Annotated in this window: 395 protein-coding genes and 10 pseudogenes (2 of these 405 running past the window's edge); 161 read left to right on the top strand and 244 right to left on the bottom strand. The window is 72.1% G+C overall.

The features are described 5' to 3' along the window. The 3 genes from GA0074692_RS07390 to GA0074692_RS07380 form a co-directional block, all read left to right on the top strand. Window positions 1-839, top strand: the 3' portion of a protein-coding gene (locus GA0074692_RS07390; protein ID WP_091640730.1) for an LLM class flavin-dependent oxidoreductase. Its footprint begins 205 nt before the window's first position; the window shows 839 of its 1,044 coding nt (coding positions 206-1,044); its start codon lies off the left edge, out of view; the stop codon is at window positions 837-839. A gap of 156 nt (window positions 840-995) precedes the next feature. Beyond that, the gene (locus tag GA0074692_RS07385; RefSeq protein ID WP_091640728.1) at window positions 996-2,318 is read left to right on the top strand and encodes an SWIM zinc finger family protein; all 1,323 of its coding nucleotides are present in this window, start codon (window positions 996-998) and stop codon (window positions 2,316-2,318) included. After that, window positions 2,315-4,882, top strand: coding sequence for a DUF6493 family protein (locus tag GA0074692_RS07380; RefSeq protein ID WP_245730214.1), 2,568 nt, complete (start codon window positions 2,315-2,317; stop codon window positions 4,880-4,882). The genes GA0074692_RS07385 and GA0074692_RS07380 overlap by 4 nt, the downstream gene beginning before the upstream one ends. Window positions 4,883-4,918: 36 nt before the next feature. Here GA0074692_RS07380 and GA0074692_RS07375 read toward each other — a convergent pair whose 3' ends face one another. Next, window positions 4,919-5,245, bottom strand: a complete 327-nt coding sequence (locus tag GA0074692_RS07375) for a putative quinol monooxygenase (RefSeq protein WP_091640724.1) — start codon at window positions 5,243-5,245, stop codon at window positions 4,919-4,921. Between the two features lie 204 nt (window positions 5,246-5,449). Here GA0074692_RS07375 and GA0074692_RS07370 point away from each other — a divergent pair, with 204 nt between their 5' ends. Beyond that, window positions 5,450-6,091 (top strand): TetR/AcrR family transcriptional regulator, encoded by a 642-nt coding sequence (locus GA0074692_RS07370; RefSeq protein WP_218106585.1) that lies wholly within the window; start codon window positions 5,450-5,452, stop codon window positions 6,089-6,091. Here the strand turns inward: GA0074692_RS07370 and GA0074692_RS07365 are convergent. Further along, on the bottom strand, window positions 6,036-7,757 hold the full coding sequence (locus tag GA0074692_RS07365; protein ID WP_091640721.1) for an SWIM zinc finger family protein: 1,722 nt from the start codon (window positions 7,755-7,757) through the stop codon (window positions 6,036-6,038). The two genes, GA0074692_RS07370 and GA0074692_RS07365, sit on opposite strands and share 56 nt — an antisense overlap. 155 nt (window positions 7,758-7,912) lie before the next feature. Here GA0074692_RS07365 and GA0074692_RS07360 point away from each other — a divergent pair, with 155 nt between their 5' ends. After that, a complete protein-coding gene (locus tag GA0074692_RS07360; RefSeq protein WP_091640718.1) occupies window positions 7,913-8,383 on the top strand; it encodes a molybdenum cofactor biosysynthesis protein in 471 nt (156 codons plus the stop codon). A 54-nt stretch (window positions 8,384-8,437) separates the two neighbouring features. Here the strand turns inward: GA0074692_RS07360 and GA0074692_RS07355 are convergent, their stop codons facing one another. Genes GA0074692_RS07355 through GA0074692_RS07335 form a run of 5 tightly spaced genes read right to left on the bottom strand, consistent with a single transcriptional unit; the run spans window position 8,438 to window position 13,007 of the window. Continuing rightward, a complete protein-coding gene (locus tag GA0074692_RS07355) occupies window positions 8,438-9,394 on the bottom strand; it encodes a 2-hydroxyacid dehydrogenase (protein WP_091640716.1) in 957 nt (318 codons plus the stop codon). A gap of 36 nt (window positions 9,395-9,430) precedes the next feature. Further along, window positions 9,431-9,820 carry a universal stress protein gene (locus GA0074692_RS07350; protein ID WP_091640714.1) on the bottom strand — a complete coding sequence of 130 codons (390 nt, stop codon included), beginning with the start codon at window positions 9,818-9,820 and terminating at the stop codon, window positions 9,431-9,433. After that, entirely contained in the window at window positions 9,817-11,346 is a 1,530-nt protein-coding gene (locus GA0074692_RS07345) for a tripartite tricarboxylate transporter permease (RefSeq protein WP_091640711.1), read from the bottom strand. The genes GA0074692_RS07350 and GA0074692_RS07345 overlap by 4 nt, the downstream gene beginning before the upstream one ends. Before the next feature lie 9 nt (window positions 11,347-11,355). Then, window positions 11,356-12,003 (bottom strand): tripartite tricarboxylate transporter TctB family protein, encoded by a 648-nt coding sequence (locus GA0074692_RS07340; RefSeq protein ID WP_091640709.1) that lies wholly within the window; start codon window positions 12,001-12,003, stop codon window positions 11,356-11,358. Beyond that, window positions 12,000-13,007: a Bug family tripartite tricarboxylate transporter substrate binding protein gene (locus GA0074692_RS07335; RefSeq protein ID WP_091640706.1), complete on the bottom strand. Its 1,008-nt coding sequence runs from the start codon at window positions 13,005-13,007 to the stop codon at window positions 12,000-12,002. The genes GA0074692_RS07340 and GA0074692_RS07335 overlap by 4 nt, the downstream gene beginning before the upstream one ends. Window positions 13,008-13,147: 140 nt before the next feature. On the opposite strand from GA0074692_RS07335, the gene GA0074692_RS07330 reads away from it, so the two are divergent. The 7 genes from GA0074692_RS07330 (at window position 13,148) to GA0074692_RS07300 (ending at window position 21,661) form a co-directional block, all read left to right on the top strand. Continuing rightward, window positions 13,148-14,041 carry a LysR family transcriptional regulator gene (locus tag GA0074692_RS07330; RefSeq protein ID WP_091640704.1) on the top strand — a complete coding sequence of 298 codons (894 nt, stop codon included), beginning with the start codon at window positions 13,148-13,150 and terminating at the stop codon, window positions 14,039-14,041. Window positions 14,042-14,172: 131 nt separating this feature from the next. Continuing rightward, the gene (gene kdgD / locus GA0074692_RS07325; RefSeq protein ID WP_091640701.1) at window positions 14,173-15,087 is read left to right on the top strand and encodes a 5-dehydro-4-deoxyglucarate dehydratase; all 915 of its coding nucleotides are present in this window, start codon (window positions 14,173-14,175) and stop codon (window positions 15,085-15,087) included. A 29-nt stretch (window positions 15,088-15,116) separates the two neighbouring features. After that, window positions 15,117-16,448 carry an enolase C-terminal domain-like protein gene (locus GA0074692_RS07320; RefSeq protein WP_091640698.1) on the top strand — a complete coding sequence of 444 codons (1,332 nt, stop codon included), beginning with the start codon at window positions 15,117-15,119 and terminating at the stop codon, window positions 16,446-16,448. Between the two features lie 23 nt (window positions 16,449-16,471). Then, on the top strand, window positions 16,472-17,635 hold the full coding sequence (locus GA0074692_RS07315; protein WP_091640696.1) for an L-talarate/galactarate dehydratase: 1,164 nt from the start codon (window positions 16,472-16,474) through the stop codon (window positions 17,633-17,635). A gap of 23 nt (window positions 17,636-17,658) precedes the next feature. Next, window positions 17,659-19,173: an aldehyde dehydrogenase (NADP(+)) gene (locus tag GA0074692_RS07310; protein ID WP_091640694.1), complete on the top strand. Its 1,515-nt coding sequence runs from the start codon at window positions 17,659-17,661 to the stop codon at window positions 19,171-19,173. Next, window positions 19,170-20,585, top strand: coding sequence for an FAD-binding oxidoreductase (locus GA0074692_RS07305; RefSeq protein WP_091640691.1), 1,416 nt, complete (start codon window positions 19,170-19,172; stop codon window positions 20,583-20,585). The genes GA0074692_RS07310 and GA0074692_RS07305 overlap by 4 nt, the downstream gene beginning before the upstream one ends. A gap of 197 nt (window positions 20,586-20,782) precedes the next feature. After that, window positions 20,783-21,661, top strand: a complete 879-nt coding sequence (locus GA0074692_RS07300) for a peptidoglycan recognition protein family protein (RefSeq protein ID WP_245730213.1) — start codon at window positions 20,783-20,785, stop codon at window positions 21,659-21,661. A gap of 88 nt (window positions 21,662-21,749) precedes the next feature. Here GA0074692_RS07300 and GA0074692_RS07295 read toward each other — a convergent pair whose 3' ends face one another. Next, window positions 21,750-22,958 carry an AI-2E family transporter gene (locus tag GA0074692_RS07295; RefSeq protein WP_176738342.1) on the bottom strand — a complete coding sequence of 403 codons (1,209 nt, stop codon included), beginning with the start codon at window positions 22,956-22,958 and terminating at the stop codon, window positions 21,750-21,752. 145 nt (window positions 22,959-23,103) lie between these two features. On the opposite strand from GA0074692_RS07295, the gene GA0074692_RS07290 reads away from it, so the two are divergent. Then, entirely contained in the window at window positions 23,104-23,847 is a 744-nt protein-coding gene (locus tag GA0074692_RS07290) for an ABC transporter permease (protein ID WP_091640686.1), read from the top strand. A gap of 93 nt (window positions 23,848-23,940) precedes the next feature. Here the strand turns inward: GA0074692_RS07290 and GA0074692_RS07285 are convergent, their stop codons facing one another. The 12 genes from GA0074692_RS07285 to GA0074692_RS07230 form a co-directional block, all read right to left on the bottom strand. Beyond that, entirely contained in the window at window positions 23,941-24,417 is a 477-nt protein-coding gene (locus tag GA0074692_RS07285; RefSeq protein ID WP_176738341.1) for a MarR family winged helix-turn-helix transcriptional regulator, read from the bottom strand. A 59-nt stretch (window positions 24,418-24,476) separates the two neighbouring features. Beyond that, complete coding sequence (locus tag GA0074692_RS07280) at window positions 24,477-25,340, bottom strand: ABC transporter substrate-binding protein (RefSeq protein WP_176738340.1); 864 nt, start codon at window positions 25,338-25,340, stop codon at window positions 24,477-24,479. Beyond that, window positions 25,337-26,347, bottom strand: coding sequence for an ABC transporter substrate-binding protein (locus GA0074692_RS07275; protein ID WP_091640678.1), 1,011 nt, complete (start codon window positions 26,345-26,347; stop codon window positions 25,337-25,339). The genes GA0074692_RS07280 and GA0074692_RS07275 overlap by 4 nt, the downstream gene beginning before the upstream one ends. Further along, entirely contained in the window at window positions 26,344-27,141 is a 798-nt protein-coding gene (locus GA0074692_RS07270) for an amino acid ABC transporter ATP-binding protein (RefSeq protein ID WP_425413326.1), read from the bottom strand. The genes GA0074692_RS07275 and GA0074692_RS07270 overlap by 4 nt, the downstream gene beginning before the upstream one ends. Then, window positions 27,138-28,085 carry an amino acid ABC transporter permease gene (locus GA0074692_RS07265; protein ID WP_091640673.1) on the bottom strand — a complete coding sequence of 316 codons (948 nt, stop codon included), beginning with the start codon at window positions 28,083-28,085 and terminating at the stop codon, window positions 27,138-27,140. Before GA0074692_RS07265 ends, GA0074692_RS07270 begins: the two co-directional genes overlap by 4 nt. Next, window positions 28,082-28,492 (bottom strand): PaaI family thioesterase, encoded by a 411-nt coding sequence (locus GA0074692_RS07260; protein ID WP_245730212.1) that lies wholly within the window; start codon window positions 28,490-28,492, stop codon window positions 28,082-28,084. Before GA0074692_RS07260 ends, GA0074692_RS07265 begins: the two co-directional genes overlap by 4 nt. After that, window positions 28,489-29,625: an aminotransferase class V-fold PLP-dependent enzyme gene (locus tag GA0074692_RS07255; RefSeq protein ID WP_091640667.1), complete on the bottom strand. Its 1,137-nt coding sequence runs from the start codon at window positions 29,623-29,625 to the stop codon at window positions 28,489-28,491. Before GA0074692_RS07255 ends, GA0074692_RS07260 begins: the two co-directional genes overlap by 4 nt. After that, window positions 29,622-30,383, bottom strand: a complete 762-nt coding sequence (locus tag GA0074692_RS07250) for an enoyl-CoA hydratase/isomerase family protein (RefSeq protein WP_091640665.1) — start codon at window positions 30,381-30,383, stop codon at window positions 29,622-29,624. The genes GA0074692_RS07255 and GA0074692_RS07250 overlap by 4 nt, the downstream gene beginning before the upstream one ends. Beyond that, window positions 30,380-31,546: a CaiB/BaiF CoA transferase family protein gene (locus GA0074692_RS07245; protein ID WP_176738339.1), complete on the bottom strand. Its 1,167-nt coding sequence runs from the start codon at window positions 31,544-31,546 to the stop codon at window positions 30,380-30,382. Before GA0074692_RS07245 ends, GA0074692_RS07250 begins: the two co-directional genes overlap by 4 nt. Further along, entirely contained in the window at window positions 31,543-32,520 is a 978-nt protein-coding gene (locus GA0074692_RS07240) for a transporter substrate-binding domain-containing protein (RefSeq protein WP_091640660.1), read from the bottom strand. The genes GA0074692_RS07245 and GA0074692_RS07240 overlap by 4 nt, the downstream gene beginning before the upstream one ends. 184 nt (window positions 32,521-32,704) lie before the next feature. Continuing rightward, window positions 32,705-33,598 (bottom strand): pentapeptide repeat-containing protein, encoded by an 894-nt coding sequence (locus tag GA0074692_RS07235; RefSeq protein WP_091640657.1) that lies wholly within the window; start codon window positions 33,596-33,598, stop codon window positions 32,705-32,707. A gap of 61 nt (window positions 33,599-33,659) precedes the next feature. Then, the gene (locus GA0074692_RS07230; RefSeq protein WP_245730211.1) at window positions 33,660-34,289 is read right to left on the bottom strand and encodes a TetR/AcrR family transcriptional regulator; all 630 of its coding nucleotides are present in this window, start codon (window positions 34,287-34,289) and stop codon (window positions 33,660-33,662) included. 364 nt (window positions 34,290-34,653) lie between these two features. Between GA0074692_RS07230 and GA0074692_RS07225 the strand changes: the two genes are divergently transcribed. Next, the gene (locus GA0074692_RS07225; RefSeq protein WP_141725189.1) at window positions 34,654-37,962 is read left to right on the top strand and encodes a hypothetical protein; all 3,309 of its coding nucleotides are present in this window, start codon (window positions 34,654-34,656) and stop codon (window positions 37,960-37,962) included. A 45-nt stretch (window positions 37,963-38,007) separates the two neighbouring features. Next, window positions 38,008-38,739, top strand: coding sequence for an HD domain-containing protein (locus GA0074692_RS07220; RefSeq protein ID WP_091640649.1), 732 nt, complete (start codon window positions 38,008-38,010; stop codon window positions 38,737-38,739). A 96-nt stretch (window positions 38,740-38,835) separates the two neighbouring features. Here GA0074692_RS07220 and GA0074692_RS07215 read toward each other — a convergent pair whose 3' ends face one another. Next, entirely contained in the window at window positions 38,836-40,461 is a 1,626-nt protein-coding gene (locus GA0074692_RS07215; RefSeq protein ID WP_091640646.1) for an ABC transporter permease, read from the bottom strand. Further along, window positions 40,458-41,378, bottom strand: coding sequence for an ABC transporter ATP-binding protein (locus GA0074692_RS07210; protein WP_091640644.1), 921 nt, complete (start codon window positions 41,376-41,378; stop codon window positions 40,458-40,460). The genes GA0074692_RS07215 and GA0074692_RS07210 overlap by 4 nt, the downstream gene beginning before the upstream one ends. A 109-nt stretch (window positions 41,379-41,487) precedes the next feature. Between GA0074692_RS07210 and GA0074692_RS07205 the strand changes: the two genes are divergently transcribed. Then, the gene (locus tag GA0074692_RS07205) at window positions 41,488-42,207 is read left to right on the top strand and encodes a TetR family transcriptional regulator (protein WP_091640642.1); all 720 of its coding nucleotides are present in this window, start codon (window positions 41,488-41,490) and stop codon (window positions 42,205-42,207) included. A 136-nt stretch (window positions 42,208-42,343) separates the two neighbouring features. On the opposite strand, the gene GA0074692_RS07200 is transcribed toward GA0074692_RS07205, so the two are convergent. From GA0074692_RS07200 to GA0074692_RS07190, 3 genes are all read right to left on the bottom strand, one after another. Continuing rightward, a complete protein-coding gene (locus tag GA0074692_RS07200) occupies window positions 42,344-43,933 on the bottom strand; it encodes a glycosyltransferase 87 family protein (protein ID WP_091640640.1) in 1,590 nt (529 codons plus the stop codon). 63 nt (window positions 43,934-43,996) lie between these two features. Further along, on the bottom strand, window positions 43,997-44,680 hold the full coding sequence (locus tag GA0074692_RS35280) for a restriction endonuclease (protein ID WP_091640638.1): 684 nt from the start codon (window positions 44,678-44,680) through the stop codon (window positions 43,997-43,999). 211 nt (window positions 44,681-44,891) lie between these two features. Further along, entirely contained in the window at window positions 44,892-45,455 is a 564-nt protein-coding gene (locus GA0074692_RS07190) for an NADPH-dependent FMN reductase (protein WP_091640636.1), read from the bottom strand. A gap of 108 nt (window positions 45,456-45,563) precedes the next feature. On the opposite strand from GA0074692_RS07190, the gene GA0074692_RS07185 reads away from it, so the two are divergent. Both GA0074692_RS07185 and GA0074692_RS07180 read left to right on the top strand, forming a co-directional pair. After that, the gene (locus GA0074692_RS07185; RefSeq protein WP_091640634.1) at window positions 45,564-46,067 is read left to right on the top strand and encodes a MarR family winged helix-turn-helix transcriptional regulator; all 504 of its coding nucleotides are present in this window, start codon (window positions 45,564-45,566) and stop codon (window positions 46,065-46,067) included. 116 nt (window positions 46,068-46,183) lie between these two features. Then, on the top strand, window positions 46,184-46,528 hold the full coding sequence (locus GA0074692_RS07180) for a hypothetical protein (protein WP_141725188.1): 345 nt from the start codon (window positions 46,184-46,186) through the stop codon (window positions 46,526-46,528). Between the two features lie 137 nt (window positions 46,529-46,665). Here GA0074692_RS07180 and GA0074692_RS07175 read toward each other — a convergent pair whose 3' ends face one another. Genes GA0074692_RS07175 through GA0074692_RS07155 form a run of 5 tightly spaced genes read right to left on the bottom strand, consistent with a single transcriptional unit; the run spans window position 46,666 to window position 53,629 of the window. Beyond that, window positions 46,666-47,535, bottom strand: a complete 870-nt coding sequence (locus GA0074692_RS07175) for a carbohydrate ABC transporter permease (protein ID WP_091652859.1) — start codon at window positions 47,533-47,535, stop codon at window positions 46,666-46,668. A 35-nt stretch (window positions 47,536-47,570) separates the two neighbouring features. Further along, window positions 47,571-48,623 (bottom strand): ABC transporter ATP-binding protein, encoded by a 1,053-nt coding sequence (locus GA0074692_RS07170; RefSeq protein WP_091640629.1) that lies wholly within the window; start codon window positions 48,621-48,623, stop codon window positions 47,571-47,573. Beyond that, window positions 48,620-49,945, bottom strand: a complete 1,326-nt coding sequence (locus GA0074692_RS07165) for an ABC transporter substrate-binding protein (RefSeq protein WP_091640626.1) — start codon at window positions 49,943-49,945, stop codon at window positions 48,620-48,622. The genes GA0074692_RS07170 and GA0074692_RS07165 overlap by 4 nt, the downstream gene beginning before the upstream one ends. Further along, the gene (locus GA0074692_RS07160) at window positions 49,942-50,793 is read right to left on the bottom strand and encodes a carbohydrate ABC transporter permease (protein WP_091640623.1); all 852 of its coding nucleotides are present in this window, start codon (window positions 50,791-50,793) and stop codon (window positions 49,942-49,944) included. Before GA0074692_RS07160 ends, GA0074692_RS07165 begins: the two co-directional genes overlap by 4 nt. A gap of 28 nt (window positions 50,794-50,821) precedes the next feature. Next, complete coding sequence (locus GA0074692_RS07155) at window positions 50,822-53,629, bottom strand: beta propeller repeat protein (RefSeq protein WP_091652856.1); 2,808 nt, start codon at window positions 53,627-53,629, stop codon at window positions 50,822-50,824. Between the two features lie 710 nt (window positions 53,630-54,339). Between GA0074692_RS07155 and GA0074692_RS07150 the strand changes: the two genes are divergently transcribed. After that, on the top strand, window positions 54,340-54,627 hold the full coding sequence (locus GA0074692_RS07150) for a hypothetical protein (protein ID WP_091640620.1): 288 nt from the start codon (window positions 54,340-54,342) through the stop codon (window positions 54,625-54,627). 64 nt (window positions 54,628-54,691) lie between these two features. Next, window positions 54,692-54,925: a hypothetical protein gene (locus GA0074692_RS07145; RefSeq protein ID WP_091640617.1), complete on the top strand. Its 234-nt coding sequence runs from the start codon at window positions 54,692-54,694 to the stop codon at window positions 54,923-54,925. Window positions 54,926-55,040: 115 nt separating this feature from the next. Here GA0074692_RS07145 and rnhA read toward each other — a convergent pair whose 3' ends face one another. Beyond that, entirely contained in the window at window positions 55,041-55,541 is a 501-nt protein-coding gene (rnhA, locus tag GA0074692_RS07140; RefSeq protein ID WP_091640614.1) for a ribonuclease HI, read from the bottom strand. A 77-nt stretch (window positions 55,542-55,618) separates the two neighbouring features. Between rnhA and GA0074692_RS07135 the strand changes: the two genes are divergently transcribed. After that, the gene (locus GA0074692_RS07135; protein ID WP_091640612.1) at window positions 55,619-56,038 is read left to right on the top strand and encodes a YchJ family protein; all 420 of its coding nucleotides are present in this window, start codon (window positions 55,619-55,621) and stop codon (window positions 56,036-56,038) included. An 18-nt stretch (window positions 56,039-56,056) separates the two neighbouring features. On the opposite strand, the gene GA0074692_RS07130 is transcribed toward GA0074692_RS07135, so the two are convergent. Both GA0074692_RS07130 and GA0074692_RS07125 read right to left on the bottom strand, forming a co-directional pair. Continuing rightward, a complete protein-coding gene (locus GA0074692_RS07130; RefSeq protein ID WP_091640610.1) occupies window positions 56,057-57,094 on the bottom strand; it encodes a mechanosensitive ion channel family protein in 1,038 nt (345 codons plus the stop codon). Next, the gene (locus GA0074692_RS07125; protein ID WP_091640608.1) at window positions 57,063-57,893 is read right to left on the bottom strand and encodes an SPFH domain-containing protein; all 831 of its coding nucleotides are present in this window, start codon (window positions 57,891-57,893) and stop codon (window positions 57,063-57,065) included. Before GA0074692_RS07125 ends, GA0074692_RS07130 begins: the two co-directional genes overlap by 32 nt. Window positions 57,894-58,130: 237 nt before the next feature. Here GA0074692_RS07125 and GA0074692_RS07120 point away from each other — a divergent pair, with 237 nt between their 5' ends. Then, window positions 58,131-58,454: a hypothetical protein gene (locus GA0074692_RS07120; RefSeq protein ID WP_091640606.1), complete on the top strand. Its 324-nt coding sequence runs from the start codon at window positions 58,131-58,133 to the stop codon at window positions 58,452-58,454. A gap of 242 nt (window positions 58,455-58,696) precedes the next feature. Here the strand turns inward: GA0074692_RS07120 and GA0074692_RS07110 are convergent, their stop codons facing one another. Beyond that, a complete protein-coding gene (locus GA0074692_RS07110) occupies window positions 58,697-59,533 on the bottom strand; it encodes a TIGR02452 family protein (RefSeq protein ID WP_091652853.1) in 837 nt (278 codons plus the stop codon). Window positions 59,534-60,148: 615 nt separating this feature from the next. Here GA0074692_RS07110 and GA0074692_RS07105 point away from each other — a divergent pair. The 5 genes from GA0074692_RS07105 to GA0074692_RS07085 all read left to right on the top strand — a co-directional run bounded on the left by GA0074692_RS07105 (window position 60,149) and on the right by GA0074692_RS07085 (window position 64,917). Then, complete coding sequence (locus tag GA0074692_RS07105; protein ID WP_091640604.1) at window positions 60,149-61,282, top strand: peptidoglycan recognition protein family protein; 1,134 nt, start codon at window positions 60,149-60,151, stop codon at window positions 61,280-61,282. Between the two features lie 174 nt (window positions 61,283-61,456). Continuing rightward, window positions 61,457-61,780: a hypothetical protein gene (locus GA0074692_RS07100; RefSeq protein WP_141725187.1), complete on the top strand. Its 324-nt coding sequence runs from the start codon at window positions 61,457-61,459 to the stop codon at window positions 61,778-61,780. A gap of 318 nt (window positions 61,781-62,098) precedes the next feature. Further along, window positions 62,099-62,806, top strand: a complete 708-nt coding sequence (locus GA0074692_RS07095; RefSeq protein WP_091640600.1) for a hypothetical protein — start codon at window positions 62,099-62,101, stop codon at window positions 62,804-62,806. A 240-nt stretch (window positions 62,807-63,046) separates the two neighbouring features. Beyond that, window positions 63,047-63,937, top strand: a complete 891-nt coding sequence (locus GA0074692_RS07090; protein ID WP_091640598.1) for a helix-turn-helix domain-containing protein — start codon at window positions 63,047-63,049, stop codon at window positions 63,935-63,937. Window positions 63,938-64,296: 359 nt separating this feature from the next. Continuing rightward, window positions 64,297-64,917 carry a Scr1 family TA system antitoxin-like transcriptional regulator gene (locus tag GA0074692_RS07085; protein ID WP_091640595.1) on the top strand — a complete coding sequence of 207 codons (621 nt, stop codon included), beginning with the start codon at window positions 64,297-64,299 and terminating at the stop codon, window positions 64,915-64,917. On the opposite strand, the gene GA0074692_RS07080 is transcribed toward GA0074692_RS07085, so the two are convergent. Next, window positions 64,895-66,184: an IS701 family transposase gene (locus GA0074692_RS07080; RefSeq protein WP_141725474.1), complete on the bottom strand. Its 1,290-nt coding sequence runs from the start codon at window positions 66,182-66,184 to the stop codon at window positions 64,895-64,897. The genes GA0074692_RS07085 and GA0074692_RS07080 overlap by 23 nt on opposite strands. 81 nt (window positions 66,185-66,265) lie before the next feature. On the opposite strand from GA0074692_RS07080, the gene GA0074692_RS07075 reads away from it, so the two are divergent. The 6 genes and pseudogenes from GA0074692_RS07075 to GA0074692_RS07050 all read left to right on the top strand — a co-directional run bounded on the left by GA0074692_RS07075 (window position 66,266) and on the right by GA0074692_RS07050 (window position 69,290). After that, window positions 66,266-66,643 (top strand): Scr1 family TA system antitoxin-like transcriptional regulator, encoded by a 378-nt coding sequence (locus GA0074692_RS07075; protein ID WP_245730628.1) that lies wholly within the window; start codon window positions 66,266-66,268, stop codon window positions 66,641-66,643. Continuing rightward, window positions 66,636-66,830 carry a DUF397 domain-containing protein gene (locus GA0074692_RS07070; protein ID WP_091652851.1) on the top strand — a complete coding sequence of 65 codons (195 nt, stop codon included), beginning with the start codon at window positions 66,636-66,638 and terminating at the stop codon, window positions 66,828-66,830. The genes GA0074692_RS07075 and GA0074692_RS07070 overlap by 8 nt, the downstream gene beginning before the upstream one ends. 148 nt (window positions 66,831-66,978) lie before the next feature. Next, window positions 66,979-67,183, top strand: a pseudogene (locus GA0074692_RS07065) (DUF397 domain-containing protein). Between the two features lie 102 nt (window positions 67,184-67,285). Continuing rightward, window positions 67,286-67,738 (top strand): hypothetical protein, encoded by a 453-nt coding sequence (locus GA0074692_RS07060; protein ID WP_176738338.1) that lies wholly within the window; start codon window positions 67,286-67,288, stop codon window positions 67,736-67,738. 128 nt (window positions 67,739-67,866) lie between these two features. Then, window positions 67,867-68,199, top strand: a complete 333-nt coding sequence (locus tag GA0074692_RS07055) for a PadR family transcriptional regulator (protein WP_425413378.1) — start codon at window positions 67,867-67,869, stop codon at window positions 68,197-68,199. Between the two features lie 143 nt (window positions 68,200-68,342). Then, entirely contained in the window at window positions 68,343-69,290 is a 948-nt protein-coding gene (locus GA0074692_RS07050) for a hypothetical protein (RefSeq protein ID WP_091640590.1), read from the top strand. Between the two features lie 11 nt (window positions 69,291-69,301). Here the strand turns inward: GA0074692_RS07050 and GA0074692_RS07045 are convergent, their stop codons facing one another. Both GA0074692_RS07045 and GA0074692_RS07040 read right to left on the bottom strand, forming a co-directional pair. Then, window positions 69,302-69,769, bottom strand: a complete 468-nt coding sequence (locus GA0074692_RS07045; protein ID WP_176738337.1) for a DUF1707 SHOCT-like domain-containing protein — start codon at window positions 69,767-69,769, stop codon at window positions 69,302-69,304. Between the two features lie 93 nt (window positions 69,770-69,862). Next, complete coding sequence (locus tag GA0074692_RS07040; RefSeq protein ID WP_425413325.1) at window positions 69,863-70,966, bottom strand: winged helix DNA-binding domain-containing protein; 1,104 nt, start codon at window positions 70,964-70,966, stop codon at window positions 69,863-69,865. 179 nt (window positions 70,967-71,145) lie between these two features. Between GA0074692_RS07040 and GA0074692_RS07035 the strand changes: the two genes are divergently transcribed. Continuing rightward, on the top strand, window positions 71,146-72,693 hold the full coding sequence (locus tag GA0074692_RS07035; RefSeq protein WP_091640582.1) for an alkaline phosphatase D family protein: 1,548 nt from the start codon (window positions 71,146-71,148) through the stop codon (window positions 72,691-72,693). 147 nt (window positions 72,694-72,840) lie between these two features. Here the strand turns inward: GA0074692_RS07035 and GA0074692_RS07030 are convergent, their stop codons facing one another. The 3 genes from GA0074692_RS07030 to GA0074692_RS07020 form a co-directional block, all read right to left on the bottom strand. Beyond that, window positions 72,841-73,458: an STAS domain-containing protein gene (locus GA0074692_RS07030; RefSeq protein WP_091640580.1), complete on the bottom strand. Its 618-nt coding sequence runs from the start codon at window positions 73,456-73,458 to the stop codon at window positions 72,841-72,843. A 10-nt stretch (window positions 73,459-73,468) separates the two neighbouring features. Further along, window positions 73,469-73,918 carry an STAS domain-containing protein gene (locus tag GA0074692_RS36425; RefSeq protein ID WP_091640578.1) on the bottom strand — a complete coding sequence of 150 codons (450 nt, stop codon included), beginning with the start codon at window positions 73,916-73,918 and terminating at the stop codon, window positions 73,469-73,471. 87 nt (window positions 73,919-74,005) lie between these two features. Beyond that, on the bottom strand, window positions 74,006-75,226 hold the full coding sequence (locus GA0074692_RS07020) for an RNA-guided endonuclease InsQ/TnpB family protein (protein ID WP_218106584.1): 1,221 nt from the start codon (window positions 75,224-75,226) through the stop codon (window positions 74,006-74,008). Between the two features lie 38 nt (window positions 75,227-75,264). On the opposite strand from GA0074692_RS07020, the gene tnpA reads away from it, so the two are divergent. From tnpA to GA0074692_RS07000, 4 genes are all read left to right on the top strand, one after another. Then, complete coding sequence (tnpA, locus tag GA0074692_RS07015) at window positions 75,265-75,531, top strand: IS200/IS605 family transposase (protein WP_091640572.1); 267 nt, start codon at window positions 75,265-75,267, stop codon at window positions 75,529-75,531. 186 nt (window positions 75,532-75,717) lie between these two features. Further along, on the top strand, window positions 75,718-76,401 hold the full coding sequence (locus tag GA0074692_RS07010; RefSeq protein WP_091652845.1) for a response regulator transcription factor: 684 nt from the start codon (window positions 75,718-75,720) through the stop codon (window positions 76,399-76,401). Further along, a complete protein-coding gene (locus GA0074692_RS07005; RefSeq protein ID WP_091640570.1) occupies window positions 76,398-77,747 on the top strand; it encodes a sensor histidine kinase in 1,350 nt (449 codons plus the stop codon). Before GA0074692_RS07010 ends, GA0074692_RS07005 begins: the two co-directional genes overlap by 4 nt. 74 nt (window positions 77,748-77,821) lie before the next feature. Further along, window positions 77,822-78,367: a GerMN domain-containing protein gene (locus GA0074692_RS07000; protein WP_091652841.1), complete on the top strand. Its 546-nt coding sequence runs from the start codon at window positions 77,822-77,824 to the stop codon at window positions 78,365-78,367. Window positions 78,368-78,444: 77 nt separating this feature from the next. Here the strand turns inward: GA0074692_RS07000 and htpG are convergent, their stop codons facing one another. Next, window positions 78,445-80,298 (bottom strand): molecular chaperone HtpG, encoded by a 1,854-nt coding sequence (gene htpG / locus GA0074692_RS06995; RefSeq protein WP_245730624.1) that lies wholly within the window; start codon window positions 80,296-80,298, stop codon window positions 78,445-78,447. Between the two features lie 263 nt (window positions 80,299-80,561). Here htpG and GA0074692_RS06990 point away from each other — a divergent pair, with 263 nt between their 5' ends. The 9 genes and pseudogenes from GA0074692_RS06990 to GA0074692_RS06950 all read left to right on the top strand — a co-directional run bounded on the left by GA0074692_RS06990 (window position 80,562) and on the right by GA0074692_RS06950 (window position 91,593). After that, on the top strand, window positions 80,562-81,512 hold the full coding sequence (locus tag GA0074692_RS06990) for an STM4015 family protein (protein ID WP_091640564.1): 951 nt from the start codon (window positions 80,562-80,564) through the stop codon (window positions 81,510-81,512). Window positions 81,513-81,516: 4 nt separating this feature from the next. After that, window positions 81,517-82,715 (top strand): annotated as a pseudogene (locus GA0074692_RS36890) (STM4014 family protein). After that, window positions 82,703-83,506 carry an STM4013/SEN3800 family hydrolase gene (locus GA0074692_RS06980; protein WP_091640562.1) on the top strand — a complete coding sequence of 268 codons (804 nt, stop codon included), beginning with the start codon at window positions 82,703-82,705 and terminating at the stop codon, window positions 83,504-83,506. Before GA0074692_RS36890 ends, GA0074692_RS06980 begins: the two are co-directional and overlap by 13 nt. Continuing rightward, on the top strand, window positions 83,503-84,810 hold the full coding sequence (locus GA0074692_RS06975; protein ID WP_091640560.1) for an STM4012 family radical SAM protein: 1,308 nt from the start codon (window positions 83,503-83,505) through the stop codon (window positions 84,808-84,810). Before GA0074692_RS06980 ends, GA0074692_RS06975 begins: the two co-directional genes overlap by 4 nt. After that, on the top strand, window positions 84,807-85,667 hold the full coding sequence (locus GA0074692_RS06970; RefSeq protein WP_091640558.1) for an STM4011 family radical SAM protein: 861 nt from the start codon (window positions 84,807-84,809) through the stop codon (window positions 85,665-85,667). The genes GA0074692_RS06975 and GA0074692_RS06970 overlap by 4 nt, the downstream gene beginning before the upstream one ends. A gap of 317 nt (window positions 85,668-85,984) precedes the next feature. Then, a complete protein-coding gene (locus tag GA0074692_RS36420; RefSeq protein WP_091640555.1) occupies window positions 85,985-87,610 on the top strand; it encodes a serine/threonine-protein kinase in 1,626 nt (541 codons plus the stop codon). A 77-nt stretch (window positions 87,611-87,687) separates the two neighbouring features. Then, window positions 87,688-89,136 (top strand): protein kinase family protein, encoded by a 1,449-nt coding sequence (locus tag GA0074692_RS35765; protein ID WP_245730208.1) that lies wholly within the window; start codon window positions 87,688-87,690, stop codon window positions 89,134-89,136. A 213-nt stretch (window positions 89,137-89,349) separates the two neighbouring features. Beyond that, a complete protein-coding gene (locus GA0074692_RS06955) occupies window positions 89,350-90,573 on the top strand; it encodes a multidrug effflux MFS transporter (RefSeq protein WP_091652835.1) in 1,224 nt (407 codons plus the stop codon). 96 nt (window positions 90,574-90,669) lie between these two features. Then, entirely contained in the window at window positions 90,670-91,593 is a 924-nt protein-coding gene (locus tag GA0074692_RS06950) for a 5'-3' exonuclease (RefSeq protein WP_091640552.1), read from the top strand. Between the two features lie 24 nt (window positions 91,594-91,617). On the opposite strand, the gene GA0074692_RS06945 is transcribed toward GA0074692_RS06950, so the two are convergent. Next, window positions 91,618-94,404: a DEAD/DEAH box helicase gene (locus GA0074692_RS06945; protein ID WP_091640550.1), complete on the bottom strand. Its 2,787-nt coding sequence runs from the start codon at window positions 94,402-94,404 to the stop codon at window positions 91,618-91,620. 238 nt (window positions 94,405-94,642) lie between these two features. On the opposite strand from GA0074692_RS06945, the gene GA0074692_RS06940 reads away from it, so the two are divergent. Next, window positions 94,643-95,386 (top strand): HAD family hydrolase, encoded by a 744-nt coding sequence (locus GA0074692_RS06940; RefSeq protein WP_245730206.1) that lies wholly within the window; start codon window positions 94,643-94,645, stop codon window positions 95,384-95,386. Window positions 95,387-95,443: 57 nt separating this feature from the next. Here GA0074692_RS06940 and GA0074692_RS06935 read toward each other — a convergent pair whose 3' ends face one another. From GA0074692_RS06935 to GA0074692_RS06910, 6 genes are all read right to left on the bottom strand, one after another. Next, window positions 95,444-96,388, bottom strand: a complete 945-nt coding sequence (locus tag GA0074692_RS06935) for a diacylglycerol kinase (protein ID WP_091640547.1) — start codon at window positions 96,386-96,388, stop codon at window positions 95,444-95,446. A gap of 138 nt (window positions 96,389-96,526) precedes the next feature. Beyond that, a complete protein-coding gene (gene tatC, locus GA0074692_RS06930) occupies window positions 96,527-97,459 on the bottom strand; it encodes a twin-arginine translocase subunit TatC (protein WP_091640545.1) in 933 nt (310 codons plus the stop codon). 18 nt (window positions 97,460-97,477) lie between these two features. Then, window positions 97,478-97,789 (bottom strand): Sec-independent protein translocase subunit TatA, encoded by a 312-nt coding sequence (gene tatA / locus GA0074692_RS06925; RefSeq protein WP_091640543.1) that lies wholly within the window; start codon window positions 97,787-97,789, stop codon window positions 97,478-97,480. A gap of 181 nt (window positions 97,790-97,970) precedes the next feature. Then, window positions 97,971-98,219 carry a hypothetical protein gene (locus tag GA0074692_RS06920; protein WP_091640540.1) on the bottom strand — a complete coding sequence of 83 codons (249 nt, stop codon included), beginning with the start codon at window positions 98,217-98,219 and terminating at the stop codon, window positions 97,971-97,973. Window positions 98,220-98,340: 121 nt separating this feature from the next. Then, window positions 98,341-99,369: a helix-turn-helix transcriptional regulator gene (locus GA0074692_RS06915; protein ID WP_091652827.1), complete on the bottom strand. Its 1,029-nt coding sequence runs from the start codon at window positions 99,367-99,369 to the stop codon at window positions 98,341-98,343. Window positions 99,370-99,374: 5 nt separating this feature from the next. Then, window positions 99,375-100,373 carry a helix-turn-helix transcriptional regulator gene (locus GA0074692_RS06910; protein WP_091640537.1) on the bottom strand — a complete coding sequence of 333 codons (999 nt, stop codon included), beginning with the start codon at window positions 100,371-100,373 and terminating at the stop codon, window positions 99,375-99,377. Window positions 100,374-100,587: 214 nt separating this feature from the next. Between GA0074692_RS06910 and GA0074692_RS06905 the strand changes: the two genes are divergently transcribed. After that, window positions 100,588-101,574: a cation diffusion facilitator family transporter gene (locus GA0074692_RS06905; protein WP_091640534.1), complete on the top strand. Its 987-nt coding sequence runs from the start codon at window positions 100,588-100,590 to the stop codon at window positions 101,572-101,574. A gap of 68 nt (window positions 101,575-101,642) precedes the next feature. Then, entirely contained in the window at window positions 101,643-102,725 is a 1,083-nt protein-coding gene (locus GA0074692_RS06900) for a DUF3866 family protein (RefSeq protein WP_091652824.1), read from the top strand. 114 nt (window positions 102,726-102,839) lie between these two features. Here the strand turns inward: GA0074692_RS06900 and GA0074692_RS06895 are convergent, their stop codons facing one another. Then, complete coding sequence (locus tag GA0074692_RS06895; RefSeq protein WP_091640531.1) at window positions 102,840-103,019, bottom strand: hypothetical protein; 180 nt, start codon at window positions 103,017-103,019, stop codon at window positions 102,840-102,842. Window positions 103,020-103,077: 58 nt separating this feature from the next. Then, window positions 103,078-104,436, bottom strand: a complete 1,359-nt coding sequence (gene pafA, locus GA0074692_RS06890) for a Pup--protein ligase (RefSeq protein ID WP_091640529.1) — start codon at window positions 104,434-104,436, stop codon at window positions 103,078-103,080. A gap of 245 nt (window positions 104,437-104,681) precedes the next feature. On the opposite strand from pafA, the pseudogene rfbB reads away from it, so the two are divergent. Further along, window positions 104,682-105,658: pseudogene (gene rfbB / locus GA0074692_RS06885) on the top strand (dTDP-glucose 4,6-dehydratase). 201 nt (window positions 105,659-105,859) lie between these two features. On the opposite strand, the gene prcA reads toward rfbB, so the two are convergent. The 6 genes from prcA to arc all read right to left on the bottom strand — a co-directional run bounded on the left by prcA (window position 105,860) and on the right by arc (window position 111,981). Beyond that, the gene (prcA, locus tag GA0074692_RS06880; protein WP_091640527.1) at window positions 105,860-106,693 is read right to left on the bottom strand and encodes a proteasome subunit alpha; all 834 of its coding nucleotides are present in this window, start codon (window positions 106,691-106,693) and stop codon (window positions 105,860-105,862) included. Window positions 106,694-106,757: 64 nt separating this feature from the next. Then, the gene (gene prcB / locus GA0074692_RS06875; RefSeq protein WP_091640525.1) at window positions 106,758-107,597 is read right to left on the bottom strand and encodes a proteasome subunit beta; all 840 of its coding nucleotides are present in this window, start codon (window positions 107,595-107,597) and stop codon (window positions 106,758-106,760) included. Then, window positions 107,516-108,187 carry an endonuclease VII domain-containing protein gene (locus GA0074692_RS06870; RefSeq protein WP_091640523.1) on the bottom strand — a complete coding sequence of 224 codons (672 nt, stop codon included), beginning with the start codon at window positions 108,185-108,187 and terminating at the stop codon, window positions 107,516-107,518. The genes prcB and GA0074692_RS06870 overlap by 82 nt, the downstream gene beginning before the upstream one ends. A gap of 5 nt (window positions 108,188-108,192) precedes the next feature. Then, window positions 108,193-108,408 (bottom strand): ubiquitin-like protein Pup, encoded by a 216-nt coding sequence (locus GA0074692_RS06865; RefSeq protein ID WP_036375672.1) that lies wholly within the window; start codon window positions 108,406-108,408, stop codon window positions 108,193-108,195. 93 nt (window positions 108,409-108,501) lie between these two features. Next, complete coding sequence (gene dop / locus GA0074692_RS06860) at window positions 108,502-110,019, bottom strand: depupylase/deamidase Dop (RefSeq protein WP_091640521.1); 1,518 nt, start codon at window positions 110,017-110,019, stop codon at window positions 108,502-108,504. Window positions 110,020-110,199: 180 nt separating this feature from the next. Continuing rightward, the gene (gene arc / locus GA0074692_RS06855; RefSeq protein WP_091640520.1) at window positions 110,200-111,981 is read right to left on the bottom strand and encodes a proteasome ATPase; all 1,782 of its coding nucleotides are present in this window, start codon (window positions 111,979-111,981) and stop codon (window positions 110,200-110,202) included. A 166-nt stretch (window positions 111,982-112,147) separates the two neighbouring features. On the opposite strand from arc, the gene GA0074692_RS06850 reads away from it, so the two are divergent. Continuing rightward, complete coding sequence (locus GA0074692_RS06850; protein ID WP_091640518.1) at window positions 112,148-112,435, top strand: ferredoxin; 288 nt, start codon at window positions 112,148-112,150, stop codon at window positions 112,433-112,435. A gap of 228 nt (window positions 112,436-112,663) precedes the next feature. On the opposite strand, the gene GA0074692_RS06845 is transcribed toward GA0074692_RS06850, so the two are convergent. The 3 genes from GA0074692_RS06845 to GA0074692_RS06835 are packed head-to-tail and all read right to left on the bottom strand — an operon-like array spanning window position 112,664 to window position 115,380. Beyond that, window positions 112,664-113,236 carry a hypothetical protein gene (locus tag GA0074692_RS06845; RefSeq protein ID WP_091640517.1) on the bottom strand — a complete coding sequence of 191 codons (573 nt, stop codon included), beginning with the start codon at window positions 113,234-113,236 and terminating at the stop codon, window positions 112,664-112,666. Window positions 113,237-113,275: 39 nt separating this feature from the next. Then, on the bottom strand, window positions 113,276-114,292 hold the full coding sequence (locus GA0074692_RS06840; RefSeq protein ID WP_176738336.1) for a tRNA (adenine-N1)-methyltransferase: 1,017 nt from the start codon (window positions 114,290-114,292) through the stop codon (window positions 113,276-113,278). After that, the gene (locus tag GA0074692_RS06835) at window positions 114,289-115,380 is read right to left on the bottom strand and encodes a M50 family metallopeptidase (protein ID WP_425413377.1); all 1,092 of its coding nucleotides are present in this window, start codon (window positions 115,378-115,380) and stop codon (window positions 114,289-114,291) included. Before GA0074692_RS06835 ends, GA0074692_RS06840 begins: the two co-directional genes overlap by 4 nt. A gap of 257 nt (window positions 115,381-115,637) precedes the next feature. Here GA0074692_RS06835 and GA0074692_RS06830 point away from each other — a divergent pair, with 257 nt between their 5' ends. From GA0074692_RS06830 to GA0074692_RS06810, 5 genes are all read left to right on the top strand, one after another. Continuing rightward, window positions 115,638-116,555: a RecB family exonuclease gene (locus tag GA0074692_RS06830; RefSeq protein WP_091652812.1), complete on the top strand. Its 918-nt coding sequence runs from the start codon at window positions 115,638-115,640 to the stop codon at window positions 116,553-116,555. An 88-nt stretch (window positions 116,556-116,643) separates the two neighbouring features. Further along, window positions 116,644-117,864 (top strand): sensor histidine kinase, encoded by a 1,221-nt coding sequence (locus GA0074692_RS06825; RefSeq protein WP_091640516.1) that lies wholly within the window; start codon window positions 116,644-116,646, stop codon window positions 117,862-117,864. Then, window positions 117,861-118,541 (top strand): response regulator, encoded by a 681-nt coding sequence (locus GA0074692_RS06820; RefSeq protein WP_091640514.1) that lies wholly within the window; start codon window positions 117,861-117,863, stop codon window positions 118,539-118,541. Before GA0074692_RS06825 ends, GA0074692_RS06820 begins: the two co-directional genes overlap by 4 nt. Before the next feature lie 382 nt (window positions 118,542-118,923). Beyond that, a complete protein-coding gene (locus tag GA0074692_RS06815; RefSeq protein WP_091640512.1) occupies window positions 118,924-119,694 on the top strand; it encodes an ABC transporter ATP-binding protein in 771 nt (256 codons plus the stop codon). Further along, entirely contained in the window at window positions 119,694-122,246 is a 2,553-nt protein-coding gene (locus GA0074692_RS06810) for an ABC transporter permease (RefSeq protein ID WP_091640511.1), read from the top strand. The genes GA0074692_RS06815 and GA0074692_RS06810 overlap by 1 nt, the downstream gene beginning before the upstream one ends. Before the next feature lie 119 nt (window positions 122,247-122,365). On the opposite strand, the gene GA0074692_RS06805 is transcribed toward GA0074692_RS06810, so the two are convergent. The 3 genes from GA0074692_RS06805 to GA0074692_RS06795 all read right to left on the bottom strand — a co-directional run bounded on the left by GA0074692_RS06805 (window position 122,366) and on the right by GA0074692_RS06795 (window position 125,037). Continuing rightward, window positions 122,366-123,025, bottom strand: a complete 660-nt coding sequence (locus GA0074692_RS06805) for an HAD family hydrolase (RefSeq protein WP_091640509.1) — start codon at window positions 123,023-123,025, stop codon at window positions 122,366-122,368. Between the two features lie 129 nt (window positions 123,026-123,154). Continuing rightward, a complete protein-coding gene (locus tag GA0074692_RS06800) occupies window positions 123,155-123,898 on the bottom strand; it encodes a neutral zinc metallopeptidase (protein WP_091652809.1) in 744 nt (247 codons plus the stop codon). A gap of 116 nt (window positions 123,899-124,014) precedes the next feature. Continuing rightward, a complete protein-coding gene (locus GA0074692_RS06795) occupies window positions 124,015-125,037 on the bottom strand; it encodes a phosphotransferase family protein (protein ID WP_091640508.1) in 1,023 nt (340 codons plus the stop codon). A gap of 158 nt (window positions 125,038-125,195) precedes the next feature. Between GA0074692_RS06795 and GA0074692_RS06790 the strand changes: the two genes are divergently transcribed. Continuing rightward, entirely contained in the window at window positions 125,196-125,702 is a 507-nt protein-coding gene (locus GA0074692_RS06790) for a DinB family protein (protein WP_091640506.1), read from the top strand. 133 nt (window positions 125,703-125,835) lie between these two features. Here GA0074692_RS06790 and GA0074692_RS06785 read toward each other — a convergent pair whose 3' ends face one another. Beyond that, window positions 125,836-126,324, bottom strand: a complete 489-nt coding sequence (locus GA0074692_RS06785) for a hypothetical protein (protein ID WP_091640505.1) — start codon at window positions 126,322-126,324, stop codon at window positions 125,836-125,838. A gap of 114 nt (window positions 126,325-126,438) precedes the next feature. Between GA0074692_RS06785 and GA0074692_RS06780 the strand changes: the two genes are divergently transcribed. From GA0074692_RS06780 to GA0074692_RS06770, 3 genes are all read left to right on the top strand, one after another. Next, window positions 126,439-126,906, top strand: coding sequence for a DUF1707 SHOCT-like domain-containing protein (locus GA0074692_RS06780; RefSeq protein ID WP_091640503.1), 468 nt, complete (start codon window positions 126,439-126,441; stop codon window positions 126,904-126,906). A gap of 128 nt (window positions 126,907-127,034) precedes the next feature. Beyond that, window positions 127,035-127,538: an O-acetyl-ADP-ribose deacetylase gene (locus GA0074692_RS06775; protein ID WP_091640501.1), complete on the top strand. Its 504-nt coding sequence runs from the start codon at window positions 127,035-127,037 to the stop codon at window positions 127,536-127,538. 80 nt (window positions 127,539-127,618) lie between these two features. Then, window positions 127,619-128,239, top strand: a complete 621-nt coding sequence (locus tag GA0074692_RS06770) for a hypothetical protein (protein WP_091640500.1) — start codon at window positions 127,619-127,621, stop codon at window positions 128,237-128,239. 46 nt (window positions 128,240-128,285) lie between these two features. Here GA0074692_RS06770 and GA0074692_RS06765 read toward each other — a convergent pair whose 3' ends face one another. Next, the gene (locus GA0074692_RS06765; protein ID WP_091640499.1) at window positions 128,286-128,687 is read right to left on the bottom strand and encodes a hypothetical protein; all 402 of its coding nucleotides are present in this window, start codon (window positions 128,685-128,687) and stop codon (window positions 128,286-128,288) included. 534 nt (window positions 128,688-129,221) lie between these two features. Here GA0074692_RS06765 and GA0074692_RS06755 point away from each other — a divergent pair. Then, on the top strand, window positions 129,222-129,719 hold the full coding sequence (locus tag GA0074692_RS06755; protein WP_091640496.1) for a hypothetical protein: 498 nt from the start codon (window positions 129,222-129,224) through the stop codon (window positions 129,717-129,719). A 200-nt stretch (window positions 129,720-129,919) separates the two neighbouring features. Here the strand turns inward: GA0074692_RS06755 and metH are convergent, their stop codons facing one another. After that, window positions 129,920-133,423, bottom strand: a complete 3,504-nt coding sequence (gene metH, locus GA0074692_RS06750; RefSeq protein ID WP_091652804.1) for a methionine synthase — start codon at window positions 133,421-133,423, stop codon at window positions 129,920-129,922. A 301-nt stretch (window positions 133,424-133,724) separates the two neighbouring features. On the opposite strand from metH, the gene GA0074692_RS06745 reads away from it, so the two are divergent. Next, complete coding sequence (locus GA0074692_RS06745; RefSeq protein ID WP_091640495.1) at window positions 133,725-134,594, top strand: PAC2 family protein; 870 nt, start codon at window positions 133,725-133,727, stop codon at window positions 134,592-134,594. A 187-nt stretch (window positions 134,595-134,781) separates the two neighbouring features. Then, window positions 134,782-135,573 carry a GntR family transcriptional regulator gene (locus GA0074692_RS06740; RefSeq protein WP_091640493.1) on the top strand — a complete coding sequence of 264 codons (792 nt, stop codon included), beginning with the start codon at window positions 134,782-134,784 and terminating at the stop codon, window positions 135,571-135,573. A 57-nt stretch (window positions 135,574-135,630) separates the two neighbouring features. Here the strand turns inward: GA0074692_RS06740 and mshC are convergent, their stop codons facing one another. The 4 genes from mshC to GA0074692_RS06720 form a co-directional block, all read right to left on the bottom strand. Then, window positions 135,631-136,869 (bottom strand): cysteine--1-D-myo-inosityl 2-amino-2-deoxy-alpha-D-glucopyranoside ligase, encoded by a 1,239-nt coding sequence (gene mshC, locus GA0074692_RS06735; protein WP_091640491.1) that lies wholly within the window; start codon window positions 136,867-136,869, stop codon window positions 135,631-135,633. A gap of 105 nt (window positions 136,870-136,974) precedes the next feature. Beyond that, entirely contained in the window at window positions 136,975-137,793 is an 819-nt protein-coding gene (locus GA0074692_RS06730) for an SCO1664 family protein (RefSeq protein WP_091640489.1), read from the bottom strand. Next, window positions 137,790-138,380: a DUF3090 domain-containing protein gene (locus GA0074692_RS06725; protein WP_091640487.1), complete on the bottom strand. Its 591-nt coding sequence runs from the start codon at window positions 138,378-138,380 to the stop codon at window positions 137,790-137,792. Before GA0074692_RS06725 ends, GA0074692_RS06730 begins: the two co-directional genes overlap by 4 nt. 121 nt (window positions 138,381-138,501) lie before the next feature. Further along, window positions 138,502-139,215 carry a histidine phosphatase family protein gene (locus GA0074692_RS06720; protein WP_091640485.1) on the bottom strand — a complete coding sequence of 238 codons (714 nt, stop codon included), beginning with the start codon at window positions 139,213-139,215 and terminating at the stop codon, window positions 138,502-138,504. 574 nt (window positions 139,216-139,789) lie between these two features. On the opposite strand from GA0074692_RS06720, the gene GA0074692_RS06715 reads away from it, so the two are divergent. Further along, on the top strand, window positions 139,790-140,383 hold the full coding sequence (locus GA0074692_RS06715; RefSeq protein WP_091640483.1) for a hypothetical protein: 594 nt from the start codon (window positions 139,790-139,792) through the stop codon (window positions 140,381-140,383). Window positions 140,384-140,468: 85 nt separating this feature from the next. Here GA0074692_RS06715 and GA0074692_RS06710 read toward each other — a convergent pair whose 3' ends face one another. Beyond that, a complete protein-coding gene (locus GA0074692_RS06710; RefSeq protein WP_091640480.1) occupies window positions 140,469-141,305 on the bottom strand; it encodes an undecaprenyl-diphosphate phosphatase in 837 nt (278 codons plus the stop codon). Further along, window positions 141,302-142,354: an LLM class F420-dependent oxidoreductase gene (locus GA0074692_RS06705; RefSeq protein WP_091652799.1), complete on the bottom strand. Its 1,053-nt coding sequence runs from the start codon at window positions 142,352-142,354 to the stop codon at window positions 141,302-141,304. The genes GA0074692_RS06710 and GA0074692_RS06705 overlap by 4 nt, the downstream gene beginning before the upstream one ends. A gap of 188 nt (window positions 142,355-142,542) precedes the next feature. On the opposite strand from GA0074692_RS06705, the gene GA0074692_RS06700 reads away from it, so the two are divergent. Together GA0074692_RS06700 and GA0074692_RS06695 are read left to right on the top strand one after the other, a co-directional pair. After that, window positions 142,543-143,514, top strand: coding sequence for an aldo/keto reductase (locus GA0074692_RS06700; RefSeq protein WP_091640478.1), 972 nt, complete (start codon window positions 142,543-142,545; stop codon window positions 143,512-143,514). 166 nt (window positions 143,515-143,680) lie between these two features. Next, entirely contained in the window at window positions 143,681-143,872 is a 192-nt protein-coding gene (locus GA0074692_RS06695; RefSeq protein WP_091640476.1) for a DUF5703 family protein, read from the top strand. 58 nt (window positions 143,873-143,930) lie between these two features. Here the strand turns inward: GA0074692_RS06695 and GA0074692_RS06690 are convergent, their stop codons facing one another. After that, window positions 143,931-144,590, bottom strand: coding sequence for a hypothetical protein (locus GA0074692_RS06690; RefSeq protein WP_091640474.1), 660 nt, complete (start codon window positions 144,588-144,590; stop codon window positions 143,931-143,933). Window positions 144,591-144,655: 65 nt separating this feature from the next. Beyond that, window positions 144,656-145,981, bottom strand: a complete 1,326-nt coding sequence (locus GA0074692_RS06685; RefSeq protein ID WP_091640472.1) for a M20/M25/M40 family metallo-hydrolase — start codon at window positions 145,979-145,981, stop codon at window positions 144,656-144,658. 201 nt (window positions 145,982-146,182) lie between these two features. Between GA0074692_RS06685 and GA0074692_RS06675 the strand changes: the two genes are divergently transcribed. The 3 genes from GA0074692_RS06675 to GA0074692_RS06665 all read left to right on the top strand — a co-directional run bounded on the left by GA0074692_RS06675 (window position 146,183) and on the right by GA0074692_RS06665 (window position 148,224). Next, window positions 146,183-146,785: a hemerythrin domain-containing protein gene (locus GA0074692_RS06675; protein WP_091640467.1), complete on the top strand. Its 603-nt coding sequence runs from the start codon at window positions 146,183-146,185 to the stop codon at window positions 146,783-146,785. Between the two features lie 96 nt (window positions 146,786-146,881). Further along, window positions 146,882-147,853 carry a LysR family transcriptional regulator gene (locus tag GA0074692_RS06670; protein WP_091640464.1) on the top strand — a complete coding sequence of 324 codons (972 nt, stop codon included), beginning with the start codon at window positions 146,882-146,884 and terminating at the stop codon, window positions 147,851-147,853. A 134-nt stretch (window positions 147,854-147,987) separates the two neighbouring features. Beyond that, window positions 147,988-148,224: a hypothetical protein gene (locus GA0074692_RS06665; RefSeq protein ID WP_091640462.1), complete on the top strand. Its 237-nt coding sequence runs from the start codon at window positions 147,988-147,990 to the stop codon at window positions 148,222-148,224. A gap of 107 nt (window positions 148,225-148,331) precedes the next feature. Here the strand turns inward: GA0074692_RS06665 and GA0074692_RS06660 are convergent, their stop codons facing one another. Genes GA0074692_RS06660 through GA0074692_RS06655 form a run of 3 tightly spaced genes read right to left on the bottom strand, consistent with a single transcriptional unit; the run spans window position 148,332 to window position 151,421 of the window. Next, window positions 148,332-148,682: a DUF3140 domain-containing protein gene (locus GA0074692_RS06660; protein WP_091640460.1), complete on the bottom strand. Its 351-nt coding sequence runs from the start codon at window positions 148,680-148,682 to the stop codon at window positions 148,332-148,334. Next, window positions 148,682-148,843 carry a hypothetical protein gene (locus tag GA0074692_RS34595; RefSeq protein ID WP_176738334.1) on the bottom strand — a complete coding sequence of 54 codons (162 nt, stop codon included), beginning with the start codon at window positions 148,841-148,843 and terminating at the stop codon, window positions 148,682-148,684. Before GA0074692_RS34595 ends, GA0074692_RS06660 begins: the two co-directional genes overlap by 1 nt. A 25-nt stretch (window positions 148,844-148,868) precedes the next feature. After that, window positions 148,869-151,421 (bottom strand): ATP-dependent Clp protease ATP-binding subunit, encoded by a 2,553-nt coding sequence (locus GA0074692_RS06655; RefSeq protein ID WP_091640458.1) that lies wholly within the window; start codon window positions 151,419-151,421, stop codon window positions 148,869-148,871. A gap of 93 nt (window positions 151,422-151,514) precedes the next feature. On the opposite strand from GA0074692_RS06655, the gene GA0074692_RS06650 reads away from it, so the two are divergent. The 5 genes from GA0074692_RS06650 (at window position 151,515) to GA0074692_RS06630 (ending at window position 156,608) form a co-directional block, all read left to right on the top strand. Next, a complete protein-coding gene (locus GA0074692_RS06650) occupies window positions 151,515-151,955 on the top strand; it encodes a PIN domain-containing protein (RefSeq protein WP_245730203.1) in 441 nt (146 codons plus the stop codon). A gap of 95 nt (window positions 151,956-152,050) precedes the next feature. Next, a complete protein-coding gene (locus GA0074692_RS06645) occupies window positions 152,051-152,311 on the top strand; it encodes a hypothetical protein (RefSeq protein ID WP_091462511.1) in 261 nt (86 codons plus the stop codon). Between the two features lie 4 nt (window positions 152,312-152,315). Next, window positions 152,316-153,269 carry a hypothetical protein gene (locus GA0074692_RS06640; RefSeq protein ID WP_245730202.1) on the top strand — a complete coding sequence of 318 codons (954 nt, stop codon included), beginning with the start codon at window positions 152,316-152,318 and terminating at the stop codon, window positions 153,267-153,269. Beyond that, window positions 153,262-155,946 (top strand): FtsK/SpoIIIE domain-containing protein, encoded by a 2,685-nt coding sequence (locus GA0074692_RS06635; protein WP_091640455.1) that lies wholly within the window; start codon window positions 153,262-153,264, stop codon window positions 155,944-155,946. Before GA0074692_RS06640 ends, GA0074692_RS06635 begins: the two co-directional genes overlap by 8 nt. Next, the gene (locus GA0074692_RS06630; protein WP_091640453.1) at window positions 155,943-156,608 is read left to right on the top strand and encodes a hypothetical protein; all 666 of its coding nucleotides are present in this window, start codon (window positions 155,943-155,945) and stop codon (window positions 156,606-156,608) included. The genes GA0074692_RS06635 and GA0074692_RS06630 overlap by 4 nt, the downstream gene beginning before the upstream one ends. Window positions 156,609-156,745: 137 nt before the next feature. Here GA0074692_RS06630 and GA0074692_RS06625 read toward each other — a convergent pair whose 3' ends face one another. From GA0074692_RS06625 to GA0074692_RS06570, 11 genes are all read right to left on the bottom strand, one after another. After that, complete coding sequence (locus GA0074692_RS06625) at window positions 156,746-158,017, bottom strand: cupin domain-containing protein (RefSeq protein ID WP_091640450.1); 1,272 nt, start codon at window positions 158,015-158,017, stop codon at window positions 156,746-156,748. A gap of 6 nt (window positions 158,018-158,023) precedes the next feature. Next, on the bottom strand, window positions 158,024-158,266 hold the full coding sequence (locus GA0074692_RS06620) for a hypothetical protein (RefSeq protein ID WP_091640448.1): 243 nt from the start codon (window positions 158,264-158,266) through the stop codon (window positions 158,024-158,026). 293 nt (window positions 158,267-158,559) lie between these two features. Next, window positions 158,560-158,988, bottom strand: coding sequence for a DUF2267 domain-containing protein (locus GA0074692_RS06615; RefSeq protein ID WP_091640446.1), 429 nt, complete (start codon window positions 158,986-158,988; stop codon window positions 158,560-158,562). Window positions 158,989-159,292: 304 nt separating this feature from the next. Further along, window positions 159,293-160,165 carry a DUF72 domain-containing protein gene (locus GA0074692_RS06605; RefSeq protein ID WP_091652791.1) on the bottom strand — a complete coding sequence of 291 codons (873 nt, stop codon included), beginning with the start codon at window positions 160,163-160,165 and terminating at the stop codon, window positions 159,293-159,295. A gap of 58 nt (window positions 160,166-160,223) precedes the next feature. Further along, the gene (locus tag GA0074692_RS06600; protein WP_091640444.1) at window positions 160,224-160,622 is read right to left on the bottom strand and encodes a TraR/DksA family transcriptional regulator; all 399 of its coding nucleotides are present in this window, start codon (window positions 160,620-160,622) and stop codon (window positions 160,224-160,226) included. Between the two features lie 232 nt (window positions 160,623-160,854). Further along, window positions 160,855-161,493 carry a nucleoside/nucleotide kinase family protein gene (locus tag GA0074692_RS06595; protein WP_091640442.1) on the bottom strand — a complete coding sequence of 213 codons (639 nt, stop codon included), beginning with the start codon at window positions 161,491-161,493 and terminating at the stop codon, window positions 160,855-160,857. 86 nt (window positions 161,494-161,579) lie between these two features. Further along, window positions 161,580-162,188, bottom strand: coding sequence for a winged helix-turn-helix domain-containing protein (locus GA0074692_RS06590; protein WP_091640439.1), 609 nt, complete (start codon window positions 162,186-162,188; stop codon window positions 161,580-161,582). Between the two features lie 264 nt (window positions 162,189-162,452). Then, a complete protein-coding gene (locus GA0074692_RS36415) occupies window positions 162,453-163,031 on the bottom strand; it encodes a winged helix-turn-helix domain-containing protein (RefSeq protein ID WP_091640437.1) in 579 nt (192 codons plus the stop codon). Between the two features lie 45 nt (window positions 163,032-163,076). Next, window positions 163,077-163,535: a rhodanese-like domain-containing protein gene (locus tag GA0074692_RS06580; protein WP_245730616.1), complete on the bottom strand. Its 459-nt coding sequence runs from the start codon at window positions 163,533-163,535 to the stop codon at window positions 163,077-163,079. A gap of 275 nt (window positions 163,536-163,810) precedes the next feature. Beyond that, window positions 163,811-164,254 carry a cysteine dioxygenase gene (locus GA0074692_RS06575; protein ID WP_091640435.1) on the bottom strand — a complete coding sequence of 148 codons (444 nt, stop codon included), beginning with the start codon at window positions 164,252-164,254 and terminating at the stop codon, window positions 163,811-163,813. Window positions 164,255-164,438: 184 nt separating this feature from the next. Continuing rightward, on the bottom strand, window positions 164,439-164,816 hold the full coding sequence (locus GA0074692_RS06570; RefSeq protein ID WP_091640434.1) for a cupin domain-containing protein: 378 nt from the start codon (window positions 164,814-164,816) through the stop codon (window positions 164,439-164,441). Window positions 164,817-164,905: 89 nt separating this feature from the next. Between GA0074692_RS06570 and GA0074692_RS06565 the strand changes: the two genes are divergently transcribed. Continuing rightward, window positions 164,906-165,862, top strand: a complete 957-nt coding sequence (locus GA0074692_RS06565) for a DUF3500 domain-containing protein (RefSeq protein WP_176738333.1) — start codon at window positions 164,906-164,908, stop codon at window positions 165,860-165,862. Between the two features lie 40 nt (window positions 165,863-165,902). Here the strand turns inward: GA0074692_RS06565 and GA0074692_RS06560 are convergent, their stop codons facing one another. The 7 genes from GA0074692_RS06560 to GA0074692_RS06530 form a co-directional block, all read right to left on the bottom strand. Then, complete coding sequence (locus tag GA0074692_RS06560; protein ID WP_091640432.1) at window positions 165,903-166,661, bottom strand: class I SAM-dependent methyltransferase; 759 nt, start codon at window positions 166,659-166,661, stop codon at window positions 165,903-165,905. A 90-nt stretch (window positions 166,662-166,751) separates the two neighbouring features. Next, entirely contained in the window at window positions 166,752-167,264 is a 513-nt protein-coding gene (locus GA0074692_RS06555) for a DUF2231 domain-containing protein (RefSeq protein WP_091640431.1), read from the bottom strand. Window positions 167,265-167,327: 63 nt separating this feature from the next. Then, complete coding sequence (locus GA0074692_RS06550; protein ID WP_091640429.1) at window positions 167,328-168,068, bottom strand: GAF and ANTAR domain-containing protein; 741 nt, start codon at window positions 168,066-168,068, stop codon at window positions 167,328-167,330. A gap of 171 nt (window positions 168,069-168,239) precedes the next feature. Then, window positions 168,240-170,537, bottom strand: coding sequence for an accessory Sec system translocase SecA2 (gene secA2, locus GA0074692_RS06545; RefSeq protein ID WP_091640426.1), 2,298 nt, complete (start codon window positions 170,535-170,537; stop codon window positions 168,240-168,242). A gap of 119 nt (window positions 170,538-170,656) precedes the next feature. Next, window positions 170,657-172,567 (bottom strand): ABC transporter ATP-binding protein, encoded by a 1,911-nt coding sequence (locus GA0074692_RS06540; protein WP_091652782.1) that lies wholly within the window; start codon window positions 172,565-172,567, stop codon window positions 170,657-170,659. A 168-nt stretch (window positions 172,568-172,735) separates the two neighbouring features. After that, window positions 172,736-173,824 (bottom strand): zinc-dependent alcohol dehydrogenase, encoded by a 1,089-nt coding sequence (locus GA0074692_RS06535; protein WP_091640424.1) that lies wholly within the window; start codon window positions 173,822-173,824, stop codon window positions 172,736-172,738. Further along, entirely contained in the window at window positions 173,817-174,812 is a 996-nt protein-coding gene (locus GA0074692_RS06530; RefSeq protein WP_091640421.1) for a Gfo/Idh/MocA family protein, read from the bottom strand. Before GA0074692_RS06530 ends, GA0074692_RS06535 begins: the two co-directional genes overlap by 8 nt. A 211-nt stretch (window positions 174,813-175,023) precedes the next feature. Between GA0074692_RS06530 and GA0074692_RS06525 the strand changes: the two genes are divergently transcribed. From GA0074692_RS06525 to ctaD, 4 genes are all read left to right on the top strand, one after another. Further along, a complete protein-coding gene (locus GA0074692_RS06525) occupies window positions 175,024-176,040 on the top strand; it encodes a glucosyl-3-phosphoglycerate synthase (RefSeq protein WP_091652778.1) in 1,017 nt (338 codons plus the stop codon). Between the two features lie 37 nt (window positions 176,041-176,077). Then, window positions 176,078-177,232 carry a glycosyltransferase gene (locus GA0074692_RS06520; RefSeq protein WP_091640418.1) on the top strand — a complete coding sequence of 385 codons (1,155 nt, stop codon included), beginning with the start codon at window positions 176,078-176,080 and terminating at the stop codon, window positions 177,230-177,232. Between the two features lie 109 nt (window positions 177,233-177,341). Beyond that, entirely contained in the window at window positions 177,342-178,070 is a 729-nt protein-coding gene (locus GA0074692_RS06515) for an ATP-binding protein (protein WP_091640416.1), read from the top strand. A 99-nt stretch (window positions 178,071-178,169) separates the two neighbouring features. Next, window positions 178,170-180,179 carry an aa3-type cytochrome oxidase subunit I gene (gene ctaD / locus GA0074692_RS06510; protein WP_091640413.1) on the top strand — a complete coding sequence of 670 codons (2,010 nt, stop codon included), beginning with the start codon at window positions 178,170-178,172 and terminating at the stop codon, window positions 180,177-180,179. Between the two features lie 174 nt (window positions 180,180-180,353). On the opposite strand, the gene GA0074692_RS06505 is transcribed toward ctaD, so the two are convergent. Continuing rightward, on the bottom strand, window positions 180,354-181,496 hold the full coding sequence (locus tag GA0074692_RS06505) for a SigB/SigF/SigG family RNA polymerase sigma factor (protein WP_091640410.1): 1,143 nt from the start codon (window positions 181,494-181,496) through the stop codon (window positions 180,354-180,356). A 311-nt stretch (window positions 181,497-181,807) separates the two neighbouring features. Further along, complete coding sequence (locus GA0074692_RS06500; protein ID WP_091640407.1) at window positions 181,808-183,163, bottom strand: hypothetical protein; 1,356 nt, start codon at window positions 183,161-183,163, stop codon at window positions 181,808-181,810. 266 nt (window positions 183,164-183,429) lie between these two features. On the opposite strand from GA0074692_RS06500, the gene GA0074692_RS34590 reads away from it, so the two are divergent. Then, window positions 183,430-183,588, top strand: coding sequence for a hypothetical protein (locus tag GA0074692_RS34590; protein WP_176738332.1), 159 nt, complete (start codon window positions 183,430-183,432; stop codon window positions 183,586-183,588). Between the two features lie 12 nt (window positions 183,589-183,600). On the opposite strand, the gene GA0074692_RS34585 is transcribed toward GA0074692_RS34590, so the two are convergent. Together GA0074692_RS34585 and GA0074692_RS06495 are read right to left on the bottom strand one after the other, a co-directional pair. Next, window positions 183,601-183,750 (bottom strand): hypothetical protein, encoded by a 150-nt coding sequence (locus tag GA0074692_RS34585; RefSeq protein ID WP_176738331.1) that lies wholly within the window; start codon window positions 183,748-183,750, stop codon window positions 183,601-183,603. Then, window positions 183,747-184,385: a hypothetical protein gene (locus tag GA0074692_RS06495; protein WP_141725185.1), complete on the bottom strand. Its 639-nt coding sequence runs from the start codon at window positions 184,383-184,385 to the stop codon at window positions 183,747-183,749. The genes GA0074692_RS34585 and GA0074692_RS06495 overlap by 4 nt, the downstream gene beginning before the upstream one ends. Before the next feature lie 73 nt (window positions 184,386-184,458). Between GA0074692_RS06495 and GA0074692_RS06490 the strand changes: the two genes are divergently transcribed. Next, entirely contained in the window at window positions 184,459-189,045 is a 4,587-nt protein-coding gene (locus tag GA0074692_RS06490) for a CHAT domain-containing protein (RefSeq protein ID WP_091640402.1), read from the top strand. A 178-nt stretch (window positions 189,046-189,223) separates the two neighbouring features. Here the strand turns inward: GA0074692_RS06490 and GA0074692_RS06485 are convergent, their stop codons facing one another. Beyond that, window positions 189,224-190,345, bottom strand: a complete 1,122-nt coding sequence (locus GA0074692_RS06485; RefSeq protein WP_091640400.1) for a baeRF2 domain-containing protein — start codon at window positions 190,343-190,345, stop codon at window positions 189,224-189,226. A gap of 174 nt (window positions 190,346-190,519) precedes the next feature. Between GA0074692_RS06485 and GA0074692_RS06480 the strand changes: the two genes are divergently transcribed. Together GA0074692_RS06480 and GA0074692_RS06475 are read left to right on the top strand one after the other, a co-directional pair. Continuing rightward, window positions 190,520-191,071 (top strand): hypothetical protein, encoded by a 552-nt coding sequence (locus tag GA0074692_RS06480; protein WP_091640398.1) that lies wholly within the window; start codon window positions 190,520-190,522, stop codon window positions 191,069-191,071. Window positions 191,072-191,118: 47 nt separating this feature from the next. Then, window positions 191,119-191,979 carry an alpha/beta fold hydrolase gene (locus tag GA0074692_RS06475; protein WP_091640395.1) on the top strand — a complete coding sequence of 287 codons (861 nt, stop codon included), beginning with the start codon at window positions 191,119-191,121 and terminating at the stop codon, window positions 191,977-191,979. A 46-nt stretch (window positions 191,980-192,025) separates the two neighbouring features. Here GA0074692_RS06475 and GA0074692_RS06470 read toward each other — a convergent pair whose 3' ends face one another. Continuing rightward, window positions 192,026-192,364, bottom strand: a complete 339-nt coding sequence (locus GA0074692_RS06470) for a DUF3817 domain-containing protein (protein WP_091640393.1) — start codon at window positions 192,362-192,364, stop codon at window positions 192,026-192,028. Between the two features lie 180 nt (window positions 192,365-192,544). On the opposite strand from GA0074692_RS06470, the gene GA0074692_RS06465 reads away from it, so the two are divergent. After that, the gene (locus tag GA0074692_RS06465; protein WP_091652774.1) at window positions 192,545-194,023 is read left to right on the top strand and encodes a glutamate-cysteine ligase family protein; all 1,479 of its coding nucleotides are present in this window, start codon (window positions 192,545-192,547) and stop codon (window positions 194,021-194,023) included. Window positions 194,024-194,108: 85 nt separating this feature from the next. On the opposite strand, the gene GA0074692_RS06460 is transcribed toward GA0074692_RS06465, so the two are convergent. The 4 genes from GA0074692_RS06460 to glgX form a co-directional block, all read right to left on the bottom strand. After that, window positions 194,109-194,666, bottom strand: coding sequence for a GNAT family N-acetyltransferase (locus GA0074692_RS06460; RefSeq protein WP_091652769.1), 558 nt, complete (start codon window positions 194,664-194,666; stop codon window positions 194,109-194,111). Between the two features lie 209 nt (window positions 194,667-194,875). Further along, entirely contained in the window at window positions 194,876-196,606 is a 1,731-nt protein-coding gene (gene treZ, locus GA0074692_RS06455; RefSeq protein WP_091640391.1) for a malto-oligosyltrehalose trehalohydrolase, read from the bottom strand. Next, window positions 196,603-198,963: a malto-oligosyltrehalose synthase gene (gene treY / locus GA0074692_RS06450; protein WP_091640389.1), complete on the bottom strand. Its 2,361-nt coding sequence runs from the start codon at window positions 198,961-198,963 to the stop codon at window positions 196,603-196,605. Before treY ends, treZ begins: the two co-directional genes overlap by 4 nt. Further along, window positions 198,963-201,080 (bottom strand): glycogen debranching protein GlgX, encoded by a 2,118-nt coding sequence (gene glgX / locus GA0074692_RS06445; protein WP_091640387.1) that lies wholly within the window; start codon window positions 201,078-201,080, stop codon window positions 198,963-198,965. The genes treY and glgX overlap by 1 nt, the downstream gene beginning before the upstream one ends. Before the next feature lie 321 nt (window positions 201,081-201,401). Between glgX and GA0074692_RS06440 the strand changes: the two genes are divergently transcribed. Further along, window positions 201,402-202,802 (top strand): glycosyltransferase family 4 protein, encoded by a 1,401-nt coding sequence (locus GA0074692_RS06440; RefSeq protein WP_091640385.1) that lies wholly within the window; start codon window positions 201,402-201,404, stop codon window positions 202,800-202,802. Window positions 202,803-203,037: 235 nt separating this feature from the next. Here the strand turns inward: GA0074692_RS06440 and GA0074692_RS06435 are convergent, their stop codons facing one another. The 4 genes and pseudogenes from GA0074692_RS06435 to GA0074692_RS34580 form a co-directional block, all read right to left on the bottom strand. Then, entirely contained in the window at window positions 203,038-204,321 is a 1,284-nt protein-coding gene (locus GA0074692_RS06435; protein ID WP_091640382.1) for a citrate synthase, read from the bottom strand. A 395-nt stretch (window positions 204,322-204,716) separates the two neighbouring features. Then, a pseudogene (locus GA0074692_RS06430) lies at window positions 204,717-206,770 on the bottom strand (sulfatase-like hydrolase/transferase). Beyond that, entirely contained in the window at window positions 206,763-208,178 is a 1,416-nt protein-coding gene (locus tag GA0074692_RS06425) for a class I SAM-dependent methyltransferase (protein WP_091640380.1), read from the bottom strand. Before GA0074692_RS06425 ends, GA0074692_RS06430 begins: the two are co-directional and overlap by 8 nt. Before the next feature lie 6 nt (window positions 208,179-208,184). Next, window positions 208,185-208,334, bottom strand: a complete 150-nt coding sequence (locus tag GA0074692_RS34580; protein ID WP_170107785.1) for a hypothetical protein — start codon at window positions 208,332-208,334, stop codon at window positions 208,185-208,187. A gap of 341 nt (window positions 208,335-208,675) precedes the next feature. Between GA0074692_RS34580 and GA0074692_RS06420 the strand changes: the two genes are divergently transcribed. Continuing rightward, on the top strand, window positions 208,676-209,071 hold the full coding sequence (locus GA0074692_RS06420; RefSeq protein ID WP_091640377.1) for a VOC family protein: 396 nt from the start codon (window positions 208,676-208,678) through the stop codon (window positions 209,069-209,071). Here GA0074692_RS06420 and GA0074692_RS06415 read toward each other — a convergent pair. The 5 genes and pseudogenes from GA0074692_RS06415 to GA0074692_RS06395 all read right to left on the bottom strand — a co-directional run bounded on the left by GA0074692_RS06415 (window position 209,050) and on the right by GA0074692_RS06395 (window position 215,746). Then, on the bottom strand, window positions 209,050-209,757 hold the full coding sequence (locus tag GA0074692_RS06415; RefSeq protein ID WP_091640374.1) for a helix-turn-helix domain-containing protein: 708 nt from the start codon (window positions 209,755-209,757) through the stop codon (window positions 209,050-209,052). The two genes, GA0074692_RS06420 and GA0074692_RS06415, sit on opposite strands and share 22 nt — an antisense overlap. Window positions 209,758-209,892: 135 nt before the next feature. After that, on the bottom strand, window positions 209,893-211,119 hold the full coding sequence (locus GA0074692_RS06410; protein ID WP_091640371.1) for a bifunctional glycosyltransferase family 2/GtrA family protein: 1,227 nt from the start codon (window positions 211,117-211,119) through the stop codon (window positions 209,893-209,895). Window positions 211,120-211,121: 2 nt separating this feature from the next. Next, window positions 211,122-213,481: pseudogene (locus GA0074692_RS06405) on the bottom strand (mannosyltransferase YkcB-related protein). 45 nt (window positions 213,482-213,526) lie between these two features. Continuing rightward, window positions 213,527-215,022: pseudogene (locus GA0074692_RS06400) on the bottom strand (sensor histidine kinase). Continuing rightward, window positions 215,000-215,746 carry a response regulator transcription factor gene (locus GA0074692_RS06395; RefSeq protein ID WP_091640368.1) on the bottom strand — a complete coding sequence of 249 codons (747 nt, stop codon included), beginning with the start codon at window positions 215,744-215,746 and terminating at the stop codon, window positions 215,000-215,002. The pseudogene GA0074692_RS06400 and the gene GA0074692_RS06395 overlap by 23 nt, the downstream one beginning before the upstream one ends. Before the next feature lie 144 nt (window positions 215,747-215,890). Between GA0074692_RS06395 and GA0074692_RS06390 the strand changes: the two genes are divergently transcribed. Then, window positions 215,891-216,892, top strand: coding sequence for a hypothetical protein (locus GA0074692_RS06390; RefSeq protein ID WP_091640365.1), 1,002 nt, complete (start codon window positions 215,891-215,893; stop codon window positions 216,890-216,892). 61 nt (window positions 216,893-216,953) lie between these two features. On the opposite strand, the gene GA0074692_RS06385 is transcribed toward GA0074692_RS06390, so the two are convergent. Continuing rightward, window positions 216,954-217,571, bottom strand: coding sequence for a DinB family protein (locus GA0074692_RS06385; RefSeq protein WP_245730200.1), 618 nt, complete (start codon window positions 217,569-217,571; stop codon window positions 216,954-216,956). A gap of 62 nt (window positions 217,572-217,633) precedes the next feature. Between GA0074692_RS06385 and GA0074692_RS06380 the strand changes: the two genes are divergently transcribed. Beyond that, window positions 217,634-218,617, top strand: a complete 984-nt coding sequence (locus GA0074692_RS06380) for a WYL domain-containing protein (RefSeq protein WP_091652761.1) — start codon at window positions 217,634-217,636, stop codon at window positions 218,615-218,617. Between the two features lie 31 nt (window positions 218,618-218,648). Here the strand turns inward: GA0074692_RS06380 and GA0074692_RS06375 are convergent, their stop codons facing one another. Together GA0074692_RS06375 and GA0074692_RS06370 are read right to left on the bottom strand one after the other, a co-directional pair. Beyond that, on the bottom strand, window positions 218,649-220,448 hold the full coding sequence (locus tag GA0074692_RS06375; protein ID WP_141725184.1) for a putative bifunctional diguanylate cyclase/phosphodiesterase: 1,800 nt from the start codon (window positions 220,446-220,448) through the stop codon (window positions 218,649-218,651). After that, window positions 220,445-221,251, bottom strand: coding sequence for an SAM-dependent methyltransferase (locus GA0074692_RS06370; RefSeq protein WP_091640360.1), 807 nt, complete (start codon window positions 221,249-221,251; stop codon window positions 220,445-220,447). The genes GA0074692_RS06375 and GA0074692_RS06370 overlap by 4 nt, the downstream gene beginning before the upstream one ends. Window positions 221,252-221,581: 330 nt before the next feature. On the opposite strand from GA0074692_RS06370, the gene GA0074692_RS06365 reads away from it, so the two are divergent. The 5 genes from GA0074692_RS06365 to GA0074692_RS06345 all read left to right on the top strand — a co-directional run bounded on the left by GA0074692_RS06365 (window position 221,582) and on the right by GA0074692_RS06345 (window position 227,852). Beyond that, window positions 221,582-222,628: a FecCD family ABC transporter permease gene (locus GA0074692_RS06365; protein WP_091640357.1), complete on the top strand. Its 1,047-nt coding sequence runs from the start codon at window positions 221,582-221,584 to the stop codon at window positions 222,626-222,628. Next, window positions 222,625-223,707 (top strand): FecCD family ABC transporter permease, encoded by a 1,083-nt coding sequence (locus GA0074692_RS06360; RefSeq protein ID WP_245730199.1) that lies wholly within the window; start codon window positions 222,625-222,627, stop codon window positions 223,705-223,707. The genes GA0074692_RS06365 and GA0074692_RS06360 overlap by 4 nt, the downstream gene beginning before the upstream one ends. 91 nt (window positions 223,708-223,798) lie before the next feature. Further along, window positions 223,799-224,683: an ABC transporter ATP-binding protein gene (locus GA0074692_RS06355; RefSeq protein ID WP_091640354.1), complete on the top strand. Its 885-nt coding sequence runs from the start codon at window positions 223,799-223,801 to the stop codon at window positions 224,681-224,683. Beyond that, on the top strand, window positions 224,683-225,627 hold the full coding sequence (locus GA0074692_RS06350) for an ABC transporter substrate-binding protein (RefSeq protein WP_091640351.1): 945 nt from the start codon (window positions 224,683-224,685) through the stop codon (window positions 225,625-225,627). Before GA0074692_RS06355 ends, GA0074692_RS06350 begins: the two co-directional genes overlap by 1 nt. 266 nt (window positions 225,628-225,893) lie before the next feature. After that, complete coding sequence (locus GA0074692_RS06345) at window positions 225,894-227,852, top strand: YncE family protein (protein WP_141725183.1); 1,959 nt, start codon at window positions 225,894-225,896, stop codon at window positions 227,850-227,852. A 118-nt stretch (window positions 227,853-227,970) separates the two neighbouring features. Here the strand turns inward: GA0074692_RS06345 and GA0074692_RS06340 are convergent, their stop codons facing one another. The 5 genes from GA0074692_RS06340 to GA0074692_RS06320 all read right to left on the bottom strand — a co-directional run bounded on the left by GA0074692_RS06340 (window position 227,971) and on the right by GA0074692_RS06320 (window position 232,329). Beyond that, window positions 227,971-228,543, bottom strand: coding sequence for a hypothetical protein (locus tag GA0074692_RS06340; protein ID WP_091640346.1), 573 nt, complete (start codon window positions 228,541-228,543; stop codon window positions 227,971-227,973). A 145-nt stretch (window positions 228,544-228,688) separates the two neighbouring features. Further along, window positions 228,689-229,423 (bottom strand): amidohydrolase family protein, encoded by a 735-nt coding sequence (locus GA0074692_RS06335; protein ID WP_091640344.1) that lies wholly within the window; start codon window positions 229,421-229,423, stop codon window positions 228,689-228,691. Between the two features lie 40 nt (window positions 229,424-229,463). Next, window positions 229,464-230,201 carry an amidohydrolase family protein gene (locus GA0074692_RS06330; RefSeq protein ID WP_176738330.1) on the bottom strand — a complete coding sequence of 246 codons (738 nt, stop codon included), beginning with the start codon at window positions 230,199-230,201 and terminating at the stop codon, window positions 229,464-229,466. Beyond that, entirely contained in the window at window positions 230,198-231,160 is a 963-nt protein-coding gene (locus tag GA0074692_RS06325; protein ID WP_091640341.1) for a dihydrodipicolinate synthase family protein, read from the bottom strand. Before GA0074692_RS06325 ends, GA0074692_RS06330 begins: the two co-directional genes overlap by 4 nt. Then, the gene (locus GA0074692_RS06320; protein WP_218106582.1) at window positions 231,157-232,329 is read right to left on the bottom strand and encodes a DegT/DnrJ/EryC1/StrS family aminotransferase; all 1,173 of its coding nucleotides are present in this window, start codon (window positions 232,327-232,329) and stop codon (window positions 231,157-231,159) included. Before GA0074692_RS06320 ends, GA0074692_RS06325 begins: the two co-directional genes overlap by 4 nt. An 80-nt stretch (window positions 232,330-232,409) precedes the next feature. Between GA0074692_RS06320 and GA0074692_RS06315 the strand changes: the two genes are divergently transcribed. Further along, window positions 232,410-233,630: a response regulator gene (locus tag GA0074692_RS06315; protein WP_091640336.1), complete on the top strand. Its 1,221-nt coding sequence runs from the start codon at window positions 232,410-232,412 to the stop codon at window positions 233,628-233,630. A gap of 65 nt (window positions 233,631-233,695) precedes the next feature. Here GA0074692_RS06315 and GA0074692_RS06310 read toward each other — a convergent pair whose 3' ends face one another. The 7 genes from GA0074692_RS06310 to GA0074692_RS06280 form a co-directional block, all read right to left on the bottom strand. Beyond that, the gene (locus tag GA0074692_RS06310; RefSeq protein ID WP_218106581.1) at window positions 233,696-234,751 is read right to left on the bottom strand and encodes a dihydrodipicolinate synthase family protein; all 1,056 of its coding nucleotides are present in this window, start codon (window positions 234,749-234,751) and stop codon (window positions 233,696-233,698) included. A gap of 8 nt (window positions 234,752-234,759) precedes the next feature. Next, on the bottom strand, window positions 234,760-235,776 hold the full coding sequence (locus tag GA0074692_RS06305; RefSeq protein WP_091640334.1) for an NAD-dependent epimerase/dehydratase family protein: 1,017 nt from the start codon (window positions 235,774-235,776) through the stop codon (window positions 234,760-234,762). A 246-nt stretch (window positions 235,777-236,022) separates the two neighbouring features. Then, window positions 236,023-236,904, bottom strand: coding sequence for a Gfo/Idh/MocA family protein (locus GA0074692_RS06300; RefSeq protein ID WP_091640332.1), 882 nt, complete (start codon window positions 236,902-236,904; stop codon window positions 236,023-236,025). A gap of 99 nt (window positions 236,905-237,003) precedes the next feature. After that, on the bottom strand, window positions 237,004-238,014 hold the full coding sequence (locus GA0074692_RS06295) for a hydroxyacid dehydrogenase (protein ID WP_091640330.1): 1,011 nt from the start codon (window positions 238,012-238,014) through the stop codon (window positions 237,004-237,006). Further along, window positions 238,011-238,916: a carbohydrate ABC transporter permease gene (locus tag GA0074692_RS06290; protein WP_218106580.1), complete on the bottom strand. Its 906-nt coding sequence runs from the start codon at window positions 238,914-238,916 to the stop codon at window positions 238,011-238,013. The genes GA0074692_RS06295 and GA0074692_RS06290 overlap by 4 nt, the downstream gene beginning before the upstream one ends. Then, on the bottom strand, window positions 238,913-239,815 hold the full coding sequence (locus GA0074692_RS06285; RefSeq protein WP_091640328.1) for a carbohydrate ABC transporter permease: 903 nt from the start codon (window positions 239,813-239,815) through the stop codon (window positions 238,913-238,915). The genes GA0074692_RS06290 and GA0074692_RS06285 overlap by 4 nt, the downstream gene beginning before the upstream one ends. Before the next feature lie 63 nt (window positions 239,816-239,878). Next, entirely contained in the window at window positions 239,879-241,117 is a 1,239-nt protein-coding gene (locus GA0074692_RS06280; RefSeq protein WP_091640326.1) for an ABC transporter substrate-binding protein, read from the bottom strand. A 150-nt stretch (window positions 241,118-241,267) separates the two neighbouring features. Here GA0074692_RS06280 and GA0074692_RS06275 point away from each other — a divergent pair, with 150 nt between their 5' ends. After that, on the top strand, window positions 241,268-242,530 hold the full coding sequence (locus tag GA0074692_RS06275) for a Gfo/Idh/MocA family protein (RefSeq protein WP_091640324.1): 1,263 nt from the start codon (window positions 241,268-241,270) through the stop codon (window positions 242,528-242,530). A gap of 66 nt (window positions 242,531-242,596) precedes the next feature. Here the strand turns inward: GA0074692_RS06275 and GA0074692_RS06270 are convergent, their stop codons facing one another. Then, on the bottom strand, window positions 242,597-244,990 hold the full coding sequence (locus GA0074692_RS06270; RefSeq protein WP_091640322.1) for an ATP-binding cassette domain-containing protein: 2,394 nt from the start codon (window positions 244,988-244,990) through the stop codon (window positions 242,597-242,599). 525 nt (window positions 244,991-245,515) lie between these two features. Between GA0074692_RS06270 and GA0074692_RS06265 the strand changes: the two genes are divergently transcribed. From GA0074692_RS06265 to GA0074692_RS06250, 4 genes are all read left to right on the top strand, one after another. Further along, window positions 245,516-245,860, top strand: coding sequence for a YnfA family protein (locus GA0074692_RS06265; RefSeq protein WP_091640320.1), 345 nt, complete (start codon window positions 245,516-245,518; stop codon window positions 245,858-245,860). A 119-nt stretch (window positions 245,861-245,979) separates the two neighbouring features. Then, on the top strand, window positions 245,980-246,309 hold the full coding sequence (locus GA0074692_RS06260) for an ArsR/SmtB family transcription factor (protein ID WP_176738329.1): 330 nt from the start codon (window positions 245,980-245,982) through the stop codon (window positions 246,307-246,309). Then, the gene (locus GA0074692_RS06255) at window positions 246,309-247,052 is read left to right on the top strand and encodes a cation diffusion facilitator family transporter (RefSeq protein ID WP_091640314.1); all 744 of its coding nucleotides are present in this window, start codon (window positions 246,309-246,311) and stop codon (window positions 247,050-247,052) included. The genes GA0074692_RS06260 and GA0074692_RS06255 overlap by 1 nt, the downstream gene beginning before the upstream one ends. Beyond that, on the top strand, window positions 247,049-247,438 hold the full coding sequence (locus GA0074692_RS06250) for a DUF3703 domain-containing protein (protein WP_218106579.1): 390 nt from the start codon (window positions 247,049-247,051) through the stop codon (window positions 247,436-247,438). The genes GA0074692_RS06255 and GA0074692_RS06250 overlap by 4 nt, the downstream gene beginning before the upstream one ends. 47 nt (window positions 247,439-247,485) lie before the next feature. On the opposite strand, the gene GA0074692_RS06245 is transcribed toward GA0074692_RS06250, so the two are convergent. Both GA0074692_RS06245 and GA0074692_RS06240 read right to left on the bottom strand, forming a co-directional pair. Continuing rightward, window positions 247,486-248,031, bottom strand: a complete 546-nt coding sequence (locus tag GA0074692_RS06245) for a hypothetical protein (protein ID WP_141725182.1) — start codon at window positions 248,029-248,031, stop codon at window positions 247,486-247,488. Continuing rightward, the gene (locus GA0074692_RS06240; RefSeq protein WP_091640307.1) at window positions 247,958-248,374 is read right to left on the bottom strand and encodes an RNA polymerase sigma factor; all 417 of its coding nucleotides are present in this window, start codon (window positions 248,372-248,374) and stop codon (window positions 247,958-247,960) included. The genes GA0074692_RS06245 and GA0074692_RS06240 overlap by 74 nt, the downstream gene beginning before the upstream one ends. A gap of 145 nt (window positions 248,375-248,519) precedes the next feature. On the opposite strand from GA0074692_RS06240, the gene GA0074692_RS34575 reads away from it, so the two are divergent. The 6 genes from GA0074692_RS34575 to GA0074692_RS06210 all read left to right on the top strand — a co-directional run bounded on the left by GA0074692_RS34575 (window position 248,520) and on the right by GA0074692_RS06210 (window position 256,382). Continuing rightward, window positions 248,520-249,503 carry a GEVED domain-containing protein gene (locus GA0074692_RS34575; protein WP_176738328.1) on the top strand — a complete coding sequence of 328 codons (984 nt, stop codon included), beginning with the start codon at window positions 248,520-248,522 and terminating at the stop codon, window positions 249,501-249,503. A 17-nt stretch (window positions 249,504-249,520) separates the two neighbouring features. Then, window positions 249,521-250,285 carry a bestrophin-like domain gene (locus tag GA0074692_RS06230; RefSeq protein ID WP_091640304.1) on the top strand — a complete coding sequence of 255 codons (765 nt, stop codon included), beginning with the start codon at window positions 249,521-249,523 and terminating at the stop codon, window positions 250,283-250,285. A 36-nt stretch (window positions 250,286-250,321) separates the two neighbouring features. After that, a complete protein-coding gene (locus tag GA0074692_RS06225; protein ID WP_091640301.1) occupies window positions 250,322-251,518 on the top strand; it encodes a helix-turn-helix domain-containing protein in 1,197 nt (398 codons plus the stop codon). Between the two features lie 258 nt (window positions 251,519-251,776). Beyond that, the gene (locus tag GA0074692_RS06220; RefSeq protein WP_245730198.1) at window positions 251,777-253,219 is read left to right on the top strand and encodes a family 2B encapsulin nanocompartment shell protein; all 1,443 of its coding nucleotides are present in this window, start codon (window positions 251,777-251,779) and stop codon (window positions 253,217-253,219) included. 3 nt (window positions 253,220-253,222) lie between these two features. Continuing rightward, entirely contained in the window at window positions 253,223-254,212 is a 990-nt protein-coding gene (locus tag GA0074692_RS06215) for a polyprenyl synthetase family protein (RefSeq protein WP_091640296.1), read from the top strand. Window positions 254,213-254,216: 4 nt separating this feature from the next. Further along, entirely contained in the window at window positions 254,217-256,382 is a 2,166-nt protein-coding gene (locus tag GA0074692_RS06210; protein ID WP_176738327.1) for a terpene synthase family protein, read from the top strand. 350 nt (window positions 256,383-256,732) lie between these two features. Here the strand turns inward: GA0074692_RS06210 and GA0074692_RS34570 are convergent, their stop codons facing one another. From GA0074692_RS34570 to GA0074692_RS06175, 8 genes are all read right to left on the bottom strand, one after another. Then, entirely contained in the window at window positions 256,733-256,903 is a 171-nt protein-coding gene (locus GA0074692_RS34570) for a hypothetical protein (protein WP_176738326.1), read from the bottom strand. A gap of 597 nt (window positions 256,904-257,500) precedes the next feature. Next, entirely contained in the window at window positions 257,501-258,202 is a 702-nt protein-coding gene (locus GA0074692_RS06205) for an AroM family protein (protein WP_091640294.1), read from the bottom strand. Further along, on the bottom strand, window positions 258,202-259,986 hold the full coding sequence (locus GA0074692_RS06200; protein ID WP_091640291.1) for an ABC transporter ATP-binding protein: 1,785 nt from the start codon (window positions 259,984-259,986) through the stop codon (window positions 258,202-258,204). The genes GA0074692_RS06205 and GA0074692_RS06200 overlap by 1 nt, the downstream gene beginning before the upstream one ends. A gap of 50 nt (window positions 259,987-260,036) precedes the next feature. After that, window positions 260,037-260,990 (bottom strand): DUF1177 domain-containing protein, encoded by a 954-nt coding sequence (locus GA0074692_RS06195; protein WP_218106578.1) that lies wholly within the window; start codon window positions 260,988-260,990, stop codon window positions 260,037-260,039. Further along, window positions 260,987-262,381, bottom strand: coding sequence for a M20 family metallopeptidase (locus GA0074692_RS06190; protein WP_218106577.1), 1,395 nt, complete (start codon window positions 262,379-262,381; stop codon window positions 260,987-260,989). The genes GA0074692_RS06195 and GA0074692_RS06190 overlap by 4 nt, the downstream gene beginning before the upstream one ends. A 27-nt stretch (window positions 262,382-262,408) precedes the next feature. Continuing rightward, window positions 262,409-263,986 carry an ABC transporter substrate-binding protein gene (locus GA0074692_RS06185; protein WP_091640288.1) on the bottom strand — a complete coding sequence of 526 codons (1,578 nt, stop codon included), beginning with the start codon at window positions 263,984-263,986 and terminating at the stop codon, window positions 262,409-262,411. 73 nt (window positions 263,987-264,059) lie between these two features. Continuing rightward, window positions 264,060-264,968 (bottom strand): ABC transporter permease, encoded by a 909-nt coding sequence (locus tag GA0074692_RS06180; RefSeq protein ID WP_091640285.1) that lies wholly within the window; start codon window positions 264,966-264,968, stop codon window positions 264,060-264,062. After that, entirely contained in the window at window positions 264,961-265,968 is a 1,008-nt protein-coding gene (locus GA0074692_RS06175; protein ID WP_218106576.1) for an ABC transporter permease, read from the bottom strand. Before GA0074692_RS06175 ends, GA0074692_RS06180 begins: the two co-directional genes overlap by 8 nt. Before the next feature lie 165 nt (window positions 265,969-266,133). Between GA0074692_RS06175 and GA0074692_RS06170 the strand changes: the two genes are divergently transcribed. After that, on the top strand, window positions 266,134-266,961 hold the full coding sequence (locus GA0074692_RS06170) for an IclR family transcriptional regulator (RefSeq protein ID WP_091640280.1): 828 nt from the start codon (window positions 266,134-266,136) through the stop codon (window positions 266,959-266,961). Window positions 266,962-267,006: 45 nt separating this feature from the next. Then, window positions 267,007-267,747: a dipeptidase PepE gene (gene pepE, locus GA0074692_RS06165; RefSeq protein ID WP_091640278.1), complete on the top strand. Its 741-nt coding sequence runs from the start codon at window positions 267,007-267,009 to the stop codon at window positions 267,745-267,747. A 130-nt stretch (window positions 267,748-267,877) separates the two neighbouring features. On the opposite strand, the gene GA0074692_RS06160 is transcribed toward pepE, so the two are convergent. The 8 genes from GA0074692_RS06160 to GA0074692_RS06125 all read right to left on the bottom strand — a co-directional run bounded on the left by GA0074692_RS06160 (window position 267,878) and on the right by GA0074692_RS06125 (window position 276,464). Further along, window positions 267,878-268,918 (bottom strand): aspartate/glutamate racemase family protein, encoded by a 1,041-nt coding sequence (locus GA0074692_RS06160; protein ID WP_141725181.1) that lies wholly within the window; start codon window positions 268,916-268,918, stop codon window positions 267,878-267,880. Next, window positions 268,915-269,943, bottom strand: a complete 1,029-nt coding sequence (locus tag GA0074692_RS06155; RefSeq protein WP_091640274.1) for a zinc-dependent alcohol dehydrogenase — start codon at window positions 269,941-269,943, stop codon at window positions 268,915-268,917. The genes GA0074692_RS06160 and GA0074692_RS06155 overlap by 4 nt, the downstream gene beginning before the upstream one ends. Before the next feature lie 27 nt (window positions 269,944-269,970). After that, window positions 269,971-271,320, bottom strand: a complete 1,350-nt coding sequence (locus GA0074692_RS06150; RefSeq protein WP_091640272.1) for an MFS transporter — start codon at window positions 271,318-271,320, stop codon at window positions 269,971-269,973. 76 nt (window positions 271,321-271,396) lie between these two features. Beyond that, window positions 271,397-271,807 carry a cupin domain-containing protein gene (locus tag GA0074692_RS06145; RefSeq protein ID WP_091640269.1) on the bottom strand — a complete coding sequence of 137 codons (411 nt, stop codon included), beginning with the start codon at window positions 271,805-271,807 and terminating at the stop codon, window positions 271,397-271,399. A gap of 91 nt (window positions 271,808-271,898) precedes the next feature. Then, window positions 271,899-272,762, bottom strand: coding sequence for a LysR family transcriptional regulator (locus GA0074692_RS06140; RefSeq protein WP_176738325.1), 864 nt, complete (start codon window positions 272,760-272,762; stop codon window positions 271,899-271,901). Window positions 272,763-272,961: 199 nt separating this feature from the next. Further along, window positions 272,962-273,618 (bottom strand): response regulator, encoded by a 657-nt coding sequence (locus GA0074692_RS06135; protein ID WP_091640264.1) that lies wholly within the window; start codon window positions 273,616-273,618, stop codon window positions 272,962-272,964. Next, the gene (locus GA0074692_RS06130) at window positions 273,615-274,811 is read right to left on the bottom strand and encodes a sensor histidine kinase (protein ID WP_091640261.1); all 1,197 of its coding nucleotides are present in this window, start codon (window positions 274,809-274,811) and stop codon (window positions 273,615-273,617) included. The genes GA0074692_RS06135 and GA0074692_RS06130 overlap by 4 nt, the downstream gene beginning before the upstream one ends. 120 nt (window positions 274,812-274,931) lie before the next feature. Continuing rightward, complete coding sequence (locus tag GA0074692_RS06125; RefSeq protein ID WP_245730196.1) at window positions 274,932-276,464, bottom strand: amino acid permease; 1,533 nt, start codon at window positions 276,462-276,464, stop codon at window positions 274,932-274,934. 103 nt (window positions 276,465-276,567) lie between these two features. On the opposite strand from GA0074692_RS06125, the gene GA0074692_RS06120 reads away from it, so the two are divergent. Both GA0074692_RS06120 and GA0074692_RS36885 read left to right on the top strand, forming a co-directional pair. Next, window positions 276,568-277,518: an RNA-guided endonuclease InsQ/TnpB family protein gene (locus GA0074692_RS06120; protein ID WP_218106575.1), complete on the top strand. Its 951-nt coding sequence runs from the start codon at window positions 276,568-276,570 to the stop codon at window positions 277,516-277,518. A 15-nt stretch (window positions 277,519-277,533) separates the two neighbouring features. After that, window positions 277,534-277,776: pseudogene (locus tag GA0074692_RS36885) on the top strand (zinc ribbon domain-containing protein); the annotation flags it as partial. 126 nt (window positions 277,777-277,902) lie between these two features. On the opposite strand, the gene GA0074692_RS06115 reads toward GA0074692_RS36885, so the two are convergent. Next, window positions 277,903-278,538: a TetR/AcrR family transcriptional regulator gene (locus GA0074692_RS06115; RefSeq protein ID WP_091640255.1), complete on the bottom strand. Its 636-nt coding sequence runs from the start codon at window positions 278,536-278,538 to the stop codon at window positions 277,903-277,905. A gap of 83 nt (window positions 278,539-278,621) precedes the next feature. On the opposite strand from GA0074692_RS06115, the gene GA0074692_RS06110 reads away from it, so the two are divergent. The 3 genes from GA0074692_RS06110 to GA0074692_RS06100 all read left to right on the top strand — a co-directional run bounded on the left by GA0074692_RS06110 (window position 278,622) and on the right by GA0074692_RS06100 (window position 283,065). Then, complete coding sequence (locus GA0074692_RS06110; protein ID WP_091640252.1) at window positions 278,622-279,077, top strand: GNAT family N-acetyltransferase; 456 nt, start codon at window positions 278,622-278,624, stop codon at window positions 279,075-279,077. A gap of 195 nt (window positions 279,078-279,272) precedes the next feature. Then, window positions 279,273-280,247, top strand: coding sequence for a helix-turn-helix domain-containing protein (locus GA0074692_RS06105; protein ID WP_091640250.1), 975 nt, complete (start codon window positions 279,273-279,275; stop codon window positions 280,245-280,247). 157 nt (window positions 280,248-280,404) lie between these two features. Next, the gene (locus tag GA0074692_RS06100) at window positions 280,405-283,065 is read left to right on the top strand and encodes a S8 family serine peptidase (RefSeq protein WP_091640248.1); all 2,661 of its coding nucleotides are present in this window, start codon (window positions 280,405-280,407) and stop codon (window positions 283,063-283,065) included. A gap of 65 nt (window positions 283,066-283,130) precedes the next feature. On the opposite strand, the gene GA0074692_RS06095 is transcribed toward GA0074692_RS06100, so the two are convergent. Together GA0074692_RS06095 and GA0074692_RS06090 are read right to left on the bottom strand one after the other, a co-directional pair. Continuing rightward, window positions 283,131-283,928 (bottom strand): alpha/beta fold hydrolase, encoded by a 798-nt coding sequence (locus tag GA0074692_RS06095; protein WP_091640246.1) that lies wholly within the window; start codon window positions 283,926-283,928, stop codon window positions 283,131-283,133. Beyond that, on the bottom strand, window positions 283,925-285,241 hold the full coding sequence (locus tag GA0074692_RS06090; RefSeq protein WP_091652741.1) for an MFS transporter: 1,317 nt from the start codon (window positions 285,239-285,241) through the stop codon (window positions 283,925-283,927). The genes GA0074692_RS06095 and GA0074692_RS06090 overlap by 4 nt, the downstream gene beginning before the upstream one ends. A 41-nt stretch (window positions 285,242-285,282) precedes the next feature. Here GA0074692_RS06090 and GA0074692_RS06085 point away from each other — a divergent pair, with 41 nt between their 5' ends. Next, on the top strand, window positions 285,283-286,158 hold the full coding sequence (locus GA0074692_RS06085) for a LysR family transcriptional regulator (RefSeq protein ID WP_091640243.1): 876 nt from the start codon (window positions 285,283-285,285) through the stop codon (window positions 286,156-286,158). 63 nt (window positions 286,159-286,221) lie between these two features. Here the strand turns inward: GA0074692_RS06085 and GA0074692_RS06080 are convergent, their stop codons facing one another. The 15 genes from GA0074692_RS06080 to GA0074692_RS36875 all read right to left on the bottom strand — a co-directional run bounded on the left by GA0074692_RS06080 (window position 286,222) and on the right by GA0074692_RS36875 (window position 301,537). Next, window positions 286,222-287,322, bottom strand: a complete 1,101-nt coding sequence (locus GA0074692_RS06080; RefSeq protein WP_091640240.1) for an SAM-dependent methyltransferase — start codon at window positions 287,320-287,322, stop codon at window positions 286,222-286,224. A 33-nt stretch (window positions 287,323-287,355) separates the two neighbouring features. Continuing rightward, the gene (locus GA0074692_RS06075; protein WP_091640237.1) at window positions 287,356-288,468 is read right to left on the bottom strand and encodes a scyllo-inosamine-4-phosphate amidinotransferase; all 1,113 of its coding nucleotides are present in this window, start codon (window positions 288,466-288,468) and stop codon (window positions 287,356-287,358) included. 2 nt (window positions 288,469-288,470) lie between these two features. Next, complete coding sequence (locus GA0074692_RS06070) at window positions 288,471-289,031, bottom strand: MaoC family dehydratase (protein WP_091640235.1); 561 nt, start codon at window positions 289,029-289,031, stop codon at window positions 288,471-288,473. Then, window positions 289,021-290,262, bottom strand: a complete 1,242-nt coding sequence (locus GA0074692_RS06065; RefSeq protein WP_091640232.1) for an 8-amino-7-oxononanoate synthase family protein — start codon at window positions 290,260-290,262, stop codon at window positions 289,021-289,023. Before GA0074692_RS06065 ends, GA0074692_RS06070 begins: the two co-directional genes overlap by 11 nt. 48 nt (window positions 290,263-290,310) lie before the next feature. Continuing rightward, window positions 290,311-291,153: an HpcH/HpaI aldolase/citrate lyase family protein gene (locus tag GA0074692_RS06060; protein WP_091640229.1), complete on the bottom strand. Its 843-nt coding sequence runs from the start codon at window positions 291,151-291,153 to the stop codon at window positions 290,311-290,313. Then, window positions 291,153-292,178 carry a quinone oxidoreductase family protein gene (locus tag GA0074692_RS06055; RefSeq protein WP_176738670.1) on the bottom strand — a complete coding sequence of 342 codons (1,026 nt, stop codon included), beginning with the start codon at window positions 292,176-292,178 and terminating at the stop codon, window positions 291,153-291,155. The genes GA0074692_RS06060 and GA0074692_RS06055 overlap by 1 nt, the downstream gene beginning before the upstream one ends. A gap of 8 nt (window positions 292,179-292,186) precedes the next feature. Then, window positions 292,187-293,512 carry a preATP grasp domain-containing protein gene (locus tag GA0074692_RS06050; RefSeq protein ID WP_091640225.1) on the bottom strand — a complete coding sequence of 442 codons (1,326 nt, stop codon included), beginning with the start codon at window positions 293,510-293,512 and terminating at the stop codon, window positions 292,187-292,189. A 240-nt stretch (window positions 293,513-293,752) separates the two neighbouring features. Continuing rightward, the gene (locus GA0074692_RS06045) at window positions 293,753-295,324 is read right to left on the bottom strand and encodes a nucleotidyl transferase AbiEii/AbiGii toxin family protein (protein WP_091640222.1); all 1,572 of its coding nucleotides are present in this window, start codon (window positions 295,322-295,324) and stop codon (window positions 293,753-293,755) included. 171 nt (window positions 295,325-295,495) lie between these two features. Continuing rightward, a complete protein-coding gene (locus GA0074692_RS06040; protein ID WP_091640219.1) occupies window positions 295,496-296,989 on the bottom strand; it encodes a xylulokinase in 1,494 nt (497 codons plus the stop codon). Between the two features lie 27 nt (window positions 296,990-297,016). Beyond that, a complete protein-coding gene (locus GA0074692_RS06035; protein ID WP_091640217.1) occupies window positions 297,017-297,835 on the bottom strand; it encodes a DeoR/GlpR family DNA-binding transcription regulator in 819 nt (272 codons plus the stop codon). A 76-nt stretch (window positions 297,836-297,911) separates the two neighbouring features. Next, window positions 297,912-298,955, bottom strand: coding sequence for a substrate-binding domain-containing protein (locus GA0074692_RS06030; protein WP_281198774.1), 1,044 nt, complete (start codon window positions 298,953-298,955; stop codon window positions 297,912-297,914). 36 nt (window positions 298,956-298,991) lie between these two features. Beyond that, window positions 298,992-300,008: an ABC transporter permease gene (locus GA0074692_RS06025; protein WP_176738324.1), complete on the bottom strand. Its 1,017-nt coding sequence runs from the start codon at window positions 300,006-300,008 to the stop codon at window positions 298,992-298,994. Window positions 300,009-300,024: 16 nt separating this feature from the next. Next, on the bottom strand, window positions 300,025-300,657 hold the full coding sequence (locus tag GA0074692_RS35755; protein WP_245730615.1) for an ATP-binding cassette domain-containing protein: 633 nt from the start codon (window positions 300,655-300,657) through the stop codon (window positions 300,025-300,027). Continuing rightward, entirely contained in the window at window positions 300,603-301,187 is a 585-nt protein-coding gene (locus tag GA0074692_RS36880) for a sugar ABC transporter ATP-binding protein (protein WP_245730194.1), read from the bottom strand. Before GA0074692_RS36880 ends, GA0074692_RS35755 begins: the two co-directional genes overlap by 55 nt. Next, window positions 301,184-301,537 (bottom strand): ATP-binding cassette domain-containing protein, encoded by a 354-nt coding sequence (locus tag GA0074692_RS36875; protein WP_218106574.1) that lies wholly within the window; start codon window positions 301,535-301,537, stop codon window positions 301,184-301,186. Before GA0074692_RS36875 ends, GA0074692_RS36880 begins: the two co-directional genes overlap by 4 nt. A gap of 129 nt (window positions 301,538-301,666) precedes the next feature. Here GA0074692_RS36875 and GA0074692_RS06015 point away from each other — a divergent pair, with 129 nt between their 5' ends. The 4 genes from GA0074692_RS06015 to GA0074692_RS33855 all read left to right on the top strand — a co-directional run bounded on the left by GA0074692_RS06015 (window position 301,667) and on the right by GA0074692_RS33855 (window position 305,337). Beyond that, window positions 301,667-303,385, top strand: a complete 1,719-nt coding sequence (locus GA0074692_RS06015) for a dihydroxyacetone kinase family protein (RefSeq protein ID WP_091640214.1) — start codon at window positions 301,667-301,669, stop codon at window positions 303,383-303,385. Further along, the gene (locus tag GA0074692_RS06010; protein WP_091640212.1) at window positions 303,382-303,849 is read left to right on the top strand and encodes a ribose-5-phosphate isomerase; all 468 of its coding nucleotides are present in this window, start codon (window positions 303,382-303,384) and stop codon (window positions 303,847-303,849) included. Before GA0074692_RS06015 ends, GA0074692_RS06010 begins: the two co-directional genes overlap by 4 nt. Beyond that, a complete protein-coding gene (locus GA0074692_RS06005) occupies window positions 303,846-304,580 on the top strand; it encodes a GolD/DthD family dehydrogenase (RefSeq protein ID WP_245730192.1) in 735 nt (244 codons plus the stop codon). The genes GA0074692_RS06010 and GA0074692_RS06005 overlap by 4 nt, the downstream gene beginning before the upstream one ends. Before the next feature lie 160 nt (window positions 304,581-304,740). Further along, the gene (locus GA0074692_RS33855) at window positions 304,741-305,337 is read left to right on the top strand and encodes a P-loop NTPase family protein (protein WP_141725180.1); all 597 of its coding nucleotides are present in this window, start codon (window positions 304,741-304,743) and stop codon (window positions 305,335-305,337) included. Window positions 305,338-305,444: 107 nt separating this feature from the next. Here the strand turns inward: GA0074692_RS33855 and GA0074692_RS05995 are convergent, their stop codons facing one another. Further along, window positions 305,445-305,909: a hypothetical protein gene (locus tag GA0074692_RS05995; RefSeq protein ID WP_091640204.1), complete on the bottom strand. Its 465-nt coding sequence runs from the start codon at window positions 305,907-305,909 to the stop codon at window positions 305,445-305,447. 244 nt (window positions 305,910-306,153) lie between these two features. Next, window positions 306,154-307,797, bottom strand: a complete 1,644-nt coding sequence (locus GA0074692_RS05990; RefSeq protein ID WP_141725179.1) for an MFS transporter — start codon at window positions 307,795-307,797, stop codon at window positions 306,154-306,156. Window positions 307,798-307,847: 50 nt separating this feature from the next. On the opposite strand from GA0074692_RS05990, the gene yidD reads away from it, so the two are divergent. Beyond that, a complete protein-coding gene (gene yidD, locus GA0074692_RS05985) occupies window positions 307,848-308,363 on the top strand; it encodes a membrane protein insertion efficiency factor YidD (protein WP_245730190.1) in 516 nt (171 codons plus the stop codon). A 93-nt stretch (window positions 308,364-308,456) separates the two neighbouring features. Here yidD and GA0074692_RS05980 read toward each other — a convergent pair whose 3' ends face one another. From GA0074692_RS05980 to GA0074692_RS05960, 5 genes are all read right to left on the bottom strand, one after another. Further along, entirely contained in the window at window positions 308,457-310,382 is a 1,926-nt protein-coding gene (locus tag GA0074692_RS05980; RefSeq protein WP_218106573.1) for a hypothetical protein, read from the bottom strand. Next, window positions 310,379-314,098 (bottom strand): vWA domain-containing protein, encoded by a 3,720-nt coding sequence (locus GA0074692_RS35745; protein ID WP_091640199.1) that lies wholly within the window; start codon window positions 314,096-314,098, stop codon window positions 310,379-310,381. The genes GA0074692_RS05980 and GA0074692_RS35745 overlap by 4 nt, the downstream gene beginning before the upstream one ends. After that, window positions 314,095-315,285 carry an ATP-binding protein gene (locus GA0074692_RS05970; protein WP_176738323.1) on the bottom strand — a complete coding sequence of 397 codons (1,191 nt, stop codon included), beginning with the start codon at window positions 315,283-315,285 and terminating at the stop codon, window positions 314,095-314,097. Before GA0074692_RS05970 ends, GA0074692_RS35745 begins: the two co-directional genes overlap by 4 nt. A gap of 107 nt (window positions 315,286-315,392) precedes the next feature. Next, window positions 315,393-320,426, bottom strand: a complete 5,034-nt coding sequence (locus tag GA0074692_RS05965; protein ID WP_218106572.1) for a hypothetical protein — start codon at window positions 320,424-320,426, stop codon at window positions 315,393-315,395. Then, window positions 320,423-321,280 carry a DUF4132 domain-containing protein gene (locus GA0074692_RS05960; RefSeq protein WP_091640197.1) on the bottom strand — a complete coding sequence of 286 codons (858 nt, stop codon included), beginning with the start codon at window positions 321,278-321,280 and terminating at the stop codon, window positions 320,423-320,425. Before GA0074692_RS05960 ends, GA0074692_RS05965 begins: the two co-directional genes overlap by 4 nt. Window positions 321,281-321,516: 236 nt before the next feature. On the opposite strand from GA0074692_RS05960, the gene GA0074692_RS05955 reads away from it, so the two are divergent. Next, window positions 321,517-321,894 (top strand): hypothetical protein, encoded by a 378-nt coding sequence (locus tag GA0074692_RS05955; RefSeq protein ID WP_091640195.1) that lies wholly within the window; start codon window positions 321,517-321,519, stop codon window positions 321,892-321,894. A gap of 96 nt (window positions 321,895-321,990) precedes the next feature. On the opposite strand, the gene GA0074692_RS05950 is transcribed toward GA0074692_RS05955, so the two are convergent. From GA0074692_RS05950 to GA0074692_RS05885, 14 genes and pseudogenes are all read right to left on the bottom strand, one after another. Continuing rightward, window positions 321,991-323,301 (bottom strand): ABC transporter substrate-binding protein, encoded by a 1,311-nt coding sequence (locus GA0074692_RS05950; protein ID WP_245730189.1) that lies wholly within the window; start codon window positions 323,299-323,301, stop codon window positions 321,991-321,993. An 11-nt stretch (window positions 323,302-323,312) separates the two neighbouring features. Then, window positions 323,313-324,143, bottom strand: a complete 831-nt coding sequence (locus tag GA0074692_RS05945) for a carbohydrate ABC transporter permease (RefSeq protein WP_176738322.1) — start codon at window positions 324,141-324,143, stop codon at window positions 323,313-323,315. A gap of 2 nt (window positions 324,144-324,145) precedes the next feature. Continuing rightward, a complete protein-coding gene (locus GA0074692_RS05940) occupies window positions 324,146-325,087 on the bottom strand; it encodes a carbohydrate ABC transporter permease (protein ID WP_091640190.1) in 942 nt (313 codons plus the stop codon). Continuing rightward, window positions 325,087-325,272 carry a hypothetical protein gene (locus GA0074692_RS05935; protein ID WP_141725178.1) on the bottom strand — a complete coding sequence of 62 codons (186 nt, stop codon included), beginning with the start codon at window positions 325,270-325,272 and terminating at the stop codon, window positions 325,087-325,089. Before GA0074692_RS05935 ends, GA0074692_RS05940 begins: the two co-directional genes overlap by 1 nt. A 152-nt stretch (window positions 325,273-325,424) precedes the next feature. Next, a pseudogene (locus GA0074692_RS05930) lies at window positions 325,425-325,664 on the bottom strand (HisA/HisF-related TIM barrel protein); the annotation flags it as partial. A gap of 15 nt (window positions 325,665-325,679) precedes the next feature. Continuing rightward, window positions 325,680-326,711, bottom strand: coding sequence for an alpha/beta fold hydrolase (locus GA0074692_RS05925; RefSeq protein WP_141725177.1), 1,032 nt, complete (start codon window positions 326,709-326,711; stop codon window positions 325,680-325,682). 253 nt (window positions 326,712-326,964) lie between these two features. Next, window positions 326,965-328,251, bottom strand: a complete 1,287-nt coding sequence (locus GA0074692_RS05920; RefSeq protein ID WP_218106570.1) for a four-carbon acid sugar kinase family protein — start codon at window positions 328,249-328,251, stop codon at window positions 326,965-326,967. Next, window positions 328,248-329,243: a transketolase family protein gene (locus GA0074692_RS05915; RefSeq protein ID WP_091640182.1), complete on the bottom strand. Its 996-nt coding sequence runs from the start codon at window positions 329,241-329,243 to the stop codon at window positions 328,248-328,250. Before GA0074692_RS05915 ends, GA0074692_RS05920 begins: the two co-directional genes overlap by 4 nt. Then, window positions 329,240-330,130, bottom strand: a complete 891-nt coding sequence (locus GA0074692_RS05910; protein WP_218106569.1) for a transketolase — start codon at window positions 330,128-330,130, stop codon at window positions 329,240-329,242. The genes GA0074692_RS05915 and GA0074692_RS05910 overlap by 4 nt, the downstream gene beginning before the upstream one ends. Before the next feature lie 21 nt (window positions 330,131-330,151). Beyond that, window positions 330,152-331,474, bottom strand: a complete 1,323-nt coding sequence (locus tag GA0074692_RS05905) for an MFS transporter (protein WP_091640180.1) — start codon at window positions 331,472-331,474, stop codon at window positions 330,152-330,154. A gap of 37 nt (window positions 331,475-331,511) precedes the next feature. Beyond that, on the bottom strand, window positions 331,512-332,366 hold the full coding sequence (locus tag GA0074692_RS05900; protein WP_091640177.1) for an NAD(P)-dependent oxidoreductase: 855 nt from the start codon (window positions 332,364-332,366) through the stop codon (window positions 331,512-331,514). A gap of 129 nt (window positions 332,367-332,495) precedes the next feature. Beyond that, the gene (locus tag GA0074692_RS05895) at window positions 332,496-333,188 is read right to left on the bottom strand and encodes a FadR/GntR family transcriptional regulator (protein ID WP_245730613.1); all 693 of its coding nucleotides are present in this window, start codon (window positions 333,186-333,188) and stop codon (window positions 332,496-332,498) included. A gap of 302 nt (window positions 333,189-333,490) precedes the next feature. Then, window positions 333,491-333,973 carry a hypothetical protein gene (locus GA0074692_RS05890; protein ID WP_091640175.1) on the bottom strand — a complete coding sequence of 161 codons (483 nt, stop codon included), beginning with the start codon at window positions 333,971-333,973 and terminating at the stop codon, window positions 333,491-333,493. 111 nt (window positions 333,974-334,084) lie between these two features. Next, entirely contained in the window at window positions 334,085-335,878 is a 1,794-nt protein-coding gene (locus tag GA0074692_RS05885; protein ID WP_091640172.1) for an ABC transporter ATP-binding protein, read from the bottom strand. Window positions 335,879-335,957: 79 nt separating this feature from the next. Here GA0074692_RS05885 and GA0074692_RS05880 point away from each other — a divergent pair, with 79 nt between their 5' ends. Next, window positions 335,958-336,386: a MarR family winged helix-turn-helix transcriptional regulator gene (locus tag GA0074692_RS05880; RefSeq protein WP_091640169.1), complete on the top strand. Its 429-nt coding sequence runs from the start codon at window positions 335,958-335,960 to the stop codon at window positions 336,384-336,386. An 80-nt stretch (window positions 336,387-336,466) separates the two neighbouring features. Here GA0074692_RS05880 and GA0074692_RS05875 read toward each other — a convergent pair whose 3' ends face one another. The 3 genes from GA0074692_RS05875 to GA0074692_RS05865 form a co-directional block, all read right to left on the bottom strand. Further along, window positions 336,467-336,688, bottom strand: a complete 222-nt coding sequence (locus GA0074692_RS05875; RefSeq protein WP_091640166.1) for a hypothetical protein — start codon at window positions 336,686-336,688, stop codon at window positions 336,467-336,469. A gap of 92 nt (window positions 336,689-336,780) precedes the next feature. Further along, window positions 336,781-337,263, bottom strand: a complete 483-nt coding sequence (locus tag GA0074692_RS05870) for an SRPBCC family protein (protein WP_091640164.1) — start codon at window positions 337,261-337,263, stop codon at window positions 336,781-336,783. A gap of 16 nt (window positions 337,264-337,279) precedes the next feature. Next, complete coding sequence (locus GA0074692_RS05865; protein ID WP_091640161.1) at window positions 337,280-338,116, bottom strand: enoyl-CoA hydratase-related protein; 837 nt, start codon at window positions 338,114-338,116, stop codon at window positions 337,280-337,282. Window positions 338,117-338,238: 122 nt separating this feature from the next. Here GA0074692_RS05865 and GA0074692_RS05860 point away from each other — a divergent pair, with 122 nt between their 5' ends. The 5 genes from GA0074692_RS05860 (at window position 338,239) to GA0074692_RS05840 (ending at window position 343,159) form a co-directional block, all read left to right on the top strand. Continuing rightward, window positions 338,239-339,384 (top strand): aspartate aminotransferase family protein, encoded by a 1,146-nt coding sequence (locus GA0074692_RS05860; RefSeq protein ID WP_218106567.1) that lies wholly within the window; start codon window positions 338,239-338,241, stop codon window positions 339,382-339,384. 94 nt (window positions 339,385-339,478) lie between these two features. After that, on the top strand, window positions 339,479-340,504 hold the full coding sequence (locus tag GA0074692_RS05855) for an SDR family oxidoreductase (protein WP_091640159.1): 1,026 nt from the start codon (window positions 339,479-339,481) through the stop codon (window positions 340,502-340,504). A 29-nt stretch (window positions 340,505-340,533) separates the two neighbouring features. Continuing rightward, the gene (locus GA0074692_RS05850; protein ID WP_091640157.1) at window positions 340,534-341,004 is read left to right on the top strand and encodes a type II toxin-antitoxin system RatA family toxin; all 471 of its coding nucleotides are present in this window, start codon (window positions 340,534-340,536) and stop codon (window positions 341,002-341,004) included. Window positions 341,005-341,321: 317 nt separating this feature from the next. Continuing rightward, window positions 341,322-342,149 (top strand): peptidoglycan-binding domain-containing protein, encoded by an 828-nt coding sequence (locus GA0074692_RS05845; protein ID WP_218106566.1) that lies wholly within the window; start codon window positions 341,322-341,324, stop codon window positions 342,147-342,149. 47 nt (window positions 342,150-342,196) lie between these two features. Continuing rightward, window positions 342,197-343,159: an exonuclease/endonuclease/phosphatase family protein gene (locus tag GA0074692_RS05840; protein ID WP_091640154.1), complete on the top strand. Its 963-nt coding sequence runs from the start codon at window positions 342,197-342,199 to the stop codon at window positions 343,157-343,159. Between the two features lie 191 nt (window positions 343,160-343,350). Here GA0074692_RS05840 and GA0074692_RS05835 read toward each other — a convergent pair whose 3' ends face one another. Further along, on the bottom strand, window positions 343,351-343,929 hold the full coding sequence (locus GA0074692_RS05835) for a GNAT family N-acetyltransferase (RefSeq protein WP_091640151.1): 579 nt from the start codon (window positions 343,927-343,929) through the stop codon (window positions 343,351-343,353). Window positions 343,930-344,013: 84 nt separating this feature from the next. Further along, a pseudogene (locus tag GA0074692_RS05830) lies at window positions 344,014-349,599 on the bottom strand (SDR family NAD(P)-dependent oxidoreductase); the annotation flags it as partial. 306 nt (window positions 349,600-349,905) lie between these two features. On the opposite strand from GA0074692_RS05830, the gene GA0074692_RS05825 reads away from it, so the two are divergent. From GA0074692_RS05825 to GA0074692_RS05810, 3 genes are all read left to right on the top strand, one after another. Next, complete coding sequence (locus GA0074692_RS05825) at window positions 349,906-351,456, top strand: long-chain-fatty-acid--CoA ligase (RefSeq protein ID WP_218106565.1); 1,551 nt, start codon at window positions 349,906-349,908, stop codon at window positions 351,454-351,456. 36 nt (window positions 351,457-351,492) lie between these two features. Beyond that, complete coding sequence (locus tag GA0074692_RS36670) at window positions 351,493-353,916, top strand: acyl-CoA dehydrogenase family protein (RefSeq protein WP_342672827.1); 2,424 nt, start codon at window positions 351,493-351,495, stop codon at window positions 353,914-353,916. Window positions 353,917-353,981: 65 nt separating this feature from the next. Continuing rightward, window positions 353,982-354,320 (top strand): ankyrin repeat domain-containing protein, encoded by a 339-nt coding sequence (locus GA0074692_RS05810; RefSeq protein WP_245730610.1) that lies wholly within the window; start codon window positions 353,982-353,984, stop codon window positions 354,318-354,320. Window positions 354,321-354,693: 373 nt separating this feature from the next. On the opposite strand, the gene GA0074692_RS05805 is transcribed toward GA0074692_RS05810, so the two are convergent. Then, complete coding sequence (locus GA0074692_RS05805; RefSeq protein ID WP_245730187.1) at window positions 354,694-356,037, bottom strand: HEAT repeat domain-containing protein; 1,344 nt, start codon at window positions 356,035-356,037, stop codon at window positions 354,694-354,696. A gap of 393 nt (window positions 356,038-356,430) precedes the next feature. Between GA0074692_RS05805 and GA0074692_RS05800 the strand changes: the two genes are divergently transcribed. From GA0074692_RS05800 to GA0074692_RS36870, 3 genes are all read left to right on the top strand, one after another. Continuing rightward, a complete protein-coding gene (locus GA0074692_RS05800; RefSeq protein WP_091640147.1) occupies window positions 356,431-357,564 on the top strand; it encodes a low temperature requirement protein A in 1,134 nt (377 codons plus the stop codon). 489 nt (window positions 357,565-358,053) lie between these two features. Further along, the gene (locus GA0074692_RS35260; protein WP_218106564.1) at window positions 358,054-358,623 is read left to right on the top strand and encodes a hypothetical protein; all 570 of its coding nucleotides are present in this window, start codon (window positions 358,054-358,056) and stop codon (window positions 358,621-358,623) included. Window positions 358,624-358,682: 59 nt separating this feature from the next. Further along, on the top strand, window positions 358,683-359,039 hold the full coding sequence (locus GA0074692_RS36870; protein WP_091640145.1) for a HEAT repeat domain-containing protein: 357 nt from the start codon (window positions 358,683-358,685) through the stop codon (window positions 359,037-359,039). A 69-nt stretch (window positions 359,040-359,108) separates the two neighbouring features. Here the strand turns inward: GA0074692_RS36870 and GA0074692_RS36865 are convergent, their stop codons facing one another. Together GA0074692_RS36865 and GA0074692_RS35255 are read right to left on the bottom strand one after the other, a co-directional pair. Continuing rightward, on the bottom strand, window positions 359,109-359,408 hold the full coding sequence (locus tag GA0074692_RS36865; protein WP_091640143.1) for a hypothetical protein: 300 nt from the start codon (window positions 359,406-359,408) through the stop codon (window positions 359,109-359,111). Between the two features lie 162 nt (window positions 359,409-359,570). Beyond that, window positions 359,571-359,864 carry a hypothetical protein gene (locus GA0074692_RS35255; protein WP_218106563.1) on the bottom strand — a complete coding sequence of 98 codons (294 nt, stop codon included), beginning with the start codon at window positions 359,862-359,864 and terminating at the stop codon, window positions 359,571-359,573. Window positions 359,865-359,978: 114 nt separating this feature from the next. Between GA0074692_RS35255 and GA0074692_RS05775 the strand changes: the two genes are divergently transcribed. From GA0074692_RS05775 to GA0074692_RS05730, 10 genes and pseudogenes are all read left to right on the top strand, one after another. Further along, window positions 359,979-360,575, top strand: coding sequence for a chorismate--pyruvate lyase family protein (locus GA0074692_RS05775; RefSeq protein WP_091640141.1), 597 nt, complete (start codon window positions 359,979-359,981; stop codon window positions 360,573-360,575). Beyond that, complete coding sequence (locus GA0074692_RS05770; protein WP_091640140.1) at window positions 360,575-362,059, top strand: class I adenylate-forming enzyme family protein; 1,485 nt, start codon at window positions 360,575-360,577, stop codon at window positions 362,057-362,059. Before GA0074692_RS05775 ends, GA0074692_RS05770 begins: the two co-directional genes overlap by 1 nt. After that, window positions 362,056-367,590 (top strand): type I polyketide synthase, encoded by a 5,535-nt coding sequence (locus GA0074692_RS05765; RefSeq protein WP_091640138.1) that lies wholly within the window; start codon window positions 362,056-362,058, stop codon window positions 367,588-367,590. The genes GA0074692_RS05770 and GA0074692_RS05765 overlap by 4 nt, the downstream gene beginning before the upstream one ends. Next, a complete protein-coding gene (locus GA0074692_RS05760; protein WP_176738319.1) occupies window positions 367,482-367,718 on the top strand; it encodes a phosphopantetheine-binding protein in 237 nt (78 codons plus the stop codon). Before GA0074692_RS05765 ends, GA0074692_RS05760 begins: the two co-directional genes overlap by 109 nt. Further along, window positions 367,715-369,673: a condensation domain-containing protein gene (locus GA0074692_RS05755; protein ID WP_091640134.1), complete on the top strand. Its 1,959-nt coding sequence runs from the start codon at window positions 367,715-367,717 to the stop codon at window positions 369,671-369,673. Before GA0074692_RS05760 ends, GA0074692_RS05755 begins: the two co-directional genes overlap by 4 nt. A gap of 25 nt (window positions 369,674-369,698) precedes the next feature. Then, a complete protein-coding gene (locus GA0074692_RS05750; RefSeq protein ID WP_091640131.1) occupies window positions 369,699-374,351 on the top strand; it encodes a non-ribosomal peptide synthetase in 4,653 nt (1,550 codons plus the stop codon). A gap of 77 nt (window positions 374,352-374,428) precedes the next feature. After that, window positions 374,429-375,532 (top strand): annotated as a pseudogene (locus GA0074692_RS05745) (macrolide family glycosyltransferase); the annotation flags it as partial. After that, on the top strand, window positions 375,529-376,728 hold the full coding sequence (locus tag GA0074692_RS05740) for a 4-hydroxybenzoate 3-monooxygenase (protein WP_091640126.1): 1,200 nt from the start codon (window positions 375,529-375,531) through the stop codon (window positions 376,726-376,728). The pseudogene GA0074692_RS05745 and the gene GA0074692_RS05740, both read left to right, overlap by 4 nt. A gap of 270 nt (window positions 376,729-376,998) precedes the next feature. Continuing rightward, window positions 376,999-377,415, top strand: a complete 417-nt coding sequence (locus GA0074692_RS05735) for a hypothetical protein (protein WP_091640124.1) — start codon at window positions 376,999-377,001, stop codon at window positions 377,413-377,415. 588 nt (window positions 377,416-378,003) lie between these two features. Continuing rightward, a complete protein-coding gene (locus tag GA0074692_RS05730) occupies window positions 378,004-378,624 on the top strand; it encodes a hypothetical protein (RefSeq protein WP_141725174.1) in 621 nt (206 codons plus the stop codon). 183 nt (window positions 378,625-378,807) lie between these two features. Here the strand turns inward: GA0074692_RS05730 and GA0074692_RS05725 are convergent, their stop codons facing one another. The 4 genes from GA0074692_RS05725 to GA0074692_RS05710 form a co-directional block, all read right to left on the bottom strand. After that, entirely contained in the window at window positions 378,808-380,058 is a 1,251-nt protein-coding gene (locus GA0074692_RS05725) for a vWA domain-containing protein (RefSeq protein WP_091640118.1), read from the bottom strand. After that, window positions 380,055-381,347 (bottom strand): AAA family ATPase, encoded by a 1,293-nt coding sequence (locus GA0074692_RS05720; RefSeq protein ID WP_245730184.1) that lies wholly within the window; start codon window positions 381,345-381,347, stop codon window positions 380,055-380,057. Before GA0074692_RS05720 ends, GA0074692_RS05725 begins: the two co-directional genes overlap by 4 nt. A 66-nt stretch (window positions 381,348-381,413) precedes the next feature. Next, entirely contained in the window at window positions 381,414-382,829 is a 1,416-nt protein-coding gene (locus GA0074692_RS05715) for a hypothetical protein (protein ID WP_091640115.1), read from the bottom strand. Window positions 382,830-382,953: 124 nt separating this feature from the next. Further along, a complete protein-coding gene (locus tag GA0074692_RS05710) occupies window positions 382,954-388,743 on the bottom strand; it encodes a WD40 domain-containing protein (RefSeq protein WP_091640113.1) in 5,790 nt (1,929 codons plus the stop codon). A 108-nt stretch (window positions 388,744-388,851) separates the two neighbouring features. Between GA0074692_RS05710 and GA0074692_RS05705 the strand changes: the two genes are divergently transcribed. Next, window positions 388,852-390,084: an SLC13 family permease gene (locus GA0074692_RS05705; RefSeq protein WP_091640110.1), complete on the top strand. Its 1,233-nt coding sequence runs from the start codon at window positions 388,852-388,854 to the stop codon at window positions 390,082-390,084. A 38-nt stretch (window positions 390,085-390,122) separates the two neighbouring features. On the opposite strand, the gene GA0074692_RS05700 is transcribed toward GA0074692_RS05705, so the two are convergent. Genes GA0074692_RS05700 through GA0074692_RS05685 form a run of 4 tightly spaced genes read right to left on the bottom strand, consistent with a single transcriptional unit; the run spans window position 390,123 to window position 393,538 of the window. Beyond that, window positions 390,123-391,025 carry an inositol monophosphatase family protein gene (locus tag GA0074692_RS05700; RefSeq protein ID WP_091640108.1) on the bottom strand — a complete coding sequence of 301 codons (903 nt, stop codon included), beginning with the start codon at window positions 391,023-391,025 and terminating at the stop codon, window positions 390,123-390,125. Between the two features lie 14 nt (window positions 391,026-391,039). Further along, window positions 391,040-391,693 carry a hypothetical protein gene (locus GA0074692_RS05695; protein WP_091640106.1) on the bottom strand — a complete coding sequence of 218 codons (654 nt, stop codon included), beginning with the start codon at window positions 391,691-391,693 and terminating at the stop codon, window positions 391,040-391,042. Continuing rightward, entirely contained in the window at window positions 391,690-392,691 is a 1,002-nt protein-coding gene (locus GA0074692_RS05690; RefSeq protein ID WP_091640103.1) for a hypothetical protein, read from the bottom strand. The genes GA0074692_RS05695 and GA0074692_RS05690 overlap by 4 nt, the downstream gene beginning before the upstream one ends. Window positions 392,692-392,746: 55 nt before the next feature. Further along, window positions 392,747-393,538, bottom strand: coding sequence for a class I SAM-dependent methyltransferase (locus GA0074692_RS05685; protein ID WP_091640101.1), 792 nt, complete (start codon window positions 393,536-393,538; stop codon window positions 392,747-392,749). Between the two features lie 363 nt (window positions 393,539-393,901). On the opposite strand from GA0074692_RS05685, the gene ngcE reads away from it, so the two are divergent. From ngcE to GA0074692_RS05665, 5 genes are all read left to right on the top strand, one after another. Next, the gene (gene ngcE / locus GA0074692_RS05680) at window positions 393,902-395,317 is read left to right on the top strand and encodes an N-acetylglucosamine/diacetylchitobiose ABC transporter substrate-binding protein (protein ID WP_091640098.1); all 1,416 of its coding nucleotides are present in this window, start codon (window positions 393,902-393,904) and stop codon (window positions 395,315-395,317) included. A gap of 55 nt (window positions 395,318-395,372) precedes the next feature. Beyond that, window positions 395,373-396,281, top strand: a complete 909-nt coding sequence (locus GA0074692_RS05675; protein WP_091640095.1) for a carbohydrate ABC transporter permease — start codon at window positions 395,373-395,375, stop codon at window positions 396,279-396,281. Beyond that, the gene (locus tag GA0074692_RS05670) at window positions 396,278-397,183 is read left to right on the top strand and encodes a carbohydrate ABC transporter permease (RefSeq protein WP_091640093.1); all 906 of its coding nucleotides are present in this window, start codon (window positions 396,278-396,280) and stop codon (window positions 397,181-397,183) included. Before GA0074692_RS05675 ends, GA0074692_RS05670 begins: the two co-directional genes overlap by 4 nt. Window positions 397,184-397,291: 108 nt before the next feature. Further along, the gene (locus GA0074692_RS34565; protein ID WP_176738318.1) at window positions 397,292-397,432 is read left to right on the top strand and encodes a hypothetical protein; all 141 of its coding nucleotides are present in this window, start codon (window positions 397,292-397,294) and stop codon (window positions 397,430-397,432) included. Continuing rightward, window positions 397,429-398,037, top strand: coding sequence for a DedA family protein (locus GA0074692_RS05665; protein ID WP_091640091.1), 609 nt, complete (start codon window positions 397,429-397,431; stop codon window positions 398,035-398,037). Before GA0074692_RS34565 ends, GA0074692_RS05665 begins: the two co-directional genes overlap by 4 nt. 214 nt (window positions 398,038-398,251) lie before the next feature. Here the strand turns inward: GA0074692_RS05665 and GA0074692_RS05660 are convergent, their stop codons facing one another. From GA0074692_RS05660 to GA0074692_RS05625, 9 genes are all read right to left on the bottom strand, one after another. Continuing rightward, the gene (locus GA0074692_RS05660; RefSeq protein WP_091640089.1) at window positions 398,252-399,619 is read right to left on the bottom strand and encodes a hypothetical protein; all 1,368 of its coding nucleotides are present in this window, start codon (window positions 399,617-399,619) and stop codon (window positions 398,252-398,254) included. Between the two features lie 70 nt (window positions 399,620-399,689). Further along, a complete protein-coding gene (locus tag GA0074692_RS33845; protein ID WP_141725173.1) occupies window positions 399,690-399,920 on the bottom strand; it encodes a hypothetical protein in 231 nt (76 codons plus the stop codon). Between the two features lie 682 nt (window positions 399,921-400,602). Next, window positions 400,603-401,667: a hypothetical protein gene (locus tag GA0074692_RS05650; RefSeq protein ID WP_091640084.1), complete on the bottom strand. Its 1,065-nt coding sequence runs from the start codon at window positions 401,665-401,667 to the stop codon at window positions 400,603-400,605. Between the two features lie 128 nt (window positions 401,668-401,795). Continuing rightward, window positions 401,796-402,131 (bottom strand): hypothetical protein, encoded by a 336-nt coding sequence (locus GA0074692_RS05645; protein WP_091640081.1) that lies wholly within the window; start codon window positions 402,129-402,131, stop codon window positions 401,796-401,798. Window positions 402,132-402,265: 134 nt separating this feature from the next. Then, window positions 402,266-402,592 carry a hypothetical protein gene (locus GA0074692_RS33840; RefSeq protein ID WP_141725172.1) on the bottom strand — a complete coding sequence of 109 codons (327 nt, stop codon included), beginning with the start codon at window positions 402,590-402,592 and terminating at the stop codon, window positions 402,266-402,268. A gap of 190 nt (window positions 402,593-402,782) precedes the next feature. After that, window positions 402,783-403,286: a hypothetical protein gene (locus GA0074692_RS05640; RefSeq protein ID WP_091640078.1), complete on the bottom strand. Its 504-nt coding sequence runs from the start codon at window positions 403,284-403,286 to the stop codon at window positions 402,783-402,785. Between the two features lie 160 nt (window positions 403,287-403,446). Then, window positions 403,447-403,887, bottom strand: a complete 441-nt coding sequence (locus GA0074692_RS05635) for a hypothetical protein (RefSeq protein WP_091640076.1) — start codon at window positions 403,885-403,887, stop codon at window positions 403,447-403,449. Between the two features lie 85 nt (window positions 403,888-403,972). Further along, window positions 403,973-405,253: an aminotransferase family protein gene (locus GA0074692_RS05630; RefSeq protein WP_091640073.1), complete on the bottom strand. Its 1,281-nt coding sequence runs from the start codon at window positions 405,251-405,253 to the stop codon at window positions 403,973-403,975. A 598-nt stretch (window positions 405,254-405,851) separates the two neighbouring features. Next, entirely contained in the window at window positions 405,852-406,826 is a 975-nt protein-coding gene (locus GA0074692_RS05625; RefSeq protein ID WP_091640071.1) for an SDR family oxidoreductase, read from the bottom strand. A 214-nt stretch (window positions 406,827-407,040) separates the two neighbouring features. Here GA0074692_RS05625 and GA0074692_RS05620 point away from each other — a divergent pair, with 214 nt between their 5' ends. Continuing rightward, entirely contained in the window at window positions 407,041-407,934 is an 894-nt protein-coding gene (locus GA0074692_RS05620) for a helix-turn-helix transcriptional regulator (RefSeq protein ID WP_091640069.1), read from the top strand. Window positions 407,935-408,029: 95 nt separating this feature from the next. Here the strand turns inward: GA0074692_RS05620 and GA0074692_RS05615 are convergent, their stop codons facing one another. From GA0074692_RS05615 to GA0074692_RS05545, 15 genes are all read right to left on the bottom strand, one after another. Next, window positions 408,030-409,559, bottom strand: coding sequence for a GMC family oxidoreductase (locus GA0074692_RS05615; protein ID WP_091640066.1), 1,530 nt, complete (start codon window positions 409,557-409,559; stop codon window positions 408,030-408,032). Further along, complete coding sequence (locus GA0074692_RS05610; RefSeq protein ID WP_091640063.1) at window positions 409,556-411,067, bottom strand: aldehyde dehydrogenase family protein; 1,512 nt, start codon at window positions 411,065-411,067, stop codon at window positions 409,556-409,558. Before GA0074692_RS05610 ends, GA0074692_RS05615 begins: the two co-directional genes overlap by 4 nt. Window positions 411,068-411,200: 133 nt before the next feature. Next, entirely contained in the window at window positions 411,201-412,634 is a 1,434-nt protein-coding gene (locus tag GA0074692_RS05605; RefSeq protein WP_218106562.1) for an aldehyde dehydrogenase family protein, read from the bottom strand. Then, window positions 412,631-413,518: an NAD(P)-dependent oxidoreductase gene (locus GA0074692_RS05600; protein ID WP_281198771.1), complete on the bottom strand. Its 888-nt coding sequence runs from the start codon at window positions 413,516-413,518 to the stop codon at window positions 412,631-412,633. Before GA0074692_RS05600 ends, GA0074692_RS05605 begins: the two co-directional genes overlap by 4 nt. Further along, window positions 413,515-413,895 (bottom strand): carboxymuconolactone decarboxylase family protein, encoded by a 381-nt coding sequence (locus tag GA0074692_RS05595; protein ID WP_245730182.1) that lies wholly within the window; start codon window positions 413,893-413,895, stop codon window positions 413,515-413,517. The genes GA0074692_RS05600 and GA0074692_RS05595 overlap by 4 nt, the downstream gene beginning before the upstream one ends. Before the next feature lie 28 nt (window positions 413,896-413,923). After that, complete coding sequence (locus GA0074692_RS05590) at window positions 413,924-414,835, bottom strand: MBL fold metallo-hydrolase (protein ID WP_091640061.1); 912 nt, start codon at window positions 414,833-414,835, stop codon at window positions 413,924-413,926. Then, window positions 414,829-416,004 (bottom strand): FAD-dependent oxidoreductase, encoded by a 1,176-nt coding sequence (locus GA0074692_RS05585; protein WP_091640058.1) that lies wholly within the window; start codon window positions 416,002-416,004, stop codon window positions 414,829-414,831. The genes GA0074692_RS05590 and GA0074692_RS05585 overlap by 7 nt, the downstream gene beginning before the upstream one ends. 50 nt (window positions 416,005-416,054) lie before the next feature. Continuing rightward, the gene (locus GA0074692_RS05580; RefSeq protein ID WP_281198770.1) at window positions 416,055-416,582 is read right to left on the bottom strand and encodes a YbhB/YbcL family Raf kinase inhibitor-like protein; all 528 of its coding nucleotides are present in this window, start codon (window positions 416,580-416,582) and stop codon (window positions 416,055-416,057) included. A gap of 17 nt (window positions 416,583-416,599) precedes the next feature. After that, window positions 416,600-417,352, bottom strand: a complete 753-nt coding sequence (locus GA0074692_RS05575; protein ID WP_091640056.1) for a cupin domain-containing protein — start codon at window positions 417,350-417,352, stop codon at window positions 416,600-416,602. 19 nt (window positions 417,353-417,371) lie between these two features. Beyond that, entirely contained in the window at window positions 417,372-418,274 is a 903-nt protein-coding gene (locus GA0074692_RS05570; protein ID WP_176738317.1) for an amidohydrolase family protein, read from the bottom strand. Window positions 418,275-418,276: 2 nt separating this feature from the next. Beyond that, on the bottom strand, window positions 418,277-419,377 hold the full coding sequence (locus tag GA0074692_RS05565) for an ABC transporter permease (RefSeq protein WP_091640051.1): 1,101 nt from the start codon (window positions 419,375-419,377) through the stop codon (window positions 418,277-418,279). Between the two features lies 1 nt (window position 419,378). Further along, complete coding sequence (locus GA0074692_RS05560) at window positions 419,379-420,497, bottom strand: ABC transporter permease (RefSeq protein ID WP_245730606.1); 1,119 nt, start codon at window positions 420,495-420,497, stop codon at window positions 419,379-419,381. Continuing rightward, window positions 420,497-422,068: an ABC transporter ATP-binding protein gene (locus GA0074692_RS05555; protein WP_091640046.1), complete on the bottom strand. Its 1,572-nt coding sequence runs from the start codon at window positions 422,066-422,068 to the stop codon at window positions 420,497-420,499. Before GA0074692_RS05555 ends, GA0074692_RS05560 begins: the two co-directional genes overlap by 1 nt. 10 nt (window positions 422,069-422,078) lie before the next feature. Then, on the bottom strand, window positions 422,079-423,110 hold the full coding sequence (locus tag GA0074692_RS05550) for a BMP family lipoprotein (RefSeq protein ID WP_218106560.1): 1,032 nt from the start codon (window positions 423,108-423,110) through the stop codon (window positions 422,079-422,081). Window positions 423,111-423,540: 430 nt separating this feature from the next. Further along, entirely contained in the window at window positions 423,541-424,236 is a 696-nt protein-coding gene (locus GA0074692_RS05545; RefSeq protein ID WP_091640043.1) for a GntR family transcriptional regulator, read from the bottom strand. Window positions 424,237-424,463: 227 nt separating this feature from the next. Between GA0074692_RS05545 and GA0074692_RS05540 the strand changes: the two genes are divergently transcribed. Then, complete coding sequence (locus GA0074692_RS05540) at window positions 424,464-426,650, top strand: amylo-alpha-1,6-glucosidase (protein WP_091640041.1); 2,187 nt, start codon at window positions 424,464-424,466, stop codon at window positions 426,648-426,650. A 71-nt stretch (window positions 426,651-426,721) separates the two neighbouring features. Here the strand turns inward: GA0074692_RS05540 and GA0074692_RS36410 are convergent, their stop codons facing one another. Next, window positions 426,722-430,324, bottom strand: a complete 3,603-nt coding sequence (locus GA0074692_RS36410; RefSeq protein WP_176738315.1) for a S8 family serine peptidase — start codon at window positions 430,322-430,324, stop codon at window positions 426,722-426,724. Between the two features lie 286 nt (window positions 430,325-430,610). Between GA0074692_RS36410 and GA0074692_RS05530 the strand changes: the two genes are divergently transcribed. Further along, window positions 430,611-433,496, top strand: coding sequence for an ATP-binding protein (locus GA0074692_RS05530; RefSeq protein WP_091640035.1), 2,886 nt, complete (start codon window positions 430,611-430,613; stop codon window positions 433,494-433,496). A gap of 7 nt (window positions 433,497-433,503) precedes the next feature. Here the strand turns inward: GA0074692_RS05530 and GA0074692_RS05525 are convergent, their stop codons facing one another. The 3 genes from GA0074692_RS05525 to GA0074692_RS05515 form a co-directional block, all read right to left on the bottom strand. After that, the gene (locus GA0074692_RS05525; RefSeq protein ID WP_218106559.1) at window positions 433,504-434,412 is read right to left on the bottom strand and encodes an NmrA/HSCARG family protein; all 909 of its coding nucleotides are present in this window, start codon (window positions 434,410-434,412) and stop codon (window positions 433,504-433,506) included. 67 nt (window positions 434,413-434,479) lie between these two features. Beyond that, on the bottom strand, window positions 434,480-435,685 hold the full coding sequence (locus GA0074692_RS05520) for an MBL fold metallo-hydrolase (RefSeq protein ID WP_176738314.1): 1,206 nt from the start codon (window positions 435,683-435,685) through the stop codon (window positions 434,480-434,482). Between the two features lie 813 nt (window positions 435,686-436,498). Then, window positions 436,499-437,533 (bottom strand): extracellular catalytic domain type 2 short-chain-length polyhydroxyalkanoate depolymerase, encoded by a 1,035-nt coding sequence (locus GA0074692_RS05515; RefSeq protein WP_091640027.1) that lies wholly within the window; start codon window positions 437,531-437,533, stop codon window positions 436,499-436,501. A 214-nt stretch (window positions 437,534-437,747) separates the two neighbouring features. Here GA0074692_RS05515 and GA0074692_RS05510 point away from each other — a divergent pair, with 214 nt between their 5' ends. From GA0074692_RS05510 to GA0074692_RS05485, 6 genes are all read left to right on the top strand, one after another. Further along, window positions 437,748-438,698: a hypothetical protein gene (locus GA0074692_RS05510; RefSeq protein WP_091640025.1), complete on the top strand. Its 951-nt coding sequence runs from the start codon at window positions 437,748-437,750 to the stop codon at window positions 438,696-438,698. Between the two features lie 66 nt (window positions 438,699-438,764). After that, a complete protein-coding gene (locus tag GA0074692_RS05505) occupies window positions 438,765-439,730 on the top strand; it encodes a hypothetical protein (protein WP_245730180.1) in 966 nt (321 codons plus the stop codon). Between the two features lie 180 nt (window positions 439,731-439,910). Further along, entirely contained in the window at window positions 439,911-440,291 is a 381-nt protein-coding gene (locus GA0074692_RS05500; RefSeq protein WP_091640021.1) for a YciI family protein, read from the top strand. Continuing rightward, complete coding sequence (locus tag GA0074692_RS05495; protein ID WP_281198769.1) at window positions 440,288-440,683, top strand: YciI family protein; 396 nt, start codon at window positions 440,288-440,290, stop codon at window positions 440,681-440,683. Before GA0074692_RS05500 ends, GA0074692_RS05495 begins: the two co-directional genes overlap by 4 nt. After that, window positions 440,680-441,924 (top strand): RNA polymerase sigma factor, encoded by a 1,245-nt coding sequence (locus GA0074692_RS05490; RefSeq protein ID WP_091640018.1) that lies wholly within the window; start codon window positions 440,680-440,682, stop codon window positions 441,922-441,924. Before GA0074692_RS05495 ends, GA0074692_RS05490 begins: the two co-directional genes overlap by 4 nt. Window positions 441,925-442,050: 126 nt before the next feature. Next, on the top strand, window positions 442,051-442,941 hold the full coding sequence (locus tag GA0074692_RS05485) for a bile acid:sodium symporter family protein (protein ID WP_091640015.1): 891 nt from the start codon (window positions 442,051-442,053) through the stop codon (window positions 442,939-442,941). Window positions 442,942-442,988: 47 nt separating this feature from the next. Here the strand turns inward: GA0074692_RS05485 and GA0074692_RS05480 are convergent, their stop codons facing one another. The 12 genes from GA0074692_RS05480 to GA0074692_RS05425 form a co-directional block, all read right to left on the bottom strand. Further along, window positions 442,989-444,185: an ARPP-2 domain-containing protein gene (locus GA0074692_RS05480; protein ID WP_091640013.1), complete on the bottom strand. Its 1,197-nt coding sequence runs from the start codon at window positions 444,183-444,185 to the stop codon at window positions 442,989-442,991. Then, window positions 444,182-445,615 carry a hypothetical protein gene (locus tag GA0074692_RS05475; protein ID WP_218106558.1) on the bottom strand — a complete coding sequence of 478 codons (1,434 nt, stop codon included), beginning with the start codon at window positions 445,613-445,615 and terminating at the stop codon, window positions 444,182-444,184. The genes GA0074692_RS05480 and GA0074692_RS05475 overlap by 4 nt, the downstream gene beginning before the upstream one ends. A gap of 250 nt (window positions 445,616-445,865) precedes the next feature. Continuing rightward, window positions 445,866-446,669, bottom strand: a complete 804-nt coding sequence (locus GA0074692_RS05470) for a sugar phosphate isomerase/epimerase family protein (protein ID WP_091640011.1) — start codon at window positions 446,667-446,669, stop codon at window positions 445,866-445,868. Then, on the bottom strand, window positions 446,666-447,817 hold the full coding sequence (locus GA0074692_RS05465; RefSeq protein WP_218106557.1) for a DUF993 family protein: 1,152 nt from the start codon (window positions 447,815-447,817) through the stop codon (window positions 446,666-446,668). The genes GA0074692_RS05470 and GA0074692_RS05465 overlap by 4 nt, the downstream gene beginning before the upstream one ends. Continuing rightward, window positions 447,814-448,968 (bottom strand): Gfo/Idh/MocA family protein, encoded by a 1,155-nt coding sequence (locus GA0074692_RS05460; protein WP_091640008.1) that lies wholly within the window; start codon window positions 448,966-448,968, stop codon window positions 447,814-447,816. The genes GA0074692_RS05465 and GA0074692_RS05460 overlap by 4 nt, the downstream gene beginning before the upstream one ends. Before the next feature lie 109 nt (window positions 448,969-449,077). Next, the gene (locus GA0074692_RS05455) at window positions 449,078-451,165 is read right to left on the bottom strand and encodes a PQQ-dependent sugar dehydrogenase (RefSeq protein ID WP_218106556.1); all 2,088 of its coding nucleotides are present in this window, start codon (window positions 451,163-451,165) and stop codon (window positions 449,078-449,080) included. Window positions 451,166-451,202: 37 nt separating this feature from the next. Then, window positions 451,203-452,159: a LamG domain-containing protein gene (locus GA0074692_RS05450; protein ID WP_091640006.1), complete on the bottom strand. Its 957-nt coding sequence runs from the start codon at window positions 452,157-452,159 to the stop codon at window positions 451,203-451,205. A 106-nt stretch (window positions 452,160-452,265) separates the two neighbouring features. Continuing rightward, complete coding sequence (locus GA0074692_RS05445) at window positions 452,266-453,015, bottom strand: ABC transporter ATP-binding protein (protein WP_091640003.1); 750 nt, start codon at window positions 453,013-453,015, stop codon at window positions 452,266-452,268. After that, window positions 453,005-453,745, bottom strand: coding sequence for an ABC transporter ATP-binding protein (locus GA0074692_RS05440; RefSeq protein ID WP_091640001.1), 741 nt, complete (start codon window positions 453,743-453,745; stop codon window positions 453,005-453,007). Before GA0074692_RS05440 ends, GA0074692_RS05445 begins: the two co-directional genes overlap by 11 nt. Then, window positions 453,742-454,896 carry a branched-chain amino acid ABC transporter permease gene (locus GA0074692_RS05435; protein WP_245730178.1) on the bottom strand — a complete coding sequence of 385 codons (1,155 nt, stop codon included), beginning with the start codon at window positions 454,894-454,896 and terminating at the stop codon, window positions 453,742-453,744. Before GA0074692_RS05435 ends, GA0074692_RS05440 begins: the two co-directional genes overlap by 4 nt. Beyond that, entirely contained in the window at window positions 454,880-455,767 is an 888-nt protein-coding gene (locus GA0074692_RS05430) for a branched-chain amino acid ABC transporter permease (protein ID WP_091639999.1), read from the bottom strand. Before GA0074692_RS05430 ends, GA0074692_RS05435 begins: the two co-directional genes overlap by 17 nt. A 10-nt stretch (window positions 455,768-455,777) precedes the next feature. Further along, entirely contained in the window at window positions 455,778-456,881 is a 1,104-nt protein-coding gene (locus GA0074692_RS05425; RefSeq protein WP_245730176.1) for an amino acid ABC transporter substrate-binding protein, read from the bottom strand. Window positions 456,882-457,117: 236 nt separating this feature from the next. Here GA0074692_RS05425 and GA0074692_RS05420 point away from each other — a divergent pair, with 236 nt between their 5' ends. Beyond that, window positions 457,118-458,209 carry a LacI family DNA-binding transcriptional regulator gene (locus GA0074692_RS05420; protein ID WP_091639995.1) on the top strand — a complete coding sequence of 364 codons (1,092 nt, stop codon included), beginning with the start codon at window positions 457,118-457,120 and terminating at the stop codon, window positions 458,207-458,209. 111 nt (window positions 458,210-458,320) lie between these two features. On the opposite strand, the gene GA0074692_RS05415 is transcribed toward GA0074692_RS05420, so the two are convergent. Further along, entirely contained in the window at window positions 458,321-459,361 is a 1,041-nt protein-coding gene (locus tag GA0074692_RS05415) for a glycoside hydrolase family 113 protein (protein ID WP_091639993.1), read from the bottom strand. A gap of 58 nt (window positions 459,362-459,419) precedes the next feature. On the opposite strand from GA0074692_RS05415, the gene GA0074692_RS05410 reads away from it, so the two are divergent. From GA0074692_RS05410 to GA0074692_RS05405, 3 genes are read left to right on the top strand one after another with little or no spacing between them, the layout of a single operon-like run. Beyond that, complete coding sequence (locus GA0074692_RS05410) at window positions 459,420-459,896, top strand: TetR/AcrR family transcriptional regulator (RefSeq protein WP_245730174.1); 477 nt, start codon at window positions 459,420-459,422, stop codon at window positions 459,894-459,896. Further along, on the top strand, window positions 459,866-460,015 hold the full coding sequence (locus tag GA0074692_RS35720; RefSeq protein ID WP_245730173.1) for a hypothetical protein: 150 nt from the start codon (window positions 459,866-459,868) through the stop codon (window positions 460,013-460,015). Before GA0074692_RS05410 ends, GA0074692_RS35720 begins: the two co-directional genes overlap by 31 nt. A gap of 54 nt (window positions 460,016-460,069) precedes the next feature. After that, window positions 460,070-460,984 carry an aminoglycoside phosphotransferase family protein gene (locus GA0074692_RS05405; RefSeq protein WP_091639990.1) on the top strand — a complete coding sequence of 305 codons (915 nt, stop codon included), beginning with the start codon at window positions 460,070-460,072 and terminating at the stop codon, window positions 460,982-460,984. A gap of 103 nt (window positions 460,985-461,087) precedes the next feature. On the opposite strand, the gene GA0074692_RS35715 is transcribed toward GA0074692_RS05405, so the two are convergent. Continuing rightward, on the bottom strand, window positions 461,088-461,373 hold the 3' end of the coding sequence (locus GA0074692_RS35715) for a hypothetical protein (protein ID WP_245730171.1). The gene runs 938 nt beyond the window's last position; 286 of the gene's 1,224 nt are visible here — the last part of the coding sequence; its start codon lies beyond the right edge, outside the window — the gene reads right to left on this strand; it ends in the stop codon at window positions 461,088-461,090.

Raw genomic sequence — 461,373 nt, 5'->3', positions numbered from 1 at the left:
CCGAGCGGGTCACCCTCGGCGCCACCCAGGTGGTCCGGCTGCGCAGCCCGCTGGTGATGGCCCAGACGGCGGCCACCCTCGACGAGCTGAGCGGTGGTCGGCTCGTCCTGGTGGTCGGGGCGTTCACCGCCAAGCACGCCGCCCGCAACGGCCGGCCGCTGACCGACCCGATCACCACCCTCCGCGAGTACGTCGAGTCGATCCGGGCGCTGCTCACCGGGGAACGGGTCACCTACCGGGGCGAGGTCGTCCAGCTCGACGACGTAGGGCTGAACTTCACCCCGGTCCGGGCGGACATCCCGATCTGGATCGCCGCCGCCAGCCGCCGGGGGCTGGTCAACGCGGCGAAGCTCGGCGACGGCGTGCTGCTCGACGCCGGGACCTCCCCGGAGTACTCGGCCAACGCGGTCGAGCTGCTCCGGCGCAGCTGCGAGACGATCGACCGGGACCCGGCCGAGCTGACCGTGGCCCAGTTGGTCAACACCTCCATCGAGGACGACCGGGAGGCGGCCGTCGCCGCGATCCGCTGGGAGGTGGCGACCAAGTTCACCTACGCGTCCACCCCGAAGGCCAAGATGTCGGTGGGCGAGCCGACCATCGACCCGGACGACCTGCCCCGGTTCGCCGAGGCGTTCGCGCGGGGCGGCAAGGCCGCCCTCCAGGAGATCCTGCCCGAGCGGTACGTCACCTCGCTGACCGCCACCGGCACCGCTGCGGACGTACGGGCCCGGATCGCCGCGTACCGGCAGGCCGGGGTGACCCTGCCGCTGGTCCGCCCGGCCGCGCCGCACCAACTCGACCGGCTGCTGCGCACCTTCGGCCGCCCCGAGGCGGGCTGACAGCGGAACGGCCGTCCCGACGTCACCTGTCATGGCGGACACCGTACCGACGGGCACCGACAGTCATCGCGCGGACCCGTACGGCGAGCGAAGCGGCCCGCGACCCGACCGGTTCGGGTGAGGCAGCGTGTCGGTGGCCCCCCGTACGGTGCGACCGTGAACGCGCTTCAGACGTATCGTTACCTCCAACCGTCCGCGCTGCACGAAGGTGACCTGGCGTTGCAGACCAGCGGCGGGCCCTCGGCCAACCCGCGGTTCTTCACCGGTTTCCTGACCGCGCCCCGGACCGCCGCGGCCGGGCTGCTGGCCGTCGCCGAGGTCGCCCGGACCCGCTACCACCAGCCGGTCAACCCGGCGAGCCTCGACCCGGTGGTCACCGGCAGCCGGGACCGGCTGCGGTTCGAGTCCTTCTCCGGTTGCTGCGGGGTGTACGCGCGGCTCGACGTCTCCCCCGCCGGTTTCGACGGCGACGTCGTCGAGCACGGCACCACCAACGTCGACGTGAACGCGCCGCTGCGCGAGGCGCTGGCCCGGGTCGGCGGCCTCGACCCGCTGCACCTGTCGGTCGGGCCGGACGACCTCACCGTCTCCACGCTCGACGGTCCGGTGGTGGAGAAGAAGGTGCCGCTGCCGGCCCGCTGGCTGCGGGGCTTCGCCGAGGTCCACGTACTGGCAGCGGAGATGGCCCTGCGCGCCGACGTCCCGGCGACCGACGCGGCGGCGTTCCTGCGTCGGCTCCCCGCCTCCGGTGACCGGTCGGTGCTCTGGGCGGTGCCGGCCGGTCGGTCGCTGCGGCTGACCTCGCGCCCCGCCCCGGGCGGGGTCTGTCTGGCCGGGCCGGGGCGGCTCGCCGCGCTGCGCGGGATGCTGCGCTTCGCCCGGAGCCTGCGGGTGTACGGTCCGGCGCTGACGGCCGGCTCGTCGCCCACGGCCAGTGTCTGGGAGCTGGACACCGGGGGGATGCGGCTGTCGCTGACCCTCTCGCCCGAGCCGTACCGGGGGTTCTCCGGGGAGGGCGGCGTGCTGGCCTCCCTGGCCTCCGACGACGTGGCCGACGACGCCGCGCTGGTCAGCGCGCTGCTGTCCTGGGATCCGACGATCGACGTGCCGACCCTGGCGGCGCAGGCGGGCGTGCCCTGGGAGCGGGTGCAGGCCGCGCTGGTGCAGTTGGGCACCGCCGGTCGGGTCGGGTACGACGTGGCCGAGGACGCCTACTTCCACCGGGTGCTGCCCTACGACGCCGGCCGTGCCGAGCGGGACAATCCCCGCCTGGCGGGTGCGCGGGCGCTGGTGGAGGCCGGGGCGGTCGGCTGGGACGGGGAGGTGGCCACGGTCCAGCACGGCACCGAGGTCTACCGGGTCCGCCGCCGTGCGGAAGGCGGATACACCTGCTCCTGTCTGTGGTGGAGCCGGCACCGGGGTGAACGGGGGCCGTGCCGGCATGCGCTCGCCGCGTCCATGGTGGAGGCGGCGGCATGAGCGACTGGCGCTTCGACCACCTGGCCACCGGGGACGTCCGGGCGGCCATGGTGAGCGTCACCGGGCTCACCGAGGAGCGCCGGCGGGACCTGGCCAAGGCGCTGCTGGTCCACGTCCGCGAGGGGGAACGCTCCTGGTGGTGGAACGACTACGCGGCCGCGCTGGCGGTGGTGGCGGTCGGTTGCCTGCCCAGCGCCGCCCAGACGGCCCAACTGCTCGGCCGGCGGGCGGTGTCGCTGCGCCGGACCGCCGCCGCCCCGGTGATCGAGGTGGCCCGGCAGCGGGGCGTCACCTGGCTGGCCGACCTCGCCTACCGGCTGGCGGACCGGCTCCCCCGTACCGACCCGGGCGACGGGTGGGCGTTCGTCGCCGAACTGCTCACCGCCGAGCAGGCCCCGCCGCCGACCGGGGAGACCTTCGTGTCGGGCTGGGTGTCCGACCTGAGCTGGCCGCGGGACGGGCGGCGCAACGGCCCGCTGGCGGAGCGGCTGGCCGCGGATCCGTTCCTCGACGCGCTGCTGCCCCGCCTGTTCGAGGTGGACGGCGTCGGGGTGGCCATGGCCTTCGACGACTCCTCGACCCGGGAGAAGATGGCCCTGCCCCGGGCGCTCGCGGAACTGGCCGGTACGGGTCGGCTGGACCGTACGGTCCTGCTGGACGGGTGTCTGAGCCGCCTGCTGCGGGACGACCGGCCGGCCGCGCTGCGGGCGTTCGTCGCCCTGCACGACCTGCTCGCCCCGACCGTGGCGGAGGTCGCCACCCGGGCTGCCGGCTACCTGCGGCTGCTCGCCGACGCCCCGGCGCCGGTGGCGACGATGGCGCAGAAGGCGCTGCGGCAGTGGGACGACCTGGAGGTGGAGGCCCTTCTCGAGGCCTCCCGGACGGTGCTGGCCCGGCCGGACAAGGCGTTGGCACGAACCCAACTGGGCTGGCTCGACCGGCTCGCCCGCCGCCGAGCGGACCACGCGGCGGAGATCGCCGAGGTCCTGGCCGTGGCGCTGGACCACCCCGCCGCCGACGTGCGGGACCGGGCGGGCACGCTGACCGCCCGACACGGGTACGCACCCCCGCCGGTGGTGGTCACCGTGAGCGGGGACGATCTGCCGCCCTCGCCCGCGCCGGCGTCGACCCCGCCGCCGATCACCGACCCCGACGAACTGGCCGAGGAGGTCGCCGCCCTGCTCGGCGGCGAACTTCGCGCCCTGCCCCTGGACCGGGTCCTGGACGGGCTGGTCCGGCTGGCCGGCGCCGACCGTCCGCGCCTGCACCGGGCGCTCGTCCCGGTGCTGGACCGGCACCGACACCGGCTGGACGACCACCCGTGGGATCCGTGCTGCCTGTGCGGCCTGCTCGGCGATGTGCTGTACACGGCGGTCGAACCCTCCCGGGCGGAGCAGCGTCGCGGCCGGTGGCATGCGCTGATGGCCGGGGTGGGTCCCTCCCCGGAAACGGAGCAGCAGTCCGGCGAGGCGCGCGTGCCGGCACTGCACCGGCTGCTCCGGGCCCGCCTGGCCGAGGTCGGCAGTCGGGTCGGTTCGCCCGGCTATCCGGCGCTGCTGGCCACGCCGACCTCGGTGACCGGGGCCGTCGACCCGCTGGCGCTGTACGAGCGGATCGCCCGCCTCGGCTCGGGCGGACCGTGGCGGTGGGACCTGACCCAGGCGCTGCTGCGGCTGCCCACCGGGTTCGACGAGCCGCTCGCCGCGAAGGCGGCTGCCCTGCGCAGCCCGGCCGGGGACCGGCTCGCCGTCTGGCTGCGCGAGGGCGGCCTGCCCCGCCCGGTCCACGAGGTCGTCACGGTGCCACGTCGGCAGCGCCGCAAGTCCTACGACTGGGAGTACGACCGGCTGCCTAAGCAGCGCCGGCAGGTGCGGCTCGCTCCACCGGAGGGCCACCACGACCGGCTCGGGCTGCTCACCGTGCCCCCCGTGCTCGTCGGGATCGACCACGGCAACCGGGCGACGCTCTGGGCGCCGGTGCTGCCGTGGCATCCCGCCGTGGTGGCCGCGCACGCGCTGCCCGAGGTGGCCAGCACCGCCGACCAGGACGCCCGGGGCGGCGCGGCGATCCTGCCGCTGCTGGCCGAGAGCGGCGGCGAGGGTGGCCCCGCCCTCGACCTGGCGCTGGCGTACGGGCTGGGCGCCCGGCACGAGGCCGACCGGGTCGCCGCCCTCGACGCGCTCCTGCTGCTCGCCGCCGCCGGCACGCTGGACGCCCCGGCCATCGGTGGACACCTGGGCGAACTGGCGGCCAGCGGCAGTGTGCTGCCGACCCGGGCGCTGACCCCGCTGCGGGACGCGGCCACGGCCGGCGCTCCGCTGACCACGTGGCGGCTGCTCGCCGCCGCCCTGCCGGCGATCCTGGCCGTGCCGACCGCGCCCCGGGGCACCCCTGACCTGCTGACGTTGGCCGCCGAGACGGCCACCCGGGTCGGGGTGCGCATCGAGGTGCCGGGGCTGGCCGAGGTCGCCGCACGGGGCGGGTCGAGCCGACTGGTCCGGGAGGCGCGACGGCTCACCGAGGCGCTCGACGGGGTCTCCCGGACCGGCCAGCGGACGTCGTAGTGACCGGACCGGCGGGCCGCCACGGCGTCCCGCCGGTCACGCCTCGACGGCCATCTCCCCCAGCTCGGACCAGTCGTCCTGCGGGATCGTCGTGTTGACGATGCGCGGCGTGGCGGCCAGGTGCGGCGGCAGGTCACGCTGCGCCGCCCGGAAGTGCGCCGACTGGACGTGGGCCGCACCGGCGTCGCCGTCGCGGAACGCCTCGACGAGGACGTACTCGTTCGGGTTGTCGACGCTGCGGGACCAGTCGAACCAGAGGCAGCCCGGCTCGGCGCGGGTCGCCTCGGTGAAGGCGCGGGCGATGTCCGGCCAGCGGTCCGCGTCCTCGGGGCGTACCAGGAACTTGGCGGTGATGAAGATCATCGGGTGACCTTTCCGGTTGGGTGGGGCACCGCCCGGTCCGGGCGGCGTACGCGACACGGCCCCTTCCATATACTGGACACTGTGTCCAGGAATGATGCTACCCCTGCTCCTGTCGGAGGAACTCCTGATCCGCGCGGCGCGGGCAAGATCACATCGGCACGCCGACGCGGGCGGCCCCGGAGCACCAGCGCCCGCGAGGCGATCGTGCGCGCCGCCGGCGAGCTCGCCCTCAGCGGGGGCGGGCAGGCCGCGACCATCGACGCGATCGCGAAACGGGCCGGGGTCAGCCGCACGACCATCTACCGGTGGTGGGCCTCACCGGCCGCGGTGCTGCTCGAGGGCCTGCTCGACGAGGTACGCGACTCCATCGACCCGATGGCGGACGCCTCCGCGCGCGACGCGCTCGCCCACCACGTTCACGCCCTCACCGACCTGCTCCGGGACACCCTGGCCGGTCCGCTGCTGCGCCACGTCGTCGCGGCCGCCGCCACTGACGACCTGGTGAACCGCGCCCTGCTCGACCATTGGATAACCCCCCGCCGACGCAGCGCCACGTCGATCGTCCAACGTGGCATCCGCGCCGGGCAGATCGACCCGGACGTTGACGTCGACACCGTCGTCGACGCCCTCTGCGCCCCTGCCTACCAGCGCCTGGTGCTCGGGCTGTCACCGCTGACCCGAGAGGAGTCGCACCGCCTGTTCGACGTGGTCTGGCGGGGCATCGGTATCGACCCGGACAGCGGGCCGCGCGGCGGCGATGGCCAGCCCGGCAGCACCGGGGTTGAGCAGGTCACAGGCCGCGACGCGCGAGCTCTTCGATCAGGTTGCGTTTGCGACTGTGGGTGACCTTGAACGTCGCCAGCTCCCTGCGGAAGTCGCCGCCGCTGCGGGTGATGAGGTCTTTGAGAACAAACAGCAGGCTGGCGATCCGCTCGTAACTACGGTTGCGGTCCCGGCCGTGGAACTCGAATGCCTCATCGACCAGCGACCAGTAGACGGCAATCGCGTCCTCCGGATGTGAGACGGCTCGGGCGTTGGCTGCCTTGACCAGCGTGGCACCGGTGCACCCATGGCGTCGCGCCACGTCCCACGCCTCATCCGGCGCGCCCTCCTCGATCAGGAGATGCACCAGCGTGTACACCGACCTGGCGTGGGGTCCGGTGGTCGCCGTCCACCCTCCCGGTGTGTCCGGCGGGAGGCCCGGGCCGGCCGTACGGCGCAGCAGGTCGAGCGCCTCGTCGCGCAGCCGCGGCCAATCGGCCCCGGCCAGGCTCGCGGCCTCCCGCAACGCCCGATAGGCCGCCTCGGTGCGGGCCGACGCGAAATGGCGTCGCCGTACCTGGAGCGCGTCGGCCAGGCGGCCTTGGCGGGTGTAGAGGACGGCCAACAGCTCGGCGACCGGTCTCGGGTCATCGCCAAGCTTGACGCCAGGGTTGCGGGCACGTTCCAGCCAGCCGACAGCCTCCTCGATGCGACTCGCGGCGACGAGTACCTCGGCGACACGGGCATAGCTCCGGTAGGTCGAGAGGTCGGCGGCCAGGAGCGCCACGTGTTCATCGGTGTCGCCGCCGGCCTCGAGCACCTCTTCCCGCAGCGTCTGCTGCTGCGCGGACGCACCCTCGATCGTGGCGAGTGCCTCCCGGCATGCGGTCAGCACACGATCCAACGAAGCGAGATCCGAAGCCGGAAAGCGATACCCGTGGTGCGGGTGCTCAAGGCGAATGCCGACGAACCACTGCGCCAGCCGCACGGCATCGGGTGGGGTGACCTGGCACAGCCGCAGGTGCTCTCGCCAGGCGACGGAGAGGACCGCCAGCACGGGTGCGTCGTCGTCGGCCGTGGTCTCGCCAGGCTCACAGTGCTCGGTTTCCTGGTCAACCGCGTCAAGCAGACGTTGCACCACCAGCCGCAGCCCCTCCTGTGCGGCGGCGTGGTGCGCCGCAGGCTGGTGGCTGAACGCGAACACGATCGCCCGGGCCCGCTCGGCATAGGTGGCTCCCGCCCCGGCCCCGTACCCTTCCTCCAGGCGCTCCGCCTGTTTCCGCAGTTGCGTCGGGTCGCTCGCCGTGGCCAGCAGCCACAGGCGGTGACACAGTGCCGGGTCGTCCTGCGCCGCGTCACGCAGCAGCTCGACCAACTCGTACGGATGGCGACCGGCCAGGAAGACCTCGACGGCCTGCCATTGTTGCTGTTGCCCCGGCAGCACTTCGGACGGAGGCGGAGTCGCGCGCAAGGACGAGCCGCCGATCAGTCTCAACCCCACCGCGACGCAGTGTTTGCAGAAATGCCCTTCCAGCCCATGTGGACAGTCGCAGTTTCCGGCCGGCTCCCCGTCCCGCTGATCCAGCCGGACACGGTAAGTGGCCCCGGATCCGGTGCTGCTCAGCACCGTCGCCGTCACGGTCCCGGCCTCCTCGGCCACGTCGGCCACGTCGCCGACGCAGCGGCCGCCACGCTCGAAGAGCGTGACTCCAGCCCTTCGTCGCAGCGCCGCCTCGGTGAGCCAGGTCATGGACGGCAATCCTACGATCTTGTGCAAGCAGGCTCGTGTTTCTCGCCAGTGCGCGTCGGAGCAGCACGCCGCGCCACCTCGGCGGGAGGTGGATCCGACGTCCAGGGCGGTGCACGCCGTCGGGGTCGGCGGGCGGCGGCTCGTAGAATTCGGCCGTGCCCGAGATCGTCCAACTGTTGGCCTCGCCCGTACACCGCTATCTGGGTCGGCCGGCCGACGGGCCGACGCCGGCAGCCCCGGGCGAACTCGTCGAGGAGATCCGGATCCGGGCCGGGCTCGGCATCGTCGGCGACCGCTACTTCGGGCGGCCCGCGCACCGCGACGCGAGCGTCACCCTGATCGCGTCGGAGTCCCTGCCGCCCGGGGCCGACCTGGTGCAGGTCCGGCGCAACATCCTCACCGTCGGCCTCGCCGTGGACGAGCTGGTCGGCACCGTGCTGGTCCTCGACTCGGGCGAGGGGCCGGTCAGCCTGCGGGTCAACCGCGCCGCCCACCCGTGCGCCTGGATGGACGCCACCATCGGCCCGGGTGCCTGGAAGGCGCTACGCGGTCGGGGCGGGGTCCGCTGCACCCCACTGACCGACGGCACGCTGCGGGTGGGTCCGGTCCAGGTCACCACCGGCTGACCGTACGGCAGGCCGTCGCCCGGCGACGACGCCTTGATGTCGGGTCGCCCGGCCTCAGACGACCCGGGCGACCGGCTCCTCACCGGCGAGGACGTTCAGCAGGTTCCGGGCGGCCAGTTCCGCCATCGCGTACCGGGTCTCCTCGGTCGCGCTGCCCACGTGCGGCGTGACCATGACGTTGGGCAGGTGCAGCAGCGGGTTGTCCGGATCGGGCGGCTCGGTGGAGAGCACGTCCAGCCCCGCGCCGGCGAGCCGACCCGACCGCAGGGCCGCCACCAGGGCCCGCTCGTCCACCACGTCGCCCCGGGCGGTGTTCACCAGGTACGCGCCGGGTTTCATCGCCGCCAGCTCCCGTTCGCCGACGCTGTGCCGGGTCTCGGGGGTCAGTGGCAGGTGGATGGTGAGGAAGTCGGCGCGGGCGAAGAGTTCCTCCCTGGTCACCCAGCTCGCGCCGAACGCGTCGTCCTCGGCGGTCGGACCGGACCGGGTGTGGTAGATGATCTCCATCCCGAAGCCGGCGGCGCAGGTCCGCGCCACCCGTCGGCCGATCCGCCCCATGCCCAGGATGCCGAGCACCTTGCCGGCCACGTCGGTGCCGAGCGCGGGTCGGGCGCCGGTGGTGGCCCAGGAGCCCCGGCCGCTGTCCAGGCACTCCCCGAACCGCCGGGCGATGCCGACCACGAGCAGGGCGGTGAGGTCGGCGACCGCCCCGTCGAGCACCCCAGGGGTGTGGCACACGGCCACGCCACGGCGGCGACAGGCGGCCAGGTCGACCCGGTCGTAGCCGACCGCCCGCAGCGAGACCACCCGCAGCTTCGGGGCCGCGGCGAGGAACTCCTCGGTGACCGGCTCCTGGCCGATCACGACCACTCCCTCCGCGTGGGCCAGGGCCGCCCTTCCCTCGGCGGTGTCGAGCTGGTCGCGGGTGAGGGTACGGACGGTGTGCCGGACGCCGATCTCGTCGAGAACCCGGTCGGGCAGTCCGGTGCCCAGGACGACGACCTGTGCCATCGTGCTTACCTCCCGGTGCTGGTCGTCGGGCCGACGTCAGGGCTTGACGGCCAGGACGGGCCGGTCGGCGTCGAGCAGGATGCGCTGGGCCGTGCTGCCCATGATCAGTTTGCCGACCGGCGAGCGGCGACGCAGGCCGATCACGATCACCGAGACGTCAAGTTCCTCGGCGACCCGGAGGACCTCGTCGGCGAGGTCCCCGGCGTGGGCGTCCTGGCGGACCTCGACGTCGACACCGGCCGCCGTCGCCCGCTGGATCATGTCCGCGACCGCGGCCTCACTCGCGACGTCCGCGCTGACCGGCGCACCCGCGCGCGGGGCGTTGAGGACCACCAGCCGTTCCCGGCGACGCCCGGCCTCCTCGACGGCGGCCGTGAAGGCGGCGTCTCCTTCGGGCCTGGGGATGTAGGCGACGAGGACGGTCACACGAGCTCCTTGGTGTCGTGGGCGGCGGTATCGGGGTGGGACGACGCCCGGCGGCGGCCGAGGACCGCCCGGATCGGCGGAAGCAGGGCCACGAGCAGGAACATGGCGAGCAGGGTGCCGGAGATCGGTCGGGTGAAGAAGCCGGTGGCGTCGCCGTCGAAGATCAGCAGCGAGCGGCGCAGCGAGTCCTCGAGGAGCGAGCCGAGCACGAACGCCAGCACCAGGGGGCCAGGGTCGAAGCCGAACTTCTTCATGAGGTAGCCGAGGGCTCCGAAGACGATCACCAGCACGATGTCGAAGACGTCGTTGTTCACCGTGTAGACGCCGACCAGCGTGATCAGCACCGTGATGGGGGCGAGGATGGTGGCCCGCACCCGCAGGATCTTCACGAACAGGCCGACCAGCGGAATGCTCATGATCAGCAACAGGATGTTGCCGATGTACATGGAGTTGACGACGCCCCAGAAGAGTTCGGGCTCCTGGCTGACCAGCTGCGGGCCCGGGCTCACGCCCTGGATCAGCAGCGCGCCGAAGATGACGGCCATCGTCGCGTTGGCCGGGATGCCGAGCGTCAGCAGCGGGATGAACGACGACGTCGCCGCCGCGTTGTTCGCCGTCTCCGGGGCGGCCACGCCCTCGACGGCGCCCTTGCCGAACCGCTCGGGGTGCTTGGACCGCTTCTTCTCGAGGGCGTACGCGGCCAGGGACGACAATGTGGCACCGCCGCCGGGCAGGATCCCCAGGACGAAGCCCAGCAGCGAGCCGCGTCCGATGGCCCCCGAGGACTGACGCAGGTCCGCCCGCGACGGCCAGACGTTGGCCACTGTCGTGGGCGCCTGCACCGCCCGGTGGCGTTCCTCGAGGTTGTAGAGGATCTCGCCGAGGCCGAAGAGGCCCATCGCGATCGGGACGAAGTCCAGGCCGTCGGCGAGCGACAGGTTGTCGAAGGTGAACCGCTCGGCGCCGGTGAACCCGTCCCGGCCGACCGTGGCCAGCAGCAGGCCGACGGCAGCGGCGATCACGGCCTTGAGCCGTCCGCCGCTGCTCACCGTTGCCACGAGGAGGATGCCGAGCAGGGCCAGGGCCGTGTACTCGGGCGGGCCGAAGTCCAGCGCGAAGCCCGCCACCACGGGAGCGACCAGCGTCAGCGCGATGATCGACACCGTTCCGCCGATGAACGAGCCGACGGCGGCGATGCCGAGCGCCGTCCCGGCCCGGCCCTGCCGGGCCAGCGCGTAGCCGTCGAAGACCGTCACCACCGAGGATGCCTCGCCGGGCAGGCGGAGCAGGACGGAGGTGATGGTGCCGCCGTACTGGGCGCCGTAGAAGATCCCGGCGAGCATGATGACCGCGGTCACCGGCTCGATGCCGAAGGTCACCGGCAGGAGGATCGCGATGGTCGCCGCCGGACCGAGGCCGGGCAGCACGCCGATCAGCATGCCGATGACGACACCGATCAGGCAGTACAGCAGGTTCGTCGGTTCGAGTACGACGCCGAAGCCGTCGAGTACAGGAGCGAAGTCCACGGGACGGTCCTAGAAGAGGTGCGGGATGGGGACGGCGAGGGCCGCCACGAAGAGGAGGTAGAACGCGACCACCACGGCGAGGCTGACGACGACCGAGGTACGCCAGCTTTCCCGGCCGAGGAACCGTAGCCAGACGAAGGCGAGCAGGGTCGCGGGGATCTCGAAGCCGATGACCTCGATCACCGCGACGAACACGACCATGGTGGCCAGGCCGGCGAAGACCAGCCAACTCGCCCGCGAGAATCGTTCGGCGTCGGTCGTCCGCCGGGCGGTGGCCAGCAGACCGAGGCCCAGCAGGACAAGCACACCGCTGACCAGCAGCGGCCAGGTGCCCCCCTCGGGGCTGCGGGCGCTGCCGAGGCCGAGCCGGGCGGAGCCGACCAGCGCGGCGACACCGAGCACGACCACGGCGGCGGCCACGAGGACGTTGCTCAACGGCCCGGCCGCGGGTGGGCGGCCCTCGTGTTCGGCCTCCTCGACCTGGTGGACCGCCTCGGCGAGGCTGACCCCGTCGAGGTCGGGTTCCCCGGGACCGGGCGCCTCGGCGGCGGGGCCGCTCGCCGGTTCGGCCTGCCGGGTCGCCCCGGGGGCGCCCCCAGCGGCCGCCCGGCCGCCGGGGACCGCCGGGCTACCCGCCCGGTCGTTCGCAGAGGTCACTTCGCTCCGCCGAGGTTGATGTTGTGCTTCTGGAGCACGCTCTTGTACTCCGTGAGGCTGGTGGTCCACTGCTTGCGCAACTCCTCGCCGTCGACCTCGTTCGGGGTGAGCAGGTTCTCCTCGTTGAACTTCTTGTACGCCTCGGCCTGGAATGCCTTCTGGAACGCCGCGCGCAGGGTGTCAATGGCCGCCGTCGGCGTGCCCTTCGGGGCGAAGATCGCCCGGGACTGCTGCACCGGCACGTCGAGGCCGGCCTCGCCGGCGGTCGGGGTGTCGGCCAGGTACGTCGGCCGCTTGTCGGCGAAGGTGACGATCGGGGTCAACTTGCCGGCCTCGATCTGTTCGATCGCCTCGCCGAGCTGCACGGCGCCGACGTCCACCTGGCTACCCAGCACCGCGGTCAGCGTGGGCGAACCGCCGTCGAAGGGGACGGCCTTGGCGTCGATGCCCTTCTGGGCGAACAGCAGCGCCTGGGAGAGCTGGCTGCCCGTACCCACACCGGTCGTCCCGAAGGTGATCTGCCGCCCCGCCTTCGCGATGTCGTCGACGGTCTTGAACCCGGACTTCGGCGCGGTCACGAGCACGTAGTCGTCCTGGCTGACGCCGGTGACGATCTCGTATTCCGCGATGTCGGGCACCTGTCCCTCGGCGACCGCCAACGGGGTGATGTAGGCGAGGCTGCCGTTGTAGACCATCAGGGTGTGCCCGTCGGCCTTCTTGCCCGACAGCTCCTTCGCGGCCAGGGCGCCGTTCGCACCGGGCTTGTTCTCCACGGTCACCGGCACGCCGAGGTCGTCGGAGACCTGCTCGGCCAACGCGCGGGCGATGAGGTCGGTGCTGCCGCCCGGGTCCTGGCCGACGAAGATCGTGATCGGCGTGTCGCCGGGGAACGTCGCGCCGTCGTCGGAGCCGCCACCAACGTTGCCGCCGCAGGCCGCGAGCGAGAGGGCCAGGGTGAAGCCGGCACCCAGCGTCGCCCACTGGCGTACGCGGTTGATGCTCATATGGGTTCTCCTCTTAGCAGAGCCGTGTTACGGCGGTGGGCGCTGTGAGTGGGATCACCGACGCGTGGATGACCGCAGCGTAAGAACCTCGGCTCATGCCTGTCCAAATCCAATGGAGCATCAATTGATACCTTCCTGACATGACGTTCACGCTGGAGCAACTTCGCGGTTTCGTGGCCGTAGCCGACGAGCTGCACTTCGGCCGGGCGGCCGCGCGTCTGAAGATGACACAACCTCCCCTGAGCCGTCAGATCCAGAAGCTGGAACGGGCCGTCGGTGCCCAACTGCTGGAACGTGACAATCGACGGGTCACCCTCACCGCGGCGGGCACCGCGTTCCTGACCGAGGCCCGCCGACTGCTCACTCTTGCCGACACCGCCCCCGAGCTGGCCAGACGGGTCTCCTCCGGGGCGAGCGGCCTGGTCCGGATCGGGTTCACCGCCGCCTCCGCGTACGGGGTCCTCGGCGAACTCCTGAACGACCTGAGCCGGGAACTGCCCGAGGTCGACGTCGACCTGACCGAGATGGTGACCCGCGAGCAGGTCGCCGGACTGCTCAAGGAGGAGGTGGATCTGGGACTGGCCCGGCCCCCCTTCGACGAGGAGACCTTCGGCTCCCGGGTACTGCACCGGGAGGCGCTGCTCGTCGCCGCACCCGTGGGCCACCGGCTGCTGGCGCTGGGGCGACCGGCCACGGCGTCGGACCTGTCCGGCGAGCCGGTCGTCATGCACTCGCCGACCAAGGCGAAGTACTTCTACGACCTGGTCGCGGGCGTGGTCCCGATCGCCACCGAGAACATCGTGCACACCGTGAGCCAGGTGCTCACCATGCTCTGGCTCGTGGCGGCCGGCCGTGGCGTCGCGTTCGTCCCCGCCTCCGCCGCGCGGCTCGCGATCGAGGGAGTGGGGTTCGTGCGACTGGAGACGCCCACGCCCGAACCGGTCGAGCTCCACCTGCTGTGGGCCAGGGACTCGAAGAACCCCGCGCTGTGGCGGGCGCTCGCCGCGCTGGAGCGACGCACCGACGGAACCTGATACCCGTCCTGCATCGTTCAATGCGGAACTGCTCTTGGACATGCATCGTCGCCGGTTCTTACCGTGATCGCGACCACGTTCGCGCCGTCGAGAGAAACCGGCGCGGACCCGGACCCAAGGACACGATCACCGTGACGCTGTTGCCGCCGGATGCTCTTGCTGACCGGCTGAAGTCGGGCCTGCTCTCGTTCCCCGTCACCCACTTCGACGCCGATCTCCAGTTCGACGAGGCCCGGTACCGCGAGCACCTGGCCTGGCAGGCGAGCTTCGACGTCGCCGGCCTGTTCGCGGCCGGCGGCACGGGTGAGGGCTTCTCGCTCACCCCGGCCGAGATCGACCGGGTCGTCCGGGTCGCCGTCGACGAGGTGGCCGGCAAGGTCCCCGTCGTCGCGCCGGCCACCGGCGGCACCGCCGTCGCCGTCGCCCAGGCCCAGGCCGCCCAGGCCGCCGGCGCCTCCGGACTGTTGCTCTTCCCGCCGTACCTCACCGAGGCCGGCCAGCAGGGCCTGGCCGAGCACATCAGCACCGTGTGCCGCGCGACCGACCTCGGCGTCATCGTCTACAGCCGCGCCAACGCCGTGCTCACCGACGTCACGGTCGCCGAGATCGCCGACCGCAACCCCAACCTGATCGGGCTCAAGGACGGCGTCGGCGACATCGAGCAGATGACGCGCACCTACGCCCGGGTCGGCGACCGGCTGATCTACGTCGGCGGCCTGCCGACCGCCGAGACGTTCGCCCTGCCACTGTTGCAGCTCGGCGTGACGACCTACTCCTCCGCGCTGTACAACTTCCTGCCCGAGTTCGCACTCCGGTTCTACGCGGCCGTCCGCGCCCAGGACCGGCCAGCGGTCTACCGAATGCTCAACGACTTCGTGATCCCGTACCTGGACATCCGGGACCGGCGCCGGGGGTACGCGGTCTCCATCGTCAAGGCCGGCCTGACCGCGGTCGGACGCGACGGCGGCCCGGTCCGGCCCCCGCTGTCGGACCTCACCGAGAGCGAACTCGCCGAGCTGACCACCCTGGTCAAGAGGGTCTCCTGACCACCTCACCGAACCCCGAGAGGACGACGATGACCGGCCGCACCCCGACCGTGGCCCGTGTCGAGGCGGTGCCCGTCGCTGGGCACGACAGCATGCTGCTCAACCTCAGCGGCGCGCACGGCCCCTTCTTCACCCGCAACGTCGCCATCGTCACCGACAGCGAAGGTCGCGTCGGCGTCGGCGAGGTCCCCGGGGGCGAAGCGATCCGGCGCACGATCTCCGACGCCGAGGCGTTGCTGGTCGGGCAGCCGGTCGGGCAGTTCCGGCGACTGCTGCGCCAGGTCACCGACACGTTCGCCGACCGCGACGCGGGCGGACGCGGGTCGCAGACCTTCGACCAGCGGACGACGATCCATGCGGTGACGGCGCTGGAGTCGGCGCTGCTGGACCTGCTCGGTCAGCACCTCGGCGTGCCCGTCGCGGAGCTGCTCGGCGACGGCCAGCAGCGCGACAGCGTCCCGATGCTCGGGTACCTCTTCTACGTCGGCGACCGCCGGTCCACCGACCTGCCCTACCTGGCCGAGCCGGAACCGGCCGACGACTGGGAGCGGTTGCGCCGCGAACCGGCACTCACCCCCGACGCGATCGTGGCGCTCGCGGAGGCGGCACAGGCCCGTTACGGGTTCACCGACTTCAAACTCAAGGGCGGCGTGCTGGCCGGCGAGCAGGAGGTCGCCGCGGTGCGCGCCCTCGCCGAGCGGTTCCCGGACGCGCGCATCACGCTCGACCCGAACGGCGGTTGGCTGCTGGCCGAGGCCGTCGAACTCTGCCGCGACCTGCACGGGGTGCTCGCGTACGCGGAGGACCCGGTCGGCGCCGAGGGCGGGTTCTCCGGACGCGAGGTCATGGCGGAGTTCCGGCGGGCCACCGGGCTGCGTACGGCCACCAACATGATCGCCACCGACTGGCGCCAGATGGCCCACGCCGTCCGGTCGAACGCGGTCGACATCCCGCTCGCGGATCCGCACTTCTGGACGATGCGCGGCTCCGTCCGGGTCGCCCAGCTGTGCCACGACTTCGGCCTCACCTGGGGTTCGCACTCGAACAACCACTTCGACATCTCGCTGGCGATGTTCACCCACGTGGGCGCCGCCGCCCCGGGCGAGATCACCGCCCTCGACACACACTGGATCTGGCAGGACGGGCAGGCGCTCACCCGTACGCCGCTGCGGATCCGGGACGGCCGGATCGCCGTCCCCACCGCGCCCGGACTGGGGGTCGAGCTCGATCGCGACGCCCTGGCAGCGGCGCACGAGCTGTACCTGGAGCACGGCCTGGGCACCCGCGACGACGCCGCCGCGATGCAGTACCTGGTGCCCGGCTGGGCGTTCGACCCCAAGCGACCGTGCCTGGTCCGCTGACCATCACCACTGGAAAGAGAGCCATGACCACCACCAGCGTGCCCGTCGCGGCCCCCGCCGTCCTCGACCGGATCGAGTCGGTGACCCTCTCGTCGATCACCCTGCCGCTGCCCACCGGGATCAGCGACGCGAAGGTGCTCACCGGCCGGCAGCGGCCGATGACGGAAGTGGCGTTCCTCTTCGCCGAGGTCCGTACCGAGGCGGGATTCGAGGGAGTCGGCTTCGGTTACTCGAAGCGGGCCGGTGGGCCGGCGCAGTTCGCGCACGCCCGGGAGGTGGCACCGGACCTGATCGGGGAGGATCCCAGCGACATCGGCCGGTTGTGGACCAAGCTCGTCTGGTCGGGTGCCTCAGTCGGGCGCAGCGGTGCCGCCACCCAGGCGCTCGCCGCGATCGACGTGGCGTTGTGGGACCTGAAGGCGAAGCGCGCCGGGCTGCCGCTGGCGAAGCTGCTCGGCGCGCACCGCGACTCGGTGCGCTGCTACAACACCTCCGGTGGCTTCCTGCACGAGTCGATCGCGCAGGTCATGGAGAACGCGACCCGCACCCTGGAGTCGGGGGTCGGCGGCATCAAGATCAAGGTCGGACAGCCGGACTCGGCGGAGGACCTGCGGCGGGTCCGCGCCCTCCGCGAACACATCGGCGACGCCGTCCCGCTGATGGTCGACGCGAACCAGCAGTGGGACCGGCCGACCGCCATGCGGGTCGGCCGCGCGCTCGAGGAGTTCGGCCTCGTCTGGATCGAGGAACCGCTGGACGCCTACGACGCCGAGGGACACGCACAGCTCGCCCGGTCGCTGGACACCGCGATCGCCACCGGCGAGATGCTGACCAGCGTCGCCGAGCACTACGAGCTGATCCGGACCGGTGCGGTGGACATCCTCCAGCCGGACGCGCCCCGCATCGGCGGCATCACCCAGTTCCTCAAGCTCGCCACGCTGGCGGACCACAGCAACCTGCAACTGGCGCCGCACTTCGCGATGGAGATCCACGTGCACCTGGCGGCCGCCTACCCGCACGAGCCCTGGGTGGAGCACTTCGACTGGCTGCACCCGCTGTTCAACGAGCGTCTGGAGACCCACGGAGGTCGCATGTACCTCTCGGGCCGCCCCGGACTGGGCATCACGCTCAGCGAGCAGGCCCGCGCCTGGACCGTCGATCGCGTCCACGTCGACGCGTCCCGCTGAACCACACCCTGGAGGTAGTCCCCATGCCCGACGTCGTCAGCATCGACCCCCGGACCGGCCAGGCCGTCGAGGTCGTCGCCCAGGAGACCACCACCGCGGAGGTGGACCGGCTCTGCGCGGCGGCGCTCGCCGCGACCCCCGGTCTGGAAGCGCTCGGCCGGGCCGGACGGGCGGCGCTGCTGCGCGCCCTCGCCGACGCGCTGGAGGACCGGCGGGAGGACGTCGTCGGGGTCGCCGACCGCGAGACGGCGCTCGGACAGGTACGGCTCAACGGCGAGCTCACCCGCACCTGCTACCAGCTACGCCTGTTCGCCGAGGTCCTCGACGAGGGCAGCTACCTCGAGGCGACCATCGACCACGCCGGGGACACCCCGATGGGGCCCCGACCCGACCTGCGCCGGATGCTCCTCCCGATCGGCCCGGTGGCGGTGTTCGGCGCCAGCAACTTCCCGCTGGCCTTCTCCGTGCCCGGCGGCGACACCGCCTCGGCGCTGGCGGCCGGCTGCCCGGTCGTCGTCAAGGCGCACGGGTCGCACCCGGCGACGTCGCAGCTGGTCTTCGACATCCTCGCCGCGGCGGCGGACAAGGCCGGCGCTCCGGCAGGAACGCTGGGCCTCGTGCACGGCGTCCAGGGCGGCGCCGACCTCGTCGCGCATCCGGCGGTCCGGGCCGTGGGCTTCACCGGCTCGGTCACCGGCGGACGCGCCCTGCTCCGGATCATCGAGCAGCGCCCCGACCCGGTGCCGTTCTTCGGCGAGCTCAGCAGCCTCAACCCGGTCGTCGTCACACCACAGGCCGCCGTGGAGCGCGGGCCCGCGATCGGCGCCGAACTCGTCGGCTCCTTCACCCTCGGCGGCGGCCAGTTCTGCACCAAGCCCGGCCTGGTGTTCGTGCCGAGCGGCGCCGACGGTGACACGGTGGTCGAGGCCATGACCGAGGCGGTACGCGGAACCCAGGCTCCGGTGCTGCTCAACGAGGGCATCGCCACCGCGTACGACCGCGTCTCCGGGGGCCTCGCGGACGCCCCGGGCGTCGAGGTGCTGGCCCACGGTGCGGAACCGGAGGAGAACGGCTTCCGGGTCGCGCCGCTGCTGCTGACGACCTCGGCCCGGGACCTGCCGGAGCAGGTCACCGAGGAGTGCTTCGGGCCGGTGTCGATCGTGGCCCGCTACCACGGTGCGGCCGAACTGCTCGCGGCGCTGGACGCGATGCCCTCGTCGCTGACCGGGACCGTGCTGCGGGGCCGGGACGAGACCGAGCTGCCGCTCGCCGTCTCCGCGCAGCTACGCCCACGGGCCGGCCGACTGATCTACGACGCCTACCCCACGGGTGTCGCCGTCTCCTGGGCCCAGCACCACGGCGGGCCGTGGCCGTCGACCAACTCGCAGCACACGTCCGTCGGCACCACCGCGATTCGGCGGTTCCTGCGCCCGGTCACCTGGCAGGGGGCACCCGTCGACCTGCTCCCGCAGGAACTCACCGACGACTACCGCGGCATCCCGCGGCGCGTCGACGGCGTCCTGGAGCTGCCCCGTTGACCGCAGATCTCATCGGCCGGCTTCGGCAGGTGGTCGGTCCGCACGGCGTGATCGGCGACCGGGACGGGATGGCCGGCTATCTCACCGACTGGCGCAACGCGTACCGGGGAACGGCCGCGGCGGTCGTGCGGCCGGGCGACACCGACGAGGTGGCCCGCGTCGTCGCGCTCTGCCACGGGGCCGGCGTCGCGGTGGTGCCTCAGGGCGGCAACACCGGCCTCTGCGGCGGTGCGGTCCCGGACTCGTCCGGCCGTCAGGTGGTGCTCTCCCTGACCCGCCTGCGACGCATCCGCGACCTCGACCTCGCCAACCAGACCATCACGGTGGAGGCCGGGACGGTCCTGCGGACGGTGCAGGAGGCCGCGGCGGCCGCCGGCCAGCTCTTCCCGCTGTCCCTGGGCGCCGAGGGAAGCTGCACTATCGGCGGCAACCTCGCGACCAACGCCGGCGGGACCGCCGTGCTCCGCTACGGCACGATGCGCGACCTGACCCTGGGGCTGGAGGTCGTGCTCCCCGACGGGCGGATCTGGCACGGGCTGCGCGGGCTGCGCAAGGACAACACCGGGTACGACCTGAAGCAGCTGTTCATCGGCGCGGAGGGCACGCTGGGGGTCATCACCGCCGCCGTGCTGAAGCTCTTCCCCGCCGTACGGAGCCGCGCGACGGCGTGGCTGGCGTTGCCGTCCCCACAGGCGGCGGTCGACCTGATCGGCGTCCTCCGGGACCTGGCCGGCGACCGGCTGACCGGCTTCGAGGTCATGTCCCGGCAGAGCGTGGAGTTCGTGCTCCGCCACGCGACGGGCGCGCGCGACCCGTTCGACGAGCGCCACCCCTGGTACGCGCTGGTGGAGCTGTGCGATTCGTTGCCGCTCGCCGGTCTCGACGCGGTGCTCGAGTCGGCACTGGGCGAGGCGTTCGAGCGGGACCTGGTGGTGGACGCGGTCGTCGCCGCCAGCCCGGCGCAGGCCACCGCCCTGTGGGCGCTGCGCGAAGGCATCTCGGAGGCGCAGAACCACGAGGGCCCCAGCCTGAAGCACGACGTCACGGTGCCGGTCAGTCGCATCGCGGCGTTCGTGGCCGGCACCGACCGGGCGCTCAGCGAGGCTCTTCCGGGCATCCGGATCGTCACGTACGGCCACGTCGGCGACGGCAACCTGCACTACAACCTCAGCAAGCCGGTGGGCGGTGACGACGCGGAGTTCCGCGTGCGAGCCGCTGACCTCGCCCGGGTCATCTACGACTCGACGTACGGGTTCGGCGGCAGCATCAGCGCCGAGCACGGGATCGGGCAGTCGAAGCGGGAAAGCCTCGCCGACTACAAGGACAGCCTGGATCTGCAGCTGATGCGCGGGCTGAAGCAGGTGTTCGACCCACACGGGCTGATGAACCCCGGCAAGATATTGCCGGGGTGACTTCGCCCCGGTCAGCCACGCCGACGGGCGTGGACGCCGCAGCCGGCGTCCAGGCCGTGCCGGGGCGGGAGGTCCCCGGCCACCGCCGGCGCCGGGGGAAACCTTCACGACCAGCGCCGAACCCGTAGACAAACTTCAATATCTGGCCCTATCGTCACCACATCGATATTCATCGAACTTTGCCGATGGGAGATCCGATGCGACTCCAGCGATGGGCGAGCGTATCCCTGGCCCTGGTCGTCCTCCAGGCCGCCGTCCTCGGCGCGGCCCCGGCCGCCCAGGCGGCGCCCGACCCGTCCTCGGACCCCGGGACGGGCAACGTCATCCTCAGCACCGACTACGGGCCGGCGGCCTGGGTGCCGGCCAGCCCGAGCAACTACACCGTGGCCAGCCGGCCCACCAGCCAACGCATCACCCACGTCGTCATCCACGTGACCCAGGGCTCGTACGCCGGCTCCATCAGCTGGTTCCAGAACCCGGCCTCCCAGGTCAGCGCACACTACACGTTCCGCTCCTCGGACGGCGCGGTCACCCAGTCCGTCCGGGAGAAGGACATCGCCTGGCACGCCGGCAACTGGACCTACAACACCCAGTCGATCGGCATCGAACACGAGGGCTGGGTCGACAACCCGGCGTGGTTCACCGACGCCATGTACCGGGCGTCCGCCGCGCTCACCCGGAACCTCGCCAACAAGTACGGCATCCCCAAGACCCGCAGCAACATCATCGCGCACAAGGAGGTTCCCGGAGCCACCCACACCGACCCCGGCCCGCACTGGAACTGGACCTACTACATGCAGTTGGTCAACGGCGTCACCGGCATCGGTTCCGGGACCGTGCACAGCGGCACCGCCGTGCTCAACGTGCGCTCCGGCCCCGGCACCGGTTACGCCGTCGTCGGCTCCGTGAGCGGTGGCTCCAGCGTCAGCGTCTACTGCCAGGCCACCGGCACCTCGGTCACCGGCCCCTACGGCACCTCCACGATCTGGAACCGGATCGGCACCAACCGCTACATCTCCGACGCGTACGTGAACACCGGGTACAGCGGTTACATCCCGAACGTGCCGCGCTGCTAGACCCCGACCTCGGCCATCCGGTCCGCCGCCGTACGCGGGCCGGATGGCCGCTGTCCCGTGCGGCACGCCTCAGGCGGCCACCGCACCGTCACTCCGCCGGGGCGGCCGGCGCGCCTTCCGGTTCACGGGTCTCCAATTCGCGGGTCTCCGGCTCCGGGTCCGCCGGGCGTTTGCTGTCGAGGTGGTCGCGGGCGTACCGGTAGGCCACCGCGACGAGCGCCGCGACCGGCACCGCGAGGAAGGCGCCGGTGATCCCGGCGAGGCTGCTGCCGGCGGCCACGGCGAGGATGACCACCGCCGGGTGCAGGCTCAGGCCGCGCCCCTGCAGGAGCGGTTGCAGCACGTTGCCCTCCACCTGCTGCACCGCCACCACGATGGCGAGGATGATCAACGCGGTGGTCGGACCGTCGTGGACCAGCGCGACGAGCACGGCGAACGCCCCCGCCACGAACGCCCCGATGATGGGCACGAAGGCGGCGAAGAAGGTGAGCACCGCCAGCGGCAGCACCAGCGGCACCCCGAAGACCCACAGGCCGATGCCGATGAAGAAGGCGTCGATGAAGCCGACCAGGGCCTGCTGCCGGATGAACTCCGACAGCGCCCGCCAGCTCCGCTCGGACAACTGCGCGACGTGCACCCCGGCGCGGGGGCCGGTCTGCGCCGCCAGCCACGGCACCCAGCGTGGGCCGTCCTTGAGGAAGAAGAAGCACAGCACCAGGGCCAGCACGGCGTTGACCACCCCGGACCCCACGGAGGTGGCCCAGGTCAGCACGTAGCCGGCGATATTCTGGGCGTTGGACTGCAATGCGTTGAAGACGTTGTCGATCGTCTCGCCGATCTGGTCCTCGCCGAGGTTGAGCGGCGGTCCGGTGAGCCACCGGCGGACCTGCTCGAGCCCGGCCGTCGCCTGGTCGGTGAGGTCGCCGATCTGGCCGACCACCGGCGGCACCATGAGCAGGCCGAGCGCCACCAGCAGGGCGAGAAAGGTCAGCAGAACCGTCGCCGCGGCCAGCGCCGGCGGCCACCGGTGGGCCCGCAGGAACCGTACGGACGGCCAGAGCACCGTGGTGAGCAGCAGGCCGAGCACCACCGGGAACAGGATGACCCAGAGCCGGCCCAGCAGGTAGCCGATGCCGACCAGCGCGGCGGCGATGACGAGCAGTTGTCCCGCGACGATCGCCACGCGCCGGATCGCGGCCCGGACCAGCCAGCCACGCCCGGGTGGTCGGATCGGTGCGGGTACTGCCGTCGGGGTGGCCGTCGCCAACTCCCGCGCGTCGTCGTCTGCCTGGGTCACGTCTGCCTCCGCCGTGTGTCGCCCTGCCGAACCCTAGTCGGGACGGGCAACCACGCCGACGGCGGTTCGCCCCTCGTCGGGCACTGCGACCGTCGCGGCGTCGGTGGCGTGGGCATCGGGGCCGGCATCGGGTAGGCAAGGGCACATGACGGCGACGATGCTGGTGACCGGGCCGAAGCTGGTGGTCGCGCTGGTGGTGCTGACCGCCGTCGCGGCGGTCGTGGTGACGCTGGGCCGGCTCGGCCACGGCCGGCAGATCGTCGTGGCCGCCGGTCGCGCCGCACTCCAACTGACGGCGGTGTCCCTACTCATCGTCGTCATCGTCGAGTCGGCCGCCGCGACGGCCGGTTTCGTCCTGCTCATGTGGGCGGTGGCGGCGGCCACCTCCGGCCGGCGGATCACCGGCGGCCGGTGGGCCTGGTGGGCCGCGCTGCCCATCGGGGCTGGGAGCCTGCCGGTGGTGGCGGCGCTGCTCGCGTCCGGCCTGCTCCCTGCACGCGGCATCGCGGTCGTCCCGGTGGCCGGCATCCTGATCGGCGGGGCGATGACCGCCACCTCGCTGGCCGGCCGCCGCGCCCTCGACGAGCTGACCAGCCGCCGGGGCGAGGTGGAGGCCGGGCTCGCGCTGGGCCTGCTGCCCCGGGACGCGACGCTGCTGGTGTGCCGCCCGGCGGCCGGGCAGGCGCTGGTCCCGGCCCTGGACCAGACCCGCACGGTGGGGCTGGTGACCCTGCCGGGGGCGTTCGTCGGGGTGCTGCTGGGCGGCGCCGATCCGCTCACCGCCGGCGTCACGCAGTTGTTCGTCCTGATCGGCCTGCTGGCGGTGGAGGCGGTCGCCGTGGTCGTCACGATGGAGTTGGTCGCCCGAGACCAGCTCCGGCCGGCCTGACCGCCGACGCTGGTCGACGCGGCAGCCGTACGCCGGCACGCGGGGGCGGCCACGGAAGGCCCGGCGGCTGAGAGCACTGCCGGTCGGGCGACCTCAACCGCCCGGCAGTCCGGCGTTGATCCGCTGGACGCAGGCACGGACGGCATCCAGCAGTGCCCGGCGTTCGCCCGGCGGAACGCCGTCGAGCATCCGGTCCTCGATCTCGTCGGCGATGCGGTCGCAGCGTTCGACGACCTCACGTCCCCGGGCGGTCAGGCTGATCTCGAGGACCCGCTGGTTGTCGCCGGACGGGCTGCGGCTGATCAGGCCGTCGGCGTGCAGGGAGGAGAGCACCTGGATCATGGCCTGCGGGGTGACGTAGGCACGACGGGCGAGCTGGGCGTTGCTCAGTCCACTGCGGGCGCGCAGCACGGTCAGGGTGGCGTACTGATGCGGGGAGAGGCCGAGCGGTTTCAGGCCCTGTTGCAGCTCCCGGGTGATGCCCCGGTCCAGGCGACCGATGGCGTACAGCAGCCGGAGACCCGGTGGCGGGGCGTTGTCGTCGGGTTGCACGGGATCGGCCTGCGACACGCTGGCAGGGTACAGCGGCAGGACGCGGGGCGGACGCCGGCCCGCGCCCCGCCGCCCGCTCATCGCGCCGCCACCGCCGCCACGACGACGATCGCCTGTGGAGTCACCCCGAAGCGGTACAGCAGATCGGCGGCGTGCTGCTGCTCGGCGAGGAACTCCTCGTCCACCGCGTGGACGCCCCAGTGTCGACCGGTCAGGGCCGGACCCCACACCTGCGCGGTACCGCCCCGACTGCTGCGGGAGAGGAGTTCGGCGACCTCGTCGAGGTGGGTCGCCCCCCACTCCTCGGCCGCGACCACCGCGTCCACGAAGGCGGTGGCCTCGGCGGGATGGTCCCGTACCCAGGCACCGTTACCGAAGAACACCGACCGGTTCCGAACGAGTTCCTCGGTGGCGGCGACGACCCGGACCTCGGTGAGATCGGCGAGCTGACGGTAGGCGGGATCGACGACGAGCCAACTGTCGGTACCGGCCCCCAGGAAGTCCCGGCCCTGCGCAGTGGCCGGGACGTCGACGACGGTCACGTCGTCCCAGGCCAGACCGGCCCGGTCGACAGCGACCGCGAGCGCGTGCGTCTGCCAGGAGCCCACAGTGAAGGCGATGCTCCGCCCGCGCAGGTCCGCCAGGGTGCGGATCGGCGACTCCCGGGGCACCACGATGCCCCCGGGGTCCGGGTGCGGCTCAGAGACCGCCAGGTAGACGACGTCGAGCTGCTCGGCCTGGGCGACGATCGGCGGGGTGGTACCCGTCGCGCCCACGTCGATGGCACCCTCGACGAGCAGACCGGTGGTGCGGCGTCCGTCGTCGTAGCGGACGAACCGCACCTCCCCGGCGACCCGGCGCAGCGGCTCCTGGAGTTCCTCGACGTGACCGAGGATCCAGGTGGCGAGGTTGTTGGGATGGGTGCCGATGGTGATGCTCACGAGGTGGCCTCCGTGGTGTGCGGGCTGAGGTGTCGGTCCGAGCCGGCCAGCGGCCCGGCGTCGATCCAGTCGGCGATCGAGAAGTCGCGGGCGACCACCCCGTGCCGGAGCAGGAACCGTTTCTGCTCCTCAAGGTGATCGATCCACTCGGGACGAAGTTCGGGCGTCAACGAGCGCGCCAGGTCGGCGCCGTACGCCCGGCGGACGGCGTCGAGGGTGGACCCGGTCTCGGCGGCGACGATTCGCGCGGTCCGCTCCGGGTTCGCGGCCGCCCAGCGAGCCGCGTCGCGCAGGGCGGCGACGTACCGGGCCACCGTCTCCGGATGCCGGAGCAGGAGTTCCTCGCTGACGGTCAGCGTGCGGGGGGTGCCGTTGTTGACCTGCGCCCGGGGGTCCGGGACGGCGGACAGGTCGACGACCACCCGCAGGTCAGCGTCGGCCAGCACGTCGGCGCCGGGTGCGCCCTTGACGTACGCCACGTCACCGAGGCCGGCGCGCAGCGCGGCCACGGTGGCCCCGTAGAAGCCCTCGGCGCCGACGTCGGTGGTACGCGGAAGCGGCGCGGGCGCGTCGACGAGCCGTACGTCACGCAGACTCCGTCCGGTCAGGCGGAGGGCGGCGTCGAATCCGCGCAGCGCCATGGCGCGGAAGAAGTCCACCCGCTCCCCGCCGTGGGTGGGCAGGACGAGCCGGCGCCCCACCAGGTCCCCGGGCTCGTGGATGCCGCTGTCCCGGCGGGTCACCACGGTTTGCATTTCCGGCACCCAGGTGAGCCCGATCAGGCGGGTGCGCTCGCCGCGGGACCGGGCCCAGAGCGCGGGGACGTTCCCGCCCTCCCGGAACAGCGCCGGCAGCCGGTGGTCGAAGTGCGCCTCGGTGGCCCCGGAGCGGTGCAGCGGCGCGACGGTCAGCCCCGCCGCGGTCAGGTGTCCGACGTCGATCGCCACGCCGGAGGCGGTGGGGACCGGGCACCGGGTGTACCAGACGGTGGTCGGTTCGTCGGTCAACGGAGTTCCTCCCCATCCGCCGCCGAACGGGCCAGTCGGCTCAGGAAGCTGCGGGTACGGTCGTGGCGGGGCGCGTCGAGCACCGACCGGGCCGGCCCGAGTTCGACGATCCGCCCGTCGTCGACGAAGGCGACCCGGTCGGCGACGGCCCGGGCGAACCCCAGCTCGTGGGTGACGATGAGCATGGTCATGCCCTGCTGGGCCAGCCGCTGGATGGCCTCGAGCACCTCGGCGACGAGTTCCGGGTCGAGCGCGCTGGTCGGCTCGTCGAAGAGCATGACCTTCGGGCGCATCGCCAGCGCCCGCGCGATCGCGACTCGCTGTTGCTGCCCGCCGGAGAGCTGGCGCGGGTAGCTGTCCTCGCGGCCGGCGAGTCCGACCTGCGCCAGCAGGTCGCGCGCCTCCGCCGTGGCCTGTCTGTGGGACAGACCACGGACCGCGACCGGGGCCTCGACGACGTTGTCCAGGGCGGTGAGGTTGGGGAACAGGTTGAAGCTCTGGAACACCATGCCGATCTGGGCGCGCTGGTGGCGGATACGCCGCTCGGGCAGGGCCCGGAGCTGACGTCCGTGCCCGCGGTAGCCGACGAGTTCGCCGTCGACCTCCACGAATCCCGCGTCGGGTGCCTCCAGATGGTTCACGCAGCGCAGCAGGGTGCTCTTGCCAGAGCCGGAGGCGCCGATCAGACAGAGCACCTCGCCGCGGGCGACGTCGAGGTCCACGCCGCGCAGGACGCGGTTCCCGCCGTAGCTCTTGTGCAGGTCGACCACCCGGACCATGGGACGTTGCGTCACGACTTCCTCCAGAGGGGCAGGAGGGCGGACAGGCGGCGCAGCGGCGTCGGTGGCAGACTGCGCTGCGCGCCCCGCGCGAAGTGGCGTTCCACGTAGTACTGCGCCACCGACAGCAGCGAGGTCACCACCAGGTACCAGGCGGTGGCCACGGCCAGCAGCGGAACGACCTCGTAGGTACGGTTGTAGATGTACTGGACGGAGTACAGGAGATCGTTCACGGCGATCACGCTGACCATCGAGGTGCCCTTCAGCGTGCCGATGAGCAGGTTGCCGGTGGCCGGCACGATGCTGCGCATCGCCTGCGGGAGCACCACCCGGCGGAAGATCCGTGACCGGCGCAGGCCGAGCGCCACCCCGGCCTCGAGCTGCCCGTGGTCCACGGCGAGGATGCCGCCCCGGACGATCTCGCCGGCGTGCGCGGCCTCGTGCAGGGTGAGTCCGAGCATCGCCGCGGTGGTGGCGCTGACCAGTTCGGTGGAGTTCGCGGAGAAGAGGGTCGGCCCGCCGGGCACGCCGAGCGACAGCGTCGGGTACAGGTAGCCGATGTTGAACCAGAACAGCAGTTGCACCAGCACCGGCACGGACCGGAAGAACCACACGTACGCCCAGCCGATCGCGGCCAGCACCGGATTGCTGGACAGCCGCATCGCGGCCACCACGATGCCACCGAGAAAGCCCAGCCCGGTCACGGCCGCGGTGAGCCACAGCGTCAGCCACAACCCGCGCAGCACCTGCTCGGACAGGAAGTACTCCCCGGCGACGTGCCAGTCCATGGCGGGGTTGCGGGCCAGCGAGTGCACCCCGGCGCCGAAGAGCGCCAACGCGACCAGCCCGGCCACCCAGCGCCACGGATGCGGCCGGCCGGTCAACACCGGGGTGTCGGCGCGGGGACCGTCCACAGTGGGGCCGGGCCCGCGGTCGAGGGAGACGTCGACGGCGCTCATGCCGTACCCCCGTTCGGGGCCACGGTGACCAGGCAGGTGACCCGAGCCGTGCAGACGAGCGTTCCCGTGTCGTCGGTGATGACCACCTCGTAGCTCGCCACCCGCCGGCCACGGCGCAGCGCGACGGCGACCGCGGTGACATGCCCGTCGCGGACCGCCCGGTGATGGGTGGCGTTGAGTTCCAGCCCCACGGCGGTTCCGCCCAGGTCGGCGGCGTGCAGGCTCGCGCCCAGGGACGCGGTCGACTCGGCCAGCATGCACGACGCGCCGCCGGCCAGGAGCCCGGCGGGCTGCCGGTTGCCCTCGACCGGCATCCGGGTGGTGACCCGGTCCGGACTCGCCGACAGCACTTCGATGCCGAGCCGGTCCCGCAGCAGCGGTTCGGCTCCGACCTGTGCTGGACTCACCACGTCTCCGTTCCTCGTTCTCGGGCCAGTTCCGCGACGGCGTCGACCACGAGCCGCCGCTCCTGGGCGGTGGTGAACGGGCCGTGGGACAGCCGCACGCCGTCGGTCTCGGCGATCTCGCGGGTGGCGATCCGCCGGGCGCCCAACGCGGCCACCACCCGTGCCGCGTCGACGTCCGGCAGCCGGATGGTCACCAGTCCGGCTTCGGCACCCAGGCCCAGCACCTCGACCTGCGGAATCCCGGCCAGCTCCCGCCGCAGCTCGGCGGCGCCCGCGACGACGGCGGCCGGGAAGCGCTGCGTACCGTGCCGCTCCCGCCACCCCAGCGCGGCCCGCAGACCCTCCCAGAGCACCGGCGACGGCATACCCGGACCGAACGCGGCGGCCGGCAATCCGGCGCTGCCGTGGGCGACGACCAGCGCGCCGACACCCTCCGGGCCGAGCAGCCACTTCTGTCCGGGGAAGGCGTAGTAGTCGGCGCCGAGCACGCGGACGTCGACCCGGATCGCCCCGACGGCCTGCGCCCCGTCGACGAGGACCGCTGCCCGGTGTCGCCGGGCCGCCGCCACGATCTCCGGTACCGGGAGCACGAGCCCAGCGCCGTAGGTGACATGCGAGACGACGACCAGCCGCGCCCCGCCGGCCAGTTCCCGGCTCAGGTTCGCCCCGATCTCCTCGGGCGTCGCGCCGGGCACCACCACGACGGTCGCATGGTGGCGGCCGGCGACGTCCCGTACCGCCCGCAGCACGTCCGGGTGCTCGAGCACGGTGACCAGGACCCGGTCCCCGGCCGCCCAGGGCTGCGCCGCCAGGACGCGGGTGACCCCGTCGGTGGTGCCGGTGGTCGGCACGATCTCGTCGGCGTCGGCGCCCACGAGCCGGGCCAGCAGGTCGCGGGTCTCGGCGAGGTGTTCGGCGAAGCGGGCGAACCGCCGCCCCGAGGCCCGCCCCAGGGTGAGGTCGGCGTCCAGCGCGGTGACCATCGCGTCCCGGACCGGCGTCGGCAGCGGACCGGCGGTGCCCGTGTTGAGGTAGACCAGGCGGTCCACGGCGGGCAGGTCGGCGCGGACCGCGACCAGGTCGAGGGTTCCGCTCGCGGGGTGACCGTCGGAAGGGTCGTCGTACCCGCTCATCGTGGTCGCTCCCCCGGGTGCCGGCGGTTCGCCGCGTGCAGGACCTCGCCGGCCGCGTCGATCGCCTCCGCGAACGACGGGGCCGCGCCGCCGATCCGCAGCCGGCGCAGCCAGGCGTGCGTGGCGGCGAGCGCGTCCGGCTGGTATCCGGCGATCTGCCGGGCGACGTCGACGGCGGTGGCGCGTTCCTCGCCGAGCGGCACGAGACGGGCGGCCAGGCCGGCGGCGACCGCTTCCGGTCCGGACAGCCAGCGTCCGCCGAGCAGCAGGTCCGCCGCCAGTTGCGGGCCGCCCCGGGTGTGCAGCAGCCAACCGCCCAGCAGCCCCGGCAGCCCGGCACCGAGTTCCGGCATGCCCAGCCGCGCCTCCGGTCCGACCAGCAGCAGGTCACAGTGCAACGCGAGCTGCAACGACGCGCCGGCCGCGATGCCGTGGACGACGGCCACCGTCGGCCGCGGGTAGTCGCTCAACGTCCGTTGCAGGCGCACCATGGTCCGTTGCTGGACGTCCCGCTCCGGTGGGGTCTGGGCCGCCAGTTCCCGGATGTCGATGCCGGCGCCGAAGGCGCGGTCTCCCGCGCCGGCGAGCACCACCACCCGGGCCGCCTGCTCCGTCGCCAGTCCGTCGAGGGCGTCGACGAGTGCCGTGGCCAGTTGTCGCGAGATCGCGTTGAGCCGGTGCGGACGGGCCATCTCCAGCACCACGACGCCGCCGTCGAGATCCTGCCGGTGCAGCACCGTGGCTTCGTCGGCGGTCATGCCACAGCCTCCTTGGTGGTGTGGCCGAGGACCTCGCCGGTGTGCTCGCCGGTACGCGGGATCTGGCGGGGCAGCAGGTCGTCCGCCCAGCCCGGGAAGCGCAGCGGCGGACGGACCACCTGGATCGGGCTGCTGTCGACATCCCGCGCGTCCACCACGAACGCGGAGGTGCCGTCGCCGACGACCTCCCGGTAGGTGCGGATGCGGCCGGCGGTCAGCCCAGCGGCGGCGAACAGGTCCAGCCAGTACCCGACCGGCCGGGTCCGGAGCACCTCGGCGAGCGCCGCCGAGAGGGCCTCCCGGTTCGCCACCCGCGCGCCGACGTCGTGGAAACGCGGGTCGTCGATCCACTCGCGGCGGTCGAGGAGTTCGCAGAGGCGGGTCCAGTGCTGGGGTAGGTGGGCCGAGAGGACCAACGCGCCGTCGGCTGCCGGGAACACGTCTGCCGGGGCGGCGTAGGGGGCCTGATTACCGACCCGTTCCGGCTCCTGCCGCGAGTCCAGGTACTCGGCCAACGGCTGGGCCTGCAGGTGGACCGCGACGTCGAGCATCGACACCGTCACCTCCCGCAGGTGGCCACCCCGTTCCCGGCCGAGCAGGGCGCTGACCACCCCGAGCGCGAGCACGTACCCCGAGGCCGCGTCGATGATGGGCACCCCCGTCTTGACGGGTGGCCCGTCCGCCTCCCCGGTGACCGCCATGAGTCCCGACTCGGCCTGCATCACGATGTCGACCCCGCCCCGGTCCCGGTCCGGGCCCGACTCGCCGAACGCCGACAGCCGTGCCACCACCAGCCGGGGATTACGGGCGCGCAGCACGTCCGCGCCGAGTCCGAGGCGCTCCAGCACCCCGGGGCGGAACGACGACAGCACGGCGTCGGCTCCGTCGCACAGCCGCAGCGCCGCCGCATGCCCGGCGGGGTCCTTCAGGTCGAGCGCCACCGAACGCTTGTGGACGTTGTAGGCCGCGAACGACGGCGCGGTCAGGCCCCGGGCGACGCGCCGCGACCGCGCGTTGCGCATGGGGTCGCCGGTGACGTCCTCCACCTTGATCACGTCGGCGCCCATCGCGGCGAGCAGGTCCCCGGCGCACGGGCCGGCGATCAGTCGGGTGAAGTCGATGATCCGGTGGCCCGCGAGCGGGCCGGACAGGTCGGTGCTCACCCGTTGAACCCCGTGCCCTGCGCACCGATGTTCACGCCGGGGTCGAGCCGGTTGGACGACAGGCCCCAGCGGTCGAACGCCTCGGCGTAGTAGCCGTCCTCGTGCAGCTTCCGCAACGCGCCCAGGACGGCGTCGCGTAGCCCCTCGTCGCCCTTGCGTACGGTCCAGCCGAGCACCAGCGTGCCCGCCTCCGGCAGCGCGACCGAGTCGACCGCCTTGCCCTGGGACTTGTCCCAGACCACGTTGAAGTCGCTGCCCACGTACGTGTCGATCCGTCCCGAGGCCAGCGCCAACTGCATGGAGGGGATGTCCTCGAAGCTGGACACCTCCGGCTCCGGACGGCCCGCCTTCTGGCACACGTCCCGCAGGGTCGGCAGCACCGAGAACGAGCCCTTGACCTCGCCGAACCGCCGACCGCACACGTCGGCGGCGGAGGTGAGGCCGGCCGGGTTGCCCACCTTGACCATCAGCACGTTGCGGGAGAGCAGGATGTCGACGAAGTCGTACTTCTCCTGTCGGGCCTTGGTGTCGCCGTTGGTGGACGTGGTCAGGTCGATCCGCTTGGAGTCCAGGGCCAGGAGCTGGGCCGCGGTGCTCGGGTAGTTCTCCGACTGGAACCGGACCCCGAGCAGTTGCTCGACCGCCGCCACCAGGTCGGCGTTGAGGCCCTTCACCTCGGTGGAGGACCCACCCGGAAAGTTGATCGGCGGCAGTCCGACGCTGGTGGCGGTACGCACCACCCCGGAACTGCGCAGACGCTCGGGGAGCAGCGCCCGCAGCGTCTCGTCGGCGGTGAAGGTGGGCTTCAGTTGGGCTTGGGCGGAGAGGTCGGTCACTCCGCTCGGGGACTCGCTCGTGCCGGCCGCGGGTTCGGCGGCGCCGGGGGTGCAGGCGGTCAGTCCGATCAGGGCGGCAGCGGCGAATCCGGCGGCCAGCCGGCGGAGCGCCGGCGCCGTGAGGGGGTAGGAGCGCATGGGGCGGTCTCTCTCACTGGGGCGAGAACGGAAGCGTGGCGACCGGCGACATCAAGCGCCTTGATACTCAACCACGACCGCCACCGTAGGCTGCTTTTCCTATAGGGTCAATAGGAAATTAGCGGAGACGCAGCTCACAGCCCTGGTGTGACGTGTCTGGCGCCCCGCACCGGTGCCGGTGTCGTCAGCCGCGCCGGTCCCGCCGCCGGCCGGACGCCACGCCGGCCGGGCCGGGCCCGGTCCGCCGGGGCACCGGCGTCACCGGCAGCGACCAGTGCGCCGGACGACCGACCGACGCCGACACCCTCGTGCGGTGGTCGCCCCGGGCGGCGTCGAGCTGGGCGCGGGTGAGGAAGAGCGCTCCGCGCAGATCCGCGCCACGCAGGTCGGCACCACGTAGGTCGGCCCCGGTCAGGTCGGCCAGGTGCAGGTCCGCGTCGCGCAGGTCCGCGCCGATCAGGTACGCCCCCCGCAGGTTCGCCGCCCGCAGGTCCACCCGGCGCAGGTCGGCCCCGACGAGGTCCGCTCCCCGGCGGTCGAGCCCGGCCCGGCCGTCCCGGGACCGGACCCGCTCGGCGGCGCGGGACAGCACCGGGTTGACCTCGCCACGCAGCGCGTCCACGTCCAGCGCACGCAGCTCGTCCGGGCTGCCCCGGGTCAGGGCCCGTAGCGCGTCCCCGGCCCGGTTCAGTTCCTCGTCCAGCGGCGCGCCGGGACGCAGCGCGGCCGCCTCGGTGACGTACCAGAGCAGCTCGTGCAGGGCCCGCATGACCGGGAAGACCGCCCGCATCGGCTCGACCAGCTCGGGATGGCCACGCCAGTCCCGGCCGCCGAAGGTGACCTGGGCGACCTGCTGCCCCGCCCCGAAGCAGTCGAAGACCGTGCAGCCGGGAAAGCCCCGTTCGCGGAGTCGGTCGTGGATGCCGCAGCGGAAGTCGTCACCGAGGTTCGGGCACGGCGTACCGGCCGGCTTGTCGATGGCGAAGTCCGCCGAGGCGGCGAAGGCCGGCACCACGCAGCAGATCCCGAAGCAGCGGCCGCAGTCGGCCCGCAGGTCGGCGGGCTGGGGCGCGGACATCGAGTTCCTCTCTCCGGGCACGCGGCAAGCCTAGTCCGAGCGCCGGGCGCGGCCCCGCCGGTCAGCGGCCAGTCAGCGCGCGCAGCAGGATCCGGATGGCGTCGCGCAGGTCGGCCCGGTTCGCCTCGGTGCCCGGGGTCGGTGCGCTCAGGCTGCCCGAGCCGACCAGGCGGTCGAAGAGCAGCCCGTCGACGAAGGCGACGAACTGGTCGCCCTGCCGGTGTGGGTCGGTGGCCCCGGCCCGGGCGAGCAGACCTCTGGCCTGCTCCCGCAGGGGCGTGCCGTGCACGAGGATCCGGCGCAGCTCGTGGTGGTGGGTCGCCTCCAGCTGACAGGCGTACCGGGCCAGGACCCGGGCGCGGCCGGTGGTGAGCCAGGTGTCGAGCACGGTGGCGATGCCGGCGGCGAGCCGGTCGAGGTCGGCCGGGGTGAGCGGGGGCAGCGGGCCGGCGGGCGGCGGGCCGACCGGCAGCAGGCCGGCGTCGAGGTCGGTGCGGCTCAAGTCGATGAGGCGCTCCACCACCGCCTCCACCAGGGCCCGGCGGGTCCGCAGGTACGCCGAGGTGGTGCCGGTCGGCACCTCGGCGCGGGCGTCGACCGCGCGGTGCGTCAGCCCCCGCATTCCCTGTTCGGCGATCAACCCGATGGCCGCGTCCGCCAGCAGCTCCACCCGTTTTGCCCGACTTGCCACCCTGCTCCCCCACCGGTCGTTCGTCGCCGTAGTATGAACTTCTACACCTGTAGAAGGGCGGGGGTATGGGCGGGCGGCACGCGGTGGTGGCATCGGGGACCTCGCCGCAGCGTTCGGCCTGCCCCGCGCCGGTGTGACCCGCCGGCCACCACCGCCCGGCGGAGGGGACCGGGCGGCGGTGGCCGGCGTCAGACCGATGCCTGCCGGACGGAACCCGGCCAACCCGATGCCCGGCCGATGTCCGGGCTGGTGCTGTTTCCGCCATTCCATACCAAGAGTCGGGTTGGCCGGCGCTACCCTCACCCTGACTGGTACGTGACGAGATCTCACCAGCCGCTCGCCGCGACTGACGGGGGTACGGGGCATGCGCGGTCCGCTCTGGCGCCGGCGCCTGTGGAGTCCACGGATCTCGTTGGCGAAGCTGGCCCGCACGGTAGAAACCCGGGTCAGTAGCGAGGAGCAGCACTGGCAGCGCGTCCGCGCCGACGGTCTGCCGACCCGCTCCCGCAGGTGGCCCCGGCACCGCTGGTGGAGCGCGCTGGCCGCGATCGTCATGCTCGTCGTCGCCGTCTGCCTCGTCGTCCAGGTCCTCGACCCCCTCTACCAACTGCTCTTTCCGGCCGAGGGACGCCGGTGGCTCAGCGAGCGCCTGCCGACCCTCTGGACTCCCTGCGCCGGGGAACGGCGGGCGCCCTGCACCACTCTCACCCGGTTCTTCCAGCCGCTCGTCGCCGCCGCGCTCGGTCTGGCCCTGTTCTACGTGCTGAACAAGCGACGAGTCCACCGCTGGTACAACCAGCGGGCCCAGGCGTCGGCCACCGCTCTGGTGGCGACCGCCGACCCCAGCGTCGACCGGGTCGTCGGCCGCGACGAGCTCTGCGAGGTGCTCATCGAACGGATCCGGGACCCGCAGGTGCGCTGCCCTGTCGTGCTCGTCGGTGGGGTGGGCACCGGGAAGACCGCCATCGTCGTCGAGTTGACCCGACAGCTCGCGCGCCGCGGAATCGTGCCGGTGCCGGTGCGGATGCGCGACGCCCGGCTCGCCGCAGAACTCGCCTTCGAGGAACTCGCCAGACAGCGGTTCCAGGAACTGGTGGACGCCAAGCTGTTCAGCGACGGTTCCGGAATGCGGATCTGGCGGCACCTGCGGATGAGCAACCGGATCGCGGTACTCGCCGACGGACTGCACGAGCCGTTCGGACGGGACGAGGAACAGAGCGAGGAGAACGTCCTGCGGGAGGCGATCAGCCAGGCCGCCGAGGCACGGCTACCGCTGATCGTGACCTCCCGCCCGTACGACCCGTTACGTGGCATGCGGGCGATCCTGGTCGGGTTGGAGCCGCTCGGCGAGGGAGCCGCTCTGGAGCACGGGCTCGACGGCACGGCGGAGGTGATGCGCTCCTCCTGGGCGGGGATCGCCGCGCTGGTCAAGGCAGCGGACGTGACCGACTCCCCGTTCTTCCTGACCGTCATCCGCGCCCTGCACCGGTGCGACCGGTTGCCGCAGTTGTCCCGGACCGAGACCGGCGGGGTGGTACGGCCCATGGACCGGTACGAAGCCCGGTGGCGGTTGCTCGACGCCTGGCGGGCCGCCCTGCTCGACGGCACCCTCAAACGGGACGTCAGCCGGGGCCGCGACGACCGGGCAGCCACCCTGGAGGTGCTGTCCGCCTTCGCGTGCCTCGCCCTGGTACGCGGGACCAGCCACCTCGAATACCAGGACATGACGCGGTACCACTGCGCAGAGCAGTGGGCGATCCTGGAGACGCTGCACGACCGACTCGGCGACCGCATCCGGTCCAACGCCCTGGACCACATCACGCACGCCTTCGTCGAAGGCGCGGAGTGGTCGATCGTGGACGTCCGCCGGACCGAGGCCCAGTTCCTGCACGGCGTCGTCCAGGCATACCTGGGCATGCGGTACCTCACCGACCCGAAACTGCTGGACCGGTTGCTGGGCCGCCTGATCACGTCACGACGCAACCCGGAGGCGCTGATCGCGTTGACCCTTCTCTCCCGACACCTGGCCGCCGGGCGGAGCGAACGACCGCCCCTGACCGAGCGTCTCCCGATCACCCAGCGCCAGGAGCCGGTCGCCCGGCTGGTGCGGCACCTGCGGGAGAAGGCGAACTCGGAGCAGGACCTCTGCTGGCGCTTCGAGTTGTACGCCACGGCAGTGGAGATCGACACCAGTGCCCGCCGGCCGGTGCACGCCGACCTGGTCCGGGAGATCGAAGAACGGTGGGAGGGTACTGGCGCGGGGTACGTTCCCAACCGGCCGGCCAACCAGGCCAGGCTCCAGCTCGTCCGCCGGATCGGGGACGCCGCGCGACTGATCGTCGACCGGTCACGGACGCCCCGGCCGGAACGGGGTGGCCGGGCCGACGACGTCGATCTCGAACCCGACTACGCTGCCTTCTTCCGACTGGCCAGCCGGGAGGGCTCGTACCGGGTCCGGCTCGCCGCGGCCCGGGAGATCGGCCTGGGTGGCCGGACGGCGGTGCGTTGCCTGCGCGAGGTGGGCGGCGTCGGGCCCCGTGAGATGGGGCGCAGTGCCACCGCCGACCGCCGGGCGGAACATCTCGCGTACTGGGAGCAGCAGTTGCGGGGCTGGATTCTGCCGTTGCTCTACCAGTCCGCCCACCAGGACACCGACGAGACTCCGCTCGGGCCGACCACGGAGATCACGCAGGTGGGAGGCGATCTGCGGGAGTGGCTACGCGCACTGGAGGCGTACCACCCCGCTCGCCCGGAGAGCCATGTCCCGATCACCTCGGAAATCGCGTTGGCCCAGGGTTTCCGGCTGGCCGCGAACATCCGCCGTCCCCTGGTCGGTCGCACCCCGTCCCACCGCAGCTTCCTCGTCGAGAAGGCGGAGCGGGCATTGGCCCACTCCCGATTCTGGTACAGCCAACTGGTGCTGCTCCAGGCGCTCACGCTCTTCTCCCTGCCATTCGACCCGGCCGAGCCGCTGCCCCGCCGGGAACCCGGCGCGAACCCGTACGGCCTGGTGCGGCACTGGTTGCGGATCGCCGGCCAGGCGGTGCGGGGACGGACGCCGGGTCGGACGCACCCCTTCCTGACGGAGGCCGGTCGACTCTGCGTGCGCGCCCTGCTCAGCCGCCGTCCGGAACGGTACTGCTGGGTCGACGAACGGGAGACCTCCAGCCGGGTCGGATCGAGCAGCAAGGTGGCGGAGGTCCGCCGGGAACAGTCCCTGTGGATTCCCGACTCGAGCGGCTGGAGTGTCCTCACCCCGCACGCCCAGCGCCTGCTGGCCGACGTCATGCTGCTGCTGAACCTCGCCGACCGGGGGGACCTGCTCATCGACCGGGAGGACCGGCTGACCCGCGCGGACCGCGCCGATCTGCCGCCCTGCCTGACCAACGACCGCCGCCCACTGCGCCCCGACCGCACGTTGGCGACCTCGGAGTCCTGCTCTCCGGGGGCCACCTGTCTGGACGACTGCCCGTTCCGGCTCTGCCCCCTGCCGGCCGAAGGTGAACCGCAGCCGCACGAGCTGGACCAGAACTTCTGTGCGCGGCAGGCGGACCTCACCTCACCGTGGTACCTGCTCAGCGCGCGGGCGCCCTGGCAGAACGTGTCCCGCTCGCAGCTACGTCAGTTCTGGCGGCACATGTCCCAACGGCAGCTACCGGAGTGGCGCCGCTGACGGTCTGGACGGTGTGTACCGCCAGTGATCCGCTATAAGTGATCCATGGATTTCCCCTCGTACCTGGGCACGATGCCGATGCACGCGATCACGGAGATCCACGGGGAGCCCGGCCTGCTGGCCCGCTTCCGGCTGGAGATCGGCGCGTTCGACGCCGACGCGCGGCGACGCCTGACCGAGGCCCTCGACCTCGCCGCCGACCTGCACCGCGACGACCGGCGGGTACGCGAGCCGTACCTGAACCACCTGTTGCGGGTGGCGATCCGGCTGATGCACCACTACCAGGTCCGTGACGTCGACGTGATCGTCGCGGGTCTGCTGCACGACGCGGTGGAGGACCACCCGGTCGAGCTGGCCGGGGACCTCCCCGAGGCCGCGGACCCGGTGCCGGCCGCGCTCGCCGCGCTCGCCGATCGGTTCGGCCCCCGGGTCGCCCAGCTCGTCGCGGCGGTCACCAACCCGGCCTGGGACCCGGACCGCGACCGGCACGTCCAGTACCGGGAACACGTCGCGGCCAGCCTCGACCGGGACCCGTGGGCGCGGGTCATCAAGATCTCCGACTTCACCGACAACGGCGTCGGGGTGATCCACACCGTCGGGCCGAAGGTGACCTCGTCGGCCCGCAAGTACCGGCCGCTGGTGCCGGTACTGCGGGAGTTGGTCGCCCGGCCGGACACCCCGCTCACGCCCGAGGTCAAGGAGCACATCTTCGCCCAGCTCGACCTGGCCGAGGAACGGTTCCGGGCGATCCTCGACGACCCGGCCCACACCCACTGACCGACGGCCCTGCCGGAGAGGTCTCCGGCAGGGCCTGGTCGGCCGGTGAGCCCTCGATCCCCGGCTCGGTCCGGGCCAGCTCGGCGACCCTCCGGGTCAGCCGGTGAGGTCGCGGCGGCGGAACCCGGCCAGGCCGGCGGCGAGCAGCAGCACCGCGATCCCGGTCAGCACGGCCAGTGGCAACACCGTCAGGTCCGTCGCCGGCAGCGCCGGCACGTGCGTGTACGGCGAGAGGTCGAGCATCACCTGCGGCAGCTCCAGCACCGCCCCGAGCTGCCCGAGCAGCAGGAACACGATCAACGTCGCCCAGGACAGCGGCACCGCCGCGCGGGGCAGCAGCCCGAAGAACAGCACCACCACCCCGGCCAGCACCAGCAGCGCCGGCACCCGGACCAGGGCCGCGCCGGTCAGCTCACCGATCCGGCCGACCGGGTCGCCGGCGACCGTGGCGTACCCGGCTCCGGTGCTGACCCCGGCCAGGACCATCAGGCCGGTCGCGCCGAGCACCGTGGTGGCCAGGTGGCCGGCCAGCCAGCGGGGCCGGCCGACGGGGGTGGCCAGCAGCGCCTCCAGGGTGCCGTCGGTCTCCTCGGTGCGGGTGCGCAGCACCGACTGGACGACGTACGCGCCGATGGTCAGCGCGAAGATCCCGAGCATCGCGGTCAGGTACGCGTCGACCAGGTTCGCCCCGCCGCCGAGCTGACCGATCGCCTCGGCCGCTGCGGCGTTCTCCCCGATCATGTTCTGAACCTCGTCGGCGGCGAGCCCCATGGCGAAGCCGAGCACGGCGACCCCGACCGCCCAGCCGAGCAGGGCGGCGCGTTGCAACCGCCAGGCCAGGCCGAACGGGCTGAGCAGGCCCCGGGGCGCCACGGCCGGGCCGCGCCGGATGGCGAGCAGGCCGGCCCCGAGGTCCCGCCGGTTCGTCAGCAGGTACGCGGCCAGCGCCGCCACAGCCAGCAGCGCGGCGGGCAGGAGGAGCACCCACCAGCGCTCGTGGTCGTACGGGCGGATCTGGGTCGCCCAGCCGAGCGGGGAGAGCCACGCCGGCCAGGCGCTGACCACACGCAGTCCGTCGGGCGTGATGTCGCCGAACACGTCACCGGCGGCGCGGAGCGCGAACGCCACCCCGACGACCGCCGCGGCGAGCGCGTTCGCGCCCCGGGAGGTGCCGGAGAGCTGGGCGGTCACCGCGGCGACCGCCGCGAAGGAGATCCCGACGGTGGCGACCGCGGCGGCGGTGGCGACCGACCCGCCGGCCGGCAGGCCCGCGCCGACCAGGGCGAGGGCGACCAGCGCGGCGGTGAGCAGGTTGGCCGCGACGGTGACCAGCAGGGCGGCGGTGAGCGAGGCGTACCGGCCGAGCACAGCGGCGCCGAGCAGCTCGGCGCGGCCGGTCTCCTCGTTCTGCCGGGTGTGCCGGACCACGGCGAAGGTGCTCAGCAGCGCGGTGAGGACGGCGAGGGTCAGGTACGACTCGGCGAACACCACCGAGCCCAGGCTCGGCCCGCCGACCGGCCCGTTGAACGCGCGGGCGACCAGGCTGGCCGCCGCGGTCGTGGCGTAGCCGATCCGGTCCCGTTCCCCGGCGTAGATGCCGGCGACGCTGGCGGCCAGCGCGGCGGTCAGCAGTGGCGTACCGACCAGCCAGAACGCCAGCCTGATCCGGTCTCTGCGCAGCACCAGCCGGACCAGGTGGCCGGTGCCGGTGAGGGCGCTCACCGCTGCCCCGCCGAGGTGGTCGCGGTGCGGGGAGTGACCCGGCTGCCGTAGTGGGCCAGGAACAGCTCCTCGAGAGTGGGCGGCGCGCTGATCAGCGACCGTACGCCGAACCGGACCAGGTGGGCCAGCAGGTCGTCCAGGTGCGCGGGGTCGACCTCCAGGTGGAGCCGGCCGTCGGCCTCACCGACCGCGTGCGTCCCGGCGAGCTGGTCGAGCCCGGTCACCGGGCGTGCGGTCTCGACGGTGACCGACAGCCGGGTGAGGTGACGCAGCTCGGCGAGGGTGCCGGACTCGACGGTGCGGCCCTCCCGGATGATGCTGACCCGGTCGCAGAGCGCCTCGACCTCGGCGAGCACGTGACTGGAGAGGAGCACGGTGCCGCCGTCGCGCTTGATCCGCCGGACCTCGTCCTGGAAGACCGCCTCCATCAGCGGGTCCAGGCCGGAGGTCGGCTCGTCCAGCACGTACAGCTCGGCGGCGGCGGCGAACGCCGCGACGATCGCCACCTTCTGCCGGTTGCCCTTGGAATAGGTGCGGCACTTCTTCGTGGGGTCGAGGTCGAACCGCTGGAGCAGCTCGTCGCGCCGCCGCCGGTCGAGTCCGCCGCGCAGCGCGCCGAGCAGGTCGATGGCCTCGCCGCCGGAGAGGTTCGGCCAGAGGTTGACGTCACCGGGCACGTACGCGAGCCGGCGGTGCAGGGCGACGGCGTCCCGCCACGGGTCGCCGCCGAGCAGTCGTACGTCCCCGGAGTCCCACCGCAGCAGCCCGAGCAGGACCCGGATGGTGGTGGACTTGCCGGCGCCGTTCGGACCGAGGAAGCCATGCACCTCCCCCGCCTCGACGCGCAGGTCGAGCCCGTCCAGGGCCCGGGTGCGGCCGAAGGTCTTGACCAGGTCGTTGACCGAGATGACGGCCATGACGCCTCCTGTCGTTCACAAACCGAACAGTGCACACTGTACTGACCGATGGTCAGCGTAACCACCCGCCGCCACCGGACACCGGTCAGCCGGCGCTACGCTGGCCGTCGTGGATACGGAGGAGTCGGGCGACACCCGGAGCAGGATCCTGCGCACCGCGCTGGACCTGTTCGCGGTACGCGGCTACCAGCGCACCGCGCTGCGCGAGATCGCCGAGCGGCTGCAACTGACCAAGGCGGCCATCCTGTACCACTTCCCCACCAAGGAACACCTGCTCGCAGCCCTGGTCGAGCCGCTCCTGGCCGACCTGGAGGCGCTGCTGGAGGCCGCCGGCCAGCTACCGCCGGGGCGCGGCCGGTGGATGCTGCTGGAGGGGTTCGTGGACACCATGCTCGCGCACCGCCGGCCGCTCGGCATGCTCTTCCACGACATGACGCTCGTCGCGCGCGGGCCGACGTACCAGCGGCTGGTGCGGATCGCGCTGCGCGCCAACGACATCGTCGCCGGGCCGGACGCCGACCGACGCGGCCGGGTCCGGGCCACCCAGGCGATCGCGGCCTGCTCGGACCCGGTGGTCTTCTTCGCCGACGTCCCGCCGGACGTGCTACGCGCGGACATGCTCGACGGGGTACACCGGCTGCTGGACGGCCCGGACGCCCCCGCCGTACCGGCCAGCCCCCGCCGACCCGGCCGGCCCCGGGCGATGAGCGGCGGTCAGATCGCCACCGCCCGCCGGATGCACGCGACCGGCGGGCACTCGGTGGAGGAGATCGCCACGGCGCTGGGCGTCTCCCGGGCCACCGTCTACCGACACCTGGACCCCGATTAATGAGACGGTTTCTGCGACAGTTCTGAGACGGTTGTGAGACAGCCGACCATCGACCGGACCTACGGCGGACTGGTCGAGTCGGCCGCTGCCCGAGCCGGCGACCGCGCGGACGGCACGGGGCCTTCCGCGGCTTCGGCTACCCGGACTGGAACTGGGTGTAGGTGGCGATCGGCGCACCGTCGACGCCGTACGCGACCAGGCGGCCGTGCGCGAGGCTGGCGCTGCGGAACGAGAACAGCCGCTGCCCCGGATACGCCTCGACCAGCGGTATGACCCGGGGCGGGCCGCCGGGGGCCGACCGGTACTCCAGCCGGGACACGGTGTCGTCGACCACCCCGTTGACCCGTACCTTCGTCCGTTCGGTGGCCAGCCCGAAGGTGATCGGCCGGCCGGTCGCCCCGAACTCGCCGCACTGCCGCTCGCTGCGGCAGACGAAGAAGTACCGGGGGTTGTCGACGTCCGTGCGGGTGTACGCCTTGAACGTCGGATCGGCACCGGCGGGCAACGGCTGCACCGCGAAGAACGCCACCATCGCCAGCCCGGCGACGGCCACCCGCCGCCAACCCGGGCTCCGGACCGCCGACCGGTCGGCACCGGCCGCCACCACCGCGACCCCGCCGAAGCCGGCCAGGCAGAGGGCCACGACGGCGAGCGCCCGCGCGTTCTCGAACAGGAACTGCACCCCCGGCGTCGGCGAGACCCGGCTGAGCAGGACGCCCAGCGAGAGCGTCATGACCGCGAGCAGCACACCGCCGGCCACCCGCTGCACCAGCCCTCGCGCCCCGACCAGGAGCATCGCGGCCAGCACCGGCCAGATCTGGTGGTGCGTCCAGGACACCGGGGAGGCCGCCACCGTCGCGCAGCCGACCAGGACCACCGCGTGCGCCGACCGGCCCTCGTGGTGCAGACGCCGGGCCCGGAGCAGGGCCACCGCACAGATCACCGCCACCAGTACGGCCCAGCACAGCGGCAACGCCGACGCGGGCACCCCGACGCGCAGCAGCATCCCGTGCACCGACTGGTTGCCCAGCGAGGCGAGGTTGCCGATCCGGGACGTGTCGAGCATCGTGCCGGTCCAGAAGGTCCAGCTCTCTGCCGGCAGGACCACGGCGGCGACGAGCGCGCACCCGGCGAAGGTGGCGACGGCCCGGCCGGCGTCCCGGTACCGGCCGGAGAAGAGCAGGAAGACCACGAAGAGCAGCGGCGTCAGCTTGACCGCGGCGGCCAGCCCGACCAGCGTGCCCCGGAACCGGGCGGGGGTCAGCCCCAACCCGTCGACCAGCGCCAGCAGGACGATGAAGATACTCACCTGGCCGAACCGCAGGTTGCTCTGGGCCGGGGCGGTGAGCAGCAGCGCGCAGGCGGTGGCCGGCACGGCGAGGTGTCGCCACCCGGCGGGGAACACCCCGGCCCGCCCGAGCGCGCCGGCGATGACGGCGACCGCCGCGCAGGTCATCGCCAGCCAGACCAGCCTGACGGCCGTCTCCGGCACCAGCCCGATCGGCCACAGCACGAGCGCGGCGAAGGGCGGATACGTGAACGGGCCGCCGTTCTCGGCGACGTACCCGTAGAGCGCCCCACCGTCGGCGAGGTGACGCACGGCCCCGTGGTAGATGCGCAGGTCCGACAGACGATCGTTGGCGGGTCGGCGCAGCACCAGCACGGACGATCCGACCGCGATCACCGCGAACAGCAGCCAGAGCGATCCCGCCGCACGACTCCGCATCCGGCCATTCTACGAACCGTCCCACGTGGATTCCCCGGGCCCGACGCGGCCGGCCCGTTACCACTATCGACGCAGCAGGTCGGCCGGGGGCGCGCCGACGCGGGCCCACACCTCCAACGCGTCCCGGTCGACCAGGGCGATACCGAGTTGTCGGGCGAGCTGTCGGCCGTCGCCGCTGGTGAAGAAGCTGTTTGTCACGATCATGCACAGCTCGCCGCCATGCACCGCCCGGCAGGTGCCGGCGAACCGCTGGATCGCCGCGCTGCCAACCCGGTTGGTGGTGCTGTGCCGTTTGCACTGCACCACCACTCGGCGGCCGTCGGGAGCAGTTGCCACGATGTCGGCACCCCGGTCGCCGGCACCGCCGCAGACCCGGACGTCGGAGAAGCCGGACCCGCGCAGCAGCCGGGCGAACCACTGCTCGAACTGCGCTCCGGTCATCATGTCGGTCGCGGCGATGAGCCGGTCCCGTTCGGCCTGCTCGGCGCGCTGCCGCGACCGTACCCGCGCCACCAGGACGGCCGCCGCCACTGCCCCGGCCACCAGCAGGAACGCCACGAACGCGGCCCAGTACGGGTGTCGCCGGACGAGGTCCACCAGCACCGCGAGCGCGGCCAGCCCACCCAGCCCCGCGAGGACCAGAGCGGCCGGAGGTCCGCCGGACGCCGGGCGCCGCGAGGAGCGGCGCCGGTCGTGGGCACGAACCCGGACACCGTTGCGGCGGGTGTGGGACCGGACACGAGGCATGGCGGCTCCCGGGGTCGAGGAGCCCTCAGTTTCCCCATGGGGTACGACAACCCAGCGCCATCGGAGGCGCTACTGTCGGCAACCCGTCACCTCGGAATGTCGTTGACGCACGTAGCCAGCGCGGATGTCGTCAACGCCGCAGTAGTCGACGTACGCCGTACCGCCCGAAAGCGAGGCCGGCGGCGGCCCCGCTCCCGGGCTGGCAAGCGGGTCAGGCGGTGGCGCGCAGCGGGGCGAGCGCCTTGCTCCAGGCGACGACCTCGTCGAGGAGCGTGTCCACCGCGGGCAGGTTGTAGTCGCCGGGCTTGAAGACGCTGTAGTTCTCGAACTCGGTCATCAGCGACAGCACGACCTGCTGGCGCACGTCGGCCATCTTGAGCTCACCGGCGATCAGCCGCAGGTGCTCGACGGCCCGCGCGCCGCCGGCCGAGCCGTAGGAGACGAAACCGACGGCCTTGTTGTTCCACTCGGCGAAGAGGTAGTCGATGGCGTTCTTCAGCACGCCGGAGGTGCTGTGGTTGTACTCCGGCGTGACGATGACGAAGCCGTCGAACGAGGCGATCTTGGCAGCCCACCGCTTGGTGTGCTCCTGCTGGTACTGGCCGAGCGACGCCGGGATCGCCTCGTCGAGGTGCGGCAGCGGATAGTCGGCCAGGTCCACCAGCTCGAACTCGGCGTCGTCCCGGCGCGAGGCGATGTCGAAGACCCACTTCGCCACCTGCTCGCCGTTGCGGCCGGGCCGGGTGCTGCCGATGATGATCCCGATGCGTGTCATGAAGGAGACTCCTGAGCACTTGGAGCGGCCGGATGGAACCGACCTCGTATTTGCCGCGTCAAGCAAACCGGCCAATACTTGTTTTGTCAAACAAGTAGGGTGGGGAGCGTGACGACCGAGCAGACGCCGCAGCAGGGTCCCCTGACCGCCAACGAGGAGGCATTCCTCCGCGCCTTCGCGCGGACGATCATCACCGTCCCCCGGGCCTTCGACGCGGACCTGCTACGGGAGCAGGGCATGTCGATGAGCGAGTACACCGTGCTCCGGCTCCTCTCCGAAGCCCCCGACCGGCGGCTACGGATGAACGACCTGGCCACCGGCGGCGCGCTGTCGATGAGTGGGATGAGCCGGATCGTCGACCGCCTCGAGGCGCAGGACCTGGTCCGCCGGCAACGCTGCCCGAACGACCGGCGCGGCTACCACGCCGTGCTCACCGACGCCGGCTTCGACCGACTGCGGCACGCCTGGCCGACACACCTGGCGAGCGTACGGCGACACGTCTTCGACCACCTGCGCGCGGGCGACCTAGCGGCGTTCACCGCCGCCCTCGAGCGCTTCGCCACCGACGTCCCCTGCCCCGGAACGCCCTGCCCGGACGCCGACCCCACCTGACCTCACCCGAGCGCGCAACCTATATACAGACATCGATGTATCGCCTACGCTTCGTGTTGTCGCCGTCGGGCGACGGAAGACGAATCACCATCATTCAAAGGGGTCTCGTCATGCCGTTGTCGTTCTCTTTCCGGTCCGGGGCACTCGCCGCAGCGGTCGTCCTCGGAATCGGCGCCTCGCTCGCCTCGACCGTCCCGGCCGCCGCCGCCCCGACCGTCGGGCTCCACTGCGAGTCCGAAACCGCCGTTCTCTCCTGCGACGTGCGTTACGCGGACGCCGAGCGGCCGGTGACCATCCGGTGGTCGGTCGACAACATGCAGCGGCCGGCCTGGGACGACCTGACCTCCGTGGCCCAGCGGTGCACGGTGGGTCAGACCTACGCCGTACGGGTCGTCGTCGCCGACCCCACCGGCCGGACCGAGGCGGGCCAGCGGGTCACGTGCCAGCGGGCCACGCCGTAACGGTCCACGGCACCGTTACGCCGCCGTAACGGCGGACAGTCATGCGAATCCGGGTGGGACCACTCCCGCCCGGATTCGTCCGTCCCGGGCAACGCCCGCCACGTCGACCGGCACCGCCGTGCGGGCGGCCCGGCGGGTCAGAGCTGGTAGAAGCCCCGGTAGCGGCGGATCAGCCGCCACTGCACCACCACGGCCGCCACGGTCAGCAGGATCATCACCAGCGTCGCCGCCGCCGCGTAGCCGTACCGCAGGTACTCGAAGGCGTTGCGGTAGACGAAGAGCGACAGGTACGTGGTGGCGTACGGGGGCGGTCCCCCGTCGGTCACCACGAACGCGGGAACGAAGGAGAACTGGAGACTGCCGATCGCGTCCCGGATCAGCAGCAACCCCAGCACCGGCGCCATCAGCGGCAGGGTAATCCGGCGGAACACGTCCCAGCCGGTGGCGTCCTCGATCGCGGCCATCTCGTACACGTCGGCGGGGAGCGCCCGGCGGGCGGCGAGCAGCACCACGAAGGTCTCCCCGATGGTGAACAGGCTCATCAGGACGATCGCGGCGCGGGCGTCGGTCGGATCGGTGAGCCACTGCGGCGGGGTCCGCCCGAACACGGTCAGCCCGTTCTCCCCGCCCAGCCGGAGCACCTGATTGATCGGGCCGTAGAGCGGATTGAGCAGCCAGAGCCAGAGCAGCCCGTACGCGATCTCCGGGACCGCCGTGGGCAGCACAGCCGCCGTACGGGCCGAGCCGACGGCCGGGCCACGCCGGTGCAGCAGCAGCGCCAGACCGAGCGCCAACAGCAGCCGTAGCGGCACCGCGACCAGGGCGAACACCAGCGAGTTGGTCAGCGACACCCGGAACACCGGGTCGTCGACCAGCGCGGTGAAGTTGTCCCACCCGACGAAGGCCGGCGCACGCAGCAGGTCGTACTCGGTGAACGCGAGCACCAGCGTGATCGCGGCGGGCAGCAGCACCAGGCCGACCAGCCCGACCAGGTACGGCGCCAGCATCAGCCGCAACTGCCGCCGGGAGCGGGTGTCGGGGCTCACGCCGTGCCGAGCCGTCGACCGGAGGCGGCGTCGAAGACGTGCGTGTCCGCCCAGCGCACGGTGACCCGGACGGTCGAGCCGGCCCCGGGTCGCCGGGCGGCGGCGACCCGGGCGACCACCCGGTGTCCGCCCGGCAGCGTCAGGTAGGCGTAGGCGTCCTCGCCGACCACCTCGACCCGCTCGACCGTCGCGGCGACGCCGACGTCGTCGGTCGGATCGGCCAGGGTGACCGCCTCCGGCCGGAACCCGAGCAGCCGGTCCCCGCCGGCCGCCGCCGTCGGGGCGTCACCGGGCGGAGTGAACGGCCCGCCGGCCGGCAGCAGGTTCATCGCCGGGGACCCGACGAACCGGGCCACGAACACGCTCGCCGGGGTCCGCCAGATCTCGTCCGGGGTGCCTATCTGCTCGACCCCGCCGTCGCGGAGCACCGCGATCCGGTCGGCGAGCACCAGCGCCTCGGTCTGGTCGTGGGTGACGTGCACCATGGTCGCGCCGAGCCGGTCGTGCAGGGCGCGCAGCTCGGCGCGCATCTCCACCCGCAGCGCCTGGTCGAGGTTGGACAGCGGTTCGTCGAGCAGGAACACGTCCGGTTCGCGGACCAGGGCGCGGGCCAGCGCCACCCGCTGCCGTTCCCCGCCGGAGAGCTGACCCGGCCGGCGGCCGAGCAGCCCGGCGCAGCCCACCGTCTCGGCCGCCGCCCGCGCCCGCTCCCGGGCCGCCGACCGGGGCACGTCGCGTACCTCCAGGCCGAAGGCGATGTTCTCCGCGACCGTCAGGTGCGGGAAGAGCGCGTACGACTGGAACACCATGGAGACGTTGCGCAGTCCCGGACGCAGGGCGGTGACGTCGCGGCCGGCGATCGACACCCGTCCGGCGGTGACCGGTTCCAGCCCGGCCACCACCCGCAGCACGGTGGACTTGCCCGCCCCGGAGGGACCGAGCACCACCAGCAGTTCCCCCCGCGCCACCTCGAGGTCGACGGCGTGCAGCACCTCCGCGCCCCGGTAGGCGGCCGACACACCGGCCAGGGCGAGACCCGCCGTGCTCACCCGTGCTCGCCCCTCGCGAAGATCGGCCGGGTCTCGGTGTCGAGCTGGCGGACCACGTCGTCGAGCCGGTCCCCCCGGAACATGGCGTTCTCCAGGATGCCGTAGCTGACGTCCTCGATCTCCGGCCAGGTGGACACCGTCGGCAGGGCACGGACCGTGGGGATGGCGTCCAGGAAGACCTTCGCGTTGCGTGGCGGCTGCGCCGGGTCGAGGAACGCCGGGGAGTTCGCCACCCCGACATGGGAGGGGACGGTACGCCCGGTGGCCGCGATGATCCGCTGCCCCTCCTCGGCGATGGCGAACTCCAGAAACCGCCACGCGGCGTCGGGGTTCTTCGCGCCCTTCGGCATGCAGTACGCGTCGGAGTGCAGCACCCCCACCGGCTTGCCGTACACCGGCAGCGGGGCGACGTCCCACTCGAAGCCGGTGGCGGTGCGGAAGTTCGTGGTGGCCCGTCGGGAGGTCATCAGCATGGCCAGCCGGCCGTTGGCGAAGCGGGACTCGTCGTCCTCGGCCTCCACCTCCTGGTCGGTGGGCGTCACCCCGTACGCCAGGCGCAGGTCGACCAGGTTCTTGAGGGCCTCCCGGGCCGCCGGGCTGTCCAGGGTGAACCGGGTCGGCTTCGCCGGGTCGTCGACGATCTCCCCGCCGGCGGACCAGACGAACGGGGCGAGGCGGATGATCGACGGTTCGACGCCGAGCCCGTGCACCGCCGGGAGCAGCGCCGCGCCCTCGCTCTCGGTGCCCTTGATCACCGCCCCGTTGGCGGCGCGCGTCATCATCGTGGCGGTCTGCACCATGTCGTTCCAGGTCCAGCCGGCCTTCGGTTCCGCCACGCCGTACTTCTGGAACAGGGTGCGGTTGTAGTAGACGGCCAGGCTGGAGACGTTCTGCGGCAGGCAGAGCTGCCGGCCGTCCCATGTGAAGGCGTCCATCGCCACCGGGTAGTAGTCGGCCGGGTCGAGCTGCTCCGAGGCGGCGATCCGGTCGTCGAGCGGCTCGATCACGTTCTTGGCGGCGAACTGGCCGTAGAAGCGGTAGTTCATCAAAAACAGGTCCGGCGGGGCGCCCCCGGCGACGGAGGTAGCCAGGCGGGCCAGCAGGTCCTTGCGGTCGCTGGCCTCGACGAGCTGCACCCGGGCGTCCGGATGCTTCTTCTCGTACGCGTCGATCAGCGTCCGGTACGCGGCCAGTTCCTCCGGCGCACCGAAGACCAGCAGCCGCACCGGGCCGCCGTCGGACGCGCCGGAGCCGGCACCGCACCCGGTGGCGAGCAGCACGGTGGAGAGCAGCAGCGCGAGCAGCGCCTTCGGTCGCATCATCGTCCGTTCCGGTCGGGGGTGTGCAGGAAACGCCGCTGGGCGAGCACGAACACCACCAGCGCCGGCGCCGTGGCGACGACCGCGCCGGCCAGGAACACCGGGAAGTTCGTCGGGTCCAGCACCGACAGCGAGCGCAGCGCCAGCGGCAGAGTGAACAGGTCGCGGTCGTATACGTAGACCAGCGGGTCGAGGAAGTTGGACCAGGTGAGCACGAAGGTCAACGCGGTCAGGCCGGCGGTCACCGGGCGGACCATCGGCAGGGCCATCCGCCACCACGTCCGCACCGGGCTCAGGTCCTCCACCAGGCAGGCGTCGTACAGCTCCGCAGGCAGCGCCCGGAACGCCAGGTAGTAGACCAGCACGTACAGGGGTGAGGTGCCGACCAGGGCCGGGGCGACCAGCGGGACCAACGTGTCGGTCAGGCCGAGCATCCGGAAGATCGCGAAGCGGGGCACCAGCAGAGCCGTCGCCGGCACCATCAGCGCCACCAGCGAGGCCGCCAGCACGGTGGCGGTGGTACGCGGGGCGAGCCGGGCCATCGCGAACCCGGCCAGCGAGGCCACCAGCACGCTCAACGGCACGGCGACCACCGCGACCAGGACCGAGTTGAGCGAGGCCCGCAGCAACCCGCCCAGCTCGACGGCCTGCTGGTAGCCGACGGTGGCGACCGGCTCCGGCACGAGCTGCGGCGTCGGCGACGGCGGCAGGCCGGGCTCGGTCAGCGAGCCGGAGACCAGCAGCACCAGCGGGGGTACGAAGACCAGGAGGACGAAGGCGGCGCCGAGGGTACGCCAGATCCGCAGCGCACCCTCGGGCAGCGGTGAGGGGCCGCGTCCGCGGCCCCTCACCCGGTTGTCACCGATGATCGTCTACCGCCTAGCCGAGGGTGAGCTGCCAGGCGCCGAGCCCGTGCGACGCGGCGTAGAGGATCCGCTTGCCGGGAACGACGGTCAGGCCGGCGACCTCCACGTTCGGCATGCCGGCCGCCGCCTTGACCCAGCTGGTGCTGCCCTTGGCCAGCCGCAGCACGCCGAAGTCGGTGGACGCGTACAGGTCCCCGGTCACGTCGTCGCGGACCAGGTCGGTGACCGGCTGGTCGCCGAAGTCGTACGACCGGTCGGCCCAGGTGGCCCCGGAACCGGCGACGGTCACCTCGAACGCGTGCCCGAGGGTGGCCGGGGTGTTCGAGTTGAAGCCGCTGTACGAGACCCACATCCGGTTCGGATTCGCCGGGTCGACGTGGATGCTGGTGACGAAGCGGTTCGGGGTGGTCGCCGTGTCGATCCGGGTCCAGGTCACCGCCGACGCCGGCTCGGCGTCCACGTTGTGGCTGACGAACACCCGGCCGGTGCTGGTGGCCGCGTACGCCGTCGACGTGTTGCTGGCGACCCGCTCGATCACCGAGACCGCGCCGCCGGCCCGGTCGCCCCAGGCGGCGTCGGTGAGCCGGGTGGTGCCCAGCTCCGCCCAGTCACCGCAGACATCCTCGTAGGTGCCGGTCCAGGTGTTGCAGATCCGGTTGGCCTCCTCGATGCTCCGGTCGCCCAGACCGAAGGTCTTGGTCCGGTAGACCGTGCGCCCGGTGCCGGCGAACATGGTGCCGCTGACCTTCGGGTCGCTGATGTGCGGGGCGTAGAAGAGTGTGCCCGCGTGGCCGAAGATCGGGTCGGAGACCGAGATCCAGTTACCGATGTCCCCGTTCGCGAAGTTCACCTCGGGGGTGGCGTCGTAGAAGGTGTGGAACCGGAACTCGGACCGACCGACGTCGAAGCCGGACGCGCCGCCGTCGCCGATCATCGTGTTGACCCACTGCTTGCGCTGGCCCTTGTTCTCCCAGGTGCCGTTGTCCTGGGTGCCGCCCTGCAACAGGGTGTGGTCGTGCGGGCTCACCGAGAGGCTGATGTACTGCAACGTCGTCATGCCCTTGTTGATCCCGTCCAGCTTGGTCGGGATCCGGGAGAGCATCTGCTTGCAACGGGCCTTCTGCGCGTCGGTGACCAGGCCACGGTCCGGGTTGTCGCACCACGCCGACCGGTCCACGAACTGGCCGCTGGAGCGCACCAGGCCGCCGTCGCCGGCCTCGAAGAACTGGTACGGGTTGCCCGGGTGGGTGACCAGGGCGTGCTGGTCGGGGTGCATGCCGTTCGGGTGCACCTCGTCGGTGCCGTCGAAGGTCATGTCGGTGCCGCTGACCCCGGCGTCGGTGGAGAGGACCACCGCCCGCTTGTTCGCCACGGTCTCGCCGTACGAGTAGGACCCACCGGTGTAGACGATGTCCGGGTGGCCCTTCGGGGTGTGCACGAAGACGTCGTACCAGCACTGGCCGGTGCACTGGTTGTAGGTGGCGAAGCCCGGGTCGGCCGGGTTCGAGCTGGTCAGGGTGGTGAAGTTCGCCGCCGCGCCGGCCGCGTCGTCGCTACGGAACAGCCGCGAGTACGGGTTGCCGATGTTGCCCTCGTAGACGTACATCCGGGTCTTGCCGTTCGGCAGGGCGGTGACGTCGATCGCGGGGCGGGTCTGGAACATGGCCCGGTTCAGCGAGTCCTTGATCTGCGTCCAGGTCGCGCCGCCGTCCGGCGAACGCCAGACCCCCCGGGCGTACGAGGAGGCGTAGACGACCTGCGGGTCGTGCGGGTCGAGCTTGACGTGCCGGACCCCGCGCGGCGAGCAGGCGGTGGTGTTGTTGTACTCGGCGGCGCTGCCGGTGCACTCGGTGGCGTTGGCCGAGCCGTTGTGCAGGAAGGTCCACCGCTTGCCACCGTCGGTGGACTTGTAGAGGCCCCACTTGGCGGCGTCCGGCACCGGCCGGGTCACCCCGGTGCAGCAGGAGCTGGACATGCCGCGCAGCGCGGTGGTGGTGGCGACGTAGAGGGTCTTCGGGTCGCCCGGCTTGATGGTGATCTCGCCGATGCCCTTGCCGGCGAGGGAGTCCTTGCCGAACGGGCCCTGCCAGGTGAGGCCACCGTTGGTGGACTTGTACAGGCCGACGCCCGCGACGCAGCCGGAGGCGCAGGTGTTCGCCTCACCGGTGCCGACGTAGACGGTCAGGCCGGTCCGGTCGTTACGGTCGATGACGACCGCGCCGGCGGCGTTGATGCCGAGCGGGCCGCCGAGGTAGATCCAGTTCGGCTGCGGGGCGAGGATGTTCAGCGTGCCCCAGACGCCGCCACCGGCCGGGGTGACGTAGGCGCGGCACAGCAGCGGCTTGCAGTCCGGGGCGATGTCGATCGAGGTGACCCGGCCACCGGCGATGTACTCGTTGGGCACGTAGTTCGACGAGTTGCGGAACTCGGTGAACGGGTAGAGGGCCTCGCTCGGGCCGACGTTCGTCCACGTGCCCGGCGTACGGCCGCGCGCTGCCGCGTCGGTCCGCCGCTCGGCCTTGGCGTACGCGTCCTTCGACCGGTCCATCTGGGCGATGCTGATGCTGTCGGCCGGGTAGGCCCGCTCCAGGAACTCCTGCTGGGCGGCGTACCCGGGGCCTTCGGGCGCCATGCCGGTGTTGCCCGGCACCGACTGGTGCAGCTGCTGGAGATGGGCGCCCAACCGGCCGGGCACCTCCCCGCCACCGGCAGCGACGGGGGCGACCTCGGCACCGGACAGGTGGATGCCGGCGGCACCGGTCGTGGCCACCAGGGCCGCGACCGCGAGTCCTACGAATAGGTGGCGACGTCTGCGCTTCACGAGGGGTCCCTCCTGCCGCCGGATCGACGCCGGATTGGCGGCCGTCACTGGCAGCGTCCGAGGTGGAGGATCCCAGAGCTGATCTCGTCAGACAATCCCCCGACCAGCGGTGACGTTCCGGTCACCCAGCCACCGGGACCGCCCCGACGCAGGTGGGAGCAGGTGCGGCAGGGCTGCCGCATGCCAAACCGTTATGAAAACTATCCCCAGATCGCACACCCCCCACCCCTCGTCGATCATGGAGTTGTGGCGCCCAATTTGTGGCGATGGCGAGGTTTGAGAGGTGCCCAAAGTCCATGATCGACGAGGGCGGGCCGGGGGGCGGGGGGCGGGGGGCGGGGGGCTTTCGTTGCGCCCCGGGGCAGGCCGATGCCTCCTCCGATCGGCCTGCCCCGGGAACTCGGGAGAGCCGGTTCCCACCACCGACGTTAATGCCATTTCCGGGCACCGAATGAATCGGTCCGGTAACAGCGGGATTGGTTGTCATACATCGGCAACGATTTGGTATCGCGATCGACACCATGCAATGACGACGCGATTCGGTTGTCATCCTTTTGGTTCTTCGTTCCCCGATGACCAGCGCGGCGACGGCGATGAGCCGATTCCCGGGCAGCCCGGGGTTTCCGCGCCGGGGCCTCGGGAATGCGCATCACCTCGTCGGGTGGCGTCGCCGGAAGGTCGGCGTACCCCGAAGTCGGACGGAGGGTGAGATGAGCGACGACAACGTTGGCCGGGTGGCCCGTTCCCGCGCCGACCACCTGCCGGGCGAGACCGCCGGTGGGCGGATCGACGCGACCGGCGTACGCCCCGGCCGTACCGGCAACTCCCGCGAGGCCGGTCCCCGGCGGGGCACCGGTACGGTGACCGGGGTCGACAACATGCCCCGCAGCGACCTCGACCTGGGCGACACGGCGACCGACGGCCAGGCCGCCGAGGAGGCGATCGGTGCCCGTCCCGGCGAACAGGACACCGAGATCGACGACCGGCGGCAGCCCTGACGGCGGCCCGCCGAGGGCCGGCTGGTCGACGTTTGCGCCGACACGGCGTGGGCAGGAGAGCGGCATGAGCACGAATGAGCGCAGGGATCGCGCGGCCACCGACGAACCGGACGGCACCACCGCGTTCGAGGCATCGCTACGGCCGCCGGGGGATTCGTTGCGGAGCACCGAGGACACCGGGGACGACCTCGCCGGTCCCCCGGTCCCCGGCGAGGGACGGCCCGCGACCACGACCAGTCGGGCCGGGTACGACGTGGACGACGTCTCCGGCAGCGCCGACCCGGCCCGGTACGAGTAGCCGCACGCCAACCGTCGGAAGGCGCGGGACCGGCCCGGCCCGGGCTCACCGACTCGGCATGGCCACCCTGCTCGCGTTGAACGGGCCGCCCCCCGGTCCGCGCTCGGGGAGCGGCTCAGCGTGCCCCGCTGCGCCCGGCGGCCCGGGCCTCGGTCATGCCCCGGTTGGCCAGCGCGTCGGCCCGCTCGTTCTCCGGGTGGCCGCTGTGCCCCTTCACCCAGTGCCAGGTCACCTCGTGCCGGCCGCAGGCGGCCTCCAGCCGCTGCCACAGGTCGGCGTTCTTGACCGGCTGCCGGGCGGCGGTGAGCCACCCGTTGCGCTTCCAGGAGGCGAGCCAGCCGGTGATGCCGTTGCGCACGTACGTGCTGTCGGTGTGGATCCGTACGGTGACCCGGCGGGTGAGGCTCTCCAGGGCCTGGATGGCGGCCATCAACTCCATCCGGTTGTTGGTGGTCGCGGTCGGCTCGCCTCCGCTGATCTCCCGCTCGTGGGCGCCGTAGCGCAGCACCGCGCCCCAACCGCCCGGCCCGGGATTCCCGCTGCACGCCCCGTCGGTCCAGATCTCCACGACCCGGCCGGTCGTCGCCCCACCCGGGTCGACCGTCGTCTCCACCATGTCCGGCAACCTACCGCCCGCCGGGCGCACCGACGCCCGGTGTCCGGCGGGGCGGGACGGTCGGCCAGAATGGCGCGGTGGGCGGACGTGACGGTGCACGGAAGACGACGGACACCTCCGCGTGTCCGTGCGGCACGGGACGCGGCTACGGGGAGTGCTGCGGTCCGGTGCACCGCGCGGAGACCAGCGCGGCCACGGCCGAGGCACTGATGCGGTCCCGGTTCTCCGCCTTCGCCGTCGGCGACGTCGACCACCTGCTGCGCAGTTGGCACTCCAGTACCCGCCCGGCTGGGCTGACCCTCGACCACCGGCTGCGGTGGACCCGCCTCGAGGTGCTCGCGACGGAACGCGGCGGCCTCTTCGACGCCACTGGCACGGTGGAGTTCCGGGCCCACTACCGGGACCGGGGCCGTCCCGGCACGCTGCACGAACGCAGCCGGTTCCGTCGCGAGGACGGGCAGTGGGTCTACCTCGACGGGGAGCCTGACGGGGAGTGATCCCCCCGCCAGCCCCCGTCAGCGGCTCGTGCCACCCTCGGCGGGCGGGCTGATCCGTACGGTGGCGTCGGGGTCCTGGCGGGGCTGCGGCGTCGGGGTGCCGCCGTCCGGCGACGGTGGTGGGATCCGTACCGTCGCGTCGCTGTCCTGGCGCGGGAACATGACGGTGGCCTCCGCGTCCTGCCGGGGAGCGGCGGCCGTGGCCTCCCCGCCCTGGCGCGGGAACATGACGGTGGCCTCCGCGTCTTGGCGCGGGAAGGCGGTGGTGGCCTCCGCGTCCTGGTCCGCTTCGGAGGCGGTGGCGGCGGGCACGTCGGCCGGGGTGGCCGGCGGAGCCGCCCGCCGGGCGGCGTCGGCGCGGGCGGCCCGGTAGGCGCGGGTGTGCGCCGCGACGGTACGCGACTCCTGCTCCGCCCGGCTCAACCAGGACTCCCAGCGGGCCTGCATCGGGCGGATCAGCCCGCCGCCGACCCCGACGACGAGGATGCCGCCGACGGTCGCCAGGACGGCGATCAGCACCGGAGTGGTCACCGTCGTGGCGATGCCGACCTGGTTCAGTGCGGCGATGACGCCGAGCCCCAGGATGAAGACCGAGGCGACGTTGGCGAGGATCCCGCCGTACGAGAGCCCGCCCAGGGCGCTGCCGATGATGTCCTTGACCGCGCGGGCGATCGCGGCGGCCACCACGACGATGACGATGGCCACGAACGCCCGTGGCAGCCAGGCGATGATCCCGCCGATCAGGTCCGAGATCGGGTTCGGTCCCCAGATGCCGAAGGCGAGGTAGAGGGTGAGCAGCAGCACTCCGAAGGAGGCGAGCTTGGCGACGATGCCGCTGGCGTCGTAGGGCGAGCGGGCCAGTGCGGTCCGGAGCCCGCCGCGCTCGACCATCCGGTCGAAGCCCACCCGCTCCAGCATCCGGGCGACGATCTTCCGGATCGCCTTGGCGATCAGCCAGCCGGCCACCAGGATTGCCAGGAAGGCCAGCGCCTTCGGCAGGAAGAGCAGTGCCGCGCGGATCGCGTCACCGATCGCGTCGCCGGGATTCTGGGTCATTCTCGGTGTTCCTCACGTCGTAGGGGCAGCGTGGTGAATCCGCCTCTACCCATTCGACGGGCCGCGGACACCCGTCCCCCCGGTCCGTGGCCGGGACCCCGCTCCCCTTCCCGGTCATGTCGGCCATCGTCTGGAGCAGCCGTAGCTGGTACGCCCCCGGCGTGCCGGCCATCGCCCGGGACGCCTCGGCGAGCCGGCGCGACGCCTGGACCTCACCGTCGGCGGCGGTCACCCGGGCACGGCGTTCCCGTTCCGCCTCGGCCAGGCGGCACAGGGACCGGCGCGTCGACGCGGGCAGGGTCACCTCCCCGACCTCGGCCCGCTCGATCAACAGTCCCCACGACCGCCCGGTCGACGCGTCGACGGCGGCCGTCAGCTCGGCGTCGATCCGCTTCCGGTCGCCGAGGACGGCGTCGAGGTCCGCGCCGCCGATCGCCGACCGCAGGGCGGTCCGGGTCACCTGGAGCAGGGCGGACGGGTAGTCGCGTACGTCGACCAGCGCCCGCACCGGGTCGACCACCCGGTGCCGGACGACCGCGTCGACCGTGAGGGGCACGTTGTCCCGGGTCATCGCGCTCTGGGCGGGGACGTACGTCAGCACGGTCTGCACGTTGACCCGGACCATCCGGTCGGCGACCGGCGCGATCAGGTGCAGGCCGGGCTGGCGGACCCGGTCCCGCACCCGACCGCAGCGGAAGACGACGCCGCGCTGGTGCTGCTCGACCACCCGGACGCTCGCGACCAGCAGGACCGTCACCAGGACGGCGAGCATGACCAGGCCGACGACGACGGCTCCCATGTCCCCTCCGGTTCCGGCGGTCCCCGTTCCCCGGGCCGGCGGTTACCCGTTGCGCTGCCGGCCACTCCTGCCACCCCCGCGACCGAGGTCGGGGTGCCCGGTCGGCGGCGGGCCGTTCCTTCGGGACATGACGCCGGTCGCACTCGCGGGGGCTGTCACGAAGGACACGTGCGCAGCAGGTTTAGCGTTTGGTGGAGGTGGTGAACCATCAAGCCGACGTCGACGAAAGGGGTCCCCGTGCCCAACGCCTCCCACAACTATCCGAGTCAGCAGGTCGACCTGCCCGACGACGTGACCGACCCGCTGCTGTGGCGGCTCGCTTTCGACGTGACACGCGCCCACCAACTCGACGCCGCCGGCCGGTGCGGCAACCTCGGCTGCCCCGACGAGCCCGGCCCGTGCCCGGCGCTACGCAACGCGGAACAGGCGATGCGCCTGTCCCGGCGGAATGCCCCGGCCACCGATCGGCCCGAGGACACGGGCGTCTCTCCCGACCACGCCTCCGCCGACGAGGCGCAACTGCCCCGGCGGATGCCGGGATCGGGGCTGCGGGCGGCCTGACGATCAGGCCGCCCCGCCGAACGTGTCTGCCGGGTGCGCGACGGCGTCCGGCTCCGACCCCCTCTGTTCCGCGGCGAGACCCGCCCGGGCTCGATGCACGACATCACCCCGGCACGCACCGCCGGACTGGTCGACCTTCCCCTGAACGCACCACTCGGCGTGCAGATCCTCGCCGACGCCGGCTACCAGGGCCTGGGCACCGATACCGCAGGCGCGGTCGTCACTCCCAGGCCCTGCGACGCTCACCCCCGATCGTTACCACCCGCCGATTTCACGGCAGTTCCTGAAAAGCGTTCCATGAACGCGCGATAGACGGGTGTACCCGGCAGCCCGTCGCGAATGGCGAACACCACGTGGTCGAATCGGTCGACCACGTGCAGCGCGTCGGCGAATGCGTCGGCAACGGTGGCGGGATCGTTGCGGAACACCCCGCACCCCCACGCGCCCAGCACGATCGTCCGATGCCCGTGCGCAGCCGCGACCTCCAGCACCCGCCGGGCACGCCGGACCAGCACCGCCGGCACATCCGCAGCGTGCTCGGGCTGGTTGCGGAGGATCGCGCCCAGGTTCGGCGCCGCAGCGGTCAGAAAGGACATCGTGTACGGCTGGTCGAGCAGGTTCCCCTTGTCCTCCCGGAACACAGGCACGCCCGGGGAGTAGACGACCCTGTCGCTGTAACGCAGATCTCGCTGCCCGCGGTGGAACGCATAGAACTCCCGCGCGGCAAGTAGACACGGGTACAGCGCCGACGAGCGAGCGATGCTCTCCTCCTGCGCCTTCGCTCCGCCCAGGAACCCGCCACCCGGGTTCTTCGCCGACGCGAACACCAGACACGCCGCACCAGCCCCAAGCCGGTAGGCCGCCTGCAACGTCGACTCGTACGTCACCTCCACCTTGCCGGCGCCGGGCTCCGCGTCCCCCACCGCGAGCACCTCGTCCGGCAGGTACTCACGAGTGCCGGCGACCGCGGCACGTACCGCCCCGCCGATGACGACGTCAGCACCGGCGCCATTGCGATAGCGGCCTGACTCGGCGATCGCCACCGTCTGCCGAGCAATCTCACGAAGACGGCCACTCACCCGGCGCACTCGCATGCGCTAATGTCAATATTCTGCACGGTGGGCAAAGCTAGGCAGTCCCGCCCCGACCGGCAACCGATTAACGGTCTCGCGCACGGTGGTAGCACCAAAACAGGCGCTTGGGATGTGGGTTGGTCGGGCGTTCCGCACAACGAGTCCGGTCGATGGATCCGGCTCGGTCGATAGACAGGAAGGGATCGAGTACGGCGGCGCCCGTCTGGTCTGACCGACGCCGAGTGGGAGATCATCGAGCCGATGCCGCCTTCCCCGAAGTGGATGGGCAGACCGAAGAAGCACCCCGGCGGGCCGTGATCGACGGCGGGGATCATCGACTCCCAGAGCGTCAAGGCGACACCGCCCCCCGCCCACGAAACCCATACCCCCACCTCGGAAGCCATGATCCGCTGGGCCGCCAGCGCCGGCATGCTCCACCGCCCCACCCGAGGCGGCCCCGCCACCCGGCAGCATCACCGCACCTTCAACACACCCGACCAACGGACATGTCCAACGCCCTCTAGCGCTGCCAGCAACTCGGCAATATTCTCCATTGCGCGCGAGTGCGGTGGAGTTCCTTTTCATGCCTCGTGCCGTCACTGACTGGCCGAGGGAGATGCCATGATCTTCGATAGTCCCGAACTCGACCGCCGGACCCTGATCCGCGCCGGCCTCGGTGCCGCTGCGGTCGCGGTGGTCGGGAGTGAACTGGTGCGGCCGGCGGCCGCGCACGCCGCCCCCGGCGACGACCTCGACTGGATCTTCAGCTGCGACGAGTGGGGGGCTCGCCCGCCGAAGGATCCGCTGGCGATCAGCACCATCCCCACCAACAAGATCATCGTGCACCACATGGCCTTCCCGAACACCACGGACTACTCCCAGGAGCAGGCCATCCGGCTAGCCAAGCGCTGCCAGGACCTGCACATGGACGGCAACGGCTGGTCCGACACCGGCCAGCACTTCACCATCAGCCGGGGCGGTTACGTCCTGGAGGGACGGCGCGGCAGCTTCGACACCCTGCGCGAGGGCCAGCGGCAAATGGTCTCCGCGCACTGCCCCGGGGAGAACACCCGGTCCATCGGCATCGAGAACGAGGGCACCTACGTCACCGAGACGCCCCCACAGGCCCTGCTCGACTCCCTCGTCCGGCTCTGCACCACGATCTGCCAGCAGTACGGGCTGCACGCCCACGACATCTTCGGCCACTGGGACTTCCGCGCCACGCTCTGCCCGGGTGCGATGTTCTACCGGGAGTTCCCCACCCTGCGCCGGCGGGTCTTCGCGGCGCTCGGCACCGACCTGGGCGACGTGCCGGCCCGGCGGTGGCCGGACATCTGGCGGTTCGTCGGCGGGCCCGTGGTCCGGATCGCCCAGTACCTGCTGGGGTTCCGGGGTTACCCGGTCACCGTCACCGGCACCTTCGACGCCGCCACTGTGGCGGCCGTGCAGGACTGGCAGGCCCGCAACGGCATCCCGGTCGACATCGACGCCACCCTCACCGGCCCGACCTGGGAGACCCTCGTGCCGGAGCTGGACAAGGACGCCACCGGCCTGCCGGTCAGCGCCGTGCAGTACATCCTGAACGTCAAGGGCTACGCCGACGTCACGATCACCGGCGAGTTCGACTGGGTGACCAAGAAGGCCGTCCAGGACCTCCAGCGGCTGCACGGCCTGCCCGACAACGGCAAGGTCAACCTGAGCACCTGGTGCGCCCTCGCCGGCGGCGTCGTCCGCCAGTCGTTCACGCAGGACTGACCTCCGACCCCGCTCGCCGGGCCGGGTTCCGCTCGGTCCGGCCCGGCGAGCCCTGAACGCACACCTGGCGGTGAACGCACACCCGGCGGTGGACGGCACAGGACGTCCACCGCCGGGCGCCCGACCTACCGGGGTGCCACCGCGCGCAGTCGGGCGCGGACGTATCGTCACCACATGACGTACACGGTGGACAGTCCATCTTGGACGGTGTTGCCGGCGTACCGGGTCAGCCGGTCGGTCACGGCGGACCCGCAACTGCTCGACCCCGCCCGACATCCGCTGCCAGCCGACGCCCCGCCGGTGCCGCGGTTCTCCCCGACGACCGGGATGACCGCCGCCGGGCCGATGACGGCCCTGCTCGACGTGGCCGACCGGGCCGCTGTCGCGCGCTCCCCCGGTGGCCGTCCGGAGCCGCCCGGCTCGACGGTCCCGGCGCGATCCGCGTCGCGGCGGCCCGCGCCCTGGCGGCCCGGTCACACACCGTCAGCGTGCTCCTGAACCATCTGGTCGAACGCGCCCTGAACGGCGGCACGACGGCCCTACCCGCCGCCCGCTTCCCGGCGGCACGCGCCGCCGCGCCCGGCCGGATCCTCACCGACGCCAGTCGCCGTCGATCGGTCGCGCCCGCCGGGCCAACCCGGCCAGGCCGACATCATCCCGCTGGCAGTGCCCACGCCGCAGGCGCTGCCGCTGTGCGACCTGCCCCGCGACGACAGCACTGCTCTCTGTCCGGTCTGGACGCCGTCGTGGGCACCATCCGGGACCTGCTGGCCGGACGACGCACGGCCGGCGCGCGAGACGAGGAGAAGAGGCACCATGCCGACCGCTGACGCCCTGCCCCAGCTGACGCCCAACCAGATCAACGCGTTGGTCGTGCTCATGGCCGAGGCACGGGAGCTGACCAACACCGAGCTGCGCGAGCTGGCCGGGTTCACGCTCACCGGTGCGGACAACGCCAAGCTGGTGAAGCTCGGCCTGGTCAGCACCGACCGGTCGCAGCGGCCCTTCTCCCACGAGCTGACCGAGAACGGCTGGCACGTCGTCCGACGGCTGCACATCGCGCGCCTGCCCCGGCAGTGCGGCTCGGCCACCCGGTCGCTGCTCACCCTCCTGGCCGGCGTCGACCGAGGGCTGGACCGGCGGCGGTTGAGCCAGGCCGACTTCTTCCGGCAGGACGCTCCCGGGGTGGACGCCGACGCCTCGGCCGGGGAGCACGCCGCCGGGCCGGCCGCCGCCCCGATGGTGACCTCCGGCGGGTCCGGTGACGCGCAGGCCCTGGTCCGGACGGCGTACCGGGAGCTGGCCGTCGCCCCCGGGGCCTGGGTCGGCCTCGCCGACCTCCGCGAACTGCTCGACGAGTACGACCGGGAGGTGGTGGACGGCGCGTTACGCGCCCTGTTGTCCCACGGCGACGTCCGGATCATGTCGGTGCTCGACGCCAGCGCGCTGACCGCCCGGGAACGGGCAGCGGCCCTGCTCATCGGGGACGAGGCGAACCACGCCCTGTCGATCGGGCCGGCATGATCGGACGGTCAATCGTCGGGATGCGGTTCACCGCGGGGTACGGGCCGACCAGACCAGGCTGAACCGGTTCGACGAGCGGTTCGCCGAGCCGATGCCAACGGCCCGGTGACAGCTCGGCGCAGCGGCACGACACTCTGTCGCCACAGGGTGGCAGCGCGTCTTGACTTACCCATCCCGAGCCTATACACGTTGCAGGGCAACGTTACTCAGTGTTGCCATACCTACTCAAGGAGTATCCGGATGCCGGAAGACATCGGGTCGACGGTCCCGCGTCGACAGCTCGGTCGACTGCTGCGCCAGTTCCGTACCGAGGCGGGCGTGACACTTGACGCCGCCGCCGAGGCACTGGAATACAGCCGGCAGAAGATCTGGCGTATCGAGTCCGGCACAGGATCGGTTCGGGTACTCGACGTCAAGGCGATGTGCGAGCTGTACGGGGTGTCGTCGGAAACGACTGAGGCGATGCGCGGACTGGCCGTCGAGACCCGCGCCAAGGGATGGTGGCACACGTACGGCGACGTGGTGCCGAGCTGGTTCGAGCTGTATGTCGGCCTGGAGTCCGCCGCCGCCCGCCTGCGCTGCCACGACGAGTCGCTGATCCCCGACCTGTTCCAGACCCGGGAGTACGCCCAGGAGGTCCACCGACTCGACCGGCCACAGGCGAGCGAGGCGGAGCGGGAACGCGCGGTCGAGTTTCGGCTGCACCGGCAGTCGCTGCTGACCCGTCGTACGCCGGCAGCGCCCCGGGTGTGCCAACTCCTCTCCGAGGCGGTGCTGCGCCGGGTCGTCGGCGGGTCGTCGCTGATGACGACACAGCTCCAGCGGCTCATCGACATCAGCGCCCTGCCCAACGTGTCGGTACGCGTACTCCCGCTCGCCGCCGGGCCGCCACCGGGCGCGGTGGCGGGCACCTTTGCGATCCTGGACTTCCCCACCGTCACAAGCGGTTGCACGACACCCGAACCGTCGGTGGTCTACAGCGAGTCGCTCACCGGCGCGCTGTACCTCGACAAACCCGACGAGTTGCGGGCCTACGAGGGCACGTGGCAGGGCATGGACCGGCTCGCGCTCGACGAGGGCGAGTCCGTCGACCTCATCAAGAAGATCGTCGGGGAACTGCGGCACGACTGACCCGGGAAGCGGCGGCGACAACGGGGCGACGACTCAGCACCGCTCGACGGCGAGCCCGCCGGGCAGCGCCCAGGCGCAGGGCAACGGCGAGCGGTGCGCCCCAACTCCTGACGTCGCTCCACGCCCGAATCCGCTCGCTCCACCACCGGGGCGGTTTTTGTACTAACCTTTCGGAATCTTTGTAACACCTCATGGGAATTGCACGGGAATAGCTATTCCCGCCTCTCTCCAGTAGGGTCGAGGGCGCGACCGCAATGATTTGGCTGCCCGTTTCCCCTCTCCTGTCCGGGCGACAGTTCCGCGTTCCACCGATGGCGTCCCGATGTAACAAAAATCGACACGAGAGGAGCCGATGCCCCATGTCCGAGGACACCGGATCCACCGTCCCGCGACGACAGCTCGGACGAGCCCTCAAGGAGCTACGCCTCGAAGCGCAGATGACCTTGGATGGCGTGGCCGAGGCACTCCACTGCAGCCGGCAGAAGATGTGGCGCATCGAGACCGGCGGTGGCCCGGTTCGCCCACTCGACGTCCGCTTCATGTGCGAGCTGTACGGGGCGAACCGCGAGCTCTCCGACGCCCTCACCAACCTGGCCGGAGAGACCAAGGCCAAGGGCTGGTGGCACTCGTACGGCAACGCCGTCCCCGACTGGTTCGAGCTGTACGTCGGCCTCGAACAGGCCGCCTCCCACCTACGCGAACACGACGACACCCTGATCCCAGGGCTCCTGCAGACTCCGGGCTACACCCGCGGCGTGTATCAGCACCGACCCAATATGCCCGCTGACGAGCTGGAAAGAGTCTTGGAGGTTCGGCGTCGACGGCAAGATCTCCTGGTCCGCCGGCTGCCCAAGGCTCCACGACTGGAGTGGATCCTTTCCGAGGCTGTCTTGCTCAGGTGCGTGGGCGGAACAGCAGTGATGGCCGAGCAGTTAGTACGGCAGCCGCCGATCGGGATCATGACTGGAGTTCGAGGTTGAGGCGTCGGGTGTAGTGGGATCGTCGGGCTCGGGCTTGATGCCCGCGTCGCCACCGTGACCAGTGCAAACGGTGGGCGAGGTCGCTGATCGGGCGGATGATGAAGGTGTTGATCAGCCGGCGGACTTCGTTGACGGTGAGCTTGATCAGCCCGGTGTCTCCCGAGTTGTCGATGTCGCGTGCGGCGGCGGCGTCGGAGGCGCAGATCGCCAGGACGGCGAGGGCTGCCAGGACGAGTGTGGTGAAGCGGTGCCAGGAGTCCCAGCGGCGGACCTGGTGCTGGTCCAGACCGACCTGACTCTTGGCGGCCTGGAAGCTCTCTTCGACGGTCCAGCGGATTCCTGCCACCCGCACGAGCTGCGCGAGGGTGGCCGGGTGTCGGGTCCAGCACCGGTAGAAGGCCAACTCTCCGGTGGAGGTGTTGCGGCGGATCAGGAGGCTGTGCCGGCCGCCGTCGTCGGGGTCGGCGTCCGTGGTGACCTGATCGAGCCAGGCCCAGTCGTAGTAGCGGGGCCCTTTCGATCCGGTCCCTGCGCTGCGGCGCTGCCACGCTGAGGCGGGTAGTTCGGCGGCGATCCGGTCGGCGCGAACCTTGACCTTGCCGCCGTCGAGGGGCACCAGGTGGCTGCGGGACACGGCCAGGACGTAGCCCAGCCGGTGTCCGCGCAGGTGGGCACGGAAGACGCTGCTGTTGCCGTAGGCCTCGTCCGCGGCGGCCCACGCCACCGGCACGCTGGCGTCGACCGCCGCGGTGATCATGTCGGCGGCCAACTCGGACTTCGTGGCGAACCCGACCTCGTCCGGGACACCGGCGCCCTGGCAGCGGCCCCGGTCCTCGGTCCACGACACCGGCAGGTAGACCCTGCGGTCGATCAGCGTGTGCCCGTCCCGGCCCGCATAGCCGAGGAACACCCCGACCTGCGCGTTCTCGATCCTGCCGGCGGTGCCGGTGTACTGGCGTTGCACCCCGACCGAGTGAACGCCCTTCTTCAGATCACCGGTCTCGTCAACGACCAGGACCGCGTCCGGGGCGCCGAACCGGCCCACGATCACCTGGCGCAGGTCGTCACGGACGGCGTCGGCGTCCCACACCGCCCGATACAACAGCCGCTGCATCGCATCCGGCCGGGCATGTCCGGCCTGCTCCGCCAACTGCCAACACGTCTTGACCTCGATATCCGACAGCAGCCCCGCCACGAACGCCGCCGCCGTCCGACGCGGCTCGACCCGCCCGAACCGGCCCGCGAACGAGGCGCACACCCCGGCCAGAACCCGCTCCCACCCACCAGGGTTTACGCTGTGGCACGCGGCCACCGCCAGATCTGAAGTTATGTCCACAACGTACAGACGATCACGCGGTGGCCGCCTCGCGTCCACCCCTCGCGACCAGCGACATCTCAAACGGCGGCTGCCGTATTAGGACGCCTCACTCGCCAGGCTGAACTTCCAAATGTCTCGATCCGTGTGCTTCCGCTGGCCGCAGGGGCGCACAACGGCGCCTTGGCTGGCGCGTTCGTGATGTTGAAGTTTCCGTCCGGCACCCGGGCGACGCCGGAACGTCCTGTCGTTTACTGCGAATCGGTCACTGGGGCGCTCTACCTCGACCGCCCCGAAGAGTTCGCCGTCTACGAAAATATCTGGAGCAGCCTCGATCTCCTGGCACTCGATGAGGAACAATCAAGAAGGTTGATCGTCAAGATCAAAGAGGAGGTCCATCATGGTGCATAACCAGGCAGGCGCCCAGTGGCGTAAGAGCACCCGCAGCGGCGATAACAACGGCAACTGCGTCGAAGTCGCCACCAACCTGCCCGGCATCGTCGCCGTACGAGACAGCAAGGACCCTACCGGCCCTAACCTCACCTTCACTCACGAGGCGTGGAGTGCCTTCGTCCATCCCCACACGGATGAGCGCTGAGGGAAGAGGCCAACAGAAGCACGCTCGACACTCGACCGACTGCCCGATGATCGGCGGGCTGGCCCGGCACAGCGTGCACCTCGGCGTGGGACACGCCGCCTACACCGCCGGCCAGGGGTTGATCAACGAAATCATGGAGAGGTGCACCGTGGCTGATCTGACTGGAGCCCAGTGGCGCAAGAGCACCCGCAGCGGTGACAACAACGGCAACTGCGTCGAAGTCGCCACCAACCTGCCCGGCGTCGTCGCCGTACGGGACAGCAAGCATCAGGCTGGCCCGGTTACTCACCTTCACCACGGACACCTGGGTGGCGTTCCTCCAGGCAAGTACGATCGCGAACCACGGCAGGTAGCGATCCCCGGTCCGCAACAACAGGTCCACACCACCCTGGACTGTTGCTCAAGGCGTACTGACCAGGCATCACCCGCTCGCAGAACCCCAGGAGCCGCGCGCCGTGCCGATCCCTCTACGCTCCCGAGTTCTCACCTCCGCGCTCGCCGGGCTCGTCCTGCCGGCGGCATTCCTCTCCGGTTGCGGAAAAGCTGCCCCGGGCCGGACCGTGGAAGCGGACGGCGTGACCACCTTCGTGGCACCGAAGGTCGACGGGGGCGAGGACGCCGAGATCGCCGGTGAACTGGTGGTGGGCAAGGGCCAGTGCCTGGCCGTACGGCTGGCAGACAACCGGATGCTGGTCGTCGTGTGGCCGGCCGGAAGCGAACTGAAGACCGGGGACGGCGCCGGGGTCAAGGTGCCTGGCGCGGACACTGTCCAGGTCGGCTCCACCTTCACCGCCGCCGGCGGCTACGCGACCTTACCGCTGCCCGGTGACGGCATGCCGACCATCCCGGAGACCTGCGCCAGCGGCACGGAGGAAGTCGCCGTCATCGACAGAGTCCAGAGCAAGTAGCACCGCCCGGCGGCTCGACAACCGCGCCGTACGGACTGTTGCGATCTTCGACCGTCCAAGTGGGACCGGCGGCCATGCCGCAGAATGTTCCGGACTATATCGATCATCTGTATATTGTGCCTGTGACCATGAGGGAACCCACCTTCCTGATCCTTGCGGCGCTGGCCGGGCCACCACTGCACGGCTATGGCGTGATGCGCCAGGTGGTGGAGCTGTCCGGCGGCCGGGTGAAGCTGAGCGCAGGCACCTTGTACGCGGCATTGGACCGGTTGACCGCTGAGGGGCTGATCGCGGTCGACCGTGAGGATGCGGTCGACGGTCGGGTGCGGCGCTACTACGGGCTCACGGAACACGGGGGTGCTGCCCTGCGGCAGGAGGCTGCCCGGCTACGGCACAACTCCGAGGTTGCGGTGAAGCGGCTGGCCGGGTGGGCGCCGCTGCCCGGTCTGCTCCCCTCCTGATGTCCCCTCGTCCAGTCGTTTCGCGAACCGGTAAGGAAGGTCGGATGCCAGAACACAGCAACCGGGCAAGGCTCGCACGCCGGTACCGCAGGCTGTTGCTGACCTACCCGCGGTCCTACCGACACCGCCACGGCGCCGAAATAGTGACCACCCTGCTGGACGCCGCTGCGGCCGATGGGGACCGGCCGAGCCGCTCGGAGGTCGTGGACCTGCTTACCAGTGGGATCCGGTTCCGGTTCCGGGTGTGGGGAGCGGCCGGAATCCTTGCCGCGATCACCAGCGCCACGTTCGCGGCAGTGGCACTGGGCGCCTTCGGCGGCTATCTGGGCTGGCAGACCGCGCCACCCCTGCCGAGCAACGCCGAGGTGCTGCGGATGGTCGAGCCCGCCTTGCCGCCAGGGGCGTCGGCGCAGCCGCAACGCTGGGACTTCATCTTCGACGACAACCCGGAATACACCGATCCGCGGTGGGCCTACCTGGTGGGCGGGACCGACGAGTATCCGGCTGGGAAGGTCTTCTTCCAGTTCACCTACCCGTACGACAAGCCCCCGCAGCAGGTGGTGGCCGGGGCGGACAAGCAACTGCGGGCGGCTGGATGGCAGCCGGCCGACAGGCAGATGTCAGGCTGCTGCCCGGAAACTGCGCTTCACCGGAACGGGTGGCTGGTCGAGGTGTTCTCCGAGGGCCATCTCGACGAGTCCCACTACGGGCTACAGATCGCCGTCGCCCGCACCACACCCGCTGCCGTACTGCCCTTGACCACGGCCGGGCTGCTTGCTGGCGGTCTTGCCGGCTGGCTGGTCGCGGCATGGGCCTTCCGACACATTCAGGAATCCAGCCCGGCCCGGCGGGCCCTCGTCGTCGCCGTGTTCGGCGCGGGCCTTCTCGCACTCCTTCCCGCTACCGCACTGAGCACCCTGACTCTGACTGCCAGCTATTTCACATCTCACCATCCGACCGAACCTGCCTGGGTCGGATACACCTTCATCTTCTTCCGGCCGCTGGCCTACCTCGGCGCGGCTGCCATCGTCGGCGGGCTACCGTTAGCCAAGCTGTCCACCCCCAGCCGTCGAGGCCCACTGACCGCTTAGTAGCGCTAAGATCAAGCCGATGGCAGGCCAGGGGCAAGCAGGACCATGGCCAGGAATGCCAGCGAAATAGCGGCACTGACAAGGCCGAGGGTGAGCGCCAGCACACCCTTCGAGTGATCCATCTTGTTGCGCGCCACAACACCCCCGAGGATGGCTGCGGCAACGCCGAGGATGCCCCCCAGTCCGCCACAGAGCGACAGGGGAAGCGACACCACACCCAGCACGACAGCGGTGAGGGCCAAGGGGCTCTTGTCGGCAGCCGCGTGGCGTACCGCCGGAGCAGATTGCGGCATCCAGTGGAATTGGCGAGGGAGATCCCGCAACGGACCGACCAGATTCCCCACGGTCACAGCGGAATGCACTGCGAGGCTTCGCTGGTCGAACTCACTCAGCGTCAGGTAACCATCAGCAAGGGCTTTCGACAGCAACTCGAGGACAGCCGCCCGCTGATCGTTACCAACTCTCTCATGAAGATTCATATGATCCGCCCGAGGTGTCGTGGTCCGATTCTTCCCACGATGGCACCCGTGCGCCATACCCGTCGAGCCGCTCCAGCACGGCCCGGCACGGGGTCAGGGCCAGTCGAACCGCAGCGGCTGCCCCACGAAGTGCCCGTACGGTCCGAACGCCTCCTCGATCCGGGCCCGCTCCGCACCGTCGAGGTCGACCAGCGGCGCCACCCGTACCACGGTCTGTTTCCGCCCGACCGTCCGCTTCCAGGTGGCCACCACGCGGCCGGAGCGGACCACCGTCGACTGGAACACCCCATTGCCGCCGGGGATGATCGCCGACAGGTGCTCCCGGTCGACCATCAGCGACCGGTCCTTGAAGCCGAGCAGGTACTCGTCGAAGCCGGGCAGGATCCGCAGGTCGTCGATTGGCGCAAGAGGGCCGGCGTCGCGCAGTTCGGGCGTCATGACCATCTCGACACCGTCGACCCGGACGGTGGTCAGGGCCGCACCGGCCGCCGCGATGCCGCGCCGGGCGTCGGCAGCGGTCAGCCCGGTCCAGCCGGCGAAGTCCTGCCGGGTGGTGGGGCCGTGGCTGCGGAAGTAGCGCAGCGCGATGGTGGCCAGCGCCTCCTCGCGCTCTGGGCGGTGCGGGTCGGGCACCCACTCGTCGAGCAGTACGAAGGTCTGTTCCTTGCCGACGTGCGGGGCGATGCAGAGCACGCCACGCTGGCTGGCGTACCAGAGCAGGTGGTAGAGGAGTTGCCCGGTGCAGTCGACGCCACCCTCGGTGAGCGCCTGCCGGCACTCGTCCCGGGTGAACCGGCGGCCGCCGGCCAGCGCCGCACCGAGCACCTCGGTGGCCCGGTCGGCGGTCTGCTCGCTCAGCCCCAGGATCTCCCGGCGGCGCGCCGCGCCGGCCAATGCCCGCTCGCCCAGCACGGCCAGCATCCAGTGCGCGTCCCGGGACGGCACCAGGTGCACCGTCCCGCGCATCGGCCAGGTGCGCAGCGCCTCCCGCCGTTCCAGCGCCTCCTGCACGTCGGCGACGGTGGAGCCGGGCAGCCGCGCGCCGAGTGACCAGAGGCCGCTGGCCATGTCCTGGGCCTGCATCGCCCCGAACCACTCGACCACCCCGGCGACGTCGCCCGGCGGGGACCCGGCCCCGGGCCGCAACAACAGGCTGGCCATGCGCCAGGCGAGCGCGTCCCGCGTGCTGAACTCCACCCTGCGTCTCCCCCCACACATGTCCGGACCTGGCCTTCCATGTGTACCGCAAGGGTCCGACACCCGAGTAGATCTTGATGTCCACCGGTCCGCCCGTGGTCTTCGGGTGGTCATCCGCCGGCCATCTCGGTTCGTACCAATGAGTGGTGATCTTCTGCTACCTCTGAAGGGACCCTCGCATGCCCCATCTTGATCGGCGCGCCTTCCTCGGGCTGACGGGCGCGGCCGGCGTGGGCGTCACCGCCGCTATCGCCGGCTTCTCGTCGGCACCGGCGTGGGCCGACCCCAGCTTCGCCGACTACCCGTTCACCCTCGGTGTCGCCTCCGGCGACCCGCAGCCCGACGGGGTGGTGCTGTGGACCCGGCTCGCGCCGGACCCGCTCGCCGTCGACGGGCTGGGCGGCATGCCGCCCAAGGTCGTCCCGGTAAACTGGCAGGTGGCCGAGGACGAGCACTTCCGGGTGGTGGTCCGCGCCGGCGCGGAGCAGGCCACGCCGGAACTCGGCCACTCCGTGCACGCGGAGGTCACCGGCCTGCGCCCGGACCGCGAGTACTACTACCGGTTCCGGGTGGGCAACCAGCTCAGCCCGGTCGGCCGGACCCGCACCGCGCCGGCGTACGACGCGGACCGGCGCCAGCTCGCCTTCGCCTTCGTGTCCTGCCAGAACCTGCCGACCGGGCACTTCACCCCGTACCGGCACCTGGCGGAGGAGAATCTCGACCTGGTGCTGCACCTCGGCGACTACATCTACGAGGGGCCGTCGGCCGGCTCGATCGGGCGCGCGCACCTGCCCGCCACCGAGATCTTCTCGCTGAGCGACTACCGGATCCGGCACGCGCAGTACAAGACCGACCCGGACCTGCAACTGGCGCACGCCCGCTTCCCCTGGGCGGTCACCTGGGACGACCACGAGGTGGAGAACAACTACGCCGACGGGACCTCCGAGGACCCGGCGCAGTCCCCGGAGAGCTTCGCGCAGCGCCGGGCGGTCGCGTACCAGGTGTACTACGAGCACATGCCGCTGCGCCGGATGAGCATCCCGCGCGGGCCGGACATGCGGCTGTACCGCCGGCTGCGCTACGGCAATCTCGCCGACTTCAACATCCTCGACGGCCGGCAGTACCGGTCCGACCAGGTCCCGACCGGCATGGACGACCCGTCCCGGACGATGCTCGGCACGGACCAGGAGCAGTGGCTGCTCGACGGCCTGTCCACCTCGACGGCCCGCTGGAAGGTGCTCGGCAACCAGACGGTGATCACGCACGCCGACCGGGACCCGGGCCCCGGCCAGCAGCTGCCGAACGACAACTGGAACGGCTACCCGGCGGCGCGGCAGCGGCTCTTCGACGGCGTGGTCGACCGCGGCGTCGAGAACATGGTCGTGGTCACCGGTGACGCGCACTGCAGCATGGTGTCGGACCTGAAGCAGAACTTCGACGACCAGTCCTCGCGCACCGTCGGGGTCGAGTTCCTCGGCACCTCGATCACCTCCGGCGGCAACGGGTCGGACCTGGACGCGCGCGGCCGGGAGTGGCTGGCCAGCAACCCGCACATGAAGTTCTACAACGCCCGGCGCGGGTATGTCCGCTGCCAGCTCGACCACCAGCAGTTCCGGACCGAGTACCGGGTCGTGCCGTACGTCACCGAGCCCGGCGCCCCGGTGTCCACCCGGGCCGCGTTCGTGGTCGAGGCCGGCCAGCCGGGGGTGCGGACGGACACCGTCTGACCGTACGGACGCACGGTGCGGTCAGGTCGCCGCAGCCCACAGCCGGGGACTCGAACCCCCGGCCAGGCCGTGGGCACGACCCGGCCGCACCGTGCGGTACCGACGCCGCCGGGCCTTTCCGCGTAGCCGTGACCCGTGGGAAAGCGTCTAACGGCCGGGCGTGGACAGGTCCGGACGTTCGGCGGCCAGGCAGGCCAGTGCCTGCGCCCGGTGGTCGAAGACGAGGAAGACCGACTCCAGCCGCATCGTGTGCAGCACGGTGAGGACGAACCGGGACGGTGCCACCAGGCAGAACGACCGGCCCTGTTGCCGGGCCTCCCGATGGGCGCGGACCAGCAGGCCGAGTCCGGTGGAGTCGAGCATCCCGACCCGGCACAGGTCGAGCACGACGTCCCGGTCCCCGGAGAGCGCGGCGGCGAGCGCCTCCCGCAGGACGTCCACCACCAGCGCGTCGATGTCGCCGCCGGGGGTCAGCACGACCGCCTCCGGCAGCTCCTCGACGTCCACCTGCCAGCCGCCCGGCCCGGTCGCTGCGTCCACGGGTCCGCCGACCTCGGGGGGTGCGGCGACCAGGGACGCTACGACGCAGCCGGCGCAGCGGTGCGACCCGACCGCGAAGGGCGAGCCCTCCCAGCCTTGTTCGACCAGTACGGTCCAGACCACCTCGGGCTCGGCCAGGACGGCGGGCACCGCCTCGACGGAGTCCCCGCACCGGTCGCAGATCAGGTTGACGGTGCCGGAACGCAATCCGGGTACGACAGTCATCGGACCGACCTCACCGGGGGCGGACGGGGGCGGTGGCGCGGGCCCGGGGCGGAGTAGCGGTGGACGCCGGGGCGCCGGTCTCACCGGCGCTGGTCGTCGGGGCAGCGGTGGACGCGGAAGTGGCGGTCTCGCCCGACGGCCCGGACACGACGTGGAAGACCTGGTCGACCCGGGCCACCTGGAGCAGCCGCCGGATCCGGGGCGCCGGGGAACGCAGCGTGAGCAACCCGCCCAGTCGCCACATCCGCCGGTGGGTGTCGAGCAGCAGGCCGATGCCGGCCGCGTCGACGTGGGGGCACGCCGACATGTCGATCACCAGTCGGGCCGGTCGCCGGGCGAGTACCGCGTCGACCACCGGGCCGAGTCTGCGTACCCCGGCCAGGTCCAGCGGGTCGGTCACGGTGATCTCCGCCTGGTCCGTCCCGGGGACGCCCTCCGCGCCCCGCCCGTTGCTGTCCACCGCACCTCCCGATGCCCGTCGCGGGTGAGCCTGAGCACAGCCTTGCCGTGAGGTTTGACGGTCCTTCCCCGAACATGTGACGGATCGTTAACGATTCCCACGGATGGATCCGGGGGGTTTCCCTCTCGGGTCGGGCCCGGGATTCCCAGCTCGGACAGCATTTGATCCACCGTCGCGGAAGGAGGCGATCAGATGTCTGACGTCGTCAGCGCTGGCACGGCGGCGTTCAGCCGTGGCGAGGATCGTCCTCGCGGCGTTTCGGTCGCGGCATGCGGTGTGTCCGCATGCCGTGCACTCGAAGATGCGTACGCCCAGTCCGAGACGGTGGTTGGCTCTCTCACCGCACGCGGAGCAGGTCATCGTGGTGTAGGCGGGTGGCACCAGCACCACCTTCCGGCCCGCCCGCGTACCACGCTCGACAAGTTCTCGTTTGCAGGCGCCGATCGCCGCGTCGGCTGCTTTGCGGGCCATGCGGGTTTTGCTGAGGAATCTCGGTGTGAAGTCCTCGACGGCGATCAGCGCGTGGTGGTGGGTGACCTTTTTCGCCCAGACGCGGGCGTCGTGGGTGTTCTGCCGTGCCGCTTTCTTCGTGATCCGGGCGGCCTGCCGTTTCGCGTCGAGGTAGCCCTGGGAAAAGGCGTGGCCCTTCGGCCGGTGGCGGCGCGCCATCCGGCGCTGGACTTTGGCCAGTTCGGCGGCGCACCGCTTGCGGTGCCCGAGGTGCGGCAGGTCGAACACCGGGATCGTGGTGGTGGCGGTGGTCTTCACGCCCCAGTCCACGCCGATACCGGGCAGGTCCGCGTCAGGCGTTACGGCCAGGTGCCGACGCACGACGAACGACGCGTACCAGTGGCCGAGGCTGTCACGGTAGACGCGCACGCTTGTCGGGTCCGAGGGCAGGTCACGAGACCAGACGACCGGGACGGTGACCCTACCGGGCAGGCACAACCGGCCATCCTTAAGCCGGAAACCACGGGTGGTGTACTCCAGGCTCGGCAGGGCGTCCTTCTTACGTTTGACCTTCGGACGGCCCCGGCCCTTGACCGTGAACGAGTGCTTCAACGCGGTCGCGTACGTACGCAACGTCTGCTGCTGGGCGACCTGCGAACCGTCACGCAGCCAGGCGTTACGGCCACGGGCCTCGGTCAGCAGCTTCGACAGCTTCCCGAACGTCGGCCTGCGGCCGGCACGCTGCTGGTGAACGGCCTCATTCCACAACCACCGACACCGGCCCCACTCGGCCAGCAGTGCGCCCTCAGCCTGACGGCCGGGCCGCAGACGGTAGGTGTAACGCACCGTCTCCGACACAACGGACACCATACGACACAAGGCTGCATAGCCCCGGCATGGGTGAGGTCAGATCACACAACAACATCGTGTACCGCTGCCACACGATGCCCGACCACGTGCACCTGCTCATGGTCGTCGACCCCCAGTACGGCATCCACCGCCTGGTCAAACAGATCAAGGGCCGCTCGTCGCGACTGCTCCGCCACGAATTCCCGCACCTCAAATCCCGCATACCGACCCTGTGGACAAACTCCTACTTCGTCGCCGGCGGCGCGACCCTGGAAGAAGCCAAAACGTACGTCGACAACCAACGCAACGCCTGACCAGACACCCATCCACCTTCACGGCGGATGGGCTACCCCTGGCCCGCTCCGCAGGGTTCCGTTTCCTCCCCACGGCTAAAGCCGGGGATTTCCACGGAAGGCACGTGATGACAAACCCGGTTCCCGTCCGGTACGCCCCGTCGCCCGGTTGCGGCCGACCGGGGCGGACGGGCGATGATGGGCCGCATGACGGGAGTGCTGGTGATCGAGGACGACGACCGGATCCGGCTGTCCCTGGTGCTGGCGCTGGAGGACGAGGGGTACGCCGCACGTGGGGCCGCCACCGCGGAGGAGGGGCTGCGCACGCAACGCACCGAGCCGGCCGACACGGTGCTGGTGGACCTGATGCTGCCCGGGGTGGACGGCTTCGAGTGCATCCGGGAGATCCGCCGCTCCGACGACGTACCCATCGTGGTGGTCAGCGCCCGGGACGACACCCACGACATCGTCGCCGCGTTGGAGGCCGGCGCGGACGACTACCTGGTCAAGCCGGTCGCCATCAAGGAGCTGACCGCCCGGCTGCGGGCCCTGCGGCGACGGGCCCGCGCCGCCGTCGGGGCCGCCGCGACCATCCCCAGGCTCGTCTTCGGCGACCTGGAGGTCCTGCCCGACGGTGGTGAGGTCCGGGTCGACGGGGCGCCGGTGGCGGTCACCCGCACCGAGTTCCGGCTGCTCTGCGAGCTGGCCCAGCACGCCGGCCGGGTGCTGTCGCGACAGCAGCTGCTCGATCGGGTGTGGGGGTACACGGTCGGCGACGAGCGCCTGGTCGACGTGCACGTGGGCCGGCTGCGGCAGAAGATCGAGCGGGACACCACCGCACCCCGGCACCTGGTCACCGTCCGCGGGCTCGGCTACAAGCTGCAACCGTGATACGGGCGGGACTGCGTACCCGGGTGGCCGCCGGCTTCGCCGCCGGCGCGCTGGCCCTCTCCACCGCCATCGCGGTGGCCTCCTACCAGTTCACCCGGAGTTCGTTGCTGGCCGAACGGGAACGCACCGCGGTGCGGGCAGCCTACTTCGACGCGGCGATCGTGCAGGCCGGGCTGGCCGGCGACCGGCCGGACATCATCGAGGTGCTGCGCTCGCTGGACACCGGCGGCGACCGTCGGGCGGTGCTGCGCCGCGACGGCGTCTGGTACGCCCGCAACGTCGACGCCGGGGTCACCACCGGCATCCCGGCGCGGATGCAACGGCTGGTCGCCGACGGCACCCCAGCGGTGCAGCGGATCCGCGCCGACGGGCAACCGGCCGTGGTGGTCGGGGTGCCGCTCTCCCCCACCACCACCTTCTACGAGGTCGACTCCCTCCAGGAACTGGAGGAAACCCTGCGGACGGTGGCGCTCGTGCTCACCGCCGTCGCGGTCACCACGACCGTGGCCGGGGCCGGAATCGGCTGGCGGATGACCCGGAGCGTGCTGCGACCGCTGCGCTCGGTCAGCGACGCGGCGGAGGAGATCACCGCCGGAGACCTGACCGCCCGGCTGGACCCGGCGACCGAGCCGGACCTGGCCCGGCTCACCACGTCCTTCAACCACATGGTCGACCAGTTGTCCCGGCGGCTGGAGCGGGACCGCCGGTTCGCCGCCGACGTCAGCCACGAACTGCGGTCGCCGTTGCAGACGCTCTCCGCCGCGGCGAGCGTCCTGCAGCGGCGGCGGGACCACCTCGACGACCGGACGCGGACCGCGACCGACCTGATCACCGACGAGATCGCCCGGTTCCAGGCGCTCGTCAACGACCTGCTCGAACTGGCCCGCAGCGACCAGCCAGCCGAGCGGACGCCGGTCCCCGTCGGTGACCTCGCCCGGCAGGTGTGCCGGGGACGGGGACTGCCCGAGACCCTGGTGCGCGTCACCGGGCCGGGCACCTGGCGGGTCGACCGGCGGCGGGTCGAGCAACTGCTCGGCAACCTGCTGGACAACGCGGTACGCCACGGCGGTGGCCCCTGCGCCGTCCGGCTCGTCTCGGGTGCCGGGGTGTACCGGGTCGAGGTCGACGACGAGGGGCCGGGCATCGACCCGCAGGACCGTACGGTGGTCTTCGACCGGTTCGTCCGGGGGCGCGGGGCCAATGCCCGGGGTGGCGGCGACGGCACCGGCCTGGGGTTGGCCCTGGTGGCGCAGCACGCCGCCGCGCACGGCGGGCGCGCGTACGTGGTGGACCGGCCGGGCGGTGGTGCCCGTTTCCGGGTCGAACTGCGGGAGGCCCGGTGCTGAACGCCGACGCGCGGCGGGCGGGCCAACGAACTGACCAGGTGGGCCGGTGGAGGCGGCGACTCCGGTGGCCGACCCTGGTGGTGGCCGGGGTACTCGCCCTGGCCGGCTGCGGGGTCTCCGCCGAGCGGGTGCCCCGCGAGGTGACGCCGCCGCAGGGACCGTTTCCGGTGGGGTCCCCGGCCCCGGTGACCACCGAGAGCGGCACCGTGCTCCAACGGCTCTGCTACGTCCGGGACGACACGCTGGTGGTGGTCAACCGCCGGGGCCGCATCCCACCGACCGCCCGGGAGCAGATCAAGCTGCTGTTGGACGGGCCGGTCAAAACCGAACGGGACGACGGCTTGACCAGCACCCTGACCGGGGTGAACGTGGTCACCGACGTGCGGGTGACCGGCGGCGAGGCCACGGTGGCCGTCGGCGAGCGGCTGGACGGCACCGGACGCAACGACGAGGTGCTCGCCGTCGGGCAGATCGTCTGTACGCTGACCAGCCGCGACGACGTGGACCGGGTCACCTTCGTGCAGGGCGGTCAGCGGCTCGGGGTGCCCCGGGCGGACGGGTCGCTCTCCACCGGCCCGCTGACCGCCGACGACTACACGGCCATGATCTCGCCACGCTGACCGGGGCGGGTTCGGTCGCCAGCCACGCTGACCGGGGGCGGGGTGGGTCGCCGGCCACCCCGCCCGTACGGTCGTCGCTACAGGGTCCGGGCGAGCCGGTCGGCGAGGATCCGGGTGAACCGGGCCGGGTCGCTCAGCTCCCCACCCTCGGCGAGCAGTGCCATGCCGTGCAGCAGTTCGGCCGTCTCGGTCAGCACCTCCTTGTCGCCGTCCTGCTCGTACGCCGTACGCAGCCCGGTGACGAGCGGGTGGGTCGGGTTCAGTTCGAGGATCCGCTTGACCGACGGGACGTCCTGCCCCATCGCCCGGTACATCTTCTCCAGGGTCGGGGTCATGTCGTACGCGTCGCCCACGATGCACGCCGGGGAGGTGGTCAGCCGGGACGAGAGCCGGACCTCCTTCACCTGCTCGGAGAGCTGCTCGCCCAGCCAGGTCAGCAACGACTCGAAGTCCTTGCGCTGCTGCTCCCGCTCCGGCTCGGCGGTCTTCTTCTCCTCCTCGGTGTCCAGGTCGACCTGGCCCTTGGCGATCGAGCGCAGCGGCCGGCCGTCGAACTCGCCGACCCGCTCGATCCAGACCTCGTCCACCGGGTCGGTGAGGACCAGCACCTCGTAGCCCTTGGCGCGGAACGCCTCCATGTGCGGCGAGTTCTCGATCATGGCCCGGGACTCGCCGGTCATGTAGTAGATGTCGGCCTGGCCGTCCTTCATCCGCTCGACGTACTGCGCCAGGGTGGTCAGCTCGGTCTCGTCCCGGGTCGAGGCGAGCGAGGTGATCTCGAGCAGGGTGTCCCGGTTCTCGGTGTCGTCGATCAGCCCCTCCTTGACCGCGCGACCGAACTCGGTCCAGAAGGTGCGGTAGCGGTCGGGGTGCTCGGTCATCATGGTCCGGACCGTGGACAGCACCTTCTTGACCAGGCGGCGACGGACCGCCCGGATCTGCCGGTCCTGCTGGAGGATCTCCCGGGAGATGTTCAGCGACAGGTCGTGCGCGTCCACCACGCCCTTGACGAAGCGCAGGTAGTCCGGCATCAGCGCCTCGCAGTCGTCCATGATGAAGACGCGCTTGACGTAGAGCTGGACACCGCGCCGCCCCTCCCGGGCGAACAGGTCGAACGGCGCGTGGGACGGGAGGAACAGCAGCGCCTCGTACTCGAAGGTGCCCTCGCCCCGCATGTGGATGATCTCCAGCGGGTCCGCCCAGTCGTGGCTGACGTGCTTGTAGAACTCCTGGTACTCGGCCTCGTCGACCTCGCTGCGGGGCCGCGCCCAGAGCGCCTTCATCGAGTTCAGGGTCTGGACCTCGGTGGTCGCCTCCCCCTCGGCATCGGTGCGCTCCACCGCCATCCGGATCGGCCAGGCGATGAAGTCGGAGTACCGCTTGACGATCTCGCGGATCTTCCAGTCGGCGGTGTAGTCGAAGAGGTTGTCCTCGCTGTCCTCCGGCTTGAGGTGCACGGTGACCGAGGTGCCCTGCGGGACGTCGTCGACCGCCTCGATGGTGTAGGTGCCCTCACCGGTGGACTCCCACCGGGTGCCACCGGCCTCGCCGGCCCGGCGGCTGACCAGCTCCACCCGGTCGGCGACCATGAACGTGGCGTAGAAGCCCACCCCGAACTGGCCGATGAGGTCCTGCGAGGCAGAGGCGTCCTGCGACTCCCGCAGCTTCCGCAGCAGCTCGGCGGTGCCGGACTTGGCGATCGTGCCGATCAGCGTGACCACGTCGTCGCGGGACATGCCGATGCCGTTGTCCCGGACGGTCAGCGTCCGCTGCTCCTTGTCTACCTCGATGGCGACGTGCAGGTCGGAGGTGTCGACGTCGAGCTCCTTGTCGACCATCGACTCCAGCCGCAGCTTGTCCAGCGCGTCGGACGCGTTCGAGACGAGCTCCCGCAGGAAGACGTCCTTGTTCGAGTAGATCGAGTGGACCATCAGCTGGAGAAGCTGACGTGCCTCGGCCTGGAACTCGCGCGTCTCGACCCCGTTGCTCACGGGCGACTCCTTTCCGTCACGGGTGTACCGCCGGACAGGATACGAGCCGACCGGCCGAACCTCCCGCAGGGGCGGCCGTCACGCCGTGCTCGCTGGCCCCGCACGCCAGGTTAGGAGTGGTTGGACCTGGTCGTCACGAAGATCGTGGTGTCGGCGGGGGCTGTTACGGTGCCGTCGCCGCAGATCCCGGACCGGAGGTTGGCGTGACCATCAGTTCCCATGTGACGACCTTCGACGGTCTGCCGATCGTCCGCTTCGATGCTGCGGCGGAGCCGCCCGCCGACCCGTCGACGGTGGCCTGGCGGGTCCAGGCGACCGAGTACGACTCGCCGTCGGAGGAACTCGTCGGGACGATGGAGTCGCTGCTGGCCTATGTGCCGGCCGAGTCGATCCGGGCGTTGGTGATCGGCCAGTGGGGAAGCGCCTACGACACGCCGGCCCCGGTCGACCTGCTGGTCTCGCTCGCGCCCCGACTGACCGGGCTGCGGGCCCTCTTCCTGGGCGAGATGACCTTCGAGGAGTGCGAGATCTCCTGGATCCGGCACGGGGACGTCACCGGGCTGCTCGAGGCGTACCCGGCGTTGGAGGTGCTGCGGGTGCGCGGCGCGGACGGCCTGCGACTGCGCCCGGTGCGGCACGAGGCCCTGCGCGAGCTGGCGTTCGAGTCCGGTGGTCTGCCGGCCGAGCTGGTCCGGGCCGTCGCCGCGTGCGACCTGCCGGCGCTGACCCACCTGGAGCTGTGGCTCGGTGTGGACGAGTACGGCGGTGACGCCACCGTGGCCGACCTCGCCCCGGTGCTGGCCGGCGAGCGGCTGCCCGCTCTACGGCACCTGGCGCTCTGCAACGCCGAGATCGCCGACGAGGTCGCCGCCGCCGTCGCCACCGCGCCGGTCGTGGCCCGGCTGGCGGTGCTCGACCTCTCCCGGGGCACGATGACCGACGCCGGGCTCGACGCGCTGCTCGCCGGGCAGCCGTTGACCCACCTGCACCGGCTCGACCTCTACCACCACTACCTCTCCGAGGAGGCCGCCCGGCGGGCCGTCGCGCGGCTCGCCGGGGTGCGGCTCGCCGGGGTGCGGGTGGACGTCTCCGACCCGCAGGAGCCCGACGAGGACGACGGCGAGGTGTACCGCTACACCGCCGTCGGGGAGTAGCACCGTGTCCACTCCCGGCGACGGCACGATCGGCCCTGCGGGCCCGTCCGCCCGGTCCGAGGGCGACCTGCGGTTGATTGTCGTCGGCAACCCCGACAACCGGCGGGTGCGGCTCTTCACCGAGGCGGCGACCGGGGCCGGGCTGCCCCGGCCCGCCGTGCTGCCCTGGCGCGACCTGCTCACCGGCGCGGCCCCGCCGCCGGCGGGCACGTTGGTGCGGATCGACTCCCCCGGCGAGGACGCCGAGGTCGACCGGCTGCTCCGGGGCGCCGCCGAACCGGCCCGGCACGGCGAGATCGTCGGCCTGGCCGCCGCGTACGACGGGCTGCGCCGGGCGTTGGACCGGCTCGCCTCCGGCGGGGCGACCCTGCTCAACCAGCCCGCCGACATCATCACCATGTGCGACAAGCGGCGCTGCCATGCGGTGCTCGACGCCGCCGGGGTGCCGGTGCCGGCGGCGCTGGGCGAGATCACCGACTACGCGGGCCTGCGTACGGCGATGCGGCGGGCCGGGTGGCCGCGGGTGTTCGTCAAGCCGGCGCACGGCTCGTCGGCGTCCGGGGTGCTCGCGCTCGCGGCCGACGGGTCCCGGCTGGTCGCCACCACCTCGGTGGAACGGGCCGAGGGCGGCTGTTCAACTCGCTGCGGGTGCGCCGCTACACCACCGAAGCCGAGGTGGCCGACATCGTCGACCGGCTCGCCCCGGACGGTCTGCACGTCGAACGGTGGCTGCCCAAGGCGGGGCTCGCCGAACGGGTGGTGGACCTGCGGGTCGTGGTGGTGGCCGGTCGGCCCACCCACGCCGTGGTCCGGGCCGGACGGGGTCCGATCACCAACCTGCACCTGGGCAACGCCCGGGGCGACCTGGCGGCGCTGCGGGCGGCGGCCGGTCCGGCCAACTGGGCGGCGGCAATGGCGACCTGCGCGCGGGCGGCAGCCTGCTTCCCGGACACCCTGCACGTCAGCGTCGACCTGATGTTCCTGGTCGGCTGGGAGCGGCACGCCGTCGCCGAGGTCAACGCCTTCGGCGACCTGCTGCCCGGGGTGCTGGCCGATGGCCGGGACACCTACGCCACCCAGGTGCACGCCCTGCTCGGCGGCTGGCGCCCGACCGGCGCGCGGTCGGCCTCCGCGCCGGGCAGCGGCCGGTCCGCGTCCCCACCAGGCGGCCGGGCGGGACGGGAGGCGGCGTGCGCGATCTGATCGGCTCCCACGACCTGCTGCTGGTCACCCTGGACACGCTCCGCTTCGACGTGGCCGACGAACTGGTCCGCGCCGGGCGTACCCCGACGCTGGGCCGGGTGCTGCCCGGTGGGCGGTGGGAGCGGCGGCACAGCCCGGCCAGCTTCACCTACGCCGCCCACCACGCCTTCTTCGCCGGCTTCCTGCCCACCCCCACCACCCCGGGACCGCACGAGCGCCTCTTCGCCGCCCAGTTTCCGGGCAGCGAGTCCGCCGGGGCGGGCACCTGGGTGTTCGACGCGCCCGACCTGCCCACCGCGCTGCGCGCCGAGGGCTACCACACGCTCTGTCTCGGCGGGGTGGGCTTCTTCAACCTGCGCAGCCCGCTCGGGGCGGTGCTGCCCGGGCTGTTCGCCGAGGCGTACTGGGAGCCGGAGTTCGGGGTGACCGCACCCGGCTGCCTGGACGCGCAGCTCGACCGGCTGGCCGAGGTGGTCGACCGGACGCCGACCGACCAGCCGCTGTTCACCTTCCTCAACGTGGCCGCGCTGCACCAGCCCAACCGGCACTACCTGCCCGGCGCCGACGTGGACAGCCGGGCCAGCCACGCCGCCGCGCTGGAGTACGTCGACAGCCGTCTCGACCGGCTCTTCGCGCTGGTCACCGGGCGCGGCCGACCTGCCCTCGTGATCATGTGCGCGGACCACGGCACCGCGTACGGCGAGGACGGGCACACCGGCCACCGGATCGGCCACGAGGTGGTCTGGACCGTGCCGTACGCCCACTTCACCCTTCACCCAGGAGACTCGTGACCCTCGACGGCTCGCCCTACCAGGGCTACCTCTACGCGTACCCGCACAAGACCGCGTACCGGCCGTTGCGGCCCCGTCCGGCGCTGCGGGAGGTCTGGGCGGCGCAGCCGCGTGACGCGCTCTTCCTCTACCTGCACCTGCCGTTCTGCGAGATGCGCTGCGGCTTCTGCAACCTGTTCACCCGGGCCAACCCCCCGGCCGAGCAGGTCAGCGCCTACCTGCGGCAACTACGCCGGCAGGCCCACCGGGTCCGGGACGCCCTCGGAGACGCCCGGTTCGTTAGGGCCGCGTTCGGCGGCGGCACCCCCACCTACCTCGAGGCCGGCGAGCTGGCCGAGCTGTTCGACATCGCCGAGGAGACCGCCGGCGGGCCGCTGGCCGGGCTGCCGATCTCGGTGGAGACCTCCCCGGCGACCGCCACCCCGGACCGGCTCGCCGTGCTCGCCGAGCGGGGCGTCACCCGGGTCAGCATCGGGGTGCAGAGCTTCCTCGACGTCGAGTCCCGCGCCGCCGGCCGGCCGCAGCGCCGCGCCGAGGTCGACCGGGCACTCGATGCGATCCGCGCGGCCGGCACGCCGGTGCTCAACGTCGACCTGATCTACGGCATCGACGGGCAGACCGCCGAGACCTGGCGGACCAGCCTGGAGACGGCGGTGACCTGGCGGCCGGAGGAGCTGTACCTCTACCCGCTCTACGTCCGGCCGCTGACCGGGCTGGGCCGGCGGGCGCACACCCGCGCCGACTGGGACGCCGAACGACTGGCCCGCTACACCGAGGCGGTGGAGCTGCTCGGCGCGGCCGGCTACCGACAGGAGTCGATGCGGCAGTTCCGCCGCGCCGACGTGCCGACCCCGGACGGGCCGGACTACTGCTGCCAGGATGACGGCATGGTCGGGCTGGGCTGCGGCGCCCGGTCGTACACCACCGCGCTGCACTACTCCTTCGACTACGCGGTCAGTGTCTCCGAGGTCCGGGCGGTCCTCGACGACTATCTCTCCCGCCCGGCGGACGACTTCGACCACGCCGAGGTGGGCTACCACCTCGACGCCGCCGAGCAGCGGCGACGCTGGCTGATCCAGTCGCTGCTGCGCGCCGAGGGGCTCGACCCGGTCGCGTACCGGAAACGGTTCGGCAGCGCGTACGGCGACGACTTCCCGGAGCTGACGGAGCTGACCTGGCGCGGCTGGGCGACCGACGACGGCAGCCGGCTCACCGCCGCCGGGCTGGCCCGGTCCGACGCGATCGGGTCGTGGTTGGTCTCCGCGCCGGTGCGGCAGGCGATGACGGGGTACGCGCCGCGGTGAACCTGTCGATCCTCTACCGGGGCCCACTGGCCAGTTGCAACTACGACTGCCCGTACTGCCCGTTCGCCAAGCGGCACGACCCGCCGGAGCTGCTGCGCGCCGACCGGGACGCCCTCGCCCGGTTCACCGACTGGGTCGAGGCGACCGCCGACGTCCGACTGTCGGTGCTGTTCACCCCGTGGGGCGAGGGGCTGACCCGAAGCTGGTACCGCGACGCCATGGTCCGCCTGTCCCACCTGGCACACGTCGACCGGGTGGCGATCCAGACCAACCTGGCCGCGCGCCCGGACTGGCTGGCCGAGGCCGACCCGGCGACCGTGGCCCTGTGGACCACCTACCACCCGGGCCAGGTGACCCGGGAACGCTTCCTGGCCCGCTGCGACCGGCTGCGGGAGCTGGGCGTGCGGTTCTCCGTCGGGGTGGTCGGGCTGCCCGAGCACCTGGCCGAGGCGCGGGCCCTGCGCGCCGCCCTGCCCGATGAGGTGTACCTGTGGGTCAACGCCGCCGAGGGGCACCGGTACGACGCCGAGCAGGAGGCGGTCTGGACGGCCCTGGACCCGCTCTTCGGCTACAGCGTGCGCCCGCACCTGTCGCTGGGGCGGCCCTGCCACGCCGGGGAGACGGCGGTGTCGGTGAACGGGGACGGGACGGTCCGGCGCTGCCACTTCGTCGCCAAGCCGATCGGCAACCTCTACGACGGCTCGTGGCGGGCCGCCCTGACCCCCCGGGTCTGCCCCAACGCGGTCTGCGACTGCCACATCGGATACGTGCACCTCAAGCCGCTCGGCCTGCGGGAGGTGTTTGCCGGCGGGCTGCTCGAACGCATCCCGGCCGGGTGGCCCGAACGCTACCGGTGACCGACCGTGGCACGGGTGTTGCCACGATCTGCTACCTGTTTCGTCGTGCCGTCACCCGAACCGCTCGTCTTCCCTGACGGACCGGCCGTACCCCGGCCGGCCCTCCGCCACGTAGCCTCTTCGCCGGCGTCGCCGTCCGTTCCCCGAGGTCCGTCCACTATGGCCGGTCGTCGGTACGCGCGGTCCGGGGACGGTCGCCCAGCGGCTCGACACGGTGGCCCGCCGTCCGGGCGTGGTGGTTCACGGTGCGCCCGCTCCGGGCGTGGCGGTTTGTTGTGCGCCCGCTCCGGGCGCAGTGCTCTGCTGGAGGCAGGCTGGTGAACGCCCACGACTGGCAGGTCTCCGGGTACACGCACCGACGGGAACTCGGCTCGGGCGCGTCCGGTCGGGTGGTCCTCGCCGTCCACGACGCCACCGGCACGCCGACCGCGATCAAGTACCTGATCGGGGCGGTCGGTGCCGACCTGTCGTTCCGGACCGCTTTCCGCGCCGAGGCGGAGCTGCTCGCCACCATCGACGACCCGCACGTCGCCCGCCTCTACGAGTACGTGGAGTCGGCGCACGGCGCGGCCATCGTGTTGGAACTGGTCGACGGGGTGTCGCTGCGCCAGATGCTGCGCGCCAACGGGCCGACCGAGCCGGAGTCCGCGCTGTACGTGCTCAAGGGCTCCCTGCTGGGGCTGCACGCCGCACACGTACGGGGTGTGGTGCACCGCGACTACAAACCGGAGAACGTGCTGGTCACCGCGGCCGGTGAGAGCAAGCTCGCGGACTTCGGCATCGCCATGCCGGTCGGCCGCGAGGCGGGCGCCTCGGTCACCGGCACGCCCCGCTACATGGCCCCCGAGCAGTGGCGCGGCGCGGCGGCCACCCCGGCGTCGGACATCTACGCCGCCACGGCGGTCTTCTACGAGTGCCTGACCGGGCACGCGCCGTACGGCGGGCCGGGCCTGCTGGACCTACGCGACCAGCACGCGCACGCGCCGATTCCGACCGACGCGGCCCCGGTCTCGGTGCACGACCTGCTCCGGCAGGGCCTGGCGAAGCAGCCGGAGGAACGCCCGCAGCCGGCCGCCACGTTCCTGGACTGGCTGGAGGCGGTGGCGGTCGGTGCGTACGGGCCGCAGTGGGAGGAGCGCGGTCGTAGTCGGCTCGCCGAACGGGCGGCGCTGCTGGCCCTGCTCTTCCCGTCCCACGAGCCGAGTGACGGCAGCACCGCGGTCGCCTCCACCGTGCTCGCCGACGACCGGGGGCGGGCCTGGGGCTGGGGTCGCAAGGTGCTGGTCGCCGGGGGCGTCGCGGCGCTGCTGGTGACCGGGGGCGTGGGCTACAGCTACGCCTCCCGCGACGAGCCGGTGGTCGAACTCGCGGTGGATCCGGGCCCGTCGACCCCGATCCCGGCGGCCCCGGGCCCGCCGAAGGACCCGACGCCGACGCCCGACCCGACGGTGACGCCGACCCCGACGCCCACCGGCACCCCGTCGGCCACCGTCGCGCCGACGGCCACCGGCAGCCGGACGCCGACCGCGACCCCGAGCCGGACCCCGTCGGCCACGCCGAGTCCGCTGGTAAGCACCACCCCGCCCCCGCCGCCGGACGTGACCGCCCCGACCCTGGGCCGGGTCGCCGCCAGCCCGCAGAGGATCGAGCCGGCCGGCTGCCCGTACGGCGCGACGTCGACCACCATCACCGCGACCGCCGCCGACGACCGCACCCTGCCCGGGTCACTGCGGGTCAACTTCCGGTACACGGTGGGCGGGAAGACCTCGACCGTGTCGATGTCGTACGGCCGCAGCGGCTATCGGGGCACCCTCGGCCCCCTGCCGGTGGACCGGTCGACCCCCAGCATCGCGGTCGACGTCACCGCCACCGACGCCGCCGGCAACACCAGTCGGCCGGTCCGGGTGTCCGTCACCTTCCAGCCGTACTGCACCCCGGGCTGACCGGCGCGCGCCCGCTCCCACCCCGTCGCGCTTCGCGACACCCCGCCGGACCCCGACGACCACGGGAGGTCGTACCCATGACCCAGCCGATCCTGCCCACCGGGGCGCGCGTGGTGGGGCCGGCGCATGCCGGCGTCTGCGGGACGTGGTGGCGGGCGCTGGCCCCGGACGGCACCGCACAGCTCGTGCTGCGGATCGCCGCCCCCGATCCGGCGCTGGCGGACCGGGTGACCACGGCGACCCGCGCGGTGGCTGCCCTGCGCCACGTCGGTCTGCCCGCGACCGGTGACCCGATCCGACACAACGGCGCGCTGTGGCTGGTCGCCGCCGGGGTGTCCGGGTCGACGCTGTCGGAACTGGCGGACTCCGGCGGCGCGCTTCTCGACCTGCCGGCGGTGGCGACGATCGCGGCGGAGACCGCCCGGCTCCTCACCGCGTTGCACGCCGCCGGCCTGGCCCACGGCGCGGTGCACGGCCGCACGGTGCTGGTCACGGCCCACGGGGCGGTGACGCTCGCCGAGGCCGCCCTGCTGCCGGCCCTGCGCGGCGAGCCCGCCGACCCGGCGACGGACCGGCGGGCGTGGGCGGAACTGGTCCGCTGGCTGGTCGCCCGGTGGTGCGACGGGCAGCCCCGCGTCGACCTGCTGCTGCGTTGCGTCGCGCGCGGCGAGCAGGACCTCGCCCAGGCGGTACGGGAGCTGCGCGACATTCCGGCCGGTGACCTGCCGACCGAGGCACTCACACTCAGCGCACCGACCGAGGCACTCACCCTCGGCGTACCGACCATGGCGCTGCCGGACGACGCCCCGACCACCGCGCTGTCGATGTCGCCGCCGGTGGACCCGTTCGTGTCGACGCGGGTGCCGACGCTCCTGCCCGACCAGCCGGCATCTCCCGGCCGGACCTACCGGTCGGCAGGGCCGGCACCCACCATCCCGCAACCGGCGACCGTCGACGCGGTCTTCCCAGGATCGACGACGACCGAGGGGTACGAAGCCACCGGGGCGCCACCGTCGCCGGATCCCGTGGCCGAGGTGCGGTTCGGTCCGGGCGTACCCGCCGGGCCGCCGGCCGCGCCGGCCTGGCCGCAGCCGCCGGCACCACCGGCCCGGCCCCGCCGGTCCCGGTGGCGGCTGGTCGGGTCGGTCCTGTCGGCGCTACTCACCCTGGCCCTGCTGGTCGCGGTGGGCCTGCACCTGTGGCAGCGGATGAGTCCCCTGGAGGTCCGCTCGGTCCAGGTCGCCGTGGCCGAGCCGCCCGGCGAACGCTGCGACGTCACCGTGGACGTGGTGGCGACCGTGCAGACCAACGGTCGGGCCGGCACCATCCGCTACCAGTGGCTGCGCGGCGGGGCCGAGCCGGGCGGCCTGCTCACCCAGCGGGTGGCCCGGGGCCAGCGGACGGTCACGCTGCGCCTGAAATGGGCGTTCAACGGGACAGGCTCAGCGACGGAAACCGCCGTCGTCAACATCGTCGAGCCCACCCCGATCCAGGGACGGACCATCTTCCGCTACCAGTGCGGGTGACCGGCCGGTGACCAGCGGGTTACCGTCGTTCGACGGGAACCCGGCCGGTAGCGTGCCGGATGTGACCCTGCGCACCTGTGGGCACCGGACGGGAATGTCGGGCCGCCGTCGGCGTTGGGTCGCAGACGTGTGCGCAAACGATCAGACAGGCGGTGCCCGGTGACCATCACCCGCGAGACCGCCGCTCCCCCGGCTCCGACCCCGGGTGAGCTGATGAGCCCGGGGCAGCGGCTCCGGCTCGTCCTGGTCCTCGGCTCCCTGATCGCGATCGGGCCGTTGACCATCGACATGTACCTGCCGGCGTTGCCGGCGATCGTGGACGACCTGCAAACCAGTTCGGCGGCGGTGCAGCTGACCCTCACCGGCACGCTCGCCGGGCTCGCGATCGGCCAGTTGCTGATCGGGCCCCTCTCCGACGCGGTGGGCCGGCGGAAGCCGTTGCTGGCCGGCACGGCGTTGCACGTGCTCGCGTCGGTGCTCTGCGTGATCGCCCCCTCCGTCGAGGTGCTCGGCGCGCTGCGGGTGTTGCAGGGCCTCGGCACCGCCGCGACGGCGGTGGTCGCCATGGCCGTGGTGCGTGACCTGTTCAGCGGGGCCGCGTTCGCCACCCTCTTCTCCCGGCTGATGCTGGTGATGGGCGTCGCGCCGATCCTGGCCCCCACCCTCGGCAGCGAGGTGCTGCGCTGGACGAACTGGCGGGGAATTTTCGTGGCGCTCGCGCTCTTCGGGCTGGCGCTGCTCTGCGTCGCGGCCTTCGGGCTGCGGGAGACCCTGCCGGTCGCGGCGCGCCGCTCCGGCCGGATGATCGACACCGTCCGGACCTACGGGTCGCTGCTGCGTGACCGGGTCTTCGTCGGGTTGGTCCTGGTCGCCGGTCTGGCGATGGCGGCGCTGTTCGCATACGTGTCCGGCTCGTCGTTCGTGCTCCAGGACCAGTACGGCCTCGACGAGCAGGAGTTCGGCCTGGCCTTCGGCGCGGGCGCGGTGGGGCTGATCCTGGCCACGCAGATCAACGTGCGCCTGCTGCGGCGGTACGCCCCACAGCGGATCCTGGTGGCCGCCCTCCTCGCCGGCACCGTCGCCGCGTTCGGGCTGCTCCTCTTCGCGGCCACCGGCCTCGGCGGGCTGCCCGCACTGCTGGCCGCCCTCTGGGTGGTGCTGGCGGCGGCCGGCCTGGCGATGCCGAACGCCCCGGCACTGGCGCTGTCCCGGCACGGCGAGGCGGCGGGCACCGCGTCGGCGCTGCTCGGCGCGGTGCAGTTCGGCGTGGGCGCGGTCGCGGCACCGCTGGTCGGCATGCTCGGCACCGGTGCCGTGGCGATGGCGCTGGTGGTGGCCGGTGGCATGGTATGCGCGCTGGGCGTCCTGCTGGCCGTGGTCCGTCCGGCCCGGCTCGACGTGCTCGACCCGGCGCCAGCGGTCGGCGTCGCGCACTGATCCGACGGGCGACGGCCCCATCCCGGTAGCCGGCCGGCGGGAACACGCGGGGCCTCCGCTCACCGCCGGTCGGCGTCGCTGTGCCAGGCTGTCCGCGTGGCACAGCGACCTCTCCTCCTCATCGACGCGCCCAGCCTCTACTTCCGCGCCTACTTCGGCGTCCCGGAGTCCAGCGCCCGCGCCGCCGACGGCAGCCCGGTCAACGCGGTACGCGGCTTCCTCGACATGCTCGCCACACTGGTGCGTACCCGCCGGCCGGATCGGATGGTCTGCGCACTCGACTTCGACTGGCGACCGCAGTGGCGGGTGGCGCTGCTGCCGTCGTACAAGACCCATCGCCTCGCCCCGGAGAGCGACGGCGGCGAGGTGGTGCCCGACACGCTCGGACCACAGGTGCCGGTGATCCTCGACGTGCTCGCCGCGATCGGCATCCCGGTGGTGGGCGCCGACGGGTACGAGGCCGACGACGTGCTCGGCACCCTCGCCACCACCGAGCCCGCTCCGGTCGAGGTGGTATCCGGGGACCGGGACCTGTTCCAGCTCGTCGACGACGACCGGCCGGTGCGGCTGCTGTACGTCGGCCGGGGCGTGGCGAAGCTCGAGGACTGCGACGACGCGGCGGTCCGGACCCGCTACGGTGTCCCCGCCGACCGGTACGCCGACTTCGCCGCGCTGCGCGGCGACCCCAGCGACGGCCTGCCCGGGGTGCCCGGCGTCGGGGAGAAGACCGCCGCCCGCCTGATCGACCGGTACGGCAGCGTCCAGGGCATCCTGGCCGCGCTGGACGCGCCCGGCTCCGGTTTCGCCCCCGGCCTGCGGGCCAAGCTCGACGGGGCGCGGGAGTACCTGGCCGTGGCGCCGACGGTGGTCCGGGTGGCCCGGGACGTGCCGCTCGGCTCGATCGCCACGGCGCTGCCGGCGGCTCCGGTCGACCCCGACCGGTTGCTGGAGCTGGCCGAACGCTGGAACCTGGCCAGCCCGGTCCGGCGGCTGGTCGACGCCCTCGCCGGCCACCCGTGAGGCCGCCTGACCGGCACCCGCCGGTCAGGCCGGGGCGTGGTACGCCAGGACGCCCCGTTTGACGGCGGCGATGGCCTGCCGGGCGGTGGCCCGCAGCTCGGTGGACGCCCCACCGGAGTCGGCGAGCTGCCCGAGCAGGTCGACCACCTGCCGCGCCCAGCGGACGAAGTCCCCGGCCGGCATCTCCCCGTCGAGCTGGTGGCCGCTGGCCAGCACCTTGGCCAGCACCTCGCCCCGCGCCCAGCGGTAGATCGGCCAGACGAAGCCCAGGTCGGGTTCCCGGGTGACGCTGAGCCCCCGGGACGCCTCGTCGGCCTCGATCTCGCTCCACAGTTTCAGGGTCGCGTCGACCGCGTCGGCGACCGACCCGCGCGGCACCGAGGCCCGCTCGTCGACGTCCCGCCGGGCCTCGAAGACCACCACCGACACCGCGGCGGCCAGCTCGGCCGGGGAGAGCCCGTCCCAGACCCCCCGACGCAGGCACTCGGCGACCAGCAGGTCCGCCTCGGTCCAGATCCGGGCCAGCATCCGGCCGGCGTCGGTGACCGTGCCCTCTGCGGTCAGGTAGCCACGGGTGGTGAGCAGCGCCACGATCCGGTCGAAGGTACGGGCCAGCGAGCCGGTCCGGCCGGATACCCGCTGGCGTAGTTCCTCGGTGTCGCGTTCCAGCCGGCGACGGCGCTCCGCCCAACGGGCGTGTTCCTCCCGGTCGGCGCAGGCGTGGCAGGGGTGTCGGCGTAGCTCGGACCGGAGCTGGGTGATCTGGTGGTCCTCGCCGGCCGCCTGGCGGGACCGGCCGCCCCGCCGCCCGCCGTGCCGGTCCAGACCGGTGGCGCTGACCTCAGCGGCGAGGTCCCGGCGGGCCGCCGGGGACCGGTGGTTGAAGTGCTTGGGCACCCGGATCCGGGCGAGCACCTCGGCCGGCGTGGTGAAGTCGCCGGGGGTGATCCGCCCGGCCCAGCGGTCCTGGGTGAGCACCAGCGGTCGGGGCTCGCCGAACCCGCCCGTCGCCGGGTCGAGCACCACCGCCAGGCCGGCCCGCCGCCCGGACGGCACCCGGATCACGTCACCGACCCGCAGCCGCTCCAGGGAGGCGACAGCCGCCGCCTTGCGCTGGGTCTGGCCCTGCCGGGCGAGGGCGCGTTCCCGGTCGCCGATCGCCACCCTTAGCGCGAAGTACTCGTCGAAGTCGCCGTGGTGGCAGGCCGACTCCGCGCCGTACGCCTCGATGGTCTCGGTGTTGCGCTGCACCTGCCGGGCCAGACCGACCACCGACCGGTCCGCCTGGAACTGTGCGAACGACGACTCCAGCAGCGCCCGGGCCGGCTCCGCGCCGACGCTGCCCACCAGGTTGACCGCCATGTTGTACGACGGCCGGAAGCTGGACCGCAGCGGGTACGTCCGGGTGGAGGCGAGCCCGGCCACGTGCCGGGGGTCGGTCTCCGGCGACCAGACCACCACCGCGTGCCCCTCGACGTCGATGCCCCGTCGACCGGCCCGGCCGGTGAGCTGCGTGTACTCCCCCGGCGTCAGGTCGACGTGCGCCTCGCCGTTGTACTTGACCAGCCGCTCGAGGACCACGCATCGGGCCGGCATGTTGATGCCCAGGGCGAGGGTCTCGGTGGCGAAGACCGCCTTGACCAGGCCCCGGACGAACAGCTCCTCGACGACCTCCTTGAAGGCCGGCAGCATGCCCGCGTGGTGGGCGGCGAGGCCGCGCTCCAGCCCGTCGAGCCACTCCCAGTAGCCGAGGACGGACAGGTCCTCGCCAGGGATGGCGGTGATCCGGCTCTCCACCACCCGGCGGATCTCGGCGCGTTCCTCGGGCGAGGTGAGCCGCAGCCCGGCGGCGAGGCACTGCTGCACCGCCGCGTCGCAGCCGGCCCGGCTGAAGATGAACAGGATCGCCGGGAGCAGGCCCTCCCGGTCGAGCCGGTCGACGATGTCGGGTCGCAGCGGACCCCGCCACCGGGGCCCGCGCCGCCCGCTGCCGGGGCCGGCGCTGCGCCCCTCCCCCAGCTCGAGCCGGCGCATCGTGTCCCGGGTGTAGCGCAGCAACTCGGGGTGGACGTCGTGCTTGCGGGCCGCGTCGGCGTCGTGGAACAGGTCGAACATCCGCCGGCCGACCAGCATGTGCTGCCACAGCGGCACCGGCCGGTGCTCGCTGACCACCACGGCCGTCTCCCCGCGCACGGTGACCAGCCAGTCGGCGAACTCCTCCGCGTTGGAGACGGTCGCCGACAGGGAGACCAGGGTGACCGAGGCGGGCAGGTGGATGATCACCTCTTCCCAGACCCCGCCCCGGAACCGGTCGGCGAGGTAGTGCACCTCGTCCATCACCACGTACGCCAGGCCCTCGAGGGTGGTCGAACCGGCGTAGAGCATGTTCCGCAGTACCTCGGTGGTCATCACCACCACGGGCGCGTCGCCGTTGATCGCGTTGTCGCCGGTGAGCAGTCCGACGTGCTCGGCGCCGTACCGGTCGACCAGGTCGTGGTACTTCTGGTTCGACAGCGCCTTGATCGGCGTGGTGTAGAAGCACTTGCGGCGGGGCTCGTCGGCCGACACCGGCCGGTCCGGCGTGCCGCGCAGCGCCAGGTGCACCGCGAACTCGCCGACCACGGTCTTGCCCGCGCCGGTCGGGGCGCAGACCAGCACCCCGCTGCCCCGTTCCAGGGCCTGACACGCCTCGCGCTGGAAGTCGTCGAGGTCGAACCCCAGGTCGAGGGCGAACTCGTCCAGGGCCGGGAAGAGGGAGGCCTGCGCGGCCCGGCGGCGCGCTGCGGCGTACCGCTCGGCGGGGCTCGACATGCCACCAAGATTAATGCGTCCCCGCCGGGCACACCCGACAAGGCTGCCCGGCCCACCCGCCGGGGCGGTCCGGTGCCTCCCGACCTGCCGTCCCGCCGCCTCCGACCGGGCGGTTCGGCCCACTGCGGCGAGCGTCCGACCGGGCGGCTCGACCGGCTCGGGCCGGGTGCGGCAAGGCCGTCCGACGGGGCCGTCGGGGACGGTCGGTAGGGTGCACCCCGTGCCGGATCATGCCTCTGTGCCCGACCCCCGTGCCTCCCGCGCCACCGACCCCCGGGAGGTGCCCCGCCGCCGGATCGAGGCGGTCCTCTTCGATTTCCACGGCACCCTGGCCCAGGTGGAGGACGCTCGGGAGTGGGTGCTGGCCGCCGCGGAGACCTGCGGGGTGAGCCTGGAGCGGATGCGCGCCACGGTGCTGGCCGACCGGCTGCTCACCGCCGGCCGGGCCGGCGGGCCGCTGCCGCACCGGGTACCGCCCCGGTTGGCCGAGGTCTGGTCCGACCGGGATCTCTATACGCACGCGCATCGGGCCGCGTACACCGGCTTGGCGGCGACGGTGGACGCCGGCATCGAGGGCCTCGCCGACGCCCTCTACGACCGGGTGCTGGGCCCGGACGGCTGGGTGCCCTACCCGGACACCGCCCCCACCCTGGCGGCGCTACGGGCGGCGGGCGTGAAGGTGGCGGTGGTCAGCAACATCGGTTTCGACCTGCGCCCGCTGTTCGACGCGTGGGGGCTCACCGACCTGGTCGACGCCTTCGCCCTGTCGTACGAGGTGGGTCGCTGCAAGCCGGATCCGGGCATCTTCCTGCGCGCCTGCGGCATGCTCGGGGTCGACTCGGAGCAGGCCCTGATGGTCGGCGACACCCCGGCGGACGCGGGGGCGGTCGGGGCCGGCTGCGCGGTGCTGGTGCTGCCGCCCGCCGAGGCGGGTCGGCCGAACGGCCTCGGCGCCGTGCTCGATCTGACGCTGGGCGGCTGAACCCGGGGCGCCGCCACCGCCGTGACCGCACGCCGGGTCGCTGAGCCCAGTGCCCGGTCAGCGGAGCAGTCGTACCGCCGCCGGTACCGCGGTGACCGTCACCGGCAGGCGCAGCGACCGCTCCCCGTCGGCGTAGGTGGTGATCCCCTCGGCGGCCAGTTCGACCGTCCGTGCCCGGTAGGTGCGCACCAGCGGGTGCCGCACGTGGGTGCCCTGGTAGATACGGGGCTTCACCCGGATCAGGGTGCGCCGGTCGAAGCGGCCGCCGACCACCACGTCCAGCAGGCCGTCGGTCGGGTCCGCATCCGGGCAGATCCGCATCCCGCCGCCGTAGCTGCCGCAGTTGCCGACCGCCACCAGCACCGCGTCGGTCTCCTGCGGCTCCCCGTCGATCCGCAGCGTGTAGCGGCGCGGCCGAAGCCGGGCCAACTCCACCAGAATCGCCAGGTCGTACCGGCGGGGGCCCCGGGGCCAGCGCATCCGGTTGGCCCGCTCGTTGACGATCGAGTCGAACCCGGCCGCCAGCACGGCCCCGTACCACCGGGTCACCCCGTCGGCATCGGTCATCCGGGCCAGGTCGACCGGGCGGCTGCGGCCGTCCCGCAGGGCGGCGACGATCACCTCCACCGCGGCGAGCGGGTCCGCCGGGAAGCCCGTGTCGGCGGCGAAGTCGTTGCCGGTGCCGGCGGGCACCGGGCCGAACGGCACCGCCGTACCGGCCACCGCCTGCAACGCCTGGTGCACGGTGCCGTCGCCGCCGACGGTCAGCAGCGCCGACACGCCGTCGGCGACCGCCTCGCGGCACGCCGCCTCGGCCTCGGTCGGGGTGGCCGCCGCCAACAGCCGGACCGGGCGGTCGGCTGCGGCCAGCCGGTCCAGCAGCCGGGGCAGCATCCCCCGGTGCCGCCCCCGGCCGGCGGTCGGGTTGGCCAGTACGGCGACGGGGCCGTCGGGTGACGGGGTGGCGGTGGGCGGGTGATCGGCTGCGGTCACGGCGAGCACGGTAGCGCGACCGGGTCGCCTCCGGCTGACCCGTCGGGCGCACGCGCGATCCCCGGTGGCCCCGCCCGGCCGCCACACGCCGAGAACCGCCGCCCCGTCGGGGACGGCGGTTCTCGTTTCCCGCTCCGCAGGGTCGGATCAGGTCATGTCGTCGTACCGGCGGTCGATCGGTGTCGGCGCGGAGATCGGCTCCGGGGCGGCGACCGGCGCGGCCGACTCCACCCGCTCACCGGCCCCGACCGATTCCCGGTCGACCTCCAGCGGGGAGACCTCGTCGTCGGCGATACCGGCGTAGATCTCCTTGCCGCGACCCTTGCGCTTGTCGTTGAGGAACGCGACCCCCACAGCGGCGAAGTAGAGCGCCGAGAGGCAGAGCGCCAACGCCGTCATGCCGAACGGGTCCGGCGTGGGCGTCACCACCGCCGAGAAGGCGAAGAAGGCGAAGACCGCCACCCGCCACCAGCTCAGCAGCCGACGCGCGCTGGCCAGGCCGACGAAGTTCAACATCAGCACGATCAGCGGGAACTCGAACGCCACCCCGAAGATCAGGATCATGTTGGTGACGAAGGAGATGTACCGGGTGACCTCCAGCGAGGTGTCCACACCGGTGACGCCCGACTCCAGCAGGAACGAGAGGCCCTTGTCCACCACGAAGTAGGCCAGCGCCGCCCCGCCCATGAACAGCGGCGCGGCGATGCCCACGAAGAAGTAGGCGTACCGCCGCTCGTTCCGGTGCAGACCCGGCGCAATGAACGCCCAGAGCTGGTAGAGCCAGACCGGCGAGGCGACGATCAGACCGATCCAGAGCGCCAGCTTGAGCTTCAGCAGGAAGCCGTCAGCCGCTCCGAGTTGGACGAAGGGCTCGTCCGGGTTGATCCGGTAGTACGGCTCGGCGAGCAGCTCGAAGACCGGCTGGGCGAGCAGGAAACCGACGACGAACCCGGCAACGATCGCGAGCGAGGCGCGGAACAGCCTGTCCCGCAGCTCGCGAACGTGCTCGACCAGCGTCATCGAGCCGTCGGCGGCCTGCTCGAACTTGCTCGGGCCGCGCTTGCGGAGACCGAAGGCCACGATGGACCGACCTACCGGTCAGTTCTCGCGGACGCGCTGCACCGGGTCGACGACCGGCGGCGCGACCGGCTGCTGCGGCGCGGCCTGGTACGGCTGGCCGGCGTGCGGCTGCTGCTGGGCGGCGTGCGGCGGCAGCGGCTGGTAGCCGGCCTGCGCGTCGGCCTTCTCGGCCAGGTTGCGGTCGTCGTCGTGCAGGCTCTTGGTCTCGGCCTTGATGATGCGCAACGAACGGCCCAGCGAACGGGCCGCATCGGGGAGCCGCTTCGCGCCGAAGAGCAGGATCAGCACGACCACGAGTACGGCGATGTGCCACGGCTTCAGGGCACCCATGGGAAGCTCCAGTCGCTGTTGTGGGGTGGTGTCGCAGCCCATCGTACGTGCGCCGTGGGCTTCCGCCACCCGCCGGGCGGTCCGGTCGGTGAAGTCTCGACCAACCCCTGGTGTCCCGTCAACCCGTCCTAACCTGCTGTCTCCGCAGCTCACGACCGGTCGACGAGTGAGCGTCGAGTGGTCAACCGCCGCGTCGCGCCTTGATCAGCTCAAGCCGGTGCTGGGTGGTGGCGATCTGCCGCTGCAATCCCTCAGCCCGTTCCTGGAGCGCCTCGGCGGTGGACTGGAGCGCCTCGGCCTGCGCCTGCCGCTGTTGCAGGGCCAGCGCGGCCCGGCGCAGCCGGGGCAGCCGGGCCAGCACCGGCCGGACGGCGAGGGCCAACACGACCAGCGGGACGAGCACCACCGCGAGCACGATCCACTTCACCACGGCGGTCAGCCTACTGCCTGCCCCCGACACCCGCCGGGTCGGCCGCGCCGGGCGCCCCGCCACGGGGCCGGGGCGCTGGTGAGTCCCGCCGACCCCCGGCACCTGGACGCGGGACGGGGCCTCAGACGCTCTGGGGGGTCCGGTCCGGCACGTCGGCGGCGGCACCAACCACCTGGGCGGCCGGCGGCGTGGCGTACGCGTCGAGGGCGGCGAGCGCCTGGGCACGGACCTGCTCGGCCAACTCGGCGGGGGCCACCACGGTCACCTCCGGGCCCAGCCCGAGCACGAAGCGCCGGGCCCACCCCAGATCGGTGACGCGCAGCGAGACCAGCCAGCGGTCCCCCTCGCCGGCCTCCACCCGCTCGCACGGGTAGTACTCGGTGATCCACCGCTCCCGGCGACCGATCCGCAGGGTGATCAGCGGCAGTTCCGTCGAGGGGCGGAACACCCCGTCGGTGAAGTCGTTCGGGCGGGCCTGCGGCGGCACCGCCACCGGCTCGTCCAGCTCGGTGACCGCGTCGATCCGGTCGGCCCGGAACAGCCGGACCGCCTCGGCCCGCCGGCACCACGCCTCCATGTACGCCCGGCCGCCGACCATCAGCATCCGCAACGGGTCGACGACCCGCTCGGTGGTCTCGTCCCGGGCTGCCGTGTAGTAGGTGATCCGCAACGCCCGGCCGCCCTCCACCGCCGCGCGCAGCGACTCGACCTGCTCGCTGTCCCCCGGCAACCGGACGGCGACCGGCGCGCCGACGGTGTCCCCGGCCGCGTTCTCGATCTTGGCGAGGGCCCGCTCGACCGCCTCCCGGTTGGCCACCCCCGGCGTCTCGGCGAGCATCCGCAACGCCACCACCAGCGCCAGCGCCTCGTCCGGGGTCAGCCGCAACGGCCGGTCGATGCCGGCGTCGTAGGTGATGGTCACCCGGTCACCATCGAAGGCCATGTCGATCAGGTCACCCGGCCCGTAGCCGGGCAACCCGCACACCCAGAGCAGTTCCAGGTCCTCCCGGAGCTGCCGCTCGGTCACCCCGAGGTCCCCCGCCGCCTCGGCGATCTCGATGCCCGGCCGGGCCAGCAGGTACGGCACCAGGTTCAGCAGCCGGGCCAACCGGTCGGCCGAGGCCCGCGAACCGGTCGGACGGGTGGCGATACGACTCACCGGGCACCTCCGCTCACCGCGACCTCGTCGTGCCGGGTCGCGATCTCCTTCAGTCGTTGGACGACCGCCTCCCGCACCTCCGGCGGGTCCAGCACCCGCACGTCCGGCCCGTACCCGACGAGCTGACCGGCCAGCGACTCCGCGTCGGCGTACGGCAGGACCAGCCGGTCCCCGTCCGGCCCGGTGGTGCTGTCGACCGCCCAGCGGCGCAGCCCGGCGGCCCGGCCCGGGGTGACCAGGACGGTGGCCCGACCGGTCCGCTCCACCGGCCCGGACCAGCGGGCGACGTGGCTGATCAGGTCGGCCCCCTCTGGCGGGGCGTAGGCGCCGGGGCGACCGGTCACCCGGACCGCGCCGACCACCCGGGAGAGCCGGAAGCAACGGGTAGCCCGCCGGTCCAGATCGTGGCCGACCACGTACCACCGGCCCCGCCAGCAGACCACCCCCCACGGCTGGAGGCGCCGGGTGGCGGGCGCGTCACCGTCCGGGGTGCGGTAGTCGAAGCTCACCTCGCGACGGTCCCGCGCGGCGGCGGTCAGCGGCGCAAACGCCGGGTCCACCGTGACCATCGGTTCCAGCCCGAGGGTGGCCTGCGGGTCCACGTCCACCCCGGCGGCCCGCAGCTTCGCCAGCCCCGAGGAGGCCGCGGCGGCGAGTCCGGCGTGCTGCCACAGTCGTGCCGCGATACCCACCGCGGCGGCCTCGTCCGGTTCGAGCGGAATGTCGGGCAACGCGTACTCGCGGTGGGCGATCCGGTAACCCGGCTCGGTGTCGAAAACGCTGGCAGTGCCCGTCTCCAGCGGCACGCCCAGCTCCCGCAACTCGGCCTTGTCCCGCTCGAACTTACGCTGGAACGCCTCGTGGTCGCGAACGTCATCCGGATCGTGTTCGTAGCCGGGCACGGTCGCGGCGATCTGCGCGGCGGTGAGGAACCGTCGCGTGGACAGCAGGCAGATCACCAGGTTGACCAGGCGTTCGGTACGGGTCCGCGACACGCCCAAGACGCTAGCAGCCCACCCGGGCGGCGGGGCCGCGCACCCACGCGGGCGCGCCGCGACCGCCAGACCCCCTGGTCACCACCGGCTGTCCCACCCGTCGGGAGCCCGACGGTCACCTCGGCGTTCACGGTCCCCACGGTGCGCGCGACCGGGGTACCCCGGGGTTCGCGGTCGCCGGACGGCCGACGCCGACCGACCATAGGGTGACCCCATGCCGAACGCCGCAGCCCGGACCGAGAGCGTCGGCACCGTGGTCGTGGCCGGCGCCGCGAACCTGGCCATCGCCGCCGCCAAGCTGGTCGCCGGCCTGCTCTCCGGCTCCGCGGCGATGCTCTCCGAGGCGGCCCACTCCGTCGCCGACACCACCACCGAGGTGCTGCTCTACATGGCGCTACGCCGGGGTGCCCGCCCCGCCGACCTCCGCCACCCCTTCGGGTACGGCAAGGAGAGCTACGTCTGGGCGCTGCTCGCCGCGTTGTTCACCTTCGTCGGTGGCGCCGGTTTCGCCATCACCCACGGCGTCACCACCGTCCTCGTGCACGAGCACCGTGGCGACTACCTCGCGTCGTACGTCGTGCTCGCCGTCTCGTTCGGCATCGAGTCGGTCTCCCTCGCCCGCGCCGTACGCCAGGTCCGCCGCCAGTCGTACCGCTGGCGCACCACCCCGCGCCGTTTCCTGCGGCTGACCGCCGACACCACCGTCAAGGCCGTCTTCCTCGAGGACAGCGCCGCCCTGGTCGGGCTCCTGCTGGCCGCCCTCGGCGTCGGCCTGTCCGAACTCACCGGCGACGAGCTGTACGACGGCATCGCGTCGATCCTGATCGGACTGCTGCTCCTGATCGTCGCGACCATCCTCGCGCACAGCAACGTCTCGCTGCTGGTGGGCCGGGCGGTCCCCGCCCGGATGCGGCACGAGATCGAACACGACCTCGCCGGTCTGCCCACCGTGCACCGCATCGACACCCTGCTCACCATGCAGCTCGGCCCGGACGACATCCTGGTCGCCGCCAAGGTCGACTTCCACGACGACGCGACCGGCGCGGACATCGAGGCCGTCGCGGACGAGGCCGAACGGCGACTCACCGGCCGCTACCCCGAGATCAGGTACGTCTTCCTCGACCCGACCCGCTCGCTGCCCGGGGCCAGCGGCCACGCCCGGCACACCCCGCACCCGGATCAGCCACCGCCCACGCCGTGACCAGCGGCGACACCCGACGGCAGGACCCGGACCCGGCTACCGGGCACCCGGGCGATAGCGTGCCGGGCATGGTGCGATGGCGGACGGGGACGGTCACGGCACTACGGCGGCAGTGGCACGGCGCGACGGAACTCGACGTGGCCCTGCCCGACGGGGCCACCATGCGGGCCCTGGCCTACCCGGAGCTGGTCGGCCACCCCGAGCCCGGCGACCGGGTGCTGCTCAACGCCGGCGCGCTGCTGATGGGGCTCGGCACCGGCGGATACGCGCTCGTCGTCGCCCTGCCCGACCGGCTGCCACCGGACCCACCGCAGGCCGCCACCCGCGACGCCGGCCACCTGGTCAAGGCCCGCTACACCCCGCTGCAACCGATCCTGCTCGGCGTCGACGAGGAGGCCTCCCCGCACCACGCGCTGCTCGCCGACGCCGACGACCTGGCCGGCATGCCGGTGGTCACCGCCGACCTGCACTCCGCGCTCCCGGCGATCCTGGCCGGTGTCCGCGCGGACGCTCCCGACTGCCGGGTCGCCTACCTGCTCACCGACGGCGGGGCACTGCCCGCCTGGTTCTCCCGCACCCTCGACGGACTGCGCGGACACCTGGCCGGCACGATCAGCGTCGGCCAGTCCTTCGGCGGCGACCTCGAGGCGAGCACCCTGCACACCGGGCTGCTGGCCGCCCGGCACGTGCTGCGCGCCGACGTCGCCGTCGTCGCCCAGGGACCGGGGAACCTCGGCACCGGCACCCGGTGGGGTTACTCCGGGGTGGCCGTCGGGGAGGCGGTCAACGCGGTCGCCGTGCTCGGCGGTCGACCGATCGGCTCCCTGCGAATCTCCGACGCCGACCCCCGCCCCCGACACCGGGGGGTGTCCCACCACAGCCTCACCGCGTACGGGCGGGTCGCGCTCGCCCCGGCGGACCTGGTCGTCCCCGAGGGCCTCGATCCGGCGCTGGCCGCCGAGGTGGACGCGGCGCTGGCGCCGCTGACCGCCCGGCACCGGATCGTCCGGGTCGACACCGCCGGGCTGGACGCCGCACTGCGCGCCAGCGTCGTGCCGCTGTCGACGATGGGCCGGGGTCTGGCCGCCGACCACGCGTACTTCCTGGCCGCCGCCGCCTCCGGTCGACACGCCGCCCGCCTCGCCGGCTGACCGCCCCCGGCCGCACCGCCGGACCGCCCGCCGTCGCGGACCGCCCGCCCCGACGCCCGCCTCCGGCCTAGCCGGCTGGCCGCCTTCGCGCGCCGAGCGGGATCTACCGGCAGCTCAGGCCAGGTACATCAGGGCCAGCCAGCCACCCACCATCGCCACCAGGGCGACGGTGAGCACCCAGGTCGGCACGGTGTACTCACCGCGCCGGTTCCGGGCGATCTCGTCACGGATCTTCTGCCGGCGCCGCTCGACCCAGTTCTGGCGCTCGCGATCCGGCGGGGAGGGGAAAACCATAGTCCGGCAAGCGTACCGGGGGGTCCCGGCCGGCTCCTCACCCGCCGGGACCCACCGGTCACATGCTCGCGATCAGCCGCTCCACCCGCTCGTCGTAGGCGCGGAACGGATCCTTGCAGAGCACCGTGCGCTGCGCCTGGTCGTTGAGCTTCAGGTGCACCCAGTCGACGGTGAAGTCCCGCCGCTTCTCCTGGGCGTGCCGGATGAACTCGCCCCGCAGCCGCGCCCGGGTGGTCTGCGGCGGCGTCTCCTTCGCCTCGAAGATCTCCGGATCGGTGGTCACCCGGTCGACCTGCCCACGCCGCTCCAGCAGCGCGTACAGGCCCCGGCCACGCCGCAGGTCGTGGTACGCCAGGTCCATCTGCGCGACCCGGGGGTGCGACAGCGGCAGGTCGTGCTTGCGCTGGTACCGCTCGATCAGCCGCAGCTTGGTCACCCAGTCGATCTCCCGGGCCACCGGCTCCAGGTCACCGGTCTCCACCGCGCTCAGCACCCGACCCCACAACTCCACCACCCGCTTGGCGGTCTGGTCGCCGCCTCGCCGCTCCACGAACTCGGTCGCCCTGGCCAGGTACTCCTGCTGGATCTCCAGCGCGCTGATCTCCTTACCGGAGGCCAACCGCACCTTGCGGCGACCGGTGATGTCGTGCGACACCTCCCGGATCGCCCGGATCGGGTTCTCCAGCGTCAGGTCCCGCATCACCACCCCGGCCTCGATCATCCGCAGCACGATGTCCGCCGAGCCCACCTTGAGCATGGTGGTGACCTCGTTCATGTTGGAGTCACCGACGATCACGTGCAGCCGGCGGTACCGCTCGGCGTCCGCGTGCGGCTCGTCCCGGGTGTTGATGATCGGCCGGCTCCGGGTGGTCGCCGAGGAGACCCCCTCCCAGATGTGTTCCGCGCGCTGGGAGAGGCAGTACACCGCGCCACGCGGCGTCTGGAGCACCTTCCCGGCCCCGCAGATCAACTGCCGGGTGACCAGGAACGGGATCAGCACGTCGGCCAGCCGCCCGAACTCCCCGTGCCGGGACACCAGGTAGTTCTCGTGGCAGCCGTACGAGTTGCCGGCCGAGTCGGTGTTGTTCTTGAACAGGTAGATCTCACCCGCGATGCCCTCGTCGTGCAGCCGCTTCTCCGCGTCGATCAGCAGACCCTCCAGGATCCGCTCACCGGCCCGGTCGTGGGCGACCAGGTCCACCACCGAGTCGCACTCCGGCGTGGCGTACTCCGGGTGCGAACCGACGTCGAGGTAGAGGCGGGCGCCGTTGCGCAGGAAGACGTTGCTCGACCGGCCCCAGGACACCACTCGGCGGAACAGGTAACGCGCGACCTCGTCGGGTGAGAGTCGCCGCTGTCCCCGGTACGTACAGGTGACGCCGTACTCGGTCTCGATACCGAAGATTCGCCGCTCCATGAAGAGACATTAGCCCCTTGGGGCCCGGATTGGGCAGCGCTCGACGGGGCATTGTCGCACCCGGTCGCCGGACCGCCACGATCCGCGCCGCTCACCGCACCACCCCACGATCCCGCGCCGTTCAGCACGCCACCGCCGTTCAGCACGCCACCGCCACGATCCGCGCCGTTACCACGGTCCACGCCCGCCCACCGCGCTGCCGTCCCGGCCTGCTGTCCGGCCGCCGGGCGTAGAGTTGGCCACCTGTGAGGATCCTCGTCACCGGCGGCGCCGGCTTCATCGGATCGGCCTACGTACGACGCCTGCTGCGCGGCGCCGAACCCGAGGTCGTCCCGACCGCCCTCACCGTCCTGGACAGCTTCACCTACGCCGGTACGAGAGGCGCCCTCGCCGCCGTCCGCGCCGACCCCCGTCTGCGAGTGGTCCACGGCGATGTCCGGGACGCCGACCTGGTCAACGCCACCGTGGCCGGACACGACCTGGTCGTGCACTTCGCCGCCGAGTCCCACGTGGACCGTTCCATCGTCGGCGCGGCCGCCTTCGTCAGCACCAACGTGCTGGGCACCCAGACCCTGCTCGACGCGGCCCTACGCCACCGCGTCGGCCGGTTCGTGCAGGTCTCCACCGACGAGGTGTACGGCTCGATCGACGCCGGCTCGTGGACCGAGACCGCGCCGGTGGTCCCCTCGTCGCCGTACTCGGCCTCCAAGGCCGCGGCGGACCTGCTTGCGCTGGCCTACCACCACACCCATGACCTGGACGTGGTCGTCACCCGGGGCACCAACACCTACGGCCCCTACCAGTATCCGGAGAAGCTGGTCCCGCTCTTCGTCACCAACCTGATCGACGGGCAGCCGCTGCCGCTCTACGGCGACGGCGGCAACGTCCGCGACTGGCTGCACGTCGACGACCACTGCCACGGCATCGTCCTGGCCCAGCGGCACGGCCACGCCGGCCGGATCTACCACCTCGCCGGAGACACCGAGCTGACCAACCGGGACCTGACCGGGCGGATCCTCACCGCCTGCGGGGCCGACTGGGACCGGGTACGCCCGGTCGCCGACCGCAAGGGCCACGACCGGCGCTACTCGCTCGACACCACCCGCAGCCGCCAGGAACTGGGCTACGCCCCCGCGTCGACCTGGCTACCGGACTGACGGCCACGATCGACTGGTACCGGTCGAACCGGGCCTGGTGGCGACCCCTGAAGCACCGCCCCTGAGTGGACCGTCGACGTGCCCGACCCGCCCCGCTCTCGGCCACGCCCCACGCCACCACGAGCACGGGGCATCGACGCGGCGACGTACCCGGAGGGCGCGGGCCACGGCACGCCGCAGCGGGCCGTGGCCGCAGAACTCCGGTGCACGTACGACCGGCAGCCGTCCGGTCGCCGGTTGGCGACCCGGTCAGCTGCCGGTCGGGGTCACTCCTCCGTCGAGCCGGCGGACTCCTCCGGGGCCTGCCCCTCCAGGTCCGCCGAGCCGGCCGAGGTGGTCGGCTTCCCCGCCGGGGCCGACGGCGGCTTCGGCTCCTCCCCGGCCGCGTCGGCCGGCTCCTCCCCGCCGTCCAGCAACGCGGTCAGCGCCGCCCCGGTGACCCGGCGGAAGGTCCGCCCGACCCGCTTGCGGTCCAGCACCGCCACCTCGAGCTGGTTGGCGGCGATGGTCCGCGCCGTACCACCCTCGCCACCGACGCTGCCCAGCGCCTTCACCGCGACCTTGACCGCCTCGGCCAGCGACATGTCCGGACGGTGCTCCGACTTGAGCACCCCGGAGATCGCCTCCGCCTGGCCGCCCATCGCCATCCGGCCCGGCTCGTCGTTCACCGACCCGTCGTAGGTGAGCCGGTAGAGCTCGTCCTCCTCCGCCGAGGCGCCCACCTGCGCCACGCAGAGCTCCACCTCGAACGGCTTCGACTGCTCGGTGAAGATCGTGCCGAGGATCTGCGCGTACCAGTTCGCGATGGCCCGGCCGGTCACGTCCCGCCGGTCGTAGCTGAGGCCGTTGAGATCGGCCATCCGCACCCCGGCACGCCGCAGGTTCTCGAACTCGTTGTACCGACCGACCGCGGCGAAGCCGATCCGGTCGTAGATCTCACTGACCTTGTGCAGGGCGCTGGAGAGATTCTCCGCGACGAAGAGCACCCCACCCGAATAGCTCAGGACCACCGCGCTACGACCCCGGGCGATGCCCTTGCGGGCCAGCTCGGAGCGGTCGCGCATGATCTGTTCGGGCGAAGCGTAGAACTGCATGGCCACGACGGCGGTTCTCCTTCAGGCGCTGTGCTGACGGCTGCTGGTTGCTGCTGACTGGGGAGCGGGGTCAGCCGCCCGGGTTCTCCATCCGGCCCGCCACGACGCTCTCCGCGAGCGTGGCGGTCTCCTCCGCGGTGAGCCGGTGCGTCCCCTCCGCCGTCGCGGTCATCACCACCGGGTAGATCCGGCGGGTCAGGTCCGGGCCACCGGTGGCGGTGTCGTCGTCGGCCGCGTCGTAGAGCGCCTCCACCGCGAGCCGGGTCGCCTCCTCGATGGAGAGCCCGGCGCGGAACCGCTTCTTCAGGGCGGACCGGGCGAAGATCGAACCGGAGCCGATCGCGTCGTACCCGGTCTCCTCGTACGGGCCACCGGTGACATCGAAGCTGAAGATCCGACCGGCCCGCGCGGGATCGGGGGCGGCCAGGTCGAAGCCGGCGAAGAGCGGGATCACCGCGAGGCCCTGCATCGCCGCGCCAAGGTTGCCCCGGATCATCGCGGCGAGCCGGTTGGCCTTACCGTCGAGCGAGAGCATCGCGCCCTCGATCTTCTCGTAGTGCTCCAGCTCCACCTGGAACAGCCGCATCAGCTCGATGCCGATGCCCGCGGTGCCAGCGATACCGACCAGCGAGTACGCGTCGGCCGGGTGCACCTTCTCGATGTCCCGCTGGGCGATCAGGTTGCCCATGGTGGCCCGCCGGTCGCCGGCCATCACCACGCCACCCGCGGCAGAGATGGCCACAATGGTCGTCGCGTGCGGCGCGAGGTCGGCGGCCATGCCCGGCGGCAGCGCCCGTCGACCCGGCAGCAGCTCCGGCGCCACCCGACTCAGGAACTGGGTGAAGGAGGACGTCCCCGCGTTGGTGAACTCAGCTGCCAGACGCCCGGATGGATCAAAACCCGCTGCCACGTGGTTCCTCTCAGGTACGTGATCGCCCCGGCCAACCGTGACTGGTCGTCACGGAACTGACCAAGACCACCGTTGCAGTTGAAGCAGAGTATCCCGCGCACCCACCCGGTGCGGTGATCGTGGTCCACATGTTGCGGCGCGGAGGTGCCGCAGATCGCGCAGACCCCATCCTGCTCGGCCAGAAGCTCGTCGAACTCCTTCTGCCCGATGCCGTACCGCCGCCGCAGGTGGTACTCCCGCGTTCCGCCGTAGAGCCGCTGTGCCGTCTCCTTACCGCGCGCGTTGTGGCACGGCTTGCAATAGCTGTGCCGGCCGCTGGCCTTGGTTGAGGTGGTGGGAAAGTCGGCCAGCGGCTTGATCTGCTCGCAGTCCGGACACCACTTCAGGCCGTCTCCCACCGGCGTCGGCGATCTGCGCTGCGGCGCGATGCCACGCCTGCGACGACTCGCCTCCGACCGGGTCGCCGCACATGCCTTGCAGTAGAAGGCGAGGCCGTCGACCCGGCGGCGATTACGGTGGAACTCGGTGAGAGGAAGTACTCGTCCGCATTGCGGGCAGGGCTTGTCCGTCGCATTGGGCGAATCGGACATGTGCCCTATTCCCCGCCTTTCTGAACATAGCCCCTCACGAATTCCTCGGCGTTTTCCTCGAGGACGGAGTCGATCTCGTCGAGCAGGTCGTCGACGTCCTCGGTGATCTCGGCGTGCCGCTCGGCGACCTCCGGGTTCGCCTCGGTGGTGACGTCCTCGATCTCCTCGCCCTGGCGCGCCTTGCCCGACTGGGACTGACCGCCGCTGTCACGAGTAGCCATGTGGTGCCTCCTCCACGATCGCTTGCCAGAAACTTACCTCGCGGAAGCGACGAAAACCGGTCACGCGACCGGCTTTCGCCCCCGTCCGCCGACTCAGCCGCCGGTCAACGTCTCCAGCAGGTCCTTCGCGCTCTCACAGCGGTCGAACAGCGCGCCGACGTGTCGCCGCGTACCCCGCTCGGGCTCCATCATCGGCACCCGGACGAGCGACTCCCGGCCGATGTCGAAGATCACCGAGTCCCAGCTCGCCGCGACCACCTCAGAGGGGAACTGGGCCAGGCAGCGGCCCCGGAAGTAGGCCCGGGTGTCCTCCGGCGGCTCGGTCATCGCCCGGCGGCTCTCGTCCTCGCTCAGCAGCGTCTTCATCGACCCACGCGACACCAGCCGGTGGTAGAGGCCCTTCTCCGGCCGTACGTCGGAGTACTGGAGGTCGACGAGCTGGAGCTTGTGCGATCCCCAGCCGAGCTTCTCCCGCTCCCGGTAGCCCTCCAGCAGCCGCAGCTTGGCCACCCAGTCCAGCTCGTCGGCGCAGAGCATGACGTCCCGGCCGAGCCGGTCCAGCACGCTCTCCCACCGCTCCAGCACGTCCAGGGTCTGCGCGTCGGCGTCGGCACCGTACCGGTCGTCCACGAAGGACCGGACCCGCTCGTAGTACGCCCACTGCACGTCCAGGGCGGTCAGCCGGCGGCCGTCGCGCAGCCGCATCCGGTGGGTCAGCGACGGATCGTGGCTGACCGTCCGCAGCTCGCTGACCGGGTCGGCGATGCCCAGGTCCGGACCGAGTGCCTTCTCCTCGATCATGGTCAGGATCAGGGCGGTGGTGCCGACCTTCAGGTACGTGGAGATCTCCGACAGGTTGGCGTCGCCGATGATGACGTGCAGCCGGCGGTACTTGTCGGCGTCCGCGTGCGGCTCGTCCCGGGTGTTGATGATGGGCCGCTTGAGGGTGGTCTCCAGGCCCACCTCGACCTCGAAGAAGTCGGCCCGCTGGGAAATCTGGAAGCCGCTCTGCCCGCCGTCCTGGCCGATGCCGACCCGGCCGGCACCGCAGACGATCTGCCGGGTGACGAAGAACGGCGTCAGGTACGCCACGATGTCGGCGAAGGGCGTCTGCCGGCGCATCAGGTAGTTCTCGTGCGCGCCGTAGCTGGCGCCCTTGTTGTCGGTGTTGTTCTTGTACAGGTGGATCGGGTGGGTGCCGGGGATGGTGGCCGCCCGCCGGGCCGCCTCCGCCATCACTCGCTCCCCCGCCTTGTCCCAGCGCACCACGTCACGCGGGTTGGTCACCTCGGGGGTGGAGTACTCCGGGTGGGCGTGGTCGACGTAGAGCCGCGCGCCGTTGGTGAGGATGACATTGGCCAGGCCCAGGTCCTCGTCGGCCAGTGCCTCGGCGGGGTCGTAGGCGGCGCCGGAGTAGGTGAAGCCGCGGGCGTCGCGCAGCGGTGATTCCTCTTCGTAGTCCCAGCGCGCCCGGCCGCCCCGGTTGAGTTCGGGACGTGCGCCGTAGGCGTTGACCACCTGCGACGAGGTGACCATCGGGTTGGCTCCGGCCTGGCCAGGCACGGAGATGCCGTACTCGACCTCGGTTCCCATGATCCGTCGTACGCTCATCGACCTGCCCGCTCCGCTCGCCAACGTGCTCCGGTGTCACGTTGAGCGTAGTCCGCGTCACGCGGGAAGTGGGCGCGGCGGACCGCCCGGGTACGGCGAAAAGGATCTTTTTCGAGCGTCCGCCCGGGACGCGCGGGAGCCCGCGGCGTGTCGCGCCACGGGCTCCCGACCGTCGATGGGTTACAGGTACTGGCCGGTGTTGCTGGCGGTCTCGATGGACCGACCGGACTCAGTGCCCTTGCCGCCGGAGACGAGCGTTCGGATGTAGACGATCCGCTCGCCCTTCTTGCCGGAGATCCGGGCCCAGTCGTCCGGGTTGGTGGTGTTGGGCAGATCCTCGTTCTCCCGGAACTCGTCGACGCAGGCGTCGAGGAGGTGCTGGAGCCGCAGCCCCTTGCGCCCGGAGGTGAGGAACGCCTTGATGGCCATCTTCTTGCCCCGGTCGACGATGTTCTGGATCATCGCGCCGGAGTTGAAGTCCTTGAAGTAGAGGACTTCCTTGTCGCCGTTGGCGTAGGTGACCTCGAGGAAGCGGTTCTCCTCGGTCTCCGAGTACATCCGCAGCACGACCGCGTCGATCATGGCCGCGACGGTGGCCTGGGGGTCACTGCCGTGCTCGGCCAGGTCGTCCGGGTGCAGCGGCAGCCCGGAGAGGATGTACTTGGAGAAGATGTCCTTGGCCGCCTCGGCGTCCGGACGCTCGATCTTGATCTTCACGTCGAGCCGGCCGGGCCGCAGGATGGCCGGGTCGATCATGTCCTCGCGGTTGGAGGCGCCGATCACGATGACGTTCTCCAGCCCCTCCACGCCGTCGATCTCGCTGAGGAGCTGCGGGACGATGGTGTTCTCCACGTCCGAGGAGACGCCGGAGCCCCGGGTCCGGAAGATCGAGTCCATCTCGTCGAAGAACACGATGACCGGGGTGCCCTCGCTGGCCTTCTCCCGCGCCCGCTGGAAGATCAGCCGGATGTGCCGCTCGGTCTCACCGACGTACTTGTTGAGCAGCTCGGGGCCCTTGATGTTGAGGAAGAAGCTGGTGTGCTTCTCCTTGCCCTCCCGCTCGGCGATCTTCTTCGCCAGCGAGTTGGCCACCGCCTTGGCGATCAGCGTCTTGCCGCAGCCCGGCGGGCCGTAGAGCAGGATGCCCTTCGGCGGCCGGAGCTGGTGCTCACGGAACAGGTCGGCGTGCAGGAAGGGCAGCTCCACCGCGTCGCGGATCTGCTCGATCTGCGCCTGGAGGCCACCGATGTCGGTGTAGCCGACGTCGGGCACCTCCTCGAGGACGAGCTCCTCGACCTCACTCTTCGGGATGCGCTCGTACGCGTACGCCGAACGCGGCTCGATCATGAGTGAGTCGCCGGCCCGGATCGGCGAGCCGATCAGGGTCTCGGCGAGGTGCACGATCCGCTCCTCGTCGGAGTGGGAGACCACCAGCGCCCGGTCGCCCGGCTCGCCGGCGGGACCCGCCAGCACCTCCTTGAGCATCACGACCTCACCGACCCGCTCGTAGCCGAACGCGTCGACGATGTTCAACGCGTCGTTGAGCAGGACCTCCTGGCCGCGACGGAGTTCGCTCGCGTCCAGTGAGGGTGAGACGGCCACCCGGAGCTTGCGACCGCCGGTGAAGATGTCCACCGTGCCGTCGTCGTGCCGGGCGAGGAAGACACCGTAACCGCTGGGCGGCTGCGCCAGCCGGTCGATCTCCTCCTTGAGCGTCACGATCTGCGCGCGAGCCTCCTTGAGGGTGCTCACGAGCCGTTCGTTGTTCTCGGTCAGCCGCGCCAACTGTGCCTGGGTGGCCGCCAGGCGCTCTTCGAGCTGCCGGACGTGTCGGGGGCTCTCGGTCAACTTGCGCCGCACCAGAGCGAGTTCCTCTTGGAGAAACGCGACCTGCGTGGAGAGATCGTGGGCCTCCTTCTCCCACCGTGCGGCGCGCGAATCCGCGTCGTCGCTGCGTGCCACGTCCCACCTCCCCGGGGGGCTTGAACGTTCTGCCCTAACACTAACCGCTATGAGCCCGATTCGGTCCCACGCAACGCGCTGAACCTTGATCTCTGGGACGCGGACGAGACGGGTCCGGGGGTTCGGGTACCGTCGGGGGCGGAAACAGAAGCATGGGGGTGCAGCGATGCCGGAGGTCGCGACCGACCAGTTGCAGGTCTGGGTGGACCAGGACCTGTGCACGGGCGACGGGCTCTGCGTGCAGTACGCGCCGGAGGTCTTCGAGTTCGACGTCGACGGCCTGGCGTACGTCAAGGGCACCGACGGCGAGCTGCGGATGACCCCGGGCGCCCGGGTGGACGTCCCGGCCCACCTGCGCCTCGAGGTGATCGACTCGGCGAAGGAATGCCCCGGCGAGTGCATCCACGTCGTCCGGGACGACGGGGTCGAGGTCGCCGGCCCGGACGCCGACTGAGCCCGCCCGGCGACTGGCCCCGGACCCCGACCGAGCTGACCCCGGACCCCGATAGAGCCCGGCCGGCGACCGAGCTGACCCCGGACCCCGACGGAGCCCGGCCGGCGACTCGTTTCGGACGCCGGCCCCGCCCCGAAGGCTGGGGCTGACCCCGGACGCCCGCCACGCCCGGCCCACCCGCCGCCGCCCGCGCCCGGCCCACCGCCGCAGCGCGGACGACCGGCCCGGTCAGAGGACCGGACGACCGACCACCGAGGCGACAAGCCGGGCGAACTCCTCCAGCCGGGCGATCTGCCCCGCGCCGCCGTCGTCGAGCGTCTTACCGAAGCGCAACGCGTCGTGCCGGGGCGCCCCCGCCACCTCGTCACCGGGCGGCGCCTCGTCCATCGAGGTCAGCAGCAGGTAGACGTCGATGCTGTCGACCCGGATCTCGCCGCTGTCGGCGCGGGTGAGGCGGCGACGGCAGCCGACCTCGGTGACGGTGGAGACCGGCACCACCCGCAGGGAGGAGGTCATCGAACCGGGTGGGCCCTCCCCCGGCGGCACGTCCTCGCCGTGCCAGAGGATCAGTCGACTGCCGTCGCAGACGACCACCTCCTGCCACACGCCGTTGACCTCGTTGACGAAGCGTTCCAGGGTGAAGCCCAGCACGGACGCGCCGCGCAGCACCCCGCCGAGCGCCTCCAATGCCACGTCGGGGTCCCGCAGGTAGGCCCGGGCCGCCGATTCGAGATCCTGGTACGGCGACCAGTCCGGGAAGACCGCAGGCAGGTCACCGCCGCCGATGCCCGGCCGGCTCATGCCACCGCCTCCCTCCGCTCGACGTTGCCGTCGTGACCGTCACGGGGCGTCCGTCTCCTCCGGCGCGACTCCGTCCGGCTCGGCTGTCCGGGTCGCCGCCAGCCGGGCCGCCTCGGCGTCCCGCAGCAACTGCCGGCGCTGCGCGTACGCCTCGGTGCCCTTGCTGGGCTTGCGCCGCCGGGGCGGCGCGGTGACGCCGGGGGCGAGCTTACGCGCGGACACCAGGAAGGCGGTGTGCGCGATCATCCGGTGGTCGGGGCGGACCGCCAGGCCCTCGGCGTGCCAGTCCCGCACCAGCGACTCCCAGGCCCGCGGCTCGGTCCAGCCACCCCGCTCGCGCAGCGCCTCCACCAGTTCGGAGAGCTGCGGCGTGGTGGCCACGTACCCGATCAGGACCCCACCGGGGACGAGGGCCCGCTCGACCATGTCGAGCATCTCCCACGGGGCGAGCATGTCCAGGATGATCCGGTCGAACCCGGTCTCCGGGCAGTCGGCGACGTCGCCGACGTTCAGCCGCCACGCCGGGTGCGGGCCGTTGAAGAACGCCTCGACGTTGCGGCGGGCGATCTGGGCGAAGTCGTCGCGCACCTCGTAGGAGTGCAGCTCGCCCCCGGTGCCCACCGCGCGCAGCAGCGAGCAGCTCAACGCACCGGAGCCGGCGCCGGCCTCGAGGACCTTCGCGCCGGGGAAGATGTCGCCCATCGCGACGATCTGCGCCGAGTCCTTCGGGTAGATGACCTGCGCGCCGCGCGGCATGGAGAGCACGTAGTCCGACAGCAGCGGCCGCAGGGCCAGGAAGGCGGTGCCGCCGCCGGAGGTGGTCACCACGCTGCCGTCGGGCTGACCGATCAGCGCGTCGTGTTCGAGGATGCCACGGTGGGTGTGAAAGGCCTTGCCCGGTTCCAGGGTGACCGTGTGCATGCGCCCCTTCGGGTCGGTGAGCTGGACCCGGTCACCGGGGCGGAACGGCCCGCGGTGCACGGGAGGCAGCGCCGCCGGTTCGGCGGGCACCGGGATGCCGTTCTCGGCCGGCGGGGCGGTGGGGTGTGCGGTCACGTGTTCATCTTCCGTTTGGGTTCCAGGAGCTGCGCCAGATCCGCGATGTGCAGAACGCCGACGACATCTTCGCCTGACGTCACGACGTACTGTGCGCCCGGGTGGGTCTGCACGGCCTCCACCACGCGTTCCCCGTCCAGCCCGACCGGGAGGGCGGGCACCCCGGCCAGCGACCGGGCCACCTCGTCGACGGCCAGCCAGGGCCGCCGCTCGGGTGGCACCGCCGCGACGCGGGCCGGGTCGACCAGGGCGACCGGGCGACCGGCGGCGTCGGTGACGGCGAGCGCGGCGTCCGGGGGCCCGTTCTCGGCCCGGCGGCGCTGCGCCTCGGCCAGTGGGGTGCCGCTGGGCACCCCGAGTACCGGGCGGGCCAGCCGGGACAGGTCGACCAGCGGGAACCGTCGGCTCATCCGGGCGAGCCGGATCGACTGACCGGCGCCCCGCCAGAGCGTCACGGCGACCAGTAGCACCAGGGGCAGCGCCAGCGGCGCCAGCACGTCCCGCACGGTCAGCAGGGTGACCAGGACCGCCGTGCCCAGGGCGACCGCCCGCCCGACCCAGCCGGCTATCTCGGTGGCGAGGTGCCGGTCGCGGGTGGCCGACCAGATCGCCGCCCGCAGCGCCCGCCCGCCGTCCAGCGGCAGGCCGGGCAGGATGTTGAAGATCGCCACGACGACGTTGCTCACCGCGAGCTGGAAGGCGAGCTGGTGGAACAGGGTGCGGTCGGGCAGGGCGAGGGTGGCTGCCACGGCGGCTACGCCGAGCACCGCCGAGACCGCCGGTCCGGCGAGGGAGATCAGCAGGTCCACCCGGGGTGTCGGGGCGTCCCGGTCCATCTCGGTGTACCCGCCGAGCAGTTCGAGGGTGATCCCGCGCACGCCGATGCCGTACCGGCGGGCGGTCAGGGCGTGCCCGAGTTCGTGCAGCAGCACTGAGCCGAGCAGCGAGACCACGAAGCCGAGGCCGATGAGGTAGCCGCCGAGTGGGGAAAGGCCGAGCCGCTGGCGGGCGAACACCGCGTACAGGACGGTGACCAGCAGGGCGAGCAGGACCATCGAGGTGTTCAGGTGCAGCGGCACCCCGAACACCCGGCCCACGGCCAGGCCGGAACGTCGGTCGGGCCGGGCACGTGGTCGGGGCTTCTCCTCCATCGGTTCGATGCTACGGACCCGTGCCGGGCGCACGTCCGGGCCGGTCCGGCACGGGTGGCGCGCGGCTGACCGGGGAGCGGCGCGGACGGCAGCGGCGGGGACGTGGGCTGGCGTGGGCGGCAACGGCGGGGGCGTGGGCGGACCGGGAGCGGCGGAGATGCCGGTGTCACACCGGTGCCCTAACCTTCGTGGGCATGACGGCGGAACCGGTGACCACACGGCAGCAGACGGCTACGGCACAGGTGCCGCCGACGGTACGGGCGTCGCTGTCCCCGTCCCGGGCTGCCGACTTCAAGACCTGCCCGCTGCTCTACCGGTTCCGCAGCATCGACCGGCTGCCGGAGCGCCCGTCGGTGGAGCAGGTCCGGGGCACGCTGGTGCACGCCGTGCTGGAGCGGCTGTTCGACCTGCCGGCCGACGGCCGGACCCCGGTCGCCGCCGGTGACCTGGTCGCCCCCCAGTGGGACCGGCTGGTCACCGAGCAGCCGGAGCTGGCGGCGCTGTTCCCCGACGGCGACCCGGCTGCCGTGGCCGAGTTCCTCCGCTCCGCCGCCGCCCTGCTGGACGGGTACTTCACCGTCGAGGACCCGCGCCGGCTGGAGCCGGCCGAGCGGGAGAGTCTGATCTCCGCGGTGGTCGACGACGAGCTGCTGATCCGGGGTTACCTCGACCGGCTCGACGTGGCGCCGGACGGGGCGCTACGGGTGGTCGACTACAAGACCGGCGGCGCGCCGAGGGAGGCGTTCGAGGCCCGCGCGCTGTTCCAGCTCAAGTTCTACGCCCTGGTGCTGTGGCGCACCCGGGGCGTGGTGCCACGGGTGCTGCGCCTGCTCTACCTGCGCGACGCCGAGGTCTGCGACTACACCCCCGACGCCGAGGAGCTGGCCCGGTTCGAGCGTACGGTGGTGGCCCTGTGGCGGGCGATCGAACAGGCCACCGAGCGCCGGGACTTCCGACCCCGGCCCAGCCGGCTCTGCGACTGGTGCAGCCACCAGGCGCTCTGCCCGACCTTCGGCGGGACGCCACCGCCGTTCCCGGAGGCGGCGGCGAGCGCCGATCCGCTGCGGGACGCCCGTTCCCGGCCGGCTCCGCCGCCGGGCGCGGACGAGTGAGGGGACGAGTCGCTCTCCTCCGTGAGGATGAGGCGGGGTTCACCGTCGGCGACGATCATCGCGTCCCGGTGGCGGCTAGCGTCGTGGTGTGACCGAGTTCCCCCACTGGCTACGACAGCGTCCGCTCACCGCGGACGTGCTGTCCGTCGGCGGCCTGGTGTTGCTGGAGGTCGTGTTCACCCTGCTCGCGCCCCGGGACCTCTGGCCCCGGCAGTTGCCGGTGGCGATCGGCTGGAGCCTGGTCTGCGCCGCGCCGGTGGCGATCCGCCGGGTGGCGCCGTGGCTGGCGGTGGGCGCCACGGTGCTGACCCTGGCCCTGCCGGCCCTGCTCGGGTACACCCCGGCCGCGCAGAGCATCACGTTCGTGGTGTTGACGTACACGATGGCGGCGAACCGACCGACCCGGCCGGCGATCCTGGCGGCGGTGCTGCTCTGGTTGCCGGTCGCGCTGGTCAACGTGTTCGCGCCGCCGACGGGCGTGTTCGAGCTGACCCCCGCTCTCCTGGTGCTGAACAACCTGCTGATCGGCCTGGTGTCGTTCTCGGTGGGTCGGGCGGTGCACGCCCGCCGGACCTCCACCGAGGCGCTGCGGGAGCGGGCCCGGGTGGCGGAGGCGAACCAACGTTCCCTGGCCGAGCAGGCGGTCGCCGACGAGCGGCGGCGGATCGCCCGGGAACTGCACGACGTGGTGGCCCACCACGTCAGCGTGATGGGGGTGCTGGCCACCGGTGCCCGCCGGGTGCTGCGTCGGGATCCGGACGCCGCCGACGAGGCGATCGCCACGATCGAGGACACCAGCCGGTCCACGCTGCGGGAGATGCGCCGGCTGCTGGACGTGCTGCGGACCGACGAGCCGGCCGCCGAGCTGGCCCCGCAGCCCGGTCTGGCCGGCATCGAGACGCTGGTCGAGCAGGTCCGCGAGGCGGGTCTGCCGGTGACGCTGACGGTGGAGGGCAGCCCCGGCCCGCTGGAGGAGGGGGTGACCCTGACCGTCTACCGGATCGTGCAGGAGGCGCTCACCAACGCGCTGAAGCACGCCGGGCCGGCCACCGCGCAGGTCACCCTGACCTTCAGCGCGGTGTGGCTGGTCGTGGACGTCACCGACACCGGCCGGGGTCCGGGCGCCGACTCGCCCGACCGGATCGGGCACGGCCTGGTCGGCATGCGCGAACGGGTCGGCCTCTACGGTGGGAGCCTGCGCACCGGTCGGCTTCCCGGCGGCGGTTTCCGGGTCTACGCCACGTTACCGATGGAACAGCTCGCCCCGGACCCGGGAGCGGGCGCCCGGCACGGCAGGAGAGTGGATTGACCGAGAGTACGACGCGACCGGTGCGGGTGCTGCTCGCCGACGACCAGCCGCTGTTGCGTACCGGCTTCCGGATGGTGCTGGGGGCCGAGGACGACCTGGACATCGTCGCCGAGGCCGGCGACGGTGTCGAGGCGGTGGACCTGGCCCGCCGGCTGCTGCCCGACGTGGTGCTGATGGACATCCGGATGCCCCGGATGGACGGGGTCGCGGCGACCCGCGCGATCGTCGAGGCGCGCCTGCCGGTGCGGGTGCTGATCCTGACCACCTTCGACCTCGACGAGTACGTGGTGGGGGCGTTGCGGGCCGGGGCCAGCGGATTCCTCGCCAAGGACGTGCCGGCCGAGGACCTGGTCACCGCGATCCGGACGGTCGCGGCGGGCGAGGCGGTGGTGGCGCCCCGGATCCTGAAGCGGCTGCTGGACCGTTTCGCCGACCTGCTGCCCGACCCGTCGGCCACGCCGCCGAAGGCGCTGGGGTCGCTGACCGACCGGGAACGGGAGGTGCTGGTGCAGGTCGCCCGGGGCCTGTCCAACGCCGAGATCGCCCGGGCGTTGTCGGTCAGCGAGACGACGATCAAGACGCACGTCGGGCACGTCCTGACCAAGCTCGGCCTGCGCGACCGGGTGCAGGCGGTGGTGCTGGCGTACGAGTCGGGTCTGGTCCGCCCCCGGGGCTGACCCACGCCGACCTGCTCCGGCGAGTTGACTCGCGCCGACCGCTCCCGGCGCTGACCCACGCCGACCGCCCCTGGGCTGACTCGCGCCGACCTGCCTCGGTGGGTTGACGGGGCCACGTAGCGTGACGCACGGGAACGAGTGACCCGCTGTGTCGTTTGACCCTGACGTGGCGTCAGCACCGAAAATCGGCCCTGTCGATGCCCGGCCCGACGTCGCTCAGGGGTGACCCCGAGTAGGGATCGGGGCCCACCCCGCAGCGGGAAATCCGTTCCCGGTCCGCCTCCGGGGGGACGGTTCGGCCCGGCCGGGCGCCGACGATGAGAAACAAGCCGCACCGACCAGCGGGGGCGGTGCGGTGGCAGAAGCTACTCGAGGGGGAACGGTGACCGTAACGGTGGACCGCCACGCGCAGGTCGCAGCCCGCGCCAGTGAGGTGTGGAAGGTGTACGGCAGCGGCGAGGCCCAGGTTCTCGCGCTGCGCGGGGTGAGCGTGGAGTTCGAACGCGGACGCTTCACCGCGATCATGGGCCCGTCCGGGTCGGGCAAGTCGACGTTGATGCACTGCCTGGCCGGGTTGGACACGGTCACCCGGGGCACCGTATCGATCGGCGACACCACGGTGACCGGGCTGAAGGACGCCGGGCTGACGAAACTCCGCCGCGACCAGGTCGGTTTCATCTTCCAGCAGTTCAACCTGCTGCCGACGCTGACCGCCAAGGAGAACATCCTGCTGCCGCTGTCGATCGCCGGCCGCAAACCCGACCCGGCCTGGTACGACACGGTGATCGACACGGTCGGCCTGCGGGACCGGCTGGACCACCGGCCCAGCCAGCTCTCCGGCGGTCAGCAGCAGCGGGTCGCCTGTGCCCGTGCCCTGGTCTCCCGCCCCGACGTGATCTTCGCCGACGAGCCGACCGGCAACCTGGACTCCCGCTCCGGCGCGGAGGTGCTCCGCTTCCTGCGCGACTCGGTCCGCGAGCACGGGCAGACCATCGTGATGGTCACCCATGACCCGACCGCCGCCGCGTACGCCGACCGGGTGGTGTTCCTCGCCGACGGACAGATCGTCTCCGAACTGATCGAGCCGACCGCCGACACGGTGCTGGACACCATGAAGAAGCTGGACGTCCCGGCCGTCGAGGTGACCAACTGATGATCCGGGCGACGCTGAAGAGCCTGCTGGCCCGGAAGGTCCGGCTGCTCCTGTCCGGTCTGGCGGTGGTGCTGGGCGTCATGTTCGTCTCCGGGGCGTTCGTGCTCACCGACACCCTCGGCCGCTCCTTCGACTCGATCTTCGCCGACGTCTACGAGGGCGTCGACGTCGACGTCACCGCCAAGCCGAAGGTCGCGGTCGACCCGACCCAGCCCCAGCAGGTCGTGACGCCGTTCCCGGCCGCCACCCTGGACCGGGTCGACACGCTGCCCGGGGTGGCCGGGGCCACCGGCATGGTCAGCGCGCCGGGCCCCCAGTTGATCGGCCACAACGGCAAGGTGGTCCCCAGCCTGGGACCGCCGCAGATGGGTGGCAACTGGCTCGGCGAGAGCGACCTGGTGCGACTGCGCGAGGGACACGAACCCCGGACCGACGACGAGATCGTGGTCAACGTGGCCCTCGCCGAGGCGGCGAAGGTGTCCGTCGGGGACCGGGTCGGGGTGGTGTCCACCTTCGCACCGAAGCGCGAGTTCACCCTGGTCGGGATCTTCGGCTACAGCGGCGACCGGGACAGCATCGGCGGCGCGCAGGAGGTCGTGTTCACCACGCCGGTGGCGCAGCGGCTGGTGCTCGGCCAGCCCGACACGTACAGCAGCATCGCCCTGCGCGCCGAGGACGGCGTACGCCCGGAGACGCTGCGGGACGACGTCGCGGGGGTCCTCGGCGCCGAGTACGACGTGAAGACCGGCGCGCAGGCCTCGGAGGCGGCCGCGGCCGGGCTCAAGGAGGGGCTGTCGTTCTTCAACCAGATCCTGCTCGGCTTCGCCGCGGTGGCGCTGCTGGTCGGCACCTTCCTCATCCTCAACACGTTCTCGATCATCGTGGCGCAGCGCACCCGGGAACTGGCCCTGATGCGGGCGATCGGGGCGAGCGGCCGGCAGGTCATCGGCTCGGTGGTTCTCGAGGCGATCGCGGTGGGGCTGCTCGCCTCGGTGCTCGGCCTCGCCGCCGGCATCGGCATCGGCGCGCTGCTGGCGTACGTGTTCGGGCAGGTCGCCGGCGGGCTCGCCCTGGCCGGGTTGGCCGTGCCCCCGGCGGCGGTGATCAGCTCCTTCGCGGTGGGCATGCTGATCACGCTGGTGGCGGCGCTGTTGCCGGCGCTGCGGGCGGCCCGGATCCCGCCGATCGCGGCGATGCAGGACGTGGCCACGCCGGACCGGCCGCTGACCAAGGTCACCGTCGCCGGCGTGGTCGTCACCGGTGTCGGCGCCGTCCTGCTGGCGCTGGGCCTGACCGGCAACGCCGGCGGGAACACCCTGGCGACCATCCTCGGCGGGGTGCTGTTCGCGTTCGTCGGGGTGGCCCTGCTCACCCCGTTGATCAGCCGACCGGTGGTGTCCCTGCTCGGTGCCCTCTTCGCCTGGTCGGTGCCGGGCAAGCTGGGCCGGCTCAACTCCGGGCGCAACCCGCGCCGCACCGCCATCACCGCCGCCGCGCTGATGGTCGGTATCGCCCTGGTCACCGGCGTGACCGTGGTGCTGGACTCGGCGAAGTCGAGCATCGCCGACCGCGCGGCGGACACCATCGACGCCGAGCTGACCATCTCCGGGTCGCAGAGCGGCCCCCGGCAGCCGACCTTCGACCCGGCGGTGGTGGACCGGGCCGCCGCGCTGCCCGGGGTGAGCGCCGCCGTCGGGCTGTTCAACGACTTCGCCGAGGTCGAGGGGGAACGGCGGTACGTCAACGCCGCTACCGACCTGGCTGCTGCCGGCCGGATCTACCAGGCGACGGCCACCTCCGGGACCCTCGCCACGCTCCGGCCGGACCAGATCGCGCTCAGCGAGCCGGTGGCGAAGAACCGTGGCAAGGCAGTCGGCGACACCCTCACCGTCCAGTTCGCCCGGGGTGCCCGGCACACCTACACGGTCGTCGCGATCGTGCCCGAGGACCGGCTGCCCGGCTCGTACCTGCTGCCCCGCGAGAGCGCCGCGGACTTCACCGTCCCCCAGCCGTACCTGGCGCTGGTGCAGCTCGCCGACGGCACCAGCATCGAGCAGGTGCAGCCCCGCCTGGAGGAGTTGGTTGCCGACAGCCCGGAGGTGTCGGTCGCCGACCGGGCCGCCTTCGTCGAGCAGCAGACCGGCGTGTTCGACCAACTGCTCACGATGATCCAGATCCTGCTCGCGCTGGCGATCGTGATCGCCGTACTCGGGATCATCAACACGCTGGCCCTGTCGGTGCTGGAGCGTACCCGCGAGCTGGGCCTGCTGCGGGCGATCGGACTGCGGCGGTCGCAGACCATGCGGATGATCACCGTGGAGGCGGTGGTGATCTCGGTCTTCGGCGCGCTGCTCGGCGTGGCGGTTGGCTCCGGGCTCGGCGCGGCCGTGGTCCGGGCCCTCGAGGACGAGGGCATCACCGACCTGGTCCTGCCGTGGTCGCAGATGGGGGTGTTCCTGGGGCTCGCCGCCCTGATCGGGGTGATCGCCGCGGCCGTTCCGGCGGCCCGCGCCGCCCGGATCAACGTCCTCGGTGCCATCGCCCACGACTGATGAGGCAGCTTGGCTGGTTGATGGGCAGGTTGGTTGGTTGGTAGGAGGGGACCCCTGTTACCGCTTTTTGCGGAGCAGGGGTCCCCTGCTACCACCTGACGAGCAGCAGGGGAAGCCAGCTATCCGGCGGGTGGGGCGGCGGGCGGGTGGAGCAGGGCGGCCAGCACGGCCAGGTCCACGGCTGTCAGGCTCTCCCGCAGGTGCACCCCGTCGACCACCTCGACCGGCACCTCCAACGGCACGGCGAGCACCGCCGCCCCGGCGGCCAACGCGCTGGCCACCCCGGTCGGCGAGTCCTCGATCGCCACGCAACGGTCGATCGGCACCCCGAGCAGCCGCGCCGCCGTCAGGTACGGCTCCGGATGCGGTTTCGCCGCCACCACCTCGTCGCCGCAGACCACCACGTCGAAGTTGTCCCGGCCGAGGGTGTCCAACGCGATCTCCACCAGCCGCCGGCCGCTGGAGGTGACCAGGGCGGTCGGCAGGCCGGCCGCCCGTACCGCGCGCAGCAGGTCCGACGCGCCGGGCCGCCACCGCAGCCCGGTGCGGAACAGCCCCACGATCCGGTCATTGATCCACGCCGCGCTGACCTCCGGATCGCGCCACGGCTGCCCCAGGTCGGCGTGCAGCATGGCCATCGAGGCGGCCATGCTGCTGCCCACCATGGCGAGCCTGGTCCGCTCGGAGAGCTTCCCCCCGTACTCGACGGCCAGCTCGTGCAGCGCGATGTCCCAGAGCTTCTCACTGTCGACGAGGGTGCCGTCCATGTCGAAGAGCACGGCGGCGGGATGCGGGCTGCTCAGCGGATCCTCCCAGGGTGCGGCGGTCCCGGCGATCCTCGCAGCCCCGCCCGCCACCGGTGGCACCGGTCCCCGCGAGGGAGACGTGGATCAAACAGTCGCCGGCGGTCAGCTCAGGCCACAGGCGGAGAGGGTCTTCTCGTACCCGGAGAAGAACGCCTCGGTGCGCTGCCGGGCGGTGCCGTGCGAGCCCTCGGCGAACCACGGCTGGCCCGGTTCGTCGCCGACCGCGAGCAGCCCCTCCCGGAACTCCGCAAGATCGCCGTCCTCCAGGGCCAGCACGCCCGCCTGGACCGACCCGCCCAGGTACGCCCCGGCCATGCAGTCGGCCTGCAGCTCCTGCTCGATGGTGAACTCGTGGCGGACCCCGAGCCGGGCCTGGACGCCGTGGGCGTACTCGTGGCCGAGCAGGTAGTACAGGAACGCGTCGCCGATCTGCCGGAACGCCGCCACCGCCCAGGCCACGTCGTACGCGATGAAGTCCCCCGCCGGGCAGTACACCGCGTTGTTGCGGGGCACCGCCTGCCCACCGCAGGCGACCTCACCCTCCCGCTGGTACGGGACGATCCGCCGGACGGGCTGGAACCGCTGCCCGGAACCCCGGAACTGTGCCGACCAGTAGGTCTCCGCCGAGCTGACCGCGTCGCTGATGTCCTGTTTGAACGCCTCGACGCTGGTCGGGGAGTCCGCCCGGGTGGTTCCGTCCTGCGACGTCGTACCGGGGGTGGGCCCTCCCGGGCCGGGGTCGCCGTCGTCGGTGACCGGGCCGACCGCGCAGGCCGCCACCGCGACCAGCGCCACGACCAGGCCGGTGAGCGGGCCCCGGGATCGGCCAGCGGCGGTACGCGTCACGGTGCCCTCCCCGGCGTCGGCGGTACGCCAGCAGTACCCCGAGCGGGTCGCGATGATGCCTGCCACCGGTACCGGCCCCGGCACGCGTGCCCTGGTCGTCGTGCCGCGTCCGTTGTTCAGTCGAGCTGCGCCAGCGTCCGACCGATGTTGTGCTCGACGATCGCCAGCATGCCGGCGCGGTCCGGGAAGGGGCCGTCGAGCAACCGCAACGGTCCCTCCACCAGCGACAGGTGAAGCGCCAGCCGGTAGAACCGCAGCCGGTCGACGTCCAGGCCGCCGACGGCGAGGTGCCGGTAGCCCGCGCCGAACCGCAACTCCAGGAAGGCGTGCTCCCACTCGACGTCGAGGTAGCCGGCTCCCTCGACATCGATCAGCACCGGTTCGTCGCGGTCGTCGACGAGCACGTGGTCGGGTCCGAGTTCGCTGTGGATCAGCCCGAACCGGGTACGTGGGGACAGCACCGCGCACCGCTCACGGAGTGTGTCGGCCAGTCGATCCCGCACGTCGGCGATCCGGTCAACCCGAGAAGCGACCACGGCAAGCTGGCGGAGCGCCCGGTCCAACACCACCTGCTCGACCGACTGGTTCGGCTGGTTCGGCGACGGCCCACCGTTCCCGGGACGGCCGGCGCGGCCCGGCGACAATCTCCCGTCCCCGGGGCGGCCGGCGTGGTCCCGCGTCCGTCCGTGCATGGTCCGGACGGCCGCGCCGAGTCGACGCAACACCGCCCCGGCCCGGTCCGGATCCCGCACGGTCAGCCGTTCCAGGCTGCCGCCCCGGACATCCTCGACCGCCGCCACGTCGCCGGGAACCAAGCGCCGGCTCCGGTCCAGCAGGACGATCCCGGGAACCCGCACCCCGGCCTCGGTGAACTCCCGGTGGGCGGCCACGAAGAGATCGATGCCGGTATCGTCGGCGAAGAAGGTGTTCCGATCCGGGTCCACGGCAGCGGGCCAGTAGTTCTCGTCGTCGTTCCACACGTACCCGATGCCAGTCGTCCCGCCATCCAGGCTCAGCCGGTAGACGCCCTTGCGGGTGCCCCCGGTGAGCCGCTGCGCCGACCGCAGCCTCCGCCCGTACGCCGCCCACGCCACCGCGCCCAGATCCTCGGCCGTCAGATGTCCATGTCCGCCGGTCATTCGGTGCAGTCTGCCTCGACAAGGCGGTTCGGGCACGTCCCTCCTCCTGCGGCGACGGTGCGCGGCGGACCTCCCGGGCGTCCCACGGCGGGACAACGGAACTACGCTCGGCGTCGCACGACGGGGGCGGCGGCAGGGCCGTCGGAAAGGACAGCTCAGTGGCCATCGACCGCATCGGGCCGCCGTTGACCGGCGGCGAACGCGAGACGCTCCGCGCCTTCCTCGACTACCAGCGGGCGACCCTGGCGATGAAGTGCGCGGACCTGACCGACGAGGAACTGCGCCGCCGCTCCATGCCGCCGTCGACACTCACCCTGCTCGGGCTCGTCCGGCACATGGCGGAGGTCGAGCGCACCTGGTTCCGCCGGGTCATCAACGCCGAGGACATCCCGCTGGTCTGGTCCGACCGGGGTGACTACCAGATGGCGTACGACGCGCGCACGGCCGACCGCGCCGAGGCGTTCGACGCCTGGCAGACCGAGATCGCCCACGCCCGCCGGATCGAACGGGACGCCGAGTCGCTCGACGTCACCGGCCACCAGGCGCGCTGGGGCAAGGACGTGTCGCTGCGGCTGGTGATGGTGCACGTGACCCTTGAGTACGCCCGACACAACGGGCACGCCGACTTCCTCCGCGAGGGCATCGACGGCGTCGTCGGAGCCTGACCGGCTGCTCTCCGTCGGGGTTTGACCAACCGCCGCGACGAACGTGGAGCCGGTATGGCGACGACAGCGGACGGCCCGCAGAGGAGCCGGTACGCCCGGCACCGCAGCGGCCCAGCCCGCCCGGAGGTCGTCCTCACTGTCCATCGCAGTCCGAGCCGACCGCGCCCAGTTGGCCACCCGTCGTCCTCAGCATGACCGCTGCCTCGCGCACGATGTCCTGCTCGAGAGGAGCGCGTCTGGCCGCGCCGTCCTCCCACAAGTCGGCCAGGAAGGCGAACCTGACAAGGGACTCCGGGTACATCAACCCACCGGCGTAGCAGGCGATGGCATGCGCGCCGTCCACCGGCGGGATGGCCCCGGACACGATACGACGCGCATACGACCAGACCGTCTCCCAGATGGCCTGGTCCTCGTCGGGCAGCCCGGGCAGACCCAACTCGTCGATCACCTGGTCCAACAGCTCACGCGCCTCGCGGTGCTCCTCGTGCGAGAGGCCCGCGAGTTCTCGCAGCGACGGACTGTCCAGCCCGTCAGCAAGCGCCTGCGCCGCGATCAGCGGCAGCTTCTCGCTGGCCACCTCACCCAGCAGCACGCGTACCCCGACGTCTCGCATGTCGATCACAAGCCGAGTCTCATGACGCCGGTGAACCCTGTCCAGACGAATCTGATCGTGTTCTCGTCCGGGGCCCAGTCGGTCCCCTCGCTCCAGCCTGATCGACGAGTCTAGACTTCTGCGATGCACAGCGCCGACGACCGAGGCTCGCGCCCTGGCGAGCCCCCACCCGAGGTGCGCATCGGCACACCGGAACGTCGCGCAGCGGAGGCCGCGCTCGAGGTCCATCTCGGTGAGAAGCGACTGGACCCGGACGAGTTCGAGCGGCGGGTACGGGCCTGCCGACTGGCACGCCACCAGACGGAGCTAGTACGGATATTCGCCGACCTTCCGGCGCCCCACCCCGAACTGCCGTCTGCCGCTCCCGCTTCCCGAGCCGAACCGGACGAGGACATGCCCCCGGTCGCGGTGGCGGGTTGCCTGACGTTGGGGCTGGGCCTGCCGGTGGCCGTCGTACTCGGGGTGGTCTACGGCACGTGGTGGGCCCTTGCCGTACCGGTGGCGATGACCGTGGCGATGACCTACATCGAGCACCTACGCCAGTCAGCGCGTCGACGCACCGGGAACAGCGACCCGAACCCTTCCGACTGACCGGCGCCCCGGACGGAGTACCTCAGGACCACCCGAGGCGACCGGCGGGGACGTCGACATCGGAGGTTAAACAGTCGGCACGTGCCAGTGGAGGACTTCCCGGACTGCCGTGGTGACATCATCGAGGGATGCCCGTGATCGAAGTTGTGCTCGGTGACATCACCAGCGAGGCCGTCGACGCCATCGTCACCGCTGCCAACGAGTCGCTGCTGGGTGGCGGCGGCGTGGATGGGGCGATTCACCGTGCGGCCGGACCGCAGTTGGCCCATGCGGGTGCCGCACTGGCGCCCTGCGATACCGGCGATGCGGTCGCCACCCCGGCGTTCGACCTGGACCCACCAGTACGCCATGTCATCCACACGGTCGGTCCGGTGTGGGAGGGCGGCGGCCATGGTGAGGCCGACATCCTGACGTCGTGCTATCGACGTAGCCTCGAGGTTGCCGACGAGGTCGGGGCCCGCAGCGTCGCCTTCCCCGCCATCGCCACCGGCGTGTACGGATTCCCCGCCGCCCGGGCAGCAGAAATTGCGATCTCGACCATCAGAGCAACGCCCACGAATGTCGAACGCGTCCGGCTGGTCGCCTTCGACGAAGAAACGTACGAGCTGCTGACCGCTGCGACGCAGGGGTGACCGGCGGCGCGACACGCCCCGGCAGAGCCTCCTCGTCCGGCCCTGTTGCTGTGGCCATCACCGCTGGCGACGATCGACCTATGAGGAAGTTGGCACGGCCCACGGCATTCGCGATGACCGTCTTGGCGCTCGGGATGACGTCCGGCTGCACCACTACGGGCGAGCCACCTGCCGACGACATCACCGCATCTGCGCCCATGACCACCCCGGCCACAGCGTCCCGCCCGATTGACGCAGACGCCCTCGTATCCCTTGAGCGAAAAGCCGCGTACGAGATACCCACGAGAAATCAGGAAGTCATTGCCGACGGCGCCGTCGTCTTCAAGAACTCTTCCGACACCGCGATACGCATCAAACAGGTAGAACCTGTGCTTGGGAGTGGCGGCAACGGCCTGGAGGTTGTGGGCACCAAGATCGCTCCGCTTCGGAACGCTTCAGACGAGCGGGTTGGGATACGGCGACAGTTCCCACCGAGCCGGTCCGTGGCAGACCGCTGGCAGGACGCTGTGGGCGCCATGATCGAGCCAGAAAGCGCCGCCTCCGCCTACGAGCTCATAATCGGCTTCAGCGTTCAAACAGGCACACATCGCATCACCGCCATCCGCATCGAATTCGAGGCAGACGGGCTCGTTTTCCACACCGACCTCAGCCACGACCTGACCCTGTGCCGAATGGCAACTCCCTCAAGTACCGCTTGTTGACGTACGCGGTCAGGCGAACTCGGGACGGACGTACCCGACGACACGATTAGGCAGTGCCATCCTCCTCGGGGGCCTCGATTCGGCTGCACATGACCTCGATGTCGCCAGAACGGATCATCTCGTCAACCGCTGCCACCATCGCCGCAACACCGGGCTCAGGGACGATCACCTGGTCAGAACACCAGAAGTAGCGACCACCGCCGGTTTCCCCGGTCCTGGCGTCCTTGTTCAGAATTTCTCTTACTGCGTCGAGAGTGAAGAAGGTGGCGTACCGGTGGGCGCCGTCATCAAGGTAGATGTGGGCATCGACGTTGTCGACCGTCTCGGGCTCTTGACCGCCGCCGAGCATGAATTGCACGACAGCGCCATCCGTCTCGACGACGTGTCCGTACATGTCATCCGGCAAGCCGTGAATCTCGCGTACTCCGTCACCCACCATGACGCGCACTGCAGCTTCCCCACTTCGGTCCCGGAGTCGCCCGGGTGCGGGACCTGCCCGCACTGTCAGCTCGGAAATCGCGTTGATCTAGATGCTGCATAGCGACATCCTGAGGTCAGGCGGCACGCGGCGTGTCTGCCTCGCCAATCGGGCGTCCGTTGCTGCCCCGTACTGACCGCCGCATCGGGCACGCTACGGGCACTGTCATCTGACGTCGAGGAGGATCGTCATGGCGTTGGTCAAGAAGGGCTCTCGGCTCATCACGGTTGACGGGACCGCCTACAGGTGGCGAGTGCGCGGCAGACCAACCTACGCCCAGGGGCTGTGTGAGCGACCCCTCGCTGTCGCTGTGGAACAGGTCGACTGCAAGGGCAGGTTGTTGCTGGTCAGCATGCCTCAGGACCATCCAAGCAACTGGATTGGCGGGCCGGCAGCGCCTGTTCTCCCGTCGACGGTCGCGGTGATTGTCCGGAGGGCATTGGCCGAGGGGTGGCAACCCACCCGGCCAGGCACGGCCTTCCATTTGACTGCGTCCGTGGGCTGATGACACGACGCTTCGGTGACCGGGCCACGTTCGCGGTGGAGATCGGCGAGGTCGAGCCGCACCAACTCCGCGTCGTCGACTTGTGGGCGGCTGGCAGAAGGCTGACGACCGAGGACGACTGGGCCTTCCTCCCGTTCTTCATCCGCGTTGTGCGGTCGAGCGCGGCACAGGTGCGCCGACGCGACGTCAAGCCCTGTCCCTTCCCGGGCCGCACGCCGGAGGAGATCTTCCGGCTGCTCCACACAGACGAGACGGAGTTCCGGGAGCAGTTCTGGTTCTTGCAGTGGGGGGAGACCGTCGACAACGTCTCCATGTACGCCTACCTGGACGACGATCTAGTAATCCTCTTCGCGTTCTGGCAGGCAGACCATCCCTTTCCAGAGGACCTGGGCAAGGTCTTCGTCGCCAGGATCCCACCGAAAGAGTTTGTGGCCACCGTCGAGGAAACAGCCGATCTGCTGGACGTCGAGTTGGTTAACGCCGATCCGCCTCGGTGAGCGAACCGCCACGCTCCACCTCAGCCACGCCGGCCCCGGCTTCACCCTGCGGGTCTACACCCACCTCCTATCGAGCAGCGAGGACCGTCCCGCCGCACAATCGGTGCCGCCTTCGGCCACGGCCTGCCGGACCCGACGGCCTGGCCACGACCCAGAGCGCCACGGGGACAGCGTTTCCGCAGCTCAAGCCCCACGACAGGTCACTTGGCGTTGAAGTAGTTCGCCTCCGGGTGGTGCACCACGATCGCGTCGGTGGCCTGCTCCGGCTCCAACTGGAACTCCTCCGACAGCCGTACCCCGATCCGGTCCGCCCCGAGTAGATCCACGATCTTCACCCGGTCCTCCAGGTCCGGGCAGGCCGGGTAGCCGAACGCGTACCGGCAGCCCCGGTAGTCGTTGCGCAGCAGCCCGGCCAGGTCCGCCGGGTCGTCGTCGGCGACGGTACGCCCCGACGGCAGCACCAGCTCGGACCGGACCCGCCGGTGCCAGTACTCGGCGAGCGCCTCGGTGAGCTGCACGGAGAGGCCGTGCACCTCGAGGTAGTCGCGGTACTCGTTACGGGCGAACAGCTTCGCCGCGTACTCGCTGATCGGCTGCCCGACAGTGACCAACTGCAACGCCACCACGTCCAACTGCTCGCCGCGCGGCTTGAAGAAGTCGGCCAGGCAGAGCCGGCGCTCCTGCCGCTGCCGGGGGAACGAGAACCGGGCCCGCTCGGTCTGGCCGTTCTCGTCCAGCACCACGAGGTCGTTGCCCTCGGCGTAGGCCGGGAAGTACCCGTACACCACCGCCGCCTCGAGGACCTTGTCGGCGGCGAGCCGGTCCAGCCAGTACCGCAGCCGGGGCCGCCCCTCGGTCTCCACCAGTTCCTCGTACGACGGCCCCTCGCCGCCCCGGGAGCCACGCAGCCCCCACTGGCCGAGGAAGGTCGCCCGCTCGTCGAGCAGAGCCGCGTACTCGGCGAGCGGCAGGCCCTTGACCACCCGGGTGCCGAAGAACGGCGGGGTGGGCACGTCCACGTCGGTCGCCACGTCGGAGCGGACCGAGGCGTCGTCCAGCTCCGGCAGCGACTCGGTGACCATCGCCCGCTGCCGCTCGCGGCGCGCCCGCCGGGCCGCCAGCGCCGCCTCCCGCTCCGGGTCCACCACGGGCGCCCCGCCGCGCTTGGCGGTCATCACCCGGTCCATCAGGGTCAGGCCCTCGAACGCGTCCCGGGCGTAGTGCACGTCGCCGGGGAACATCGCCCGCAGGTCGTCCTCGACGTACGCGCGGGTCAGCGCCGCGCCGCCCAGCAGCACCGGCCACCGCTCGGCGACGCCCCGGGCCGCCATCTCGGCGAGGTTCTCCTTCATGATGACCGTGCTCTTGACCAGCAGGCCGGACATGCCGATCGCATCCGCGCGGTGCTGCTCGGCGGCCTCCAGGATCGCGTTGACCGGCTGCTTGATGCCGATGTTCACGACCTCGTAGCCGTTGTTCGACAGGATGATGTCGACCAGGTTCTTGCCGATGTCGTGGACGTCGCCCTTGACCGTGGCCAGCACGATCCGGCCCTTGCCGCCGTCGTCGGCCTTCTCCATGTGCGGTTCGAGGTACGCCACCGCGGTCTTCATCACCTCGGCGGACTGGAGCACGAACGGCAGCTGCATCTGGCCGGAGCCGAACAGCTCGCCGACCACCTTCATGCCGTCCAGCAGGATGTCGTTGATGATCAACAGGGGTGCGGTGCCGGCGGCCATCGCCGCCTCCAGGTCGGCCTCCAGGCCGTTGCGCTCCCCGTCGATGATCCGCCGCTTGAGCCGCTCGTTCAGCGGCAGCGCGGCAAGTTCCTCCGCCCGGGACGCCCGCGCCGAGGCCGCGTCCACCCCCTCGAAGAGGTCGATGAACCGCTGGAGCGGATCGTAACCCTCCCGCCGGCGGTCGTAGACCATGTCGAGGGCGACCTCGCGCTGCTCGTCCGGGATCTTCGTCATCGGCAGGATCTTGCTGGCGTGCACGATCGCGCTGGTCAGCCCGGCCTGCACACACTCGTGCAGGAAGACCGAGTTGAGCACCTGCCGGGCCGCCGCGTTCAGCCCGAACGAGACGTTGGAGACGCCCAGGGTGAAGTTGATGCCCGGGTACCGGCGGGTGATCTCCCGGATCGCCTCGATCGTCTCGATCGCGTCCCGACGGGTCTCCTCCTGACCGGTGGAGATCGGGAAGGTCAGCGTGTCGACCATGATGTCCGGCAGTCGCATGCCCCACCGGCCGGTCAGGTCGTCGACGATCCGGGAGGCGATGCGGACCTTGTCGGCCGAGGTACGGGCCTGCCCCTCCTCGTCGATGCACATCACCACCACCGCGGCGCCGTGCTCCCGGATCACCGGCATCACCCGGCCGAAGCGGGACTCCGGTCCGTCGCCGTCCTCGTAGTTGACCGAGTTGACCACGCACCGGCCGCCGAGCATCTCCAGGCCGGCCTCGATGACCTGCGGCTCGGTCGAGTCCAGCATGATCGGCAGCGTGGAGGCGGTGGCGAACCGTCCGGCCAGCTCCCGCATGTCCTGCGAACCGTCCCGGCCGACGTAGTCCACGCAGAGGTCGAGCAGGTGCGAGCCGTCCCGGGCCTGCCCCCGGGCGATCTCCACACAGGACTGCCAGTCCCCGGCGAGCATCGCCTCACGGAACGCCTTGGAGCCGTTGGCGTTGGTCCGCTCCCCCACCATCAGCACCGTGGCGTCCTGGGCGAAGGGCACGTTGTGGTAGATCGAGGAGACGCCCGGCTCCTGCACCGGCTGCCGGGACGCCGGACGGACGCCGTGCAGCCGCTCGGACACCACCCGGATGTGCTCCGGCGTGGTGCCGCAGCAGCCGCCGATCAGCGAGACGCCGTACTCGGTGACGAAGCGCTCCAGCGCGTCGGCCAGCTCGTCCGGGGTGAGCGGGTATTCCGCCCCGTCGGCGGTCAGCACCGGCAGGCCCGCGTTCGGCATCACCGACAGCGGCACCCGGGCGTGCTGGGAGAGGTAGCGCAGGTGCTCGCTCATCTCCGCCGGTCCGGTGGCGCAGTTCAGCCCGATCAGGTCGATGCCCAGCGGCTCCAGGGCGGTCAGCGCCGCACCGATCTCGCTGCCCAGCAGCATGGTGCCGGTGGTCTCGACGGTGACGTGGCAGATCAGCGGCACGGTCGTCCCGGTCTCGGCCATCGCCCGGCGGGAACCGACCACGGCCGCCTTGACCTGGAGCAGGTCCTGGCTGGTCTCCACGATCAGCGCGTCCGCGCCACCGGCGATCAGCCCGGCCGCGTTCTCCTGGTACGCGTCGCGCAGGGTCGCGTACGCCGCGTGCCCGAGGGTGGGCAGCTTGGTGCCGGGGCCGATCGACCCGATCACGAACCGGGGACGCTCCGCGGTGCTCCACGCGTCGGCGGCCTCCCGGGCGATCCGCGCACCGGCCTCCGACAGCTCCCGGATGCGGTGCTGGATGTCGTACTCGGCGAGGTTGGCGAGGTTCGCGCCGAAGGTGTTCGTCTCGACGCAGTCGCTCCCGGCGGCCAGGTAGGCCTCATGCACCGAACGCACCACGTCCGGCCTGGTCACGTTGAGGATCTCGTTGCAGCCTTCGTAGCCCTCGAAGTCGTCGAGGGTCAGGTCAGCCGCCTGGAGCATCGTCCCCATCGCGCCGTCCGCGATGAGGATCCGGTCTGACAGCACATTCAGCAACGGGGTCCGCACCCGTTCAGGTTAGTGCGAACTCTCGTGTCGTGGTGGAGCGGTACTCGGCGCTCTCACATTCTGCCGCCGACCCACCCGTCCGCCGCGCCGACTGGTCGTCCCGGTTCGCCCCGGTCCGCGCGCCATGGGCGGCCGGCCGCCGCCCCGACCGGCGCGGCCGACGGGCCGCACGCGACGCCGGCACGTAGGCTGGCGACGTGAGGGACAACAGGGACGCCACCGCGCGGGACGGTCACACCACCACGCGTGGTGCCGGTGCCGGCCGGGACGAGCAGGGTGAGGTGACGGCGTGACCGAGTTCGACGGGCTGCCGGTGCTGCGCTCTCCGGTGGCCATCGCCGCCTTCGAGGGCTGGAACGACGCCGCGGACGCCTCCACCGCTGCCGTGGAGCACCTGGAGCAGGTCTGGGAGGCCCGCCAGGTCGCCGAGCTGGATCCGGAGGACTTCTACGACTTCCAGGTCAGCCGGCCGACGATCACCATGGCCGAGGGCGAGACCCGGCGGGTCGAGTGGCCCACCACACGGTTCATGGTGGCCAGCCCGGAGGGGACCGACCGGGACGTGGTGCTGATCCGGGGCATCGAGCCGAGCATGCGCTGGCGCACCTTCTGTGAACAGGTGCTGGAGTTGTGCCACAGCCTCGAGGTCGAGCGGGTGGTGCTGCTCGGCGCGCTGCTGGCGGACGTGCCGTACACCCGGCCACTGCCGATCAGCGGCAGCGCCTCGGACGCAGAGGCCGCCCAGCGCTACCAGCTCACCCCCACCCGCTACGACGGCCCGACCGGCATCGTCGGGGTGCTCCACGACGCCTGCACCCGGGCCGAGGTCGACGCGGTCTCGTTCTGGGTGCACGTGCCGCACTACGCCAACAACCCGCCCTGCCCGAAGGCCACCCTCGCCCTGCTGCACCGGGTCGAGGAGGTGCTCGACCTGCCGGTGCCGATGGCCGACCTGGCCGAGGAGGCCGCCGAGTGGGAGCAGCGGGTGCGCAGCGCCGCCGAGCAGGACGCCGAACTCGGTGAGTACGTCCGGGAGCTGGAGGAGCGGGTCGGCGACGCCGGCATTACCCCGTTGACCGGGGACGAGATCGCCCAGGAGTTCGAGAAGTACCTGCGCCGGCGGGGTGGTTCCGCCGGGCCGACCGCCGGTTCCTGGTAGCCGCCCACTCCCCCGACGAGCCGACCGGGCCCGGGACGTCAGTGCGACGTCCCGGGCCCGTCGTCGTTCGCCCGCCGATCGTTCGCGTCTGCCGTTCCTGTCGACTGGGAAGGCGCGGCGGGGTGGCGGAGGCAGCACCCTCTACCGCATCCTAGGAACCTAGCTGTTCTGGGATGGGAGGAGTGTCGTGCAGATCAACCCGGGGGCCGCCGAGTTCCCGCACCGCCAGATCGCCGACCAGTTGAAGGCACGGGTGCGGCGCGGGGACTGGGCGCCCGGCGAGCGGCTGCCCTCCATCCCGGCCATCGCCGAGATGTTCGGGGTGGCCAAGCAGACCGTCCAGCGCGCCGTCGACCAGCTACGGGTCGAGGGCATCCTGATCACCAAACCCGGCTCGGGTACGTACGTCCGGGGCACCCGGCGCCGGCTCAACCGGCTCTCCCGGGGCCGCTATGGCGGCTTCCGGGGCTACCACGCCGACCTGGCCGCCCGGTACCGGCAACACCTGGTCGGCGTCGGGCGCGCCCCCGCCCCACCCGAGGTGGCCGATGTCTTCGGCGTACCGGACGGCACCGAACTGCTGGTCCGGCGGCACCTGGTCCGCACCGAGGACACCCCGGTCGAGGTGGGGGCGTCGTGGTTCCTGCCGACCGACACCGCCGGCACCTCGCTGGAACGGGCCGAGGCGTTCGGCCGGCCGCTCTACCAGGAGGCGGAAGAGGCCACCGGCCGACGGTACGTCACCGCGACCGACACGATCAGCGCCCGCCAGCCCAGCCGGGAGGAGGCGGAGACCCTCCAGATTCGGCCGGACACGCCGGTGCTGCACCTGCTGCACGTGGCGTACGACGCCGCGCGCAAGCCGATCGAGGTGGCCCAGGCCACCTGGCCGGGGCCGATGACCACGCTCACCGAGGAGTACAAGGTCCCCGGCCCGACCCCGGACCCCGATCCCGACCCGGGGCTCGTACTCGGCTGACCGGCACACCGGGCCGGCCGCCGACCGACGCGGCCGGCGGCCATACCCCCGGTCAGGTCAGAGGCGGATGCCGAGCAGGGCGTCCACCGTCGTGGTGACCAGTGCCGGGGCGTCCGGGTCGTCGGCCGCGCCGGCCAGCGTCCCGTCCGCCCACTGGTCGACCAGCGCCAACGCCCCCGGGGTGTCCAGGTCGTCGGCGAGGCGTCCGCGTACCCCGGCCAGCAGCGCCGCGCCGGACGGCCCGGCGGGGGCGGCGGCGGCCTGCCGCCAGCGGGCCAGCCGCTCTGCGGCGGCGGCGAACAGGTCGTCGGTCCAGGAGCGGTCGTCGCGGTAGTGCCCGGCCATCAGGGCGAGCCGCACCGCCATCGGGTCGACCCGGTCGGCCCGCAGCCGGGACACGAAGACCAGGTTCCCCCGGGACTTGGACATCTTCTCGCCGTCCAGGCCGATCATGCCGGCGTGGACGTAGTGCGTGGCGAACGGGGCCTGCCCGGTGAGCCGCTCGGCGTGCGCCGCCGAGCACTCGTGGTGCGGGAAGATCAGGTCGTTGCCGCCGCCCTGGACGTCGATCCGGTCACCGAGCAGGTTCAACGCGATCACCGTGCACTCGATGTGCCAGCCGGGCCGTCCCGGGCCCAGGTCGCCGCCGGGCCAGGACGGCTCGTCCGGGCGCTCGCCGCGCCACAGCAACGGGTCGAGAGGGTCGCGCTTGCCGGGCCGCTGGGGGTCGCCGCCCCGTTCCGGGAAGATCTCCAGCATCTCCGCACGGGAGAGGTTGGACTCGTAGCCGAAGCGGCCGGTGGCGGTGACGTCGTAGTAGACGTCGCCGGTGCCGTCGTCAAGGCGGTACGCGGCGCCCTCCTTGAGCAGCAGCAACACCCGGTCGGCGATGTCCGGGATCGACTCGACCGCGCCGACGTAGTGCGCCGGTGGGATGATCCGCAGCGCCTCCATGTCCTCGCGGAACAGGGCGGTCTCCCGCATCGCCAGGACCTTCCAGTCCTCGCCGTCGCGCTCGGCCCGTTCCAGCAGCGGGTCGTCGATGTCGGTGACGTTCTGCACGTACCGGACCGGACGGCCGGCGTCCCGCCACATTCGCTGGACGAGATCGAACGTGATCATGGTGGCGGCGTGCCCGAGATGGGTAGCGTCGTACGGCGTGATGCCGCAGACGTACATGGTCGCCGTACCTTCCGGATCACTGCGGTGGACACCGCGCCGCGCCGAGTCGAACAACGTCAGCGGCTCGCCCCTGCCCGGCAGCCGTGGCACCTCGTGTCCCGCCCATGACTCCATGCCCGCCAGCCTAACGAGCCGTACGACACCGGGGACGACCCGAGTTGGTGATCAAGCCGACAGGCTCCCCGACGGCGTGGCCGCGTACGGGGACGGGAGCGCAGATCAGATGGGCGGCCAGGGCATCGCCGGCCATTCCTCGGACGGCTGGGGAAAGCGGTCGGCCTCCCGCAACGCCGCCACCCGGGCCGCCAGCCGGCGGATCTCGGTCAGCGTCAGGTGCGCGGCCAGTTCCTCGCCGAGCGGTCCGTGTACCTGGCGGGAGAGCCCGTCGAGCATCCCCGTCGCGTCCGGCGGCAACTGCCGGCCGGCCCAGCCCCAGAGCACCGTACGCAGCTTGTCGTCCACGTGGAAGGTCACCCCGTGGTCCACGCCGTAGATCCGGTCGTCCGGACCGACCAGCACGTGCCCGCCCTTGCGATCGGCGTTGTTGAGCACTGCGTCCAGCACCGCCAGCCGGGCCAGGCGTGGATCGTCGGCGTGCGCCAGCGCGTACGGGGTGCCGTCGTCGTCCCGGGCGGCGGCGATCGGAAACCAGCGCGGCGGCACCGCGTCCGCCGGCACGAACTCGACCAACGGCTCGGCATCGGCCGGCTCGTCGATCCAGAGCTGGCAGGAGCCGAGGCCGAACGGCCCGTCCCGCAGCACCGTCGGCGGCACCAGGTCCCAGCCGGTGGCCCGGGAGACCAGGTACGCGGCGACCTCCCGGCCGGCAAGGGTGCCGTCGGGGAAATCCCAGAGCGGACGCTCGCCCCGGACCGGCTTGTAGACGCAGCGGACGGTCACCCCGTCCAGGGTCAGCGTGCCTCGCAGGGTGGTGTTGGAGGCGTCCACGAGCCGCCCCTCCAGAGCGAACTCACCCTCGTGGAGCAGCCGCAGCGCAGCGCTCTCCTCCTCGGAGGGCCGGATGTCCGACAAGGTCACCGGTGATAGCCGTTGTGCCGGGGGCAGAGGTGGCCGGACGGGTCGAGCGGCTGGCCGCAGAGCGGGCAGGGCTGCCGTCCCGCGTTGACCACCCGGCGGGCCCGCTCGATGAACCGACGGGTGTCCTGCGGGGTCAACCGCACCCGGAGCCGGTCCAGGTCGTCGTCCGGCTCGTCGTCGTCCTCGTCCTCGTCGTCCTCGTCGTCGTCCTCCGCGCCCAGCGTGACCTCGACCTCCGCCTCGCCCACGGCGATCGCCTCGATCACCACGGTCGACGTGTCGACGTCGAACGCCAGGCCCAGGGTGCCGACCCGGAACTCCTCGTCCACCGGCGTGTCCAGGGGGTCGTTGTCGGCGATCCCGGTGGCCGGCAGCTCGGGCAACTCGACGCCGAACCGCCGTTGCGCCTCGGTGAGGAGTTCCTCCAGCTTCTCGGCCAGCAGAGAGACCTGGACCTTCTCCAGCGCGACGCTGACCACCCGGCCACCGCCGCGTGCCTGGAGGAAGAACGTCCGCTCCCCCGGCGGCCCCACGGTCCCAGCGACGAACCGCTCCGGCGGCTCGAAGGCGTGCACCTGGTGGGTCATAACCACGACCCTATCCGGCCATCGGAACGGGCGCGCACCCCACCGACCCAGAATCGTCGTCCGGGCTGCCGGGACCGGGCCGGGCGGCCAGCCGTCCCGATCGTCACCCGGCCGGGCGCGGTCACCGGCCGGCTCCCGCGCCGCCGCCCACCGCGGCGTCCGAGTCCGTCGACCGGGCCGCCCGGCGTCGCCGTTTCCGGGCCGGGGGGACGAGCCCGGCCAGATCACCGCCGGTGTCGTTGAGCCGCAGCAGGAACGGCCGGGTCGGGGTGTAGCGGATCGCGGTCACCGACGCCGGGTCGGCCACGATCCGCTGGAACAGATCCAGGTGTACGCCGAGCGCGTCCGCCACGATGGCCTTGATCACATCGCCGTGGCTGCACGCCAGCCAGACCGCCTCCGGTCCGTGCTCGGCGGTGATCCGGGCGTCCCAGGAGCGCACCGCCGCGACCGCGCGGGCCGCCATCGCGGCCATCGCCTCTCCACCGGGGAACACCACCGCGCTCGGATGCTGCTGCACCACCGGCCAGAGCGGGTCCTTCGCCAGCTTCTTGAGCGGCTGCCCCTCCCACTCCCCGTAGCCGCACTCGATCAGCCCGTCCTCGACGGTGGGGGCCGTCCCGGGCAGGGCCAGTTCCAGGGTCTGCCGACAGCGGATCAGCGGACTGGTCACCACGGCGGCCAGCGGCAGGACACGCAGTCGCTCCCCCACCGCGCGAGCCTGGTGTCGACCCGTCTCGTCCAGTTCGACCGGTTGTCGACCAGCCAGCCCACCGTCGGCGTTCGCCGTCGTCCGGCCGTGTCGCAGAAGCAGAAGGGTCGCCACGCTGACCACCCTATGGCCTGACTCGGCACTCCCCCTGTTCCCCCACTCCCCCGCCCGGCCCCGCTCCCCGCCCGGCCCCGCTCCGCCGCCGGCCTCCCGACGGCGTCGAGCAGCTCCGGTCGGCTCACCCTCTCCCACCTTGTCGATCATGGGCTTTGGGCACCTCCCAAACCTCGCATTCATCATCAATCAGGCGCCACAACTCGGTGATCGACGGAGTGCTGGTTGGTGTGGCTCGGGCTTTGGTTTGTGTCGCTCCCGGGGATCGGTGTCCGGTTCGACGGTGTGTGTCAGGTTACGGGTGGCGGCCTCGGCTGGGGCTCGGCTGGAATGTCGGCCGGTCAGCCGTCGTTACACTCTCTGGACGACCGAGGTAGCAGGCCCCGCACCCCCCACCCCCTCGGGTGGTGGTCGGGTGGAATGCCGGCGGGCTGGCGGTCGTTACATCTGGACCCGGCGTGGTGAGCCCCGCTCCCCGCCGCACCCCCCCTTTGATCTTTCCCCCCTCTTTTGGGCGCCGGACGGTGCTCGCACACCCCTGTCCCCCTGGGGTGTGCCGACCCCCGAATGGAGTACCCCTCTCATGGCTACGAAGCTGCTGCGTAAGACTGTTCTCGGTGTTGCTGGTCTGGCCTTCGCCGGTGGTGTCATCGGCGGTCCGGTCGGCACCGTCCTCGACACCACTGCCGCCCACGCCGCCACCCCGGCCGCCGTGGTGCAGGCCGACAAGCCGGACACCAGCAAGCTGATCCCGCACGGTGTGCAGGGCGCCCAGTCGCGGATCCCGCTCAACACCGAGCAGACCGACAACGCGAAGGCGATCATCAAGGCCACCAAGAAGACCGGCATGAACGAACGGGCCGCCGTGGTCGCCATCGCCACGAGCCTGCAGGAGTCGAAGCTGGAGAACCTGGGCCACCTCGGTGACCGCAACGACCACGACTCGCAGGGCCTGTTCCAGCAGCGCCCCTCCAGCGGCTGGGGCACGGTCGAGCAGATCACCGACCCCGAATACTCGACCACCGCGTTCCTCAACGGGCTGAAGGGCGTGGACGGCTGGCAGGACATGCCGCTCACCCAGGCCGCCCAGACCGTGCAGGTGTCCGCCTACCCGGACCACTACGCCCAGTGGGAAACCCAGGCCGCTGACCTCGTCGCCCAGCACTGGAACAGCTGACACACAGAACGCCTGACACACCAAACACCGTGTGGGCCGGCACCCCGAACCCCGGGGTGCCGGCCCACACGCGTACCCAGGTCGGTCAGGTGGCCGAGATGGTGCCGGTCATCAGCAGCGCCAGCACGAGAGTGCCGAGCGCGACGCGGTAGAGGACGAAGACGTACAGGGTGTGGTGCGCGACGTAGCGGAGCAGCCAGGCAATGGCCGCGTAGCCGATGGCAAAGGCGATCACCGTTGCCACCACCATCTGGGCCACGCTGGGCACCGAGGTGCCCGGTGCTGCCGGCTCGAAGACGTCACCCAGGCTGAACACCCCGGACATCACCACGGCCGGGATGGCCAGCAGGAACGAGTAGCGGGCCGCCGCCTCCCGGGTCAGGTTGAGAAAGAGGCCGGCGGTGAGCGTACCGCCGGAGCGGGACACGCCCGGGATCAGCGCCATCGCCTGGGCGAAGCCCATCACGATGCCATCCTTCATCCGGAAGTTCTCCAGGGTGCGGGTCTGCCGACCCCAGTACTCGGCGAAGGCCAGCACGAACGCGAAGAGGATCAGGGTGGTCGCCACCAGCCACAGGTTGCGGGCGGCGGTCTGGATCTGGTCCTTGAACAGGAAACCGAACGCGCCGATCGGGATCGAGCCGACGATCACGTACCAGCCCATCCGGTAGTCGAGGCTGGACCGCACCGACTTGTCGCGGATGCCGATCAGCCAGACCTTGGTGATCCGCCAGATGTCCTTGGCGAAGTAGAGCAGCACGGCCGCCTCGGTGCCGAGCTGGGTGACGGCGGTGAACGACGCCCCGGCGTCCCGCTCGAAGAAGATCGCCGACGTGATCCGCAGGTGGCCGGACGAGCTGACCGGGAGAAACTCGGTGAGTCCCTGGACGATGCCGAGGACGATCGCCTCGATCCAGCTCACTCGCCCACCCCGGCCAGTTCCAGAGCCTCGGCGCAGGTACGCAGGGTCTGTACCCCGCTCTCCCGGTCGGCGACGAAGAGGGTCAGCGACAGGGTGGTGACGCCGGCGGCGGCGTACTCGCGCATCCGCTCGGCGATGCGCTCCTTCGGGCCGAGCAACGAGGTGCGGTCGACGAACTCCAGCGGCACCGCGGCGGCCGCGTCCCGCTGCCGCTTGGCGAGGTAGAGGTCCTGCACCTCGCGGGCCGCGTCGCCGTAGCCCATCCGGGTAGCGAGCTGGTTGTAGAAGTTCTGCTGGCGGCTGCCCATGCCGCCGATGTAGAGCGCGGCGTACCAGCGGACCAGCTCGGCGCAGGCGTCGACGTCGTCGCCGACCACCACCGGCACCGACGGTACGACGTCGAAGCCGGCGAGGTCCTTGCCGACCTTCGCCCGGCCGGCGCGGACGGCGGCGAGCTGCTCCTCGGCGAACTCGGGCGCGTAGAAGATGGCCAGCCAGCCGTCGGCGATCTCCCCGGCCAGTTCCAGGTTCTTCGGGCCCACGGCGGCGAGGTAGATCGGGATGTGCTGGCGCGGCGGGTGGAACCCGAGCCGGAGGGCCTTGCCGGGGCCGTCGGGTAGCGGGAGTGTGTAGTGGTCGCCGGCGTAGGCGACCTCCTTGCGGGCGACGGCGAGCTTGACGATGTCGACGTACTCGCGGGTGCGGGCGAGCGGCTTGGCGAACCGGACGCCGTGCCAGCCCTCGGAGACCTGCGGGCCGGAGACGCCGAGCCCGAGCCGGAACCGGCCACCGGAGAGCGCGTCGATGGTGGTCGCGGTCATCGCGGTCGCCGCCGGGCTACGCGCCGGGATCTGCATCACCGCGCTGCCCACGTCGATCCGTTCGGTCTGCCCGGCGATCCACGCCAGCATGCTCGGCGAGTCGGAGCCGTAGGCCTCCGCCGCCCACACCACCGAGTAGCCGAGCCGGTCCGCTTCCTGGACCAGAGCCAGATGGTCGGCCGGCGTGCTCCACGCCGTCTGGTATCCGAGGCTGAGCCCGAGTCGCAACTGGTCCTCCCCCATCCCGCACCACGAGTCGCACAAGGTTACGCAATGGCGGCGAACGGACCGATCACCGCCTCGCTCGTGCACCGTGTGCCGGAGCGTCGGAGAAGTGAGCGTCGGAGAAGTGAGCGTCGGAGAAGTGACGGAGGCGAGGATGTCGGCCAAGCCCCGATTCCGAATAAGGTTCACCCATGCAACAGCGACCGCTCGGCCGAAGCGGGCTGGCGGTTTCCCGGCTCGCGCTCGGCACCATGACGTGGGGCCGGGACACCGACGCCGACGACGCGGCTGCCCAACTCAAGAGCTACCTCGACGCGGGCGGCAACCTGGTCGACACCGCCGACGTCTACGGCGACGGGGACGCCGAGGCGGTGATCGGCTCACTGCTGGGCACCCTCGTGCCCCGCGAGGACCTGCTCATCGCGACCAAGGCGGGGCTACGGCCGGGCACCCGGCGCCGCCGGGACGGGTCCCGGGGACACCTGCTGCGTACGCTGGACGCCTCGCTGCGCCGACTCGGCACCGACCACGTCGACCTGTGGCAGGTGCACGGGTACGACCCGGAGACCCCGCTGGAGGAGACGCTGTCGGCGCTCGACCACGCGGTCACCAGCGGCCGGGTCCGGTACGTGGGGGTGTCGAACTTCTCCGGCTGGCAGACTGCCCGGGCCGCCGCCTGGCAGGCCGCCTACCCCGGCCGCGCGCCGGTGGTCGCCGCGCAGGTCGAGTACTCCCTGCTGGAACGGGGCGTCGAACGGGAGGTGCTGCCGGCCTGCGCGGCCATGGGGCTCGGTGTGCTGCCCTGGTCCCCACTCGGCCGGGGGGTGCTGACCGGGAAGTACCGGCACGGCCGGCCCGCCGACTCGCGGGCCACCTCGGCGCACTTCGGCCCGTTCGTCGCCACCTACCTGGAGCCGCGCTGCTCCAGCATCGTGGAGGCGGTGGTGATCGCCGCCGGTGGGCTCGGCGTGTCGCCGCTGGAGGTGGCGCTGGCCTGGGTACGGGACCGGCCGGGCGTGGTCGCTCCGATCCTCGGCGCCCGGACCGTCGGGCAGCTCCTCGGCGCGTTGCAGGTCGAGCGGATGACCCTGCCGGAGGAGATCACCATTGCGCTCGACGACGTCTCGGCGCTGGAGGTCGGCTATCCGGAGCGGGACGGCTGACGCGCCCGCCGCGTCCCGGCGGCGGGCCGGCACGTCTCCCGGCGGGGTGGCACGTTCGCACCGGGACGGACCGTTTCCCGACGGCGCGACACATTCGTGCTGGGGGCGGCGGGCGTCACGGCGAGCGGGGTGGCGTCGCGTCGCCGGGCTGGGCAGCATAGGGGCCATGGACTACGAGTACGCGCCGCTGCGGTTGCCGCCGAACGTCGACCGGGTGACCGCCGCGGTGCAACTGGCGATCCAGGCCGAGTACGCCGGTTGGGAGCTGGCCCGGGTACGGCTGTACCGGGACGGCACCCGGCAGGTGATGCTCCGCCGCCGTCGGGTCAACCAGCCGCAGCCCGGCCTGTCCTACTGACGACGGCGCCCGACCGAAGGACACCGGGCCGGCACGGGCCCGGTGTCCGGCGGGGTGGTCAGTGGGTGTGCCCCACCTCGTCCTCGTCCAGGTCGAGGAAGGGGTGCTCGTCGAGCCGGCCGACCAGCCGGTCGTCGGCGGCCGGCTGGAACGGGCCGACCGGGTCGTCGTCGTCGAACGACTCCAGGTCGACCGGGGTGCCCACCTCGCTGACCATCACCACCCCGTCGAGTGGTTCCAGCTCGGGCACGTCCAGCGCGCTCAGCGACCCGTCGCCGCTCTGCAACAGCTCCAGCACGGCCTCGCCGACGCCCTCGACCGGGGCCGGCTCGTCGTCAGGCGGGGTGCCCTCCCGGCGGGCCGCCTCGGCCGCCCGGATCAGCGCCGACACGCTCGGCACCCGGTAGTCGCGGCGCTGGCGTACGGAGATCACCTGCGGGTGCGGGTCGGTGGGCTCGACGCCCTCGCCACCCGGGCCGAAGTGCGCGTCGGCCTCGTTCGGGTCGATCGACTCCACGTCCCACGGGGTGACCTCGCCGAAGGCGTCGAGGAGCTGCTCGTCGTAGGCGAAGGAGGCGTTGTTCAACTCGACGTACGCCTGCCAGACGTCGTCGTCGTCGACTCGGCCCTGGGCGGCGCGTACCGCGGCCAGGTGCCGACGGGCCGCGTCGATCACCCGCTCGAGGGCAGCGTCCAGCTCAGCGTGCTGGTCGGTCATCAGAGAAAGTCCCTTTCGCGATGGGGGAAGAAAGCCGTACCGGAGGCGCGTCGCGGCGGCGCCGGTCAGCAGGTGCGGAGGAACCGGTCGAGAACCCGCACGCCGAACTGTAGTCCGTCCACCGGGACCCGCTCGTCGATGCCGTGGAACAACGCGGAGAAATTGAGGTCGGGCGGCAGCCGGAGCGGGGCGAACCCGAAGCAACGGATTCCGAGCCGGGAGAACGCCTTGGCGTCGGTGCCGCCGGACAGCATGTACGGCACCGGGCGGGCACCCGGGTCCTCGGCACGCAGCGCGGCGGACATCGCCTCCACCAGCTCCCCGTCGAAGGTGGTCTCCAGCGCGGGCTGACGCTGGACGTACTCGATCTCGATGCCCGGACCGGCCAGCTCACGCAGTTGCCGCTCCAGCATCTCCGACTGGCCGGGCAGGCTGCGGCAGTCGATGGTGGCGGTGGCCCGGCCGGGGATGACGTTGTCCTTGTAGCCGGCGGCCAGCCGGGTCGGGTTGGCGGTGCTGCGGACCGTGGCGCCGATGATGTTGGCGATCGGGCCGAGCTTGGCGATGGCGGTCTCCGGGTCGTCCGGGTCCAGCTCGACGTCGAGCACCTCGGAGACCGCCTCGAGGAAGGCCCGGACGGTCGGGGTGACGGTCAGCGGGAAGCGGTGCCGCCCGATCCGGGACACCGCCTCGGCGAGCAGGGTGACCGCGTTGTCGTCGTGGACGAACGAGCCGTGCCCGGGGCGGCCCTTGGCGTGCAGCCGCAGCCAGTCGATGCCCTTCTCGGCGGTCTCGATGAGGTAGAGCCGGGTGGCCTCGTCGACGGTGTAGGAGAAGCCGCCGACCTCGCCGATCGCCTCGGTGCAGCCGTCGAAGAGGTGCCGGTGCTGTTCGGCGAGGAAGTGCGCGCCGTAGTCGCTGCCGGCCTCCTCGTCGGCGGTGTACGCCAGCACGATGTCGCGCGGCGGCCGGACGCCGGTGCGCTGCCAGTGGCGGACCACGGCCAGCACCATCGCGTCGAAGTCCTTCATGTCGATCGCGCCGCGTCCCCACACGTACCCGTCGCGGACCTCCCCGGAGAAGGGGTGCACCGACCACTCGTCGGCGTCGGCGGGGACGACGTCCAGGTGACCGTGCACCAGCAGCGCGCCCCGGCCCGGGTCGGTGCCGAGGATCCGGGCGACCACGTTGGCGCGGCCGGGGGCGGACTCCAGCAGGGTGGCCTCGACGCCGACCTCGGCGAGCTTCTCCGCGACGTACTCGGCCGCCTGCCGCTCCCCGGCGCTGGTGGCGTTGTCGCCGGTGTTGGTGGTGTCGATGCGGAGCAGGTCGCGGCAGAGGTCCACGACCTCGGCGGTCGGGTCGGGCAGGGCGGCTACGGGGTCGGTCATGGGGTTCTTCTTACCAGCCGTACCACGCCGGCCACGAGCCCGTACGCACGATGTGCCGGACCCGCCCCGGACGCTCCATCTGCGACCGTTGGTCCCCGCCGGGTTCGGCGGGCCGGTTTCGGCCGACGGCCGGCCGGGTACCGCCGGTGCCACCGCCGGCGCCGGCCGCCGGTCGGGCCCGTCCCCGCCGAGGAGGCACCCATGAGCGTCTCGCTGCCACCGTTGCCGCCCGCCGAGGGCGACGAGGGGTACCGGCCCGGCGGCCGGAGCGTGGTCGACATCATCGGCGAGGAGCACCGACGGCTCACCGCGTTGGTCGAGGAGCTGGCCGACCCGGCCACCGGCCCCGACCGGCGACGGGCGGTGGCCGAGGTGTTCGCCGCCGAGGTCTCCCGGCATCTCTCCGGCGAGGAGCAGTACCTCTACCCGGCGTTGCGCGGCGCGCTGCCCGACGGCGCGGAGCTGGCCGAACGGGACGTCGAGACCGACACGGCGCTGCGGCGGGCCGTCCAGGCGGCCGACCCCGGGCACGCCGCCGAGGTACGCGAGCGGTGGCGTCAGCACGTGGCGGCGGTCGACCCGGCCCTGGGCCGGCTGCGCGCGGCGGCCACCGAGGAGGAGCTGATCCGGCTCGGCAACCGGTTCGTCATCGCCGAGGAGGCGGCGCCGACCCGTCCGCACCCGGGGACGCCGACCGCCCCACCGTGGAACCGGATCGTCGAGCCGGCCGTCGGCGTGGTGGACAAGATCCGCGACGCGGTGACCGGCCGCCGGACGTACCCAACGGATCTCGATCGCGAGTGATCGGAAAGGCCCGCTGGTCAGGTCTCATCATCCATCGGACGTCATCGAAACGCGAAAGGTCTTCCGGAAGTCCCGACCTGGTCATACCGTCACGTCATGAACCTGGAGTTGCGACACCTCAGGGTGGTCTGCGCGATCGCGGAGACCGGCAGCGTGACGAAGGCGGCCTCGACCCTCGGACTGGCACAACCGGCGCTCACCGCGCAGCTCCAGCGCATCGAGCGGGCGCTCGGCGGTGCGCTGTTCGACCGTGACCGGCGCGGCGCCCGGCCGACCGCGCTCGGCGAACTGGTGCTGGCCCGGGCCCGGGTGCTGCTGCCGGCGATGAAGGGCCTCCAGGACGAGGCGGCCCGGCTGGCCAGCGCGGGGGACGCGTTGAGCCGATACCGGTTCGGCGGGGTGAACAGCCCCATCCTGGGACGACTGGTGCACCGGATCGCCGCCGACCAGCCGACCGCGCCGATCAGCACGTACGCCTCGTGGTCGGTCGACGAGCTGTCCCAACTGGTCTTCAACGGGCGGTTGGACTACGTGTTGACCGGGGTGTGCGGCGACGCCGCCCCGTCGGCGGAGTTCGGGCTGAGCTGGCGGGAGGTCGCCGTCGACCCGGTCTTCGTGCTGTTGCCGGAGCCGCATCCGGCGGCCGACGGGGACGAGGTCCCGCTGACGGCGCTGCGGCACGAGCAGTGGGCGGCAGCGCCCGGCGACGGCTGCTTCGGCGACTGCTTCGCCGCTGCCTGCGCACGAGCCGGCTTCACTCCCCGGAAGGTGTACGAGACGGACATGCGCGGCTGTGTGGACCTGGTCGAGGCGGGGGTCGCGGTGGCGCTGTGCCAGGCCACCTTCCGGCCGATGCCCGGCCTGGTGACCCGGCGGCTGGCCGGTAACCCGTTGCGCTGGCGGCTGCTGCTCGGCTGGCATCCGGAGTCTCCGGCAGCCCGGTTCGCCGAGGGGGTGCTGGCGGCGGCGATCGCGGCGTACCGTGACTCCCTCGCGCCGCACCCGGCGTACCTGCGGTGGCTGGTGGACAACCCGGAGTTCGGCGCACGGCGACGAACCCCGGTGTGAGCCGGCAGTTCCCGGAGCGACTCCGGCGGAGACGGCTTGCGGGTGGCACGGGCGGTCAGGAACTCCTCGATCAGCACCGCGGCTGGCAGCCGGTGGCGGGTGCGAAGTCCCGGACGCCGGGTAACAGGGGGAACATGACCGACATCGACCGGCCCGGCGACGACCGGGAGACCGCCCGGCGGGCCGCCACCACGCACACCGCTGCCGCCCGGGACGTGGAGACCTTCCTGCGTACCCTGCCGGCCACGCCCGGACCGGAACACGTCGCCGAGTACGCCAACCTGCTCAGCCGGGAGGAGCGGGCCCGCTCCGACCGGCAGGCCGCCGTGGACGCTCTCGGCCTCACCGTGGGCAGCATCGAGGCGCAGTAAGCGCCTGACCGTGCGGTCGGCTCGCCACGCTCGAGTTGCGCCGTGGGTGGCGTCGAGACGCAGGAGGCCCGGGCCACCCGGCCCGGGCCACTGTCACATCGGTGTGGTCAGCGCTCCACGAGCGGGTCGTGTCCCATGTCGAGCAGGGAGTGCCGCCACGCGTTGTCGGCGTTGCCGCCGGACGGTTTCTGCGCCGTCAGGCCGTCGATCCGGTCGACCGCGTCCTGCATGACCCGGATGTCGTCCGGGGTCAGGTCCACCTTGCGCTTGCTGAGTACGGCGAGGATGTGCCGGCCCGGTTGGGGCAGGTCGAGGTCGGGGTTCGGGCCGAACGCCGCCTCCCCCGACCCGCGGGTGAGCAGCCACTGCCGCAACTGCTCCGAGGGCATGTTCACCCGTTCGTGGAACTCCTCCCAGAGCAGTTCCACGTCCGCGTCGAGTCTCGCCTCGCGTACCATCACGCCTCCTCTCCGGGTCCGGGCTCGGCCGGCTGCACGTTGTCCGACAGGGCCCCGGGCCCCTCCGGCGGCACCTGTACCCGGGTCGGGTTCGCCGTCGGCGGGGCCACTATGGGCTCGGTCCGCTCCGCGTCGTCCTGGTACTCCTCGGGCTCGCTCACCGGCGGCCTCCGCTCGTCGGGACGGTCATCGGGGATGGGTCGTCGTCGCCGGTTGGTGCCCGCCTCGTTCCCCGGCGGTGACGTCGAAGGCGAGCGCGCCCTCCCGGGCGTCCACGGTCACCCGCTGGCCGGGTGAGATCTCCCCCTCCAGCAGCATCCGGGACAGCTGGTTGTCGATCTCGCGTTGGATCACCCGGCGCAGCGGGCGGGCCCCGAACTCCGGCTGGTACCCGTGCTCGGCGAGCCAGTCGACGCCCGCCTCGGTGACCTCGACGGTGATGTCCTGCCCGTGCAGCCGGCGGCGGGTCTCCTCCAGCAGCAGGCCGGTGATCTGCCGGAGTTGCTCGGCCTCCAGCCGGCGGAAGATGATGATCTCGTCGATCCGGTTGAGGAACTCCGGACGGAAGTTCTCCTGGAGCCGGCGCATCAGCCGTTCCCGCAGTTCGTCGCGTTCCTGGTCGGTGCCGGCCGCGCCGGCCCCGAAGCCGACCGCGCGCTGGGCGCCGGTGATCAGCTCGGAACCCAGGTTGCTGGTCATGATCATTACGGTGTTGCGGAAGTTGACCGTCCGGCCCTGACTGTCGGTGAGCCGCCCGTCGTCGAGCACCTGGAGCAGGATGTTGAACACGTCCGGGTGGGCCTTCTCGATCTCGTCCAGCAGCACCACCGCGTACGGGCGGCGGCGGACCGCCTCGGTGAGCTGGCCGGCCTCCTCGTACCCGACGTAGCCGGGCGGCGCGCCCACCAGTCGGCTGACCATGTGCCGTTCCTGGAACTCGCTCATGTCCAGCCGGACCATCCGGTCGGCGTCGCCGAAGAGCGCCTCCGCCAGAGCCCGGGCCAGTTCGGTCTTGCCGACGCCGGTGGGGCCGAGGAAGAGGAAGCTGCCCATCGGCCGGTCCGGGTCGGCCAGCCCGGTCCGGGAGCGGCGGACCGCCTCGGCGACCGCGGTCACCGCGTCCTCCTGGCCGACCACCCGCTCGTGCAGGTGCCCCTCCAGGCGCAGCAGCCGGTCCCGTTCCTCCTCGGTGAGCTGGCTGACCGGAATGCCGGTGGCCCGGGAGACCACCTCGGCGATCTCCGCCGGCCCCACCTCGGGCACCTGGGGAGCCTCGGTCTCGCCCCGGGCCATCCGGAGCTGCTCCTCGATCTCGTGCAGCCGGTCGCGCAGGGACGAGGCGCGCTCGTACTGTTCGTCGGCGACGGCCTGGTCCTTGTCCCGGCGTACGTCGTCGAGCTGGCGCTCCAGCTCCCGCACGTCCGCCGCCGGGGTCCGGGTCCGCAGCCGCACCCGCGCGCCGGCCTGGTCGATCAGGTCGATCGCCTTGTCCGGCAGGTACCGGTCGGTGACGTACCGGTCGGCGAGTTCGGCGGCGGCGACCAGCGACTCGTCGGTGAAGCGCACCTGGTGGTGGGCCTCGTACCGGTCGCGCAGGCCGCGCAGGATGGCCACGGTGTCCTCGACGGTCGGCTCCGGCACCAGCACCGGTTGGAAGCGGCGGGCCAGCGCGGCGTCCTTCTCGATGCTGCGCCGGTACTCGTCCAGCGTGGTCGCGCCGATCACCCGCAGCTCGCCCCGTGCCAGGGCCGGCTTGAGCATGTTGGACGCGTCCATGCCGCCCTCGCTGCCGGCCCCGCCGGCCCCGACCAGGGTGTGGATCTCGTCCAGGAAGATGATCAGCTCGTCGCGGTGGGCGCGGATCTCGTCGACCACCTTCTTCAGCCGTTCCTCGAAGTCGCCCCGGTAGCGGGTGCCGGCGACCAGACCGGCCAGGTCGAGCTGGATCACCCGCTTGCCGAGCAGCGTCTGCGGTACGTCGCCGTCGCAGATCCGCTCGGCCAGCCCCTCGACGATCGCGGTCTTGCCGACCCCGGCCTCGCCGATCAGCACCGGGTTGTTCTTGGTACGGCGGGACAGGATCTCCACCGCCTGCTCGATCTCGTCGCTACGGCCGATCACCGGGTCGATCCGGTCGGCCTTGGCGAGGTCGGTCAGGTCCTGGCCGTACTGGTCCAGTGTGGGCGTGCCCCGGTCCGGTGGTGCAGTCATCGGTCCCCGCTCCGCCCCCGCCGCCTGCAGGGACTCCGGTTGGATCCGCCCGGCCGCCAGCATCCGCCCGGCCGGCGACTCCGGGTTGAGCGGTAGGGCCATCAGGATGTGCTCGGGGCCGATGTAGTTGGCCCCGATCGCCCGGGCGAGCTGGTGGGCGTCCAGCAGCGCCCGCTTGGCCGCCGGGGTGAGGGAGAGGTTCGGCGGGACCTCGCCGCCGGGTGCCCCGTCGCCGCGCCCGCCGAGGGCGTTGAGCAGGGTGTCCGGGTCCGCGCCGGCCCGACCGACCAGTTCCCGTAGCGGCTGGCGTTGCAGGGCGGCCCAGAGCAGGTGGTCGGTGTCCAGGTCGTTGCTGCGTCGCTGGGCCGCCCGGCGGGCCGCGTCGGCCAGCATCTCCCGGGCGTCGGCGGTCATCAGCCGGGTGATGTCCACCCGGTGCGCGGGCCGGCCGCCGCCCTCCCCCCGGCCGAAGTAGCGGGCCAGGAACTCGTCCCACGGGTCGGCGCCGAAGTCAGCGGGTCCCCACATGAGCAGTCCTCCCGGATCGGCGGCGACAGGATCGACACGCAGGGCTACCCGAGGCTGGCCCCGACAAACGCGTCCGGGTGGCAGGGTGGAGGCATGGAGACGACCCCGCTGCTGATCGTGGACGCCGCCAACGTGGTCGGGAGCCGCCCGGACGGGTGGTGGCGGGACCGGGTCGGCGCGACCACCCGGCTGCGCGACCGGCTGGTGCCGGTGGGCGGTCGGGGCGTACCACCGGAGCTTCCCGCCCCGGTCGAGGTGGTGCTGGTGGTGGAGGGGGCCGCCCGGGACGTGCCGGCCACCGACGGGGTGCGGGTGGTGTCCGCCGCCGGGTCCGGCGACGACGCGATCGTCGACCTGGTCGGCGCCGAGACGGGACGGCGGCTCGTGGTGGTGACCGCGGACCGGGCGCTGCGGGAACGGGTCCGGACGCTCGGCGCGGAGGTGTACGGGCCCCGTTGGCTGCGCGGCGAGCGCGACACGCCGATCCCCGGCGGCGACACCGGTCCGGCCGGCACGCACGTCGGGGGTCGGTAAGGGACAGCGTGGCGGTAACGCGCACAGGGCGGATGTTCTCTCCCACACCGGAATAGGCTCTAATGGAGTCCTCCCCGCCCCCAGGAGGTTGCACCGTGGCGAGCGTCGCCGAGCTCAAGGCCGCCATCGATGTCGCACTTCAGCAGATCGGTGAAGGGCAGACAGCGGTGCAGGCGGCCGGCGAGAAGCTGGCCGAGGCACAGCAGACCCTCGCCGGCGCGCTGGAGGGCAGCGGACACGAGACCGTCGAGGCGGCGCAGGCCTCACTGACCCAGGCCAGCCAGGAGTTGGAGGAGTGTCTCGCCGCGACGCTGGTCGCGGTGGAGCAGGCGCAGCTCTACGTCTCCACGCTCTGAGCCCATGTCGATCATCGAGGACATCGGAGCCCAGGTCCGCGCCGCGTCGGACGAGCTGCCGCTGGCCCCGCTGGCCCAGGCGCTGGAGAAGTTCGCCCTGGCCACCGAGCGGCTGCGCTGGGTCCGGCAGGAGTCGTCGAACCCGATGGGGGTGCCGGAGCTGTCGGCGGCCGTCGAGCACGCCGAGTCGGCCGGGCACGCCCTGCGGGTGGCCCAGGAGCAGCTCGCCAGCTACCTGGCGGCCATCGGACTGGGCGCGGACGGCGCTCCGGCGGCGAAGCCGCAGCCCCGCCAGCCGGGGCACGACGCGCCCCGCGGCGACGCGCCGCCGGGTGCGGTCCCGACCGACGACCCGTCCCCGGCCCCGGCGGTGCGCCGCTGGTGGGCGGTGCGGGTCGCGGAGCTGACCGGCGGGTCCGAGGGCGAACCGACCGGCCCGGACGAGCAGGTGGCCGACTCCCGGGAGCTGTTGCGTCGGGTGGTCGGCGGGGTGAAGGCCGGTGACCGGACCCGGCTGCACACCGAGTTACGCCGGGCACACGCCGACGTCGGGCTGGGCCTGGCGACGGTGACCCCGCCGCTGCTGCGGGAGCTGGCCGGGGAACTGCTGGGACATCCACCGAAGGCCCCCGACCTGCCGAAACTCCGCAACGAGCTGGACGGGCGGGTCCGCGACCTGTTGCCCGGCCTGCCGCCGCCGGTGCTGGAGACCGTACTCACCCGGGTCTGCCGGATGCCCCCGCCACGGCAGCGCGACGGCGACGAGCAGCCGCATCCGGCCGACCCGGCGGTCACCGCCGGCGTGGTGACCGGCCTGCTGCTGGCCCGGCTCGGCCGGGACCTGCCGGCCGAACGGCCCGACGACGAGCGGGCACCGGGGGCTGCCGGCGGCGCGGACGCACCGCCGCCCCGGGCGGCGTCCGACCCCACGCGCGGCAGGCCCGGTCCGCATGGCTGACCGTCGGGCCCAGCTGGTGGGCCGGGTCCGGGGGTTGCTCTCCGAGGCGCTGGGCTCGGCCCGGGGCCGACTGACCGCCGCCCGGGCCGAGCTGGAGACCGGGCAGGACCGGCTGACCCGGGTACGGCGGGCCGCCGCCACGGTGCCGCAGCGGGTCGGCGCCGAGCGGGACCGCCGGCTCGCCGAGATCGACTCCCGGTACTCGACGCGGATCGCGGAGCTGGTCCGGCGGGCCGCGGCCGCCGCCGAGCGGGAGGCGCCGGGCGCGGCGTCGGCCGACTGGTCCAGATGGGCGCCCACCCCGACCGGACGGGCCGACACACCGGGCGCGGTCCGCGTCGGCACCGTCCGGATCCCCGGCGCGGAGCCGGTGCCCGCCCTGGTGCCGCTGCTGGACGCCGGGCACGTCCACCTCACCGGCGAGCACCGCGCTGCCTGCGACGCGGTGGTCTCCGCGCTGCTGCTACGCAGCATCGGCCGCACCGACCCGGGCACTGTCCGGTTGATCGGGTACGACCCGGAGCACCTCGGTGGCGGTCTGGCCGGGTTCGCCCCGCTCGGCACCGCCGGGCTGCTCACCTTCGTCGGTCCGGGCGGGTTGGCCCGGCTCCTGGACGACCTGGTGGAGCAGATCCGCCGGATCAACGAGACGGTGCTGGCCGGTGAGCACTCCTCGCTGCGGGAGCTGGCCGCGGCCACCGGGCGGCGGCCGGAGCCGTGGCGGGTGGCCGTACTGCTCGGCGGGGACGAACTCTCCCGGCACGAGCGCGGCCAGCTCGACCGGGTGGTCCGCACCGGGGCGGCCTGCGGGGTGCACCTGGTGGTCCGGGGCATTCCGCTGCCGGACGACCCGACCGTGCAGCGGGTGCTGGTCGCCCGCGGCGACGTACGGATCGGCGGCCCCACCGGCCTGCCGGTACGCCTCGACCCGCCGCCCCCGGCGACACTGGTCACCGAGACCTGCCGGCAGGTGGCGAGCACGGTCAACGCCGGCCCGGCCCCGACCCCGTTCACCGAGCTGCTCCCCCCGCCCGGCGAGATGTGGCAGGAGGACTCGTCGACCGCGCTGGTCGCGCCGATCGGCGAGGGGCCGAGCGGCCGGCCGGTGCTGCTCACCCTCGGCGACTACCCACCGCACGCGCTGATCGGCGGCCCGTCCGGCACCGGCAAGACCAATCTGATCTTCGCCTGGATCGGCGCGCTGGCCTCCCGCTACTCCCCCGCCGAGCTGGAGTTCTACCTGCTCGACTTCAAGGAGGGGGTGTCCTTCGCCCGGTTCGCGCAGGGACGGCGGGACCCGAGCTGGCTGCCGCACATGCGCCTGGTCGGCATCAACGTCAACACCGACCGGGAGTTCGGGCTGGCCCTGTTGCGCTTCCTCGCCGAGGAGCTGCGCCGCCGGGCGGACGCGGCCAAGCAGCACGAGGTCACCAAGCTCGCCGAGCTGCGGGCGGTCGACCCGAAGGGGCACTGGCCCCGGATCGTGGCGGTGGTCGACGAGTTCCAGATGCTGCTCGCCGGCCGGGACGTGGTCGCCCGGGAGGCCGCCGACCTGCTGGAGGACCTGGCCCGCCGGGGCCGTTCGCAGGGCATCCACCTGGTGCTCGCCTCGCAGGACGTACGGGGCATCGAGGCGCTGTGGGGCCGTCCCGCGCTGGTCGCCCAGTTCACCCTCCGGATCGCGCTGCCGAAGGCACTGCGGATCCTCGCCGAGCGCAACGACGCGGCCCAGTCCCTGCCCCGGCACCACGCGGTGATCAACGCGGAGTCCGGGATGGTGGAGGGGAACGAGATCGCCCGGATCCCGTCAGCCAGCGAGTGGGAGACCTGGAGCGAACTCCAGCACAGGCTGTGGCGGATGCGCCCGCCGGACGCCGCCCCGGCCCGCCTCTTCGACGGTGACGCGATCCCCCGGCTCGCCGACGCCCCCGACTTCCGGGCGCTGGCCCCGGCCCGGCAACCCGGCGGGCCGCGCGGCCCGGTCGCCCTGCTCGGGGAGATCATCGACGTGCAGGCCCGTTCGGCGGCGCTGCGGCTGCCCCGGGCGCCCGGCCGGAACCTCGCGGTGCTCGGCACCCGGGTCGACGAGGCGTGCGCGGTGCTCGACGCCGTCGGCCGTTCCCTGGCCCGGCAACACGAGCCCGGGTCGGCCCGGTTCTCCATCGCCTGCCTCGACCCGGACGCCGACCACGCCGCCCGGTCCCTCTACGAGGACCTCGCCGACGACGCAGCCTGGTACGACGAGGAAACGGTGCCGGAACTGGTCGCCGAGACGGCCGAGGCGCTGGCCGGGCCGGGCACCCCGACCACCCCGCACTACCTACTGCTCTACGCGGTCGACGCGGCGGCGGGCCGGCTGGGCGCGCGGGTCGGCCGGCGCACCGGGTTGGAGCACCTGCGGCAGATCCTGCACGACGGGCCGGAGCGGCGCACCCACGTGCTGGCCTGGTGGCGGGGCGTGGCGCGGATGCGCAACGACCTGGGCGGACCGGCCTCGCGGACCGACCAGATCGGGGCGTGGGTGGCCCTGGACGTGCAGGGCGGGGAACTGGGTTCGTCGCTCTACCCGGGCACCGGCGGCCCGGACTGGTACCCGCGCCCCTGGCGGGGCCTCTTCTTCGACCGGGCGGTGCACCGGACCGGTCAGACGATCATCCCGTATGGACTTCCTCGATGAACGAACCGGTGACCAGTGAGTCGTACGCCGCGCACCTGCGCCGGCTGGCGGAGCTGACCGCGCAGGCGGCAGCGCAGCGTGCCGAGGCGGTGGGCTGGCACGACCGGCAGTGCGCCGCCGCCGAGCGGGCCGTACGGGAGGCCACCGAACAGGTCCACCAGGCCGAGGCGGAGGTGGCCGAGGCGACCGAGCTGGTGGAACGGGTGGACGCGGAGGCGGCCCACCTGTGGCAGGTGCTGCGCGGTCGGCTCGGCGCCGGCGCCCGCCGCCTCGGTGATCCGCCCGGTGCCGCGCGGAACGCGTCGGGTGACCCGACGATGCTGCTGGACGGAGCGCGCGAGCTGCTGGACCGTACCCGGCAGCCGGGTGACCTACCCGGATCGGTGAACCCGCTGCTGGCGCTCTGCGGGGTGGTCGGCGCGGTGCTGGCGTACGCGGTGGGGGTCGGCGCCCGGACACTGGGTGAGCGGTACGGCGGCGACCTGGCGGTCGGGATGCCGGTGATCGCGTTGGTGGTGTCGCTGCTCGGGCCGCTGATCGGGCTGGGGCCGGCCAAGCTGCTCGCCGACCGGCGGCACGCGCTGCTCGGCCCTCGCCCGATGACCGTGGTCCTGGTCGCCGGCCTGCTCACCACCGCCCTCCTCCTGGCCCTCCGCCTCTGACCCCCGCCCCCGCTTCTGCGTCCGGTCGCGCCGAGGCTGAGCGGGGCCCACCACACGGGCAGCACGTCGGTCACCCCGCGCGGCTCCTGACCGCTACCCCGCTACCCCGCTTCTGCGCGGCGGCGTGACGCGGCGGGTCAGGCGGGGATGAGGATGGCTTCGTGGAGGAGGCGGCGGGTCAGGACGAGGCGGTCGGCGTCGGACTCGAGGCCCCGCAGGTCGCCGACCCGGGACACGGCGCCGGTGAGCAGTGCCCGTACCGCTTCGGCGCACTGCGCCGGCAGCGAGATGGTGCGGTCGAAGACGCGCAGGGCGATCCGGTCCGCGCCGGCGGGGACGAGCTGCCAACGCAGTCCGGCCCGCACGGTGACCGTGCTGTCGGCGGTCAGCTCGCGGATCGCGGCGGCCTGGGCGAGCGGACGGATCGGCGCGGGGCGGGCGGCGGGCCAGGCCCGTTGCCGCAGCCGGCCGGCGACCGCCGTCGGGTCGGCGCGCAGCAGCCAGTCCCGCAGCGCCTCGACCGTCTCGGTCAGCTCGGGTTCCACCGCGTCCGGGTCGGCCAGGTCCACGCCGAACGGGAGGGTGGCCCGCAGGCGCGGGTCCTCGGCGGCGAGGGCGAGCAGTTCCTCGACGATCGCGTACCGGGTGAGCGCCCGGACGCCGATGGTCAGGTGCAGCGAGCTGGATTCCTGCGCCTGAGCGCTGTGCAGCCAGCCCCGGGGCAGGTAGAGCGCGTCGCCGGGGGCGAGCACCACGTCCAGCGCGGCGGGTCCCTCGGCGGTGGCACCGACCTCGTCGGCGCGCCCGCCCCACGGTTGCCGTTCCAGCGGGTCGGGGAGCACCGGGGGGTGGATCCGCCAACGCTTACGGCCGTCGACCTGGAGCACGAAGACGTCGTGGGTGTCGTAGTGGGTGGCGAAGCCCTGGTTGCCCGGCGGGGTGAGGTAGGCGTTGACCTGCAACGGCTGGCCGACGGCCAGGCCCAGGTCGCGGGCGAGGTCGATCAGCGCCGGCCAGGTGCGGTGCAGTCCCTGCAGGACCAGGGTGGCCCCGTTGGCGTACTGCTCCAGGACCCGTTCGTCGAGGACCTGGTCACTGATCTCGGCGCCGGCCCCGCCACCGCCGGTCCAGCGCGCCGCCGGCACGAGCTGGCCGTCCCGGGCGATCCGCAGGAACGGGGTACGCAGTCCGCGCCGACTGAGCAGCTCGTCGGCGTCGGCGGGGCTGAACAGGTCGGTGAAGCCGGCCGGGTTGGGCAGTTCGTCGGCCCGGGACAGCAGCGGCGTGCGTCCCCAGTGGGCGGCGGCGAACTTGTCCGGCTCGACGGCGACACACCGGGCGAGCGCCGCGAGAGCGGCGGACGGAACCGCCGGGCGGCCGTGGCCACCCGGCGGGTCGATGGTCGGCACTGCCGGTTACCGGGCGCTGCCGTCGGCGCCACCGTCCTGCTGACCGGGAGTGGCACCGCCGTCGGCCGGTCCCTCCGCGCCACCGTCGGCGCCACCGTCCTGCTGGCCCGGAGTGGCACCGCCGTCGGCCGGTCCCTCCGCGCCACCGTCGGCGCCACCGTCCTGCTGGCCCGGAGTGGCACCACCGTCAGCCGGACCCTCCGCGCCGCCGCCGCTGGTCGTGGTGATGTCGTCGTCGTTCAGTGCCATCGGTACTCCCTCGGGATGCGCCGCCCCGTCCTGGGTCAGGGGTTCGTCGTGCCGCCGGTGGTACCCGGCGCACGATCTCCTCTAACCACACGGTAGGCCGCACTTCCCCGACATACCGCTGGTTCCAGACATCCGGTCACGCTCACCCACCCCGTCGATCATGGAGTTAGGGCACCGCTCCAACCCGTACAACCGCCACAAACAGTGGCGCCACAACTCCATGATCGACGGAGTGGGGGGCGTGGCCCGACGGCCCGCCGGGTCGGTGGGCCGTCGGGGCCGGGCGAGGTCGGTCAGGGAATCATCCGGGCCAGGTCGCTGGGCATGGTGGCCCGTACGTCGTCCCACTCGCCCTGGGTGACGTGCCGGCGCAAAGTGTCCAGCACCACCTGTACCACCTGTTCCGGGCCGCCCTCGGTGTCGAACGGGAAGCCCTGCCGGACCTCGAAGAGGAAGTCGTCCCGGTTGAGCTTCACCGGCACGTTCGACGGGTCCCAGCCGTCGAAGTAGACGCCCCGCACCAGCACCGGCAACTGCGCGGAGAACTCCACGCACTCCTGCACCGGCATCCGGTCCCGCAGCAGGTGCAGCACCGTACGCAGGGCCGCGAAGGACTGGTTGCGACGGTCCTTCGACCAGCCGTAGGCCTGCTCGATGTCCTTGAGGATCAGATTGGTCTTGTCCAGCGATGACTCGAACACCGAGTTCGGTTCGTTAGCCATGTGCCTACCCCCGTCCGTCGGTCTCCCACCGTCGATGGTCGTCACGCCACGGCGGCCCGGTCGGCCCCCGCCACTGCCGGGCCGGGCCGACCCGACGCGGCCGGGCCGCACAGCCGGACGGGTGCGTCCGCGTCCCGGCCACGCCTACCACGCGCCGGTGGTCCGGTACGACCCGAACCGTCATCTCGACCACCCCGTCTCCGCGTCGTCGCGCGTGCGCGGCGACAACCGCACACAGCTGCCACGATGGCCCGGGGCCGGGTGAGGTGGCGTCACCCCGACCGGGTGAATCACCTCCGGCGGGTCAGCCGGTGCCGAGCAGCCGGGCCAGGGTGGCCGCGTTGGTCTGGGCGTAGTCGCGATAGCAGTTGTTCAGGAGCACGTGCGTACGCTCGGCCTGGCCGGCCAGCTCGCGCAGCCTCGGGGCCCAGTCGCGCAGCTCCCGGTCGGAGTAGTGGTAGCCGAACTTCTCGTGGATGTCCTTGCTGGTCCACCGGTCGCTGTGGCCGTGGAAGCGGACCACCGCCAGGTCGGCGGTGGCTGCCAGCACCGGTGGCACCGACGAACGGTGACCCTGGGGCATGTCCACGCAGACGTACGTCAGCCGGTGTTGGCGCAGGAAGTCGAGGGTCTCCTCGGCGTTGTCCCCGGCGAACCAGGAGGCGTGCCGGAACTCGAAGGCCGGCCGCAGCGGGGCGCACCGCCGGGCCACCTCCAGCAGGTACTGCTTGTTCTCCCTGCGGATGGTGAACCAGGGCGGGAACTGGAACAGCAACGCGCCGAGCTTGCCGGCGGCGACCAGCGGATCCAGGGCGGTGAGGAACCGGGTCCAGACCTCCTCGTACGCCTGGGCCGGCAGGTCACCCGGGTAGATGTTCCGTTTCTCCGTCTCCGGGCGCAGATCCTTGTGCAGCGCGCCCACCCGGGTCGGGTGTCCGGTGAGCAGGCTGAACGCCTTGACGTTGAAGGTGAAGCCCGCCGGGGTGCGTTCGGCCCAGAGCCGGGCGGTCCGCTCGGCCGGCGGCGCGTAGTAGGTGGCGTCCACCTCGACCAGCGGGAACTGGCGGGCGTAGTGGGCCAGTCGCCGCTCCGGGGTGTCCGCCTCCGACGGGTACCAGCCGGACTCCAGCAGCGTCGAATCCGTCCAGGAGGCGGTGCCGACCAGGATCCGGTCCACGGCGGTCAACGCCACCGCCCCGGCGGCGGGACCGGGGCGGTGGATGGCGTACGGGCGCTCAGGCGGCCCGCCGTTCCCGGGACTGCTTGCAGGTCACACAGGTGGTGGCGGAGGGGAAGATCTCGAGCCGCTCGACCGGGATCGACGTGGAGCAGCCCTCGCAGTGGCCGTAGGTGCCCTCCTCCAGTCGGGCCAGGGCGTGCTCGAACTGGGCCCGCCGGTCGAGGATGGTCCGCAGCAGGGACTGGGCGGTGTCCCGCTCGGCGGTCTTGGTGCCGCTGTCGGCCTGGTCGTCCCCGGCGGTGTCGCCGACCTCGACCAGCCGGAGCACCTGGCTCTCCACCATCGCCTGCTCGTACTCCGTGGAGAGTTCGTCGTAGCGGGCCTGCAGGGCGAGGCGGATCCGGTCGATCTCCTCCTGGGATCGCCCCGTACCGACCGTGTCGTGGACGAGCATCGCTGTCTGCCTTTCCTCGGGTTCCTGGACCCCGGGTAGCCGGGTGTGCACCCGACGACGGTCCGCTTGTGAGCCGGGCGATTACCCACGCCCACCGACGATCAAACCGGGGATTTTCGGCAGCCGGCTCCGGCGTCGTCCCCTTCCGGGCGGCCCGGGGTCGTTCGCTCGCCGGGTGGCTCGGCGTCGTTCGCTCTCCGGGCGGCCCGGGGTCGTTCGCTCGCCGGGTGGCTCATCCGGTCGGTGCGGTCTCCACCAGCGCCGGGTGCCGAGGGTCGTCGAGGCGGACCACCACGTCAGCGAAGTCCTGCGGGGCGACCTCCTCGGCGTACCGGGCGAAGGCGGGCAGCGTCCACGCCTGCGCGGCGTCGGTCCGGCGGCGCAGCGCGGCCGGCGAGAGCACCAGGTGGACGGTGACGTCGAAGGGCAGTCCGCCGCCGAGCAGCAACGGGCCGCTGACCAGGACCACACCGCCGGGTGGCAGGTGCACGTACCCGGCGCGGCTGGCCCGGTCGGCGCGGGCGTCCCAGAGGGACGGCAGCAGGTGGCCGGTGCCGTCGGGGCCCGCCGGGTCCAGGACCTCGCGGCGCAGCCCCGCCTCGTCGAACCAGCCCAGGTAGTACGAGTCGGGGTTGGTCCGGCCGTGTTCGAGTCTGACCGACGCCGGACGCAGGAAGTCGGTGGTGCGTACGTGCAGCACCGGCCGGCCCGCCGCGCGCAACGGGTCGACCAGCGCCCCGGCCAGGGCGTCCGGGTCGGCGGCGGGTGGACCGTCCACGGCGACCCGCAGTCGTCCGGCGACCGGGGCCCCGACCAGCCGCTCGGTCAACGCGACGACGAGCCGTTCGGGGGAGATGGGGCGGATCCGCATCCGACCATGGTGCCGGACCGGCCCGGGGCGTTCCCCCGGACCGGAACACAGACCGGCCCCTCGAGCGGGGCTCGGGGCCGGTGGCGTCAGCCGGTACGGTCGACGGTGATCCGGGCGTCGTCGGCGAGCCGGTAACCGACGCCGTAGACCGTGGTGACCAGGGGCACGTCCACCCCGACCTTGCCGCGTAGCCGCCGGACGTGCACGTCGACGGTGCGCACCCCGGCGTGCTCGTACCCCCAGACGGCGTTGAGCAGTTGCAGCCGGGTGAAGACCCGGCGGGGGTGCGCGACCAGGTGCAACAGCAGGTCGAACTCCAGCCGGGTCAGCGGCAGCGGCTCCCCGTCGCGCAGCACCGACCGGGAGGCGGCGAGGATGTGCAGCGCCGGCACGGTCGGCGCGGCCTGGGGGCGGGACGACGACCGGCCGGCCGGGACGGGATCCGGTCGCCGTTCCGGCGCGGGGCCGGTGACGACGACCCCCTCTCCCCGTTCCAACAGCTCCCGGGCCGCTTCGAGCAGCCGCCGGGCGGGTGGGGTCAGCGCCTCCTCGGAATAGAGCGGGATGGACAGGGTCACGGTGAGGACCGGGGCCGCTGTGCTGGACGGACGGCGCTGGCCGGCGGGAGGACGACCGGGGACTGCGGGCTGGGACGTATGCCATCCGGCGCGCGACGAGGCGGGGCTGACCGACATGGTCCTCCTTGGCTGGTCCAGTGTCTCCCCACGGCCCGGGAACGCTCCTGTGGATCGATATTTCCCGGTCCCCGTTCGAGAATCAAGGGCGGCCGTGTTGCTGGAATGTGACAATCGACGAACGCTTTGGAGCCGAGTGCTCGCTCTGCGTACGGCGTTTGATGATTACAGCAGAAGCGCCGAGATGAAAAGGAACGGGGGTACCTTGCGGCTTTCACCTCCATCTGTCGGCGCTTTCGGGAGATCCGACCCCGGCCGCCAGGGTCAGTGGTCGCGGTCGATGAGCACCGGCGCGTCGTCGGCGAGCCGGTAGCCGACCCCGTGCACGGTGGTCACCAGCGGGACGTCGTCACCGACCTTGGCACGTAACCGACGGACATGCACGTCCACCGTTCGGGTGACAGAGTGTTCGTGACCCCAGACTCCGGTCAGCAGTTGTCGCCGGGTGAAGACCCGCCGCGGGTGCTCGGCGAGGAAGAGCAGCAGGTCGAACTCGATGCGGGTCAGGCCCAGGACCCGGGAGCCGCGGCGCGCGTCCCGGGCGGCGACCGCGACGAGCACGGTGTCCGGGCTGGACGGATCAGGGCGGGGTGCCGGCTCCGGGTGGGGCTCCGCGGGCGCGGGGACGGCCGGCGCGAGCCGGTCCGTGCCGCGTACCCGCAGGACCCCCTCACCGGTCTCGGCCAGTTCGTTGAGCAGTTCGACCAGGCGGGCCAGGCGCGGGGTGACCGCACCGGAGGCGACGTCGACGGTGATGGTCAGGACCGGGGTCGCCCGGGGTCGCGGCGGCGCGACCAGGCGTGGCGTCGGGTACGGACGCGCGGACGTGGCGAAGACGGACATGCTGCCTCCCTGCTGGGCTGCCGCGCGACGCGCCGGGGTCGGCGGTCAGTACGGCGTGGGTCGGACGGCCACCGGCGCGACGGTTGACGCCGGGGGCCGCAGAACGGTCGGGCCGAGCGTGGGTAGCCCGGCGATGGACCAGGCGGCGAAGCCGCCGACGACGTCGGTGGCCCGGTGCAGGCCGAGGTCCTGCAACGCGGCCGCGGCGAGCGACGAGGTGTAGCCCTCCTGGCAGAGGATCACGACCCGCAGGTCGTAGTCGACGGCCTGCGGCAGCCGCGCGGCGCAGCGTGGATCGAACCGCCACTCGAGGACGTTGCGCTCGATGGCGAGCGCGCCCGGGACCGTGCCGTACGCGGCCCGCTGGGCGGCCGGCCGGATGTCGACCAGCAACGCGCCACGCCGGTACGCCACGTGGGCCTGCTCCGGGTCGAGCCGACGCAACCGGGCCCGCGCGGCGGCGAGGATCTCGTCGATGCCCCGGGAGCCGGCCGGCACGGTCACGGAGGGACCAGTCGGCGCGGTCACGGAGGCGCCGGTCGGCGCGGTCACGGAGGGCCTGGCCGGCGCGGTCGCGGAAGGGCTGGTCGGCGTGGTGGTCGCTCCCAGCGACGGGGCAACGGACGGGCCGGACAGCGCGGTCACCGACGATGCAGGCCGGGTGGCGGACGAGCCGGGCGGGGTGACGGACGGGTCGGGCAGACAGCGGTGGGGCATGGTGGGTCCTCCGGTGGGACGAGGGTCGCCGACGCCGCCGGCGGGCAACGGGGTTCGGGAACTCACCAGGCGACGCCCGCGCGGGCGACCTCGGCGGCCCGAAGGCGGCCGTCGGTGAGAAGGTAGCGGGTCATCCGGCGCAGGGCCGGCCGGTAGACGTGCAGGCTCACCGCCGGCTCGTCGCCCCGGTTGGTCACCCGGTGCACGTGGCGCGCCCCGAACCGGCGGCCGGTGCCCCCGGGGAGCGAATGCGGGCGCAGCCGCCCACCGGAGACGACCTCCTCGGTCAGCGTGCCGGAGACCACCAGGAAGGCACCGGCGGAACCGCCGTGGTCATGCAGGTCGGTGCCTTGACCGGGCAGCCAGGTGAGCAGCCAGACCTCGTGGTCCGGTCCGGACGCGAGCCGGGTGTACCACCGCTCGACGGGGTCGAACCGGACCGGCAGCGGCGGCACGGCGTGCCGGCGGGCGACGGCGAGCAGGTCCGGCTCACGCGGATGGTCCATGGCTGGCTCCTCGGGACGCTAAGCGGGGCAGCGAACCCAGAATAACCACTAAAACCTATCTGGTTAGTAGGCATTCCCGAATGTCGGGATGCGGGTCGCGGGGGTGCTGAGATGTTTGCAGGGGTCCCCTCCTCGACAAAAAGCGGTAACAGGGGACCCCTGCTACCACCTCACCCCGTCGAGGTCAGCGTCGGACCGGTGGCTCCACCCGGTAGCCGGGCACCGAGGGCCAGCGGACCGTTAACAGCACGGACTCCTGCTCGGCGTACCAGGAGTGGTCGACGCCCCGACCCCAGACGACGTAGTCACCAGGCTCGCGCAGACAGACTGTCCGGTCCGGCAGTTCCACCCGGAACGCCCCGCTGACCAGCACCAGCAGGGCGGTACGGCGCTCGCCGGTCGCCCACCGGGAGCGGCTCTCCCCCGCCGCGTGCACCCCCCACTTCACCTCCACGTCAGTGCTGTGGCGCGGGTGTCCGGCGGGCATGAAGTGGCCCAGCAGCCAGCCGCCGTCACCGGCCCCGTCCACGCCCGCGTTGCCCACGTACACGGTCTCGTCCACGCTTCTCCCCATCCGTCGCGAGGCGCAGCAGGTTAACAGCACGGAAAGTGGCCCGCCGCGATACCCGCGCGACCGGTATACAGGAGACCGTGGAGGATCCCCTACCCGAACAGATGCGGGTCGCCGCCGGGACGCTGCTGGCCGCCCTGGACGACCCGGCCCGGACCCGGGCCGTGCACGCCTTCGACGACGACGCCCGCCGCCACCTGGAGTACCGCCCGCGTCCCCGGCCCGGGGCCTGCCTGGCGGACCTCGACCGGGCCGGCCGCAAGGCCACCCACCGGCTGCTCGCCACGGCGCTGAGCCCGCACGCGTACGCCCAGGCTATGGCGATCATGGCCCTCGAGGAGGTGCTCGACCGGGCGGAGGGCTGGCGCCGGGGCCGGCACAGCGACGACTACTGGGTGGCCGTCTTCGGCGATCCGGCGCGCGACGACCGGTGGGCGTGGCGGGTGGAGGGGCACCACATGTCGGTCAGCATGACCGTGGTGGACGACCAGGTCGCCGCCGCCCCGGTCTTCCTCGGCGCGAACCCGGCCACGGTCCGGTACGCCGGCCGTACCGTCTCCCGGCCCCTGGCCGCCGAGGAGGATCTCGCACGGGCGCTGCTGGAGACGATGGGCGCGCCCGCCCGGGCCGCCGCCATCGTCACCGACCAGGCTCCCGACGACATCATCAGCGCGACCCGCCCCACCGCGCCCGACCGGATCGACCCGCTCGGGGTGTCCGCCAGCCGTCTCGGGCCGACCGGCCGGGCGCTGCTCGACCAGTTGGTCGCCCTCTACCTGGACCGGCTCCCGCCCGAACTGGCCGCCCGGGAGGCCCGCCGGATCGACGGCGGGGAGCTGCACTTCGCCTGGGCCGGACCGACCGGACCCGGACAGCGCCACTACTACCGGGTCCAGGGCGAGGACCTGCTGATCGAGTACGACAACACCGCCGCCGACGGCAACCACGCGCACACCGTGCTACGCCGCCCGTCGGCCGACTTCGGCGCGGACCTGCTCGCCGCCCACCACGCCGAGGCCCATCCCCGTACCGGGTGAAGCCGGCCGGGCCGCCGGTGGGCAACGCCGCGCGGGGTGGTCAGCCGGGCTTGACCGCCTCGATCAGGAAGCGTCGGGCGTACGCGACGAACGGCCCCTCGGCCACGATCCGGTCGTGCAGGCGGCGCAGTTGCGGCCGGTACCGGTCCACGGTGAAGTCCGGGACCGTCCAGATCACCTTGCGCAGGAAGTAGACCACCGCCGCGACATCGTGGAAGACCGTCCGCAGGGTGGCCGTACGCAGGTCGACCACGCGCAGCCCGGCGGCCTCGGCGGTGGCCGCCGCCCACTCCGGCCGCTGGTCGTCGCGGAGCGGCCGGGGGCCCACCAGCGCCTCGGCGAGTTCCCGGACCGTGCCGGCGCCGATCTGCTGGGACAGGAAACGACCGCCGGGGCGCAGTACCCGGGCCACCTCCGGCCACCGGGGGCGCACCGGGTGCCGGCTCACCACCAGGTCGAACGCGGCGTCCCGGAAGGGCAGCGCCGGCCGGTCCGCGACGGCCACCACGGTCGCGCCCAGACCCTCGAGGGTACGGCGGGCGACCTCGACGTTCGGCGGCCACGCCTCGGTGGCGACCAGCAGGCGGGGCGGCCGGGGTATGCCGGCGAGCACCTCGCCACCGCCGGTGTCGATGTCGAGAGCGGCGTCGGCTCGCGTCATCCGGTCGGCCAGCAGCCCGGCGTAGCCCCAGGGGGAACGCTCCTCGCTGGCCCGCCCGCGCAGCCAGGAAAAGTCCCAGCCCTGGACGGGCACGGCAGCGCCCTCGGCCACCAGGTCGTCGAAGTCGGTGTCGGCCATCGCAGCAGTCTCGGCCGGACGGACCTGCCCCGGCAACGCGTTTCCGGCCCGAGGCTGGCCGGCACCCGGCTGGTCCGGCCGGCGGTTGGGTCAGTTGACCGGACGGGTGGCGGGGCGGGTCAGGTCGACGGTGGACCCGCTCACCGCGCCGAGCGACTCCAGCCCGCCCGCCTCAACACGACCACGGTCGAAGACCCGGACCAGGCGGGTGCCGAGCCGGACCCCGACCGCGCCCACCCCGAGCGCGACCAGCTCGGTGACCAGCAGCGCGGCGGAGGCGCCCCGGCCGGGCGTGTCGGCCCGGACCAGGCAGCTCACCACGAAGATCGCCGCCATCGCGACGTTGACCAGATTGAAGCTGATCGCGGTGCGGCGGGTGCGACCGGCCGGCACGTCCCAGAGGTCGACCATCCCGGCCACCCCGGCCATCCCGGCGGCGACCAGCGCCGCCACCGCCGTCCAGTAGCCCACCTCACCGAGGAAGGCCGGACCACCGACGAGGTGGAACAGGTCGAACAGGGTCGCGCAGACGAAGAGTCCGAACGGAAAGGTCACCAGCATGGGTTGGATCGGGTGCCCCTGCACCCGCAGTCGGCTCTGCATGTGCCCTCCCCCGGTTCGGCTGCGGCCCCGGAGTTGCTACCCGGACCCGGCGCGACGAAACGGTCATCCCTCCCGAGGCCGGGAGACGGTGACCACCAGCCGCTCGGCGACCTCCCGCAACGGGATGGAGAGCGCCGAGGCGGCGCTGCGCAACACCTGGAGCGCCTCCGGTGCCGGACAACCCCGCTGGGTCATGATGACACCGATGGCCTGCCCCACCACACCCTCCTGAAGTAGAGTTTCGTCGATCTCATCGGCCAGCGCCGCCTGCCGCGCCCGGCCACGTACCCCGGCCAGCAGCAGACCGGCGTGCTCGGCGAGGAGCATGGCGGTGAGCTGGCGCCGGGCAGTCAGCGCGTCCGGCGCGTCGGCGTACAGGTTGATCGCGCCGATGACCTGGTCGTCGACGTCCACCGGGGCAGCGAGCACCCCCCGGACGCCGAGCGCCCGGGCCCGCGCCGTCCAGGCCGGCCAGCGTTCCTCGGTCGCCAGGTCGGCGGAGAGGAGCATCTCCCGGCGGTGGATAGCGCTCATCGCCGGGGACTCCGGGCCGTGCCCGAAGTCGTCCAACTCGGCCAGGCGCGGGTCCGAGGCGGCCACGCCGGCCGGTTCGCCGGCCCGCAGTACGGTGAACCCGCACCAGGTCACCCCGGGTACCGCGTCCCGGGCGACGGTGACCAGCCGGGTCAGCGCCTCGTCGAAGTCGGTGGTGTCGAGCAGGGCGGCGGTCAGTTCGCGCAGCAGTGCCGCGGTCTCCAGGACGCCCAGGTGCTCCGTGACCGGTTCGTGTGTTTCCAGGTTCACCGGGGCACGGCCTCCGTGGCCCCCGCGCCGGACGCGGCTTTCCGCACCGCCAGCATCGTCATCAGTTTCCTTGTCTCCCGACTCGACGGACCCGCGCTTCTACCCCAGGGAACCTGGCCCGAAACGAGGTAGAGCGGGCTCCTCCCGGCAACCGCGGGAGGAGCCCGTCAATCAGCGGGAACCGCTGCTCAGTCGCCGTCCCACCGAGGCGATCAACCGGTCCAGCTCGGAACCGAACGGGTTGTCGTGCACGAGGTACGTCCAGGTGGCGCTGGGCCGGACGAGCTCTCCGGCGTCCGGCTCCCAGTCCTCGTCGAACTCGGTCTCGGTGAAGGTCGCGATGGTCCGCGTCTCGATCTCGGGGATCAACGCGTTGAAGGCCGGTACGGCGGCCCGGTGGAACTCGTCGAGCGGGTCCAGCCGCCCCAGCGCCCGCAGGTGCACACCCTCGCGAACCTCGGAGAGCTCGGCGAGGTGCTCTGCCCAGAGTCGGTCGGTGTGGTAGAGGGCGATCCACCTGGCGGCCCGGGTGAGCAGGTCCTCGTCCATCTCGCCGGCCTTCTCCGGCACCCGGTCCAGCAGCATCAGCGCGGCGACCTCACTGGTCAGCAGCCGCTCGCGCCGCTCGGCGAGCGCCTTGCGCTGCTGCTCGATGACCACGCTGTACCGCCAGGTGTTGCGGTGGATCTCGTGGTTGACGCCCTCGGCGACCCGCTGGGCGTGTTCCACCGCGTAGTCGACCTGGGTGTCGGTGACCAGACCGTCGGCGTTCATCCGAGGCGACGCCGGGACGGTGTCGCCGGCGTGCCGGGTGACCAGGTCGTCCTCCAGGCTGACGAGGAAGACCGACCCGCCCGGGTCACCCTGCCGACCGGCGCGACCCCGGAGCTGGTCGTCGACCCGGCGGCTGTCGTGCCGGCCGCTGCCCATCACGTACAGGCCGCCCAGCTCGGCGACCCGCTCCCGGTCGGACTGGTCGCTGCCGCCGAGGCGGATGTCGACACCCCGACCGGCCATCTGGGTGGAGACGGTCACCGCGCCGTACGCGCCGGCCTCGGCGATGATCGTCGCCTCCTCGTCGTCGTTCTTGGCGTTGAGCACCACGCACGGCACGCCGGCCGCGTTGAGCCCGGCGGCGAGCTGCTCGGACTCCTTGACGTCGAGGGTGCCGACCAGTACCGGCCGGCCGACCTCGTGGCAGCGCTTGATCTCGTCGATCAGCGCCTCCTCCTTCTCCGCCCGGGTCGCGTAGATCCGGTCCGGGTCGTCCTCCCGTACACACGGGGTGTTCGGTGGGATCACCGCGACCTCGAGGGAGAAGAACTCGCGGAGCTGGTCGCCGACGAGCACCGCGGTGGCGGTCATCCCGCAGAGCTTCGGGTAGAGGCCGATGAACGCCTGGACGGTGATGGTGCCGAGCACCTCGCCCTCGGCGGTGGCGTCGAGGCCCTCCTTGGCCTCCACCGCCGCCTGGAGCCCGTCGGGCCAGCGGCGGCGCTGGGCGACCCGGCCGCGCATCTCGTCGATCAGCTCCACCGTGCCGTCGCGGACGATGTAGTCGACGTCCCGGTGCAGCAGCGCGTGCGCGTGCAGCGCCACGTTCACCGCCGAAAGCTGCTCCACGTTCTCCTCGGCGTACAGGTCGACCTCGTCGCCGAGCTTGGCCTCGACGGCGGCCAGGCCGGCGGTGGTGAAGGCGGCGCTGCGGCCGTCCTCGGCGACCGTGTAGTGCTTGCCCTTGCGCAGGCCGCGCACGATCGCGGCGGCGGCGTGCACCGGGTCCTGCTCGCCGGGCACCGCGCCGGCCAGCACCATCGGCACCCGGGCCTCGTCGATCAGGATCGAGTCGGCCTCGTCCACGATCGCGGTGCGCAGCTCCGGCTGCACCCGGTCGTCGACGTCGGTGACCAACTGGTCGCGCAGGTAGTCGAAGCCGGCCTCGCTGACCGATACGTAGGTGACGTCCCGGCCGTACGCCTCCTGCCGCTCCTCGCGGGTGGAGGACTCGTTGACCCAGCCGACGGTGAGCCCGAGCAGGGTGTAGACCGGCTCCATCCACTGCGCGTCCCGGCGGGCCAGGTAGTCGTTGACGGTGAGCACGTGCACCGGGCCGTTGCCCAACCGGACGTGGCCGTACGCGGCGACGGCCGCGGTGAGCGTCTTGCCCTCACCGGTGGCCATCTCGGCGACCTTGCCGGACAGCAGCGCCATCGCGCCGAGCAACTGCACATCGTACGGGCGCTGGTCGAGCCCTCGGCGGGCCGCCTCGCGGCCGATCGCGCAGATCTCGACGTACCCGGAGGCGGCCCCGGCGGCCTCGGTCAGCTCGCCGTCGTCGAGCGCGGCGAGGTCCTCCTCCCGCGCCTCGATCTGCGGCAGCAGCTTCTCCAGCGGGGCCAGGTCAACCGTGCTGCCCGGCCGCTGAAGGAAGCGCCGGAACCTGCTCTTCAACCGTTGCGACACACCCATGAGCGGCAACGGTACGCGACCCGGGCCGGCTCGTGCGGCCCGGTCACCGCGACCGGGCCCGACGTGTCGCCGCACCGGCCGCCGGCACCGGAGATCGACGCTGGCCGGACCGGCGGCGCTCAGTTCACCAGAAGCTGGTGGGTGGCGAGTTCGCGGTAGAGCGGGCTGGTGTCGGTCAGTTCGTCGTGGGGGCCGACGGCGACCACCCGACCGCCCTCGAGCACCACGATCTGGTCGGCGTCGACCACCGTCGAGAGCCGGTGCGCGACGATCAGCAGGGTCCGCCGGACAGCGACCGCGTCGATGGCCCGGCGCAGTGCCGCCTCGCTGCGGGCGTCGAGGTTGCTGGTCGGCTCGTCGAGCAGCAGCACCGGCGGCCCGGCCAGCAACGCCCGGGCGATGGCCAGCCGTTGCCGCTCCCCGCCGCTGAGCAGCACCCCGCCCTCACCTACCTGCACGTCCAGGCCCTCCGCCGTCCGGGTCACCAGGTGACGCAGGTTGACCTCGTCCAGCACGGCGAGCAGCCGCTCCTCGGTGGCGTCGGCGGCGGTGAGCAGGAGATTCTGCCGCAGCGTGCCGGCGAGCACCGGAGCCTCCTGCTCGACGTAGCCGAGCCGGGCCCGCAGCGCGTCGCGGGGCAGGTCGCGGACGTCGACGCCGTCCAACCGCAGGCTGCCGGCACTGACCTCGTAGAAGCGCTCGACCAGCGCCAGCAGGGTGGACTTGCCGGCACCGGAGGGGCCGACCAGAGCGGTGCGGGTCCCGGCGGGGACGGTGAAGCTGACCTCGTGCAGCACCGGCGGTCCGCCCGGGTAGCCGAAGCCGACCCGGTCGAACTCGATCGTCGCCGGGTGGCCGCCGCCGGCGACCGGCGGGCGCGGTGCGACGGCCACCGGGAGCCGCTCCCCGACGGCAGCCGGGCCCTCCGCGACGCTGGCGGGCGTCGGGCGCTCCGCGACGCTGGCGGGGGCCGGGTCCTCCGCGACGGCGATCGGGGCAGGTTGCCCGACGGTGGCCGGGTGCGCGCCGACCGGCTCCGCCCGGCGGGGTGCGTCGGCCGCCCCCTCGACCGGCACGGTGAGGATCTCCTCGATCCGTTGGAGCGCGCCGAGGCCGGTCTGGAGCTGGGTGAACGCGCTGAGCGCCTGTCCCAGCGGCAGGACCAGGAAGAAGAGGAACATGATGAACGCGACCAGGTCCCCGACGCTGAGCGCCCCGGCGGCCACCCGGGCCCCGCCCACCCCGAGCACCAGCAGGAACGCCCCCTGGATGGTGATCGAGCCGATCGGGCCGACCACCGCCTGTACCCGGGCGACTCGCAGCCCCGCCGCGTACGCCTGCTCGGCGCTGGTCACGACGGTGCCGGTCTCCCGCTGCTCGGCCCGGCTGGCCCGGATGGTCCGGGCCGCCGAGATGGCCCGCTCGACGGCGGAGGTCATCTCCCCGATGCGTTCCTGGGCGGCGCGGGACAGGTCACGCACCCGTCGGGCCACGGTGAGGGCGAAGCCTAGCCCGACCGCCACCCCGGCGAGGGTGACGCCGAACAGGAACGGGTCGAGCAGGATCATCGCGATGGCCGCGCCGACCACGGTGACCACCCCGGTCACCAGCTCGAACAGTCCCGAGGTGACCACCGCCCGCAGGAGGGTGGTGTCCGCGCCGACCCGGGAGAGCAGGTCGCCGGTACGGCGCTGGTCGTACTCGCCGATCGGCAGCCGCAGCAGGTGGCTGGCGAGCCGGCGGCGGGTGGTGAGCACCAGTCCCTCGGCGGTGCGTTGCAGCAGGTAGTCACGGAAGCCGTAGAGCACAGCCCCACCCACGAGCACGGCGAGGAGCACACCGACCAGGGAACCTACCGGCCGGGACGCGGAGACCGCGTCGAGCAACGCCCGGGTGAGCAGCGGCTGGGCGAGCGCCGCCCCGGCGCCGGCCAGCGACAACACCGCCACCACGACGAGGGTGCCCCGGTGGGCGCGCAGGTACGGCAGGAGGGCGGCGAGTCCGACACGCGGGGTGGCTCCGGTGGTCACCGGATCACGGTAGCCGCCGCCCGCCTCCACCCCGCGCCACCCTGCCCGGTGGTTGCAGGGGTCCCCTGCTCATCAAAAAGCGGTAGGAAGGGTCCCCTGCAACCACCTCAACCCCTGCAACCACCTCAGCATTGAGCGCAACCACCTCAAACAGTGCGCGCGACCACCTCAGCAGGTCAGTACGACCTGGAGTTCCTGGCGGCGGCGCTCGGCCAGGTCGGTCAGCAGGGTCGGGGCCTCGTCGAACGGGACGGTCGCCGAGACCAGGTGCTTGCGGATCAGGTCACCGTGGGCCCGCAGCAACTCGATCGTCTCGGCGGAGAGCCGCTCCCGGTCCCAGGTGGGGGCGAGGCCGCGTGGCACCCGGCCGATCTGGGCGCAGCGCACCGAGAGCCCGTTGTGGTGGAACTCCTCGCCGAGCCGTACCTCGTCCGCGCCGGCCTGGTAGAAGGCCAGGTCGACGACGGTGCCCTGCGGGCGCAGCAGCCGCAACGCCAGGTGCAGCGCCCAGGCCTGGCCCCGGCACTGGAACACCACGTCCGCGCCCCGGTCCCCCGGACCGTGCGCCCAGCGGGTCTTCAGCACCACCGCCGGATCGTCGGCGTCCGGGTCGAGGGTCTCCAGGCCGAGCGCCTCGGCGACCCGACGACGCTGCGGGGTCGGGTCGAGCACCACCACCGAGGCGGCACCGCCCCGCTGGGCGAACAGGGCGGTGAGCAGGGCCACCACGCCGCTGCCGACCACTGCGACCCGGCGGCCGGCCACCCCGTCGGCGAGCGACCGCACGTCGGTGCCGTGCAGGTCGGCGGCGGCGTGCAGCAGGCCGTTGGCGCAGATCGGTCCCATGTGCGCGACGTAGACGCCGAGCAGCGGGTCGAGGTCGTCCGGGAGCGGGACGAACCGCTCGGCGACCGGGTCGGCCAGGTAGCCGGTGCGGTGGCCGTAGGTCATCGCACCGACGGCGCCGGCCGGCACCGCCGGGGTGGCGCTCTCCACGACCCGGCCGACCTGCATGTACCCCAGCCGTCGGACCGGGTACGGGGTGCTCGCCGCGCCGGGTTGGAACAGGCCGAGGTCGGTGTTCCAGGTGACGTGCAGGTACGGGTTGGTGCCCTTGACGTAGCTCAGCTCGGTGCCGGCGGAGACGCCACTATAGAGCGTCTCGACCCGAAAGGTGCCCTCGCGCAGTTCGCCCGCGTCCTGCTCGACCAGCTCGACCCGGCCGGGGCCGCTGACCACCACGACCTTGTCACGCACCGACGGTCACCCCCATCCGGCTCGGCGCGGGCAGGGCCACCGCTCGGCCGGTGCGCGCGCTCTCGGCGACCGCGCAGGCCAGCCGTTGGGTGCCGAGCGCCTCGGCGTACGGGACCCGGACGTCGTCGCCGACGCCCCGGACCGCGTCGACGAAGGCCCGGTCGACGGCGACCCTGGCCCCGTCCGGGTCGGCGTCGTACCGGTGTTGCCCGTCGGCGTCGCACACCACGAGGCCGTCCTCGGCCAGCGTCAACGCCAGCCCGTCGGCGACGATCTCCAGCCCGGCCCGGTGTTTCCAGCCGAGCACGCAGGCGGCGGTGAGGGTGCCGACCGCGCCGTTGGCGAACCGTGCCGCGGCCACGGTGACCGAGTCGATGTCGGCGCCGTCGACCGGTGGCGGTGTGCCGTCGCCGTACGCGGTGACCTCGGTGATCTCGCCGACCAGCACCCGGATCAGGTCGAGCACGTGCGCGGCCTGCTCGACGACCGGTCCGCCGGAGCGGTCTCGGCGGGTCCACCAGGCCACCGGCGGGACCTTGTCCAGCCAACTGCCGCTGACCAGCCGGACCGGGCGGTCGGCGAGCAGTTCGCGGGCCTGCTCCACCACGTACAGGTAGCGCCAGTGGTGGCCGACCGCGGTGAGCAGCCCCCGCCGGGCGACGCGTTCGGCGATCCGCTCGGCGGTGTCCAGGTCGATGGCGACGGGCTTCTCGACGAACATCGGCACCCCGGCGTCGATCACTGCCTCCTCCACCGGCCCGTGCGCGAATGGCGGCACGCAGACGTACACCGCGTCCGGTGCCGTGGCAAGGAGTTCCCCGACGTCGGGAAACACCTGGCCGCCGTACCGGCCGGCGAGGTCGGCCGCCGCGTCGTGGGCGACGTCGGTCACCCCGACCAGTTCGACATCCTCGAATCCGCTGAGCACCTCGGCGTGCCGTTGCGCCACGCCTCCGGCACCCACCAGTCCCACCCGACACGTACCCATCCAGCGTCCTCCCAGCACGACTGTCCGTACCTGAGGGGACTGCCCCGGTGACGCTGGGTACAAACGTTTACCTGGGGGAAATGGGACAGCCGGGCCTTCTGGTCAGGATGGTGGTGGCGACGCGGTTATAGGCGGTCGTGGTGGGGAACACTCCGGCCCACGTCCCGCGCGCGATTCTTTAGCGGACGGCATCGAAGACGGAGGTGTGCTCGTGCGGGACACGGATGCGATGGTCTCACCGGTGGTCGAGGCGTGGGCGACCTATCGGACCGCCTCGGCGCGAGAGTGGACGGCACGGCATCTCGTCCACGCGAAGGGGGACAGTCGGGTCAGCGTGGTGCTGCCGGCCCGCAACGAGGAGGCCACGGTCGGGGCGATCGTGTCGACGATCCGGGAGCACCTGGTGGACCGGGTGCCCCTGGTCGACGAGCTGATCGTGGTGGACTCCCGGTCCACCGACCGGACCGCCCGGGTGGCCCGCGCCGCCGGGGCCGAGGTGGTCAGTCAGGACGAGATGACCCGGTCGCTGCCCCGGCTGACCGGCAAGGGGGACGCGCTCTGGGCCGGGCTGGCCGCCGCCCGGGGGGACGTGGTGGCCTTCGTCGACGCCGACCTGCGGGAGTTCCGTCCGCACTTCGTGACCGGGCTGCTCGGGCCGCTGCTGACCGATCCCAGCGTCGACTTCGTCAAGGGCTTCTACCACCGGCCGCTGGTCGGGCAGGCAAGCGTCGAGCCGGACGGGGGCGGCCGGGTGACCGAGCTGATGGCCCGTCCGCTGCTCAACCTGTTCTGGCCCGAGCTGGCCGGCTTCGTCCAACCGCTGGCCGGGGAGTACGCCGGGCGCCGCGAGGTGCTGTCCCGGGTGCCGTTCGTCTCCGGCTACGGCGTGGAGACGGCCATGCTGATCGACCTGCTGGAGCTGGTCGGCCTGGACGCGCTGGCCCAGGTCGACCTGGGTGAGCGCAAGCACCGCCACCAGGACACCGCCGCCCTCGGGCGGATGTCGGCGCAGATCATGCTCACCGTCTGGTCCCGGCTGCAACGACGGGGCTGGGCCCACCCGGACGCCTGGCCGGCCGGGCTGCTCACCCAGTTCCGGCGGGGCGGCTCGGACACGCTGCCGAACCTCGACCGGGAGATCGTCGTCAACGACGTCTCGATCGAGGAGCGTCCGCCGCTGGCGGAGCTGCGCCATCTCGTTCCCCGTCGCCGCGTGGCCGCGGCGTGACCGCCGGCCGAGCCGGCTCCCAGGAGAGGAAAGCCGGATGAGCCTTACCGTCCTGATGAACGCCGGCCCGTGGCTGTCGGTGCCGCCGCCCGGGTACGGCGGGATCGAGAACGTGGTCGCCACGCTCGTGCCGGAGCTGCGCCGGCTCGGGGTGCGGGTGGTCCTCGCCTCGGTCGACACCAGCGCCCTGCCGGTCGACGAACTGGTGTCGGTCTTCCCCGACGGGCAGTTCTCCGCGCTGCAACGCCCGTACAACCAGGTCTGCGGGGTGGCCCAGGCGCACCTGGCCGGGGTGGTCCGGGAGCTGCACTCCCGCGACGACATCGACCTGGTCCACGACCACGTGGAGGCGGTCGGGCTGGCCACCCTGGCCGCGATGGGCCCGGACGCCCCGCCGGCCCTGCACACCCTGCACTGGGATCTCGCCAAGCACCCCGCGCTCTACGGCCACCTCGACGGCGGGGACCGGGTCCGGGTCAACGGGGTGTCCGCGTCCCAGGTCGCCCGGGCCCCGCAGGCGCTACGCGAACACTCGGTCGGGCACGTGCACCTGGCCACCCCGCTGGCCGTGGACGCCCTCCGCCAACCCCGGCCGCTCACGGGCGACCACGTGGTCGTACTGGGCCGGATCAACCCGGGCAAGGGACAGGACGTCGCGGCCCGGCTGGCCCACCGGTGCGGCTTCCCGCTGGTGCTGGCCGGCCCGGTCGGGCCGTACCACCGGCCGCAGGACCTCGCCGCGGCGGGTGACGAGGCCCGGCAGAACCCGGACGTGCGGTTCTTCCTGGACGAGGTGGCCCCGCACGTCGACGGCGACCGGGTGCGCTGGGTGGGCACGGTGGCCGGTCGGGACCGCGACGACCTGGTGGCCTCCGCCCGGGTCACCCTGTTCCCGCTGCGCTGGGAGGAGCCGGGTGGCACGGCGGTGGTGGAGTCGCTGGCGCTCGGCACCCCGGTGGTCGCCACCGCGCGGGGCTGCCTGCCGGAACTGATCGACCACGGCCGCACCGGCCTGCTGACCGACGACGAGGAGCAACTCGGCGAGCTGGTGCTGGCGGCCGGTCGGATCGACCCGACGGAGTGCCGGCGGGAGGCCGCCGCCCGGTTCACCCCGGCGGTGATGGCCCAGCGGTACGTCGAGCTGTACGAACGGGTCCGGCAGCTCGCCTCGGCCCGGTTGCAGCCGGCCTGACCCTTCGCACCCCGCGGCGGCGGGCACCCCCGGACGGCGTTTCGACGCGCTGTCCGGGGGTACTTGTCGATCACCAACAACGGACCCCAGCTACTACGGAGCGAGGCCCATGTCGAGGCGGATCACCTGTCAGGTGCGCGAGGACTCGCCGGTGACGGAGGTCCGGCTCGCCGGCATCCTCGACGTGGCGAGCATGCGGTCGGTGCACACCGTGCTGCACCGGTGCCTCACCGCCCAGCCGGACGCGCTCGTCGTCGACCTGTCCGCGCTGACCGTCCGGGACCGGCTGGCGCTGTCCGTCTTCGCCGCCGCCGCCCGGCAGGCGGCGGACTGGCCCGCGGTGCCGATGGTGCTCTGCGCCCCACCGCCGGAGGCGGCGGCCTGGCTCGCCGAGTCCACCACCTGCCGGGTGCTGCCGGTCTGCCGCGACCGCGCGGAGGCGACCCGGGAGGCCGGCGCCACCGCCGCGCCCCGCCTGCGGGCCCGACTCCAGCCGGTCGCGGACGCCTGCCGTCGCGCCCGGGAGCTGGCCCGGGACGCCTGCGCCCGGTGGAACGTGCCGGAGATGGTCGGCCCGACCACGCTGGTGCTCAGCGAACTGGTCGGCAACGTGGTCCGGCACGCCGGCACCCCGATGCAGGTCACGCTGACGTTGCGCCGGCCGTACCTGCACGTCGCGGTGGAGGACGGCAGCCGGTCCGCCGCCCGCCCCGCCGACCCGGACCACCGCGCGGAGGGTGGGCGCGGGCTGCTGCTGGTGCGGGAGCTGACCCAGCGCTGGGGCAGCACCCCGGCCGGGGACGGCAAGGTGGTCTGGGCCATGCTGCCCGCCGTGTAGCATTGCGCCCAATTTTTCCCTTCTCGCCTGGTTTCATAGGGAGGGCGGCGGGTAGCCACGCCCGTCCGATCCGGCGCGCGGGGCAGGGTGAGAAACGGCATGACGACATCGACCACCACAGGTCCGGGCCGGGACCGGGGGCCGGCGATCCTCGCGCCGGCCCGGTTCGGCGGTTATCCGGGTCCGGTCCGACCGGCGCTGCCCGGCGGAAAGCTGGTCCGGTTCCTCGCCACCACCGACCACAAGCAGATCGGGCTGCTGTACCTGCTCACCTCGTTCGGTTTCTTCCTGGTCGCCGGGGTGCAGGCCATGCTCATGCGCGGCGAGCTGGCCCGGCCGGGACTGCAGTACCTCTCCCCCGAGCAGTACAACCAGCTCTTCACCTCGCACGGCACGATCATGCTGCTGCTCTTCGCCACCCCGGCCGCGTTCGGTTTCGGCAACTACCTGGTGCCGATCCAGATCGGCGCGCCGGACGTCTCCTTTCCCCGGCTCAACGCGCTGGCCTACTGGCTCTACCTGTTCGGTGGCCTGCTGGTCCTCGGCGGGTTCTTCACCCCCGGCGGATCGGCGGACTTCGGCTGGACCGCGTACACCCCGCTGAGCCGGATCGAGAACTCCCCCGGGATCGGCGCGAACATGTGGGTGATCGGCCTGGTGCTCTCCGGCCTCGGCACCATCCTCGGCGCGGTCAACCTGATCGCCACGACCCTCACCCTGCGTTCCCCGGGCATGACCATGTTCCGGATGCCGATCTTCACCTGGAACATGCTGCTCACCAGCCTGCTGGTGGTCCTGGTCTTCCCGCTGCTGGCCGCCGCGCTGCTCGCGCTCGCCGCCGACCGCCTCCTCGGCTCGCACGTGTACGACCCGGACACCGGTGGCCCGCTGCTCTGGCAGCACCTGTTCTGGTTCTTCGGCCATCCCGAGGTGTACATCATCGCGCTGCCGTTCTTCGGCATCATCACCGAGATCATCCCGGTCTTCGCCCGCAAGCCGATCTTCGGCTACAAGGGCCTGGTAGGCGCGACGATCGCGATCACCATCCTGTCGATGACCGTCTGGGCGCACCACATGTTCGGCACGGGCCAGGTCCTGTTGGCCTTCTTCAGCATCCTGAGTTACCTGATCGCGGTGCCCACCGGGGTGAAGTTCTTCAACTGGATCGGCACCCTGTGGAAGGGGCAGATCACCTTCGAGACGCCGATGCTCTTCGCCGTCGGGTTCCTGGTGACCTTCCTGCTCGGCGGGCTGACCGGGGTGCTGCTGGCCTCCCCGCCGGCCGACTTCCACCTCACCGACACGTACTTCGCGGTGGCGCACTTCCACTACGTGCTCTTCGGCACCGTGGTCTTCGCGCTCTTCGGCGGCTTCTACTTCTGGTGGCCGAAGATGACCGGGCGGCTGCTCGACGAACGACTCGGCAAGGCGCACTTCTGGACGATGTTCATCGGCTTCCACGGCACGTTCCTGGTCCAGCACTGGCTGGGCGCCGAGGGCTTCCCCCGCCGGTACGTCGACTACCTGCCCACCGACGGCTTCACCACCCTGAACACGGTGTCGACGATCTCCTCGTTCGTGCTCGGCATCTCCACCCTGTTCTTCATGTGGAACGCCTGGAAGTCCTGGCGGTACGGGGCGATGGTCACGGTCGACGACCCGTGGGGCTTCGGCAACTCGCTGGAGTGGGCGACCACCTGCCCGCCTCCGCTGCGCAACTTCGACCGGATGCCCCGGATCCGCTCTGAACGTCCCGCCTTCGACGCCAAGTACGGGCCACTCGTCGCCGACCTCGGCCGCGACCTGCCCCAACGCTCCACCCGTCCGCCTCAGCGGTTCAGCGAGGAACTGCACCACGAGCGGCACATACCGGAGTCGCCGAGCGCGGCGGGGGCGCAGGGGGCCCGGGAAGCCGCCGCCTACCAACCGGCGCCGCAGTCCGGGGCCCGTCCGGTGGACGTGCCCGCGCCGGAGGAGGTGCTCCGGCCGAGCTTCGAGGAGACCGAGGAGCCGGAGAACCCGTTCGGTTCCCAGTCGGAACCCCACGTGGGCGACGAGCGCTGGCGGCACCCACACGGTCCGGACGACGACCAACCACCGCAGCGGTGACCCCGCCGGGCCGCTGGCCGTCTGGTCACTGTGCCGGACGGCCAGCGGCCCAGTGGTTTGTTTGTTTGCAGGGGTCCCCTCCTCGACAGAAAGCGGTAACAGGGGACCCCTGCTACCACCTGGCCCAGGCGGACCGGCGGGACGGTGCGGTGCGGACGGAACCGGGCTGATCGGTCAGCGGCGGGGCGCGGTGGCGGGTGCGAGACCGGCAGCGGTGAGCGAACGCCGTACGGCCGGCTGCGCCCCGGTCAGCCGCAGCGGCACCCCGCTGCGCTGGGCGGCGTCCCGGCCGGCCACCAGCGCGGCGACTCCACCGGCGTCGACGCCACCCGCGCCGTCCAGGTCCACCACCACCTCGCGGGGCTGGCCAGTCAACGCGCCGAGCACGGCCCGACGCAACTGGTCCGCGCTGTCCCGGTCCACCTCGCCGCCGACCTCCACCACCACCCGGTCACCGGCGTGCCGTACGGCGATCCGGGTCCGGGCGCTCTCCGCCTCCGCGCCGTTCTGCCAGGGCGGCGGGGCGTCGGCGAGCATCGCCTGGCGCAGCCAGGTCAGCGCCCGGGACAGCAGCCGGGAGACGTGCATCTGGGAGATGCCGAACCGGGCGGCGATCTCGGCCTGGGTCTGGTTGCCGTAGAAGCGCATGGCCAGGATCCGCCGTTCCCGCCAGGGCAACCGGTGCAGCAGGCCGCTGACCGTGACCCGGTCGTCGACCGACTCCAGCGCGTTGTCCGACTCCCCCACCAGGTCGCCGAACTCCGCCGAGCTCTCCCCGCCCACCGGCGCGTTCAGCGAGGCGGGGCTGTACCCGGCCGCCGACTCCAGGGCGGCGAGGATCTCCTCCTGCGGGGTCTCCAACCGCTCGGCCAACTCCGCCACCGTCGGGGTGCGGGAGAGTTCGCTGGTCAGCGCGGCGGTGGCCTGGCCGACCTCGAGGATCAGGTCGCGCAGCCGACGGGGCACGTGCACTCCCCAGGTGCGGTCCCGGAAGTGCCGTTTGATCTCCCCCACGATGGTGATCGCCGCGTACGCGGTGAACGAACCACGTTCCGGGTCGTACCGGTCGACGGCGTTGACCAGCCCCAGCCGGGCGACCTGTTCCAGGTCCTCCAACGGCTCGCCCCGGCCCCGGTACCGCCGGGCCAGCCGGCCGGCGAACGGCAGGGCGAACCGGACCAGGTCGTCCCGGGCCTCCTGCCGCCGTTCGGGCGGAAGGCCCTCGATCCGCGCCGCGTAGGCCAACGCTGCCGCGTCGAGGTCCTCCAGGCCCCGGTCGGTCGGTGACGGGGTGGTTGTCGTGGGCTGTCCGAACATCCGCGCCTCCCTCGGGAAGGTCCCCGCCCCACCCGCAGGACGGTCACGGACGCGACGAGGCGCCGCACCCGGTGCGGAAAAGGGCGGAAGGTAGGGAATGCCGACGAGCGACAACAGCATGCCGCGCAGCCCGTGCCGACCGGGCCGTGGCAGCCAGCGGTGTTTCCGCTCTGTAGGTACTCAACCACGGGACGACCAGGTCACGAGGATGTTTCGCCAGGCTGGCCCGGCCGGGTTCCGGGCCGTCACGCGGGCCCGGCGAGGTCCGCTGGTCCGCGTGGGCGCCAGCAGGCCACCGGCCGGCAGCGGACTCAGCCCACCAGCAGCCCGTGGGCGCTGCCGCTGGCCCGCAGCGCGGCCAGTGCCGCGTCCGCCCGCAGTGGCGGCGGGACCGGCAGGTCGTACGGCTGGTTTCGGAGGACCTCGGTGGCCCGGCGGGTCGGCACCGAGGTGACCGGGTAGCCCCGCGCGGCGGTCCGGTCCACGGCCCGGCGGCGGCGGCCGAACGCGGCGACGGCGAGCCACTGCGGCAGTCCGGCCAACGCCGGCGAGGGCACCCCCGGCGGCTCCGGCAGGACGTCCACCGAGGTGAACGGCTCGCTGCCGGCGAGCCACCACTCGACGGCCGAGACCCGGCGCCGGGTCGCGTTCTCACACCAGTACGGCACCAGCCCGGCCCGGACCACCTGCCACGGGTCGAGCAGTCGGCCGCACTCGACCACCAGCCGGTCACCGGTCTTGCCGGCGGCGCGCAGCCAGCCCCGGTACAGGTCGGCGGTGGCCGCGCTGAGCACCTCCGGCTGGGGGAAGAGCACCCGGCGCAGGGGGTGTCCCCGGAGTCCGGCCCACTCCCGGGCACCGCGCTCGAACCCGCCCTCGACGCCGTTCTCGGCGAGGGCCTGGGCGCAGGAGACCTCCGGCGGGTCCCAGTGGGCGTGGTCGCCACCGGCGGAGTGGAGCACCTGACGTAGCGCCGGGCTGTCCGGGTGGAAGTCGACCGGGTCGAGGCCGCTGGCCGGGCAGCCGACCTGGAAGCTGTGCCCCTGCCCGTCGTCGCGTACCGGCCAGGTGCGGGCGTCCCGGAGCAGCAGCACGGACGCGCCGGGCTCCAGCCGGGCGGCCAGGAACCGGGCGTACGCGCGCGGCAGGCACCGCCAGCGCACCCCCAGCGCGACGGTCGCCCCGGCCAGCGCGCCCCGGCTGGCCGGGCAGTGGACCTGCCGGACGTGCACGTCGGTGTTGCCGCGCAGCAACCGCTCGGCCAGTGCCGCGCCGTGCTCCCGGGCCGCGCGGGGGTGGTCCACCACGCCGTCCTTCCAGCGCACGCTCATCTCGAAGCCGGCGGGCAGCCACGGCACGCCCAGCGCCACCGCGAGGTGTACGGCCGCGCCGTGCGCCGAGCCGAGCACCACGCCCGGATACCGCCGTTGGGGGTACTGGTCGACAAACCAGTCGGCCACCCGTTCGACGTCCACCTCGGCCGCCCGCTCCACGGGCAGCGCGACCCGGCCGGCGGTACGGGCCACCGCCGCCCGGCGTACCGGTTCCGGCGCGCCGGGAAACCGCGCCAGCGTGGGCGGGTGACCGAGGTCGGCGCAGTCCACACCGCGCAGCGCCCGGGCGGCTGCCGCCACCAGGACCCGGGCGGTACTGCCGGGCGCCACCACGCGCTCACCGGCAGGACCGGTGCCGTCGGCCGTGGGCCCGGTCCGCGTCCCGCGTCCCGGCCCGACCGTCCCTCGTTCGCTCGCCACGCGGCACGGCTTCCCGTCCGGATGGGGTTCAAACGGGGCGTCCGCCACCGGGCGGGGGGATTCAGCGGGCTTCGGCCTGGGACTGAACAATTGCCGACACCGGCCGCACCGTCGTGGTCACCACAGGAAGCCCGCGCGTAGCCTCGACGACACGAGACGCGGGTGCCCGGAGGTGTCCCATGCCGATCCTGCCAGTGATCGCCATCGTGGCCGTCGGTGCGAAGGTCGCCGAACTGGTCTACCGACGAGTCACGCCCGGCCGCCGGGTGACCGGTCAGCCGGAGTTCCTCCGCCCACCGACCCCCGAGGCCAGCCGGGTCAGCCGCCCCACGAGCTGACCAGCCGTACGGCTACCGTCCCGGGGCCGGACGGTCCTGCGGAGGCTGACGGTCCGCTGAGGCGCCGTCCCGCTCCTGCTGACAGAGGTAGCACAGGTCGGCGTCGTAGTGGTGTGGGCACTTGGCCTCCTTGGGCCCGTCGTCCCCTCTGCTGCCGGTCACGTCGCGCTCCCTTCTCCGCCGGAGGCACCGGTCGGCGTCCGGCGGGCCCGCAGCCGGCGGTACTCGTCGCGCAGAATCCAGCCGACCTCCAGCCCGGTCAGCAGCAGCCCCACACCGAAGGCCGTCCAGCGCCACGCCGCCTCGGAACCGGCCACCGCGGCCCCGCCGCCGTACGAGGTGGGCGGCGCGGCGACCAGCGTCAACGCCAGCCCGAGCAGGCCGATGGCGGTGTTGTAGGCGAGCTGCACCCACCGTTGCGCGCGGAACCAGGACGCCAGGTGCGCGCGTTGGATCCGGGCCCGGATCTCCTCGTCCTGTTCGGCGGGCAGGTCGTTGACCGGTCCCCAGGCCAGCGCGTCGGCCCGGCTGTAGAGCCGGGCGCGGGACCGGAAGCCGAGCTGGATGGAGAGCACGAACGCGGCGACGACCAGGAGGAGGACCAGGATGACCGCACCCGGCCAGCGGAACGAGGACGGCGCCTGCCCGACGCTGGCCAGCAGCGCGATGGAGAAGCCGGCCAGCAGTGGCGCGGCCACGCCGTTCTTCGCGTCCGTCGCCGCCGGTTGTCCGTACTCGGCCGGGGCCGCCCACATGGGTGGGGTGGGCGGGTCGGGCAGGCGCGACGGGTGAGCCACACGGCGTATTGTGGCACGACTCCACCACGGACAGTCTGATGTGGACAGCAGGCGGACGAGGTTGGGAGCCACCATGGCGGTGTCGGAACTCGTCGCCCGCGTCCGCGCGCGCGTCGCGGCGGCCCGACGGGACGGCGACCCGGCGGCGGTGCTGGACGCGGTGGACGCCGCACTCGACGCGGTGCGACAGCTCGCCGACCGGGTGTCGCCGGTCGGTGACGACCTGGCCGAGCTGTGCGCCGTCGAGGGCGCCCTGTGGCACGACCGGTACGCGCTCGGCGGGGCGGCGGCGGACCTCGACCGAGCGGTGGAAGCCGGCCGCCGGGGCGTCCGGTCGACCACCGACGTGCGGCGGCGGGGCGACCGGCTGACGTCCCTGATGACCGCCCTCGCCACCCGGTACGAGTCCGGACGCTCCGCGGCCGACCTCACCGAGTTGGTCGACACCGCCGAACTGGCCGCCGACCACCCCGGCCTCGACGACAGGCGGCGCCGGCCCGCCGCGCGGACGGCCGCCGAGGCGTTGCGCGAACGGTCCACCCGGACCGGCGACCTGGCCGACCTGCGGCGGGCGGTCGCCCGGCACGAGCAGTGCGGCACGCTCACTCCGACCACCGACCCGGAGCACGCCCTCTACATCTCGGCGCTGACCGAGGCCCGGTACGCGCTGGTGGAGCGGACCGCGCCGACGGCCCGCTCGGAGCCGACCTCAGGGCAGCGGCCGGCGCTGACGCTGCGGATGGTGGACCCGACGGCCGACGGCTGGACGTGGGAGCTGTCCACCGGCGGCGAGCCAGTCGCGACCCGTCGCGTGACGTTCCGGGGCGGGCCGTGGTCCGAGCTGTTCGAGGACCTCTCCGGATACCTCAGCCGGTATGCCGTCCCGGAACTGGACCCGCAGCACCTGCGGGACATGCTCCGTCCGGTCGGCCAGTGGGTGACCCGCGAGCTGCTCGGGCCCGAGCTGGCCGGACAGCTCGCCGACCGGCTGCCGGCCACCCTGACGGTACGGCTCGACCCCGCCTGGCACCGGCTCCTCGGCTCCCCGCTGGAGCTCGCCGTGGTCGACGGGCGTTCCCTGGCCGAGCGCGGGACCTCCGTGGTGTACGGGGTGGACGGTGCGGCCAGCGGCCCTTCGGGCTCGCCGCTGCGGGTGCTGGCCGTCTTCCCGCTGCCGAACGACACCGCCCCGCTCGGCCTGCGGGCCGAACGGCTGGCCGTCGAGGACGTGGTCCGGCGTGCCGTCGCCGCCGGTCAACCGGTGGAGCTGACCTGCCTCCAGTACGGTGTCACCCGGCACACGCTGCGCCGGGTGGTCGCCGGCGGCGACTGGGACGTGGTGCACGTCGCCGGGCACGGCCAGCATTCCGGGCTGCTGCTCGAGGACGAGGCGGGTGGCTCCGATCCGGTCTCGAGCGACGACCTGGTCGAGCTGCTGTCACCGCTGGCCGGGCGGACCGCCCTGGTCGTGCTCGGCTGTTGCAGCAGTGGGGCCAACCGGGCGGCCCGGCTGCTCGGCCAACTCGAGGGCGCTCCGGCGCGTACCACCGGCGACGGTGACCCGGCCGCGCCGGAACGGGCACACGGTCTGGCCGCCCGGCTCACCGCGGCCCTGGGCGCCAGCGTGGTGGCGATGCGGTTCGCCGTCGACGACGACGCCGCCCGCGACTACGCGATCGGTCTGTACGAGGGGCTGCTGCTCGACGGGCTCAGCGTCGACCAGGCCAGCCTCCGGTCGGTGACCGGGGTCCGGGGCGGGGCGGGAAACGGGGCGCTCGCCGTCCTGGCGCCGGTCACCCCGGTCCTGTACGCGCCCGGTACGCCCCCCGGCGTCCTGCTGCCGGCTGTCTCGCCGGAGCACCCGGTTCCTCCAGCGTCGGCAGCCGGATCACTGTTCGTGGGTCGTACCGCGCTGCTGGCCCGGATGTGGGCGCTGCTGGGTCCGGCCGGCGACGCCCCCGCGCTGGCCCTGGTCGGTCCGCCCGGCATCGGCAAGACCGCCTGCGCCCGGGAGTTCGCCGCGACCGCCGGGCGGGCCTTCGACCGGGTGGTCCCGCTCGACCTGACCGAGTCGCCCACGCCGGCCGAGGCCGCCCGCGCGCTCCTGGCCGGGCTGGGCCGACCGGACGGCGACTGGGCCGCCGTTCGCGCCGTGCTGGCCGGCGGCCGGATCCTGGTCGTCGTGGACCCGCTCGACGGCGTCCTCGGCGAAGACGCGGCGGTGCCGCCCGAGTGGCGGGAGGCATTGGCGGCGCTGGTCGACCACGGTGGTGCCAGTCGAGTCCTGTTCACCGCCCGCCGTACGGTCGACGCCCTGCCCGCCGGGTGCGTGTCCGTCCCGGTCGGCGTCCTCTCCGGCACCGAGGCCACGGCGTTGTTCGCCGCGCTGCCGAACCTGGGACGGATGCTGCGGGCCTCCCGTGCCGTCCCGCCCGGGACGGCCCCGGAACTGCTCCTCACCGTGTCCCGGGTCCTGGTGACCACGAACGGCCATCCGGGCCTGCTCCGGACCTTCGACACGTTCGGTACCGACCTGGTCCGGCTGCATGACGCGTACGCCGACTTCACGAGGCTGGCGACCGGCACCGGTCCCCCGGTGCCCGGGCCACGGTGGCGACGGGTGGTGGCGGGCGGCCGATGGGCCCGGGCCAGCCTGGCCCGGCTCACCGCCGACCAGCGGGTGCTGCTCCTGCTGCTGGCCACGTTGCCCCACTACGCCCAGCATCTCCTCGACGAGCACTGGCCGGGCTGGTGGCGTCGACACGGGGGCAGCGGCGACCCGCCACCCACCGGACCGCTGCTCCAGCAGCTCTCCGACACGCTGCTGATGGTCACCGGGCCGACCGGCACCGACGGGTTCCACCGGGTCGACCCGATCGTCGCCGCCCAGCTCGCCGAGACACCCCCGGACCGGACCGCCGTCGCGGACGTACACGCCGCCGTGGCCGACCTCCACCTCCTGCTGTGGTGGCGCGCGGCGACGGACCCGCCGGACGGCGGACCGGTCTCGACGGTGGCCGCCGCCAACGCGGCGCTCTGGGCGGCCACCGCGTTGGCCGAAGCGGGTCGGCTCGACGAGGCGGCCCACGTGCTCGTCGCGCAGCTCGACCTTGATCCGCCCATGGACCTGGTCCGGACGTTGGCGGTGGGCGGGCGGGGTCTCTACCACCGGGCCACAGAGCCGCGTACGCGGGCGACGGCCGCCCTCGCGTACGGTCTCGCGCTCGCCCGGTACTCGCCGGACGCCGGGCACCGGCACCTCACCACCCTGTACGAGCTGTACCGGTCCGACCACCCCGACGTGGCCGCCCGCGCCGGCGTCGGCATGCTGGGCCTCCAGCTCGACCTGGGCCGGACCGAGGCGTTCTCGCCCCTGGCCGACCAGGTGGCACAGCTCGTGCCCGACGGCGGTGACCTGCGGGCGGGGCTGGCGCTCCAACTCCGCTACGAACGCCTGCGCCACCTGCTGCTCTGCGACGAACCGGAGTCCGCCCTCGCCGGGGCCGAGGCGCTCCTGGCCGAGTACGACACCCCGACACCGGCTGCGGATCCCCCGCCCGGGCCGGCCGCCGCCACCCCGGCCGAGGCCACCGCCCGGATGGTTCGCCACCTGGCCGTCGACCGGGCGTTGACGTCCGCCATCCTGGCGTGCGGGATGCTGGGTCGCCCGGAGGACCAGCTTCGGTACGCCGAACAGCTCTGGATGGAGCGGGCCCGCCGCCGGGACACGCCGGAGTCCCTCGCCGAGGCGATGCTGCACAAGGCCAACGCCCTGGGCCAACTGGGCCGGTTCGCGGAGGCCCGCCGGTTCCTCGACCGCTGCCAGCGGGAGTTCAGCCGGCACCCGGGCTTCGAGCACCTGACCATCGCGGTGACCCTGCGCGTCGCGCTCGACGTCCAGGACGGGCAGTCGACCGACCTGGAGAGTCTGCACCGGCAACTCCTGGCGCTGCGGTACCGGATCGGTGACGCCCTGGTCATGCTGGCATCGGCGCACCTCGCCCTCTACGGGGCGATGGTGACGCGGTTGTCGACGCAGGACGACGCCGGCACGGACGAAAAGGAACCCTCGTCGGCCGCCCTCGCCGGGCACCTGCTCGCCGCCGTGGCCGCACTGTGGGTGGCCGGCCAGCGGACGGCGGCCCGACGGGCCCTCGACGAGTGGGACATCGTCCTGGCCGACCTGCGGGAGGAGGACCCGTCCCAGCGGTGGGACTTCGCCTGGATCGACCGGACGCTGGCCGAGGAACTCGGCTGGGCGGCGCCGCTCGCCGAACGACTGCGGCAGCACTCCGGTGACCGGCTGGCCGAGGCCGAGGAGTCGTTCCTGGGCCTGATCGACACGATGTTCGAGGCGGACCGGGCACGCCAGGAGGAACGGCAGGACCGGATCCGTGCGGCCCGGGAGGAGTTGGCACCGGTGTTCGAGGTGATCCTGGCGGCGGCCCAGGGCGACCCGGACGCCCGGGCCGAACTCGAGGAGGCCTGCCAGCGCTGGGCGCAGGACGAGGCCACCCGACCCTGGGCGGAGGCATTCCGCGCGCTGGCCAACGGCTGCGACCTGGAAACCCTGATCGACCTGGTCGCGGTCGACGGCGTCACCATCCTCGCGCCCCTACTGCGCGACCTAGCGGCCCTCAACCACATCCACCTGCCCTAACCCCACCCCGTCCCCCACGCCCGCCCGGCCCCCACCCCCGCCCCGTCGATCATGGACTTTGGGCACCGAGCAAACCAGCACAATAACGGCCAACCACCCGCCACAACTCCATGATCGACGAGGGCGAGGGCGAGGGCGGGGCGGGTGGGCGGGTGGGCGGGTGGGCGGGTGGGGCGGCTCAGGCGCCGCGGCCGGGCGTGCCGGCGTCCACGTAGCGCAACACCGCCCCGACCCCGTCGGTCAGCTCCGGGGCCTCGTCCGGCCCCAGCACGGTCACCGCCGCGTCCGTACCAACCAGGGCCCGCACCAGCGCCGCGTCGGCCCGTACCCGCTGGGGGTGGTCGACGGCCATCGCGGTGAGCTGTCCCGGGTCGGTGGCGATCTCGGTCGGCTCCGGGCCGATCCAGAGTTCCTCGGTCGAGGACGGGTCGTCCACGATCAGCATGGTGTCGACCTGGTTGCGTTGCAGCGCGCCGACCACCGCGTCCAGCCCCGCACCGACGTCCTCCTGGACGCCGAACCGGTTCAGCGTCTCCCGGATCCGCCGGTCGGCCACCTCGGCGACGGCCTGCACGGTGATGTCCTCCATGGCCGTGAAGTCAGCGCCCCCGGTCCGTTTGCCGGCGTCGGTGCGGACCATCCGGTCCTGCCAGCGTGCGGGCAACTGGGCGGCGATCACGCCGGTGGCCCGGACGTCCCCGGCGAGGACCACCACCTCCGCGCCGACCCGCTCGGCCAGCGCGACCGCCGCCGCGGCGGCGTCGCCCCCGTTGCGGTGCCACGCCTCGGTCGCGGCACGCTGGTAGCGGGACTGGGACCAGCCGCCGGGCTGTACCCGGTGCAACTGGTAGCTCTCCCGTCCCCGCACGTGGGCCCGGCGCGGCACCCCGCCGGCGCTGACCGCCACCACGTCCGCGCCGGTCCGGTCGGCCAGCACCCGCACCCAGGCGACCTGCTCGCCCCGTTGGGCGACCAGGGGCATGGTGTGCGGCAGTGGACCGTACCCGGCCAGGTCCCGTACCGGCGGCGCGGCGAGGTACTCGGTCAGCACCACGCGGCCCCGGCTGGCGAATACGGCCAGTCCGTAGTCGCCGGCCAGCGGGGCGTGACCCCGGACCGTCCGGTCCAGCGCCGCCACGGTCTCCGGGTCCGCCCCCTGTTCGGCGAGGCGGTCCGCCAGGGCACGCCACCGCAGGTCCAGGGCGGGGCGTGCGTCCTGGGTGTCCCGTGAGGCGTCCAGGTAGACCGAACACCACGGTCCGGGACGCTCGAAGAGCGGGCTCAGGAAGGACAGCTCCATGCTCGACCCCTTTCCGGCTCGGCCCCGCGCTTACCCGTACCGGACGGGATGTCACCTCTGCCGCCGACGCCCGGCGCGGGGCGGGGGTCGGCGGCCGGACGCGCCGTGAGTCCGTTCACTCATGTCGTTCAACTCACTCGACCGATACGATCGGTGCACAGAACAGAACATTCGGTGGTGATGATGGACAGCGACCTCCAACGCCCGCGGATCCTCCGCCCGAACGGCCGGATCTTCACCGGGCGGGTGGTCCGTTTCATGGACGGCTACACCCGCGAGATGAAGGTGGGGCAGTCGATCCTGGTGGCGGTGATGACCGCGGCCGGCCTGACCCAGGTGCTGACCCTGCTGGTGCGGACCCTGTTCAAGGCCGGCGCGGGTGGGTCGGCCCGGCGCACCTTCAAGGAACTCAAGCAGGGCCCCGAGTTCCTGGTGACCCCGATGCGCCTACGCGACACCGATGGGCAGCTCTACGAGGTCGAGTTGCACGGCCACCTGGCGCAGAGCGCGGTGCACCCCGGCGACCACGTCCAGCTCACCCTCCGCGACCAGGGTGACCCGGATCTGCCGCCACGGATCGAGCGGATCGTCAACATCACCACCACCCAGTGGCTGACCCCGCGTCCACCGACGGTCTGGTCCCACCTCGGCCCGCCGCTGCTGCTCCAGGCCTTCGTCGGGGTGCTGCTGGTCGGGCTGGTGCTGGCCTGGGCGGTACTGATCTGAGCCGGGGCCGGGTTTGCCGGCCCGGTGCGTCGGGCAGAGAGCCCGGCATGTTCCCCGGTTTCACGCTGACCGAGATCGACGTCGGGCCGGTGCGTCTGCGGGTACGCCACGGCGGCTCCGGTCCACCGGTGGTGCTGCTGCACGGCCACCCCCGTACCCATGCCACCTGGCAGTGGGTGGCGCCCCGGCTCGCCGACCGGTACACGGTGGTCTGTCCCGACCTGCGTGGCTACGGCGGCTCGGGCAAGCCGGCGACCACGCCCGACGCCGCGCCGTACTCGAAGCGGGCCATGGCCGGCGACGTGGTGGCGCTGATGCGGCGACTCGGGCACGAGCGTTTCGCGGTGGTCGGCCACGACCGGGGGTGCTACGTGGCGATGCGTACCGCACTGGACCACCCGGAGCGGGTGACGCGGCTCGGGGTGCTCGACGGCGTGCCGATCGGGGAGGCGCTGGCCCGCTGCGACGCCCGGTTCGCCGCCCGGTGGTGGCACTGGTTCTTCCTCGGCCAGCGGGACAAGGCCGCGGAGCGGGTGATCAACGCCGACCCGGACGCCTGGTACGGCGGCTCACCGGAGCAGATGGGCCCGGAGGCGTACGCCGACTACCGGCGGGCCATCCACGACCCGGCCACCGTGCACGCGATGTGCGAGGACTACCGGGCCGGCCTGGGCCCGGACCGGGCCGCCGACGACGCCGACCGGGCGGCGGGGCGGCGGATCGCCTGCCCGGTTCTGTTCGTCCACTCCGCCCGAGACGACCTGGCCGACCTCTATGGTGACCCGGCGACGATCTGGCGGGACTGGGCCGACGACGTGCACGCCACCTCGATCGACTGCGGGCACCACATGGCCGAGGAGGCGCCGGAGCGGCTCGCTGCCGAGTTGGCCGCCTTCCTGGCACGCTGAGCGCCGCACCCCGGCGGCGCTGGTCGTCCGCCGCCCAGCGGCCGGGTCAGCCGACCGGGATCGGGGCGCGCTCCGGTACGGCCGCCGGGGCGAGCCGGCCCCGGCGGCGGGCCCAGCGCTCGAAGACCAGCGTGGCGAACGGCGGGACCGCACAGAGCAGGGCCACCGCCGTGGTCCCCCAGCCCCACCGCTGCTGGCGGGCGACCACCAGGGCCAGCAGGCCGTACGCCATGAAGAGCCCGCCGTGGACGGGCCCGAAGACCTGGACGCCGATCTCGTTGCCGGGCGGACCGTACTTGGCCGCCATGCCGAGCAGCAGGCCCAGCCAGGAGCACGCCTCGGCGACCGCCACCGCCACGAACCACCGGGTCACCTTTTCGCGCACGTCCTCTCCCCTCTCGCGGGGCCATGTTAGGGGCGCCGGTGGGTAAACGACACGCGGGTGACCGGCGACGCGAGCCGAATCACGCCGAACGGCGGTGGACGGGGAAAGGGACCTCCGGTTCTTCCCCGCACCGCCGAGACGTGCGAGGTTGGAGGTGCCAAAGGTGACAGGGTGGTGACCATGGGCGAGGACGTCGGCGTACGCGCCTTCACTCGGGAGGACCGGGCCCGGTACCGGGAGAAGGTCCGCCGCTGTCTCGACGTCTTCGCGGAGATGCTGCGGGAGTCCCGGTTCGAGTTCGAGCGCCCGACGACCGGGCTGGAGATCGAACTCAACCTGGTCGACGACGCGGCGATGCCGGCGATGCGCAACGCCGACGTGCTCGCCGCCGTGGCCGACCCGAGCTTCCAGACGGAGCTGGGCCAGTTCAACGTGGAGATCAACGTCGCGCCCCGACGGCTCGCCGGCACCGGCACCGCCGAGTTCGAGCAGAGCGTCCGGGCCAGTCTGAACGCCGCGGAGGAGAAGGCCCGCACGGTCGGCGCGCACATGGTCATGATCGGGATCCTGCCGACGCTACGGCCCGAGCACCTCACCGTCGGCACGCTCTCGGCGAACCCGCGCTACCAGCTCCTCAACGAGCAGATCTTCGCCGCCCGGGGCGAGGACCTGCGGATCGCGATCAGCGGCGTGGAGCGGCTGGCGACCACCGCCGACACCATCACCCCGGAGGCCGCCTGCACCAGCACCCAGTTCCACCTCCAGGTCAGCCCGGCCCGGTTCGCCGACTACTGGAACGCCGCGCAGGCCGTCGCCGGGGTGCAGGTCGCCCTGGGGGCCAACGCGCCGCTGCTGTTCGGCCGGGAGCTGTGGCGGGAGACCCGGATCCCGCTGTTCGAGCAGGCCACCGACACCCGCGCCGAGGAGATCAAGGCCCAGGGGGTACGCCCCCGGGTCTGGTTCGGGGACCGCTGGATCACCAGCGTCTTCGACCTGTTCGAGGAGAACGTGCGGTACTACCCGGCGCTGCTGCCGATCTGCGACCCGGAGGACCCGGCCGAGACACTGGCCGCCGGGGACGTGCCGCAGCTCGCCGAGCTGCGGTTGCACAACGGCACCATCTACCGGTGGAACCGGCCGGTCTACGACGTGGTGCGCGGCCGGCCACACCTGCGGATCGAGAACCGGGTCCTGCCGGCCGGGCCGACCGTGCTGGACACCGTCGCCAACGGCGCCTTCTACTTCGGGCTGGTCCGGGCGCTGGCCGAGTCGGACCGCCCGCTGTGGTCCCAGATGTCGTTCAGCGCGGCCGAGGAGAACTTCCACGCCTGCGCCCGGCACGGCATCGACGCGCAGGTCTTCTGGCCGGGACTGGGCTACCTGCCGGTCAGCGAGCTGGTGCTGCGCCGGCTGCTGCCCCTGGCCCACCAGGGCCTGGACGGGTGGGGGCTGGACCCGGCGGAGCGCGACCGGCTGCTCGGGATCATCGAGGGCCGCTGCCTGACCGGGCGCAACGGCGCGACCTGGCAGGTGGCCACCCTGCACCGGTTCGAGAACGAGGACCACGTCGACCGGCCGGAGGCGCTGCGCCGGATGCTCGGCCACTACGTCGACCTGATGCACAGCAACCGGCCGGTCCACGAGTGGCCGCTGCCCTGAGCCCCGGCCGCCCGGGCTCACGAGGCGGAGAGCCGGGTGCCCGGGACGCCGCCGCTGGCCGGCCGGGACGCGGACGGCCCGGGCGTCACCAGGGTGACGGGTCGTCGCGAAGCCGGCTGTAGAGGTACCCGTCACGCCACCGGCCGGCCCGGAACTCGCAGGACCGGACGACGCCCTCGAACTGGAAGCCCGCCCTGGTCAGCGCCCGCTGTTCAGCGGCATTCTCCGGCTGGGTGCCGGCTTGGATGCGCTGGGCCGGGGTGTGCGTGAAGAGGTAGTCGCAGAGCATCGCCTGCGCCCGCCAACCGACGCCACGCCCCCGCCACTCGGGCAGCAGGGCGATGCCGATCTCCCAGTGCCGGGCGTACCTCCCGTACCAGCCGGCCTGGTAGCCGACGAAACCGGCTGCCACCCGACGAGCCTCGCCGGGGTCGCCGGCGTCGGCCGGGTGGTCGTCCGACGCACCGTCGGGGTCGGCAGGTTCGCTGTCGGGTCGTCCACAGTTGACCTCGACGATCAGCCGGCCGTCATCCAACCCGAGGTAGCCGTCGGCGGCGAACCGCCGGGCCGGCTCCCCGGCGTCCCGGAAGCCGGCCCAGTCCGGGCCGATCAGGCCCGGCTCAGCGAGGAACCGGCGGAACATGGCCAGGTCGTCCTCGGTGACCGGGCGGAGCCGGACGCCGAGCCAGCCGGAGCCGTTCACCGGGCGTGTCCGCCGGACACCTGGAGCACCTGGTCGGTGCTCCAGCACACCCGGTGGGCGGCGAGGAGGACTACGGCCGGCAAATCGGTCAGCAGCAACGCCATGCCGCCCATCCTCGCATCCAGGCGGGCCGGGTCAAGATCGGGCGGTCACAGGGCGACGATCGCCGCCGTCTCGGCGGGCAACTCGACGCCGTCCCGCATGACGGTGACCCCGGTGCCGGTGGTGAGCAGGACCTGACGCACCACGCCGGGCAGGTCGACCCGCTGCGGTTTGTCGGCCAGGTTCGCCACCACCACGCACTCCCCTCGCCGGACCGCCAGGAACCGGTCGCCGTGGCGGACGTCGACCAGGTCCAGCCGGGGGTCGGAGAGGTCCGGCCGGGCCTTGCGCAACGCGATCAGGCGCCGGTGGAACTCCAGCATCTCCCGGTGCGCCGGCTTGTCCAGTTCGGCCCAGTCCAGTCGGGACCGGGCGAAGGTCTGCGGGTCCTGCGGGTCCGGCACGTCCCCCGGCGGCCAGCCGTGCGCGGCGAACTCCCGCCGCCGGCCGGTGGCGACCGCGTCGGCCAGCTCCGGCTCGGGGTGGCTGGTGAAGAACTGCCACGGGGTGGTCGTGCCCCACTCCTCCCCCATGAACAACATCGGGGTGAACGGCGCGGTCATCAGCAGGGTCGCGCCGACCCTCAGCATCGCCGGGGAGAGGGTGGCGGAGATCCGGTCCCCGGTGGCGCGGTTGCCGATCTGGTCGTGGTTCTGCAGGTACGCCACGAACCGGTGCCCGGGCACCCGCTGCCGGTCGACCGGTCGCCCGTGGCTGCGGTTACGGAAGCTCGACCAGGTGCCGGCGTGGAAGAACGCGCCGGTCAGCACCGTCTCCAGGCACTCCAGCGAGCCGAAGTCGGCGTAGTAGCCCTGCCGTTCCCCGGTGAGCAGGGTGTGCAGGGCGTGGTGGGCGTCGTCGTTCCACTGCGCGTGCAGGCCCATCCCGCCCGCCTCGCGGGGCGTGATCAGCCGGGGGTCGTTCAGGTCGGACTCGGCGATCAGCGACAGCGGCCGGCCGAGGTGGGTGGCGAGGGACTCCACCTCCACCGCCAACTCCTCCAGCAGCGGCACCGCCCGGTGGTCGGTGAGCGCGTGCACCGCGTCCAGCCGCAGGCCGTCGACGTGGTAGTCGCGCAGCCACATCAGCACACTGTCGATGATGTAGCGGCGGACCTCGTCGGAGTGCGGTCCGTCCAGGTTGACCGACCGGCCCCACGGGTTGGTGCCCTCGGCGAGGTACGGCCCGAACAGCGGCGCGTACGCCCCGGAGGGGCCGAAATGGTTGTAGACGACGTCGAGGATCACCCCCAGTCCCCGGCGGTGCGCCGCGTCGACCAGCCGTTTCAGGCCGTCGGGGCCGCCGTAGGCGTGGTGCGGGGCATACCAGCACACCCCGTCGTAGCCCCAGTTGTGTTCGCCGTTGAAGGCGTTGACCGGGAGCAGTTCGATCATGTCGACCCCGAGGTCGACCAGGTGGTCGAGGCGGTCGATCACCGCGTCGAAGGTGCCCTCCGGGGTGAACGTGCCGACGTGCAGCTCGTACAGGATGCTGCCGGGCAGTTGCCGGCCGGTCCACGCCTGGTCCCGCCACCCGAAGGCGGCGTGGTCGTAGAGCCGGCTCGGCCCGTGCACGCCCACCGGCTGCCAGGGCGAACGCGGGTCCGGCAGGGCGCGCTCGTCGTCGTCGAGGAGGAACGCGTAGTCGGTGCCGGGTCCGGCGTCGGGCACCTCGGCCCACCACCAGCCGCCCGGCCGGGTGGTCATCTCCCGGTCGGCGTCGTCGACCCGCAGCCGGACCCGGTTCGCCTCCGGTGCCCACACGGTGAACTCGGTCATAATGCCTCCCCGGTGGGAGCCAGCAACGCGACGGGATAGGTGCCGAGCAGATCGGCCAACGGCACCCGTCCGCCAGCGTAGACGCGCCCGGTGAACAGCTCGGTCATGGTGTAAACGGGAAGCGACACGTACGTGTCGTCCCACCCACCCCGGCGGTCCAGCGTCACCGGCAGCCGGGTCGCCACCACCAGGGCGCCGCCGGTGTCGAAGCAGACGGCGTGCGCCGTCGCCGGCCCGTGCGCCCGCACCGGGCGGTGGTCGCCGAACAGCTCGGGCCGGTTCCGACGCAGCCGCAGGGTCCGGGAGACCACCAGCAGCTTCGCCGCGCCACCCAGGTCGACCGGGGGCTGCCAGCCGGCGTCCAGGCGGGCCAGCAGGTCCCGCCGTACGGCGAAGTCGACCGGCCGGCGGTTGTCCGGGTCCACCAGGGAGTTGTCCCACAGCTCGGTGCCCTGGTAGACGTCGGGGACACCGGGCATGGCGAGCTGGACGAGCTTCTGCCCAAGCGCGTTCGACCAGCCGGCCCCGGTGATCTCCGCGGCGAACGCGGTAATCGAGGCGTGCAGGCCCGGGTCGTCGTACATCCGGTCGACCAAGGCGTGCAGGGCCCGTTCGAAGACCGGGTCCGGGTCGGTCCAGCTCGTCGAGTCGGCGGCCTCCCGGGCGGCCTTCTCCACGTACGCGTGCAGCCGTTCCCGCTCGATCGGCCAGGCGCCGACGACGGTCTGCCAGAGCAGGTGGGCGAAGGCCGGGTCGGGCAGCGGCGCCTCGGTCGTCCACCGGCCGACCTGCCGGGCCCAGCGTCGCGGCAGCTCGGACAGGACGGCGAGCCGGGCCCGGACGTCCTCGCCGCGCTTGGTGTCGTGGGTGGAGAGTGTGGTCATCGCCGTCGGCCAGCGGCGCTGCCGGGCGGCGGCGAAGCGGTGGAACTCCGCCGGCGGGGTGCCGAAGTGCGCGGGGCTGCCGCCGACCTCGTTGAGCGCGACGAACCGACTCCACCGGTAGTAGGCGGTGTCCTCCACCCCCTTGGCCATCACCGCGCCGGTGAGCTGTGGGAACCGCTGGCCGAGTTCGTCGTCCGGGTCGCGCAGCCGGGCGGTGAGCGCGTCCAGGGCGGCGGTCAGGTCGGGCCGGCGGCGGCCGGCCTCGGCGCGGGCGGCGGCCAGGTGGCGGGCGCCCTCGGGCGGGTAGCCCCGGTAGACCGGGAAGTTGGCGGCCAGTTCGGCGAGGGCGGCGCGGGCGTCAGCCGGGTCGATCTCGGGGGCGAGGGCGGCCAGCCGGGACAGCTCGGCGGCGAGCAGCCGGGTGGCGGCGGCGAGCTTGGTGCCGTGGATCAGCTCGGGCCAGGAGGTGGCGGTGCCGGTGAGCCGGGTGTCCAGGGCGGTGAAGTCGCTCTCGGCGTGCCCATCGACGAAGAGGCCGCAGACCGGGGCGAGCGCCTCGTATCCGGTGGTCCCGTCGACCGGCCAGTCCGGCAGTTCCTCGCCGTACTCGAGGATCTTCTCCACGATGATCCAGGCGGCGGGGGCCGCGGCCCGCAGCCGGGCCAGGTAGCCGGCCGGGTCGCGCAGCCCGTCGGGGTGGTCGACCCGGATGCCGTCGACCTCTCCGGCCGCCACCCAGCGCAGCACCTCGGCGTGCGTGGCGGCGAAGACCGCCGGATCCTCCACCCGCAGCCCGGCCAGGTCGGCGATGGCGAAGAACCGCCGGTACGTCAGCTCGGCGTCACCGCGTCGCCAGGAGACCAGCTCGTAGTGCTGCCGGTCGTGGACCTCCCGGGCGCTGCCCGCCCCGGTGCCGTCGGCGATCGGGAAGCGGTGGTCGTGGTAGCGCAGCTCCCCGTCGGCCAGTGTGAGGTCGTCCAGCGCGTCGGGACTGTCGGCGAGCACCGGCAGCAGCAGTCGTCCCCGGTCCCAGTCGATGTCGAACCAGCACGCGTACGCCGAGTCCCGGCCTCGCCGCAGCACGTCCCACCAGGCCGGGTTGGCCGCCGGCCGGGCCACCCCGGCATGGTTGGGGACGATGTCCACGACCAGGCCGAGGCCGGCGGCGCGGAGCGCGGCGACCAGCCGCCGCCGGGCCGCCTCGCCGCCGAGTTCCGGGTTGACCGCCCGGTGGTCCACCACGTCGTAGCCGTGCGCGGAACCGGGGGTGGCGGTCAGCAGCGGCGCGCTGTAGAGGTGGGTGACGCCCAGGTCGGCGAGGTAGCCGGCGAGGCCGGCGGTGGCGTCCAGGTCGAACCCGGGCCGGACCTGCACCCGGTAGGTGGCCCCGACGCGCCGGCCGGACGACGCGCCGTCCCGGCGGGGCGCAGGATCCGGCCCCGACGCCCGCGCGGGTTCGTGGGTCACCGGCATCAGACCGTCCTCTCCAGGACCACCAGGGAGCGGTCCGGCACCCGCAGTGTGCCGCCCGCGCCGACCACCGTCGTGTCGTCCGGGTCCGGGTCGGCGGTGCTGATCACGCGCTGCCACTTCTGGCCGAACTCCCCGCCGGGGAGGGTGAAGTCCAGCGGCGCGTCGTGGGCGTTGAAGCAGAGCAGGAAGGAGTCGTCCCGGTGGCGCTGGCCGTACTGGCCGCGCTCGCGGATGCCCTCGCCGTTGACAAAGAGGGTGACCGCGCGGCCGAAGTCGTTGCCCCAGTCACCGCCGTTCATCTCCCGGCCGTCCGGGGTGTACCAGGCGAGGTCGGGCAGGGGCTGCTCGGCGGTGCGGCCGTCGACCGGCAGGCCGGTGAAGAAGCGTCGGCGGCGGAACACCTGGTGGCGGGCGCGGAAGGCGGTGAGCGTACGGACGAAGTCGAGCAGTTGCTCGTCGACGGTGTCCCAGTCAATCCAGGTCAGCTCGCCGTCCTGGCAGTAGGCGTTGTTGTTGCCGTGCTGGGTACGGCCCAGCTCGTCGCCGTGGCCGATCATCGGCACGCCCTGGGAGAGCATCAGGGTGGCCAGGAAATTGCGCCGCTGCCGGGCCCGCAGGGCGAGCACGCCCGCGTCGTCGGTGGGGCCCTCGACGCCGCAGTTCCAGGACCGGTTGTGGCTCTCGCCGTCCCGGTTCTCCTCGCCGTTGGCCTCGTTGTGCTTCTCGTTGTACGACACCAGGTCGGCGAGGGTAAACCCGTCGTGGCAGGTGACGAAGTTGATGCTGTGGAACGGCTTGCGCCCGTCGTCCTGGTAGAGGTCGGCGGAGCCGGAGATCCGGGAGGCGAACTCGGCCAGGGTGGCCGGTTCCCCCCGCCAGAAGTCCCGGACGGTGTCCCGGTACTTGCCGTTCCACTCGGTCCACACCGGCGGGAAGTTGCCGACCTGGTAGCCGCCGGGTCCGACGTCCCAGGGCTCGGCGATCAGCTTGACCTGGCTGACCACCGGGTCCTGCTGGACCACCTCGAAGAAGGTGGAGAGGCGGTCCACCTCGTAGAACTCCCGGGCCAGGGTGGCGGCGAGGTCGAACCGGAACCCGTCGACGTGCATCTCCTGCACCCAGTACCGCAGCGAGTCCATGATCAGCTGGAGGGAGTGCGGGCTGCGGACGTTGAGGCTGTTGCCGGTGCCGGTGTAGTCGACATAGTGACGTCGATCCTCCTCCGACAGGCGATAGTAGCTGGGGTTGTCCACCCCCTTGAAGCTGAGCGACGGCCCGAGGTGGTTGCCCTCGGCGGTGTGGTTGTAGACCACGTCGAGGATCACCTCGATGCCGGCGGCGTGCAGCGCCTTCACCATCCCCCGGAACTCCTGCACCTGCTGGCCGAGCCGGCCCAGGGCGGAGTAGCCGTGGTGCGGGGCGAAGAAGCCGATGGTGTTGTAGCCCCAGTAGTTGCGCAGGCCCAGGTCGGCCAGGCGGTGGTCGTGCACGAACTGGTGCACCGGCATCAGCTCGATCGCGGTCACCCCGAGCCGGGTCAGGTGCTCGATCATCGGCGGGGAGGCGATCCCGGCGTACGTGCCGCGCAGTTCCTCGGGGATGGCCGGGTGCCGCATGGTCAGGCCGCGCACGTGCGCCTCGTAGATCACCGAGTGGTGGTACGGGGTCCGGGGCGGCCGGTCGTTACCCCAGTCGAAGTACGGGTTGACCACCACCGACTTGGGCATGAACGGCGCCGAGTCGGCCTCGGACATTCGGTCCGGGTCGCCCAGTTCGTAGTCGTAGACGGCCGGATCCCACCGCACGTCCCCGTCGATGGCCTTGGCGTACGGGTCGAGCAGCAGCTTGTGCGGGTTGCCGCGCAGCCCGTTCGCCGGGTCGTACGGCCCGTGCACCCGGTAGCCGTACCGCTGCCCCGGCTCGACGCCGGGGAGGTACGCGTGCCAGACGTGGGCGTCGACCTCGCGCAGCCGTACCCGCCGTTCGGCGCCGGTGTCCCACTCGTCGAAGAGGCAGAGGTCGACCGCCTCGGCCACCTCGGAGAAGATCGCGAAGTTGGTGCCCATCCCGTCGTACGTGGCGCCCAGGGGGTATCGCTCACCCGGCCAGACCTGCATGTCGCTCCTTCGGGCATTCGTCGGCGGCGTCGTCGCAGGCAGGGCCCGCCACGCGCACGCCGGTATTGCCCCGCCACGCCGCGTGCCAATCCACCCGATCGACCGAGGACCGCACCGGCCCACCGGCCTGCCCCGGTTTCAAACCTCAGGGTGGTCCTCCTCACCTTTCGCCCGCTCGGGATGCGCATCGCCGGTCGATGCCTTTTCCTTGGTGCGGGCGCGTGCGACCCGCGCGCCAGACCGGCCCACTCGGCCACCACCCACCACTCCTGCGCCGTCGACGTGTCGGCGTGTGCCCTCCTGCCTGGACGGAGAAAACCTGTGACGACCCCGCGGGCCGGCGACCACCTCGCGAGCCCCTCGGACCGGGCCTGCCGGCCCACCCTCTCCTCCCGCCCCCAGGTCCCGCAGCCTGCCGGGTCCACGTCCCGTCCCCGCCGGATCCTGATGCTCTCCTGGGAGTACCCGCCGGTGCTCGTCGGCGGGCTCGGCCGGCACGTGCACGCCCTGTCGGTGGCCCTGGCCGCCGCCGGGCACGAGGTCACCGTCGTCACCCGGCACGCCGAGGGCGCTCCGCTGGAGGAGTACGCCGACGGCGTGCGGATCGTCCGGGCGGCCGAGGACCCGGTGACCTTCCCGCTGGCCACCGGTTCGCTGCTGGCCTGGACGATGGCGTTCAACCACACCCTCACCCGGGCCGCGCTGCGCGCCGCCGAGTCCGGTTCGTACGACGTGGTGCACGCCCACGACTGGCTGGTCGCGCACACCGCGATGACCCTCCGGGACCACCTGGACGTGCCGCTGGTGAGCACGATCCACGCCACCGAGGCGGGCCGGCACCAGGGCTGGCTGCCGGAGGAGATGAACCGCACCATCCACGCGGTCGAGCACTGGCTGAGCAACGAGTCCGGCCGGGTGATCGTCTGCTCCGGGTACATGCGGGACGAGGTGAGCGGGCTGTTCGGCGTGCCCGCCGGGCGGGTCGACGTGGTGCCCAACGGGGTCGAGCCGCACCGCTGGAAGGCTCCGGTGGCGGCGGTCGCCGCCGCCCGTCGCCGGTTCGCCGGGGACGGGCCGCTGGTCACCTTCGCCGGCCGGCTGGTCTACGAGAAGGGCGTGCAGCACCTGCTCGCCGGCCTGCCCCGGCTGCGGGACCGGCACCCCGGGCTGCGCGCGGTGATCGTCGGCGACGGCCCGTACCGGGGTGAGCTGGAGGCCGAGGTGCACCGGCTCGGCCTGGCCGACACGGTCAGCCTGCCCGGTTTCCTCGGCGGGACCGACCTGCCCGCGGTGATGGCCGCGTCGGACTGCTTCGCGGTGCCGAGCATCTACGAGCCGTTCGGCATGGTGGCCCTGGAGGGGGCGGCGGCCGGCGCGCCGCTGGCGGTGTCCGCCACCGGTGGCCTCGCCGAGATCGTCGAGCCCGGGGTGACCGGCATGACCTTCCGCCCGCAGGACCCGGAGTCGCTCAGCGCGGCGGTCGACGCGCTGCTGTCGGACACCGAGCGCGCCCGGATGCTGGCCCGCCGGGCCCGCGTCCTGGTGCACGAGCAGTACGGCTGGGCGGCCATCGCGCAGCGGACCGCGGCCACCTACGCCACCGCCATGGCCGGCTCCTCGTCGTTCACCGCCGAGCAGGCCGCCCAGCGGATGGCGTACGGCCGCCCGGCCGCGCCCCCGGTGCACGACGGCAACCTGCTCGCCGCCGCCGGTCTGCGCTGAGTCGGCCGCCGGGCCTGGCACACCGCTCCCCCGGGTCGCGGTGGACCAGGATGCGCAGCGCGTTGCGGTGCGACCACAGGGCCGCGCCCGGGCCCGGCGGTCACACGCCCGCGTCGACGCGGGGCCCCGGCGGCCAGCGCGGGTGCAGTGGGGCGCGGTGGGGTGGGCCGCACAACGTGACGGGCCGCCAGCCCCGGTCGGGGTGGCGGCCCGTCACGTGCGGGGTCGTGGAACGTCAGCGCTCCTCGCGCGGTACGTAGGAGCGCTCCGCGGCGCCGGTGTAGAGCTGACGCGGACGGCCGATCTTGGTCTCCGGGTCACCGATCATCTCGCGCCACTGGGCGATCCAGCCGGGCAACCGGCCGAGCGCGAAGAGCACCGTGAACATCTTGGTGGGGAAACCCATGGCCTTGTAGATGAGGCCGGTGTAGAAGTCCACGTTCGGGTAGAGCTTGCGGGAGACGAAGAAGTCGTCGGCGAGGGCGATCTCCTCGAGCTGCATCGCGAGGTCGAGCAGCGGGTCCGGCTTGGCCATCCGGCCGAGCACGTCCTGGGCGGCCTTCTTCACGATGGCGGCGCGCGGGTCGTAGTTCTTGTAGACCCGGTGGCCGAAGCCCATCAGCTTGACCCCGTCGGCCTTGTCCTTGACCTTGCGGACGAAGGACTGTACGTCACCGCCGTCGGCCTGGATGCGCTGGAGCATCTCCAGCACCGCCTGGTTGGCGCCGCCGTGCAGCGGGCCGAAAAGCGCGTTCACCCCGGCCGAGACCGAGGCGAACAGGTTGGCGTTGCTGGAGCCGACCAGGCGGACCGTGGACGTCGAGCAGTTCTGCTCGTGGTCGGCGTGCAGGATGAAGAGCATGTCCAGCACGCGGGCCATCACCGGGTCGACGTCGTACGGCTCGGCCGGGACCCCGAAGGTCATCCGGAGGAAGTTGTCCACGTAGCCGAGCGAGTTGTCCGGGTAGAGCATCGCCTGCCCGATGGACTTCTTGTGTGCGTACGAGGCGATGGTGGGGACCTTGGCCATCAACCGGACGGTGGACATCTCCACGTGCTCGGCGTCGAACGGGTCCAGGCTGTCCTGGTAGAAGGTCGAGATGGCGCTCACCGCCGAGGAGAGCACCGCCATCGGGTGCGCGTCGCGCGGGAAGCCGTCGAAGAAGCGCCGCATCTCCTCGTGCAGCATCGAGTGCCGGCGGATCCGCTCGCTGAACTCGGCGAGCTGGGTCTCGGTCGGCAGCTCGCCGTAGATGAGCAGGTAGGAGACCTCCAGGAAGGAGGACTTCTCAGCCAGTTGCTCGATCGGGTAGCCCCGGTACCGCAGGATGCCGGCGTCACCGTCGATGTAGGTGATCGCCGAGGAGCAGGCCGCGGTGTTGACGAAGCCGGGGTCGTACGTGACGAGCCCGGTCTCCGCCAGCAACTTACCGGCCCGGATTCCGGCGGGACCTTCGACTGCGGACTGCACCGGCATCGAAAGCTGCCCACCGGGGTGTTCGAGCTTGACTTCCGTCATCTGTCCCTCGCTTCGCCGGCCGAATCTACGTTGAAGGCGCCTTCGCTTTTTGACGAAGGTGCCTTCGCTTTTACCGTAAACGCGATCCCTGTGACACCGCTCGGCATGGTTGGGCGGTGAGGGATGCGTCACCCGATTCCCTATCAGCGGAGTCGGAAACCCCGTCGTGCTGGGCGGAAGCGGACGACCGGCGGCGATCGGACAGGTTCCGACAGTGACGACGAATGATGAGTGGAAATCATCCGAAACCATCCCGACATCGACGGTGGTAAGCCCCCCAACCCGGCCCGGATCCGCCGTCCGGGGTCGGCGGTGGACGGCGAAACCCGTACCACGCAAGGGGTGGACACGTGGCCGAAATCACTCCGCGAACGCCCCTGTCCGGGGTGTCAAAATCAGTCGACCGGCGTCAGCCGGCGCACCGTCCCGTCGGGGGCGATCTGGTAGACGTCGAGCCGGTTCGGACCGGGCCGGAAGAGCGCGTCGTCGGCCAGCAGCGCGGCGAACCGCCGTCCGCCCGGGTCGGGCGGAACCACCGGCACGACCGCGCCGATCCGGCCGTTGACCGCCACGGCCAGCAGGGTGCCGTCGGGTATCCGGTCGGGGACGGTGCCCCAGACCAGCGCGGGCAGTTGGCCGGCGGCCGGGTCGACATCGCGGAACGCGTCGAGGTTCGCCACCCGGACCGTGCCGTCGGCCGGCTGGTCGCCGACGGTGGTGCCCACCAGCGGGTGGGACGCGGGTGGGGCGGGCGGGACGGGGACGCCACCGGGCAGGGTCAGCGGCTCCCCCGGCCGGTCGTAGAAGAGCTTGTCGGCGCGGTCCCGGGGGGCCTGTCGCGCGGACCGCCCGTCGACCGGCCCCGGCAGCCCGATCCGGGCCAGGTCCGCCACGGTCGGCAGCAGGTCGACGTGCTCCCAGTTCCGGTCGTCGACCCGGCCGGCCCGCTGGCCGGGCTCCTTGACGAAGGTCGGCACCCAGGCCACCTCACCCGGGGACCGGCGGATCGCGTCCAGTCCCCGCCCCTGGAAACCGGTGGTGAAGCTGACCCCGTGGTCGGCGGTGACCACCAGCAGCGCCTGGTCGTAGAGGCCGGTGGCGCGCAGCGTCCGCAGCGTCTCGCCGATCAACCGGTCGGTGTAGCCCAGTTGCGCCAGGTGCCGGCGCCGGCCCAGGTCGGCCCAGCCGGCGCCGTCGTCCGGCAGGTCGTCCGGGGCCTCGTACCGGGCGCCCGACGGCAGGTACGCCCACGGGCTGTGCGGCATCAGCAGGTGCAGGAAGTGCAGCGTGGGCTGCGCGGCGGGGCGCAGGCCGGCCAGGAAGCTGGTGAACCGGGCCGGTTGATGGTCGTCCAGGCTGTCCCAGCGGAACTTCGGGTCCGTCGGGGGCGGCTCGGCCGCGTCGAGTCCCACCTCGGCGGCGGTCGGCTCGCGGTAGCTCGCCTCCGGGTCGACCCGGCTCTCCACCGGCGCGACGAGCTGGCGCAACAGGTCGGCGGTGGACCGGACCAGCACCCCGAGCCCCTGCTCGGGGCCGATCGGCTGGTCGCAGCGGCTGGGCGGGCAGAGCCGGGTGATGCTCTCCTGGACGCGCATGTCGTAGCGGCCACCGAGGGCGGTGAAGAGGTTCTCCGGGTACCGGGAGTAGTGCGGGGCGTCCGGTCGGGCTGGGTAGCGGCCGGTCAGCATCGCCGGGAGCGCGTACGGGGTCCAGCCGCTGACCCCGGTGGCGTTGCGGTACCAGGTCGACCCGGCGGCCAGTTCGGCGAAGTGCGGGAACCGGGCCGCGTCGATCCGCCCGTCCGGGCCGAGCAGCGACACCAGCGGAAACTCGTCGAGGACCAGCATCACCACCGGCGGGTGCCCGCCGGGTCCGGTGGCCGCCCCCGCCCCGCGCCGCCGTCGGAGCGCGGCAGCACCACCGCCGAGGCGGGCGAGACGAGGACGAACAGGGCGACGAAGACCGGCGGCCCGACGGCGGCGGCCCGGAGCACCCGTCCGGGCACCCGCCAACGCCGGTGGGCCGCCGCGAGCGCCACTCCCGCCGCCCCGGCCACCACCAGCAGCGGTACGCCCCGCAGCGGGGTCGTCTCCCGGCCCACCTGAACGGCGAGGACGGCGAGCAGCAGCGCGACGAGCACCCGGTGCGCGGCCAGCCGGACGCGCCGTCCGGCCAGCCGGGTCAACGCGCCGAGCCCGGCCAGCGCCGCGGTGGGCGCCACGACGATCAGGGCGAGCAGCGTCCCGGCCTCACCCGGGGTGGCCCGGTGGAACAGGAAGAAGTCGGGGCTGCGGCCGAGCACGTCCAGCAGCGGCTGGGTGACGGTCAGGCCGACCAGGGCGGCCACCTCCAGCAGCCGGCCCAGTTCGACCCGCCAGGCCGACGACCCGGGCACGGGCACCGGATCGGCCCCGACCTCCTCCGGGGCCGCGATGGTCCGTTCAGTCACCCACGATCCCGAGGTACAGGGTCCGGGTCCCGGAGGGCAGGTCGAGGCGACGGACGATCCGACACCGCGCGCCGAGCAGCCGCTCGAACACCTCGGTCCGGTAGTCCGGGAACAGGCCCACCGGCTTGTTGGCCGACAGCCGCCGCGCCATCGGGTCGTCGGGGTGCACGAACTCCGCCACGATCCGCCCGCCGGGACGGGTCAGCCCGACCAGGCAGTCGACCACCTCGGGCAGGGGCACGTTGCGTCCGATCGCCAGGTGGTGCACGACCGCGAGGGCGAGTACGACGTCGGCGTCGGCCCGGTCGGTGAAGGAGGCCCGTTCGACCCCGCGCCAACCCCCTCCGGGCGACGGGTCGGCGAGGTCCATCACCAGGGGCAGGACGCGACCCTCCCGGTCGGCGCGCAGCCGCCGGTAGAGCCGGTCGACGACCCCGGGGTCCTGTTCGACGGCGACCACCTGGTCGGCGAGCCGGGCGGCGAGCCGGGCGTACCGGCCGTCGTTGGCTCCGAGGTCGAGGGCGAGCCGGGGCCGTGGCCCGGCCGCCAGCGCGGCCTCGACGAAGCGTTCCTTGGCGGCCCGGTCCTCCGCCGAGTAGCCACAGGTGCGCTGGTAGTCCGCCCAGTGGCTCTCCGTCGCCGGGTGGTCCAGCCGCTCGACGAGCCGGGTGAGGCCCCGGACGGTGGCCAGCGCCAGTTCCCGGGAGTACCCGGCGGCGCGGAGCTGGTCGCGAACGGCGGCGGTGCTGGCGGTGGCGTGTCGCCGCTGCATCGCCGCGTGCAGGTGCACGTGGGTCGGCACGCCGGGCAGCAGGCGGCGGACGCCCCGGAACAGCGGCCGGAGCTGGTCGGCCTCGATGCCGTCGACCCGGGCCCGCAGCCAGGGCTGGAAGTCCACGCCGAGATGGGCCTGGAGCAGCAGCGGGTAGAGCAACGTCTGGCAGAACTGCCGGTAACCCGCCCAGGGTTCGCCCTCCCGGACCGGCTCGAACGACCCCACGTCGATGAAGACCGGCTCCACGCCGCGCCACTGGACGTTGTAGGCCGAGCCGTCCTTCAGGGTGAACCCGTGGTCGAGGGCGGCGCGGAGGATCTCCAGGTGCAGCAGCGCGGCGTCGCGCAGCATGCCGAACGACCACTCGTACGGGTGGGAGACGAACGGGATCCGTTCGTGCCGCAGCACGGTCGTCCAAGGCACGCCGGGCAGCGGGTCGACCGGTTCGGTGCCGCAGACCTTGCCGGCGGCGAGCAGGGTCCGGAAGAACTCCGTACCGGCCAGGGTCCGGTAGTCCCGGGCGGCCTGCTCGTCGAGGCCGCGCAGCACGTCGCCGCCGAGGTGGAACACCTGGTTGGTCGGGTCACGGAAGGAGCCGGGCTCGGTCCGGAGTCCGGTGTCGGGGATCGTCATCGCCGGTCAGTGCCGGTCGGTGCGCTGCCGCCGGAACCGGTCGGCCAGCCGGCGCCAGTAGAGCTTGGCGGCCACCGCCGCCCCGGCCACGCCGCCCACCACCGCCTGCACGATCAGGCTGCCGGATCCCGCGTCCAGGTAGGCCAGGTGCATCACCGACCTGCTCCCTTCCTCGCCGTTCGGAGTGAGTCCGGCAAGCACCCACCTAAGGCGGTTTGCCCTAAAAGCCGGACTTGTCACCACACACCGTACGCCGCCGCCCGTCCCCACGGGCCCACACCGCCCGACCAGCCCGTTGATCAAGAGGTTCAGGTCAGAAAGCACCGGTTCCGGTGACGCCAACTTCTTGATCGCCAGGCCGGGGCGGGGGTGGCCGCGCCGAGGGGGTGCGGGCGGGGGTGGTGGGTGGGGGCGCTGGGGTGGGGTGGGGGTGGGGGTGGGGGTGGGGGCCGATTTGTTCAAGACGGGTGGGGTGGGGCGGGCCTACCTTCAGGGGCATGACACCACGTTTCGACATGGTCGGGATGGTGACCACCGACCTGGCCCGCACCCTGGACTTCTACCGTCGCCTCGGCGTCGACGTGCCGCCCGGCGCGGAGAACGAGCCGCACGTGGAGGTCACCCTGCCCGGCGGGGTCCGGCTGGCCTGGGACACCGTGGCGACGGTGCGCTCCTTCGACCCGGACTGGCAGCCGGGCGGCGGCGGACCCCGGGTGAGCCTGGCGTTCCGCTGCGCCGACCCAGCCGAGGTCGACCGGTACTACGCGGAGCTGACCGGGGCCGGCTTCACCGGCCACCTCGCCCCGTGGGACGCCTTCTGGGGGCAGCGGTACGCCGTCCTGCACGACCCGGAGGGCAACGGCGTGGATCTCTACGCCCCGCTACCGGACTGAGCCGGCCGGAGCAGCACGGTCGGCGGCACCCCGGCCAGGGCCCGCACGTCGCGGGTCAGGTGCGCCTGGTCGGCGTACCCGCTGCGGGCGGCCACCTCGGCCAACGGCGTACCGGTGCGGGCCAGGGCCAGCGCCCGTCGCATCCGCAGAATGCGGGCGAGGGTCTTCGGGCCGTACCCGAACAGGGCCAGACAGCGACGGTGCAGGACGCGCGGGTCGAGGCCCACCTCGGCGGCGGTCGTGGCGACCGTGGCCCCGGCCGCCAGCCGGCCGGCGACCCGGACGCCCAGCGGGTCCACGCCGCCGGCCGCGCGCAACCGCGTCAGCGCGACCGCCGTCAGGGCCTCCCCCGGGGCCCGGTCCGCCCGCTCGGCCAGCTCGGCGGTCGCCCGGTCGCCCCACAGGTCGGCCAGCGGCACCCGCCGGTCCCGCAGTTCGTCGGCGGGCACGCCGAGCACCGCCGGCCCGGTGCCGGGCGGCAACCGCAGGCCGACCCACCGCTCCCCCGGGCCGCTGACCGAGAGGTACGCCGTCCGGTCCGGCCCGGCCACCAGCAGCCCCGACCGACTGGACCAGAGCAGGTCCAGGCACCCGTCGGGCAACACCCGGGTCGCGACGGTGTCCGCCGGGACGGTGCTGGTCCACAGCACCGTCCCGGCGATCGGCGCCCGACGTTCCCGATACACACCCCCACCCTGCCACCCACCAGGCCCCGCCCACCCGACCGCCCGGTTGATCAAGAGGTTTGGGTCAGCAAGCGTCGGTTCCGGTGACGCCAACTTCTTGATCAACTGCGGTGGTCGGGTAGGGTGGGGTGGGGGTCAGCGGCGGTGGTGCATTGCGGCGCGCAGCAGCACGAAGCGCAGCACCGTGGCGGCCAGGTTCGCCGCGACCAGCACCACCAACTCCACCAGGCGGGGCGGGGTGGCGGTCACCGCGTGCAGCCCGGCGAGCGCGCCGCTGGTCAGCGCCAGCCCGAGCCCGAAGGCGAGCAAGCCCTGCAGGTGGTGCCGGCCGGCGTGCCGGCGACCGCTGATGCCGAAGGTGAGCCGCCGGTTCGCCGCCGTGTTCCCCACCGCCGTGACTAGCAAGGCCAGCAGGTTCGCCGGTTGCGCGCCGAGCACGCTCCGGGCGGCCAAAAAGATCACCAGGTACGCGAGGGTGCTCGCCACCCCCACCGCCGCGAACCGGGCCACCTGCCGGGGCAGCCCGACCGGCACCCGGTCCGGCGGCGCGCGCAGCGGGGCCCGGCCGAGCTGTCCGCGCAACTCGGTCAGGGGCAGCGCGCCGGTGAGCAGGGCCCGTCCGAGCCGCCCGATACCCCGTACGTCCGCCACGGCGGTGGCGACGATGTCCACCCGGCTGTCCGGGTCGTCGACCCAGTCCACCGGCACCTCGTGGATACGCAGCCCGGCCCGCTCGGCGAGCACCAGCAACTCGGTGTCGAAGAACCAGCCGGTGTCCTCGACCAGCGGCAGCAGCCGGGCCGCCACGTCCAACCGGATCGCCTTGAACCCGCACTGCGCGTCGGAGAAACGGGTGGACAGGGTGCCGCGCAGCAACAGGTTGTAGCCCCGGGAGATCACCTCCCGCTTGGCCCCCCGGACCACCCGCGAGCTGCGCGCCAACCGGGTGCCGATGGCCAGGTCCGAGTGACCGGAGATGAGCGGGGCGACCAGCGGCAACAGCGCGGCCAGGTCGGTGCTGAGGTCCACGTCCATGTACGCCAGCACGGAACCGGGTGAGGCCGACCAGGCCGCCCGCAACGCCCGACCACGGCCCTTCGCGTCCAGGTGCAGCACCTCGACGCCGGGCAGTTCGGCGGCGATCCCCTGCGCCACCGCCAGGGTGGCGTCGGTGCTGGCGTTGTCGGCGATGGTGATCCGGAACGGGTACGGGAAGTTTCCGGCCAGGTGGGCGTGCAGCCAGCGGACGCAGGGGCCGAGGCCGACCTCCTCGTTGTAGACGGGCACCACCACGTCCAGCAGGGTCGGCGGCGCGTCCCGCCAGGCCGGCACGACCGATCCGATTTCCGGGGAGTACGTCATGCTCAGCCCTGCTTTCCGCTGCTCAGGTCGTAGAGGGTGACGCTGTCGACGGTCTGCGCCGTGAAGTTCTCGGCGACCCAGGCGGCGATCTCGGCCGAGGCGTTGCTGCCGCTGTTGGCCCGGAAGCCACCGCCGCCGAGGAAGAAGTGGATCTCGCCGTCGGCGACGTACCGCTGGAACTCGGCGAGCGTGGGCGACGGGTCACTGCCGTTGAAGCCGCCGATCGCCATCACCGGTTCGCCGGTGGCCAACTGGTAGCCGGAGGCGTTGTTCGATCCGACGGTGGCGGCGATCCAGGTGTAGTCGTCGCTGTCGGACTCGAGCAGGGCGCGCAGTTCCGCGCTCGGTTCGGTGGCGTTGAGCAGCCCGCCCATGCCACCACCCCGGGTCACGTTCCCGCCGCCCGGTGCCGCCCCGCCGGTCGAGCCGCCGGGCAACTGGCCGGTCATGCCGCCGGGAGCCTGCCCGCCGGTCGTGCCGCCCGGCGCCTGACCGGCACCGGGGAGCTGGCCGCCGCCGGGGAAGCCCGGGAACCCGCCGCCGCCCGGCCCGGTCTGGCCGTCGGTCTGGCCGTCCTGGCCGGGCCGGCCGCCGTCCCCGCCGGGGAACTGGCCGTCGTCGGGCCGCTGCATCCGGCCCGGGCCGCCACCGAAGCCGGCCTGGACCGCCGGCCCGGCGCTGGGGATGGAGCCGGTGTGCGGCGTGCCGGCGGTCTGCACCGCGTACGCCGCCGGACCGGCCAGTGCCGTCACCGCCCCCACAGCCAACACCAGCGGGGTCAGCCGGCGGGCGAGCCGGCCGGAGGCCAGCACCAGCAGTGCCGCCGCCAGTCCGGCCACCAGCACCACCGTCCGCAGCCAGGGGTACCAGTCGGGGCTGCGCCCGAGCAGCGTCCACGACCACCAGGCGGTGACGGCGACGGTGACCGCCAGCGCCCCGGTGGCGAACCAGCCGCGCCAGCGGGGCGCGGGCCGCCCGGACGGCACCGCGACGACACCGGCCGCGCTCGCGCCGTCGGCCCCGAGCTGGACCGGGCCGGCGGACCGGACCGAGTCGGCGGACCGGACCGAGTCGGCCTCAGCAGAGCCGGCCGGGCCGGTTTCGGCGGAGCCGGCCGGAAGGGGGATGGCGGCGGCGCTGCCGGCGCGGTGCCGCCAGAGCAGGGTGGCGCCGATGCCGACCAGGGCGCCGACCGCCGGGGCCAGGGCGACCGTGTAGTACGCGTGGAAGATGCCGTCCATGAGGCTGAAAACCGCGCCGGTGACCAGCAGCCAGCCGCCCCAGAGCAGCAGGCCGGCCCGCGTACGGTCGGTCCGGGTCGCCCGGCCGGTCAGCAGCAGCCCGGCGGCGAGCAGGATCAGCGCGGCCGGGAGCAGCCAGGAGATCTGCCCACCGACCTCGGTGTCGAACATCCGCAGCAGACCGGTCTGTCCGGAGAACGGCCCGCCGCCGCGCGACCCGACGCTGCCGACCTCGTCGCCGGTGAGCCGGCCGAGCCCGTTGTAGCCGAGAGTCAGTTCGAGGATGCTGTTGGTCTGCGAGCCGCCGACGTAGGGGCGGGCGCTCGCCGGGACCAGCTCGACGATCGCCACCCACCAGCCAGCGGCGGCCACCAGGCCCAGTCCGGCGAGGAGGAGCTGCCGGATCCGTCGCCAGAACCCGGTCGGCGCGGCACCAGGTAGACCCCGGCGAAGACCGGCACCACCAGGAACGCCTGGAGCATCTTGGTCAGGAAGCCGAACCCGACGAGCGCCCCGACCAGCACGATCCACCGGGTCGAGGCCGCTTCCAGGGCCCGTACGGTGGCGTAGGCAGCGACGGTGAGCAGGAGCACCAGCAGGGCGTCCGGATTGTTGAACCGGAACATCAGCGTGGCGACCGGGGTGAGCGCGAGCACCGTACCGGCAATCAGCCCGGCGGCCGGGCCGTACCAGCGGCGGACGGTCGCGTACAGCACGCCGACCGTGGCGACGCCGAGCAGCGCCTGCGGGACGAGGATCGACCACGAGCTGAGCCCGAAGACGCGTACGGAGAGGGCCATCAGCCACAGCGACGCCGGGGTCTTGTCGACGGTGATCGAGTTGGCCGCGTCGGAGGAGCCGTAGAGGAACGCCGTCCAGCTCTCCGAGCCGGCCTGCACGGCGGCCGAGTAGTACGCGTTCGCCCAGCCGGACTCCCCCAGCCCCCACAGGTAGAGCAGGGCGGTCCCGACCAGCAGCACGGCCAACGCCGGCCGGGTCCAGATCGCGCGGGCCGCCGCCGGTGCGGGCTGCGGCGGGGGTGGGACGGGGTGCGGGTCCGGCACGACGGCCGGGGCGGGGACCGGCTCGGGCGCGGTCAGCAGGGTCTCTGTTCTCTCCATGCCGGCAAGCCTCGGCGGCTCGGCTGGCCCGCCCCCGTGAGAAGCCTATGACCCCGCTGTGCGATGCGGCAGCCGGACCGTGAACACGGTCCGGCCGGGCCGACTGTCCACAGTGACCTGCCCATGGTGGGCCTCCACCACGGCCGCCACGATGGCCAGACCGAGGCCGGTGCTGCCGTGCGCCCGCGAACGGGAGCTGTCCCCCGGGCGAACCGCTCGAACACCTCCGGTTGCAGCTCGGCCGGGACACCGGGGCCGTCGTCGGCGACGGTCAGCACGGCGGCGTCCGGTTCGGCACGCAGCGTGGTGGTGACCGTGCTGCCGGACGGGGTGTGCACCCGGGCGTTGGTCAGCAGGTTCGTCAGGACCTGGTGCAGCCGGGCGGCGTCGCCGGGCACCTCGACCGCCTCGTCGGGCAGGTCGAGCTGCCAACGGTGCTCGGGGCCGGCGACGTGCGCGTCGCTGACCGCGTCGACCACCAGCGCGGAGAGGTCGACCGGCTCGGAGACCAGGGGTCGCCCGGAGTCGAGTCGGGCCAGCAGCAGCAGGTCGTCCACGAGGCTGGTCATCCGGGCGCTCTCCGACTCCACCCGGCGCAGCGCGTGCGCCACGTCGGGCGGGGCCTGCGCCCGTCCCCGGCGGGCCACCTCCGCGTAGCCGCGGATGGCGGCGAGCGGGGTACGCAGCTCGTGGCTGGCGTCGGCGACGAACTGGCGTACCCGGGTCTCGCTGGCCTGGCGGGCGGCGAGGGCGGCGGCGACGTGCCCGAGCATCCGGTTGAGCGCGGCGCCGACCTGGCCGACCTCGGTACGCGGATCGGTGTCGGCGGCCGGCACCCGGACCGACAGGGCGACCTCGCCCCGGTCCAACGGCAGTTCGGTGACCCGGGTGGCGGTGGCGGCGACCCGGCGCAGCGGACGCAGCGTGGCCTGGACGATCAGCGCACCGGCCGAGCCGGCGAGCAGCAGGCCGACGGTGGCGAGACCGGCCTGCGCGGCGACCATCCACCAGACGGTCTCCTGCACGCCGGCCAGGGGCACACCGAGTGCCCGGGTGGTGCCGTCCCGGAACTCCTGCGCCACGAACCGGTACTCGCCCCGCTCGCCGAGGTCGACGGTGCGGGGCCGCCCGTCGGTGGGCAGTCGGGTGATCGCCGCGACCTGATCCGGGGCCACCGTCTCGTCGTCCTCGCCGACGGTACGCGTCAGGGCGGCGAGGACCTCGCCGTCGGCGGTCTGGGCGACGATCGTGCCGGTCGGGAAGCTGGGCGGGATACGCAGAAGGCGACCCTCGACGATGTCCGGCAGCGGCCCGCCGGGCGCGGCCGGTCCCCGGGGCTGCCAGGTCGAGTCCAGCTGGTCGTCGACCTGGGCGATCAGGAAGTGCCGCAGCGCCACCGTGGTGACGCCGCCGACCCCGACGCTGACCAGAGCGAGCAGCGCGACGACGATGGCCACCAGCCGGGCGCGCAGGGACCAGCCGGCCAGCCAGCGCCGCAGCGACCAGCGGGGGCCAGGCTCACGGGGCTGGCTTGAGGACATACCCCGCCCCACGCAGCGTGTGGATCATCGGCTCCCGGCCGGCGTCGATCTTCTTCCGCAGGTACGAGATGTACAGCTCGACGACGTTCGCCTGGCCCCCGAAGTCGTAGTTCCAGACATGGTCGAGGATCTGCGCCTTGCTGAGCACCCGGCGGGGGTTGCGCATCAGGTAGCGGAGCAGTTCGAACTCGGTGGCGGTGAGGGTGATCAGGTCGTCGCCCCGGCGTACCTCGTGGCTGTCCTCGTCCAGACTGAGGTCGCCGACGATGAGGACGGCCTCCTCGCGGGCCGCGACGGCCAGCCCGGCGCGCCGCAGCAGCGCCCGGAGCCGGGCGATCACCTCCTCCAGGCTGAACGGCTTGGTGACGTAGTCGTCACCGCCGACGGTCAGCCCGGCGATCCGGTCCTGCACCGCGTCCCGGGCGGTCAGGAAGAGCACCGGCACGTTCGGGGCCTGCTCGCGCAGCCGGCGCAGTACCTGGAAGCCGTCCAGGTCGGGCAGCATGACGTCGAGCACCACCACGTCCGGGCGGACCTGGCGGACGCTGCTCAGCGCGGACATGCCGTTGCCGGCGGTCGCCACCTGCCAACCCTCGTAGCGCAGCGCCATGGCGAGCAGGTCGGTCAGGGTCGGCTCGTCGTCGACCACCAGCACCCGGACCGGCCCGCCGTCCGGACGGCGCAACTCGACCCGGCCCGGCAGCGCATGCCCATCGGTCACCATGGCCACATCCTGACCCGAGGCACTGTGTCCCACCTCGGCGTTTCCTGTGCGCCACCTGTGCGGCGCCCACACCCCCAGCAACGGAGACACCACCGTCCTCGTTCTCGATAGCGTACGAATCGTGTCTTTCTGTCGGAGGGTGACATGCGCGCGATCGGCAGGGGGCTCGCCGGGGTGACGGCGGTAGCCGCGCTGGCGGCCTGCGGTGGTACCGGCGTCGACTCACCGGCCGGCGGGCAGCAGGCCGGGCTACCCCCGCCGGTGACCGGTACGCCGGCCGTCCGAGCCGGGTGGACCTCCTGCGCGGTCGACGCGCCCACCGAGTTCGGCGATGCCTCGTGGGCCGCCCTCACCCTGCCGCGCCTCGGCACCGACTTCGTGCCCACGGCCGCGATCCACTGCCAACTCGAGCCGAAGCAACGCGCCAAAGGCGGCGTGGACCTGGTCCTCACCGAGAGCCGGGCCACCGAGTTGACGGCTCTGCTCGCCGCGCTGCGTCTGTCCGACACCCCGCCCACCACCGACGCCTGCAACCTGGACGCACCCCCGGTGCCGAACCTGCTGCTGCTCGACGGAGAGGGCCGGTGGATCCGGCCGGGGCTGCCGGTCGACGGCTGCGGCAAACCGCTCCCCGAAGTACTGGAGGCCGTACGTGGCCTGCGGCTGACCACCGTCACCGAGAAGGTCGTACGGGAACTCGAGTCGGCCGAGGCGTCCGCTTCCGGATGCGGCCAGGAGTCGTCGGACGTGGTGGCCACCGAGACCGGGGATCCGGCGTCCCTCGCGCGACCGGGCCGGGTGGCGATCTCGTTCCCGTCCACCGTGCCCCTGCGGTTGTGCGTGTTCCGGGTGCCGGTGAAGCAGCAGGGGACGCCTCAGCCCGCCGGGACCTTCGAGTACGGACTGGTCCTCCCACAGCAGCGACGCGAATCCGTCGAGCGGGCGTTGACCGCACTGCCTCCGGCGAAGAAGTGCACGGGCGCCGCGGACCGGTTCGCCGTGCTGTGGGCGACCGACCGCACGGGTGGCGAGGTCTACGTCGAACTCGACCACTGCCGGCGGGTCCTGACCAGGCCGATGTCCGGCCCGCCGATCCTGGCCCAGGCCGACACCACGCTCGTCGGACTACTCCGCAGGAAGTCCTGACTTCCGTCAGGGGCGGTGGCTGCCGATCAGCAGATGTGTCCGTCGGGTCCGGCCGGTCGGCTCAGGTCGAGGTCTGCCCGTCGAGCGTCTCGCGCAGGATGTCGGCGTGCCCGGCGTGCTGGGCGGTCTCGGCGATGACATGCATCAGCACCCGACGCACGCTGCGCACCTCTCTCTGTTCGTTCCAGGGCGCCTCCGGCATCGGGTAGGTCGCGGACAGGTCGGGGAGGGCGGCGACGACCTCAGCGCTGCGGGCGGCGACCTGCTCGTAACGGGCGAGGATCCCGGTGAGCGTCTCGCCGGGTCCCATCCGGAAGTCGTTCTGGTGGTCGATCGCCCACTGCGGGACCTCGCGCGCGGTACCGGCCATGAAGTCGGCCCAGGTGACCCCCTCGGGCATGTCGAAGCGGAGCGCCGACGGGCCCTCGACCACGAACCGCAGCCATCCCTCCTCCATCGACGTGACGTGCTTGATCAGCCCGCCCAGGCACAGCGCACTGGCCGTCGGGCGCTCGCCGAGTTGCTCGTCGCTGAGCCCGCGGACGGTGTTGGTCAGGGCGGATCGCGCCGTCGCGAGTGCGGCGATCAGGTCGGCCCGCTCGGTGTCGAGGGTCAAGGGGGGCGTGGCGGTGGTGGTCACGGTGTTCGGGCCCTTCGGTTTGTCGTCGTTGAGTGGCACGCGACCACAGTCGCAGGCAAAGCGGTCAGGAAGTGTCCGCTTCTCCGGGCAGTATGGGGATCATGCCGAAAACTTCAGCGCGACTGCTGGCGTTGCTCTCGCTGCTCCAGACCCGCCGGGACTGGCCGGGGGCGCTGCTGGCCGAGCGGCTGGACATCAGCCCACGCACCGTGCGGCGGGACGTCGACCGGCTACGCGAGCTCGGCTATCCCATCGTGGCCTTCAAGGGACCCGACGGTGGGTACCGGCTCGACGCCGGCGCGCAGTTGCCTCCGTTGCTGTTCGACGACGAGCAGGCCGTCGCGCTGGCGATCGCACTCCAGATCGCCACCACCACTCGTGCCGGCATCGAGGAGGCCGCCGCACGCGCGCTGCACACCGTCCGGCAGGTCATGCCTGCCCGGCTGCGCCACCGGATCGACACCATCCAGGTCACCGCCGTCGAGCGGCCCACGATCCGGCCGGACCATAAGGTCGACAGCACCGTGCTCCTGGCGCTCAGCGCCGCCGTCCACGCCCGCGAGGTGCTCCGCTTCGACTATCCCCCATCAGCGGTGGCCGACCACGGCGCCCAGACCCCGCCGCGCCGGGTGCAGCCGCACCACCTCGTCACCTGGGGTGGGCGCTGGTATCTCGTCGCCTGGGACCTCGACCGTCAGGACTGGCGTACCTTCCGCGCCGACCGGATCACTCCGCGCACCCCCACCGGACCCCGCTTCACCCCGCGCGAGCTGCCCGGAGGTGAGGTCGCCGCCTTCGTGGTCAGCAGGTTCTGGGGCTCTGGCGACTGGCCCTGTCGCGGCGAGGTGATCCTCGACCTACCCGCCGCCGTGGTGTCCCGTTACACCAGTGACGGAGTCGTCGAGGAACTCGGTCCGGACCGCTGCCGGCTCGTCCTGGGCTCGTGGTCGTGGCACGGTCTGGCCGCCGCCATCGGCAGGTTCGACGCCGACATCGAGGTCGTCGGTCCGGCCGAACTCAGGGACGCCTTCGCGCACCTGGCCCGCCGCTACGCCGACGCCGCGACCGGTGTCCGCACCAGGTAGGCGCACCGAACCCGAGGAGCCATCGGCTCTACTAATGGTTCTGCGCCACGAGGCGGTCGCTGATCTCGTTCGGCGGCACCGGGTGACCGAAGTGCCACCCCTGCCCGTTGTCGCAGCCGGTCGCACTGATGCGGTCGGCCTGCTCGGCGGTTTCGATACCCTCGGCGGTCACGGTGAGGCCGAGCCGGTGGCCGAGCGTGACGACGGTGGCGAGGAAGTCGTCATCGGTGCCGGGGCGGTGCGTCGCCGTCGGCCGGAACGCCGGCGTCGACGGACGGGTCAGGCTGGCGTCGAGTTTGAGGCCGTGCAGTGGCAGGGCGCGGAGGTTGGCCAGGTTCGCGTACCCGACGCCGAAGTCGTCGATGACGATGCGGACGCCGAGTTTCATCAGCGCGGTCAGGGTGTCTATCACGACGCCGGTCAGTTCGATCACGGCCTGCTCGGTGACCTCGAGCTGAAGCAGGTCCGGCGGCAGGCCGGTCCGGTCAAGGACCTGCGAGACCGCCCCGGCCATGCCGTCCTGGCGGAGCTGGCGCACCGACACGTTCACGCTCGCGTACAGGCCGGGTTGGCGGCGCTGCCACCGGCTGGCCTGGTGGCAGGCCTGCTCCAGCAGTTGGTTGCCCATCGCCACGACCAGGCCGGTGCGTTCGGCGAGTTCGACGAACCGTCCGGCGCCCAGCAGGCCGAGCTGGGGATGCTGCCAGCGCGCCAACGCCTCCACCCCGGTCAACCGTCCGGATCGGAGGTCGACGATGGGCTGGTAGGCGAGGGTGAACTCGCCCCGTCGCAGGGCCGCCGGCATGGCCACCGACAGCCGGTACCGCGCGGCGTCGGCTTTGCTGCGGTCCCGGTCGAACTGGCGCCAGGTCGCCTTCCCGTCCGCCTTGGCCCAGTGCAGCGCGATCTCGCTGGCCCGCAGCAGCTTCGCGGCGTTGCCGTCACGGACCGGTCCCTCGGCGACGCCCGCGCTCGCCGTCATCGGCACCTCGGTGTCGGCGACGTGGAACGGGGCAGCCAACGCGGCCAGCGCCTGGTCCAGGATCTTGATCGCGTCCTCGGCGCAGGTGGTGCCGACGACCAGGATCGCGAACCGGTCACTGTCCAGCCGGGCCACCAACTCGACCCGCGGGTCGGTGATCGCGTCGAGCCGGCCGGCGATGTCCCGGAGCAGCAGATCGCCCACCTGATGCCCGAGTACGTCGTTGACCGCCGCGAAGTCGTCGATGTCGACGCAGCAGACGCCGGCCCGGTCGAACGGTGTGCCGGCGGCGGACAGCCGCCCCAGCCGCTCGGTGAACAACGTCAGGTTGGGCAGACCGGTCAGCTGGTCGTGGGTGGCGAAGCGGCGGAACCGGGCCTCGCTGACCCGCAACGCCTCCTCGGCCCGGGTGTGTGCGGCCAGTGCGGCCAGCCGGACCGAGTCCTGGGCCTGCAGACTGCGGTCGTGCGCGGCGGACACGAAGCCGACCGCGATCTCGGCCAGCAGCCCGCTCAGCCGGGCGCTGAGCGTCGGGTCGGCAGCCATACGCAGATCGGTGAGCAGCCGCGAGCCGACGATCGCGATCGTCCGACCGAGCGCCTCCGGTGCCCCGAAGCCCGCGGCCACCAGGTCGGCGCCGATCCGCTGGCCGTCACCGGCGTCCGCCTGGTCGCCGAGGATCCCGGCGACCAGGCGGACAGTCAGCCCGGTGACGACACGGTGCCGCTCCTCGGCGCTGATCGGGACGTAGTGGGCCCGGTGCAACGCCGTGGCCCACACCCTGGCGAACTCCTCGACGCCCTGGCGGCGCCGGTGGTCGACCCCGGAGACCTCGGGCCGACCAGTCACCTGCGGCATCCAACTCCGACATAGAAGCTCATCTGCTCGGGATTCTCCCCGACGTCGGCCGGGTTCTCGGGCCGCCACAGCGGCGACCAGACCACCCCGGGCTCCACCAGGTCGAGGCCGGCGAAGAGGTCCTCCACCCGGGCCCGCGGACGGGCGGTGACCGGCGTGCTCGTCCGGCTGCTGAGCCGGGCGCCCTCCCCCATCTCGTCCGGCCGGCTGTCGGTGGTGACATGGCTGATCGCCACGCAACTGCCCGGGGCCAGCGCCGTCCACAGTCGCCGGACCAGACCCCACGGATCGTCCTCGTCGGGGATCGCGTGCACGACCGACACGAGCAGCAGGCCGACCGGCCGGTCGAGGTCCAGAAGCCGGCGGGTCTCCGGATGGTCGAGGATGGCCTCCGGATGACGCAGGTCCTCGAGCAGCGCGACGGCGTTCGGCTGACCGGCGAGGATCTGCGTGCTGTGCGCCACCGCTACCGGGTCGATGTCCACATAGACCACGCGGGCGTCCGAATCCACCTGCTGGGCGATCTCGTGCACGTTGCCCACCGTCGGGATGCCGGACCCGATGTCCAGGAACTGTCGCACCCCCTGGTCGAGCATGAACCGCACCGCGCGGTGCAGGAACTCCCGGTTCGCCCGCGCCACCATGCGCAGGCCCGGCACCGCCGCCATGGCCTGGCGGGCGAACTCCCGGTCGACCTCGAAGTTGTGCGAGCCGCCGAGCCAGTAGTCGTAGGCTCGGGCAACGCTCGGCCGGGTGAGATCAACGTCGTCTGGTGCCCAATCCGGCCGCTCCATTGCCGCCCTTCCTTACCGATGGTGACGTATCCGGCTCCACCCCCACCAGGGGATCTTTCGCTCGATGAGCGCACCGGGATCATGAAAGGTTAATGGTAACGAACCCTGCCGTTCTTCGCGATCACGGCCACCGCTCGATCCTGACCCGGGAGACAGGGATCGGACCGCATTCCCCGCCACCGGGCCGATTCGGACGATGATGGGCCGCCGAGGCCGAGGGAGCCGCTGTTCGCCCAGCTCAACGAGGGTCGATCCGGTACCGCGAGTTAGGGCAGGCAAACCTCACCAGCTACGGTAAGCCGAACCTGACCTCGTCGTCGTAGGAGCGCTGTGACCACCGTCGCCCACCGGGCAGCCACCCTCGGCCACCGTGCCGGCACCGGGGGTGGGCGCCGGCTCTGGGTCGCCCTGGCGGCCGCGCTGGTGCTGCTCGTCACCGTGCTGGCCAGCTTCGCCCTCGGCAGCCGGTCGCTCCCCGTGGACCAGGTGTGGTCCGCGCTGGTCGCGCCGGACGGCGGGGAGGCGAGCACCATCGTCCGCGAGCTCCGGTTGCCGCGTACGGCGCTCGGCCTCGCCGTCGGCCTGGCGCTCGCGGTGGCCGGCGTGCTCTTCCAGGCGCTCACCCGCAACCCGCTGGCCGAACCACGGATCCTCGGCATCAGCGCCGGCGCGTCGTTCGGCGTGGTGCTGGCCATCTCCGTGTTCGGGGTGGGCACGCTGGCCGGCTACGTGTGGTTCGGGATCGGCGGCGCGGTGCTCGCCGGGTTGCTGGTCCTCGCCGTCGCCGCCCGGGCCTGGGAGGGCGCCAGTCCGATCACCCTCGCGCTGGTCGGCGCGGCCCTGGACGCCAGTCTCGCCTCGATGGTGTACGCGCTGCTCAGCATCGACGCCCGCACCTTCGAGGAGTACCGGTTCTGGGTGGTCGGCGGACTCGCCGGCCGGGACCTCTCCGTCGCCGTGCAGGTGGTGCCGTTCGTGCTCGCCGGACTGGCGCTGGCCGCCCTGGTCGCCCGGGGCCTGGACGCGCTCGCCCTCGGCGACGACGTGGCCCGTGGCCTCGGCCACCGGATCGGGCTGGTCCGGCTCGGGGGCGGTGCCGCCGCCGTGCTGCTGACCGGGGCCGCCGTCGCCGCCGCCGGGCCGGTCGCGTTCGTCGGGCTGGCCGTGCCGCACATGGCCCGGGCGCTGGTCGGCGCCGACCACCGCTGGACCCTCGCGGTCTCCGCGCTGCTCGGACCGGCGCTGCTGCTGGGCGCCGACATCGTCGGCCGGCTGGTCGCCCCGCCCGGCGAGATACCCGCCGGCATCGTCACGGCGCTGGTCGGCGCGCCTCTGCTCGCCGTGCTGGTGCGGCGTGCCCGGTTGGTGACCGCGTGAGCACCATCGCCCGAACCAGTGGTGCCCGTTCCGTCGGCTCGGCGGCCCACCGGCTACCGGGTCGGTCACTGCTCCGGGTCGGCCCGGTGAGCGTGCAGATCCGACGCCGTTCGGTGCTGGTCGCCGCCACGTTGACCGGGCTGCTGGCGGTGGCCGGGGTGGTGAGCCTCTCCCTCGGCACCCCGTACGTCGCCGCAGTCGACGTCCTGCGGGCGCTCTCCGGTGTCGGCACCCCGTACGACCTGGTCGTCCTGGAGTTGCGGCTGCCCCGGCTGGTACTGGCGGCGGTGGCCGGCGCGGCGTTCGGGGTGGCCGGGACGCTGATCCAGAGCGTCTCCCGTAATCCACTCGCGAGTCCGGACGTCATCGGTATCACCCAGGGTGCCGGGCTCGCCGCGACGATCGCCCTGACCAGCGGCGCGGCGGCGGTGGTGGTCGGGCCGGCGGCGCTGGCCGGCGGTCTCGTGGCCGCCGCCGGGGTGCTCGCCCTCGGTGCCCGGCACGGGCTCGCCGCCCAGCGGTTCGTGCTGGCCGGGGTAGCGGTCGCGTTCGCCCTGCGGGCGCTGACCGAGGTGGTCATGCTCACTGCCGACCCGATCGACGGTCTCCGGGCGCAGATCTGGCTGGTCGGCACGCTCGCCGGCAAGGGCTGGACGGAGTCCGCCTGGATCGCCGCCACGCTGCTCGTCCTGCTGCCCGTGCTGGTCTGGTCCGGTTGGGCGCTGAACAGCGCCGCGCTGGACGACGACACCGCCCGGGGCATCGGCCTGCGTCCGGTGGCCCGCCGGATCGGGCTCGCCGGCACCGGCGTGCTCGCCGCCGCGATGGTCACCGCCCAGGTCGGCGCGGTGGACTTCGTCGCCCTGGTCGCGCCGCAGGTGGCACGGCGGCTGGTCCGGGCGGAACGGCCACCGCTGCTCTGCTCCGCGTTGCTCGGCGCCCTGCTGCTGGTGCTGGCCGACCTGGCCGCCCGGCGGCTCTTCGCGCCCACCCAACTCCCGGCCGGCGTGCTGACCGCCGCGATCGGCGGCCCCTACCTGATCTTCCTGCTGCTGCGGGGTCGCCGGAGGTCGTCGTGACCACCGCCGGCACCCGACGCCCCGCCGGGCCCTCTTCCGTCGCCACCGCCGCTGCCGTCGCGGCTGCCCCGAACCCCGCCGAGGAGGCGTGATGCTCTCCACCCGCGACCTGGTCGTCGGCTACGACGAGCGGACCGTGCTGGACGGGCTGGACCTGGACCTGCCCGCCGACGCGTTCACCGTGATCGTCGGGCCGAACGCCTGCGGCAAGTCGACCCTGCTCCGGACCATGGCCCGGCTGCTCACCCCGCGACGCGGCACCGTGCTGCTGGACGGCGCCGCCATCCGGGAGCTGCCAACGAGGGAGGTGGCCCGCCGGCTCGGCGTGCTGCCGCAGAGCCCGCTGGTGCCCGAGGGCGTCACCGTGGCCGACCTGGTCGGCCGGGGCCGGCAGCCGTACCAACGCTGGTGGCGGCAGTGGTCGGAGCAGGACAGCGAAGCGGTGGACCGGGCGATGACCCTGGCGGACGTCGCCGACCTCGCGACCCGGCCGGTGGACACCCTCTCCGGCGGCCAGCGGCAACGGGTGTGGATCGCCATGACCCTCGCCCAGGACACCGAGGCACTGCTGCTGGACGAGCCGACCACCTTCCTCGACCTGGCCCACCAGGTGGAGGTGCTGGACCTGCTGCACCGGCTGCGCACCGAACGCGGTCGCACCGTGGTCGCCGTGCTGCACGACCTCAACCAGGCCGCCCGCTACGCCGACCACCTGATCGCGATGCGGGCCGGCGCCGTGGTGGCCGCCGGTCCGCCGCGCGAGATCCTCACCGCGGACCTGGTCCGAGCGGTGTTCGGGCTCGACTGCGTGGTCGTGCCCTGCCCGGTGACCGGCGCTCCGCTGGTGGTGCCCGCCCTGACCACTCCCACGCTGGCCGCCGCTGCCGGCACCTCCTCGGCCGCCGGATCGTCCGGCGCCGTACCCGTCGCCGACGAGGAAGCCCTCGCCGGCTCGTCCCCCTCGGAAGGAATCTGATGCGTCGTCTCGTCGCCGCCCTCGCCGCGGCCGTCGCCCTCGGCGTCGGACTCACCGCCTGCGGTGAGAGCGACCCGGTTGCCGGTACGGCTGGTGGGGAGACCGTGGAGATCACCCACGCCATGGGCGCCACCAAGATCCCGGTCGAGCCCAAGCGGGTCGTCGTCCTGGACACCGACAAGATCGACACCGCGTTGACCCTCGGGGTCACACCGGTCGGCGCCGCCACCGCCGGCGAGGCGAGGAGCTGGCCGACCTACTTCGGCGAGGAGAAGCTCGCCGGCATCAAGGAGGTCGGCGTCCTCACCGAACCCGACCTGGAGGCGATCAACGCCCTGAAGCCCGACCTCATCCTCGGCAGCAAGTTCCGGCAGGAGAAGTTCTACGACGAGCTGTCCGCCATCGCGCCGACGGTCTTCACCGAGATGGTCGGCATCACCTGGAAGGAGAACTTCCTCCTCGACGGCAAGGCGCTCGGCAAGGAGCAGGAGGCCAAGGACCAGCTCGCCCAGTACGAGGCACGGGCGAAGAAGTTCGGCACCGACCTCGGTGACGCCGCCAACCGCAAGATCTCCATCGTCCGGTTCATGCCCACCGAGATCCGCGTGTACGGACCCGACTCGTTCTCCGGCATCGTGCTCGGCGACACCGGCCTGGGCCGCCCCGAGCGGCAGCTGCTCGCCGGCAAGGAGGACAAGCGGATGGACCGGGTCAGCCCGGAGCGGATCAGCGAGGTCGACGGTGACGTCGTCTTCGTGACCGCGTACGGCGAGAAGGCCGCCGCCGAGCAGGCCAAGGTCACTGGCGGCACGCTCTGGAAGGGCCTGTCGGCCGTCCAGGCGGGCAAGGCGCACGTGGTCTCCGACGAGATCTGGATGACCGGCATCGGCATCGGCGCCGCCAACAAGATCCTCGACGACCTGGCGAAGTACCTGGCCGCCTGATCGCCTCCCCTGCCGAACGGCCCCTGGCCCGGTCCCGCCCTGTCGTGGCGGGCCGGGCCAGGGGCCGTTTCGTCACGTCGATCATGGACTTTGGGCACCGCCGAAATCCGACAATCATCACTCGTCAGGCGCCACAACTCCATGATCGACGCATGGTTGCGCTCCCGGGCGGGGTGGCTGTGGGCGGCGCTCGTGTGCACCCTTGACGGGCTCCACGTCGCTCATTAGGGTCCGGGCCGTAATAGTGTTGACGAACGGAGACGCCAATGCCCCTCAGCCGTCGAGCACTCCTCGCGGGTAGCGCCGCCACCACGGCTTCCCTGGCAGTCGGGCAGGGCGTGCTCTCCTCGCCGGCCGCTGCGGCGGACGACGCCCTCACCCCGACCAATTTCGGTCCCGCCTCTTTGACCGCCGCTGTACGCGGTGCCGCCGTCGTCGGCGACCGTGTCTTCATCACCTCACGCTTCAACACCCCCGAGGGGAAGATGCGCCTCGGTGAGTTCGACGTCCACACCGGCGAGAACCACGCCATCGTGGATCTGGTGATTCCCAGCAACGGTGGCCAGAAGGCCGCCGCGGACGGCAGGTACGTCTACATCGGCCCGGCCGGCAGCGCCCACGTCTACCGGTACGACCCACAGACCCGGGAGGTCGTGGCCTGGGCGCGGGCCGGCGGGGCGACCACCTGGTACTACGACATGGTGGTGCACGGAGAGCACCTGTACGTCGGCACGTACCCGGACTGCACGGTGAAGCGGATCCGGCTGGCCGACGCCACCGTCGAGACGTACGGCCGGATCTCGACCTCGCAGTACGCGGCGGCCGTGGCGGTCGACGACGAGTACGTCTACGGCGGCTCGGCCGCCCCCGGCACCCTCCTGGTCTGGCCGAAGGCCGGCGGCACACCGACCAACCTGACGCCGCACCTCAGCTCCTCCCCCGTGGGCATCCTCGACATGACCGTCAAGGACGGGATCATCTACGTCGCCAGCGGCCGACAGCTGATCTCCTTCCGCCGCGACGGCTCCGAGCGGGTCTCCCGGGACATCCCGGTGGAGGACCGCTACGTCGACCAGGTCACCGTCGGCAGCGACGGCAAGGTGTACGCGCTGTGCCGACTGACCACCAACCTGTACGAGGTGACGCCCGACGGCCTGACCAAGGTGGGCCAGCCCCTCGCCGACGTGGAGAACCAGTTGCTCGCCCCGCTGCCCGGTGGGGCGCTGCTCGGCGTCAGCGGGTTGGGGCACGTGTGGAAGGCGACCCCCGGTGGCCCGGCGACGGTGTGGCAAACCGCCACCCGCGGCTTCGGCTACCCGGAGACCATCCAGTCGATGATGCGGCACACCCGTAACACGATCTGGGTCGGCGGGCACTACGCCATGACGGTGCACCGCCCCGAGACCGGCACGAGCGACCGTTTCGACATCAACGGCGAGGTCAAGGCGATGGCCGAGGGCAAGGCCGGCGTCGTGTACGCGGGCCTGTACCCGAGCACGCAGATCGTCTCGGTCGACCCGGACAGCTACACCATCACGGTGCTGGGGCTGCTCGGCAACGAGCAGTTGCGCACCAAGCGGATCCACCACGACAAGCCGCGCAACCAGCTGATCGTCGCGTCCAGCCCGCAGACCACCAAGCACACCGGCGCGCTGACCTTCGTCGACCTGACCGACAACACCTTCGACACGCACCGGGAGTTCCTGCCCGAGCAGAGCGTCATGGACGTCGTCGTGCAGGGCACCACCGCGTACATCGTCGGAGACACATACGGCGAGGGCACCAGCGGGCCCATCCGCAAGGTCGCCCAGGTGGCGGCCGTGGACATCGTCACGCGACAGCTGCTGTGGCGGGAGGAGATCAAGCCCGACTGGCTGTCGTACGAGAGCCTCCACGTGGTGGGCAACCTGCTCTACGCGATGGGCCGCCGCCCGCGCGGCGCGTGGTTCGCCTACGACCTGCACACCCGCACCATCGTGATGGAGGGCGACCTCGGCGGCTACGGCCAGTTCAACGGGGTCGACGGTCGGGTCTTCTCCTGGGTGCACTGGACGAACGACATCTGCGAACTGCCGACCGTCCCCGGCGGCGAGGTCACCACGCTGTACGACAACGTGCCGCGCGGCTGGTACAACAACCCGTCGTTCCACTTCACCCCGGACGGCAGGTCCACCTGGGGCATGCTCGGCAACGACCTGGCCCACTTCCCCCTGCCAAAGAAGTAGCGCAACAGGGTGGGGGACGCGTTCCGGTAGCGGGACGCGGCCCGACGCCGAACAGACGGCACCCGAGCAGGTACGACACCACTTCCTCAGCCGCCAGCTCGCCCTCACCCTGCTGTTCTCACCAGCCCAGCGCGGGCTCGCCCAACACCTGGCCCCCGACCGCCGCCGCGAGGTCGTACGCGAGGTCGGGCCGCGCCGGATGCACGTGGACGTAGAGGCTGTGGCCGGGCGGCGCCGGGGTGTGCCACAGTTCCACGCCGTTGATGGCGAGTTGGAAGCCAGTCCGGGTGTGGTTACCCGGCCAGCAGACGTCCCACGAGATCGACGCGCGGTCCGTGGCCACGGCGGCCAGGATGGTGTCGGCCAGGTCGTTCGGCAGCGGATGCTCGTGGATGAGGATCTCGGCGCGGATCGGCGGGACCTGCCGGAGCGCCGCCACGACCTCGGTCGTCAGATCCGTGATCACGTACGCGCTGCCGTCCCGCCCGACGCTCGGCCGCTCGTCCGCCGGAAGCCAAGGCTCCAGAACGCTCCAGGTCCGCTGCAGCAGGGCGGCCGGAATGGTCAGCGACACGTCGGGGCCGACGCCCAGGTAACGGTCCAGCCCCCGCGTGTCGGTTTCCACGCGGGCCAGGATGTCCTTCGGGCAGCCGCAGCCGGTCCAGGCGAGGGCCAGCAGGCGCTGGGCCATGGCGGACGCGGCGTCGAGGTCGTCACCGGTGTGGATCCGATAGACGGCGGAGTTCCCCGTGATCCGTAGTGTCCCAGGCCATACGGGAGCGACCGAAAGGGGTTTTCGGACCGTGGTCGATGCGGGTGCGGGTCGGCAGGTGACCTCAACCGGTGACGTCGAGGCGGAACAGGTCGGCGGCGTTGCGCCAGGCGACCCGTTCGGCCAGCTCCGGATCCAGGTCGGCGGCGAGCACCGCCCCGTACGCGGCGGCCGGGTCGATCAGCGTGGCGTCGGTGCCGAACAGCAGCCGCCGGGGGTCGACCGCCGCGGCGACCGCGGCGAAGCGTCCCGCCTCGGTGTGCGAGAAGCACGGTTCGAGCCAGAGCCGGTCGACCGCGTTCGCCGCCTCGATCGCGTGCCGCCAGCCGTTGGCGCCCATGTGCCCGGCGATGGCCCGCAAGGTGGGGATGTCCACGCAGGCCTGGGCCAGGTCCAGCGGAGTGGCGTTCCAGGTGTGCACCAGGGCGGGCAGGTCGTGCGCGGCGACCAGTTCCAGCGCCGCCCGGGTCTGCGGGGAGGTCACCGGGGAGTCGGCGTAGTCGGTGTGGATCTTCACGCCGACGAAGCGTCCGGTGGGCAGCAGCTCGCGCAGGTCCCGTTCGGCGTCGTCGAGGCGGCGCGGGTTGACCGTGAGATAGCCGAGCAGCCGTTCGCTGCGCTCCAGCGTCCGGGCCATCGCCCGGTTGCCGGCGGTCACGTCGTAGATCACCGCCTCGGTGGCCGACACGACGGCGAGGTCGATGCCGTAGCGGTCCATCACCGCGAGGTTGGTGGCGAGGTCGCCGACGTCCATGCTGAAGAACCACGGTCCCCAGTGGGCGTGCACGTCGATGATCATGCTGACGGCCTTGGGATCCAGTGGGCGTGCACGTCGATGATCATGTCGGCGGCTCCAGGATCCGCTGGGCGTTGCCGCCCGCCACGGCGGCCACCTCGGCCGGGGTGAGGCCGCTGCGGGCCAGCCGGAGCCGGGGCACGACGGCCTCGTACCAGGGCGTCCGGGAGCCGTAGAGCAGGCGCTCGACGCCGAGGTGTTCCGCGACGGTCTCCAGCGCGTCGGGCGAGTTGAGCAGGCGGGTGGAGGTGTGGAAGCCCGGTTCGTCACGGGCGGCCACCACGAAGTCGCCCAGGTGGTAGAAGTGCGTGTCGAGGAAGACGACGGTGGCCCCGGCCAGCGGACGCCAGAACCGGCGGACGTCGCCACCGGTCAGCACGACCAGCCCGGCCTCGGTGGCGCGGCGGGCGACGTGCCGCACGGAGGGGAAGTCCGCCTCGACCTTCTGCTCGTCGGGGAAGAGCCGCACCGCGCGGAAGCCCCGCTCGGCCAGCCGGACCACCTCCCGCTCGGCTCCGAGCGGGTCACGCAGGTCGACTCCACCCACCGGGAGCACGTCCGGGCCGGCGAGGGCCGCCGCCTCGTCGTTGCCGGTGGTCATGTCGAACAGGGCGGCCCGCAGGCTGGCCACGGCCGCCCGGCCGATCCCGTTGGCGGCCAGGGCGGCGGCCACCTGCCGGGGGTCGCCGGTGGGTCCGGGACGGTCGGCGTACCGGCCGACCAGCACGTCGACGTCGAGGGTGACGGTGGGCAGGTCGCCGGCGGTGAACGGGCCCGTCACGGCCGCCCCGCCGGGCCACCAGCCCCAGCACCACGGCGAGCCACCGCGAGCACCCGGGCCCGGTCGTCGGCGGGCAACACCGGGCCGTACGGGTCGACGGCGTACGCGGCCGGGATCCGTCCCTCGGCGGCGGCGATCCAGAGCATCCGGCGCACGTAGCCCTCCATCGGCTCGGTGAAGGTCACCTCGGCGAGCCGGTCCAGGCGCGCGGAGGCGGCGACGAAGTCGGCGTACCGCTGCTCCGCGAAGGCCCGGAGCACCTCGGCGGTGACGGGCACCGCGGCGGCGGCGAGGCCGACCAGGGCGGCCTGCGCGCCCCACATGAGGGACGGGCCGAACATGCGGTCCTCCCCGGTGATGGCGAGACGGTCGGCGGCGTGGGCGGAGGCGAGCGCCGCCTGGCAGGCCACCGCGTCGTGCAGCCGGGCGACCTTGACCCCGGCGACGCCGGGGTGGGCGAGCAGGTCGGCCAGGTCCGCCGGACGGTAGGGCCGCAGGTAGAGGTCGAAGGCGAGCATCGGCAGCCCGGCGGCCCGCCAGATCGCGTCGTGGTGGGCGAGCGGGTCGGCCTCGACCGGGAAGACCAGCACCCCGGCCGCGCCGAGGTCGGCGGCGCGGGCGGCCTCGGCGGCGACCTGGTCGGTGCGCTCCCCCGGCCGGCCGCCCACTCCGACGATGACCGGTACGCCGGTGTCGACCGCGCACCGGGTGACCAGTTCACGGGCCATCTCGACGAGGTGGGGGCCGCGTCCGGTGTGCGCGAGTACCGCGAGGGCGTCCACGCCGTCGTCCACCAGCCCCCGCAGGTAGCGGCCGAGCAGCGCGGGGTCGATCGCACCGGCGGCGTCCATGGGTGTCGCGGCGGCGGCGACGAGGCGCCAGCGCAGCCGGTCCCGCAGCGCGGCGGCGGCCGGGGCCAGCTCCGCGGGACGCGACGCCCTGGTATCGGCGATGATCATGCTGTCACGGCGGCGCGGACGGCCTGCGCGATCTCGTCGACGTGGTCGTCGGTGTACCGCTCGTTCCAGTCGACGACCAGCAGGGTCGAGTCGATCAGCCGTTCGGCGGCCGGGCAGAGGCCCGGCCCGTAGGTGGGCACCTTGTCGGCGGGCGGCGCGGTGAGCGGGTAGCGGGTGCCGCCGTACACCGGGGCCTCGGTGAGCACCGGCGCGCAGTGCAGCGGCTGCTCGAGGTAGCCGGCGCGGGCCGGAATCCCGGCGGCGGCGAGCCGCGCGGCGACCGCCCGGTTGGTCAGCGGCGGGTCCAGCACGATCGGGAAGAGCCACCAGGCGTGGGCGTCGACGTCGGCGGGCAGGCGCACGCCGGGCAGGTCGGCCAGGGCGGCGTGCAGCCGGGCCGCGGTCCGGCGCCGGTCGGCGAGCACGCCGGGCAGCTTGGCGAGCTGGGCGCGGGCGACCGCGCCGGCCAGCTCCGTCATCCGGTAGTTCATGCCGAGGCTGGCGTGCTGCCGGCCGCCGTCGCGCGGCCAGCCCTTGTCGGCGAAGAGCCGCATCCGCCGAGCCAGCACCGGGTCGTCGGTGATCGTCAGTCCGCCGTCGCCGCAGGTGATGTGCTTCCACTGCTGGAGGCTGAAGCAGCCGATCGTGCCGGCGGTGCCGGCGAGGGTGCCGTCGGGGTAGCGGGCGAGCCACGCCTGGGCGCAGTCCTCGATCAGCGGCACCCCGGCGTCGTCGGCCACCGCGCGGAGGTCGGCGGTGGCGCCGAAGAGGTGCACCGCGAGGATCGCCTTCGTGCGCGGTCCGATCGCGGCGGCGACGGCCGCCGGGTCCAGGTTCCCGGTGTACGGGTCGACGTCGGCGAAGACCGGCACGGCGTTCTGGGCGAGGATGGGCGCGACGGTGCCGAAGTCACTGATCGGCGAGGTGATGATCTCGTCGCCGGGGTCGGGGGCGACGGCGGCGACGGCCAGGTGCAGGGCTGCCGTACCGGAGCTGGCGGCCACGGCGTGCGCGACGCCGTGCAGGTCGGCCATCTCCCGTTCCAGGGCCTTCACCTCGGTGCCCCAGACGGAGCTGAGCATGCCCGACTGGAGGACGCGGGCGACGCCGGCCAGTTCCTCCTCGCCGAGGGTCCGGCCGTCGGCACTGCCCATGCTGGGAAACGACACGCATCCTCCCGGGGTTTCACGAATACCGGGCCTGACCGTAATCTTGACCACCAGAACACGCAACCCTTCAGGAGGCAGCTGTGAGCATCGAGATCGGGGTCGTCGGGCCGCACGACCTGGTCGACGACGTGGCAGCCACCTGCGAGGAGCAGCCGGGCGTCACGGCCCGCCGACTGCACTACTACCACGAGTCACAGGCGCCGGCCCTGGTGGAGGCGCACGGCGCCCAGGTCCAGGGCTGGCTGTTCACCGGCGTCGTGCCGTACACCCTGGCCCGGGAGGCGAACGTCCTACATCGTCCGGCCGCCTTCGTCGACTACACCGGCGCCACGCTGTTGCAGGCCACCGTACGGCTGCTGCGCGACGGGCGCGACGTCACCCGGCTCTCGATCGACACCGTCACCGGCACGGACGTGGCGGCGACCTTCGGCGAGGCGGGCCTGCCGGTCGACCGGGTCCGCTCGCTGCCGTACCGGGGCGGGCTCAGCTCCGACGACGTCGTCGCCTTCCACCGGCGGCAGCACCGGGCCGGCGCCCAGGTCGCCGTCACCTGCATCAGTTCGGTGTACGAGGTGCTGCGCCACGAGATGACGGCGTACCGGCTCGCGCCCTCCGTGCACTCGGTACGCACGGCGCTGCGCCAGTTGCTGCTGCACGCCGACAGCCAGGCCCAGGAGGACGCCCAGATCGCGCTCGGCCTGGCCAGCCTCTCCGACGGCGACGCCGGGCTGCTCAAGGAGGTCGCCACCCTCGGCGGCACGCTGGCCAGGTTCGCGCCGGACACGCATCTGATCGTCACCACCCGTGGTCCGCTGCACGACGAGACGGCGGGCTTCACCACGTTGCCGATGCTGCGTCGGCTCGCCGACCGGCACGACCGCGTCCAGATCGGCTTCGGCCTCGGCCGCAGCGCGGCGGAGGCGGAGAACCTGGCGCGCCGCGCGCTGAGCCGGGCCCGCCGGGTCGGGCCCATCACGGCAGTGCTCTCCCTGCGCGGCGACACCGACATCGTGCTGGAGTCGACCATGCCGACGCCGCAGCCGGCCGAGGCCAACCTGGCGGTCATCGCGCAGCGGGTCGGCCTGTCGGTGCCGACGCTGCTGCGGCTGCGGGAGGTCCGTGCCGCGGCCGGCGAGGAGCCGCTGACAAGCCGGGAGGTGGCCGACCATCTCAAGGTGCAGCAGCGCACCGCCCGACGGATGCTGCACCGCCTCGAACTGGCCGGGCTGGCCGAACGGCTCGGCAACCTGGCCTCCGGCACCAGCGGCCGCCCGCTGACCCTCTACCGCCTCACCCTCTGAACCGTCCGAGCCCGCTGCCAGGGGGCCCGGTCCGTGCCCCGTGACACGGACCGGGCCACGTCACCTCAGGACAACCACTGGTCCAGGTGCTCGGCGACGAACGGGTCGTCGCGCAGGTGCGGGTACGCGGCGTGCACCCGGTCGAGTTCGGCGAGCTGGCCGGGCGACAGCTCCTCGGCCGGGTCGAGGCACCAGCGGCCGGCCAGCAGACCCTGCCGACGCAGCACCTCGTGGATGCCGGGGATGCAGCCGTGGTAGCCGTTCGCGGCGTCGAAGATGGCGGCGTTGGCGTCGGTGAGGTGCCCGTCCAGGGTGAGCAGCCGGCGCAGCGCCGCGTCGTCGCCGCCCCGGGCGGCCCGGGCGTCGTCGAGCAGGTCCACCGCGGTACGCGCCCAGACTGCCCACTGGCCGAGCAGACCGCCGACGAACTCCACCTCCACCGGCCGGCCGTCCACGACCACCCGGTGCGGTGCGACCAGGTCGGCGAGGATGTGGTCGTCGTTGCCGGTGTAGAGGGCCAGGTCGCCCTGCCGGCCGGCGGCGCACACGCCGTGCAGCACGTCCAGCGTGCGGTAGCGGTCGAAGGGCGCGACCTTGATGCCGACCACGCAGTCCAGCGCGGCGAGCCGGGACCAGAATCCCCGGGACAGCTCCCGTCCGCCCACCGCTGGCTGGAGATAGAAGCCGATCACCGGCAGCACCTCGCCGACCGCGCGGGCCCGCTCGATCAGCGCGTCCTCGTCCAGCGGGGCGTACGGCGACAGCAGGACCAGGTGGTAGCCGAGCGAGGCGGCCAGTTCGGCCTCGCGGACCGCCTGGGCGGTGTCGCCGCAGGCCCCCGCGACCAGGATGGCGTCCGAACCCGCGGCCGTCTCGGCGGCCAGTTCCAGCACCGGGGCGAGCAGGCCGACCTGGGGATCGTGGATGGCGAACTGGGTGGTGTGCACGCCGACGGCGATACCGCCCGCGCCGGAGGCGAGGTAGTAGCGGGTCAACGCCCGCTGCCGACGCTCGTCGAGCCGCCGGTCGGCGTCGAGGGCGAGCGGGTGGGCGGGGATGACACAGCCCCGCGCGAACCGGGCCAGGGCCTCGCTCTGACGGGTCTGGGATGCGGTCAACACGATCTCTCCTAGAAGTTGCCGTCGCGGCGCTGGAATCCGGTCGGCTTGCCGAGCAGGGGACGGCCGTCGGCGACCCACTCCGCCGTCAGGTCGATCAGCTCGGCGACCGGCACGTCGGGGTAGCCGAAGAGCCGGTGGCAGAGCTGGGCGTTGGACAGCAGCGCGGTCGGCGCCTCGGTGCCGGTGAGGTGCGCCTCGCGGCCCATCCGGGCGGCGAGCGCGGTGGCGATCTGACGGATGGAGACGAGTTCCGGCCCGGTCAGGTTCAACACGAACGGCGGTGTCCGGGTGTGGTGCAGGGCGCGCAGGGTGACCTCGTTGGCGTAGCCCTGCCAGACGATGTTGGCGTGGCCCATGGTGACGTCGACCGGCTGGCCGGCCAGGACCGCGGCGGCGACATCGACGAGGACGCCGTAGCGCATCTCGACGGCGTAGTTGAGCCGGATCAGCGCCAGTGGGGTGTCGTCGCGGAGGGAGAAGTGGGTCAGGACGCGTTCGCGGCCCAGGCAGGACATGGCGTACTCGCCGACCGGCTCGACCGGCGTCTGCTCGACGCAGCCGCCGCTGGTGACCGGCACCAGGGGGTAGACGTTTCCGGTGCTCAGCGCGACGATGCGCGAGCCGGCGAAGCGCTGCGCGACCCGGCCGGGCAGGTAGGCGTTGGTGGCCCAGGTGGCGTGCTCCCGGCCGGACGTGCCGAACTTGGCCCCGACCAGGAAGAGCACGTTCGCCGCGTCGGGCAGCGCGGCCAAGGCGGCGTCGTCGGAGATGTCCGCCTCGACGACCTCCGCGCCCTCGGCGCGCAGCGCGTCGGCGAGCCCGGGTTCGGAGAAGCGGGACACGGTGATCACCCGCGCGCCGGTGCCCGCCGCGGCGACGCCGCGCAGCGCCAGCCGGACCAGGCTCGGACCGAGCTTGCCGCCCGCGCCCAGGACGAGGATGTCGCCGTCGAGCTTGCGCAGGTCGTCCACCAGGACGTCCCGCGGACGCGAGAGCCGCTCCTCCAGTTCCGCCACCGTACGCATGCCAGAGCACCCCTTCCTCAGTAACGGTCATGACCGTAACTTCCGCACAGAGGGGCGTCAAGGTCTTGGAGTCCTGCTTCCGTCCCGGCAACACAACCCCGTGTCGATTACGGACGCGACCGCGCCGCGCGACAGCCCCGCCGGACGCGCGCCGAGGCGAACCGGAGGCGTTCCCGGGGCGGGCCGCCGGGCCGGGAACGCCTCCGGCCAGCGCGCGGGCAGAGGTGAGGACGTCGAGCCGGGGGCTCAGGCCAGCGCGCGGGCGGAGGTGAGGACGTCGAGCACCGCGCGGGTCTGCGCCCACGGCACCGGGCTCGGCGCGCCGTGCACCATGGCGAGGAAGGCGTCGACAGTGGACCGGAAGCCCAGTTCGTCCGCGCCGCCGCGGAGCACCACCCGCCGTTCGCCGGCGACGGTGTGGACGGTCACCTCGTACGACTCCCCCTCGCTGACGCCGAGCACCTCGACGGTGCCGAGCACACCGTTGTCCCAGCGGAGGGCCAGCACGCCGGTGTCCTCCGAACGCAGGCCGTGGTGGTGGCGTACCGCGCCGGCGGCGCCGACCAGCCGGACCGCCGGCCCCAGCAGCGCGACCAGCAGCTCCACCCCGTGCAGGCCCATCATCACCAGCGTGCCGCCGCCCACCGTCGGGTCGTCCTGCCACGGGTTGTAGCCGGTGGCCCAGAGGCCCACGTCGTGTCGCACCGTCGCGCGGACCGCCAGCACCTGATCCCGGGGCACGTCGAACCCGACGAACTCCGGGGCGAACCGCAGCACGGACGAGGTGAGCACCAGCTCCGGCGAGCGCGACACCACCTGTTCCAGCCGGTCGAACTGTTCCCGGGTGGCCGCCGCGGGCTTGTTGACGAAGCAGGGGAGCTTGCGGTCGAGGATCCGGCCCAGCGCCGCCGGCACGTCCGAGGTGGGCACGGTGAGGACCACGCCGTCCGGACCGGCGGCGAGCAGCGCGTCGAGGTCCGGGACCACCACGGCATCCGGCTGCTCGGCCCGGAACCGGGCCAGCCGCTGCGGGTCGGGCTCCCACACCACCAGCTCCGCCACGTTCCGCAGGGTCCGGGCGTCGGTGTACGGGTGGCTGGTGGCGAGTCCGGCGAGGGCGATGCGCATGAGCGCAGAGGCTACCCAGCCCGCCGCCGACCACGCCACCGCAGGTCAGCGTGGCCAGGAGCCGGGATTCCGCAGGTCAGCCTCAGGACTCCGACGACCTCAGCCGGTCTGCGCGAGCAGGTCCGGGGTGACCTCGTGGCACAACGGGTCACCCCGGAGGAACCGGGCGACCTCCGCCACGACGATGTCCCCGGCCCGCCGCCGGGACTCGACCGTGCCCGCCGACTCGTGCGGCGTCAGCAGCACGTTCGGCAGCGCCCGCAGCGGATGGTCGACCGGCAGTGGCTCGGCGTCGAAGACGTCCAACGCGGCGTCGATCCGCCCGGTGGCCAGTTCGGCCAGCAGCGCGGCCTCGTCGACCAACGCGGCGCGGGCGGTGTTGACCAGCAGGGCGCCGTCGGGCAGGAGGGCCAACTCCCGCGCGCCGATCATGCGGGTGGTTTCCGGCAGCACCGGCGCGTGCAGGGAGACCACCCGGGAGCGGGCGAGCAGGTCGGCCAGGTCGGTCCGCTCGACGCCGAGCAGGTCGGCCTGCTCCGACGACAGGTACGGGTCGCTGACCAGCACCCGCGCGCCGAGCGCGCGCACCAGCCCCAGGTACGCCCGTCCGGTGCGGGATGCGCCGACCACCCCGACGGTCGCGCCGCGTAGTTCCCGGCGGGGCGGAGCCGCCTTCGCCGTCGCCCAGTCCACCCCGGTACGCAGCGCGTGGTCGAAGCGGTGCAGCCGGTGCAGCAGGGCGAGGGTGAGCGCGAGGGCCTGCTCCCCCACCGCGTACCCCATCGCGTCGCCGGCTTGGGTGACGCGGACGCCCCGGGCGAAGCTCTCCGGGGTGACGAACGGCTTCACGCTGGCCCCGGTGTGCGCGAGCAGCCGCAGCCGGGGTGCGGCGGCGAGCACCCCGGCGGTCAGCGGGGCGGTGCCCCAGCCGGTGACCACCACGTCGGCGTCGGCGAGCAGCGCCGCGAGCACCGTCGGGTCCCCGACGTCGGCGCCGGGTGGCGGCAGCCGTACCGCGCCCGACCGGGCCAGGGCGGCGATGCCGGCGGGGTCGAGGAACAGCGCGCGGACCTGCGGTGATGCCGCGACCGCGATGACCGTGCCGCTCACCCCTTGATGCCCGTGGTCGCGACGCCCTCCTGGAAGTAGCGCTGCCCGACCAGGTACGCCATGAAGATCGGCACGAACGCCACCACCGAGCCGGCGAGCAGCACGTTCAACGGGACGCTCTCCTGCTGGAGCGAGGCGATGCCGGTGGTCAGGGTCCGCATGTCGAGACTCTGCCCGACGATGAGCGGCCAGAGGAAGTCGTTCCAGTGCCAGAGGAAGACGAAGACCCCGAGGGTCGCCAGGATCGGCTTGATCAGCGGCAACACGATCGAGACGTACACCCGCCACTCGGAGCAGCCGTCGAGGCGGGCCGCCTCGAAGATCGAGTCGGGCAGCGAGGCGATGAACTGCCGCATGAGGAAGACCGCCTGGGCGTTGGCCAGGGTCGGCACGATCATGCCCCAGTAGGTGTCCACCCCGTTCAGCTCGCTGATGATGATGAACGTCGGGATCATCGTGACGTGGTACGGCACCATCAGCATGGCCAGGAACGACCAGAACAGCGTCTCCTTGCCCGGGAACCGTTTCTTGGCGAAGGCGTAGCCGGCCATCGAGGCGAACAGCAGCACGCCGACCACCGACACCACCGAGTAGACGATGGTGTTCCACATCCAGCGCAGCACGCTCTTGGCCCCGACGACCTGGTCGTACGCCTCGGTGGAGAACGGCCAGGGCAGCAGGCTGTCCGGGAAGGTGACCGGTCCGGTCGGCTTGAACGACAGCACGACCATCGCGTAGAAGGGGAAGAGGGTGATCGCGGCGCCCACCAGCAGCAGCACCGTCCGCGTGACGAGCCAGCCGCGGCCGGGCCGACCCGCCCGGTACCTCCGGCGTCGTCCGCGACCAGGCGCGACGGTCGCCTCGGCGACGGCGACGGGCACCGGCGTAACGGTCTCGGTCACTTTTCCTCCCTCCCGAGGGTCAACCGCTGGATCAGCGCCACCACGATCGTCATCACGAACAGCGCGACCCCGATGGCGCTGGCGTAACCCAGGTCGAAGTACTTGAAGCCCTGGTCGTAGAGGAGGTAGACCAGGCTGTAGCTGGCCCGTACCGGCCCGCCGCTGGTCATCACGTAGATCATGTCGAAGACCTGGACGGCGACGGTGGTCTCGATGATGGCGACGAAGAACAGCGCCGGTCGGAGCTGCGGCAGCGTGACGTAGCGGAACCGCTGCCAGGCCGAGGCGCCGTCGGTCAGCGCGGCCTCCTCCAGCTCGGCGGGGATGTCCTGCAGGCGGGCGAGCAGGATGAGCATGCCGTAGCCGAAGCGGGACCAGACCGAGACCAGCACCACGGCCGGGATGACCAGCACACTGTCGGCGAGCCAGGAACCCTGCGGCAGGCCGAGCGCGCCCATCGCCTGGGACCACGGACCGCCCTCGGAGAAGACCCAGGTGAAGATCACCCCGGCGAGGACCAGGCTGGTCACCACCGGCAGGAAGAACACCGACCGGAACAGCTTCACGCCGCGGAAGGCGCGCCGGGTCAGCAGGGCCATGCCGAGCGACGCCAGCATCGACAGGGGTACGGAGAGCGCGGTGAAGACGACCGTCACGCGCAACGCCGACCAGAAGGTCGGGTCGTCGACCAGCCGCCGAAAGTTCTCCAGACCGACGAAGGCGGTGTCGCCTCCGATGGTGTAGTCGGTGAAGCCGAGGACCACCCCGGCGATCGCCGGTCCGAACCGGAACAGGGCGAACAACACCAGGAACGGCAGGACGAAGAGCAGTGCGGTGCCGGCCTCCCGGGCGGACGGGCGGCGGACGCGTCGTCGGCGATTCGCCGGCAATGCAACCATGTGACAACCTTTCCGGCGCCGCGCGGTGGGCGTGCTCGCCGCCCACCGCGCGGTGCGTGGTGACTAGCCGAGCAGCGCGTTGGCGGCCTTCGCCGCGTCGTCGAGCGCCTGGTCGACGGACTTCTTGCCGAGCAGGGCGGCCTGGATCTCCGGGGAGAGGACGCCCTGGATGTCGCGGGCCTTCTCGTGCAGCGGGCCGACGGTGCTGCTGCCGACCTGCTTCTCCTGCTCACCGAGGATCGGGTCGCCGGCGTACAGCGAGCCGGTGGACTTGTGCGGGGAGAAGAAGCCGGAGGCGAGGTCGTACTTCTTGGTCTGCTCGGCGTTGGTCGCGAAGGCGAGCCACTTGCCGGCCGCCTCCTTGTCCTTGGCGTTCTTCAACATCGACAGCGAGCCGACGGTGCCGTAGCCGATCTGCTTGGTTCCGGTGAAGTGCGGGACGATCTGGACGTTCTCCTTGCCCCAGACCTTCTCGACCTCGCTCACCGGCACGTACCACGCGCAGCCGACCTTGTCCTGCGCGATGCGGGTCTGCTCGATCGGCGGCGTGGCGGTGATCAGGGACTTGTCGACGTAGCCGCCGTCGACGAGCTGCTTGAGGAAGTTCAGCGCGCTCTTGCCCTCGGCGCTGTTGAACGTGACCGACTTGCCGTCGGGGCTGAACACGTCGCCCCCGGCCTGCCAGAGCAGCGGGTAGAAGGTCTGGTTCAGGGTCTGCTTGGCGTCACCGGCGTAGGCGACGATGTCGTAGCCCTTGGCCTTGAACTTCGGGGCCAGGGTGAGCAGGTCGTTCCAGCTCGTCGGGTAGGTCGTCTCGCCGACGGCCGTGAAGACCTTCTTGTTGCAGACCGGGGTGGCAGCGCTGGTGAGGATCGGAGCGCCCATCATCTTGCCGTCGATGCTCACCGACTGCACCACGTTCTCGTGCAGGTCGCTCTTGGTCGCCTCGTCGAGGTACTTGTCGACCGGCTCGATGTTGCGGGCGTACTTGGGCAGCTGGTCGGGGATGAGGTAGACGACGTCCGGTCCCTTGTTGCCGGCGATCGCGGTGGCCAGCGCCTGGTCGCGGTTGGCCCACGGGAAGATCTCGGTCTTGACCTTGATGCCCGGGTTGGCGGTCTCGAACGCCTTGGCGGCCTCGTCCCAGTAGGCCCGGTGCTTCGCCTCGTCGAAGATCACCGGGTAGATCCACATTGTCACGGTCTTGTCGGAGTCACCGGATCCGGAGCCACCACAGCCGGTGACCGCGAGGGCGGCCGTGAGGGCCACCGCGACAGCCGACAGGCTCTTCCGAACATGCATCTCGCGTCCTTCCGGGGGAGGTCAGGTGGGCAGTACATTAACTTACGGTCCGGGCCGATACTAGAGCCGAGCACCGTCGAGATCACATCGTCACTGTTCGTACGACCAGCGCAGCAAATCAATCCCCACCCGTAATAGTTAAGGACTCCGATGACCGTCACTCTTGCCGTCGTCGGCGCCGGCAGCCGCGGCAGCACCTACGCCGGCTACGCGCTCCGCCACCCCGAGCGGGCGCGCGTCGTCGCGGTCGCCGAACCACGAACCGCGCACCGTGCGGCCCTCGCCGACGCGCACCGGATACCGAAGCCGGAGCGGTTCGGGTCCTGGCGGGACCTGGTGGCACGGCCACGGCTGGCCGACGCGGTCGTGCTCGCCACCCCCGACCGGGAACACGCGGAGCCGGCGGCCCGACTCGCCGCGCTCGGTTACCACGTCCTGCTGGAGAAGCCGATCGCGCCGACCGAGGCGGAGTGCGTGACGGTCGCCGACGCGGCGGAACGCGCCGGCGTGCTGCTCGCCGTCTGCCACGTACTGCGGTACACCCGCTACACGGACGAGGTGAAACGGCACCTCGACGCCGGCGCGTTGGGACGGATCATCGGGGTCGAGCACCTCGAGCCGGTCGGCTGGTGGCACTTCGCCCACTCGTACGTGCGCGGCAACTGGCGCCGCGCCGACGACTCGTCGAGCAGCCTGCTCGCCAAGTGCTGCCACGACCTGGACTGGCTGCGCTACGTGGTGGACGACGATCCGGTCCAGGTCAGCAGCGTGGGCGCGCTGCGACACTTCCGGCCGGACCAGCGCCCCGAAGGGGCCGCCGACCGCTGCCTCGACTGCCGGGTGGAGGCAGGCTGCCCCTACTCCGCAGTGCGGTTCTACCGCGACTGCCTCGCGGCCCCGGATCGCCACGAGTGGCCGCTGTCGGTGGTGACCCGCGACCTGACGCCGCACGGCGTCGACGTGGCGCTACGGGAGGGCCCGTACGGGCGGTGCGTCTATGCCAGCGACAACGACGTCGTCGACCACCAGAGCGTGACCGTGACCTTCGCCGGTGGGGCCACCGCCACCCTGACCATGAGCGCCTTCACCCCGGGCGGGCACCGGCGTACCCGGATCATGGGCACGCACGGCTACCTGGAGGGCGACGGCGAGCAGGTCACCGTCACCGACTTCGTCACCGGCGGGACCGTCACCACGGACACCCGGGGCGGGGGCGCCGATGCCGGATCCGGACACGGCGGCGGCGACATTGCCCTGATGGCCGCCTTCGTCGAGGCCGTGGCCAGCGGCGACCGCACCCGGATCCGGTCGGGACCCCGGGAGTCGCTGGACAGCCACCGGATGGCGTTCGCCGCCGAACGCAGCCGGCTGGCCGGCGGAGTGCCGGTCGCCCTCGCCGCGCCGTCGGCGTGAGTCGGACGCGACCGTCGGGGTCACCGTCACCGGTGACCCCGACGGTCGGCCACGTGCGGGCCTCGGTCAGGCGCGGACGTAGTCCGCGAGGTGCTCGCCGGTGAGGGTGGAGCGGGCGGTGACCAGGTCGGCGGGGGTGCCCTCGAAAACGATCCGGCCGCCGTCGTGACCGGCGCCCGGACCGAGGTCGATGATCCAGTCGGCGTGCGCCATGACCGCCTGGTGGTGCTCGATGACGATCACCGACTTGCCGGCGTCGACCAGTCGGTCGAGCAGGGCGAGCAGGTGTTCGACGTCGGCCAGGTGGAGGCCGGTGGTCGGCTCGTCGAGGACGTAGACGCCGCCCTTCTCGGCCATGTGGGTGGCCAGCTTGAGCCGCTGCCGCTCGCCGCCGGAGAGCGTGGTGAGCGGCTGGCCGAGGCTGAGATAGCCGAGCCCGACGTCGGCGAGCCGGGTGAGGATGGCGTGCGCGGCGGGCGTGCGCGCCTCGCCCGCGCCGAAGAACTCCTCGGCCTCGGTCACCGACATCGCCAGGACCTCGCTGATGTTCCGGCCGCCGAGGTGGTACTCCAGCACCGCCGCCTGGAACCGCTTCCCCTCGCAGTCCTCGCAGGTGCTGGCGACGCCGGCCATCATGCCCAGGTCGGTGTAGATGACGCCGGCGCCGTTGCAGGTGGGGCAGGCGCCCTCGGAGTTGGCGCTGAACAGCGCCGGCTTCACGCCGTTGGCCTTCGCGAACGCCTTGCGGATCGGGTCGAGCAGCCCGGTGTACGTCGCCGGGTTGCTCCGTCGCGAGCCACGGATCGCGCCCTGGTCGATCGACACCACCCCCGCGCCGGCCGGAATCGACCCGTGCACGAGCGAGCTCTTGCCGGAGCCGGCGACGCCGGTGAGGACCACGAGCACCCCGAGCGGGATGTCGACGTCCACCGACTGCAGGTTGTTGGCCGTCGCGCCACGGATCTCCAGCGCGCCGGTCGGCCGGCGTACGGTCTCCTTGAGGGTGGCCCGGTCGTCGAGGTGGCGTCCGGTGAGGGTGCCGCTGGCCCGCAGCCCCTCGACGGTGCCCTCGAAGCAGACGGTGCCGCCCCCCGTGCCCGCGCCCGGACCGAGGTCGACGACATGGTCGGCGATCGCGATCGTCTCCGGCTTGTGCTCCACGACCAGCACCGTGTTGCCCTTGTCCCGCAGGCGCAGCAGCAGGTCGTTCATCCGCTGGATGTCATGTGGGTGCAGGCCGATGGTGGGCTCGTCGAAGACGTACGTGACGTCGGTGAGCGCGGAGCCCAGGTGACGGATCAGCTTCGTCCGCTGCGCCTCGCCGCCGGACAGCGTGCCGGACGGACGGGCGAGCGAGAGGTAGCCCAGTCCGATCCCCACGAACGAGTCGAGCGTGTGCTGCAACGTCGTGAGCAGCGGCGCCACGGACGGCTCGTCGAGGCCGCGCACCCACTCGGCGAGGTCGCTGATCTGCATCGCGCACGCGTCGGCGATGTTGATTCCCTTGATCTTCGACGACCGGGCCTCCTTGCTCAGCCGGGTGCCCTCGCACTCGGGGCAGGTCGTGAACGTCACCGCCCGCTCCACGAAGGCGCGGATGTGCGGCTGCATCGCGTCGACGTCCTTGGCCAGGAACGACTTCTGGATCTTCGGGATCAGCCCCTCGTACGTGACGTTGATTCCCTCGACCTTGACCTTGGTCGGCTCCCGGTAGAGGAGATCCTGCAGTTCCTTCTTGGTGTACTTGCGGATGGGCTTGTCCGGGTCGAAGAAGCCGGAGCCCCGGAAGATGCGGCCGTACCAGCCTTCCATGCTGTAGCCGGGGATCGTGATCGCGCCCTCGTTCAGCGACAGGCTGTCGTCGTACAGCGCGGACAGGTCGAAGTCGGTGACCGAGCCCATGCCCTCGCAGCGCGAGCACATGCCGCCGAGCCGGGTGAAGGTCGCCTTCTCGGTCTTCGTCTTCCCCTCGCCCCGCTCGACGGTGATCGCGCCGCTGGCCTTCACCGAGGGGACGTTGAACGAGAACGCGTTGGCCGACCCGATGTACGGCTGGCCGAGCCGGCTGAAAAGGATGCGCAGCATCGCGTTGGCGTCGGTGGCGGTGCCGACGGTGGAGCGGGGGTTGGCGCCCAGCCGCTCCTGGTCGACGATGATCGCCGTGGTCAGCCCCTCCAGCAGGTCGACCTCCGGCCGGGAGAGCGTCGGCATGAAGCCCTGCACGAACGCGCTGTAGGTCTCGTTGATCATCCGCTGCGACTCGGCGGCGATCGTGCCGAACACCAGCGAGCTCTTGCCCGAGCCGGAGACGCCGGTGAACACCGTGAGGCGGCGCTTCGGGATCTCGACGCTGACGTCCTTGAGGTTGTTCTCGCGCGCCCCCTGCACGCGGATCATGTCGTGGCTGTCGGCGGCGTGCGGCGTGGACGACCGGTCGTCCGTCCTCGTGGCCTTGCTCATCGTTTCTCCAACTGTTGGGCGGGCCGCCTGCGCGGCCTCCGTCGGCGTCGCCCGGCCTGGGCTGACCAGCTTCGAGCAGTACGTCTTCCGTCGCCTCGGCCCCCGGCGCCCCTACTGCGCCACGCGGCCCGCCCCCGGTAAAGCTGTCGGACCGGCCAGCGGCTGTCGCGCGTCAGCTCGCGGTCGGGCGGCTCGCGCCAGGCCATGCGGGGACCTGCGGAACCAGCCGTACGCCGGGGCCGACGCGCACGGGTCGGAGCCGGCGCGTACGGCGCACCGGTCACCCCCGTTCCTGTGCCACCGCGCCGGTCTCGAGGACCTCGACGTCGCCCCGATCATAGACACGTCGCCGGTACGGCCCGGCTTCAGCCGAACGGCCCGAATGGCGACCGTGGAACGGGTCGCTGCTGGTCGGTGGCGTCGCGGGCGGGGCCTGGTGGTGGTCGTCCCGGCGGCAGCACCAGGGTGGCTGCCCCATCGGCTGCGCGTGCGGCACCACCTGATCATCCCCGGTACGGTTCCGGCGTGACCATCCTGCGTTCGCTGCTGCTGTTCGTCCTCGCCGCCGTCGCCGAGATCGGCGGAGCCTGGCTGATCTGGCAGGGCTGGCGGGAACACCGTGGCCTGTGGTGGATCGCCGGGGGCGTCATCGCCCTCGGCGCGTACGGGTTCGTCGCGTCCCTGCAACCCGACCCGAACTTCGGCCGCATCCTCGCCGCCTACGGCGGCGTCTTCGTCGCCGGCTCCCTCGTCTGGGGCATGGTGGTCGACAAGTTCCGCCCCGACCGGTGGGACGTCGTCGGTGCGGTCATCTGCCTCGTCGGGGTGGCCATCATCATGTACGCGCCCCGCGCCACCACCGGCTCCTGACCTGCCCCGGTTCCACCGGTCAGCCGGCGGTGGGTCGACCCCGCACGTCGCTCCCCCCGTCCTCGGCACCAGGCCGACACCGGGTTGATTAGTACAGCATCGGATGTACTATTGGTGGCGTGGAGACGTTGACGTACGGGCAGGTGCTGGCCCGTTTCGGCCATGCCCTGTCGGATCCGACCCGGGCGCGGCTGCTGCTGGCCCTGCGCGACGGGCCGGGATATCCGGCGGAGCTGGCCGAACTGCTGGGTACGACCCGGCAGAATCTGTCGAACCACCTGTCCTGCCTGCGCGGCTGCGGCCTGGTGGTCACGGTGCCGGAAGGGCGGCGGACCCGGTACGAGCTGGCCGACGCGCGACTGGCGCACGCGCTCGGGGACCTGTTGGGGCTGGTGCTGGCGGTCGACCCGGCCGCCTGCCCGGACTCCGACGAGAAGGGCTGTTGCTGATGAGCCTGCCCCTGATCAACCTGGCACCGGCCGGGCCGTCGGCGGCCCGCCGGGCGGTACTCACCAGCCGGGTGCGGCTGCTGGTCGCCGCGACGATCACCTACAACATCATCGAGGCGGTCGTGGCGATCACGGCCGGCACGATCGCGTCGTCCACCGCGCTGATCGGCTTCGGGCTGGACTCGGTGATCGAGGTGTCGTCGGCGGCGGCGGTGGCGTGGCAGTTCGCCGGCCGCGACCCGGAGTCTCGGGAGAAGGTCGCGCTGCGGATCATCGCGGTCTCGTTCTTCGCCCTCGCCGCGTACGTCACCGTCGAGTCGGTGCGCGCCCTGATCGGCGGGGCCGAGGCGGAACACTCCAGCGTCGGCCTAGTGCTGGCCGCCCTGTCGCTGGCGATCATGCCGGTGCTCTCGTACGCCCAGCGCCGCGCCGGCCGGGAACTCGGTTCCCGTTCGGCGGTCGCCGACTCCAAGCAGACCCTGCTGTGCACCTACCTGTCCGCCGTCGTCCTCGTCGGCCTGGGGCTGAACAGCCTGTTCGGCTGGTCCTGGGCCGACCCGGTCGCCGCGCTGGTCATCGCCGCCGTCGCGGTCAAGGAAGGCCGCGAGGCCTGGCGCGGCGACACCTGCTGCGCCGTGCCGATGACCGCCCCGGTCGGCGCACCGGCCGACGCCCAGGCCGCCGCGGCGGGCGCGTGCGGCTGCCGGCCGAACTGTTCCTGCTGCTCGGAGGAGGAGAAATGATCACACGAACACTCGGGCGGCGGATGCCGCCGACGGTGCGGGCCGCCCTCGACGCCGAACTGGCCACCGCCCGCACCGCGACCGAGGCATCGACCGCGTGGCGAGCCGCCGAACGCGCGCACATCCTGTCGCAGCCGTGGCCGTGGCCGCACACGGTGGTGCACGCCGCCATGCTGCGCCGCGCCCTGCGCGAACGGGACCGCGTCGAGGCGGTCGGGCAGGTGATCCGGCTCGCCGTCGCCGGGCCCGGATCCGCGCTGGGCCGCTACCCGACCGGCAACACCGGCCGGGCCCGGGTCCCGCTGACTCAACCGATGCCGATCCCCGCCGACCTCGCCGCCCTGCTCGCGTCCGCGTCCGGCACGAAAGCCGAGCCGGTCAGCTGATCCGGCAGCCGGCGGCGGCCGCCACCGTCGGACACAGGCCGGCTGCGTCACCGGTTGGTGCAGAAGTCCGGTTGCGGGGTGCCGGCCGGGGCGAACTTGGCCACGGTGGCCAGGGTCTGCCCGTCGTCGGCCAGGGCGACCCACAACACCTCACCAGCGGGGATGACGTCGGGGCGGACGACGAAGCCGCCGTCGCCCGTGGCCTGGAACGCGTACAGCTCCGGATGCAGTTCCCGCGACGGCGGGCCGGTCAGCGGTGGATGATGCGGCGGGACGACCAACGGTGCGCCGAGCACATCGAGGCAGTCGTGGGTCGAGGCGACCAGTTCGATGCGTACGCCACGGTCCTTGAGGTCCGCCTCGGCTCGTGCCACGTCAGCGGCGTCGGTGCTGTTCATGGTGACGACGAGCCCGCCGTCGGCGGCGGCCTCGATGGCGTAGGCGGCGTGGCCCACGGTCGCCGCGGTGACCGCCGCACCGGCCGCGGTCATGATCGCGGTGGCCCCGATCAGCCATCGCTTACGGCGTGCCGGCGGCGGGGCACTCGGTAGTTCGGTCCTGAGTTGGGCGAGCAAACGGTCTTCGAACGTCATGGCGTCTTCGCCTCCACGGGTGCGGGGGTGTCGGTGAGGGCGCGACGGGCGCGGAACAGCGACCGGCCACGCGTTGGCGTCGGTCCGCCTCCCGGGCACGTTGCCGTGCGGCGCTGGCGATGTGGTTGCGTGCAATGCCGTACAACCAGGCCACCGGATTGCCGCGGTCGGGACGGTAGGTCGCGGCCGAGGCGATGACCGCGGAGAACACCTCGGCGGTGATGTCGGCGGCGAGGTGCGGGTCGTCGACCCGGCGGGTGACGAAGCGCAGCACCGCGTCGACGTGGGCACGGTAGAAGGCGGTGAAGGTTTCCGGGTCGGTCAGCGGGGGCGGGCGGCCCATCGGCGGCTCCTCGGTGCGGCAGGCGGCGACATCTGTACTTGGTCGGCAGCACGTACCGCGTTATGGGGCGGACGGGGCACCAACATTTGTTGGTCCCACAAAGAGTTGGCGGTGTGCCGAATGCGTGGCCCTACGATCGGTCCCCATGGCGCGGCGCACCGCATCCGCCTCGTTACTCCCCGCAGTCCTGCTGTTCGTGTTGCTCGTCGGCCCGGCCGGGACCGCCGCGTCCCAGCCCACCGGCACGGCGTCGTCCGTGGCGCGCCCAGAACAGGCTCGCGGAGTGGGCGAGTCCGGGTGCGACCACGGGTGGGACTACGGCGACGCGTCCCCGCCGTATCCGACCACGCGGGCGCAGCACGGGCCACGACACCGGATCACCGTGATCGGGAGGCTGACCATCGGCACCTCGGTCACCGCCGACCGGAACGGCCGCCCCGGCGACGGTGACGTCGACGACGGCCTCGCCACGCCGGTGCGCCTCTCCGCCGACGCGCCCCAGGTGACCGTGCGGGTCCGCAACACCAGCGGGTCCCCGGCACTGCTGGCCGGCTGGCTGGACACCGACCGCGACGGTTTCTCCGCGAGCGAGCGGGCGGTGGTCCGGGTGCCCGTCGGCGCCAGAAACGTGACCCTGCGCTGGCCGGCACCGGCCGGCGCCCCGGCCGGTGCCGGCCAACTGCGCCTCCGCCTCTACCCGGGCCGACCGGTCCACCCCGACCCGACCGGTGTGGCGGTCGGCGGCGAGGTCGAGGACTACCGGGTCACCCTCGTGGGCGCGCCGCAGCCCACGCCCACCAGCCCGGCACCACAGCCGACCCCGACCCAACCGACGCCCCAGCCCACGCCGACGACCGGGGCGCCGCAGCCTGGGCCGCCGACACCAACACCGACCCGGACGTCGAGCCCGACGCCCGGAACGACACCCACCCCGACCGCGACGAGCCCACCGGCACCGACCCCACCGAGCCGCCCCATGTCCGCAGGGGTCCGGACGCCCACCCGGGCCGAACCCTCGCCACCGCGCCGTGGATTGCCGCTGACCTGGTCCGTCGCGCTCCTGATCGTGGCCCCGGCCGCGGCCGGGGCGGCACACGCCGTCGGCCGCTCCGCCCGCCGCAGCCGCTAGCCACCCCGGAGGAGAGCATGTCGACCCTGTTGGCCAGCCTGGTCGTGATGGCGGTCGCCGCCGCTGTCGGCACGGGCGGCTTCCTGCTGGTGTCCCGGTACGTGCCCGAGCGCTGGCTGATCGCGGACTCGGGCGCGGCGGGCGCCATGTACGCGACCGTCAGCATGGTGTACGCCATCTTCATCGCGATCGGGGCGATCGCCGTGTGGGAGCCGCACGCCGAAGCGGGCCAGTACACCCGCCAGGAGGCCCACGACCTGTCCGAGGCGTACTGGTGGGCGGGTCATCTCGACGCGACGAGCGGCGCCCAGGTCCGGTCGCTGATCACCGCGTACGGCCAGTCGGCGGTACGACAGGAGTGGCCTCGGCTGCGGGCTGACCGGACCGGAGACCCGGCCACCGAGGCGCGCTTCGACGAGCTGCGCGCCGCCGCGGTCGCGGTCCGCACCAGTGACGAGCAGCAGGAGAAGGCGGCGCAGAACGTGCTCGACCGGCTCGAGAGCGCCGCTGACGCCCGACGTATCCGACTGTCCGCCGCAGCGGACGGAATGCCACCGCTGCTGTGGCCGGCGCTCGTCCTCGGTGGCGCGGTGGGCATCGGGTTCCTGTACCTGTTCGGTCTGGCGCGGACGTTTCCGAACGGTCTGATGATCGCGACCGTCACCGCCATGACGGCGCTGTCGCTGTTCATCCTCTACCAGCTCGAGTTCCCGTTCAGCCGGGCGTTGTCCGTCGGGCCGGAGCCGTTGACGGCCATGCTCACGACACTTGGCGCATCGTAGCCATGCCGACACAGCGGGTTGTATAGTTTGCCGCCGATGACCACTGTGGACCCACCACTCGGCCGGAGGATCGCGCTCGCCCGGCAGCACCGGGGCCTGTCCCGCCGGGCACTGGGCGACCTGGTGGGCCGCAGCGCCGAGTGGGTCCGTCAGGTGGAGCGGGGCGACCGGCCGGTGGACCGGCTCTCCGTTCTCCTCCAGCTCGCCACCGTGTTGCAGGTCGCCGACGTGGCGGCCTTCGTCGCCAGCGCCACGGCCCGCCCGGTCGCCCCACCCCGGTCGCCACTGGACCTGACGGCACTGCGCGACGCGGTGTTCACCCTGCCCGCCGCCGCGCTCCGACGCCCCGGAGCGCCGTCGGCGGAAGGCGGGACGGCGGACGCGGCAAACGCCCGGCCGGATGGCACCCTCGGCGACGAGGTGACCTGGCTGTGGGCCGAATGGCAGAACTCGGCGGAGCCCTACACCCGTACGCTCGGCCGCCTCCCGGCCGTCCTGCGCGCGGCGACCGGCGAGGCCGCGGCCCACGCCTACCGGCTGGCGTGTCAGCTGGCGAGTCGGGTCGGCGACGGGACCACCGCGCTGGCGGCGGCGCAGCACGCGGTGCTCGCGGCGCGCGACGGCGGCTGCGCCTGCACCACGGCCGCCGCCATCGGCACGTACGCGCAGACCCTCGCCCACCTCGGGGCGCTGCCCAGCGCCGAGGCGGCCTGCGACACGGCACTGCGCACCGTGGGTGACTGCGCCTGCGCGGCCCGCCCGGCGGTGGCCGGCCGGCTGCACCTGGCCGCCGCGCGGATCGCGACCGCCGGGAACGCCGCGCACGCCGCCCGGCGCTGGCTGAGCCGCGCGGCCGGGTACGCCCGTGAGGCGGCCCCGGACGATCCACGGAGCCCGTTCGGCGTCCAGGACGTGGCCCTGCAGGCGGTCCGGGTCGCGTTGCGGCTCGGTCACCTGTCGGACGCGTTGCGGCTGTCCGCCCGCGTCGAGCCGGACAGCATGCCGGACCGGGCCCGGCGCAGCCGTGGCTTCATCACCCTCGCCTGCGTACACGCGCGGGCCCGGAGCGCACCCGGCACCCTGCTCGCCCTCGGCAAGGCCGAGCAGGCCTGCGCCGAGGAGCTTCGGGTGAACCGGTACGCCCGGCGGGCCATCACCGACCTGCTGTCGAACGACGACGGGCTCGTCCGGGCCGACGCCTGGGCCCTCGCCGGCCGCGCCGGCCTCGCCTGATCACCGGCCGCGCGAGCGGTCGGCCACCGGCGGCCCGACGAACGCTGGCCGCCGGATCGGGTGCCGCGCCCGGCGCGCGCCACGATATCAGTAGATATCGGTACACGCCAGCATATTGACGGGTATATCGCTGCTCCATTGTGGATCGTCCATGGCTGACACATGCTCTGCCCGCAGAAAGCTCGCGAACGCAAGTTGCGTAAACCCTTCGCGCGCAGGCATGCGCGGATCCCTCGGTCACAGAACGGCGGTGGCACCGTGTCGGTAACCGGATCGGACAGGTCCTCGGACAGCACGCAGCACGAGAACGCACAGACCAGCCTCAGCACCGCGGGGGCACGCACCCTCGCGACCACCACCAAGTCCGCCCCGCAGATGCAGGAGATCTCCTCCCGCTGGCTGCTCAGGGTGTTGCCCTGGGTCGACGTGGTCGGCGGCACGTACCGGGTGAACCGGCGACTGTCCTACGTCGTCGGCGACGGGCGGCTCTCCTTCACCAACACCGGCGCACAGGTCCAACTCGTGCCCGGCGAGCTGCGTGAACTGCCCGCGCTGCGCGGCTTCGCCGACGAGGGCGTGCTCGCCGCGATCGCCGACCGGTTCACCCAGCACGAGTACGCGGCCGGCGAGACCATCCTGCCGGCCGGTGGGCCGGTCGACCGGGTGCTCGCCATCGCCCACGGCAAGGTCACCAAGCTCGGCGAAGGACAGTACGGCGGCCAGTCCGTGCGGGGCGTGCTCGCCGACGGCGACTACCTCGGCGACGCGGCGCTCACCGACGCCGAGGCGACCTGGGACACCACCGCGCAGGCCACCACCCGGTGCATCGTCCTGGAGTTGCCGGTGAGCGAGTTCCGGGAGCTCGCCGACCGGACCCCGGCGCTGCGCGCGCACCTGGACGCGTACCGGGAGGCCACCGGGAAACCCCAGAACCGGCTCGGGGAGGCGGCGATCGAACTGGCCGCCGGACACACCGGCGAGCCCCGGCTGCCCAGCACGTTCGTCGACTACGACGCCGCGCCGCGCGAGTACGAGCTGTCCGTCGCGCAGACCGTACTGCGGGTGCACACCCGGGTCGCCGATCTCTACAACCACCCGATGAACCAGCTCGAGGAGCAACTCCGGCTGACCGTCGAGGCGCTGCGGGAACGGCAGGAGCACGAGATGGTCAACAACCGCGAGTTCGGCCTGCTGCACAACGCGGACCTGCGGCAGCGCATCCACACCCGTACCGGCCCGCCCACCCCGGACGACATGGACGAGCTGCTGGCCCGCCGGCGCAACACCCGGTTCATCCTGGCCCACCCGAAGGCCATCGCCGCGTTCGGCCGGGAGTGCACCCGGCGCGGGCTCTATCCGTCCAGCATCGACATGAACGGCCACACCGTCCCGGCCTGGCGGGGCGTGCCGATCCTGCCCTGCAACAAGATCCCGGTCAGCCCGACGCTCACCACGTCGATCATCGCGATGCGGACCGGGGTCGAGGACCAGGGCGTCGTCGGCCTGCACCAGACCGGGTTGCCGGACGAGTACCAGCCGAGCCTCTCCGTACGGTTCATGAGCATCGACGAGAAGGCGGTGATGAACTACCTGGTGACCGCGTACTTCTCGGCGGCCGTGCTGGTGCCGGACGCGCTCGGCGTGCTGGAGGACGTCGAGGTCGGCCACTACGGCGACGTGCCGCAGCGGTCCGGGAGCTGACCCATGGCGGACACCGATCGGAGGGCGGCCGCCGGGGTGCTGGTGACGCCCGCGCTACAGGCGGCCGTCGCCACGCTTCCGGCGGCGATGACGCGGGTGGTCGGCTACCACTTCGGTTGGCTCGATGCCGCTGGTCAGCCGGCCGGTGTGTACCGCGGCAAGGCGCTGCGGCCGGCGTTCACGCTGGCCGCGGCGCGGGCCGTCGGGGCCGATCCGGGGTCGGCCCTGCCGGCCGCGGTCGCCGTCGAGCTCGTGCACAACTTCTCGCTCCTGCACGACGACGTGATGGACCGGGACACGACCCGCCGGCACCGGCCGACCGCGTGGACCGTGTTCGGCACGGACAACGCGATACTCGCCGGCAACGCCCTGCTCACCCTCGCGCTGGACCTGGTCGCGTCGGAGGTCGCCGCCACCCGGCTGCTCGCCGCCGCCGTGCAGGAACTGCTCGGCGGGCAGGCGGCGGACCTGTGCCTGGAGCGGCGGACGTCCGCGTCGGTCGCCGAGGCGCGGGAGATGGCGCTCGCCAAGACCGGCGCGCTGTTCGGCGCCGCGTGCGCCCTGGGCGCGCTGGCCGCCGGCAAACGGGCGGCGGACGTGGACCGCCTCACCGCGTTCGGGCGTCAGCTCGGGCTCGCCTTCCAGTTCGTCGACGACCTCCTCGGCATCTGGGGCGACCCGGCGACCACCGGCAAGCCGGTCCACTCCGACCTGCGCAGCCGCAAGAAGTCGCTGCCGGTCGTCGCGGCGCTGAACGCCGCCACCCCGGAGAGCGACCGGCTCGCCGCGCTCTACGGTCGGGAACGCGCGCTCGACGAGGACGAGCTGCGCGAGGCGGCCGACCTGGTGGTGGCGGCGGGCGGCCGGGCGTACGCGCAGAAGCAGGCCGAGGCGCTGGTCGACGACGCCCTGGCCAGCATCTCCGACCTCGCGCCGGAGGCGTCCGCGGACCTCGCGGCGCTCGCCGGCCTCGCCGTACGACGGGAGCGGTGAGCCGATGCCCGCCTTCACGCTGCCCGACTTCTACCTGCCGCATCCGGCCCGACGGAACCCGCACGAGCAGCACGCCCGGGAGCACTCCACCGCGTGGGCCCGGCAGATGGGCATGCTGGACTACCGCGCGCCGTCCGGCAACCTGGTCTGGGACGAGGCCGACCTCGCCGCGCACGACTACGCGCTGATGTGCGCGTACACCCACCCGGACTGCGACGCGCCGACCCTCGATCTGATCACCGACTGGTACGTCTGGGTGTTCTTCTTCGACGACCACTTCCTCGAACTGTTCAAGCAGGGACAGGACATCGAGGGCGGCCGACGGCACCTCGAACGCCTCGAGGAGTTCATGGGTTCGCCGACCCGGGCCCCGGAGAACCCGGCCGAGGCGGGGCTGGCCGACCTCTGGGCCCGTACCGTGCCGGTGATGTCGGACTGCTGGCGGCAGCGGTTCGTCACCAGCACCCACAACCTGATGGTGGAGTCGCTGTGGGAGCTGGACAACATCTCCCGGCACCGGGTCGCGAACCCCATCGAGTACATCGAGATGCGCCGGCGCGTCGGCGGCGCGCCGTGGTCGGCGAACCTCGTCGAGGTGGCGATCGGCAGCGAGGTCCCGGCGACACTGGCGGCGACCCGGCCGCTACGGGTGCTGCGGGACACCTTCTCCGACGCCGTACACCTGCGCAACGACCTGTTCTCGTACGAGCGGGAGGTGACCCGCGAGGGCGAGAACGCGAACGCCGTGCTGGCGTTCGAGCAGTTCCTCGACGTGCCCACGCAGCGCGCCGCGGACCTCGTCGGCGAGCTGCTCACCTCCCGACTCCAGCAGTACGAGCACACCGCCCTCACCGAGATCCCGCTGCTCTTCGCCGAGCACGGCACGCCGCCGGACGAGCAGCTCGCCGTGTCCCGGTACGCGCAGGCGTTGCAGGACTGGCAGGCCGGCGGCCACGAGTGGCACGCCCGGTCCAGCCGCTACACGAAGGTCACCAGGCGGCCGGTGCTCGTACCGGGGGTGGCCGTGCCGTACTCGCTCGCCGCGTCCGGGCTCGGCCGGCGCGTCGCCGCGCACGACCACGTGCTCGCCGACCGGCACGTCGGGCACCTCCCCCTGCCCGAGGTGTACATGCCGTTCCGGTTGCGGGTGAGCCCGCACCTCGCGGCCGCCCGGCGGCACGGTGCCGAGTGGGCGGCGGCGATGGGGATGTTCGCGCCGGTCGCCGGGCGCCGCATGTGGGACGCGAAGCTCTTCGCCGGCTTCGACTTCGCCTACTGCGCCGCGATGATCGCCGCGGACGCGACCCCCGAGCAGCTCGACGTGTCCACCGACTGGCTGGCCTGGGGCACCTACGGCGATGACCTCTACGCGGTGCAGTGGGGACGGGTCGGCGACTTCGTCGGCGCCAAGGTGGCGACCGCACGGCTCTCGCTGTTCATGCCGCTGGACGGCCCGCCACCACCACCCACCTCGCCGCTGGAGGCCGGCCTCGCCGACCTGTGGCGGCGTACCGCCGGCCCGATGCGGCCGGACGCCCGGCGACAGTTCCGCACGGACGTGGAGGCCATGACCTCGGCGTGGATGTGGGAGCTGACGAACGAGATGCAGCACCGGATCCCCGACCCGGTGGACTACGTCGAGATGCGCCGCGCCACGTTCGGTTCGGACCTGACGGCGAGCCTCGCCCGACTACGGCTGGCCACGTCGCTGCCGGCGGAACTCTTCGACACCCGGGTGATGCGGCAGCTCACGAACGCCGCCCAGGACTACGCGTGCTTCACCAACGACCTGTTCAGCTACCAGAAGGAGATCCAGTACGAGGACGAGATCCACAACATGGTCTTCGTCCTGGAGCGTTTCCTCGGTTGTCCCCGGCTGACCGCCCGTGACCTGGTGGCCCGGTTGATGCACGACCGGATGCGGCAGATCGAACACCTCATGGCGGTGGAGATGCCGGCGTTCTTCGAGCTTCAACGGCTCGACGGTCCGACCCGCGAGGCACTGGTCTGCTACGCGGACCAGCTCAAGGACTGGCTGTCCGGAATCCTCGAGTGGCACCGCGCGTGCGCCCGCTACGCGCCCGGTCCACTCGCCGCCCGGTTCCACCCGTCGATCGGCCCTTCGCCGGTCCGGGACCTGCTGTCCCGTGGCCGAGTACATACCACATAGGAACGGTACGACCTGCTTGGTGCCGACGTCCCGGCGTTCGCTTCGAAGTCGACTTTCGACACTGGCCTGACAGGCGAAGCGAACGCCGGGACGACGGCATGCCTGCATGAGGGCGGCGCGCACCGCCCTGTCGGGGTCGACAACGCACCACGCGGCCTGGCTGTCGATCATGACGGCATTCGGTGTGAGGGGCCATGCCCTACATTGATGCGGGAGCTGTCGGTCCAGCCTGGAGGCGCAGCGTGACCCGAGGAAGGTTGTCATGGGGAGCGGTGTGGGCAATCCTCGCCGCCGGCCTGGCAGTCATCGCGGTCGTCTGGGTCGTGGTGGGGAACGAGAAGTTCGAGATCCTACTCGGCGTCGCCGGTGCCGTCACCGGCCTGCTCGGCCTCCTCCTGCCCTTTGCCGGCAGGCGACAGGAATCCGGCTCCCGGACCGTACCTACAGCGCAACCGGCCATGCAGGTCAGCGGGGAGTTCCGCGCCACGGCCGTGCACCACGGTGCCGACTTCGCCACCCACGTCGGCCTCCTGCTGCTCTTCGGCTGGGGCTTCATCGACTCGACCGACCGACGGTTGGCGTTGCCCGAGGACGCCTCCGCCATGACCGAGGCGATCGGCTTTCTCATCGTCCTGGGAACGGCGATGGCCTCAGCCTACTTCTTCGCCAAGAGCATCGCGATCGCCACGAACGCGTTCCAGCGCTATCCTCGCCTGCTCATCGACGGTCGCGGGCTGCTCGTCACCGTGGGGCAGGACAAGGACGAGCAGGTCACCATCCCGTGGAGTGACGTCGCCACCGTCGATGTCGTCGACCTGGGCCGGACCCCAACCCTGATGGTCGGCCTCGCCGGCTCATCGGCTCTGGCCCGTCACGCGGTGCTGAGGAAACTCTGGCGGCAGGACCAGGGCAGACACAGCTTACGTCTCACCGGCTTCCCCGTGGAGGGGGTCCGCGCCGCACTGTCCACCTTCGCTGGCGCCCGGTACGACGGCGGTTCCCCCCGGGCCGGTCGGCTCCTGACCTGTGGTGCGACGGAGTCGGGACCTACCCGGACCCGTGGGGCGTGCCGCTCCGTCTTCGGAACTCGACCAACCCGGCGAACGTTCGTGGTCAGCTCACGACGGGGAAGACAGGTGAGCTATCGCGCCCGTCACCGCGAGGTGGCGGGCGGTCTCGGCCCGGATGCCCTCGGCGGCGAGCACGCTTCGCTGCTGTCCCGTGTAGCCGATGCAGTCGAGGAAGACCAGGTCGGCTCCGCCGGCGGCGACCTCCCGGCCGGCGGCGGCCACCTCGTCGAGTCCGGCCGTGTACGGGTCCACGGCCGCCGCGACGACCGGACGGCCCAGGCGTTCTGACCATCGTTCCCGGATGTCCGCCAACTGTTCCGGCATGGGGCACAGCACGCCCAGGCGCCCCGTACCGACGAGTTCCGCCATGAGTTCGTGGGCGAGTTCCTCCGCGTGGAGCACCGGCACCGACGCCGGGCCGTGCTCGACGCGGCCGGTGCACAGCACGAGGACGGCGCCGCAGTCGTCGGCCACGCACCGCCGGATGGCGTCGTCGAGGGCCGGGGCGATGCTCGTCGCCCCGAGCCGGGCGCGCGAGCCGTCCCGCAGGCGGGAGACCAGGGTACGTTCCCCGCCGCGTGGTTCGAGCCGGGCGATGCCGTCCGCGTCGAGGAGGTCCAGCGCGCCGTGTTCGACCCAGTCGACGGCGGAGAGGGCGATCTCGACGTCGGGGATCAGGTCGACACGGGGCGCCTGGCCGATCGTGACGAGACCGAGCCTCGGCCGCCCGCGACGTACCGTTTCGGACATCAGGCTGCCACCTTCTCGGGTAGGTCGGCGGCGGCGACGCCGCGCTCGACGATGCTGCGTCGTACGGCCCGGTCGACCCGCGCGGTGGGGTCGGCGACCGGGATCGCGGCGAGCAGCGCCTTGGTGTACGGGTGCTGCGGCCTGGTGAAGATCTCCTCGACGGTGCCCTGCTCGACGACGCGGCCCTGGCTCATCACGACGATCTCGTCGGCCATCATCTCGACCACGGAGAGGTCGTGCGAGATGAAGACGTAGGTGAGTCCGAGGTCCTTCTGCAACTGCTTCATCAGGTCGAGCACCTGTGCCTGCACCGACACGTCGAGCGCCGACACGGGCTCGTCGCAGACGACCAGGCTCGGGTTGAGGATGAGGGCCCGCGCGATGCCGATCCGCTGACGCTGGCCACCGGAGAACTCGTGCGGGAAGCGGTCGATGGCGTCCTCCCCCAGGCCGACGGTCTTGAGCACCTCGACGATGCGGGCGCGGATCGCCGCGTCGTCGAGGTCCGTGTGCAGGCGCAGCGGCTCGGCGAGGGCCCGGTGGATCGTCCACCGTGGGTCGAGCGAGGCGTACGTGTCCTGGAAGACGATCTGCATCTCCGAGCGGAGCCGACGCATCTCGTCGTCGCTCGCCGCGAGCAGGTCGGCCCCGTTGAAGGTGACCGCCCCCGACGTCGGCTCGTGCAGGCGCAGCAGGGCACGCCCGGTCGTCGACTTGCCCGATCCGGACTCGCCCACGATGGCGAGCGTGCGGCCCCGACGCACCCGGAAGGAGACGCCGTCGACGGCTCGGACGACCTCCGCCGGACGTCCCAGCCGGCGACGGCGCCCGGTGAAGACCTTCGTCAGGTCGGTCACCTCGAGCAGCACCGGCGCGTCGTCGTCGGCTGCCTCGGTGGGGGCGGCCGGGTCTCCCTCGACGGGAACCGGTGTCGAAGCGTCACCCGCCGTGCCCTCTTCGGCGAGCGCCTCGACCGCCTCGACGACGTGCGCGTGGGCGGAGGGGATGAAGCTGAGCAGCCGCTTGGTGTAGTCGGCCTGGGGCGCGGCGAAGAGCTGCTCGGTCGTCGCCGTCTCCTGCAACTCACCGCCGTACATCACGGCGACCCGCTGGCAGGTCTGGGCGACGACCCCGAGGTCGTGCGTGATGAGCAGGACGGCTGTGCCGTGCTGCTCCTGCAGGTCCATGATGAGGTCGAGGATCTGCAACTGGGTGGTCACGTCGAGCGCGGTCGTCGGCTCGTCGGCGATGAGCAGCTTCGGCTCGCACGCCATGGCCATGGCGATCATGACCCGCTGGCGCATCCCGCCGGACAGTTCGTGCGGGTATCCGGCGAGGACGCGGGCGGTGTCGCGGATGCCCACCATGTCGAGCAGGTGGCCGGCCCGGTCCATCGCCTGTCGCCGGCCGAGGCGCATGTGCTGGCGCAGCGGCTCGGTGAGCTGGTCGCGGATGGTGAACACCGGGTTCAGCGCGGTCATCGGCTCCTGGAAGATCGTGGCGATGTCCTTGCCCCGGATCCGGCGCATCTGCCGGTCGGACAGCGCGGCGAGGTCGCGCCCGTCGAAGCGGATGTGCCCGCCGGTGATACGCGCCTGCCGCGCCGGGAGCAGCCCCGTGATCGACATGGCGGTGACGCTCTTGCCCGAGCCCGACTCGCCGACCAGCCCGACCATCTCGCCGCGCGAGATGGTCAGGTCGAGGTTCCGGACGGGGTGGATCGGGCCACGGGACGTGTCGATGCGGATCGACAGGTTCTCGATCGACAGCAGGGTGTCAGCCATGTCCGTGCTCCTTGTTCCGTGTGCCGCGTGAGCTCGCCGCCCGCGCCCGCTCAGGCGGACGTGGGAGTTCCGCTCGTCTGGAGGTGGGTGGCCGAGCCGTAGAGGTTCTCCAGGAGCGTCGCCTGGCCCTCGTCGTAGAAGGACACCGCGCCCCCGGTGAAGCCCTTGGCGACCTCGACGGAGAAACGCGCGGCCAGGGCGATGTCGACCTCGTGGCTCGCGCCGGTGGCGCAGCCGGCGACGGGCGTCACCGTCGTGATGGCGACCCCGACGACCGGCGCGGCCGTCGCGACGGCCGGCTGGAGGATCGAGTTGATGTGGTGCAGGCCGTTGCCGTACGGGGTGATGTCCTGGGTGGACAGCGCGAAGACGACGGCCGGCTCACCCGACACGGTCTCCAGGACGCTGACCAGGTCGGCGCTGGTGGGGAGGATGTAGCCGGCGCGGACCGTCGGGGAGATGGCGATGCCCCGGTGGTTGACGATGCGGTTGCCCTTGGTGGTGTCGATGGACAGGACGGCGTCCATCTCGGAGGTGACCTCGTGCTCGTTCATCGCGGTGATGTCGACGGGCGAGTCCATGAAGGGCACCGGGTCGTGCGGCCGGGTCGGCGCGTCCGGGCAGATGTGGGTCGAGATGACGACGTCGCCGGGCAGGATGTCGCCCCGGGCGTGCATCGCGAGGAGCTTGGCGGCGGTGGCGATGGCGGCGGTCGCCCCGTCACCGTCGGACACGTAGCCGATGAGTTCCGGCCGGGCGCCGAGACCGCCGAGACGGCCGACGACACCGAGCGTCGGGGCGTCGCCGCCGACGGTCTTGCCGCGGCTGCCCGGGACGGTGACCTGGATGAAGTCGGTCGAACCCTTCTCGCCGGCCACCGTCTCGACGACGATCGAGCATGCGTCGTCGCCGAGGGTGCGCAGGTGCTCGGCGACGAGTTTGCCCGAGGCGTCGGGACGGTCGAGCAGGTCGAGGACGGTGAGCACGTGGGACAGCACGATCATTCGCTTTCGACAGCGGTCTCGGCGACGCCGAGGTACCGGAGGGTGGTCAGGGCGTAGGTCTTCGCGGCGAGGACGACGTCGGCGGCGGGCGCCTTCTCGTCGAAGCCGTGGATGGTGGCCAGCTCCGCCGGCCCGTACTGGAGCACCGGGATGCCGTGGCTGCGGAAGGTGCGGGCGTCGGAGGAGGCCCACTGGAGCACCCCCTCCGTGGTGGGGTCCCCGGTCAGCTCGCGCAGGGCGGCGACGAGTTCGGCCACGATCGGGTCGCTCGGCAGCGTCCAGTTCGGCTCGCTGCGGAAGCCGGTCGGCTCGATCGTCGCCTCGACGCCCGCCTCGGCGAGCAGTTCCTGGACCCGGGCCAGGACCTCGGCCCGGGACAACCCGATCGGCACCCGGGTGTCGACGTCGACCACGCACCGGTCCGCGACGACGTTGGACGACGTGCCGCCGTGGATCGTGCCGATGTTGACGGTGACGTGCTCGAAGACGGCGCCGATGCCGGGGGCGTAGCCCTCGCGCTCCTCGGCGAACGTCTTCGACCGCTCGATGAGGTCGACGACGTCCGCCGGCGGCGCCGGCTTCATGTCCCAGAGCTGTTGCAGGGCGATGACGGCCTTGGCCGCGAGGAGGTTCGCGTTGACGCCGTGCAGCGGCTGGAGGCTGCCGTGCCCCGGCTTGCCGTCGATCGTCATCCGGAACCAGTTGCTGCCCTTCTGGCCGATCGTCGGGTGCGTACGCTCGGCGGGCTCGGCGATGATCGCGCCGGTCGCGCCGTCGAGGACGCCCTGGTCGAGGAGCCAGTCCGCGCCGCGCGAACCGCCCTGCTCCTCGTCCGGGACCGCCGCGAGCGACAGCTTCCCGGCCAGCGGGACACCGAGGCGGTGCAGGACGACGAGCGTGTGGATGACCCCGGCGAGGCCGGCCTTCATGTCGCTTGCCCCGCGCCCACGGAGGTAACCGTCGACGATGTCCCCCGCGAACGGGGGGAACGTCCAACGGTTCAGGTCACCGACGGGGACGACGTCGGTGTGACCGGCGAGCACCAGATGCCGCGCCGAGTTGGAGTCGTCGTCCACCGCGGCGTTGCTCGCAGCACGGTGGACGACGACGCTGAGGCGACCATCTCCGGCGTCGTGGACCTCGGGGTCGAGGCCAGCGGCGCGCAGGTGGTCGGCGATGAAGTTGCCGACGTCCGTGCAGTCCCCCGGAGGGTTCTCGCTCGGGATCCGGATGAGGTCTCCGGCGAGCGTCAGCAGTTCGTCCCGGGTGCGCTCGATCTCGTCGAGGACGCGGGTCTCCCAGTCGGGGGTGTGGTGGTCACGTCGGCTCCAGGTGTGGTCTTCGCCCGCAGGGGTGGGATTGACGAGCAGGGCGGGGAGGAGGCGTGCCACCGGGCGCGGCGGCACGCCTCCCCTGCGTCAGCCCTTGTTGCTCATCTGGAAGTAGCGGATGATCCCGTCGGGGTACGAGGTGTACCCCTGCACGCCCTCGCGCTGTGCGACGACGATGTTGTACTCGTACAGGTACGCCCACGGCGCCTGGGTGTTGATGATCTCCTGCGCCTTGCCGTACAGGTCGTTGCGGACCTTCTGGTCGGGCTCGGTCGCGGCCTTCTTCCAGAGGTTGTCGACCTCGGCGTTGTGGAAGTTGGCGTAGTTGCTCGTGCCGTCGCTGGTCAGCAGCAGGCCGAGGTGGTAGCCCGGGTCGTTGACGAAGGAGGTCCAGCGGGTGATGTAGCTCTGCACCTTGTTCGTCGCGAGCGCCTCGAGGAACTGCGGCCGCGCCATGTTCTTGATGTTCATCTTCACGCCGATCTTCGCCAGCTCGGCCTGGATGAGGACGGCGTCGTCCGACCAGTCCTGGAAGCCGCTACCGAGGGTGAAGTCGAAGCTGAAGCCGTTCGGGTAGCCGGCCTCGGCGAGCAGCGACTTGGCCTTGTCCAGGTCGTACGAGTAGACGTAGCCGGCGTCGCTGAAGCCCGGGGTCGAGCTGGCCACCGACGAGCGCATCGGGGACGCCTGGCCCTTCATGACGTCGTTGACGAGCTTCTCGTACGGGATCGCGTACGAGACGGCCTGCCGGACCTTCGGGTTGTCGAACGGCTTGATCTGGTTGTTCATCCCGAAGAAGAGGACCTTGTTGCTGGCCCGGGAGTCGATGGTGACGCCGGACTGCTTCGACAGGGCGTCGACGTCCTTCGCCGGCACCTCGAGCGCCACGTCGACCTCGCCCTTGCTGAGGAGCTGGACGCGGTTGCTCGCCTCGCCGATGAACTTGGTGTTGATGGTGCGCAGGGCCGGCTTCTCACCCCAGTAGTCGTCCTTGCGCTCGAGCACGGCCTCGGTCGCCGGGTCCCACTTCTTCAGCTGGTAGGGGCCGGAGCCGGCGGTGTTCGTGTCGAGCCACTTGGCGCCGCCCTCGGCGTTGACCTTGTCGATGTTGATGATCGAGAACGAGTACATCGGCAGGATCTGGAGGAAGAGGTGGTTCGGCGCGGTGAGGTCGATCTTCACCGTCTGCGGGTCGACCGCGGTCACGGTGGAGATACCGGCCATACCGTAGAGGAAGCTCGCCGAGCTCGACTTCTTGATGAAGTCGAACGACTTGACGACGTCGTCGGAGTCCAGGGGCGAGCCGTCCTCGAACTTCACGCCCTGCCGCAGGGTGAAGGTGTAGCTCTTCGAGTCGGGGCTCGCCTCCCACTTCTCCGCCAGCATCGGCACGATGGTGTCCGTCTTGGCGGTCGGCTTGCCGTCCACCGTCGTGCGGTCGTACGTGACGAGCTGGTCGTAGGCGGCCACGACGAACGTGTCGGAGGTGACGTCGTTCGCCTCGGCGGGGTTGAGGGTCTTGCCGCCCTCCGAGTAGGCGACCACGAGGGTGTCCTTGCCGGCCCCATCGGCCTGCGAGGAACCGCCCTGGTTGGCGTTGGCTCCACAGCCGGCGGCAAGGAAGGTGGCGGCGACCGCGGCGGCCAGGGTGGCGCTGCGCTTCACGCTGTTCTCCTTCGGATCAGGGTGGGGGTTGATTGGGCGGATGGGCTGGCGTCCGTGACAGGTCCGCACCGGGTCATCGGCTCGTCCGCAGGCGCGGGTCGAGGACGTCACGAAGGCCGTCGCCGATGAGGTTGAAGCCGAGAATCGAGGTGGCGATGGCGATGCCCGGGAAGAGGGTCATCCACCACTCGCCGCTGATGATGTAGCCACGGCCGTCCGAGATCATCACGCCCCACTCCGGCGTCGGCGGCTGCGCGCCGAGGCCGATGAAGCTGAGCGAGGCGGCCGTGAGGATCGCGTAACCCATGCCGAGGGTCGCTCGGACGAGGATCGGCGCGACGGTGTTCGGGACGATGTGGCGGATGAGGATCGTCCGGTCCCGCAGGCCCAGGGCGCGTCCCGCCTCGACGAAGTCGCGCTCCCGCAGCGAGCGGGTCTGGCTGTAGACGATGCGGGCGAACTCGGGGATACCGACGACGCCCACCGCGACCATCGCGCTGGCCAGGCCCGGGCCGAGCGCGGCGGCGATGGCCATGGCCAGGACGAGCGACGGGAACGCGAGCAGCACGTCCATCACCCGCATGAGCACCGTGCTCACCGCGCCGCCGACGAAGCCGGAGATGGCGCCGATCGGGACACCGATGAGCAGCGAGATCCCGACGGCGATGAGGCCGGTCCAGAGCGAGATCCGCCCGCCGGCGAGCACCCGGGCGAGGATGTCGCGGCCGAAGTTGTCCGTACCGAAGAGGTGTTCGCTGGAGGGCGGCTCGAGGAGCCCGCCGACGCCGGTCTCGGTGGGCGAGTACGGCAGCAGGTTGGCCAGCAGCGCGCCGATGGTCCAGATCGCGATGAAGACGAGACCGACCATCGCCAGACGGTTGCGGACCAGCAGTCGCCAGGCGGTCGTGGGCCGCGACCTCGCCTGGTCGGCCGACGCGACCGGGCGGCCCGGCGCGGTGGCGGACACGGTGGTGTCAGGCATTCTCGATCCTCGGGTCCAGGCGGGCGTTGAACAGGTCGACGCAGAGGTTGACGGTCAGGTAGACGACCGCGGCGAGCAGCGTGAAGGCCTGCACCGGCGCGTAGTCGGTGGCGAGCACGGACTGGACGACGTAGGCGCCGATGCCGGGCCAGCTGAAGACCGTCTCGGTGATGACCGCACCGCCGAGGAGCTGGCCGAACTGGAGGCCGACGACGGTCACGATGACCGGGGCGGCGTTCTTCAGCGCGTGCTTGAGGATGACCTTGGCCGGCGGCAGGCCCTTGGATCGGGCGGTGCGCACGTAGTCCTGGTTGATCACCTCGAGCATCTCGGACCGGGTCATCCGGGCGATGATCGCCGTGCTTCCGGTGGCGAGACACATGGCCGGCCAGATGATGTGAGCCAGCGCCGACTTGAGCGCGACGAAGTCACCGGTCATCAGCGAGTCGAGGACGTAGAAACCGGTGATCGACGTCGGCGGGTTCACGTCCTGGGCGATGCGGCCCAGCGGAGCCGGCTCCCAGCCGAGCTTGTTGTAGAAGATGAAGATCACGAGCAGGGCCAGCCAGAACAGCGGCATGGACGCCCCGACCAGCGAGAAGATGCGGCTGGCGTGGTCGATGGGCCGGTCGCGCCGGGTCGCGCTGATCACCCCGATCGGGACCCCGACGAGCAGCGAGATGAGGATCGCCACGACGGCGAGTTCGACCGTCGCCGGCAGTCGGGAGGCGAAGTCCGTGAGGACCGGTTGCCCGGTGTGCCAGGCGAACCCGAAGTCCCCCTCGAAGAGGCCGCGCACGTAGGAGACGAACTGGGCGACCAGGGGCTGGTCGAGGCCCATGTCGGCGCGGATCTTCTCGACGGTCGCCGGGTCGGCCTGCTCCCCCGCGAGCGTCCGGGCCGGGTCACCGGGCAGGACGCGAGTGAGCAGGAAGATGCAGAGCACGACACCGAACAGTGCCGGGATCATCGCGAGGACTCGTCGCACCACGTGGTTCACGGCCACCTCCAATCTGCGCTTCGTTGGGTCTGACCTGGCCTTTGCGCCACCCAGGATTCGCTCGCCCGGCAGCCACCTGCAATACTTTCTCTGTATATGAGAAGGCATCCCTAGCGGGCCGGGGTGCGGTAAGTTCTCTTTCGTCCCAGCCATCCCGGAGGCCCCATGTCAGACACCGGCGCCCGCCCCCGCTCGCCGCTCCAGACCGTGGACCGCGCCCTGGAGGTCCTGCTGTCGTTCACCGAACGGCGTCGTGACTGGGGCGTCCTGGAGCTGGCCGAAGCCTTCGCCATCGACAAGTCGAGCGCGCAGCGGATCCTCGCCGCGCTCGCCGCGCGGGGCTTCCTCAGCGCCGACCCGGTGACCCGGCGCTACAGCCTCGGACCGACCATGTGGCGGATGGCCGCCGTCTGGGAACGCACGGGCGGACTGGCCGCCCTGGCGCAGCGGGTGCTCGAGCCGCTCGCCTTCCAGACCGACCGGACCGCCATCTTCGCCGTCCCGGACGGTCTCCACGTCCGCTGCGTCGCCGCCGTCAACGGCGGCGGACCGCTGCGGAGTCACCCACTGGTCGGCGAGCTGTACCCGGCCAACGCCGGAGCCACCTCCCGGGCCTACTTCGCTTTCCTGGACAGCAACGAACGGCGCGCGCTTATTTCCGGTCGCGTCTTCGCCACCTTCACCGAGCTGACCAGGACCGACGAGCACGAGCTGGAACGACTCTTCGTCGAGGCGGTCGCGCAGGGCTACGCCTACTCCGAGGGGGAATACGACTACGCCACCCGGGCGCTCGCCGTACCCATCATGCTCAGGGGGCGGCCGGTCGGCTCGCTCAGCCTCGGCGAGAGCAAGTATCCGGCCCGTCCGGACGACATCCGGGACCACCTGCCCGCACTACAGACCGCCGCGGAGCAACTCTCCGCCCTGCTCGACAACCGGGCGAACAACTCGGCCGTCGCGGTCCGGCAGACCGAGCCGACAAAAGCCCACTGAACGCCGCGCCGGACGAACCAGACCGGCCGCACCAAGGAGACACCAATGCCCCAGGGCCAGCCGAACCTACTGCTCCTGTCCAACTCGACCGCCCCGGGGCGGGCCTACCTGGAGCACGCGCGCGACGCCATCCTCCAGGTACTCGACGGCCGGCGCTCGCTCGTGTTCGTCCCGTTCGCGCTGGCCGACCACGACGGCTACACCGACGCCGTCCGACGGGCCCTGGAGCCACTCGGCGTCGCCGTCCGGGGCGCCCACGAGGGCACGCCACGCGACCTGGTCGCCGACGCCGAGGCGGTCTTCGTCGGCGGCGGCAACACCTTCCGGCTCGTCAAGGCGATCCACGACCTCGGCCTGCTCGACGTCGTCCGCGCCCGGGTGGCCGAGGGAATGCCCTACCTCGGGTCGAGCGCCGGCACCAACGTCGCGACGCCGACCCTGCGTACGACGAACGACATGCCCATCGTCGCGCCGCCGTCGTTCGAGACCTTCGGTCTCGTGCCCTTCCAGATCAACCCGCACTACCTCGACCCGGACCCGTCCTCGACGCACCAGGGAGAGACCCGGGAGGAGCGGATCACCCAGTTCCTTGAGGAGAACGACGTCCCGGTGCTCGGCATGCGCGAGGGCACCTGGCTGCGGGTGAGCGACGGGGTGATGCGGCTCGACGGCGTGAGCGCCGGCGGGCGGGTGTTCTGCCGGGGGTCCGAGCCGGTTGAGGTGCCGAGCGGCACCGACGTGACCTGGCTCGTCGAGCGGGTGGGTTCGTTCGACGTCGGCGGCTGAGGCCGATCGCTCGGCCGTGCCCGTCCCGGCCGGTAGCCGGCCGGCGCCCGGCCCGGTCCGCCGCGCGGTTTCGCCAAAGCTGCGGTGTCCGCCGTACTCGGACACCGCAGCTTTGGCGACATGGAGTCGATCAAGCTGCCCCGGACACCGTACCGGTCAGCAGGCGCACCTGGAGCGACTCGACGTACCGCCCCCGGACGTCGCCGAGCGCCACCCTGGGCGCGGTGGAGAAGAACTGGCGTTCCTGGTCGGAGACCGACTCCCGGGACCGGAACTGCCGAATCCAGACGAACTCGTCCGGATCCTCGGTGTTGACCCAGGCCGCCGGGACCGGGATGCCGACGAGGTGGTGCAGCGGGACCAGCGTCTGGTGGAAGAAGGGCAGCCAGTCGGCCATCAGCCCCGGCCGGATCCGGTAGATCCGAAGCTGGGAGATGCCGACCTCCCGCTTTAGCGGGGGCCCTGGTCGCGGCCCCCGGGCCAGAACCTCCCCCGCCTCCTCCACGGCCGCCGCCGGACTGGTGAGCACCGGCACCGGCCCCCCGATCAGGCTGGCCGCGTTGGCCATCGACGCCTGCGCCAGGACCAGCACGTCCACCTGGCCGGCGAGGTCGGCGGCCACCGTACGGATCGCCTCGTCGTGCCGGGCCTGGTCCCCGGCCTTCAGGTGGTCGAAGGCGCCGTCGCAGAGCCGGTCCACGACCTCGACGGTGGTGCCCTGCTCGGCGGCGACCCGCTCGATGACGGCGCGGCTGGCGGCCCGGTTGGATTCCAGGGTCGCCAGCAGACCTACCCGGCGGTATCCGACGGCGCGCCGCGCCATCGGCCGGTCGACGCGGATCACCGGCACCTGCCTGGTGGCCGCGACCACGTCCGTGGCCGGGCCGAGGGTCGAGCAGGTGACGACCACCGCGTCGGCGCCCCCGTCGACGGCCGAGTCGACGTGCCGCTGGAGCGTCGTCACCGCCCGGTCGAACGCCAGGCCCGGCTCGGCCGTCGCGGTACCGAACAGCTCCTCGTCGACGATGTGCCGGGTGGTGACGGCCGCGACGCGGTCCCGGGCAACGTCCTCGAACACCGGAGCCAGGCCGGGAACGGTGTGGACGAACGCGACCGTCCGTCCCGCCGAGGACGTCTGCCACCGGGCACCGGAGTCGGTGCGGTCCGTCACGGGCGCACCACCACCTTGCCGGGCAGTTGCCGGATGTCGGCCATCCGCTCCGGCAGCTCCGCGACCTTCAGCTCGCCCTCGATGAAGGGGGCCAGGTCGACCCGCCCGGACAGCACGAGTTCCTGAAGCCGCTCCCAGCTCGACCAGATCCGGCGGCCGTACACACCCTTCCAGTTGATCACCCGCAGGTTCACGTCCCGGGTGATGTGCACACCGACCGGCGTGGACGAGTGGCCGACCGACACGAGGGTGCCCTCCAGGCCGAGCGTGCCGAACATCGCCTCGTACGCGGCGGGCGCCCCGGACACCTCGAAGCCGATCTCGACACCGCCGAGGGGGCCGATCCGGCGGGCGTGCTCGGCCAGCTCGGCGGCCTGCTCACCGGTGAACGTGGTGGCGCCGAGCGCCGCCGCGCGTTCCCGGCGGGCCGGGTTCGGCTCGAGGACCAGCACCTCGCCGGCCCCCAGCGCCCGCAGCTCGGCGATGAGGAACAGTCCGACCGGCCCGGCACCGGTGATGGCGATGCTCCGGCCGGCGACGTCGCCGGCCTGCTGGATGGCGTGCATGGCGACACCGGCGGACTCGAACAGCACGGCCTCCGGGCCGATCTCGTCGGCGAGCGGGAAGCAGGCGGTCTCCGGGACGGCGAGCAGCGGCGCGAAGGCCCCGTTGCGGCTCACGCCGGGGATGCTGATGTTCAGGCAGTTGTGCCGCGCGTCCCGGCGACACGCCTCGCAGGTGCCGCACCACACGTGCGACTCCCCCGCAATGCGCTGACCGACCGTGACGGCCTGGACGCCCTCGCCCACCGCGACCACCCGGCCGCAGTACTCGTGACCCATGGTCAGCGGGAACGACGGGCCCCAGGCTGCCGCGCCAGCGGTCCAGTCGGCGAGGGTGTAGTCCGTCCCGCAGACCGAGGCCGCCTCCACCTCGATGAGCACCTCCCCGGGCCCCGGGGTGGGCTCGGGCACGTCCGCTACCTCGATACCCGGGTACGGGCCGGTCTTGATCACAGCTTCCATCGGTGACTCTCCGTTCGAGGGGTCGGGTCAGTCCACCGCGGCCAGGGCAGCGGTCGACTTGGGGTGGGTGGGCGTGGTGACGTGGTGGTTGTCGGCGAACGGCAGCCACCGGGTCTCGGGCAGCGTGGCCAGCACGGCGATGCCGACGACGTACAGCCCGACCAGGACGCCGACGATGCTCCAGGTGGTGCCCGTCGACGACAGCAGCAGGGCGGCGGCGAACGGCGCGGTGGAGCCGGCGATGAGGTTGTTCAGGGTGTAGACGGTGGCGTGGCCCGAGTACCGGACGGCGGTCGGGAACGGCTCGGCGAAGAAGGCGGCCAGCACACCGGCCGACATGAACTGCGAACCCTGGCTGACCAGCATGGCCAGCAGCATGACCGGGATGTTCCTGGTGTCCAGCAGCGGGAACAGCGCCACCGAACCGATGAGGGACGTGGTCATCGTGGCCATCAGCACCCGGGTACGGCCGAACCGGTCGGACAGCGCCCCGCCGAGCGGCACCAGCGCGAGGCCGAAGAGGTTCAGCACGAGCACCAGGCCGAACGTGATCGAGCTGGACATGCCCAAGCTGTTGACGATGTACGCCAGGGCGTACGTGCTGACGACGTAGCTCAGCGCGGTGTTCGGGAGCCAGACCAGGATGAGCCGGATCATCGTCGACCGGTGCGTGCGGAACAGTTCCCGGAGCGGACGCCGGGCCTGGGCGCCGATCCGGCTCGCCTCGACGAAGACCGGTGACTCCTCGACGTGCCGCCGGATGAAGTAGCCGACGACCGCGATCAGCGCGCCGATGACGAACGGGATCCGCCAGCCCCAACTGTTCAACACGGTCTCGCCGAGCAGGGCGCCGGTGCCGAGCATGAACAGGGCCACGAGAACCTGGCCGAGCGGGTTGCCGAAGTTCACCATCGCCCCGAAGAGGCCGCGTCGGCCGTCCGGCGCGTACTCCAGCGCCATGACCTGCGCCGAGCTGGCCTCGCCGCCGAGGCAGAAGCCCTGTAGGAAGCGCAGCAGGACGAGGATCGCCGGGGCGGCCACCCCGATGGAGTGGTAGCCGGGGAGCAGGGCGATGGCCAGCGACACCGCGCCCATCATGGTCAGCGAGACGACCATGGCCTTCTTCCGGCCGGCCCGGTCCGCCATCTTGGCGAAGGCGACCGCGCCGAGCGGCCGGGCGAGGAAACCCACCCCGAACGTCGCGAACGACTGGATGACCGCCACGGCCGGCGTGGACGTGGGAAAGAAGACCTGGGGGAACACGACGCCCGCGAGGGCGCCGTACAACGCGAAGTCGAACCATTCCAGGGTGGTCCCGACGGTGGTGGCGGTCAGGACTCTCCGGTGCGATGTTCGGGGTGAGGTGGCGGATGCCATGGGGGACCTCCGGTGGTGGGCGGTGTGGGGGTGGTTACCAGGCGGGCGGAGGGGTCGGGACTACCCGCGATCGGGCCTACCTGAGGTGCTCGACGGTGATGAACTCCAGCGTCGTGTCCCCGTCGTTGACGAGGTCGTGCAGGAGGTAGGCGCCGTCGCGGAAGACGAAGTGGCGGGTGTCGCCCTTGCGGTAGGCGACGCGGCGGGTCGTTCCGTCGTCGGTGTGCTGGACGGACGCGCCGTCGTGCAGGGCGGTCCAGAAATAGTCCAGGGTGTGCCGGTGCGCCGGCAGGCGCTGGCCGGGCGGCACCTCGATATGCCAGACCCGCACCCGGTCGTCCTCCGAGAGCACCCGGGAGCCGATCACCTTGTTGAAGGCGTTCCGCTCGAATTCCTGTTTCAGTTCGGCGCTCCAGCCCTCGAAGCCGGAGGCGATCAACTCGCCCGCGAGTGGCAACTCGCCGATGTCGTTGGACTGCGTGGGCACAACGGATCCTTCCTGTCCAGGTTGCCCCACGCTAGGAGCAGCCACGGATAGGCACCAGCCCCGATTTTGCTGTCACCGCGATAGTCTGCGGCTATCGCTTCGGTGCCGCGCACACGTTCCTCAACTCGTCGAGAAACGCCTTCGCGAGATTGGGAACCGGTGCCGTCCCGTACACGTAGAGGTCGCGGGTCAGGGGCGTGGCCAGGGATCTGGCGAACCGTCGGAGCGGCGGCGGCACGACGTTGTCCGGCACGATCGTCGGGCCGAGTCCGACGGTCGCGAGCCGCACGGCCACATCGGTCTGACTGGTGAAGACCGCACTTTCCGGCGCTATTCCGACGGTCGCGAAAATATCGTCGTGAATGCTGGACAGACCGTGGTCGCGGGAGAACAGAACCCAGGGACGGTCACCGAGTCGGGCTATGTCGACCGATGCGGAGGAAAGGAGTTCGTCACCCTGGGGAAGCACCACGACGAATTCCTCGGAACCGATGAACTCGGTGACCTCGAACGCCGTCGACGGTTTGGGGCCCACCGCGAAGTCGTGCAGGCCCTGCGCCGTGTACCGCTCCAACTCCCGCGAGCTGCGGTACTCCTGGAGGAAGGCGCGCACCCCCGGCCGCCGCGAGCGCCAGGCCAGCAGCGCGTCCGGCACCAGCCCGGCGGCGATCGACAGTACCGTGGCGAACCGCAGATCCCCCTGCTCGCCGCCGAGGGCGAGGGTCGCGAACCGCTTCGCGCGTTCCGCCGCGGCCAGGGTGACGCGCGCCTCCCGCAGGAACACCCGGCCGGCGGGGGTCAGCGTCACCCCGCGCGCCTGCCGGTTCAACAACGGGCCGCCGACCTCGCGTTCGAGCGCGGCGAGCTGCGCCGACAGGGACGGCTGGGCGATGAAGAGGGCGTCCGCCGCCTTGCGGATCGAGCCGTGATCGGCCACCGTCACGAAGTACGTCAACTGCCGGAGTCTCATACGCCAACACCCGCTCGTCCCTACGAATCCGGGCGGCTCCACTCCGACGGACCACCCGAAGTCACCGCCCTGAGCTGCGAAGACGTTATCGGGTCACGGTGTCGGGGCGGAGACGGGGGCGTCGGTGGACACCGGACGGATGGCTGGCGTCACGGAACGTACGGAAGCGCGGGCCGGCAGCGCGTCAGGCGCTCGCCACGATGCGGTTCTCCCACGCCCAGGCCGCGATCTCGACCCGGTTACGCGCGTCCAGCTTCGTCTGGATCCCGGAGACGTGGCTCTTGACCGTGCTCAGCGAGATGAACAATTCGGCGGCGATCTCCCGGTTGGTACGTCCCCGGGCGATCTCCCGAACCACCTCGATCTCCCGTTCGGTGAGCCTGGGGACCTGCCGGCCGGCGGTCGGTCGGACGGTGGACGTGACGTGCCGGAGCAACCGCAGTGTCACCGACGGCGACACCAGCGCGTCGCCCTGGTGGGCGGCGCGCACCGCCTCCACCAGCAGCGCCGGCCCGGCGTCCTTGAGGAGGAAGCCGACCGCGCCGTGGCGCAGCGCCCCGTAGACGTACTCGTCGAGGTCGAAGGTGGTCACCACGACGACCCGGAGCGGCTGGGCGACCTGGGGTCCGGCGAGCGCCCGGGTCACCTCGAGGCCGTCGAGTCGGGGCATCCGGATGTCCACCAGGCAGACGTCGGGGCGGAGCCGACGGGCCTGGGCGATCGCGTCGACACCGTCGACGGCCTCGGCCACCACGGTGATGTCCGGCTGGTCCTCGAGGATGAGCCGCAGGCCACCACGCACCATGGCCTGGTCGTCGGCGATCAGCACCCGGATGGTCAACGGTTCGTCCTGGTGGGTAGGGGCAGGGTGGCCAGCACCGACCAGCCGCCGGCGGACCGGGGGCCGACCCGTAGGTCGCCACCGAGGCTCTCGACGCGTTCCCGCATGCCGACCAGACCGTACCCGCCGCGGTGGCCGTACCGGGCGGGCGCGGGCGACGCGTCGTCCACCACCTGGACCGTGACCTCCGCGTCGTGCTGTTCGACGGTTACGGTGACCGCTCGGGCGTGCGGCGCGTGCCGGGCCACGTTCGTCAGCGCCTCCTGCACGATCCGGTAGACGGTGCTGGCCACCTCCGGTGGCCAGTCGTCCGTCCGCTCGGGCATCCGCAGTCGCGCCGGCGGCCCCTGCCGCGTGAACCGGTCGACCAGGGCGCTGAGCTGCTCGGTCCCCCCGGGCGAGGCGAGCTCCGCGTCGGCGGCGTCGCGGAGCAGGCCGACCACCCGACGCATCGCCGCGAGCGCCTCGGAGCCGGCGGACTCGATGCCGGCGAGGGTGCCGGGCACCTTCTCGGGTTGCCTGCCGGCGACCAGTTGGGCGGCCTGGGCCTGGAGGACGATGCCGGTGATGTGGTGGGTGACCACATCGTGCAGTTCGCGGGCCAGTTCCAGCCGCTCGTCCTGGCGGATCTTCTCGACGGTGGCCTGTCTGCGGACGTCGACCAGGCGCAGGGAGAGCCCGACCGCGACGGCGGTCAGCCAGGCCAGCCCGGCCAGGCTGGTGACGGGAGCGATGCCCGGGGCGGGGAGGGCGGCGATCTGACTGCCCACGACGATGCCGAGCCCGCCGGCGGCCACGGCGCCCGCCGGCACGCGCGGGAGGGTACGCACCGCGGCGCCGACCAGCACCGCCAGCGCGAGTGCCATCGCCGGGCCCGGCTCGGCCGGCAGGTGGGCCAGCCGGGCCACCAGCACGGTCAGCGCAGCGACGGTGAGCCCGGCGGCGGCCAACCAGGCCCGGTGCCACCGGCGCAGCAGGGCGAGCAGACACACCACCACGGCGGCGGCCCCGCCGAACAGCCAGTAGCGGACGCCCCAACTGTCCGCGAGCGCGACGATCTCGACGACGATCGCCAGCAGGAAGGCACCGCCGAGCGCCACGTCGGTGGCGAGCCGGTTCGTCACCCCGCCGAGGCCACGGGACCGGTCCACGGGGACCGTGCCCCCGGGGTCGGTCAGCGAAGAGACGCTCATGCCAGCCAGGTTAGGGAAACCGTGGGCGGGGCGAACCGGTCAAAAGTACAGTCCGACCGGCGGGGCCGCACCGCCAACGGGTCACCGCAGCGGGGCCGCACCACCGATGCGCGACGGCGGTCACCGTGGCGGGGGCGACGCGGAGCCGAAACCGGTGTCCAGGTCCGGCTGGTCGGGCATCCGCTGCCCGTCCCGCCCAGCCTGGGCCAGCCGGCTGCGGCGGTGCCCGTAGAGGAAGTAGACCACCAGACCCAGCGCCATCCAGGCGAAGAAACGCAGCCAGGTCTCGACGGTGAGGAACAGCATCAGCACGGCGCAGGCGACCATGGCGAGCACCGGTATCACCGGTCCCCAGGGGACGCGGAAGCCGCGCGGCAGGTCCGGCCGGGTGCGGCGCAGAATAATGACCGCCGCCGCGACCAGCACGAACGCGAAGAGGGTACCGATGTTGACCAGCTCGGCGAGTTCCTCGAGCGGGATGAACCCGGCGAGCACGGCCACCACCAGACCCACGATGACGGTGATGCGGTACGGGGTGCCGTAGCGGGGATGCACCTGGCTCAGCCAGCGCGGCAGCAGGCCGTCCCGGCTCATGGCGAACGCGACCCGGCTCTGCCCCAGCATCAGGACCATGACCACCGTGGTCAGCCCGGCGAGCGCGCCGATGGTGATCAGGTTGGCGATGAACGGCTGGCCGACGGCCTGGAACGCGGCGGCCAGCGGCGCCTTCGTGTCGAGCTGGGCGTAGTGCTGCATGCCCACCACCACCAGCGAGACGGCTACGTAGAGCGACGTGCAGACCGCCAGGGAACCGAGGATCCCGCGCGGCACGTCGCGCTGCGGGAGCCGGGTCTCCTCGGCCGCGGTGGCCACGATGTCGAAGCCGATGAACGCGAAGAACACCAGCGCCGCCGCGGCGAAGATCCCGCTGATCCCGAAGTTGGCGGGCGCCTGCCCGAAGACGGCCTCCAGCAGGGTCGCGTCCGCGCCGGCACCGCCCTGCGCCGGCTCGGCCGGTGGGACGAACGGTGCGTAGTTGCCGCCCCGGACGAAGAACAGCCCGGCGACGATCACGAACAGCACGACCGCCACCTTGATGGTGACCACCACGGCGTTCAGCCGGGACGAGATCTTGATACCGCCGACCAGGACCGCGGTGAGGATCAGCACGATGAGCGTGGCGGGCACATTGAACACGCTGCCCTCGCCGCCGCTGACCGCGGCCGGCAGCGTCACCCCGAGCGTCTCCATGAGCACCGCGAAGTACTGGGACCACCCCACCGCCACCGTGGCGCCGGCCAGTACGAACTCCAGGATCAGATCCCACCCGATGATCCACGCGACCAACTCGCCGAGCGTCGCGTAGGAGTAGGTGTAGGCGCTGCCGGCGACCGGCACGGTGGACGCGAACTCCGCGTAGCACAACGCGGCCAGCGCGCAGGCGACCCCGGCGATGACGAAGGACAACGCCACCGCCGGCCCGGCGGTCTGGTTCGCGGCCACCCCGGTCAGCACGAAGATGCCCGTACCGATGATGACGCCGATGCCGAACACGGTGAGATCCAGACCGGTCAGCTCCTTGCGGAGCCGGTGCTCCGGCTGCTCCGTGTCGCGGATCGACTGCTCGACCGACTTCCTGCGCAGGACACTCACGACCGGATCACCGAATTGCCGCCAGGATGCCCCGTCCTTGAGGGCGGGGAGGAATGGCGGCCCCACTGTCATCCATGATCATCCTTTCGGGTAGGTTTGTCCTATGCGGACGGCGTACAAGTGCCGGGCATACCCGACACCCGAACAAGCAGCGGTGCTCAACCGCACGTTCGGGTGCGTGCGCGTGGTGTGGAACCGCACCCTGGCCGCCCGTACCGACCGCTGGCGCACCACCCGTGAAGGCACCTCCTACGCGGAGACGGACCGGACGTTGACGGAACTCAAGAAGCAACCCGAGTGGGCGTTTCTGAGGGAGGTCAGTTCGGTGCCGTTGCAGCAGACCCTGCGGCACCAGGACGCGGCGATGACCGGGTTCTTCGCGAAACGGTCCCGGTATCCGCGTTTCAAGTCCCGGCATGGTCGGCAGTCGGCGTCGTTCACCCGGTCGGCGTTCCGCCTGCGCGACGGCAGGCTGTCCCTCGGAAAGACGCCGGGTGTGCTGGCATTCGTCTGGTCGTGGCACGGCATCGACCCAGCTGGGCTGGATCCGACGATGGTCACAGTGTCCCGTGACCCGGACGGCCGCTGGTACGTGACCCTCACCGTCGACATCGACACCCCCACCGCGCCCGAACCCACCGGTCAGGCAGTAGGGGTCGACCTCGGGTTGACCGATTTCGCGGTGCTGTCCACCGGCGACCGTATCCCCCACCCGAGGCACATGGAGCGTCGAGAGCGTCGCCTGAAGCGCTACCAGCGGATGATGGCCCGCCGACAACGGGGCTCGGCGAACCGGGCCAAGGCGAGACGGAAAGTGGCTCGGGCGCACGCGCGGGTACGCGAAGCCCGCCGAGACTTCCTCCACCAACAGTCCACGGCTCTGGTGCGCCGGTTCGACGCCATCGCCGTGGAAGACCTCGCCGTGGGCAACATGGTCCGCAACCGGCGTCTGGCGAAGGCGATCTCCCGCACCGGGTGGGCCGAGTTCCGTACCCTGCTCGCCTACAAGACGCAGCGCGCCGGCCGGCACCTCGTAGTGGTCGACCGCTGGTAACCGTCCTCGAAGACCTGCTCGGCGTGCGGGCATGTCCTCGCCACGCTCTCCCTGGGCACCCGCCACTGGCGGTGTCCGTCCTGCGGCACCCGACACGACCGGGACGTCAACGCCGCCCAGAACATCGCCGTCGCGGCCGGGCTGGCCGAGACCATAAACGCCTGCGGAGCGGACGTCAGACACGAGAGTTCTCCTTCCGTGCGGTCCGCGATGAACCAGGAAACCCCACCCGCGAGGGTGGGAATCTCCCGCCGTTAGGCCGGAGAGGATGTCAACTCACCGCCTCGCCCGCCATCCGGCTAACGACTGACCCGGAACGACGGCGGGTAAACCTGGAACGTTCCGCTGATCTGTCTACCTCTGTGAACGGAAGCGGTCAGGCCCTCAGGCGCCGACCGGCGCGGCGGCGGGGTCGGCGGGCGGTGGTGCCGGCCGTTCGGCACGGATCTGGTCCAGCGCGGCCTCGATGGCCGCCTGCTGCGCGGCGGCGGAGTAGGTGTCCAGATCGACGGCGGCCAGGACGTTGAGCCCCTCCACGAGCGCGACCAGTGCCGTGGCGCTCAGCGCGGTCTGCTCCGGACTCCAGTCGGGGCGGCAGGTCGCCACAAGACGCTGGATCCGGCCCACGAAGGCGCGGTTGTGGGATTGGTGCAACCGGGCGAGTTCGGGATCGGCGAGCGCGGCGGCCAGGAAACCCACCCACACCCGGGCCTCTTCACGCTTGTCGTCGCTGCCGGAGGCCACCTGCATCAGGACGGCCCGCAGCGCGTCCAGCGGTTCGGGGCCGGACGCCTGGGCCGCGTCGGCACGGGCGGCGGTGCGCTCGTGCAGCAGGGTACGGGCGTGGACGAGCAGGGCCTGCTTGTCCGGGAACGTGTGCAGCACCAGGCCCGTGCTGCATCCGGCGCGCTCGGCCACCGCCCGCAGGGTCAGCCCCGGCAGGCCGTGGTCGGCGAGCACCGACCAGGTGGCCGTCGACAGCCGCTCCTGGTGGCCCTGGAGATCACGTCGTCTGGCCATGCCCGCCCCTTCGCCGTCGCCCGCCGCGATAGCGTAACATCCGTTACCGGAACAGTTGTTACGGATAGATGAGGGTATGAACTGTGCAGGTCAGGGTGGGGTCGGAGTCCTGGGACGGGGTCGACGGGACGCGGCTGCGCGCCGCGCAACGCGCGGAGCTGGACGCGCGGTACGGCAACGACGACCACGAGCCGGGGGCGGCCCCGACCGCTGAGGACATCGGCGTGTTCCTCGTCGCCCGCGACGCGGACGGCGCGGCGGTGGGCTGCGGGGCGCTGCGGCTGCTGGGGCCGGACTCGGCGGAGATCAAGCGGATGTACGTCGAGCCGGCGGTTCGGGGCACCGGAGCGGCGGTGGCGATCCTGCGCGCCCTGGAACACGAGGCACGCCACCGTGGCGTGGTGAAGCTGCTCCTGGAGACCGGCACGGCCCAACCGGACGCGATGCGCTTCTACGAGCGAGAGGGGTACGACCGCATCGACAACTTCGGCCCGTACCAGGGTGAGGCGTTGTCGGTCTGCTACGCCCGCCAGCTTTGATTCCCTCCCGGTCACTGCCGGCGCGAGGGGCGCAGACCACGGCCCTGGCGTGACCAAGATCCGCCAATCGCTTGACACGGCCCGCCCGCTGTACGACCCTGCGAACCGCAGCTCAGGACGACGTCAGTCGACCCGCCGCCGGCAAACAACAGGGGGTCGTCGTGCTCGCACCAGCCGTCCGGGTGCTGCGCTGACATGCTCGAGAGCATCGGGATCGGCCCTCACGAGGAGCGAATCTACGAGGAGCTCGTCGCCGGGCCGGCCGCCGACGAACGCGAGTTGGCCGACCGCACCGGGCTGGCCGAACCGGACGTCGAGCAGGCCCTCGCCCAGTTGGCGCACCGGGGCCTGGTGGTGGTGCGTCCCGAGCAACAGCACCGACTGCACGCCGCGCCGCCGGACATCACCCTGCGGTTGATGGCACTGCAACGCCTGGACGATCTCCACAAGGCGCAACTGGCCATCGCCCAGCTCTCGCAGCGTTACCAGCGAAGCGGCACGCCAGGTGGCGGGACCGAACCGGTCGAGGTGGTCGAGGGCGCGACGGCGATCGCCGAACGCTACGGCCAGTTGCAGCGGAACGCCCGCCGGGAGATCCAGTCCCTGGTGGCGGCGCCCGTCATCGCCGTGCCCCCCACCGCCAACGCCGGCCAACAGGACGCGCTGCGGGCCGGGGTGCGCTACCGAGTCGTCTACGAACGGACGACGTTGGAGGGGGACGGCCAGCCGACCCCGCTGCTGCTCGACGAGTGGGCGGCGCTGGGTGAGGAGATGCGGGTCGCGATCGAGGTGCCGTTCAAGGGCAGCATCTTCGACGAAGAGGTCGTGCTGGTCGTCCTTCGTCACCTGCCGCCCGGCGCGGCGGCGAAGGCGTTGGTCGTCCACACGCCCGCCCTCGTCGAGGCGCTCTGCTGGGTCTTCCGCCGGGTCTGGGAGTCCGCCGTGCCGGTGCCCACCGCGCTGGCCACACCTGCGGACGGCCCGCTGGCCCCCGACGACCGGCGGCTGCTCTCGTTGCTCCTCGCCGGCTACACCGACCAGGCGATCGCCACCCAGGTAGGGGTGAGCATGCGCACCATCCAGCGGCGGGTTCAGCGGCTACTGGTACTCGCCGGGGTGCAGACCCGGATCCAGCTCGGCTGGCAGGCGGCCCGCCGTCGCTGGATCTGACCCGGCACGGTCACCGACGACGGCCTCCCCCGCCGTCGTCCCGACTCCGCGTCGCATTCCCGCCAATGCGTAAAACCGCCAGCTCAGCGGGCTGATCAACAACTTGTGCTGGTGACAGGATCCCTCCATCCACTCGCCTCACAGCACGAGGACGCCCATGCCACGTCACATCACCGCGCACCCGTACCGGCACCGGCGGACCGCAGCGGCGCTCGCCGCCGCCGTCGTCGCGGCCGGCGGCCTGTCGCTCCTGTCCGCGCCCGTCCAGGCACAGCCGTCGACCGGTACGGGCGACAAGCTCGGCAACCACGACCGGGCCCTGATCGCGCAGTACTCCCGCCAACACCTCCGGCGGAGCGCCCCGGCCGACGCCGGGCAGCCGACCCCCGACTTCGTGACCCTGATGATCGCCGTCCGGGACGGCCGGACCGAACAGGCCGAGCAGGCGCTGGCCGCGCTCGGCGCCGACGTCACGAGGACGGAGGCCCGGATCGGCTACCTCAAGGCCAACGTGCCGTTCGACGACGTCGAGAAGGTCCTCGCCCTCGATGACGTCGTCCGGGTGGACGTCGACGAACTGCTCAAGCTGGACGACACCCGTCCGGACCTGGGGACCACCAGCACGACGGTCACCGCCGAAGCCGGGGCCACGCCACCGGCGCCCTCCGCGACGACCCCGGCCGACAACGCCTACCTGCCCACCAACGAGACGAAGTCGGTCGACTTCAAGGCCGCACATCCCACGTACGACGGTCGCGGCGTGACCATCGGCGTCATGGACACCGGGATCGACCCGACGCATCCGGCCCTCGCGACCACCACGACCGGGGAACGCAAGCTCGTCGACACGGTCGTCGCCACCTCCCAGCGGAACTTCATCGACCTGCTGTTCGACTCCACCTGGTACAGCATGACGCCGGCGAACCGGGTCACCGGTCCGACGTTCACCGATCCGCTGCTCCGGCAGACGTGGACCGGCCCCGCCGAGGGCGGCCTGTCCATCTCGGTCAAGCGGATCTCGATGTCCAGCCTGGCCGGCACCTACCTGGGCGTGCTCTACCGGGAGTCCGACCAGGCGGTGTGGGTGGACACCGACCAGGACCGCGACTTCACCGACGAGGAGCTGATGCGGCCGTTCAGGGCCGCCAGCCAGATCGGGTACCTGGGCATCGACAACCCGGCCACCCCGGTCAACGAGCGGGTGCCCTTCACCGTCGACCTGGAGCTGGACATCTCGTCCAACGGGACCGACGCGGTGAACATCAACACGCTCAACGAGGGCCACGGCACCCACGTCGCCGGCATCGCCGCCGCCAACGACATGTTCGGCGGCGCCATGGACGGTCAGGCGCCCGGCGCCAAGCTGGTGTCCATGCGGGCGTGCCACGCCCTCGGCTGCTCCACCGCCGCTCTCACCGACGGCATGATCGAGCTGGCCACGGTCCACGGCGTGGACGTGATCAACATGTCCATCGGCTCCAGCCCGGCCCTCAACGACGGCCAGAGCGCGCAGGCCCTGCTCTACAACCGCCTGATCGACGAGACCGGTGTGCAGATGTTCGTCTCGGCCGGGAACTCGGGTGCGGGCGCCAACACCCTCGGCGACCCGACCGGCGCCGACCGGGTGGTCAGCGTCGGCGCCTCGGTCTCCCGCGACACCTGGTGGGTCAACTACGGCTCGAAGGTCGCCGTCGACCACGACATCATGCCGTTCTCCTCGCGGGGGCCGCGCGAGGACGGCGGATTCAAGCCCGACATCACCGCTCCCGGCTCCGCCGTCGCGCCGACACCGAACTGGATCGCCAGCGCGTCGGTCGCCGAGACCGGCTACACCCTGCCCCCGGGCTACTCGATGTTCAACGGCACCTCGATGTCGTCCCCGCAGGCCGCCGGTGCCGCCGCGCTGCTGCTCTCCGCCGCCAAGCAGTCGGGGATCAGCGTGACCCCGGCCGAGCTGCGCAACGCCATCTACTCCTCGGCCGACTTCCACTCGAACGTTGACGTCATCGCCCAGGGCCGCGGCCAGCTGAACGTCGAGGACGCCTGGAAGTACCTGCGGACGGACGACCGGGGCGTCGCCAGCGACGACGTGACCGTCTCCGCTCCGGTGTGCACCGTGCTCTCCGGCCAGTTGCGGACGCCGCACCGCGGCAGCGGCCTGTTCAACGACTGCGCGCCGGACAGCGGCGGCCAGCGGGTCGGTGAGTCCCGCAGCTACCCGGTCACCCTGACCCGGACCAGTGGCCCCGCCGACCCGGTGCGGTACCAGCTGCGGCTCGTCGGCGACGACGGCACCTTCCACGCGCCGCAGACCGTCGCCCTGGCCAAGGACGTGCCCACCACGATCCAGGTGACCGCCAGCCCGCGCACCGAGGGCACCCACGACGCGATGCTGGTCGTCGACAGCGCCCGGACCAAGGCCGTCGAGCAGTACGCCATGCTCGTGGTCGAGGCCGCCGCGCCGCTCACGGTCGGTACGACCTGGTCGGCCGAGGGAACGGTGTCCCGTAACGGCACCGTGCACTACTCGGTGGCGGTTCCCGCCGGCGCCACGGCCATGACGGTCGACCTGTCCGGCCTCGCCGAGGGCAGCCAGACCCGCTGGTGGGCGTTCAGCCCGCAGGGCGTCAACGGCGAGGACTCCGCCGCCGGCACCATCTACTGCTACGCGAACTACTTCGACGGCAACGGTTGCGACCCGCTGCGCCGCACCTACGTCGACCCCGAGCCGGGGGTGTGGGAGTTCGTGGTCGAGTCCCGGCGTACCAGCCCGCTGGGCGACAACCCGTTCCGCCTGGAGGCGTCCATCACCCGCTGACGGCGGTGGACCGGACCGACCGGCTGGAGCCCGACCCCAGCCGGTCGGTGGGCTGGTTCCGCCGCTCAGCGTTCCCGGTCCGGGGCCAGGAAGGCCCGCACGATCGGGGTCACCTCGGCAGCGAACTCGTCGAAGAAGCCGTGCCGTCCACCGTCGTGGATCCGCATCGTGGCGTCGGGGATCCACGCGGCGATCAGCTCCGCGTTCTCGACCGGGACCATCAGGTCGTCGCTGCCGTGCAGGACGAGGGTCGGTGCGGTGATCCGGCCGAGGATCGAGGACGCGTCGTGCGCGTCGCTCACCCGTAGGTGTGCCCGCCTGGCCTGCGGCGTCATCGTCGGGTCGCCGAACAGTCGGCTCTCCGCCGCCCGATGCTGCCCGGCCGGCGTGTAGAAGAGGTCCGCCAGCGCCTGCCGGCGCGCCCACCCGTTCGGGTCGGCGAGGGAACGCCGCACCTGCTGACTGCGCTCTCGGGCGTACGGTCCGCCGGGCGAGGTGGCCGCGAGCACGAGGCGGTCGACCCGGTCCGGGTGGTACGCCGCGAGCATCTGGGCCACCCGACCGCCCATCGACGTGCCGTAGACCCGCGCGCTGGGGTGGCCGAGCGCGTCAAGGACGTCAACGGCGTCGGCCGCGAACGAGGTCGTAGACCAGTCACCGGGTTCGCTGTGGGTGTGACCGGTGCCCCGGTAGTCGAAGGTCACCGTCCGGTAGCGGTCCTCGAAACCCTCCCGGAGGCCGTCCCACCACCGGTGGGAGTTCGCCTGTCCGGGTAGCAGTAGCAGCGGTGGCGCGTCGTCCGGGCCGCCGAGCTGCACGCTGAGGCGCGCGCCGTCGGCTGCCCGTACGGTCGTGGTCGTCATCGGTTGCGGGATCCCTTCACGGTGACGGTGGTGGATCGGTCGCGGGCGGGGTCCAGCGGTCGGGTGCGGCGTAGCCAGGCGGCGAGCAGTCCGGCGACGACCAGCAGGACCACCGCCAGCGCCACCACCGCGGGCCAGCCGCCGGCCGTCCAGGCGTGCCCGGCGAGGCTGCCGAAGACCGACGCACCCAGGTAGTAGCAGAACAGGTAGCTGGCGGCGGCCTGCCCGGCGGCCACGCCCCCGGCGTACGCGCGGGCCGGCACCCAGCCGCTGACCACCCCGTGCACGGTGAAGAACCCGACGGCCAGCACGGCCAGGCCGAGCACAACGACCGGCAACGAATCCGGCAACGTGACGAGCGCCCCGGCGATGGCGACCAGGCAACCGATCGGGGCGACCGTGCGGCGGCCGTACCGGTCGACCAGCCGGCCCGCGACCGTGGAGGCCACCGCCCCCACCGGGTAGGCCAGGAACACCAGGCCCGCCGCGCCGACGCTCAGTCCGAACGGCGCGGCGGTGAGCCGGAATCCCGTCACGTTGTAGACGGCGACGAACGCGCCCATCGTGCAGGCACCGATGGCGGACATCGCGATCAGCGCGCGGTCGGTCAGCGGCCCCCGGGCCAGGGTGACCAGGTGGCGCAGGTGGGCCGGTGCGGCGACGAAGTTCCGCGAGGGCGGCAGCGTGAGGCGGACGACAGCGGCGCAGACCAGCCCGATGGCAGCAGTGGCCGCGAGTGCCCAGCGCCAGTCGGCGACGTCGGCGACCAGGCCGGTCACCAGCCGGCCCGTCATCCCGCCAAGGGCGGTGCCGCCGATGTAGAGACCCGCCGCGCGGGCCTGCGTGTCGGTGTGCAGTTCCTCGCGCAGGTAGGCGGTGGCAACCGCCGGCAGCCCGGCGAGGGTGATCCCGAGCAGCAGCCGCAGGGTGAGCAGCGCGGGCCAGCCCGGTGCGACCGCGCAGGCGAACGTGATCAGCCCGGACGCGACCAGGGAGAGGAGGATGAGTCGGGTCCGCCCCAGCACCTCCGAGGCGGTCCCGGCGACGAGCAGGGCGACGCCGAGGCCGACGGTGGTCAGCGAGAGCGTCAGGGTGCTCTGCGCGGCGGAGACGTGGAACGTCGCCGCGATCTCGGGCAGCAGCGCCTGCGTGTTGTACAGCAGCATGAACGTGGCCAGGCCGGCGGCGAAGAGCGCCGCCGTGACCCGGCGGTAGCCCGCCTCGCCGGTGCGGTAGCCGACCGGTGGGGGTGCGTCGAGAACGGCGGTCACCAGCCCACTCTGCGCCGGCCAGACCGCATACGGCAAATGCATGAAGTCGATGATCGCCATACGTCTTGCGTATACTCTGGCGCATGCAGGTGGAAGATTTCCGCAGGTTGCTCGCGCTCGGCGACCACGAGCAGATCACCGACGCCGCCGTGGCGCTGCGGATGAGCCAACCCAGCCTGTCCCGGCTCCTCGCCCGGGTGGAGGACGAACTCGGCACCCGCCTGTTCGAGCGGGACGCCAAGGGTGTGCATCCCAACCCGTACGGCACGCTGGTCCTCGCCGGCGCCCGCGACATCGTCGAGCGGTACGACCGGCTCCGCCGTGACCTGGCGGACCTGCTCGATCCCGAAGCCGGCACCGTCCGGCTGGCGTTCCTGGACTCGATGGCCGCCTCGCTGGTGCCCCGGGTCCTGCGGGACTTCCGGCAGGAGGCCCCCCGCGTCCACGTCGCGCTGCGCCAGGCATCGGGACACGAGATCATGCGGGACCTCGAATCGGGTTCTGCCGAACTGCTGATCACCTGGCCCCGCCCCTCGGGCGGCCACGGTTGGCTGCCGCTGCAACGGCAGCGGCTGGTGCTCGTCGTCCCCGCCGGCCACCGGCTCGCCGGGCGTCGACGGATCAAGCTGGACGAGATCGCCACCGAGGACGTGGTGACCGTGCCCACCGGATTCGGGTTCCGTTCGCTGGTCGACGAGCTGTTCGCGGCGGCCGGGGTGGCGCCCCGGATCTCCTTCGAGAGCGGCGACCTGGCCACCGTCGAGGGGATCGTCGGCGCCGGGCTCGGCGTCGCGCTCCTGCCCGACCAGCTCGCCGGCACGTCGAACACCGTCGGCATCCCGGTCGCCGCCCCCGGCGCCGAACGCACGGTCGGACTGACCTGGCGTACGGACCGCGTGCTGCCGCCACCGGCGGCCCGGTTCCTGGCATTCGCGCGGAACCTCACACCGTACGACTGACGCGCGGCCCGGCGGCCCGCCGCGGTCGACATCGGGCCGCCGGCAGTCACGCGGTGCGGCGAGTCACGGGAAGAGGTGCCGGTGGACGGGGTGATGGCGGAAACCCCCGCCCCGGTACGGGGAGCTGTGGCTGGCCGTGCGGGTGCCGGCGATCGCGGTACGCAGCACCGCGTCGAGGTGGTAGTCCGGGTGCACCCCGTCCTCGCTGAGCGTCGACGTGACGGTCAGGTCGAGCATGTCGCCCGCCTCGACCGGCTGTTCGGAGTCGAAGAGCGGGAAGTAGATGGACGCCCAGTTGCTGGCCACCCGCAGCGCGTCCAGTGGCTCCCCGTCCGGCAGGCACCAGAGCCGCAGCCAGGTCAGCACCCCGTCCATCACGCCCGGACGGTCAATGGTGAGGCGGACCGACCGTCGCTGTTCCAGCGGCAGGTGCCCGTTGAGGTCGAGGACCTCCACCACCTGACCCTCGCCGAGCAGCGCGTCGCGGGACGGGTGGGTGACGCGCAGGCGTACGTCGAACGGGGCGCCGTGCCAGTCGAAGATGGTCTTCAGGTAGCCGAGCGAGTCCGCCGCGAAGGCCACCGGACCGCCGGCGAAGAGCTGCCGGAAGGCGACCGGCGCGGCGAGGGTGACGCACCGGTGCGGCACGACGGTGGCGTACGGGGTGAGGTGCCGGCGCCGCGCGTCGGTGAGCACCGCGGCGGCCCCCTCGGCCCCGGCCAGCGATCCGATGATCTCGGCGACGCACACGTCCGCTTTCGGGGTGATGTCGAGGTCGGTGGAGTTCCCGTGAAGAAGGGTGATGCGTTCTCCGGCACCCGGGTCGGCCAGCCACGTCCCGGCCCGGCGGTACGACTCCGCCATTGCCTCCAGCGCGACGACCTGGCGGGCGCCGTGGCGCAGGCTCTCCCGCGCCCAGAGCAGGTCCGCTCCGGTGCCGATGTCGAGCACCACCCGGCCGGCGGTCAACCGGGCCAGGGCGGCGCGGAACCGTCGGTTGCGTTCCTCGTCGTCGGTCATCCGCGCGTACGACACCGTGTCGTAGCACGGGTACTCGCCGATGCTGGGGCCGAGGGTGGGGACGCCGGGCGCCGGGGCAGGGGCCGAATCCACCAGGACCCGCACGGTCGACCCGGCCACCATCAGGTCGACGGAAGTCGTCATCTTGCTCCTCGATCAGAAGGGGCTGTGGGCCGCTCAGTCCAGGTAGTTCTCCGGTCCCCCGGTGCGGACGGTGTCCAACGTGACGCAGTGGAAGCCGCCGCCGAGCGCCCGGGCGTGGCGCAGCCGGTGCGGCAGCACGGTGATGCCGCGCTTCTCGAGGAGGGCGATCAGCTCCGGATGGTCGGCGTCGACGATGGCGTGCTCCTCGTCGACCATCAGCAGGTTCATGGTGATCCAGTGCTCGCTCAGGGTGGGCTGCGAGGTCGCGGGTCGGGCCGGCTCCGGGCACCACAGCACCTCCCAGCCGCGCAGCGGTTCCGGCACCGCGTCCGGCCTGATCCGGCCCGGGTTGAGCAGCACCAGGCCGGGACGGAGGAAGGCGATGGTGCTGTCGATGTGGGTGTAGCCGTAGACCCCGCGCAGCGGGTGGATCCGGAGGTCCCCGAGCAGCCGGACGGTGGATTCCAGCCAGCGCAGGCCGAGTTCGTTACCGCTGCGGGACACCTGGTAGAACAGGTCGCGGCCGAGCCGGAGCACGTTGGCGGCGTCGAAGACCGGCTCGCTCTCCCCCAGCTCGGGCAGGCCGTCCGGGTCGAGCGGGTACAGCTCGTCGGCCAGTTGCGGGCGGGGCGCGGCCAGCCAGGTGGCGCCGCGGAGCAGGTACTCCTGGAAGAGCGGGCGCAGCCCGAACAGCTCGAAGTAGCGGGACCGGGTCGGGCTGGGGGTCTCGATGATGGCGGAGCCGACGACCAGCGTGAGGTCGCGCGGGCAGTACGACTTGAATCCGGCGCTGCGCCACTGGGGCGTACCGAACTCGACGCTGTGGTCGACGACCGCCGGCCGGCGGACGGTCACGCCCAGCCCACGCAGGCTGGCGCAGAGTTCGGCCAGGTCCTCGTTCGTCTCCTCGACGATCTGCGCCGGCACCGCGCCCACCTCGAGTTCACCCAGCTCAGCCCGGGTCAGCTTCGGGAAGCAGGTCAGCCACGCCGACGGGTCGTCCTGCCCGGGGAGGCGGATGTGGGTGGCGTCCCCGACGACGATCTCGCGGAGCGGGGTGAACTCGTCCCAGGAGTTGACCGCCGGCAGACCGCGACGGTCCGGGGTGGACGGGGCAGGCGTGGTGACGATCTGGTCTCCGGTCAAGGTCAGTATCCCGTCCTGTCGTCAATGCTGGATTCGTGGGTCGGCACCAGGAAGCTGCGCTCGTAGGTGAGCACCACCTCGCCGGTGGCCTTGATCCCGGTGGTGCGGCAGGTCACGATGCCCTCTCCCGGCCGGCTGGCGGAGAGCCGCTTGGCGGTCACCTCGCTCTCGGCGTACAGGGTGTCGCCGACGAAGACCGGGTGCGACAGGCGGATCCGGTCCCAGCCGAGGTTGGCGATGGCCCGGCCGCTGGTGCTGCGGGCGGTCATCCCGCCGACGATGCTCAGCGTCACCAGGCTGGAGACGATCGGCTTGCCCCACCGACCCTGGGCGGCGTACGCGCTGTCGATGTGCAGCGGCGCGGCGTTCATGCTCAACATGCTCATCAGCACGTTGTCCATCTCCGTCACGGTACGGCCGGGGCGGTGCTCGATCACCGTGCCGACGACGATCTCGTCGTAGTAGAAACCGACCTGCTCCCGGTACCGGTTCTCCCCCACCCGGCGGTACCCGGTCGGCTGGGCCCGGTCCGCGGTCGGCTCCTCTTCCCGCTCAGTCGGCACCGGTCAGCTCCCGCACATGGTCGGTGAAGGTTTTCAGGGTCTGCCGGTCGATGTCCGCACGGATCATGATCCGCAGCCCGGCCTGGCCCTGCGGCACGATCGGAAAGAACACCGCAGAGCTGTAGAAGCCCCGCCGGTACAGCTCCGCGGAGAGCTGGACCGCCCGGTCGGTGTCGCCCACGGTGATCCGGCGTACCGGCAGGCCGTTGCCCGCGAACGAGGTGGGCAGGAGCTGGTCGAAGTACGCCACGTTGTCGTGGAGTCGGCGCTGCAACTCACCCAGTTCGGGTGAGCGGTGGATGGCGGCGCTCGCCAACGAGGCACCCACCAGTGGCAGGGCCATGTTCTGCGACCAGCCCACCGGCCCGGCGTGCCGGGTCAGGAAGCCGTGCATCGCCGGGTCGCCGAGCATGGCCACGCCGCCGCCGGTGCCGAAGCCCTTACCCAGGCTGGTGACGATGATCGTGCGCGGGTTCATGGTCAGCCGGGAGCGGACGAATCCCTCCCCCCGCTCGCCCATGATGGACAGCGAGTGCGAGTCGTCGATGAACAGGAACAACCCGTACCGGTCCTGGAGTTCCAACAGGCCGTCCAGGGCGGCGGTACCGCCCATCGAGTACGCGCCGTCGGCGACGTACGCCACGCTGGGGTAGCGCCGGCAGACGTCCTCCAGGTAGTCCAGGTCGTTGTGGTCGCAGGTGAGGACGAGGCTCTCCTCGGCGCAGATGGGCTTCACGTACGACATGCAGAAGTGGCAGAAGCGGTCGAAGACCATGACCCGGGGGCCGCCCGGTGCGAGGTGCCCGGAGGCGACCAGGGGCAGGATGCCGGCGGTGAGCGCGCTGCACGAGCTGCCGGGCAGCACCCGGGCGCCGAACAGCTCGCCCAGTTCGTCCTCCAGGCGGGCCAGCAGTTGGTGCCGGATGCGGGTGGTGGAGGTGACCAGCCAGGTGGTGCCGGCCTCGCGCAGCGCCGACACGGCACCGTCGATCACCGCCGGATGGTGGTTCAGCCCGAGGTACGCGCAGGAACACATGTTGACGAACTCGTGGCCGGTCTCCCGGTCGACGAGCCGGTTGTTCGAGTCGCCCGAGGGCGTGTCGACCCTGATGCCGGTCAGGCCGTGGTCGGCGGCGGCCTGCCACACCGGGTCGGCCGTGCGGATCATCTTCTCCGCGTTGCGATACCGGTGCGGTCCGGTGATGTCCTGTCGCGCGTCTGTGCTCGTCACTTTTCCTCTCCCTGCCGATGGGGCGGACGGCTGGTGGCCCGGCGGCGGTCAGCCGGACGGGTCGAACTCGTCGAGCAACCGCTGGGACGCCTCGAAGAAGGGCCGTCCCACCATCACGCCGTCAACGGTGGTGATGCCCTGGCCGCTGCGCTGTCCGGCGGCCACCACCCGCCGGGCCGCCTCGATCGACTCCGCGTCCGGCGAGAAGACCTGGTTGATGACGGCCACCTGGCGGGGATGCAGGGCGATCTTGCCGCTGAACCCGAGGTCCTGGGCGAGGGCCGCCTCCCGCCGCAGCGCGGCCAGGTCCTGGAGTTCGAAGGTCGGCGAGTCGATCGCCTCGACTTCGGACGCCCGGGCGGCGTTCACCACCCGGGTACGGGCCTGCACAAGCGGCTCCCAGCTCAGCCGAATGCCGAGGGCGGACGCGTAGTCCGCGGAGCCGAAGATCAGTGCCCGCGGTCGGGGCGAGGTCGCCGCGATCGCCGCCGCGTTCTCCACTCCACGCGGCGTCTCGATCACCGCGAAGAGTTCCAGGTCCGGCCGGACCGGCCGGAGGAGCTGCGCCACGATCTCGACGTCCCGGGGCGACTCCACCTTGGGCACCAGCACGATGGCCGGCGTGACCGGATACTCGCGCAGGGCGAGCAGGTCCCGCATACCGTCCGGCTCGGTGAGCACGTTGACCCGGACGGCGCACCGGCGACCGGCCGCGCTCGGGCTGCTGAAGAACGCCGTGGCCCGGGACCGGGCGTCGGCCTTGGCCGGTGCCGGCACCGAATCCTCCAGGTCGACCAGGCAGATGTCGGCTCCGGAGCGGTGGCATTTGACGTACCGGTCGGCGGCGGTCGCCGGGGTGCAGAGCACGGAACGGCAGTACCGGGTGAACATCACATCTCCCGGCGTACGTCGATCAGGACCTTGCCGGTGGTGGCCCGGGCGGCGACCGCCGCGTGTGCCGCGCCGACCTCGGACAGCGCCACGGTCCGGTCGACGTGCACGGTGAGCCGACCGTGCGCGGCCAGCGCGAAGAGCCGCTCGGCGATGCCGGACAGCAGTTCCCGGTGGTCGACCACGTGCCGCATCCAGAACCCGGCGCAGCCGATGGAACCCCGGGCCAACTGTGCCGTGGTCAGCGCGACGACGCCGGTCACGTCGTCGACGTCGGCCACGGCCGGCAGGTCGCCCCCGGCGGTTCCGGGACCGTCGGCGGCTGCGGGGCGCCAGCCCAGACAGACCAGCCGCCCGAACGGCGCCAGGCCGGCCAGCCCGGCGCGGGCCACCGGGCCGCCCACCGAGTCGACGAACAGGTCCACGCCCATGCCGCCGGCCGCCTCCCGTAGCCGGTCGGCCAACTCCGGGTCGGCCGGGTCCAGCGCCACGTCCGCGCCGAGCCCCTTGACGAACTGCCGTTTGGCCGGGGTGGACGCGAGCCCGATCACCGGGGAGGCACCGAGCGCCACCGCGAGCTGCACGGCGAGGTGACCGACTCCCCCGGCCGCCGCCGAGACCGCCACGCTCTCCCCGGCCCGCAGCCGACCGGCCAGCAGTAGCGCCCCGTACGCGGTGCCGCCCTGCTCGAACAGGCCCAGCGCCTGCGCATCGTCGATGCCCGCCGGGACCTCCACGGTGTACGCGTCCCGCGCCGCCACCACCTCGGCGTACCCGCCGCCCTGGCGCAGCAGCGCGACCACCCGCCGGCCGTCGACCCGACGGCGGCCCACCGCCTCCACGCCGGGCACCGCCGGCAGCGGCAGTTCCGGGTGGGCACCGGCCCGCTGCACGAGATCGTCGAAGTTGACCCCGGTCAGGGTCACGTCGATCAGGCACTCCCCCAGTCCGGGCAGCGGTTCGGGTACCCGTTCGACGCGGAGCACGTCCGGGCCACCGGGGTGGCGCAGGACCACCGCCCGCATCTGCCGGCTCATCGCTCCCCCGCGAAGAGACCGCCCAGTTTGTGGTGCATCTCCTCGGCGGTGGCCAGGGCGTCCGCGATCGCACAGCAGTCGACGGTGCCGTCCCCGTCGTCCGAGGTGATCACGACTCCGGTGCGGCTGATCGGGTCGTAGCCGAGGCCGGCTGCGGCGAGCCGCTCGACGGCTGCCGGGAACGACGGCACGGCCCAGCCGCCGCGCTCGAGGAAGACCCGTTTCTCCCGGTGGTCGGCGTCCACCACCCGGCCGTCGAGCACCAGGTGCACGTGGGTGGAGCCGGTGAGGCGGCAGTTCGTCTCGGTGAAGAGCACCTGCCCGTCCGGGGTGTGGATGGCGTCGGCGCTGACCACACCCCGGTAACCGAGGACGCGCAGCGAGTCCGTCAGCCGCTGGGCGCCGTCGAGCAACGTCGCCCGGGTCCGCGCGTCGATCGTCTGGGCCGGCAGCACCGCGCCGATCGCCACCGGCTCCATCAACAGCTCACCCAAACCGATCAGCCGGGCTCCCCGGTCGCCGATGAGGTACTCTGCGTAAACGGTGGTGGAGCCGGGGAAGAACCGCTCGACCACCAGCTTGTCGGCGCGACCGGCGGTGAGCCATTCCCAGCGTTGCTCCAGGTAGGTCAGCACGGCGGGCCGGTCCGGCAGCACCACCACCCGGGGTGCGCCCGCGGGCGCGACACCGGCGGTACGGCTGAGGATCTCGTTGCCGAACCCGCCACCGTTGAACTCCAGCTTCACCATCACGCTGTGGCCCTGGTCGAACAGGTCGGTGACGGCTTCCAGGGCCTGCTCCGGCCGGGTGACCACGGTGCCCGGGGCGATCGGTACGCCGGCTCCGGCGGCCAGCGCCCGGAACCCGGCCTTGCTGTTGACCAGCGCGTCGCCGGCCTGGGCGCTGAACGGGTACCCGGGTAGGGCCGCCTCGGCCGCCAACGCTCGGGCGAGTCCGGCGACGGAAAGATCCTTGTAGATGGCGAGGATCTCGTCCGGTGGCCGGCTACCGAGGGCGCGGCGGAGCTGGTCCCGGAATCCGGGGTCGGCCAGCCGGTCCGGGGTGAGGATGTCCGCGCCGAGGCTGCCGGGTGGCGGGACCACGATGGTGAGCGAGGCGGGGTCGGTGCCGGTCAGGCCGGTGACATAGGTCAGGTACTCCGGTGCCGGGGCGAACGGCAGCACCAGCAGGTCACCGTCCCGGGCGAACCAGAGCATGCGCTGGGCGACACAGCCGCCGCTGCGGAGCTGTGCGGGGGTCAGCGCCGCGAGATCACCGACCATCTCCGCGGTCCGACTGTTGCCGATGATCAATGTGGCCATGGCCGCTCCATCGCTGTCGGCGGTATGCCTGGTCACGGCTCCGCCCAGCCGCGATCGGCCGGCACCGAGCAGGGGATGGGAGACGGACCTGGGTCACCGCCATGACCCATAAATCAATAGATGAGCATCTTTCAATGTTACCGAGAGTCACGGTAGCAACGGACGTGAGCCACAGCAAGGGAAGATGTGACCTACACCACTGGCAGTGGAGCGCGACAAACCCGTAGAAACCGAGCCGGGTCAGGTCCAGGCACGATCGAGGGCCAGCGCGAGCCGCCTGGTCCACTGCTCGGCGGTGCCCGTGACCGCTGGGTACTCGTCGGCGAAGTTGGTCCAGTCGACCTGCCAGGACAGCACCGTCTCGGCCGTGAAACCGTCGGCTTCGGCACCGAGTTCCGGTCGCATCAGCCCGCGGACGAGGGCTCGGTCGACGGTGGTGTGTTCGGCGAGCAGGACGGCGTCGTAGAGGTCCTTGCCCTGCGGGTACATGTCGGTGGCCAGCCACAGCAGCTTCCACGCCAACGACAGCGAAGCGGGTGCGGCCCGTACCAGCCCGTCGACGTAGGGCAGGACCAGCAGCTCGGGCGGGAGGGGAAGCTGCTCACCGAAGACGATGTCGATCTGTACGTGGCCGTCCGGTGCGTCCGGTGCGGTGAACGGGACGACGAGGCGGCGGCCGTCGGCGCGCTCGTAGGTCCAGATGGCGGACTCGCTGATCCGGTCCGGTAGCAGGCCGGCGTCCGGGATGGCGCGGATGGCCGTCTTGACGTCATCGAGCAGCATGCGGGCGTCGGCGCTGTCGCTGGACACGGTGTGCGGGGTGACGACGAAGTCGAGGTCACCCGGTTCCCGGGCGGCATCACCGACCCAGGCCAGCATGGTCACGCTGCCACGCAGGACCAGATGCTGCCCCCAGGTCGTCGCCCCGACGGCCGCCAGGACCCGGTTCATGACGGCGCGGCGGGCGTGGCGCCACCGCCGCCCGGTGGCCGCCACGAGGAAGTCGGGCTCCCCCGCGCGGTAGGCGTTGCCGTACTGCTTGAGAGCAGGATCGAACGCCGCCCACTGGCGGACGATCGGGCTGTCCGGCAATGCCTGATAGGTCGGCGGGTAGCCCCGGGAGCCAGCCGCCGCCGGACGCCTCCGGTGCTCGTGGTCCCGTGTCCCGATGTTGGCCTTCGCCGCGGATGAATCCAGCCAGCCCTGGTCGTGGTGGACGGCGCTGTCGAACACCACGTACTCCTGCTCCACCGTGATGATGTCGTGGCCGGCGGCCCGAAGCGCCCTGACCAGCTCGTCCAGTCGCCGCCGGGCCGTGGCGAGCCCGACACCGTGGCAACGCTGGGTGACGAACCGTTCCTGCGCGCCGTCGGCCCGCTCCCGCCGCGCGTTACGCGACAGTCGCGCCCCGTACGCCTCGACCAGCTCGGCGAGGGCCACCCGGTCCACCACCCTCGGGCTGGGCAACAACAGCTTGACGTGGTGCTCGAAGTACCGACCCGCCGGCTCGACCGCCGACTCCTCGTCCGACTGCGGTACGCCGACGCACCACGGCGCCGCCTCGATCTTCGAACGACAGGGGTGGATGCACGCCTCGCCCAGTTCGCGCTGCCAACGCTGCACCGTGGTGTGCTGTTCGGTCAGGGTGCCCCGCCCGGTCAGGGTGAGCATCGGTTGCGAGGCGTACGCACCACGGTCGAGCACGATGTGGACGAACTTCAGACCACGCTGAGCGGCGAACGCGGACAGCCTCTCGGCGTCGTAGGCATTGGCCGTGATGTGGATCTCGAAGTCCCCCGATACCTCACGCACCGGCGCAGTCTAGGGCGCACCCAGCGCGCCGAGAAACGCGATTAGGTAGGCGCGAGCCACCCATGGTCACTCTGCGCGTCCAGGCCGGGATGGCGTCAGGTTGTACTGCGAGTGCGCTTCCCGGGCGTTGACGGCTGCCCGGGCGTCGTCGGGGCGGAGCCTGGCGCATCCTCAGAGGTGGCGCAGCGCGGTCAGGGCGTGCTCGGTCGCGTCGAAGCCGGCCAGTACGCCGGCCCGGAGCGGGCGGACGGCCTCGTGGTACTCGGCGGCGTGGGCGTCGACGGCCACCGTGGCGGCCGGCCGGGTCATGTGCCGCGCGGCCGTCGGCACGTCGGCGTACGGTGCGTCGGGACCGGCCGCGGCGGCGACGACGGCCGCGCCGAGGGCGGTGCCCTCCCGCTCGGGCGCGACGGCGGTGGGCACGCCGAGCACGTCGGAGAAGATCCGGACGACCAGGGCGGACTGGGCGAAGCCGCCGGTAACGATGACGCGCCGGAGGTCCGCGCCGGTCGCCTGCCGCAGCAGGTCGAGGCAGTCGCGTTGATCGTGGGCGAGTCCCTCGACGACGGCCCGGAGCAGTTCGGCCGCGCCGTGTCGCCCACCCAGGCCGAGCACCGCGCCCCGTACGTCCGACCGGTGCACAGGGGTCTCGCGACCGCCGAGGTAGGGCAGGAAGAGCAGCCCGCCGGCCCCGGGCGGCACCTCGGCGGCGGCCGCCTCGACGGCGCTGCGGTCCGGTGCGGACAACAGGTCGCGCGCCCAGTCCAGCGTCATCCCGCCGACCGGTTGCAGGGTCTCCACGGCTGAGTGGCCCGGCACTGGCGCCGCCATCGTGCGTAGCCCGGGGTAGGTGGGACGCCCCGGCACGAACGCCCCGAGCGAGAAGCTGGTGCCGAGGTTCAGGTACGCCGTACCCGGCGCCAGCCCGCCCACCCCGATGCCGGCGCACTGCCCGTCGCCGGCGCCCGCGACGACCGGCAGGCCCACGGGCAGGCCGGTGCGCCGGGCCACCTCGGGCCGTAGCCCACCGATCCGGTCGCCGGGGGCCGCCAGCTCGGGGACCTGCTGTCGGGTCAGGCCGGCGGCGCGCAGCAACTCCGGTGACCAGTCCCGGGTGGCGAGGTCGACCAGGGCGGTGGAGTCGGCGCTGGCCCAGGAGGTGACCGCGACGCCGGTGAGATAGTGCGAGACGTACGCGTGCACGTCGAGCACCTGGTGGGTACGGCGCAGCGTGTCCGGCTCGTGTTCGGCGAGCCAGGCCAGCTTGTAGAGCGACGGCAGGGTGGACCGCGGCTTGCCGGTGGCCGCCTGCACGGCGTCGCCACCGAGGCGAGCCACCTGCTCCTCGGCACGGTTGTCCAGCCACAGGATCGCCGGGCGGATCGGGTGGTGGTCACGGTCCACGCAGACGAACGTCTCGCGCTGGTGGGTGATGCCGAGCGCGAGGGGCCGGTGGCTGGGGGGCAGCAGGTCGGCGACCGAGGTGAGGGCGTCGGCGAGGCCCTCTGCCCACTGGGTGGCGTCCTGTTCGTACCAGCCGGGGCGGGGCGAGGTGGTGGTGACGTAGCGCCGGGACTCGCAGACGGTCTCCCCGGAGAGGTCGAACACGACCGCCTTGCACGCCGAGGTGGAGCAGTCGAGGGCGACGATCACCGGTACGGTCACGCCATCATGGTGCCATTGACCTGCGATTCAGGCTTCGGAGGAGTCCGGGGCGGTGGTGCCCTCCGGGGCGACGACGACGTTCGCGCCGTCGCGGCGGAGGGCCTGCACGTGTTCGCCGGCGGTCTTCGCGTCGACGATGACCGTGTCGAACTCGCTGAGCGGGCCCAGCGCGTGCAGGGCGCGTCGTTCGAACTTCGAGTGGTCGACGTAGGCGATCCGGGTGCGGGCGGCCTCGAACATCGCCCGCTTCACCAGGACGGTGTCGTGGTGCTGGTGGAAGCAGATGCCGTCGGTGACGGCGGAGGTGGACATGAAGAACACGTCCGCGCGGAGGTTGCGTAACGCGCCGAGGGTCACCGAGCCCATGAACGCCCGGCACCACGGGTAGTACTGGCCGCCGAGGGCCAGCAGGGCCAGTTCCGGTTGGGTGACCACGGCGTCCATCACGGGCTGGAAGTTCGTGATGACGGTCAGCGGCTGCCGCTGGTAGAGCTGGGCGGCCAGGTGCAGGCCGGTGGTGGAGTCGTCGAGGATGATCGACTGCCCGGGCTCGATCATGCCGAGGGCGACGGTGGCGAGCGCGACCTTCTCGCTCGCGTTGAGCCGGGTACGGTACTCGGTGCTGGACTCCGACAGGGTGCTGGCCAGGGCGGTGGCCATGCCGCGGGTCTTGCGGAGCAGCCCCTGGGCGGCGAGCGCGTCGAGGTCGCGGTGCACCGTCATCACGCTGACGCCGAAGGCCTCGGCGAGTTCCTCGATCCGTACGGAGCCGGCCGACATGACCATCTCGGTGATGCCGCTCTGCCGTGCGTCCCGCCCGACGCGGTTCTCCGCCGGCTCTGCCATCCCGGTGACTCCTCCATCGATCGGAGATAGATCGTAACGGTGGAGGTGGCCCGCGTCGCGGGCCACCTCCATCGGACTACTCTTCGTTGGCGATGTCGCCGGAGGCCAGGTTCTTGGCGATCAGCTCGGGCAGGCGCTGGAGGAACGCGTCCTTCTCGCTGACCACGTTGGCGTAGTACTTGTCGACGTTCTCCGGGGTGATCGCCGGCATCGTGTAGGTGTACTTCTTCTCGACGGTCTCGCCGTTGGCCACCTTCTGGGCGACGGCCAGGCCGGCCGACATCTCGACCCGACCGTGCTGGAGGGACGAGCCGATGAAGGTGCCGTTCTTGACCGCGTCGAGTCCGTCCTGGATGCCGTCGATGCCGACCACCGGAAGCTGCTTGCCGGCCTCGGCGAGGGCCTGCACGGCACCCAGACCCATGTCGTCGTTCTCGGACACGATGCCGTCGAGCTGGTCACCGAAGCTGGACAGCCAGTTCTTCGTCTTGTTGACCGCCTCGTCGCGCTTCCAGTTGGCGGTGTCCTTGGCCAGGACCTTGATGTCCGGGTACTTGGCCAGGGTCTGCTCGATGCCCTTGGTGCGGTCCAGCTCGGGCGAGGAGCCGAGTGGCCCCTGCAGGATCACGATGTTGCCCTTGCCGTTCAGCTTCTTGGCCATCATCTCCATCTCCTGCGCCCCGGCGGCCACGTCGTCGGGGAGCACTGCGGAGGTGAGGGCGTCGCCGGCGGCCAGCGCGGTGTTGACCGCGATCACCGGGATGTCGGCGGCCTTCGCCGCGGCCATCTGCGGGCCGAGGGAGTCGGCCTGCACCGGGACGATGATGATCGCGTCGACCTTCTGGTTGATGAGCTGGTCCACCTGGCTGGCCTGGGTGGACACGTCACCGCCGGCCGAGTTCCAGAGCAACTGGATGTTGTTGGCCTTGGCGTAGGCGTTCATGCCCTCCTGGCCCTGGCTGATGAAGGAGGACATGTCGTAGACGGTGACGCCGACGCGGAGCTGCTTCTCGCCGTCGCCGCCCTGGGCGGCCGGGTCGCCGGCGCCGCAGGCGGTGGTGGCGAGCAGGGCGAGTGGTACCGCGGCGATGCCGACGCGGCGAAGGACGGACATCTTCATCGGTATTGCCTTTCGGTGATGGTGGTGGTGCGGGGACTAGCTGGTGCGGCGTTTCGTGGCCCACACGTCGACCGCGACGGCGGCGACGATGAGCACACCGCTGATGACCGCCTGCCAGTACGCGGGGACGATCAGGATGTCCAGGCCGTTGTTGAGGGTCTGGATGAGCAGCAGGCCGAGGAGGGTGCCCCAGACGGAGCCGCGCCCGCCGAGCAGGCTCGCTCCGCCGATGACCACGGCGGCGATGGCGTCCAGTTCGTACCCGGCGCCGAGGTTCGGCGGACCGGAGATCACCCGGGAGGAGAGCATCACGCCGGAGAGTCCGGCGAGGCCCCCGCTGATGACGTAGACGCTGGTCAGGATGCGCCGGGTGCGTACCCCGGCGACCTCGGCCGCGACCCGGTTGCCGCCGACGGCGTAGATGCGCAGGCCGAAGGAGGTCTTCTTGAGGACGAGGAACGCGGCCACGAACCCGACGGCCATGATGAGGACGGGGACCGCGATGCCGAACACCTCGGTGTTGGCGATCTTCCCGTAGGAGGCGGGCAGGCCGTTGATCGGCGCGCCGTTGCCGATCACGTAGGCGAGCCCTGAGCCGGCGGTCAGCGTACCGAGCGTGGCGACGAACGGCGCGACGTTCAGCCGGCTCACCACCAGGCCGTTGATCAGGCCCAGCAGCAGACCGACGCCGATGCCGGCGACGACGGCCAGCCAGAGCGAGTCGGGGTTCTTGACGACGACCGACGCGGAGGTCATCGCGCTGGCCGCGATGACGCTGCCGATCGACAGGTCGATGCCGCCGGTGAGGATGACGAACGTCTGGCCGAGCGCGACGAGGGCGAACGGCGCGGCCGAGACGAGGATCGTGAGCGCGTTCTCCGGGGTCGCGAAGCGCAGGCTCCGGTAGCTGAAGTACGCCATGACCAGCAGCAACACCAGCACCATCGAGTTGCGGATGGCGAAGTTCGTCAGGGTGGTCCGGTCGAACCGGCGCTTCTCCGGTACGGCGTCCACGGGAGGAAGCTTTCCCGCGGTCGGGGTGGTCGTGGTCATCGGGACTCCGGATTTCTCAGTGGCGGACAACGGCTTCCTGGCCGCTGGCGAAGCGGAAGATCTTTTCTTGGACGTCCTCGGCGTCGAGGTCGGCGCGGGACAGCGAGCCGGCGATGCCGCCCGCCCGCAGCACGTGCACCCGGTGGCTCAGGCCGATCAGCTCGGGCATGTCGGAGCTGACCAGGATGACGGCGATCCCGGACGCGGCGAGCCGGCGGACAATGCCGTAGATCTCGCCCCGGGCGCCCACGTCGACGCCCCGGGTCGGCTCGTCGAGCAGCAGCACCGAGCAGTTCTGGGTCAGCCAGCGGGCCAGCACGACCTTCTGCTGGTTGCCGCCGGAGAGGTTGCCGACGAGCTGGTTGAGGCCCTTCGACTTGAGCCGGACGGACGTGGTGGCCTCCGCGACGGCCTCGGTACGACGACCGTCGCGCAGCCAGCCACCGAGGGAGAACGCGCCGAGGTGGGGCAGGCTGCCGTTGTCGAGCACCGACTGGGTGAGCACGAGACCGGCGCCCTTGCGGTCCTCGGGTACGTGCGCGATGCCGGCCCGGATCGCCTCGACGACGCTGCCGCGCCGGACCGACCGGCCGTTCACCTCGATGGTGCCGGCCACCGACGGGCGGACGCCGAAGATCGCCTCGACGATCTCGGTCCGGCCGGCGCCGACGAGGCCGCCCAGGCCCAGGATCTCCCCCGGCGGACCTCGAGGTCGACGGTGGGGCCCTGCTGCTGCAACCGTAGCCCGGTGACCCGCAGGCCGACCTCGTCCTGGGCGGGGGTGATCTCGGGGAAGAGGTTGTCGAGGTCGCGGCCGATCATCGCCCGGACGATGCCGTCCTCGGTGGTGTCGGCCAGCGGGGCCTGGAGGACGAGCCGGCCGTCCCGCAGCACCACGACGCGGTCGGCCAGTTCCTGGATCTCGGCCATCCGGTGGGTGGTGTACAGCATGGCGACGCCCTGCTTCTTCAGGGCGTGGACGACCTCGTACAGGCGCTCGACCTCCCGGTCGGGGATGGCCGAGGTGGGCTCGTCGAGCAGCAGCACCTTGGCGCCCCAGGTGGTGGCCTTGGCGATCTCCACGAGCTGGATCAGGGCGATGGAGAGGTCGCCGATCCGCCGGCGCGGGTCGATGTCGACGCCGTACGTGTCGAGCATGGCCCGGGCCTGCTTGATCATCTCGCGGCGGTCCAGGGCGCCGAAGCGGGTGCGCAGTTCCCGGCCGACGAAGAGGTTCTCGTAGACCGCCAGGTCGGGGTACGGGCCAGTTCCTGCGGCACGATGCCGACGCCGAGCCGGCGCGCGGCCTGGGGGTCGGCCTGGACGAGCGGCGAGCCGGCCACGACCACCTCGCCCGCGTCGGCCTTCAACTGCCCCGTGACGATCTTCATGAGGGTCGACTTGCCGGCCCCGTTCTCCCCGGCCAGCACGGTGAGCTCACCGGCGTGCAGGTCGAAGGAGATGTCGCGCAGCACAGGCACACCACCGAAACCCGTGGCGATGTTGCTCAGCCGTAACGCCGGCGTCATGAGAACTCCTCGTTGGTCTGGATGTGACGGACGCTATGTTAGGACGATGTTAGAAGTCAACCCTCTTGACGTTCGATATCACGCCTGCAATGTTAAGTCGTACCCCTCACCGCGACAGAAGGCGCTTCGATGACCAAGCTCTTCGACGACCCCGAACGCTTCAGCGACGACATGCTCGCGGGGTTCCTCGACGCCTACGCGGGCCGCGTGACCGGCGTCCCCGGCGGCGTGGTCCGCGCGACCGAGACCCCGCCCGGCAAGGTGGCGGTGGTCGTCGGCGGCGGCTCCGGCCACTACCCCGCCTTCTGTGGCGTGGTGGGTCCGGGCTTCGCCGACGGCGCGGTGGTCGGCAACATCTTCACGTCGCCCTCGACCCAGGAGGCGTACGAGGTCGGCCGCGCCGCCGCCAACACCGGCGGCCTGCTCTTCAGCACCGGCAACTACGCCGGCGACGTCATGAACTTCACCCTCGCCCAGCAGCGCCTACAGGCCGAGGGCATCGACACCCGGGTGGTGTTCGTCACCGACGACATCGCCAGCGCGCCCGCCGACGAGACCCACCGTCGCCGGGGCATCGCCGGTGACTTCGTGGTGTTCAAGGTCGCCGGGGCCGCCGCCGAGGCCGGCTACGACCTGGACGACGTCGAGCGGGTCGCCCGGCACGCCAACGACCGCACCCGGACCCTCGGCGTCGCCTTCGCCGGCTGCACCATGCCGGGCGCCACCGAGCCCCTGTTCGACGTGGCCCCCGGCACCATGGGCGTCGGCCTGGGCATCCACGGCGAGCCGGGCATCGCCGAAGCCGAGCTGCCCCGGGCCGCCGACCTCGCCCAGCGGCTGGTGGCGGGCGTCCTGGCCGAGGCGCCGGCGGACGGCGACCGACGCATCGGCGTGATCCTCAACGGCCTGGGCGCCACCAAGTACGAGGAACTGTTCGTGGTCTGGCGCACTGCCGCCAAGCTGCTGCGCGACGCCGGCTGGACCATCGTCGACCCCGAGGTCGGCGAGCTGGTGACCAGCCTCGACATGGCCGGCTGCTCCCTCACCCTGGTCTTCCTCGACGAGGAACTCGAGCGGCTGTGGCGCGCGCCAGCGGACACCCCGGCGTACCGCAAGGGCGCGCTGACCCAGGTCGACGGCCCGCGCCGCACGACGGCCGACACCAGCGCGGGCGGCGTGGGCCAGGGCAGCGCGGACGAGGAGGGCCGCGCCGTGGCCGCCGTCGTCGTCGCGGCGCTCGACGCGATGGCCGACACGGTCGCCGCCGCCGAGCAGGAACTGGGCCGCATCGACGCGGTCGCCGGAGACGGCGACCACGGCCGGGGCATGGTCCGCGGCACCCGCTCGGCGGTCGAGGCCGCCCGCACCGCCGCCGAGGCCGGGCACGGACCGGGCGGGGTCCTGGTGGCCGCCGGTGACGCGTGGGCAGCGAAGGCCGGTGGCACGTCCGGCGTGCTCTGGGGCGCGGCGCTCGCCGCGCTCGGCCGCGCCGTCGGCGACTCCCGCCCCGACGCCACCACGGTCGCCGCCGGGGTACGCGCCGGCTACACCGCCCTCACCACGCTCGGCGGCGCGAAGCCCGGCGACAAGACCATGATCGACGCCCTCCTGCCGTTCACCGAGACGCTCGAGACGGCCGTGGCCGCCGGCTCGCCGCTCACCGACGCGTGGGCCACCGCAGTGGACGTGGCGACCACCGCCGCCGCCGACACCGCCCAGCTCCGGCCGCAGGTCGGCCGGGCGCGACCGCTCGCCGAGAAGAGCATCGGCACCCCTGACGCCGGCGCCACCTCCATGGCCCTGTGCCTGCGCGCCGTCGGCACCGTACTGGAAGGAAAGCAGCAGTGACAGAGCAAAAGCTCCGGATCGTGGTCGGCAGCGACTCGGCCGGCAGTAGCTACCGGGACGCCCTCAGCCGCGACCTCGCCGCCGACCCCCGGGTCGCCGAGGTGATCGACGTCGGAGTCGGCGGCGACGACGACACCGCGTACCCGCACGTCGCCACGACAGCGGCCCGACTGGTCGCCGACGGCAAGGCGGACCGGGCCCTGCTGGTCTGCGGCACCGGCCTCGGCGTGGCCATCAGCGCCAACAAGGTCCCCGGCATCCGCGCGGTGACCGCCCACGACAGTTACTCGGTCGAGCGCTCGGTGCTCAGCAACAACGCCCAGGTGCTCTGCTTCGGCGAGCGCGTCATCGGCCTGGAACTCGCCCGCCGGCTGGCGTCCGAATGGCTGGGCTACCACTTCGACCCGGCCTCGGCGTCCGCCGCCAAGGTCGCCGCCATCAGCTCGTACGAGGAGGCGGCGTGACCACCGTGGACCTGTCCTTCTCCCTCGACGGCAAGGTCGCCGTGGTCACCGGCGGCGCCTCCGGCATCGGCGCGGCCATCGCCGCCGCGTACGCGGCCAAGGGCGCCAAGGTGGTGATCCTCGACCGGGCCGTCCCCGAGGACGGCGAGTTGACCGCCGTCTCCTGCGACGTCACCGACGAGGCGTCCGTGACCGCCGCCGTCGACCAGGTCATGCGGTTGCACGGCCGGATCGACGTGCTGGTCAACAGCGCCGGTGTGGCGCTGCTCGCGCCGGCCGAGGAACTGTCGATGGCGGCGTGGAACACCACCCTGGCGGTGAACCTGACCGGCGCGTTCCTGCTGACCCAGAAGGTCGGCCGGATCATGCTCGACCAGGGACGCGGCAAGGTGATCAACCTGGCCTCCCAGGCGGCGACCGTCGCCCTGCACGCGCACGCCGCGTACTGCGCCTCCAAGTTCGGCCTGGTCGGGCTCACCAAGGTGCTCGCCTCGGAGTGGGCCGGCCGGGGCGTCACCGTCAACACGATCAGCCCCACCGTGGTGCTGACCGACCTCGGCCGCAAGGCCTGGGAAGGCCCCAAGGGCGACCGGCTGAAGGAGCAGATCCCGACCGGGCGGTTCGCGTACCCCGACGAGATCGCCGCGGCGGCGATCTACCTGGCCTCCGACGCCGCCGACATGGTCAACGGCGCGGACCTGCTGGTCGACGGCGGCTACACGATCCGCTGACCAGCGGCCACGGGGCGTTTCCGGTCGACTGTCGACGCTGTGCCGTGCGCGACGGTCCGGCTCCACCGAGCCGGACCGCCGCCGCGCCGGCTGGCCTCACGCCGGCCCCGCCGCCAACCATGCCTGAGGTGTCTATGGTTGGCGCATCGACCTTCGACGAATGAGACGCGCCGGTGCCGGGAGCGGCTCCGCTGGGCTCAAGCCGGACTGGGCCGCGCTGGGGGCGGTCAGTGGTGTCGTCGCGGCCATCCTCGCCTTCGTCGCCTACGCGTGGCCCCGAACCCCTCCCCCGGAGCATCCGGCCCCGGGCTCAGGAACGGTCTCCGTCCAGGCGACCACGCCGGATACGCCGGTCCAGACGCCACCCGATTCGACGACGGCGCCCGAACCGAGCGCGACGCCCCCTCGACCAGTCGAGACGACGTCCCGAGCACCCAACCCCAGGCCGTCGCTGTCGCTGGCACCGTTGCTCCCCGCCGGCTGCGAGGAGGCCCTAGCGGTCGTCGACCGGTACTACCGGACGGCGGGCTCGACCGAGCTGAGCCAGCAGGCCGCCGCGACGCAGGCCTACCAGGGGATGATGCGCGCGAGCACGGCCGCCGAAGGGGCCGTCTACCAGGTGACGGTGGCGCTGTCGCGGGACTTCTCAGACATGCGCTTCATCCTGTCGGGCGGGGTGTCGGGAGACTACGCCGCAGCGCAGGCCCGGACGAACCGGGACGCCCAGACGCTACGGGACGTTTGCGCCCCGAACTGACCTTCGGCGGACGGTCGGCGACTCTGTCCGGAAACCGGCGGCCGGACGGGTGAACGCGAAAGAAGGGAGGCCCGCCGCGAGACGCGGCGGGCCTCCGGTCAGCTCCGTCAGAAGCAGGTGCCGATGCCACCGATCGCCGGGTTCGCCCGGTCGTGGTAGTGGACCGTGCCGGTCGAGTCCTCCATGAGGCCACCCCAGATGGTGCAGCCGCCCTTGACGTACGCCCGGGTCGGGCCGGCCGCCCACAGCCGGTTGCCGTCGTCGATCTGGGTGGGCAGGTACTGCGCGGCGAGGTAGACCTGGGTACGGGTCAGCGAGCCGGCGTACGCGGACTTGATGGTGACCGTGCAGCCGTACCCGACGATCGGGTTGTACATCAGGTAGACGGTGCCGAGCAGCTCGCCGGTCTGCCCGTGGTGGATCGGGTCCTGGTCCTGGACGGTGTAGCCGAGCCCGCAGAGCGACTGCGGCGTGACCGGGTTGGTGTTCGCCTGCGCGGCGGCACCGGACCCGACGACGAGCCCGACCGTGACGGCGAGCGCGATCCCGATCCGGCGGATGGTGCGATACATCTACGTCCCCCTCGTTCTTTGCCTCAGCGGCTGCGGGACCAGGATGGTCGGCCGGCGGTCACGGAGCGAATGTGGCAGGTAGACACTCCGCAATCCCGTCGAATGTGCGGTCCCCCAATTCCGGCCGACGCCACCTGGGCAGGAGCGACGCCATTCATCGATGACCACCGAATATGACGTACTTCGCACGAGAACCCGACGCTCCCAGCCCCCGGCACGCGGCTGGGTGGTAAGCGGATCAGGGTCATGATGCTCCTTGGGCGTTACGGGCGAACGGATCGGTGCTCACTTCCGGCTCTTCCTCAGGTCCGATAGCCGGTGTCGTCCGCAGTCTGATCGCCGCGTATCCGGCGGCGACCAGGAGCGCGACCGACGGCAGCGCGATGCCCCAGCGGACACCGAAGTACTCGGCGGTAGCACCGACAACGACGGCCCCGAGGGGGATGAATCCCATGTACGCGGCGTTGTAGGCAGCCAGCGCCGGTCCCTGCTCGCTGTCGCTGGCGCGGTGCTGAATAAAAACAACGACGGTCGTGGTGAACAGGGACAGCGCCATACCAACGCCGGCCATCGCGGCACCGAACCAGACGGAACTGGTGGCCATCGCGGCGAACAGGGCCACGATGCCGAAGGCCGTTGCCCAGGTCACGTACTCACCGGTGGTGGGCGTGGAACGGCGGGCCGAGATGATGCTACCGACGATCGCGCCAACTGCGGTGCACATGCCGATCAACCCGTAGGTGACGGAGTCGTCGTGCAGGACGGTGACGACCATCAACGGGCCGGTGATCTGGAACTGGTAGGCGAACCCGCCGAGCAGCAGGGTGAGCAGCAGCGCTGGACGGATCGCCTGGGGGATCCGGTTGAGCCGCGCCCCACTTCCGGGTCCCTGCCCGGCGGCCGTCGCGCCACCAGTCGAATCGCCACGGACGCGTCGCACGTAATGCAGGGAGAAGACCACCGCCAGGTAGGACACGGCATTGAGGACGAAAACCCATCCCTCGCCCACGGCGGCGATCAGGAATCCGGCCACAGCCGGGCCGCCGATGCGGGCCCCACCGACGGCCGTGGAGTAGGTACCGACCGCACGACGCAACCGCTCGATACCGACGAGATCCTTCATAAACATCTGGCGCGCCGGAGAATCGACCACGTGGACACACCCGAGTAGCAAAGCCATGGCACCGATCCACCAGGCACTCGCCCAACCGAAGACGAGCAGCGGCACCGCGAGCAGGACCGACACCGCCATCTGCGCATACTGGGTGATCAGGAGTGTGCGGCGACGTGACATCCGGCCAACCACCCGCCCAACCGGGCGGCTCAACACCAGCATGGGCAGGAACTGAACCGCCGCGACGAGGGACAGGATCAGGGCATTTCCTCCCGCCACCCGGTTGACCAGCCAGTAAAGCGCGGTGTACTCCATGAACGTCCCGAAACTCGACACCGCTTGACCTGCGACATAGACCTTGAAAGCCGTGTCGCCTGCCAACCCGTGGCGGGGGCCGCTCCCCAGTGATTCCATCTGCACTCCCCCGACCAGCAACCTTCGAATTCCTGAAACCGGATGATAGCAGAGAGTTTTAGCCAACCGTGAATGATCTAATAGACGAGCGTCTCCCAATTGAGCGATATTCCGAGAGCCTTCCCCAGTATTGGCAAAAATCCCGCGGCCTGAAACGAAGAACTCAATCGGGGTTGTTGCGCCGAACAATTCCAGGCCTTGTCCAGCCGCGATCCACGTGCGCAACCTCAAACGAGCCTTCGCCGCCTTCACCAGCGACAAATCGCTTCCCTCAACCGCCTGCTCGATCGACTGGTGAGCCACCAACCCCGGCCCGTCAGTCGGCGGCTCCGCCCCGGCGTAGCCGGGCTTCCCGACCACTGATCGCACACTGACGCACGCTCTTGCCCCGACCAGCCATGATGTCCCCCGTGAAGATCGCCAACACCGACCACTCCGGTGGCCAGCGGCCCTGCCGCTGCCGCAATGCGGCCCACTGCCACGCCGCCGGTCACTGCCACAGCCAGGTCGGCCGACGTCGTCAGGGACCCGGCTGCAAGGGCCGCAAGGGGGCCCTGGACTCCTGTGGCGACGACCCTTGCAGCAGCAGTCCGGGCTGCTGCGACTTCGGGCTCTACTCCACCCTGCTGACCCTGGGCGCCGCCGTGGCAGGCACCGTCGGCGGTCAGGCGTCCGCCCGTGGGGACCGGTCAGCCGGCAGTCGACCGGGAACCCTGGACCGGGCCGGTCTCGCCGCGATCCGGGGCTACCGCCGTTGGCTGTCGCACCGCTGGCCAGGGCAGTGTCGCTACACCCCGACCTGTAGTGCGTACGGACTCGCCGCCGTCGACCGCTACGGGCTGGCCGTCGGCGGGCGGCTCGCGGCGGCCCGGCTGCGCCGCTGCCGGCCTGAGGTGCCGCTCGGCACCGTCGACCCGCTTTCCTGACCGGCCTCACTCAACGCGGCCGGCCGGCGCCCGCCCGGGATTCGGGCGGGCGCCGGGGCGCGATCCACGTGCTGCGGTCACCTGCCGGGCAGGTCAGCCAGCGGATGTCCAGGAGGACCGGATCAGTTCCCGCTCGGTGGCGGCAAGGTGCGCGGTCACGGCGAGCCAGGCCCAGGCGTACCGGTCCGGGTCCGGATCGGCGAGCCGGCCGAACGCGTCCCGACCGCGCCGGTCGGACTCGTCGGCGAGCGCCGTGGCCACCGCGGCGGCGGTGGTGAAGCCGGCGCGGCGCAACGGACCAGCCAGCCCGGCCCCCTCCCCCCGAGCCGCCTCGCCGACGGCGCGGCGGCCCCCGGAGACGGCCAGCTCCACCAGCCGGCGGACCCGCCACAGCGGGGACTCCGCGACCGCGTCGGCGTTGACGGCGAGCACCGGTTCGGTCATCGTGGCCGGGTCGCGTGGCGGCAGGTGGCCGCCCTGGATCTGGTCGTAGCCGAGATCCGCCCGGCCCTGCCAGTCCGCCGGCAGCCGCAGCGTCGCGGCGGCACCGGGCACCGGGCCGACCGCGAGTGGACGCAGCGTGCTCGCCCGGTCCGGGTCGAGCCGGCCGACCACCCGGATCCGCAGGCCCGGCCAGGAGGCGAGCCGCCGCAGGTTGGTCACGTGGGCCAGCACCGGGTGGGCGTTGACCGGCACCAGCCGGATCAGCGGCCCGTCCGGCACCGGCGCCCGGTCCGCTGCGCCGTCGACGGCGGGAGCCAGCTCGCGGGCCAGCACCTGGTCACCGACGGCACCCACCACCATCAGGTCACAGCCGACCAGCGCGACACCGGCACGGGCCGGGTCCTCCGGGTCGTCGACGGCGAGTTGGGCGCTCACCACCTCGGCGAGCGGCCGGGCGAACAGCGCCGCCAGCGGGCCGGTGGACCAGTCGGTCCCGGGGAACGGGGTGGCCCGGACCCCCTTGCCGGCACCGAGCCGGCCGTCCGGGGAGACGGTGGTGCCGGTGATCCGCAGGCCGCCGCGCGCGAGCACCGCGTGGTTGACCGCGACCGAGCCCATCTCGGTGACCGCCCGGGCGCAGTCCTTGGCACGGTCCGGCCCGCCCGGTTTCACGTCGCCGAAGGAGAGCTGACGCCCGTCGGCGGCGACCAGGTGGGTGACCACCCCGCCGTACCCGGTCGCGCTGATCACCGGTTCCCGGCAGACGCCGTACACCTCGAGGGTGCCGTCCGGCTGGTAGGACCGGCGGAGGATGCCGACCAGCGCCGGGTCGGGATCGCCGGCGGCCAGCCGGCCGGCCACGTACAGCAGGTCGTGCAGCACCTCGACCAGGTCGGCCAGCCGGTGGCCGGTCTGTCGTCCCCGGTGACCACGCAGGCCGCGTACCGTACGCAACGCGGCGCTCTCGGCACGGGGCAGGCCGGCCAGCCGGGCGCTGTGCGCGGCCCGCAGCAGTTCGGCCTGGAGGACCGCGCCGGCAGCCGGCACGCCGGCCGCGAGCACCGCGGCGGCGGCCCGCCACAGCGCGTCGGCGGCGGCCCGTTGCGCCTTCGTCGGTGCCGTGTCCCCGGTGGTACGACCGGCGCCCGCGTCAGCCGACTTTCCGGTCCGCCCGGCCTTCCGGGTGCGCCCGCTGGCCGCGCCGGTGCCGCCCGGCTTGGCCGGAGCAGCGGTGGTGGACGCCGGGTGGGTGGCCGGGTCGGCGACCGGGCAGGCGACCAGGACCGCCGTCCGGTGCAGGCAGCGGGGCGACAGCAGACAGCTGCACCGCACCTGGTCCGGGTCGGTGATCGCGCCGGTCGGTCCGGGCGTCAGGGAGACCAGGGCCTCGGGGCCACAGTCGACCGTCACGCCACCGTCGACCCGGCCGACCGGCACCCCGGTCAGCCGGTCGACGGTGGCGTCCAGTCGCTTGTGCAGCCGGGGTGGCAGGGCCGCCACCGCCGCGGCGGCGACCCCGGGCAGCACCGGCGGCAACCGGTCGGTGTCCACGGCGGTGAGGGTGCGCTCGGTCAACGTGATCCTCCGCGTACGCGGTCGCCCACCCAGCGGGCGAGTTCGAGCGGGCTGAGAGCGGCGACCGGCATCCCGGCCGCGACGAGCTGCTCGGCGACCGGCACCGAGTAGCAGGGCACGCCCCGGTCGTTCAGCGCGGCGCAGCCGAGCAGGTGCACGCCGGAACTGGCCAGCGTGCGGACCTCACCGAGCAGCCCGGCCAGCGGGTAGCCCTCCTCGAAGTCGCTGACCACGGCGACGATGGTGCGGCTCGGCACGGTCACCAGCGAGCGGGCATGGGCCAGCCCGGCGGCGATGTGCGTACCGCCGCCGACGCGCACCTCAAGCAGCAGCGACAACGGGTCGTCGACCCGGTCGGTCAGGTCGACCACCTCGGTGGAGAAGGCGAGGAAGTGGGTGGACAGGGTGGGCACGCCACCCAGGACGGCGGCAGTCAACGCCGACCACACCACCGACGCCTCCATCGAGCCGGAGACGTCGACCACCAGCACCAGCCGCCAGTCGGCCTCCCGGCGGGTCCGGGTGTTGAAGATCGGCCGTTCCGGCACCACCACCGTCCGCCCGTCGCCGAGCCGCTGGGTGTGCGCCAGGTTCGCCCGCAGCGTACGGGCGAGGTTGATCCGGCCGCCGGGACGGCGGGACGGACGCGGGTTGGTCAGCCCGGTCAACGCCGGACGTAGCTGCGTGCTCAACTGTTTGGTCAGCTCCTCGACCAGCCGCCGGACCAGGGGCCGCAGCTGGGCCAGCTTCGCCTCGGGCAGGCCGCCGGCCAGCGACAGCACCGAGGTCAGCAGCTCCATCGAGGGACGTACCGCGGCCGGGTCCAGTTCGGACAGCATGTCGGTACGGCCGTTCTCGACCGCCCGGGCGATGACCTCCTCGCGTACCGAGGTGCCGAACAGCGCCTCGAGTTCGTCGGCCCACTCGCGGGCGGTCGGGAAGGAGGCTTCCTGCCCACCGCCGGTCGCCTGGCCGAACTCGGTGGCGCCCTCGCCCCGCCCCGCCCCGTACAGCTCGTCGAGCGCGCGGGCGTAGCGGCGGGCGTCGGCCGGCAGCCGGTCGGGTTGGCGGCCGAGCAGCAGCCGCCACCGGTCCGTGGGCGTGAGCCCGGTGGTCGGCGCGTCCGGCCCGGGTGCGGCGGAGGCGTCGACGGGAGCGTCGGTGGAGCCGGCCGGCGTGCCCGGGATCGGGATGCTGCGGGCGACCAGGGCGGCCCGGCCGGCCGCGTCGGCGGCGGCCCAACGGGCCAGCAGCTCGGGCGGGGCGGACAGGGCCAGGTCGAGCCGGTCGCCCAGCCGTTCCGCGACGGTGTCCAGCAACCGGCCCCGGGCCGCCGGGGTGAGCACGTCGAACCCGCCCCGCAGTGCCGGCAGCCGGTCCAGGAACTCGGTGTCGGTGAGTCGCTCGATCCGCTCCAGCAGCGGGTCCAGAGCGGCCGGGGCGGACTGCAACAGCGGATGCGCGGCGGTCAGCAGACCACCGAGCGCCCGGTGCAGGTGCCGCCGGGCGTCCGGTCCGGTCGCCGCGTCGATCCAGCCGGCCACCCGGTTGCCCAGGGTCGCCAGGTCGGTCAGGTCGAGCAGCACCCGGGCGGCCAGGGCGGCGCCCTGGATCAGCGCCGAACCGGTGCGGGCCAGGTGGTCGAGGGCCTCGGCCAGGCGCAGGCCGATCCGCTCCTCGCCGGCCCGGACCGCGAGGTCGACCAGGGCGACGGCGTCGGCCGTGTCGTCACTGCCGGCGAGGCCGGGCAGCCCGCGTACCGCCGCGTCCAGCAGCACGACGGCCAGCTCGGCGGCGCGGGCCCGGCCGTCGGCGGTGGTGCCGGGCAGGTGTTCCCGGCGCAGCGCCTCCAGCAGGTCCAGTGCGGCCAGCAGCTCGGGCAGCGTGGCGGTGCCCGGCAGCACCACGGCGGCCAGCTCGAGCCGGTCGGTGACCAGCTCGGGCAGGTCGCACCGGGCGGCGTCGCGCAGCCCGGTGAGCAACTGCTCGGCGGTGGGGCCCCCGTCGGCAGTCTCCCGGCGGAACCGCTCCCGCAGGGTGCCGGCCGCGGCCAGCGCCGCGGTCACCCCGCGTACGCCGACCAGGTCCAGCCGGGCCGCCACGGACGGCGTCCAGGCCAGCTGCCACCGGGTGGTCAGGGCGGCGCCGTCGCCGGTGCCGGAGACCTCGATCCGCTCGCCGTAGCCGACGCCACAGGTCTGGAGGCGTTGCAGCAGGATCTCCCGCCGCCCGTCCAGCTCGGTGCGCAGCGGGTCCAGCCGGACCTCGCGGGACTTCGGGCTGGCCGGGTTGGGCAGCCGCAGCGAGGTGAGTTCCGCCTCCACGGCGGGGCCCAGCCCGGAGCGGGGCGTACCGGGGGCGATCCGGCCCCGCTCGGCGCCGACCAGCACGGTCTCCAGTGCCCTGGCCAGGGCCCGGCCCCGGCCGAGCAGTTCGCCCTGGCCGAGCACGGTGGTCACCGCCTCCAGCACCTCGCCCCGGCCGGGGGCGGGCAGGTCCCGCAGTCGGGCCAGGTCGTCGGCGAGCCGTACCGTCTCGGCGGCCTCGCCGGTGCCGGCGGTGTGCCCGGCCGAGCGGAGTTCCCGGCACAGGTCGGTGACCGCGCGGGCGGCGGCGGCCCGGATCCGCTCCGGGTCGCCGGCGGCGGTGAAGACGGACTGCTGCCAGCGCGGGTCGCGGATCCCGGCCGGATAGCCGGAGCGGGAGTCGAGCAGGTCGAACGCGTACGGCACCAGCGAGGTGACCGCCGGGCCGCCGTCGGCCGACCCGGGGCGGGTCGTCACCGACCGGACCGAACCGGTCGAGGCGGCGACGGGCTGGGCGGAGGAGGCGGCCTTCCGGGCCGGGCCGGCGTCGGTCGACGGGACGGCTTCGGCCAACGGAGCAGCGTCGGTCGACGGGCCGGCATCGGTCGACGGGGCGGTGAGCAGGGCCGGGGCGTGGAAGGCCCCGACCACCGCGGCGACCCGCCGGCCGTCCGCGCCGGCCTCGGCCAGCACCATGCGCATATGCCGCTCACGGGCCAGGTCCCGGGCGGGTACGCCGTTGCCGCTGGCGCTGTCGGTACGCATCGCCCAGCCGACGCCGAGGGCGGCCCGGCGGACCGCCTCGGGCGCACAGCCCGGGGCCCGTACCTCGACCACCCGGTCCCACAGGTCGTCGCCGTCCCGACCGGTGCCGCTGGCGCTGAGCGCGGCGGCGTAGCCGGACCGGCGCAGACCGGGCACCGGCGCGTCGGCGTCCGGGTCCGGAGCGGCGGTCGGCTCGGGGCCAGCGGTCGGGGCCGGGTCGGTGGGGTCGGCGGTCCAGCCCGGATCGGCCAGCGGCAGGTCGCAGCAGACCACCTCGACGTCGTGCTGCCGGGCCCAGCGGATCGCGGCCAGCTCCGGGGAGAAGTCGGCGAACGGGTAGAAGCCCATCGGCCCGTCCGCGCCGTGGCTGCCGACCAGGGCCAGCGGGGCCCGGGCGGCCGGGTCGGACAGGAACGGCAGCCAGCGCTGGAAGTCGGCCGGCAGCTCGACACAGACCACCTCGGCCCCGGCGGCGTCCAGCAGGTCCGGGACCACCGCCGCCAGGGCCGGGCTGTGGTGCCGTACCCCGATCAGGTACGGCCGGACCGAACCGGCGAGCGCGTCGACCACGGCGCGCGGGTCATCCGTCGTCGGGTCGGCGCCCGGCGGGGCCGCGCCGGGCGACGTGCGGGAGGGGGTCGTCACCGCAGGTTCTCCCGCAGGTCCCAGAGCCGCCGCCACATCGCCGAGCCGTCCTCGGCGCGGCGGCGGACCGGGCCGTCCCAGTAGCCGAGCAGCCGGGCATGGTCGTTCTGGTCGTCCTTGCGGACCACGCCGAGCAGGTGTCCGGGCACCAGGTCGAGCACGTCCCCGCTGGGCAGGTACGCGGCGGCCAGGCCGAGCGACGCCGTCACCTGCACCGCCTCGGCGGTGGACATCACCGTGCCGGGCCGTTCCACGTCCCAACCCTCGCCGGACCGGCCGGACCGCAGGTCACGGAAGACGGTGACCAGGGCGTCCAGCACCGCGTCGTCCACCGTGTACGCCGCTCCGGCGCGCTGCACGGCGGCGGTGGCCTGCCGGCGGACCAGGTCGGTCTCGGCGTCCACGTCCGCGATGGGGTGGATGGTCTCGAAGTTGAACCGGCGCTTCAGCGCCGAGGACATCTCCGACACGCCCCGGTCCCGCAGGTTGGCGGTGGCGATCACGGTGAACCCGGGCACCGCCCGGATCAGGCCGTCCTCGCCGCCGGCCAACTCGGGCACGTTCATCCGCCGGTCGGACAGGATCGACACCAGCGCGTCCTGCACCTCGGGCAGGCAGCGGGTGACCTCCTCGATCCGGACCACCCGGCCGCTGCGCATCGCGGTCAGCACCGGCGAGTCGACCAGCGCCTGCGGGGTCGGGCCCTGGGCGAGCAGCAGGGCGTAGTTCCAGCCGTACCGGAAGGCGTCCTCGGTGGTGCCGGCGGTGCCCTGCACGGTCAGCGCGCTGGTGCCGCAGATCGCGGCGGCCAGCAACTCCGACAGCATCGACTTGGCGGTACCGGGCTCGCCGACCAGCAGCAGACCCCGCTCACCGGCCAGGGTGACCACGCACCGCTCGACCAGGCTCCGCTCACCGACGAACTTCGACGGAATGGTCATGCTGGCCGGCAGGACGGTGCCGTCCGGGCCGGTGCGCCGGTCGGCGGGCAGCGTCAACGCCTCGCCGTCGCTGCCCCGGATGAAGGTGACCACGGCGCGCGGGGTCAGCGCCCAGCCCGGCGGCCGGGCCCCGTCGTCGTACGCGGCCAGGAAGGCCAGCTCGTCGGCGTACCGCTGCTCGGCGGAGAGGACCTGGGCGGCGGTCTCCGGCGCCGAAGTGGGGCGGACGTGTTCCGTCACGGTCACTGGTGTTCCTCGATCTCTCTGGCTCGGATGGGTGTTCGGGAAGGGGTCGACGGCCGGTGGTGCCGCGACGGCCGGCACGGTCGTCGCGGCACCACTCGCCCTCGGGGTCAGCGTCGGGTGGGCAGGTTGTCGAAGCGGGGCCGGTCGCCGTCGCGGAGGCGTCGCCAGGCCCGCCGGTACAGGTCGGCGGCCGGTTCGAGGGGCACGGTCACGCCGAGCCCGGCCGTACCGTCGGGGGCCAGGTCGAACAGGGCGACCTTCCAGCCCTCGATCGGCGCCTGCCCGCTGCCGCGCTCCAGCCACGGGCCGGGCAGGAACAGCGACCGGCCGGCCCGGGATCGGCTGGCCTCGAGGACCAGGTCGGTGCTGGCAAGTTCGGCGCGGGCCGCCTTCAGCCGGACCGGCTTCCAGCCGGTCCACTTCGCCGTCTGGCGGTCGGTCGGGTCCGGCATGGCCAGCAGCATCAGGTACAGCGCCGCCGCGTCGGTGCCCAAGCCGTGTTCCCCGGCCACCTCGGCGACCAGGTCGGGCACCGAGCGGGTCGGATCCTGCGCCCACCAGGTCCCGTCCGCCGCCCGCGCGCCGCCCGCCGGCTCCCCCGGGTCGCCGAGCAGCGCCGCGAACCGCGGGTCGCGGACCAGGCGCAGCGCCACCTCCATCGGGTACGGCTTGGCCGCGTCCCCCCGCAGCGCCGGCAGGTACGGGTCGGTCCCCTCGGCGTCGAGCAGGTCCGGCCGCAGCGCGGGCGACGGTTGGCTGTCGTGGGTGGCCAGAACGATGGCGCCGTACCGTTCCCAGCCCTGGCCGGTCTCCGACGGGGTGCCCGCCACCTGGCGGAACCTGGGCAGGGAGACGTACTGGTCGAGGTCGAGCAGCAGGCCGGGGTTGGCCAGCCGGTCCCGGATCGCGGCCAGCGCGGCCGGCATCGCGGCCCGGCACGGGTCGCCGGCCGGCGTGTGGTGGGCGACCCACGCGGCCAGGGCCACCGTGGAGCGCAGCACCTCACCGGTGAAGCCCGTGGCCCGGTCGTCGACCGGCCGGGCCCGGTCGCCCCTGATCTCGAAGGCCACGTCGGTGCTCAGCTCGGCCGAACGGGCGGGGTCGAGCAGCGCCGGCAGTGCCTTCGCGGGCTCCCAGCCGGTGCGGAGCGCACGCACCGCCTCGGCGAGCAACTGCTCGGGCACCACCACCCGGCGTCCCAGGGCGGCGTTCCAGGCCGCCGCGGCGGCGGTCACGTCCGGACCGTCGGTCCACAGCCGGGCCGGGTCGTCCGGCAGCAGCGCCGAGACCACGGCGCGCCGGACCTCCGGGCTGGCCTCGTTCAGCATCCCGAAGGCCAGCTTGACCTCGCCGACCTGCTTGATCCCGAGTGCCTTGCGCAGCTCGGTCGGCACGGTGTTCGCCGAGTCCGCGTACGGCAGGCCGGCCAGCACCAGCTTCGCGGCGGTGGGGGTGACACCGGTCAGCTCGGCGAACCGCTCGGCCGCTTCCGGCCGCCAGGGCAGTGGGCCGCGCGTGGCCCACTCGGTGAGGAAGCCGGCCAGCCAGTCCGCCGGCCGTTCGTCACCGACCGGAGCCGAGGACTGCACCGTGTACGGCTCGGGCACCACGAACCCGCCGACCGGGTCGTGGTACAGCGCGTCGAAGGAGTCGCCGGTGGTCGTGCCGTTGTAGTCCAGGAAGGCGATGAACGCCCCGTCGGGCAACGGCAGGATGCCCCGCTTGGGATACCAGCGCGTGCTGTCGCGGTCGACCAGTTCGTCGTCCAGCAGGTGCAGCGTGAACCGACGCCACCGGGCCGGTTCGGCCGCGCTCAGGTCGAGCTGGTCCAGTTCGGTGAGCAGGGCGCGCAGCGTCTCCCGCTGGTCGTCCGGGGTGATCGCCGCGACGGCCCGGTAGGCGACGGCCGCGACCCGGCCGAGCATGGGCCACCAGCGCACGGTGTTCGGCAGCCCCGGTCCGTCGAGGTGCAGCCGGGCGGTGGGCTCGCTTTCGGTGCTGGCCCGCTGGGTGGCGAACGTCCGGAACTGGATGAAGGTGTTGGGCGCGCTGCTCACCCCGTGGCCCGTGCCGAGCAGACCGTCCAGCGCCACCTGGAGCTGCCGGTCGGTGGGCCCGGTCACGGTGGGCGCCGGCGCCACCGGCTTCGGGGCGGACAGCGACCTGGTCAGCCGCTCGGTCACCGCGTCCAGGTCGGTGCGGACCCGGGCGGCCCGCCGCAGCACCTCGGTCACCCCAGCCACCAGCGCGTCGTGGCTGACCTCCGGCAACGTCGAACGGACCAACTCGACCAGCGTGTCCTGCTCGCCTTCGCCGGCAACGGCCGGTCCGGAGCCGGTGGTGGCTGCGCCGGAGCCGGTGGTGCCGGCCGTGGACGGCGACACTGCGGCGGCCCGGCCGGTGATGGCCTGGGCGGCCAGGGGCATCCCGGATCGGATCGCCGCCTGGGCAGCGGCCCGTGCGGCTGCCTCGGCCAGGGCGGCGCGGCGTTCGTCGAGGGCCACCTTGAACAGCGCGGCGGCGGTCTCCCGGTCCAGCTGTCGCAGGGCGGTGGAGCCGGCCGGGTCCCGGGGCAGCAGGTGGCCGATGAAGTTCGGTCCCGACGGCAGGGCCACGCCGGGGCTGTGGCCCTGGCCGACGGCCGACACCACGCCGTCCGGGTCGACCAGGGCGAAGCCCTTGAGGACGGCCCGTGGCCGGTCGTCGCCGGGCAGCACCAGCGCCGCGATCGGCTCCTGCCCCGGAGCGACGGTGACGGTACGACCGGCCAGGTCCTCGCCGCGTACCGAGCCGTCCGACAGGGTGACCACCCGCCAGCCGAGCAGACCGTCCACCGGTACGGCGGCCGGGGTGGCCCGGTCGGACAGGGCGGGCCGCAGCCAGCTCGCCGACTCCTTGAGGTGGCCGCCGCCGGTCGGGAGGTCGGCCAGGAACCGGGGCAGGCTGCGCCGGCCGTGGGTGTCGCTGACCGGGTCGTACTCGTGCCAGCCGTGGTTGCCGTCGTCCCCGCGCCCATAGGTCCAATGGGTGGTGCCGTCGGTGATGACCGGCCGTTCCTCCGGGACAGCGGTGTCACCGACGTGCAGCACGCCGCCGCCGGTGGTCCGCCCGCCGCCGGCCAACGGCAGGGTGATCTCGTTCGTACGCCGCTGGCTGCCGTGCGTACGGCCGACGATGGGCTGCGGCTCGCCGGGCGCCGAGTGCCAGTAGCCGCGCAGTTCGTAGCCGAGTTCCTGGGAACGCCAGTAGACCAGCAGGTGGCCGTCGACGTAGTGGTAGCCGGGCTGACCCCACAGGTCGCCGGCCGGGATACGCAGGTCGTGGCGGAGCACGATGCCCTCGGCGCCGAGCACCCGCACCGTGGTCGGCCCACCCAGGATCAGGTACGGCCAGGCGTCCTGTCGGGTCACCTCGACCCGCTGGTCACCGTCGGTCACCTCCTGCCAGGCCAGCTCCCAGTCCGGCCAGCCCAGCTCTTCGACGATCCCGCCGCGCAGGCTGCGGACGACGTGCCCGGTGAGGTCCACGCCGAGCCGCTGCCCGAGGTCGCCGACCTGGGTGGGGTCACCGGGCCCGTCGAGGTCGTCGAAGACCAGGCGCAGCGCGCCGACCGGGAGCTTGCCCAGCCAGTCCACCGCCTCCGGCAGGTACGGCAGTCCGGTGGCGAACCGGTCGCGGACGCGGTCCCGCAGCCACTCGGTCAGCAACGGCCGAATGCCCGGCGTCTCGACCATCCGGGGCAGGGCGAAGGACTGGTTGTCGAGCTGGTCGAGGCCCCGGCGCAGGGCTGCGGTGAACCGGTCGTCGCCGACCACGGCGCGCAGGTCCCGCTTCCCCTCGGTCTTGACCCACTGCGCCAGGTCCAGGATGTCGTTGCTCTTCGGCGGGGTCACCGGCACGCCGAGGGCGAGCAGCAGGTCGAGCAGTTCCAGGTCACCGTCGTGGCTGAGGGTCTCACCGCTGTCGGCCAGTTCGGCGCGCAGCCGGTCGGCCATCCGCTCGACGAGTGGGTACAGCGCCGGCAGCCGGCGGCGGCGGTAGCCGGAGTTGACCTTGCTCACGAAGCGGCCCAGCCAGCCCACGGAACCGTCCTGCGGGCGGGCCCGGTCCGGCACGTCCGGGTCGGACAGTCCAGCGACCGCACCGGTGTCGGTCAACAGGGTCAGCCACGCGACCAGGTTGTCCCGGTCGGCCGGCATCAGGTCGAGCAGGCTGCCGCGGATCCCCGGGTCGCGCCCGGCGAGCGTCGTCACCGCCGGCATGTGCGCCTTCCACCAGCCGGCCGGCGCGTCGGCGACCACCGGCAGCCGGAGCAGCTCGGTCAGGTAGGCCGCCTCCCGGTCGGCGACGGCGGCGGCTCCGGCCTTGCCGGCGGCCTTGACCAACCGGTTCACCGCGGCACCCGACTGGACGGACGGCACCACGCCGGCGGTCGCGGCCCGCAGCGCCAGCCGGCAGAACCGGTCCAGCGCCTCGTCGGCCGGCAACTGGGCGGACAGTTCCTTCGCGTAGCCGGCCAACGCGGTCGCGGAGACCACCTTGGCCGCCGTGAACTCCAGGTAGACCTCGTCCAGGCGGCTCAGGTCGACCGGCAGGCCGTGCTGCGCCTCCGCCTTGCGCGCCTTGTTGAACAACTGCGTCGCGTAGGTGTCCTGCCCGGCGGCCAGGAACACCCGCGCTGCCTGCTCGAAGAACGTCGGCAGGAGGTGCGGCAGCGTAGTCGCGAACCGCTCGGCGATCGCCTGGTGCCCGTCCAGGGCGGCCTTCGGCCGGGACCGTACCTGCTTGGCCAGCTTCTGCAACTCCGGCACCACCGCCAACGCGTGCCGGCCGTCCGCCGGGTGGTGGACCAGCACCCACTCCGGGAAGGCCAACGCGCGGCGCGGGCCCAGCCCGACGACGGTCGGTTCGGCGGCCGGGGCCAGGCCGAGGAACCCGACGGCCAGGTCCTCGCCCTCGCCGAGGGCGTCGTCGACGAGCCGGACCACCGGCCGGTCGTCGAGGGCCGGGTGCTGGTAGGTACGGGCGGTGAGCGGCACCGCCCGGTCGCCGGCCCCGGCGGTGTCGGTCGGCAGCACCGCGCCGGCGGTCAGCAGGCTCTCGGCCCAGTCCTCGCCCGAGCTGGTCGTCATCTCGGTCACGCCGTCTTCCCCGTTCCGGTCACGGCGCCGGACAGGGCCGTCGCCATCCGCATTCCTTCCGACCAGGCCACCGGCCCGATCTCGGTCAACCGCAGCGTCGGTCCGTCCACCACCGACCAGGAGAGGCTGCCCAGGGTCGCCTCGGAGTCCCAGTAGTCCTCGTCGAACCACATGGCGGCCTCGACCGTGCGGCCGGCTTCCCAGACCCGGCACCTCACCTGGGATCCGGAGACCTGGAAGCCGAGCGTGGCGGCCCGGGCGGCCAGCCGGTTGGGGACCGTGGCGCCCCGGAAGTCGGTGATGGCGGTGTCCCGGTCCCGCAGGTTGGCGGGTCTGTCCCAGGTGCCCCGGTGCAGTTGCTCGATCCGCTGGGTCACGTCCAGTTCCTCGGCGAACTCGCGCAGGTCGACCAGGTCGGGCAGGCGTACCGGGTGGGGCAGCGTGGCGCTGGCCGGGGAGAGCCGGACGGTGTCCCCGTCGAGGTTGACCACCCGCAGGTCACCGGTGTCGGTGACGTCCCGCAGGAAGCCCGACTCGGCCGGGTCGTCCCCGAGCACCACGAGGTCACGCAGCGCGTCCTGCCAGGCCGGGTCCGGCCAGACCCGGGCCAGCAGCCCGGTCGGCACCGGCAGGGAGGACACCACCCAGGCGTCGACCTGGGCCAGGCATTCTGCGGCGTGCCGGTCCAGCCACTGGGCGAGCTGCCGCAACCGGTCCACCTCGGGGTCGTCCCGCAACACCTTCGGCAGGGTCTTCAGTGGACGGCCGGTGGCACGTGGGCCGGTGGTCCGGGCCGCCACCTTTCCGTCCACGAGAGAGATCTCGTACGAGTCTCCCACCGGTAGCCAGCCCATCAGGAATACCCTCCGCAGTGGCAAACAGCCAGATTTCATCTGGAATCGGCCATGATCGACAACGCAGCGCACGCTAACAGTAGTGACCGACACAACCGAGTCCGGCCGGCGGGATCCCGGGGTCGGTACCGGTGGAACGCGAACGGCCGGACCTGCGGGAGTCGCAGGTCCAGTCGGTGCGAGGCCATGGTCAGCGGCAACCAAGGAACGCAGTTCAGTGACCCAGGTCACACGAAATGGTCAGTGGCTGGCTGCCGGGGTCCACTTTGGGGGCCACCCCGACCCCGACAGTCCTGGAAGCATGTGCCCGTGCGACTCTCGACACGCACGCCCCGAACCGGCCGCTCTACCCCGATGTCCTCGACGTCCTGCGCCGCCTCCGCGCTGCCCGGATACGGCTGGTAGCGCTCAGCGACGCCACGCCGCAGCAGACGCTGATGGTGGGAGACCTCGCCGCCAAGGACGGCGGGGCCGCCGAGACGGGCATCACCACCCTGATCCTGCCGCGAGCCCTTGCTCACCCCGGCAGGCCCCGGCTCGGCCCGCTCGCGCAACTGGTTGCCGCGGAAGAGGATCAGACGATCCGAGCAGGCAGCCTCGAACCAGCCGATTGACGGGACCGCCGGTCCTCGGCGCGGTCGGCCAGCAGTGCTCGCTGGGTGAGCGGGTCCAGGAACCCACCGCGCCGAGGATGGTCAAGCCGTATCCGGTCAGCCTTTGATCGCCTGGTTCGCCGCGTCCTGTGCCTTCCGCAGTCCCTCGGCGACGCCAAGCTGGCCGAGGAAGACCTGTTGCAGGATCGGGTTGGTCGCGGTGCCGCCCGCGCCGACCCGGGGGCCGACCGGGGCGGGGAACGTGGTGCCGGTGGACGAGTCGAGGAAGGGCTTCAGGTCGACGCCGAGCTTCTGCCAGTACTCGACGAACGCCGGCTGGGCCGCGGTGACACCGGGGAACGCGTACCCGCCGGCGGCGATCGGCCGGGCTCCCTCGGCCGAGCCGATCCACCTGAGCACCTTGACGGTGGCCTCCCGGTGCCGGGTCTTCGCCGAGGCGACCGCCGCCACGCCGTGCACCACGCCGACCCGGCCGGCCGGTCCCTTGAGCAACGGCGCCAGCCCCCAGGGGAAACCGGCCCCCTCCTGGACGCTCTTCAGGTGGTACGGCCCGGACTGGAACAGCGCGATCTTGCCCTGGGTGAACAGCTGCAGCGCCTTGTCGCCGTTGGTGTTGGTGTCCGCCGCCGACGGGGCGACGTGGTGCTTGTTGATGAGGTCGACCACGTACTGCACGGCCTCGACCGTCTTGGGCTGGTCAGCGAAGTTGAACGGGTCGCCGTCCTGCCAGGTGCCGCCGTTGGAGCCGACGAAGTCCCAGACGATGGCCTGCGAGTCGAAGGCCGCGTTGAACCCGAACTGCGTGATCTTGTCAGGGTCGAAGCCCGGCTGGTCGGCGGTCCTGCCGGCGGAGTCGACGGTGAGCCGGCGGGCGGCCGGCAGGAAGGTGTCGGCGACGCCGGTCGGGTCCCAGCTCAGATTCGCCGGGTCGACGCCGGCCTTGGCCACCAGGTCCTTGTTGTAGTAGAGGGCGATGGAGTCCCACAGCTGCGGTACGCCCCACAACTTGCCGTTGCGGGTGTAGAGGTCCACGACCGACTGGGTCCAGCCCGCCTTCTCCGCACCGAGGTCGTCGCCGACCGGCAGCAACTGGTTGTTGTCGGCGTAGAGGCCGAAGTTCGAGGTGTTCGTCCAGAAGATGTCGGCGGCGGTGCCCGAGGCGACGTCGGTGGGCAGCTTGGTCCAGTAGTCGGCCCACGGGACCAGCTCGACGTTGACCTTGATGCCGGGGTTCCGCTTCTCGAACTCGGCGAACGACTCCTCGTACGCCTTGGCGACCTGGTCGTCCCAGAGCCGGAAGGTGACGGTGGTGTCGCCGGACGAGGCGTCGTCGTCTCCCCCGACGGAGCAGCCGCCGAGGACGAGCGTCGCGGCGGCGAGCGCGGCGAGCAGCCGAGGTGTTCTCACGGAGCGGTCCCTCATTTCATGCCGGTGATGGTGATGGACTTGACGATGTGCCGTTGGAAGACCAGGAACAGCACGAGCAGTGGCAGGGTGGCGAGCGTGGTGGCGGCCATGACCAGGGTCCAGTTGCCGTTGAACTGGCTCTGCAGGGCGGCCGTGGCGACGGTGAGGACCCGCCACCGTTCGCTGCTGGTGATCACGAGTGGCCAGAGAAAGTCGTTCCAGTGCGTGACCACGGTGATGACCAGCAGCGTGGCCAGGATCGGGCGGCTCAGCGGCAGGATCACGTGCCGGAGCGCGCGCAGGTGTCCTCCGCCGTCCAGGCGTACCGCGTCGATCAGGTCCTCGGGGATGCCGCGGAAGAACTCGCGGAGCAGGAAGATGGCGTACGGCGAGCCGAAGAGCGTGGGCAGCACGATGCCCCAGAAGGTGTCCCGCAGCTCGAGCCAGCTCAGCATCGTGAAGCGCGGCACCAGGGTGGCCACGAAGGGCACCATCAGCGTGGACAGGTAGACCCAGAACACCACGTCGCGGCCGGGGAAACGCAGCCGGGCGAACGCGTACGCGGCGAGCACCGAGCAGGTCAACTGGCCGAGCACGACGACGATGACGACCTGCACGGTGATCACCAGCGGCGGCACCAGGGTGTGTTCGCCGATCACCAGCTCCGCGTAGTTCTGCCCGGTGGGCGGCGAGGGCACGGCCAGCGGCGACTGCTGGGCGAACTGCTGCGGTGTCTTCACCGAGGTCTGCACGCTCAGCAGGTACGGGGCGAGGGTCAGGAGCGCCCCGAGGGCCAGCGCGAGGTAGGTTGCGGCGTTGGCCAGCACTCGACGGGTCACCACGTTCAGCCCACCTCGTACGTCGTGTGTCGGCGGAAGTACGCCTGCTGGGCGAGCGTCACGGCGGCCAGCAGCAGGAACAGCACCACCGACATCGCCGCCGCGCGGCCCATCCGGAACGAGGTGAACGCCTCCTGGTAGATGGCCGAGGCGATCACCTGGGTACGCCCGGCCGGGCCACCCTGGGTCATCGCGTACACCGTGTCGAACACCTGGAAGCTGGAGATCACCTGGGTGGTCAGGACGAAGAACATGGTCGGGCGCAGCATCGGCAGGGTGACCCGCCAGAAGGTCTGCCACCCGTTCGCGCCGTCGATCCGCGCCGCCTCGTGGTACTGCTCGGGTATGCCGGCCAGACCGGCGAGGAAGAACAGGGTGACGTAGCCGACCTGCGTCCACACGGTGACCGCGGCGACCGAGGGCAGCGCGAGCGTCGGGCTGGTCAGCCACTCCACCCGGTGCCCGAGCAACGCGTTGACGGCGCCGTCGGACGGGTCGAACAGCCACCTCCACACCACGCCGAGGGCGAGTGGCGCGGAGACCCACGGCAGCACGAAGATCGCCCGGAAGAGGACGGATCCCGGCAGTCGGCGGTCCAGCAGCAGGGCCGTGCAGATCCCGAGCACGACCTGCACGGGGATCACCAGCAGTACGAACGAGGCGGTGACCGCGAGCGAGCGGCCGAAGGCCGGGTCGGTGAGGATCGACCGGTAGTTGTCGAGGCCGACCCAGCGGGCCGGGCTGACCAGGTCCCACCGGTGCAGGCTGATGCCGATGACCACGATGACCGGCACCAGCAGGAAGCCGACCACACCGACGAGGCTCGGGCCGAGGAAGGCGTACCCGGTCAGCGTCTGCCGCCGGCGCTGCCGACGCCGGGCGGCCGACACCGCGACCGTCCGGACGGGCTCTGGCCCGGTCGGCCGGTTCGACGCTACGACGGCCATCAGGCGGCCACCGGCAGCCCGGCGATCGCCGCCGTCGCCCGCCGCAGCTGGCAGCGCTCGCCCGACAGGATCATGTCGCCGAGAAACCCGTACCGGGCCGGCAGCTCGCGCAGTTCGGTGACGATGATGTCGAGGAAGACGACCCCTGGCACGAAGGGGTCCGGTTGCCCACCGCTCTGTTGCACGCCCCACATGATAGAAAGCCACCTAACACTATCGGAATAGTAGGTGACCGCCTTCCGGTCGGGCCCTCGGGTCGCTCCTGGTCGGCCTGCGCACCACCATGGAGATGCGAGCTGGTCGCGCGCCTCTCGACATCCGCTGTGGATGGCGACGCTCAGGAATTCACATCAGCCGTACCCGTCTGTCCTTGGTGGACGCCGGCCAGGGCCGTGGCGAACCATCCGGTGATGGTGGTGGGGTGCGTGATGGCCGTGCCCACGACGACGGCCCATGCCCCGGCGCGAAGAGCCTGGGCCGCCTGCGCCGGGGTGTGGATCCGCCCCTCGGCGACCACCGGGACGTCGACGGCGGCCGCGAGCCGGGCGACCAACTCGAGGTCGGGCCCGGTTCCCTTGTTGCGGCCCGTCGCTCATCGGCGATGTGGTCGCTGGGCACCGCCCGCGTCGACTGTCCTCCGTACCGCGTCGAGCACCAGCTCAGGCTGACCGTAGTGCACGTAGTGATCGTCGATGGCCGCGACCACGTGCTGTCCTCGGCTGGACAGCGCGGCCAGTCGGGCGTGCTGGTCCAACGCCTCGCGCGGCTGCCCGGCCGCGGAGATCACCACCACCGGCCAGGTCCGCCACGCTCCCGGACGTACCGTCGACTGCACCAGCCGGGCACTGTCCGCGGAGGCCGCGGCCTCGTCGGCGGCTGCGGCCATGCTGGTGCTTCGATAGACGACCGCAGCGTGCGCACGTACCGCCGGGGGCGCGTCGGCGGGCACGGCGAGGCCCGGGAACAGGCGCACCAGGCCGGTCCGGGCCGCGAACCGAAAGGCCGTCATCTGCGTACGGACGATCGGTGCGCTCGCCTCCAACTCACCGATCCCACGCTCGTCGGTGACATCCACCAGCACCATGCCGGCGGTCTCGCCGGGCCAGCGGTCGGCGAACAGGCGCACCACGAACCCACCGAACGAGTGCCCCACCAGGACGAAGGGGCCTCGTTCACCAGCCCGGTCCAGGAGTGTGTGCAACTCCTCGGCCAGCCGCCCGGCGTCTCGCCGACCGGGGCCCGGGTCACTCCACGCGTAGCCGGCCCGGTCGTAGCTGCATGCCCGTACCCGGGCGGTTCCGGCGGTCAGCCGCTGGTGCAGCGTCGCCCAGGTCGTGGACGACTCGCCGAGCCCCGCCTCGAAGACCACCGTCGGTGCGCCACCGGCCGCTCCGGTGCAGTGCAGGTGCAGCCGATGCCCGCCGACGTCGATCGACCGGCCCGGCGCCGGATGCCGTCGATCGTCGTCCCGCCTCGACAGCGTCTCGTAGCTCCACCCGGCGCCACTGACCACCGCGAACACGGCGACCAGACCAGCGAGAACCCGTACCAGGACTCGCCGCCGGCGTGTCCGGGTAGGTCGGTCCGCGCCGGGCGTCCCGGTCTTTTCAAGATCTTCTTCCACGTCCCCCGACGGTAGGTGGCCGTCACCGTCGCGCCGTCGCCCTCCGGTCGCGCCCGTCGTCCTACCGGGGTCGCTGACGGGACCGCCGGCCCTCGGTCCTGTGGTGGATGAACGGTTCGACCTGGGTCGGGGATTTCCCCTACGGCCGCCGCCGCATCGACGTCGTTTCGGCGATACCGCGCGGTCCGGGCAGCCCGGACGGGCCAGGATCGCCGAAAGCGTGGCGGGCCCCACCCGCCACGCCGATGTCGGGTCAGATCCGGTCGACGATGTCGGCGAGGGCGCTCGGCTCACCGACGTTGCCCGGCACGACGACGTAGGTCGCGGCCCGGGCGGTGACGTCCAGGTCCCACACCGACACGCCGTGGAGCACCTGACCCCGTACGGTCGCCGAGGTGACGCCCAGGCCGGTGCTCGCCACCTCCGCCGAGGTGATGCCGCCCTTGGCCACCACCACGCGCACGTCGTCGGCGAGGGCGCGGACCGCAGTGGTGAGCGCGGCCATCACCGCCTCCCCGTGCGCGAGGGTGTTGTGCTCGTCGCGGCGGGTCCGTTCCGAGCTGACCACCGCGATGCCGTCGTTCGCCAGGGCCGTACGCGCGGCGGGCACGACCGCGCGGCCGGCGGCCGTGCTGTCGGTCAGGGCGGCTGCGGTGTCGATGGTCAGCCGGACCGGCCCGTGCCGCCGGTCCAGCTCCGCCAACTGGGCGGTCGCGCCGGAGGTATGCGAGCCGCAGACGACCAGCGCCGGGCCCCGCCCGTCGGCGAGCGGCGGCGACAGCAGACCCCGGCTGACCGCGTCGGCGCACCGGGCGGCCAGGGGCGCGGCGGACCGGACGACGACCGGCCGGCCGGCACGCTGCGCCGCCCGCAGGCCGCGGTGGATCAGGTCGATGTCCTCGTCCGTCTCCGCGTCCGGCGTCACCACGGCGCGGCCGGGGGCGGCGAGCAGGGCGGCGGCGACCGCGTCGCCCCGGGAGGAGCGGAGCTGCTCCAGCGGCACCGGGAACGCCTCCGCCCAGCCGAGGTCCCGCACGTACCGGGTGAGTTCGGAGTGGCGGAACGGGAAGACCGGGTCGGCGGCGTACTCGGTCTGGTGGGCGGGGACCGGCCCGGTGGCGGTACGCACGTAGTGCACGCCGCCCACGGTGGTCCGCCCACCGGCGGGGAACGCCGGCACGAACAGGACCGGGCTGTCGTCGGTGGTGAACACGTCCGTCTCGGCGAAGACGTGCCCGCGCAGGGTGGAGTCCCCGCGCAGCACCACCTGCACCGGCACACCGAGCGCCGCCGAGGCGACCTCGACCTCGTCCCGGATGCGCCGGCACCGGGCCACGGCGGTGGCCCGGTCCACGGCCCGGGAGTTGGTCTGCAGGTAGACCGCGTCCACCTCGCGCAGGGTGGCGGTCAGCAGGTCGGCGTCCCAGCTCAGCAGCACCCGCACTCCGCTGGCGGACTGGGTGCCGGTCGGGTCGTCGTCCAGCACCACCGTCTTCGGCGCGGCGGCCGGTCCGCCGCCCGCCGCCGCGCCGCCGCTCACGCCAGCTCCCCGAGAACCTTCTCGACGATCCGGTCGGTGGCCAGGCCGTACCGGTCGTGCAGGGTGGGCAGGGCGCCTGCGGCCAGGAACTCGTCCGGGAGTGCGACCGGCACGATCCGCTTGGCGACCCCGGCCCGGACGGCGGCCGAGGCGACCGTCTCGAACAGCCCGCCGACCACGGTGTGGTTCTCCAGGGTGACCACCAGCCGGTCGGAGTCGACCTCGGCGAGGACGGTGGCCGCGTCGAACGGCTTGATGGTCGGCGCGTGCACCACCGCCACGTCGACGTGGTGCTCGGCGAGCCGCTCGGCCGCCTGCAACGCGCGCATGGTCATCAGGCCGCTGGAGACGAACACGACGTCCCGGCCGCCGCGCAGCACCGCCGCCTTGCCGAGCTGGAAGGTGTAGTCGTACTCGTCGAGGACGGTGGGCACCTTGCCGCGCAGCAGGCGTAGGTAAGTGGGGCCCTCGGACGCGGCGAGCTGGGGCACCGCCTGGGCGATGTCCACCGAGTCGCACGGGTCGACGATGGTCAGGTTCGGCATGCCCCGGAAGATGGCGATGTCCTCGGTCGCCTGGTGGCTCGGGCCGTACCCGGTGGTCAGGCCGGGCAGACCGCCGACGATGTTGACGTTCAGGTTCGGCTCGGCGATGTCCAGGCAGAGGAAGTCGTACGCCCGCCGGGCGGCGAAGACCGCGTACGTCGAGGCGAACGGCACCAGGCCGACTTCCGCCATGCCCGCCGCCGCGCCCAGCAGCAACTGCTCGGCCATGCCCATCTGGAAGAACCGGTGCGGGTGCGCCTGGGCGAAGACGTGCATGTCGGTGTACTTGCCGAGGTCGGCGGTCAGCCCCACCACGCGCGGGTCCTGCTCGGCGAGGGCGGCCAGGGCGTGCCCGAACGGCGCGCTGTCGGTGCGCTGGCCCGGATCGGCGAACGAGGCGATCATCGCCGAGGTGGTCAGCCGCCGGGTCGCGGTCGCGCTGGTCATCGTGCCTCCACTTTCTGGTACCCGTCGGTCAACTGCTGGCGGCACACTTCCCACTCGTCGGGGTCGATCCGCATGAAGTGTGCCTTCTCCCGGGTCTCCAGCAGCGGCACGCCCCGGCCGATCCGGGTGTCGCAGAGGATCACCGACGGCCGGCCGGTCAGCTCCGACTGCGCGGCGACCGCGTCGAACGCGGCGAGCAGCGCCTCGACGTCGTTGCCGTCGACCCGCTGGGTGAACCAGCCGGACGCCGCCCACTTCTCCTCGGCCGGCTCGATGTGCAGCACGGTCTCGGTCCGTCCGTCGGCCTGCAAGGCGTTCATGTCGACCAGCGCGGTGAGCCGGCCGAGCTTGTGGTGCGCGGCGCCCATGGCCGCCTCCCACGTCGAGCCCTCGTCCAGTTCGCCGTCGGAGAGGAAGTTGATCACCCGGGCCGGGTTGCCCTGGTGGCGCAGGCCCAGCGCCATCCCCACCGCCACGGTCAGCCCGTGGCCCAGCGAGCCGCCGGAGATCTCCATGCCCGGGGTGTAGGACGCCATGCCGGACATCGGCAGCCGGGACTCGTCCGATCCGTACGTCTCCAGCTCCTCCACCGGCACCACGCCCGCCTCGGCGAGGGCGGCGTACAGCGCGATCGCGTAGTGGCCGGTGGAGAGGAGGAAGCGGTCCCGCTCCGCCCAGTGCGGGTCGTCCGCCCGGTAGCGGAGCTGGTCGACGTAGGCGGCGGCCAGCATGTCGGCGGCGCCGAGGCCCTGGCCGACGTAGCCCTGCCCCTGGACCTCGCCCATGTCGAGGATGTGGTGCCGCATCCGGTAGGCGGCGGCGCGTACCCGCTCGACCCGGGTCGGCAGGTCCGACCGGTCGAGCTGGGGTTCAGCGATCGTGCTCACGTGTTTCCCCGTTTCTCTTCGTCAGACAAGTGCCGGCTTGGTCGGGACCGGGGCGCTGCGGTCCTCCCCCACCACGGCGGGGGCGGTCTCCCGGGTGAAGACGGCGGCGGTGGTCGAGACGACGCCGAGCAGGCTGAACAGCACGGCGGGGCCGATCCAGCCGATCCAGCCGTACAGGGCGGTCGCCGCGAACGGCAGCAGGCCGGCGATCAGCGACGCCCCGTTGTAGCCCAGGGAGATGCCGGAGGAGCGCACGTCCCGCGGGAACTGCTCGGAGAACCAGGACGACTCGACCGCGAAGATCGGGTCGTGGCTGAGCAGCAGCCCCAGGGCGACGGCGACCACCACCATGACGACCGCGCCCGTGTTGATCAGCAGGAACATCGGCACGCCGAAGGCGATCGTGAACACCGAGCCGATGAGGAAGACCCGCTTGCGGCCGATCCGGTCGGAGAGGGCGCCGAAGGCCAGGTGGCTGCCGAGGCCCAGCGCGGAGCCGACGAGGGTGCCGATCAGCACGTTCTCCTTGCTGGTCAGCTCGGCGAGCACCACGTACGAGAGCATGAAGCTGGTGGTGACGTAGTAGCCGCCGGTCTCGGCGAGCCGCAGCGCGACGATCTTGAGGATGACCCGCCAGTCGCGCCGGAGGACCTCGAGCGCCGGGGCCTTGCGGATCTCGTTGTTGGCCTTCATCTCGGTGAAGTCGGGCGACTCGGTGACCCGCATCCGGATGAACAGACCGACCGCGACCATCACGATGGAGAACAGGAACGGCGCGCGCCACACCCAGTCGCCGGTGAACAGCGCCTCGCTGAGCAGGAAGGCGCCGTTGGCGAGCAGCAGGCCGGCGGGGATGCCGATCTGGGGTACCGCGCCGAAGAAGCCGCGGCGACGGGCGGGGGCGTGCTCGACGGCCATCAGGACCGCGCCACCCCACTCGGCGCCGAAGCCGATGCCCTGGAGGATGCGCAGCAGGATCAGCAGGATCGGCGCGACGATGCCGATCTGGCCGTACGTCGGCAGCACGCCGACCAGGACGGTGGCGACGCCCATCAGGATGAGCGACCACATCAGTACGGCCTTGCGGCCGATCCGGTCACCGTAGTGGCCGGCGAGGTAGCCGCCGAGGGGCCGGAAGAGGAAGCCGATGGCGAGGGTGGCGAAGGACGCCAGAACGCCGACCAGCTTCTCCTCGGTGTGGAAGAAGACGGTGCCGAAGTAGGCGGCCGAGGCGGTGCCGTAGATGAAGAAGTCGTAGCTCTCGACGGCTGTGCCGATCATCGAGGCGAACGAGACCTTCGCCGCGCCGGCGTGGCGGGGTGCGGCGGCGGATGCAGCAGTCATCGCCTGCTCCTTGGTGGGGTGTGCGGGGGTGGGGGACTCAGTAGGTTTCGATGACGCGGGAGTCGTCGCGCGTCGCCAGGCCGGCCTCGGCCGCCTGCTCGTAGCGGGCCCGGGCGAGGTCGAGCAGAGGGGTCTGCGCGTCGGCGGTCCGGGCCGCGGCGGCCACCAGGCCGCTGTCCTTGACGAAGATGTTGATCGTGCTGGTGACCTCGACGTCGGTGCCCTCGAGCATGCGCGGGCCACGGTCGGAGAGCATCCAGGAGCCGGCCGCGCCCTGTTCCACGAGGGCGAGCACCTTCCGCTGGTCGAGGCCGAGCTTGCCGGCGAGGGCGAGCGCCTCCGCGGCGGCCACGATGTGCACCGAGCAGAGGTGCTGGTTGACGACCTTGATCGCCTGACCGTCGCCGACGGTCTCGCCGACGGTGTGCGGGGTGCCGAGGTGGGCGAGCACCGGGCCCGCCGCAGCCACGTCCGCCGGGTCGCCGGCGGCGAACAGGGTCAGTTCGCCGGTCCGGGCGCGGGCGACGCCGCCGGTGACGGGTGCGTCGACGACGCGTACGCCGGCCGCCGTCAGCCGGGCGGCCTGCTCGCGTACGGAATCCGGTCCGACCGTGCTCATGACGATCCACCGTTGCCCGGTCAGGTCGGTGGTCAGCGCGTCGGTGACCAGCTCGTCGAGCTGTGCCGGGGTGGCGACCATGACGATCACGTACTCCGCGCGCGGGGCGTCGGAGAACCGCTCGGCGGCCGTCATCCCGGCGGCGGTCGCCCGCTCCTGGGCGGCCGGCATCGGGTCCACGCCGGTCACCGGGTAGCCGGCGGCGACGAGTCGGGTCGCCATCGGCAGACCGATGGCACCGACGCCAACGAAGACGACGCGTGGATTACTCATCGCTGTCCTTCCGATGTACGACGGCCGGGCGCCCGCCATCGGCCGGTCCGCGGTGTGCGTCCGGTTTCCGGGCAGCGTCCAGCCGGTGCGCGGCCGATCGCCGCGTCACTGGTGGTTACGGTGTGGGGTCTAGCTGGCTCCGGTGAGCGACGACCAGAGGGTGAAGTGCCGTCGCATCGCGACCCGGGCGCCTTCGCTGTCACGATCGGCGATTGCCTCGACGATGCTGTAGTGCACCGTGTCGACGACCCGGCTCGTGCCGGACGCCGCCGGTTCCCGCGTGGCTGCGAGACGTCGGCGTTCGACCACTTCCTGCCGCAGGGCGTGGCTGAGCCCGTCGTGCAGCAGGGTGAAGATGGGGTTGTCCACGATTTGGTTGAGCCGGCTGTGGAACTCCAGGTCCGCCTCGAGGGCGCGGTCCTCCTGGCCGGCGCTGCTGGCCTCGACCATCTGGTCCACGAGGCCACGCAGGTCGTCGACGTCGTCGGCGGTGGCCAGTCGGGCCGCTGCCTCGGCGACCGAGATCTCGAGCATCTCCCGGGCCGAGGAGAACTGCGCGTGACTCAGGTGGCCGAGCTGCCGACACAGGTCGAAGTAGAGCCGGATGAAGTCGGCGTCAGGTGCGTTCAGGTACGAACCACGGCCCTGGGTACGGTCCAGGAAGCCGAGGATCTCCAGCATCGAGAGCTGCTCGCGGAGGGCCCCACGGCTCATGTCCAGCGAGGTCACCAGGTCGCGCTCGGTGGGCAGCCGCAGCCGGCCGGTCTCGGGTTCGACGATGGCGCGCTCGGAGAGACTCTGCACCAGTGCGCTCAGGTCCATCCCCACGCGACTCACCTCCCCGACCTTTGGTTCGACCAATTGCCTCGAGGTTAGGCCGGCGTTACCAGCTCGTCAACACATTGGTTGGACCTTTTTCGGGTCTGATCGCCGCAGCAACCTGTCCGCCGGCCGGTCGCAGCCACCGAATCCGGTTTGTCAGATTTGCCGGATAAAGCCAGTGCTGACGGTAGCGGGGGCGTCGGCACTCACCGGCGGGCCGGCACGCTATCCCACGAGAAAGCAGAGTCGGCGGTCAGGCGGGTCACCCCTCCCCCGCCCCGACCTCAGCCCCCGGCGGGGCTTCAGGCCGGCGGGGCTTCAGGCAGCGGGCGGCGTACCCGGGGGTCGGCGAGGGCGCGGGCCACGACGGCCAGCACCCCGCCGGCACACAGCGTCGGGGCGCCCACCAGGAACTCCTCCCGGTCCAGCCACTCCACGCGCTCGACGCCGGACCGGTCCAGCAGGGCCTGGTCCAGTGACAACGGCGCGTCGTCCGAGTAGCAGCCGCGTGCCCCGTCCCCCACCCAGAGAACCCAGTGGAAGGGGCCGAGTCGCTCCGGCCCGGCGTCGGACTCGTCGTACGGCTCGAGCCACCGGTCCCGCGGGGGCAGCGGCTCCACGCCCACCTCCCGCCCCTCGACCAGGTCGGCGAACCGCGCCGGCGGCCAGCCCGGATCGTCCGTCGGCAGTACCAGCTCGACCAGGTCCTCGGCGTGTTCCGGACAAGAGCAGGCGGGCTGCTGGGGCGGCGTCCACCGGCCGACCCGAGATCGAAAGAAACCCATGGCGGCATGGTAGGGAGAGCGGGACGCCGCCCGGTACCCCGTGCATACCGCCGGGGTAAGTCCTGGTGAACAGTCAGCCAGCCGGGCCGGGGCCGGGCTGGCGACGGGTCGTCAGGCGGCGAGCGCGGCGTACCGGCCGGCGCGTTCCAGCAGGCTGTGGTGGCTGCCGGACTCGACGATCCGCCCGTGGTCGAGCACGGCGATCTGGTCCGCCTCCCGCACGGTGGAGAGCCGGTGCGCGATGGTGATGGTGGTACGCCCTCGGGCCACCTCGTCGAACGCCCGTTGCACCGCGCGCTCGGTCTCGGTGTCCAGCGCGCTGGTCGCCTCGTCCAGGATCAGGATGCGTGGGTCGCGCAGCAGCGTACGGGCGATCGCGAGACGCTGCTTCTCGCCGCCCGAGAAGCGGTGCCCCCGCGAGCCGACGACCGTGTCGTACCCGTCGGGCAGCCCGGCGATCAGGTCGTGGATCTGGGCGGACCGCGCGGCGGCCTCGATCTCGGCGTCGCTGGCGTCCGGGCGCGCGTAGCGCAGGTTCTCCCGCACCGTGGTGTGCAGCAGGTACGTCTCCTGGCTGACCACGCCGACGATCCCGGCCAGGTCGGCCAGGCGCAGGTGACGCAGGTCGACACCGTCGACGGTGATCCGGCCGCTCGTCGGGTCGTACAGCCGGCTGACCAGCGCGGCGAGAGTGCTCTTGCCGGAGCCGGTCTCGCCGACCAGGGCCAGGCTGGTGCCGGCTGGCACGTCGAGGGTGACCCCGGCGACGGCGGCGGTGTCGCTGCCCGGGTAGCGGAAGGTCACGTCGGTGAGGCGCAGGTCGCCCCGGACCCGACGGGGGTCGACGTCGACCGGCTTGGCGGGGTCGCCCACCTCGACCGGCAGGTCCAGGTACTCGAAGATCCGGGCGAACAGCGCCAGCGAGGCGGTCACCGAGACACCCACGTTGAGCAGGCCCATCAGCGGACGGAACAGCCCGCCCTGCAAGGCGGTGAAGGCGACCAGGGTGCCGATGCTGAGCGTGCCGGCGGTGCCGGGCAGGCCGGCGCTGAGGTAGAGGACCGCCGGGATGGCGGCGAACACGATGCTCATCGTGGCCATCCGCCACCGTCCGGCCAGCTCGGTGCGGAGTTCGAGGTCGACCAGGCGGGCCGACGACGCGGCGAAGCGCGCGGCCAGGGCGGGGCCGGTGCCGAGGGTCTTGGCCAGCTGCACGCCGCTGACCGACAGCCCCTCCTCGACGGTGACGTTCAGGTCGGCCAGCTCGCGCTGACGCCGTGCGGTGATCTCGCGGCGCAGGTGGGCGACCCGACGGGTCAGCCAGATGGCCGGCGGCAGCACGACGAGGGAGACCAGGGAGAGCCGCCAGGAGAGCGCGGCCATCGCCGCCGCGGTGGCGACCACGGTGGTCAGGTTGGACGCGATCGAGGTCGCGGTCGAGGTGACCACGCTCTGCATGCCGCCGATGTCGTTGGTGATCCGGGACTGCACCTCGCCGGTGCGGGTGCGGGTGAAGAACGCCAGCGACTGCCGTTGCAGGTGGGTGAAGACGTCGGTGCGCAGCCGGTGCATGACCTGCTGCCCGATCCGGGTGGAGATCCAGGTCTGCGCCACGCCCAGCACCGAGGTCAGGGCGGCGACCCCGACCATGCCGGCCACCAGCCAGACCAGCAGCGTCAGCTCACGCTCCGGCAGCGCCCGGTCGATCACGGCACGGAGCAGGAAGGGCGAGGCCATGGCGAGCACCGAGGACACCACGATGATCGCGGTGACCGTGGCGAGCCCGCTCCGGTGTCGGGCGAAGAGCCGGCCGATACGCCGCAGCGACACCTGGCGGGCCTGCTCCTTCTCGGCGGCGCTGACCTTGCGGGGGCCGCGGTCGCGGCCGGAGTGGGTGGGTTCCAAGGGGCGCTCCCTCACGTAGGCAATACTGAGGTTACCTCAACATGAGGGAGCAACAGCTTCTGCTGATACCGTATTCCCTGTGACTGGAGAAACGGACGAGCCGGCCGAGGACGGCCTCGCCGAGGCGTTCTGGGCGGTGACGCGGCGGCTGCGCCACCGCACCCGGGAGACGCTCGCGCCGTGGGACGTCACGCCCGGCCAGTCCCGGGCGCTCGCCGTACTGATCCGGCACCGCGCGCTGCGGCTCAGTGCGCTCGCCGAGCACCTGCGCATCGCCCCACGCTCGGCCACCGAGGTGGTGGACGACCTGGAGACGCGCGGGCTCGTGGCACGCCGACCCGACCCGGCGGACCGGCGCGCCACCCTGGTCGCGCCGACCGAGGCGGGTACGCGCGTCGGCGTCGCCATCCACTCCGCCCGCCGGGCCGCCGCCGAGGACCTCTTCGGGCACCTCCCACCGGCCGACCGGCAACAGCTCGCCCGCATCCTGCGTACGCTGCGCGACTGACCGACCGCCCACCGGTTACTGCGACCGGGTGCCGCCGGGTTCGACGCCCGGGCACCGGTAGCCGCGACAGGCAGGGTCGCTCAGCGGCCCGCCCTGAGCCAGAGCACCATCAGCGCCGCGCCGCCACCGCCCAGCGCGATCATCACCCAACGGGGCAATGCCTGCGACACCGGGGCCGGGGCGCAACCTGTGGGGTGGTAGTCCACCGTCAGCTCGGCATGCAACGCCGGGAGCCGCCGGTCGGGAAAGGCGGCCTGGTCGATGCCGCAGATGACCGGACCGTCGGCAGTGTCGGCCCGCACCAGCCGGCCAGCAGCATCCCCAGGAATGCCACCAGCCCCGCAAGGGGCACCGCTGGATAGACCCGGGGGATCATGCAGCACCTGCCATTGCGTCAGCGCTCTTCCAGCTCCCGCTTCAACCGGTTCAGGGTCTCGCGCATGCCGTCCCGGTTGACCGTCGGGCGGGTGCCCGCGGCCTTGCCGGTGAAGACCTTCCCGAGGACGTGCGCCGTGCGGTTGCGACGGTCCTGCCAGTACTCGGTCACCTCGGTGCCACCGTCGGTCGCCGTGAACCGGTAGCCCCAGCGGGCTACCGGTTGGCCGAAGGTGGTGACGTCGAAGGCGAACTCGCAGTCCGGCGTCGCGGTGACGACCCGGCAGGTGGTGAACCAGAGGTACGGACCCCGCCGGTTCCAGCCGACGAAGCGGTCCGGCCGTCCGCCGTCGCGCCGGGTGACCCAGACCGCGAAGCACTCCGGGCTCCACCGGGCCATCCGCCGGACGTCGGCGACGGCCGTGTAGACCTTCTCCGCTGGTGCCGCGATGGTGATCCGTTCGGCGACTTCCGGGCCCGGGCCGGCTGACTGCGACGTCATGCGGAGAGCATAGAGGTCACTCGCTGCGCCACGGGAGACCGTCCGGCAGGTCCGTGCTGACCCGGCCGGGGAACACCGGACTGCGCCGCTGTCGGAAGGAGGCGAACCCCTCCTGCGCGTCGGGATTCTGCACGGCTCCGGCGGCAAGGCGGGAGTCCAGCCGCTGCACCGGATACGGCGAGTCCAACGCGCTCATCCGGTAGAGCATCTGTCGGATGACCGCCACGGACACCGGCGCGGTCGTGGCGATGATCGTCCGGGCCAGTTGGTACGCCTTGTCGAGCAACTGCTCCGGCTCGTAGACACTGTGGACCAGCCCGGCGGAGAGCGCCTCGGCCGCGTCGAAGGCCCGCCCACTGATCATCCAGTCCATCGCGCAGCCCATCCCGACCAGCCGCGGGAGGAACCAGGCGGACGCGCCCTCGGCGTAGATGCCGCGCCGGCTGAACACGTACCCGAACCGCGCGTCGGTGGCGGCGAGGCGGTAGTCGGCCGGCAGGATGATGGTCGCCCCGGCGCCGACGGCCGCGCCGCGGATCGCGGCGATGACCGGCTTGTTCATCGCGAAGATCCGCATCGAGCACCGCCCTGCGGGCTCGGCCCAGTCACCGCCGTCCGGATCGTCGGGCGTGTCCAGCTCCGAGATGGACAGCTCCAGCCCGGCGCAGAAGTGTTCGCCCGCCCCGGTGAGGACGACCACCCGGACGTCGTCGTCCTGGTCGGCACGGTCGAAGGCGTGGGCGAGCTCGTCGGCCATCCGAACCGTGTAGACGTTGCGCTCCTCCGGCCGGTTCAGCGAGATCGTCGCGATCCGGTCGGAAACGGCGTAGATGATCTCGCGATACGCGTCCACGCGGGCCACCTTAGATCAACGTGAGTTCCACCAGCAATCGTCCATAGTCGAGTGTTTGACCGAAGACGAAACCCGTTCGACACATGCTTGATCGCTTGCCGTCCATCGGGCACACTTCCGCCGTGTCCTCCAGTGTCTTCGACCTCTACCGCCGTCACCTGGGCGATGGGCAGGGTCGGGTTGCGGCCATGCTCAACACGCCACTGGAAGTCGGCGCCGAGGGTGCGGTCGTCCACACCGCCGACGGTCGCCAACTGCTGAACTGCGCCGGGTACGGCGTGTTCTTCGTCGGCGCCGGCCATCCGACCGTGCTCGCAGCGGTGCGCGACCAGCTCGACCGGCAGGCGCTGTCCACCCGGGTGCTGTTGAACGAACCGGCGGCGCGGGCCGCCGAGGCGCTGACCTCGGTGGCGCCCGACGGGCTCGACAAGGTGCACTTCGCCAACTCCGGCGCGGAGGCGGTGGAGACCGCCATCAAGCTCGCCCGGGTGAACGGGCGACACCGGCTGGTCTCCATGCACAGTGGCTACCACGGCAAGACGACCGGGGCGCTCTCGCTCACCGCGCGGTCGCTCTACCAGGATCCGTTCCGCCCGCTGCTGCCCGACGTGGTCCACGTTCGGTTCGGTGACCTGGACGAGCTGGCCGCCGTCGTCGACCGCGATGTCTGCGTGGTGGTGGAGCCGGTGCAGAGCGAGGGCGGGGTGATCATCCCGGAGCCCGGCTACCTCAAGGCCGTCGAGGCGCTCTGCCGCGACCGGGGTGCGCTGCTCGTCCTCGACGAGGTGATGACCGGGCTCGGGCGTCTCGGGACCTGGTGGGGCGCGGAACGCGACGGTGTCCGGCCGGACATGCTGCTGGTCGGCAAGGCGCTCAGCGGTGGTCTGACGCCGGTCGCGGCGACCCTGGCGACGGCGGACGTCTTCGCGCCGCTCGACAAGGACCCGTACCTGCACACGTCCACGTTCTCCGCGGCCCCGATAGCGATGGCCGCGGTCCGGGCGACGGTCGAGGTGATCCGGGACGAGGGGCTGGTCGACCGGGCGGGGAGTCTGGGCGCACGGCTGCTGGCGGCGATGACCTCGGCGGCGGAGCCGATCGGGCACCTGGTGGCCGAGATCCGCGGCGCCGGGCTGCTCATCGGTGTCGAGTTCCGGGCCGGTCACCACGCTGCGGAGTTCCTGATGGACCTGCTCGACAACGACGTGCTGGTCAACCACTCGATGAACGCACACCCGGTGCTCCGGCTGACCCCCCGGCCACGATGACGCCGGAAGAGGAGAGCCGGCTGATCGCCTCGTTCGGGCGGGCCTGCGCCGCGCTGGCCGACCGCTTCCCCGCCGCGACGACGGGCTCCCCCGCATGACGAAGCGTACCGTCCTGGTCACCGGCGCCAGCGGCGTCGTGGGTACGGCCCTGCTGCCCGAGCTGGCCGGGCACGACGTGATAGCCGGGGTGTTCCGCCGCCTGCCGGCCGGCTCAGACCGGATGGTCCGGCTGGACCTGCACGCTCCCTCGCTCGGGCTCGACCCGCGCGCCTACCGGGAGCTCTGCGCGGAGGTCGACGTGGTGGTCCACTCGGCTGCCATCGTCAACTTCTCGGCCGACCAGGCCGAGGTCGACCGGCTCAACATCGAGGGCCTCGGCCGGGTAATCGAGTTCGCCGCAGAGGCGGACGCCGTCCTGGTCCACGTCAGCACCGCCTACGTGTCCCGGCACGGCCAGAGCGGTGGTGGCGGCCGGCTGGGCACGGAGAAGACCGCCGCGCGGACCGACGAGTACGTGACGTCGAAGTACCTCGGCGAACGGATGGTCCGCGACAGCGGCATCGACGCGGTGGTCGTCCGTCCGGCGATCGTCATCGGCGACTCCCGCACCGGCGTGATCCGGCAGAAGCAGGGTGTCCACCAGCTCGCCGAGTTCCTGCTGACCGGGCAACTGCCGTTCATTCCCGCCCACCCCGGCACGTTCTTCGACCTGGTCCCGCAGGACATGGTCGCCCGGGGCATCCGGGCGGTGATCGACGCCGACCTGCGCGAGGGCGACTACTGGCTGACCGCCGGGCCGGCCGGCCTGCCGGTGGAGCGTTACCTCGATCTGGTCACGGAGGTCGGCCGGCAGTACGGCATGGCCGTGCCCACCGGACGACTGGCCGATCCGTCGATCGTGGACCGACTGGTGCGGCCCGCGTTCGCGGACGTCCTCCCCGCCGAGGACCTGGCCCGGTTGGACGGGGTGGTGGCGGTCTGCGGGCTGGTCATCATCCCCGAGTTGCTGCCCACGTCGTTCGGGACGATCCCCAACGGACCGGAAGCGATGTCCCCGACTGATCTCGAGGACGCCTGGCGGGTTTCCCTGCACCAACTTGTCCAGGGGTTGCGGCAGTGATCGCCAACCCGAACTGAGGAGGCCACTCGATGGAGTGCTCGGTCGTCGTGCACGCCCTACTGCCCAAGGCGGACGCCAAGGACTCGTTCGACCGGTTGGCCGACTTCGCCGCGTATCCGGAGTTCACCGACACCGTACGGACGGTCGGGGTGACCCGGATCAGTCCGACCGAGGTGGAGTCGACCTGGGAGGTCAACTTCCGTAAGGGCATCCTGGTCTGGGCCGAGCGCGACGAGATCGACCCCGTCGGCCGTCGGATCGGCTTCGACCAGATCAGGGGCGATTTCGCGATGTTCACCGGCGCGTGGCAGGTGGTGGAGGTCGGCGACGACGTACGGGTGGAGTTCTCCAGCCGGTTCGACCTCGGCATCGCCTCCCTGGCGAGCCTGATCGACCCGGTGGCGTGTGCCGCGCTGCGGGACGCGGTCCGGGACATCCTGCTCGGACTCTTCGGCTCCGACATCGAGGTCCACACCGTAGAGGCCGCCCCCCTGGCCTGACCAGAAGCCCTCCAAGCCGCACCCGCGCTGACGCACGGGTGCGGCTTTCCCGTCTCCCCCACCCCGCCCGCCCTCACCCCCACCCACTCCGTCGATCATGGAGTTCGGGCACCTCATCAGCCTCACATTCGCCGCAAAACAGGCGCCACAACTCCATGATCGACGGGGCAACGGGGCGACGGCGAGAGATGGGCATTTTCATTGATGGGGATCTCTGCCAAGATCTACCGCAGGCTTCGAATGTCGTCGACGTGTGGGGGTCTGACGATGCGGCCGGCAGAAGGTGCTGAGGCGACAACCCATCCCCTGGAGGACAAGTGATCACGAGAAGGCGTCTTATCGTCGCCGCCGGTGCGACGGTTGTCGCTGCCGGACCGCTGGCCCGTCCCGCCGCGGCCGCGCTGCCGCCGGTCGACATGGAAGCGGTGATCAAGGCGGCGCAGATCGACCCGCGTCGGCCGGACACCGCGCTGACCCCGGGCGCCAAGGACAGTGTGCTGCTGGTGGAGCGGGCCCTCCAGGCCAGGGGGCTGCTGGCCTCGACCTACATCGACGGGCACTTCGGCACCAGCACCATCGCCGCGTACGCGGCGTACCAGAGGTCGCTGGGCTACAGCGGCCTCGACGCGACCGGCCTGCCCGGCCCGACGTCGCTGCGGCTACTGGGCGAGAACCGCTACACCGTCGTCAAGGCGATCTCGCCCGGCAGTGTGGTGAGCCTTCGTGGCGTGCAGGTCAACACCCGCACCAGGGCGATGCTGTTCGAGGCCGAACGGCTGCTCGGCTGGCAGCTCAGCATCACGCAGGGCTCGTACAACACCAGTGTGGGCGCTTCCGCCGGCACGCACGACGGCGGTGGCGCCCTCGACCTGTCGGTCAGCGGGCTCTCCTCGACCACCCGGACCACCGTGCTGCGCCAGTTGCGCACGGTGGGCTTCGCCGCCTGGCTGCGCACGCCGGACCAGGGGGACTGGGGCTACCACATCCACGCCATCGCGCTCTCCGACACCGACCAGTCGACCGGTGCGCGCAACCAGGCCGGCGACTACTACCTCGGCCTCAACGGACTGGCGAACCGGGGCGCCGACGACGGTCCGGCGGTCAGCCCCAAGCGGACCTGGGAGGAGTACCAGCGCACGCTCTGACCGGGGGCGGACCAGCCGTCACAGCCACCACATCAGCAGGAGGAAAGTTGTCCATCCGTAGCAACCGCGTTCTGCGCGGCGTCGTCGCCGTCCTGACCACGGCTCTCACGACGGCGGCGGTCGGTGTCGTCAGCGCCACCGCCGCCTCGGCCGCCGTCAACACGTCCCCCGGTTTCCTGGTGGTCTACAACAACAACATCGAGAACTGGCTGCCGAGCTCCTGTGCCGACGGCAAGATCTGGGACCGGCTGGTCACCTACATCAAGGGCCGGCCGCTGAGCCCGGACATCTTCACCGTCCAGCAGGTGTCGAACCAGGCGCAGCTGAACACGTTGACCCAGTACCTCTCCGACCAACTGCCCGGCACGTACGCCGGCCAGATCGCGATCGCCGAGCCGGGTTCGATGGGCTACACCAGCACCTGCGGCAAGATGAAGAACCAGCAGAGCAACGCGGTCATCTACCGCTCGGACCGGTTCACCTACGAGGCCGCCACCCGCTGGCGTTCCGACGCCCCCGAGAACTACAACGCGGGCACCGGCCCCTGCCTGAATCTCGAACCCACCACCACCAGCCAGGACCGGGTGCACAACATCGCCATCCGGTTGCACGACAACATCGCCAACCAGGACGTCTCGGTGGCCTCGATCCACTGGCCGACCAACACCTGGTACGGCCCGAAGTGTGCCGCCGAGAACATCAAGGAGGCCGACGAGGCGATGGGCCGGCTCGGCGGCGACCTCAAGATCGTCGCGGGTGACGCCAATGCCGAACCCGACGACGCGGATTGGTGGAACGACGCCAAGGCCTACGGGTACCGGGACCCGATCGCCGAGAAGTGCGGCAGCCGCAACTGCTCCTCGGCGCACGACACGCTCGGCAGCCGGCGGATCGACTTCCTGCTGGTCAAGAGCGGCAACGGCTTCAACAACGCCGGTACCATCAGCACGTCGTTGACCGGCGGCGAGTACTCGGACCACCTCGCCGTCGCCTCCTACGTCAACTACTGACAACCGACGGGGCGGCACCGCACGCGGGCCGGCTGTCTTTCCGAGCCGACCTCGGGTGCGGTGCCGCCGCGCCCACCTCTGCACCGCGGCCAGCCCCGCTGGGCAGGCTCTGCCGCCATGACACGGGTTGTTGCCGCAGACGTCTTCCGCAACGGCGCGACCCGGAACCGCGGGGACGCCGAGCCGTTCGGTCACAGCGGTGACGGGTCGTCGCGCAGCCGGCTGTAGAGCCATACGTCACGCCACGCGCCAGCCCGGAACTCGCCGGCCCGCACGACCCCCTCCAACTGGAAGCCGGCCTTTCCCAACGACCGTTGCTCGGCGGCGTTCTCGGGGTGGGTGCTGGCCTGGATGCGCTGCGCCGGGGTGTGGCTGAACAGGTAGTCGCAGAGCAGCGCCTGGGCCCGCCAGCCGATGCCCTGGCCGCGCCACTCGGGCAGCAGCACGATACCGATCTCCCAGTAGGGCGTCCGCCCGCCGTACTGGCTCTGGAGATAACTGAGAAAGCCCGCCGGGGCGTCCGCTGCCGGTTCGACCTGCACGATCAGGCCGCCGACCCGCTCGCCGAGATAGCCGTCCTCGGCGAAGCGGCGGGCCGGCGCGGCGGCGTCCCGGAAGCCGGCCCAGTCGAGCCCGACCAGCCCGGGTTCGACCACGAACCGGCGCAACATCGCCAGGTCGTCCTCGGTCACCGGGCGCAGCCGTACGGTCGAGCCGGGCGCGGGCGCCTGGTGCACGATGCCGGCCACCGGCGGGTGGGAGCTGTCCATCCTCCGTACCGTAGTGACGGGCCGGGCCGCCCACTGCCCCGCGCCGACGGCCCGTCAGGCCCTAGTCGATCAGCCCGTCAGGCCCTAGTCGATCAGGTCGAAGAAGTCGTCCTTCGCCAAGTCGACCTTGTCCGGGCTGGCCTCCACGACCGACATCAACCGACCGACGGCGTCGCCGAGCCGCTGGCGTGCCACCGCGTCCAGGGTGAGGTTCGCCAGGCCGGACTCCAGCCGGGACAGTTCCTCGAGCACACCGAGCGCGGTGGTGGCCCGGTCGGGCAGCAACTCGCCCCGCAGGTAGCCGACCAGTTCGCGGACGTTCGGATAGTCGAGGACCAGGGTGGCCGGCAGGGTGAGCCCGGTCGCGGTGGCGAGCCGGTTGCGCAGTTCCACTGCGGTCAGCGAGTCGAACCCGAGGTCGGTCAGCGTGCGCGAGCTGTCCAGGTCGTCGCTCGACGAGTGGCCTAGGACTCGGGCGACCTCGGCCAGCACCATGTCGCGCAATACCTGGTCCTGGTCGGCGGGGGCCAACCCGGGCAGGATGCGGGCGAGATCCTTGCCCCCCGGGATGGTCCCACCGGCCGGGCCGCTCCCGTCGCCTCGCAGCGTCGACCTGGTGCCCGGGTGCGCCGGAGCGGCGGTCCCGGATCCGGCCGCCTGGTCGGGGGTCATCAGGTCGTGCAGCACCGCCGGAATCGCTCGCCGGTCGTGCCGACTCAGCAGTGCGGTGTCGACGTCGGCGAGGACCCGCGTCATCGCGTCGGAGTCGAGCGCCAGGTCCAGCAGGTCGAGTCCGCGCTCCGCCGTGAGCGGCGCCAGCCCGATCTCCCGCATCCGGCGCAGCCCGGCGGCGCTGACCTGTTCGGCCATGCCGTCCGGCAGCTCCCAGAGGCCCCACGCCAGCGACTGCGCCGGCAACCCGTGCGCGCGTCGATGCTGGGCGAGGGCGTCGAGGTAAGCGTTGGCGGCCGCGTATCCCGACTGCCCGGGGGACCCGAGCAGGCCGGCGGCGGAGGAGAAGAGGACGAACGCGGCCAGGTCGGTGTCCCTGGTCAGTTCGTGCAGCAGCCCTGCGCCGTCCGCCTTCGGCCGCAGCACCGCGGCCACCCGCTGTGACGTCTGCGACTCGACGACACCGTCGTCCAGCACGCCGGCCAGATGCAGCACCGCCGTGAGGGGACGCTCGGCGGGTATGGACCCGAGCAGGTCCGCCAGGGCGGTCGGGTCGGCGACGTCGCACGCGACGACGCGGACCGACTCGGCACCCCACTTCTCCACCTCACCGGCCAGGTCGGTGGCGCCGGGCGCGTCGGCGCCCCGTCGGGAGACGAGCACCAGGTGCCGGGCTCTCCCCCGCTCGACCAGATGCCGGGTCACGAGCCGCCCCAGGGCGCCGGTCGCCCCGGTGACGAGGACCGTCCCGTCCGGGTTCCACGGGCGTGGCCCGGTAGGCGCGGCGTCCGCCGGGACAGCGGCCTCGGCCGCAGGCTGGAGTCGGGGTACCAGCAGGCGGCCGGCGCTGATGGTGACCTGCGGCTCGCCGCTGGCCGCAGCCGTGGCCAGCGCCGACCACGACTCGGGGGCGTCGTCCACGTCGATCAGCGTGAACCGGCCGGGATGCTCGGACTGCGTCGACCGCAGCAGCCCCCACGCCGCCGCCTGGGCGAGGTCCTGCGGCGGGTCGCCGACCGCCTGCCGGGTCACCACGGCCAGTCGGGCGGCGCCGTACCGGGCCTCCGCCAGCCACCGGTGGACCAGGGCGAGCGCGGCCGAGACCGTACGGTATGGCACGCCGCCGCCTCCCGGCAGCTCGGCGAAGACCACGTCGGGCACCTGGTCCGACGCCGTCAGATGGTCGAGCCAGACCACGGGCGCGTCGGACCGGGCCGCGTCGGTCGGCACCCACCGCAGTTCGTACGAGTCGGAGCCGGCAGCCGGGCCGACGGCGAGCCGGTCGGGGGTGATAGGGCGCAGGGCGAGCTGCCGGACCGAGACGACCGGCGCGCCGGACGGGTCGGCGAGGACCACGCCGACGCCCTCCCCGCTGCGGTTCAGCCGTACCCGGAGTGCCGTGGCGCCGTGGGCGTGCACCTGTAGGCCGGTCCACGAGAACGGCAGCGCGAGCCCGCCGTCCGAGCCAGCGTCCCCGAGCAGGCCGAGCGCGTGCAGCGACGCGTCGAGCAGGGCCGGGTGCAGCATGAACCGGTCGCCCGAATCACCCGCTCCGGCGGGCAGGGCCACGTCGGCGAAGATCTCGTCCCCCCGCTGCCACGCCCGTTCGAGGCCCTGGAAGACCGGCCCGTAGCCGTAGCCGCTGGCGCGCAGGGTGGTGTAGAACCCGTCCGTGGTCAGCGGCCGTGCGCCCGGCGGCGGCCAGATCCTCAGCCGGGTGGCGTCGCTGGTCCGCATCGGGGCGACGGCTCCGGTCGCGTGGGAGGTCCACGGCCCGTCGGGGTGACGCGCCTGGATCGCCAGCGAGCGGGTTCCGTCACCCACCGGTTCGGCGACGACCACCCGGGTCTCGACCACGCCGGTCTCCGGCAGCACCAGCGGGGTGTGCAACAGGAGTTCGACCACCTCGGCGCAGCCGGCGCGGTCGCCGGCCCGGGCCGCCAGTTCCGCCAGCAGGGCCCCGGGAACGACGACGGCACCACCGATGCGGTGGTCGGCGAGCCACGGTTGCGCGGCGAGCGACAGCTCATCGGTCAGCAGCAGTCCGGCCTCGCCCGACGCGCCCGGCGACTCGACCGGTTCGCCCGGGAGCCCCTGGACCGACGGCGTCAGCCAGTACCGCCTGCGCTGGAACGGGTAGGTGGGCAGTTCCACGGGTGGGACGGCCGCGCCGGACACTGCACTCCAGTCGACCGTCACGCCCCGGACGTACAGGCTGGCCAACGCCGCGTGGACCGAGGCGGCCTCGTCGCGTCCGGTGCGCAGCAGTGGCACGGCGACCGTCCGTTCGCCGGTCGCGTCGGCGGCGTCCAGGTCGCCGACGGACTCAAGGACCAGCGCCGACAACACGCCGCCAGGCCCGACCTCCAGGAACCGGGTGACCCCCTGCTCGCGGAGCCGACGCACGCTCTCGGCGAACCGCACCGGCCGCCGTACGTGCCGGGTCCAGTGCCCCGGGGTGATCGCGTCGATCGTCCGCCCCGTCTCGTTGGCGACCAGGGCGATGTCGAGCGGCCGGTGGGTGAGTTCCGCCTCCAGCTCGCCGAACTCGGCGAGCATCGGGTCCATCAGCGGGGAGTGGAACGCATGACTGACCCGCAGCCGGGTGGTCTTGCGGCCCTGCGCGGCGAACGTGTCGGCCACGCCCTGGACCGCGTCCTCCGGCCCGGCGAGGACGACCGAGGTCGGGCCGTTGACGGCGGCGAGACCCACGCGCAGCGCCGGGTCGGCGATCAGCGGTTCGACCTCGTGCGGTGCGGCCTGGATCGCGACCATCGCGCCGCCGGTGGGCAGCGCCTGCATCAACCGGCCCCGGGCGACGACGAGCCGGGCGGCGTCGTCCAGCGACAGGGCGCCGGCCACGTGGGCTGCGGCGATCTCCCCCACCGAGTGGCCGAGGACGACGTCCGGCCGGACGCCCCGGTGCCGCAGGAGGCGGTACAGCGCCACCTCCACGGCGAAGAGCGCCGGCTGGGTGTAGCCGGTCTGGTCGAGCAGCTCCGGGTCGTCGATCACCGTCCGGAGGGGACGGTCCAGGTACTGGTCCAGGGCGGCACAGACCTCGTCGTACGCCTCGGCGAACCACGGATCGGCGGCGGCCAGCTCCCGTCCCATCGCGGGTCGCTGCGATCCCTGGCCGGCGAAGACCAGGGCCAGCTTGCCCTCGGTGGCCGTACCGGTGGTCACCGCCGGGTGGTCCTGCCCGGCGGCGAGCGCGGCGAGACCGTCGCGGTGGAGGACGACGGCACGGTGTTCGAACGAGGTACGCGCGGCCGCCGCGGCCGCCACCGCCGGCAGGTCCGGGTGGGCGGTGAGGAAGGCGTCGAGGCGACCGGCCTGCTCGCGGAGCGCGGGGGCGGTCCGCGCGGAGACCACCAGCGGTGCCGCCGGTCCCCCGTGGCCGGCCGGACCGGTGGGCTCCGCCGGCGGCGCCTCCTCCAGGATCACGTGGGCGTTGGTGCCGCTGATGCCGAACGACGAGACGGCCGCGCGGCGCGGCACGGCCCTGGACGGCCAGGGCTGCTCGTCGGTGAGCAGCCGCAGCGGACCGGCGGACCAGTCCACGTACGGGGTCGGCTCGTCGACGTGCAGCGTGCGGGGCAGCCGACCGTTGCGCAGCGCGAGGACCATCTTGATGACCCCGGCCACGCCGGCCGCGGCCTGGGCGTGGCCGATGTTGGACTTCACCGACCCGAGCCAGAGCGGGGTCCGCCGGCCGGGGCCGTACGCGCCGAGCAACGCCCCGGCCTCGATCGGGTCCCCCAGCCGCGTGCCGGTGCCGTGCGCCTCCACCGCGTCCACGTCGGACGGTAGGAGTCCCGCGTCGGCGAGGGCGTCGGCGATCAGCCGCTGCTGGGACGGCCCGTTCGGCGCGGTCAGTCCGTTGGACGCCCCGTCGGAGTTGACCGCGCTGCCCCGCAGGATCGCCAGCACCCGCCGCCCGTGTCGGCGGGCGTCGGCGAGGCGCTCGAGGACCAGCACGCCGGCTCCCTCGGCCCACCCGGTCCCGTCGGCCGCCGCAGCGAACGACCGGCACCGGCCGTCCGGTGAGAGCCCGCGCTGTCGGCTGAACTCGGTGAACAGCAACGGTGTGCCGAGCACGGTCACCCCGCCGGCCAGCGCGAGGGCACATTCACCGGCGCGCAGCGACCGGGCCGCCAGATGCAGGGCGACCAGCGACGACGAGCAGGCCGTGTCCACCGACAACGACGGGCCTTCCAGGCCGAACGTGTACGACACCCGGCCGGACACGACGCTGGCCGCGTTGCCGGCGAGCAGGAAACCGCCGACCTCCGGCGGGATGGAGCCGAGGCCCGGTGCGTAGTCGTTGCCGATCACCCCGGTGAACACTCCGGTGCGGCTCCCCCGCAGCGCGCGTGGGTCGAGGCCGGCGCGTTCCAACGCCTCCCAGGAGATCTCCAGCATCAACCGCTGTTGCGGGTCGGTGGCCAGCGCCTCCCGGGGCGACAACCCGAAGAAGCCGGCGTCGAAATCCCCGGCGTCGTGGAGGAAACCGCCGTGCCGGGCGTACGTCGAGCCGGGGTGGTCCGGGTCGGGGTGGTACACGGCCGGGTCCCAGCCCCGGTCGGTGGGGAACGGCCCGATCCGGTCCCGTCCCTCGGCGAGATCGGCCCAGAACTCGTCCGGAGTGGACACTCCGCCCGGGAAGCGACAGGCCATTCCCACGATGGCGATCGCCTCACCGTCGTCCTCCGGTGCGGCGTCCTCCGTCCGCTCCGCCGGACGGGGGACGACCGGGCTTCCGGTCTCGGCCGGGTGGCCGGCTTGCTCGGCCAGGTACTCGGCGAGGGCCGACGGGTGGGGATAGTCGAAGGCGAGCGTGCCGGAGAGCGCCAGTCCGCTCGCGTCCGCGAGTCGCTCGGCCAACTCGAGCGCGGTCAGCGAGTCGAATCCCAGGTCGGCGAAGGCCCCGTCGGGAGGAATCTCCGCAGGCGGGCGCCCGAGCACCGCGGCCGCCTCGGTGCGGACGACCTCCAACCACCACTGCTTCTCGGGGTCACCCATCGGTCGCCACCTTTCCGCGAACGTCAACCACAGCGCCTCGGTGACCCACCCACCGAGTGGCCGCCAATCCTCCATGGACGGTAGCGATCAGCACAACCGCCGACACCGGCGATCCCGCCGCCGAAGCCTATATGCACGGTGGATGTCGCTGCCCTATCCTGTGCGCCATGATCCTGGCGCGACCCGCATGAGTCGTTTCGTCGACACCATCGTCGGCACCGCCGCAGCGTCACCACGCGGCATGGTCACCGGAGCACCGGCACGCCCGGTCCGGCGAAGTTGGGGACAGTTGCACACCGCCGCCCGGCGTACCGCGGCGGCGCTGGTCGAGGGGGACTCGCCCCCCGGCAGGCGGTCGCGGTCCTGGCCGGTGACCCCGGGGAGGTCGCCCGGGTCGCCCAGGGCATCTGGCTGGCCGGCGGCAGCCTGACCATGCTGCACCAGCCGACCCCGCGGACCGACCTGGCCGTCTGGCGCGACGACACGCTGCGGGTGCTCCGCATGATCGACGCTCGCCTGGTGCTCGTGGGCGCCCCGTTCGAGGCGATGGCCGACGTGCTCCGCGCGGAGGGCATCGCGTACCGGATGATCGCCGACCTGGACAGCGACCGCGAGTTCACCGTCGTGCCGGCCGCCGAGGACGACACCGCGCTGCTCCAGTTGACCAGTGGTTCGACCGCCGAGCCGAAGGCGGTCCAGATCACCCACCGCAACATCTGTGCGAACCTCGTCGACACCGCGGCCCGCCTGGACTGCGGCGACGACGACGTGGTGGTCAGCTGGCTACCGCTCTTCCACGACATGGGAATGGTCGGCTGCCTGCTGCTCCCGATGTTCAGCGGCGCCGACCTGGTCAGCGTCACTCCCGCGGAGTTCCTCGGCCGTCCGATGGTGTGGGCCGAGCTGATGAGCCAGTACGGCGGCACGATCACGGCGGCGCCGAACTTCGCGTACGCGATCCTGACCCGGCAGCTCGCCCGCGCCGAAGCCGGTTCGCTCGACCTGTCACGGATGAAGTCCGCCTGTAACGGCGCCGAGCCGATCGACCCGTCCACGGTGGAGGCCTTCGTCGCGGCCGGGGCCCGGTTCGGCCTGCGTCCCGAAGCGGTGAACTGCTGCTACGGCGCGGCGGAGAGTGCCCTGGTCATCTCGCTGTCGGACCTCTCCGAGCCGATGATCCTCGACACCATCGACGCCCTGGAGCTGGAGAAGAACCGGCGGGCCGTGCCGGTTCGCGACGACCACGCCACCGGCGTGCGTCGGCTCCCCCTGCTCGGTGTCGCCGTCCCGACCGTCACCGTCCGCGTGGTCGACGAGTCCGGAGCCGAGCTGGCCGACCGCGAGGTCGGCCGGGTGCAGCTACGCGGCGACTCGGTGACCGCGAGCTACCTCACCGAGCAGGGGCCGGCCGCGTCCCTGGACGACGACGGTTGGCTGGACATCGGCGACGAGGGCTACCTGGTCGACGGTCGGCTCGTGATCTGCGGACGCGCCAAGGACGTCATCATCATGGCTGGCCGCAACATCTACCCGACCGACATCGAGCGCGCGGCCGCCACGGTCGACGGCGTTCGGGAAGGCAACGTCGCCGCGGTGCGGCTGATGGCCGGCGACGGCGTGGCGCGGGAGTCGTTCGCGGTACTGGTCGAGTCCCGGCTGGTCGGTGACGCGGCAGCCGAGCAGGCACTACGCGACGCCATCGTCAACCGGGTCATCGCCGACGTCGACGCCCGTCCCGCGTCGGTCGTCGTCCTGCCGCCGGCCTCGCTGCCGAAAACCCCGTCCGGCAAGCTGCGTCGTGCGGCGGCCCGCGCGCTCATCCCACGCTGACCACACCCCTGACCGCCGGTCGTTGGAGGAACCTCGATGCGATCACTTGACGAGGCGCGTGCCCTGTGCGAGTCCTATCTCCCTGGGCTGCTCGACGGGTTGTCGAAGATTCCCTTCGACCAGCGGGAGGCGCCCGGCGGGGCCACCCTGCCGGTGTTCCGGGCCAGCGGCGGCCCCAGCCTGGTGATCCCGAAGGACTACGGCGGGCTCGGTGCCACCCCGCTGGAGGCGGTACGGGTCACCCGCGCGATCGGCGCCCACGCGCCGTCGCTGGCGGTCGGAACCACGATGCACCACTTCTCGGTGGCGACACTGTTCACCTTCGCCGAGAGCATCAAGAACTCCGGCATGGAGTGGGCCCTGTTGGAGGCGATCACCAGCCGCAACCTGCTGGTCTCGTCCGGGTTCGCCGAGGGCCGCCCGGCCCAGGGGATCCTCTCCCCCACGATGACGGCGACGCCGGCCCCGGGCGGGTACCGGATCAACGGGTCGAAGAAGCCGTGCAGCCTGAGCCACTCGATGGACCTGCTCACGGCCAGCGTGACGGTGCCGGCGGCGAACGGCGGGCTGCAGACGGCGTTCCTGCTCATGCCGTCCACGCTGCGCGGCATCACGCGGCACCCGTTCTGGGGCAGCAGTGTGCTCGCCGGCGCGGAGAGCGACGAGGTCCGGCTGACCGATGTGTACATCGAGGAGGAGTTGGTCATCCCGACCGAGAACGGTCCGGACGGGATGCTCGACGATCTGCAGACGACCGGGTTCATCTGGTTCGAGCTGCTCATCACCGCCTCGTACCTGGGGATGGCGAGCGCGCTCGTCGAACGCGCGTTGGCCGCCGGACGCGGTGCGATCACCGACCGGGCCGCGCTGGGCACCCGGCTGGAGACGGCCACGCAGTTGCTGGAGGGCACGGCCCGCGCCATGATGGCCGGCGAGACGGACAACGACGCGCTGGCCCGCGCGCTGGCGGCCCGCTACGGCGCGCAGGACGCCATCACCGACGCCGCCCGACAGGCGGTCGAGATGCTCGGCGGAATGTCGTTCATCAGCTCCCCGGACGTGGCCTACCTCGTCGCCGCCTGCCAGTGCGTCGCCTTCCACCCGCCGTCGCGGGCCAGCGTCGCGTCGGCGCTTGTCGACTACCTCGACGGGACCGGCCCGTTCGTCATGTCCGACGCCCTACCGTCCGCCGCCGCGCAGCCGCAGACCGGGGGCGCTGCTCCCGCGCCGGCCCCGCGCCCCGAACCCGTGCCGGCTCCACGGTCCGAATCCGTGCCGGTGACCGACACCGCCCACACGCCGGCTCGGCAGCCCGAAGCCGCGTCCGTCAGTGAGACGGTTCCCGCGACGGACGCCGTCCGGACGCCGGTCTCCGTGCCCGCGACGGACGCCGCCGGCTCTCCCACCCTGGCCGCACCGGTCGCCAGCCCCGCTGCGCTCGCGCGCCCGGTGGTCCCCCACGACGCCCCGACCGCGACGCCGGGCAGTGCCGGGCGGTCGACGATGACCACGGACGGCGCCGCCGAGTGGGAGAACGCGACGTCCCTGTTCGACGGGGCGGAGGGCCTTCGGCTCACCGTACGTGACTGCGACCTGCCCTACTGGTTCGACAACGTCCCGCAACGGACCCTGCGCGGCAACGTCTTCGGCTACGCGCCGGAGCTCGTCACCCCGGACTTCCTCCACGAGCCGGGGCCACTGCGGGACGCGCTCGTCCAGGAGGTGGCCTTCCGCGCGTTGGCCGAGGAGCGGGCCGCCCGCGCGATCGGCTACATCGTGGCGTGCGCGCCGGACTCCGCGACGATGGAGTTCTACGCCACCCAGCTGATGGACGAGACCCGGCACGCCATGATCTTCCGCAACCACCTGCGGAACCTCGGCATCGAGGAGCGCGACATCGCCGACGTCATCGCCCAGCAGACCGCGACCGACCAGGCGACCATCCTCGACCCGTTGGAAGAGTTGGGCATGCCGATCGTGCGTGACCAGCGGGACTTCATCGGCGGCGTGGTGCTGCTGACGATCCTGGTCGAGGGCTTCCTCGCCCCGTCGTTCGAACTCAGCGAACGCAAGTGGCGACCGCTCGATCCCCGGATGGCGGACATGGAGAAGGGCGCCGGCATCGACGAGGTGCGTCACCTGGCCGTCGGCACCTCGATCATCCGCGAACACCTGCAACAGCACCCCGACGAGAAGGAGCGCCTCGTCGAGCTGATCCGCGGTGGCATGCGACTGTGGGAGCAGCTACCTGTCGCCGACCAGCTCAACCGCTGGGAGAACTGGTTCCAGGAGGGCATCGCGCCGCACCTGGCGACGATCGGTGACTACGAGGTCTGGGACGGACGCCGACTGATCGACACCACGCCGGAGGAGCGCATCGAAAAGGCTCTCGAGGTCACGAAGACGGTGCACTCCACCCGCCTCACCGACATGGGTCTCGGCCGGGCGCTGATCTTCTGACCGGCCCGCGCTGGCTCACCACGAGGGTGAACGTCCGGCAGCGTAAGAAGCTCACCACCCGGCTGATGGCGTCGCTGCTGCGTGACGATCTTCCAGCCACGCTTACGTTTTTGCGTGCGGGTGCCGACCCGAATGCGGCGGGCCGTGATGGTACGACACCCCTCTATCTGGCCTCGGTACAGAACGTGCCTGTGGTGGTGCGGATCCTCTTGACTGCCGGCGCGGACCCGAACGTCGAGAGCGGGCACAGCGACGAGGGCACACCATTGACGGGGGCTGCGGCTCGCCGGTCCATCGCAGTTTGGGGCGGGAGTCCGGCAGGGTGCGACGCCGGAAGTCATGGTCGAGCCTGTTCAGGAGCCGGCGAAATTCTGCCCGGGCTCGCGGCGGCAGGATCTGGGTAACGGCATTCAACCCGTCTCTGACCACTGCTTTGTCGAGGTACCAGCAACCTGGGCAGGTGGGGCATTCGGAAGTGACGAGTCGCAACCTGCCGCCAGCTTGGCGTAGGAAGTCGCGGTAGCGGTCCAGGAGGAAGGCGGCATTACCCGGCCGGATATCGCATCCGTGGTCGATCCGCCCTGCGTGTTCGGCCCATGCTGGGGGATAGTTGCTGTGCTCGGCTGCCCGGTGACCACACGTCGATGCGGGAATCGGTGCGGCGGTCATTCCTTGTGGCGAGCGGTTCGCGGCATGGGCGTGTGTTCGCGGTCGCCGTCTCGGGCCAGTTCCCGCAGGATCAGGTCGCGGTAGACGTAGAAGGCGTGTCGTCTGGTGTCAGCGCGCAGCGGTCCTGCCCAGGATCTGCTGCATCTGATCAACATGCAGAGCCGGGTTGGCCTCGGCGGCCTCGGCCAGTTCGGGATCGTCGAGAAGCGCGGTGATCCGCGATGCGGGCAGGCGTGGGCTGCTTGCCATCGCCTGTCGTACGGTGGCGTCCGGGTCGGTGGTGAGGCGGTCGACGAGTTCGGGGGCGGCGTGCGCGTCGAGGGCGACGAGCCGTCGTACCGCCGGGTCGGGGTCGTCGGCGAGGATGGCGACGACGTCCTCCGGCAGCTCGGTGTTGCGGGCCGCTCGGCGACGCAGCAGCGGATCGACCGACCGGGCCCACCGCAGCGCGTCGGCGAGTTCCGGCACCGCGTCGTCGGCGGGATAGGGGATCCAGCGGCAGCGGACGTCCGCGGTGCCGTAGTGTCCGTCGCCCGTCACGGTGGTCACGTCGATGTCGATCCTGGCCCGCTGCTGCTCGGTGAGTCGGGGATGGTTGGAGAGCGCGGTGCGGACCTCGACCGCTGGGTCGGCGGCGAGCCTGGCGAGCTGGTCGTCGGTCAGGTCGACGCGGCCGGTGACTGCCTGCCGGACCGACGGGTCGGGGTGGCGCAGGAGTGTCTCGACCACGTCGGGCGGGACGGTCGGGTTCCTGCCCATCACCTGCAGCGCGTCCGTGTCGCCGCTGGCCAGCACCTGATCGATCAGGGCGCGGGACAGTGGACGCTGCAGCACGTACCAGAAGGCGTGACAGTGCTGGTCCGGCAGATCCGCGGGCTGCATCACCTGCTGCCGGTGTGCGACGGCCGCTGCGGCGGCCGCCCGTACCTCGGGCGCTTCGTCCTCCAGCAGCGCCTGGCGCGACCGCTCGTCCAGCAGGTACAGGGAACCGGCCGCGAATCCGCGCACCCCGGGCCGGGGGTGCGCGGCAGCCAGCCGGAACAGCCGCAGCTCATACCCGGTCGCATGGCACAACTCGCCGAACAACTCCTCGCGGATGAACAGCATGTCGGAGGGCGGGTCGTCGAGCTCGGCCAACAACCTCATCAGCACGTCGTCCGGCAACGGCTCCTGACCGGGCTGGCCGAACGCGCTCAGTCTCACCCGCCACACCGGGTCGGCCAGCAGCTCGGCGCGCGCCACAGCGTCAACGTGCGGGTGGGCGGCCAGCGCCGCGCGGACCCTCGGCGAGGGATGACGCAGCATCGCATCCCGCACCGGCAGGGGCAGCACGCGGCGGCGACGTAGCCCCTCGCACGCCTGCTCCGGCCACGCCTCCACCAGCCGCAGCAGCACGTCGACCGGTGCTGCCGGGTTCCTCGCCAGCCCCCGCAGCACGGGCGAAGGAGACAAACACCGATCCAACCAGGCATCACCGATCACCGGCCGCACCCTACGCCCACGCCCGTCGTCACGGACCCGGCATGTTGGCTGCACACCATCAGCGGCATCAGCGAGCCTCTGGGGGCCGGATGGAGACCGAGCGCGATTCGGCCGTTGCTACCGATGCGCTGGACCGCACCCTGACCGTGAAGGAGACGGTCGCCGCCCGGGTTGCTGCGGGGGCCGAGGTGGCCCGCCGGTGCGCGCCAGGGCTCGGGCGCGCGGATCCATCGACCTGGCGTCCCCTACGCGATTGTGTGGAATACTGCCCGAAACGGAACCATTAGGGCAGATTCACATGGTCATGCGGGATGGGGCACCTGAGTTCCCGGGGAGTCGGGAGCCCCGCAGCGGGCCGGTTTCGTGGAACTGCTCTTCGACGTGGTGCTCGTCTTCGCCTTCAACCGCCTTGCTGACCGACTGGCCGAGCAGCTGGACTGGCACGGTTTCTACTCGGCTCTGGTGCTGTTGATGGCCCTGTGGTGGCTCTGGTACCGCATGGCCTGGACGGCGAACCGGTACGACCCCGCCCGGCCGATGATTCAGGTCATGGTCATCGTGACCATGCTCGGTGCCCTGCTGATGGCCGCTGCGTTGCCGGCGGCCTTCGAGGAACGCGGGGTCGTCTTCGCGGCGGTCTTCGTCGCCGTCGACGTGCTTCGACATCTCTGGCTCGTGCTGTTCGGCGGGAAGGGGCACGAGCAACTCGTCAGTGCCCGGATCGTCTTCTGGGCGTGCCTCGCCGCAGTGCCGTGGATCGCCGGGATCTTCGCCGACGGGGACATCCGGCTGGTCTGGTGGAGCGTTGCGGTCCTCATCTCCTACGCTGGCGGGTTACTCGACTTCCCGACCCCATGGTTGGGCCGGGCGGGCCTGCGGGGCCAGCCGATCGCGGAGGAGCACCTGACCGAGCGCTACCGGCAGGTGCTGATTATTGCCTTCGGTGAATCCATTCTGACGTCGGGCATCGAGTTCAGCCCGTATGGCTTCGAGCGGGAGCGGACGGCCGCACTGCTGGTGGCGTTCCTGATCACGGTGCTGCTGTGGCAGATCTACTACTACCGGGCAGGAGAGTTGCTCTCCCACGCCATCGCCTCGTCCCGGGCTCCGGCCTACGTCGGTAACCTGGCGGCGGGCGCGCACCTGGTCATGGTCATCGGCGTCGCGGTCACCGGCGTCGCGGACAAGCTGATCATCGCGCACCCCCTCGGCGAGACCGAGGTGGCCTGGGGCGTGACCATTTTCGGCGGGCCGGCGTTGTTCCTGGTCGGCCGGGCGATGCTCGACTACGTCGCATTCAGCCGGGTCTCCTGGTCGCGGCCGATCGGGATAGCGCTGCTCGCGCTCCTGGCCCCGCTGACCCTCGCGCTACCGCCGTTGCTGGTTGCCCTCAGCGCCGCCCTGGTGCTGGCCGGCATCACCACCTCCAACGTGATCTCCTGGCGGCTGTTTCCGAGGAAGACGGCTCCGCCGCCCGGCGTACCGCCCGGGAGGTGAGTCAGCCGCCAGCGTCCGCGCCGAGCTGCAGCGCGTCGACGCCAAGGCCGGCGGCTACCACGCCCACTGCGCCACCGGCTCCCAACGCCAGGCCACTGACCTTCTCCACCTGCACCGCGCACGTACCGCTCGATGTCCACCCGCGCCGCAGCCAGCGGGTCAAGGCCGTGGTCGGTGCACCAGCGGAGGGAGACAGGCAGGTCGGACTCGGTATGGACGCGAGTCTGGCCACGATAACGGCCCAGGAAGGCGGAGGCGGCGCGCAGAAGGAGCTGATTGGCCGGTACGGCACTGGAAGCGGAAGCAGGATAGGTAGCCGTAAATCACCCTGCGTCGCCAGCGGCAATGAACGTCAGCCCACCCAGAGCGGCAGATCCGTGAGTCGCGAGCAGCTCAAACGGAACCCGGGCAACCCGGGAAGCGGATTGTCGTCCATTATCATCTTCGCGCTGCTGGCTGCTGGGGCCCGGCATTCCACCGGGAGGGAACATGGCGACGGACGTCTGGGGCGTCCTGGTCGAGGCGCAGCGGCTCCCGTGGTCGTTCACGCCTTTCGGGCACGTCGGCCCGTTGAAGTTCGGCATGACACACGACCAAGTTCAAGCCGCGGTGCATGGCGCCCTCAGCGTTGCCGTCTCGCAGGGCACCTCGGGCAGTGCAGGGTGGGCGGAATTCTGGCTGGAGCGACGCACTGACGCGAGGTTCTCCGGGCCGGCGGTCACCACCTACTACGACGAGTCGATCGGCCTGGCGGGCATCGCGATCAATGCACTACGTGGCCCACAGGTAACCCTGGAGGGAATGCGACTGGTGGGGCAAACACCCTCACGCCTGGAGAACGAGTTCACCGACTACCTCGTGGCTCACAGCAGGGAGCTACGGTACTCGCAGCGCGCCGATCCGTGCTCGCCACAGCTCGGGCTGGTGCTGCGGGCACAGCGAGCCGGCGACGTTGTGCTGAGCCGCCCAGTGATGGTGGCAAAGGCGTGGGCTGATCGCTGCTGGGACACCAGCGAAGGCCACATTCCGACACAGGAGTGGACGACCTTCGAGTGGTGACCCACGCCCGACCGCGCGCCGGTGGGCGTCTTCGTCAACCAACTTGGCCACCATCGCTGATGTCGGCGCGCCGAGGGCACCAAGATCGGATACACGCCGACCGGGCGCCGCAGGTACGGTCCATGGTCGCGTACGCACTTGGGAAGCTCGGCAACCGCGAGGCGACTCCGGCATTGCTGCGGCTGCCCGACGATCCCGATTCGCATGTCCGCGAGAACGCCCGGAAGGCGCTCGGCTCGGTCGGCGGGCCGGCCGCGGTCGACGCGCTGCTCGCGACGAACCGGCCGTCGAGGTCGTACGTGGCGCCGGCCGGGGTGCAGCCGACGAGCGCGAACCGCTCCCGCGGCCGGGGCGGCAGGTCGACGAACAGCCCTTCGATCTCGGCGCGCAGCGCCAGCGGCACATCGATCTCGTAGGACTGGTCGTAGCCGACGTCGCCGATGAGCAGCCAGCGCAGAGAGCTCGACGGAGCATCGGGAGCTTGTTCAGATCCGGCCTTCGGCAGCGGCTCCAAGGATGGGAGACTGCGGCGTGAGTTGGTCGCTCTTCGTGATACCGCTGCACGGTCTCTCTCGCAACGGGATGTCGGAGTGGATCGCGTCGGCGAGATTCGTGCGAGGCAGGCCCGACCGGGTGCCGGAGGCTCTGCCGTTGCCCTCGGTCATCGAGGTGCTCAACGCCCTCCGTTCGTCGGGCTGCCACGGGACGAACTGGTTCGAGATCGTCGGCGAAGAGGCCGGCTCGCGGTTGCCGGAGTGTCCGAACCCAGGCACCTGCGCGAGCACTGGCGGACTGGATCTGGGGGAGGTCAGCGTATACACAGCCGGTAGAGCGAGCAGCTTGCCGCCGGTTCCGGCGGATGCGGTGGTGGAAACGGTGACCTTCCGTAAGCCGAACGGCGTGGCGGCGCTGAGCGCGGCATGTGCCTTGGCGTCGGTCGGGGGCCCTCAGTTGGTCTTCGATGAGACGGCCACCGAGGCATTGGTGGTCTGGCCTGGCGACGGCGTCGGAAAACTGGGAGACGACTGGCCCTGGTGACCCACCACGGTCGCGATGCCGGCGCTGATGCCCAGCAGCTCCGCGCCCGCCTGCAGAAGTGAGACGGCCTTGGGGGTAGGAACTCCGGCGGCACGCACGACCTTGGCGAGGTCGTTCCGAAACTCGTCGTACATGCCGCTCTTCAGCCAGCCGATCTGCGGACGGCCGCGGTCGCACCCGGATCGAGCCACCACGGCGTCCACTGAGTAGCCCCATCGGAGGTGGCCGATGGGCCCGCTTCTGGGTGCGGTTCGCGCGCTTGCCAGGATGTGACGCGTTTGGCAAATTGTGCACCCGAGCTGATTCGAGGGAGAGCGATGCGAGACGCAACGGGCGTGGCCCTCGGCGCTCGGCCGCCGGGGGACGACGTCGAGACGCTGTTCACCCGCCACTTCGTCGCGCAGGCCAGTCGACCGGTCGGCCTCCTCGATGTACCGGTGGGCGGCCTCCATCCCGGACACCGCTGCCTGCTCGCCACCGACGGCATGGTGAGCACCACGCTCGAGGCGTACCACCTGGAGCCGATCGCGGCCCAACCGGTCAGCCAGGGCGACGCGCGGCTGGATGCCACGGATGCCCACTGGCTCGCGGTGCCGTCGGCGGCTACCGCGTTCCGGCGGCGGGTGGCGCTACGGGGGGCCGTCTCCGACACGCTGTACGTCGTCGCGGAGTCGTTGCTGGTGCCGTCCCGGCTGCCGGCCGGGTTCGGCGACGCCATCGACCGGTTCCCCTCGGGGCTCGGCGCCGCCCTGCTGGCCAGCGGCATCGAGAGTCGCCGCGAGCTGCTGTGGTTCGGCGCCGGAACGGTCCCCGACTGGTACCCGGTGGCGGCTGGCCGGCACGCGCTGCAGCGCACCTATCGGGTGGTGCACGGCGGAGAGCCCGTCGCGCTGATCACCGAAAGCTTCCTGTGATGGACCGGTCCGCCGAGCTGGATCAACTGACCGGCGTGCTCGCCCGGGTGGCCCGGGTCGACCCGACGCGGGTCGCCGTCCGTGCCAGGGATGGCGAGGTGACCTATCACGAACTCCACGAACTGCTGGTGGCCGCCGCGTCCCGACCGGTCGCGGGCGTGAGTGTGCTGCCGGTGTCCGGGCTGGCGTCCGATGTGGTCGCCTTGCTGACCCGGGCGGCGGCCGGGCAGAACGTGCTGGTGATCGACGCGCAGACGACCGAATGGGAGCGCGACCGGGTCGAGGCGTCGGCCCCGGAGCACGAGGTCGACCGGCCGCAGTGGCTGGCGTTGTGCACGTCCGGAACCTCCGGCCTGCCCAAGGTGGTCCCGCTGGACTGGCGCCTCGACTTCCTGCCCAACGCGCTCGCGTTCGCCGAGGCCGCGGGATACCGCGAGGACGACGTGATCTGGTGCGGTACGCCGCTGCACCACCGGTACTGCCTGGCCGCCGGGGTGCTCGGTGGGCTGCTGTCGGGGTCGACCGTGCTGCTGATGCCGGGCATGCTCGGGCCGGCCGAGTTCGGGCGGCGGCTGCGCGAGGAACGGGTGACCGTTCTGTTGTCGGTGCCGTACCTCTACGGCTTCTACGCCCAGGAGTTGGCCCGCGTTCCGGACGACGTCGGTGGCCTGGCGCTGCGCCGCTGCGTCGCGGCGGGTGAACCGCTTCCGACGCAGGTCGCGCGAGCCTGGCAAGAGGCCACGGGTCTGCCCCTGCTCTCCCACCTCGGCAGAACCGAGGACGGGCAGCTGACCCTGGGCTGCGGCGAGCCGGACGAGGGCGTGGGTCGGCCGCTCGACGACACCGAACTGCGGGTGGACGCCGACGGCGTCATCGCCACCCGTCGACGGGCCGCCCCGGCTGACCCGTCCGGCCCCGCCACCCCGTCCGGCTCTGCGGCCCCGTCCGACATCGCGGCCCGGGACGGCCGGCGCGATGGTGGCTGGCCCGGCCCCGCCGACGGCGGCCGGGACGGCTGGCGCCGTACGGGTGACCTCGGGTACCTCGACGAGCGGGGCAACCTGCACGTCACCGGTCGGGCCACCGAGCGGCTCAACGTGGCGGGCAAGAAGGTCGACCCGGTGGAGGTCGAGCAGGCGCTGCGGATGTGCCCGGGGGTGTCCGACTGCGTGGTGGCCGGTGTGCCCGGACCGACCGGTGACGAACTGGTCGGCTTCGTGGTCGGCCGTGGCCCGACCGACGCCGAACTACGCCGTCACCTCGGTGAGCTGCTCTCGCCGTACAAGGTCCCCCGCCGATTCGTCCGGCTGGACCGGGTCCCCCGGAGCCGGACCGGCAAGCCGCAGCGTGGCCTGCTGGTGTCCGGGCTGCTGGCGGGCGAATCGACGGCGGCTGCCGGGCCCCGGAGCGGCGCGTCGGCCCACCACGCGCCGTCGCCCGACAGCCCCTCGGCGCTCGACTCCAGCGGAAAGGCATCCCGATGAACGCCGACCACGAGGGACCCGACGGCCGGCCGGAGCCGATCGCCGTCGTCGGCATGGCCGCCCGGCTGCCCGGCGCGCGGTCGGTTGACGAGTTCTGGCGCAACCTCGTCGACGGCGTCGAATCGGTACGCCGATTCAGCGCCGAGGAGCAGATCGCCGCCGGTGTGCCGGAGCACATCGTCCACCAGCCGGGCTTCGTACCGGCGGCGGCGGTGCTCGACGACATCGACCACTTCGAGCCCGCGTTCTTCGGTCTGAGCCCCCGCGAGGCCGAGCTGCGCGATCCCCAGCAGCGGCTGTTCCTGGAGATCGCCCACGAGGCGTTGGAGAACGCCGGGTACGACCCGTCCCGCTATCCGGACCGGATCGGCGTCTTCGCGGGGGTGGGCGCCAACGGATACCTCCAGCACCACCTGGTGCCGCAGGCCGTCGAGGCGGGCGCCGAGGGCATGTCGGTCGGTATCGCCAACGACCACGACTTCGTCTCGACGCTGGTCTCCTGGGCGTTGGACCTGCGCGGGCCGAGCATGACGATCAACTCGGCCTGCTCGACATCGCTGGTGGCCCTGCACGCGGCCTGCGCGGCCCTGCGGTCGGGCGACTGCGAGATGGCGCTGGCCGGCGCGTCGAACGTGCTGGTCCCGCACGGCTACGGATACCTGCACCAGCCGGGCGGGGTGCTGTCCCATGACGGGCACTGCCGGGCGTTCGACGCCGACGCGGACGGCACGTTGTGGGGCAGCGGAGCCGGCGCCGTGCTGCTCAAGCCACTGTCGGCCGCGCTGCGTGACGGTGACACGGTGTACGCGACGATCCTCGGCTCGGCGGTCAACAACGACGGCGCCAAGGACAGCTTCACCGCGCCCAGCTCGACCGGCCAACGCGAGGCGATCACGGCGGCCCTGGACGCGGCCGGCGTGGATCCGCGCACCGTCGGTTACGTCGAGGCGCACGGCACGGCGACCGCGTTGGGCGACCCGATCGAGGTGGGCGCGCTGGCCGAGGTGTACGGCCGGGACAGCGCCGACACCGGCTGGTGCTGGCTCGGCGCGGTGAAGACCAACATCGGGCATCTGATCAGTGCCGCCGGCATCGCCGGGCTGGTCAAGGCGGTGCTAACCGTGCAGCACGGCCTGATCCCGCCGACCCTGCACTACCGGCGACCCAATCCGGGGATCGACTTCGCGAAGAGCCCGTTCCGCGTGGTGTCGACGCTCACGCCGTGGCGCGGCGCCGGCCGGCCCCGGCGGGCCGGCGTCAGCGCGTTCGGCATCGGCGGCACGAACGCCCACGTCATCGTCGAACAGCCGCCACCGGTGACCCCCCGCGCCGGCGCCAGCGGCCCGGTGCTGCTGCCGTTGTCGGCCCGTACGGAGACCGCACTGGCCGAGGTGGTCGCCGGGCTGGGCGAGCACCTGTCCACGTACGACCAGGTCGACATCGGGGACGTCGCGTACACCGCACAGGTGGGGCGGCGCCAACTGCGCCACCGGGCGTTCGTCGTGGCGGCCGACACCTACCAGGCCGCGTACACGCTCACCGAGGGCGCCGGCGACGCGTCCCGGCTGCGGACCGGGTACGCCACGTCGACCCCGCCCGACGTCGCCTTCCTCTTCTCCGGGCAGGGCGCCCAGCACCCCGGCATGGGTCGCGGCCTGTACGACCGGTACCCGGTCTTCCGGGCGGCCGTGGACGAGTGCGCCGAACTGCTCCGGGAGCATCTCGGCCGGGACCTCCGCGACGTTGTGTACCCGACGGCGGACGGCGCCGAGTCGGATCTCGACCAGACCTGGCTCACCCAGCCGGCGCTGTTCACCGTCGAGTACGCGCTGGCCCGGCTCTGGCAGTCGTGGGGCGTACGCCCGAAGGCGATGATCGGGCACAGCGTCGGTGAGTACGTGGCGGCCTGCCTGGCCGGCGTGTTCACCCTGCCGGACGCGTTGCGGGCGGTGGCCGCGCGGGGACGCTTGATGCAGTCCATGCCGGCCGGGGCGATGCTGGCCGTACCGCTCGACGAGGACCGGCTGCGGTCGCTGCTGCCCGACACGCTGGACCTGGCCGGCGTGAACGGGCCCGGCCGGTGCGTGGTCGCCGGCCCCAGCACCGAGATCGACGAGTTCGCGGCGGAACTGGCCGGGCGCGGCGTCGCCTCGACCGCGATTCGCACGTCGCACGCGTTCCACTCGGCGATGATGGAGCCGGTCCTCGACGAGTACGCGGACCTGCTGGCGACGCTCAGCCTGCGGCCCCCACGGACGCCCTTTCTGTCCAACGTGACCGGTGACTGGATCACCGACGCCCAGGCGACCAGCCCGCGCTACTGGGCCGACCACCTGCGCGGCACCGTCCGCTTCGCCGCCTGCGTCGACCGGCTGCTCGACGCCCCGACCGGTAGCGAGCCGACCAGCGACAAGCCAGCGACCGGCGGTCCGACCAGTGGTGGGCCGGCCGCCGGGCCCGGGTGGGTACTCGTCGAGGTCGGTCCCGGCCGGACCCTGGTCGACCTGGTCCGGGCCGGGCACCAGGGCACCGACCTGCTGGTGACGCCCAGCCTGCCGAGGCCACGGGAGTCGTCGGCGGAATCGGACCAGGTCGCCGTGCTGACCGCGCTGGGCAACGGGTGGCTGCGCGGCCTCGAGGTGGACTGGGCGGCGCTCGGCGAGCCGGGTTCCCGGCGGATCCCGCTACCCAGCTATCCGTTCGAGCGCAAGCGGTACTGGATCGAGCGCGACGCGGACCGACCGGCGCGGCCGGCCCGCAGCGGCCCGCTGGCGCTGGAGGACTGGTTCGAGGTGCCCGGCTGGCGGCAGGCCAGCGTGCCGGCCCCCGCCGACGACGCGCTCACCGGCCAGCGGGTCCTCCTGCTCTGCCCGGACAATCCGCCCGGTGAGCTGCTCGCCGCCGCGCTCGCCGACCGAGGCGCGGCCCTGGTCCGGGTACGGATCGGCGCTGGCTACGCCCGACCGGCGGCCGACGAGTTCACCGTGGACCCGACCTCCCGGGAGGATCACGCCCGGGTGCTGGCCGCGCTGCGCGCCGACGGCACCCCACCGGACCGGATCGTCGCCGCGTGGGGACTGCTGCCGGCGCCCGGAGCAGCCGACGGGCTGGACCCGAACCGGGTCACCGAGGGCCTGCGGCGCTGCTTCTACGGGCTGCTCGCGCTGGCCCAGGCGGTCGCCGAGGAGCAGGCCACGCAGACCGCCGGGCAGCAGATCCCCGGGGAGCAGGTCGCCGCGCTGCGGGTGGACGTGTGCACGGCGCACGCGCAGGACGTCGACGGGACCGACCTGCTGGCGCCCGAGTTGGCGGTGGCGGCGGGGGTGTGCCGGGTCGGGCCGGTGGAGCTGCCGGAGTTGGCCTGGCGGCTCTTCGACACCGACCTTCCCACCGACAGCCGGGCACTGGCCGGGTCCGTCGCCGCACTGGCCGCCGCGATCGCCCATCCGGCCACCGACGAACTGGTCGCGCTACGGCGTGGCCGGCGCTGGCTGCCCACCATCGAACCGGTACGGCTGCGCCCCGAGTCGCTCGCCGGACCGGGCTGGGTCGAGGGGGGCGTGTACCTGATCACCGGCGGCACCGGGGGTCTGGGCCTGGCCATCGCGGAGCATCTCGCCGCGCACGCGCACGCCCGGGTCGCCCTGCTGGCCCGTACCCAACCGCCGCCGGAGTCCCGGTGGGACGAGTGGTTGGCCGCCCACCCGGCCGACGCCACCAGCCAGGTGATTCACACCGTGCGACGGATTCGCCAACTGGGCGGCGAGGCGCTGCTGGTACGCGGCGACGTCGCGGACGCCGGCCAGCTCGCCCGCGCCCGCGACGAGGTGCTCGACCGGTTCGGGACCGTGCACGGGCTGATCCACGCGGCCGGTGTCCCGGGCGGCGGGATGATCGAGGTCAAGCTGCCGGCCGACGCCGCCACGGTCCTCGCCCCCAAGGTCGACGGGCTGGTCGCGCTGGCCGACGTCTTCGCCGCGCTGCCGCTCGACGTCGTGGTGCTCTGTTCCTCGGTCACCGCGCTCGCGGGCGGGCTCGGGCAGGTCGACTACTGTGCCGCGAACGCCTTCATGGACGCCTACGCGCGTAGTCCGCTCCGGTTCGCCGCGCGGACGGTCTCGGTGAACTGGGGTGGCTGGACCGATGTCGGCATGGCAGCCCGGGCGGGCGGCCTCGGCACCGCGCCGGGGCACGACAGGGAGCCCGACCTGCCGGTTCCCTACCACGGCCACCCCTGGCTGACCGAGCTGACCCGGTTCGCCACCGGACAGGTCGTCCTGCGGGGGACGCTCGGTCCGGACACCCACTGGGTGCTCGACGAGCACCGCGTCCTCGGCGAACCGGTGCTGCCCGGCACGGCGGCGCTGGAGCTGATCCGCGCGGCCTTCGTCGCCGCCACCGACGGGGGCACCGGTCCGGTCGAGTTGCGGGACGTCCTGTTCCAGGCGCCGCTGACGGTCCCGGACGGGACCGAGGTGCGGGTGGAGGTCGCCCTGTCCGCCCCGGCAGAGGACGGCAGCCGTACGGCGACGGTCACCGGCAGCACCACCGCCGGCGTACGCCCATGTGCCCGCGCGACCGTCCGCCGGGCCGCCGACGAGGCGCCGTCGACCGTGGACGCCACCACGGTACGGGCCCGCTGCGCGCCCCGGCAGCACGCCGAGATGCCCACCGGCGGCGGGATGCTCGCCTTCGGTCCGCACTGGAGCAGCCTGCGCGCCGCGTACGCGGGGGACGGCGAGGAGCTGGCCGAGCTGGCCGCGCGCCCGATGGTCGCCGCCGAGATCGGTGTGCTGGCCCTGCACCCGGCCATGCTCGACGAGGCGACCGCGTTCGGCGCCGGGTACGGCGTACCGGCCGACCAGCGGTACCTGCCGCTGGGCTACGGGCGGGTCGTCGTACACGGGCCGTTGCCCGAACGGATCACCAGCCACCTGCGGCACCGGGGTGGTGACGCCGAGCGGGAGATCCTGCGCGCGGACTTCAGTATCGCCGACGCCGCCGGCCGGGAGGTGGTCGCGATCACCGACTTCACCCTGCGCCGGGTGGCGGACGACCCGCTGGCCGTGGCCACCGCGCCGACTGCCGCCCCGCCGGCCCCGGCTACCGCCCCGCAGGCCACGGCCGCTGCTCCAGCCCCGGCGGCGGCGGTGACCGGCCCGACCGGCGAGGTCGGCATCCGGCCGGCCGACGGGGCCGAGGCGCTGCGCCGGTTGGTCGCCGCCGATCTCGGACCGCAGGTGGCGGTCGGGGTGCTCGGCGTCGACGAGATCCGCCGGGACGTCCGGCGACGGGCGAGCGCCACGGTCGCCGTGCTCCCCCGGCCGCGGTGCCGAACCACCACTCGGGGCGTGAGGGCCTGGGCCCGTACCGGGCGCCGACGGGCGAGGTCGAGGTGGCGCTCTGCGCCATGCTGTCGGAGATGCTCTCCGTACCGGACATCGGCGTCGACGACGACTTCTTCGAACTCGGCGGCAATTCCCTCGTCGCGGTCCAGCTCGTCTGGCGGCTCGGCGAGGTCTGGGAGGTGAAGCTGCCGATGCGGGCGCTGTACGAGGCACCGACGGTCGCGGGGCTGGCCGCGGCGGTGGAGACGGCCCGGACCGTGGCCGAGCCGGACGAGCCGGAGATCGAAGTGGTGCCGAGGGGCCGGGCATGACCGGGCCGGAGTCGGCCGACGCGCCGCTGTTCCCCGCCTCGTCGGCCCAGCGGCAGCTGTGGTTCCTCGAGCAGATCTATCCGGGTCGGCCGTTGAACAACCTCAACGTCGAGCTCCGTCCGGCGGGGACGCTGCGCCCCGATCCGCTGCGGGCCGCGCTGACCGCGCTGGTGGACCGGCACGAGGCGTTGCGTACCACGTTCCACCAGCGGGACGGGGCACTGCATCAGGCCATCGCCGCGCAGGCCGGCGAGGTGGACCTCTCGGTGAGCGACCTGCGCGACCTGACCGGGGAGCAGGCCCGCGACCGGCTGGCCGAGCTACGCCAGCGGGACGCCGCCGCCCTGTTCGACCTGGCTACCGGCCCGCTGCTGCGGGTCCGGCTGATCCACCTGCCGGGGAACACGCAGGTGATGATCCTGGTGGTGCACCACATCGTCGCCGACGCGACCTCGATCGGTGTGCTGACCGAGGACCTCGCCGCGCTGTACGCCCACGCCGCCGAGGGCACCGATCCGGGCCTGCCGCCGCTGCGTATCCAGTACCTGGACTACGCGGTGTGGCAGCAGAAGAAGCAGGAGCAGGCCAAGGCGGCCGAGGCGCTCGAGTGGTGGCGGGCGCAGCTCGCGGACCTGCCGACCGTGGAGCTGGCGCCCGGGCGACGCCGCCCGACCGAGGCGCTCGACAGCGGCGGGTGGTACGCCGAGGACTGGGACGCCGCCTTCGTCCACGACCTGCGGGCGGTCGCCCGTACGCAGGCCACCACGCTGTTCGCGGTGCTCCTCGCGGGGTACGCGGTCCTGCTGAACCAGCACACCGGCGGCACGGATCTGCCGGTCGGCACGCCGGTGCTCGGCCGGCCTACCGCCGAGCTGCGCCGGGTGGTCGGGCTGTTCGTCAACATGCTGGTCCTGCGGATGGACGTGTCCGGCGATCCGTCCTTCGGCGAGCTGCTGGCCCGGGCCCGGCGTACCGTCCAGGATGCCCTGGCCCACGAGGACACCCCGTTCGAACGGATCGTCGGCGCGGTCGCCCGGAGCCGCACCCTGGGCGTGACCGCGCTGTTCCAGGTGGGGATCAACATGGTCCCCGTACCGCCGCCGGCACCGGCCGGGCAGCCGGCGTTCCTGTCCGAGGGCACCGAGTTCAGCAACGGAACCGCCAAGTACGACCTGTTCCTGACCTTCAACGAGCGCCCCGACGGCGGGTTGCAGGTGGTGGTCGAGTGGCGGCGAGGTCTGCTGGCCGACCGGACCGCCCGCGGGCTACCCCGCCAGCTCCGCCGGATCCTGTCCGCCGCGCTCGCCGACCCGCGCACCCCGGTCACCGCGCTCCCGGTGGCTGACCCGTCCGGCGTCGCCACAGCCGGAGCCGATCTGGACGGAGCCGATCTGGACGCGGCCGACCTGGCGGTGGCGACCAGCGGCTCGGCGGCGGGCCTGGGTGCCGGGCTGCCGGCGGACGAGCGGCCGGCATCGGATACCCCACAGCCGGTGCCACCGATCGCGCAGTCCCGGATCGGGCTACCACCGCTGGACCAGGTCGAGGAGGTGCTCGCCGACGTCTTCGGCCGCGTCCTCGGCCACCCGTCGGTGGACCGGACCACCAGCTTCTTCGCGCTCGGCGGTGACTCGGTGGCCAGCCTGCGCCTGGTCGGCCTCGCCGCCGAGGCCGGCCTGGAGATCCTGCCCAGCGACGTGTTCCTCCACCAGACCGTCGCCGAGCTGGCCCGGGCGGCACGGCTGCCGGCGGCGCAGACGCCAACGACACCGGACGACGGCTCCGACCAGGCCGGTGTCAGCAAAACCGAGTCGACCGACCCGGCCGCGACCGACGTCGGGGGCCACCGAGCCAGCGACTTCCCCGACTCCGGTCTGTCCCAGGATCAACTCGATCGGATGATGGCCCGGCTGGCGGCCGCCTCGGGTCCACGCCGCGACGACCAGCCGTCGTGACCCCCGGCAGCCGGAGGGCGACGCGGTGACCGGCGGACCCGCGATCGAGGACATCTACCCGCTCACCCCGCTCCAGCAGACGATGCTGTTCCACGCCCTCGCGGCCCCACACGCCGGTCAGCACCTTCAGCAGCACGTCTACCAGGTGACCGGCCCGGTCACGGCCACCATGCTGCGCACCGCGTTCGAGGCATCGCTGCGGCGGCACACCGCCCTGCGTACCGGCTTCGTGTGGCAGGACGTCAGCCGCCCCGTCCAGGTGGTGTGGGCGGACGTCCCGCTGCCGTGGCAGGCCGAGGACCTGCGCGGGGCGGACACCGCCACGGTGGAGGCGCGCCTCGACCGGATACTGGCCGCACACCGGGCCGCCGGCTTCGATCTCACCGTCCCACCGCTGCTGCGGGTGGCGGCTCTGCGTACCGGCGAGGACCGGCTGCTCGTCGCCGTCACCGACCACCACCTGATCCTCGACGGCTGGAGCGAGGCCCTCCTCTCCGGCGAACTGGCCGAGCGGCTGCGCGCGGCGGTGTCCGGCCGGCCGGCCCGGCTGCCCGAAGCGCCCCCGTTCGGCCAGTACGTCCGGTGGCTGGCCGGGCGCCCCGGCGACGAGTCGGTCGGGTACTGGCGTTCCCGACTCCGCGACCTGCGCGTCCCCACCCCGCTCGGGGTGGACCGGCACGGCCGGTTCACTCCACCGGAGGCCGGCGTCGACGACCGCCGGCAAGAGTCGACCTGGTCCGACCCGGAGTTGTCCGAACGCCTGCTGAGGTTGCGGCAGCGCGGCATCCTGCCCGCCACCCTGGCGCACGCGGCCTGGGCGTTGCTGCTGGCGCGGTACGGCGGCCGGGACGACATCACGTTCGGTGTCACCCTGGCCGGGCGGGGCGCTTCCCTGCCGGCGATGGACACCCGGGTCGGCATGTACGCCAACACGCTGCCGCTGCGGCTGGCCGTCCGGTGGGACATGCCGGTCGGTCGCTGGCTCACCGAGGTGCAGCAGGGCCTGAGCGAGCTGAGCCGGCACGAACACAGCCCGCATCCACTGGTGCAGGCACAGTCGGGGATGCGGCGCGGGGACGCCCTCTTCGAGAGCGTCCTCGCCTTCCAGGGCTTCTGGGGCCGGGTCACCGGTGGCGCCGGGACGGGTGCGGCAGCCGAGGGCGATGTCCAGGTGACGCTGCTCCGGGCGGTCGAACACACCAGCGTGCCGCTGGCCGTCTCGGTGACGCTGCACGGGGACGACGTGTGGACCCGACTGGACTACGACGCGAACCGCTTCGACGACGACGCGATGAGCGCCACGCTACGGCGGTACCAGCGGTTGACCGCGCTGCTCGCCGCGGACCTGGATGCGCCACTCGGCGCGGTGCGGCTGCCCGGGACAGCGGAGGACGGCTCCGGCCGGCAGGTGGGCAACGCCGCCGGTACGCCGCACCGGGATCCGCCGGACGTGCTGTCCGCCGTACGACGGGCTGCCGACCGGTGGCCGTCAGCCGTCGCCGTCCGCGCGCCGGACGGGGTGTGTGACTACGCGGAACTGGTCCGCCGGTACACCCGCCTCGCGAAGGACATCGACACCGACACCGGCGACACCGAACCCGGCACCACCGTGGCGATTCTGGGCCACCCGTCGGTGGACCTCGTGGTGGCGGTGCTCGCGGTGCTGCACGTGCACGGCGCCTGCTGGATAGCCGACCCGGCGACCTGGGACGAGACACGACTGCGGGCCAGCGGTGCCCGACTGCTGGTGGCGAACGGCGTCGTCACGCCGTCCGGCTCCGGCCCACAGCGCGGCACCGAAGCGCCCCCGCCTGGTCAGGAACCCGGTACCGAAGCACCCCCGCCTGGTCAGGAACGCGGGGTCGACACCGCCACGCCGGGGATGACCGGATGGTGGGCCCCCGTCGGTGACCGGGACGACGTACGCGTGCCGGTCGGCCGGCCGGTGATCTCGACGGCGGCCGCCGCCGTCGCGGACGAACTGGTGCTGGCGCCCGGCGCGGAGGTCGCCTGCCGGTTGCCCCTGCCCTGGGCGCCGGCGTGGTCGCTGCTCGCCCCGCTCACCGTCGGTGGCTGTGTCCTCCTCGGTCCGGTCGAGCCCACCGGACCGGCGACGACGATCGGCACGCCGGGCCACTGGCTGGACCTGATCGCGGACGGCTGGCGTGGCGGGGGCGCAGTCGTGGTGGGCGAACCGCCGTCAGCCCACCTGCGTACCGCGCTGGCCGAACGGGCCAGACACGCGCACCTGGTCTACGCCCCGACGCCCGAGGCGGGCATCGTGTCCGCCACGCGGCTGGACGAGGAACACGCCGCCCCGGCAACTCCGGCACCGGACGCGTCCTACGCTGGCCGGGCCTCGACCGGTGCCCGGGGAGTGCCGATCGGACGACCGCTCCCGGGAGTTCGCGTCCGCCTGCGGGACGCGACCGGACAGCCAGTGCCCGACGGGGCACCCGGGTACCTCTGGCTCGACGGTGGATCACGCACCGGCGACCGGGTCCGGGTCCGGGCCGACGGCACGCTGGAGCTGCTGGGCAACGACCGGGACGGGGCCGAGGCGACCCTGGCCGGCCAGGCGTTGGGCGACCTGCCCGGGATCGCCGCCGCACTGGTGCTCACCGATGACACCGGCCAGCCGCGCGGCTGGTTCGAACCCGTCGAACGACCCGGCCCCGACCCGGCGGCGGTGTCGCGGCTGCTGCGACAGGTTCTGCCACCCACGCTGGCGCCGGCGGTGGTGACCGCTGTCGAGCGACTACCCCGGCGCTCGGACGGCCGGTGGGACCGCGCTGCGCTGCTCACCGGCCCGCACAGCGGAAGTAAACACGACGCGGCACCAGACCTCGGGCCGGTACGGCCGGACCAGATCACCGCGGTGCTGCGCTGGGGTGACGGCGGCAGTGCCGATACCCCGCCGGGCACCATCGTGGACCTGATCGCGGCGAACGCGCGCCGCTGTCCCGACGCGACCGCCGTTGACTTCCACGGTCAGCCGACCAGCTACGCCGAACTCTGGCACGCCGCCGGGGAGGTCGCCCGCTCGCTGGCCGCCCTCGGCGTACGGCCCGGCGGCATCGTGGCGCTCTGCCTGCCGCGCGGCCCGTCGATGGTGACGGCGGTACTCGGGATCCTCGCCAGCGGCGCGGCGTACCTGCCCGTCGACCCGGCGCTGCCGGCCGAGCGGGTCAGGTTCATGCTGACCGACGCCCGGATCGCGGCCGGGGTGGCCAGCACCGCGCTGGCCGGCCGGTTGTCCGCCAGCCCCGCGCCGCTGCTCACCCTCGACCCGAGCCGCCCGCTGTCCACCACGTCCGGGATCGGCGCGGTCGCCGCCGAGCCGGCCGATGCGGCGTACGTCCTCTACACCTCGGGAAGCACGGGGGCGCCCAAGGGGGTCGTGGTACCGCACGGTGCCGTGGTCGACTTCGTCACCCACGTCAACGCCGCGTACCGGATCCGGCCCGGCGACCGGGTGCTCGCCCACGCCGCGCTGAGCTTCGACGTGTCGGTGTTCGACCTGTTCGCCCCGTTGACCGCGGGCGCCACCGTGGTCCTCGCCGACGACGACGACCGGCTGTCGGCGCAGCGGCTGCAACGGTTGCTGACCGACCGGCAGGTCACGGTCGCCGAACTCCCCCCGGCGCTGATGCCGTCGCTCGACCCGGACCAGCTTCCCGACTTGCGTCTGGTGTCGGTGGGCGGCGAGCCACCCGCCGGGGCGTTGGTGGACGCCTGGCAGCGTCCGCACCGCGAGTTCTGGAACGGGTACGGCCCGACCGAGACGACAGTGGCGGTCACGCTCATGCGGTGCCGGCGGCCCGCGCACGGGCGGGTGCCCCCGATCGGCCGGCCGATGCCGAACCACCGCGCCTACGTACTGGATCCGGAGCTGCGGCTGGTCGCCCCGGGGCAGCCCGGAGAGTTGTGTGTCGCCGGCCCGGGGCTGGCGTGGGGATACCTCGGCCGCCACCCGCTCACCGCCGAGCGGTTCGTCCCGGACCCGTTCGGGGCGCCGGGCAGCCGGATGTACCGCACCGGGGACCTGGCCCGCTGGACCGACGACGGCCACCTCGAGTTCCTCGGCCGGCTCGACCGGCAGGTGAAGATCCGCGGGTTCCGGGTGGAGTTGGGCGAGGTCGAGTCGGCGCTGTGCGCGGTGCCGGGGGTGACGGGCGCGGTGGTCGAACTCGGGCCGCACGACACCGGGGCACCGACGCTGGTCGGCTACCTCACCGGCCCAGCGGTCCCGGGACTCACCGAACTGCGGGCCGCCGCCGGCCGGCTGCTGCCCTACTACATGCTGCCCGACCAGGTGGTCCACCTCGACGAGATGCCGTTGACCGCGACCGGCAAGGTGGACCGGTCCCGGCTGCCCGCTCCGCCGCCGCCGTCGGTCGCCGCCCGCCGACCCGACCCGTCGTACGACGGTCCGGCGGGGGTCGGCGCGGTGCTGGCGGACGAGATCGTCGGTCCGCTGCTGGCGGCCCGCCCGGCACCGGACGACGACTTCTTCGCCCTGGGTGGCGACTCGTTGGCGGCGGCCGTGATCGTCGGGCAGGTCCGCGACCGGTTCGGCGTGCCGGTCAGCCTGACCGAGTTCCTCGCCGAACCCACCCTGGCGCGGTTGGCCGCGCTGGTCGAACTGGCCACCGCTGACAAGGGGAAGATCCGTTGACGCACCTGGCTTTCCTGATCGCTCCGATGCACGGGCACGTCAACCCGACGCTGCCGGTGGCGCGGGAGTTGGTGGCCCGGGGTCACCGGGTGACCTACTGGCTGACCGCGCAGTTCCGGGACGCGATGGTCGGCACCGGCGCGGAGTTCCGGGAGATCCCGTCGCCGCCGCCGGATCCGCGCCTCCCGGCCGACACCGACCCGCTGGTCACCCTCGCGTTGATTCCGGCCCGGTTGGCCGCCGCCGCGGTCGAGGTGCTGCCCGGGGTGCTCGACGGGGTACGGGATCTCGGCCCCGACACGGTGGTCGTCTACGACCAGCTGTGCGTGTGGGGGCGGCTGGTGGCCGAGGTTGCCGGCCTGCCGGCGGCGATGCTCTGCACCACGTACGCGTCGAACGAGCGCTTCTCCTTCCTCACCGGGCCGCAGGCGCGGACCATTCCACGGATCCCGGCGGCCATGGAGGTGTTCGACGGCGACCTGGGCCGGCTCGCCGACCGGTACGGGACCCCGCGGTTGCCCCTGCCCGCCCTGTTCTTCCACGCCGAACCCGTCACGGTCGTCTTCACCACCCGTGAGTTCCATCCGGCGGCGGACACCTTCGACGACCGGTACACGTTCGTCGGCCCGACGGTGACCGCCGACCCGCCACGCGTCGCGGACCCCGCCGGCGACCTGGTGTACGTGTCGCTCGGCACGGTCTTCAACGACTGGCCGGAGCTGCTGCCGATCTGCGCCACGGCGTTCGACGGCGGCGACTGGCGGGTGGTGCTGTCCACCGGGGGCCGGGAAGTGCCACCGGCGCCGGACCACCTGACCGTGCTGCGGCACGCCCCGCAGGTCGCGTTGCTGGCCGAGGCCGCCGCATTCGTCACGCACGGCGGGATGGGCAGCACCATGGAGGCGCTACAGCAGGGCGTACCGCTGGTGGTGATCCCGCAGACGCCGGAGCAGGCGGTGACCGCGGAGCGAGTGGTCGACCTGGGCCTGGGGGTCCACCTGGACCGCGCCGCCACGACACCGGCCGCCCTCCGGGCCGCCGTGGAGCGGGTGGCCCGGGCCGGCGGCTACCGGCGGCAGCTCGCCCGGATGCGGGAGTCGGTGCGCGGCGCGGGCGGCGCGCGGACCGCGGCGGACGCCCTCGAACGGCGCTGCCGGTCCCGAGCGGAGGTGACCGCGTGAGAACCCAGGTCGGCATCATCGGCGCCGGACCGGCCGGACTCATGCTGGCCCACCTGCTGCACCGTGCGGGCATAGACACGGTGGTGCTGGAACGCCGCAGCCGCGAGCACGTACGGCAGCGGGTGCGGGCCGGCGTACTCGAACATTCCACCGTGAAGCTGCTGCGGGCGGTGGGACTGGGCGGTCGGTTGGATCGGGAGGGGATGCCGCACCACGGCCTGTCGTTACGCTTCGACCGGGCCGACCACCGCATCGCGCTGACCGACCTCACCGGCAGGGCCATCACCGTGTACGGGCAACAGGAGGTGGTCAAGGACCTGATCGACGCCCGCGAGACGGCCGGCGCACCGATCATGTTCGACGTCGACGAGGTGTCGGTGCACGATCCCGCCGGCGACCGGCCCCGGATCACCTTCACCGACGCCGACGGCACCGCCCGCGCCCTCGTCTGCGACGTCGTCGCCGGCTGCGACGGCTTCCACGGGGTCAGCCGCACCGCGTTCCCGCCCGACGCCCTGCGAACCTACCGGCGGGAGTACCCGTTCGCCTGGCTGGGCATCCTCGCCCGGACGCCGCCGTCGCACCACGAGCTGATCTACGCGTACTCGGATCGCGGGTTCGCGTTGCACAGCATGCGCTCGCCGGAGATCACCCGGCTCTACCTACAGGTGCCGGCCGACGAACGGATCACGGACTGGCCGGACGACCGGATCTGGGACGAGTTGGCCGTCCGGCTCGCCGTCGACGGGTTCGACCTGCGGTCCGGGCCGGTGCTGGAGAAGGGACTGACGTCCGTCCGCAGCGTGGTGACCGAGCCGATGCGGTACGGCCGGTTGCTGCTCGCCGGCGACGCCGCCCACATCGTGCCGCCGACCGGAGCGAAGGGCATGAACCTCGCCATCGCCGACGCGCTGGACCTCTCCCGGGCACTGGTCCCCTTCCTGTCGGGGCGGTCCACCGAACTGCTGGACGGCTACAGCGACCGTCGCCTGCACCGGGTCTGGCGGGCCGAGCACTTCTCCTGGTGGATGACCTCGATGCTGCACCGGTCCCCCGACGGCGACCCGTTCGAGCACCGCCTGCAACTGGCCCAGCTTCGCTACACCGTGTCGTCGCTCGCCGCCGCGACCAGCCTGGCCGAGAACTACGTGGGCCTGCCGTACGACCTCTCCATGCCAGGTTCGGCGTATCCGTAGTCCGCGCCCGGTACGACTGGCCCTGCCGGTCATGGTGGCGTTCGTCGATATCCTGACCACATGCGCCTTTCCCGTACGGGCCTCGGACCGCTGCTGCTACTTGCCCTCGCCGCCTGCTCTGGTCCCGATACGACTGCAACCGCGCCTTCCTCGTCGCCAGCCGCGCCGCCCCGACCCGGGCGGCTGGTATCGAGCGCCCACCCGTACACCGCCGACGGCCCCGCCACGCCCACGGACTACGGCACTCCTGGTACAGCGCACGCGAAGATCATGCGTGAACTGCAACAACAGGTACTGAACCAGGCCGGCTCGCCCGCGCACACGTCTGTGACGTGCGACAAGAAGTTCATCACCGGCAACGTGCAGGCGAAGTGCACGGTGAAGTTCGACGACCTCGCGGTGCCGATGGACGTGACCGCGTCGATCGCCGACCAGTACGTAACCTGGTCAGCCATCGCCTCGGTCGGCGTGCTGTCCCGGATAAACGTGGGCTGGCTGTGGAACAGCGAAGCAGTCAACAACGACGCCCGGCTGGGCACCGCGATGTGCGACGCCGAGATGCCCGACCAGGCGGTGTTCCCCTTCGGCACGACGCCGTTCCTCTGCTGGTACACCAAGGCGGACGGCGCCGTGGTGGAGAAGCAGGTGTCGGTCGGCCAGCGGGGCATCACCTTCGAGAAGGCCTGACCGAGCCATGATGAGGCTTCGGCAGGCCACCGAAACGCTCGGCCACACCGCCCATTGAGCCTCGAAGCGTAACCGGAGTCAGTTGGTACCTGTCGGTCGGCGGGACTGCGTCTCTACGCTCGACCAGCAGCCGTCCGGCCGTGACTGACTGCATGCCGGGTCACTGCGCTCCAGGAAGGGCTCCTGTCGACGGTGTTCGGGAGGAATCGACGATGGCATCGCGGGGAAGATTCAGACACGGCCCGGTCAAGGTGATCGGCGGCCGACGAGCGAGTGGTGCCGTATCGCCGAGGACCACGCGCCGCTTCGTCGGCTGAATCTTCCCGGCGTCGGGCTCGGCGCTCTCGGGGTCCTCGCCGGATTGCTCTGGCTCAAAGAGGTCACCGAACGAAAGACGCTGGTCAGGACGTTGCCGTCGATGCAGCGAAGCCTGAGTCGCAGCTGGCAGATGGCTTATCACGGCCCTCTGACCCTCGAGGGAAGAGCTGAATTCTGGCAATCAGCAGGCGCTATCCGTGGTTGTCTGGCTTTGGGTCGCGCCCCGTTTCACGAGCCATTAGGAGAAATGCGCCATCTGGGGGGATTTAGTTGACCAAACCATCATTCACCCGCCTTGCGGGGGCCGCCGCGCTGGCCGCCGTGATCAGCCTTGGGTCTGCCGCACCAGCGATGGCTGGGGGTGGCACGACGATCAACATCGATCCGGCGGACACCGGCACGACGGCGGCGGCGTTCGGCACTCATGCGTGCGACCCGAACCTCGGTGGTGGCCCCTTCCAGGCCGAGGACGTCTGGGTCTTCGCCCTGCCGGCTGCGAAGCAGCAGGGCACCTTCACCTCGCTGACCATCGAGTTCGCCACGGAGGGTGGCCCCGTCACGGAGACCATCACGACCACGCCCGCCGCTGACCGCGCGATTGTCGGCGACAGGGCGTGGATCAGGACGCCAGCCGGCCTGTCCTCGACCGGCGAGCTGGTGAATCCGTTCGCCCTCACCAACGCCACGGCGGTGATCACCGGCACCGACGGAACATTCGACCTGGCGCAGACCTGCCCGGCGACAGGCGGGACAGCCAGCCCGGGCCTGCCGGCGACCGGCGCGGGAATCTCCGGTCCGACGCTCGGCAAGCTCGTTGCGGGGGGCGGCAGCCTCATGGTGATCGGCCTCGTACTGCTCCTCGCGCAACGGCGTCGTCGCTTCGTCACATGACCTGAGCCGGTTCATCCGTACGCCAGGGTTCTGCCCCGGCAGGGCCGGGTCAGCCGTCGCCATGACGGGGATCTGCCGCTGGCCGGCACTCGAGACTTCGGGTGCCGGCCAGCGGACTGTCGTCCGGTCATCTCCCGCGTCCTTCGAGGGGTTCACCGCCGGGTTGCCGACGCGGGCTCGGGCTCACCGAGCGGTGGGAGCGGATCCGATGGTGACCACGCGTGCCCACCCGGGCGGTGAGTCCGGCACGTAGTCGGGGTCGTCCTCGTCCCATCGGCTGGCTCGGGGAAACAGTCCCACCACGGTCCGAGCGGACGGTCGTGCGGTCGGCCAGGGTGTCTGCCCGTCGGTCAGCACGACGAGGACGTCCGGGCCTGGTCTGTCGCGCAGCGCCCGGGCGAAACCGGCGCGCAGGTCCGTACCCCCGCCACCGACCAGCGGGATGTCCTCGGCGCGGCACAGCGGGCGTACGACCTGGGCTGCCGCGTCGCACGGCAGCACGGTGACCAGGTCGCGGCGGCCGCCCACGGCCCGGGAGATCGCGGCGACCTCGAGCAGGGCGCTGCCGAGTTCGGCGTCGCTGACCGAGCCGGAGGTGTCGATGATGACGCAGACCCGTGGGGGCCTGCGCCGCAGCGCCGGCAGGACGACGCCCGGTACGCCGGCGGAGCGCCGCGCCGGCCGGCCGTAGGTGTAGTCCTCGCCGACACCGGGCGCGGAGACCGCCGAGCGCACCGCCGCTCCCAGGAGTTCGCGCCACGGCTGCGGTGGGTGGAACGCCTGTTCCGCCCACCGCCGCCAGCCCTGGGGGACGTTTCCCGGCTGGCCGGTGATGCCCTCGGCCACCCGGAACCGCACCGCATCCAGTTCCTGGCGGCTGAGGGCGTGGCCGCCGTCCGGTCCGAGGTCCCACTCCCGCTGCCACCCGTCGGCGCCGCTGCCGCAGTCCAGCCAGGCCAGGTGCTGGCTACGCGGTCCGAGTCGGAACTGCCGCAGATAGTCCTCCATCAGCTGTCCCTCGGGCAGCAGCAGGGAGCCGGGCTCGACGGCGCCTTCGGGACGGGCCAGCCCGTCGCCGAAGACGTCGTCGTTGATCTCGCAGTCCGCGGCGATGTTCATCCGCAGCCGCTCCCCCGGCCCCGTCAGCCCGCGCTCCCGCGCGACCCGGTCGCTGCGCCCGTGATGGTCACGGAGCAGGTGCGACACCTCGTGTACCCACACTCCGGCGAGTTCCTCCACGGGGGTCAGCTCCACGAACGCGGGCGAGACGTAGCACCGCCAGTGCGGGTCCACCGCCATCGTCGGCACCCGCCGCGACTCCACCACGTGCAGGGCGAACAGCGCCGTCGCCAGGTAGGGCCGGACCCGGGCGGCGTGCAGCCGGGCGGCGAAGAGTTTGTCCCGGTCCAGCGTCCCGGCGTGGTCGAGGGTCATCGTCCGGTCCCCGCGACCGCCGCGACCCGGGCCGCCGTCTGGTCGGCCCGGCGGGACAGCGACACCGCTCCGGCGAGCCGGTCGATCGACGCGGGCACGACCCAGTCCTCCTGCCGCAGCCGGGCAAGGGTGGATGCGGGCACGACCACCAGGTCCGGGGCGCCGGTCTCCAGCGCCCGGACCAGCACTGTCCAGGCCGCCTCCCAGCGGGACCGCTCCGGACGCCGGCGTACCGCCTCCACCACGGCGTCCAGGACGGCCTGGCGTAGGTCACCGCGCTCGGGCAGGACGGCGGTGGCCGGGTCGGCGAGCAGCACCTCGGGGTCGGGGAGGTCCATCCGGTCCAGGCTGGCCAGCAGTTCCAGTCCGGGACCGTCGCCCACGGTGCCTCTGACCAGCATCGACAGGACCTCCCGGGAGGTGTCGGCCGCGGTGGCGAAGGCGATCAGCCGCAGGGTCATCTCCCAGCTGCGGGGCGACGGCCACGGCCCACCGCGACCAGCCTCACCGGTGGGCAGCCGGTGCACGAGCCCCGGGCGGGCCGACAGGAGCCCGCACACCGCGCGGCGGGCGAAGGCGACGGCATCCGGCAGCCGCTCGGGGTCGAGCCGGGGCAGCGTGGCCCGGGGCCAGGTCCCGTGCAGACCCCGTACGACGACCTCCTGGTCGTGGGTCCACTGAAGGTGGACGAAGCGGTTGGCCAGCGGCGGGCTCAGCTCCCAGCCGTCGGCCGCCGACGATCGTGGATTGGCGGCGGCCACGATACGAACCCCGGCCGGCAACCGCAGACTGCCGATCCGCCGCTCGAGCACGAGACGGAGCAGAGCGGCCTGCACGGCCGGCGGAGCGGTGGACAGTTCGTCCAGGAACAGCAGTCCGCGACCGGCGCGTACCAGGCGCACGGCCCAGTCCGGCGGCGCCATCGGAACGCCCTGGGTCGCCGGGTCGTCGCCGACGACCGGCAGCCCCGAGAAGTCGGACGGCTCGTGGACGCTGGCGATCACCGTCGTGAGCGGCAGGTCCAGGGACGCGGCGAGCTGGGTCAGCGCGGCGGTCTTGCCGATTCCCGGCTCGCCCCACAGCAGCACCGGCAGATCCGCCGCCACGGTCAGGGTCAGCGCCTCCAGCTGCGGATCGGAACGGGTCTCGGTGGTGGTGTCGGACAGCAGCGCGAGCAGCTCGGCGGCTACCTCGAGCTGCGGCGCGGGAGCGGTGTCGGGTTGCGGCGCGGGGGCGGTGTCGAGCTGCCGGGCGGAAGCGGTGTCGATCGAGGTACGGGTGGAAAGCATCTGAGATCACCTATGCGGTCGTGACGGGCCGGCCCGAAGCCGGGCGAGGGAAGGAGATCCCGCTGGTCAGCGGGCGATCGTGTGACGTGGGTGGGAGCGGTTGCCGCGCTTGCTCTGCCAGTCCTGGGAGCGGGGAGGAGGTCCCTGCTCGATCAGCCCGGACCGGAACAGCCCGTACGTGATCCGCCGCGACGCGGCGGTTTCCAGTTCCTCCCGCAACTCCCCGCTACGCAGGAGCGCGTCGGGTCCGAGCAGGGCCTCGACAGCGGCCAGCGCGCCGGCGGTGTCCCCGTGGTCCAGGCGGGCGCGGACGTCGGGAAGGCACTCCGGCCGGCGGTGCGCCTCGTCGACCGCCCGCAGGCAGGGCAGCGGGGTGCCGGTCAGCGCGGCCAGCAGTTCCTCCCGGCGGATCTCCGCCGGGTCGTGGTCCAGGGGTTGGAGTACCCCGTCCACCAGACCGATGCGGTGCCAGTCCCCCCGACAGGGCACGAGACCTGGCGTTGCCCCCGGGTCCTGGCCCTGGTCCGGGTCCGGGCATGCTGGGGCGGCCGGCTGACCGGGCGCCAGCGCACCGGCCACCAGCGGGTGGAGCCGGTCGACCTCGATCAGCCCGTGGCGCAGCAGCTCCAGGTCAGGCGTCATCCAGGTCGCCGCGTCGGGCAGCACCGGCAGCCCGACGACGCCACCAGCCCGCGACGCCCCGGCGATCCTCGGCGCAGGCGACGACCGTAGATCCGGGCCCGCCGGGGTGACGTCCAGGACCAGACGGCGTCGAGGCCCGATCCGCACCACCACGGCACCGCTGGCCCGGCCCTCGGCCTGGAGCAGCACCGCCGCTTCGGCCGCCCACCGGTGCACCGCGTAACCCCGGTCCCGCAACGCGTCCCATGATGGATCAGGGCGCATCGCGGCAGCGTTGTCGACGGCCAACTCCGGTGCGCCCGACCGGCTCCGCAGCTCCCCGGCCCGCCGCGCGTCCCACAGGTGACGGTGCAGGTCGAGGCGGAACCGACGATCGGGACGCGCCTGCGGATGAGGACAGTCGGCTTCGTCACGGGATCCGGCCCACAGTGCCAGACTGATCCGCTGACCCGCATCCGCCCAGCCCGGTGCCGTCCGGACGACGAGGTGCACCGGCTCGGCACCGTGGTGGTCCGCCGGGCCGTACCGGGCCAGCGAGACGGTCAGGCCCGGACGCAGCAGCCCGTCAGGCGCGATCCTCGGCATGTGCCAGCGCAGCAGGTCCGGCGCGAGGTGCCGGAGATCAGCCCGCAACCGGGCGGCCATGTCCCGGCCGTGGCAGCGAGCCACGGTACGCAGATCCAGATCGACGTCGACGCGAGCGGCGGCACACGCGCCGGCCCAGTCACCGACGCGACGACGAACGGTCGCGGCTTCGATCATCGAGGGCGGCACGGCGTACTCGCGTACGCGCCGCCAGAGGGAAAGGCGGGTATCCGCATTCGCGGCCGGGGAGCGCATCAGCACTCACCTTGCGCGAACGGGACCCCCAATCTGAGAAAAGGATTCATCGCGGCGGAGCATAGCGCCCCGCCGTCAGCCACGCCAAGACCAAATTCGGACCGTATCGCCTGGCGGGCCCGCGTCAGAACGGGGCGTCCACCGACAACCGGCGCACCTGCGTAAGGTACGGGTCCAACTCCCCCACCTCGAACCGGCAGGTGCCGATGACGTGCCAGAACTGACCGCCCGGATCGCCGTCCAGCTTGTACCGTCCGTCCGGGCTGACCGCAGCCCAGCCCTCCGGCAGGCCGATCAGGGTGGCGCGCAGCTGCGCGTGCTCCGGGTCCGCTACGTCCCACAGCCGGACGGTGCCGTCGTCACCGGCGCTGGCGAGCGTGCTGCTGTCCGGGCTGAACGCCACGGACCATACCCGCCGGGTGTGCGCGGCCAGGGTGCCGTGCAGCCGGCCAGTGCCCGGATCCCACAGCCGGATGATCAGGTCGTCCCCGGCGGTGGCGAGCAGCGCGCCGTTCGGGCTGAACGCGCAGGACCAGAGCCGGCCGGTGTGCTCGGTGAGCACCGTACGCCGCTCGCCGGTGAGCGCGTCCCACACCACGGCGGTGCCGTCGTTGCTGGCGCTGGCGAGCAGCGTCCCCTCGCTGTTGAAGCACACCGCGTACACCCGGTCGGTGTGCTGCTCCAGGGTGCGGCGACAGGTCGCGGTAGCGGCGTCCCAGAGCCGGACGAGCTGGTCGTCGCAGCCGGTGGCGATGACCTCGCCGTCCGGGCTGAACGCCACCGCCCGGACCCGGCCCCGGTGCGGGGTGAGGGTGGCGAAGTGCCGGCCGGTACGCCGGTACCACAGGCGGACCGTGTCGTCGTCGTTTGCGGTGGCCAGCGCGTCGCCGTCCGGGCTGAACGCGGCCGCCCAGACATGGTCGGTGTCCACGTTCAGCTCGCGTTCGTCGACCCCGGTGTCGGTGTTCCACAGGTGTACCCCGCCGTCGCCGCTCGGTGCGGCGACCAGCGGATCGCCCGGGCAGAACACCGCGGAGAGCAGCCGGTCGGCCGGACTGGCGAGCTGCCGGACCAGCCGCCCGGTGCGCGGTTCCCACAGCCGCACCACGCCGTCGTTGCCGCACGCGGCCAGCACCTCGCCGTCCTCCCGGAAGGACAGCGAGGTGACCCGCCGCCCGTGTCCGCGCAGGGTGTGCTGAAGCTGCCCGGACCGCACGTCCCAGAGCCGGGTGGTGCCGTCGTTGCTGCTGGTCGCCACCTGGACCTGGTCCGGCCGCCAGACCACCGGCCAGACCGAGCCGCGGTGCCGGGTCAGCTCGTGCCGGAGCTGGCCGTCGGCGGTGTCCCAGAGCTGGATCGCCCCGTCGCTGGCGGCCGTGGCGAGCATGGTGCCGTCGGCGTTGAACCGAACGCTGTAGATCGCGCCACGCTGCCGGCCCAGCGCCCGGACCGGGCGGCCGGTTTCCACGTTCCACAGTCGCAGCGCGCCATGTGTGTCGCCGGTGGCCATCAACCCGCCGTCGGGGTGCACGTCGAGGGCGTACACGTCGGCCTCGTGGCCGCGCGGCTGGCGCAGCAGTTCCCCGTCGGTGGCCCGGCGGATCCACACCCGGCCGTGCTGGCCGACGGCGACCAGCGAGCGGCCGTCCGGGGTGTGCACCACCCGGTAGACCACCTCCGGCTCCCGCACCTCGAAGGCGAGACTGCCCGAGGCGATGTCCCAGCCACGGACCACGCCGGCGCTGTCCACGACCACGACCCGCCGGCCGTCCGGGCTGAACGAGGTGCCCCAGATGGGCGCGGCGTGCCCGGGCCATTCCTGGCGCAGCCGGGCGGTGCGGGTGTCGTAGAGCCGGACCACGCCGGCCGCGTCGCCCACCACCAGCCGGCCCCGCGCGCCGTCGGTGAGCAGCGGCCACACCCAGCCGGCGAAGACATCCTCGATCACGTGCCGCACGTCGCCGTGATCGGCGTCCCACAGCCGTACGGTGAGGTCGGCCGCGCCGGTGACCAGGTGGTGCGAGGCGGCGTCGAAGCGGACCGCGTACACCCGCCCCCGGTGACCCTGCAGGGTCCGCACCGGCAGGCCGCTGGCCGTGTCGCAGATCAGCACACCCCCGTCGTCGCTGCCCACGGCGAGCACCGTGCCGTCCGGGCTGTACGCCGCCGGCACCGGCAGTCGGCCCACCTCGAAGCCGTACGAGACGCCGACGGCGGGCGGGGCCAGGCCCGGTGTCACCGGACGGCCCGGGGCGACCACCGCGCCGCGCAGCTCCGGCGCGCGCAGCAGTGCCGCGTCGGCGTTCACGTCGATCAGCGCGGCCCGGCGCCAACTGCTGCCGGCGACTCGCGCGTTGCGCAGATCGGCCCGGAACAGTCGAGCCCCGGCCAGTTCGGCTGCGCGCAGGTCGGCCCCGGCGAGGCGGGTCTGGTCCAGGCGGGCGCCGCGTAGCCGGGCGTGAGCCAGCCGGGCCCCGGTCAGGTTGGTGGCGACCAGGCGGGTGTCGGTCAGGTCCGCGCCGGTCAGATCCGCCTCGGCCAGCTCCCGGTGGGACAGGTCCTCACCGCGCAGCACCGCGCCACGCAGGTCGGCCCGGTCCGGCAGCCGCAGTCGGGCGCTGAGCCGCAAGGCGTTGGCCCGCACCGTCTCGCCGGCCGTCTCGTCGCCGAGCACTCGGGACGTCCAGGCGGTGCAGCGGGCCGAGTCGGCGAGGTCGCCGAGGAACTCCACGGCCAGCGTCGACAGCGGGCGTGTCGCCAGGGCCGAGGGGTCCTCGCCCTGGTTGAGCTGGGCGGCGATCCCTGCGGCGACCAGCCACTCCATCACGGAGGTGTGGATGAACCCGAACAGACCGTCGTCGGTACGCACCAGCAGGCTGCCCGCACCCACCGCGTGCGTCGCCTGCGGTCCGGAGAGCCGGGACTCGGCCAGCCCGGCGAGCTGCCCGGCGGTCTCGGCCAGTTCGGCCAGGCGCAGGTACGACTCCCCGCTCTCCCAGAGCTGGAACGCCAACCGGCTCACCGCGTGCCACAGCTCGGGACGGCGCAGGCTGACCGGCACACCCGGCACGCCCTGGGTACGCCGCTCCTCGAAGTCCAGCCAGGACTCCAGGATCTCCCGGTAGAGCGCGGCCGCGCTGAACGTGCCGCCCGCACCGGCCACGGCGGTCAGCCGTCCCTCGTCGAGGTTGGCGATGAAGCCGAGCATGCGCGGGTTGCGGGAGAGGCCGAGCAGGTCCTTCACCCCGCCGAGCAGGTCCATCCGCTCCCGGGCGGCCCGCTCGTCCCCACCGTAACGGTGCCGCAGGAAGGCCTCGATCTGCCCGGAGGTGAAGTCCTCGACGGCCAGCACCCGCCGGTGCGGCAGCATGCCGACCCGCTCGCCGAGCGCGGTGAGCACCTGCGAGTTGGTCTTGAAGTGCTGGGTGCGGCTGCTCACCACGATCTTGGCGTTGCCCTCGGCCGCCTGGAGCAACGTCTCCAGGTGGTCCGCCGCCCGGTCGTAGGTGACCCGGGCCACCAACTCGTCGAAGCCGTCGAAGAGCAGCACGATCCGCCCCTGGCGGAGCATGTAGCGGAACGCCTTCAGGTCGATCACCTGCTCGCCGTGGTTGGCCAGGTGCGCGGCGACCAGACCGTCGACCGAGTGTGCCTTGTCCAGCGCACGCAGCTCCACCAGGATCGGGATCAGGTCGGGGGCGGCGGTCGGCAGCCGGCGGGCCACCTCGCGCAACGCGAACGTCTTGCCCCGGCCGAAGTCACCGAGCACCAGCACGAACCGGCCGTCCGGCGCGGAGACCAGCTCGAGCAGTTCGTCCACCACATCCTCGCGGACCTGCTGGTCGGCGCCGACCAGGTGGCGATAGCGCTGCGGCACATACTGGCCGGGCGGGTAGAGCCGGTCGGCCTGCAGCCGGGCGGTCTGCGCGGCGACGTACTCGCGCAGGTCGAGCAGCCCCTGGAACTCGGTCAGGTGCAGCACCCGTACGCCACGCCGCTGGGCCTCCTCGGCCAGCCCGCGCGGGACCCGGTCGCCGTCGTAGACCAGCTCGGACGGGATGTCCGGGTCGGTGGCGTGCACCCGCCGGGCGAAGTGGTCGAGGTCCGTTGCGGTCGGGGTGCCGACGTACGCCCCGACCCGCTGCTGCCGGACCACCCCGTCGGCCCGGTAGGTGACGAACAGGTGCGGCGGCTCGGCCGCCACCCGACGGACCAGCACCCGGTCGTGGCGCGCCTCGCAGACCTCGGCCAGTCGGTCGAGCAGTCGGTCCAGCGGCGCCGCCGGGACCACCGCCGGTGTGGTGACCGGCGCATCCTGGATGGGCCCCTCGACGGCCGTGGGCAGCCGAGGGTCGGGCACCTGGGCCGGCCCGGCGGCTCCGAACGTCGCCTTCGCCCGCGGCCAGCTCACCGCCGTCGGCTCGCCCACGTCGTGCCGGTCGTCGCGGCCGAGCACCCAGCGGGTCATCCCGTCGGCGGCGAGCCGGAGCACCTGCGCCCGGCCGTCGCGGGACGCGGTGGCCAGCGGTACCACCGGATCGACCCGGGCGCCGGTCGGCGCGGCGTCGGAGAGCAGCAGGTTGAGCATCGGCCCGAGCAGGCGGTTGAACGATCCCCGGTCGCGCAGCGTCACCCCGTCCAGGACCGCCACCTCGTCGGCGTACGGGGTGCGCGGGCCGGGGACGTGCGCCATCGCGCCCAGCCGGAGCCAGCCGGACTGCTGGTAGTGGCGCAGCCGCTGGGCGAACCAGGTGGACTGGGCCTCGCCGAGGAAGCCGTACCGGTCCTCCTCGCGGTGCGTGACGGCGATGGTGGAGTTCAGCCCGGCCACCACCAGGCGCAGGTCCGGCACCGGGAACAGCGTCCAGGGTTGCTCGCTGTCGAAGATCCGGTCCTCGAGACCCTGGTAGAGGTCGTCGAAGAGCCGCGCGTAGTGCCGCCACTTCGGCCAGTACGGCGGCTGCGGGTCGACGTCGTCCGCCTCGCAGGTGGCGAAGTACGCGCGACTCGCGGCCATGGTCACGTCGCGCGGGCCGGGCACCACGACCAGACGGTGCGGCTCCAACCCGAGCAGCACCCGCAGCCCGGTGAGGAAACTCAACGCGTCGGAGAACTCGCGGGGGCTGCCGGACTCGGTCAGGTTGCCCGCCACCACCAGCAGGTCAGGTCGGGGAACCCCATCGTTCATCAGCAGGGTGAGGTCACCCATCAGGTGTTCCTGGAGCTCTCCGGGAGTGACCGGGGCACCGGGCTCGATCACACCCCGACCGAACCGCGGTCCGGCCACCTGGAGCACGGTCAGCGCCGTCCGCGCGGTCGGCACGGCCGCCGAGGCGGGCGGGAACGGTGGCGGGTTGATCGGCGTACGGCGGGCCCGGCGCGGGGCGGGCGGGCCGCCCACGGGCGTGGAGAGCACCCCGGCCGGGTCGGCGGGATGGTGCGGGAAGGCAGGTTGCCGGACGGGTTTGGCGCGGCCGTCGAGCGCCTCCCGGATCCGGTCCAGCACCCGGGAACGCGCCTGGTCGGGGTCGGTGACCCCGACCAGGTCGACGTACGTGATGGTGGCGAGCAGGCCGTCGATCGGGCAGTCCTCCACCCGGACGGTGACCAGCTTGTTGCCGGTGCCATCCGGGTCGGCGCGCAGCGCGGCCTGCCACTCGAGCTTCCCGTACGTGGAGTGCAGGTAGCGTTCCGACAGGACGGCCACCACGACGGCGGCCTCCCGGACCCCTCGGTCCATGAAGTCGATGAAGTTGGTGCCGGCCACGAAGTCCCACGCCTGGAGCATGGTGCGGTAGCCGGCGGCCTCGAACTCCCACGCCAGCCACGTCGCCCAGCGCTCGTCGGCGGGCGAGTAGCTGACGAAGAAGTCGATCGGGCGGTCGGACCGGGTCGGTTGCGCGCCTACAGCCACCTCGCCATTATGGCCACCCACCGTCAATCCGTCGCCACCATACGCGGTCGCCCGCCCCGTCGCGTCGGGGCCACTCGGGGGAGCAGCGGTGTGCGAGGATCCTGCCTTGTGGAGACCAGCGGCGAGCCACCGTCGGCCGCACCGGACCGATCCCGCTGGGGCCGGCTGCACGTACTGGACTGGATCGCGATCGCGCTTTTCGCAGGCGGTGTCCTCTGCGTCCTCACCGGGCTCCTCCCCCGCGCGGACGCCGAGGCCACCGTACGCCGGATCCTGCCGATCCTGATCTTCCTCGGCACCGTGGTGGTGCTGGCCGAACTGACCGCGGTGGCCGGGGTCTTCGACGCGCTCGCCGCCCGGGTGGCGATCACTGCGCGGGGCAACTTCGGCGCGCTGTTCTGGCTCTGCGTGGGGTTCGCCTCGGTGACCACGATCGCGCTCAACCTGGACACCACCGCCGTCCTGCTCACCCCGGTGATGATCGCCCTGGCCCGCAAGCTCGGCGTGCCGCCGATCCCGCTGGCGATGACCACGGTCTGGCTGGCCAACACGGCGAGCCTGCTGCTGCCCGTGTCCAACCTGACCAACATCCTGGCCAGCGACCGGATCGGCCTGGCCCCGGTGGCGTGGGCGGCCCGGATGTGGTGGCCGCAACTGGTCGCGATCGCGATCACCATGCTGCTGCTCTGGTGGTGGTACTGGCGGCCGGCGCGGGCCGGCGCCGACTCGTTCGTGCCACCGCCACCACACGTGCCGCCCGACCCCGTGCTCTACCGCACCGCGCTCGTGGCCTGCCTGCTGTTCGTCGCCGGGGTCCTCGCCGAGGTCGAGATCGGGCTCGCTTCCGGGGTGGCCGCCGCGATCCTGGTCGCCGGGTTCGCGGTCCGCGCCCGGGGCAGCCTGAGACTCCAACTGGTCCCCTGGCGGCTGCTGGTCTTCGTCACCGGGCTGTTCCTGGTGGTGCAGACCATCGGCCGCCACGGGCTGGACACCGTGATGGGCACGTTGATCGGCAGCGACCCGGGTACGGAGGGCGTACTGCGGGCCGGCGCCGTCGGCGCGTTCTTCGCCAACGTGGTCAACAACCTGCCCGCGTACGTGGCCGGGGAGGCGGTCATCGCCGCTGACCACCACACCCAGTTGCTGGCCCTGCTGGTGGGCACCAACGTCGGCCCGCTCGCCACCCCGTGGGCGTCGCTGGCCACGCTGATCTGGTACGAGCGCTGCCGGGCCGCCGGGGTCGCGGTCCCGCTGGGCCGGTTCGTGGCCACCAGCGCCGTCCTCGCCGCCCTGGCCACCACCGCCAGCGTCACCGCCCTGCTGGTCGCTCCGTCAGGCTGACCGGCCAGCGTCCCAGGGCCACCGTCCGCTGTCGCCGTTCACCAGCCGACGCTGGTCAGGCTGATCGGCGTGAGGCGGCGGACCTGCGGCTCGATCCACTGTGCCGCGGTCACCAGCTTGACCAGCCGGTCGATCGTCTCCGGCGGTCCGGCGACGAAGCTGCGCCGGTCAGCCGGGCACCCGTACCGGTCGTCGAAGCAGCCACCGTCGAGGGCCCGGACCACCATGCCGGCCTCGACAGCCAGCAGCATCCCGGCCGGCAGGTCGACCGCCTCCGGGCGGTAGCCGACGATGCCGTCGATGTCGCCCCGGGCCAACATCACCCAGGACAGCAGCGGCGCCCACAGTTGCAACACGCGCCGGGCGGTGGAGTCGAGCACCACCTTGAGGGCGCGGGCGGTGCTGTCGTCCCGGCGTACCTCGTGTCCCTGTGTCCAGGCCAGCACCGGCGCGGCCGGCACCGGCCGGTGCGGTGTGCGCAGCGGCTGGCCGGCCGGGCCGTCCACGTGCACGAAAGCGCCCTGGCCACGGACGGCCGACCAGGTACGACCGGCAACCGGGTCGTGCACCACCCCGAGCACCGGCGAGCCCCGGTCGCAGAGCGCGATCCCGACCACGTACGCGGGCAGCCCGATCGCCACGTTGTTGGTGCCGTCCAGCGGGTCCACCAGCCACGTCCAGGAGTCGTCGGTGGCGTACTCGCCGCCTTCCTCGGCGATCACGCCGTGTTCCGGCCAGCGGGCCCGGATCCGGTCGACGATCAGCCGTTCGGCGGCCAGGTCCAGGTCGGTGACCAGGTCCCCGGAGTCGTTCTTGGCCCGGGCGTGCAGCTCGCCACGGGTGCCCCGGCGCAACAGCCGCCCGGCGTCCCGGGCGGCCTCCACCGCGAACCGGTGCGCGTCACGCAGGTCCGATCCGCGCCCGCTCGGCTCCACGTCCATGTCTCCTCCAGCCCTCAGCCCCGTGCCACCAGTCGAGCGATCTCCCGCGCCATCCGCGCGGTCTCCGCCACGTCGCAGCGGTCCCGGCTTATCCGGTGGCTGCGCCCGTCCACCGCGCCGAGGCTGAGGTCGCACGAGCCGGGCGCGGCCCGGCCGAGCACCACGGTCACCGCCGGTTGCCCCGCGTCCACCTCGGAGGTGTGGAAGCCACCGGCGCGCAGCGCGTACGAGTTGCCGGCGGAGTGCGTCTCCACGGTGGCAGTCGTCGCCGTCACCAGCCGGTCGGTGGCCACCATCTCGTCGACGTCGTCCCGGCTGTGCACCTCGTACACCCGCCAGGCGGGGTCGGCGGGAGCCTCGGTCACCTCGATCAGCTCGTTGCGGATCCGCCCGTGCAGCACGTGACTGAGCAGGTCCCAGCTGTGCGAGTGCACGGTGGACGTGGTCGGCTGGACGGCCGGTGGCTCGGCTGGCCAGGCGTGCACGCAGATCCCGTCGGGGCCGGTGCGGTTCACCGGCAGGCAGGTGAAGCCGAGCGGATGCCGTACGGCCAGCAACGACCGCCGCACCTCGGCGACGTCGTCGAGGACGCCCAGCACCCAGTCGCGGAGCCGCTCCGACCGGGTGGCCCGATCGATCTCGCGTTCGAGGTCGGCGTAGCTCATCATGCGTACGGGTTCCTCGCCTGGATGGCCCGGCTCACGATGTCGGCGACCTCGCGGTCGCCGAAGGACCGGGGCAGTGGCAGTCCGAGCACGGTGAGCAGCCGGCGGACCTGCTCCACGGACGGCTCGTCGTCGAGTCTGACTTGCGCAGCAGCCTCGATCGGCACCCGCCGGCTCTGCTCACGGCTGTACTGCAACTCGATGTTGTAGCGGTTGTAGTAGAGCTCCTTGCGGTCGATTCTCAGCGCCGGGGTCTGCGGGTTCTCCTGGGTGATGATGACGCAGCTCGAGGAGAGGTCGTAGCGGAAGGTGGTCATCTGCGCGGAGACCCAGACGTCGATGGTGAGCAGCCCGGAGCGCTGCCGGTGCCAGCAGGCGGCCAGCACGGTCGCGTAGGACTCCTTGCGGGTGCGGTCGACGGTCCACCGCTCGCCTGGCTCGTCGGGGGCGAGGCTGCGCCGGAACCGAGCGTACCGCTCGCAGACCTCCTCGTCGGTCGGGTCGATGATCTCGATGGCGAAGTGCAGGGTGGCGTTACGCCGACGGGCGTGCTCCAGGCACTCGGGCAGGGTGACCGCCCGGGTGTAGGTGCCGGTGCCGCCCTTGAAGTTCCACCGGTCGGTGTGCCGGCGGGCCTCGGCCAGGGCCTGCCCGACCTCGCTGCCGTGCAGGACGCGGACCATGGAGACGCTGTCGATCGTCTCCCGGGCCCGGATCAGCGCCCCCTCCGGGCCGATGATCTCCTGCATCTGCGGTACCAGTTCGGCGAGCCGGTCGCGGGTGTCCCGGACCACCTGCCGTACCTCGCGATCGGCGGTCTCCCGGCGCAGCCGGTCGCGCAGCAGCGCCTGGGCGAGCACACCGAGGATGAGCAGGATGGCGCTGTTCACCACGTCCTGGCTGACGCCGTTGTTGAGCCCGAGGATCGCGACGACCAAGGCCAGGAGCAGCCCGATGAACGCGTCGAGATTCTTGACGACCCAGGTGAAGAGGCCGGCCATGAGATCCCCCGGTCGACGACGGAACCTCCATGATAGCTCTTTGTCAACCTGACGATCACGTGTTGTTTCGGGGCACCGCGTCCTGAGGCGACGGTGGATCGCCCAGTCGCCGGGCGGCGCAGATCAGCGACCCGCCGAGCGCCGGTGCGATCCGGGCAAGCAGTCGGGAGGTGACCCAGCGCCCGCCGGGCAGCCGCCACCCGACGTGGTTGGAACGCAGCGCCAACGGCGCGAACCCGGCCCGGCGCAGCGCCCGCCGCAGCAGCGACGCGGTGAACGGCCGGATGTGCAACCAGAGGTACGGGTGCAGCGGATCCACCTGGCGGGGCGCGCGGCCGGCGAGGAACGCCAGCCGGTCCTGGACGGTCGCCAGGTTCGGAGTGGTGAGCACCAGCAGCCCACCCGGGGCGAGGACCCGGTGGCACTCCCGCAGCAGCGCCACCGGGTCGTAGACGTGCTCGATCAGCTCACCGGTCAGCAGCCCGGCGAAACTGCCGGCGCGAAACGGCAGGCCGCGGGTGGCGTCCAGACAGACCGGCAGCGCCCGACCCGCGGTGGCCCGACGGGCCGCACCCAGCGCGGCCTCGGCCATGTCCGCCACCACGAGCGGCACGGGCAGCTCCGCCGGGTCGACCATGCTGCACGGGCCGCAGCCCAACTCCAGTACCGGCCCTCCCCCGAGGATGTCGTCGACCATCAGCCGGGCCGCGACCGCCCGGCGGACTCGGTGGTACGGGTCGTCGACGTACCCGTCGACCAGCGCGCCGTCGTGGTAACTACGCCGGTTGGCGCGCCGGCCGTGCGCCTGCGCGCTGCCCGACGAGGCCCCGGTCGCTGGCTCGGCCATCGCATCCTCCACTGCGCACGCCGCCTCCGGCGACGGCGATCGCCTCCAGCCTCGCATCATCCGGCGTCGCCCGGCGTGATCGCCGCGATGGCGCGCGCACCTGCCGGCGTGACGGCAGGGAACCGGCCGATCGCACCGTGCCGACGCCATTCGCCGTCCACGGCAGCTAACAATCCGTAACCAAACCAGGCACAAAGGAGCAACGCCGGGGCCGTAGGTCTTGAAGTCGGCGCGGTCCTGCCGTAGAAATTCTTCAGCAATATTCGACGAAATGAAGACTAACGACAGGCCGCCCCGCCCATCGCGCGGTGGCCGTCGTCCCCCGAAGTCCCTCGGCTGCCCGAACCGATTCGAGGAGAGAGCATGAACAGGCGTGACATCCTGCGGCGCAGCGCCGCCGCCGGCCTGCTGGCCACCCCTGCCGCCGGCCTGCTCGCCGGCTGCGCCACCTCCGGCGGTGGCGACAAGGGCAGCACCGAGGTGTACAAGGGCACCAAGAGCGAGCAGAACCCGCTGGGCGTGAAGGAGGACGCCCCGCTGGAGGTCGTGATCTTCAACGGTGGGTTCGGCGAGGACTACGCCAAGGCCCACGAGGCCATGTACACCGAGCGGTACCCCAAGGCGACGATCAAGCACTCGGCCACCCAGGAGATCAGCAAGACCCTCCAGCCGCGCTTCGTCGACGGCACCCCACCGGACGTGGTCAACAACTCCGGCGCCGGCCAGATCGACTTCAACGGCCTGGTCTCCCAGAACGCCCTCGCCGACCTCGGCGAACTGCTCTCGGCACCGAGCCTCGACATCCCCGGCAAGACCGTCCAGGAGACGCTGCTGCCGGGCGCGGTGGAGGTCGGCTCGTACGACGGCAAGTTCCTCGTGATGAACTACACCTACACCGTCTACGGCATCTGGCACTCCACCAAGCTCTTCGCCGACCGTGGCTGGGAGTACGCGAAGACCTGGGACGACCACATCGCCCTGTGCAAGAAGATCAAGGCCGCGGGCATCGCCCCCTGGACGTACGCGGGCAAGCACCCCCGCTACATGAGCTGGCCGGTGATCTCCACGGCGATCAAGTTCGGCGGCCCCTCCGTGGCCACGGCGATCGACAACCTGGAGCCCAACGCCTGGAAGTCCGACGCGATGAAGGCCGCCGCCGACGCCTGGCACCAGATCGTCAAGGACAAGTACATCCTCGACGGCTCGCCGGGGCTGGACCACGTGCAGTCGCAAACCGCGTGGTGCCAGGGCAAGGCCGCGTTCATCTCCTGCGGCTCCTGGCTGGAGAGCGAGCAGAAGTCCGTCACCCCGCCCGGGTTCAACATGACCGTGGCGCCGACGCCGAGCCTCGGCGGCGGCGACAAGCTGCCCTTCGAGGCGATCCGCGGCACCGCCGGCGAGCCGTTCATGGTGCCGGCCAAGGCGAAGAACGTCGCGGGCGGCCTGGACTACTTCCGGACCATGCTGTCGAAGAAGGGCGCCCAGGACTTCACGAAGAAGGTCTCCAGCCTGACCGTGGTGGCCGGGGCCACCGAGGGCGTGGAGCTGCCGTTCGGTCTCACCACCGTGGTCAAGGCGCTGGATGCCTCCGGGGCCAACGGCTTCAACTGGGTCTACAACAACTACTACCGCAAGCTGGAGCGCAACCTGGTCGACGCCGCGTGCGGCGAGTTCTTCAGCGGCCGGATCGGCCCGGCGGAGTTCCTGGACCTGTGCCAGAAGGGCGCCGACTCGATCGCCCAGGACAGCTCGATCACGAAGTACAAGCGCGCGGCGTGACACCCCGGCCGGGCGGGGCGCTGCCCCGCCCGGCCGCCGCCGGAGAGTAGGCACCATGAAACACGGCAAGTACCCGCTGATCGTCACCTTCCTGGTGCCGCCGCTGCTGCTGTACGTCGTCTTCGTCGTCTCGCCGTACCTACAGGCGTTCCAGATCTCCACCACCGACTGGCTGGGCTACTCGGCCGAGGCCAACCCGGTGGGCCTGGCCAACTTCCGGGCCCTGTGGCACGACGACTACGTCTGGAACGCGTTGAAGAACAACGCGATCCTGCTCGCCCTGGTGCCGGTGCTGACCATCGGGCTCGGCCTGTTCTTCGCCACCATGCTCAGCATGGGCGGGCGCCGGGGTCGGGCCGGAGTCACCGGGGTACGCGGCAGCGCGCTCTACCGCACCGTCTACTTCTTCCCACAGGTGCTCTCGGTGGTGATCATCGCGGCGCTGTGGAAGGAGGTCTACCAGCCCAACGCCGGGCTGCTCAACGGCATCCTGCGCGCGGTCGGGCTGCCCGCGCCGCCCTGGCTCGGCGACCCGCGTACCGCGTTCTGGTGCGTGCTGGCGGTGATGATCTGGGCCAACGTCGGGTTCTACGTGGTGCTCTTCGGCGCCGCCATGTCGGCGATCCCACGGGAGATCTACGAGGCGGTGCTGCTCGACGGCGCGTCCCGCTGGACGACGCTGCGCCGGATCACCATCCCGCTGCTGTGGGACACCGTGCAGGTTGCCTGGATCTACCTGGCCATCGCCGCGCTGGACGGCTTCATCCTGGTGCAGCTGATGACCAACGGCGGCCCCAACTTCTCCTCCGACGTCATCGGCGTGCGGCTGTACGACACCGCATTCGGCAGCGAGACCAAGTTCGGGTACGCCTCGGCGATCGGTGTGGTGATGTTCTTCCTGACCCTGTCGGTGGCCGTGCTGGCGCTGCGGGTCAGCCGACGGGAACGGATCGAACTGTCGTGACCACCCTCGACAAGACCACCGACGTCGCCGCCGGCCGGGGCCGGGCCGCCGGGGCCGACCGGGCGGTACGCCGCGACCTGGGCGTGGTGAACGTCCTCTCGCACGGCTTCCTGGCGCTCTGGGGCGCGCTGACCGTGCTCCCGCTGCTGTGGATGTTCCTCAGCTCGTTCAAGAGCAACGCGGAGATCCTGGCGGACCCGTGGGGCCTGCCCGGCGAGCTGCGTCTCGACAACTGGGTCCGGGCGTGGACCACCGCGCACATCGGCCAGTACTTCCTCAACAGCGCGATCGTCGTCACCGGCTCGGTCGCCCTCACCATGCTGATGGGTGCCACCGCCGCGTACGTCTTCGCCCGGTACGAGTTCCGGGGCCGTCAGCTCGCGTACTACCTGTTCGTCGGCGGCCTGATGTTCCCGGTCTTCCTGGCCCTGGTGCCGCTGTTCTTCGTTGTGAAGAACGCCGGGCTGTTCGGCACCTGGACGGGGCTGGTCCTGGTCTACGCCGCGTACTCGCTGCCGTTCACGGTCTTCTTCCTCACCGCGTTCTTCCGCACCCTGCCGACGTCGGTGGCGGAGGCGGCGCTGGTCGACGGCTGCGGCCACTTCCGGTTGTTCTTCCGGGTGATGCTGCCGATGGCCCGCCCGGGGATGATCAGCGTCGCCATCTTCAACTTCCTGAGCCACTGGAACCAGTTCCTGCTGCCGCAGGTGCTGTTGCAGGGCGACGACTCGAAGTGGATGCTGGCCCAGGGCCTGGCCGCGCTGTCGGTCAGCCAGGGCTACGCGGGCGACTACGCGCAGCTCTTCGCCGGCCTCAGCATCGCCGTGGTGCCGGTGCTGCTGGTGTACGTGGCCTTCCAGCGCCACGTCCAGTCGGGTCTGACCGCCGGCCAACTCAAGTAGTCAGCCGGCGTCGCCGGAGCAGAGGGCCGGCGAGCAATACGTCCGACCCGTTGTGCCGGATAGCAGATGTATGTCCGGTTTCGCCCTTGCCCGGGTACGGCAGTGGCGATGTGCGCGGCGCCGGTCGGCATGCTGCTCGCGGTGGCGGGGAACCAGCCGTTCGTGTCGCTCGTACCCGAGCCCCGCCGCTACCCGACGCTGCCCGGCATCCTGGCGTTGGCCGGCTTCACGGCCGGAGCGCCCCGGTGACCGCGGCGGGTTTCCCCACCAGCCTGGTCGCCCACTACGGCTACCTGGGCCTCGCCCTGCTCGTCGGAGTGGAAAGCTTCGGCGTGCCCGCGCCCGGGGAGACAGCGATCATCCTCGGTGCCGGATACGCAGCGCACGGCCACCTGGCCATCGTCGGAGTCGCGGTGACCGCGTTCCTGGCCGCGGTGATCGGGGACAGCATCGGCTACCTGATCGGCCGCACCGGCGGGCGGCGGCTCATCCTTCGGCACGGCCGCTACGTACGCCTGACGCCAGACCGGTTCGCCCGCCTGGAGACGGTGATGAGCCGGCACGGGCCGAAACTCGTCGCGGTCGCCCGGTTCGTCGAGGGCCTGCGGCAGTTCAACGGGCTCATCGCCGGCGCCACCGGCATGCCCTGGCGACGCTTCGTCGCCTACAACGCCCTCGGCGCCGCCGCCTGGGTGGCCGTGTGGGCGACCGCCGGGTATGTCGCCGGGGACCACATTCGCGCCGTCGTGGCGGACCTGCACCGCTTCCAGTGGTACCTGCTCGCCGCCGTGGCCCTCGCCGCCCTCGCCTACGCCGGATGGCGGCTCACCCGGCGCCTGTCCCGCCCCGAGTAGGCCGCCGGTTCCTGCTTCAGTTGCTCGGCACCCTCGAAGGTTCAGGCGGCCAGCAGCCCGACGCCGAGGCTCACCACCCCTGCGGCGAGAGAGAGCGCGCCCACATTTTCCCTTAGAAGGTGCACGTGACTTCTGCGCGTTCGGTGGCTGTCAGTGGGTGGCAACTGTTCTCGGCGCGACCTGACGTACGGCATCAGGTTCAACCAGGCATTCACTAACCGTCGTCGGGCTCGCGGCTGGTGACGGTGAACGCGTCGGCGCCGAGGGACAGCGACGCCTCGGCGGTGTGCGAGACGGTGTGAGGGGCGATGAGCGCGGCGGTACGCAGTGACAGACGTACGGGGCGGGGAAATCTCATCGCCCGTAGTCCCCACGTATCGCCACCGTCGGGGACAGCGAGGTTGACCACCGCCGAGGCGTCACGTACCACGCCGTACTGGGTGTGGGTGGCGGTGTAGTCGGCCAACGTGAGCTGGGCTTGCCCTGGCATGTCGGCCACCGGGGGCTGGGGTGAGCCGGACGGAATCACCGCTCGGGTCCAGTGGTCATCTGGAAACCAATCGGCGACCCCACGGGCCAGGCTGGGATTCCCGGCGATCCACTGCTCGGCCAACCGCCGGAACAACTGGTCGCGCTCCGCCCCGCGCTGCCCGGCGGCGGTGAGCACATCGGTGCCGGCACCGGCGAAGGCATCGCACAGCTCCCGCAGCGGAACCCGGCCGACACGCATCGCGTAGCGCACCGTCCGCATCTCGAGCATCGCCTGGCGGAGCACCACGGCGGCCTCCAACGCGCCGCCCTGCACCAGTGGCCGCTTGGACTGGCGAGGGTTACGCCTGGTGGAGTGGCCGCGCGGGGTGTACGCGTCCGCCGACTGGCCAGCGTGCGACAGGTGCCACGACGGGTCATCGAACCCGATGGAGGCCGAGGCAGCGAGAAGGCGACCCTGCGCACCGACACGGATCTCGACTCCGGCGGTATCAGCGGCCAGGGTGGCGCCGAACTCGTCACCGCTGTCGAACCGCACGTCCTGAACGTCGCTGAGGGTCAGTTGCACGACCGCGTCCCCGTGCCCGCCCGGCATGACGTAGCGGCGCGGAGCCGCGACGGCGACGTAGCCGCCGAGTTTGTGCCCGGCGCGTTCCACCTGCACGACGCGGACCTGCGCGCGGGCCAGGTCGTAGTCCTTCGCGACGCTCTCCACGGCCGCCGCGGTCAGCGGCGCAGTGCCGGGCTGAACCTGCCCCCGGTAGTCGCGGTAGTGCGCACCCCCGTGGACAAGCGGGGGCAGCAGAGGCTCCAACCGGTGTCCGGCGACCGCAGCCTGCTCGATCATCCATGCCCGACGGGACGGTCCCAGGTCTGCCATCCATACCAGCGCAGCCCTCGCGCGCCGCTCACGCAACCACGCCGGGCAACCGAGCGCCGTCTCGAACAGCGGGAAGGTGTTGTTGTCCCAGACGTCCGCGATCGCGGCGACAGCCTGCCGGTCGAACTGGCGGCCATCGGCCGCCAGTTCCCCGATGCGGGCCACCGAGCGGTCCAACAGCGCGGCGAACATCGACATGGCGGCCCCGGTCATGCCCGCGAAGCCTAGTCCCGCAAGGTCAGCCAGAGCGACGACCCGATGGATTGCTCCTGCCGGACCTTGGCTAGTTGTACAGCCAGAAGGCAGCACAACCGAGACACAACACAAGCAGGACGGCCGAGGCTACCAGCAGCACGAGCAGCGTCAGCAGTTCGTCGCTGCGCGTCGTCGGCGCAGGCGGCTCCGGCGACGAACTACTGTCGGCGCACTCGCGATCGGGCACATCCTGATCATGCCAGAGCGGCGGGTTACGCGGGTCTATACGGCCGTCGGTCAGGGATAGCCGCATCGTCATCCTGCCATTGGATTACCGCATGCCACGGACCGTCTGCCACGCCCGCGACGTCGACCTCGAACACACTCCCCTCCGGGAACCGCAAATCGTACGGACCACCCAGATCGAGCAGAAGCTGCCACGCCTCCGGATCGGGCTGACCGTCGCGGAGCCGTACGTTCCAGCCCTTCCTATCTACGACCTCTACACCTACCGGGTGAGTGATCGCCAAGGAGGAGTTCATGCCCCATTCCAGGACCGCAGGACCGTCGAACACGAGGACGGCCTCATTGACGGCGTCGCCGCTACGACCATCCACTGCCGTCCTCCCCCGGTCGTGTTCAAGCTACCGCCCCAGGCCAGTCGACGTCGCCAGGGCAGTCGAACGAGCCCATCGAGGCGCCCCTCAATCGGGCCACCCCGCTCGGAGCGATCCTGCGGCCCCTACCATCAGCGGCCATGGGCAGCCGGGCGAACTACGTAATCGTCCGAAACGGACGATCCGAGCGGTACGCGCAAGGCGGTGGCGCCGGCCACGGGCTCGACTACCACTTCGCTGGCGGGCCTGACATCACACTTCGCTGGCTCGCCCAACTCGGCGACTACCGGGACGACTTCTGGTTCGACGACCTGGTCTGCGAAGGCTGGGTGCTCATCGACGTCGACGCCCGACACCTACTGCGGTTCGGCGTATGGCCGCCGGTCACGCCGTCTCGTGGGACGAAACAGAGTCCTCCCCGGCGGGAAGACTCCACAGCATCATCTGGAAGGGGTCCTCGCCGCAGGTGAGCCAGGTGCCGTCGCCCAGCGCCATCGGGTCCTCCGTTACGGGCATCGGGTACTCGACCTGACCGAACACCTCTCCCCGCGCCGTGTCGATCAGCCAATGCCGCGGGTGGCCATGTCTCTCTATGGTGCTCGCGACTACCGTGCGGTCGTCGACGAAGCCGCACTGGTAGCCCCAGAAGGGCTCCTCCTCGGTATCTGCCCACGCCTGGAGATGCGGCGCAAGCCGGTGAGCGGCGACCTCGTGCGTCACCGCGCCGTCGGGCAGACGATGGATTGCCGGCTGCATCCCCCAGTGAGCGATCGTGAGGAACCGCGTACCGCACGGGCTGACATCGACGAGGCAACGGTCGTCGTCACCGATGCGGGCGACAGTGAGTCGAGTGCCGTCCCACCGACCCCACCGCAACGGCGCACCGTCCTGGCCCTCGCCGACTCTCAGGCCCATCTGACCAGGGTCAGGGTGCGGAACGTGGTGAGAGCCGGCGGCCCCGGTGTCCGTCGAAGCCCGTCCCAGAACCCGGCCGTCGACGGCGTCGAGCACGAGCCACTCCTCGTCGAACTCCGACTCGACGTCATCCGGCAGCGGGGTACACACGTGCGCCCACACCGTCGAGCCGTCCGCGCTGACCCAGCAGGAGCCCGAATCGGAATAGCGGTGTTCCTTGCTGCCTGCGTACTCCTCGTAGGAGTCGTGGAAGGACAAGCAGGAGTTCCAGCACGCGTGCAGCACCTTCCAGCGCAGCGCACCGGTTGCGTCGATCGCGTACAGCGCGTGCTGACCGCTGAAGACCGCCAGGTCGAGGGTCGGGCTCACCGCATCGGCCCCGCCCACCCCGCGCGGCCACGGCGCGGGAAACCGGGCCGCGGGACCATCGTCACCAGCACGGAGCCGGTCAAGGTCGTACGCCAACAGCTCGTCGTCCCGGCGGATCACGACGAGCCGGCGATGCGGCCACCGCTGGACGGCGGGCGTGTCCACGGTGCGAGGGGTATCGGGTACGCGAGGAGCGTTCGCCGGCACACGGAAGGACGACACCAGGCGAGGAGCGAAGAGCATCTGATCATCGTGTCAGGATCCGCCAGATGGAAGTTGGCGGATCCGGTAGGTCAACGCGACCGGAGACGACCAGGTGCATCATCGCTCGGCCGGTGCTGGATCGATGCGACCCGCAAGAAGAGCACCAGAGCCAGGACCAGAAAGGGTACGGACGCCAGCCACAGCAACAGCTTCGTGCCGGGGCTCGCCCCGAGCACGACCGGTAGTTCTGAGATGAGGGCAGCAGCGCCGGTCGCGCCGAGCAGCAAGCTCACCTGCCGGACCGAAGGCCCGGCACCGCCGCGGTGCACTCGGTCCGGCAAGGCGCCGCGCCACTCGAGCCATCCGCCGAGCAGGATCATCAACGTGCCACCCACGACCAGGATGTACGCGACCAGCGTGCCCATCAGCTACCTCTCCAACTGTCGACGGACCGAGGTGCCCCGGACCACGTACGGCATGAGCACCTCCCCGACCAAGGCGATTCGCCCGTGATAGCAAACCCCTTCTGCCGACAGCAGCAGCATTCGTGACAACTCAGTCAGCAGTGCGGCAGCGACGGCTGGTTGGTGGTTCGGTTCGCGTTGATGTAGCCGACGATTTCCCGGCCGCTGTAGACCACGACCTGGAACCAGCGGTTCGTGCCGTTCGACCATGATCCGTCCGTCCAGCACAGCGCCGTGACCCAGGTACCGCCCGGCACGGTGTACACCACCGCGCATGGGCCGATGTACGGGCAGCCCAGCAGCGACGTGGTTTGCGGAACGTACAGAGAGCCAACCGCAGCGGCGGGTACGGATGGCGCGACCAAGGCGAGGGCAAATGCTGCGGCGGCGGTGATTGTGGCGGCCAACTTCCGGATCATCATCCAGCCTCCTGACCTAACGTGGTGAGCCAGCTTCACACCGTTACCCACGTAAGGCCACCCTCCGATCGGATGAGACTTGACGTTCTCCCCCGTCTCAGGGCGGCGCGGATAGGAGCTTTCGCCCCGGACGAACAACTGCGCGCTGGTCGAGCAGAACCGATCCACCAGCGCGCATGACAGCACCGACGTGTCAGTTCAGCGCCGTGGACGGTTCCGGAAGGTACGTCGCGTACTTCTTCTTGATCAGCGAGTTGTAGGCGTAACCCCACAACCGGGTGCCGCGGAAGGTCCACACCCTACCGGCGGTCACGTCCACAACGGCGGGTTGAGCCAGCGCGGCGAAGCCGGCCAGATTCAGCCGGTAGGCCTTCTGGGTCAGGGCGGTGGCACCCGCCTCCGCCGTCGTCGTCACGAGAACCGGCAGCACGATGACGCCGGACTGCATGCCTCGCCACTGACCCTTGCGTGCCAACCCCAGGTTCACCACCGCATCGACGAACTCTCGCAGCACCGCCTCGTCGACCCGATCTGCCGGTGCGGCGACCGTGAAGATGTGCATCCTCGTCAGCGCCCGAGTCTGCGCCCGGTACCCGACCACGGCCGACGTCGAACCGACGCTTTCCTCCGTCACCGCACACCCGTCGGCAACCAACCGTTGCCGGACGACATCCAGATAGGCGTCCACAGAAATCATCTCAACGGCCCTCCTCTCGACTCCTCAACCGATCCAACAGAGAAGAGTAGGCCGGCACCACCACAACGGCAGACCCACCAGTTGTCCACCGCAGACGGCCAACAAGAACATCGCTGGTCGATCAGTTGATTCGGTCGCCTCCGCTGACGGCTACGCGTCTTCACCGAGCCTCGCCGTTTCCTTCGTCGGACCGGTCACGGGTGCGCTGCTGCTCGGTCAACCACCGGGCGACCGCTCGCTTGCCCGCCCGATAGTTGAGGTAGTCCTGCGCGTCGACCTTGCCGCCACTGTGTTTGTCCAGGATGGCGACCACCTGCTCGGCCGGAAGAGTGAAACTCTCCAGCGACAGCAGCTCGTACACCCGCCGCCCCTCGTGCCCGCGGCCGAAGCGCCTCCTGATCCGCACACCGGGCGCCACCCGGATCTCCAACTCCGGATTTTTCCAGTCGGCGCCCCTCTTCGCCACCGTCAACATCTCCACCGAACTCCACGGCAGCCGCGTCGTGGCACCACGCGCCCGAACAGTCATCCCCGCCTCGTCGACGTCGATGTAGAACGACCAGAAGAGGGCGGCCAACGCCAAGGCGGCACCGAGAAACACGGCCGCGCTCGATGTCCGGATGCCGAAGAACTACGCTGAACGCCACATTCTCCGGCATCGCTCCGCGCCGTATCGGGTGTTCGGATCAGGCGTGCGCTGTGGCGGCGACGTCGACGGCATCGCTGATCTTCTGAATCATTTCCGTGGTCTCGTCGGCGGTGATCGTCAGCGGGGGCGCTATCCGGATCACGCCGCGTTCGTGGCGTACCATCACTCCCGATCGGACGGCCGCGTTCCCGATGGCAGCGGCGGACTCCGGGCTGTCGGCCTCGATGGCGATCACCAGTCCGAGCCCGCGTACATCGGTGACGAGCGGGCTCGATTCGAGCTTCCGCAGTTCGTCCAGCAGCAGAGCACCCTGGGTTGCCGAGTTCTCGACGAGTTTCTCGTCGGCCATGACGTCGAGCACGGCGTTCCCGACAGCGCTCGCGACGGCGTGGCCGCCTGTCGTGTGCCCGTAACGGAGGCCGCGGGCGATCGGTTCCCGGGTGAACGTCGCCTTGATCGGCGAGGTGACCGTCACCGCGGCCAGCGGAAGGTAACCGCCGCTGATTCCCTTGCTCATCGTGACGATGTCGGGCGTGATCCCTTCGTGCTCGAAGCCGAACATCCGGCCAGTGCGGCCGAATCCGCAGAAGACCTCGTCGAGGATGAGCAACGTGCCGTGCTGGTCGCACAGTTGCCTGAGCCTGGCGAGGAATCCGTTCGGCAGCACGACACAGCCCCCGAGGCCCAGCAACGGCTCGACCATGACCGCTGCGGCGGGCGGGCCGGCCTCGATCGCCTGGGCGAACAGTGCGATAAGTGTGTCGGCGCCCTCTTCGGTGCGCAACGCGCGCGGTGATGCCGGCAGGGCGACGCGGTCGATCGGGAAGGGCGCGGACCATTCGCTGACGGTGAACGGCAACCCGGAGAGCTGCTGGGCCAGGTGGGTCGTCCCGTGGTAACCCGCCTCGAAGGTGATGACCCGATTGCGGCCCTCGCCGATGTTGTGCCAGTACTGGAGGGCGATCCTGAGGGCCGCCTCCGTGGCCTCCGAGCCGCTGTTGACGAGGCAGGTCTCGTTCAGCTCGCCCGGCAGGATCGCGGCCAGCCGCGACGCCAGCGTCTCGGCAGGGTCGTGGCTCGACACCATGGGGTCGTAGTGGACGAGTTTCTGGAGCTGTTGATTCGCGGCTTCGATCAGCCGTGGATGTCCGTGCCCGCACGACGCGTTCAGAACTCCGGAGACGCCGTCCAGGTACCAGTTGTCCTCCGCGTCACGGACGCGGTTGCCCCGCGCCTCGACGATGCGCAGCGAGCCGGCCTGCTGGGTGATCGGCGTCCAGGCCCGCCAGAGGGAACTCGTTGAAGTGGAACTGGTCATGTCTAACTCCCCAGGGACCGGTGGTCGGGTCTTCAGGACTTCCGCTCGGCAGTGCCCGAGATTGATGTGATGAGCGAGTGGTGCCGGCGAGAGCCGAACTCCTGGGCTCCGTAGCCGGCGGTCCGCCCAGAATTCGATCCCCGGGCCGCCGGCGCCGCGTCCTCGGATGCCTTGCGGTCGGTGCGCTGCGCGTCCAGGCCGAATGCCAGCCGTGCGCTCAACAGAGGGAGTCTGTCTGTCACCTGGTCCCCCCGTTCTCCGCTGTAAGTCGCGGTTCCGCAGCCTCGGGGCCGGCTCGGCGATGGGAATCCGGAAGCGTTGGGCTGCTGCCGGTGGATCTCGAGCTCGTCGTTGGAAACGGCAAGCACAAGGCCACGGCCACGTAGTCCGCCCCGCTGCGACCCGGAACAAGTTTGCGCGGACTCAGGCCTGCTGAGGTCCTAACAGGTAACAGGACCGTCCTCGTTGCCCTGCGTCCTCCCGCCCGTAGTGCGGCGGGCCGCCGCCGCAGCGGATGGTGAGGGCGCGGCATGGGCCTCGCGGCGCGACGGCCGTAGCCAGACCGCTCGATCCGCGTCTCGCCGGCCGGCTCGGTCGCTCATCTGCCGTCCCTCGGAGCCGTCCTGGAAAGCTCGTCCGGGAAGGACGTGTGAGTGAGTTTCTCGGAGATCCGCCAGATACGTCGGGCGTCCTCCTCGCTGCGCAGCCGGGAGTAGACGGGCTGTTCGGCGGGTGCCCCGGCAAGGTGCCCGAGACCGCTGGGACCGTAGAAGCGGGCGCCGCGTGCGTCCGGGGAGGTAGCCGCGAGCAGGGCCGGAAGCGCCGCCGTCTCGACCGTGCCGAGGAGGATGCCGCGGCGGGAGAGAGCGCGGATGATGCGTACGCCAGCGGTGTCCGTTGTCCGGCCCATCTCGGGACGCGCGGCCAACAGACTGGTCGGGGCGACTCCGGGGTGGGAGATGTTGCTGCTGATCCCCCAGCCGGCGGCCTGGCTACGTCGATCCAACTCGAGCCCGAACAGGCCGAACGCGATCTTGGACTGGCTGTACGCGCGGCGGCCGTGGTAGGACCGTTCCCAGTTCAGGTCGTCCCAGTTGATGGCGTTCTCGTTCGCGGCGATACTGATCTGCGAGGTCACCCGCGCGCGCCCCGCTCGCAACAGGGGCAGCAGGTGGGAGACCAGAGCGAAGTGACCCAGGTGGTTGCTGCCGAACTGGAGCTCGAACCCTTCCTCGGTGGTCTGCCGGTCTGGTGGAGTCATCACGCCGGCGTTGTTGATAAGCATGTGGATCGGACGGTTCTCGCTGCGCAGCGTGGCACCGAGCGCGGCGACCGAGCCCAGCGACGACAGGTCGAGCTCGCGCAGGGACACGGCGGATTTCGGGTGCTGCCGCTTGATCTTCGTGACCGCCGCTTCGCCCTTCTGACGGTTGCGGACGGGCATGACGACTTCCGCACCGGCTGCGGCGAGGCGACTGGCCAGGACCAATCCGACGCCGTCGCTGGCGCCGGTGACGACGGCGAGTTTCCCGGAGAGGTCGGGAACGGTGATGTCCGGCTGTGTGCGTGCCATGCTGCTGCTCCTGGTTTCTCTTGATCGATCCCACGGTGGTACGCGGCGAAGGTGGGTGCGACTCCAGGCTGCACCGACACCACCGGGTCAACCACGGCCTACCGATCCGAGGCTTCCCGGACCGGGCCGACCGTGAAGGGGGGATCGACAATCCGAGGCTGCGGTCAGGCGCCAGTGGTAGAACAGCAGAGCGGCAACCAGGGAGGAAGCAGCCATGATCGATCGAGCCGGGCTCGCCGAGTTCCTCCGTCGCCGCCGAGAGTCATTGCAGCCCGAAGACGTCGGTCTCCCGCGCGGGCAGCGGCGCAGAACCACTGGTTTGCGCCGCGAAGAAGTCGCCACGCTCTGCCATATCTCCACCGACTACTACAGCCGGATCGAACGTGAGCGCGGACCTCACCCCTCCGAGCAGATGATCGCCTCGATCGCGCAGGGTCTACATCTGTCCCTCGACGAACGCGACCACCTGTTCCGCCTCGCCGGGCACAACCCTCCCACGAGAAGCGCGACCAGCGGACACATCAGTCCCGGTCTGCTCCGCATCTTCGACCGGCTCACCGACACCCCCGCCGAAATCGTCACCGAGCTCGGCGAAACACTGCGGCAGACCCCGCTCGGCGTCGCTCTCACCGGCGACCTCACCCGATACCGCGGCCCAGCCCGCAGCATCGGTTACCGGTGGTTCACCGACCCGGCCACCCGGGCCCTGTACCACCCCGACGACCACGCGCGGCACTCCCGCTTCTTCGCCGCCGGACTCCGTAGAACGGTCACCCTCCGCGGGCCTGACTCATGGGCTGCTCACCTGCAACACCTCCTGCTCGCCCGCAGCGAAGAATTCCGCACCGTCTGGAGCGAACACGAAGTCGGTGTCCGCCACAACGGCACCAAACGCTTCATGCACCCCGAGCTCGGCGCCCTCGAACTTGCCTGCCAGACACTTCTCGACCCCGATCAGTCACACTGCCTTCTCGTCTACACCGCCGTTCCCGGCAGTGAGAGCTACGAGAAACTACAGCTCCTATCCGTGATCGGAACCCACAGTGGCCTTACTCCTAACGTAATGACGGTGGGCGTGTCCTCGGGACGTGAGGAGCGTTCTGTCTGAACGTGAGGGATGACCGCAAGGCGTTGTGTGGGATCCTGTTCGTCCTCTGCACCGCGATCCAGTGGGAGTACCTGCCCCGGGAACTGGGATTCGGGTCAGACTGCGGCGGTGATCCCCCGCGCAAGGTCCGCGGCCTTCTCGGCAATCATCACCGTCGCCGCGTTGGTGTTGGTCGACACGATGGTCGGCATGACCGAGGCGTCGGCGATCCGCAGTCCGTACAACCCCTTCGCCCGGAGCTGCGGGTCCACAACCGCAAGCGAGTCCACGCCCATCCGGCACGAGCCGGCCGCATGTCCGTAGGACTGCACCGCCTCCCGGACGAACGCCGTGATCGTGGCGTCATCGGCGGCCAGAAGCGGGTGCGATTTCGCCCTCCAGTCGTCGAAGGCCGGCATCTCGCTGAGCTGCAGGGCGTGCCGGACACCGGACACCAGGGCCCGGATGTCGGTGGGTTCGTCGAGATAACGGAAGTCGATGCGGGGCGGCACCGCCGGGTCGGGGCTGGCCAGTTCCAGCACGCCCCGGCTGGCGGGACGCATGTGCCCGATGCCGAAGGTGTAGCCATGCTCGGGCGCCGACTGCCAGGGGTTGGTGAAGGGAACATGGATGAAGACGATCTGCAGGTCGATCGACGCCCGCCCGGGCTCACTGTCCAGCAGGAGCGTCGTCTCGCCGAGATTTCCGCTGGCGGGCGGGAGCGGGCGGCCGGCCTCGACGGTGAGGCCGGCCAGAATAATGTGGTCCTGGAGGCTCTGCCCCACGCCCGGCAGGTCGTGGAGTACCTTGACGCCGACGCGCTCCAGGGCCTGAGCGGGGCCGACCCCCGAGGTGAGCAGGAGGTGGGGCGTACCGATGGCGCCCGCGCAGAGAATGGTGTCGATCTCCGCCGCGTAGTGGCGCCGCTCGCCGTCGACGACCACGTCGACACCGAGGCACCGGTCACCGTCGATGACCACCCGCTCCACGAACGCTCCGGTCACCAGGCCGAGGTTCGCCCGGCCGAGCGCCGGTTCGAGGTACGCCGTCGCGGTGCTCTGCCGCTGCCCGTCAACGATGAGCAGGTCGTGGCTGCTGGCGCCGCGCAGCTCGGCGCCGTTCAGATCGTCGACGACCGGGTGGCCAGCCTGGGCCGCGGCGGCCAGGTAGGCCCGAGACAGCGGATGTAGCTGCGCGGCCGGTGCCGGACGGAGCGGGCCGGTCTGCCCCCGGTACGCCGGGTCGCCGTGGGCGGACGTCTCGGAACGCATGAAGTACGGCAGCACGGAGGCGTAGTCCCATCCGGTACAGCCGAGGTACGCCCAGGTGTCGAAGTCGCTACGGTCGCCGCGCAGGAAGGCCATCGCGTTGATGCTGCCGGTGCCGCCGACGGTACGTCCGCGCGGGATGTCATGGACCTTGCCGGTGCCGACCTGCCGGACGGTCCGGAAGGCCCAGTCCACCTCCGTCCGCTGCAGCGCCGGCCAGGTGGACGTCGTCGTGATCCGTTCGCTGAGATCGGCCCGGCCCGCCTCGATCAGCAGCACCCGGACCGCCGGGTCCTCGCTGAGCCGGGCGGCGAGAACGCACCCGGCCGTCCCAGCTCCCACCACGATGTAGTCGTAGTCGACGCGGGAGTCGCTCACAGGGACACCACGACTGTCTTGGTCTCGAGGTACTCCTCCAGCGACTCCCGGCAGGTCTCCCGGCCCCAGCCGGACTCCTTGGTGCCACCGAACGGGAGCGCCGAGTCGGCCGCCTGGTAGCAGTTGACCCACACCTGACCGGACTCGATTGCGGCGGCCATCCGGTGCGCCCGCGAGACGTCACGCGTCCACACGCCAGCGCCGAGGCCGAAGCGGGTGTTGTTGGCCAGTACCAGCACCTCCTCCTCGGTGTCGAACGGTACGACCGAGACGACCGGGCCGAAGATCTCCTCGTGCATGATCCGCGAATCCGGCCGGGCGTTGACGATGACAGTCGGCTCCACGAAGTAGCCGCCGGCGTAGGACTCGCCCTGCGGCGCGCGGCCGCCCGTGACCACCTCGGCGCCCTCGCTCACGCCGATCTCGACGTACCCGAGGACCTTGTCGCGGTGCTCGGCCGAGATCAACGGCCCCATCTGCGTGGCGGGGTCGGTACCTCGACCGAGCGTGATCGAGGCCGCGTGCTTCGCGAGCCGCTGGACGACCTCGTCGAAGACGCCGCGCTGCACGTAGAGGCGGGAGCCGGCGATGCAGCTCTCGCCCTGGGTGGCGAAGGCCGCGGCGGCTGCTCCGGCGATCACGGCGTCAAGGTCGGCGTCGTCGAAGACGATGTTGGGGGATTTTCCGCCCAGTTCGAGTGAGACGCGCTTGAGGTTGCCGGTGGCGGCTCGCACGATCGCCTTGCCGGTGGGTACCGAGCCGGTGAAGGTCACCTTGTCCACGCCGGGGTGCTCGACGAGGGCCGCGCCGGCGGTCTCACCGAACCCGGTCACGTAGTTCACCACGCCGGCCGGGATACCGGCCTCGACCGTGAGCTGCGCGAGCAGCGCGATGGAGATCGGGGTCTGCTCGGCCGGCTTGAGCACGATGGTGCACCCGGTGGCGAGAGCGGGCGCGAGCTTCTTGACGGCCATGAGCAGCGGCAGGTTCCACGGTACGATCGCAGCGACCACGCCCACCGGCTCTTTGAGGGTGTAGGCGTGGAACCTCCCGCCGTGGCTGGCCGGGTAGGAGATCGGAATCGTCTCGCCGGTGATCTTCGTTGTCCAGCCGGCGTAGTAGCGCAGTACGTCCACCGAGAACGGAATGTCGAAGTACCGCATCTCGTTGATCGGCTTTCCGCTGTCGATCGAGTCGAGCGCGGCGAGCCGCTCGGCGTTCTCCTCGATCAGGTCGGCCAGCCGCCAGATCAGCCGGCCGCGGGCCTGGGGGGTGAGCGACCGCCACGAGCCGCCTGGCGCGAAGGCGGCGCGGGCGGCCGCGACCGCCCGGTCGACGTCACTCGCGTCGCTGGCCGACACCTCGACGACCACCCTGCCGTCGGCGGGGTCATAGACCGGCAAGGTCCGACCGCTGGTAGCCGCCACCCACTCGCCGCCGATGAACATCTTCTCCGCGAGCCTGATGTCGGCCTCGACCGACGAGGCGGTCTGGAGCGCGCTCGTCATAGTGCAACCTCCTGAGAGAGTCCTGCCATACCAATAGACATCGTGGTGGCCATAACTCTTTGGCCAACGGTCGACCATGCTGGTATTCCAGCAATCCCGGTATGCGGCACCGCGCTGTGCGGGCGTACCGCCCTCAGCGGCGGGGAGCCAGCCGTACGCTGATGCTCTTCACGTGCGTGTAGTGGTACAGCGCCTCGATGCCCTTCTCCCGCCCGTAGCCGCTCTGCTTGTGCCCACCGAACGGCATCTGGACCGACTGGGTCGACCACGAGTTGACGTAGACCTGCCCGGCTTCGAGCGATTCGGCCACTCGGAAGGCACGGGAGACGTCCTCGGTGAAGACTCCCCCGACCAGGCCGAAATCCGAGTCGTTGGCGAGTGCGACGGCCTCCTGCTCGGTGTCGAAGGGGATGATCACCAGGACCGGTCCGAAGATCTCCTCCCGGGCGATCCGCATCTCGTTGTCGACGTCCGAGTAGATCGTGGGCTGGACGTAGAAGCCCCCGTCCAGCTCGGGATCGGTGACCACGCCGCCGCCGAGTTCGACCCGGGCGCCTTCCTCGGCGGCGATCGCGAAGTACCGCCGTACCGTGTCGTACTGGCCCTGCGTGATCATCGGACCCACGTCCCGGCCAGGGGCCAACCGCCGGGTGGCCTCGACCACCGCAGCGGTGAACCGCTCCTGGACCGACCGCTCGACCAGGAGCCGGGTTCCGGAGGAGCAGACCTGGCCCGCGTTGGTCATAAAGGCACGGACGGCCTCGGCCGCGGCGAAATCGAGGTCGGCGTCGGCGAAGACGATGTTGGCCGACTTGCCGCCGAGTTCGAGAGTGAGCGGGAGGATACGGTCCGCCGCGATGCGGCCGATGTCCTGCCCGACGCGGACCGAACCGGTGAAGGCGACCTTGCGCACCAGCGGGTGCTGCACGATCGCGGTCCCGACCTCGGCGCCGCGGCCGAGGACCACGTTGAGCACCCCCGGGGGTAGTCCTTCCTCGCTGGCGATGCGGGCCAGCGCCACGGTGGTCTGCGAGGTGCTTTCGGCGGGCTTGGCGACGATCGTGTTGCCGGCGGCGAGCGCCGGAGCGCAGGCCCGGGCTGCCTGGTTGAGCGGCAGGTTCCACGGCGTGATCACCCCGACCACCCCGAACGGTTCGCGCAGGGTGTAGACATGCAGGTCGGGCCGGATGTCGAGGACGTCGCCCGCCGGCAGGTTCACCAGGGCCGCGTAGAACTCGAAGTACTCCGCGGCGCCGCGGATCTCGGCTGCGGCGAGGGCGAGCGGCTTGCCGGTGTCGAGGCTCTCCAACTCGGCCAGCGCGTCGAGGTCCACGAGCAACCGCCGACCGATGGCCGCCAGGATCCGGCCGCGCTCCAGCGACGCGATCCGACGCCACCCGGATGCCGCGGTATGGGCCGCCCGCACGGCGAGGTCGACATCGGCGGCCGTGCCCTGGGCGACCTGCGCCCCGACGCCACCGGTCGCCGGATTCGTGCCGGAGCGGAACTCCCCGGCGGTGGGCGCGACGGCCTCACCGTCGATCCAGTGCAGCAACGGGGCGTTCACCGGTCACCGCCGATCAGCTCGTACATGGCGGTGTGGTCGACCTGCGGCGTGACCGCACCGGCGATCCGCCGCCACTGCCGGGCCACACCGTCCGCGACCTCGGTGGGCTGGCCGAGTTCGCGCGCCAGGTCGACGGCGATCCCGACGTCCTTGGCCATCAGGTGCAGCGCGAACCCCGAGTCGTAGCTGCCGCTGATCATGAACTGCGCGACCTTGTTCTCACTGGTGTTGGAACGTCCGGAGGAGCTGTTGAGCACCTCTGTCAGCGTCTCCGGTGGGATGCCGAACCGCTCCCCCAGCCGTAGGGCCTCCACCGTCACGGAGATGGTGGTGGCCGAGACCAGATTGTTCAGCGCCTTCGCCGTGTGCCCGGACCCGACGGGGCCGACCGGGATGACGGTACGGGCCAACCGTTGCAGCACCGGCCGTACCTCGGCCAGATCGGCGTCCTCCCCGCCGGCCAGGACCGCCAGCGTTCCGGCGACCGCGCCGCGCACCCCGCCGGAGACGGGGGCGTCGAGCATCCGCAGGCGCCGGGCGGCCAGCCGCTCGGCCAGCGCGCGGGTCCGCAGCGGCTCGGAGGAGCTCATGTCGACGACCAGCGTGCCGGGTCGCAGCGCCGCCGCGACCCCGTCGCCCTCGAGCACCGACTCGACGACCGCCGAGTTCGGCAGCATCAGGATCAGGGCGTCCACGGCACGGTAGGCATCGACCGTACGGGCAGTGACCGCCAACGGATGGTCGGTGACGAACCCCTCGGCGACCCCCGGCGCGGCGTCGGCGACGGTGAGCTGGTAGCCCGCGTCGTACAGTCGCGCGGCCATCGGCCAGCCCATCCTGCCGAGGCCGACGAACCCGAGGTGCTGGATTCCCCCGCCGGTCACTCGGCGTCCACGGTGGCGAAGACCTCGGCGGCGAGGCGGAAGCTCTCCAACGCGGCGGGCCCGCCGCAGTAGAAGGCGGTCTGCATGAGGACCTCCTTGATCTTCTCCCGGGAGACTCCGTTGTTCAGGGCACCGCGCACGTGCGCCTTGAACTCGTGTCCCCGGTTCAGAGCGGTGATCATGGCGAGGTTGATCAGGCTGCGCTCCTCCAGGCTGAGCCCCGGGCGGTTCCAGATGTCCCCCCAGCAGTACTTCGTCACGTACTCCTGCAGGTCGATGGAGAAGTCGGTGGCGGCGGCCAGCGAGGCGTCGACGTGGGCGTCGCCGAGTACCCGCCGGCGCATCGCGATGCCGGCTTCGTACAGGTCCTCGTTCACGGTGGGTGGATTCCTTCCGTACGGTGGTTCAGATCCGGGCCAGGTCGGCCCAGTCACGGATGACGAACGCGTCACCGGCGGCGGCGACGTGGCAGGCGGAGTGCCCGCCGAAGTGGGCCGGGAAGACGAGCAGGGAGCGGTCGGCGGCCTCGCCGAGCAGCCGGCGACGGGTGGCGCGGGCCAGCGCCGGGTCCTCGCAGAAGCAACTGTTGACGTCGGGTTCGGCGATCTGCACGGGTGAGTGCAGGATGTCGCCGACGAAGAGCGCACCAGCGCCCCTGGACTGCAGGCGCAGCACCGAGGAACCGGGCGTGTGCCCGGGCGCGGCCTGCAGCAGCAGGTCGGAGTCGATCCGGTACTCGCCGCTCCACAACTCGACCAGGCCGGCCCGGTGTACCGGCACGACACTGTCCTCGAACACGTTCTGGTTGCCGTCGGCGGGCGGTCGCGGGTGCTTCACCGGATCCCAGAACACGAAGTCCTCCTCGGTGATGAGGTAGCGCGCGTTCGGGAAGGTGGGCACCCACTCGCGGCCCTGTAGGCGGGTGTTCCACCCCACGTGGTCGACGTGCAGGTGGGTGTTGATGACGATGTCCACGTCCTCCGGGCGTACGCCGGCGTCCGCGAGGTTGGCCAGGTACGCGGTGTCGTGGTGGGCGTACACCGGCGCGTACGGGCGTTCCTTTCCGTTGCCGGCGCCGGTGTCCAGCAGGATCACCGCACCCTGGCTGCGGATCAGCCACGTGTGCAGCACCGACCGCAGCCGTCCCCGCCCGGCGTCGAAGAAGTCCGGGTCCAGCCAGTCGGCGTTGTCCCGCCAGTACCCCGGGTCGCTGTCGGGGAACAGGAAGCCGGGGGTGGCCGGGCTGGGGCCGGTGTACTCCTGGACCCGGGTGATCTCGACATCGCCGACTGTGACGCTCTGCGGCCCGTTCACCATGACCGGTTCGCCTCCGGGACCGGGTAGCTCGCCACGTTCTCGGGAGTGGCCGCGGCGAGCACGAAGTTCGCGGTTTCCATCACCTCGGGTGTGAAGCCACTGCCCTTTGCCAGCGTGCGGGTCTCGGCCATGTACGCGCTGCGGGCCTGGGCGGCGTCGGTCATCGACCGTTCCCGCTGCTCCCACACCGTCAGCGCTTCGCCGACGTCGTCGTACTGGTCGAGGGTGTGGGCGAGTTCGACCGCGTTGACGATGCCGACGCTGGCGCCCTGGCCGAGCGCCGGACACATGGCGTGCGCCGCGTCGCCGACCAGCACCGCCTGGCCGATCGACCAGGGGGTGACCCGGTTGGTCTGGTAGGTGTCGTGCCGGCCGCCCTCGGCCCGGCCGGCCAGTCGCACCGCCGTGGCCAGATGCGGGAAGCGCTCCGACCAGACCTCGACGTCGATCGGGATCCGTGAGGCGCGCTCGTTGGTGGTCGTCGCCATCATGCCCATGTAGATCTTGTCGGGCCCGGTGGGGATGAACAGGATGCGCATCGGGTCCGGCTCCAGGGTCCAGAAGTCGATGACCCGGTCCCACTCGGGCCCCTGGAACTCCTCGGGCCGCGGGATGAGGACCCGGCAGACTCCGTCCTGGTACTTCTTGCGCTCCTGGGTGAGGTCGCCCAGCGAGTTACGGACCGCAGAGCCGGCTCCGTCGGCACCGATCACCAGGTCGGCCGCCAGCCGGGTCCCGTCGGCCAGCAGCAGGCCGCCCTCCGGGTCGGCGCCGACGGCCCGGGAGCCGGTGACGATCTCGACCCCGGCCGCTCGGGCAGCCGCGACCAGCAGCGCGTGCAGCCTGGGGCGGGTGATCGCCCAGTACGGGTACCCGGCCAGTTCCGAGGAGACCGGCTCGCCGTTCAGGCTGGTGTCGTAGGTGGCGGGCGCCACGCCGTTCGCCCGGATCGCCGGGGCCACCCCGATGACCTCGAGAGCGAGCATGGCGTTGCGCCACAGGAGGATGCCGGCGCCGAAGTCACGCACCTCGTCGTTCTGCTCGTGCAGGCGTACGGTCCAGCCGCGCCGAGCGAGCGCGATGCTCACGGTGAGGCCGGCGAAGCCGGCACCCGCGACCTCGGCACACCGGGGGTGGCCGGTGGAACCGGCCGAGAAACTTCCTGTCATCTCAGTGCCTCCATGAACGGACAGATGGCTGCTCGACGGCCATGTCACCGTCACCCCGCCGAGTCCACCCACACGGTCATGCTCCCCCGAGCCAGCGTGTGGAAGTGCAGGTTGAAGCCAAGGACGACCGGGGTCAGGTCGGGATCGATCTCGAGTACCGGGACGTCGACCGCGTGCACGAGGAAGACGTAGCGGTGGCGGCCCGAGCCCGGCGGCGGGTTGGCACCGATGTACTGGCGCATCCGCAGGTCGTTGGGGAGGGTGAGGGAGCCCTCCGGCATCGGCCCGTCGGGGGCGCCGGCACCGACAGGCAGGGCCGTCACCGTTGCCGGGATGTTGGCGACGGCCCAGTGCATGAACCCGACCCCGGTGGGGGCGTCCGGGTCGTAACAGGTGATCGCGAAGCTCTTGGTCTCGGCCGGGAAGTCCGCCCAGGCCAGGTGGGGCGAGCTGTTGGTGCCCCCGATGTCCGGATCACGGAAGGTCAGTGGCATCTCCGCGCCGTCGACGAGGTCGTCGCTGAACACCCGCAGTGGCGGCGCAGGGGTCACGGCTGCGTAGGGGTCGTCGTTGATCAAGGTTTCTCCCGTTCTGATCACTTGTCGGCGACCGGTGTGGCGTCGACGTGCACCGTCCGGATCGTGGTGCGGATGTCCCAGGTGCCGGCCCAGCCGTCCGGCAGCGCGACCGCGCTGCCGGCGGTCAGCTCGTGAGAGGTACCGTCCGCGTCGGTGACGGTGGCCTCGCCGGAGACGACGTAGACGAACGACGCCGTTCCGGCCAGCCCGCCCTGACGCACTCCGGGTTCCCGCTCCTGGACGGCGCACCGGCCGTCGGGTCCGTCGAACACGACGGTCTCCGCGGTCGGCGGCGACCAGTCGGCCATTCCCGTCCGCACCGGGGCCGGCAGGTCGGCTTCGATCACGGCGGCCGCGGTCAGGAAGGCGGACGGCTGCACGCCCGCGCGGTACGGCGGCACCGGGGTCGTGTGCAGGTAGACCTTCCGGATGGTCTCGCGGATGTCCCAGGCGCCGACCCAGCCGTACGGCAACACGATCACGCTGCCGGCGGTCAGCTCGTGAGAGGTACCGTCCTCGTCCGTAATGGTGGCCTCGCCGGAAATGATGTACATGAACGAGCCCCGCTTGTCCTTGACACGGGGATAGACACCGGCGTCGCACGCCCAGACGGCGAAGAACACGCCGGCGGCGTCGTACAGAACTCTCTCGTAGGCGAAGGGCGCCCCTTGCAGGATCGGCTCCATCGAGATCTCGACGGGAAGCGGGCCGTCGAGCACGGCCGTGGCGTCCAGGAACACCGACGGATGCGTGGGCTGGTTCGTCGTCATGGTTGTCTCCCGGGGACGGTCAGCAGGCAGTTCGGGTCAGCTCGGCCGGCAGACTCGGCGGGGGCACTGCGGGCGCCTCGATGCCGAGCAGGTCGAACGAGGGGCGGTGCAGGATTCCGTGTAGTTCCTCGTCAGTGATGGGCGTGTGGGCGATCTGTCGCATCCGTGCGACGACCTGTTCTAGGGCGGTGGTGGCGCTGGCCGCGGCCACCATCGGAGAGTCGCTACCGAAGAGCACCTTGGAGAGGACGCCGTACTCCTTGGCGGCCGAGAAGGCGTTCGCCAACACCGTCGGACGGCTCGCGATCGCGGACGTGTCGGCAAAGACGTTGCGGTGCCGACGCATCACGACGACGGTTTCGTAGATCCACGGGTGACCCATGTGTGCGACCACGATCCGCAGGTCGGGAAAGGTGCACGCCACGTCGTCGAGCAGCAGCGGGTTGGCGTCGGGCAGCCGGCCGGCGTTCGCGAAGATCGCGCCTTGGTGGATCATCACGGGCAGGCCGAGCCGCTCCGCGGTCTTGAAGACCCGCATCGTCATGGGGTGCAGCGGCGAGGTTCCCTGGTAGATCGGCCCCATCTTGATGCCGACCAGCCCGAGTTCCGCGTGGCAGCGCTCCACCTCGTCGACCGCGTCGTGGCGGGTCGGGTCGACCGACATGAAGCCGACGGTCTGACCACCGACTTCTCGTACGAATGCGGCGACGGCATCGTTGGGGACCATGATCCCGGAGGCCTGCGCCTGGAGTCCGAAGACGATCGTACGCTCGGCGGGCGCGACGCCCCGGCGGTAGGACTCCACCGTGACCAGGTCGATCTCGTCGGATGCCAGCGTCTTCGAGACCCGCCCCAGCCCGTCCGTCCAGGGAGAGCACTGGTGCTCCCGGGTCCAGAAGTGCGTGTGAACGTCGGTGATCAAAGTCAGACCTCACTTCGCAGATAGGGAACGGCGAGCGCCTCCGGCGCCTTGTGCCGCCGTTTGCCCTCGACGGCGAGGGCGACGAGCGCCAGCACGTACGGCATGGCGAGCCACAGGGACGCCGGCAACGTCACGGCCGGTCGGACAACTGAGAGCACGACCAGCACCGCGACCACCGCCACGCCGGCAAGTTCGACGGCACCAGCCCGCCGCCGGTCGAGGCGGAAGATGGTCGCCGCACGCCGGACACGCCCGGTGCCGAGGGCGACCAGGATGAGGAGGGCCGCGGCGACCCATACCTCACGGGGGATGTCGCCGACGGCCTGCAGCCGCAACTGGGTGGCATCGGTGACCGCGAAGATCGCGACGGCGACGCCCAGCCCGCTCAGCCGCCAGCCGCCGAACAGGACGGCGGCGATCGCCAGATAGCCGCGCCCGCCGGTCATGGCCTCACGGAAGACACCCACGTCGCCGATGGAGATGTACGCGCCCGCCGCTCCGGCGCAGGCCCCCGAGAAGAGGACGCCGGCCCAGCGCAGCCCGCGGACGCTGACGCCGGCGGCGTCGACGGACACCGGATTCTCACCGGTCGCCTTCAGGTTGATGCCCCAGGTCGTCCGGGTCAGCGCCAGGGCCACGAGGACGACGACGACCGCCGTGGCATAGATGAAGGCGTCCTGGGTGAAGAGGGCGGACCCGAGGACGGGCACGTCCGAGAGCACCGGGATCGCGATTCGGGGCAGCGGGTCGAAGGCACGTGGCTGGCTGAAGAGGTCGTCGTTGAGGAACGTCGTCAGGCCGTAGCCGAGCAGGGCCAGTGCGATGCCGGAAACGATCTGGTCGACCTTGGCCTCGATCGCGAGCACGCCCATCAGCGCCCCGAACAGCAGACCGCCAACGATGCCGCCGAGGAACCCGACCGCGATGTTCCCGGTGCCGGCCATCACGAGGTAGCCGCCGAAGGCGCCGACGAGCAGCACACCTTCGAGCCCGACATTCATCACGCCGGCCCGCTCGGAGACGAGTTCCCCGGTGGCGGCAAGCAGGATCGGGGCGGCGATCGTGATCGCCGCGACGAGGAAGGCGATGTCGAAGATACCCATCTCAGGCCTCCTCGGTCCGGGCCCCGGTGCGGGCGGCGACGACGCCGGACCTCCGACGGGCGAGGGCAGGTTTGGTCGCGGCCGGCGCGCTCGCGCGGCGCTGCAGGACGATGGCCGCCACCAGCACCAGCACGATGACGGCGCCCTGGAGCACCGAGGCCAGCGAGGACGGCACGTCCAACTGGGCCTGCATGGCGGTCCCACCGACGTTCAGCGCGGAGAACACGACGGCGGTGACGACCACCCCGATCGGTGAGTTGCGCGCCAGCAGGGCGACCGCGATGCCGTTGAAGCCGACGCCGGCTTCGAATCCGTCACTCATCCAGGGCGCGGAACCGGCGAAGAGCAGCGCGGCGCCCGCGAGACCGGCGAACCCACCGGAGATCACAATGGCCGCGACCCCTTCGCGGACCGGATCGATGCCCGACCACCGGGCGGCCTCCGCGTTGCCACCGGCCACCCGCAGGCGGAAGCCGAACACGGTACGCGACAGCAGCAGCAGCACGGCGATCGCGCACACCGGGAGGAGCAGTACGTCGTACGACAGAGTGCGGCCGGGGATCGACTCGACGCTCGGCCACAGTGCGGCGGCCGGGAAGTTCGCCGACTGCGGTTGACCGTCCAGGGAACCCTGCAGCGGCCCCCGGACCAACCAGTGCGCGGCCTGAACCGCGACCAGGTTGAGCAGGAGCGACGACACGATCTCGAGTACCCCGCGCGAGGCCCACAACCAGGCGGTCAGGCCCGCCCAGAGTGCCCCGCCGAGGATGCCGGCGATGGCGGTGAGCACCACCGCGACCGGGCCGGGCAGGCTTCCGCACTGCAGCCCGACCGCCGTGGCCAGGGATCCACCGGCGAGGATCTGACCGGGAAAGCCGACATGCAGACGTCCGGCCCGGGTCGTCAGGATCCACCCGAGCGCGACCAGGAGCAGCGGCACCGCCTGGGTCAGGGTCGTACCGGCGTTGGTCGGCGTACCGAACGTGCCGCTCCAGAAGGCGTGGAAGGCGTCGGACGGCGCCACCCCGATCGCCACCAGCAGGAGCGCGCCGACGACCAGTGCCGCCAAGGCCACTCCCACCTGAACAAGCAACCGCATGATCAGGTCTTTCGACAGCATCACAAAGCCTCTCCGGACGAGGTCATGAGGGCGCCGAGGCTGGCGCGGGTGGCCTTCGCGGCGTCGACGACGCCCTGGATGCGCCCGTGCGCGAGCACCGCGATCCGGTCGGACATCGAGATGACCTCGTCGAGGTCCATCGAGATCAGCAGCACGGCACCGCCGCGTTCGCGGTGCGCGACGAGGCTCCGGTAGACGAAGTCCGCCGCCCGTACGTCGAGACCGCGCACGGGCTGTGCGGCGATCAGCAGGTCCGGATTCCCCGACAGTTCCCGGGCGAGGACCGCCTTCTGCTGGTTTCCGCCGGAGAGCCGCCCGATCGGCAGGTTCTCACTGTCGGCGCGTACGTCGAACTCGTCCATCAGCCGGCGCGCCTCGGCGGACGCCGCCCGGACGTCGAGCACCCCCTGCCTGTTCAACGGCGCGGAGCGCAGCGATCGCAGGGTGATGTTCTCCCAGAGGGTCATCCCGGGAACGATCGCCGCGTGGTGGCGGTCCTCCGGAATCACCGCGCCGCCGGCTTGGAAGAACTCGCGCGGCGACCGACGGGTGAATGGCCGCCCCGCCATCTCGATGGCACCGGACAGCGCCGGCCGGATGCCCATGAGCACCTCGACGAGTTCGGACTGACCGCTACCGGCGACCCCGGCGATCCCCAGGATCTCGCCTCGACGCACCTCGAGGTCGATGCCCTGGAGCGCCTTCGGCCCGGCCGGCTGGTTGTCGTCCCGAGCGACGTCGAGACCGCGGACGGTGAGGACGGCGGGACCCGGTGTGCCGGCGGGAAGCGGCGGGCGGTCGGCCACTCGATCGCCGACCATCAGGGTCACCAGGTGGTCGGGGGTCGCCTCCGCGATGGTTCCCGAACCACTCACCGCGCCTCGCCGCAGCACCGTGTACCGGTCCGCGACGCTGAAGACCTCCGACAGTTTGTGCGAGATGAGGATGACTGCGTGGCCGGCGGCGGCGAGCCGCCGCATCAGGTTGGCGAGTTCGTCCCACTCGCCGGGGCTCAACGCGGCGCTCGGCTCGTCGAAGATCAGGATCCGGGCACCGCGGCAGAGCAACTTGACGATCTCCAGTCGCTGCCGCTCCCCCACCGACGCGTCCGCGACCAGCCGGTCGGGCGAGATCCGCAGGCCGGTTGCCGCAGCCACCTCCTGTGCTCGGTGGCGCGCCTCGGTCAGACCGTTGCGCCACGGAACGGCGGCGGGTGCGATGGCGAGGTTCTCCAGTTCGGTCAGGGTCGGCACCAGGGTGAAATGCTGGTGGACCATCCCGATTCCGGCCCGCAGGGCGTGCTCGGGCTTGCGGAAGCGCACCGGCTCTCCGTCGAGCTCGATGTCACCCTCATCCGGGGTGTAGAGGCCGGTGACGATCCGCATCAGCGTCGTCTTGCCCGCACCGTTCTCGCCGAGGAGGGCGTGGATCTCACCCCAGGCGATGTCGAGGTCGACAGCGTCGTTGGCGACGAAGGAGCCGAACCTCTTGGTCACTCCGGTGAGCCGGAGAGCGGAAGCTCCGTTGCCCGTGCCGCGCAGGGCGGGGCCGGAATCGGGACGAGTCGTCATCGACGGCGGCCTAACGCTGCTCGAAGTGGTAGGCCGGCTTGGGAAGGAGAACACCCTTGTCGGCGACGATCTTGCCGTCGGTGATGTCCTTGGTGATCTTCTCGACGAGCGCCTTCTCCTCCGGCGTCCCCTTGCCCGGACAGAACTCGAACCGCAGCGCGCCGGTACCCAGGCCGTAGCTGATGGCGCCAGCCGGCAGCGTGTCGGCAGCGGCGTCGGCGACCGCGTTCTTCAGGATGTCGGACCAGCTCACTACGCCGGAGCCGATGATGTGGGGACTCGAGTCGCAGTGCAGGGCGAAGACGTCGTACACGTCGGTAGGGCTGGTGGCGCCGCCGGCGGCCTGGTAGACGCCCCGGGAGCCGCTGTCGAGGTCGGAGAGGATCGAGTCGACACCACTGGCGATCATGGCTTCGGCGGCCTGCTTGGCCTTGCCGACATCGTTGAAGTCGCCGGTGTAGGTCTCCACGACCTTGGTGTTCGGATTCTCCAGCGCGGCACCCTGGACCATGCCGTGGTACCAGGCGGTGGTGGAGGGGACCTCAAGGCCGGCGATCATCCCGAGCTTCTTGGTCCGGGAATGGGCCGAGGCGACGGCCCCGACGACGATGGCGTTGTACCCGACGGCGGCGGTGACCGAGGTGACGTTCTCGGCGTAGGCGTCGAGGTCGGCGGCCACCAGGATGAAGCGCACCTTCGGATACTTCGGCGCCACGACCGCGACGGCCTTGTTGAACGAGGCGCCGTCCGCGACCACGATCTGGTTCTTCGTGGCCAGCGACTCGAGTCCCTGGATCTGCTCCTGGGAGTTGGCGGCGTTGTCGACGATGGAGGACAGCTTGAGGTTCTTGTCGGCCTCGATCGCCGCGTTCACGCCGGCCAGTCCGAACTGGGTGAACCCGCCGTCGTTGCGGGGGGCCTGGGAGATGAAGCCGATGCTCTTGGTCCCGTCGGCAGCCGCGCTGTCGCCCGAGGACCCGCACGCCGAGAGGGCGAGAGGTATCGCGGTAACGGCTGACACGATCGCGATCTTGGTACGCATGCGAAGCCCTTTCGTCGGCTGCTGCCCGCTCAAGCACAGGGGCAAAACGGACCAGTGAAGAAAACTAGTATGGTAGATACAGACCGGCAGGCTGGTGGATGGCAGTTGCGTGAACCAGATACTGCTCATCTGCCATACCAGTTGTCAAGAGGTTGATCCGACCTGAACTCCAGATGCCCCGCCACAGGCCGGGCCGACTCGGCGTCGGCAGAGACAGCGGTGGAAGCGACGGCCAGCCCGGCTGGCCAGACCTCACCGGCCGAGGACGGCAAAGACTGCGCGCATGCCCCTAACCGGGCGCGCGATCAGCGGCTGCGTGCCGGGCTGGGCTGGGCTCGCGTGCGGGTGGCACCGTCGGGCCGCCACTCAGGTCCGGCGACGGGCTCCTCCTGGCACGTGCCGGGGCCCGGTGCGGAAGGCGGCGAACCGGTCAGCGACCGAACTTCGCCGTGACCTCGTCCTGGAGTTCGAGGCGGCCGCGCTGCACGTGAGCCCGCATGGCCTCTTCCGCCGCATCGGCGTCCCGCGCGCGGATGGCGTACACCAGGGCGCGGTGCTCCGCGAGCGACCGCCGCATCCGCCCCTCTCGCCTGGTCACGATCGACGACAGCAGGCTGCGGTTCAGATGCTGGACCAGCAATCGGTAATGATCGCTCAACCGTTCATTACCAGCGCCCTCGGTAATGAGTTCGTGCAGCCGCGCGTCCATGGCGCTGTAGCCGTCGCTGTCGCCGGCCTCGACGCAGTCCTGCATCGACGCCATCACCTCGTCGATCCGCGCGATGAACTCGTTGCTGGCGCGGTGCGCGCACAACCGGGCGGCCATCCCCTCGACCGCCTCGCGCACCTCGAAGAGATCGAGGATCTCGTGCCGGCTCAGGCTTTTGACGAAAGTACCCCGGCGACGCTCGATCGAGACGAATCCGCCGCCCTCGAGCTCCTTGAACGCCTCACGCACCGGCATCCGACTGACCCCGAAACGCTCGGCGAGACGCGCCTCTGAGAGCTTCTCCCCCGGCGCGATAGCCCCGGACACGATCTCCTCACGAAGCCTCTGGACGATCACGTCCTTCTTTGAGACGTCGTTGTCGGCGACCCCAGCGGATGCCCTCTGCGCCGCCGACATAGCTCCCAAACTTTCTCTAGACCACTGCCCGAACTCCCCTGAGCTCGATGCATCATACCCGCTGTGATGGCCCTGCCAGCACGGGCGACGACGGCCCAACCCCGGCACCTGCCGCACAGGGCAACATGATCGTCCCTCGAGAGATTATCCGGCGGCGTGCTGGGGATGCAGATGCCTCAGGTGGCTGAGTTGGCATTCCGGGGTTTCCGTCGAACGGAGGTGTTGTCGTGGCTACCATCGGCCGTCGAGCGACCCCGGCGGACCCCACCCCGCATCTGACGCCGGAAGATCAGATCCCCGCCCGGCTGGTGCGCAGCCTCCCGCCCGAGTTGGGGCCGGACGCGGTCGCGGTACTGCAGGCGCATACGTTCATGTATTCCGACGCGGTCGGCAATGCCTCCGCCGGGTCGATCGGTGGCTTGGTGCACAACGACACCCGCTTCGTTGACCGGTGGGAGTTGACCCTCAACGGGGCGTCGCTGATGGTGCTGCGCTCTGGTCAGGAAGAGCCGTCCGCAGCGGCGTTCTTCCTGACCAACCCGGAGCTGCCCGGTCTGCCGGCGAACCACGTCGGGGTGCGCCGGCAGCGGTTCGTCGATGGGGGCCTGCACGAACGGATCGGGTTGCAGATTTTCACTGGTGAGCCGGTGTCGATCGAGCTTCGACTCACGGTGGGGACCGACTTCGCGGATCTCTTCGAGATCAAGGAGACGGTCCGGGACCGGTCGGCGCAGATCACCCGCGCACACGCTTCGGACGGCTCACGGTTGGTGTTCGCCTATCGCAATGACACGTTCGAGGCGCGCACGGTGGTGGAGGCCCGTCCGGCAGCCAGTCGGGTGGACGGCGACGCGCTGGTGTGGGAACTTCGCTTGGAGCCGGGCCAGGAGTGGGCGTGCGAGATACACGTGCCGCTGCAGGCGCGGCCGGAGGAGTTGCGCCCACCATCCCGACCGTTCGACGAGGTCTTCGGTCGCGCCGCGATTGACCGGCGCGCCCAATGGCGGGCCATCCTGCCCAAGATGTACAGCGACAACGAGATGCTGCATCGCTCGTGGGAACAGGGAGCGATGGATCAACTCGCCATACAGATCGAGGTAAAGCACCTGCGCCAGCCCGGCATTTTCCCTGCTGCCGGCACGCCCTGGTTCCTCACCCTGTTCGGCCGGGACACGTTGATCACCGCCTACCAGCTCGTCGGCAGCGGTCCACGGTTGCCGCGGGAGGCCTTGTGGTCGCTCGCCGCGGAGCAGGGCAACAAGGTCGACGACTTCCGCGACGAGGAGCCGGGCAAGATCCTGCACGAGATCCGCAGCGGCGAGTTGACCCAGCTCGGCCTCAAACCGCACAACCCCTACTACGGGACCGCCGACGCCACCCAACTCTGGCTGATCCTGCTGTCGGAATACTGGCGCTGGACCGGCGAAGACGAATTCGTCCACAGGCTGCGCGACAACGCATACGCGGCGCTGCGGTGGATCGATGAGTACGGCGACCTCGACGGCGACGGCTACGTCGAATACGCCACCCGCTCACCACAGGGACTCGGCAACCAATGCTGGCGCGACTCGTGGAACGGAATCCAGTTCGCCGACGGGTCGATCCCGGTGCTGCCGATCGCGACCTGCGAAATTCAGGGCTACACCTACGACGCGAAACTCCGGCTGGCCGAGCTCGCCGACGGCCCGTTTCAGGACCCGGAACTCGCCCGGCGGCTGCGTGCCGCGGCGGCCGAGCTACGCGACCGGTTCAATCGGGACTTCTGGATCAACGATCGGGGCGGCTACTACGCCGTCGGCCTGGACGGCGACAAACAGCAGATCGACTCGATGACCTCCAACATGGGCCACCTGCTGTGGAGCGGCATCGTGCCCCCCGACCGCGCCGCCGTCATCGCCCGCCAACTGATGTCCGAGGACATGTTCTCCGGCTGGGGCGTACGGACCACCTCCGCCGCCGAACGCGGCTACAACCCCATCGGCTACCACATGGGTACCGTCTGGCCGCACGACAACTCGATCATCGCCCACGGACTCGCCCGCTACGGCTTCCGGGAAGAAGCCAACCGAATCATCCTGGGGATGCTGGAAGCCGCCACGTTCAGCGACTACCGGCTGCCCGAGGCGTTCTCCGGCTACGACCGGTCGTACAGTAACGCTCCCGTGCCCTACCCCACCGCCTGCAGCCCACAGGCCTGGGCCGCCGGGGCACCCATACTCTTCAACCGCACCCTGCTCGGCCTCGACGCCCGCAACGGCCAGCTCACCATCGACCCTGACATCCCCGAACAGATCGGCCGGATCACGCTGACCAACACGCACGCCTTCCTCAAGCTGTGGAACCTGGAAGCCCGCGGCACCGAGGGACACGTATGCCCCTCCCCCGAGGCGTTCCGCTTTGCGCCGGAATCATGATCGTCGGCTACTACCAGAGCCACGTCGAAACGCGGCCGTCCCGTTCGGGACGGCCGCGTTTCAGCTGAGAGTTACGGCTGCTTCCACGGTTCGAAGTACGCCACCGTCCCGAAGTCCAACTCCAGACCGTACTCCAGGCTCCCGCCCGTCGCGGTCGTCCCGGTCACGAAGATCCGCACCCCGCCGCCGGCCGCGTCCACGGCCAGCGCACGGGCGCTGTCGGCGGCACCGACCGGGCCGTCGTAGCGTCCCGTCCAGACCTCGTTGCCGCTCGCGGCGTCGTAGGCGACCGTCACGTAGTCGTTGCCCTTCGTGTCGTCGTCGGAGCTCTCGCCGGTGATGACCACCTTGCTGCCGTCCGGCGTCACGGCCACGTCCCAGGCGTAGTCCTCGCCATGCGCCTGCCCGTCGCGGCGCTGGACCCACGACCGCTGACCCGTGGCGGGGTCGTACGCGATCGTGGTGAAGTCCGACCTCGTGCCCTCGCCCTCGGTGTTGCCGGTGACGTACACCCTGCCGTTCGCGACGGTGATGTCGTGCGGGATGTCGCTGCCGTGCGCTGGCCCGTCGTAGCGGTCCGCCCAGAGCTCCTTCCCGGTGGACGTGTCGTACGCGATCGTGGTCAGGTCGGTCTGGGTGTCGGGGTCGGCGCTGGAGCCCGTGATGAAGAGCGCCTTGCCGTCGGCGGCGACCGCCATGGCGGCGGGGACGTCGATCCCGTGCGCGGGGCCGTCGTGCCGGGCCGTCCAGAGCTGCTCCCCGGTGGCGGCGGCGTAGGCGACGGTGCCCCAGTCAGACAGGCCGGTGCCGGCCTTGCCCTGGCTCTGGCCGCTGACGAAGAGCGTGGAGCCGTCCGGGGTCACCTCGATCACCCTCGCGTCGTCGGTGCCCTCACCCGGTCCGTCGTAGTGGGTGAGCCACGTGCGCTCGCCGGTGTCGGCGTCGTACGCGATCGTGAAGTAGTCGTCCTTACCGCCCTCGCCCAGCGTGGTCATGCCAGTGATGTAGACGCGCTCGCCGTCGGGGCTCGTCGCGAGCGCGTTGCTCCAGTCCGTTCCGGCGGCCGGCCCGGTGTGCCGCGCGACCCACGACTGTTGGCCGGTGGCGGTGTCGTACGCGATCGTAACGGCGTCGGTGCCGGTGTCATCAGCGGCGCTCAGGCCGGTGACGAAGAGTTTGCTTCCGTCGGGGCTCACCGCGATGGCCGCCGGCTCGTCGTTCGACCCGGCCGAGTAGGTCCTGGACCACAGTTCGGCGCCGGTGGCCGCGTCGTAGGCGACAGTGGCGATGGTGAAGCTGAACACACCCGGGGCGGACCCGGCGCTGGCTCCGGTCACGTAGACCCGCTTCCCCGCGGGGTCGAGGGCGATGTACTGGGCCGAGTCCCGCCCGCCCGCGCTCCCGTAGGAAGCCGCCCACTGCTCGGGCACCGGTCGTACGACGACGGGGACGCGTACCGTGTGGCGTCGGTCCGTCCAGGTGAGCTGACCGCCCTGGTACGCGTTCATGGCGGCGCTCGTCCGCGTGAACTCCACCGTGAACGACTTCGTCTCGCCGGGACGCAGCGTGAGGCTGCTCGGGGTCACCTTGGCGGTGATGCCGTTCAGCCCGCTGACCGAGGCGGTGTAGGTGGCCTTCGAGCGGCCGACGTTGGTCACCTCGCGGGTCACCCGCTGGCTGCCGGACAGCCGTCCGACCGCGATCGAGGGGGTGTTCAGGTCACTCGGGTCGAACGAGTGGCCGTTCTCGGCCAGCGCGTCGCAGTTCTCCTTCTCGACGCCCTTGGTGGTGCCGCAGAGGAAGGCGACCCAGTCACTGACGTCGCTGTCGTAGACGAGCCCGGGGTCGGTGGCGCTGTTCGGGGTGACGTGGCCGGCGCCCTGGGCGAACGTCACCGACGGGTCCGTGCCAGGCCCGTCGAGGACATCGCGGCCGGTCGTCATCAGGGCCGACTTGACGGCCATCGGCGACCAGTCGGGGTACTGCTGCTTCAGCAGCGCGGCCAGCCCGGCGACGTGGGGCGCGGACATGGAGGTGCCGCTGGACAGGTCGAAGTCCCGCCCCCCGTGGCCCGGTGGCGCCACCGCCGCCAGGATGTCCTGCCCGGGCGCGGTCACGTCGGGCTTCAGCACGTCGCCACCGGCGGCGCTCAGCGGCCCGCGGGAGGAGAACGCGGCGGCGTACGGCGCCGGGACGTCGGTGAACTCCGCCTGCTCGATGGTGGCCGTCGCGCCGTCGCCGGCGGCGTAGTCCCTGACCGCCTGGCGGTCCTTGACGGTCAGGTGCACGGTGGGCACCGAGTGCAGGTCGGCGCTGACCGAGTTGTCGTTCTCGTCGACGTTGGTCAGGACCATGCCGACGCCGCCCGCCTCGGCGACGGCGATGCTCTTGTTGAGGCGCGGCGTCAACCCCCGCTCACAGACGACGATCTTGCCGGTCACCTTCGCCGGGTCGAGCACGGCCTTACCGCCGTTGTCCCTGGCGGCATGGCACTGCGCCACCCGTACCGGGTCGGTGCCGGGCAGTCCGGCGGCGGTGGCGTTGATCAGCGGCGCGGGTCCCGCCTTCGTGGCCGCCAGTGACACCCCGCGGTAGGTGGTGCCGTTGCCGAGCGTCACCGCCCCCTGGGCGCCCCGGTTGTGCGTGCCCGCAGCCACCGTCGTCACCCAGGGCGACGGGTGCGCCACGGTGGACGCGGTGGGGCCGCTGTTGCCGGCCGACGCCGCGACGAACACGCCCGCCTCGGCTGCGGCCAGGAACGCCACCTCCACCGGATCGAGGAAGTCCGTGCTCGTACCGGAGACGGAGTAGTTGATGACGTCGACGCCGTCGGCGACCGCCCGGTCGACGGCGGCGACCAGGTCGGAGGTGTAGCCGTTGGCGGTGGACCCGTCCTGGGCCGACCAGAGCGCCTTGTAGGCGGCGATCCGGGCGCGCGGCGCCATGCCGCTGATCGACCCGAACTCCACGGTCGGGCCGGTCGCGGGCACGTCGTGGTTGCCACCCGCCGTCGACGCCGTGTGGGTGCCGTGCCCGTTGTAGTCACGCGGGGAGGCGAACTCCCAGGGCAGGAACTCCTTGAGGCCCTGGTCGCCGCCCCACGCGGCGTTGAAGTGCTGCGCCGCGACGAGCTTGCCGTTGCACGTGTCCGCGTTCCAGGAGTCGTCCGTGCCCGTCGCGCACGTGCCGTGGAACCCTGGGATCGGACCGTACTTCTTGCCACTGCGGTCGGGGTCGGCGAAGCTCGCGCTATCCGGCCAGATACCGGAGTCGATCACGCCGATGACGAGCCCCTCGCCGGCGTTCTTCGGGCCGTGGAGTTGCTGCCACAGGCCATCGGAACGCGCGTCGAGGCCGAGGAAGGACGGGGTCGACGACGTCTGGGTCGACACCTTCCGGTCCTCGGTCACGGCGACGACGTCGGGCATCGCCCGCAGCCGCGCCACCTGCGACTGCGTCAGCCGGGCGGCGAAGCCGTCGAACGAGTACGTGTAGTCGTAGAGCTTCTTGCTGGCGCCCACCTTCTTGAGCGCCGCGTCGTGCCGGCCACGGGCGCGGTCGACGTACCGGCCGACCGCGGCGGAACGGGGGTCGATCTTCTCGCCCCGCTTGGGCTTGGTCGCCGGCAGCCCTGCCACGTCCCCCTGGTAGCTCACCACGGGGTCCAGGGCCATCTGGACAACGTATGTCTTCTGTTGTTCCGGGCTGCTCTCGGCCGTGGCGGGGGCACCAGGCCCGGCGACCACAGCCGCTGCCAATCCGGTCAGCGCCACCCCGACTGACCACCGTCTACCGGCATACCGATCCATCGTTGCCTTCCCACGTCGCCGCTGATCACGCGCGTACAGGTCGCCGACGCTAACGACGACCACGGAGGGCGGCATCCGTACCGATACGGAATTTTGACTGGTAGCCTGCTCGCGGAGATCAGCAGATCAGCCCAGGTAGGAGGGCGGACACGTGCCCTTGGGACCTGGCGCTACCCGCCCAGGTGCCCTCTCCGACACGCTCGTCGGCCGTCAGGCCGAGCTGGAGCTCCTGCACTCGGCGATCGCCGCACCGCCGTCCCTCGCCCTGATCGAGGGCGAGGCCGGAATCGGCAAGAGCCGGCTGGTGGCGGAACTGCTCGCCACACCCCGCCTGGCCGGTGTCCGACGGCTCGTGGGCCAGTGCGAACAGCTCCAGGAGCCCCTGCCGCTGTCCCCCCTGCTCGACGCCTTCCGCCTGGCCCGGGACGAGCTGGCCCGCTCCCAGGCACTCAATCCGGTGATCGGCACGCTCGCGCCGCTGCTGCCGGAGATCGCCCCGCACCTCCCGCCGCCGCTGCCGCCGCTACCCGACCCGGGGGCCGAGCGGCACCGGACCTTCCGAGCCGCCGTGGCCCTGCTCGACCACCTCAGCCCCCTGGTGCTCGTCCTCGAGGACGTGCACTGGGCCGACAGCGTCACCCACGACTTCCTCGCGTTCCTCGCCTCCCACCTGCCGCGAGACCTGTCGGTGATCCTCACGGCCCGCACGGGGGCGGGGCGGCTCCCGATCCGCGAGGCGCTCGCCCGGGCGCCGTCCGGCCCGGCGCGGTTCGTCGGCCTCAGCCCGCTGAGCCGGCCGGAGGTGGCGGAGCTCGCTGCCGGAATCCTGGCGGCCGAGCTGCCCCGCACGTTCGCCGATCTGCTGTACGAGAAGACCGGCGGCATCCCCTTCGTGGTGGAGGAGGTCCTCCGCACGCTGATGGAACGCCTGCCCGCGAGCGAGATCCCCCACCGCGCCGAGGTGCTGGCCGATCTCGCCGTCCCGACCGTGCTGCGCGACGTCGTGCTGCACCGCCTGTACTCGCTCGACGAGACCGCGCAGGAGATCCTCGGCGCCGCCGCGATCATCGGCCCGGTCCCTGACGACCGGGTTCTCGCGGAGGTCACCGGCCGGGACCTGGCCGAGATCGCTCACGCGCTGGCCAGGGCGCAGGCCGTGGGGCTGCTGCACGAGGAGGACGGACACTGCCGGTTCCGGCACGCGCTCGCCCGGCAGATCGTGTACGAGTCCGTGCCCGTGTCAGAGCGGCGCTGGCTGCACCTCAACGCCGCCCGGGCCCTGGAGTCCGGGGTCGGTCCGAAGCCGGCGGCCAGGCTCGCCCACCATTTCCTGCACGCGGGACGTACCACGGAGTTCGTCGCCAACGTGGAGGCGGCGGCCGACACCGCGCTCACCCACGGCAACGACGCCACGGCGGCGCGCTTCCTGCTCCAGGCCCTCGAGGCCGGCGAGCCGTCCCGCGACACCCGCGTACGGCTGGCCGTCAAGCTGGGCCGGGCGGCGGTGGACGGGCTGGCGCACGCCGAAGCCGTACCGATACTCGAACGCCTGCTGGCAACCGAGCCGCTGCCCGCTCCCGTGCGCGGCGAGCTGCGCTTCGCGCTCGGCCGCCTGCTGCGACAGCACGGCGAGGTCCGAGCGGGCCACCTGCAGATCGAAAGCGCGATCGACGACCTCGCCGACCAGCCCGCGCTCCTGGGCCGGGCGCTGGCCGTACTGACCGCGCCCGAGACCGTCGTGGAGCGGCACGTCCGCGAGCACGTCGCCCGCTGCGACCAGGCCGAGGACGCCGCGCGGCGCAGCGGCGACCGCGACGTCGACATCGCGGTACGTATCGCGCGCGCGTCGCTCATGCTCGAACAGGGCGACCCGGGGAGCTGGCGGCTGATCGACGACCTACTGCACGACGACCACCTACGCTCGGCGCCGCGAGAGCACGCGCGCGCCTGCCTCAACTGGGCGCAGGCGGCGCTGCACATCGGCCGGCTCGAGCCCGCCGAGGCGCTGCTGGCCGAGGGACGCCGGGTCGCCGGTCAGGCGGAGTACCTGCGGGTGGCGGAGGTGGTCGAGCTGGTGACGGCCGCCGTGGACCGGGCCGCGGGACGGTGGGATGGTCTGGTGGATCGGGTCCGCGGGCTGGGCGGCGCGGCGGCCACGTTCGCTGCGGCGTCCCTGGACTCGCAGTTGCTGCACGGCGCGCTGCTCGCGGCGACCGGGCCGACCGAGGAGGCCGTGGACCGCCTGGTCGACGTGATCGCGGTCGCCGAGCGGGTCGGCGCCGTCTGGCCGCTCATCCCGGCCAGAACGACGCTGTCGCGGCTGCTGCTGACGCTGGACGACGCCGCCGGCGCGGCCGAGCACGCCAACGCCGCTCTCGCCCACGTCCGGACCAAGGGAAACTGGGTGTGGGGTGCCGAGCCCGTGCTGTGCCTGGTGGACGCGCTGCACGCGCAAGGCAGGGGCGGCGAGGCCGCGGAGCTGGTGGACGAGCTCGCGGCCCGGCTCGCGGGGGCCGACGCGCCCATCGCCCAGGCCGCCCTGCTGACCGCTCAGGGCGTCCTGGCCCGCTCCCGCGACGAATGGGGACCGGCTGATCGCCTGTTCGACGAGGCACGTACCACGCTGAAGCGTGCGGGGCTGCGGTACGAGGAGGCCCTGGCCGCCGAACGGCTCGGCCGGTTGCGCTGCGAGCGCGATGCCACAGACGGCGGGCGCCTGCTCGAGAGCGCACTGCGCCGGTACGGAGCGCTGCACGCCGACCGCGACATCGCGCGGATCTGCCAGATCATGCGACGGAACGGCGTGCCGATCCCGTACCCGTGGCGGGGCGGGCGGCCGTCCCTCGGCCAGACGCTGTCGTCGCGGGAGCGCGAGGTGGCGCTGCTGGCGGCGGAGGGCAGGACGAACCAGGAGATCGCGGTCGAGCTGTTTCTCTCCCGACGCACGGTCGAGAGCCATGTCTCCAGCGCGCTGCGGAAGCTCGGCTACCTGTCGCGCAAGGAACTGGCGGCCCTGTCGCTCGATGGCGGCGCCTAGCGGGTGTTCACGCAACGGATCCGAACGTGTGGTGGGCCCAGTCGGCGAAGCTGGTCCAACCCACCTCGGGGTGGGCGGCGTGCAACGCGGCGATGTCGACCTGGTAACCCGGACCGTTCAGGAACGTCCACATCGCGTGCATGTCCGGATCGCCGATCGCGGCCAGTGGCACCCCCTCAAGGCGCACTTCCCGGCCCAGGGCCGCGCCGAGCGCGGCCGCCATCTGGGCGGGAGTCGGGGCATCGCTGGCCAGCTCGATGCGCCGCCCGACGTACGGAGCGGGGTCGAGAAGTACCTGCGCAGCAAAGACGCCAAGGTCGGCGCGGGCAAGCTGTTGCAGCGGCCGATCCGCCGGCAGCGGCAGGTCGAGCACCCCGCCGCGAATACGGTCCGCCCCGCCGAGGGCGTTCTCGAAGAAGTACGTCGGCCCCAGGATCGTGTACGGGACGTCACCGGCAGCGAGCTCGGTCTCGATGCGCGCCTTGCTGTCGAAGTGCGGCACACCGCTTCCCTGGTCGGCGCCGGCCACCGAACTGAACACCAGATGCGGCACTCGGGCCTCGCCAGCGGCCGCCAGGATCGCCCGCCCCTGGGCCACCTCGGCATCCACGCCCGCCTCGAACGGAGTCGTGAGCGCGAAGGTGGCTCCCACGCCCGCCATCGCCGTGGCCAGCGAGCTGCGATCATCCAGCGATCCCGCGACCACCTCGACACCCCGGTCGGCGAGCCGACGAGCCGACGGCCGCTCCGGGTCACGCACCAGCGCCCGCACCCGGGCCCCGCGGCCCAACAACCCCTCGGTGACGGCGCTGCCCTGACCGCCGGTCGCCCCGAGCACCAAGATCGGCGCATCGGCCATCAAAGACACCTCATTCTCCGCGAGCGTGCGCGGCGACCGATCGTCGCCGCGCACCACGGTATCCGCCCACCTCGGCTGTCTTCCGGGATGTGACGCATCCGCTTTCGTGCTCGGGCTGACCGAGCTACCTGGTCGGGACCACGGTCGATGTGCTGGTGGGGAGGTTGACGTACTCTGCGGTGGAGTTACCCTCGAACGTCGCCGTCACCTTCTGCTGCGGCAGAATCTTGCGGGTGGCCTCGCAGGTCGCGACACCGTCGCTGTTGGTGACCGCCGTGCACCCATGGCGGGAACCCTCGACCCTGAAGGTCACGGTCTGACCGGCCACAGGGCCCCACCCGGCACCACGATCCACGCCGCCCCAGCCGGTCTCGAGCTGTGCCGTCAACGTCGTGGTCTGCGACGTGAGCTCGGGGAACGTGAGCGACGTGACGCGCCAGACCGGAACGTCGGTGGTCGGGTCGACGGCCGCGAGCCAGGCCGCCGCGCATCCACGCCAGATGGCGGCGGCACGCAGGGTCCTCTCGTGTCCGATGACGAAGGGGTTCGGGTCGCGCGTGCCGGCACGCTCGATCGCCTGCATGTTCACCGTCGACCCGTCTGAGGTCGGGTGTGTGAGGAACGTTCCCTCGACGCCGTACTCCGCCACCAGCTGATAGGTGCGCTCGGCGCCCGCGAGGTACCCCTTGGCGCTCGCGACGGCCCCCGGGTGGCCCTGACGACCGCCCATCAGCAACATGTGCCGCTTGCCGTTCTGGTGAACGGGGACCACGAAGTTCAGCGCGCCGGGAGTGTGGCCCGGGATGGACTGCACGACCACCGTGGTGCCGTCGATGGTGAGCTCCTGGGGCTCAGCGATGGCGGAGTCGATCAGCGTGGGGTTGTAGGTCTTGCGGGAGCTGTCACCGGACCCGAGGTAGATGTCGAGGTCCGGCCCGAAGTTGGCGCGAAGCTGGTTCGCCCCGCCGTCGTGGTCGCCGTGACCGTGCGAGACAAGCACGCCTTCCAGGGGGCGCTTGGTGCTCAGCCCGAGGGACTCGAGCGCCGGCATGGTGTACTGCGTCACCTCGGCGCTGTTGTTCAGCGTGTCGATGAGGACGAAACCGCCGTTGGCCGTCTTGAGGATGTACTGGCCGACGTACTGGTCGCCGATGTACCACAGGTCGTCGAAGACCTGGGTCAGCGGAACGCGTGTCGCGTGCCGCTCGGCGCTGGTCCTGCCGTACATCTCGGGGTCTTCGACCGCATCGCAGGAGTACGTCCGGTACCTGTTGACGAGATCCAGGTCTCCGCCCGAGTTCTTGACCGCTTCGTCGAGGTGCTCCTGCACCTCGGCCTCCCCACCCTGGGCACCCAGGGCTGGACTGCTCGTGACCTTCACCGCCAGTGCCGCCGTCGTCAGTGCGAGGACAGCCATCGACGCCGTCAGTCCAACACGCCTCGCCGCGCCTGGGCGATAACTCATGGCACTTTCCCTTCTCTCGGAAACGCTTCCACAGTGGCGCACACCGCGAACGGGAGTCACGGTGCACAGAGTTGACGAATACGGCTCCGGCCGGTCGTGAGCCAAAAGACGAAGTACAGCCGTTTTGCTGGACGCGCATGTCCTCACGCAGAGAACCGTTATCGACGAACAGTTCCAGCATCAAGCGATGGCGCTTACAGCCCACACTTCAGGCGAGTGCTGATGGCCCGTAACGACGTCTCCTTCTTCCTGATCGGCGGGATGTGTTCACTGCGTGAAACAATGTTTCGCAGATGTGACATGGATGATGCAGGGCAGAGCCAAGGCCGTCAAGACCTCGTTTACCTTGGGCGGGTTCTGACGCGCACGCATGAAGAAGCACGGCCGCCGCCCCTCAGGTGCACCAAACTCCTGAACGTTTCACACGGTGATAGGCACATTCGCAGCCGTTGACCTGGTAGCGGTCGTGCCGTAACGTCGCCCCAGCGACAGCATTTATCACCCTGCGACAAGTGCCGCCTTTCCAGAAGGTACTCACACCAGGCAGAGAAAAGATGATCCGTTCCGGGTAATGGCTTGGGACTGGACATGGTCGGCCATCGTGCCGGTCATCGCCGGATCGGACACGCCACAGGGCCGGCCCGGACGGATCCGGGCCGGCCCTGTGGCGTGCTGTGGTCAGCCGTCCAGCCGGCGGACCATGTTCATGATCGTCTCGATCTGGGCCCCGCCCTTGATCGGGTAGTTGGTGGCCCCGAGGTAGCCCCACCAGTCCCAGCAGCCGTTCGGGTTCACCGCCGTCGTGATCGCCTGCGGGTACAGGACGATGAGCCGGTTGGTGTCGGCGTACTGGTTGAGGTTGGCTCGGTCGACGAAGGCGGTGCCGACCTTGCTGTGGCCCTGGGCGCAGCCGTGCAGGGCGACCAGCAGGCGGCAGGTCTGGTTGGCGGCGCAGGAGCTCGGGACGTACGCGAAGCCGTTGGCATCCATGCTGAGCCCGTTGGCCCAGCCGTTGACCGCAAACGAGTCCTGGCTGTACCGGATCAGGGTGCCGCCGAGCGGGCCGGTGTTCGGCGGGGACACCGAACCGAGCAGCTTGCTGAGGAAGGTGCGCTGTGGGTCGGTGCCGCAGTCGTTGAGGAACGGCGCGGCGGTCTGCGTGCAGCCGACCGTGCCGTACGGGGTCACCCAGGCGTGGCCGGCGGCGCTGCCGGAGTCGTACTGGACGCTGGCGCCGAAGTCCCGGTAGTAGTGGGCCAGGTCGTTGGTGACCGAGGTCTTCACGACCCCGTCGTTGCTCCCGTGGTAGACGTAGACCGGCTGGCCGGCGAGGTTGCCGGTGCCGTCCACCCAGCCGTACGACGCCCAGGTGCGGGTGTAGGTCTCCAACGCGGGCACGTTGGTGGGGTAGATGTTGTCGCCGCAGCCGTAGAGCGCCTGCGCGACGTTGTTCTGGGCGCAGTAGTACGGGCCGGCCGCGAAGACCGCGGCTCCCCGGATCCGCGACGAGTAGGCGACCTGGAGCTGGGTGGCCATGTACCCGCCGGAGGAGACCCCGGCGACGTAGACGGCGGACACCGGGTAGCTGCGCAGCGAGCCGGAGACCGGGGTCTTGGTGTACGGGGTACCGGCGGCCTGGGCGGCGACACTACCGGGGAGGACCAGCAGGACGGCGGCGACGAGGGCGGTGAGGGCTTTCCACGGTGTTCTCATGACGTTCTCCCGTCAAAGCGCCGGCGGGACGGCCGGCGTGCGGAGACGCTAACGTGACATCGAACACAGCCAATATCCGTACGATCGACACCTCGGCGTCGGTCACGGTGTGGGCCGCCCACCAGCCGCGTCCCGCGGCGCCCGACCCGCCCCGGTCGCGGAGGGCGTCGGACCGGTTGCGTGGCCGGCTGACTGACCTGACTACCATCCGCTCATGATCGAGGAGTTGGTCAGGCGGGCGGCTGCCGAGGACGACGACGCGCTCGAGGAGTTGTCCCTGATCGCGGGCCTCGACCCACGGAGGCTGACCCCGCACCTGGGCCTCCTGCTGGACCTCGACGTGCTGTGGCCGGCGAAGTTGTACCGAGCGGCGGACACCGACGTGGTCCGCCGGGTCGTCGAGCAGATCGACGGCGGCCGGACGCCGGACCGCCTCAACCACCTGCTCGCCATCCTGGCGCACAGTGCTCACCCGCTCGCCGAGAGCGCGATGCGTCGCTGGTCGACGGAACCGCCGGCCGGCGCGGGCGAGCTGCACGTCGGGGTGCTGAGCTACGCACGCGAGGGCGGTTGGACGGTCGGCCTGGACGGCAAGCGACGGGACCTGTGCGGGGACACCGCGTACCGGTGGGTCATGCGCGAAACACCGCGACGCGCGGACGGACCCAACTGTCCGTGGTGTGCGTCGCCGATGTGGACTGCCGCGGACCTCGACACCACGGAACCCGCCACCGGCGCCGCGATGGCGCACACGGGCTGGTCTGGCCGATTGGTGATCGAGACCTGCCACTTCTGCGCCTGCTACACGACGCTGTACAGCCGGGTCACGCCGGCCGGCGTCGCCACCTGGTGGACCGGCAACACCCGCCCGAGCTACCTGGGTACCGCAGAGCCGGAGGATCCCCCGACGCTGCTACCGGCCCTGGGTCCGGCCCTGTCGAGTCCCTACCAGGCCAGCGCCTGGGATCAGGGCGGCTCGACGCTGGGCGGTCGACCCGACTGGATCCAGGACGCCGAGCACGCCGACTGCCCTGGTTGCGGACAACCGATGGACTACGTGGGTCTGATCGGCGGCGCTGATCTGGACGAGTTCGGCGAGGGCGCCTACTACCTGCACCTGCATGCGCCGTGCGGGTTCGCTGCGGTGAACTACCAGCAGAGCTGACACCCCGCACAGATCCAAGGAGTCGGTTCGACCGTCGTAGACTCCGCGCTCGTGGAAGATCCAGTTGTGCTCGGCGAGGTCACCTGTCCGTCCGGCGACCTCATCCTGATGGACGGCGGCTACCTCGGGCTCTGGTCGGGCGACCGCTCCCCGGAGGAGACCCGTGGACCGGATGCCGTCGCCGCGGTTGACTTCGAGGTCGTTGGCCGCGACGCGGAGACCGCGGCCAGGTCGTTCGACCACCAATCAGGCCTCTACCTCTACGACATACCGCAGCATGGGGTGCAGCAGGTCGTCGCCAAGTTCGGTGAGCACTGCCGAGAACGTGGCCTCGACGCATCCCTGCGTCCCTACACCCGTCAGGTGCCGCACCGAGACCGGGCCCGGCGGGCGTTGACCGCAGGGGATCCGGACTTCCTGATCACCGGCGTTCCGGTGGTTCCCGTTGGGGACGTGCCATCCGATCGCCCGCTGCGGGTCACCGCATCCCCAAGCGAGTGGGGATGGCGCCAGATCCGGATCGAGCTCGGGACGGCCACCGTCGGGAGTTCACGCCGGCTGGGCAGCATCTACGTGGATCATGCCCGGCTTGTGTTCGCGGACGCGGACGCTCTGTCGTCGTGGGTACACGACGACTCCATCGACGGTCTCGCCGACGTGGCCTTCTGGGGCAGGGACGAGGAGCTGATCGCCACCGAGCTTGGCGCATCACGCACCGGCACGCCTGGGGACGATAACTACGGCTGGCTCGACCTGCCGATCCAGCAGGCATACGAGCGAGCCGTCGCGCTGAACGAGCGGCGAAGTGCCGAACCCCGCGCCATGTTCGCGTTCGACTTCCGCCCCCACTCCCACCACTGGCAGGTGATGGCAGGTGTGCGCGCCGCCGAGTACGAGGCGGCCACCATCACGGTCGGCGGCGCCGAGATCATGATGGCCATGACCTCGATTGGCGACGGCGTCTTCCCGGTTCACCTTGACCTGGACGCTTCAGGCGTCCCGACCGCCGTCCGCATCACCGTCGACGAGTAAGGACCGAACGCGGTCACTGCAAGGCGCGGCCCATCGCTCTCCCCATGCTCGGGAAAAGTTTCCGGGATGCTGTCGTATCAGGGCGCAGCCGTTCGTGGAACTGGTGTGCGGCGGCCGGCCGGGCCGCCGGACACGAGGAGTCGGGAACGGCCCTCGTCCCGGGACTGAGAGGAGACGACCATGACGGAGTACCTGATCGCCTTCAACGACGAGTGGGTGCGCGAGCACACGGCGGAGGAGATTCGCGCGAAGGGCGTGGCCAGCCGGGCCGTGATCGAGGAGATGCGGACCGCCGATGTCCTGATCTTCAGCAACGGCGGGCTCGACCGGTCCACCGCCGTGTGCAGTGTCGAGTTGGTCGACGGCCGGCCGGTCTTCACCGACGGTCCGTACGTCGAGACCAAGGAGCACCTCGGCGGTTTCGCCGTGGTGGACGTGCCCGACGACGAGACGGCGCGATACTGGGCCGGCCGGCTCGCGGCCGTGCTCGACTGGCCGCAGGAGGTGCACCGGTTCCGAGGGCCCGGGGAGGCCAGGCGTAGCAGCTCTGGGGAGAAGTGAGCGCGGTGCCCAGGTACCTGCTGTCCGTCTACGGACCGGCCGAGCACACCGAGTTCGGCACCTACCCCTCCCGGGAGGCGATGTCGCAGGCGTTCGCCGACACCGGCGCCTTCAACGAGCGGCTCCAGCGGGACGGTCACCTCGTCTTCGCCGACGGCCTGGAGCCCGCGACGACCGCCACCACCGTCGACGGGCGGGGCGGGAAGCCGGTCTTCACCGACGGTCCCTACCTGGAGACGAAGGAGCACCTCGGCGGCTTCTGGGTCATCGAGGCGGCCGACCTCGACGTGGCACTGGCGCTTGCCGCCGCGGGGTCGAAAGCGTGCCGCGGAACGATCGAGGTGCGCCCCTTCCGCACCGAGGAATCCGTCCGAGCGATGCTGGAGCCGTGACTGTTCCCACCGTCGAGCAGGCGATCACCCGCGCCTACCACGAGGAGTGGGCGCGGGTGGTCGCCAGCCTCGCGCGCCGTCTCGGCGACCTCGACGTCGCCGAGGAAGCGACGGCCGAGGCGTTCGTAGCGGCTGCGGAGCGGTGGCCGCGCGAGGGCGTACCGCCGAATCCCGGCGGCTGGCTCGCCACCACCGCGAACCGCAAGGCGATCGATCGGCTCCGTCGCGAGTCGCAGCGCGACGCCAAACACCAGGCGGCCCGGATGATGTACGACGACACCCCTGCCGAGCCGACCGGCCCGGTCGAGGACGACCGGCTCAGACTGGTCTTCACCTGCTGCCACCCCGCACTCGCGATGGAGGCCCGGGTGGCGCTCACCCTGCGCCTGCTCGGCGGCCTCACCGTCCCCGAGATCGCCCGCGCCTTTCTGGTGCAGGAGACCACGATGGCGCGACGGATCACCCGCGCCAAGGCGAAGATCAAGGCGGCGCACATTCCCTACCGGGTGCCCTCGGCCGACGACATCCGCGAGCGGCTCGCCGGCGTACTCGCGGTCGTCTACCTCGTCTTCAACGAGGGCTATCTCGCCAGCGAGGGGGACGACCCGGTGCGCGTCGAACTCACCGACGAGGCGATCCGCCTCGGCCGGCTGCTCCGAAGCCTCCTCCCGGACAACGGCGAGGTAGCCGGCCTGCTCGCCCTGATGCTCCTCACCGACGCCCGGCGGCCGGCGCGCGTGTCCCGCACCGGGGAGCTGGTGACCCTCGACGAGCAGGACCGTGGCGCATGGAACCGCACCTTCATCGCCGAGGGCAATGCCCTGGTCCGCGAGCGGGTCGAGGCGGTGGCGGCCGGCGGTGACCCACCGGGGCGCTACCAACTCCAGGCCGCGATCAACATGGTCCACACGAATGCCCCATCCGCCCGAGACACCGACTGGTCCACGATCGCCGCCCTCTACGGCCGCATGGTGCTGCTCGACCCCTCGCCGATCGTGCGGCTCAACCGGGCGGTCGCGGTCGCCGAGGTCGACGGCCCCGGGGTCGGGCTGGCCGAGGTCGACCGGCTCACGGCGGTCCTCGACGGCTACCATGCCTTCCACGCCGCGCGCGCCGACCTGCTGCGGCGACTCGGACGCGGCGGCGAGTCGCGGGCGGCGTACGACCGGGCCATCGGACTCGCCGGCAACCCCGCCGAGCGGGCCTACCTCACCCGCCGCCGCAACCAGCTCGCCGGCTGACCGACGCGTGGAGCCAACCCGCCTCGGAGGTCGCGAACTCCGGGTGCTGCGCGCCGATCAGATATCAATCGAGAACCAGCGATACGGCCGATGTCGCCCGGCCGTGCCGACCAGCACAATTCGCGAATGGACTCCTGGTTGACGACGGTCGGGTTGCCGGTCGCGCTCGGCATCGTCATGCTCGGACTCGGGTTGGGCCTCACCATCGGTGACTTCCGGCGGGTGGCGGCGTATCCGAGGCTGGTGCTCATCGCCCTCGGCTGCCAGGTGCTGCTGCTGCCGGCGCTCTGCTTCGGTCTGGTCCTGCTCTTCGGGCTCCGGCCCGAGCTGGCCGTCGGCATGATGCTGCTCGCCGCCTCGCCCGGCGGGACCACCGCCAACCTCTACAGCCACCTTTTCGGTGGCCACGTCGCCGTCAACGTCACGCTCACCGCGGTCAACTCGGTGCTCGCCGTGGTCACCCTGCCCGTGGTGGTGAACCTGTCGGCGGATCACTTCCTCGGTGACGCGGCATCGATCGGACTCCAGTTCGACAAGGTGCTCCAGGTCTTCGCGATCGTGCTGGTGCCGGTCGCCCTCGGGATGGCCCTACGGTCGCGGTTTCCCAGGGTCGCCGACCGACTCGGCCGCCCGGTGAAGATCCTCTCGGTGGTCGTGCTGGTCGCGGTGATCCTCGGGGCGGTGCTCAAGGAACGGGCGAACCTCGCCGACTACTTCCTCGCGGTCGGCGCGGTGGTGCTGGCCTTCAACGTGATCAGCCTGCTGATCGGGTACGGCGTACCGAGGCTGGCCGGCGTCGGCCGGCGGGAGTCGATCGCCGCCGGTATGGAGGTCGGCATTCACAACAGCACGTTGGCCATCACCATCGCGATCAGCCCGGCACTGCTGGACAGTACCGAGATCGCGATCCCGGCCGCCGTCTACGGCATCGTCATGTTCTTCACCGCCGCCGTCTTCGGTTACCTGGTCAGCCGGCGACGTGCTCCAGCCGAGGCCGGTCGGGGCCGGACGGCGTGAGCCGAACATCGGCCAGGGCGGTCGTCGAGGCGGCGGCCAGGCGCTCCTCACCCACGCTGCGATCTCGTCGCCTGGTTGCGTAGCTTTCGGGCGTGGTTGCGGCAGGCGTCGATGATGTCGGGTCGGAGCAGGTGGCCGAAGCCGGCGTTGGCCAGCCGTAGCGTGATTCCTCGGCGGTCGGTGCCGAGAGCGGTGGCGGTGGCGTCGAGGTCCCAGTCGTGGGCGGCGAGTTGGGACAGCAGGTGCCCACGGCGGGTCTGGGCGGCCGACAGCCGGAACGTCTTGAGGTAGGCGAGTTGGCCGGTGTCGTCGGTGATCGTTTCGCCGATGTGATTCTCGGTGTCGGGGTCGAAAGCCGGTAGAAAGCGGGACAGGGTGAAGCGCCCCATCCGGTACACCGGCGTGACCGTACGGCGTTCGTCCGCGAGGAGCCCGCCGGCCATGACGGTGTGGAGGGCCGCCCAGTCGGCGCGAGCCTGGGCGAGCTGTGCGCGCAGATCGGCGACGCTGGCGACGGCGGTGTCGTCGAGGCGGGCGGTGAAGCTGGGCGCTGCCGGGTACAGGTGGGCGTACTGGAAGAGCAGCTCGCCGTAGAAGTCCTGTAGCAGGGTCGGGTGCAGGGCGCGGTAGTCGTCGGGGTGGCTGACGACGAACGCGGCAGCAAGAGTGTCGGCGACGTAGAGCACCATTCCGCACTGGTCAGGGTGGATCTCGAAGATGCGCAGCGCATCCTCGAGGCCGGGAATGGCGGTGCCGGTGTAGCTGGCCTCGACGCGCGGGGACAGGCCACGGGTGACGGCGTGACGGGTCCACTCCTGCCAGGCGATGGACGGCCCGCCGAACTGTAGGGCGAGGTAACCCTCCATCGCCAGGTGCAGCGGCAGGAAACGGAGCCGCTGCTTGCCGTCCCGGCGGGCCATGCGTCGCCGGAACGCCAGCCGGATGCCGCTGGGCTCACCGGACGCGGCGGGGTCGCGTAGCTGGGTGCCGTAGGCGGCGGCGGGCGTGTCGTCCGTGGTCCAGCTCGCCACGAACGCGTGGGGCACATAGGAGACGTACGCGCTGCGCGGGCCGGTGTGGACGATCGACAGCTCGTCGGGGTCGTGGAGGCGGGCGTGCAGGCGCAGATCCGTGATGGGTACGGGCCGCAGCAGCGGCACGAGGCGTACCGCGCCCCACGTCTGGTCGGGGGCGACGGTCAGCCCGGTCAGGTCGATCCGGTCCACGGGTGCGGTGGTGGTCATGGCGACTCCGGCCCACCAGAATCGCTGAGAAACCGGTCCACCCGGTCGGCGAGGTGGCGGCGCAGCTCGTCGAAGCCGGCACCGCCGGTGGCGAAGCGGGCCAGCTCGACGAGGGCCGTTACGTCCTCGGCGTCGCGCACGCCGACGCTGGCCACACCGGGAGCGAGGCGCCGTACGTCGAAGGTGTCGGCGTCGTAGACCGGGTTGAGGTGCACAATGCTCGTGCGCCGGTGGGGGTCGAGACGGGTACGCCACACCCGGAGCACCTCGGCGGCCTGTCCGGGCGGGGCGTTGTCCCAGCCGTCGGAGACGATGACGAGTCGCTCGGGTCGCTGTTCGAGGCCGTCGAGGATGCGTTCACCGAGCCCGGTCGCTCCGATGGGGTGCACCAGCAGCGGGTCGCCGCGGTGGTTCAGCCACAGTCCGGTGTACTCGGTGGCGAGCGCCTCCAGCAGGTAGTGGGTGGCGAGGGCGACGGCGAGGGGCCGGCGACGTTTCACCCCGGATCCGGCGGCGGAATAGCTGTCGTCGAGGACCGCCACGACCCGGCCCCACGAGCCCGCCTGTCGACGGGCGGCGCGCCGGGCGGCCGTCCGCAGCGCACCGGTCAACTCCTCGCGGCGCCGGTTCCGCTCCGGCCGGGACAGCGACAGCACGTAGACGGCGAGACGGGTCAGTGGCGCGGTGGCGAGGTCCATGGCGATTGCGCCGACCTTGTGCCGTGCGGCGGCCGACTGCAACCGCAGCCGTTCGCCGTCGGTGAGCTTCGGCGCGATGCCGGTCAGGAAGCGGGCCCGGTCGATTCCCTGTTGGGCGGCGAGTCCCTCGGCGACCGTGTAGGGCAGCTCGTACAGCGCGCGCTGTTCGTAGTGGGCGCGCCGCCACGTCTCCAGGATCAGCGTCTCGTACCGCCTGGGGCGACGCCAGTCGAACAGCGCGGTACCCACCTCGCCGGGCAGCGGCAGGTGCGCGTGGCGGGCCGCGACGGACAGCGACCGGCGGTACTTGACCGCGTCGAACGCGGGATCCGGCCGGCCAGCCACCCAGTCACGCACGATCGCCCTGGTACGCCGGTTGTTGACGCCCAGCCGGCGTAGTTCACGGAACACGGAGTACACCCGTTGGGGCGGCAGTAGCCGCAGCCGCGCGGCGATCAGCCGCCCCTCGACCGCCCGCTGCCCGGGGCTCGCGGTCGACGCGGTGCGCAGCAGGTTCGTCACGACCATCGCCGCGTTGAGATGGTTGATGTCCAGGGCCGCCGTCGCCGCGTAGAGATCCCGGTAGTTGCCCAGCACGTACTCGTGCAGGAAGTCCAGCGACATCCGCTGCGCGCCGGCGCGACTGTGGAACTCGTGCTGAGCCGTGGAGGCGATCGCCGCGTTGACGAACATGACCACGTCCTCGCACGCGACCTGCTCCGACAGCGACACGACCGCGACCCAGCTTCCTCGACGGGTGACCCAGAGGCCGGCCGGGGAATGAAGGCACGAACTGCGAAGCATCGCTTCAGAGGCGGGTTCCGGAAGTCGCACGCAAGTCCCACGGCCGGCCCGGCCACCATACCGGCACGATCACCACGGAGGCCACGAGTAATCGCCACAGCGGCCGGACCCACCCGGCCCCGCCTGGGCCGGTCCTGACCGACGGCCCGACCGGAGACCGGGCGGGCCGTGCGTCCGCTCAGGCGACGTGCGTGAGGTAGCCGGCGACGGCCTCGTCGAGCACCTCCCGGCCAGGCCGGGCCCACACCTCCTCGGCGAAGACCTCCACCTCCACCGGTCCGGTGTAGCCGGCCGCGTCCACGGCCTCCCGGAAGCGGCGCAGATCGACGCAGCCGTTGCCGGGCAGCCCCCGACCGAGCAGCACCCCCGCCGGCAGCGGCGTCACCCAGTCGGCGATCTGGAAGCAGGCGATCCGGCCCTCCCGGCCGGCCCGCGCGATCTGCGCCCACACCTGGTCGTCCCACCAGAGGTGGTACGTGTCGACGACGACGCCCACCGTCTCCGCCGGATACGGCGCGACGAGGTCCAGGGCCTGACCGAGACTGGCGACCACGCATCGGTCGGAACAGAACATCGGGTGCAGCGGCTCCAGGGCGAGCCGGACCCCCGCGGCGCGGGCGTACGGCACCAACTCGCCGATCGCGTCCCGCACGTGCCCCCGGGCACCGTCGATGTCCCGGCTGCCGTCGGGCAGACCGCCGGAGACCAGCACCAGCTCCGGCGCGCCCACCGCCGCCGCCTCGTCGATGGCACGCCGGTTCTCGTCGAGCCATCCGGGGGTGCTGAAGAACCCGCCGCGGCACAGCGACGTGACGGTCAGGCCCGCGTCCCGCACCAGCGCCGCGGCCGGCTCGACCCCGTACGCGGCCAGGTCCTCCCGCCACAGCCCCACCCCGGACACCCCGGCGTCGACGCAGCCGGCGACGAGGTCCGGCAGGGGCCACCGCTTCGTCGTCGCCGAGTTGAGCGCGAACCGCTTCACTGCGCCACCCCCGCCGTGGTCATGAACGCCCGCGCGCGGTGCGCGGCCAGCTCGGCGTCGGGCAGCAGCCCGGCCGCGTCGGCCAGCCGCAGCAGCCGGCCCAGGTGCACCGGCGACCGTCCCGACTGGAGACCGCCGACCATCGTGAAGTGGTCCTGGTGACCGGCGAGCCAGGCCAGGAACACGATGCCGGTCTTGTAGTAGAAGGTCGGGGCACCGAACAGGTGCCGGGCGAGCGGCAGCGTGGGGGCCAGGATCCGGTCGTACGTCGCCAGGTCACCGGTGTCGAGCGCGCGCAGCGCGGCGGCGGCCGGGGGCGCGATCGCGGCGAGGACGCCGAGCAGCGCGTCGGAGTGGCCCTCGCCGTCGCCCCGAATCAGGGCCGGGTAGTTGAAGTCGTCGCCGGTGTAGAGCCGTACCCCGGCGGGCAGGCGTCGACGCAGCGCGACCTCGAAGTCCTCGTCGAGCAGCGACAGTTTGATGCCGTCGACCCGGCTCGGGTGCGTGTCGATCAGCGCGACCACGGTCTCCGCGGCGCGCACCGGATCGGCGTCGCCCCAGTAGCCGGTGAGCGCCGGGTCGAACGCCGGGCCGAGCCAGTGCAGCACCACCGGGCCGTCGGCGTCGGCCAGCAGCCGGCCGTAGATGTCGAGGTAGTCGTCGGCGGACCGGGCCGCAGCGGCCAGGTGGCGGCTGCACATGAGCACCGGCCGGGCGCCGGCCTCCTGCACGTCGGCGAGCTGCTCGGCGTACGCCTTGCGGATCTCGTCGAGCGAGGCCGGGCCGGCCGGCAACTGGTCGGTGGCGACACCGGCGCAGATCGCGCCCCCCTCGGCCCGGGCGGCCGCGGCCGAGCGCCGCACCAGTTCGCGCGCGGCCGGGTAGTCCATGCCCATGCCCCGCTGGGCGGTGTCCATCGCCTCGGCGACGCCGAACCCGTACGACCACAGGTGCCGGCGGAACGCCAGGGTCGCGTCCCAGTCGACGGCGGCCGGTGTGCCCGGCACGTTCTCCGCGCGGGGATCGGCGACGACGTGCGCGGCGGCGTACGCGACCCGGCTGGTGAAGCGGACGCCGGGCGTGAGGTGCTCGCGCCCGGTCCCGGAGAGGGTGAACGGCCCGTCGGGCAGGTTGACGGTCCGGGTCACGACCGCAGCTCCGTCACCTCGACGCGCCGGCCCTCCCGGGCCGACTGGAGGCCCAGCTCGGCCAGTTGCACACCGCGCGCGCCGGCCCACAGGTCCCAGGTGTACGGGGCGTCCTCGGCGACGTGCCGCAGGAACATCTCCCACTGCGCCTTGAAGCCGTTGTCGAACACCTCGTTGTCCGGCACCTCCTGCCACTGCGCGCGGAAGTCGTCGGTGGACGGCAGGTCCGGGTTCCAGACCGGCTTCGGGGTGGTGGCCCGGTGCTGGACGCGGCAGCGACGCAGCCCGGCGACCGCGCTGCCCTCGGTGCCGTCGACCTGGAACTCGACCAGCTCGTCCCGGTTCACCCGGACGGCCCAGGAGGAGTTGATCTGGGCGACGACGCCACCGTCCAGCTCGAAGATCCCGTACGCGGCGTCGTCGGCGGTCGCCTCGTAGGGCTGACCGTCCTCGGCCCACCGGCGCGGGATGTGGGTGGTGACGTGGGCGGTGACCGCCCGGACCGGCGAGAAGATCTGCTCCAGGACGTAGTGCCAGTGCGGGAACATGTCGACGACGATGCCGCCGCCGTCGGCGGCCCGGTAGTTCCAGCTCGGCCGCTGTGCCTCCTGCCAGTCGCCCTCGAAGACCCAGTAGCCGAACTCGCCGCGCACCGACAGGATCCGGCCAAAGAATCCGCCCCGCACGAGCCGGTCGAGCTTGCGCAGGCCGGGCAGGAAGAGCTTGTCCTGTACCACGCCGTGCCGTATCCCGGCCGCGTCGGCGGCGCGCGCCAGCTCGACCGCGCCGTGCAGCGTGGTGGCGGTGGGCTTCTCGGTGTAGATGTGCTTGCCCGCCGCGACGGCAAGCCGGAGGGCCTTCTCCCGTTCGCTGGTGACCTGCGCGTCGAAGTAGATCGAGACGTCCGGTCGCGCCAGCGCGGCGTCCAGGTCGGTCGTCCAGTCGGTCAACCCGTGCCGGGCCGCGACGTCGCGCAGCTTGGCCTCGTTCCGCCCGACCAGAACGAGTTCCGGCCAGAGCCGGCTCCCGTCGCGCAGCGGTACGCCGCCCTGCTCGCGGATGGCCAGCAGCGATCGGACCAGGTGCTGCCGGTAGCCCATCCGCCCGGTCACGCCATTCATCACGATGCCGATCGGAACACGTGCCGTCATCGTCCTACTCTCCTCAGGGGTCATCTCCGGTACCCGGTTCGGCCGGGTGCCGCACACTGCCCGTCCCCGGTGGGGACGACGGCCCTGCCGCCGTCCCCACCGGGCCGGATCAGGCCGGGGTTCCGGTCACCGTCAGGTGACGCAGCCGGCCGATGTTGTCGAACGAGCCGAAGCCGACCCGTCCGGAGCCGAACGTGGTGTCCTTCGCGGTCATCAGCGGGTCCTTCTTGCCGTCGACGTAGACCGCGATCTCGCCGGTGGCCGGCAGGTGCACGACGCGCACCTTGTGCCAGTCGGCGTCGACGATCGCCGGGTTCGCGCCGCGCGACCGGCCGTTCCACTGGTAGTCGAGGCGCTGCCGGTCGGCGTTGTTCACCTTGAAGATGCCGTTGTGCGGCAGGATCGTGTTGTCGGTCGACAGGTGGGCGTAGTAGAACTCGGTGTCCGAACGCCAGCCGAAGACGATGATCACGTCCCGGTTGCTCACCTCGACCGGCGTGTCGAGCCGGACATCGGCCTCGATCTCCACGGACGACCACTCCGGCCCGTCGGTCACCACCGCGTACTCGAACGGACGGCGCGGGCCGGGCCGGCTCACGCCCGCCTCGGCGAGGATCACCTCGTCCCGGTCGAACTGCCACTTCGACGGGGTGACCGGCGTCCAGCTCTCCGGGCCGGAGGGCTTGTGCAGCTTGGTGCCGCCGACGTCGCCGTCCGCGAACTCCCGGGTGCCGGTCACCTTCCAGACCTTCCCGTTGGCCTTGGCGAGGAGGTAAAGCGCACCGGCGGCGTCGGTGCCGAACCGCAGGTCGACCCGCTCCCGGTTGCCCACGGCACCGGGGCCGGATAGGTCCTGCATGCGCACCGACTCGCCGGCGGCGTTGAAGAGCGCAAGGCGGTGGATCGTGGCCGGGTCGTGGCCGCGCCGCATCTCGTTCGCCTCGGTGTAGAGGACCTGCCCGTCAACCAGGTCACCGAAGACGTACTTGCCCTTCAGCGCGGGCAGCTCGTTGCCCCGGTAGACGAACCCGCCGGCCACCGCGACACCCACGTCGCCGGTGCAGTTCCAGCCGGGCGCCGGGTTGTGGTCGTACGCCGCGACCGGGTACGTATAGCCGTACTGGGCGTCGTCCGCCGGCAGCGGCAGGAGCTTGTCGCAGGCGCTCCCCGTCTTGTCGAAGACGAACGCGCCCTCCCGCTCGCTCCAGCCGAAGTTGTCACCGGCGCGCACCTCGTAGATCGCCTCGATGGCGTGCTCGCCGATGTGGCCGAGGAACATCCGGCCGGTGGCCGGGTCCCAGCTGAACCGGTGCGGGTCGCGGAACCCGACCGCGTAGACCTCGCCCAGGGCGCCGGCCCGGCCGACGAACGGGTTGTCCGTCGGGATGCCGTACTGCCCGTTGGCCGAGTCGGTGCCCTGCGGGTCGATGCGCAGCAGCTTGCCGTGCACCATGCCCAGGTTCTGCGGCTCGGTGTTGCGTACGCCGGTGCCGCCGTCGCCGACGGCCAGGTACAGCACCCCGTAGTCACGCTGGCCGGGTCGCGCCGTGGGGTTGAAGTTGATCTCCTGGACGCCGTGGACCTGGCCGGCGAAGCCGATCCGCAGCACCTCGCGGCGGGTACCGGAGAACGTGTCGGCGGCCGGGTCGGTCGCCGTCCACTCGGTGATCACGCCGTGGAAGATGCTGTTGGCCTGGGCGTAGTCCGGCGCCTTGGTGGCCAGCGACGCCTGTTCGGTGTGGATGGTGTAGAAGCGGCCGTTGGTGCCGAACTCGGGGTGGAACGCGACGTAGCCGAAGCCCTGGCCGAGCCCGCGGCCGGAGAAGAACTGCGGCGCGAACGTGTCGGCGACGTCCAGGTAGACCTGCGGCACGCCGTCCCTGACCAGGTAGAGGTGGCCGTTGAGGTCCGGCACGGCACGGCGGCCGGAGCCGTCGGGCAGTTCCATGATGGTGTTGATACGGGCGGTACGCATGAGCCGCTGGTCGGTCGGCGCCGGGATGGGGGACGACTGCGGGAAGCTGGCGTACTCGGTCAGGACCAGGCCGAGCCGGGACTGGCTGGGCGTCTCGAGGACCGGATCGTAGACGGCGTCGGCGGCCTGGGCGGGGCCGGCGACCAGGGTGGACAGGACGAGGGTGGCGGCGGTGAGCCCGGCCGTCAGCGCGGATCTGCGGATCGTGCGGATACTGCGCACGCGGGTCTCCTTCCCGGTGGGGCGGTGCGGAGGGTGGTCAGCGAGCCTGGTACCGGTACTGCTTCTCGACGTCGGACGCCGAGACGACGGTGTCGAGGAACATCAGGGCGTCCATGCGGCAGTCGCACGGATTCCGCTCCAGCGTGTCCTGCGGGAAGCTCCCGCCGATCTTGATGCCTCGCGGATCCGAGGCGGTGGTGACGTGCGGGCCCGGGCCGGACACGAGCCACGGGTCGTCGGTGCGGGTGTAGAAGCCGTCCACCGGCAGGCCGTTGCGGTAGAGCGCCAGCGCGCCGGTGTTGAAGTCGAAGGTGGCCGCGAGGTGGACCCACTCCCCCTTCGGCAGCAGCGTCCGCCAGTCCTCGCTCGCCGCGAAGGTCTGCGAGTTGCCGCCGTCGAGGCGCCGGCCGAGCGCGACCAGCCGCAGTTCGCCGTTGACGTCGATGAGCTCCAGCAGCGCCCGGACGCCGTGGCCGTCCGAGTCGCCGGTCAGCACACCGGCCAGCCCGATCGCGTTGAACCGGTCGGCCGGGTTGACGGTGGTGGAGTTGGGCGCCGGGGCGTCCATCTCCATCTTGAACCAGCCCATCACGGTGGTGCCCTGGGTGCCGGCGAAGGGGCGCAGGGTGCGTACGCCGCTGGCCGACCAGGTGCCTGCCTTCCAGTCGTCGTTGCCGGCCTGGGCGGGGTTCACCTGTCGGGTCTGCAACGCGTTGCCGCTGCCCGGGTAGGCGTGCTCGGCCACGCGCATGTCGGCGCCGCCGTTGACGAGTTCGATCTCGGTGCCGGAGCGGCCCAGGTCCCGCTCGAGCGCCGCGTCACCCTCCACGGGGTGGTCGAAGTCGTAGAAGGCGACCAGGCTCGATCGCAGGTGGGGATGGACGTCGCGCGGGTTGCTCCGGTCCGCCTGGGCCGGGGGCGCCCCGACACCCGCCAGCACACCGGTCGCCAGTACGGCGGCCGTGGCGACGGCGAACCGTCTTGTTCTGATCATCGCGATACACCTCTGTTTCAGCTCTGGCGTGCGTACGTAACCGCTTTCGGAAGCGCTTACGTACGCACGCTCCAACCCATGTGTGCCGCTGTCACGTCGGAGTCTGTTACCGCTTCGGCGGTGCCGTCGGCTCGGCGGGCCGTCCGCCGAGGTACAGCTCGCCGAGCTGCGGGTCGGCCAACAGTTGCGAAGCCGGCCCGGAGATGTGCACGTGCCCGAGGTCGAGCACGCAACCGAGGTCGGCTGTCTCCAACGCCCGCCGGGCGTTCTGCTCCACGAGCAGCACCGCCGTACCAGCGTCGCGCATTCGCACGACCTGTTCGAACACGGTGGTCGTCGCCCTCGGGTCCAGGCCCATGGACGGCTCGTCGAGGAGCACGACCTTGGGGTTGACCATGAGCGACCGGGCGAACTCCACCTGCTTCTGCTGCCCGCCGGACAGCAATCCGGCCAGCGAGTTCCAGCGTTGCGCGACGACCGGGAATACCTCCTTGACGAAGGCCGTACGTTTGGCGATCAATGCCTTGTCCTTCAACGTGTAGCCGCCCAGCAGGACGTTCTCCGCCACGGTCATCTCGCGGAAGACGCTGTGCCCCTGCAGGACGTGCGCGACGCCGGAGGCGAGCATCCGCTGCGGCCCCTGGCCGGTCACGTCCACGCCGCCGACGAGGATCTTTCCGGAGCGGGGCTTGAGCAGGCCGCTGGCGACCTTCAGGACGGTGGACTTCCCGGCGCCGTTCGGGCCGACCAGGCAGACGATCTGGCCCGCTGGCACCGAGACGGTCAGGCCGCGCAGCACCGGCGCGGCGCGCCCGTAGCCGGCCTGGATGTCGACGAGTTCGATTTCAGACGCCAAGGTAGGCCCCCAGGACGCGTTCGTCGGAGCGGATGAGCGACGGCGGACCCTCAGCGATCGGGCGGCCCCGGTCGAACACCACGATGTGGTCGCTGACGCTCATCACCAGGTCCATGTTGTGCTCCACGACCACGAACGTCCGCCCCTCGGCGTTGAGTTCGCGGACCAGGGTGCCGATCCGGTCCAGCAGGGCCGGGTTGACGCCGCCGGCCGGCTCGTCGAGCAGGACGGTTTCCGGGTCGCTCATCAGCACACCGGCGAGTTCCAGCAGCTTCTGCTGGCCCCAGGACATGTTGCGCGCCTCCACGTCGGCCAGGTGCTCGATGCCGAGGCGGGTGAGCCACCCCCGGGCACGGTCGACCTCCGCGCGGGCGCGGGCGCCACGCAGCAGGCCGGTCAGGCCGGTCGGACGCACGGCCGCGAGGACGTTGTCCAACGCCGTCATCCGGGGAAAGACGCGGCACAGCTGGAACGTACGGCCGACACCGGCGTGGACGATGCGGTGCGGGGCCGCGCCGGTGATGTCCCGCCCGCGGTAGGTGACCTGCCCGCCGTCCGGTCGGATCATCCCGGTGATGCAGTTGAAGAAGGTGGTCTTGCCCGACCCGTTGGGCCCGATCAGCGCGTTGACCTTGCCGTGCTGGAACTCGACGGTCGCACCGTCGAGCGCCACCACGCCACCGAACGCCTTGGTGAGCCCGGCGATGGCCAGACCCCGTGCCTCGCTCATGCCCGCTCCTCCGTCGACTGGGACCGCGCACCGGCGGCGGCGTCCACGGGTTCCCGCGCGGCCGGCGCGCCGGCGGCCGCGACACGCTGCTCGCGCAACTGGGCGGCCGTGACCTCGCGGATCGAGTTCTGCGCCGGCCGCATCCGGCCGAGCAGGGAACCGAGCGCCGGCAGCACGCCGTCGGGCATGAAGAGCACGACCAGCGCGAGCAGCAGGCCCGTCGCGACCAGGTGCAACTGTGTGTCGCCGAACTCCACCTTGAAGTACTCCAGCCCGATGCCGACCACCAGCGCGCCGATCAGCGGGCCGAACAGGTTCCGGACACCGCCGAGCAGCGCCATCAGCACCAGGTACGAGCCGGTGAGGATGGAGAACTGGAACACCGGGTCGAGGTCGCCGAACCAGAGCGCGTAGAGCCCGCCGCCCAGGGCGGTGAACCCCGCCGAGACCACGAACACCACCAGCTTGTACGCGAAGGTCGGGGTGCCCAGCGCCTCCGCCTTGTCCTCGTCCTCCCGGACGGCCTTCAGCCCGAGGCCGAACCGGGAGCGGTCGATGACCCACCAGGCCAGCAGGGCCAGCGCGAGCAGGCCGGTGAAGAGGTAGTAGAACACCCGGTGGTGCTCCGGACGGAGCAGGTCCGGGAACGGGCGCGGCACGACCAGACCGCGTGATCCGCCGGTGAGCGACGCCCAGCTCTGGAAGACCAGCAGCATGATCAGCACCAACGCGATCGAGACGATGACGAACGACGCGCCACGGACCCGCAGCGCGGCGAAGCCGATCGGTACGGCGAGGGCCGCCACCAGCAGGGCCGCCACCACGAGGGCCACGAAGCTCGGCAGGCCGGCCTTCGTGACCAGCAGGGCGGTCCCGTAGCCGCCGAGCCCGGCGAGGGCGCCGTGGCCGAGCGAGATGTAGCCGGTGAACCCGCCGACGAAATTCCACGACGTCGAGAGCACCGCGTAGTTGAGCACCACGACGCCCGCCGAGAGGATGTACGGGTTGGGTGCCAGGGACGGGAAGGCCAGCACCGCTGCGGCGAGCAGCACGATCGCTGCCACCTGGAGGAACCGGTCGAGACTGCGCCGCGTCGTCACCGCCCCGGCCGGCGGGACGTCCACCGTCGTCGGATCAGAAGCGCTGCGCAAGTCGACCTCCGAAGAAACCTTGTGGCCGGAATGCCAGCGTCGCGAACAGGGCCAGGTAGAAGATGGTCTGCGCCCAGGTCGTGCCGAGCGGGATCTGCAACAGGCTCTGCAGCATGCCGAGCACCATCGCGGCCATCGCGGCACCAGGCACGCTGCCCAGCCCGCCCACCACGATGATGGCCATCAGCGGGCCGATCCAGTGCCAGTGCAGCGACGGGTAGATGGTGGTGTCGAGGGCCAGGGCCGTACCGCCGACGGCCGCGGTGGCGAGGCCGAGGCCGAAGCCGTACCCGGCCACCCGCTCGGTCTCGATGCCCACCAGCCGCGCCGCGTCGCGGTGCTGGATGGTCGCCCGCAGGGCCCAGCCGAAGGTGGTCTTCTTCATCAGCAGATAGAGGGTGAGCAGGGCAACGGCGGCGAGACCGAACGCGATCAGCTTGACCACCGCGACCCGGGCACCGAAGATCCCGAAGCTCGCCGAGCTGTAGTCGAGCTGGATCCGCCGCTGGGTGCCGGTGAACAGGTAGCCGAGCAGGCCCTCGACGACGACCGCGATCGAGAAGGTCAGCAGCACCGACATCATGGTCAGCGTGGCCGGGCGCAGCCGGGCCAGGAGCAGCCGCTGCAACAGGACGCCGCAGGCGAAGAAGAGCGGCACGGTCACGATCATCGACAGCAGCGGGTCGATCCCCAGCCGAGTGTGGGACCACCAGGCGAGGTACGCGGCGAGGATGAGGAACGCCGAGTGGGCGATCATCACGACCCGCATGATTCCGAAGTAGAGGGTGAGCCCCGCTGCCAGGAGGGCGTAGAGCCCTCCCAGCAGCAGACCCAGGATGATGCTCTGGAAGAGCAGGGCACCGGAGGGCATGTGTCGTCTCCTACCAGGCCGGCTTCGGGTAGACGAGGTCGGTCTCCCGGGCGTCGGCCGGCAGCACGATCTGGATCTTGCCGCCCACCCACTGCTGGATCATGTGGGCGCCCTTGGGCTTGCCCGTCTCGTCCCAGGAGAGCGGGCCGACCACCGTCTCCACGGTGTTGCCGCGGACCCACTCGACCAGCTTCTTCTGGCAGTCGCCCTGCTCGGCGCAGCCCGCCGCGGTGACCGCCGCCGCGACGACCTGCCCGGTCGTGTACGCGTTGGCCTCGTCCTCCTCCGGCGGCGAGCCGAACTGCGCGGTGTACTTCTCGACGAACTCCTTGTTGCTCGGGTACGGCGCGTCCTGCGTGTACCCGGTCGGCGAGAGGATCCCCTCGGTCTTGTTGCCGATCGCCGCGGCGAACTCGGGGTTCGTCGGGGCGGTGGAGAAGGCGGCCAGCTTCGGCTGGTACCGGAGCTGCTGGAGGGCGACGATCAGGTTCACGCCGTCCTGGTACTGGGAGCCGCCCACCACCAGATCGGCCCTGGACGACGCGATCTTCGCGGCGATGCTGCCGAAGTCGGTGGTGTTCGGCGGGTAGACCTCGTTGACGACGGTGCGGACGCCGCCCGCCTCGAGCTTCTCCTTCAGCCCGTACGCCGTGCCCTGCGCGAACGGGTCGTCCATGGCCGCGTACGCCGCGGTCTTCGGCCGCTGGTCGGGCGGCAGTGCCAGGATGTACTCGGCCAGGTGGTTGTAGTGGTCGTTCGCCACCGCCGGGGCGGCGTAGAACATGTTCTTGAAGCCCTGCTCGAAGACCTCCTTCGCCGCGCCCGCCGGCTCGACGAAGAGCATGCCGTACTCCTCGGCGACCCGGGCCGCGGGCACCACGAGGCGGGTCGAGAACGGGCCCACCACGAGGTCCACGTTGTCCTTGCCGATGAGCTGCTCGTAGTCGGCGACCACCCGGTCCGCGTTGGACTGGTCGTCGAGGATCTTCAGCTCGACCTTGCGGCCGAGGAGGCCGCCATTGTCGTTGGTGATCTTGGCCCAGGCCTCGTAGCCGCGTTGGACACCCTTGCCCGGTTCGGAGAAGTCCCCGGTCAGGGGCAGGGAGATCCCCACGACGATCGGATCGTCGGCACCGGAACCCCCGCCACCACCGTCACCACAGCCCGTGAGCGCGAGGGTGAGGCTCGCTCCGAGTGCTGTCAACCACTGGATTCGTTTCAATCGGGTTGTCATCCCGAGACGCTCCTTTGCCGGGACGGAAGCGCTTACGGAAGCGCTTTCGTAGACTAGGCTGTGGTCTACACCACTGGCAAGAGTCAGATGACATTGATGTTTCCAGGGAGTTGCCGATGCCCAGACCAGGCCCGAGACTGCGTCTGATCGACGTGGCCGAGCGAGCGGGTGTCTCTCTGGCGACGGCGTCCCGCGCCCTCGCCGGACGCGAGGGGGTCAGCGAGGAGGTCGCCGGACGCGTCCGGCAGATGGCCCAGGAGCTGGGCTACGTCGCCAACCCGTACGCCCGCACCCTCGCCGGCGGCGCGAGCTCGACGGTCGGGCTGGTCGTGCACCAGGTCGACGACCCCTACTTCTCGGAGATCGCCGGCGGGGTCATCCAGGTGGCCGCCGAGGAGGGGCTGCTGGTGCAGATCTGCCACTCCGGCCGGGACCCGGACGCGGAGCTACGGCAACTGCGCCACCTCATCGCGCAGCGGGTCGGGATCATCCTGATCGCCGGATCGGGCTACGACGACGCCCGGATCGAGGCCGAGGCCCGCGCGGAGCTCGCGGAGTTCCAGAGCCAGGGCGGCCGGGTCGCCGTCATCGGCCGGCACGCCCTCGGCGTCGACGCGGTCCTGCCGGAGAACGAGGCCGGCGGCCGCGCCCTCACCGATCACCTGCTGAACCTCGGACACCGCCACATCGCCGTCGCCGCCGGCACGGCCGGGCTCACCACCGTCGCCGACCGGCTCGCCGGCGTGGCGACCGCCCTGCGCCAGCGCGGGTTCTCCCTCGACGATCTTCCGGTCGTGCACTCCGACTTCACCCGCGACGGCGGCCGGGTCGCCACCGAACAGATCCTGCGCGACCGCCCCCAGACCACCGCGATCATCGCGCTCAACGACGCGATGGCCATCGGGGTGCTGTCGACGCTGCGGGCACACCGCATCCCCGTGCCCGAGCGGATGTCGGTCGTCGGGTTCGACGACGTCCCCGTCGCCGCCGACCTCGCCCCCAGCCTCACCACCATCCGGCTGCCGATGACCGACATGGGGCGGATGGCGCTGTCGCTCGCGCTCAAGGCCCGCTCGACCCGTCCCCGCCGCCGGACGATCGGCCACCTCCTGGTGGTCCGCGACTCGACCGGGCCCGCCCCCACGGTGCTGCCGGCAAGCCGCGCCGAGGCCGGCGACCTGAGGGGAGCAGTCGGGCCCGTCGGCTGAGCCCGGGTCCCGCTACGGCCAGATGGGGGCACTCGACCCCGCCTGGGAGTTCCCAGAGGACACGCGGTCGCGGTAGCCGCGTGTCCTCGGTGCGAACCAGCCGCAGACGCGTCAGACCGCGGACCCGCTCGCCCGGGCGCGGCCATACTCGGCCAGGGAGTAGAAGGCTGCCTTGGGCTCCCACGGCATTCCTGGGTAGGCGGTCCCGGTACGGCCGGATGGGAGGACCTTCACGATCCCGAAGCTGCCCAGGTCGAAGTCCCGCTCGGGATCCTCCGAGGTGGGCAGGTGCCGGGAGGCGAAGGTGTAGACGAACGCGGTGTCCACGCCGCCGGCGTCGTAGACCTCGAGAAGATCCCTCAGGTAGGCGGCTTGTTCGGGTTCGTCGCGCTCGACGGTCTCGGTGAGCCGGACGGCCTGCGCGGTGCGCTCGTCGTACCCGATGATGTCGCTGCGGCTGCCCCGGTCCGCGGCGCCGGTGAAGGGCGCGCAGCCGAACTCGGTGATGGCGAACGGCTTGCCCTGGGAGGTCATGGCGACGAGGTTCGCGGGTAGGGCGGCGGCGTTGCTGGCGTCGCGGTAGCCGGCGTCGGTCGCGACGAAGTCGAACGGTGTCCAGTCCACCGCCTCCATAGGGAGCGACGCGTACCCTATGAGGCCGCCGAACCGCTCGCGGGCGCCTGCGGCGGCCTGGGCCAGAAGGGCGTTGGTCTCTCGCTGCACACCCGGGAGGACCTCGCGGACCCGCGCCGGGTCGGTAAGGACGGCCGCTCGCTCGGTCAGGGTGTCACCGGGCACGAGCCCGATCGTCATCATGCTGATCTCCGAGCCGGTGAGGAACCGGACGTTCGCCCCTTCCCGCCGGATCCGCTCGGCGCGCTCGGCGGCGTCCAGCAGGAACGCCAGCAACTGGTCGGTGGTCAGGTCGTTGGTGAACGGGCAGTACCAGACCTCCAGGCCGGCGGCGGCCGCGTGCCGGGCGGCGATCTCCAGACGGTCGGCGACCCCTCCGGTGATCCGGACGGCGTCGGCGTGCAGGTCGGCGCGGATGATCCGCATGTCCCTGGCGACGATGTCGGGGTCGAAGGGTTCGTGGGTGGTGGTTCCCATGTTGGTAAAGCCGGTGTCGTAGGTGACGCCCCAAGCGCGCATTGCTTACCTCCTTAAGGTACTGGCAGTACCGTACTCGGTTTAGCGTACGATGCGTACCGTGGCGGGGGGACAGCGGCGGCGAGGCGCGGAGCTGGAGCAGGCAATCCTGCGCGCGGCCGCCGAGGAACTGACCGCCTCCGGCTACGCCGGCATGACCATGGACAAGGTCGCCCGGCGTGCCGGCACGAACAAGAATGCGATCTACCGACGCTGGCCGCAGCGCGCCGCGCTCGGCATCGCCGCCTACAAACACCTGGCCGACACCCGTACCCCGACGCCGGACACCGGCAGCCTCCGAAGCGACGCGTTGGAACTGCTGCGGCGGGCCAACGCGACCTGGTCCTCACCCCGCGGGGCGATCCTGCGCGACCTCCTGGCGGCGGCCGCCGACGAGCCGGCTCTGCTGGAGCTACTGCGCGAGCAGGCCGGCGGCAGCGCGATGAACGCCGCGTGGTTCACCCTGCTGAGCCGGGCGGTGGCCCGCGGCGAGGCACCCCCGAGGCGGTGCAGCCGCGGGTGGCGGCGCTGCCGTTGATGCTGCTGCGTGGCGAGTACGCCCTGCGCGGCGTTCCGGCTGTGCCCGACGAGGTCCTGGTCGAGATCGTCGACGAGATCTTCCTACCGTTGGTCCGCGGCCGGGGCGGGACTGACTGACCTGGCGGTCCGCACGCGCGGGTGGAGCACGCTGCGGGACTACTGTTGCTCGGCATGACCCACGCCGAGATCGAGATCACCGCGGATCTGGTCCGGGATCTGGTCCGCGACCAGCACCCGGACCTCGCCGATCGCCCGGTTCGGCTGGGCGCGCGTGGCTGGGACAACCAACTGTGGCGACTCGGTGACGACCTGGCCGTCCGGCTTCCCTGGGCGACCGGGTCCGCGGACGCGCTGCTGCGCAAGGAGTACTCCTGGCTGCCCACGCTGGCCCCGCGCCTTCCGCTGCCGATTCCCGTCCCGCAGCGACTCGGCGAACCCTCCGAGCGGTTCCCTCGGCCCTGGCTCATCACCACCTGGGTTCCGGGCACACCCGCCGACCAGGCCCCCGTCACGCGAGCCTCCGACGCGGCCAGATCCCTGGCCACTTTCCTCATGGCTCTTCACCAACCGGCCCCCAGCGGCGCGCCCACCGGCCGGGACCGTGGCGGGCCACTGGCCGACCACGCCGGGGGCTTCGCCAAGGGGCTCACGTCCGCCACCGAACGAGGGCTGGTCAACGACCCGGACGCCGTCCGCGCCGTCTGGCACGACGCGGTCACCGCGCCGCAGTGGACGGGCCCGCCGCTGTGGCTGCACGCCGACCTACACCCGGCCAACGTCCTCACCGCCGACGGCACCTTCTGCGGCGTGATCGACTTCGGCGACCTCTGCGCGGGCGACCCGGCATACGACCTCGCCGCCGCGTGGCTCCTGCTACCGGACGACACCACCGACCACTTCCACGCGGCCTACCAGCCGACCCCGGACACCGCCACCATGCGTCGCGCCCGAGGCTGGGCGACGATACGCGCCCTCGGCGGCATCCTCATCGGCGACAACGGCGTCCACGGCCGCCCCGGCGGCAAACCCACCTGGGGCCCACCCGCCCACGCCGCCCTGCAACGCCTCACCGCCACCATCCGCTGACCCGGCGATCACCACCGCGTCCGACGGACGGCGTGATCAGCCATCAGCTCATCGGCTACGACAGCATGTTGGGACGCGGGCACGCTGCGACCTGTGGGCGGCGTCATCGTTGGTAGATCCGTTGATGCCACCAGGGCTGTGGCTCGCCGGTCCATCGCAGTTTGCGGCTGGAGTCCGGCGGGGTGCGGCGCCGGACGTCACGGTCGAGCCTGTTCAGGAGCCGGCAAAATTCTGCCCGGGCTCGCGACGGCAGGACCAGGGTGACGGCCTCCAACCCGTCTCTGACCACTGCCATGTCGAGGTACCAGCAGCCTGGGCACGCGGGGCATTCGGAAGTGACGAGTCGCAACCTGCCGCCAGCTTGGCGTAGGAAGTCGCCGTAGCGGTCC

The organism is Micromonospora pallida (assembly GCF_900090325.1).
Classification (GTDB): domain Bacteria; phylum Actinomycetota; class Actinomycetes; order Mycobacteriales; family Micromonosporaceae; genus Micromonospora; species Micromonospora pallida.
Note: the sequence above shows the minus strand (reverse complement) of the source record. Positions and strands in the feature narration are given on the sequence as shown.

Excerpts from the sequence above, each read along its gene's own strand:
- GA0074692_RS07380 (WP_245730214.1), top strand. The coding sequence starts at position 2,315 with ATGAGCGACTGGCGCTTCGACCACCTGGCCACCGGGGACGTCCGGGCG.
- GA0074692_RS07375 (WP_091640724.1), bottom strand. The coding sequence starts at position 5,245 with ATGATCTTCATCACCGCCAAGTTCCTGGTACGCCCCGAGGACGCGGAC.
- GA0074692_RS07365 (WP_091640721.1), bottom strand. The coding sequence starts at position 7,757 with ATGACCTGGCTCACCGAGGCGGCGCTGCGACGAAGGGCTGGAGTCACG.
- GA0074692_RS07355 (WP_091640716.1), bottom strand. The coding sequence starts at position 9,394 with ATGGCACAGGTCGTCGTCCTGGGCACCGGACTGCCCGACCGGGTTCTC.
- GA0074692_RS07335 (WP_091640706.1), bottom strand. The coding sequence starts at position 13,007 with ATGAGCATCAACCGCGTACGCCAGTGGGCGACGCTGGGTGCCGGCTTC.
- GA0074692_RS07330 (WP_091640704.1), top strand. The coding sequence starts at position 13,148 with ATGACGTTCACGCTGGAGCAACTTCGCGGTTTCGTGGCCGTAGCCGAC.
- GA0074692_RS07320 (WP_091640698.1), top strand. The coding sequence starts at position 15,117 with ATGACCGGCCGCACCCCGACCGTGGCCCGTGTCGAGGCGGTGCCCGTC.
- GA0074692_RS07315 (WP_091640696.1), top strand. The coding sequence starts at position 16,472 with ATGACCACCACCAGCGTGCCCGTCGCGGCCCCCGCCGTCCTCGACCGG.
- GA0074692_RS07310 (WP_091640694.1), top strand. The coding sequence starts at position 17,659 with ATGCCCGACGTCGTCAGCATCGACCCCCGGACCGGCCAGGCCGTCGAG.
- GA0074692_RS07300 (WP_245730213.1), top strand. The coding sequence starts at position 20,783 with ATGCGACTCCAGCGATGGGCGAGCGTATCCCTGGCCCTGGTCGTCCTC.
- GA0074692_RS07290 (WP_091640686.1), top strand. The coding sequence starts at position 23,104 with ATGACGGCGACGATGCTGGTGACCGGGCCGAAGCTGGTGGTCGCGCTG.
- GA0074692_RS07265 (WP_091640673.1), bottom strand. The coding sequence starts at position 28,085 with ATGAGCGCCGTCGACGTCTCCCTCGACCGCGGGCCCGGCCCCACTGTG.
- GA0074692_RS07255 (WP_091640667.1), bottom strand. The coding sequence starts at position 29,625 with ATGAGCGGGTACGACGACCCTTCCGACGGTCACCCCGCGAGCGGAACC.
- GA0074692_RS07250 (WP_091640665.1), bottom strand. The coding sequence starts at position 30,383 with ATGACCGCCGACGAAGCCACGGTGCTGCACCGGCAGGATCTCGACGGC.
- GA0074692_RS07240 (WP_091640660.1), bottom strand. The coding sequence starts at position 32,520 with ATGCGCTCCTACCCCCTCACGGCGCCGGCGCTCCGCCGGCTGGCCGCC.
- GA0074692_RS07235 (WP_091640657.1), bottom strand. The coding sequence starts at position 33,598 with ATGTCCGCGCCCCAGCCCGCCGACCTGCGGGCCGACTGCGGCCGCTGC.
- GA0074692_RS07225 (WP_141725189.1), top strand. The coding sequence starts at position 34,654 with ATGCGCGGTCCGCTCTGGCGCCGGCGCCTGTGGAGTCCACGGATCTCG.
- GA0074692_RS07220 (WP_091640649.1), top strand. The coding sequence starts at position 38,008 with ATGGATTTCCCCTCGTACCTGGGCACGATGCCGATGCACGCGATCACG.
- GA0074692_RS07210 (WP_091640644.1), bottom strand. The coding sequence starts at position 41,378 with ATGGCCGTCATCTCGGTCAACGACCTGGTCAAGACCTTCGGCCGCACC.
- GA0074692_RS07200 (WP_091640640.1), bottom strand. The coding sequence starts at position 43,933 with ATGCGGAGTCGTGCGGCGGGATCGCTCTGGCTGCTGTTCGCGGTGATC.
- GA0074692_RS35280 (WP_091640638.1), bottom strand. The coding sequence starts at position 44,680 with ATGCCTCGTGTCCGGTCCCACACCCGCCGCAACGGTGTCCGGGTTCGT.
- GA0074692_RS07190 (WP_091640636.1), bottom strand. The coding sequence starts at position 45,455 with ATGACACGCATCGGGATCATCATCGGCAGCACCCGGCCCGGCCGCAAC.
- GA0074692_RS07175 (WP_091652859.1), bottom strand. The coding sequence starts at position 47,535 with ATGCTGGCGCCGTACCTGGTCGGGCTGGTCGGCCTGGTGCTGCTGCCC.
- GA0074692_RS07165 (WP_091640626.1), bottom strand. The coding sequence starts at position 49,945 with ATGATGCGACCGAAGGCGCTGCTCGCGCTGCTGCTCTCCACCGTGCTG.
- GA0074692_RS07150 (WP_091640620.1), top strand. The coding sequence starts at position 54,340 with ATGAGCGACGACAACGTTGGCCGGGTGGCCCGTTCCCGCGCCGACCAC.
- GA0074692_RS07145 (WP_091640617.1), top strand. The coding sequence starts at position 54,692 with ATGAGCACGAATGAGCGCAGGGATCGCGCGGCCACCGACGAACCGGAC.
- rnhA (WP_091640614.1), bottom strand. The coding sequence starts at position 55,541 with ATGGTGGAGACGACGGTCGACCCGGGTGGGGCGACGACCGGCCGGGTC.
- GA0074692_RS07130 (WP_091640610.1), bottom strand. The coding sequence starts at position 57,094 with ATGACCCAGAATCCCGGCGACGCGATCGGTGACGCGATCCGCGCGGCA.
- GA0074692_RS07125 (WP_091640608.1), bottom strand. The coding sequence starts at position 57,893 with ATGGGAGCCGTCGTCGTCGGCCTGGTCATGCTCGCCGTCCTGGTGACG.
- GA0074692_RS07105 (WP_091640604.1), top strand. The coding sequence starts at position 60,149 with ATGATCTTCGATAGTCCCGAACTCGACCGCCGGACCCTGATCCGCGCC.
- GA0074692_RS07100 (WP_141725187.1), top strand. The coding sequence starts at position 61,457 with ATGACGTACACGGTGGACAGTCCATCTTGGACGGTGTTGCCGGCGTAC.
- GA0074692_RS07095 (WP_091640600.1), top strand. The coding sequence starts at position 62,099 with ATGCCGACCGCTGACGCCCTGCCCCAGCTGACGCCCAACCAGATCAAC.
- GA0074692_RS07090 (WP_091640598.1), top strand. The coding sequence starts at position 63,047 with ATGCCGGAAGACATCGGGTCGACGGTCCCGCGTCGACAGCTCGGTCGA.
- GA0074692_RS07085 (WP_091640595.1), top strand. The coding sequence starts at position 64,297 with ATGTCCGAGGACACCGGATCCACCGTCCCGCGACGACAGCTCGGACGA.
- GA0074692_RS07055 (WP_425413378.1), top strand. The coding sequence starts at position 67,867 with ATGAGGGAACCCACCTTCCTGATCCTTGCGGCGCTGGCCGGGCCACCA.
- GA0074692_RS07045 (WP_176738337.1), bottom strand. The coding sequence starts at position 69,769 with ATGAATCTTCATGAGAGAGTTGGTAACGATCAGCGGGCGGCTGTCCTC.
- GA0074692_RS07035 (WP_091640582.1), top strand. The coding sequence starts at position 71,146 with ATGCCCCATCTTGATCGGCGCGCCTTCCTCGGGCTGACGGGCGCGGCC.
- GA0074692_RS07030 (WP_091640580.1), bottom strand. The coding sequence starts at position 73,458 with ATGACTGTCGTACCCGGATTGCGTTCCGGCACCGTCAACCTGATCTGC.
- tnpA (WP_091640572.1), top strand. The coding sequence starts at position 75,265 with ATGGGTGAGGTCAGATCACACAACAACATCGTGTACCGCTGCCACACG.
- GA0074692_RS07010 (WP_091652845.1), top strand. The coding sequence starts at position 75,718 with ATGACGGGAGTGCTGGTGATCGAGGACGACGACCGGATCCGGCTGTCC.
- htpG (WP_245730624.1), bottom strand. The coding sequence starts at position 80,298 with ATGGTCCACTCGATCTACTCGAACAAGGACGTCTTCCTGCGGGAGCTC.
- GA0074692_RS35765 (WP_245730208.1), top strand. The coding sequence starts at position 87,688 with ATGACCCAGCCGATCCTGCCCACCGGGGCGCGCGTGGTGGGGCCGGCG.
- GA0074692_RS06955 (WP_091652835.1), top strand. The coding sequence starts at position 89,350 with ATGAGCCCGGGGCAGCGGCTCCGGCTCGTCCTGGTCCTCGGCTCCCTG.
- GA0074692_RS06945 (WP_091640550.1), bottom strand. The coding sequence starts at position 94,404 with ATGTCGAGCCCCGCCGAGCGGTACGCCGCAGCGCGCCGCCGGGCCGCG.
- tatA (WP_091640543.1), bottom strand. The coding sequence starts at position 97,789 with ATGGGTGCCCTGAAGCCGTGGCACATCGCCGTACTCGTGGTCGTGCTG.
- GA0074692_RS06905 (WP_091640534.1), top strand. The coding sequence starts at position 100,588 with ATGCCGAACGCCGCAGCCCGGACCGAGAGCGTCGGCACCGTGGTCGTG.
- GA0074692_RS06900 (WP_091652824.1), top strand. The coding sequence starts at position 101,643 with ATGGTGCGATGGCGGACGGGGACGGTCACGGCACTACGGCGGCAGTGG.
- GA0074692_RS06895 (WP_091640531.1), bottom strand. The coding sequence starts at position 103,019 with ATGGTTTTCCCCTCCCCGCCGGATCGCGAGCGCCAGAACTGGGTCGAG.
- pafA (WP_091640529.1), bottom strand. The coding sequence starts at position 104,436 with ATGGAGCGGCGAATCTTCGGTATCGAGACCGAGTACGGCGTCACCTGT.
- GA0074692_RS06870 (WP_091640523.1), bottom strand. The coding sequence starts at position 108,187 with ATGTCCGATTCGCCCAATGCGACGGACAAGCCCTGCCCGCAATGCGGA.
- GA0074692_RS06865 (WP_036375672.1), bottom strand. The coding sequence starts at position 108,408 with ATGGCTACTCGTGACAGCGGCGGTCAGTCCCAGTCGGGCAAGGCGCGC.
- dop (WP_091640521.1), bottom strand. The coding sequence starts at position 110,019 with ATGAGCGTACGACGGATCATGGGAACCGAGGTCGAGTACGGCATCTCC.
- GA0074692_RS06850 (WP_091640518.1), top strand. The coding sequence starts at position 112,148 with ATGCCGGAGGTCGCGACCGACCAGTTGCAGGTCTGGGTGGACCAGGAC.
- GA0074692_RS06845 (WP_091640517.1), bottom strand. The coding sequence starts at position 113,236 with ATGAGCCGGCCGGGCATCGGCGGCGGTGACCTGCCTGCGGTCTTCCCG.
- GA0074692_RS06830 (WP_091652812.1), top strand. The coding sequence starts at position 115,638 with ATGACGGCGGAACCGGTGACCACACGGCAGCAGACGGCTACGGCACAG.
- GA0074692_RS06810 (WP_091640511.1), top strand. The coding sequence starts at position 119,694 with ATGATCCGGGCGACGCTGAAGAGCCTGCTGGCCCGGAAGGTCCGGCTG.
- GA0074692_RS06795 (WP_091640508.1), bottom strand. The coding sequence starts at position 125,037 with ATGACCGGCGGACATGGACATCTGACGGCCGAGGATCTGGGCGCGGTG.
- GA0074692_RS06780 (WP_091640503.1), top strand. The coding sequence starts at position 126,439 with ATGCACAGCGCCGACGACCGAGGCTCGCGCCCTGGCGAGCCCCCACCC.
- GA0074692_RS06775 (WP_091640501.1), top strand. The coding sequence starts at position 127,035 with ATGCCCGTGATCGAAGTTGTGCTCGGTGACATCACCAGCGAGGCCGTC.
- GA0074692_RS06770 (WP_091640500.1), top strand. The coding sequence starts at position 127,619 with ATGAGGAAGTTGGCACGGCCCACGGCATTCGCGATGACCGTCTTGGCG.
- GA0074692_RS06755 (WP_091640496.1), top strand. The coding sequence starts at position 129,222 with ATGACACGACGCTTCGGTGACCGGGCCACGTTCGCGGTGGAGATCGGC.
- mshC (WP_091640491.1), bottom strand. The coding sequence starts at position 136,869 with ATGGAGTCATGGGCGGGACACGAGGTGCCACGGCTGCCGGGCAGGGGC.
- GA0074692_RS06725 (WP_091640487.1), bottom strand. The coding sequence starts at position 138,380 with ATGACCCACCAGGTGCACGCCTTCGAGCCGCCGGAGCGGTTCGTCGCT.
- GA0074692_RS06715 (WP_091640483.1), top strand. The coding sequence starts at position 139,790 with ATGGCTACGAAGCTGCTGCGTAAGACTGTTCTCGGTGTTGCTGGTCTG.
- GA0074692_RS06700 (WP_091640478.1), top strand. The coding sequence starts at position 142,543 with ATGCAACAGCGACCGCTCGGCCGAAGCGGGCTGGCGGTTTCCCGGCTC.
- GA0074692_RS06695 (WP_091640476.1), top strand. The coding sequence starts at position 143,681 with ATGGACTACGAGTACGCGCCGCTGCGGTTGCCGCCGAACGTCGACCGG.
- GA0074692_RS06690 (WP_091640474.1), bottom strand. The coding sequence starts at position 144,590 with ATGACCGACCAGCACGCTGAGCTGGACGCTGCCCTCGAGCGGGTGATC.
- GA0074692_RS06685 (WP_091640472.1), bottom strand. The coding sequence starts at position 145,981 with ATGACCGACCCCGTAGCCGCCCTGCCCGACCCGACCGCCGAGGTCGTG.
- GA0074692_RS06675 (WP_091640467.1), top strand. The coding sequence starts at position 146,183 with ATGAGCGTCTCGCTGCCACCGTTGCCGCCCGCCGAGGGCGACGAGGGG.
- GA0074692_RS06670 (WP_091640464.1), top strand. The coding sequence starts at position 146,882 with ATGAACCTGGAGTTGCGACACCTCAGGGTGGTCTGCGCGATCGCGGAG.
- GA0074692_RS06665 (WP_091640462.1), top strand. The coding sequence starts at position 147,988 with ATGACCGACATCGACCGGCCCGGCGACGACCGGGAGACCGCCCGGCGG.
- GA0074692_RS06660 (WP_091640460.1), bottom strand. The coding sequence starts at position 148,682 with ATGGTACGCGAGGCGAGACTCGACGCGGACGTGGAACTGCTCTGGGAG.
- GA0074692_RS06655 (WP_091640458.1), bottom strand. The coding sequence starts at position 151,421 with ATGTGGGGACCCGCTGACTTCGGCGCCGACCCGTGGGACGAGTTCCTG.
- GA0074692_RS06650 (WP_245730203.1), top strand. The coding sequence starts at position 151,515 with ATGGAGACGACCCCGCTGCTGATCGTGGACGCCGCCAACGTGGTCGGG.
- GA0074692_RS06640 (WP_245730202.1), top strand. The coding sequence starts at position 152,316 with ATGTCGATCATCGAGGACATCGGAGCCCAGGTCCGCGCCGCGTCGGAC.
- GA0074692_RS06635 (WP_091640455.1), top strand. The coding sequence starts at position 153,262 with ATGGCTGACCGTCGGGCCCAGCTGGTGGGCCGGGTCCGGGGGTTGCTC.
- GA0074692_RS06630 (WP_091640453.1), top strand. The coding sequence starts at position 155,943 with ATGAACGAACCGGTGACCAGTGAGTCGTACGCCGCGCACCTGCGCCGG.
- GA0074692_RS06620 (WP_091640448.1), bottom strand. The coding sequence starts at position 158,266 with ATGGCACTGAACGACGACGACATCACCACGACCAGCGGCGGCGGCGCG.
- GA0074692_RS06615 (WP_091640446.1), bottom strand. The coding sequence starts at position 158,988 with ATGGCTAACGAACCGAACTCGGTGTTCGAGTCATCGCTGGACAAGACC.
- GA0074692_RS06600 (WP_091640444.1), bottom strand. The coding sequence starts at position 160,622 with ATGCTCGTCCACGACACGGTCGGTACGGGGCGATCCCAGGAGGAGATC.
- GA0074692_RS06595 (WP_091640442.1), bottom strand. The coding sequence starts at position 161,493 with ATGCGGATCCGCCCCATCTCCCCCGAACGGCTCGTCGTCGCGTTGACC.
- GA0074692_RS06590 (WP_091640439.1), bottom strand. The coding sequence starts at position 162,188 with ATGTCGGTCAGCCCCGCCTCGTCGCGCGCCGGATGGCATACGTCCCAG.
- GA0074692_RS36415 (WP_091640437.1), bottom strand. The coding sequence starts at position 163,031 with ATGTCCGTCTTCGCCACGTCCGCGCGTCCGTACCCGACGCCACGCCTG.
- GA0074692_RS06575 (WP_091640435.1), bottom strand. The coding sequence starts at position 164,254 with ATGGACCATCCGCGTGAGCCGGACCTGCTCGCCGTCGCCCGCCGGCAC.
- GA0074692_RS06560 (WP_091640432.1), bottom strand. The coding sequence starts at position 166,661 with ATGGCCGACACCGACTTCGACGACCTGGTGGCCGAGGGCGCTGCCGTG.
- GA0074692_RS06555 (WP_091640431.1), bottom strand. The coding sequence starts at position 167,264 with ATGCAGAGCCGACTGCGGGTGCAGGGGCACCCGATCCAACCCATGCTG.
- secA2 (WP_091640426.1), bottom strand. The coding sequence starts at position 170,537 with ATGGGTGTGTCGCAACGGTTGAAGAGCAGGTTCCGGCGCTTCCTTCAG.
- GA0074692_RS06530 (WP_091640421.1), bottom strand. The coding sequence starts at position 174,812 with ATGGGTACGTGTCGGGTGGGACTGGTGGGTGCCGGAGGCGTGGCGCAA.
- GA0074692_RS06520 (WP_091640418.1), top strand. The coding sequence starts at position 176,078 with ATGAGCCTTACCGTCCTGATGAACGCCGGCCCGTGGCTGTCGGTGCCG.
- GA0074692_RS06515 (WP_091640416.1), top strand. The coding sequence starts at position 177,342 with ATGTCGAGGCGGATCACCTGTCAGGTGCGCGAGGACTCGCCGGTGACG.
- ctaD (WP_091640413.1), top strand. The coding sequence starts at position 178,170 with ATGACGACATCGACCACCACAGGTCCGGGCCGGGACCGGGGGCCGGCG.
- GA0074692_RS06505 (WP_091640410.1), bottom strand. The coding sequence starts at position 181,496 with ATGTTCGGACAGCCCACGACAACCACCCCGTCACCGACCGACCGGGGC.
- GA0074692_RS34590 (WP_176738332.1), top strand. The coding sequence starts at position 183,430 with ATGCCGATCCTGCCAGTGATCGCCATCGTGGCCGTCGGTGCGAAGGTC.
- GA0074692_RS06490 (WP_091640402.1), top strand. The coding sequence starts at position 184,459 with ATGGCGGTGTCGGAACTCGTCGCCCGCGTCCGCGCGCGCGTCGCGGCG.
- GA0074692_RS06485 (WP_091640400.1), bottom strand. The coding sequence starts at position 190,345 with ATGGAGCTGTCCTTCCTGAGCCCGCTCTTCGAGCGTCCCGGACCGTGG.
- GA0074692_RS06475 (WP_091640395.1), top strand. The coding sequence starts at position 191,119 with ATGTTCCCCGGTTTCACGCTGACCGAGATCGACGTCGGGCCGGTGCGT.
- GA0074692_RS06465 (WP_091652774.1), top strand. The coding sequence starts at position 192,545 with ATGGGCGAGGACGTCGGCGTACGCGCCTTCACTCGGGAGGACCGGGCC.
- GA0074692_RS06460 (WP_091652769.1), bottom strand. The coding sequence starts at position 194,666 with ATGTTCCGCCGGTTCCTCGCTGAGCCGGGCCTGATCGGCCCGGACTGG.
- treZ (WP_091640391.1), bottom strand. The coding sequence starts at position 196,606 with ATGACCGAGTTCACCGTGTGGGCACCGGAGGCGAACCGGGTCCGGCTG.
- treY (WP_091640389.1), bottom strand. The coding sequence starts at position 198,963 with ATGCCGGTGACCCACGAACCCGCGCGGGCGTCGGGGCCGGATCCTGCG.
- glgX (WP_091640387.1), bottom strand. The coding sequence starts at position 201,080 with ATGCAGGTCTGGCCGGGTGAGCGATACCCCCTGGGCGCCACGTACGAC.
- GA0074692_RS06435 (WP_091640382.1), bottom strand. The coding sequence starts at position 204,321 with ATGACGGAAGTCAAGCTCGAACACCCCGGTGGGCAGCTTTCGATGCCG.
- GA0074692_RS06425 (WP_091640380.1), bottom strand. The coding sequence starts at position 208,178 with ATGACGATCCCCGACACCGGACTCCGGACCGAGCCCGGCTCCTTCCGT.
- GA0074692_RS06420 (WP_091640377.1), top strand. The coding sequence starts at position 208,676 with ATGACACCACGTTTCGACATGGTCGGGATGGTGACCACCGACCTGGCC.
- GA0074692_RS06410 (WP_091640371.1), bottom strand. The coding sequence starts at position 211,119 with ATGACGTACTCCCCGGAAATCGGATCGGTCGTGCCGGCCTGGCGGGAC.
- GA0074692_RS06395 (WP_091640368.1), bottom strand. The coding sequence starts at position 215,746 with ATGGTGACCGATGGGCATGCGCTGCCGGGCCGGGTCGAGTTGCGCCGT.
- GA0074692_RS06390 (WP_091640365.1), top strand. The coding sequence starts at position 215,891 with ATGCGCGCGATCGGCAGGGGGCTCGCCGGGGTGACGGCGGTAGCCGCG.
- GA0074692_RS06380 (WP_091652761.1), top strand. The coding sequence starts at position 217,634 with ATGCCGAAAACTTCAGCGCGACTGCTGGCGTTGCTCTCGCTGCTCCAG.
- GA0074692_RS06370 (WP_091640360.1), bottom strand. The coding sequence starts at position 221,251 with ATGGAGCGGCCGGATTGGGCACCAGACGACGTTGATCTCACCCGGCCG.
- GA0074692_RS06355 (WP_091640354.1), top strand. The coding sequence starts at position 223,799 with ATGCTCTCCACCCGCGACCTGGTCGTCGGCTACGACGAGCGGACCGTG.
- GA0074692_RS06350 (WP_091640351.1), top strand. The coding sequence starts at position 224,683 with ATGCGTCGTCTCGTCGCCGCCCTCGCCGCGGCCGTCGCCCTCGGCGTC.
- GA0074692_RS06345 (WP_141725183.1), top strand. The coding sequence starts at position 225,894 with ATGCCCCTCAGCCGTCGAGCACTCCTCGCGGGTAGCGCCGCCACCACG.
- GA0074692_RS06340 (WP_091640346.1), bottom strand. The coding sequence starts at position 228,543 with ATGGCCCAGCGCCTGCTGGCCCTCGCCTGGACCGGCTGCGGCTGCCCG.
- GA0074692_RS06335 (WP_091640344.1), bottom strand. The coding sequence starts at position 229,423 with ATGATCATCGACGTGCACGCCCACTGGGGACCGTGGTTCTTCAGCATG.
- GA0074692_RS06325 (WP_091640341.1), bottom strand. The coding sequence starts at position 231,160 with ATGATCATCGCCGATACCAGGGCGTCGCGTCCCGCGGAGCTGGCCCCG.
- GA0074692_RS06305 (WP_091640334.1), bottom strand. The coding sequence starts at position 235,776 with ATGCGTACGGTGGCGGAACTGGAGGAGCGGCTCTCGCGTCCGCGGGAC.
- GA0074692_RS06300 (WP_091640332.1), bottom strand. The coding sequence starts at position 236,904 with ATGCGCATCGCCCTCGCCGGACTCGCCACCAGCCACCCGTACACCGAC.
- GA0074692_RS06285 (WP_091640328.1), bottom strand. The coding sequence starts at position 239,815 with ATGGTTGCATTGCCGGCGAATCGCCGACGACGCGTCCGCCGCCCGTCC.
- GA0074692_RS06280 (WP_091640326.1), bottom strand. The coding sequence starts at position 241,117 with ATGCATGTTCGGAAGAGCCTGTCGGCTGTCGCGGTGGCCCTCACGGCC.
- GA0074692_RS06275 (WP_091640324.1), top strand. The coding sequence starts at position 241,268 with ATGACCGTCACTCTTGCCGTCGTCGGCGCCGGCAGCCGCGGCAGCACC.
- GA0074692_RS06270 (WP_091640322.1), bottom strand. The coding sequence starts at position 244,990 with ATGAGCAAGGCCACGAGGACGGACGACCGGTCGTCCACGCCGCACGCC.
- GA0074692_RS06255 (WP_091640314.1), top strand. The coding sequence starts at position 246,309 with ATGAGCCTGCCCCTGATCAACCTGGCACCGGCCGGGCCGTCGGCGGCC.
- GA0074692_RS06250 (WP_218106579.1), top strand. The coding sequence starts at position 247,049 with ATGATCACACGAACACTCGGGCGGCGGATGCCGCCGACGGTGCGGGCC.
- GA0074692_RS06245 (WP_141725182.1), bottom strand. The coding sequence starts at position 248,031 with ATGACGTTCGAAGACCGTTTGCTCGCCCAACTCAGGACCGAACTACCG.
- GA0074692_RS06240 (WP_091640307.1), bottom strand. The coding sequence starts at position 248,374 with ATGGGCCGCCCGCCCCCGCTGACCGACCCGGAAACCTTCACCGCCTTC.
- GA0074692_RS34575 (WP_176738328.1), top strand. The coding sequence starts at position 248,520 with ATGGCGCGGCGCACCGCATCCGCCTCGTTACTCCCCGCAGTCCTGCTG.
- GA0074692_RS06230 (WP_091640304.1), top strand. The coding sequence starts at position 249,521 with ATGTCGACCCTGTTGGCCAGCCTGGTCGTGATGGCGGTCGCCGCCGCT.
- GA0074692_RS06225 (WP_091640301.1), top strand. The coding sequence starts at position 250,322 with ATGACCACTGTGGACCCACCACTCGGCCGGAGGATCGCGCTCGCCCGG.
- GA0074692_RS06215 (WP_091640296.1), top strand. The coding sequence starts at position 253,223 with ATGGCGGACACCGATCGGAGGGCGGCCGCCGGGGTGCTGGTGACGCCC.
- GA0074692_RS06210 (WP_176738327.1), top strand. The coding sequence starts at position 254,217 with ATGCCCGCCTTCACGCTGCCCGACTTCTACCTGCCGCATCCGGCCCGA.
- GA0074692_RS06205 (WP_091640294.1), bottom strand. The coding sequence starts at position 258,202 with ATGTCCGAAACGGTACGTCGCGGGCGGCCGAGGCTCGGTCTCGTCACG.
- GA0074692_RS06200 (WP_091640291.1), bottom strand. The coding sequence starts at position 259,986 with ATGGCTGACACCCTGCTGTCGATCGAGAACCTGTCGATCCGCATCGAC.
- GA0074692_RS06195 (WP_218106578.1), bottom strand. The coding sequence starts at position 260,990 with ATGATCGTGCTGTCCCACGTGCTCACCGTCCTCGACCTGCTCGACCGT.
- GA0074692_RS06180 (WP_091640285.1), bottom strand. The coding sequence starts at position 264,968 with ATGCCTGACACCACCGTGTCCGCCACCGCGCCGGGCCGCCCGGTCGCG.
- GA0074692_RS06170 (WP_091640280.1), top strand. The coding sequence starts at position 266,134 with ATGTCAGACACCGGCGCCCGCCCCCGCTCGCCGCTCCAGACCGTGGAC.
- pepE (WP_091640278.1), top strand. The coding sequence starts at position 267,007 with ATGCCCCAGGGCCAGCCGAACCTACTGCTCCTGTCCAACTCGACCGCC.
- GA0074692_RS06155 (WP_091640274.1), bottom strand. The coding sequence starts at position 269,943 with ATGGAAGCTGTGATCAAGACCGGCCCGTACCCGGGTATCGAGGTAGCG.
- GA0074692_RS06150 (WP_091640272.1), bottom strand. The coding sequence starts at position 271,320 with ATGGCATCCGCCACCTCACCCCGAACATCGCACCGGAGAGTCCTGACC.
- GA0074692_RS06130 (WP_091640261.1), bottom strand. The coding sequence starts at position 274,811 with ATGAGCGTCTCTTCGCTGACCGACCCCGGGGGCACGGTCCCCGTGGAC.
- GA0074692_RS06120 (WP_218106575.1), top strand. The coding sequence starts at position 276,568 with ATGCGGACGGCGTACAAGTGCCGGGCATACCCGACACCCGAACAAGCA.
- GA0074692_RS06115 (WP_091640255.1), bottom strand. The coding sequence starts at position 278,538 with ATGGCCAGACGACGTGATCTCCAGGGCCACCAGGAGCGGCTGTCGACG.
- GA0074692_RS06105 (WP_091640250.1), top strand. The coding sequence starts at position 279,273 with ATGCTCGAGAGCATCGGGATCGGCCCTCACGAGGAGCGAATCTACGAG.
- GA0074692_RS06100 (WP_091640248.1), top strand. The coding sequence starts at position 280,405 with ATGCCACGTCACATCACCGCGCACCCGTACCGGCACCGGCGGACCGCA.
- GA0074692_RS06095 (WP_091640246.1), bottom strand. The coding sequence starts at position 283,928 with ATGACGACCACGACCGTACGGGCAGCCGACGGCGCGCGCCTCAGCGTG.
- GA0074692_RS06090 (WP_091652741.1), bottom strand. The coding sequence starts at position 285,241 with ATGCATTTGCCGTATGCGGTCTGGCCGGCGCAGAGTGGGCTGGTGACC.
- GA0074692_RS06085 (WP_091640243.1), top strand. The coding sequence starts at position 285,283 with ATGCAGGTGGAAGATTTCCGCAGGTTGCTCGCGCTCGGCGACCACGAG.
- GA0074692_RS06080 (WP_091640240.1), bottom strand. The coding sequence starts at position 287,322 with ATGACGACTTCCGTCGACCTGATGGTGGCCGGGTCGACCGTGCGGGTC.
- GA0074692_RS06060 (WP_091640229.1), bottom strand. The coding sequence starts at position 291,153 with ATGTTCACCCGGTACTGCCGTTCCGTGCTCTGCACCCCGGCGACCGCC.
- GA0074692_RS06055 (WP_176738670.1), bottom strand. The coding sequence starts at position 292,178 with ATGCGGGCGGTGGTCCTGCGCCACCCCGGTGGCCCGGACGTGCTCCGC.
- GA0074692_RS06050 (WP_091640225.1), bottom strand. The coding sequence starts at position 293,512 with ATGGCCACATTGATCATCGGCAACAGTCGGACCGCGGAGATGGTCGGT.
- GA0074692_RS06035 (WP_091640217.1), bottom strand. The coding sequence starts at position 297,835 with ATGGCAGAGCCGGCGGAGAACCGCGTCGGGCGGGACGCACGGCAGAGC.
- GA0074692_RS06030 (WP_281198774.1), bottom strand. The coding sequence starts at position 298,955 with ATGAAGATGTCCGTCCTTCGCCGCGTCGGCATCGCCGCGGTACCACTC.
- GA0074692_RS06025 (WP_176738324.1), bottom strand. The coding sequence starts at position 300,008 with ATGACCACGACCACCCCGACCGCGGGAAAGCTTCCTCCCGTGGACGCC.
- GA0074692_RS36880 (WP_245730194.1), bottom strand. The coding sequence starts at position 301,187 with ATGATCAAGCAGGCCCGGGCCATGCTCGACACGTACGGCGTCGACATC.
- GA0074692_RS36875 (WP_218106574.1), bottom strand. The coding sequence starts at position 301,537 with ATGACGCCGGCGTTACGGCTGAGCAACATCGCCACGGGTTTCGGTGGT.
- GA0074692_RS06015 (WP_091640214.1), top strand. The coding sequence starts at position 301,667 with ATGACCAAGCTCTTCGACGACCCCGAACGCTTCAGCGACGACATGCTC.
- GA0074692_RS33855 (WP_141725180.1), top strand. The coding sequence starts at position 304,741 with ATGAGACGCGCCGGTGCCGGGAGCGGCTCCGCTGGGCTCAAGCCGGAC.
- GA0074692_RS05995 (WP_091640204.1), bottom strand. The coding sequence starts at position 305,909 with ATGTATCGCACCATCCGCCGGATCGGGATCGCGCTCGCCGTCACGGTC.
- GA0074692_RS05960 (WP_091640197.1), bottom strand. The coding sequence starts at position 321,280 with ATGGGCTGGCTACCGGTGGGAGACTCGTACGAGATCTCTCTCGTGGAC.
- GA0074692_RS05955 (WP_091640195.1), top strand. The coding sequence starts at position 321,517 with ATGGTCAGTGGCTGGCTGCCGGGGTCCACTTTGGGGGCCACCCCGACC.
- GA0074692_RS05940 (WP_091640190.1), bottom strand. The coding sequence starts at position 325,087 with ATGGCCGTCGTAGCGTCGAACCGGCCGACCGGGCCAGAGCCCGTCCGG.
- GA0074692_RS05915 (WP_091640182.1), bottom strand. The coding sequence starts at position 329,243 with ATGACCAGCGCGACCGCGACCCGGCGGCTGACCACCTCGGCGATGATC.
- GA0074692_RS05905 (WP_091640180.1), bottom strand. The coding sequence starts at position 331,474 with ATGACTGCTGCATCCGCCGCCGCACCCCGCCACGCCGGCGCGGCGAAG.
- GA0074692_RS05900 (WP_091640177.1), bottom strand. The coding sequence starts at position 332,366 with ATGAGTAATCCACGCGTCGTCTTCGTTGGCGTCGGTGCCATCGGTCTG.
- GA0074692_RS05895 (WP_245730613.1), bottom strand. The coding sequence starts at position 333,188 with ATGGACCTGAGCGCACTGGTGCAGAGTCTCTCCGAGCGCGCCATCGTC.
- GA0074692_RS05890 (WP_091640175.1), bottom strand. The coding sequence starts at position 333,973 with ATGGGTTTCTTTCGATCTCGGGTCGGCCGGTGGACGCCGCCCCAGCAG.
- GA0074692_RS05870 (WP_091640164.1), bottom strand. The coding sequence starts at position 337,263 with ATGACGTCGCAGTCAGCCGGCCCGGGCCCGGAAGTCGCCGAACGGATC.
- GA0074692_RS05855 (WP_091640159.1), top strand. The coding sequence starts at position 339,479 with ATGACGAAGCGTACCGTCCTGGTCACCGGCGCCAGCGGCGTCGTGGGT.
- GA0074692_RS05850 (WP_091640157.1), top strand. The coding sequence starts at position 340,534 with ATGGAGTGCTCGGTCGTCGTGCACGCCCTACTGCCCAAGGCGGACGCC.
- GA0074692_RS05835 (WP_091640151.1), bottom strand. The coding sequence starts at position 343,929 with ATGGACAGCTCCCACCCGCCGGTGGCCGGCATCGTGCACCAGGCGCCC.
- GA0074692_RS36670 (WP_342672827.1), top strand. The coding sequence starts at position 351,493 with ATGCGATCACTTGACGAGGCGCGTGCCCTGTGCGAGTCCTATCTCCCT.
- GA0074692_RS05810 (WP_245730610.1), top strand. The coding sequence starts at position 353,982 with ATGGCGTCGCTGCTGCGTGACGATCTTCCAGCCACGCTTACGTTTTTG.
- GA0074692_RS35260 (WP_218106564.1), top strand. The coding sequence starts at position 358,054 with ATGGCGACGGACGTCTGGGGCGTCCTGGTCGAGGCGCAGCGGCTCCCG.
- GA0074692_RS36870 (WP_091640145.1), top strand. The coding sequence starts at position 358,683 with ATGTCGGCGCGCCGAGGGCACCAAGATCGGATACACGCCGACCGGGCG.
- GA0074692_RS05775 (WP_091640141.1), top strand. The coding sequence starts at position 359,979 with ATGCGAGACGCAACGGGCGTGGCCCTCGGCGCTCGGCCGCCGGGGGAC.
- GA0074692_RS05770 (WP_091640140.1), top strand. The coding sequence starts at position 360,575 with ATGGACCGGTCCGCCGAGCTGGATCAACTGACCGGCGTGCTCGCCCGG.
- GA0074692_RS05765 (WP_091640138.1), top strand. The coding sequence starts at position 362,056 with ATGAACGCCGACCACGAGGGACCCGACGGCCGGCCGGAGCCGATCGCC.
- GA0074692_RS05760 (WP_176738319.1), top strand. The coding sequence starts at position 367,482 with ATGCTCTCCGTACCGGACATCGGCGTCGACGACGACTTCTTCGAACTC.
- GA0074692_RS05755 (WP_091640134.1), top strand. The coding sequence starts at position 367,715 with ATGACCGGGCCGGAGTCGGCCGACGCGCCGCTGTTCCCCGCCTCGTCG.
- GA0074692_RS05735 (WP_091640124.1), top strand. The coding sequence starts at position 376,999 with ATGCGTGAACTGCAACAACAGGTACTGAACCAGGCCGGCTCGCCCGCG.
- GA0074692_RS05725 (WP_091640118.1), bottom strand. The coding sequence starts at position 380,058 with ATGACCCTCGACCACGCCGGGACGCTGGACCGGGACAAACTCTTCGCC.
- GA0074692_RS05720 (WP_245730184.1), bottom strand. The coding sequence starts at position 381,347 with ATGCTTTCCACCCGTACCTCGATCGACACCGCTTCCGCCCGGCAGCTC.
- GA0074692_RS05715 (WP_091640115.1), bottom strand. The coding sequence starts at position 382,829 with ATGCGCTCCCCGGCCGCGAATGCGGATACCCGCCTTTCCCTCTGGCGG.
- GA0074692_RS05700 (WP_091640108.1), bottom strand. The coding sequence starts at position 391,025 with ATGGACGTGGAGCCGAGCGGGCGCGGATCGGACCTGCGTGACGCGCAC.
- GA0074692_RS05695 (WP_091640106.1), bottom strand. The coding sequence starts at position 391,693 with ATGATGAGCTACGCCGACCTCGAACGCGAGATCGATCGGGCCACCCGG.
- GA0074692_RS05690 (WP_091640103.1), bottom strand. The coding sequence starts at position 392,691 with ATGGCCGGCCTCTTCACCTGGGTCGTCAAGAATCTCGACGCGTTCATC.
- GA0074692_RS05685 (WP_091640101.1), bottom strand. The coding sequence starts at position 393,538 with ATGGCCGAGCCAGCGACCGGGGCCTCGTCGGGCAGCGCGCAGGCGCAC.
- ngcE (WP_091640098.1), top strand. The coding sequence starts at position 393,902 with ATGAACAGGCGTGACATCCTGCGGCGCAGCGCCGCCGCCGGCCTGCTG.
- GA0074692_RS05675 (WP_091640095.1), top strand. The coding sequence starts at position 395,373 with ATGAAACACGGCAAGTACCCGCTGATCGTCACCTTCCTGGTGCCGCCG.
- GA0074692_RS34565 (WP_176738318.1), top strand. The coding sequence starts at position 397,292 with ATGTGCGCGGCGCCGGTCGGCATGCTGCTCGCGGTGGCGGGGAACCAG.
- GA0074692_RS05660 (WP_091640089.1), bottom strand. The coding sequence starts at position 399,619 with ATGACCGGGGCCGCCATGTCGATGTTCGCCGCGCTGTTGGACCGCTCG.
- GA0074692_RS33845 (WP_141725173.1), bottom strand. The coding sequence starts at position 399,920 with ATGACGATGCGGCTATCCCTGACCGACGGCCGTATAGACCCGCGTAAC.
- GA0074692_RS05645 (WP_091640081.1), bottom strand. The coding sequence starts at position 402,131 with ATGGGCACGCTGGTCGCGTACATCCTGGTCGTGGGTGGCACGTTGATG.
- GA0074692_RS33840 (WP_141725172.1), bottom strand. The coding sequence starts at position 402,592 with ATGATGATCCGGAAGTTGGCCGCCACAATCACCGCCGCCGCAGCATTT.
- GA0074692_RS05640 (WP_091640078.1), bottom strand. The coding sequence starts at position 403,286 with ATGATTTCTGTGGACGCCTATCTGGATGTCGTCCGGCAACGGTTGGTT.
- GA0074692_RS05630 (WP_091640073.1), bottom strand. The coding sequence starts at position 405,253 with ATGACCAGTTCCACTTCAACGAGTTCCCTCTGGCGGGCCTGGACGCCG.
- GA0074692_RS05625 (WP_091640071.1), bottom strand. The coding sequence starts at position 406,826 with ATGGCACGCACACAGCCGGACATCACCGTTCCCGACCTCTCCGGGAAA.
- GA0074692_RS05620 (WP_091640069.1), top strand. The coding sequence starts at position 407,041 with ATGATCGATCGAGCCGGGCTCGCCGAGTTCCTCCGTCGCCGCCGAGAG.
- GA0074692_RS05610 (WP_091640063.1), bottom strand. The coding sequence starts at position 411,067 with ATGACGAGCGCGCTCCAGACCGCCTCGTCGGTCGAGGCCGACATCAGG.
- GA0074692_RS05590 (WP_091640061.1), bottom strand. The coding sequence starts at position 414,835 with ATGGTGAACGGGCCGCAGAGCGTCACAGTCGGCGATGTCGAGATCACC.
- GA0074692_RS05585 (WP_091640058.1), bottom strand. The coding sequence starts at position 416,004 with ATGACAGGAAGTTTCTCGGCCGGTTCCACCGGCCACCCCCGGTGTGCC.
- GA0074692_RS05575 (WP_091640056.1), bottom strand. The coding sequence starts at position 417,352 with ATGACGACGAACCAGCCCACGCATCCGTCGGTGTTCCTGGACGCCACG.
- GA0074692_RS05565 (WP_091640051.1), bottom strand. The coding sequence starts at position 419,377 with ATGGGTATCTTCGACATCGCCTTCCTCGTCGCGGCGATCACGATCGCC.
- GA0074692_RS05560 (WP_245730606.1), bottom strand. The coding sequence starts at position 420,497 with ATGCTGTCGAAAGACCTGATCATGCGGTTGCTTGTTCAGGTGGGAGTG.
- GA0074692_RS05555 (WP_091640046.1), bottom strand. The coding sequence starts at position 422,068 with ATGACGACTCGTCCCGATTCCGGCCCCGCCCTGCGCGGCACGGGCAAC.
- GA0074692_RS05550 (WP_218106560.1), bottom strand. The coding sequence starts at position 423,110 with ATGCGTACCAAGATCGCGATCGTGTCAGCCGTTACCGCGATACCTCTC.
- GA0074692_RS05545 (WP_091640043.1), bottom strand. The coding sequence starts at position 424,236 with ATGTCGGCGGCGCAGAGGGCATCCGCTGGGGTCGCCGACAACGACGTC.
- GA0074692_RS36410 (WP_176738315.1), bottom strand. The coding sequence starts at position 430,324 with ATGGCCCTGGACCCCGTGGTGAGCTACCAGGGGGACGTGGCAGGGCTG.
- GA0074692_RS05515 (WP_091640027.1), bottom strand. The coding sequence starts at position 437,533 with ATGAGAACACCGTGGAAAGCCCTCACCGCCCTCGTCGCCGCCGTCCTG.
- GA0074692_RS05510 (WP_091640025.1), top strand. The coding sequence starts at position 437,748 with ATGATCGAGGAGTTGGTCAGGCGGGCGGCTGCCGAGGACGACGACGCG.
- GA0074692_RS05500 (WP_091640021.1), top strand. The coding sequence starts at position 439,911 with ATGACGGAGTACCTGATCGCCTTCAACGACGAGTGGGTGCGCGAGCAC.
- GA0074692_RS05485 (WP_091640015.1), top strand. The coding sequence starts at position 442,051 with ATGGACTCCTGGTTGACGACGGTCGGGTTGCCGGTCGCGCTCGGCATC.
- GA0074692_RS05480 (WP_091640013.1), bottom strand. The coding sequence starts at position 444,185 with ATGACCACCACCGCACCCGTGGACCGGATCGACCTGACCGGGCTGACC.
- GA0074692_RS05460 (WP_091640008.1), bottom strand. The coding sequence starts at position 448,968 with ATGACGGCACGTGTTCCGATCGGCATCGTGATGAATGGCGTGACCGGG.
- GA0074692_RS05450 (WP_091640006.1), bottom strand. The coding sequence starts at position 452,159 with ATGATCAGAACAAGACGGTTCGCCGTCGCCACGGCCGCCGTACTGGCG.
- GA0074692_RS05440 (WP_091640001.1), bottom strand. The coding sequence starts at position 453,745 with ATGAGCGAGGCACGGGGTCTGGCCATCGCCGGGCTCACCAAGGCGTTC.
- GA0074692_RS05430 (WP_091639999.1), bottom strand. The coding sequence starts at position 455,767 with ATGCCCTCCGGTGCCCTGCTCTTCCAGAGCATCATCCTGGGTCTGCTG.
- GA0074692_RS05420 (WP_091639995.1), top strand. The coding sequence starts at position 457,118 with ATGCCCAGACCAGGCCCGAGACTGCGTCTGATCGACGTGGCCGAGCGA.
- GA0074692_RS05415 (WP_091639993.1), bottom strand. The coding sequence starts at position 459,361 with ATGCGCGCTTGGGGCGTCACCTACGACACCGGCTTTACCAACATGGGA.
- GA0074692_RS05405 (WP_091639990.1), top strand. The coding sequence starts at position 460,070 with ATGACCCACGCCGAGATCGAGATCACCGCGGATCTGGTCCGGGATCTG.